The sequence below is a fragment of the Larkinella rosea genome (assembly GCF_003858635.1).
Classification (GTDB): domain Bacteria; phylum Bacteroidota; class Bacteroidia; order Cytophagales; family Spirosomataceae; genus Larkinella; species Larkinella rosea.
Window position 1 is genome coordinate 807402 of the sequence record NZ_RQJO01000009.1, and the last position, 461373, is coordinate 1268774.

At 50.7% G+C, this 461373-nt stretch carries 359 protein-coding genes, 2 tRNA genes and 3 pseudogenes (2 of these 364 running past the window's edge); 177 read left to right on the top strand and 187 right to left on the bottom strand.

Annotation, left to right across the window (positions count from 1 at the left end):
* From EHT25_RS19165 to EHT25_RS19180, 4 genes are all read left to right on the top strand, one after another.
* Nucleotides 1-2026: the 3' portion of a hypothetical protein gene (locus tag EHT25_RS19165; protein ID WP_124876732.1), read on the top strand. 65 nt of this gene lie to the left of the window's left edge; only the last 2026 of its 2091 coding nucleotides appear in the window; the start codon falls outside the window, past its left edge; the stop codon is at nt 2024-2026.
* 252 nt (nt 2027-2278) lie between these two features.
* Entirely contained in the window at nt 2279-4474 is a 2196-nt protein-coding gene (locus EHT25_RS19170; protein WP_124876733.1) for an outer membrane protein assembly factor BamB family protein, read from the top strand.
* A gap of 134 nt (nt 4475-4608) precedes the next feature.
* Nucleotides 4609-5973 carry an enolase C-terminal domain-like protein gene (locus tag EHT25_RS19175; RefSeq protein WP_124876734.1) on the top strand — a complete coding sequence of 455 codons (1365 nt, stop codon included), beginning with the start codon at nt 4609-4611 and terminating at the stop codon, nt 5971-5973.
* Nucleotides 5974-6172: 199 nt separating this feature from the next.
* Nucleotides 6173-7411: a multidrug effflux MFS transporter gene (locus EHT25_RS19180; protein WP_124876735.1), complete on the top strand. Its 1239-nt coding sequence runs from the start codon at nt 6173-6175 to the stop codon at nt 7409-7411.
* Between the two features lie 194 nt (nt 7412-7605).
* Here the strand turns inward: EHT25_RS19180 and EHT25_RS33010 are convergent, their stop codons facing one another.
* Nucleotides 7606-8187: a PepSY-associated transmembrane domain-containing protein gene (locus EHT25_RS33010; RefSeq protein WP_221622305.1), complete on the bottom strand. Its 582-nt coding sequence runs from the start codon at nt 8185-8187 to the stop codon at nt 7606-7608.
* The gene (locus tag EHT25_RS33015) at nt 8184-8366 is read right to left on the bottom strand and encodes a hypothetical protein (RefSeq protein WP_229311647.1); all 183 of its coding nucleotides are present in this window, start codon (nt 8364-8366) and stop codon (nt 8184-8186) included. The genes EHT25_RS33010 and EHT25_RS33015 overlap by 4 nt, the downstream gene beginning before the upstream one ends.
* A 388-nt stretch (nt 8367-8754) precedes the next feature.
* Between EHT25_RS33015 and EHT25_RS19190 the strand changes: the two genes are divergently transcribed.
* The gene (locus EHT25_RS19190) at nt 8755-10359 is read left to right on the top strand and encodes a hypothetical protein (RefSeq protein WP_124876736.1); all 1605 of its coding nucleotides are present in this window, start codon (nt 8755-8757) and stop codon (nt 10357-10359) included.
* Here EHT25_RS19190 and EHT25_RS19195 read toward each other — a convergent pair.
* Both EHT25_RS19195 and EHT25_RS33580 read right to left on the bottom strand, forming a co-directional pair.
* Nucleotides 10293-10670, bottom strand: a complete 378-nt coding sequence (locus tag EHT25_RS19195) for a DUF4374 domain-containing protein (protein ID WP_124876737.1) — start codon at nt 10668-10670, stop codon at nt 10293-10295. The two genes, EHT25_RS19190 and EHT25_RS19195, sit on opposite strands and share 67 nt — an antisense overlap.
* A complete protein-coding gene (locus EHT25_RS33580; RefSeq protein ID WP_510186267.1) occupies nt 10595-10855 on the bottom strand; it encodes a DUF4374 domain-containing protein in 261 nt (86 codons plus the stop codon). Before EHT25_RS33580 ends, EHT25_RS19195 begins: the two co-directional genes overlap by 76 nt.
* Here EHT25_RS33580 and EHT25_RS19200 point away from each other — a divergent pair.
* From EHT25_RS19200 to EHT25_RS33485, 4 genes and pseudogenes are all read left to right on the top strand, one after another.
* Nucleotides 10821-11009, top strand: a complete 189-nt coding sequence (locus EHT25_RS19200) for a LytTR family transcriptional regulator DNA-binding domain-containing protein (RefSeq protein ID WP_221622306.1) — start codon at nt 10821-10823, stop codon at nt 11007-11009. The two genes, EHT25_RS33580 and EHT25_RS19200, sit on opposite strands and share 35 nt — an antisense overlap.
* A gap of 622 nt (nt 11010-11631) precedes the next feature.
* The gene (locus tag EHT25_RS19205) at nt 11632-12243 is read left to right on the top strand and encodes an outer membrane beta-barrel protein (protein WP_124876739.1); all 612 of its coding nucleotides are present in this window, start codon (nt 11632-11634) and stop codon (nt 12241-12243) included.
* 27 nt (nt 12244-12270) lie between these two features.
* Nucleotides 12271-13876, top strand: a pseudogene (locus EHT25_RS19210) (TonB-dependent receptor); the annotation flags it as partial.
* Nucleotides 13877-13943: 67 nt separating this feature from the next.
* Nucleotides 13944-15132, top strand: a pseudogene (locus EHT25_RS33485) (IS3 family transposase).
* Nucleotides 15133-15486: 354 nt separating this feature from the next.
* Here the strand turns inward: EHT25_RS33485 and EHT25_RS19225 are convergent.
* Nucleotides 15487-15969, bottom strand: coding sequence for a tyrosine-type recombinase/integrase (locus tag EHT25_RS19225; protein WP_124876742.1), 483 nt, complete (start codon nt 15967-15969; stop codon nt 15487-15489).
* Between the two features lie 148 nt (nt 15970-16117).
* A tRNA-Asp gene (locus EHT25_RS19230) sits at nt 16118-16194 on the bottom strand.
* Nucleotides 16195-16292: 98 nt separating this feature from the next.
* On the opposite strand from EHT25_RS19230, the gene EHT25_RS19235 reads away from it, so the two are divergent.
* The 4 genes from EHT25_RS19235 (at nt 16293) to EHT25_RS19250 (ending at nt 20272) form a co-directional block, all read left to right on the top strand.
* Nucleotides 16293-16814 carry a DinB family protein gene (locus EHT25_RS19235; protein WP_124876743.1) on the top strand — a complete coding sequence of 174 codons (522 nt, stop codon included), beginning with the start codon at nt 16293-16295 and terminating at the stop codon, nt 16812-16814.
* Nucleotides 16811-17932 (top strand): Nif3-like dinuclear metal center hexameric protein, encoded by a 1122-nt coding sequence (locus tag EHT25_RS19240; protein ID WP_124876744.1) that lies wholly within the window; start codon nt 16811-16813, stop codon nt 17930-17932. The genes EHT25_RS19235 and EHT25_RS19240 overlap by 4 nt, the downstream gene beginning before the upstream one ends.
* A gap of 18 nt (nt 17933-17950) precedes the next feature.
* Nucleotides 17951-18700 carry a zinc ribbon domain-containing protein gene (locus tag EHT25_RS19245; RefSeq protein WP_124876745.1) on the top strand — a complete coding sequence of 250 codons (750 nt, stop codon included), beginning with the start codon at nt 17951-17953 and terminating at the stop codon, nt 18698-18700.
* A gap of 87 nt (nt 18701-18787) precedes the next feature.
* Complete coding sequence (locus EHT25_RS19250; protein ID WP_124876746.1) at nt 18788-20272, top strand: tetratricopeptide repeat protein; 1485 nt, start codon at nt 18788-18790, stop codon at nt 20270-20272.
* On the opposite strand, the gene EHT25_RS19255 is transcribed toward EHT25_RS19250, so the two are convergent.
* The 3 genes from EHT25_RS19255 to EHT25_RS19265 all read right to left on the bottom strand — a co-directional run bounded on the left by EHT25_RS19255 (nt 20250) and on the right by EHT25_RS19265 (nt 22992).
* Complete coding sequence (locus EHT25_RS19255; protein WP_124876747.1) at nt 20250-20981, bottom strand: LytR/AlgR family response regulator transcription factor; 732 nt, start codon at nt 20979-20981, stop codon at nt 20250-20252. The genes EHT25_RS19250 and EHT25_RS19255 overlap by 23 nt on opposite strands.
* 136 nt (nt 20982-21117) lie before the next feature.
* Complete coding sequence (locus tag EHT25_RS19260) at nt 21118-22185, bottom strand: sensor histidine kinase (RefSeq protein ID WP_124876748.1); 1068 nt, start codon at nt 22183-22185, stop codon at nt 21118-21120.
* Nucleotides 22186-22353: 168 nt separating this feature from the next.
* Nucleotides 22354-22992: a histidine phosphatase family protein gene (locus EHT25_RS19265; RefSeq protein ID WP_124876749.1), complete on the bottom strand. Its 639-nt coding sequence runs from the start codon at nt 22990-22992 to the stop codon at nt 22354-22356.
* A gap of 180 nt (nt 22993-23172) precedes the next feature.
* Here EHT25_RS19265 and EHT25_RS19270 point away from each other — a divergent pair, with 180 nt between their 5' ends.
* Nucleotides 23173-23565, top strand: coding sequence for a hotdog fold thioesterase (locus tag EHT25_RS19270; protein ID WP_229311648.1), 393 nt, complete (start codon nt 23173-23175; stop codon nt 23563-23565).
* 116 nt (nt 23566-23681) lie between these two features.
* Nucleotides 23682-24131: a response regulator gene (locus EHT25_RS19275; RefSeq protein ID WP_185731415.1), complete on the top strand. Its 450-nt coding sequence runs from the start codon at nt 23682-23684 to the stop codon at nt 24129-24131.
* A gap of 10 nt (nt 24132-24141) precedes the next feature.
* Here the strand turns inward: EHT25_RS19275 and EHT25_RS19280 are convergent, their stop codons facing one another.
* Together EHT25_RS19280 and EHT25_RS19285 are read right to left on the bottom strand one after the other, a co-directional pair.
* Nucleotides 24142-25185 carry a sensor histidine kinase gene (locus EHT25_RS19280; RefSeq protein ID WP_124876752.1) on the bottom strand — a complete coding sequence of 348 codons (1044 nt, stop codon included), beginning with the start codon at nt 25183-25185 and terminating at the stop codon, nt 24142-24144.
* 1 nt (nt 25186) lies between these two features.
* On the bottom strand, nt 25187-25954 hold the full coding sequence (locus EHT25_RS19285; protein WP_124876753.1) for a LytR/AlgR family response regulator transcription factor: 768 nt from the start codon (nt 25952-25954) through the stop codon (nt 25187-25189).
* A 249-nt stretch (nt 25955-26203) separates the two neighbouring features.
* Here EHT25_RS19285 and EHT25_RS19290 point away from each other — a divergent pair, with 249 nt between their 5' ends.
* On the top strand, nt 26204-27421 hold the full coding sequence (locus EHT25_RS19290) for a chorismate-binding protein (protein WP_229311655.1): 1218 nt from the start codon (nt 26204-26206) through the stop codon (nt 27419-27421).
* 76 nt (nt 27422-27497) lie between these two features.
* Here EHT25_RS19290 and EHT25_RS32725 read toward each other — a convergent pair whose 3' ends face one another.
* Together EHT25_RS32725 and EHT25_RS19295 are read right to left on the bottom strand one after the other, a co-directional pair.
* The gene (locus EHT25_RS32725) at nt 27498-27644 is read right to left on the bottom strand and encodes a hypothetical protein (protein ID WP_185731416.1); all 147 of its coding nucleotides are present in this window, start codon (nt 27642-27644) and stop codon (nt 27498-27500) included.
* A gap of 24 nt (nt 27645-27668) precedes the next feature.
* Nucleotides 27669-27884 carry a hypothetical protein gene (locus tag EHT25_RS19295; RefSeq protein WP_124876755.1) on the bottom strand — a complete coding sequence of 72 codons (216 nt, stop codon included), beginning with the start codon at nt 27882-27884 and terminating at the stop codon, nt 27669-27671.
* Between the two features lie 151 nt (nt 27885-28035).
* Here EHT25_RS19295 and EHT25_RS19300 point away from each other — a divergent pair, with 151 nt between their 5' ends.
* The 9 genes from EHT25_RS19300 to EHT25_RS19340 all read left to right on the top strand — a co-directional run bounded on the left by EHT25_RS19300 (nt 28036) and on the right by EHT25_RS19340 (nt 37702).
* Nucleotides 28036-30282, top strand: coding sequence for a tetratricopeptide repeat-containing sensor histidine kinase (locus EHT25_RS19300; RefSeq protein WP_185731417.1), 2247 nt, complete (start codon nt 28036-28038; stop codon nt 30280-30282).
* 10 nt (nt 30283-30292) lie between these two features.
* Nucleotides 30293-30922: a response regulator gene (locus EHT25_RS19305; RefSeq protein ID WP_124876757.1), complete on the top strand. Its 630-nt coding sequence runs from the start codon at nt 30293-30295 to the stop codon at nt 30920-30922.
* A gap of 40 nt (nt 30923-30962) precedes the next feature.
* Nucleotides 30963-31922 carry an amidohydrolase family protein gene (locus EHT25_RS19310; RefSeq protein ID WP_124876758.1) on the top strand — a complete coding sequence of 320 codons (960 nt, stop codon included), beginning with the start codon at nt 30963-30965 and terminating at the stop codon, nt 31920-31922.
* 51 nt (nt 31923-31973) lie between these two features.
* Entirely contained in the window at nt 31974-34127 is a 2154-nt protein-coding gene (locus tag EHT25_RS19315) for a PVC-type heme-binding CxxCH protein (protein WP_229311657.1), read from the top strand.
* Nucleotides 34128-34148: 21 nt separating this feature from the next.
* Nucleotides 34149-34517, top strand: a complete 369-nt coding sequence (locus EHT25_RS19320) for a high-potential iron-sulfur protein (protein ID WP_124876759.1) — start codon at nt 34149-34151, stop codon at nt 34515-34517.
* A 320-nt stretch (nt 34518-34837) separates the two neighbouring features.
* Nucleotides 34838-35386, top strand: coding sequence for a Riean_0653 family protein (locus EHT25_RS19325; RefSeq protein ID WP_124876760.1), 549 nt, complete (start codon nt 34838-34840; stop codon nt 35384-35386).
* Nucleotides 35387-35422: 36 nt separating this feature from the next.
* A complete protein-coding gene (locus EHT25_RS19330) occupies nt 35423-36160 on the top strand; it encodes a porin family protein (protein WP_124876761.1) in 738 nt (245 codons plus the stop codon).
* 66 nt (nt 36161-36226) lie between these two features.
* Nucleotides 36227-36751 carry a hypothetical protein gene (locus EHT25_RS19335; protein WP_124876762.1) on the top strand — a complete coding sequence of 175 codons (525 nt, stop codon included), beginning with the start codon at nt 36227-36229 and terminating at the stop codon, nt 36749-36751.
* Nucleotides 36752-37702 (top strand): DUF2279 domain-containing protein, encoded by a 951-nt coding sequence (locus EHT25_RS19340; protein ID WP_124876763.1) that lies wholly within the window; start codon nt 36752-36754, stop codon nt 37700-37702.
* A gap of 11 nt (nt 37703-37713) precedes the next feature.
* Here the strand turns inward: EHT25_RS19340 and EHT25_RS19345 are convergent, their stop codons facing one another.
* Together EHT25_RS19345 and EHT25_RS19350 are read right to left on the bottom strand one after the other, a co-directional pair.
* The gene (locus EHT25_RS19345; RefSeq protein WP_124876764.1) at nt 37714-39108 is read right to left on the bottom strand and encodes an efflux transporter outer membrane subunit; all 1395 of its coding nucleotides are present in this window, start codon (nt 39106-39108) and stop codon (nt 37714-37716) included.
* 292 nt (nt 39109-39400) lie between these two features.
* Entirely contained in the window at nt 39401-44050 is a 4650-nt protein-coding gene (locus EHT25_RS19350) for a translocation/assembly module TamB domain-containing protein (RefSeq protein ID WP_124876765.1), read from the bottom strand.
* Nucleotides 44051-44198: 148 nt separating this feature from the next.
* Here EHT25_RS19350 and tsaD point away from each other — a divergent pair, with 148 nt between their 5' ends.
* From tsaD to EHT25_RS19380, 6 genes are all read left to right on the top strand, one after another.
* On the top strand, nt 44199-45194 hold the full coding sequence (gene tsaD, locus EHT25_RS19355) for a tRNA (adenosine(37)-N6)-threonylcarbamoyltransferase complex transferase subunit TsaD (RefSeq protein WP_124876766.1): 996 nt from the start codon (nt 44199-44201) through the stop codon (nt 45192-45194).
* Between the two features lie 43 nt (nt 45195-45237).
* Nucleotides 45238-46074 (top strand): MOSC domain-containing protein, encoded by an 837-nt coding sequence (locus EHT25_RS19360; RefSeq protein WP_124876767.1) that lies wholly within the window; start codon nt 45238-45240, stop codon nt 46072-46074.
* Nucleotides 46075-46120: 46 nt separating this feature from the next.
* Nucleotides 46121-46975, top strand: coding sequence for a hypothetical protein (locus EHT25_RS19365; RefSeq protein ID WP_124876768.1), 855 nt, complete (start codon nt 46121-46123; stop codon nt 46973-46975).
* Nucleotides 46976-47078: 103 nt separating this feature from the next.
* Nucleotides 47079-48836: a phospho-sugar mutase gene (locus tag EHT25_RS19370; protein WP_124876769.1), complete on the top strand. Its 1758-nt coding sequence runs from the start codon at nt 47079-47081 to the stop codon at nt 48834-48836.
* A 213-nt stretch (nt 48837-49049) separates the two neighbouring features.
* Complete coding sequence (locus EHT25_RS19375) at nt 49050-52307, top strand: SusC/RagA family TonB-linked outer membrane protein (protein WP_124876770.1); 3258 nt, start codon at nt 49050-49052, stop codon at nt 52305-52307.
* 21 nt (nt 52308-52328) lie between these two features.
* Nucleotides 52329-54056 carry a RagB/SusD family nutrient uptake outer membrane protein gene (locus EHT25_RS19380; protein ID WP_124876771.1) on the top strand — a complete coding sequence of 576 codons (1728 nt, stop codon included), beginning with the start codon at nt 52329-52331 and terminating at the stop codon, nt 54054-54056.
* A gap of 96 nt (nt 54057-54152) precedes the next feature.
* Here the strand turns inward: EHT25_RS19380 and EHT25_RS19385 are convergent, their stop codons facing one another.
* Nucleotides 54153-55184 (bottom strand): oxidoreductase, encoded by a 1032-nt coding sequence (locus tag EHT25_RS19385; protein WP_124876772.1) that lies wholly within the window; start codon nt 55182-55184, stop codon nt 54153-54155.
* A 123-nt stretch (nt 55185-55307) separates the two neighbouring features.
* Here EHT25_RS19385 and tsaE point away from each other — a divergent pair, with 123 nt between their 5' ends.
* The 3 genes from tsaE (at nt 55308) to EHT25_RS19400 (ending at nt 57557) form a co-directional block, all read left to right on the top strand.
* Nucleotides 55308-55718 carry a tRNA (adenosine(37)-N6)-threonylcarbamoyltransferase complex ATPase subunit type 1 TsaE gene (tsaE, locus tag EHT25_RS19390; protein WP_124876773.1) on the top strand — a complete coding sequence of 137 codons (411 nt, stop codon included), beginning with the start codon at nt 55308-55310 and terminating at the stop codon, nt 55716-55718.
* 116 nt (nt 55719-55834) lie between these two features.
* A complete protein-coding gene (locus EHT25_RS19395; RefSeq protein ID WP_124876774.1) occupies nt 55835-57046 on the top strand; it encodes an alanine dehydrogenase in 1212 nt (403 codons plus the stop codon).
* Nucleotides 57047-57149: 103 nt separating this feature from the next.
* Nucleotides 57150-57557: a hypothetical protein gene (locus EHT25_RS19400; protein ID WP_124876775.1), complete on the top strand. Its 408-nt coding sequence runs from the start codon at nt 57150-57152 to the stop codon at nt 57555-57557.
* 105 nt (nt 57558-57662) lie between these two features.
* On the opposite strand, the gene EHT25_RS19405 is transcribed toward EHT25_RS19400, so the two are convergent.
* From EHT25_RS19405 to thrA, 3 genes are all read right to left on the bottom strand, one after another.
* Nucleotides 57663-59174, bottom strand: coding sequence for a capsule assembly Wzi family protein (locus EHT25_RS19405; protein ID WP_124876776.1), 1512 nt, complete (start codon nt 59172-59174; stop codon nt 57663-57665).
* Nucleotides 59175-59358: 184 nt separating this feature from the next.
* Nucleotides 59359-60288 carry a homoserine kinase gene (locus EHT25_RS19410; protein WP_124876777.1) on the bottom strand — a complete coding sequence of 310 codons (930 nt, stop codon included), beginning with the start codon at nt 60286-60288 and terminating at the stop codon, nt 59359-59361.
* Between the two features lie 68 nt (nt 60289-60356).
* Nucleotides 60357-62819 (bottom strand): bifunctional aspartate kinase/homoserine dehydrogenase I, encoded by a 2463-nt coding sequence (thrA, locus tag EHT25_RS19415; protein ID WP_124876778.1) that lies wholly within the window; start codon nt 62817-62819, stop codon nt 60357-60359.
* A 297-nt stretch (nt 62820-63116) separates the two neighbouring features.
* Between thrA and EHT25_RS19420 the strand changes: the two genes are divergently transcribed.
* From EHT25_RS19420 to EHT25_RS19440, 5 genes are all read left to right on the top strand, one after another.
* Nucleotides 63117-64220, top strand: a complete 1104-nt coding sequence (locus EHT25_RS19420; RefSeq protein ID WP_124876779.1) for a vWA domain-containing protein — start codon at nt 63117-63119, stop codon at nt 64218-64220.
* Nucleotides 64221-64224: 4 nt separating this feature from the next.
* Entirely contained in the window at nt 64225-64455 is a 231-nt protein-coding gene (locus tag EHT25_RS19425) for a hypothetical protein (RefSeq protein WP_124876780.1), read from the top strand.
* Complete coding sequence (locus EHT25_RS19430; protein WP_124876781.1) at nt 64452-64829, top strand: type II toxin-antitoxin system death-on-curing family toxin; 378 nt, start codon at nt 64452-64454, stop codon at nt 64827-64829. The genes EHT25_RS19425 and EHT25_RS19430 overlap by 4 nt, the downstream gene beginning before the upstream one ends.
* 72 nt (nt 64830-64901) lie before the next feature.
* The gene (locus EHT25_RS19435; RefSeq protein ID WP_124876782.1) at nt 64902-66428 is read left to right on the top strand and encodes a P-loop NTPase family protein; all 1527 of its coding nucleotides are present in this window, start codon (nt 64902-64904) and stop codon (nt 66426-66428) included.
* A 261-nt stretch (nt 66429-66689) separates the two neighbouring features.
* Nucleotides 66690-67718: a porin family protein gene (locus EHT25_RS19440; RefSeq protein WP_124876783.1), complete on the top strand. Its 1029-nt coding sequence runs from the start codon at nt 66690-66692 to the stop codon at nt 67716-67718.
* Between the two features lie 47 nt (nt 67719-67765).
* On the opposite strand, the gene EHT25_RS19445 is transcribed toward EHT25_RS19440, so the two are convergent.
* Entirely contained in the window at nt 67766-68092 is a 327-nt protein-coding gene (locus EHT25_RS19445; protein ID WP_124876784.1) for a heavy metal-binding domain-containing protein, read from the bottom strand.
* A gap of 359 nt (nt 68093-68451) precedes the next feature.
* Between EHT25_RS19445 and EHT25_RS19450 the strand changes: the two genes are divergently transcribed.
* From EHT25_RS19450 to EHT25_RS19465, 4 genes are all read left to right on the top strand, one after another.
* Complete coding sequence (locus tag EHT25_RS19450) at nt 68452-69006, top strand: lipocalin family protein (protein ID WP_124876785.1); 555 nt, start codon at nt 68452-68454, stop codon at nt 69004-69006.
* A 384-nt stretch (nt 69007-69390) separates the two neighbouring features.
* A complete protein-coding gene (locus EHT25_RS19455; RefSeq protein WP_124876786.1) occupies nt 69391-70308 on the top strand; it encodes a hypothetical protein in 918 nt (305 codons plus the stop codon).
* Nucleotides 70309-70482: 174 nt separating this feature from the next.
* Complete coding sequence (locus tag EHT25_RS19460) at nt 70483-71397, top strand: hypothetical protein (RefSeq protein ID WP_124876787.1); 915 nt, start codon at nt 70483-70485, stop codon at nt 71395-71397.
* 74 nt (nt 71398-71471) lie between these two features.
* Nucleotides 71472-74876 carry an RICIN domain-containing protein gene (locus EHT25_RS19465; protein ID WP_124876788.1) on the top strand — a complete coding sequence of 1135 codons (3405 nt, stop codon included), beginning with the start codon at nt 71472-71474 and terminating at the stop codon, nt 74874-74876.
* Between the two features lie 101 nt (nt 74877-74977).
* Here EHT25_RS19465 and EHT25_RS19470 read toward each other — a convergent pair whose 3' ends face one another.
* The 3 genes from EHT25_RS19470 to EHT25_RS19480 are packed head-to-tail and all read right to left on the bottom strand — an operon-like array spanning nt 74978 to nt 77416.
* Complete coding sequence (locus EHT25_RS19470) at nt 74978-75658, bottom strand: uracil-DNA glycosylase family protein (protein ID WP_124876789.1); 681 nt, start codon at nt 75656-75658, stop codon at nt 74978-74980.
* Between the two features lies 1 nt (nt 75659).
* On the bottom strand, nt 75660-76478 hold the full coding sequence (locus EHT25_RS19475; RefSeq protein WP_124876790.1) for a serine hydrolase: 819 nt from the start codon (nt 76476-76478) through the stop codon (nt 75660-75662).
* On the bottom strand, nt 76475-77416 hold the full coding sequence (locus EHT25_RS19480) for an NAD(P)-dependent oxidoreductase (protein WP_124876791.1): 942 nt from the start codon (nt 77414-77416) through the stop codon (nt 76475-76477). Before EHT25_RS19480 ends, EHT25_RS19475 begins: the two co-directional genes overlap by 4 nt.
* A gap of 151 nt (nt 77417-77567) precedes the next feature.
* Here EHT25_RS19480 and pdxA point away from each other — a divergent pair, with 151 nt between their 5' ends.
* Both pdxA and EHT25_RS19490 read left to right on the top strand, forming a co-directional pair.
* Nucleotides 77568-78719 carry a 4-hydroxythreonine-4-phosphate dehydrogenase PdxA gene (gene pdxA, locus EHT25_RS19485; RefSeq protein ID WP_124876792.1) on the top strand — a complete coding sequence of 384 codons (1152 nt, stop codon included), beginning with the start codon at nt 77568-77570 and terminating at the stop codon, nt 78717-78719.
* 6 nt (nt 78720-78725) lie between these two features.
* The gene (locus EHT25_RS19490; RefSeq protein WP_124876793.1) at nt 78726-79616 is read left to right on the top strand and encodes a YicC/YloC family endoribonuclease; all 891 of its coding nucleotides are present in this window, start codon (nt 78726-78728) and stop codon (nt 79614-79616) included.
* Nucleotides 79617-79710: 94 nt separating this feature from the next.
* Here the strand turns inward: EHT25_RS19490 and EHT25_RS19495 are convergent, their stop codons facing one another.
* Nucleotides 79711-80769 carry a saccharopine dehydrogenase family protein gene (locus EHT25_RS19495; RefSeq protein ID WP_124876794.1) on the bottom strand — a complete coding sequence of 353 codons (1059 nt, stop codon included), beginning with the start codon at nt 80767-80769 and terminating at the stop codon, nt 79711-79713.
* 439 nt (nt 80770-81208) lie between these two features.
* On the opposite strand from EHT25_RS19495, the gene EHT25_RS19500 reads away from it, so the two are divergent.
* Entirely contained in the window at nt 81209-81811 is a 603-nt protein-coding gene (locus EHT25_RS19500) for a DNA-3-methyladenine glycosylase (protein WP_124876795.1), read from the top strand.
* Nucleotides 81812-81847: 36 nt separating this feature from the next.
* Here EHT25_RS19500 and EHT25_RS19505 read toward each other — a convergent pair whose 3' ends face one another.
* Nucleotides 81848-83764, bottom strand: a complete 1917-nt coding sequence (locus EHT25_RS19505; RefSeq protein WP_124876796.1) for a CocE/NonD family hydrolase — start codon at nt 83762-83764, stop codon at nt 81848-81850.
* Between the two features lie 121 nt (nt 83765-83885).
* On the opposite strand from EHT25_RS19505, the gene EHT25_RS19510 reads away from it, so the two are divergent.
* Complete coding sequence (locus tag EHT25_RS19510) at nt 83886-86258, top strand: TonB-dependent receptor (RefSeq protein WP_124876797.1); 2373 nt, start codon at nt 83886-83888, stop codon at nt 86256-86258.
* Nucleotides 86259-86285: 27 nt separating this feature from the next.
* On the top strand, nt 86286-87431 hold the full coding sequence (locus EHT25_RS19515) for a PepSY-associated TM helix domain-containing protein (RefSeq protein WP_229311658.1): 1146 nt from the start codon (nt 86286-86288) through the stop codon (nt 87429-87431).
* 140 nt (nt 87432-87571) lie between these two features.
* On the opposite strand, the gene EHT25_RS19520 is transcribed toward EHT25_RS19515, so the two are convergent.
* A complete protein-coding gene (locus EHT25_RS19520) occupies nt 87572-89191 on the bottom strand; it encodes a hypothetical protein (protein ID WP_124876799.1) in 1620 nt (539 codons plus the stop codon).
* Between the two features lie 91 nt (nt 89192-89282).
* A complete protein-coding gene (locus EHT25_RS19525) occupies nt 89283-89993 on the bottom strand; it encodes a hypothetical protein (protein ID WP_229311660.1) in 711 nt (236 codons plus the stop codon).
* A 207-nt stretch (nt 89994-90200) separates the two neighbouring features.
* On the opposite strand from EHT25_RS19525, the gene amaB reads away from it, so the two are divergent.
* Complete coding sequence (gene amaB / locus EHT25_RS19530) at nt 90201-91733, top strand: L-piperidine-6-carboxylate dehydrogenase (protein ID WP_124876800.1); 1533 nt, start codon at nt 90201-90203, stop codon at nt 91731-91733.
* Between the two features lie 64 nt (nt 91734-91797).
* On the opposite strand, the gene EHT25_RS19535 is transcribed toward amaB, so the two are convergent.
* Nucleotides 91798-92763, bottom strand: coding sequence for an aldose 1-epimerase (locus EHT25_RS19535; protein ID WP_124876801.1), 966 nt, complete (start codon nt 92761-92763; stop codon nt 91798-91800).
* A 258-nt stretch (nt 92764-93021) separates the two neighbouring features.
* Here EHT25_RS19535 and EHT25_RS19540 point away from each other — a divergent pair, with 258 nt between their 5' ends.
* Nucleotides 93022-93855, top strand: coding sequence for a hypothetical protein (locus EHT25_RS19540; RefSeq protein ID WP_124876802.1), 834 nt, complete (start codon nt 93022-93024; stop codon nt 93853-93855).
* 11 nt (nt 93856-93866) lie between these two features.
* Here EHT25_RS19540 and EHT25_RS19545 read toward each other — a convergent pair whose 3' ends face one another.
* From EHT25_RS19545 to EHT25_RS19560, 4 genes are all read right to left on the bottom strand, one after another.
* Nucleotides 93867-94631 carry a TIGR02757 family protein gene (locus tag EHT25_RS19545; RefSeq protein WP_124876803.1) on the bottom strand — a complete coding sequence of 255 codons (765 nt, stop codon included), beginning with the start codon at nt 94629-94631 and terminating at the stop codon, nt 93867-93869.
* Nucleotides 94632-94706: 75 nt separating this feature from the next.
* Nucleotides 94707-94928 carry a hypothetical protein gene (locus tag EHT25_RS19550; protein ID WP_124876804.1) on the bottom strand — a complete coding sequence of 74 codons (222 nt, stop codon included), beginning with the start codon at nt 94926-94928 and terminating at the stop codon, nt 94707-94709.
* Between the two features lie 122 nt (nt 94929-95050).
* Nucleotides 95051-96106, bottom strand: coding sequence for a LysM peptidoglycan-binding domain-containing protein (locus EHT25_RS19555; protein ID WP_229311662.1), 1056 nt, complete (start codon nt 96104-96106; stop codon nt 95051-95053).
* On the bottom strand, nt 96103-96966 hold the full coding sequence (locus EHT25_RS19560) for a hypothetical protein (protein ID WP_124876805.1): 864 nt from the start codon (nt 96964-96966) through the stop codon (nt 96103-96105). The genes EHT25_RS19555 and EHT25_RS19560 overlap by 4 nt, the downstream gene beginning before the upstream one ends.
* 95 nt (nt 96967-97061) lie before the next feature.
* On the opposite strand from EHT25_RS19560, the gene kdsB reads away from it, so the two are divergent.
* Both kdsB and EHT25_RS19570 read left to right on the top strand, forming a co-directional pair.
* Nucleotides 97062-97790, top strand: a complete 729-nt coding sequence (gene kdsB, locus EHT25_RS19565) for a 3-deoxy-manno-octulosonate cytidylyltransferase (RefSeq protein ID WP_124876806.1) — start codon at nt 97062-97064, stop codon at nt 97788-97790.
* Nucleotides 97791-97888: 98 nt separating this feature from the next.
* Nucleotides 97889-99073 carry a hypothetical protein gene (locus tag EHT25_RS19570; protein ID WP_124876807.1) on the top strand — a complete coding sequence of 395 codons (1185 nt, stop codon included), beginning with the start codon at nt 97889-97891 and terminating at the stop codon, nt 99071-99073.
* A 140-nt stretch (nt 99074-99213) separates the two neighbouring features.
* Here the strand turns inward: EHT25_RS19570 and EHT25_RS19575 are convergent, their stop codons facing one another.
* Complete coding sequence (locus EHT25_RS19575) at nt 99214-101574, bottom strand: ABC transporter permease (protein WP_124876808.1); 2361 nt, start codon at nt 101572-101574, stop codon at nt 99214-99216.
* Nucleotides 101575-102053: 479 nt separating this feature from the next.
* Between EHT25_RS19575 and porX the strand changes: the two genes are divergently transcribed.
* Nucleotides 102054-103610 carry a T9SS response regulator signal transducer PorX gene (gene porX, locus EHT25_RS19580; RefSeq protein ID WP_124876809.1) on the top strand — a complete coding sequence of 519 codons (1557 nt, stop codon included), beginning with the start codon at nt 102054-102056 and terminating at the stop codon, nt 103608-103610.
* Nucleotides 103611-103698: 88 nt separating this feature from the next.
* Here porX and EHT25_RS19585 read toward each other — a convergent pair whose 3' ends face one another.
* Nucleotides 103699-104379, bottom strand: a complete 681-nt coding sequence (locus EHT25_RS19585; protein WP_124876810.1) for a cell division ATP-binding protein FtsE — start codon at nt 104377-104379, stop codon at nt 103699-103701.
* A gap of 104 nt (nt 104380-104483) precedes the next feature.
* The gene (fsa, locus tag EHT25_RS19590) at nt 104484-105143 is read right to left on the bottom strand and encodes a fructose-6-phosphate aldolase (protein WP_124876811.1); all 660 of its coding nucleotides are present in this window, start codon (nt 105141-105143) and stop codon (nt 104484-104486) included.
* A 387-nt stretch (nt 105144-105530) separates the two neighbouring features.
* Here fsa and EHT25_RS19595 point away from each other — a divergent pair, with 387 nt between their 5' ends.
* From EHT25_RS19595 to EHT25_RS19605, 3 genes are all read left to right on the top strand, one after another.
* Nucleotides 105531-106286: a tetratricopeptide repeat protein gene (locus tag EHT25_RS19595; protein ID WP_229311664.1), complete on the top strand. Its 756-nt coding sequence runs from the start codon at nt 105531-105533 to the stop codon at nt 106284-106286.
* An 86-nt stretch (nt 106287-106372) separates the two neighbouring features.
* Nucleotides 106373-106720 (top strand): transmembrane 220 family protein, encoded by a 348-nt coding sequence (locus tag EHT25_RS19600; RefSeq protein WP_124876812.1) that lies wholly within the window; start codon nt 106373-106375, stop codon nt 106718-106720.
* Nucleotides 106721-106872: 152 nt separating this feature from the next.
* Nucleotides 106873-107226 (top strand): MliC family protein, encoded by a 354-nt coding sequence (locus EHT25_RS19605; RefSeq protein WP_124876813.1) that lies wholly within the window; start codon nt 106873-106875, stop codon nt 107224-107226.
* A gap of 5 nt (nt 107227-107231) precedes the next feature.
* On the opposite strand, the gene EHT25_RS19610 is transcribed toward EHT25_RS19605, so the two are convergent.
* On the bottom strand, nt 107232-108743 hold the full coding sequence (locus tag EHT25_RS19610; protein ID WP_124876814.1) for a serine hydrolase domain-containing protein: 1512 nt from the start codon (nt 108741-108743) through the stop codon (nt 107232-107234).
* Nucleotides 108744-109308: 565 nt separating this feature from the next.
* Between EHT25_RS19610 and EHT25_RS19615 the strand changes: the two genes are divergently transcribed.
* On the top strand, nt 109309-112242 hold the full coding sequence (locus EHT25_RS19615; protein WP_185731418.1) for a P-loop NTPase fold protein: 2934 nt from the start codon (nt 109309-109311) through the stop codon (nt 112240-112242).
* Between the two features lie 9 nt (nt 112243-112251).
* Here the strand turns inward: EHT25_RS19615 and EHT25_RS19620 are convergent, their stop codons facing one another.
* Genes EHT25_RS19620 through EHT25_RS19645 form a run of 6 tightly spaced genes read right to left on the bottom strand, consistent with a single transcriptional unit; the run spans nt 112252 to nt 119024 of the window.
* Nucleotides 112252-113196 (bottom strand): glycerophosphodiester phosphodiesterase family protein, encoded by a 945-nt coding sequence (locus EHT25_RS19620; protein WP_124876816.1) that lies wholly within the window; start codon nt 113194-113196, stop codon nt 112252-112254.
* Between the two features lie 20 nt (nt 113197-113216).
* Complete coding sequence (locus EHT25_RS19625) at nt 113217-113816, bottom strand: histidine phosphatase family protein (protein WP_124876817.1); 600 nt, start codon at nt 113814-113816, stop codon at nt 113217-113219.
* Between the two features lie 10 nt (nt 113817-113826).
* Nucleotides 113827-115263 carry an FGGY-family carbohydrate kinase gene (locus EHT25_RS19630; RefSeq protein ID WP_124876818.1) on the bottom strand — a complete coding sequence of 479 codons (1437 nt, stop codon included), beginning with the start codon at nt 115261-115263 and terminating at the stop codon, nt 113827-113829.
* Nucleotides 115263-116702, bottom strand: coding sequence for an FGGY-family carbohydrate kinase (locus tag EHT25_RS19635; RefSeq protein WP_124876819.1), 1440 nt, complete (start codon nt 116700-116702; stop codon nt 115263-115265). The genes EHT25_RS19630 and EHT25_RS19635 overlap by 1 nt, the downstream gene beginning before the upstream one ends.
* Before the next feature lie 13 nt (nt 116703-116715).
* Complete coding sequence (locus tag EHT25_RS19640) at nt 116716-117726, bottom strand: 2-hydroxyacid dehydrogenase (protein WP_124876820.1); 1011 nt, start codon at nt 117724-117726, stop codon at nt 116716-116718.
* Between the two features lie 50 nt (nt 117727-117776).
* On the bottom strand, nt 117777-119024 hold the full coding sequence (locus EHT25_RS19645) for an MFS transporter (RefSeq protein WP_124876821.1): 1248 nt from the start codon (nt 119022-119024) through the stop codon (nt 117777-117779).
* A gap of 268 nt (nt 119025-119292) precedes the next feature.
* Here EHT25_RS19645 and EHT25_RS19650 point away from each other — a divergent pair, with 268 nt between their 5' ends.
* Nucleotides 119293-120060 carry a DeoR/GlpR family DNA-binding transcription regulator gene (locus EHT25_RS19650; RefSeq protein WP_124876822.1) on the top strand — a complete coding sequence of 256 codons (768 nt, stop codon included), beginning with the start codon at nt 119293-119295 and terminating at the stop codon, nt 120058-120060.
* Nucleotides 120061-120175: 115 nt separating this feature from the next.
* On the opposite strand, the gene EHT25_RS19655 is transcribed toward EHT25_RS19650, so the two are convergent.
* The 7 genes from EHT25_RS19655 to EHT25_RS19680 all read right to left on the bottom strand — a co-directional run bounded on the left by EHT25_RS19655 (nt 120176) and on the right by EHT25_RS19680 (nt 125761).
* Nucleotides 120176-121075 carry a hypothetical protein gene (locus EHT25_RS19655; protein WP_124876823.1) on the bottom strand — a complete coding sequence of 300 codons (900 nt, stop codon included), beginning with the start codon at nt 121073-121075 and terminating at the stop codon, nt 120176-120178.
* Between the two features lie 125 nt (nt 121076-121200).
* Nucleotides 121201-122121 (bottom strand): helix-turn-helix domain-containing protein, encoded by a 921-nt coding sequence (locus EHT25_RS19660; RefSeq protein ID WP_185731435.1) that lies wholly within the window; start codon nt 122119-122121, stop codon nt 121201-121203.
* Between the two features lie 72 nt (nt 122122-122193).
* Nucleotides 122194-123204 carry an aldo/keto reductase gene (locus tag EHT25_RS19665; RefSeq protein WP_124876825.1) on the bottom strand — a complete coding sequence of 337 codons (1011 nt, stop codon included), beginning with the start codon at nt 123202-123204 and terminating at the stop codon, nt 122194-122196.
* 233 nt (nt 123205-123437) lie between these two features.
* Nucleotides 123438-124328 (bottom strand): helix-turn-helix domain-containing protein, encoded by an 891-nt coding sequence (locus EHT25_RS19670; RefSeq protein WP_124876826.1) that lies wholly within the window; start codon nt 124326-124328, stop codon nt 123438-123440.
* 71 nt (nt 124329-124399) lie between these two features.
* Complete coding sequence (locus EHT25_RS19675) at nt 124400-125218, bottom strand: SDR family NAD(P)-dependent oxidoreductase (protein WP_124876827.1); 819 nt, start codon at nt 125216-125218, stop codon at nt 124400-124402.
* A 53-nt stretch (nt 125219-125271) separates the two neighbouring features.
* Nucleotides 125272-125433 carry a hypothetical protein gene (locus EHT25_RS32730; protein ID WP_185731419.1) on the bottom strand — a complete coding sequence of 54 codons (162 nt, stop codon included), beginning with the start codon at nt 125431-125433 and terminating at the stop codon, nt 125272-125274.
* A gap of 31 nt (nt 125434-125464) precedes the next feature.
* A complete protein-coding gene (locus EHT25_RS19680; protein ID WP_124876828.1) occupies nt 125465-125761 on the bottom strand; it encodes a hypothetical protein in 297 nt (98 codons plus the stop codon).
* A 275-nt stretch (nt 125762-126036) separates the two neighbouring features.
* Between EHT25_RS19680 and EHT25_RS19685 the strand changes: the two genes are divergently transcribed.
* The 3 genes from EHT25_RS19685 to EHT25_RS19695 all read left to right on the top strand — a co-directional run bounded on the left by EHT25_RS19685 (nt 126037) and on the right by EHT25_RS19695 (nt 127779).
* The gene (locus EHT25_RS19685; RefSeq protein WP_124876829.1) at nt 126037-126426 is read left to right on the top strand and encodes a DoxX family protein; all 390 of its coding nucleotides are present in this window, start codon (nt 126037-126039) and stop codon (nt 126424-126426) included.
* A 293-nt stretch (nt 126427-126719) separates the two neighbouring features.
* Nucleotides 126720-127121 carry a T9SS type A sorting domain-containing protein gene (locus tag EHT25_RS19690; protein ID WP_124876830.1) on the top strand — a complete coding sequence of 134 codons (402 nt, stop codon included), beginning with the start codon at nt 126720-126722 and terminating at the stop codon, nt 127119-127121.
* Between the two features lie 262 nt (nt 127122-127383).
* Nucleotides 127384-127779, top strand: coding sequence for a T9SS type A sorting domain-containing protein (locus EHT25_RS19695; RefSeq protein ID WP_124876831.1), 396 nt, complete (start codon nt 127384-127386; stop codon nt 127777-127779).
* Nucleotides 127780-127881: 102 nt separating this feature from the next.
* Here the strand turns inward: EHT25_RS19695 and EHT25_RS19700 are convergent, their stop codons facing one another.
* On the bottom strand, nt 127882-128814 hold the full coding sequence (locus tag EHT25_RS19700) for a M20/M25/M40 family metallo-hydrolase (RefSeq protein WP_124876832.1): 933 nt from the start codon (nt 128812-128814) through the stop codon (nt 127882-127884).
* Between the two features lie 88 nt (nt 128815-128902).
* Here EHT25_RS19700 and bla point away from each other — a divergent pair, with 88 nt between their 5' ends.
* The gene (gene bla / locus EHT25_RS19705) at nt 128903-129652 is read left to right on the top strand and encodes a subclass B1 metallo-beta-lactamase (RefSeq protein ID WP_124876833.1); all 750 of its coding nucleotides are present in this window, start codon (nt 128903-128905) and stop codon (nt 129650-129652) included.
* A 23-nt stretch (nt 129653-129675) separates the two neighbouring features.
* On the opposite strand, the gene EHT25_RS19710 is transcribed toward bla, so the two are convergent.
* The 5 genes from EHT25_RS19710 to EHT25_RS19730 all read right to left on the bottom strand — a co-directional run bounded on the left by EHT25_RS19710 (nt 129676) and on the right by EHT25_RS19730 (nt 136780).
* The gene (locus tag EHT25_RS19710; RefSeq protein ID WP_124876834.1) at nt 129676-130095 is read right to left on the bottom strand and encodes an ester cyclase; all 420 of its coding nucleotides are present in this window, start codon (nt 130093-130095) and stop codon (nt 129676-129678) included.
* 75 nt (nt 130096-130170) lie between these two features.
* Complete coding sequence (locus EHT25_RS19715) at nt 130171-131088, bottom strand: helix-turn-helix domain-containing protein (protein ID WP_124876835.1); 918 nt, start codon at nt 131086-131088, stop codon at nt 130171-130173.
* Between the two features lie 156 nt (nt 131089-131244).
* Complete coding sequence (locus EHT25_RS19720) at nt 131245-131622, bottom strand: DUF5618 family protein (RefSeq protein ID WP_124876836.1); 378 nt, start codon at nt 131620-131622, stop codon at nt 131245-131247.
* Nucleotides 131623-131871: 249 nt separating this feature from the next.
* The gene (locus EHT25_RS19725) at nt 131872-135300 is read right to left on the bottom strand and encodes a ThuA domain-containing protein (protein ID WP_221622307.1); all 3429 of its coding nucleotides are present in this window, start codon (nt 135298-135300) and stop codon (nt 131872-131874) included.
* 160 nt (nt 135301-135460) lie between these two features.
* Complete coding sequence (locus EHT25_RS19730; RefSeq protein ID WP_124876837.1) at nt 135461-136780, bottom strand: Gfo/Idh/MocA family protein; 1320 nt, start codon at nt 136778-136780, stop codon at nt 135461-135463.
* Nucleotides 136781-136978: 198 nt separating this feature from the next.
* Here EHT25_RS19730 and EHT25_RS19735 point away from each other — a divergent pair, with 198 nt between their 5' ends.
* Nucleotides 136979-137512 (top strand): hypothetical protein, encoded by a 534-nt coding sequence (locus EHT25_RS19735; RefSeq protein WP_124876838.1) that lies wholly within the window; start codon nt 136979-136981, stop codon nt 137510-137512.
* A 13-nt stretch (nt 137513-137525) separates the two neighbouring features.
* On the opposite strand, the gene EHT25_RS19740 is transcribed toward EHT25_RS19735, so the two are convergent.
* The 12 genes from EHT25_RS19740 to EHT25_RS19795 all read right to left on the bottom strand — a co-directional run bounded on the left by EHT25_RS19740 (nt 137526) and on the right by EHT25_RS19795 (nt 156452).
* Complete coding sequence (locus EHT25_RS19740) at nt 137526-138344, bottom strand: alpha/beta hydrolase (protein WP_124876839.1); 819 nt, start codon at nt 138342-138344, stop codon at nt 137526-137528.
* Between the two features lie 20 nt (nt 138345-138364).
* The gene (locus EHT25_RS19745) at nt 138365-139468 is read right to left on the bottom strand and encodes a Zn-dependent alcohol dehydrogenase (protein ID WP_124876840.1); all 1104 of its coding nucleotides are present in this window, start codon (nt 139466-139468) and stop codon (nt 138365-138367) included.
* A gap of 70 nt (nt 139469-139538) precedes the next feature.
* Nucleotides 139539-141491 carry an SGNH/GDSL hydrolase family protein gene (locus tag EHT25_RS19750; protein WP_124876841.1) on the bottom strand — a complete coding sequence of 651 codons (1953 nt, stop codon included), beginning with the start codon at nt 141489-141491 and terminating at the stop codon, nt 139539-139541.
* Nucleotides 141492-141559: 68 nt separating this feature from the next.
* Nucleotides 141560-142708 carry an aldose epimerase family protein gene (locus tag EHT25_RS19755; RefSeq protein WP_229311666.1) on the bottom strand — a complete coding sequence of 383 codons (1149 nt, stop codon included), beginning with the start codon at nt 142706-142708 and terminating at the stop codon, nt 141560-141562.
* 108 nt (nt 142709-142816) lie between these two features.
* A complete protein-coding gene (locus tag EHT25_RS19760) occupies nt 142817-143638 on the bottom strand; it encodes a polysaccharide deacetylase family protein (protein ID WP_124876842.1) in 822 nt (273 codons plus the stop codon).
* A 17-nt stretch (nt 143639-143655) separates the two neighbouring features.
* Complete coding sequence (locus EHT25_RS19765; RefSeq protein WP_229311670.1) at nt 143656-144945, bottom strand: neutral/alkaline non-lysosomal ceramidase N-terminal domain-containing protein; 1290 nt, start codon at nt 144943-144945, stop codon at nt 143656-143658.
* A gap of 95 nt (nt 144946-145040) precedes the next feature.
* Entirely contained in the window at nt 145041-146342 is a 1302-nt protein-coding gene (locus tag EHT25_RS19770; RefSeq protein WP_221622308.1) for a neutral/alkaline non-lysosomal ceramidase N-terminal domain-containing protein, read from the bottom strand.
* A 138-nt stretch (nt 146343-146480) separates the two neighbouring features.
* Nucleotides 146481-149534 (bottom strand): PVC-type heme-binding CxxCH protein, encoded by a 3054-nt coding sequence (locus tag EHT25_RS19775; protein ID WP_124876845.1) that lies wholly within the window; start codon nt 149532-149534, stop codon nt 146481-146483.
* A 4-nt stretch (nt 149535-149538) separates the two neighbouring features.
* Nucleotides 149539-151185 (bottom strand): RagB/SusD family nutrient uptake outer membrane protein, encoded by a 1647-nt coding sequence (locus tag EHT25_RS19780; RefSeq protein WP_124876846.1) that lies wholly within the window; start codon nt 151183-151185, stop codon nt 149539-149541.
* A gap of 21 nt (nt 151186-151206) precedes the next feature.
* A complete protein-coding gene (locus EHT25_RS19785; RefSeq protein ID WP_124876847.1) occupies nt 151207-154656 on the bottom strand; it encodes a SusC/RagA family TonB-linked outer membrane protein in 3450 nt (1149 codons plus the stop codon).
* Nucleotides 154657-154692: 36 nt separating this feature from the next.
* A complete protein-coding gene (locus EHT25_RS19790) occupies nt 154693-155703 on the bottom strand; it encodes a FecR family protein (protein ID WP_124876848.1) in 1011 nt (336 codons plus the stop codon).
* A 68-nt stretch (nt 155704-155771) separates the two neighbouring features.
* A complete protein-coding gene (locus tag EHT25_RS19795; RefSeq protein WP_124876849.1) occupies nt 155772-156452 on the bottom strand; it encodes an RNA polymerase sigma-70 factor in 681 nt (226 codons plus the stop codon).
* 200 nt (nt 156453-156652) lie between these two features.
* Between EHT25_RS19795 and EHT25_RS19800 the strand changes: the two genes are divergently transcribed.
* From EHT25_RS19800 to EHT25_RS19820, 5 genes are all read left to right on the top strand, one after another.
* Nucleotides 156653-158140: an arabinose isomerase gene (locus EHT25_RS19800; RefSeq protein WP_124876850.1), complete on the top strand. Its 1488-nt coding sequence runs from the start codon at nt 156653-156655 to the stop codon at nt 158138-158140.
* Between the two features lie 139 nt (nt 158141-158279).
* Nucleotides 158280-158537, top strand: coding sequence for a Fic family protein (locus tag EHT25_RS19805; protein ID WP_124876851.1), 258 nt, complete (start codon nt 158280-158282; stop codon nt 158535-158537).
* Between the two features lie 76 nt (nt 158538-158613).
* Nucleotides 158614-159054 carry a response regulator gene (locus tag EHT25_RS19810; RefSeq protein ID WP_124876852.1) on the top strand — a complete coding sequence of 147 codons (441 nt, stop codon included), beginning with the start codon at nt 158614-158616 and terminating at the stop codon, nt 159052-159054.
* Nucleotides 159055-159284: 230 nt separating this feature from the next.
* On the top strand, nt 159285-159962 hold the full coding sequence (locus EHT25_RS19815; protein ID WP_124876853.1) for an SGNH/GDSL hydrolase family protein: 678 nt from the start codon (nt 159285-159287) through the stop codon (nt 159960-159962).
* A gap of 354 nt (nt 159963-160316) precedes the next feature.
* Nucleotides 160317-161552 carry a multidrug effflux MFS transporter gene (locus EHT25_RS19820; protein ID WP_124876854.1) on the top strand — a complete coding sequence of 412 codons (1236 nt, stop codon included), beginning with the start codon at nt 160317-160319 and terminating at the stop codon, nt 161550-161552.
* Between the two features lie 72 nt (nt 161553-161624).
* Here the strand turns inward: EHT25_RS19820 and EHT25_RS19825 are convergent, their stop codons facing one another.
* Entirely contained in the window at nt 161625-162056 is a 432-nt protein-coding gene (locus tag EHT25_RS19825) for a VOC family protein (RefSeq protein ID WP_124876855.1), read from the bottom strand.
* 816 nt (nt 162057-162872) lie between these two features.
* On the opposite strand from EHT25_RS19825, the gene EHT25_RS19830 reads away from it, so the two are divergent.
* Nucleotides 162873-163268: a T9SS type A sorting domain-containing protein gene (locus EHT25_RS19830; protein WP_124876856.1), complete on the top strand. Its 396-nt coding sequence runs from the start codon at nt 162873-162875 to the stop codon at nt 163266-163268.
* A gap of 198 nt (nt 163269-163466) precedes the next feature.
* On the opposite strand, the gene EHT25_RS19835 is transcribed toward EHT25_RS19830, so the two are convergent.
* The 4 genes from EHT25_RS19835 to EHT25_RS19850 all read right to left on the bottom strand — a co-directional run bounded on the left by EHT25_RS19835 (nt 163467) and on the right by EHT25_RS19850 (nt 166082).
* Nucleotides 163467-163955 carry a hypothetical protein gene (locus EHT25_RS19835; RefSeq protein ID WP_124876857.1) on the bottom strand — a complete coding sequence of 163 codons (489 nt, stop codon included), beginning with the start codon at nt 163953-163955 and terminating at the stop codon, nt 163467-163469.
* Between the two features lie 142 nt (nt 163956-164097).
* Nucleotides 164098-164340 (bottom strand): hypothetical protein, encoded by a 243-nt coding sequence (locus EHT25_RS19840; protein WP_124876858.1) that lies wholly within the window; start codon nt 164338-164340, stop codon nt 164098-164100.
* Nucleotides 164341-164569: 229 nt separating this feature from the next.
* A complete protein-coding gene (locus EHT25_RS19845) occupies nt 164570-164851 on the bottom strand; it encodes a hypothetical protein (protein WP_510186268.1) in 282 nt (93 codons plus the stop codon).
* Nucleotides 164852-164936: 85 nt separating this feature from the next.
* Complete coding sequence (locus EHT25_RS19850; RefSeq protein ID WP_124876860.1) at nt 164937-166082, bottom strand: glycosyltransferase family protein; 1146 nt, start codon at nt 166080-166082, stop codon at nt 164937-164939.
* A gap of 194 nt (nt 166083-166276) precedes the next feature.
* Here EHT25_RS19850 and EHT25_RS19855 point away from each other — a divergent pair, with 194 nt between their 5' ends.
* From EHT25_RS19855 to EHT25_RS19865, 3 genes are all read left to right on the top strand, one after another.
* Complete coding sequence (locus tag EHT25_RS19855) at nt 166277-167635, top strand: GH1 family beta-glucosidase (RefSeq protein ID WP_310588764.1); 1359 nt, start codon at nt 166277-166279, stop codon at nt 167633-167635.
* A gap of 516 nt (nt 167636-168151) precedes the next feature.
* On the top strand, nt 168152-169249 hold the full coding sequence (locus tag EHT25_RS19860) for a fatty acid desaturase family protein (protein ID WP_124876862.1): 1098 nt from the start codon (nt 168152-168154) through the stop codon (nt 169247-169249).
* 148 nt (nt 169250-169397) lie between these two features.
* Entirely contained in the window at nt 169398-170111 is a 714-nt protein-coding gene (locus EHT25_RS19865) for a DUF4369 domain-containing protein (RefSeq protein WP_124876863.1), read from the top strand.
* Here EHT25_RS19865 and EHT25_RS32735 read toward each other — a convergent pair.
* Nucleotides 170100-170264 carry a hypothetical protein gene (locus tag EHT25_RS32735; protein WP_185731420.1) on the bottom strand — a complete coding sequence of 55 codons (165 nt, stop codon included), beginning with the start codon at nt 170262-170264 and terminating at the stop codon, nt 170100-170102. The genes EHT25_RS19865 and EHT25_RS32735 overlap by 12 nt on opposite strands.
* Nucleotides 170265-170350: 86 nt before the next feature.
* Nucleotides 170351-170797: a hypothetical protein gene (locus EHT25_RS19870; RefSeq protein WP_124876864.1), complete on the bottom strand. Its 447-nt coding sequence runs from the start codon at nt 170795-170797 to the stop codon at nt 170351-170353.
* Nucleotides 170798-171090: 293 nt separating this feature from the next.
* Here EHT25_RS19870 and EHT25_RS19875 point away from each other — a divergent pair, with 293 nt between their 5' ends.
* The 6 genes from EHT25_RS19875 (at nt 171091) to EHT25_RS19900 (ending at nt 179755) form a co-directional block, all read left to right on the top strand.
* Nucleotides 171091-171762 (top strand): response regulator transcription factor, encoded by a 672-nt coding sequence (locus EHT25_RS19875; RefSeq protein WP_124876865.1) that lies wholly within the window; start codon nt 171091-171093, stop codon nt 171760-171762.
* A gap of 69 nt (nt 171763-171831) precedes the next feature.
* The gene (locus EHT25_RS19880; RefSeq protein ID WP_124876866.1) at nt 171832-173187 is read left to right on the top strand and encodes a HAMP domain-containing sensor histidine kinase; all 1356 of its coding nucleotides are present in this window, start codon (nt 171832-171834) and stop codon (nt 173185-173187) included.
* A gap of 319 nt (nt 173188-173506) precedes the next feature.
* Complete coding sequence (locus EHT25_RS19885) at nt 173507-173785, top strand: hypothetical protein (RefSeq protein WP_124876867.1); 279 nt, start codon at nt 173507-173509, stop codon at nt 173783-173785.
* 139 nt (nt 173786-173924) lie between these two features.
* Nucleotides 173925-175007: an efflux RND transporter periplasmic adaptor subunit gene (locus EHT25_RS19890; protein WP_124876868.1), complete on the top strand. Its 1083-nt coding sequence runs from the start codon at nt 173925-173927 to the stop codon at nt 175005-175007.
* A 115-nt stretch (nt 175008-175122) separates the two neighbouring features.
* Nucleotides 175123-178329 carry an efflux RND transporter permease subunit gene (locus EHT25_RS19895; protein WP_124876869.1) on the top strand — a complete coding sequence of 1069 codons (3207 nt, stop codon included), beginning with the start codon at nt 175123-175125 and terminating at the stop codon, nt 178327-178329.
* Nucleotides 178319-179755: a TolC family protein gene (locus EHT25_RS19900; protein WP_124876870.1), complete on the top strand. Its 1437-nt coding sequence runs from the start codon at nt 178319-178321 to the stop codon at nt 179753-179755. The genes EHT25_RS19895 and EHT25_RS19900 overlap by 11 nt, the downstream gene beginning before the upstream one ends.
* 132 nt (nt 179756-179887) lie before the next feature.
* On the opposite strand, the gene EHT25_RS19905 is transcribed toward EHT25_RS19900, so the two are convergent.
* Entirely contained in the window at nt 179888-181765 is a 1878-nt protein-coding gene (locus tag EHT25_RS19905) for a heparinase II/III domain-containing protein (RefSeq protein ID WP_124876871.1), read from the bottom strand.
* A gap of 198 nt (nt 181766-181963) precedes the next feature.
* Between EHT25_RS19905 and EHT25_RS19910 the strand changes: the two genes are divergently transcribed.
* Together EHT25_RS19910 and EHT25_RS19915 are read left to right on the top strand one after the other, a co-directional pair.
* Entirely contained in the window at nt 181964-183334 is a 1371-nt protein-coding gene (locus tag EHT25_RS19910) for a Gfo/Idh/MocA family protein (protein WP_124876872.1), read from the top strand.
* Nucleotides 183335-185050, top strand: coding sequence for a hypothetical protein (locus EHT25_RS19915; RefSeq protein ID WP_124876873.1), 1716 nt, complete (start codon nt 183335-183337; stop codon nt 185048-185050).
* Between the two features lie 72 nt (nt 185051-185122).
* On the opposite strand, the gene EHT25_RS19920 is transcribed toward EHT25_RS19915, so the two are convergent.
* Entirely contained in the window at nt 185123-185761 is a 639-nt protein-coding gene (locus EHT25_RS19920; protein ID WP_124876874.1) for a 3-keto-disaccharide hydrolase, read from the bottom strand.
* A gap of 769 nt (nt 185762-186530) precedes the next feature.
* Between EHT25_RS19920 and EHT25_RS19925 the strand changes: the two genes are divergently transcribed.
* Both EHT25_RS19925 and EHT25_RS33370 read left to right on the top strand, forming a co-directional pair.
* Nucleotides 186531-188702 carry a putative Ig domain-containing protein gene (locus EHT25_RS19925; RefSeq protein ID WP_124876875.1) on the top strand — a complete coding sequence of 724 codons (2172 nt, stop codon included), beginning with the start codon at nt 186531-186533 and terminating at the stop codon, nt 188700-188702.
* Between the two features lie 54 nt (nt 188703-188756).
* Nucleotides 188757-189587 carry an exosporium glycoprotein BclB-related protein gene (locus EHT25_RS33370; protein ID WP_124876876.1) on the top strand — a complete coding sequence of 277 codons (831 nt, stop codon included), beginning with the start codon at nt 188757-188759 and terminating at the stop codon, nt 189585-189587.
* A gap of 111 nt (nt 189588-189698) precedes the next feature.
* On the opposite strand, the gene EHT25_RS19935 is transcribed toward EHT25_RS33370, so the two are convergent.
* On the bottom strand, nt 189699-190622 hold the full coding sequence (locus EHT25_RS19935; protein WP_124876877.1) for a ThuA domain-containing protein: 924 nt from the start codon (nt 190620-190622) through the stop codon (nt 189699-189701).
* A gap of 218 nt (nt 190623-190840) precedes the next feature.
* On the opposite strand from EHT25_RS19935, the gene EHT25_RS19940 reads away from it, so the two are divergent.
* Complete coding sequence (locus EHT25_RS19940; protein WP_124876878.1) at nt 190841-191212, top strand: response regulator; 372 nt, start codon at nt 190841-190843, stop codon at nt 191210-191212.
* Between the two features lie 239 nt (nt 191213-191451).
* Here EHT25_RS19940 and EHT25_RS19945 read toward each other — a convergent pair whose 3' ends face one another.
* A complete protein-coding gene (locus EHT25_RS19945; RefSeq protein WP_124876879.1) occupies nt 191452-191769 on the bottom strand; it encodes a hypothetical protein in 318 nt (105 codons plus the stop codon).
* A 97-nt stretch (nt 191770-191866) separates the two neighbouring features.
* Here EHT25_RS19945 and EHT25_RS19950 point away from each other — a divergent pair, with 97 nt between their 5' ends.
* From EHT25_RS19950 to galU, 3 genes are all read left to right on the top strand, one after another.
* The gene (locus EHT25_RS19950) at nt 191867-194455 is read left to right on the top strand and encodes a GH116 family glycosyl-hydrolase (protein ID WP_124876880.1); all 2589 of its coding nucleotides are present in this window, start codon (nt 191867-191869) and stop codon (nt 194453-194455) included.
* Nucleotides 194456-194576: 121 nt separating this feature from the next.
* Complete coding sequence (locus EHT25_RS19955) at nt 194577-195572, top strand: mevalonate kinase family protein (RefSeq protein ID WP_124876881.1); 996 nt, start codon at nt 194577-194579, stop codon at nt 195570-195572.
* A 108-nt stretch (nt 195573-195680) separates the two neighbouring features.
* Nucleotides 195681-196550 carry a UTP--glucose-1-phosphate uridylyltransferase GalU gene (gene galU, locus EHT25_RS19960; protein ID WP_124876882.1) on the top strand — a complete coding sequence of 290 codons (870 nt, stop codon included), beginning with the start codon at nt 195681-195683 and terminating at the stop codon, nt 196548-196550.
* A gap of 39 nt (nt 196551-196589) precedes the next feature.
* Here the strand turns inward: galU and EHT25_RS19965 are convergent, their stop codons facing one another.
* The 11 genes from EHT25_RS19965 to EHT25_RS20015 form a co-directional block, all read right to left on the bottom strand.
* Nucleotides 196590-197711, bottom strand: a complete 1122-nt coding sequence (locus tag EHT25_RS19965; RefSeq protein ID WP_185731422.1) for a TlpA disulfide reductase family protein — start codon at nt 197709-197711, stop codon at nt 196590-196592.
* Nucleotides 197712-197828: 117 nt separating this feature from the next.
* Nucleotides 197829-199127: a hypothetical protein gene (locus EHT25_RS19970; protein WP_124876884.1), complete on the bottom strand. Its 1299-nt coding sequence runs from the start codon at nt 199125-199127 to the stop codon at nt 197829-197831.
* Nucleotides 199128-199200: 73 nt separating this feature from the next.
* Complete coding sequence (kynU, locus tag EHT25_RS19975; protein ID WP_124876885.1) at nt 199201-200448, bottom strand: kynureninase; 1248 nt, start codon at nt 200446-200448, stop codon at nt 199201-199203.
* A 114-nt stretch (nt 200449-200562) separates the two neighbouring features.
* On the bottom strand, nt 200563-200910 hold the full coding sequence (locus tag EHT25_RS19980) for a heavy-metal-associated domain-containing protein (RefSeq protein WP_124876886.1): 348 nt from the start codon (nt 200908-200910) through the stop codon (nt 200563-200565).
* Nucleotides 200911-200943: 33 nt separating this feature from the next.
* The gene (locus tag EHT25_RS19985) at nt 200944-202404 is read right to left on the bottom strand and encodes a hypothetical protein (protein WP_229311671.1); all 1461 of its coding nucleotides are present in this window, start codon (nt 202402-202404) and stop codon (nt 200944-200946) included.
* Between the two features lie 22 nt (nt 202405-202426).
* Nucleotides 202427-202765, bottom strand: a complete 339-nt coding sequence (locus EHT25_RS19990; protein ID WP_124876888.1) for a four-helix bundle copper-binding protein — start codon at nt 202763-202765, stop codon at nt 202427-202429.
* A 117-nt stretch (nt 202766-202882) separates the two neighbouring features.
* Entirely contained in the window at nt 202883-203461 is a 579-nt protein-coding gene (locus EHT25_RS19995) for a helix-turn-helix domain-containing protein (protein WP_124876889.1), read from the bottom strand.
* 134 nt (nt 203462-203595) lie between these two features.
* The gene (locus EHT25_RS20000) at nt 203596-205854 is read right to left on the bottom strand and encodes a TonB-dependent receptor (RefSeq protein WP_124876890.1); all 2259 of its coding nucleotides are present in this window, start codon (nt 205852-205854) and stop codon (nt 203596-203598) included.
* A gap of 80 nt (nt 205855-205934) precedes the next feature.
* Complete coding sequence (locus EHT25_RS20005) at nt 205935-206399, bottom strand: hypothetical protein (protein WP_124876891.1); 465 nt, start codon at nt 206397-206399, stop codon at nt 205935-205937.
* A gap of 181 nt (nt 206400-206580) precedes the next feature.
* The gene (locus EHT25_RS20010) at nt 206581-208320 is read right to left on the bottom strand and encodes a RagB/SusD family nutrient uptake outer membrane protein (RefSeq protein ID WP_124877118.1); all 1740 of its coding nucleotides are present in this window, start codon (nt 208318-208320) and stop codon (nt 206581-206583) included.
* Nucleotides 208321-208353: 33 nt separating this feature from the next.
* Nucleotides 208354-211611 (bottom strand): SusC/RagA family TonB-linked outer membrane protein, encoded by a 3258-nt coding sequence (locus tag EHT25_RS20015; RefSeq protein ID WP_124876892.1) that lies wholly within the window; start codon nt 211609-211611, stop codon nt 208354-208356.
* A 474-nt stretch (nt 211612-212085) separates the two neighbouring features.
* Here EHT25_RS20015 and EHT25_RS20020 point away from each other — a divergent pair, with 474 nt between their 5' ends.
* Nucleotides 212086-215631: a CRTAC1 family protein gene (locus tag EHT25_RS20020; protein ID WP_310588765.1), complete on the top strand. Its 3546-nt coding sequence runs from the start codon at nt 212086-212088 to the stop codon at nt 215629-215631.
* Nucleotides 215632-215760: 129 nt separating this feature from the next.
* Here the strand turns inward: EHT25_RS20020 and EHT25_RS20025 are convergent, their stop codons facing one another.
* Nucleotides 215761-216243 (bottom strand): DUF4494 domain-containing protein, encoded by a 483-nt coding sequence (locus EHT25_RS20025; RefSeq protein ID WP_124876894.1) that lies wholly within the window; start codon nt 216241-216243, stop codon nt 215761-215763.
* Between the two features lie 283 nt (nt 216244-216526).
* Here EHT25_RS20025 and EHT25_RS20030 point away from each other — a divergent pair, with 283 nt between their 5' ends.
* The 6 genes from EHT25_RS20030 to EHT25_RS20055 all read left to right on the top strand — a co-directional run bounded on the left by EHT25_RS20030 (nt 216527) and on the right by EHT25_RS20055 (nt 222468).
* Complete coding sequence (locus EHT25_RS20030; protein WP_124876895.1) at nt 216527-217294, top strand: head GIN domain-containing protein; 768 nt, start codon at nt 216527-216529, stop codon at nt 217292-217294.
* A gap of 13 nt (nt 217295-217307) precedes the next feature.
* Entirely contained in the window at nt 217308-218309 is a 1002-nt protein-coding gene (locus EHT25_RS20035) for a sensor histidine kinase (RefSeq protein WP_124876896.1), read from the top strand.
* 142 nt (nt 218310-218451) lie between these two features.
* Nucleotides 218452-219225, top strand: coding sequence for a LytR/AlgR family response regulator transcription factor (locus EHT25_RS20040; RefSeq protein WP_124876897.1), 774 nt, complete (start codon nt 218452-218454; stop codon nt 219223-219225).
* A gap of 189 nt (nt 219226-219414) precedes the next feature.
* Complete coding sequence (locus tag EHT25_RS20045; RefSeq protein WP_124876898.1) at nt 219415-219912, top strand: RNA polymerase sigma factor; 498 nt, start codon at nt 219415-219417, stop codon at nt 219910-219912.
* An 11-nt stretch (nt 219913-219923) separates the two neighbouring features.
* Nucleotides 219924-220595: a hypothetical protein gene (locus EHT25_RS20050; RefSeq protein ID WP_124876899.1), complete on the top strand. Its 672-nt coding sequence runs from the start codon at nt 219924-219926 to the stop codon at nt 220593-220595.
* Nucleotides 220596-220656: 61 nt separating this feature from the next.
* Nucleotides 220657-222468 carry an outer membrane protein assembly factor BamB family protein gene (locus EHT25_RS20055; RefSeq protein ID WP_124876900.1) on the top strand — a complete coding sequence of 604 codons (1812 nt, stop codon included), beginning with the start codon at nt 220657-220659 and terminating at the stop codon, nt 222466-222468.
* A gap of 62 nt (nt 222469-222530) precedes the next feature.
* Here the strand turns inward: EHT25_RS20055 and EHT25_RS20060 are convergent, their stop codons facing one another.
* The 3 genes from EHT25_RS20060 to EHT25_RS20070 all read right to left on the bottom strand — a co-directional run bounded on the left by EHT25_RS20060 (nt 222531) and on the right by EHT25_RS20070 (nt 225445).
* Entirely contained in the window at nt 222531-223862 is a 1332-nt protein-coding gene (locus EHT25_RS20060) for an ABC transporter permease (RefSeq protein ID WP_124876901.1), read from the bottom strand.
* Between the two features lie 8 nt (nt 223863-223870).
* Complete coding sequence (locus EHT25_RS20065; protein WP_124876902.1) at nt 223871-224782, bottom strand: ABC transporter ATP-binding protein; 912 nt, start codon at nt 224780-224782, stop codon at nt 223871-223873.
* A gap of 243 nt (nt 224783-225025) precedes the next feature.
* Entirely contained in the window at nt 225026-225445 is a 420-nt protein-coding gene (locus EHT25_RS20070) for an RDD family protein (RefSeq protein ID WP_124876903.1), read from the bottom strand.
* 205 nt (nt 225446-225650) lie between these two features.
* Here EHT25_RS20070 and EHT25_RS20075 point away from each other — a divergent pair, with 205 nt between their 5' ends.
* Entirely contained in the window at nt 225651-227057 is a 1407-nt protein-coding gene (locus EHT25_RS20075) for a dicarboxylate/amino acid:cation symporter (RefSeq protein ID WP_124876904.1), read from the top strand.
* A 133-nt stretch (nt 227058-227190) separates the two neighbouring features.
* On the top strand, nt 227191-231024 hold the full coding sequence (locus EHT25_RS20080; RefSeq protein WP_124876905.1) for a cellulose binding domain-containing protein: 3834 nt from the start codon (nt 227191-227193) through the stop codon (nt 231022-231024).
* A gap of 24 nt (nt 231025-231048) precedes the next feature.
* Here the strand turns inward: EHT25_RS20080 and EHT25_RS20085 are convergent, their stop codons facing one another.
* Nucleotides 231049-231498, bottom strand: coding sequence for an SRPBCC family protein (locus EHT25_RS20085; RefSeq protein WP_124876906.1), 450 nt, complete (start codon nt 231496-231498; stop codon nt 231049-231051).
* 57 nt (nt 231499-231555) lie between these two features.
* On the bottom strand, nt 231556-233055 hold the full coding sequence (locus tag EHT25_RS20090) for a glycine--tRNA ligase (RefSeq protein WP_124876907.1): 1500 nt from the start codon (nt 233053-233055) through the stop codon (nt 231556-231558).
* Nucleotides 233056-233599: 544 nt separating this feature from the next.
* On the opposite strand from EHT25_RS20090, the gene EHT25_RS20095 reads away from it, so the two are divergent.
* Complete coding sequence (locus tag EHT25_RS20095) at nt 233600-235222, top strand: GAF domain-containing hybrid sensor histidine kinase/response regulator (protein WP_124876908.1); 1623 nt, start codon at nt 233600-233602, stop codon at nt 235220-235222.
* A 114-nt stretch (nt 235223-235336) separates the two neighbouring features.
* The gene (locus tag EHT25_RS20100) at nt 235337-235726 is read left to right on the top strand and encodes a response regulator (RefSeq protein ID WP_124876909.1); all 390 of its coding nucleotides are present in this window, start codon (nt 235337-235339) and stop codon (nt 235724-235726) included.
* A 114-nt stretch (nt 235727-235840) separates the two neighbouring features.
* Here the strand turns inward: EHT25_RS20100 and EHT25_RS20105 are convergent, their stop codons facing one another.
* Both EHT25_RS20105 and EHT25_RS20110 read right to left on the bottom strand, forming a co-directional pair.
* The gene (locus tag EHT25_RS20105; protein WP_124876910.1) at nt 235841-236140 is read right to left on the bottom strand and encodes a chaperone modulator CbpM; all 300 of its coding nucleotides are present in this window, start codon (nt 236138-236140) and stop codon (nt 235841-235843) included.
* Nucleotides 236141-236151: 11 nt separating this feature from the next.
* A complete protein-coding gene (locus tag EHT25_RS20110; RefSeq protein ID WP_124876911.1) occupies nt 236152-237039 on the bottom strand; it encodes a DnaJ C-terminal domain-containing protein in 888 nt (295 codons plus the stop codon).
* 259 nt (nt 237040-237298) lie between these two features.
* Between EHT25_RS20110 and EHT25_RS20115 the strand changes: the two genes are divergently transcribed.
* Entirely contained in the window at nt 237299-238294 is a 996-nt protein-coding gene (locus tag EHT25_RS20115; protein ID WP_124876912.1) for a ComEA family DNA-binding protein, read from the top strand.
* A 47-nt stretch (nt 238295-238341) separates the two neighbouring features.
* Here the strand turns inward: EHT25_RS20115 and EHT25_RS20120 are convergent, their stop codons facing one another.
* Nucleotides 238342-239139, bottom strand: coding sequence for an LOG family protein (locus EHT25_RS20120; protein ID WP_124876913.1), 798 nt, complete (start codon nt 239137-239139; stop codon nt 238342-238344).
* 337 nt (nt 239140-239476) lie between these two features.
* On the opposite strand from EHT25_RS20120, the gene rpiB reads away from it, so the two are divergent.
* The gene (gene rpiB, locus EHT25_RS20125) at nt 239477-239911 is read left to right on the top strand and encodes a ribose 5-phosphate isomerase B (protein ID WP_124876914.1); all 435 of its coding nucleotides are present in this window, start codon (nt 239477-239479) and stop codon (nt 239909-239911) included.
* Here the strand turns inward: rpiB and EHT25_RS20130 are convergent.
* Nucleotides 239901-241328: a hypothetical protein gene (locus tag EHT25_RS20130; protein ID WP_229311672.1), complete on the bottom strand. Its 1428-nt coding sequence runs from the start codon at nt 241326-241328 to the stop codon at nt 239901-239903. The genes rpiB and EHT25_RS20130 overlap by 11 nt on opposite strands.
* A 236-nt stretch (nt 241329-241564) precedes the next feature.
* On the opposite strand from EHT25_RS20130, the gene rbfA reads away from it, so the two are divergent.
* The 4 genes from rbfA to EHT25_RS20150 all read left to right on the top strand — a co-directional run bounded on the left by rbfA (nt 241565) and on the right by EHT25_RS20150 (nt 246904).
* Nucleotides 241565-241942 (top strand): 30S ribosome-binding factor RbfA, encoded by a 378-nt coding sequence (gene rbfA, locus EHT25_RS20135; RefSeq protein ID WP_124876915.1) that lies wholly within the window; start codon nt 241565-241567, stop codon nt 241940-241942.
* A gap of 3 nt (nt 241943-241945) precedes the next feature.
* Entirely contained in the window at nt 241946-243175 is a 1230-nt protein-coding gene (locus tag EHT25_RS20140) for an FtsX-like permease family protein (protein WP_124876916.1), read from the top strand.
* A 68-nt stretch (nt 243176-243243) separates the two neighbouring features.
* On the top strand, nt 243244-245802 hold the full coding sequence (locus EHT25_RS20145; protein ID WP_124876917.1) for a M1 family aminopeptidase: 2559 nt from the start codon (nt 243244-243246) through the stop codon (nt 245800-245802).
* A 37-nt stretch (nt 245803-245839) separates the two neighbouring features.
* The gene (locus tag EHT25_RS20150; protein ID WP_229311673.1) at nt 245840-246904 is read left to right on the top strand and encodes a 3-keto-disaccharide hydrolase; all 1065 of its coding nucleotides are present in this window, start codon (nt 245840-245842) and stop codon (nt 246902-246904) included.
* A 97-nt stretch (nt 246905-247001) separates the two neighbouring features.
* Here the strand turns inward: EHT25_RS20150 and EHT25_RS20155 are convergent, their stop codons facing one another.
* Both EHT25_RS20155 and EHT25_RS20160 read right to left on the bottom strand, forming a co-directional pair.
* Entirely contained in the window at nt 247002-249701 is a 2700-nt protein-coding gene (locus EHT25_RS20155) for an ABC transporter permease (protein WP_124876918.1), read from the bottom strand.
* Entirely contained in the window at nt 249698-250036 is a 339-nt protein-coding gene (locus EHT25_RS20160; protein WP_124876919.1) for a PadR family transcriptional regulator, read from the bottom strand. The genes EHT25_RS20155 and EHT25_RS20160 overlap by 4 nt, the downstream gene beginning before the upstream one ends.
* A 322-nt stretch (nt 250037-250358) precedes the next feature.
* Between EHT25_RS20160 and polA the strand changes: the two genes are divergently transcribed.
* The 4 genes from polA (at nt 250359) to EHT25_RS20180 (ending at nt 258105) form a co-directional block, all read left to right on the top strand.
* Nucleotides 250359-253292, top strand: coding sequence for a DNA polymerase I (gene polA, locus EHT25_RS20165; protein WP_124876920.1), 2934 nt, complete (start codon nt 250359-250361; stop codon nt 253290-253292).
* Between the two features lie 134 nt (nt 253293-253426).
* Nucleotides 253427-254293: a universal stress protein gene (locus EHT25_RS20170; RefSeq protein ID WP_124876921.1), complete on the top strand. Its 867-nt coding sequence runs from the start codon at nt 253427-253429 to the stop codon at nt 254291-254293.
* Between the two features lie 95 nt (nt 254294-254388).
* Nucleotides 254389-255468: a magnesium/cobalt transporter CorA gene (gene corA, locus EHT25_RS20175; RefSeq protein ID WP_124876922.1), complete on the top strand. Its 1080-nt coding sequence runs from the start codon at nt 254389-254391 to the stop codon at nt 255466-255468.
* Between the two features lie 138 nt (nt 255469-255606).
* On the top strand, nt 255607-258105 hold the full coding sequence (locus EHT25_RS20180; protein WP_124876923.1) for a bifunctional UDP-N-acetylmuramoyl-tripeptide:D-alanyl-D-alanine ligase/alanine racemase: 2499 nt from the start codon (nt 255607-255609) through the stop codon (nt 258103-258105).
* A gap of 212 nt (nt 258106-258317) precedes the next feature.
* Here the strand turns inward: EHT25_RS20180 and EHT25_RS20185 are convergent, their stop codons facing one another.
* Nucleotides 258318-259028, bottom strand: coding sequence for a hypothetical protein (locus EHT25_RS20185; protein ID WP_124876924.1), 711 nt, complete (start codon nt 259026-259028; stop codon nt 258318-258320).
* Nucleotides 259025-260260, bottom strand: coding sequence for a THUMP-like domain-containing protein (locus EHT25_RS20190; RefSeq protein WP_124876925.1), 1236 nt, complete (start codon nt 260258-260260; stop codon nt 259025-259027). Before EHT25_RS20190 ends, EHT25_RS20185 begins: the two co-directional genes overlap by 4 nt.
* Before the next feature lie 164 nt (nt 260261-260424).
* On the opposite strand from EHT25_RS20190, the gene EHT25_RS20195 reads away from it, so the two are divergent.
* From EHT25_RS20195 to acs, 10 genes are all read left to right on the top strand, one after another.
* Nucleotides 260425-262041 carry a SulP family inorganic anion transporter gene (locus EHT25_RS20195; protein WP_124876926.1) on the top strand — a complete coding sequence of 539 codons (1617 nt, stop codon included), beginning with the start codon at nt 260425-260427 and terminating at the stop codon, nt 262039-262041.
* Nucleotides 262007-262690, top strand: coding sequence for a carbonic anhydrase (locus EHT25_RS20200; RefSeq protein WP_124876927.1), 684 nt, complete (start codon nt 262007-262009; stop codon nt 262688-262690). The genes EHT25_RS20195 and EHT25_RS20200 overlap by 35 nt, the downstream gene beginning before the upstream one ends.
* Nucleotides 262691-262886: 196 nt before the next feature.
* Complete coding sequence (locus EHT25_RS20205) at nt 262887-263279, top strand: hypothetical protein (protein WP_124876928.1); 393 nt, start codon at nt 262887-262889, stop codon at nt 263277-263279.
* A gap of 89 nt (nt 263280-263368) precedes the next feature.
* A complete protein-coding gene (locus tag EHT25_RS20210; RefSeq protein WP_124876929.1) occupies nt 263369-267697 on the top strand; it encodes a CusA/CzcA family heavy metal efflux RND transporter in 4329 nt (1442 codons plus the stop codon).
* Between the two features lie 9 nt (nt 267698-267706).
* Nucleotides 267707-268876, top strand: coding sequence for an efflux RND transporter periplasmic adaptor subunit (locus tag EHT25_RS20215; protein WP_124876930.1), 1170 nt, complete (start codon nt 267707-267709; stop codon nt 268874-268876).
* A gap of 25 nt (nt 268877-268901) precedes the next feature.
* Nucleotides 268902-269786, top strand: coding sequence for a cation diffusion facilitator family transporter (locus tag EHT25_RS20220; protein ID WP_124876931.1), 885 nt, complete (start codon nt 268902-268904; stop codon nt 269784-269786).
* An 80-nt stretch (nt 269787-269866) separates the two neighbouring features.
* On the top strand, nt 269867-271297 hold the full coding sequence (locus EHT25_RS20225) for a PQQ-dependent sugar dehydrogenase (RefSeq protein WP_124876932.1): 1431 nt from the start codon (nt 269867-269869) through the stop codon (nt 271295-271297).
* A 173-nt stretch (nt 271298-271470) separates the two neighbouring features.
* Nucleotides 271471-272997 carry an MFS transporter gene (locus tag EHT25_RS20230; RefSeq protein ID WP_124876933.1) on the top strand — a complete coding sequence of 509 codons (1527 nt, stop codon included), beginning with the start codon at nt 271471-271473 and terminating at the stop codon, nt 272995-272997.
* A 12-nt stretch (nt 272998-273009) separates the two neighbouring features.
* Entirely contained in the window at nt 273010-273231 is a 222-nt protein-coding gene (locus EHT25_RS20235) for a DUF6814 family protein (RefSeq protein WP_124876934.1), read from the top strand.
* Nucleotides 273232-273351: 120 nt separating this feature from the next.
* Nucleotides 273352-275265: an acetate--CoA ligase gene (gene acs, locus EHT25_RS20240; RefSeq protein WP_124876935.1), complete on the top strand. Its 1914-nt coding sequence runs from the start codon at nt 273352-273354 to the stop codon at nt 275263-275265.
* An 80-nt stretch (nt 275266-275345) separates the two neighbouring features.
* Here the strand turns inward: acs and EHT25_RS20245 are convergent, their stop codons facing one another.
* Complete coding sequence (locus EHT25_RS20245) at nt 275346-275741, bottom strand: FkbM family methyltransferase (protein WP_124876936.1); 396 nt, start codon at nt 275739-275741, stop codon at nt 275346-275348.
* Nucleotides 275699-275947 (bottom strand): class I SAM-dependent methyltransferase, encoded by a 249-nt coding sequence (locus EHT25_RS33490; protein WP_124876937.1) that lies wholly within the window; start codon nt 275945-275947, stop codon nt 275699-275701. The genes EHT25_RS20245 and EHT25_RS33490 overlap by 43 nt, the downstream gene beginning before the upstream one ends.
* A 326-nt stretch (nt 275948-276273) precedes the next feature.
* On the opposite strand from EHT25_RS33490, the gene EHT25_RS20255 reads away from it, so the two are divergent.
* The 4 genes from EHT25_RS20255 to EHT25_RS33210 all read left to right on the top strand — a co-directional run bounded on the left by EHT25_RS20255 (nt 276274) and on the right by EHT25_RS33210 (nt 279049).
* Nucleotides 276274-277011: a T9SS type A sorting domain-containing protein gene (locus EHT25_RS20255; RefSeq protein WP_124876938.1), complete on the top strand. Its 738-nt coding sequence runs from the start codon at nt 276274-276276 to the stop codon at nt 277009-277011.
* 63 nt (nt 277012-277074) lie between these two features.
* Nucleotides 277075-277944 (top strand): methylated-DNA--[protein]-cysteine S-methyltransferase, encoded by an 870-nt coding sequence (locus tag EHT25_RS20260; protein WP_229311676.1) that lies wholly within the window; start codon nt 277075-277077, stop codon nt 277942-277944.
* Between the two features lie 113 nt (nt 277945-278057).
* Nucleotides 278058-278753 (top strand): 2OG-Fe(II) oxygenase, encoded by a 696-nt coding sequence (locus EHT25_RS20265; RefSeq protein WP_124876939.1) that lies wholly within the window; start codon nt 278058-278060, stop codon nt 278751-278753.
* Between the two features lie 137 nt (nt 278754-278890).
* Nucleotides 278891-279049, top strand: coding sequence for an Ada metal-binding domain-containing protein (locus EHT25_RS33210; RefSeq protein WP_229311712.1), 159 nt, complete (start codon nt 278891-278893; stop codon nt 279047-279049).
* Nucleotides 279050-279097: 48 nt separating this feature from the next.
* On the opposite strand, the gene EHT25_RS20275 is transcribed toward EHT25_RS33210, so the two are convergent.
* The 4 genes from EHT25_RS20275 to EHT25_RS20290 all read right to left on the bottom strand — a co-directional run bounded on the left by EHT25_RS20275 (nt 279098) and on the right by EHT25_RS20290 (nt 286557).
* On the bottom strand, nt 279098-283600 hold the full coding sequence (locus EHT25_RS20275) for an efflux RND transporter permease subunit (protein ID WP_124876941.1): 4503 nt from the start codon (nt 283598-283600) through the stop codon (nt 279098-279100).
* Nucleotides 283601-283722: 122 nt separating this feature from the next.
* On the bottom strand, nt 283723-284775 hold the full coding sequence (locus EHT25_RS20280; protein ID WP_124876942.1) for an efflux RND transporter periplasmic adaptor subunit: 1053 nt from the start codon (nt 284773-284775) through the stop codon (nt 283723-283725).
* Nucleotides 284776-285016: 241 nt separating this feature from the next.
* Nucleotides 285017-285610: a TetR/AcrR family transcriptional regulator gene (locus tag EHT25_RS20285; protein ID WP_124876943.1), complete on the bottom strand. Its 594-nt coding sequence runs from the start codon at nt 285608-285610 to the stop codon at nt 285017-285019.
* A 176-nt stretch (nt 285611-285786) separates the two neighbouring features.
* Complete coding sequence (locus tag EHT25_RS20290; RefSeq protein WP_310588768.1) at nt 285787-286557, bottom strand: methyltransferase domain-containing protein; 771 nt, start codon at nt 286555-286557, stop codon at nt 285787-285789.
* 122 nt (nt 286558-286679) lie between these two features.
* Here EHT25_RS20290 and EHT25_RS20295 point away from each other — a divergent pair, with 122 nt between their 5' ends.
* Together EHT25_RS20295 and EHT25_RS20300 are read left to right on the top strand one after the other, a co-directional pair.
* Nucleotides 286680-287600: an ROK family protein gene (locus tag EHT25_RS20295; RefSeq protein ID WP_124876945.1), complete on the top strand. Its 921-nt coding sequence runs from the start codon at nt 286680-286682 to the stop codon at nt 287598-287600.
* Between the two features lie 358 nt (nt 287601-287958).
* Nucleotides 287959-290349 carry a tetratricopeptide repeat protein gene (locus EHT25_RS20300; protein WP_124876946.1) on the top strand — a complete coding sequence of 797 codons (2391 nt, stop codon included), beginning with the start codon at nt 287959-287961 and terminating at the stop codon, nt 290347-290349.
* 160 nt (nt 290350-290509) lie between these two features.
* Here the strand turns inward: EHT25_RS20300 and EHT25_RS20305 are convergent, their stop codons facing one another.
* From EHT25_RS20305 to EHT25_RS20315, 3 genes are all read right to left on the bottom strand, one after another.
* Nucleotides 290510-293080, bottom strand: coding sequence for a TonB-dependent receptor (locus EHT25_RS20305; RefSeq protein ID WP_124876947.1), 2571 nt, complete (start codon nt 293078-293080; stop codon nt 290510-290512).
* 348 nt (nt 293081-293428) lie between these two features.
* Nucleotides 293429-294055 (bottom strand): hypothetical protein, encoded by a 627-nt coding sequence (locus EHT25_RS20310; RefSeq protein WP_124876948.1) that lies wholly within the window; start codon nt 294053-294055, stop codon nt 293429-293431.
* Between the two features lie 11 nt (nt 294056-294066).
* On the bottom strand, nt 294067-294576 hold the full coding sequence (locus EHT25_RS20315; RefSeq protein ID WP_229311678.1) for an RNA polymerase sigma factor: 510 nt from the start codon (nt 294574-294576) through the stop codon (nt 294067-294069).
* A 104-nt stretch (nt 294577-294680) separates the two neighbouring features.
* Here EHT25_RS20315 and EHT25_RS20320 point away from each other — a divergent pair, with 104 nt between their 5' ends.
* Nucleotides 294681-295181: a DUF4385 domain-containing protein gene (locus tag EHT25_RS20320; RefSeq protein WP_124876949.1), complete on the top strand. Its 501-nt coding sequence runs from the start codon at nt 294681-294683 to the stop codon at nt 295179-295181.
* Nucleotides 295182-295267: 86 nt separating this feature from the next.
* Here the strand turns inward: EHT25_RS20320 and EHT25_RS20325 are convergent, their stop codons facing one another.
* The 3 genes from EHT25_RS20325 to EHT25_RS20335 form a co-directional block, all read right to left on the bottom strand.
* A complete protein-coding gene (locus EHT25_RS20325; RefSeq protein WP_124876950.1) occupies nt 295268-297535 on the bottom strand; it encodes an NADP-dependent malic enzyme in 2268 nt (755 codons plus the stop codon).
* Nucleotides 297536-297757: 222 nt separating this feature from the next.
* Entirely contained in the window at nt 297758-298003 is a 246-nt protein-coding gene (locus tag EHT25_RS20330) for a hypothetical protein (protein ID WP_124876951.1), read from the bottom strand.
* 214 nt (nt 298004-298217) lie between these two features.
* Complete coding sequence (locus tag EHT25_RS20335) at nt 298218-299450, bottom strand: MFS transporter (protein WP_229311679.1); 1233 nt, start codon at nt 299448-299450, stop codon at nt 298218-298220.
* Nucleotides 299451-299721: 271 nt separating this feature from the next.
* Here EHT25_RS20335 and EHT25_RS20340 point away from each other — a divergent pair, with 271 nt between their 5' ends.
* The 4 genes from EHT25_RS20340 to EHT25_RS20355 all read left to right on the top strand — a co-directional run bounded on the left by EHT25_RS20340 (nt 299722) and on the right by EHT25_RS20355 (nt 303661).
* Nucleotides 299722-300858, top strand: coding sequence for a Gfo/Idh/MocA family protein (locus tag EHT25_RS20340; protein ID WP_124877124.1), 1137 nt, complete (start codon nt 299722-299724; stop codon nt 300856-300858).
* Between the two features lie 143 nt (nt 300859-301001).
* Nucleotides 301002-302147, top strand: coding sequence for a Gfo/Idh/MocA family protein (locus tag EHT25_RS20345; RefSeq protein ID WP_124876952.1), 1146 nt, complete (start codon nt 301002-301004; stop codon nt 302145-302147).
* A gap of 70 nt (nt 302148-302217) precedes the next feature.
* A complete protein-coding gene (locus EHT25_RS20350) occupies nt 302218-303270 on the top strand; it encodes a sugar phosphate isomerase/epimerase family protein (RefSeq protein WP_124876953.1) in 1053 nt (350 codons plus the stop codon).
* Nucleotides 303271-303457: 187 nt separating this feature from the next.
* Nucleotides 303458-303661, top strand: coding sequence for a hypothetical protein (locus EHT25_RS20355; RefSeq protein ID WP_124876954.1), 204 nt, complete (start codon nt 303458-303460; stop codon nt 303659-303661).
* Between the two features lie 213 nt (nt 303662-303874).
* Here EHT25_RS20355 and EHT25_RS20360 read toward each other — a convergent pair whose 3' ends face one another.
* The gene (locus EHT25_RS20360) at nt 303875-304483 is read right to left on the bottom strand and encodes a Uma2 family endonuclease (RefSeq protein WP_229311681.1); all 609 of its coding nucleotides are present in this window, start codon (nt 304481-304483) and stop codon (nt 303875-303877) included.
* Between the two features lie 90 nt (nt 304484-304573).
* Here EHT25_RS20360 and modA point away from each other — a divergent pair, with 90 nt between their 5' ends.
* From modA to EHT25_RS20420, 12 genes are all read left to right on the top strand, one after another.
* Entirely contained in the window at nt 304574-305311 is a 738-nt protein-coding gene (modA, locus tag EHT25_RS20365) for a molybdate ABC transporter substrate-binding protein (protein ID WP_124876956.1), read from the top strand.
* Complete coding sequence (gene modB, locus EHT25_RS20370) at nt 305308-305979, top strand: molybdate ABC transporter permease subunit (RefSeq protein WP_124876957.1); 672 nt, start codon at nt 305308-305310, stop codon at nt 305977-305979. Before modA ends, modB begins: the two co-directional genes overlap by 4 nt.
* Nucleotides 305980-305984: 5 nt before the next feature.
* Nucleotides 305985-306842 (top strand): ABC transporter ATP-binding protein, encoded by an 858-nt coding sequence (locus tag EHT25_RS20375; protein WP_185731425.1) that lies wholly within the window; start codon nt 305985-305987, stop codon nt 306840-306842.
* A 598-nt stretch (nt 306843-307440) separates the two neighbouring features.
* On the top strand, nt 307441-308277 hold the full coding sequence (locus EHT25_RS20380; RefSeq protein WP_124876959.1) for an MBL fold metallo-hydrolase: 837 nt from the start codon (nt 307441-307443) through the stop codon (nt 308275-308277).
* Nucleotides 308278-308360: 83 nt separating this feature from the next.
* Complete coding sequence (locus EHT25_RS20385) at nt 308361-309128, top strand: patatin-like phospholipase family protein (RefSeq protein WP_124876960.1); 768 nt, start codon at nt 308361-308363, stop codon at nt 309126-309128.
* 417 nt (nt 309129-309545) lie between these two features.
* A complete protein-coding gene (locus EHT25_RS20390; RefSeq protein WP_124876961.1) occupies nt 309546-312539 on the top strand; it encodes a SusC/RagA family TonB-linked outer membrane protein in 2994 nt (997 codons plus the stop codon).
* 68 nt (nt 312540-312607) lie between these two features.
* Nucleotides 312608-313981: a RagB/SusD family nutrient uptake outer membrane protein gene (locus EHT25_RS20395; RefSeq protein ID WP_124876962.1), complete on the top strand. Its 1374-nt coding sequence runs from the start codon at nt 312608-312610 to the stop codon at nt 313979-313981.
* Nucleotides 313982-314229: 248 nt separating this feature from the next.
* A complete protein-coding gene (locus EHT25_RS20400) occupies nt 314230-317274 on the top strand; it encodes a SusC/RagA family TonB-linked outer membrane protein (protein WP_124876963.1) in 3045 nt (1014 codons plus the stop codon).
* A complete protein-coding gene (locus EHT25_RS20405; RefSeq protein ID WP_124876964.1) occupies nt 317271-318650 on the top strand; it encodes a RagB/SusD family nutrient uptake outer membrane protein in 1380 nt (459 codons plus the stop codon). The genes EHT25_RS20400 and EHT25_RS20405 overlap by 4 nt, the downstream gene beginning before the upstream one ends.
* Nucleotides 318651-318706: 56 nt before the next feature.
* On the top strand, nt 318707-319537 hold the full coding sequence (locus EHT25_RS20410) for a Calx-beta domain-containing protein (RefSeq protein ID WP_124876965.1): 831 nt from the start codon (nt 318707-318709) through the stop codon (nt 319535-319537).
* A gap of 115 nt (nt 319538-319652) precedes the next feature.
* Nucleotides 319653-320099, top strand: coding sequence for a hypothetical protein (locus EHT25_RS20415; RefSeq protein ID WP_229311683.1), 447 nt, complete (start codon nt 319653-319655; stop codon nt 320097-320099).
* 78 nt (nt 320100-320177) lie between these two features.
* Entirely contained in the window at nt 320178-322589 is a 2412-nt protein-coding gene (locus EHT25_RS20420) for a M43 family zinc metalloprotease (RefSeq protein ID WP_229311684.1), read from the top strand.
* Between the two features lie 51 nt (nt 322590-322640).
* Here the strand turns inward: EHT25_RS20420 and EHT25_RS20425 are convergent, their stop codons facing one another.
* From EHT25_RS20425 to EHT25_RS20440, 4 genes are all read right to left on the bottom strand, one after another.
* Nucleotides 322641-323216 (bottom strand): hypothetical protein, encoded by a 576-nt coding sequence (locus EHT25_RS20425; protein WP_124876967.1) that lies wholly within the window; start codon nt 323214-323216, stop codon nt 322641-322643.
* 452 nt (nt 323217-323668) lie between these two features.
* Nucleotides 323669-324445, bottom strand: a complete 777-nt coding sequence (locus tag EHT25_RS20430) for a hypothetical protein (RefSeq protein ID WP_124876968.1) — start codon at nt 324443-324445, stop codon at nt 323669-323671.
* A 46-nt stretch (nt 324446-324491) separates the two neighbouring features.
* On the bottom strand, nt 324492-324995 hold the full coding sequence (locus EHT25_RS20435) for a hypothetical protein (RefSeq protein WP_124876969.1): 504 nt from the start codon (nt 324993-324995) through the stop codon (nt 324492-324494).
* 942 nt (nt 324996-325937) lie between these two features.
* A complete protein-coding gene (locus tag EHT25_RS20440) occupies nt 325938-326774 on the bottom strand; it encodes a TIM barrel protein (RefSeq protein WP_124876970.1) in 837 nt (278 codons plus the stop codon).
* 464 nt (nt 326775-327238) lie between these two features.
* Here EHT25_RS20440 and EHT25_RS20445 point away from each other — a divergent pair, with 464 nt between their 5' ends.
* The gene (locus EHT25_RS20445; protein WP_124876971.1) at nt 327239-327901 is read left to right on the top strand and encodes an endonuclease III domain-containing protein; all 663 of its coding nucleotides are present in this window, start codon (nt 327239-327241) and stop codon (nt 327899-327901) included.
* Nucleotides 327902-327910: 9 nt separating this feature from the next.
* On the opposite strand, the gene EHT25_RS20450 is transcribed toward EHT25_RS20445, so the two are convergent.
* Nucleotides 327911-328372, bottom strand: coding sequence for a hypothetical protein (locus EHT25_RS20450; RefSeq protein ID WP_124876972.1), 462 nt, complete (start codon nt 328370-328372; stop codon nt 327911-327913).
* A 159-nt stretch (nt 328373-328531) separates the two neighbouring features.
* Here EHT25_RS20450 and EHT25_RS20455 point away from each other — a divergent pair, with 159 nt between their 5' ends.
* Nucleotides 328532-331564 (top strand): caspase family protein, encoded by a 3033-nt coding sequence (locus EHT25_RS20455; RefSeq protein ID WP_148095897.1) that lies wholly within the window; start codon nt 328532-328534, stop codon nt 331562-331564.
* A gap of 15 nt (nt 331565-331579) precedes the next feature.
* Here EHT25_RS20455 and EHT25_RS20460 read toward each other — a convergent pair whose 3' ends face one another.
* Both EHT25_RS20460 and EHT25_RS20465 read right to left on the bottom strand, forming a co-directional pair.
* Nucleotides 331580-332212 (bottom strand): LytR/AlgR family response regulator transcription factor, encoded by a 633-nt coding sequence (locus EHT25_RS20460; protein WP_310588769.1) that lies wholly within the window; start codon nt 332210-332212, stop codon nt 331580-331582.
* A gap of 74 nt (nt 332213-332286) precedes the next feature.
* The gene (locus tag EHT25_RS20465) at nt 332287-333345 is read right to left on the bottom strand and encodes a sensor histidine kinase (protein WP_124876974.1); all 1059 of its coding nucleotides are present in this window, start codon (nt 333343-333345) and stop codon (nt 332287-332289) included.
* 141 nt (nt 333346-333486) lie between these two features.
* On the opposite strand from EHT25_RS20465, the gene EHT25_RS20470 reads away from it, so the two are divergent.
* Nucleotides 333487-335463 carry a DUF5995 family protein gene (locus EHT25_RS20470; protein ID WP_185731428.1) on the top strand — a complete coding sequence of 659 codons (1977 nt, stop codon included), beginning with the start codon at nt 333487-333489 and terminating at the stop codon, nt 335461-335463.
* 19 nt (nt 335464-335482) lie between these two features.
* Entirely contained in the window at nt 335483-337435 is a 1953-nt protein-coding gene (locus tag EHT25_RS20475; protein WP_124876976.1) for an adenylate/guanylate cyclase domain-containing protein, read from the top strand.
* A 782-nt stretch (nt 337436-338217) separates the two neighbouring features.
* Here EHT25_RS20475 and EHT25_RS20480 read toward each other — a convergent pair.
* The 6 genes from EHT25_RS20480 to EHT25_RS20505 all read right to left on the bottom strand — a co-directional run bounded on the left by EHT25_RS20480 (nt 338218) and on the right by EHT25_RS20505 (nt 344645).
* A complete protein-coding gene (locus EHT25_RS20480; RefSeq protein ID WP_124876977.1) occupies nt 338218-338436 on the bottom strand; it encodes a hypothetical protein in 219 nt (72 codons plus the stop codon).
* A gap of 489 nt (nt 338437-338925) precedes the next feature.
* A complete protein-coding gene (locus EHT25_RS20485; RefSeq protein ID WP_124876978.1) occupies nt 338926-339783 on the bottom strand; it encodes a sugar phosphate isomerase/epimerase family protein in 858 nt (285 codons plus the stop codon).
* A gap of 24 nt (nt 339784-339807) precedes the next feature.
* Nucleotides 339808-342297, bottom strand: coding sequence for a glutaminase family protein (locus tag EHT25_RS20490; protein WP_124876979.1), 2490 nt, complete (start codon nt 342295-342297; stop codon nt 339808-339810).
* Between the two features lie 269 nt (nt 342298-342566).
* Nucleotides 342567-343349, bottom strand: a complete 783-nt coding sequence (locus EHT25_RS20495) for an MBL fold metallo-hydrolase (RefSeq protein ID WP_124876980.1) — start codon at nt 343347-343349, stop codon at nt 342567-342569.
* A gap of 284 nt (nt 343350-343633) precedes the next feature.
* Nucleotides 343634-344050 (bottom strand): hypothetical protein, encoded by a 417-nt coding sequence (locus tag EHT25_RS20500; protein ID WP_124876981.1) that lies wholly within the window; start codon nt 344048-344050, stop codon nt 343634-343636.
* 28 nt (nt 344051-344078) lie between these two features.
* Complete coding sequence (locus EHT25_RS20505; protein WP_124876982.1) at nt 344079-344645, bottom strand: dihydrofolate reductase family protein; 567 nt, start codon at nt 344643-344645, stop codon at nt 344079-344081.
* 343 nt (nt 344646-344988) lie between these two features.
* Here EHT25_RS20505 and EHT25_RS20510 point away from each other — a divergent pair, with 343 nt between their 5' ends.
* Nucleotides 344989-345615: an AlbA family DNA-binding domain-containing protein gene (locus EHT25_RS20510; RefSeq protein ID WP_124876983.1), complete on the top strand. Its 627-nt coding sequence runs from the start codon at nt 344989-344991 to the stop codon at nt 345613-345615.
* A 154-nt stretch (nt 345616-345769) separates the two neighbouring features.
* Nucleotides 345770-346669, top strand: a complete 900-nt coding sequence (hemF, locus tag EHT25_RS20515) for an oxygen-dependent coproporphyrinogen oxidase (RefSeq protein WP_124876984.1) — start codon at nt 345770-345772, stop codon at nt 346667-346669.
* A gap of 51 nt (nt 346670-346720) precedes the next feature.
* Here hemF and menC read toward each other — a convergent pair whose 3' ends face one another.
* Complete coding sequence (gene menC / locus EHT25_RS20520) at nt 346721-347830, bottom strand: o-succinylbenzoate synthase (RefSeq protein WP_124876985.1); 1110 nt, start codon at nt 347828-347830, stop codon at nt 346721-346723.
* Nucleotides 347831-347933: 103 nt separating this feature from the next.
* On the opposite strand from menC, the gene lpxK reads away from it, so the two are divergent.
* From lpxK to EHT25_RS20550, 6 genes are all read left to right on the top strand, one after another.
* On the top strand, nt 347934-348968 hold the full coding sequence (lpxK, locus tag EHT25_RS20525; protein ID WP_229311686.1) for a tetraacyldisaccharide 4'-kinase: 1035 nt from the start codon (nt 347934-347936) through the stop codon (nt 348966-348968).
* A 146-nt stretch (nt 348969-349114) separates the two neighbouring features.
* Nucleotides 349115-351088 (top strand): putative porin, encoded by a 1974-nt coding sequence (locus EHT25_RS20530; protein ID WP_221622309.1) that lies wholly within the window; start codon nt 349115-349117, stop codon nt 351086-351088.
* A 9-nt stretch (nt 351089-351097) separates the two neighbouring features.
* Complete coding sequence (locus EHT25_RS20535; protein WP_124876988.1) at nt 351098-352048, top strand: DUF1835 domain-containing protein; 951 nt, start codon at nt 351098-351100, stop codon at nt 352046-352048.
* Nucleotides 352048-352635, top strand: a complete 588-nt coding sequence (locus EHT25_RS20540; protein WP_124877126.1) for a MiaE family protein — start codon at nt 352048-352050, stop codon at nt 352633-352635. Before EHT25_RS20535 ends, EHT25_RS20540 begins: the two co-directional genes overlap by 1 nt.
* Before the next feature lie 114 nt (nt 352636-352749).
* A complete protein-coding gene (locus tag EHT25_RS20545; RefSeq protein WP_124876989.1) occupies nt 352750-353463 on the top strand; it encodes a hypothetical protein in 714 nt (237 codons plus the stop codon).
* A gap of 123 nt (nt 353464-353586) precedes the next feature.
* Nucleotides 353587-356490 carry a PD-(D/E)XK nuclease family protein gene (locus tag EHT25_RS20550; RefSeq protein WP_124876990.1) on the top strand — a complete coding sequence of 968 codons (2904 nt, stop codon included), beginning with the start codon at nt 353587-353589 and terminating at the stop codon, nt 356488-356490.
* A gap of 100 nt (nt 356491-356590) precedes the next feature.
* On the opposite strand, the gene EHT25_RS20555 is transcribed toward EHT25_RS20550, so the two are convergent.
* Nucleotides 356591-356977 (bottom strand): DUF1801 domain-containing protein, encoded by a 387-nt coding sequence (locus EHT25_RS20555; protein WP_124876991.1) that lies wholly within the window; start codon nt 356975-356977, stop codon nt 356591-356593.
* Nucleotides 356978-357101: 124 nt separating this feature from the next.
* Here EHT25_RS20555 and EHT25_RS20560 point away from each other — a divergent pair, with 124 nt between their 5' ends.
* Together EHT25_RS20560 and EHT25_RS20565 are read left to right on the top strand one after the other, a co-directional pair.
* Nucleotides 357102-358250, top strand: coding sequence for an efflux RND transporter periplasmic adaptor subunit (locus EHT25_RS20560; protein ID WP_124876992.1), 1149 nt, complete (start codon nt 357102-357104; stop codon nt 358248-358250).
* A gap of 11 nt (nt 358251-358261) precedes the next feature.
* A complete protein-coding gene (locus tag EHT25_RS20565) occupies nt 358262-361432 on the top strand; it encodes an efflux RND transporter permease subunit (RefSeq protein ID WP_124876993.1) in 3171 nt (1056 codons plus the stop codon).
* Nucleotides 361433-362252: 820 nt separating this feature from the next.
* Here the strand turns inward: EHT25_RS20565 and EHT25_RS20570 are convergent.
* The 11 genes from EHT25_RS20570 to EHT25_RS20620 all read right to left on the bottom strand — a co-directional run bounded on the left by EHT25_RS20570 (nt 362253) and on the right by EHT25_RS20620 (nt 386153).
* Entirely contained in the window at nt 362253-362924 is a 672-nt protein-coding gene (locus EHT25_RS20570; protein ID WP_124876994.1) for a hypothetical protein, read from the bottom strand.
* Nucleotides 362925-362977: 53 nt separating this feature from the next.
* Nucleotides 362978-363250, bottom strand: coding sequence for a hypothetical protein (locus EHT25_RS20575; RefSeq protein ID WP_124876995.1), 273 nt, complete (start codon nt 363248-363250; stop codon nt 362978-362980).
* Nucleotides 363217-364689 (bottom strand): hypothetical protein, encoded by a 1473-nt coding sequence (locus tag EHT25_RS20580; protein ID WP_148095899.1) that lies wholly within the window; start codon nt 364687-364689, stop codon nt 363217-363219. Before EHT25_RS20580 ends, EHT25_RS20575 begins: the two co-directional genes overlap by 34 nt.
* Nucleotides 364653-368201, bottom strand: coding sequence for a hypothetical protein (locus EHT25_RS20585; protein WP_124876997.1), 3549 nt, complete (start codon nt 368199-368201; stop codon nt 364653-364655). The genes EHT25_RS20580 and EHT25_RS20585 overlap by 37 nt, the downstream gene beginning before the upstream one ends.
* An 8-nt stretch (nt 368202-368209) precedes the next feature.
* Nucleotides 368210-368566 carry a hypothetical protein gene (locus tag EHT25_RS20590; protein WP_124876998.1) on the bottom strand — a complete coding sequence of 119 codons (357 nt, stop codon included), beginning with the start codon at nt 368564-368566 and terminating at the stop codon, nt 368210-368212.
* A 129-nt stretch (nt 368567-368695) separates the two neighbouring features.
* Complete coding sequence (locus EHT25_RS20595; protein ID WP_124876999.1) at nt 368696-369223, bottom strand: hypothetical protein; 528 nt, start codon at nt 369221-369223, stop codon at nt 368696-368698.
* 318 nt (nt 369224-369541) lie between these two features.
* Nucleotides 369542-369802, bottom strand: a complete 261-nt coding sequence (locus EHT25_RS20600; protein ID WP_124877000.1) for a hypothetical protein — start codon at nt 369800-369802, stop codon at nt 369542-369544.
* 55 nt (nt 369803-369857) lie between these two features.
* Entirely contained in the window at nt 369858-370400 is a 543-nt protein-coding gene (locus EHT25_RS20605; protein WP_124877001.1) for a hypothetical protein, read from the bottom strand.
* Nucleotides 370401-377177, bottom strand: coding sequence for a fibronectin type III domain-containing protein (locus EHT25_RS20610; RefSeq protein WP_124877002.1), 6777 nt, complete (start codon nt 377175-377177; stop codon nt 370401-370403).
* Nucleotides 377178-377180: 3 nt separating this feature from the next.
* A complete protein-coding gene (locus EHT25_RS20615; protein ID WP_124877003.1) occupies nt 377181-379007 on the bottom strand; it encodes a hypothetical protein in 1827 nt (608 codons plus the stop codon).
* A 15-nt stretch (nt 379008-379022) separates the two neighbouring features.
* Complete coding sequence (locus tag EHT25_RS20620; protein WP_124877004.1) at nt 379023-386153, bottom strand: SprB repeat-containing protein; 7131 nt, start codon at nt 386151-386153, stop codon at nt 379023-379025.
* A gap of 230 nt (nt 386154-386383) precedes the next feature.
* On the opposite strand from EHT25_RS20620, the gene EHT25_RS20625 reads away from it, so the two are divergent.
* Nucleotides 386384-387583: an SGBP N-terminal domain-containing protein gene (locus tag EHT25_RS20625; RefSeq protein ID WP_124877005.1), complete on the top strand. Its 1200-nt coding sequence runs from the start codon at nt 386384-386386 to the stop codon at nt 387581-387583.
* 39 nt (nt 387584-387622) lie between these two features.
* Nucleotides 387623-392968: a hypothetical protein gene (locus tag EHT25_RS20630; RefSeq protein WP_124877006.1), complete on the top strand. Its 5346-nt coding sequence runs from the start codon at nt 387623-387625 to the stop codon at nt 392966-392968.
* A gap of 82 nt (nt 392969-393050) precedes the next feature.
* Here EHT25_RS20630 and EHT25_RS20635 read toward each other — a convergent pair whose 3' ends face one another.
* The 16 genes and pseudogenes from EHT25_RS20635 to EHT25_RS20690 all read right to left on the bottom strand — a co-directional run bounded on the left by EHT25_RS20635 (nt 393051) and on the right by EHT25_RS20690 (nt 404522).
* Nucleotides 393051-393290 (bottom strand): hypothetical protein, encoded by a 240-nt coding sequence (locus tag EHT25_RS20635; RefSeq protein ID WP_124877007.1) that lies wholly within the window; start codon nt 393288-393290, stop codon nt 393051-393053.
* A gap of 149 nt (nt 393291-393439) precedes the next feature.
* Nucleotides 393440-394207: an ABC transporter permease gene (locus tag EHT25_RS33215; RefSeq protein WP_229311687.1), complete on the bottom strand. Its 768-nt coding sequence runs from the start codon at nt 394205-394207 to the stop codon at nt 393440-393442.
* Nucleotides 394208-394279: 72 nt separating this feature from the next.
* Entirely contained in the window at nt 394280-394435 is a 156-nt protein-coding gene (locus EHT25_RS33220; RefSeq protein ID WP_229311688.1) for a hypothetical protein, read from the bottom strand.
* Nucleotide 394436: 1 nt separating this feature from the next.
* Nucleotides 394437-394661: a hypothetical protein gene (locus tag EHT25_RS33225; protein WP_229311716.1), complete on the bottom strand. Its 225-nt coding sequence runs from the start codon at nt 394659-394661 to the stop codon at nt 394437-394439.
* A gap of 6 nt (nt 394662-394667) precedes the next feature.
* A pseudogene (locus tag EHT25_RS33230) lies at nt 394668-394868 on the bottom strand (ABC transporter permease); the annotation flags it as partial.
* 205 nt (nt 394869-395073) lie between these two features.
* Nucleotides 395074-396054 (bottom strand): permease prefix domain 2-containing transporter, encoded by a 981-nt coding sequence (locus EHT25_RS33235; protein WP_229311690.1) that lies wholly within the window; start codon nt 396052-396054, stop codon nt 395074-395076.
* Nucleotides 396055-396116: 62 nt separating this feature from the next.
* Nucleotides 396117-396461 (bottom strand): PadR family transcriptional regulator, encoded by a 345-nt coding sequence (locus tag EHT25_RS20645; RefSeq protein WP_124877008.1) that lies wholly within the window; start codon nt 396459-396461, stop codon nt 396117-396119.
* A gap of 250 nt (nt 396462-396711) precedes the next feature.
* On the bottom strand, nt 396712-397671 hold the full coding sequence (locus EHT25_RS20650) for an aldo/keto reductase (protein WP_124877009.1): 960 nt from the start codon (nt 397669-397671) through the stop codon (nt 396712-396714).
* 85 nt (nt 397672-397756) lie between these two features.
* A complete protein-coding gene (locus EHT25_RS20655) occupies nt 397757-398638 on the bottom strand; it encodes a response regulator transcription factor (RefSeq protein ID WP_124877010.1) in 882 nt (293 codons plus the stop codon).
* Nucleotides 398639-399058, bottom strand: a complete 420-nt coding sequence (locus EHT25_RS20660) for a hypothetical protein (RefSeq protein WP_124877011.1) — start codon at nt 399056-399058, stop codon at nt 398639-398641. It abuts the gene before it with no gap.
* 613 nt (nt 399059-399671) lie between these two features.
* Nucleotides 399672-400421 carry an SDR family NAD(P)-dependent oxidoreductase gene (locus EHT25_RS20665; RefSeq protein WP_124877012.1) on the bottom strand — a complete coding sequence of 250 codons (750 nt, stop codon included), beginning with the start codon at nt 400419-400421 and terminating at the stop codon, nt 399672-399674.
* 184 nt (nt 400422-400605) lie between these two features.
* Nucleotides 400606-401019, bottom strand: coding sequence for a hypothetical protein (locus EHT25_RS20670; protein ID WP_124877013.1), 414 nt, complete (start codon nt 401017-401019; stop codon nt 400606-400608).
* 294 nt (nt 401020-401313) lie between these two features.
* Nucleotides 401314-401691 carry a glyoxalase superfamily protein gene (locus EHT25_RS20675; protein WP_124877014.1) on the bottom strand — a complete coding sequence of 126 codons (378 nt, stop codon included), beginning with the start codon at nt 401689-401691 and terminating at the stop codon, nt 401314-401316.
* Nucleotides 401692-401732: 41 nt separating this feature from the next.
* The gene (locus tag EHT25_RS20680; protein ID WP_124877015.1) at nt 401733-403064 is read right to left on the bottom strand and encodes a PQQ-dependent sugar dehydrogenase; all 1332 of its coding nucleotides are present in this window, start codon (nt 403062-403064) and stop codon (nt 401733-401735) included.
* Between the two features lie 59 nt (nt 403065-403123).
* A complete protein-coding gene (locus EHT25_RS20685; protein WP_124877016.1) occupies nt 403124-403501 on the bottom strand; it encodes a DUF3471 domain-containing protein in 378 nt (125 codons plus the stop codon).
* Nucleotides 403502-403532: 31 nt separating this feature from the next.
* Nucleotides 403533-404522: an alpha/beta hydrolase gene (locus tag EHT25_RS20690; protein WP_221622310.1), complete on the bottom strand. Its 990-nt coding sequence runs from the start codon at nt 404520-404522 to the stop codon at nt 403533-403535.
* A gap of 221 nt (nt 404523-404743) precedes the next feature.
* Between EHT25_RS20690 and EHT25_RS32740 the strand changes: the two genes are divergently transcribed.
* Both EHT25_RS32740 and EHT25_RS20695 read left to right on the top strand, forming a co-directional pair.
* The gene (locus EHT25_RS32740; RefSeq protein WP_185731430.1) at nt 404744-404920 is read left to right on the top strand and encodes a hypothetical protein; all 177 of its coding nucleotides are present in this window, start codon (nt 404744-404746) and stop codon (nt 404918-404920) included.
* A gap of 192 nt (nt 404921-405112) precedes the next feature.
* The gene (locus tag EHT25_RS20695; protein ID WP_124877018.1) at nt 405113-405607 is read left to right on the top strand and encodes a hypothetical protein; all 495 of its coding nucleotides are present in this window, start codon (nt 405113-405115) and stop codon (nt 405605-405607) included.
* Nucleotides 405608-405700: 93 nt separating this feature from the next.
* On the opposite strand, the gene EHT25_RS20700 is transcribed toward EHT25_RS20695, so the two are convergent.
* Entirely contained in the window at nt 405701-406708 is a 1008-nt protein-coding gene (locus EHT25_RS20700) for a YEATS-associated helix-containing protein (RefSeq protein WP_124877019.1), read from the bottom strand.
* A 104-nt stretch (nt 406709-406812) separates the two neighbouring features.
* Between EHT25_RS20700 and EHT25_RS20705 the strand changes: the two genes are divergently transcribed.
* The 7 genes from EHT25_RS20705 to EHT25_RS20735 all read left to right on the top strand — a co-directional run bounded on the left by EHT25_RS20705 (nt 406813) and on the right by EHT25_RS20735 (nt 417242).
* Nucleotides 406813-407769: a sugar phosphate isomerase/epimerase family protein gene (locus tag EHT25_RS20705; RefSeq protein WP_124877020.1), complete on the top strand. Its 957-nt coding sequence runs from the start codon at nt 406813-406815 to the stop codon at nt 407767-407769.
* A gap of 235 nt (nt 407770-408004) precedes the next feature.
* On the top strand, nt 408005-408694 hold the full coding sequence (locus EHT25_RS20710; protein WP_124877021.1) for a response regulator transcription factor: 690 nt from the start codon (nt 408005-408007) through the stop codon (nt 408692-408694).
* Between the two features lies 1 nt (nt 408695).
* Nucleotides 408696-410063 carry a sensor histidine kinase gene (locus tag EHT25_RS20715; RefSeq protein ID WP_124877022.1) on the top strand — a complete coding sequence of 456 codons (1368 nt, stop codon included), beginning with the start codon at nt 408696-408698 and terminating at the stop codon, nt 410061-410063.
* Nucleotides 410064-410282: 219 nt separating this feature from the next.
* On the top strand, nt 410283-411536 hold the full coding sequence (locus tag EHT25_RS20720) for a TolC family protein (protein ID WP_124877023.1): 1254 nt from the start codon (nt 410283-410285) through the stop codon (nt 411534-411536).
* 7 nt (nt 411537-411543) lie between these two features.
* A complete protein-coding gene (locus EHT25_RS20725) occupies nt 411544-412626 on the top strand; it encodes an efflux RND transporter periplasmic adaptor subunit (protein WP_124877024.1) in 1083 nt (360 codons plus the stop codon).
* 76 nt (nt 412627-412702) lie between these two features.
* Entirely contained in the window at nt 412703-415840 is a 3138-nt protein-coding gene (locus EHT25_RS20730) for an efflux RND transporter permease subunit (protein WP_124877025.1), read from the top strand.
* Nucleotides 415841-416312: 472 nt separating this feature from the next.
* The gene (locus EHT25_RS20735; RefSeq protein WP_124877026.1) at nt 416313-417242 is read left to right on the top strand and encodes a methylenetetrahydrofolate reductase; all 930 of its coding nucleotides are present in this window, start codon (nt 416313-416315) and stop codon (nt 417240-417242) included.
* A gap of 122 nt (nt 417243-417364) precedes the next feature.
* Here EHT25_RS20735 and EHT25_RS20740 read toward each other — a convergent pair whose 3' ends face one another.
* The 9 genes from EHT25_RS20740 to EHT25_RS20780 form a co-directional block, all read right to left on the bottom strand.
* Nucleotides 417365-418918, bottom strand: coding sequence for a DUF8769 domain-containing protein (locus tag EHT25_RS20740; RefSeq protein WP_124877027.1), 1554 nt, complete (start codon nt 418916-418918; stop codon nt 417365-417367).
* A gap of 48 nt (nt 418919-418966) precedes the next feature.
* Complete coding sequence (locus EHT25_RS20745) at nt 418967-421216, bottom strand: DUF7133 domain-containing protein (RefSeq protein WP_124877028.1); 2250 nt, start codon at nt 421214-421216, stop codon at nt 418967-418969.
* A gap of 13 nt (nt 421217-421229) precedes the next feature.
* Nucleotides 421230-423236, bottom strand: a complete 2007-nt coding sequence (locus EHT25_RS20750) for an NPCBM/NEW2 domain-containing protein (RefSeq protein ID WP_124877029.1) — start codon at nt 423234-423236, stop codon at nt 421230-421232.
* 141 nt (nt 423237-423377) lie between these two features.
* Nucleotides 423378-424760, bottom strand: a complete 1383-nt coding sequence (locus EHT25_RS20755) for a 3-keto-disaccharide hydrolase (RefSeq protein WP_124877030.1) — start codon at nt 424758-424760, stop codon at nt 423378-423380.
* 115 nt (nt 424761-424875) lie between these two features.
* A complete protein-coding gene (locus tag EHT25_RS20760) occupies nt 424876-426747 on the bottom strand; it encodes a RagB/SusD family nutrient uptake outer membrane protein (RefSeq protein ID WP_124877031.1) in 1872 nt (623 codons plus the stop codon).
* A 27-nt stretch (nt 426748-426774) separates the two neighbouring features.
* Nucleotides 426775-430116 carry a TonB-dependent receptor gene (locus EHT25_RS20765; protein ID WP_124877032.1) on the bottom strand — a complete coding sequence of 1114 codons (3342 nt, stop codon included), beginning with the start codon at nt 430114-430116 and terminating at the stop codon, nt 426775-426777.
* Nucleotides 430117-430229: 113 nt separating this feature from the next.
* On the bottom strand, nt 430230-431318 hold the full coding sequence (locus tag EHT25_RS20770; RefSeq protein ID WP_124877033.1) for a FecR family protein: 1089 nt from the start codon (nt 431316-431318) through the stop codon (nt 430230-430232).
* Nucleotides 431319-431369: 51 nt separating this feature from the next.
* The gene (locus EHT25_RS20775) at nt 431370-432032 is read right to left on the bottom strand and encodes an RNA polymerase sigma-70 factor (RefSeq protein WP_124877034.1); all 663 of its coding nucleotides are present in this window, start codon (nt 432030-432032) and stop codon (nt 431370-431372) included.
* Nucleotides 432033-432598: 566 nt separating this feature from the next.
* Nucleotides 432599-433669: a glycoside hydrolase family 43 protein gene (locus EHT25_RS20780; RefSeq protein WP_124877035.1), complete on the bottom strand. Its 1071-nt coding sequence runs from the start codon at nt 433667-433669 to the stop codon at nt 432599-432601.
* A 943-nt stretch (nt 433670-434612) separates the two neighbouring features.
* Between EHT25_RS20780 and EHT25_RS20785 the strand changes: the two genes are divergently transcribed.
* Entirely contained in the window at nt 434613-435017 is a 405-nt protein-coding gene (locus tag EHT25_RS20785) for a response regulator (RefSeq protein ID WP_124877036.1), read from the top strand.
* 39 nt (nt 435018-435056) lie between these two features.
* On the opposite strand, the gene EHT25_RS20790 is transcribed toward EHT25_RS20785, so the two are convergent.
* The 4 genes from EHT25_RS20790 to EHT25_RS20805 form a co-directional block, all read right to left on the bottom strand.
* Nucleotides 435057-436019 carry a threonine ammonia-lyase gene (locus tag EHT25_RS20790; protein WP_124877037.1) on the bottom strand — a complete coding sequence of 321 codons (963 nt, stop codon included), beginning with the start codon at nt 436017-436019 and terminating at the stop codon, nt 435057-435059.
* Nucleotides 436020-436079: 60 nt separating this feature from the next.
* Nucleotides 436080-436922 (bottom strand): alpha/beta fold hydrolase, encoded by an 843-nt coding sequence (locus tag EHT25_RS20795; RefSeq protein ID WP_229311692.1) that lies wholly within the window; start codon nt 436920-436922, stop codon nt 436080-436082.
* Between the two features lie 144 nt (nt 436923-437066).
* The gene (locus tag EHT25_RS20800) at nt 437067-437543 is read right to left on the bottom strand and encodes a methylated-DNA--[protein]-cysteine S-methyltransferase (RefSeq protein WP_124877038.1); all 477 of its coding nucleotides are present in this window, start codon (nt 437541-437543) and stop codon (nt 437067-437069) included.
* 113 nt (nt 437544-437656) lie between these two features.
* Nucleotides 437657-438874 carry a PQQ-dependent sugar dehydrogenase gene (locus EHT25_RS20805; protein ID WP_229311694.1) on the bottom strand — a complete coding sequence of 406 codons (1218 nt, stop codon included), beginning with the start codon at nt 438872-438874 and terminating at the stop codon, nt 437657-437659.
* A 293-nt stretch (nt 438875-439167) separates the two neighbouring features.
* Between EHT25_RS20805 and EHT25_RS20810 the strand changes: the two genes are divergently transcribed.
* The 3 genes from EHT25_RS20810 (at nt 439168) to EHT25_RS20820 (ending at nt 441155) form a co-directional block, all read left to right on the top strand.
* Nucleotides 439168-439992 (top strand): serine O-acetyltransferase, encoded by an 825-nt coding sequence (locus EHT25_RS20810; RefSeq protein WP_124877039.1) that lies wholly within the window; start codon nt 439168-439170, stop codon nt 439990-439992.
* A gap of 161 nt (nt 439993-440153) precedes the next feature.
* Nucleotides 440154-440705 (top strand): RNA polymerase sigma factor, encoded by a 552-nt coding sequence (locus EHT25_RS20815; RefSeq protein ID WP_124877040.1) that lies wholly within the window; start codon nt 440154-440156, stop codon nt 440703-440705.
* 87 nt (nt 440706-440792) lie between these two features.
* Nucleotides 440793-441155 carry a thioredoxin family protein gene (locus EHT25_RS20820; RefSeq protein ID WP_124877041.1) on the top strand — a complete coding sequence of 121 codons (363 nt, stop codon included), beginning with the start codon at nt 440793-440795 and terminating at the stop codon, nt 441153-441155.
* Nucleotides 441156-441221: 66 nt separating this feature from the next.
* On the opposite strand, the gene EHT25_RS20825 is transcribed toward EHT25_RS20820, so the two are convergent.
* From EHT25_RS20825 to EHT25_RS20835, 3 genes are read right to left on the bottom strand one after another with little or no spacing between them, the layout of a single operon-like run.
* Nucleotides 441222-441926 carry a pirin family protein gene (locus EHT25_RS20825; protein ID WP_124877042.1) on the bottom strand — a complete coding sequence of 235 codons (705 nt, stop codon included), beginning with the start codon at nt 441924-441926 and terminating at the stop codon, nt 441222-441224.
* Between the two features lie 5 nt (nt 441927-441931).
* A complete protein-coding gene (locus EHT25_RS20830; protein WP_124877043.1) occupies nt 441932-442465 on the bottom strand; it encodes a hypothetical protein in 534 nt (177 codons plus the stop codon).
* Nucleotides 442466-442488: 23 nt separating this feature from the next.
* Nucleotides 442489-443199 carry a dioxygenase family protein gene (locus EHT25_RS20835; protein ID WP_124877044.1) on the bottom strand — a complete coding sequence of 237 codons (711 nt, stop codon included), beginning with the start codon at nt 443197-443199 and terminating at the stop codon, nt 442489-442491.
* Between the two features lie 229 nt (nt 443200-443428).
* On the opposite strand from EHT25_RS20835, the gene EHT25_RS20840 reads away from it, so the two are divergent.
* Nucleotides 443429-444457, top strand: a complete 1029-nt coding sequence (locus tag EHT25_RS20840; protein ID WP_124877045.1) for a sensor histidine kinase — start codon at nt 443429-443431, stop codon at nt 444455-444457.
* A gap of 15 nt (nt 444458-444472) precedes the next feature.
* Here EHT25_RS20840 and EHT25_RS20845 read toward each other — a convergent pair whose 3' ends face one another.
* Nucleotides 444473-445480 (bottom strand): c-type cytochrome, encoded by a 1008-nt coding sequence (locus EHT25_RS20845; RefSeq protein WP_124877046.1) that lies wholly within the window; start codon nt 445478-445480, stop codon nt 444473-444475.
* Between the two features lie 260 nt (nt 445481-445740).
* On the opposite strand from EHT25_RS20845, the gene EHT25_RS20850 reads away from it, so the two are divergent.
* Nucleotides 445741-446349, top strand: a complete 609-nt coding sequence (locus tag EHT25_RS20850; RefSeq protein ID WP_124877047.1) for a DNA-3-methyladenine glycosylase family protein — start codon at nt 445741-445743, stop codon at nt 446347-446349.
* A gap of 147 nt (nt 446350-446496) precedes the next feature.
* Here EHT25_RS20850 and EHT25_RS20855 read toward each other — a convergent pair whose 3' ends face one another.
* From EHT25_RS20855 to EHT25_RS20895, 9 genes are all read right to left on the bottom strand, one after another.
* Nucleotides 446497-447708, bottom strand: a complete 1212-nt coding sequence (locus EHT25_RS20855; protein WP_229311695.1) for a metallophosphoesterase family protein — start codon at nt 447706-447708, stop codon at nt 446497-446499.
* Between the two features lie 69 nt (nt 447709-447777).
* A complete protein-coding gene (locus EHT25_RS20860) occupies nt 447778-449202 on the bottom strand; it encodes a DUF4403 family protein (RefSeq protein WP_124877049.1) in 1425 nt (474 codons plus the stop codon).
* Between the two features lie 27 nt (nt 449203-449229).
* Nucleotides 449230-449403, bottom strand: coding sequence for a FeoB-associated Cys-rich membrane protein (locus EHT25_RS20865; RefSeq protein WP_124877050.1), 174 nt, complete (start codon nt 449401-449403; stop codon nt 449230-449232).
* Nucleotides 449404-449466: 63 nt separating this feature from the next.
* Entirely contained in the window at nt 449467-450003 is a 537-nt protein-coding gene (locus EHT25_RS20870; RefSeq protein WP_124877051.1) for a YfiT family bacillithiol transferase, read from the bottom strand.
* Between the two features lie 3 nt (nt 450004-450006).
* Nucleotides 450007-450990 (bottom strand): hypothetical protein, encoded by a 984-nt coding sequence (locus tag EHT25_RS20875; protein WP_124877052.1) that lies wholly within the window; start codon nt 450988-450990, stop codon nt 450007-450009.
* A 139-nt stretch (nt 450991-451129) separates the two neighbouring features.
* Entirely contained in the window at nt 451130-451990 is an 861-nt protein-coding gene (locus tag EHT25_RS20880) for an inositol monophosphatase family protein (RefSeq protein WP_124877053.1), read from the bottom strand.
* Entirely contained in the window at nt 451977-453266 is a 1290-nt protein-coding gene (locus tag EHT25_RS20885; RefSeq protein WP_185731431.1) for a lipoprotein N-acyltransferase Lnb domain-containing protein, read from the bottom strand. The genes EHT25_RS20880 and EHT25_RS20885 overlap by 14 nt, the downstream gene beginning before the upstream one ends.
* On the bottom strand, nt 453235-453900 hold the full coding sequence (gene rsmI, locus EHT25_RS20890; protein WP_124877055.1) for a 16S rRNA (cytidine(1402)-2'-O)-methyltransferase: 666 nt from the start codon (nt 453898-453900) through the stop codon (nt 453235-453237). The genes EHT25_RS20885 and rsmI overlap by 32 nt, the downstream gene beginning before the upstream one ends.
* Nucleotides 453901-453991: 91 nt before the next feature.
* Entirely contained in the window at nt 453992-454228 is a 237-nt protein-coding gene (locus EHT25_RS20895) for a 4a-hydroxytetrahydrobiopterin dehydratase (RefSeq protein WP_124877056.1), read from the bottom strand.
* A 139-nt stretch (nt 454229-454367) separates the two neighbouring features.
* Between EHT25_RS20895 and EHT25_RS20900 the strand changes: the two genes are divergently transcribed.
* A tRNA-Ser gene (locus tag EHT25_RS20900) sits at nt 454368-454452 on the top strand.
* Between the two features lie 564 nt (nt 454453-455016).
* Here EHT25_RS20900 and EHT25_RS20905 read toward each other — a convergent pair.
* Nucleotides 455017-455907, bottom strand: coding sequence for a hypothetical protein (locus EHT25_RS20905; protein WP_124877057.1), 891 nt, complete (start codon nt 455905-455907; stop codon nt 455017-455019).
* Between the two features lie 493 nt (nt 455908-456400).
* Here EHT25_RS20905 and EHT25_RS20910 point away from each other — a divergent pair, with 493 nt between their 5' ends.
* The 3 genes from EHT25_RS20910 (at nt 456401) to EHT25_RS20920 (ending at nt 458529) form a co-directional block, all read left to right on the top strand.
* Complete coding sequence (locus EHT25_RS20910; protein WP_124877058.1) at nt 456401-457324, top strand: ATP-binding protein; 924 nt, start codon at nt 456401-456403, stop codon at nt 457322-457324.
* The gene (locus EHT25_RS20915) at nt 457321-457902 is read left to right on the top strand and encodes a PD-(D/E)XK nuclease family protein (RefSeq protein WP_124877059.1); all 582 of its coding nucleotides are present in this window, start codon (nt 457321-457323) and stop codon (nt 457900-457902) included. The genes EHT25_RS20910 and EHT25_RS20915 overlap by 4 nt, the downstream gene beginning before the upstream one ends.
* Nucleotides 457903-458175: 273 nt before the next feature.
* Entirely contained in the window at nt 458176-458529 is a 354-nt protein-coding gene (locus tag EHT25_RS20920) for a hypothetical protein (RefSeq protein ID WP_124877060.1), read from the top strand.
* On the opposite strand, the gene EHT25_RS20925 is transcribed toward EHT25_RS20920, so the two are convergent.
* A complete protein-coding gene (locus tag EHT25_RS20925; protein ID WP_124877061.1) occupies nt 458526-459767 on the bottom strand; it encodes a phage integrase SAM-like domain-containing protein in 1242 nt (413 codons plus the stop codon). The genes EHT25_RS20920 and EHT25_RS20925 overlap by 4 nt on opposite strands.
* 111 nt (nt 459768-459878) lie before the next feature.
* Here EHT25_RS20925 and EHT25_RS20930 point away from each other — a divergent pair, with 111 nt between their 5' ends.
* Nucleotides 459879-461129, top strand: coding sequence for a tyrosine-type recombinase/integrase (locus EHT25_RS20930; protein WP_124877062.1), 1251 nt, complete (start codon nt 459879-459881; stop codon nt 461127-461129).
* A gap of 45 nt (nt 461130-461174) precedes the next feature.
* A protein-coding gene (locus EHT25_RS20935) for a Uma2 family endonuclease (protein WP_124877063.1) crosses the window boundary here: on the top strand, nt 461175-461373 show its beginning. The gene runs 404 nt beyond the window's last position; the window shows 199 of its 603 coding nt (coding positions 1-199); the start codon lies at nt 461175-461177; the stop codon falls past the right edge of the window.

The window sequence follows — 461373 nt, forward strand, 5'->3', positions numbered from 1 at the left end:
GAATGCCACTCATATCCAGAAAGTTATCGCATCGGCGGATGTAATTCGTTCCGCTTATACCGACGAACCCGTCATTAATCTCTACCAGGGGAACGGCCTTTTTGGTTGCTCCTACGGTTTGTTGGGATTGCACATTCACCCGGCCAAAGCCAGCACGCACCACAAATTTGGGAACACCCGGTTTATGCACCTGGAACACCGGGGGCGCGGTAAATTCGGGGGTGATTATCTACTGCCACTCGCTCAACTGTACTGGGCCGATGCGTTTCAGACCGTTTCGGAATTTAGCCAGCACCAGGCTTTTTATGAGGGAACGATTACCACTAGGTTTCGCGCCAGCAACCGCACGATTGCCGTAAAAACCTGGTTTGACCCCGTTGACCGGAATCTGTCCGGAATTGCCATTCAGTTAAAAGGGGAGCCGATCCGGGTTATTCTGGACCCGGCCAGCGATGTGAAAGGTCACTACGATCAGCGGATCAGCCAGGTCAGCAAGATCAGTGCGGTAAAAGACCAGTGGAAAATTGAACTGACGGGATTGGGGACTACAACGCCCCTGTATCTCAAAACGAATGCGGTCGTAACGCTGGAGGGAAACGTTTTGCAACTGACCCTGAAAGAAGGCGAAAACCGGATTCAGCTTTCCGTAAAAAAACCGGTAGCAGCCACAACGGCCCAGTCACTCCGGCAAACCATCCACTGGTGGGACCAGACCTGGCAGAAATCCGGGTTGATTGAATTTCCGGAAGCAACCGCCCAAAAAATGTGGGTCCGGTCGATGGCCCAGTTTCTGTATTCCTACGGCACTGACCAGAAAGGCATTCCGCCACCGATGGGTTTTACGGGAAACGGATGGCCGTTTAACTTTCCGCAGGACGCTTCCTACGTTCTCCCGGTTTTGCTCGCGACCGGACAGACTGCCATCGGAAAATCGTGGATCGAATACTTTTCAGCCCGGCTTCAGGGCATGAAGCAGTATACCCAACGGCATTTTCACCGCGACGGCGTGATGGTTCCGTGGGTGTTTCCGTACGGTTCTTTTGACGGCTATCACGATCCCGCTCCCCCGAACATCTGGTATTATGAAATCCACAATTCGGGGTACCTGGCCCGAATGGCGGTTGAAACGGCGGTTTTTGTAAATGATACCCAGTGGACTCAAAAGTACGTTCTTCCCTTATTGAAGGAAACAGCAGCGTTTTACGGCAGCATTTGTACGAAAGAAACCGACGGTTTCTGGCATTTGTCGCTGAAGCCGTCGATGGGCCAGGATGAATTTGGCGGGGTGGATCAGAAAGATTATTTGTGTGCGCTCTACAGCGCCCAATATTGTTTTCAACAGGCGATTGCGTACGGTTTGGATAACGATCACCGTTATTCCACGATCTTAAAAGACGGATTGGCTTTTCAATCGTTGAAAGCGAAAGGCGGTTTTTATTACACCAGCAGCAACAGCCCGGCGGATTTTGGCAAACAGAAACACCCGGTTCAGCTCAATGAACTGGCCTATCTTCCGGTTCATTCAAGCCCTTCCGAAGCCGCATCGCTGGCATACCAACGGCGGTATGAACTTCTGGCTGATGCCTCAAAACCGTACTTCCACGGCTGGTCCCTGGGCGAAATTCTGCTGGCCGGTTCGCGATTGAGCCAACCGCAGGAATGGCTGAAAGACTGGCATAACCTGGTCACTTCCAATAACATCGATCCCGAATGGATTCAGGTATTTGAAACCAGTAAAAGCTGGTCGGGTGCCTTTTACAATTCGACAAACGGGTTGATCGTTCAATCGTTGGTCAATAATGTGCTGACGGATTGGTACGGAAAAATGGAGATTGCGACCTGTTTTCCGTGGAAAGGCAAAGTCGTTGTTCGTAATCTATATTCCAGGTTGGGTGTCAAAGTGACCGGAAGTGTAAGCAAAACGGCGGCTCAACTGGAATTGCGGGCCTGGAAAAACTGCGAATTTTGGGTGAAAGACCGTAAGGTGAAACTCAAACGGAATGAGCGAATTACACTAAGTTACTAGAAGCACCCCGACAACAGGGCGGAGGTTGATCGTTGGTCGCGTTTGGAGTAAAAGAGGGTATGCCTTTTACTTTTGAAAGCGGTCGGCGGACAATCTCCGCACTTTTGTTGCCGATGATCACAAAGAAGCGGTTTTCCGTTTTAATTCAAACCGCTAATACGTACTTTCGGACGGTCATTTCAGGTAGTAAATGGACCTATGTTCTAAAACCGATGCAGGTACCCGATTGCACGGTATTCCTAAACCTTAAAAATGAAGATTAAAAAACCGTTCACCACAACGCATACCTGGGTTGTAGCGGGGCTGATGCTGGGAAGTTGCCTGATTTATGGCATGGAAAACCCAAAAACCGCCCCCGATACCGGCAAAGACTGGCCGAATTACGGCGGCAACAAAGCCGGAAACCGGTATTCGCCCCTGAGCCAGATTACCGCCGAAAACGTGAAAAATCTGCAGGTGGCCTGGATGTATGACGCGTCCGAAAAACCGGACCCGGCTAATCCCCGGCGGGGCGGGCGGGCGATTCAGTGCCAGCCGATTGTGGTGCACGGCATTCTCTACGGCACCACGCCCGACTTAAACCTCTTTGCGCTCAGGGCCGGAACGGGCGAGCAACTCTGGAAATTTGAACCGTCGAAAAACGACCGGCGGAATTCAAACCGGGGGGTGATGTACTGGGAAAATGGCGCCGAAAAACGCATTTTATACACCGTTGGCTCGAGTCTGTACGCCGTGAATGCCGAAACCGGGCAGATTGTAACCACTTTCGGGACTGATGGCCGGGCGGATTTGCACGAAGGACTCCAGACCAACCTGGACCACGACGTGAGCAAACTGTCGGTAACGGCGACGTCTCCCGGCATTATTTACCGGAATACGGTGGTGATGGGTTCGAGCGTTTCTGAGTCCGGCGATGCGGCTCCCGGCCACATCCGGGCGTTCGATGTAATCACCGGCAAATTGAAGTGGGTGTTTCATACCATTCCGCAGCCGGGCGAGCTGGGTTACGACACCTGGCCGAAAGATGCCTATAAAAAGATAGGTGCGGTGAACAACTGGAGTGGCATGGTCCTCGATGAAAAACGGGGCGTCGTCTATTTTGGCACCGGTTCGCCGGCTTCCGATTTTTACGGGGGCGAACGCAAGGGTGCCAATCTGTTTGCCAATTGCATCATGGCGCTGGATGCCGAAACCGGTAAAATGAAGTGGTATTACCAGACCATCCACCACGATTTGTGGGACCGCGATCATCCCTGTCCGCCCAATTTGATTACGCTGAAACGCAACGGAAAAACCGTCGATGCCGTCGTGCAGGCCACCAAAGACGGCATGATCTACGTGCTGGATCGAGACAAGGGAACGTCGCTGTTTCCGGTCGAGGAACGCAAAGTGCCGACGAACGGGCTGCCCGGCGAAACGCCGTATCCAACGCAGAAATATCCAGCCAAACCGCTGCCGCTTTCCCGGCAGGTTTATACGGAGGCCGACATCACCAACATTTCGCCGGAGGCTCACGCCTTTGTGAAGGAGCGGTTTTTGAAAATCAAAACCGACCACAAATTCGCTCCACCCAACACGACCGGAACCCTGCTGTTTGGCTACAGCGGGGGCGCCGAATGGGGCGGTAATTCCATCGATCCGAACGGGATTCTGTACCAGAATGTCAACGAGGAACCCTGGGAATTGATCATGGCGGAACGGGCGGGGATGAACGCGCAGCAGAATCCGGTCACGGCGGGCAATGCGTTGTACAGCGCCAATTGTTCGTCCTGCCACGGGCTGGATCGGAAGGGCAGCGGGCCGGAGTTACCGAGTCTGATCGACATTGGTAAAAAGCGGTCGGCGGATGACATCAAAGCCCTGTTGAAAACCGGTAGCGGCCGAATGCCTTCGTTTCAGCACTTGTCTGATAAAGAGCGCGATGCGATTGTTAATTTTATTCTGAATAAAGAAACCGGTCCGGCAACTGTCGTCAGCGCACCCACTACTTCTGCTCCTGCCAGTAAAGACGGTTTTCCGTATGTGCCTGCCTACGTGAGCAAAGTCTGGCAGCGGTTTACGGATCAGAACGGGTATCCCGGCATTAAACCGCCCTGGGGAACGCTGAATGCCATTGACTTGAATACCGGCGAATACCTCTGGCGGGTGCCGCTGGGCGAATATCCTGAACTGACGAAAAAAGGCATTCCGATCACCGGAACCGACAGTTACGGCGGCCCGCTGGCTACGGCAGGCGGACTGGTGTTTATTGCCGGAACAAAGGATGAGCGAATCCGGGCTTTTGATAAAAAAACCGGGAAAGTTGTCTGGGAATACCAGCTTCCGGCGGGCGGTTTTGCGACGCCGATCAGCTACGAAATCGACGGGAAACAGTACGTCGTGATTGCCGCCGGTGGGGGCAGGGGTCAGAAAATAGGAGGAAACTACATCGCTTTCAGCTTGAAATAATCTCGGTTTTCAGTATACGGTTTTCGGTGGCTGACGCATGTTTGCTGACGCCCGAAATTGGAACGCGTCAGCAAACATGCGTCAGCCACCGAAAACTGAAAACCGTATACCGAAAACCCTTAAACATACCCGATATGAAAACCCCGGAATCTCAATCAGTAAACAGTCGCCGGAAAGCCCTCAAAATGCTGGGCCTGGGCTCCACCGCCGGAATTTTTGGCCTCTTCGACAGTCCTCAGGCCCGCGCCGAACGGTATGAAACACCGGCGTATGCCAAAGCAGCTGCACCCGTTACGATCAAAAGCGTCCGGGCGATTACCACCGCGCCGGGTGGTTCTAACCTGGTGATTGTCAAAGTGGAAACCTCCGAACCCGGTTTGTACGGACTGGGTTGTGCGACCTTTACGCAACGGGCGCTGGTGGTGGTTCCGGCCATCAATACGTATTTGAATGAATTTTGTGTCGGCAAAAACGTCGATAACATCGAGGACATGTGGCAGTCGGCTTACGTCAGTTCCTACTGGCGCAACGGCCCGGTTTTGAACAATGCGCTGAGCGGTCTGGATCAGGCGTTGTGGGACATCAAGGGCAAACGCGCGAACATGCCGGTGTATCAGTTACTGGGCGGAAAAGCCCGGATTGCGGTCGATACCTACACCCACGCCAGCGGCCCGACGCCCGAAGCCATTGCCGATAAAGTGCAGCAATTCATGGAAATGGGTTTCCGGCACATCCGCATTCAGCAGGGCGGTTATGGGGGCGTGGGCGCGATGGCGGAATTGAAACCGGATTTTAAAACGGCCGGTTTTGGCCGGGAAACCGACGACTTTTCGGACCAGCGGACCTACCTGAAACGGGTGCCGAAAATGTTCGATGTGGTGCGGAAACGCTGCGGGGAAGACATCGAACTCCTGCACGACATGCACGAACTGACGGAACCGATCGACGCGATCAACATGATCAAAGGACTGGAAGAATACCGTCCGTATTTTATCGAAGATCCGTTTTCGCCCGAGAACATGAAGTGGTTCAAGCTGTTGCGGCAAACCACCTCGGTGCCGATTGCAATGGGCGAACTGTTCAACAACATCAACGAGTTCAAGGAGCCGATGGCGGAACAACTGTTCGACTTTATCCGGATTCATATTTCGCAGATCGGTGGCATCACCCCGGCCATGAAGGTAGCGCGGCTGGGTGAGTGGTTCAACGTCAAAACCGCCTGGCACGGTCCGGGCGACACCTCCCCGGTGGGACATGCGGCCAATAACAGCATCGATATTGCCGTCTGGAATTTCGGAATTCAGGAATCGCAGCTATTTAATGATCGGGTGAAGGAGGTTTTTCCGGGTTGCCCGACTATTAAGAACGGCTATTATCAGGTCAGCGAGTCGCCCGGTTTGGGGATCGATATCAACGAAAAAGAAGCCGCCAAATACCCGATCGGCACCAAATCGCGGTGGACGATTCGCAAAAACGACGGCACGATGCTGCGGCCCTAATTTTTTTGAAAACACTGCGAAACAGCCCGGCCCTAAAAACCGGGCTGTTTTATTTGGAGAGCGTATTTCCATGACTGCGTTTGTCGTAAATCTCCCTTAATTAGACGTATTTACACCCTATTTATCCGGTCAATTGCTCGCATTTTTGCAGGTATATGCGGAAGCCCAACCGAGCAACCGCGTGAAACCAACCTGCCGAATGGAGATAAATAAAACCGCTCCCCGTACTCATCCGAAAGAGGTGATCAGGCCCAACGAATTCATTGGGTTAATAGCCAGTATCATGTTGCTGACTGCCCTGGCTATTGATATCATGCTGCCCGCTTTTGAATCGGTTCGGCAGCATTTTAATCTGAAACCGGAGTCTACTAAAACCGCCCAGATTGTTACTTTCTTTTTCCTGGGTCAGATTGGACAGCTCATTTTTGGCCCCCTCGCTGATCGGTACGGTCGTCTACCGGTTTTAAGGGGCGGTTTTTTTCTGTACATCGGCGGTTGTTTGGCTGCTCCGGTTGCCCCGAGTATTGCCTGGTTACTGGCGGCCCGCTTTGTGGTGGGTTTGGGTGCGGCAGCACTCTTTGTGGGGGCCATTTCCTGCGTGCGGGACCGGTTTCAGGGAAATGAAATGGCCCGGATCATGTCCCTGGTTCTGACAATTTTCCTGCTGGTTCCGATTGTTGCCCCCCTGTTCGGCGCAGGTGTGCTGGCGCTCTTCGGCTGGCAGGTGGTTTTTCTGACGCCCGCGCTGTTTGCCATTGGCTTCTTTTTCTGGTCGCTTCGCCTGCGGGAATCGCGACCGGAAACCGCTCCGAATGTGGGAGATATGCAATCCTTTTTTCGGTCGGTTCGTCTCATTTTCGGGAATCGGGACTTTGTGCGTTATACGCTGATTACCACCATTTTATTCACCTCTTTCAGTTCTTATATCAGCAGTTCGGAACGGATGATTGGAACGATTTACGGGCGGCCCGAACTCTTCGTATACATTTTCGCAGGCATTGGAGCCATCATGGCGCTTTTTACGTATCTGAATGCCCGACTGGTGACGCGGTTTGGTGCCCGTCGAACCGTCCGGGGCTTATTGATTGCGTATTTGTCTCTGGCGATTTTGTTACTCGTTCTAACAATTCTGGCAAAGGGAGAACCGAATCTGTTTCTATTCTTCGGAATCATCGCGTTGCTGCAAGGGATCAATGTCGCGGCCGAACCCAATAGCAGCGCACTGGCGCTCGAGCCATTAGGGTCGGTAGCAGGTACGGCTTCAGCAATTTATGGTACTTCCTATTTGGTCGTTGGAGCCCTGATTGGCTCTTTCATCGACCGTTTACTGGTCGAATCCGTTGTTCCGCTTGCCCGGGCTTATTGTTTGGTGGGTTTCCTGACTATTCTGCTGGTTTATCCCGATCGTTCTCCCAAAGAGGCCGCAAAACCGGAATAACGGCAACGCATTCCGGTTTTGCGACGATGAGAACATTATGGTTGCAAACTCGATCGGTTTTCGGCTGAGCGAATCCAGAATTTCACCTTTGCCGAGGTAGGGCGAGGTAGTTTGAGCGTTGGTAAGCGTTAAGTGGATGAAGAAAAAGGCAATGACAGGCAGGAGATGGTTATACTTCATAACGAATGGCAATCTTACGCGGTATGGATTTGTTTTTTTACGCTTCCCGGTTCCACGGCGGCCGAATCCACAGCGGCCCCACCAGACAAAAAACCGGTAACGGGGAGACTGGCGCAGATCAGGCTGGCGGCAAAGCAGGCAGTCTTCGTTGGGAGATTTCCGATCGCGCCCACATGCAGCGCGTAGTTGATCCGTCGCAGCCAGTCGGCAAATTTTAACTGGTCGATCTGCACGCCCGAAGAAGGCAGTTGTTTCAAGGTGTATTGATCGAGGAAAACATCGCGCCAGGCCCCCCGATCCATGTCAGTGCAGACGTAAATCGCGTCGGCCGGTTTTTGGGGAAACGAAATAATGATGGCGTCTTTGTTGTAAACCCCAATCTGTTCCATGCCCATTTTGAAGGCCCGGTCGACGTTCGCCAATGGGTTTTTGGGCGCAATCTGTGTCGTATCCGAAATGCCCCGCTGATACGGTGCCGGAGCAGCGCCACCCGACGCGAGCCAGTAGACGCCTTTATTGATCCAGGCAAATCCTCCGCCGTGTAGGGATTGACGAAAATCAGCGAATCGGAGTTCATAGTGACTTTGGCCGTTCATTCGTGACCACTGTACCAGATACTGAGCACTTTTTTATCCGGAAATACGGTTTTTAGTTTCTGATGCAGCGCCGAAGGGGGCAGATAGGCCGCCTGACCGGGTCGTTCCGCATTTTGCCAGGGTTGGGTCAGCGGTTTGAGTTCCTGCTCGAAAACCAGTATACTACCCGTGATCGACACAATGACGACAACAATCCCGGATGCCAGACCCAGCCACAGGTGAAGGTAGCGTCAGCGCCGACTTCCCGAAGGTGCAGTGTGAAAAAAAATGGATTTTTTTTGGAGGGATCGCCTTACCGGAATGAATCGGTCCGGTTGACCGGATTATTCCGGTAATTCCCTTTTTGTTTCTTAACTTTACCCAACGGAAACAAAGTATAGTGTTTTTTATACCTTTGGTCTAAGATGAATAGGACCATGTACGTTTATGGCGTTTTATTATTTTTTTTATATTATTAGCTTTATCGGCTTTGCTATTGCATCGCTCAGTGCTGGTATCTCTGAACGACTGACAAAAAAAATTTCGGATACGAATTATCTGCTGCTAATCCTGTTTCTGGTTAGCTTCTTGCGGCTTCCTTCCATTGTTTTCAATTCCGAATTGAATCCCGACGAGAGTCAAACGATTACACAAGCAATTACCTTATTGCGCGACCCGATCTACTGGGCTTCGGTTGATGGGACAACGATTGGTCCGGTTAATAGTTATCTGCTTTTAATTCCTTCGATATTCGGCTTTCCGCTTGATTATATCGGTGCCCGGGTCGTTGGATTAGGGTTAATTCTCCTTTCCCTCTATTTCTTCAGCAAAGGTCTGCGGTTATTTATGCCCGAAAAGACTTATCGGCTGGTTTTACTCGGCCTCAGCATCTTTTTTGGCTGGACAGTCTGGTATGATTTCCTCCACTATACGAGCGAGTTAAGCTCCCTGCCCATCCTGACGGGCTGCTTTTATATGGTTAGCGCGATCCTGACGGGTCGGAAGCACTCGGTGAGTTGGTACTTTGTGCTGGGTATTGTGGCAGGGATCATTCCGTATTGTAAGCTACAGTCGGTACCTATTTTGGCCGGCCCAATTATCATTACGTACACGTACATTTTCGCCCAGCGTCGCAATCTGTTCAAACTGACTTCTGCGTTAAGTTTAGGGTTGGTTGTTCCGTCAATACTGGTACTCGGTTTTTGCCTGGCTTATCACGTTCTACCTGACTTTTACCTCTTTTACATCGAATCAAACCTGTTGGGATACAAAGAATTATATAGCCAGGATGTGGCTCAGAAAACGATCTGGGCAAAGCTGATGGTATTACCCTACGTCATCGCTCACTATCTTGATTTACTTCCACTGATCGGTATTTGCTGGTTTTTGGGCTTTCTATGTCTTCAGGTTTATTATGAAGATGCCAAACAGATATCCCGTGGAAACCGGTGGCAGTTGGGTTTAGGGTTTATAACCGGTTTACTGGCAATCTATTGCGTGGCCAGTCCCGGTACGCGGTTTGGTCACCATTTATTGTTACTCGTGTTTCCGATTGCCTGGCTGATCGGTTGTTGCCTGGCCATTGTGAAGGATCGTTTTTCCGTTGGTTTTGTACAAAAACTTACCATTGGCTTACCATCTACCTTCTTATTTTTTATTCTGCTGCGCTTCACGCTTTACGGTTTTTTCTCGGAGAGTAGCTCAACCTTTAATCCCCATCCTTCGTCCTTAAAATTTCCGGAACGGGCTGAAATTGAACAAGATCGGGCGTTTCACATCAACCCTTTTTTGTATTGTTTCACCCAGAAAATGACCATGTCGGAATCGGCGGTTTCCAGGGAAATAAAAAAACTGACCGAACCGGAGGAGCAGATTGCCGTTTGGGGCTGGAATTGTACGTATTACGTTGAATCACAACGTAGCCAGGGCGTTCGGGAAAATCAAACCCAGCGGTGTGCCGTGAAAAATTCCTATCAGGCCATCTACCTGTCAAGGTATGTAGCGGATTTGGCAAAAAACAAGCCCGCACTCTTTCTTGATGCCGTGGGCCCTGCTAGTCTTCATCTGAATGAAGCCCATTACGAGCACCAGAATTTTCGCCTGTTAGCTTCGTACATTGCCAAACATTACAAGTTCCTCAAAGTAGTTTCGGGCGTCCGAATTTTTAAACGGATTCCGGCCAATGAAGGATAAGGGAAGGGATTCAATCGACTAATTTTTTTCCGATCACAGATTCCGCCGTTCCAGCCGGAGGATGTAGTCGACCCGGTCACCCGGTCGTCGAAGTGCAGGCCTTTGCGAAGCAAACCGGTTTTGGGATCGTAAATCCAGACGTAACTGCCTTCGGAATTTGGATTGACGGTAATGTAGACCAGGCCATTTTCGACCAGAATGCAATTGCGGGCCGTCCCTTTATCGAGCGGCAGATTTAGGTGCGAATTAATTTCTTTCGCCATATCCAGCACGTAAAAATCGAAGTGCGGCACCAGGTAATGATCCTGCATCCCCTGAAAAGTCCCTTGCGCTCGGTGCGAACAATCGCTTTGCCGTTACCGATGTACCAAAAACCGTATCCGTGGTTTTGAATCGGAGAAGCGGACAGGTTGAAAAAATAGTTACAGTCGAGCGCACCATCCGAAGCCAAAATCTCCAGGTTGCTCACCACCCTGGGATACGAAGTGGCTGGCATTCTGCGGAATTACAGCCGGATTTTTACCGGGCAGAAGGAGTATTTACTGTCGGTTACGCTGAAGACTATTGAGGAAAAATTATCCCAGCCCTTTTTTATGCGCATTCATCGCTCGTATCTGGTCAACCTTATGCAACGGATGCAAACGTTGTAAAAATCGCAATCCAGTTAATTTTTGCCTTTTCCGTCCGCAGAAAAGCTATCCCGGAATATTTTCAGTTTGCCATTTTCCCGCTTCCAGACCAATACATAACGCCCTTTGCTGGCGACTTTTCCGGTTGAAAACGCAAATGATAAGGTTCCTTCTTCCAGTCCGTTTCGTCGGGATTATGGTACAACCGATCCAAGTCGAACCCGGTGAGGTCCGTTCAAAGGATATCAATACGAATGTGTTGTTGGGCATTGGCGCTCAGTATCGGATCAATTCAAGATGGTCATTGATCGTGCAGCCGACAGCGATGTACCATTGGAAAATCTCAAAAAGAATTCAGATCACGGTATTCCATTTTAGGTTCATAGCCGATTCCGTGACTGGCAACTCGGCATTCAGGCTAAAGCATACCCCTTTAAAAAATCTAGCCCAGCAAATTAAATTTCCTTCCACCAGGCCTCACACTTAATTAATAGTGAGGGCGGACAGAATTTGTCCGATAATGGACAAACATAGTACCGGGCTATCCCATAAAAGATTAATAGTCAATATTATATGATTAATGGAATAAATGTTGATAAGAAAAGAATAAGCATATTGACTTTAAAGCTAATTCAGGAAAACGATGAAAAAGGCAGGCATTGCACTCGTTCTGCTTGTGACGATCCTTTCAGCCGCTCAGGCTCAGACGGAAAAAGGACGCTGGCAAGTTGGTACACAGGTGGGCAATTTTACGTATCAAAAATTTGATGGAGCGAATAATCATTTTTTTTCCATCAGCTTAACGCCATCAGCCGGATATTTTATTGCTAAAAATCTGGTAGCCGGGGTTACCCTACCCTATTCATTCAACAACACCCCAACGGCAAGCCGGAATACCTCCCGATCGATCGGGATAGGACCCACCCTGCGCTACTATGTGGGAAATTCGCGTTTGAAGCCCTTTGCCGGTATTAGCTTTACCTACGAAAAAACGGTACGAAAATATGAAAGCCTTGCCAATCTGGTTGATTTAAACCTGAAAGGCTATTCAACCAATCTGGCTCCTACGGTTGGTATGGCTTATTTTATCAATCGGAATGTTCTTTTATCCGCCGAAGTTGGCTATCATTTTCAACATACGGAGAACGATAATTTAATCCAAACCTCTACCGGCAATTACAGTACGGCAACGTTTAGCAATAAATTCCGAACCGTATCCTTTGAAATTGGATTTGCGCTTTTATTAGGAAAATAAGGCCTTATTCACACACGTCCCCGCTGTATGAAGCAACTACTACTGCTTTTTACTTTCGTTTTGAATCTACTGTTTGAGGCCAGCGCCCAGCCTATGCCCAATCGGGTGACCATCAGCGGTTATGTGCGCGAGAAAGGCAGCCTGGAAGCGTTGATTGGGGTGAATATCTATCTACCCGGTACATCCACCAGCACGACCACGAACACGTACGGTTTTTATTCGCTATCCCTCCCGGCTGCGGATAGCCTGACGCTGGCCTTTTCGTCCGTCGGCTACGAAACCGTTCAGCAAGTGGTCCCCTTTCGGCGCGATATTGAGCAAACGGTTTACTTGACCTCCGGGCACCAGTTAGCCGAAGTCACTGTGACCGGCACCCGAACCGCAGAAGAAAAAGTAAGCGAAAGCGCCCGGATGAGTACGATTGATGTACCCATCAACCAGATCAAGAAAATACCGGCATTCCTGGGTGAAAAAGACGTCCTGAAAGTGCTGCAACTCATGCCGGGTGTGCAGAAAGGCTCCGAAGGCAGCACCGGTATTTACGTGCGCGGGGGCGGCCCTGACCAGAACCTGGTCATTCTGGACGATGCCGTAGTGTACAACGCCAATCACCTGTTCGGTTTTTTTTCGGTTTTCAACGGCGATGCCCTCAAAAGTGTAGAGCTGATTAAGGGCGGTTTTCCAGCGCGGTACGGCGGTCGGTTGTCGTCGGTCATTGAGATGAATATGAAGGAAGGAAATAAAGAAAAGCTGCACGGGGAGGGCGGTATTGGCCTGATTGCCTCCCGGTTAACGCTCGAAGGGCCGCTGACTAAAAAGAAATCGGGGGCGGGTGCTTCCTCGTTTCTGGTGTCGGCTCGCCGAACGTACCTGGATTTTGTCGCCGGACCCATCATCCGGCGGGGATAGCAAAGCCGGGTACTATTTTTACGATCTGAATGCCAAAGTTAACTATGAATTGGGTACCCGCAACAAACTCTACCTGAGTGGGTATTTTGGCCGGGATCGGTTTTATTCGGATGATAAAAAACAGGGCAGTGCCGTTGGCTTGAACTGGGGCAATGCCACGGCGACTCTACGGTGGAATCACCTGTTTTCCCAACGGCTTTTTTCCAATACCTCCCTCATTTTCAGCAACTACAAGTTTCTGATTTCCTCCGACGAAAAAAGCTTTCAGGATGAAGATGCTTTTTCGCTGCGGTACTCCTCAGGTATTCGGGATTTCTCCCTCAAACACGACATCGATTTTTATCCCTCTCCGCGGCATTCTCTACGGTTTGGGTTCCAGAGCACCCTGCACCGCTTTACGCCCAACGCGGTAGTCATCAAAAATATCGGTATCAATCAATTCAGCGAGGATATTGAATCCATTCAAGTGCTGGAATCCGGACTGTATGCCGAAGATACCTGGCAGCCGCATCGTCGTCTCAAGATCAATGGTGGCCTGCGACTCAGCCATTTTCTGCATAACCGCGTCAGTTATCTCCGACCCGAACCCCGCATTTCGCTCGCTTACGTGCTGAAACCGGAGCTGTCGGTGAAGGCTTCGTATGCCTTGATGAACCAGTATGTCCATCTGTTGTCCAATACCGGTATTGGGTTGCCCACCGACTTATGGGTACCGACCACCGACTGAAAGCTTCCCCGAAAATAGTAGCGACTAAAAGTGGAAATTAGTAGCTAACTTTAAAAGGAAGAGCATGAAAAAGACAAAGTTTACCGAGTCACAAATCATCGGGATTTTGCGCCAGCAGGAGACGGGCAAGTCGGTGGTGGACATCTGCCGTGAGCATGGTATCAGTCAAGCAACCTATTATCAGTGGAACGGGGCCGCCCGCGCGGAGTAAATATTCAGGCTTGGAAGTAAACCAGTTGAAACGGCTGAAGGAATTAGAGAATGAACTGGCTCAGTACAAACGCATTGTCGCCGAGCAAACACTTCAGTTGACGGTTTTGAAGGATGTGATAGAAAAAAAGCTATAGGGCCTGCCGAGAAACGAGAGTTGGTTCAATATGCTCACCAACATCACCAACTTAGTTTACGACATGCCTGTAAGCTGTTCAGCATCCATGCTTCGGTGTTTTACTATCAGCCGAAGCCGAGTCAAGATGAGCCGATTCGGGAACAATTAGCTCAGTTAGCCGAACTGCATAGCCGGTGGGGCTTTTGGCCGGGTCGCCGTAGCGATGATGCATCATCATTTGCGAAATCTGAACTGGACATGGAACCATAAGCGGGTGTACCGGATCTATACTGAAATGGGGTTGAATCTCAGACGGAAGTATAAAAAACGGTTACCAGCGCGAGTAATTGAACCTTTGATTCAACCACCAGCCGCCAATTTGACCTGGTCGATGGATTTTATGCAAGATGGGTTAGCCAATGGAGTACAGTTCCGTTCGCTGAATATCATTGACGACTATAATCGAGAAGCCTTAGCCATCACGCTGTATACCAGCCTGACTAGTAAACGAGTGATTCGCGAGTTAGATCAACTGATTGCTTGGCGGGGTGCCCCCGAGAAGATCCGAGTGGATAATGGACCGGAATTTATTGCCCAGGCATTGAGGGACTGGGCCGATTGGCGAAACATAGACTTGAAGTTCATTGAAAAAGGCAAGCCTTACCAAAATGGGTATATGGAACGGTTTAATCGCAGTTTTCGAGAGGAAGTATTAGACGCCTACTGCTTCACCCGTTTGAAGGAGGCTCAGGTAATGGCTCATGCCTGGATGTGGATCTATAATAACGAGAGACCTCACCAGTCATTAGGCTACAAAGCACCAGTAGTTTTTCTTCAAGAACAGGAACAGAACCAACCCTTACCTACATTCATGAAAGATCAGTCTATCGACTGGAAATCTCTGGTACTAAGTGCTACTAATTAGGGGAAGCTTTCAAGGGCCAAAAAGAACCTCAAAGTCAACTGGAGAGCCAGACAAACGTCAACGGGATAATAAAGAAGTTCCAAGTAATACGCCATCACTGAAGCCACACAAGCATAAGAAAGGTGATTAGCCATATTCTGCATTTATATTAAATGATTTGGTTTATTATAAGGATGAGAAATTTCAATTAACCAGATCATTTAATAAGTTCTGATTTTACCTTCAGTTAACATAAGGAAAGTTATACGGCAATTAGAATTATGCTAAAGTTGAATAATTAAATTTTAGGGTCTTGCATTGTTGCAAACCTTGCAAAGTGTGCAAACTTTACAATTTGTACCTTTTAGAAGATTTTCATCCAAATATTGACTCGAGCGCTTTGTCTGTCGTTTCAGTATCAAATTCAGAAAGATACTTTTCAGTGATATTGATTTTCGAGTGTCTTAGCAGTTTCGAAATGGCGTAAACATCCTTGATCTTCCTTCGACCTAAATCAGCAAATGTGTGCCGAGCGGAGTGAAAGGAGACTTCTTTATTAATACCGGCAAGTGAGCAAATCTTTTTAAGGTATTTGTTGATGAGCGCATTCTTGCGACTGATTTCAATCAACAGTTCCGCTTCGGTGGTGTAGGTGCGATTCTGATTGAGGATTGGCAGCACATAGGCTTCTAGATCGATTTTTACTGGCTTGTAATGCTGAACGATTTCTAATGCCTGGGCTGGAATTTGGATCGAGTGATTTTGGGATACTGTGTTTTTGGTTTTCCGCATTACATAGGAGGGACGTTGCCAGTTTACGTTTTTCCATTGCAAGCATGCCAAGTCGCTGAAACGCATTCTATCTAAGTTCCATACTGACCTATGCAAAATGTATTTGCTAGCCACAAAAACGAAAACAATAGAATTTCAATTGTTTCACCTATGTTTTACCCACAAAAGCAAAAAGCCCTTAATCCATTGAAGATTAAGGGCTTAACTTTGTAGTTGGCGGACCGGACGGGACTCGAACCCGCGACCTCCGCCGTGACAGGGCGGCATTCTAACCAACTGAACTACCGATCCATTTGATGGGCCTCCGGTTATTTCCCGAAAACGTGGTGCAAAGGTAGCCGCTTTTCGACACAACGCAATACCTTTGCTGGAAAAACAGCAAAAAATGTATGAAAAAACCTTCTTCAGCTGAATTTCCGGTTGCCAGTTTTTTCGCCAGATACATCAATCTGGTTGATACCGAGAACGTTATTGATCTCCTGCGCCAGCAATGTGCCATAGTAGAAAGTTTATTTAAAAATTTAACAGTCGCCCAACAGGACTACCGCTATGCCGAAGGGAAGTGGTCGCCCAAGGAAATGTTGGGGCACATGATCGACACCGAACGCATTTTCATCTACCGGGCGTTGTGTATTGCCCGTGGAGAACAACAGTCACTGCCGGGTTTTGACGAAAATTCGTATGCCGATCACGCCAACTTCGACGCGCAGTCACAGCAGCAATTGGTTGCCGAATACGGTTTTGTGCGGCAGTCGACGCTCGCGCTGGCCGAAAGCCTGACCGAAGAAGCTCAGCAGCGCATGGGCATAGCCAATGGCACTCCGGTTTCGTCACGCGCCTTTTTTACAATTCTGGCGGGTCATGAGCGGCATCATTTGAATGTGTTGGCGGAACGGTACGGCATAAAATGAAAATACAGGATATCACTGCTTATTTGGAACAGTGGGCCCCACTGGCCTACCAGGAAAGCTACGACAATGCCGGACTGATCGTCGGCAATTCGGCAGCCGCTGTGACGGGCGTACTTGTAACGCTGGACGTCACAGAAGCCGTGGTCGAAGAAGCAATTCGGAAAAATTGCAACCTCATCGTGGCGCATCATCCCATTGTGTTTCGGGGGCTGAAAAAGCTAAATGGCCGGAATTATGTCGAACGGGTGGTGATCCAGGCGATCAAAAACGACATTGCGATTTATGCCACCCACACCAATCTCGACAACATTGCCGGGGGGGTGAGTTTTAAGATTGCCGAGAAACTGGGTTTAACCAACGTTCGGGTGCTGGCTCCCAAATCCGGCATGTTGACGAAGCTGGTGACTTTTGTCCCGAATGAAAAAGAGAGTCCGGCTTACCGGCATGCTACGCAGGCGGTTTTAGATGCGCTCTATGACGCCGGAGTGGGGCAAATCGGGAAATATAGCCATTGCAGTTTTCAAACCGAAGGAACCGGCACATTCCAGGGAAATGAGGATTCGAATCCGACCTTGGGAACGGCGGGTGAAGATCAATCCGCGCATGAAAACCGGGTTGAGGTTATTTTTCCGGCCCATCTTCAAAACAACGTCCTGGCGGCTTTGCGGAAAGTGCATCCGTACGAAGAAGTGGCGTACTACCTGACGTCGCTGACGAACGAGAACCAGGAAGTGGGTTCCGGAGCCGTTGGTGAACTGCCCGAGGCCATGCCGGAAACCGGTTTTTTAGCGCACCTGAAAAAGCAAATGAACCTTTCCGTGATTCGGCACACGGCCCTGCGCGATCAGCCGGTTCGGCGGGTGGCGGTTTGCGGAGGAGCAGGCGGTTTTTTATTAAACGATGCCATTCGGGCTGGTGCCGACGTGTTTATCACGGCGGATTATAAATACCACGAATTTTTTGACGCCGATCACCGTATTCTGATTTCCGATATTGGACATTATGAAAGTGAAGTATATACTAAAGAGTTGATTCAACAGTATTTGTTGAAAAAAAATGATACCTTTGCGGTAATTTTGTCCGAAATAGACACCAACCCGGTGCTATACTACTTATAGGCAGATAAAACCGCACGAATGGAACTGACGATTGCTCAAAAACTCGAAGCACTTCTTAAACTTCAATCAATTGATTCTCAGCTTGATGAACTAAAAAAGATTCGCGGGGACCTGCCGGAAGAGGTTCGCGATCTGGAAGACGATATTGCCGGATTTGAAACCCGAATCGGTAAATTCAATACCGATATCCAGGTGTTAGAGGAAGACATCGACCGGAACAAAGCCATTAAAAAGGATTCCGAGAAGCTGATTACCCGCTACAAGGATCAACAGATGAACGTCCGCAACAACCGCGAATTCGACGCCATCTCGAAAGAAGTGGAACTGCAAACCCTGGAAATTGAACTGGCCGACAAAAAAATCAATGAGGCTTCGTTCAAAATCCGCAACAAGCAGGAAGAAATTAAAGCAACGCAGTCGGCACTGGATGAACGCAAAGAAGATCTGAAGGCGAAAATGCAGGAACTGAACCAAATCACGTCGGAAAGCCGGGATGAGGAAAAAGCCCTGCTGAAAGACCGTGACGATCAGGCGACGCACATCGAAGAGCGGTTGTTGAAATCGTATAATAAAATTCGGGAAAACGCCCTGAACGGACTGGCAGTGGTGGTGGTCAAACGCGGTGCGTGTGGCGGCTGCTTCAACGTGGTGCCCCCGCAGCGTCAGGCTGATATCCGGGATAAAAAGAAAATCATCGTCTGCGAGCATTGTGGACGGATTTTCGCCGACGTGGAGGGAATGCCCGAACCGGTTTCATCTCGCCGATAAGTACAGAGAAATTCTTTTCCAGGGGAAGGTCGCCGGTGGGTGGCCTTTTTTTGTGTCCCGTGTCTGACAACTTGCTATTTTCGCCCCATGCGGATTCTTGTGTTCTTGTTGGTTTGTGTTCAGGTTTCTCAGGCGGCTGATTTCGATTTTACCCCCAATCTGCAACGGGGATATGCCGACATTCTGAAATTGAAAGTGCAGGACGGTCGGCAAGCCATCGCCGGGGATGTGGGGCGCGGAAATGGCGTAGCGGTTTATGTGGATAATCTGGCTGATATCGTTACCCTGCTGGTTTCCGATAACCCGAAGCTGTACGGGCAGTGGTCGGAGCGGGAAGACCAGCGACTGGATCGGCTCCGGGACCTGGACGAAAATTCGCCCTGGCAGCGGTTTACGCAAGCCGAAGTCCGGTTACACTGGGCGTTTGTCAAGCTGAAATTTGGCAAGGAAGTGAGCGCCTGCTGGGACATTATCCGGGCGTATAAACTGCTGGAGGAAAACCGTAAAAAATTCCCCGGTTTTCTGCCCACCTATAAATCGCTCGGGCTTTTGCACGTCATGATTGGCGCGGTTCCGGACAATTATACCTGGGTGACCAATCTGTTGGGAATGCGGGGGAATGTCAAACAGGGTTTGCAGGAAATCCGCACGGTTTCGCAGAAAGACGCTATTTTTCAGGTTGAAGCACGGCTGATCGAGGTGCTGCTTCGGGCGTATGTGCTGAAGTTCACCGCGACCGATTCGGCTAATCTCCGAAAAATGGTGCAGGACAATCCGGACAATCTGCTACTGTACTTTTTCGCGACCTCGGTTTTGATGAAAGACGCCCAAAGTGAAGAAGCCCTCCGGTTTTTGAACGACCGGCCCACGGGCCCCGATTACGTGCCGTTCCCGATTCTGGAAGATTTAAAAGCCGACATTCTGCTTCAAAAAGCCGATTACCCGCAGGCAGCAGCCGTTTATCGCATGTTTCTGGGCCAGTATAAAGGGGTCAACTTCCTGAAAGATACCTATTACAAACTGTTTCTGTGTTACTGGCTGGCCGATGAGGATGCCAAAGCCGTGCCGTTTCTCCAGCAGGTTTCGTCGGTGGGAGCCGCCGTGGTGGAGTCGGACAAAGCGGCTCAGAAATTTGCGGAGCTGTATTTTAAAAAAGGAATTTCGCCGAAACTGAAGATCCTGATGAAGGCCCGACTGGCTACCGATGGCGGTTTTTACGAAACCGCTTTACAAACCCTGCGGTCCTATACCGAAGCCTCATTCGCGCTGACGACCGAAAAAGCGGAGTTCAACTACCGCAAAGGCCGGATTTTTCAGCGCCAGGGCGAGGTGGAGGAGGCTCTTCCGTTCTTCGAAAGAGCCATCTCATTGAGCGAAACCGATCAGCTTTCGTACGGAGCAACGTCGGCCTTGCAACTGGGGTATATTTACCAGCAGAAACGCAATCCGGCCAAAGCCAGGCACTATTTTGAAAAAGCCCTGAGTTACAAAAAGCACGAATACAAAAACAGCATCGACAACAAGGCCCGGGCCGCTTTGAACGAACTTTCTACAAACTCATCAGCTCCTTAAACCGGATGGCCTGGCGACGGCTGATCTCGATTTTATCGCCCCCCTTCAGCGTTACCAGCAGGCCACCACTGAACCAGGGTTCAATTTTGTCGATCCAGGGGAGGTTGATGATGTGTTTGCGGTTGGCGCGGAAAAACGTATTGGGGTCGAGCCGGTCTTCCAGGCTGTTCAGTGACTTCAGAACGAGCGGTTTTTGATCGTCGAAATGCAGCCGGACGTAATTACCCATCGATTCGAACAGGCGGACCTTGCCCAGCTTCACAAACCAGCATTTTTCGCCGTCCTTGACAAACACCTGATCGTTTTCACCCAGCACCTTGTTCGTATCCCGGCGGGGTGCTTCGGTTTCGGGGTGGTGGTTGTTTTCTTCGATGCGGTTGATTGCTTCCGAAAGTCGGTTTAGTTCAATCGGTTTCAGCAGGTAATCCAGCGCATTGTATTCAAAAGCCGTAATGGCGTATTCGTCGTAAGCCGTCGTAAAAATGACTTCCGGCGTTTTGCCATCGATTGCCGACAGCAATTCAAAACCGTTTTTCCCCGGCATCTGAATGTCCAGAAACAACAGCTCGGGCTGGAGGTCATCAATCAGTTTAAGGGCTTCGTCGGCGTTGGCAGCCTCACCGATCACTTCAATTTTGGGGAAGTTATCCAACAACCGGCGGAGTTCATTCCGAGCCAGCCGCTCGTCGTCAATAATCAGGGTTTTCATTCATTTTTTAGGTTTACGGTTTACGGTTTACGGTATTCGGTTTTTGCCGTGCCACTGCCGCGATACGCTGCCCAAGATAAGGTATTGAATGCGTCAGCCACCGTAAACCGAATACCGAAAACCGTAAACCCGAAAATTAAACTTTCTTCAATTCTTCCGTTCGTTTAAAGACACCGGCCGATTGCAGGGGAATCACGACGTCGGCACAAACGACATCGGAGGATTCCTGCTGAATCCGGAAACTGGCTTCCGGACCATAGAGCAATTCGAGCCGTTGCGAAGTGTTTTTCAGACCGAAACCGGACGAGGCTTCCGTATTGCCCAAAACACCGGTGTTGCGAATGCGAATGTAGAGCAAACGATCTTCCAGCCAGGTGGTGAGTTCGACAAAACCACCCGAAATCGCCTTCTGGACACCGTGTTTGATGGCATTTTCGACCAGCGTTTGCAGCATCATGGGGGGGACCTGCAAATACTGCGTTTTAGGGTCGATTTCGAGCCGGCAGTTCAGTCGGTCTTCGTAACGGACTTTTTCGAGGGCCAGGTAATCTTCAACGGTTTTTATTTCTTCCCGAAGTTCGACGGTTTTCCGTCGGTCGGCCAGCAGGGAGTTGCGGAGAATATTGGAGAGTTGCGTAATGCTTTGCTGGGCTTTGGTCGGGTTTTCGAGCACCAGTGCCCGGATGCTGTTGAGGGCGTTGAACACAAAATGCGGGTTGAGCTGCGACCGCAGGACTTTGGCTTCCGACTCGCGAATGGAGGTTTTGAGCAGTATTTTCTCAATTTCGGCATCCCCGGAGCGTTCGACGTAATGATACGCTGTGTAACTCAAAACCCAGGCCAGCATGCTTTTGCCCCAATTCAGAAGGTAGCCTAAAACAATGGATGGTTCGTCGGAAAGGTATTGTGGCAGAACTTGTTTATCGATCGGCAGGTTGATGACGGTCATGATCACAGCCAGCACGAAGACCGAAAAAATAACCCTCGGAACGAGCTGAAAGAAAGGCAATTGCACCCACCGCCAGCGTTTAATCATCAATCGGTACAGGTGCGTGAGCAAAATACAGAGGATGATGGTGGCAATCGCTTCGTAAAAATAATCCGACCGGTACCCTTCTTCAAAGGTAAATATGGCGAACTCGGCCATGATGAGCATTGTCCACCCGACAATCTGACAAAACCAATATATTCTATTTTTAGACATGCGTTCACTTCAGGAATTTACTCCAGAGACACTCTACGTATAGCGAATATAATGTTTTGTGGACGAAGTGCGGTTATTATTACAGGAGTGGCAATATAGAATTGTCAGTTGTCGGTTTTCTGTATGTAACTAAATGGGCAAAAACGGTAGACAATAATTGGTCCGGAATTATTGATGCATCACCAGGGCCAGCAAGTGCGTACTGTCGTTGGCGACATCGATCGAAAATTCCTTCGTTTCGTAGGAATACGTCAATTTGTACAGACACAAATTACTGTGTTCGTACATGTCCATGTTCGCCAGCGATTCTTTCATCAGCCAGGGCAGCAGAATGCGAATGGCCCGGCCGTGCATGCAAATCAGGATAGGATTTTCGTCGGTATGGGAGAGGATGTGGTCGATGACCGGTTTTTGGCGAACCACCACCTGATCGGGGCTTTCGCCGTTTTCGGTCGGATAGTCGGTATGTCCGGCGGCCCAGTTTTCGATCAGCGTCCGATAATATTCATTGTCGAAACTGTTGGGCATTTTGCCTTCCCGGGCGCCCCAGCTGATTTCGTTCAGACCTTCGTGGCTTTCGTGAGGAATACCGGCATCGATGAAATGCTGCACCGACTGCATCGTCCGGCGGAGTTTCGAGGTATACACTTTGGCGAACGGGATGTGTTGATACGCCTGATAGAAAGCCAGCGCCTGGGCCTGACCCATCGCATTCAGATTTGAATCAACTCCACTGCCCTGAACAATGCCCTGCCGGTTGAAATCGGTTTCGCCGTGGCGAATGAGATAAATAGTCTTATGTTTCAAACTTAAAATAGGAAATAAAAAATAGTGAATAGGGTCTAACGAAGATGGATTTGCCTGATTATCTAAAGTCCAACATACGTTATTTCGTATTCATTATTTTGATCTTAACTTACCCGCAAAAATGTCTGCGAAATTACGAAAAATCTTTATACTATGAAGCCGGATTGGACGATAGAATCAATGCAACAGTTTCATGCCAACTCCATTGTGGGTCATCTGGGCATTGAGTTAACGGAAGTGGGCGACGGTTTTATGATTGCCCGGATGCCCGTCGATCACCGGACGCACCAACCGTTCGGAATTTTGCACGGGGGTGCATCGGTGGTACTGGCCGAAACGTTGGGGAGTATGGCGTCATTCATGCAGCTCGAAGATCCGAAGCGCCAGCGGGCCGTGGGCCTGGAAATCAACGCCAACCACCTTCGTTCAGTAAAAGAAGGCTGGGTCTACGGCAAAGTCACCCCGATTCACGTCGGCCGAACCACCCACATCTGGGACATCCGGATTACGGACGAAGCCGGGAAGCTGGTGTGTGTCAGCCGGCTGACGGTGGCAGTACTGGAAAATAAGTAAGTAATAGCGTGGAAATACCGGAAAATAACTAAGTATTTATGCAGGGCAGATTTGCACAATAATTGTTTGTCTGTGATTTGTTTAAAAAACCCATTTAAATGAATTACGGAAACGTTATGAGAAATTCTGAATCAGATGATTCAAATTTTACCTTTTCCCCTCCCGCATCTGGCAATGAACATCCAACCCTTTGTTTTATTGAAGATAATGACGACAACCTGACGTTATATGAATGGATTAACTCCCGCTATATGCCGGAGTATACGTTTGAACTCTACACCGACGAGCGTTTCCTGAACCAGCGTTTCAACGATTCCATGCCCCGGCCTGATCTGATTTTTCTGGATTTGAAAATGCCGCAGATATCGGGGGGGCAATTATTGACCAAACTGAAGGAAGATCCCGAGTGGAAGCACGTGCCGGTGGTGATTTTTACGCACTCCACTTCGCCCAAAGACATGGAACAGTGTATGGATGCCGGAGCCGACGGTTTTTTCAATAAGGATATTTCCGTTCATGGAATTAAATCGCAGCTTATCGAGATTTGCGAAATCTGTCTGAAATAAGCGGTTTTGTTTAGCCTGGCATTACGTCGACCGTCGGCGTCAGGAGGGGGACGCCGACGAGGAATTTTTCCTCATCGTAATAAATTGTAACCGGTGCGTGAGCGAGGAGTTTGTACTTGATCATAATGTTCTGCAAACCAATCTGGTTGGAAGGAACCGCCATTTTCTTTTTCTGCAGGTTGTTCTCCACGTACAGATTCCCGTCCAGCGTATAAATCCGGATCGTCAGTGGGCGACTGACCGAAATGACGTTGTGTTTGATGGCATTTTCCAGCAAAATCTGGAGCGTTAAAGGTGGAATCAGGTACGATAAGTATTTGATGTCCAAATCCATATCCATGAAAATACCGTCGCCATACCGGGTTTTCAGCAAATGGAAATAGGCTTTGATGAACTGGATCTCGTCGGTCAGCGGGCAGAGGTCGCGGTTATTTTGCTGGAGTAAATACCGGTACACTGACGATAGCTCGTCCACAAAAAGTTCAGCCTGCTGGGCATCGCTCGTGATGAGCGACGACAACGAGTTGAGGTTATTGAACAGGAAATGCGGATTGATCTGGGTTTTCAGCGAATCGAGCTGGCTTTGCAAATTTACTTTTTTGAGATCCTGCGCTTCCGTATAGGCCACTTTCCACCGCTGATACAGGTAAACACCTTCGTAATAAGCGGCAATTTGCACGGTTCCGGCGAAGGAAACGAGGGTATTGAAAAAATACGGTTTAAACTGGAAGTAGTCTTCGGATTGCCACAGGTCGATGAGGTCGTAAAAAAGTGTTTGGGTAATTCGGATGAGGCTCGCAAAAAAGGCAAACCAGATCAGTTGATACAACACCCGCTGGCGGGTTTGCGTCAGATCGGGGTATTTCCGGCGGGATAGAATAATGCCCCAGCGGTTGGTTTCCCACACCACGACGCTGCCCAGAATAAAGAAAAACGGAATTCGCCAGTCGTCCGGATACGGAACGTTCGTGTAGCCGTACATGGCCCACTGTCCCGTAAACGCCAGCAAAGGGACGCCCAGAATGCGCATCCACTTGTCATTCAGTTTCTGCATCTTACCTTCCGATCCATTCTTTGAAATCCCGGCTTCGGTCCCGATCAACGATGATATCCTGGGCAATCCCGCCGGAATCCAAATCAACTTTAAGCTGTCCGGTAAGGTAGGAATGAATTTGCAAAACCGCTCTTATTTCCACAATAAACTGGTCGTTAATCCGGAAAAAACAGCGGGGCTCCAGAAATTCTTCCAGCACATCGAGGGAGTGGTCCACAACATACCGGTTTCGGTCCCGGCCATACAAATACGTGGTTCCGTCTTTTGCGTAAAAGTAACTGACCTCGGAAGCATCGACCGAGAGCAATTGCTGGTGGTATTTGGCCAGAAACTGACTTCGAAACTCCGGTTGCCGGGTCTGTTTGCGGAGGTCGTCAACTAAAAAACCGATGTCGGTTGAGGTGACTTTGGGCGACCGGAGCTGGGAATACTTGGCCATTATCTGCGCCAGATCGTCTTTTTTGATCGGTTTCAGCAGGTAATCGAAGCGGTTTGCCTGAAACGACTTCACCGCAAACTCATCGTAGGAGGTCGTGAAGACGACCGGACATTCGATGGAAACCAGGTTGAAGATTTCAAAACTCTGGCCGTCAGAAAGCTCGATGTCCATCAGAATCAGCTCGGGCAGCGGGTGGGCATTCAGCCAGTCGACCGTCGACTCAATTCCGTCCGTCACGCCAATGATCCGGGTCGTCGGAGCAACCTGATTCAGGAGCTTAACGAGTTTCTGAACGGCGAGTGGTTCGTCTTCAACGATGAGAATGTCCATAGTTCTGCCAAATGAAAAGGAGTTGAAGTACGAACGACTATTATCCAATAAAAACGAAATAATGGATAAACCGGAAAGATTTCAACCTGAATTGTTGTTTTTGTTGTTTGAAATGGGAAGATTACAGTCGATCAGGTAGAAATTTGCGGACAATTTCATTTTTAACGCACAAAAAATAAGAACAAACTGTTATCCATTTAGAGCTTGTTTTGCGTCAATTCTATTTAGATAATGCAATTTTCAACACACTTGTCATCAACTGTACAAACGCAGCAAACCAGTTATTCCGTTTGGCAGGCTGCCGTTCAGGCGGGGTATCCCGCAGCCATCTGGCGTTTGCCAAACCGGACCGATCGGGAATTAATTATTGATGCATCCGGGCACGTGTCAACTGTGGCAATGGATTTGGAAGAGTTGCCGATGGGGTTCGCCGTTAGTCCATTTCTCAATCCGGAAGCGGAAAATACCTTCTTTTTAAAAGCCGATTTCTACTGGCGGTTCGACGAAAACGGCACCATTCTGGCCACCGAAAATAAAATGTCCGACGGCCATCCGGCATTTGATGCGCTGTTCGGAAAAGACCGGGCGGTACCTAAAATTGAGACGGTTCCGGATGTCCGGATTGTGGAGCCGGGGGATAACCAGCAGTTGTGGTTTGAGAAATCCGTGAGCCGGGCTATTCGCCAGATCGAACGCGGAACGTTTCGCAAGGTGGTGCTGGCTCGGACAAAAGCCATCCGGTTTGAGGAGCAGCCTGATATTCCGACGTTATTCAACCGCCTGTGCAGTGCTTATCCCAATGCATTTGTCTCCGCGGTTTATCTGCCTGATCTCAATCAGGTCTGGATTGGTGCTACGCCCGAGCGGCTGGTGAGCGTTGATGCCGACGGAATTTTTCGTACCGTTGCCCTGGCTGGAACACAACCCGCCTTCGACACCGAAGGGCGGACCAAACGGACGATGGATGCGCCCTGGACGCAGAAAGAAATTGAAGAACAGGCGTTGGTAGGTCGTTACATCATCGGATGTTTCAAGAAAATTCGGGTGCGCGAATACCTGGAAGAAGGCCCCAAAACCGTAATTGCGGGCAACCTGATGCACCTGCGCTCCGACTATTCGGTGGATACCCAGGCGCTTAATTTTCCACAACTAGGCACCGTTATGTTGCGGCTCTTGCACCCAACGTCGGCGGTTTGCGGTATGCCCCGCGAAACCGCTCAGGAGTTTATTCTGGAAAACGAACCGCAGGCGCGCGAGCTCTACAGCGGTTTTCTCGGTCCGGTAAACATTTTCCGCTCCGGTGGCCCCGAAACGCATTTGTTCGTCAATTTGCGCTGCATGAAACTGGAAGGGCAGGAGGGAACGCTTTACGCCGGAGCCGGTTTGACCGCAGACTCCGTTCCCGCCAAAGAATGGCGGGAAACCGAACTGAAATGTGATACTCTTTTGTCGTTATTAACGAAATAACCAATTCGTAATAAATAAGGCACAATGAACAGGCTGACGCTCATGATTCATTGTGCCTTATTTATTGTTCATTCATTTACCGCTCTCCTTCCGCCGGAGCATTGGGTGCCAGATGTTCTTCCGTATCCCGGTTTCCCTGCGCACTGCTGGCCGACGACTGCGTATCGCTGTCGGGAGCGGTTTCTTCCGATTCCAGATCGGGTTTTTCTTCATCCGGTTTCATCTGATTTCGGGTTTATGGTGAAGGTTAAACGTCATCCTCTTCGTCTTCTTCATCGATATCTTCGTCATCATCGTCGGTGATGGTGAGTTCTTCTTCATCATATTCTTCATCATCTTCCTCCTCAGGACCGGAAGACAGCGCTGCGGAACCACCGTAACCGCTGTTGGTCAGATTGGTAGGGTATTTAGCATCCGCAGAAAGCTCGGCGCCGGGTGCGATTGGGCTGTTTGAAAGTGCCATTATGATACAGTTTACATGGAAATATCACTAAAACCCGACGCACGAAAGAAGGTTTGAAAGATTTTTGACCAATGATAGAATGGGAATGGTTCTTTTGATCAGGTACCGTTTCTTTTCTTTATATTTGCCTGGATATGAATTGATTACCGGCATGTTTCGAACGGGATTACTGTTTCTTGGGATATTTCTGTTTTTTGCGAAAACCGCCTTTTCTCAAACCGATGGAGACCCGGAAAACCGGGCCGAGTGGGAGCGGCTGAAAAAACAGTCGATCACGGAAACTACGTTTCGGGCCGCTTGCGATCTGATGCAGGCCACTGGCCGGACCAACATCAACCGCAGTTACGACATGCTGGCCGAGTATGTGCCACTGGTTCGGAAAACCGGAAACCGGGCATGGGTTCACATCCTGCTGATGGGTTGGGCGCGGGCCAGGTCGTCGATGATTTTTTCGAAAGAAGCCGAATCGCTCTACCGCCAGGCGCGCGAAAATGCAGGAAACCACACCCGGTTTTACCGGGAAGCCATTGTCGGCACGGTTTTGATGTACGGCGAGTGGGGAAAGATGGATTCCCTCACAAAATACCTGGAAATCGGTGAAAAAGAGAGCCTGAAAGCCCACGACAACGAAAGTCTGTCGTTTATCTATACGTTCGGGGGGATGACTCAATTGAGTGACACCGCCAGACTGCGGAAATCGTTTCAGCGAGCGATGGAAGTTGCCAAAGACGTTCCGAATAAAAACGCTCTTTTTACAGCAAAGTATAATTTCGCTGTTCATTATTACCGGAATAATCCGCAAAAACAGGTCGCGGAATTTGAAGCCTTGCTGGAACTGGCGAAAGATTCCAGCCTGAACAAATATCCCCGAAAACTCTACGAACGAACCGCCTTTACCTTCCGAAATGCCGGTCCGAGCGTATATTATCAATTGATGCAGATCAATCTGCTGCTGACTGATTACGAAAACGCCTGGAAATTTGCCGAACTGTTTTATAATGCAACCGTTAAACCCAACCCAATGGGAATTCAGGCGGCTTATTTTAATTCGGAAATCGCGATTGTAAAAATCTATCAGAACGATCTGCCCGCTGCCCGTACGTACTTAACAATGAGTAGAAACTTATTTAAAGTGCCGGAAATGGAGATTCCCTATTACGGTTATTTTCTGGCGGCCGGTTTTTTGGCGGAGAAAACCGGAAACTATAAAAAAGCCCTTACGTACTATGAAGTGATCCGAAAAATGGGCGGAACCGGCGTCGGTTTAAACCTGCTTCCTTCAGACATATACTACGCACACACCCTGATTTTGACTAACCAGCTGGCAAAAGCCGGGCAGGTATTTGACGAATTTCGTCCGAAATTAAAAAATGTGGAATACACGGCGACTGGCTTTTATTTTTATAAATATTACGCCGACTATTTAAAAACCAAAGGCGATTATCTGGGGTATGGTATCGCACAGGAGCGGTTTTCTACCATCAGGGATTCCCTGACGAATTTAAATAAATACCGGGCTATTCAGGAGATTCTGGCGAAAGTACGAATTCGGGATAAAGAGCAGCAGATTGCGCGGTTGAACGAAGAAAGTCTCGCCCGTGACCGTGACATCCGGCGCGAACGGATCTTCTATTCGGTTGCTTTTGGACTGGCGGCCTTAACCATTGTATTCCTGATTTTATACCTGCGAAACCGCCAGATTCGCAGCCGGCAAAAGGAAGAATTGCAGCAGCGAATGTTGGAGCAGATTGAAAAACAGCGCCACATTGAATTGATGGAAGGAATCATGCAGGCTGAAGAAAACGAGCGCCATAAAATTGCGGATCAGCTGCACGATGAGGTCAATACGATGCTGGCGCTGGCGTCGCTCAACATTTCATCGACGCTCGAGAACGGCATTCGCGATAATCGGACGGAACAGAAACTCCATAAAACCCAGGAGGTGCTGACGTCCGTTTCCTCCACCATCCGCGGAATAAGCCACCGGTTGACACCTTTAACCATCGAGCGATCCGGTTTTCGAAAAGCGATTGAAGAACTGGCCGAAACGGTTAATCTGACCGGAAAGATCGAGCTGGAAACCATCGTTTTCGGCTTTGAGGACAACACAAAATATGCGGTTTCTTATCTGAATGATCTGTACCGGATTGTGCAGGAGCTGGTGCATAACATTCTGAAACACGCGCAGGCAACCGATGCGCTCGTGGAAGTAATTGAACATGAACAAACTATCTCGATTGTGGTGGAAGATAACGGCGTCGGAATTCCGGATGATTCGATTAACAACGGGAAAGGATTGAGTGGAATGAAAGCGAAGGTTGCGTATCTTAACGGGCAAATCGAAATAAAACGGAAATCGGACAACGGAACGCTGGTTGTGATCGAAATTCCTACTTAATCATACGATTATGGCTTTACGCCTGCTGATTGCGGACGACCATCCGTTGCTGGTCGACGGGTTGATTTCGGTGCTGGAAGAAATCGAAGATGTGCTGGTGTTGGAACCGGTCAGCAATGGTCGGCAGTTGATCGACCGCTTGCGAAAGCTGGTCGTCGATGTGATTCTCCTGGACTTGAACATGCCGCATCTGGACGGTATTGCCTCGCTGAAAATTATTAAAACCGAGTTTTTTCATGTCAAAGTGATTGTGTTTACCAGCTACGATCAGCCCAAATTAATCCGGGAAATAAAAACGTTAGGCGCCGAAGGTTATTTGCTGAAAACGAGTAATTCCACAACGCTGAAAAAGGCGATTGCCACGGTGGCGGCCGGGAAAACCTGGTTTCCGGAAACCGCTGTTGAATCGCCGGAACCGGAAATACCGGCGGATGATTTTATTAAAAAATACCAGATTACGAAGCGGGAAGTTGAAATTATCCGGATGATTGCCGAAGGTCTGACGACCAAACAAATCGGCGACCGGTTGTTCGTCAGTGAATTTACCATCAATTCGCACCGCCGGAATATCTGCCGCAAACTCAACATTTACACACCCGTCGGCCTGCTCAATTTTGCCAAAGAGCAGGGCCTGGTGTGAATCCGGAATACTAACCGTCCTAATTCGTATTTTATTGATTATGAAAGTATTGCCATCGGTTTCGCGTCGTGGATTTATAACCCGCTCCGGTATTTTTCTGGCCGGAACAGCGATGAACCTGAAACTACCCGGTTTGAGCGAGCCGCTAGCCGAACCCATCATCGACATCCACCAGCATACCGACTACATGGGCCGGACCCACGATCAGTTGATGGCGCACCAGCGGGCGATGGGAGTGACCACCACAATTTTGCTTCCGGCGGGCACCCCGGCGTTTGGGCTTTCGACGCACAAAGGGCAATCGAACGGGCTTCAGGCGAAATGCAGCGGCAACGAAACCTGCTACAACCTGGTGAAGCAGTATCCCCAAGAATTGCTTTTTGCGGCCAATGAAGTGCCTGATTTACCGGACGCTACGCTGGAAATTGAAAAGTACCTGAAGCTGGGTGCGCTCCTGATTGGAGAGTCCAAGTTCGGGGTTACGTGCGACTCGCCGGACATGCAGCGTATTTACGAATTGGCTCAGTCTTATCGGGTTCCGGTTTTGATGCACTGGCAGCACGGAATGTATAATTATGATTTTGACCGGTTTCATACGATGCTGGAAAAATACCCGAACGTGAATTTTATCGGACACGCGCAAACGTTTTGGGCCAACATCGACAAAGCCCATCAGGACCAGACGGTTTTGTATCCGAAAACCAAAGTGACGCCCGGCGGCATAACGGATCGGCTGTTGAGCGATTACCCGAATATGTACGCGGATATGTCGGCAGGTTCGGGACTGAATGCGCTGCTGCGCGACGAAGAACACACCCGGGGCTTTCTGGACCGTCACCAGAATAAAATTCTGTATGGCAGTGATTGCCTGGATGCGGCTGGCCACGGCCCCGAATGCCAGGGTTCGCAGACCATCGCGGCCATTCGCCGACTGGCCCCTTCCAAACGCATTGAGCGTAAGATTCTCTATGAAAATGCAAAAAAATTATTCAGATTGTAGTCCGTTTCGTGCACTTTCCCGAAAACCGGTTTTCCTATATCCCCGTTAAAAATGAACGAATGCTCCCCGAATCGGCTGTTGTCGATGGCCTGTCTGCTGAGTCTGATCCTCTGTTTTTCCTGTTCAACCAAGCGGTATGCCGATCCGCTGTCGCCCGAAGAATCGTTGAAGACGTTTCAGCTTCGGGAGGGTTTCAAGGCGGAGATTTTTGCGGCCGAACCCGTCATTGCGGACCCGGTCGATCTGGCATTCGACGAGCAGGGCAGGGCTTTTGTGGTTGAAATGGGGGATTATCCGGGCAAACCGGAAGCGGGGAAAGGCAAAGGGAAAATCCGGATGCTGGAAGATACCAACCGCGATGGCCGGATGGATCGTTCAGTTGTTTTTGCCGATGCTATTCCGGACGCTACCAGCGTTTTGCCCTGGGAAGGCGGGTTGATTGTGGCGGCTGCCCCCGACATTCTATTTTTAAAAGACACCACCGGCGACAATCGGGCCGACATCCGGGAAGTGCTCTTTACCGGTTTTTTTGCGAACAATTCCGAAGCGCAGATCACGAGTCTGCGCTATGGCATCGATAACTGGATTTACGCCAACAACAACGGCCAGGAAGGCCAGATTCGGTTTAACCGCAAGCCCAATGCGCCCGCTTTGACCGTCAACGGCGGTGATTTCCGGTTTCGGCTGGACCGCGGCTTGTTCGAAGTGGAGTCAGGCTCCGGCCAGTTTGGGCTGGCGATCGACGACTGGGGGCATCGGTTCTTTACCCAGAATACCCTGCACATTCAGCAGGCGCCGGTTGCCGGTCGGTACCTTCGCCGGAATCCCCATTTTCATCGTCCCAAATCGTCCGTCAATATTTCGGATCATGACCTGGAGATGTTTCAGGAAACCCCGCCCCCGTATTGGCGCAAGGAGCGCACGGAACGTCGGCAGAAGCAATACGCAGAGGCTAAACTGGACCGAAAAGAATACGCGGAGGATCATTTTACCGGTTCTTCCGGTGGCCATTTTTACGACGGAGATGCCTTTCCGTCGGCCTATTACGGATCGGTTTTTACGGGCGATGTGGCCGGTAACCTCGTTCACCGCGATGTATTGATTCCTTCAACTGACAGCCCGGTTTTCGTAGCCAAACGGGCGGAGGGCGAAACCGAACACGAGTTTCTGGCGTCGACCGACCCTTGGTTTCGGCCCGATCATCTGACCACCGGCCCCGACGGTGCGCTGTACGTGGTTGATCTATACCGGCAGCACATTGAAACGCCGGTTTCGATTCCCGACGATCTGAAAGCCGACATGGATTTTCTGAACGGAAACGATAAGGGACGGATTTACCGCATTCTCCCAGCCGATTCGAAAAACCGCCCGGCCGCTTCGCCCAATCTGCGCAATCGGAAATCGGCGGAACTGGTGGAATTGCTGGGGCATCCGAACCGCTGGTGGCGGTTGCAGGCGCAGCGGTTGCTGCTCGAACGGCAGGATCGATCGGTGATTTCGCAGCTGTCAAAAATGGTGAGTGAGCATAAGGACCCGCGTGTCCGGCTGCACGCGTTGTATACGCTGGAAGGACTGAATGCCCTCAACAGCGGTTTGGTGCGGCTGGCGTTGCAGGATGCGCAACCCGGCGTTCGTGAACACGGATTGATCCTGGCCGAGCGGTTTCCCGATTTGTTGCCCCAACTGCTGAAAATGACCGGCGATTCGTCCAGTCAGGTGGCATTGCAGGCTAGTTTGAGCATCGGCCAATTTACCACTCCGGTCGTGGTTTCGACATTGGCGGAAGTCATTCAGAAACACAGCGAAAACAACTGGTTCCGAACCGCCGTGCTGAGTTCGCCGGCGGGTTCGTCACCCGAATTACTGCGTTTACTCGTCAACCAGAAAACGATTTTGAGCGATACGACTTCCGGGAAAATGGCGTTTCTGAACGATTTTTCAAAGGTGATTGGCCGTCGGAACCGGCCCGCAGAGGTAAGCCGTTTGCTGAGTTTATTGACGAGTCCGGTCCAACAGAAAGAGAGCTGGCAGGTTGCCGGTTTAACCGGTTTGGCCGAAGGATTTGCCCAAGCCGAAGTCAAAAAGGGTCCCGATTCGGAAGTAACCCAATCGATTCAGAACCTGGAGCAAGCCACGCAATCGGAAGCGGTGAAAAAAGCCATTCAGGCCGTGCGGGAAGCGCTGGCAAAACCCAGTACCATCTGATCAAAAGATTCTTCGTTGCGTATGACTTTTCTAAAATCCCGCCGGTTTTTCCTGCAACGCATTTCCTCCGTTGGCCTGTTTCTAGGAAGTGGAAGTGTGTTTTTCCTGAGCTGTGATTCAAAACCAGCCCAAACCGCTCAGACCGGTGAGCCGAAAAAACCGGTGACTAATCCCTGCGAAGACTATTCCGAAGTCAGTGAAGGCGATCTGAAAAAACGGAAGGAATTAGGCTACGTAACCAAATCACCCATTCCGGAAAAAACGTGTAACTCCTGCAACCTTTGGTTGCCGCCCGCGCCAGCCAAAGAATGTGGCGGCTGTATGTTGTTCAAAGGCCCGGTTTATGCCAACGCTCACTGCACGTATTGGGCTCCGCAGGTCAAAAGCTGAGGAAATACGTCACAAACTTCCCGGTTTCCCGTTTCGATGAATCGGGTCAATAACTCGCCGAAAATTGCGCTGCTTCGGTGAAAAACCGCCTTTCCGTTTCGTAATATAGTTAGAAGTAGGTATTTCAGGCTGGGGAACCCTGCGGTAATTTGGGGGAAAATTCCTGACCAAAATACCCATGAAATACATACGTTCTCCGCTGCCAAAACCGGGAAGCAAACGGTTGATTTGAAGGCAGCGAAAAAAATAACGACAATCCCACTGACAAGTTCCGACCGGTTTTGATAAAGAGGTAAATCAAACTTTAACCTCTGAAACGAATGAAAACGGTTGCCTTATTCTCAAGAAGTGGATTGTTATTTCTACTGGTAGTTGCTCTGCATGGATTGCAAAGCTGTAAAAATCAGGATGTTGAACCTGAGTTTCATCTGTCGGCAACCGTGGGTGGAAAAGCCTGGCGGGCCAATGTCAATAACAGCCAGAATACCACGGTCGGGGCCGCTAAAGTGAACAATTACGTGGTGATTATCGGGCAGCAGAAAACCGATAAAACCGCAACACTGGTGGTGATCTTCCCGAAAAATGTCGCCCTGAATCAGTCCGTCAAATTTACCGAATCGCAGCCCAGTACGCTGGCGTATACACCCGACGATGTTAACGCCTACTCGATGGAACCTTCGCGGGGCGGTTCCGGGACCTACACGGTTACCCGGTATGACGAACAAAGTCAGCTTGTGGAAGGGACATTTTCCGGCGAAGCAATCAATGTGAATACTGGTGCGAAACTGAAAATTACCGACGGTCGGTTCCGGTCCCGGTTGTTCGACGTTCAGCCAACCACCACACCGGCACCCAACACCAAGCGTTAACCCGATTTGACAATAGCGCATAAAACCAGAACAACGATGAAAAATCTGCTTCTAATGGGTCTGGGATGGCTGCTGTCTGCTGGCCTGGCCGACGCTCAAGTGCCTGAAAATATGGATTATGGCGTAACGATTGGGCTTGGTGCCACGATGCAGAACGAAGCGGGGCCGAAAACCGACGGTGTTCACTACAACCCCGGTCTGGGCCTTCGGGCGGGCGGTTTTGTCCGGTATCATTTCAACGACGCCTGGGCGCTGCAAACCGGGCTGGAGTTTGCAGGCCTAAATGCATCGGTGAAGTTCAATGGCGACAAAACCAGAACTTCGCTCTTTTCGCTGGTGGTACCGATTCAGGCGGTCTACACACTTCCGGTAACCGAACGGCGCTGGATGGTGAGCGCCGGACCGGCTTTTCGCATCAACGCTTCGGGCAAGGTCAAAGGTGACTTTGGTTCCACCAAGATGGAGTTCGGTAAAGATAAGGGCAACCGCCGGTTGGTTCCGGGCTTGCAAATGGGCGTGCGCTACCAGCCCAACTTTAACCTTCGGAGTGTATTCTCGCGGAAAAAAAGCCTGACGGCTTCCCTGAATCCATTCCAGTCGGCCGGTGGGGGCGATGACGTGGTGCTGGGCGTTGACGGAACGGTGCTGGAATGGGATTACGTCAACAAGCAGTACAAGAAAAAATACAAGGACGGCTGGTGGGAAATTATGCTCCGGATTGCCTGGAATTTTGCCACCAACCAGCGCGGGCCCAATCCGCAGTATAAATATTAAGACGAGTGATGGTATTGAAAAAGAGTGCGATATAACTAGTTGAAAACAACTTGAATTTTCCTGACGATGAAAAAAGCATTTCTGCTCGCCCTACTTGGCACCCTGGGTAGGCTGTCTGCCCCAGCGCAATCGATCAAATTTCCGGGCGACTGGAAGGCCGATGTAGGCCTGATGGTTGCCAAACCGGTCTGGGCGTTTGGTACCACCCACTCCGTTGGGTTTGGCGTTGATGCCAGCCTGACCCGGCCACTCTCCGAGGTGAAAAATCTTTATGTGGGCGGTCGGGTGTATTTTGCCCATTACATGGCACAGAAAGAGACGGCCTTTATTTTCGCAACCGGCGATCCGGCTAATCTGATCGGGATTCTGGGCGATGCGCACTACATTTATCAGGACAAGTTTGTGTTTGGCGCGAATCTGGGGCTGGGCCTCCGGTTTCCGGCCTATTTTGGTACGGCGGGATTGGCGCGTGCGGGTTACATTGGCTACCAGTTACCCGTAAATAACCGGATGCTAACCCTGGCGGTTTGCCTGAGCCGAACCACCCTGGCCACGCACGTTTTTGCGCTACGGGGCAGTATTAGTCTGTAAATGAGACGCTTTGCTTCGTTTTGTTGCTTCGCGGTCTGTCTGTTCCTGTCCGCCCGGTTGTACGGTCAGGAACCCTTTTCAACGGATTCGACTCCGGCGCTGAAAAAGCCCGAAACCGTCTACAGTGCTCTGGCTTTGCACGGCGTTGCGGCCACCGGCTCGTTGCTGTCCTTAAACCGCTCCTGGTACGCTGAGTATCCCCGGCAGTCGTTTCGTTTTACGAATGACTGGAACGATTGGAACAAAATGGATAAACTGGGGCACCTGTGGACGGCTTATTCACTGACCCGGTTGTCGTCCGCAACCTGGCACTGGGGTGGGCTGAGTCGGGAAAAGGCCGACGTGGCCGGAGCAATTTCGGCCCTGGGCTACCAGAGTCTGATCGAGGTCGCCGACGGTTTTTCGTCGCACTGGGGATTTAGCTGGAGTGATTTTGCGGCTAATATGGTGGGTATCAATCTGTATCTCTCGCAACAACTGCTCTGGAAGAACCAGCGTATTCAGGTAAAAGTAATGGCCTACAAACCGTATCCTTACGGTAGTGAGCTTTCGGCGCGGGCTGAGGAGCTTTTCGGAAACAGACGAATCGACCGGCTTTTAAACGATTACAACATTCAGACCTACTGGTTAAGTACCAGTCTGAATACTTTATTTCCCGAAAACCGCCTGCCTCCCTGGCTGGGCATTTCCGTGGGCTATGGTTCCCGGCTGATGTTGGGCCGAACGGTCAACCAATGGGTGGGCGGCACGGGCCACGAAATTGATCGGTCGGACATTGGCCGATACCGCCGGTTTTTTCTCTCACCGGACATCGACCTGACCCGAATAAAAACAAAAAACCGCCTTTTACGGTCGGTTTTTCTGTTTTTGAATACCTTTAAAATGCCCGCTCCCGCCCTGGAAATTTCATCCAATGGCAAAATTCAGTGGCATTTTCTGCTCCTGAACTGACGGGTAGCGAATTAGAAACTGCCTCCCAGCGCCTTCAGCAACGCGACGGTGTATGACGCCCGCTGGCTCTGAAGCAACACCAACTGGCGTTCGGAATCGAGAACGGTGCGTTGTGAATCCAGCACTTCCAGAAACGTCGTCAGGCCTTTGGTGTAAAGCTCGCGGTTGAGTTTTTCAGTGTAACGGGCCGATTCGAGGGCCAGATTCTGGGCGTCGATCTGCGAACGCATGCTTTGGAGATTATCAAGTGCGGTTTCCGCTTCGCGCTGGGCGTTTAACATCCGCTGCTGATACGACGCATCGGCGGTTCGGACCTGTTGCCGGGCCAAAACGATGTTCTGCTGATTCCGCTTTCCTTCAAAAATTGGTACGCTGGCGTTGATTCCGAGCAGGTACGTCATACTGGCCGGAAAGAAGAGATGGCCAATCTGACCGGTCAACGTTCCACCCGCGCCGACGAGGTTGATGCGCGGGTACAAAGCCGCCCGATTGACCTGAACCTGGACACTGGCAGCCTGGGTTTGCTGTTCGGCCTGCAACAAATCCGGCCGATGGCGGAGTTGATCGGCAGAAATGGCCGAGAAAGGTAATTCCGGAAAACCGGTTCCCAGACGTCCCGTTGAAAGGCTGAAATTGGCGGGGTTTTGCCCGCAGAGCCCCGCCAAACCGTTGACCAGTTCGGTACGACCGCGTTCCAGTCCCAACAGCTGAACCCGGACATTCGCAATATCGGTTTCGGCCCGTTTGGCGTCAATTTCGTTGGTTAAACCGGCCTGAAACCGGGCGCGGATGATCGAGATGGTCGAATCGCGCAGGCTGATGTTTCGGCGGATAACCGCCTGTTCGCTGTCGTTGGCCCGGATGAGATAATACAGACGGGCGACTTCCGAAGCGACAATCAACTGCGTAATCTGAACGTCCGATTCCGTGATTTGCCGTTGTAAATCCGTCACCCGAACGGTATTCCGGATGCGTTTGAACAAATCGACTTCGTAACTGGCGTCGATGGGTAGAATCTGGAGCGTATTTAGCTGTATGCGCGGGAGTCGTTCACTGGTGACCGGAACGGCAACCGGACGGTATTCCGACAAACTTTGGGTGTTGAAATTCAGGCTGCTCCGAATCGACGGTGACAGGTATGACTCGGCCACCCGAACCCGGATCCGGGCTTCTTCGACCCGGCTGACGGCCACCCGGACGTCGGGGTTGCTGGTTAATCCCAGATCGATCAGCGAATCCAGCGTTGGATCGCGAAAAACCGCCCAGCCGCTGCGAACCGAATTGGGTTGATCAGCCGAAACCGACCCGATCGATGCGCTACTTCCCGCAGAAGCCGCCGATTGAGCCAGTGAAGCTGTACTGCAAAGCGCTACGAATGATAAGCAATATAAAACCGATTTTCTCATACTTTTTGTTTTGTCTCCGAACCCTGTCCGGCATCTGGACGCGAATTGTTCGGACAATGGCCGTCACCTGCGACGACCCCAACGGGCTATTAAGTCAAGAATCTTACACGGACCAGAATTGAATTAATCGAAGAAGAGATGGTGGATACGGAATCGATTCAACAACAGCTGGCTACTTTAAAAAGGTTTCTGTAACCTTAGAGATTTATGTTAATTCTTATAAAAGCCAAATAATCTATTGTTCTACCGTATCGCCGGTTTACCGCGTGGCTCCGGTTAGTCCACGGATACGTTATAACTGAAAATCGTCTTTTTCCTGAAGGGAGGACGTTTCCGAAACCGGGACAGGAACGGTATTGGCGGGTCGTTCGATGGGGGTGGGCTGTGGCCGAATACCGGGTCGGGGAGGCTCGGGAGCAGGCCCGAACAACCGGTTGAACGAACGTGTGTACTGAATACTCATGCCACCGCCGGTTGTCAGCGTTCCGTACGTCGTGGCGTTGATGGTTCCGAGCTGGTTCTGATTCCGGTTATACATTTTCAACCGCAATTGCCCGTCGGGCGACAACCAATATTCCAGCGTCCATTCGCCCAGCAGACTGGCGACACTGGTTTGATTCTGGCCGTACGTAAAACCGCCGTCCCGGCTGATCCGGAAGCGATCGTTGAACCGGTACGAAAGCCGAACCTGGAGGTTGTTGACCAGATTCTGATCCAGGCCATTGAGCGAAACCCCCACATCCAGATTTTTGTCGAGCGTGGAAGCCAGACGGCTGATCTGGTTCGAAAGCAGCTCGCTCAGGCTGTTGGTTAGTCCGGAACCAACCACGCTGTTGCCCGCGGAGGAGGCCGGATCGATCAGACCGAGTCCTTCGCCGGGTGCCAGCTGGCTGAATAACAGGATGCTGCTGACCTGACGCCCCAATTCCTGATCATTGCTTTTCAAGCGCGACTCAAAAGCCGCTACAGCCTGGCGAAAATCCGGTTGCTGCGGGTATTCTTTTACTTTTAGATCGTACGAAATATCAGGGGCCAGCAGTCGACCATTCAGGTTGATTAATAAATCGACCGGATACCGGCGCGTACGATCCGGGTTGTTGGAAGAATTGGACGAATAATACTGCAGGATCGGGGCAAGCGAGGCATATTGCGTATAGGCGGTTTTGACATCGACCATTGCTTCATACGGGTCGCCGGTCCATGTGATTCGGCTGTTGGGCAACATCTGAAACCGCTTGTTGATCACGTTCTCAAACGTAAACGTGTATTCGCCCTGCTGAATTTCGTACGCGCCGGTCATCGTAAAATCGCCTTTCGTATCAATTTTCATGGCAAGCTGCCCCGTTCCGTACGCCTTGATGATGTCACCCGTCTGACGGTCCAACTGAATCTCGCAATACGCATCGGGGGTGATGGACAGGTTGAAATCCATCCGGATTCCCGACAGATCGACCACCGGTTCATTCGCCTGAGCCACACTGTCGCGGTGGGCCGGGCTGACGTTGATGAACCGGATGACTTCTTCCTTCGAAACCGTCGCGGCCTGATCGAGCGGAATAAATATTTTGGTTCCCCGGTTGCTGGTGACGTTGGCGCGGATGTTCAGGTTGTCGAAAGGGCCGTCGATGCTTGCCCGGCCGCTGGCCACGGCAGTACCGTAAAACTGGTCGTTGTCCTTGAGCGTGGTATTGAGAATTTTGAAATTCTTCATGTCCACAACGTTCAGGTCCACCGTGAAATACTTGAAACCATCGTGATACACCCCCCCGTTTAAGGTGGCACGTCCGCCGTTGAGATCGGTCAAAACCATGTTTTTGGCAACGATTTCGTTCGAACCAAAATAGACCTTATCCGAAAAACCAATATCCGCTTTGAGGTAATCGAGGGTCAGTCGGCCATTGGCAACGTCGACGGTGCCACCCAAAACCGGATTACCGGCTTTCCCTTTTATCGTTACCACTCCCGTAGCCGTTCCGCCAATGTTGGACGCGATGTCTTTGACGAACGGTTCCAGAATCCGGAGATCCGTGCCTTCGAGTACGGCCTTCAGGTCCAGCGGATTTGCCGCCGATTCGCCGGGCGTATAAATACCGGTAATGGCCAGCACCTCCCGGTCGAGTCGCCGGATGCGGGTGTCTAAATTGATCCGGTTCGATTGGTCGAGCGTACTCCGGTTGACGACGTTTCCGATCAGGAAATCATTGTATTTCAGCGAGTCGATCGTCATTGACCCATCCAGCAGAGGCAAACCGTATAGCCCGCGAATGGCCACTTTCCCGTTGGCAACGCCCGAAATCCTGGTTTTAAAAACCGGATTGAGCGTCGCCAGTAAGAAGTTTTTGGTTTCCACATTCAGCGTTTGCAGGGAATCCCGCGAAGCCCGTCCGCCGAGCGAGATGAGTTGATTCTGGTTGGAAACCGTTAGGTTTCGAACGGTAATTTCCGGCCCGACAATCCGGATCAGGTTTTCCGGCGAAACCGTCCAGACGCTGTCGAGCAACCGGAATTTCGATCGTTCGAGCTCAATGTCGATGGCGTCACCCTTGAAAGTCAGCGAACCGTTCAAATCGGCCCGGTTGGTGCTTTTTTGCTGGTGCAGACTGGTCGTAAAATCGATGTGGTTTACGTCCCAGGACGCTTCGGCCTGGAGATTTTCGGTAGCCGCCAGCGAACCAAATTGTTGCTGGGCCGAATTGATGATCAGCGAGGCCAGAACGTCCGGTGAATTGATAAACTTGGACGTATTCAGATCGACCGTACTTTTGAAGAAATTGTACGTATCAAATTTCAGCGTATCGATTGAGCCGTTCAACGTCAGCAACGACGACTGATCGACCCCAAACCGCCCCTCCAGTCTGGTGTTGGGCGATACGTAAAGCGATGGATAAACGAGTGCAAGGAGGGGCTGCGAATTTTTTAGTAAGAACGAATAATCAATGTTGTAGGGCGTAACCGAAACCGGTTTTCGAAGTTTTTCCTGGTAGTAAGCGGCCATACCGGCCGCATTTCCGGCAAAATTCAGGCGGTATTCCTTCGCAATGCGGTTCAGATCGTCGGCGACGTGGGTCAACTGGAAATTACCTTTCAGATTGGCATCGAGGTAATCCGAATTGACCGAAATCGATCGTTCATTATTGGCCACCGACGACGCCATGAATAAAGTATCCAGCACCAGATTGCGTTTCCCGTACGTGACGAACGTGTTCAGCAGTCGGGCATTCCCGACCAGTTCGTTGACGGTATTTCCAACCAGTTGGACGTCCAGATCGCTGCGAACAATCAGGCTGTCGTCCAGCAGATTCGTTGCCAGCATATCCGCCCGCTGAACCGTCCCGCGTACATCGAACAGGTTTTTGGCCCCGCGCAAATCAAATTCGCCGTTCAAATTGAACGTCAGGTTCGTGTCCTGCACACTGACCTGCCCCCGGAAAAAGGACTTCTGCAGGTTTCCCTGAACGGCCAGGTTGCGGTATTTGTAATTCCGATAACCGACGCGCGAAAACCGGGCATTCAGGTCGAGCGAACCATCTTTAATGGTCAGTCCCCGGCCGGCAAATTTTCCTTCGCCATCAATGCGCTGAAGGTCGGGCTGGTCGGTGAGCGCACCAACATTGACATCCATCAGCTTCAGATTTCCGCTGTAGGTAGTCGCCTGATCGCCGTTCAAATGCAGCGCCATATCACCCGAAACCTTGCCTACAGCGGTTTTGAACGTGCCAACGGTTTTAAAATCGATAAACCGTCCGGCATAGGTGGCCGCAAAATCAAGGGTGCCCAGTTTCGCGGTGATGCGGTCGAAATCGTGGTCGGAATAATACGGTTTTAGGTCAGCCAGATTGACCTGCGAAGGCTTGAACCGAAAATCGACGATCGTATTTTCGTCACTGTCCGGCAATCCCTTAAACGCCAGATCGCCCACCAGTCGGCTCCGGTGATTTTGGCCAAACCGGATGTCGGCATTGGTAACCTTAAAATTTTTGATACGGCCCACGTAATCGCCCGAGGCTCGGGCGATGTCGAAGTTATCGTTGAAATAGGAAGTAAATGGTGCCAGATCCTGCGCCCGAACGGTGGCATTTCGCAGGTTGGCCCGCATGATCACCTCGTCGTTAAACTCGTTAAAAGCCGAAAAACTATCGTACGAGAACACCAGTTTGTTGCGAACTGTCGATCCGTTGATGCGGGCAAAAAGGCTGTCGAGCCGCATTTCTTTGGCGCAGTAAAGAAACTTGGTGTCGAGCCGGTGAATCCGGAGGTTACTCTGTTTTTCGAAGCCTTTCAGCCGTCCGATGTTCACCGCAATGGTATCCCCCAGTAGCAGAAAACTATTGATGTTGGCACTTAGCCCGGTGACCCGGAAGTGGTTGTAATCGAAAAGCCGTTTCCCCATTTTCGATTTGCGCATGTCATTGTAGGTGAATGCGCCGTCGACCAGCGTGGCTTTGCCGATCGTAAACGGGATGTTCTGGTTGGCAACGGATGGTTTGGTCGTATCACGGGTCATTTCGTTGATCCGTTCCAGAAAATCGTCGATGTTCAGATTACCGGTTTTGGCATCTTTTACCAGAGAGACCCGCGGTTGGTAGAGCAGCACTTCATCGAGGTGAATATCCGTAGCCGAATTGTTGATCAGGTTTTCGAGTGCCAGCGTCACTTCCAGCCGGTCGACGCTGATCATCGGTTTCAGGTCGCGGTTTCGAATCGTGACTTCTTCCAGCGTCAGCGAATTTACCCAGACGTTGGGAAACGAAAAATTAATAGTGATGTGCTGAATGTCGACCGGGAACAGTAGTTTTTCCGACACCCGTTTGGCCGCGTAACGCACTACCTCCGTTTGAACGGCCGGTATTTGCAGACTAACCCCCACGATTCCGACCACCAGCAATACGACCAACACGGTGTAAAGCAGGGTTTTAAGAAGTATGGTGAAGAATGAACGCATTTATTGTTCAATGAACAATGAACAATGCAAAATGAACAATGCGTGTCCGTTCTGACGGCTGATTTCAGGACAAATCAATCGAACCGGAAGGATATTCATTATTCATTGTTCATTATTCATTACTTTCGATATTGATTACTTTTGAAAAATGACAATTCTGGCAATTGAATCTTCCTGCGACGAGACGTCGGCTGCTGTATCTGTTAACGGAAAAATACAATCTAATGTTGTAGCGACCCAGCTAATCCACGAACAGTACGGTGGTGTTGTTCCTGAACTGGCTTCGCGGGTGCATCAGCAACGGATTGTACCCGTCGTCGATCGGGCCTTGTCTGAAGCAAACATACAAAAAAACGCGGTAAATGCCGTTGCTTTTACGCGCGGTCCCGGGTTGTTAGGATCACTTTTAGTGGGCACATCGTTTGCCAAAGCGTTCGCGCTGGCACTGGACATTCCGCTCATCGAAGTTCACCACATGCAGGCCCATGTGCTGGCTCATTTCATTGATGAACAACATTCTCCCCGGTTTCCGTTCCTGTGCCTGACGGTTAGCGGAGGGCACACCCAGATCGTGCAGGTGCGGGATTATCTCGACATGGAAATCATCGGGCAAACCCAGGACGATGCCGTGGGCGAAGCCTTCGACAAAACTGCTAAGCTGCTCAATTTACCTTATCCGGGCGGGCCGCTCATCGATCGGTATGCCCAACAGGGCAACCCGCTGGCCTTCCCGTTTCCGACGGTCGACATGCCGGGCCTGGATTTTTCGTTCAGTGGAATCAAAACCGCTTTTCTCTACTTCCTTCAAAAGCAGGTCAAGGCGAATCCGGATTTTATCGCGCAAAATCTGCCGGATATTTGCGCCAGCATCCAGCAAACGCTGATTAAAATTCTGCTGACCAAATTGCGGAAAGCCGCCCGTCAGACCGGTATTCGTGAAATCGCTTTGGCCGGGGGTGTTTCAGCCAATTCTGGTCTGCGGTCCACATTGACTACGATGGGACAGGAGGAAGGCTGGAACGTCTACATTCCAAAGTTTGAATATTGTACGGATAATGCCGCGATGATTGCGATGGCGGCCCATTTCAAGTATTTGAAAGGGGAATTTACCTCGCAGGACGTCAGTCCGCTGCCCCGTTGGTAAAACGGTTTAAAAACCGTCGGAGACGATTGCTTACCTTTGCCCCATGAATGCACCCGTTTTAAAGGAAATCCGGATTTACCCCATCAAATCGCTGGGTGGAATTTCGTTGTCCGAAGCCGAAGTTGAACTGAAAGGATTTCGCTACGACCGGCGCTGGATGCTGGTGAAACCCGACGGCGTATTTTTGACCCAGCGCGAAAATACCGTAATGGCGTTGGTCGAGGTCGAACTGACCGACCGGCACTTGCGGGTCTATCACCGCCACCGGCCCGAAGATGGGCTGGACATTCCGCTCGACCAGGCGACGGACGAGCAACTGACGGCCTACGTCTGGGACAATCAGGCCGTCGATTCGCGGGTGGTGAGTCAGGAAGCCGACGACTGGTTTAGCCGTTTGCTGGGTTTTCCGTGCCGGTTGGTTTACATGCCCGAAAATTCCCGGCGTCCGGTCGATCCGAAGTATGCCCAACCCGACGATGTGGTTAGTTTTGCCGACGGGTATCCGTATCTGGTGATCAGCACGGATTCGCTGGACGAACTGAATCGCCGGGTCGAAAAACCGCTCGAAATGATCCGGTTTCGGCCTAACCTGGTGGTGGAAGGCGTTTTGCCGCACGAGGAAGATACCTGGTACCGCTTTCAGATTGGTGAACTACGGTTTTTTGGCGTAAAGCCCTGCGCTCGTTGTGTACTGACCACCATTGACCCGCAGACCGGTACGAAAGGAAAGGAACCGCTCAAAACGCTGGCGACCTACCGGCGGCTGGATAACAAAATTTTATTTGGTCAGAACGTCCTGGCCGAACACCCGGGCAAACTGCGCGTTGGCGATCCGGTGCGGGTGCTGGAACGACGCCCCGCCCGACTCCCGTTTTCTTAAATTCTATGTTTTGTTCGGCTTTTCGTAGTGGAGCAAAAACCGCCTTATGAAGTTCATTGACTCGATCAGACACCTCCTGCAAAAGGCCCATTACCTCAGTCTCGATGTGGTAGCCGGAGCGGTTTTTTCCCATATTATGGTCGCCCGACTGCCCGATGGTCACCGGCCGGTTGGTTGGGCAACTACGGTTTTACTGGGCATCTGTGTGTTTGTGATTTACGCAGTCGACCGGCTGTATGATGCCCATAAAAGTGAGATTACCCATACGGAGATGACGATCCGGCACCGGTTTCACGCTGAAAACCGGGCGACGCTTCGGCCGGTTTTGATGGGTCTGGTGGCCGTCTGTTTCATCCTGTTATTCTGGCTTCCCAAAAGCGTTTTGATCTTTGGCACTGCACTGGCGCTGGTTTCGGGCGCGTATGTCTGGGGCGTTTCCCGGCTGGGGGTGTCCAATACGAAAATGGTTTGGAAAGAACCCGCAGTGACATTACTCTATACAGTGGGCGTCTGGGGCAGTTCGTGGGCGCAAAAGCCGACGATCGGCTGGTCCGAAATTGGACTGGGAATGTTGTTTCTTTTCATCGTTTTCCAGAATCTTCTGCTGTTTTCGGTCATGGAATCCTACGAGTTTCCAGACACCGCCTACAACCTGGCGACCATTCTGGGATTCGATCGCAGCGATGTGGTGTTACGGACGCTGACGGTGGTTGTGACGGTTTTATCGCTGGTGATCTTTTTCATGGCGGATGACCGGTTTGCCCAGCGGGCGGCCGTCATCGAAGGCATGATGAGCGCAGTTTTGTACCTGATTCAGCGGTATCCCAACCGGTTTTTGACCAACGAGCGCTTTCGTTGGATTGGCGACGGGATTTTCTGGCTGCCGGTTTTGATTCTTTGACCGTTTTATCCAACCTTTTATGGTTTTGAAACCTTTTACCAAAAGGATTTGACTACGTCATTAAGAACTGTAAATTGGCAACCGATTTTAACACTCATTCCTTATGACAACTGCAATTGATACGGCAACCCAATCTACCATCGATCATTGGCTCAACGGCAATTACGACTCCGAAACAAAAGCGGCAATTCAGAAATTACTGGACAACGGCGAAACAACCGAGCTGATCGACTCCTTCTATAAAAACCTGGAATTTGGTACGGGCGGTTTGCGGGGTGTTATCGGCGTGGGTTCCAACCGCATGAACCGCTATACCGTCGGAGCGGCCACGCAGGGCCTGGCAAATTACCTGAATGCGGCATTTCCCGATCAGCAGATTAAAGTCGCCATCGCGCACGACAGCCGTCGGATGAGCCCGGAATTTGCCCGGATTGTCGCGGATATTTTCTCGGCCAACGGCATGGAAGTGTATCTGTTCAGCTCGCTGCGCCCAACGCCCGAACTGTCCTTTGCCATTCGCCAACTGGGTTGCCAGAGCGGGATCGTCGTGACGGCTTCGCACAACCCGCCGGAATACAACGGTTACAAAGCGTACTGGAACGACGGCGGACAGGTGGTGGCGCCCCACGATAAAAATATCATTACCGAAGTCAATAAAATCACCTCCATCGACGATGTGAAGTTTGAGGGCATTCCCGAAAAAATTCACCTGATCGATGAGGAAGTCGATAGCGTTTATGTGGAGCGGATCAAATCCAACTCGATCAATCCGGATGTGATTGCGCGGCAGAAAGACCTGAACATCGTTTATACGCCGATCCACGGCACCGGTATTACGCTGGTTCCGCGCGTGCTGGAAGCGCTGGGTTTCACCAACGTGAATATTGTGGAGGAGCAGGCTAAACCGGATGGCAACTTCCCGACCGTAAAATCGCCGAATCCTGAAGAACGCGATGCCATGCAATTGGCGCTGAACAAAGCCGAAGCGATCAACGCCGATCTGATCATGGCGACCGACCCCGATGCCGACCGCGTGGGTTCGGGCGCCCGCAATCACCACGGCGAATTTGAACTCCTGAACGGCAATCAGATGGCCAGCCTGATCATCTATTATCTGTTGCAGGCCTGGAAAGACAACGGCAAGCTGACCGGCAAGGAGTTTGTCGCCAAAACCATCGTGACAACCGATCTCATTGATAAAATGTGCGCGGAATACGGCGTTTTTTGTTACAACACGCTGACCGGTTTTAAATACATTGCCCAGATTATTCGCGAACTCGAAGGCCAGCAGCAGTTTATCGGCGGGGGCGAAGAAAGTTACGGCTACCTGATTGGCGATTTCGTGCGGGATAAAGACGCCATTGCATCCTGCGCCATGATTGCCGAGCTGACGGCGTATGCCAAAGACAAAGGACTGAGCCTGTTCGATTTGCTGATGGAAATGTATCAGAAGTTTGGTTTTTACTACGAAGGACTGATTTCGCTGACCAAAAAAGGCAAAACCGGGGCCGAAGAAATCCAGCAGATGATGGCCGATTTCCGCGCCAATCCGCCGAAGCAGATTGCCGGTTCACCGGTTTTGCGGGTCGATGATTACGCCAGTCTTGAACGGACGGATTTGAAAACCGGTGAGAAAACCGCCATCGAGGCCGGGAAAATGGGCATCGAATCGTCGAACGTGTTGCAGTTCTTCACCGCCGACGGAACGAAGGTGTCGGCCCGCCCGTCAGGAACCGAACCCAAGATCAAATTCTACGTCGGTGTGAATGAGCCGCTTGGGCGCAAAGAGGATTTCGATGCGGTTTATGAACAATTGAAACAAAAAGTACAAACGGTAATGGCTGATTTAAATTTGAAGTAAATTAGCTTAATACCAGTTCATCATTGAATACAGCGAAAAAACCGGGAGGTTAGCCCGGTTTTTTTATATTCAATCTTTGAGAGATTAAGAAAAAAATAGGTGTGGTGAAAGCTTTGTACTTGATTTTTGGTCAGAAAAAAGGTTATTTTCGTAAGCCTGTACCATATGTGGTACAACTTAATCACCCTTTTTTACAAACCAACTACCACCTCTATGAGAAACAATTACCTAAGGCCGCTGCGCTTCAGCGCAGCGGTGGCTTTGGCGTGGTTACTGACAGTTGCTGCCTGGGCGCAGGATCGTAAAATAACCGGCCTCATCACCGACGGAAATGACAACAATCCGTTACCCGGCGCCAACGTCGTCATCAAAGGAACCACCGTAGGCGCAGCAACCGATGCCGATGGCAAGTTTACGCTCAATGTACCCACCGGAAAAGATATCCTCACGGTTTCGGCCATTGGATTCACCGGACAGGAAATTTCCATTGGAAACCGGTCGACCATCTCGATTACACTTCAGCCGGACATCAAAACCCTCTCCGAAGTAATTGTAACGGGTTACGGTTCGCAGTCGAAGAAAGACATCACGGGGGCCGTCGCGACGGTGGATGCCAAGCAACTGCTGTCGGTTCCGGCTACCAACGTCGGTCAGGCGCTACAGGGCCGGGTGGCCGGGGTGCAGGTTGGAAACGAGAACTCACCGGGCGGTGGCGTTATGGTGCGGATTCGTGGTTTTGGTACGATCAACGACAACTCTCCGCTATACGTCATCGACGGAACGCCCACCAAAGGGAATCTCAATACCCTGAACCTGAACGACATCGAAACTATTCAGGTTTTGAAAGATGCTTCGGCGGCTTCCATTTACGGTTCACGGGCCGGTAACGGGGTGGTGATCATCACGACCAAAAAAGGCAAAGCTGGTAAACCGAAGTTCTCCTACGATGTCTATTACGGTACGCAGCGTCCGGGCAAGTTCCTGAGCATGCTGAACACGAACGAGTATGCTCAGCTGACCTGGGAATCCCGGAAAAATTCCGGGGCCGTTGGGGCCAACGGAAATCCGACGCACTCGCAGTTTGGCAATGGTCCGACGCCGGTGATTCCGGATTACATTTTCCCGAGCGCGGCCTCGGCCAGTGATCCGCGTGTGGCACAGGATGCCAACGGCAACTACATCAACTACTCGAATAACATCGACGGTCCGGACTTTAACAAAACCAAGTGGCTGATTACCAAAGCCAATAAAACGGGAACGAACTGGTTCGATGAAATTTTTAATCCGGCCCCGATTCAAAACCACCAGTTGGGTGTTTCGGGCGGAACGGAATCCGGCCGGTATGCGATGTCGCTGAACTACTTCAATCAGCAGGGCATCATGATGTATACCGGTTATAAACGGTATTCGCTGCGGGCCAACACCGAGTTCAACGTGAACAAACGCGTTCGGGTCGGGCAAAATTTTCAGGTGGCTTACGGCGAACGGTTGGGTCAGCCGAACGGGAACAGCAACGAAAGTAACCCGATTTCCTTTGCTTATCGGATTCAGCCCATCATTCCGGTTTTTGACGTAACCGGTTATTACGCCGGAGCGCGAGGGGGCGACCTCGACAACGCCCGGAATCCGGTGGCCGATTTGTGGCGGAACAAGGATAACCTCCAGAAAGAAGTGCGGTTATTCGGGAACGCGTACGCCGAAGTCGACATTTTGAAAAACCTGACGGCGCGCACCAGTTTCGGGATCGACTACAACCTGTACAACTTCAAGAACTACACCCTTCGCGACATCGAATCGCCGGAATCGCGGGGCTCGAACAGCTTGCAGACCAACAACAACTACGAATGGACCTGGACGTGGTATAACACCCTGACGTACAACAAGACATTCGGCGACAAGCACCGGTTTAACCTCATCGTCGGAACGGAATCGATCAAAAACTACTACGAATTCTTCGACGCCAGCCGTACCAACTTCGCAGTTGACGACATCGAAAACCGCTACCTCAGCGCCGGAACGGGCGTTCAGACCAACAACGGGGGGGCGTCGAACTGGCGGCTGGCTTCCGAATTTGCGAAACTCAATTACGCACTGGGCGATAAATACCTGTTCGACGCAACGATCCGGCGCGACCGTTCTTCGCGGTTTGCCAAGGACTTCCGGGTGGCGTATTTCCCGGCGGTGAGCGCGGGCTGGCGGATTTCGCAGGAGCCCTTCCTGAAATCAGCAACCTGGCTCGACGATGCGAAACTGCGGATCGGCTGGGGCCAAACCGGTAACCAGGAAATCGGGAACTACAACCCATACACCCAGTTCAGCACCAACCCGATCACGTCGTTTTACGACATTAACGGCACGCGCACTTCGGCGGTGCCGGGTTACGAGCTGACGCAGTTCGGAAACGCCAACGCCAAGTGGGAAACCACCACCAGCACCAACATCGGTCTGGACGCGACCCTGCTGAAAAACAAACTGAGCATCGGTTTCGACTGGTACACCCGGACGACGTCCGATATGCTTTTCCCGGTTCAGATTCCGCTGACGCAGGGGGTGGCTACGGCGCCGTTCCAGAACATTGGCGAAATGCGTAACCGGGGGGTGGACCTCATGCTGAACTACAACGGTAAAGTAACCAACGGGTTGACGTACAATGTGGGCCTGAACCTCGGAACGTACCGCAACGAAGTCGTTAAAACCAACGGCGATCCGAAAACCCAGTACTTCGGCATCAACGACGAACGGATTCAGAACTTCGTGGTGACGCAGCAAGGTTACCCGATTTCATCGTTCTTTGGCTACACGATCGACGGGATTTTTCAATCGGATGAAGAAGCCGCCAAACATCCGGTTCAATTCGGAAATGCCGCTACGGAAAACCGGGCGGGCCGTTTTAAATTCCGGGATGTCAATGGCGACGGCAAAGTGGATTCGGGCGACCTGAGCATCATCGGCAATCCGCACCCGAATTTCAACTACGGCGTCAACTTGAGCGTGAATTACAAAAACTTCGGTCTGACGATTTTCGGTCAGGGCGTTCAGGGCAACGATATTTTCAATTATGTAAAATACTGGACCGACTTCCCGACCTTTGCCGGAAACCGCAGCACCCGCATGCTGTATGACTCGTGGCGGCCGGGCAAAACCGACGCCATTCTGCCTCAGTTGCGTTCGAGCGACCAGGTCAGTATTTTGCCTTCGACATATTACCTCGAATCCGGTTCGTATTTCCGCTTCAAGAACATTCAGCTGACCTACACGCTGCCCGCCAAACTGCTGTCGAAACTTGGTCTGGGTCAGGCATCGGTTTACGTGCAGGGTCAGAACCTGGCGACGATTACCAAGTATTCCGGCATGGACCCCGAAATCAATCTGCGTAACTATTCGGCCGGAAACGACCGTCAGTTGGGCGTCGACGGCGGTTCGTACCCCGTTGCCAAATCCTTGTTGTTGGGCTTGAACCTGAGTTTTTAAGCGATCAAGAGACGAAAAACCATGAGAAAAATAACCTTATTTCTGTTCATAGTCTGCTGCACGATCGCGACATCCTGCTCGGACAAATTCCTGGAAGTGCAGCCGAAAGCCGCTCTTTCCAATACGGTTTTGCAAAATAAAGCCGGGATCAACGCGCTGCTGATCGGGGCCTATTCACTGCTCGACGGCTGGGCAACGGCCGAAGGCGCGTATCGTTCGTACCAGTCGTCCGGCGATAACTGGGTCTACGGCAGCGTCGCTTCCGACGATGCGTACAAAGGCACGATTGCGGGCGATCAGCCGCCGATTTCGCTGATCGAACAGGGCAATATTCAGTCGGACAACATCTATTTCCGCGGAAAATGGCGGGGCATGTACGACGGAATTGCCCGCGCCAATGACGTGTTGCAAAACCTGCCGATGGCCAAGGATATTTCCGAAGCGGAAAGCAAACAGATTGTGGCGGAGTCACGGTTTTTGCGCGGCCATTTCCACTTCGAGCTGAAAAAGATGTTCAACATGGTACCGTACATCGACGATAAAACGTACAGCCCGAGCGACCTGGAAAGCACCAAAATCCCGAATACCGAAGACATCTGGCCGAAAATTAATGCGGATTTGCAGGCGGCTTACGACGTTTTACCCGCTACCCAAACGCAAAAAGGACGTGTTACCAAATGGGCCGCTGCGGCTACGTTAGCAAAAGCGTATCTGTTTCAGAAAAAATACGCCGAAGCCAAAACGTTGCTCGATGCCATTGTAGCCAGTGGTCAGTATAAACTGATGCCCCTGTATCATGACAATTTCCGGGCCGTAACCAACAACAATGCGGAGTCTATTTTTGAAATCGAGCACTCGGTCAACGACGGTGCGTCGGGCGGGGAAAATGGCAACATTGGGGCGACCCTGAACTATCCGTACGGTGGGGGTGGGGTGACGACCTGCTGCGGTTTCTTCCAGCCTTCGCAGAATCTGGTCAACGCGTTCAAAACCGATGCAAACGGTTTGCCGATGCTGGATGACTTCAACAAAGAGGATGTGAAAAGCGATCAGGGCATCGAATCGACTGCAGCGTTTACGCCGTACGAAGGGCAAGTCGATCCGCGTCTGGACCATACGGTGGGTCGTCGGGGCATTCCGTTCCTGGACTGGGGGGTGCATCCCGGTAAATTATACGTTCGTGATCAGGCGTATGGCGGACCGTATTCACCGAAAAAACACGTTATGTACCGTTCGGATGTCGGTACGAACACCTTCGCGAGTAACCCGCGTTTGAACGCCAACAACTACCGCATGATCCGGTATTCGCACGTTCTGCTGTGGCTGGCCGAGGCAGAAATTGAAGTGGGTAGCCTGGAAAAAGCCCGTGATTATATCAACCAGATTCGTCGCCGGGCGGCCAATCCGGACGGTTTTGTAAAAGGCACCGACGGAAAAGCGGCTGCCAATTACGTGATCAAGGAATATACCACGGCCTGGACGGACAAAGCGGTAGCCCGCAAAGCCGTGCAATTTGAACAGCGGCTGGAGTTCGGCATGGAAGGCCACCGCCGGTTTGACCTGGTTCGCTGGGGCATTGCGGATGTAACCTTAAACGCTTATTATCCCGCTGAAGCCAAGAAACGGTCGTACCTGAATGGCGTTACATTCATCAAAGGCAAGCACGAGTATTTCCCGATTCCGTTGCAGGAAATCCTGAACAGCCAGAAAAATGGCAAAGCGACCCTAACGCAGAATCCGGGTTACTAATTGAACGTACCCACGGACTTTAGTCCGTGAGATCCCGAAATAGACCCAATTGCGAGGCATTCGAGAATCTCACGGACTAAAGTCCGTGGGTACGTTTTAAAACGCCAGCACTTTTTTCTGTTTGCTGCTTTCCCCGGCCAGTTCGATGATTCGAATAACGGCCAATGTCTGTTCGGGGGTTACTTCCTGCGGAATTTCACCAACGATGGCCCGGTACAGATTGTCGTAAAAATGATGGTAATTCCCCGGCTGGCTCGGGAAGGTAAACCGACCGTTCGGAGTCGTCAGGGTGCCGTACTGGCTTTCGGGCTCGGCACCCCAGTCGGGCGTATCGGGCAGGATGTTTTTCCGCTGCGTTTCTTCCTGAACGTCCAGTCCGTGTTTGATGAACGAGCCTTTGGTGCCGTGAATGATGTAGCGCAGGCTATTGTCGACCGCCAGCATCGACGATTTCAGGATGACGCGTTTATCGGCATATACTAACCGCACATCGAAATAATCATCCAGAATACCGCCTTTGCGAATGATGCGGACGTCGCCCGAAACCGCTTCCGGTACGCCGAACAAGGCAATGGCCTGATCGATCAGGTGCGGACCCAGGTTGAACAGATTCCCACCGCCCGCCGGATCTTTTTCTTTCCAGCTATCGAGAATATCGGGCCGATACCGGTCGTACCGGCACTCGAATTCCACGACATCGCCAATCTGGTTTTCCCGCAAAACTTGCTGAATGGTCAGAAAATCCGCGTCGTAGCGCCGGTTTTGATACGGAATAACAACCAGTCCTTTTTTGCTCGCCAGATCCAGCAACTCGCGGGCCTGCTCCAGACTATTAGCGAATGGTTTTTCGATCAGCACGTGTTTTCCGGCTTCAAGTGCGGCTTTGGCGTAGGAATAATGGGTATCGTTGGGCGAACCGACAATGATCAGGTCAAGGTCCGGATCGGCCAGTAATTCTTCGTGGCTCCGAACGGTCTGAATGGTGGGGTCAAACGCTTCGGCGTCAGTGCGGTGACGCTCAACTACTTTGGCTAATTTGAAATGCGGATTGACGGTTAGGAAAGGCGCGTGGAAATACCGGCCCGACAACCCGAAACCGATTAATCCAACCTGAATAGTACGGGACATACGTTTTTGTGAACTAAAGTTGAGGGCCGAAGATGCCTAATTTTGACCAGAACGTCAACTATCGACAGGGCCTGAAGAGACAAAGAAAAGTGTTATCTTTGGAATTGGAATTATGTTGCAGGAATGACCATTCGCTTTCGAAGCCTTGCTGAATTAGACGCGGTTGCCGGACAACTGATAGATGCCGGTAGTGCGCGTTCGGTCTGGTTATTCAACGGGCCGATGGGAGCCGGGAAGACGACCTTGATTAAAGCGGTTTGTCGGCAGCTGGGTGTCGTGAATACGGTTCAAAGCCCAACGTTTTCAATTGTAAATGAATACGTTACCGGGAAAGGCGAACCGATCTACCATTTCGATTGTTACCGGCTTCGCGATGAAGAAGAAGCATTGGACAGTGGGCTGGAGGAATACATCGATTCGGGCGAACGCTGTTTGATCGAATGGCCGGAACGAATTGCCGGATTGTTGCCTCCCGATGCCTGGACAATCCATCTGGCGGTAGCGGAGGGCGAACGAATACTGGAAACCAATTGACCTAAATGACGGATTAAGAAAGAACGGGTTATCTGTTGCCCGGACGGTTTTTTCGAAGAAACCGGCTCAAAAAAGATTGATAATTCGTGGTACTTAATCATAAATCCCGTTTATAAGTGACTGGGTTTGAACAATTAGCAAAGCAGACGGCACTATATCCGCAGGAGGCTCCTGCCGCTGTTAAGAAGCACAACGGCAGTCTCATGATCGGGATGCCCAAAGAGGTCTCATTACAGGAAAACCGGATTGCTCTGACACCCGAAGCCGTCACCATTCTGGTGCGGCACGGCCACGAAGTGCTGGTGGAAAAAGGGGCTGGCGAAGGGGCTAAATTTTCTGATAATGATTATAGCGAAGCCGGTGCATTGATCGTTCCGTCGCCCAAAGAAGTTTACGACGCCAACCTGATCCTGAAGGTAGAACCGTTGGTAGACAAAGAGTTCGACTACATCAAAACCGGTAGCACGCTCATCTCGGCGGTCAATTTGCCAAATCACGATAAAAAATACTTCGAACGGCTGAACAGTAAGAAAATTACGGCGCTGGGGTACGAATACATTGAGGATAAAGTCGGAGGCATGCCGATCATCCGGGCCATGAGTGAAATTGCGGGGAGCACGGTCATGCTGATTGCCGGTGAATACCTGAGCAGTGCCAACAACGGTCGGGGCGTAATTCTGGGCGGTATTACGGGGGTTCCACCCACGAAAGTGGTGATTCTGGGGGCCGGAACCGTCGCCGAATATGCGGCCCGAACCGCACTGGGACTGGGGGCCGAAATCAAGATTTTCGATAAACACATCTACAAACTCCAGCGGCTGAAATACGCCATCGGGCAGCACATTTACACCTCGATCATCGAAACCGATACACTTTCGGAAGCGATCCAGCGCGCCGATGTGGTCATTGGAGCCATGCGGGCGGAAGACGGTCTGAGCCCGATTGTGGTGACGCAGGAGATGGTGTCGCACATGAAACTCGATGCGATCATCATTGACGTGTCGATCGACCAGGGTGGGAACTTTGAAACGTCTAAAATGACGACGCACAAAAATCCGACTTACAAGTTCCAGAATGTCATTCACTATTGCGTGCCGAATATTGCTTCGCGGGTGGCCCACACGGCCAGTCTGGCGTTGAGCAACATTTTTCTACCGTTTTTGTTACAGACTGGGACCATCGGTGGCATTGAAGAAATGATGTTTGCCAACCGCTGGTTTATGAAGGGGGTTTACAGTCATAACGGTCTGCTAACCAACGCTTACATCGCCAAGAAATTCAACATGCGGTTCAAGGATTTAAGCCTGTTACTGGCTGCCAGGATATAAAAGTTTACGGGTTGCGGTTTTTGGTTTACGGTAGCTAGCGCACACAAAAATGAATGCGTCAGTCTCCATAAACCAAAAACCGTAAACTGAAAACCGGATAAACATGATCAACAATAGTAACGAAAATATTCTGCTCGACGACGCCAATTCGCCGGATGTAAACCGGAAGTTAATGAGCCTGGTGTCGACTGATTTTGTGAAGGTAGCCGACACGTTGAAAGAGGCTTCGTACGTGATTCGGAAGCGCGGTTTTACGGAAAATCCCATTTTTGTCGCATCCCGCCGGGCGGTCGATGTGGGGCAATTGCTGCTGGGGCCGAAAGAAATCACCGACAATGCCTGGACCTATCGGGCGTCGTTGCTGGAAGAATTTGTGCAGCGTAAACTGGTGGCCGAAGAATCGGTGAATGACTTCAAGGAAAACTACAAGAATCCGGACGAATACTGTTGCCTTTTCGTCGTCGATGCCGACTTCGCCGGTTTTATCTTTATCCCTTTTCCGGAAGATTGATGGACGGTATTCGGTTTTCCGTTTACGGTGTTCAGGGTCTAACGCATGCCATTTTCGTGCGTCAGCGCACCGAATACCGTAAACGGAAAACTGTAAACCGTCAGTTCATTTCCTGATCCGGTATTTAAAATAATCCCACGTTTTTCGAACACCGGCGTAGATGCCACTGCTGTTTGGGAATAAATCGCCCTGATCGGCGGCTGCGGACAGGGTAACCAGCAAACCCCGCTGATTCACGGGCAGTTCGAGCATCATAAAGGCTGAAATTTGTTGGATCGTTTCGGGAAATGGGACGTCGTAGGTGCCGTAATTCTCACTGTACGAGACTTTTACCTGGAACAGGCAATTGCGGGCAAAACCGCCCTGAATACCGGCGTGATAAACCCGAACCCGATTGTTACTGAAAAAACCGTATTGCGACAATTCGGGACGGGAGTCGGTTACCGGCGTAATGAAGGGCGTTCCGATGCCCCGTCCGAAATACGACCAGCCATCCTGATACTGCGTGTGATTGAAGTAATTGTCTTTGCCCCGGAAATGGTTGCCATCGGCAAAAACATTACCGCCCTGACTTTTCGTGTATAAAAACTCGACGACAGCGCCCGTGATCCGCAAACCGGAGCGAACCGGATTCAGGCTACGAAACCGCAAACCCGTCAGGCCATCTTCGATATTCGTGAGGTAATACAGCGACCCGTCTTCGTAGACACTCTGGTGATATAACAATACGGAAATCTTTCTGGAACTGAATTCGATGCCTAAATCGATGGTTCCCAGATGGTTGCCGACCCGGTTTTCACGATCAAATTTACTGTAGCGTGTGGTGTCGAGTCCTCCTAACCGCCCGAGGCTATTGCCCAGGGAAACGAACAGGTAATCCTGCAAACGGGAAGGGAAATGCCCGTCTTTGACGAGCGATTCGGGAAGCTGGTCGGTGTAGCCTCCCCATTGGGCCTGATGATTGAAACCGGCGTAGAATTTTACGGGCCAGCGCGGTTTTCCCAGGCGGACATACAACGATTTCTGGTGCAAAAAGTAGTGCTGAACCTTGCGCTGACTGCCGAACCAGCCGTGGGCGAAGTTACCCCGAAACGAAAGCAATCCTTTCGTAAAACCGATGGGCGTGTAATTGGGCAAACTGATCTGGACTTTCGGGAGTGGCAATGCATTTCCCGACCAGCTGTAGGAACCCGAACTCAAGGTTGAGTCCACCAAACCGACTACTTCGCGTCGTCGTCCGGCCATGATTTCGAAGGCTCCGGCACGAGCTTTCAGGTAAGCTTCGGGAAGTAAAATTGTGTTTTTTGTTTGCGCATTCAAGTTTGAAATTACGTCGAAACCGTATCCAATTCCAAAACGATCCCGCCGAAGGGGCGAGGTTACATCAGTTAACGGATAATAGCAGTAATCCTGGCGGACGCCAACCCGGACTGTTGCGTAGGGCAGGGTGTTGGGAATAATCCCGTATTGATTGGTCCGAAGCCAGAAAGGCGTTGGTTTACCGGAGGTATAAAAACCGCCCATTTCGGCAAAGATGCGGCTGGGCCGGGTTTCAATGACGGGCTGGCAAAAGGCAAAAAACGGGATGCATACACACAGGAGTAGCGCTCTAATCATCTCTCATCGGGAAAAGGTTCCACGTTTCGTTTAAGCACTACAGGCGACAATCAGACGTATAATTTTCTGATTTAAAGTGTCTTACGTATACGGCAGAAAGCTAAACTGAATCGCAATGAAACCGGGTTGCCCTACGGATAACCTAAAGTGGCTGACCGAATTGTATATGCAAATATTGTTCCAATTATCCGAGAACGCGGGGCCCTTCCTGGTTGATCCCGGAAACATACAATTCACTGCCAATACCGACAGCCTGGAAAGCCGCCTGCATGCTGGCCCCAACGCGGAGCGCGGTAGGTTGATCGCGGCTGAGAGCAAACATCGAGGGGCCGGAACCGGAAATGCTGCAACCGAGCGCCCCCGCATCGAGCGCGGCCTGTTTGACTTCGCTGAACTCGGGAATGAGAATGGCCCGGATCGGTTCAATGATCACATCCACCATCGAACGGCCAATGAGGTCGTAATCGGGCTTCATCAAACCGGCGATCAAACCGGCTACGTTGCCCATCTGAATGATGGTGTTTTTCATCGACACCTCGTTTTTCAAAATATACCGGGCGTCTTTGGTGTTGACTTCAATTTCCGGGTGAACAATTGTTGCAAAAAGTTGAGCAGGTGTGTTGATGGTGATGATATCCAGCGGGTTATAACTCCGGATAACCACAAAGCCGCCCATCAGCGAAGGGGCTACGTTGTCGGCATGGGCCGAGCCACACGCCAGCCGTTCGCCTTCCATCGCAAAGGGAAGCAGATCAAGTTGGTTGAGCGGGCGCCCCAATAGCTCATTAATAGCAAATACACCCGCCACGGCACTGGCTGCGCTGGAACCCAGCCCGCTGCCCAGGGGCATTTTTTTATGCAGAATTACTTCCAGCCCCTGGTCGGATTCAATGTGTTTCAGGTACGTCTGGATGGCAATACCGGCCGTATTTCGCTCAGCCTGCTTGGGTAAACGGCCTTCGTCGCCAATGATGGCTTTGATCCGGACACCCGGCAATTCACTTTTACGGACAATGATCTCGTCGCCGGGGCTATCGACGGCAAAACCGAATATGTCAAAACCGCAGGCCACATTGGCGACGGTCGCGGGGGCAAATACTTTTATTGAATCCACAGTGGTAAGTTATTGCCGATGCAACAACATTCTTTTGTCTATTATACAAATTCAACGGGTTATTTGGTTCAGGCCAGATAACTCCCGATACTGACCACGTCCGCAAACACGCCGGTGGCTGTCACTTCGGCACCCGCACCGGGGCCTTTGATCACCAAGGGCCGCTCTTTGTACCGTTCCGTGGTAAACGAAATAATATTATCGGCACCCGACAGCGAGTAAAACGGATGATCGAAACCGACCGAACGCAGTTCAATGGTTACTTTCCCGTTTTCAAACGTGGCAACGTACCGCAACTTCTCGTTTCGGCCTTCGGCCCCTTGCAACAGGTTTTCAAAATAGGCATTGTTGGTGTCCAGTTCGTCGAAAAACGCCGGAATGCTGGGGGCTTTGATACAACTCTCGGGCAACAGATTATTGATGGTGACATCGGACGGTTCCAGTTCAAAACCGGCTTCACGGGCCAGAATGAGGATTTTTCGGGCCACATCCATGCCGCTCAAATCTTCGCGCGGATCGGGTTCGGTAAACCCTTTTTCTTTCGCTTCCCGAACAACCGTGGCGAACGAAACCCCCGGTTTGTAATTGTTAAAAATGTACGACAGTGTGCCCGACAGAATGGCTTCAATTTTCAAAAACCGGTCGCCGGACGTCATCAATCCCTGCAAGGTATTGATGATGGGCAAACCGGCTCCGACATTGGTTTCGTACAAGAACTTGACCCCGCGCCGAACCGTTGCCCGCTGCAACCGTTTATACTCGGCATACGATCCGGAGTTGGCCACTTTATTGGGTGTTACAATCGACACGTTGGCGTTCAGCAGCGGTTCGTAAAACAACGGAATATCCTTATCCGCCGTGCAGTCGATGAACACACTGTTGGGCAGGTTGTAGTCTTTCAATTTCTCGACAAAAGCCGGTAACGAAGTTGTCACTCCTTCATTGACCAGTCGTTCCTGCCAGTTGGTGAGGTCGATGCCTTTCGGGTCGAGCAACATCTTTTTGGTGTTCGATACGCCAACGAGGCAAATTCGCAGGAGTTTTTCGGTCCGTAGGAATTCGTATTGCGACTCAATCTGTTGCAGTAACGTTCGGCCGATCAATCCCGCCCCGACCAGATAGAGGTTGAGAATTCGGGCTTCCGACTGGAAAAAGACGTTGTGCATCGCATTCAGCGCCTTCGACAGGTTGTTCTTGTTGATAACCACCGAAATGTTGATCTCCGACGAACCCTGCGCAATGGCAATGATGTTGATCCCGTTTTTACCGAGTACCGAAAAAAGCTTTCCGGCAATTCCTGAACTCTTTTTCATGCCTTCGCCCACCGTGGCAATGATCGAAAGATCGCGTTCGATGCTGATGTTGTCGACGTGTCCGTGGGCGATTTCGGCCGCAAATTCGGCTTCCAGAATCTCGCGGACGCGCTCAGCGTTGCGGGGTTCGATGGCGAAACAGATCGAGTGTTCCGACGATGCCTGCGAAATCAGAATGACGCTGATTTTATAATGCGCTAAGGTGCTGAACAGTTTGGCCGAAACCCCGGCTACTCCGATCATCCCGCTGCCCTGAATGTTGACCAGCACGATATCGTCGATCGACGAAATACCGGTAATCGTAAAATCGCGCCGGTCGGCGGTACGGCTGATTACCGTCCCTTCGTGACTGGCGTTGAACGTATTGAGAATCCGAATTGGAATATTTTTGGCAAACGCCGGTTGCAGCGTTGGCGGATAAATGACTTTAGCTCCGAAGTGGCTCAGTTCCATCGCTTCGGCGTAGGTAATCGTCGGAATATTGAACGCGTTCGGCACCTTGCGCGGGTCAGCGGTCATCATCCCGTCAACATCCGTCCAGATATCAATGTAGTTGGCGTTCAAGGCTGCCCCCAGAATCGAAGCCGTGTAATCGGAACCGCCCCGGCCGAGCGTGGTGGTTTCGTTGTTCGCGGTGGAACCGATAAATCCCGTCACGATGGGTAAATCCGTTCCGATGGTAGCAAAATAATCCCGAATCAACTGGTTGGTGTTCAGGTCATCCACTTCGGCCATGCTAAACTGGGCATCGGTTTTGATGAGGTCGCGGGCGTCACAAAACCGGGCGGGAACGCCCTTGCTTTTCAGGCATTCGCTGATGACGAGGCACGAAAGCCGCTCGCCGAAACTCATGACCAGATCCATTGTTCGGTCCGATAGTTCGCGGATGAGCGACACGCCCCGCAGCAAATCCTCCAGTTCGTTGACGGTGCCGCGAACTTTGCCGAACACTTTACTCTGTTCTTTTATCGGAATTAATCCCTTGATGACGTTGAAATGCCGCTCCTCGATGCCCCGGATCAGTTCCAGATAATCCGGATTGTTGATGGCGGCCATGCGGCCAATTTCAATCAACTGGTTGGTAACACCACTCATGGCCGACAACACCACGGCCCCGATCACATCACCGTTCTGGCGGTGATTGAGAATGATTGCAATGACTTTTTTGATATTCTCAACGGACTTTACGGACGTTCCGCCAAATTTCAATACGTTCATACAGTGGGAATTGGAAATGATTGACTGTCGATAACGAGATCCACAATCGGCTATGTATGGCTGATGAAGAGAAAAGGAGCGCAAATATAGGGAAAAACCGGGTTGAGTCCAGCAAAGAAACAGAAACCGGAAACACTTTGACGGAGCGGTTGTCCGGGCCTGGAACAGACCGGAGTTATTCATTGGTCTTTGTATGTAAAAAAATGACGAAAAATTCGTATTTTCACTAAGCGAACAAATCCGCGCAGCAAGCTGTTACTCCAAAACCGACGACTGCTAACCTAACGACCGTATTTCATGAAAGGCTTTGAGTTCTCCAATTTTATTCCACCCGAAAAGAAAGAAGGCAGCAAATTCGACCAGTTGTTCAATATCTTTCAGCAATTGCTGCTGATGACATCGGGCAACGTGGAACAGGCCCTGGCTTATCTGAACGACCTCGACCGACGGTATGGCCTGACCGACGATAAATACGGCATTGGCAATTTTGTCGAGGAAATGAAAGAAAAAGGCTACCTGACTGAGCAAAACGAAGAAGGGACGCTCGCCATGACGGCCAAAAGCGAACAATCCATTCGGAAGTCGGCGCTGGAAGAGATTTTCGGGAAGCTGAAACGCTCCAAAACCGGGGGCAATCACCATACGCCGTTTACGGGCGTGGGCGATGAACTGAGCAGCGACCTGCGCGATTTTCAGTTTGGCGATTCGCTCGAACAGATTTCCATGACCGAATCCATCCGCAACGCCCAGATCAACAGTGGCGTCAATGAATTTACGCTGATGGAACGCGATCTGGAAGTGGTGCAGAAAGAGCAGAAAACCCAGACCTCGACGGTGTTGATGATCGATGTGAGCCACTCCATGATTCTGTACGGCGAAGACCGCATCACGCCCGCCAAAAAAGTCGGCATGGCGCTGGTGGAACTGGTCAAGCAGAAATATCCGAAAGATACGCTGGACATCATCGTGTTTGGGAACGACGCCTGGCAGATTCAGGTGAAAGATTTGCCGTATCTGGAAGTCGGACCGTACCACACTAATACCGTAGCCGGACTCGAACTGGCGATGGATTTGTTACGTCGTCGGAAGAACAAGAACAAGCAGATTTTCATGATCACCGACGGAAAACCAACCTGTTTGAAAGAGGGCATCAAGTATTACAAAAACAGTTTCGGGCTGGACCGCAAGATTGTCTCGAAAACCCTGACGCTGGCGGCCCAATGCCGTCGGCTCGACATTCCGATCACGACGTTTATGATTGCTTCGGACCCCTATCTGAAGCAGTTTGTGCACGAATTTACGAAAGTGAACAACGGCCGCGCCTATTACAGCGGTTTGCAGGGATTGGGAAACATGATGTTTGAAGACTTCCAGCGAAACCGCCGGAAGAATATGAAATAAAAGGATGACGACGATCAGTATTTTGCTGGATGACAGCCGATTAATCAAATTGCGGGAAAAGGCTCAGGCGATGAATCTGCCTTCGGTGAACGCATTGGCTAAACAGATAATAGAACAAGTGATTGATGCAGACGATTCTTCACCAAAAGGAACGGTTTTGTCTGCTGAGCGAAGCATGTTACTGGAAGATATTATTACTGAAAACCGGGAGTTACTTCAACGATTGGCTCAATGATTTCTGCAGATGAAGTATTACTTATTCATCGTCGATTAATTGAGGTTTTTGGAGGAAGCGATGGAGTTCGTGATGAAAGTATCATGCTTTCTGCCATTGCAAGGCCCTATTCGGGTTTCGGTGATACTGAATTTTACCCGACGCCAGTAGAGAAAGCGGCTGCAATTATTGAGAGCATTGTTAAGAACCATCCGTTTGTCGATGGAAATAAGCGCACGGGTTATGTGCTTATGGAGATCATACTCCGGACAAATAATCTGTTCATTAGTGCCAGCCAGCAAGAACGCTATAGCTTTGTGATTCAAATTGCAACGGGCGAACTGGACTACGATGGTATTGTGAGCTGGATTAAGAATAACACCGAATCTCGATGACTCACTTTTGAAGGCCTTAACTGGAAAAAACCGGTTAAGACAATAACCATTTTTAATATTTCCAACGATTTCATGAGCTATTCATCCCTGAAGAGTAAAGAGTTAGTAAAAATAAAAACCCTCGGCGAGCTGAAAGCAGCCGGTTACAAATCCAAATCAATCAAACAGGAACTTCGTGACAACTTAATCGAGAAGATTAAGGCGAAGGAAGCGGTTTTTCCGGGTATCTGGGGCTATGAAGATACGGTTATTCCGGACGTGGAACGGGCCATTCTGTCGATGCACCACATCAATTTGCTGGGCTTGCGTGGACAGGCTAAAACCCGGATCGCCCGGCTGATGGTCAATCTGTTGGACGAATACATCCCGGTGGTGGAAGGCTCGGAACTGAACGATGATCCACTGGTGCCGCTCTCCCGGTTTGCCCATGATCTGGTAACGGAAAAAGGGGACGCAACGCCGATAAGCTGGTTGCATCGCAGCGATCGGTATACCGAAAAACTGGCAACGCCCGATGTGTCGGTGGCCGACCTCATTGGTGATGTCGATCCAATCAAAGCGGCAACTTTAAAGTTACCGTATTCGGATGAACGGACGATCCACTTCGGCCTGATTCCGCGTTCGCACCGCTGCATTTTCGTCATCAACGAACTGCCGGATTTACAGGCCCGGATTCAGGTGTCGCTCTTCAATATTTTGCAGGAAGGCGATATTCAGATTCGCGGTTTTAAACTGCGGTTGCCGCTGGATATTCAGTTTGTTTTCACGGCTAACCCAGAGGATTATACGAACCGGGGCAGCATTGTAACCCCGTTGAAAGACCGGATCGACAGCCAGATTGTAACGCACTATCCGAAGTCGCTGGAAATTGGCAAGAAGATTACGCAGCAGGAAGCCATTGTCAAAACCGAGCAGAAAGGCATGGTGAAAACCAATGACCTGATTGCGGATCTGATCGAGCAAATCGCGCTGGAAGCCCGTGATAGTGAATATGTTGACTCCAAAAGTGGCGTCTCGGCCCGTTTGACGATTGCAGCTTTTGAAAACCTGCTGTCGGCGGCCGAACGCCGGGCCTTGCTGAACGGGGAAAAAGAAACGTACGTCCGGATTACGGATTTGTACGGTGTAATTCCGGCGATTTGCGGAAAAGTAGAACTGGTCTACGAAGGCGAAGTCGAAGGGCCGGTGATTGTGGCCCAGAACCTGATCGGAAAAGCCATTCGGACGCAATTCCTGAATTATTTTCCAAATCCCGAAAAAGCCAAAAAACAGAAGGGCGGCAATCCCTACAAAAAAATAACCGACTGGTTTGGCGATGGTAACGTCATGGAGTTCCTGAACGACCTGCCCACCCGCGAGTACGAAAACCGCCTGCGGACCATCGATGGTCTGGACGATGCCGTCGATGCCCTTCATTCGCGGCTGGGGAAACAGGAAAAACTGTTCATGATGGAATTTGCGCTGCACGGCCTGGCCGAATATTCGCTCGTTGGCAAGAAAGCACTGGATACCGGACAACAGTTTAAAGACCTGTTAGGCAGCATGTTCAGCCCCGGAACCAACTTTGGGGACGATGATGACGACGAAGACCGGTTTTAATATAGGTTACAGTAGCTGACGCACCCAACTTTAAAAATAGCAAATAATGAATGTCGAACTTCGAATGCGTTAGCAACTGAAAACCGTAAACGGTTTTATAAAAGGCAATCTGGAAACAGGTTGCCTTTTTTGTTGTCGTGAAATGCTACAGTGAAACTACGCAAACGGAAAATCACGTAGTTTTTCGCTAAACAGCGTTTCTTTAGAGATATACTTTTGCATCATCAGTAACAACAGATACACACTTTACTAATCACCCAAATGAAAGCATCATTAGTAACCATTTGTCTGGTGGCGGTCAGTTTGCTGGCGGAAGCCCAAACCGCAAAGCCCAAACCAACAGCAGCTGCAACCAGGCCGAAAACGGTGGCGACAGCTCAGAAGAAAACCACAACCACGGGCAAGCCGAACGTTGCGGCTAAAAAACCGGCTCCCAAACCGCCTGTTGCTACCGCTCCGGCAGCCACCACGACCGCCGTTGCATCGGTGACGGCAACGGCGGAACCCGCACCGGTTTTGGCGCAGCAGACGGTGGTTGAGACCAAACCGGAGGTGGAAGCATCCGCCAACGAATCGAAGAAACGTTCGAAGAAAGTTAAAGAGGAGAAACCGGAAAAAGTAAAAGTAGCGAAGGCCGAAAAACCGGCGAAACCGGAAAAACCCGCCCGGGTGAAAACAGAATCGGCGTATTCAGGCAAAGGATTATCGATCGGTATTCGCGGTGGAGTCAACGCCCTGTTGAACGAGTTCAATCCGGGTGTGGAAGGTACGGAGGCTGGTCAATCTGAAACTTCACCCGGTTTTACGGGCGGCCTGATCATCAATTATGGAGTCGGCAACGTCTTCTCGATTCAGCCGGAAATCCTGTATACGCGTCGTTCGGTGAAATTTGCCGGTGAAGAATCCGGTCAAAAGTTTTCTTTGAAGGCTTCTTTCAATGCCGTTGAGATTCCACTTCTGTTGAAATTATCCTTTGGTCGGAAGACCCGGTTTTTTGTCAACGCCGGACCTTATGTTTCCTACGGTCTGGATGGACGGGCTAAGTTTGTCGTTGATGGTCAGACTATTATCGATGAAAAACAGAAGCTGACGAGCGACGATGCGCGGCTGGAATACGGGGTAACCGGCGGTCTGGGCGTTTCGATTCCGGCGGGTCCCGGCTCTATTTTGATCGAAGGACGCTATAACTACAGCCTTGGTAACAACGCCGATCCAAAACCGGCGGAATACGTCAGCCAGCAGGTTGCCACATTCTCAGTAGGCTATTTGTTCCCGCTGGGAAGAAGATAAAAACCGCTTCCGGATGAAGCATTACCTCAATGCTTCATCCGGAATAATCAGGCGTTTTCGATGATCACTGCCGTTCCGTTGGCGCTCACCATCAGCAGACCGCCGTTGTTACCGACGGTTTGGTAATCCAGATCGACGCCAATGACGGCGTTGGCACCCAGCCCCTGGGCCTGTTCGATCATTTCTTTCATGGCAATGCTTTTTGCTTCGCGCAGGGCCTGTTCATACGCGTTGGAACGACCACCGACCACGTCGCGCACCGTAGCCAGGAAATCTTTAACCAGGTTGGAACCAATGATGGCTTCACCGTTGGCCAGGCCAAGGTATTGCACAATCCGTTTGCCCTCAACATTGGGAGTAGTTGTTATCAGCATAGACTTGGTTTCGGTGTAACGGTCCGACGGCTCCTTTTAAATGATGAATTGATGAATCAAAATTAAATACCGGAACCACACGGTATTACAGAGTTACACAGAACATTATTTTTTTAGTACAGGGTATTTATTTTACCACACAGGCGGTTTTCGGTAACAAGTAAGAAAATGCGAAACCACCCGGTTTTCCGGAACACTACCTGAAATGCCGAACAAAACCGGCTATGCATTTCAACCGCTATAAAGACCAGTTTAAACATAAAGATACACATTTCAAAAGAAAGGTGTTGGGCCGCCGAATCAATTTAGCCCATTTTTGAATCTCAAATCAATTTTCCAACTCACAATTCAACACAACAATGAAAACAACAAACACACTCTTGGACCGTATTCATTTTCGCTCTGGCTGGACGTTCGTGATGCTGCTGGCTTTGCCACTCTGGTTTGCCAGCTGTAGCAAGGACAAGGATGGGAACGGCGAGCCCGATGTAAAACCGAATGCAATTGAAGGAAGCTGGAAAATTACGGGGATTAAGGCCAATGTGCAGATCGATTTAGGTAATGGTACAAAAACGAATGATTTTTTTGCACTCATGAAGGCCATTCCAGGTTCGAATGCGGATGCGCTAATCGCATGCTTAACTGACAGCAAGACTACCTTCAATGGCAATGGTAGTATTTCAGGGACGGCATCTCCAGCTTGTAAAACGGAAGGGGCCGATGATTTTAATCCGGTAGAAGATAAATCGACCTGGAAAGTAGACGGAAACAAACTGACAATTACGACAGCCGGTACCGCAGAAGTTTACGATCTGGTCATTGATGGAAATACAATGAAGTGGTCAACACCGATCGAAGATTTGAATGATGATGGAAAAGAAGATATCATCACATTCGAATTCAAAAAAGCGTAAGTCAGTTTACAATATAGCTTCTCTTAAAAACCGCCCGTTGACTTGTCAGCGGGCGGTTTTTTTGTTTTATATCAGAACGTTTGATCCTCAATCTTTGAGTGGTTTGAAATTGGAGAGCCTCATTTCTGGTGAGGTACTCAGGTTCCGATGGCTTATTTGAGATGATCGCTAACGGGCTGGTGTAACCGATTATGGGTAAGATTACAGTTCATGTTTACTGCTCTCAGCTTTACCAATTTATAACTATGTTACTATTTTTTTTGTAAAGATAACTATTTGATTTACAATGGATTTAACTTGTAAGCTTTGCTCAGATTTTATAAAAAATTACTTGATTGTTTGTCTGGTAAAATATACGTTTGCCCATTCACTTTGCATCTCTATATGAAGCTATCCTTTTTATCGGTTCTATTTTTTCTCAGCCTGCTGGCGATGGCTTTAAGCTGCAAAAAAGACCGGGATGTGCACCCGACGGAAGAGTGGTTTACCGATCCCACCAACTTGCCACAACCACCGCAGGGCTGTAAGATTGTCAAAACCACTTACAAAGATCCATCTGATGGCCGGACGGGCGATCTGCTCTGGGAACCCGAAACCATTACGCTGGACGATGGCCGGAAAATGCCGATCAGTTGTGTTGCTAAAACCACATACTTATATGATAATCAGAATCGAATATTGGAAATACGGACCCAGTTGTTGAACAATCTATACTGGCTTTATAAATACACGTATACAAGAGATTTTATCATTACCTATCAGGAGTATTTAGCCTTAGGAACAACAAAACCGGCGATTTCAATTGACACGACATCGCTCAATGATCAGGGTTTGATTAACCGGCGTCAGGGTTTGGGAGAACCTTTCTATTTCTATAGTCAGGATAATCAATTGGTGGATCGTGAACCGGATCGTCCCGGCCAATCACAGGTATATGTCGATGGTAACATGTTTGAATATGTAGTATACCAATCCTGGGGTATGCGGGATGGGGAGTGGTTTGCCTACGACCGTTTTCTGAAACACTATAGCTACCTGACCACACGTCCTAACCTGCCAGTGATCCATCAATTTCGAGGCAACGAAAGCCATAATCTCCCTTTGAAAGAGATCTGGCAGTTGGAATCTTCGCCGGATTTTGGCACTCAAACCGTCTACCAGAAAACCTACACTTATTGGTATGATCAGTTAGGGCAAGTCAAACGCCGAATCGTTCATGGTAAACCGTTGATCGGAGGTTGGCTGATTGAGGATGATCTGTATGGAGTGGGAGTAACTGACTTTGAATATGAGTGTAGCTAATGTTTTTACTACTCTCAGTCAGGTTTATTTAGAATCATGTTACTGCTTTCTTTATAAATTAACTTTTTGATTTATAGGGTATTTATATTGGATACTTGAGTGAAAATTGTTTAAAAAACACTTGTTTGTATGTCTGGTAAACTATAGGTTTGCCCATTCACTTTGCATCTCTATATGAAGCTATCCTTTTTATCGGTTCTATTTTTTCTCAGCCTGCTGGCAATGGCCTTAAGCTGCAAAAAAGACCGGGATGTGCACCCGACGGAAGAGTGGTTTACCGATCCCACCAACTTGCCGCAACCACCGCAGGGCTGTAAGATTGTCAAAACCACTTATAAGACATTAATGCTGGCCGGTGATCAGCGACCCGGTGTCGAAACGATTACGTTGGAAGATGGCCGCAAAGTGAAGGTAGGTACCATTGCAACAACTACTTATTCTTATGATCAACAAGGACGGCTTGTAGAGGAGCATCAACATCTCTTAAAAGGCCATTATAATTTGCAGCGCTATTCGTATTCATCGACTGCATTAAAACGCTACAAAGAATACACGGGTGAAGGAAGCAAAGGGCAACTGCAAGGACCATTCACTGAAGAAAAAGAATTCCCTTTAAATACTCAGGGCCGTGTTAGTATAGGAATAGACCTTGCAGTACCCCTAAAATATGATGAGGAAGGATATGTCATCTTGACGGGTATTGAAGATAATACGTCAGACTTGGGAAGATATACCTACATAGATGGAAATATGACGTTATTTCAGTACGAGTTATTGAGATATACCAATCTGCCGGAAGTAAGGACTTACGCCTATACTTACAATTTATCTCGTCTCAATCTGCCAACAATTTACAATTTTCAGGGAAAGGAAAGCAAGAATTTGCCAGTGCAGAAAAAATGGGCAAGCCAATATAGTCGGGATTTTGAGGATGGTCCCCTGTATCAAATTAACTACCAGTATTTCTACAACAGGCAAGGGTTTGTGAAGCGAAGGATCAAGCATGGCAAAGCCCTTAATCCGCAATGGTTAATCGAAGAAGATCCATATGGGATTGGTGTAACCGATTATGAATATCAATGCCCCTAATCTCCTACTGCAAATAGGTGTTGTAATGCCCTTTGGTAAACATTTACTTTTCCCAACTTAAACTTTTATTAACTATGCGAAAAACTACCAAATTATTTATTTTACTTTTAATATTGATTGTACAATCAATATTAAAAGCCCAAACTCTTGATGTCAGTACACCCTTTGATGGAGCCATTTATCAACAATCCGATGGTAAGCGATCTATCAATGTATTGGGAACTTTTAATTCAAAAACATTTTTAGGGGGAGGCTACGTCGTGCAGGCTTTTTTTCAGAGATTGGACCTAACCACTGGAAATCCCACCTTAGATCAGCCCTTAATTTATCAGGCCGCCCAACAAAACACCAGTTTTAACATCCATGCAGTCGATATTCCCAAAGGATGGTACGAACTGACTGTGAGGGCTGTTCGCAAACCTACTTTTGGCAGCCCGAAAACCTACGAACAGAAACGGAAGGTGGGGGTTGGCGAGGTATTTCTGATTGCAGGCCAATCCAATGCGCAAGGGATTTCAGGGCGAGTCGCACCGAATACAGTCTTTATGGACGCCGTTCGAGTATCGCCTAATGTAATTCCGGGAGCCGGAGATTTCGACCCTACCCGGCTTCCGGATAATTATAATAAAATTCAGAACTTAGTCGCTACATCCAGTAACCCGCCTGGTATTGGTCCTTTGGGCAATTCGCTTTGGTATTGGGCGTCAGTAGGTGCAAAAATAGCCCAGTCATGTCAAGCACCAGTGGCATTATTTAATGCTGCTTATGGAGGTACTACCGTGACCCAATGGGCTACATCAACCAATCCGAATGCCAGATCGGCGAGTTTCGATATTATCGGACAGGAAAATGTTTATCAACCCGGCTCACCTTATCAGTTTTTTGCCAACGTACTTCGAGGTTATGCTTCCGCGTATGGCCTACGGGCAATCTTATGGATGCAGGGAGAAACAGACAATCAAGCTCAACGCGAAAAAGGATCTAAATGGGGTGATAAAACGCTTGTAAATCGTGCTCTGATCCCAATAGATGCTATTTTTGGTAATGGAGCATCCCCCTATAGTCAAGAGAAGCGTTACGTCCGCGATGCCGGAGAATATGCTCAAAAACTGCAATACGTTATCCAGCAATCCCGTATTGATTTAAGACTTCGTGATGGTAAAAAATTCCCATGGGTCATTGCACGAACTTCCTATGAAAATAATCAAACGTCGTCAATAATCATTGATGGACAAAATACCGTCCTAAATTCATCGGGTTTGGGTTCATTGGTGGCCGGTCCAGCCACCGATGCCATTACTGATCGGTTTGATGGTACTCACTTTGGCTTTGGAGGGCTCAACCAAGCTGCCGATGCCTGGACAGCCAGCCTTATCAGTTTATGCTCAAATCCCAATTGGGGGCAGGTGACTAATCAAGATTTGGGAACAGAAGCCCAGAGTGTCACCATCAGCGCCGACGGCACAACCGTATCAGCACCGCCAGGCTCATCGTATTCCTGGGTACGGGATGATGGAACTACAACTGATCTTAATGCCGCTATGTGCTCTGATCAAACGATTGGCAGTAATTGCGTAGGTCGTTTTCGGGCGGTAGTTAAAAACGCAGATGGCAATATAATTTATTCCCAAGCTATAAACTTTCCCTATACCGTCGTCGATGACACCAACGAAGGCTCAACCGGTTCAGCCCCTCTCACCAACGGCTGCTACACCCTCAAAGCCAAACATTCCAACAAATTCCTGCAGGTAGCCGATGGAAATGCGGGTACCCGCATCCGTCAGCAGGACGGCAACGGTTCCACCAACCAGATCTTCAAACTCGAAGTAGTCGACAACAACTTTTACCGTATTATTTCTCAATTTTCCAACAAAGTGCTGGATGCGGCCAATGCAGGTTCGGCAGCTGGCACCTCGATCAACCAGTACGACTGGACCAACAGCGCCCAGCAAAAGTGGCGGCTGGAAGCCACCGGCGACGGAAGCTATAAATTTGTTCCGTCGTATACGAGCTCATTAGCCGCCGATGTGGAAGGCGGTGTTTCGGACAACGGGGCTGGGCTGTTTTTGTGGACCCAGCATGGCAATGACAACCAGCGGTTTTACGTTCAGTCATCGGGTTGTACCGGTGGTTCCACACCGCCAACGGGGGGGACTGGTAATCCCTCCGGTGGGAATTACGAAGGCTATTTCGACGGGGCTGATTGCGGCAATACCTGGGGCTGGGTCTATGACCGCAACAATCCCAACACGGCCCTGACGCTTGAACTTCTGGTCAATGGTACTGTCAATGCGACCTTTACGGCGGCTGAATTTCGGCAGGATTTGGTCAATGCGGGGAAAGGAAACGGACAACACGGCTTCAACTTTGCCCCTCCGGCCAATCTTAAAAATGGACAGCCGCAAGCCATTTCACTGCGGGTTCAGGGAAGTAGCTTCCTGTTGACAGGTTCGCCTAAAACCATTACCTGTGCGGGCAATGGCAGCGGGCCAACGACACCGACTAACCCCGGCGGAGGAAATACCTGCACCACATTTGCCGAAACCTGTTCGGGCAATAATTCCGAAATCCGGAACATAACGATTTCGGTAAGTGCTGAGGGTGATTACCCAATGACCATCCAATACCGGGCTCCGGAAAAAACAGTAAATGGGAGCGTCCGTATCAACGGCGCAGCCCGTTCGGTGACTTTTTCGCAAGCGGGTAGTTTTCAGAACCAGTCCATTGGCACGGTGCATTTAATGGCGGGGAGTAACACCATCGGGTTGAGCAGTGGGGTAGACGGGGGAATCATTTGTTTCAACAGCATTTGCCTGACTGGCGGTAACACAACGCCAACCAATCCTACAAACCCAACCAATCCTACCAATCCGTCAGGTAACTATGAAGGCTCGTTGGATGGAGTTGGTTGTGGAAATATCTGGGGGTGGGTTTATACTTCCGCCAGCCCCAATGCGCCGGTGACCGTTGAATTACTAGCCAATGGTAATGTCGTCAGTTCATTCGTGGCCTCAGAATTCCGCCAGGATTTAGTCAATGCGGGGAAAGGCAACGGCCAACATGGTTTCAATTATCCACCACCGTCTTCGATCAAGAATGGACAAAACCAGTCGATCAGCATTCGGGTTTCAGGAAATGGGTTTGTGCTAACCGGTAGCCCCAAAAACATTACTTGTTCAGGAGGCAGACTCTCAGCAGATGTCGTTAATTCGTCCGAACCATCCGAAGGCCAATTAACCGTGTATCCAAATCCGTCTCATGGAGAGTTTACGGTACGGTTTTTCGCGTCCAAAGACCAACCAATACAAGTACGAATTATGGATTTGACGGGTCGTAAGTTGACCGAGCGTACCGTAATTGGAGAGGGTAGCTGGCACGAGGAAGTGCTATCGTTGAAAGAATCATCGAACGGACTATATTTGGTTCAGATACAGCAAAATGGGAAAACAATCACTGAAAAGGTGATTTTGCAGAAATAAGATTCGGTAAGATCATAACATGTAGATTCCCTTAAAAAAACCGCCCGTTGACTTGTCGATGGGCGGTTTTTTATGTGAAATACCGACGGTTTTAGGGAAAACTACAAAGCAATACACTCCCCCAAAGTAGTCACATATTTATCCACATACGCATCAACATCACGACTGCGGTATTGCAGAATGTATCGCGGATGATCGAGCGTCACGATCCGGCTGAAAAAACCGTGCTGCTGGTTGAGTTTTTGGAAGAACGCTTCGTTTTTCCGGCCCAGGCAAACCGCTATGTTCCGGTCGCAGCCGAATGTCAGTTGCTGTCGAACCGATGAAATAATGTCAGGCCAGAGGGCGGCCGTTGTGGCTTTATCGTCGTAAAAGTTGTAATTCTTTCCGTTTTTGACCAACGCCAGTGGGTACAGGGAAGTCAGGAAAAACCGCCCGTAAAAGGCTTCGGCACCGCCAAACGCTTCGACAATCTGGTAAATAAACCGGCTCGACAATTCGGGCGTTGGCGGCAGATTGTTCTCAATACCACAATACCTCTGGAGATTCTGGGGCGTGGTAAACGAAATGCCGCTGACACCCGCACCAAAGCGACCCGGATTGATACCCAGAATGTAAACGCGCCGATTATTGTCGTTGAAAAATCGCGTATAAAACTGATTGACAATGGATTGTACTTCCGGCTGGCGATACGGATTCAAGGCACTGACGCCCGGAGGCAGGTGATCGGGTTCGGTTTGGCGGAGGTAATACGGGATGGCGCGGTCGGCGAAGGTTTCCATGTTAGAGAAACTGATTGTAGCAGATTTCGGCTATTTCGCCAATGATTTTCTCGGCTTCGGGCGTGGTGGTGCCCTGTACAAAAACCGTCAGCAGAAAGGGTTTGGTAACGTAAAAAATACCGGCATCCCCCCGAACATACGAAAGCTCACCGGTTTTGTGGGCAATGACCGCCGATTTGGGTAAAAACAGTCGAAAGGTAGTCTGATCGGTATTGCGTTTCAGGATATCGATCATCTGTTCGCAGAGCGCGGGAGTCGCCACTTCATTTCGGTAGATTTTCTTCAGTAAAATATTCATTTCGCTGGCCGTCACCCGGTTTTCGCGCCCCTGTTTAGCCGCCAGTGTGTCCATCATCATCCGGTTTAACCGGCTCTGTGTCAGGCCCAAGGTCCGCATCCGCTGGTTGATGTTTTCCATGCCCAGCTCGCGGATCAGAATGTTGGTGGCCGAATTGTCGCTGCGGGTCATCATCAGCGTTAACACCTCGCGGTTGGTGATTTTGCTCTGGTCGGGATACGTTTGTAAAACCCCCGAACCGCCGGTTTTTTCCGACGCCTGCAGCACGTGAATCTGGTCAAGATCGAATTTCCCGGCTTTGACCCGCTCCATCGTTTCGATTAGAATCGGAATCTTGATCACGCTGGCCGAGGGAACCAGTTCATCGGGCAAGTGAACGAACGTCGTGTGGTCGGTCAACGATTCAAACGCGACATTGACCCGTGCCTGAGCCGGTAATTTCCGCAGATAACCGCTTAATTTTTCTGGAAGAAGTTGAGCGGAAGCCAAAACCGGTAGCAACAGCAAAAGGAGTAATTTCATAAAAGTTCTTTTAGCTGGCTCACCAGCACCTCGTTAATCCGGACGTAACTTTCGTGCGTCCATCCGCCCACGTGGGGCGTCAGAACGACTTTGTCCGAATTTCGAAGATAGTCAAAAGCCGTTTGCTGTTCAGGTGTCAGCTTCGAAAGTTTTTCATTTTCCAGCACATCCAGACACGCTCCGCGCACTTTCCCACTTTCCAGTCCCCTCACCAGTGCGGGCAGCGATACGACTTCGCCCCGGGCAATATTGACCAGGTAAAACGGTTTTTCGAACCGTTCGATAAAACCGTCGTCGATCATCATCCGGGTTTCGGCAGTCAGCGGAATGTGCAGACTCAGCACGTCAGCTTCTTCCATGATCTGCTCCATTTCTGCTTCCTGCGCGTAGGCACCGCCGTAATGGGTCAGGTATTTGTCGTAGCACAACACCCGGCAACCAAAACCGCTGAGTCGACGAGCCGTGGCGCGTCCGTTGTTACCAAATCCGACGATTCCGACCGTCAGACTGCCAAGTTCGTACCCCCGGTTTCCTTCGCGATCCCAAATGCCCCGACGCACTTCGCGGTCGCCTTTGGCAATGTTGGCCAATAAGCCGAGTAACATCCCGACCATGTGTTCAGCCACGGCGTCGCGATTGCCTTCGCCCGCGTGAAAGACCTGAATATTTCGTTGGGTAGCACTATCGAGGTCAATCAAATCCAGACCGGCACCCGCCCGGCCAATAAACCGTAACCGATGAGCCTGATCCAGAACCTCCGCATCAACCGATGTTTTGCTGCGGATTATTAAACCGTCGTAATCGGCAATTGCTTCAATCAGGCCACTTCTCGTTATTTTTGGTTCGTACTGAAAAGCAAATCCGGCCTGTTCGAGCATGGGAAACAGGGAGGGATGCATTTCGTCGGCAATCAGGATTATGGGTCGAATCGCGGACATCCGTCTGGTTTTTGTAACTTGCAAAATAATTAACAGGGAAGAATGAATAATTAACTATGAAAAGTGGGCCAATTCGGCCTCATTGAGATCCTTTTGTTTTCATTATTCATTTTTCATTGTTCATTTGAAAAGGGCGAAACTACTAACTTAAATGGAACCACGCCAGTCGGATAAGCATAACGAACGTCAGTCTGAACCCCAAACCCGTCGGCCCGTCGTCGGAATTACCCTCGGTGATTACAATGGAATTGGTCCGGAAGTCATCCTGAAAGCCTTGCAGAACAATCGGTTACAGCGAATCTGTACACCGGTTATCTACGGATCCATGCGTGTGCTGAACCGCTACCGGAATATGTTGCAGCAAAGTGGGTTGTCGTTGAAAGACTGGAATCTGAACGGTATTCAGCAGGTCGGGCAGGCCAACCCGAAGTTTACGAACGTCATCACCTGCTGGAATGATCAGGGTGGGGGCGACCGGCAAAATCAGGAGGTTCAGCCGGGAAAAGTAACGCCGGAAGCCGGGGCGGCAGCACTGGCCTGTTTGCAGCGAGCCACCGAAGACCTCAAAGCCGGGCACCTGGATGCCATCGTAACTGCGCCGATCAATAAAAATAATATTCAGACCGAAACCTTTAAATTTCCGGGCCATACGGAATATTTTGCCGAGGCTTTTGAGGTAAAGGAAAACCTGATGTTTCTGGTGAGTGATGTGCTGCGCGTGGGCGTTGTAACGGGCCATATTCCGCTCGGCAGAATCCGTTCGAACATTACCAAAGAAAGGGTTCTGACCAAACTCCAGCTGATGTACCAGTCCTTAAAGGGTGATTTTGGTATTCGAAAGCCACGGATCGCGGTTTTAGGGCTTAATCCGCACGCGGGTGAGGAAGGGTTGCTGGGCAACGAAGAACAGGAAGTTCTAAAACCGCTCATTCAGGAATTACGCAACAAAGGGCAACTGATTTACGGACCGTTTGCCGCCGACGGTTTTTTTGGGACTCGGGCGTATCGGAAATACGATGCGGTTCTGGCGATGTACCATGATCAGGGACTCATTCCGTTCAAAACCATTGCCTTTGACGAAGGCGTTAATTTTACGGCCGGAATGCCCGTCGTTCGCACGTCACCCGACCACGGTACGGCCTATGACATTGCCGGCAAAAACCAGGCCGACGAAACCTCCATGCTGCAGGCGATTTACCTGGCTTGTGATGTGTCGAAATACCGAAAAGAAATGGCGGAAATTGAGCTGACCGCATTGAACAAGAAAACAGCAAGTGGGAAAATAAGTGAGCAGTCTGCTTAAAAAATTATGCTAAAATCGATGACCGGGTTCGGCAGTGCGACCCAGGAAGCCAACGGGCTGACGGTAACTGCTGAAGTAAAAACGTTAAACTCCAAGTTTCTAGATATTTATTGCCGGCTTCCCCGGGTCTTTTCCGATAAAGAAGTGGAATTACGCAACCTGCTCACGCAAAAGCTGGAACGCGGCAAAGTGGAGTTATCGCTGAATGTTACCCGCCTGACCGATGTCCGGCCCGGCGTCACCGTAAATCGCCCGCTGATCGAAGCGTATCTGAAGGATTTGCGGGAAACGTCGCAGGGACTTTTGCTGGACGTGTCGGATGGTGATTTGTTCAAACTGGCCCTCCAACAGCCGAATGCGTTCAATTCGGAAGCGTCGAGCGCGTCGGATACGGCCGCAAGCGACTGGGAACTGATTCTGTTGACGGCGCTGGAAGCCATTCGGAAATGTGATGAGTTCCGGCAGCAGGAGGGAAATGGACTGGAAGTCAAGTTTCGGGAATACATTCAGATTATTACCGATCGGCTTACCTTGATCGAGGTGCAGGATGTGAAGCGCATTCCCGCCGTTCGTGAGCGGGTTCGGAATATGGTCGTGGAACTGATGGGCAACGACGAATTTGACCAGAACCGGTTTGAACAGGAACTGATTTATTACATTGAAAAATTTGATATTTCGGAAGAAAAAGTCCGGCTGAAAAACCACCTGAGCTATTTTCAGGAAGTGCTGTCGGCCGAAGAAGCCAACGGCAAAAAACTCAATTTCATCGCGCAGGAAATCGGCCGGGAAATCAACACGATCGGTTCCAAAGCCAATGATGCCGCCATCCAGCGGCTAGTCGTGCAGATGAAAGATGAACTGGAAAAAATCAAGGAGCAAACCTTGAATGTGATTTAAGCCCTGACAGTGCCGGGCCGTCGCTACGGTCGAAGACCCCGTCAGCGGCCAGGGAAGTCAATTTATTTGCCGCTAACAGGGTCTTCGACCGCGGTCAGGGTTGGCCAAAAAACGCTCCGTTTTGCGTTCTCAGCAGTAGTTCAAACGGAATGTCCTCCTGTTTGATAAAACCGTGTTGGGGCAATAACCCATCGGCGACGAGTTCGACGACGGCGGCTACCGAACCAGCGGTGGTCCAGGAAATGGCCCGCCAGGATTGCCCGTCGATCTCGCGCGGGTGGTAGGCGCGGTAGAATTCTTCCCGCTCCAAAATCGCTCCTTTCCAGCCTTCCACTACGGCGTAAACGTAGACGACGTCGGCCTGCACGGGCGGTTTGGCTTCGGTCAGAATCTGCTCGACCAGCACCCGTTTGTCTTTCAGAATCAGTTCGTAAAGCAAAAACCGCATCAGTTTGGCGTGGCCGGGGTAGCGGATCGTTTTGTAATTGAGCGTATCGACCAGCCCGGCGTAGGTTTCACACATGGTTCCCAAACCGCCCGAGGTGCTGAACGCTTCAAATTCCTGCCCTTCGATGTTGATCACTTCGATGCCGTCGAGGGCCGGAACGGTTTTGAAAACGCCGTTCGAAATCACTTCGCAATCGTTCAGGTATTCGTTGATAACTCCGGCGGGTGACCAGGTGAACGAATAGCCCAGTAAACCGTTCGGGTAGCGCGGCAAAGCTCCAACACGGAGCTCAATATCCCGAAGTTTGGTAAAACGTTTGGCCAGATCCGCGCCCACAATGCCGATCAAGCCCGGTGCCAGACCGCATTGGGGAGCCATGACGCCTTTGGCGGTTTCGGCCATCCGGCGAATGGCGGTGGTGGTCGGAACATCTTCCGTCAGGTCGAAGTAATGCAAACCCAGCTGCCAGGCGGTTTTGGCAATCGGCAGATTCAGGTTATATGGCAGGCAGGATACAACACCGTCGAAATCCGCCAGGGTTTGCAGCAGCGTAGCGTCGTCCGACACATCGCCCTGAATAACCGGGAAGGGCAGGTCGTAGGCTGGTTGAAGTTTGTCAAAACCCGTTACGGCGAAGCGTTTGTTGAGGAGAATACCAACCAGCGAACCGACTTTCCCCATCCCGACCACAAGAATTTTTTTCATACTAAGCGTTTATCTCGTTCTGGATCTCTTTCACAAACTCAACCGGAACATCCACTAAGCGGGCGATTTCTTCAAGGATGAACTTGTTCTCCGTCAGCAGCGCTTTGGTAACTCAGCGATTCTTTTTTCGACTCCCCGAATAAAAAGCGGATCTCTTTCTTCTTTGAAAAAATCAGATACCCGTACCATAATTTTTGTAAGTTGAGGTTTCAAGCTACGTAATTGGGATAATATACGCAATGGTACCTAATGTCTTTTCAACGAGAAATTGCCTTGGAAATTCCGGCAATTCGGTTGACAATATTCTGCAAAGCTGTTTGGGTGAGTCGTCCCTGAAACTTCCCGGAATATTTAGAACCACTTCTTCTTTTATGCAATTTCAACAACAGAAAGTGTATGTATAAAAAACCGGCGCATTCTATTTGCGGTTATACCTGCGATGGCTAAACTTCCCGTTGACTTTTATCAGGATCACGACACCCTAACACTTTCCAGACTGCTGCTTGGCTGCGAGCTCGTTCACGAAAGTGCCGAAGGAACCACTGCCGGGATTATTGTTGAAACCGAAGCGTACCTGACCGGCGACCCGGCCTGCCACGCGTACCGTCGGAAAACCGCCCGAAATGCGGCCATGTTCGGCCCGGCGGGTACGCTCTATGTGTATTTGATTTACGGCTTTTATTATTGCCTGAACGTCGTGACGGGGCCGGAAGACGTGGGAGAAGCGGTTCTGATCCGGGCGCTCGAACCCACCGAAGGGCTGGAATTGATGGGGGAACGACGCCACCTCGACCCGACGACGAAAACCGGGTTACGCGGACTGACCAGTGGTCCCGGCAAACTCGTTATCGCGATGGGAATTTCACGGGATCATAACTTCCTTTCATTAACGAAAGCGGGAAAAGCTTCGCCGGTTTTTATCCGTCCACGAATGCAGGAAAACGTTGAAATGGTGACTACCACGCGCATCGGCATTACGCAGGGAGCGGATTTGCCGTATCGATTTTACGTCAAAGGAAACCGGTTCGTGAGCAAACCGTAGCCCACAAACCGGTTGTTGATTGCCCATCGGGCGGTTTTATTTCAGCACCTGAACTTCGATCACCGAGTTGTTATAAACCCGGTGCGTGGCTTTCTGGAAATCCTCGGCATTGGCTTTAAAAATGTTTTCAACGTACTTCTGCGGATTGCGGTCGATAAGCGGAAACCACGTGCTCTGAACCTGAATCATCACCCGATGGCCTTTTTTGAAGGTGTGAAGTACGTCCTGCAAGCGGAAGCTGACGTCCGTTATTTCCCCGGATTTAAAGGGTTCCGGTTTTTCGAAAGAATTCCGAAACCGCCCGCGCAGCACTTCCGAACGCACCATCTGCTGGTAATTTGCCAGCATTACATTTTTGTTGGGCATGTACGGATGATTCGGTTCGTCGGGCGGATACACGTCGATCAGCTTCACCACCCAGTCGGCGTCGGTTCCGGAGGTGCTCACTTTCAGTTTCGCCATGATTTCGCCACCGAGCGTCAGATCGTCGGGTAAAGGTTCGGTCTGAAAGACGAGCACATCCGGTCGTTTGGCCGCAAACCGCTGATCTTCCGACATGTAATTAAAGGGCGTAAAACCGGTCGTAGTCGTAATGTCTTCTGTATAAGGTACCGGTTTTTTCGGATCACTAATGAATTCGGAAAAGCCTTGTCCGTCACCGGTTTGCGGTGAAAGTTGACCGGATGGGCTCAGGCTGAATGTCAGCTTTTGCGCTTCGGCAGCGGGCCATTTGGTGAAGGTTTTCCAGGTTTTTTGCCCCGTATCGAACAGGTAGGCTTCCGGCAATCCGGTTTTTCCGTCGCCCGCCCCTTTCAGAAAGTGGTTGAAGAATTTGGCTTCAATGTTCCGTTGGTAAAACGTTGCGATGCTGTCACCGAAATAGACGTTGCTGTGCAGGGTATGACCGGTTTCCGCCGACCAGCGCCCGTGCCCGAACGGCCCCATAACCAGCGTGTTATAAATCCCGGCGTTGTTTTTCTCCAGCGTTTTGTAAACATTCAGCGGACCGTATAAATCTTCGGCATCGAACCAGCCGCCAACGGTCATTACGGCGTGTTTGACGTTTTTGAGGTGTGGCAAGATGTTGCGTTTCTGCCAGAATTCGTCGTAGTTCGGGTGGTTGACGGTTTCCTGCCAGTAGAAATTATCCTTGTAGTATTTATCCATGTTTTTCAGCGGCCCCAGATCGTACTGCCACTGATAACCGTCCCGGATGTTGTCGTTGAACATGGCGGGCATGAACCAGTTTTCCGTCGTCGGCTTCGGGTGCTGAATACCAAAAACCGGGTAGGTGAAGATATAGGCCTGAATGAACGCGCCGTTGTGGTGAAAATCATCGAAGAAAAAGTCGGAAACCGGGGCCTGGGGCGATGACGCCTTCAGGGCAGGATGCGCGTCGACCGCACCCGCAACGGTGTAAAAACCGGGGTAGGAGATGCCCCACTGGCCCACCCGCCCGTTGTTATACTTTATATTTTTCAGCAACCATTCAATAGTGTCATACGTATCCGAACTCTCGTCGGGCGAACCAGCTGCCGGAGCGGTTTTTGATTTCTTCTTGGAAGCAGCCACCGGCGCCGGGTCGGGCAGATTGGGTGTCATGTTCGTCCAGACGCCTTCGCTCAAATACCGCCCTCGAACGTCCTGATACACAAAGATATAGCCGTCCTGCATCAACGTGGTTGATGGCCCCAGTTTGGCGGGGTACTGATCCGCGCCGTAGGGGGCCACGCTGTAGCACGTCCGCTGCATCAGGATTGGATACTTCAGGGTTTCCGAAGCATCTTTCGGAACATATACGGCCGTGTGCAGTTTGGTACCGTCGCGCATGGGAATGAGGTACTCCGATTTCTGGAAATGCTGGCGGACGTAATCGGTTGCTATGTTGGCAGGCTGGGCGCTGACTATTCCTGAAAAGAAAATACTGATTAACGTTAAAAGGCGGTTTTTCATGAGCTGGGGCGGTTTTTACCAAACTTAGCTATTTTTTTACAAAAAAAGTTGGGGCGTTACCGGCCGGATCATACCTTTGTATTTGTAATCAGTCTAAATAAGTATAACAAATACAGCCGATATGATCAAATTTTCCCTTAAAAAATTGCTCGTTTTCTCGTTTTTCTGGGTGTGCCTGCTCAGTTTATCGGCCATGGCCCAGCAAACCGGGAGTGTTGCTGGAAAAACACTGGCGTCTGATTCTCATCCCCTGACGCAGGTAACCGTTCGGGTGGCAGGCACCCGGCTGGGAACGATCACCAATGACGCCGGTGAATACGTCATCAATAACGTTCCGGCGGGTCAGCATGTGCTGGTCATCACACGCGTAGGGCATCAGCGCGTTCGCCAGGCCGTATCCGTCGTGGCGGGTGAACGAACGACCGTAGCCGACTTGACGCTCATTGAAAACACTGAACAGCTTCAGGAAGTGGTGGTTGAAGGCAAGGGTTCGTACAAAACCGATATTGCCTCCTCCAGCTTGCGGCTAAAAACGCCCCTGCTCGAATTGCCACAAAATATTCAGGTAGTAAACCGCCAATTACTGGCCGATCAGCAGATTTTCGACATGCTGGAAGGCGTTTCGCGGAACGTCAGTGGCGTTACCCGGCAGGAACACTGGGACAATTATGCCCGGCTGAATATGCGCGGATCGCGCGTCGCGCCCTTCCGTAACGGGATGAACGTGCAGTCGACCTGGGGGCCAACTGCGGAAGATATGTCGATGGTGGAACGAATCGAGTTCGTGAAAGGTCCGGCCGGTTTCATGATGGCTAACGGCGAACCAAGCGGTTTTTACAATGTCGTTACCAAAAAACCGACGGGCGTCACGCGCGGAGAAGCTGGTTTTGCCGTGGGTAGTTTCGATACGTATCGCGCAACGCTTGACCTCGACGGTAAACTCAGCAAAGACAGCCGGTTGTTGTACCGACTGAACCTGATGGGTCAGTCGAAAGGGTCGCACCGCGATTTTGAATTCAATAACCGGTATACGATTGCGCCGGTGGTCAAGTATAAAATCAATGAACAGACGTCGATTACCGCCGAATATACCTACCAATATTCCCAAATGTCGGCAATTGGTTCGGCATACGTTTTCGATGCCAACGGTCTGGGCCAACAGCCGCGCAATGCCACCATCGCATCGGCCAATCTGGAACCGACGGTGATCCACGATCACAGCGCGTTTCTGATCCTGGAACACCAGATCAGCGAAAACTGGAAGCTGACGGGGCAAATGGCGTACTTCAATTTCACGCAGGTGGGCAATTCGCTCTGGGCCGATTCGGCAAAAACCGACGGACGGATTTACCGGAACTCCAGTATCTGGGATGCGGCCAACGAAAGCAAATTCGGCCAGATTTTTGTCAATGGCGAAGTGACGACCGGTCCGGTGGTCCACCGGATTCTGGGAGGTCTGGATTTGGGGAACAAAAAATACATGGCAGACTGGGGCCAGAGTTTTCCGCTCTACGACAGCACGTTCGTGTTCAATACCAATTCGCCGAATTACTATTTGCCGACGCATTTGATTCCGAAATACGACCGTTCGACGAGCCTGCGTGCCCGCGCCGGAGTCAATGTCATGAGTCAGTCGTTCACCGGTTTATACGTTCAGGATGAACTGCGTTTCTGGCAGGATCGGATTCGGCTAACGCTGGCGGGCCGGTTGACATCGGTGAAAGATAGTCAGTACGGAGCGGCAACCAACGAAACCAAATTTACACCCCGCGTAGGCATCAGCGGTTCGGTGAATAAGCAAACTACGGTTTACGCGCTTTACGATCAGGCTTTTGTGCCGCAGTCGGGTGCCGACCGGCAGGGGAAAGCCTTCGACCCGATTACCGGAAACAACCTGGAAGCCGGTTTGAAAAAAGATTGGGCCGACGGTCGCTGGAACTCCTCGGTTTCGGTCTACCAAATTACGAAAAACAACGTACTGACCACCGACCCCACTAACCTGAACTATTCCGTTCAACTGGGCCAAACCCAGGCGAAGGGGGTTGAAGTGGACGTCCGGGGCGAGTTGTTACCGGCGCTGAACCTGATGCTGAACTACGCGTATACCGACGCAAAAATCACGAAAGATACCCGGTCGGAAAGTGTGGGTCTGCCCGTTCCCGGTTTTAGCAAACACGTCACAAACGCCTGGCTTTCGTACCGGCTGCGCAATACCGCCCTGCAGGGACTCGGCGTTTCGCTCGGGTACCAGTGGCAACTCGATCGGTACGGCTGGTTTTCGGAAGCCGTCGATAAAAACCCGACTTTGCCCAACACATTCCGGCTGGATGGCGCCATTTCGTGGCAGAATAACCGGGTGAATATCGCCCTGAATGTCAATAACATCCTGGATGCCTATCTGTATTCGGGGGCCTATTATTCGTGGAGCAAAGCGTATTATTATCAGGCCGAAGCACCCCGGAATTTCCGCTTGAGCATGGGCTATAAATTTTGATGATTATCGATAATGACGGTAAAAAAAATGGTTGGAAAACTACACCTATGGCTCGGACTTGCGTCCGGGCTATTGGTGTTTGTCGTGGCGGTGACGGGCTGTATTCTGGCTTTTGAGTACGAAATCAAAAGCATTATCCGTCCTTTTCAGTATGTCGAACCAGTGGCAAACGGCGTGTTGTTGCCACCCTCGCGGCTGCAGGCGATTGCCGAAAAACAGGTTCCGGGAAAACCGGCCAAAGGCGTGAATTACGGCGAAACCGGTCATAGTGTCAACGTGCCGTTTTACGGGGCGGCTCCCGATTATTACTACCAGGTTTACCTGAATCCGTACACCGGCGAGGTGCTGAAAGTAGTGGATGAGGAAACGGATTTCTTTCATTTTATTCTCCACGGGCATTATTACCTGTGGTTGCCCGAAACCATTGGCCAGCCGGTCGTTGCCTACGGTACGCTCGTTTTTACGGTTTTGCTAATCACCGGGATGGTGCTGTGGTGGCCGAAGAAATGGACGAAATCCAACCGGGATAAGAGCTTTAAAGTCAAGTGGAAAGCGCAGTGGCGCCGGGTCAATTACGACCTGCACAACGTCCCCGGTTTTTACGCGCTGTTCTTCTCCGTGATTCTGGCCATTACCGGCATGATCTTCGGAATCGAATGGCTTTCTGATTCAATTTACCGGGCCACAACGGGCGGAAAACCGCTGCCGGAATACCAGCTTCCCGTGTCGGATTCGACCCAGGCCCGGCGGTTTACGAATCCAACCGATCTGCTTTGGCAGCGGTTTATTCGGACCAAACCCGAAACCGCCAGTTTGTATATTTCCATTCCCGAACGGGCGTCGGAATCGATTGGGGTTTCGATTAATTACCGGCCCGGAACCTACTATAAAACCGATTATTACTCATTCGATCAATTCACACTGAAGGCGTTGGCCGGTGAGGGTCCCTATTTCGGGGCGTATAAAAATGCCGGTTTTGGCGACAAGCTCCGCCGAATGAACTACGACATTCACGTCGGTGCCATTCTGAGTTTGCCCGGCAAAGTCCTGGCCTTTTTTGCCAGCCTGGTCTGTGCCACTTTGCCCGTAACCGGTTTCATCATCTGGTGGGGTCGCCGGAAGAAAAAACCGGTCGTACCCCAGCGCCGGGTTCAAAAACAGCAGGTGGTTTGATGGTTGACGGTTTTTGGTATACGGTATTCGGTTTACGCCGGGCCGCCGGAGCGGGACGGTTCCCCGGCGGGACTAACGCATGAACAATGAATGGGCCAGCTTCCGTAAACCGAATACCGTATACCAAAAACCGTCAACCATTACGGATTACAATAGGGTTTGCTTTCTTCCGTCGTCAGGTTAATGGTCCAGGCAGTATTGGTAACCTTGTAGTTGAAAAATTCCAGATCCAGCCGATCCGGTATCGATCCCGCTCTCAGATCATAGGCTTTATTGAGTTGAATGAAGACTTTCGTGCTGAGCGAAGGCCAGCGTAAGGTGGGCAGATCCTGCCATTCATCGCTCGTGCCCGACGCCCGGTATTGCGCGTACAAAACCGTAAATGGCAATTTGTCCGGGTTGACGCCGTTGGTTCCGCATTTGAAGTTGAGGGAAATCGTCACTTCCTTGCGCGTATCGGCAGCTGCTGGCGGCACGGGTGTGTAAGGAACCGCTTTGAGATCAAACGTAACTTCTGTATTCGAACAGGCGTCGACTTCGGGCGAAACGTACGCTTTTCCGGCATTGTCAAACAACCGCAGCCGAACTTTCAGGCCTTTTTTCAGATTGTTCATCCGAACCGAATTGCCATTGTTGATCACGGCAGTGAACGTCACAGCCTCGCCCGCGCGGACCACCACATTACTCGCCTGATCGATCAATTCGCACCGATATCCCGGACTGCGTTCCGGATAGGCGCTGAGGTATTTAAACGTTGGTCCCTGATCGCAAACCTCTTCGGTAAAAGCAGCCATCCAGAGCGACAGATGCTTGATTTCGGCGACATACTCCAGATTGCCACCGGCATTCCGGACAACTTTACCGGCTTCTTCCCGCGTCCAGTGGTTGGTAATTTCATCAAAACTGAACAACGGAATCTGATCACCGGCCTGAATCACCCGACCGGCCGAAGGATTCATCAATTGGGGATTCAGGGCAAAGGAAATTTGAATTGGTTTCGAGAACGTTTTCGCCAATTGGTATTCGTTGTTATAAACCGTGATCCGGACGCCACCGGCCACCGACAGAATTTGCTGGGTGCCGAGAAAACCGCCTTCCGGCGTCGAAGCGTTGACGATACCGTGGCCCGGCATGTCGGAAACCGCTCTTGAGGTATTGCTGTTGTCGACGGGATCGGCCGTAATGATCAGGTCGCCCCCCACCGGTTTTCCGGCCGCATCTTTCACCTCACTGCCTTGCGGAACCGTCACCGTTGCCTGGCTAACGCTCGCTTCGGCCTTGGTTTGCACAGTTGCGGTTGCCTGCACGGTCCCGCTTTCGTTGCCTTTGAATGACTGTTGAGCGGGCTGGGCGTTGTTTTTGTTGCTGACCAGGGCAACTGTCAGATTGCGCTGCGTGGTGTTGTCCAGTTTAATTTCCTGGATGTGATCGACTGATTCGGGCGACAACGCAACGACATTGAACCGGATGGGCGTTGTGGCCGAGGGGGTTGTCGATGGTGCCAGGCAAAGGAATAATTTGCCATCGGATGTTAACTTAAACTTTTTGGTATTGAGCGTAGTGACAATTTTTTCGGCATCCGGACCAGCAATTTTAATGGTCAGTTTGTCCGGTGTTAAACCGCTCGGAATGGCGTATTTGATCTGTACCGCAACCGCCAGCGGGTCTTTAAATTTGAGTACAACATTTTCGACCGGATTTTGGCAGGCATCCAGCAATCCCACTACCAGCACACACAAAATGGATAATACACGTTTCATGACGTTGAGATTTGATAAAAAAATAGAATGATAGACAAGAGACAAAAGAAGTAAGACCAGCAGAATAGTCTCATTTCTCTTGTCTCAAATCTCACTTTCGAAATAATCCATAGGTTAATAGGAATTGAAGCGAAGGCAAAAAACGATAGTTTTCCATATTCCGTTGAATCACCGGAATTTGTTCGTCGATGGTGGTGGTTTCCAGAAAACCGGTGTACTGTAAATCGACTTTGGGCGAACCGAGGTAGTAACAGCCCAATTCAACCGCGAAGCCCAGTCGACGGATGGGAGTGGAGCGGCCGTAGCCCAAACCCGCGTACCCCAGCACACTGTTCCACCGCAGCGACGCGTTGACCACGCCCACGTTTTCCTGCGAAATCTGGAGTCCGCCAAATTTTACGTTGCCTTCTGCAATGACGTTGGCCTTCACATCGGGCCGCCAGGTGTATCCGGCTCCGCCAGTCAGAAAGAGTTGGTTTCGTTTGAAAGGATGCCATTTAACAGACGCCAGTGCAATTCCCATGACCAGATCGGGCGTGATATTTAATTTACCTTCGCCCGCTTTTACTCGAAAAACCCGGTCGTACGCAAAATAACTGGCCCCCACCCGAGCCACCAGTCTGCCGTCGCTGGTCAGTGTTCGGGCCAGCTGAATACCGGCCCCGGTCGTGCCTAATTGAAGCCCAATGGCGTAAGAAGCTGGTTTTAATCGGGTTGAATCAGCTGCCAACTGTGCCGACGCCCGGAACGTTGCCAGGCTGGTTGCTAAACAAAGTGTAAGAAAAGTAATTCGTTTATTCATATGCCGTTGAGGTTGAATTAGCAGACTTCAATTATGAAATTACATAATTATCAGACAAAGCTTGCTGTTGAACGGGATAAAAATGAGTAATCGGTGAAGCCGGCAATGGATTTATAATGTTTTCGGGTTTGTTTATAATAATTTTGGAACGGATTTGGTCCGGATCGTTTTAAACCGGCAGTTAATCAAATTCAGAAATTACCGATCATGCAACAGTTCCTTCAAAAACTAAAAACGCAGCCAGTGATGTCCGGCACCAGCACGGGTCAGGCATTCTGGCATTCATCAGCGGAAGACAGGCTGTTCGATTCTCATTCGCCCGTCGATGGCCAATTGATGGCCCGGATTTACCCAACCACGCGCGAAGATTATGACCAGGTGGTTGAAACCGCCCGGGCAGCCTTTCGGGAGTGGCGAATGGTTCCGGCGCCCCGCCGGGGCGAAATTGTTCGACAAATGGGCGATCAGTTTCGGCATTACAAAAAAGATCTTGGCACGCTCGTGAGCTACGAAATGGGCAAATCCCTGCAAGAGGGCATGGGGGAAGTTCAGGAGATAATTGACATCTGCGATTTTGCGGTCGGACAGTCGCGCCAGCTGTACGGGTTAACGATGCACAGCGAGCGCCCCGATCACCGGATGTACGAACAATGGCATCCGTTGGGCGTGGTGGGCATTATTTCGGCCTTCAATTTTCCGGTGGCCGTGTGGTCGTGGAATGCTATGCTGGCCTGGGTTTGTGGCAATGTGTGCATCTGGAAACCATCGGAAAAAACACCCCTGACCGCTTTGGCATGTCAGCAGATTATCAAGGACGTACTGGAACAGAACGAAGTGCCGGAAGGGGTGTCGTGCCTGATTACGGGCGGGCCGGAAACGGGTAGCTGGCTGGCCGAAGATCAACGCATTGCACTGGTGTCGGCGACGGGATCGACGCGAATGGGCAAGGCGGTGGCCAAAACCGTAGCCGGGCGGTTAGGGCGTTATTTGCTCGAATTGGGGGGCAACAATGCCATTATTATTTCGCAGCATGCCGATCTGAATGTGGCTATTCCTGCCATCGTGTTTGGCGCGGTAGGGACAGCCGGGCAGCGCTGTACGTCGACGCGTCGGTTGATCATTCATGAGTCGATTTACGAAGATGTCAAACAGCGGCTCGTAAAAGCCTACGGTCAGCTTCGGATCGGGAATCCGCTGGATGAAACAAATCACGTAGGTCCGCTGATCGACCAGGCCGCCGTTGCCGGTTATCAATCGGCGCTTTTTCAGATCAAGGAGCAGGGCGGGCGGTTGCTGATCGACGGTGAGGTACTGGAAGGACCGACTTTTGAATCGGGCTGTTACGTTCGACCGGCTATCGCCGAGATGCCGGAACAAAGCGAAATTGTACAGCATGAAACGTTTGCGCCAATTCTTTATCTCCTGAAATACAGTAGTTTAGAAGAGGCTATTGAGCTGCAAAACGGCGTTCCTCAGGGCTTGTCATCATCGGTTTTTACCCTGAACCTGCGCGAAGCCGAGCGGTTTTTATCGGCTGCTGGTTCGGACTGCGGTATTGCAAACGTGAACATTGGTACATCCGGCGCAGAGATCGGCGGGGCATTTGGGGGCGAAAAAGAAACTGGCGGAGGTCGCGAATCCGGTTCCGATGCCTGGAAATCCTACATGCGTCGCCAAACCAATACCATCAACTACGGTACCAAACTGCCGCTCGCGCAGGGAATCAAGTTTGAACTTTGAATAATGGATTATGAACGATGGATTGGCTGACGCACTCATTCATCGTTCATAATCCATCCTAATTTTAACTGAGGCTGACGCGGATCGTGCCTTTTGTCACTTCGCTTGGCTCCAGAATGATCAGCCCCTGACCGTTGTTGAGTCCGTTGACGTTGCTGGTCAGTGGTTCGATGGCGATGTTGTCGCGACCGGCAGGGGTGTAAACGACCAGGTAGTTGAATTTTTTCGGACCGGTTTCCTGCCAGACATTCAGTTGTAAGCCTTGATGGGCGGACCGCAAAACCGTCGTAACGCCTTCTCCATTATTTTCTTCGACCAGAAAGGCGGCATCTAATTTCCGGTTTTGGAGCGGTATTTCACCTTTTTGCCCGAAAAGCTCTTCGCCAACGGGGAGCAGGTTTTCGTCGAGCAAAATCTGTTTGGCGGCAGGCAGATCGATCGTAAGCTGATCGACCGGTTCTTCATTGAGTGTAAAATACGGATGCCAGCCAAAACTGACGGGTGCCGACCGGGTACCGGTATTCTGGACTTCATACTGGACCGAAAAACCGGTTGCCGACAATGTATACCGGATTCTGAACGTAAATGGGAACGGATAGCCGGGATAAGATCCGTCGTGGTGGTACCCTAATGTGAGCGTTGCCTGAGTATCGGTAACATCCTGGCCCATTAATTCAAAGGCTTTACCGGCCACAAAACCGTGAATGGCGTTGTCGTGATGCGCTTCGTTCAGCGGCAGGGTAAACATTTCGCCCTGAAAGGCATAAATTCCGTGCCGGATGCGGCTCGGAAATGGGAAAAGGAGCGCGCTGGCGTGGGCTTCGTCGGCCAATAGAGCCTGCTGCGATTTCGGGGCTTTGATCAGCGAAACCAGTTTAGTAGCCTGCCGGGGGCTTTCGTGCCGCAAAACGAGTTGCCGGACAATGGCACCGTGCGCGGGTAGAATGCTGACATACTCACCGGTTTGGGTGTTTTGAATGTAATATTCGGTGAGCAGCCCAAAGGGCTTGTGGTGGATTTCAAAAGGCATTTTTCTGCTAATTAGGGTTTCAAAAGGGGATTATAGTCAGACAAAAGAAGAAAAGCCCGGGTAAATGATGATCGGTTAAAAGGGGAAATTTTTTCTTCTTTTCTTTCTGGCCTCATTGTCTCATATAGTATAATTCAAAGGCAAATTCGCATAAAAAGTTCAGTTTTTTGATTGTACGGGTCGATGAAATGTGACTTTTGCGGTATTTCATCGTATAGTATATACGATCAGTCGCAACGCCTAAAATTATCGTTCACCGTGTTAGCATCAAAAGAAACGCTTTCTCTCGACGAAATATACAAAGCGAACAACGAAATCACCCAGCTCAAGCAGTCACTGGAACGGGAGGCTCTGTTTGGTGAAGGGCGATTGCCGCCGGATCAGGTCGATCAGCGGGAGCGTCAGTATAATTATTTGTATTTCCAACTGGCGTTGTCGGCCCGTAAGTTGATGCTGTACGATTTCATTGGGCGACCTTCCTATCCATTCATCACAGACTTGTCAGACAAACAGGTAAGCCAGGAGGTTGACCGGTTATTGCTGCTGCTTGCCCTCCACGGAATCGAGATTTTGATCTCGGATCCGCACCGGAATGCGGATGACCGGAAACTGTTTGTGTTTATTACCGAGGTCGTTTTTAAGAAAGAAATCAAAGATATCCGGATGCCGGGCGTTTGCTTCAGCATCGACTACAACTATTACTGCCCGGATCATACGCATTCCTGCATTTTTATGGCCGAAGAATTGCTGAACGGTTTGTTCGAGCCGGATTATGATCGTCTGGAAGGTTGTTTGTCGTCGCATTTTTACGTCAGCAACCGCTACGAAAATGAGCTGTACTTTGAAACGCGCCGTAAATTCGATGCCTACCGGGCGTATGTCGGGGATTATCAGTTAATAGACTGGTCGATTGAAGACATCATTCTGGACGAAAGCCAGCGAAAAAGCGTGGTTCATCTGGCCTTGCATTATGGGTTGGAAAAGAACCAAAAACCGCTTTTTACGGACAAAGGACATTTGGTGTGTTACGGCAAAGAAAACAATTGGTGGTTTATTCACCGCATCGATTTCCCCGGCCTGCTGGTAGAATAATAAAACCGCTTTTACATTTCACCCTCGACTCCCAGCCCGAACAGGGCAAAATCATATTTGACCGGATCGGCTGGATCGAATTTTTTCAGGATTTCGGTTAATTCGACAGCCGCTTTCCAGTCGGTTTGGGGGCGGGTTAGAAGACCCAGTTTCCGGGCAACACGACCAACGTGTACATCGATCGGCATCACCAACTGCTCCGGTTTGATGCGGTTCCAGATTCCAAAGTCAACTCCCTGATTATCGGAGCGGACCATCCAGCGTAAAAACATATTCAGGCGTTTGCAGGACGAATTCCGGCCGGGCGTGGCAATGTGTTTGCGGGTTCGTTCCGGGAAAAACGGGTCATCGCAAAACCGGTCGTGAAAGGTTTCCAGAAACGTACCCACAGACCGGCAGGGAGCCCCGTTTATGAAAGCATCTTCCAGCGAGTCGTGCTGCTGGTAATACGTATGAAAAAAGTGCAGGAAATAGAGCGTATCCGTTGCGTTGAACGTGCGGTGTTTGAAAGACAAAAACCGCTTCAAATCCGAGTCCTGGTGATTTCGGATGAAGTCATACGGCGCTCCGTCCATGCGTTCGACCAGTTCATTGGCTTTTTTGAGAATAACCGGCCGCTGGCCCCAGGCCAGAACTGCCGCCCAGAAACCCATGATTTCAATGTCCTGCTTTCGGCTAAACCGGTGGGGAATGCTGATCGGATCTTTGTCGATAAACGAGTGCCGGTTATACTGATCGACCTTTTTATCGAGTAACTCTTTTACGGAATCGTTCATGAAAACGGGTTGAACCGCCTTGGTGAAAAGCAGGCGCTTGAGGAGAATAAGGCCCCCGGCTTTTTTGATAATCAATTATTTGCTTTTGCCGCCACTTAAAACGTATACCACGCCCTGCGAAATCTTGGAAAAGAAAGAGACGACAACCGAAAAAACGGCCGTAAAAACGGCAATGATCGGGTAGGAAAGAGTGAAAACCACACTCCAGACTTTGTAGCCGGTGGTGGCCTTCATTTTGTCTTCCCGTTCTTTGTGGCGCCGGGCAATGCGCTCAGCTTTTTGTTCTGGAGTAAGCATAGAAACTAGATAACGGAATCCGGGGCTGGATGGTTTTGATAGTTACAAATGGTTGAGAGAATTGGTCGTCCTCACTTAAAGCCATCTACCCATTCAACCTGTAGCCATTTTTAACCATGTAATCATGGCGCCAAATAACTAACCTCAGCTCGAAAACGCCGATCGACGGGAGAAAGTTTCTCGAAGGCTCGCGCTGAAATTTTGACGATCACTTTATCATTGACACTTGTATCGGGAAGTCGACCGATGATTTTTACCCAGATGGATTGCTGGTTCATGTCGTTTCGAACCAACACCAGTGTGCCAACGGGAACGGTTCGGTGCAGACCAAGGTATTTGTTGGAGCTATTGGAGTTTTCAATGATTTCGGCCAGGCCGATTTCTGAAACCCGCCGGGCATTGCCGCCGGGATTCGGTAGCGGTCCGGTGTCACCGGGGCGAATGATGCGGGGTTCGGATGGCACAGACGTAGTCGGTTCAGTTGCCGGACGATCGGTTTCGGAAGGCCGGGCAGGTTCCTCGCGCGGAGCTGAGTTGGTGCGGGGGGGCGACGGTCGTTCGGTTTTGGGGGAGTCGTTGCGGGAAGTCCGGGCCATATCAGCCGAAGAATCGGAGCGATGGGCGGGAACCGTGACCGGTTTTGCCAGCGGTTCCCGAACGCGCCACGCTTTTTCGGACACAATCAAAGGCTGACCGCTCACGATATGGTCGGACGAAAGATTGTTCCATTTACGAACATCGTCCATCGATACGCCATACCGGGCCGCCAGGCTATACAGCGTTTGCCCCGGTTCGACCTGATGAATACCACTGTTGGCTTCTTTAACAGTTTCCTGTTTTACTTCGCGCTCTTCGCGTTTGAGCTCTTTTTCTTCCTGTTTAAGGGCCTTTGTTACGGCTTTTTCTTCTTTCCGTGACAAGTTGCCGGCCGGCACCCGGACCACCTGATCATACCGGAAATTTTCCGCCATGCCGGGATTGGCATCCTTGATGGCCTGAACGGTCGTATTGTATTTTCGAACCAGCGAATACAGTGTTTGTCCCTGTTCGACCCGGTGAAGAACGAACAATTTCCCGTCTTTTTTCTCCATACCAAGCGAATCCAGTCGGAAAGGGTGGGCCTGGGTAACGATACTGGACAACCAGCCAGCAAACAACAGCGGCATCAGTCGCTTCATGGCAATGAATTCAAATAAAAACTGGTAATACAAGTTGAAGTTGATGGAAAAATTACCTGGTTTTGCCAAACGCAGAAAGAACCGTTTCCGAACAACGGCAACGCGTTCGATTCGGACTGTGGTTGGGCGCTTTCGGGGCCCAGGTTCGTACGCTGGTGCAACCAGATCGTTTGTAGACGGTCGATGATCAACAGGTATGAGCGAAGCTGATCGTTTGTTTCACGATAATAATACGAAAAAATTATTTTATCGCCAATTTCCAGGTAGTCGACTGATTCAACGGCCTGGTGATCCGCTATTTTCTGAATAAACCGCTCGAAGACCGGCCACCAGGAACTCGACATTGTGTAAGAAACGGGAAAATGCAGGCGCGAATTGTGGCTGACCGCTGGATTTTCGGCGGTTTCAACCGGTTCGCCATCGGTTAGACGGAACGCAACGATGGGAGCCGGGGACCTATCGGTGGCAGAAATTCGTTGCGCCCACACCCGGTCGGCATTGGCGCTCACCAGAACGTGATTCGGCCATTCCCAGCGCGGCAGACCGGTTTTCAGATCGACAGAACCGAGCGCTGTCGGTACCGGTAACCGGGTATTATCGAAACGGTGATACAACGCAAAACCGTTCCAGACACCGGTTAGGGAGGTGTGAAAGGGGAGGAGCGGTTTTTGTTCGAACCTGATTTTTCCGGTGGGTAATTCAACCGTTACCAACGTTAACGTTTGAGATTCCCGGCTTCGTAATTCAGCGACAAAAAGGCCCGGATTGGTATCGATCTGTTCAAAAACCAACCGCCAAACTGGGTCCGAAAACTGCAGTTGAAACGCGAAAGGCAACAGATTCTGGTCGGTGTCGGTCATTCGGGATGGGGATGATGGAAGGAATCCTCACGCCAACTATTCCTTTTGAAGCGGAGTTCCGAGTATCTTGCGCCAAAATTACCGAAAATCATCGAATGAATATCCTCGGAATTATCCCGGCTCGTTACGCATCCAGTCGATTTCCGGCCAAAGCCCTGGCCGAAATTGACGGAAAAACCATGATTCAACGCGTGATGGAGCAATCCCAAAAGGCGAAATCGTTGCGCCGGGTGGTTGTTGCCACCGACCACGAAGCCATTGCCGATCACGTTCGCTCGTTTGGCGGAGAGGTGGTGATGACCTCCGAAAACCACCAGAGCGGTACCGACCGGTGTTTCGAAGCCCTGCAAATGGCCCATGATTCGTTCGATTATGTGATTAATATTCAAGGTGATGAACCTTTTATCAAACCCGAACAGATTGATTTGCTGGCGTCGGTGCTGGACGGAAATACCGAATTGGCAACGCTGGTGAAGAAGATCGGTGATCCGGCGGTTTTGTTTAGCACGAGTACGCCGAAGGTGGTGCTGAACAGTCGTGGAGAAGCCTTGTATTTCAGCCGCCAGACGCTGCCTTTTCTGCGGGAACGACAGCCGGAAGACTGGCTGAACCAGCATATTTTTTATAAGCACATCGGAATTTACGCGTACCGATCCGATATTCTGGCCCAGATTACGCAGTTGCCGCCCTCGTTGCTGGAAAAAGCCGAAGCCCTCGAGCAACTTCGCTGGCTTGAGAATGGCTACCGGATTCGGTGCGTCGTGACGGAACTGGATAGTTTCGGAATCGATACGCCGGAAGACCTGGAGCGGTTGTCGAAGTAAAAACCGGGCGGTTTTCTTTCCAATGAAAGAAGGTCAAGTGCGGTTTCGGTTTGAGCAACGGGCGAGGTTCGTTTTGTCGTAATGCCAAATTAATCCCTATGAAGCGCATCGTGTTTTCGGTTAATACCTACCTGATCGCCCTGCTCATTTTCGTTCTTATTCTCGGATTTCGAACCATCTGGCGACCTATTCACGAAAATGAACTTGGCTACATGCTGGCCGAGACCCTGATGAATTACAAGTTTGGGTTTAATCGGCGGGCGTTTTTGGGCAATTTCTTCCTGCCTTTTCACGACCCCTCAACCCTGTTAATGCTGATCACGGTCGCCTATGTGATTTGCTTTGTGGCTCCTTTATTAATTGCCAGGCGGTTTGCCGGCAATAATCAGACGTTACTCGTAGCCGCTTATCTCATCATCTTTTCACCGTTCGGATTTTCCATGTTTGTTAAAGATCCGTTAGCCATTCGGAAAGAGTTATTCTTTTACCCGCTGTTTTATCTGCTGGTTGCGCTTCAACCCCGGATTCTCTGGAGAAATATCGTTTTTATCATCGTTGGGTGCTTCATTCATGAAAGTTTCTTTTTCCTGTTTCTTCCTTTTTTTCTGGGCTTTCACTGGATTAACGAAACCGCCAGCCGGAAGCAGCTATTGCTCTACGCAGCGACCGGTTTTCTGGTGACATTTGCATTAACCCGATTACCCGGCAACTCCTCAGTTGTGACGGAACAATTCATTCGGCACTATGTGGCTTTGGGGTTTGAAAGAGGGCAATTTGAAGGATTTGAATATTTCCAAAAGCTGCCTTTCTGGCAAAACATTCAGAATGCGCAGGAACATCTGACGGGTTTTTCGCCGGTGGTATACCTTGTTCTGTATAGTGGGCAAATGGTTCTGATCTGGCTTGGGCTAACACGGTTCGGTTCTGTTAATCGCCACAAGCGGCTGTTATTCAGTCAAATAGGAATTGCATTCATGGCGATTGCGCTGTTTTTCCTCGCCATGGACTACGGCCGCTGGCTGTCGATGGCATTCCTGACGTCGGTTCTATTGACGGCCAGTCAGGTCAAAATCAGGGTCTCCTTCAGGCCAAAACCGTTATCACTGCTGGTTGCCCTGATTATTCTCCTCGGTATATTGGTCGTCCGGGTTCCTCATTTTTCGCAGACAGGCTTTACCGTCAACGAATGGGTTATGACCCATAAACTATTCGTGGCCGGGGGGCTTTTTCTGGGAGGATGGTTACTGGCTTTGGTCCGTGAAAGGTCGTTGACCGGAGATTGATTCAAAAACCGCCAGTGGGTAAACAACGCCGGGTACTCAGGCTCGTTTTTCATTGATTTTGAAAGAGTTGAGACGATAAATTCATGCTCCAAAAGCGAACACCGCGGGTTTCGGATTGGTTACGAACATCGCGTGGTGGATTACTCGGTTTTCAGGGTTTTGGCTGGATTGGCTTGAGCGGCAACCCATGAAAAATAGCCCACAATTCCCAGAGCGATACCAATTACGATGGACAACAACAAAGACATCGTCCCGTAACCGATTCCATTGTTGTACAGGTAATAACTATTCATAAATACTCCGATGGCGATACCTGGCGGGATAGCCAGGATTGTGGCAATGGACAATAGTTTAATAAAGTCATTCGACATCAATTTTATGATTTCCAAAGTAGTTGCTCCAATCACTTTTCGGATGCCAATTTCTTTGGTACGTTTCTCTAAACTATAGGTGAGAATACCGATTAAGCCTAACATAGCTATTACGAAAATTACAGCGCCTTCCATCCCGGCAAACCGCATATCTTCGTACGGATAATAGCGCTCGTACATGTCGGTATCAAGCCACGAAGCGTTCATTTCCTGACGCGGATTGTGTTTATTCCACAAACCGTTAATCACCGATTCCAGTGCTTTTCGATCGTTTACGGGGCTTGTTTTTAAACACATTACTTTAAATAGAGAAGGCTGATATTGAAAAACCAGTGGCTCGATCTTCTTTTCATAATCATAATGGCAAAAATTAGCAACGACTCCAATGATTGTTACTGAAAGAGTATCATTTAAAAGGATGAGTTTGCCAACAGCTTCCTGGTCCGAACCTAGTTTGAGCTTTTCAACCGCTTTTTGATTGACCACAATCAGGTTAGAGGGTAATTCTGAATTACTGGCGATCAGGTTGGTTCCCGCCACTATTTTTAGCCCCATATTTTCGATAAAATAACGATCAGTAGCATAGTAATAAGCCTGATTTTTAGTCTCACTTTTTCTATTTTTAATTTGTGAATAACTGGGTTTATTGCCAAATGTAAGTGAGGTGTAACCTATTTTCTGTATCTCTTTAATGGCGCTGATGTCCGAGGCAAGCGGCTTATCCCGATGCCCGGATAGGTTGATATTCAGGATATGTTTACGCTGGTAGTTCTCGTTGTCATTGGCCATGTAATTTATTTGATGAAACGCATGTCCCATGAAAAATATATAAATCAATGCAATCGTAAACTGGATAATTATCAACGTTTTTCGAAAACCTATTTTTCCAAAACTTGCCGGAGAAATAGCTCCTTTCAACACCTTTACCGGCTGAAATGAAGAAAGAATAAGGCTGGGCGAAGCTCCGGCGACTAAACCCAGAGCCAGATTAAACACGAAAAAGATCAGAATCAGGTAACCCCAATGGTCAATGTCCCAGGTCAGCCACGAGACGTGAATCTGGTTCTTGATAAACCATAATAAAAAGAACCCAATTCCCAGCGCTAGGTACGAGATCAGTACGGATTCGGTCAGAAACTGAAGAACAAGCTGGGATTTTGTGGCACCAGCTACTTTCCGTACTCCCACCTCGCGGCTTCGGTTCATGGATCGGGCCAGCGTCAGGTTGATGTAGTTCAGGGATGCGAGTAAAATGATAATGAGTTGAAACGCGAAATTCAGCGAGATGCTGCGGATGTCCTGAACAAAAGGATCGTTTTCTAATGCCTCTTTTGATGGTGAAATTTCAGACAGGAATTGTGCTTTGAAGTGCAGGCTCCTATTCTCCGCCGTTTTAAGGAATGAATGAATTTGTGCCGAAGCCTTTGCCAACTGTTTCTCGAGACTAACGGCTGTCATTCCTTTTGCTAATTTTATAAAAGTATGCGCATTGAGCGTCGACCAATCATCGGTTTTTATGTTGCTCTTTACATAGCTGTTGAAGGAAACCATTACATCCGTTCGAAACTGCGTTCTTTGCGGGTTAAACGGTTTTAAAACTCCAACTATTTTAAAACTCCCATAGGTTGGGTGCTCCAGACTGCTCCCAATTGGATTTGAATCTTTAAAAAACCATTGAGCAGTTTCGTGAGTTAGAACAATCGTGTTTGGATCAACGGGATAAGACCCTATTTCCAGTGGAAATTTAAAGAGCTGGAAAAAAGATTTGTCGGTATAAATAGCATCGGTATTTTTTGTTTTTATTCCATTACTTAGAACCCAATCAAAATCCCTCACAAGTGTGGTTGAGTTCTCAATGCCGGCGAAATTTTCTTTGACAAAATTTCCCAACGGAACCGGGCTTGATGCCCAGTTTGTGATGGTGCCATCTTCCTGTTTCTCATCCGTTATCAATCGCACCACTCTTCCATCATCTTCATGGAATGTATCGTACTCATAATAGTTTACGATTTGAATTAGCCCCATCAGGACAGTGGGAATAGCCAGACTTAAGCCCAATATATTAATAAAAGAAAAGAGCTTATTTTTTAGAAGATTTCTCCAGGCAATTTTGAAGTAATTATGTAACATAGTCGGGCATTAGTTATAAGTTTCTTATTTGGTGAACCAATCGGGACACTGGTTGAGAAGCCGCCGTTGAAAACAGGAAACGATTTCTGAACGCCGATTGAGAATAGACTAAAAATTGAAAACCGCTTACTTGAAAAGATAGTAATCGCTTGCCCGCAAAAATGGATTTTGTGAGGTTTGGCAAAAATCAGGTATAACTGGTAGGCGGTTATCACACACGCTGGAATTTCCTGCCACTTGCACTCGATGAAAAACCGCCATAAAGGCTTCCACTGTCTCAAACAGACCGAAGAGAAATTTGCATGAGGGGCAAAAACGTTTGTTTGCCGATGCGCTTCGGGCAGCCAGGGACATTCTTTCCACTATTCCCATTGCGGTTTTCTTAAAAACTGTTAAAATCGAACCACCTAAACAGTTTCGGGCGTTACCATGTTGAACTAATGTAAACGATTCAATCAAACCACACAGAATTCAGTATCATGCAGAACTATTCCATCCTCTGGGCCGACGACGAAATCGATTTATTGAAACCCCATATTCTTTTTCTCAATAACAAAGGATACACGATTACGCCCGTGAACAGCGGAGCTGATGCGCTCGAAAAAGTGGATCAGGAAAACTTTGATCTGGTTTTTCTCGACGAAATGATGCCGGGAATGACCGGGCTGGAAACCCTTCAGCAAATCAAGCAGATCCGCCCCAATTTGCCGGTCGTGATGATCACGAAAAGCGAAGAGGAGCACATCATGGAAGGAGCGATCGGGGCTAAAATTGCCGATTACCTGATCAAGCCGCTCAATCCGAACCAGATTTTGCTGTCGGTCAAAAAGATCCTCGACAACAAGCGGCTGGTGACCGAAAAAACCAACCAGAGCTACCAGCAGGATTTTCGGAACTTATCGAATCTGTATAACGACCGCGTTGATTTCAACGATTGGGTAGATATTTATAAGAAGCTCATTTTCTGGGAGTTGGAACTCGATGGCGCGCAGGATAAGAGCATGGGGGAGGTGTTCAACATGCAGAAAAGCGAAGCCAACTCGACGTTTTGCAAGTTCATCATGGATAACTACGAAGATTGGCTGAATGAACCCAAAATGGATAAACCCATTATGTCGCATCAACTGATGCGGAAGAAGGTGTTTCCGTTGATTGAGCAAAATAACCCGCTTTTCTTCGTCTTGATCGATAACCTGCGCTACGATCAGTGGAAAGTGATTGAACCGATCCTGTCGGAGTTTTTTACGGTCGAAGAAGAATCGTCGTACTATTCGATTTTGCCGACTACGACGGCGTTCGCTCGTAACTCCATTTTCTCGGGCATGTTGCCGAGCGAGATGGAAAAAAAGCACCCCGATCTGTGGGTCAACGACGACAACGAAGAGGCTGGTTTGAATAACAACGAAGATCAGTTCCTGAAACGGCAGATCGAGAGCAGCCGCCTGAACATCAAGTTTTCGTACCACAAAATTCTGAACACCAATCAGGGCAAACACCTGGTTGATAACTTCAGCAACCTGATGCAAAACGATCTGAATGTGATCGTTTATAACTTTGTGGATATGCTGTCGCACGCCCGGACCGACATGGCGATGATCAAGGAACTGGCACCCGACGAAGCCGCCTACCGCTCGATTACGCGCTCCTGGTTCAGCCATTCGCCGTTGCTGGAACTGGTTCGGAAGATTTCGGATAAAAACGGCCGACTGATCATTACGACCGATCACGGTATGATTCGGGTGCAAAAACCGGCCAAGATTGTCGGTTACCGCGACACGAATACCAATTTGCGGTACAAGCAGGGCAAGAATCTGGGTTTCGACGACAACCACCTGTTCGTTTGCCGCAAACCGGAAAACTTCTTTCTGCCCCGGATTCACGTTTCAACGGCCTACGTCTTTACGCTGGAAGACTACTTTTTCGCCTATCCGAACAATTACAATTACTACGTCAATTATTACCGGGATACGTTCCAGCACGGGGGCGTGTCGCTGGAAGAAATGATCATTCCGTTTGTGTACCTTAAACCGAAATAATGACTATGATTTTTTTGATTTTTTATGATTGCGGTGATGAGCTATTAGCGTAAACTCTCATCACCGCAATCATAAAAAATCAAAAAAATCATAGTCCCTGTTCAATGACTTTCCCATCTTCCACGCGCAGGATGCGGGCGGGGTATTTGCGGAGAAAGTCGTAGTTATGGGTCGCCATCAGAATGGCCGTACCGGAATTGTTGATGGTTTGAAAAACCTGAATGATCTGCTCACTGACTGCCGGATCGAGGTTTCCGGTGGGTTCGTCGGCAATGAGGATCATGGGCTCGTTAAGCATGGCTCGTGCCACCACCACGCGTTGTTGCTCCCCGCCCGATAACTGATGCGGCATTTTTTTGTGCAAGGTTCCCAAACCGACCTGCATCAGCACTTCCGAAATGCGGTTTTTCATCTTCGTCTGATCCGTCCAGCCGGTAGCTTTCAGAACAAACCGCAGGTTCTCCTCCACATTCCGGTCCATAAATAACTGAAAGTCCTGAAAGACAATCCCGATTTTCCGGCGGAGGTACGGAACATCTTTCGGTTTCAATTTTTCGAGTGCAAAACCGGCAACATGCCCCGATCCGGCCTGCAGCCAGAGATCCGCATAGAGCGTTTTAAGCAGCGAACTTTTTCCGCTCCCGGTTCGGCCAATCAAAAAAACAAAATCACCTTTATTGACGTCAAACGTCACATCACCCAGGACAATCCGGCCGCCCTGATAGATATCAGCCTGATTCAGAGACAGAACGGGTTCAGTTGAAAACATAAATTTAAATTGATGGATGATGAACGATGAATTATGAATGAAAAGAACCGCTTTTACGAAGGTAAGCGTTAGTCAATTTATCGTTCCTAATTCATCATTCATAATTATTTTGTTCCGGCTTTCTTGTGGTCGGCCAGGAATTTGGCCAGGCCAATGTCGGTCAGCGGATGGCTAAAAAGGGCATTGATCGCACTTAAGGGACCGGTCATCACATCGGCGCCCACTTCGGCACACTGGATGATGTGCATCGGATGGCGAATGGACGCGGCCAGGATCTCCGTCGAATAACTGTAGTTCCGGTAAATCAGGGCAATTTGCTCGATGAGTGCCACTCCGTCGACCGAAATATCATCCAGCCGACCAATGAACGGAGAGACATACGTGGCACCGGCTTTGGCCGCCAGCAGCGCCTGACCCGCCGAAAAGACGAGCGTACAGTTCGTTTTAATCCCTTTTTCGGAAAAATAATTGATGGCTTTGATGCCTTCCTTGATCATCGGCACTTTCACGACGATTTTATCGTCGATTTCGGCCAGTTCTTCCCCTTCAGCAATCATTTCGTTAAACGTAGTCGCAATCACTTCCGCACTCACATCACCGTCAACAATGTCACAAATGGCTTTATAATGCTGCATCACGCGATCCTTACCCGTGATTCCCTCCTTGGCCATCAGCGATGGATTGGTGGTTACCCCGTCTAAAATTCCTAAATCCTGCGCTTCGCGAATTTCGTTGAGATTGGCGGTATCAATAAAAAATTTCATAGTAGTTAATAAGGAGGAAATAATAATTGACAGCTTGGTTTACGATGGCGGCATCTTAAAACCGGTACCCGTAAACTTACCGACAAACGGGTTAGAAGTGTCAGAATAATTTCAAAAATACGGATAATCTTTTTGAAAGGCGGATTGATTTTCTGTTTTCCCGTTGATTCTGAAGCGATAACCCGGAGGTTGGGCCGGTTGGTAGGGCCGCAAAACAAAAAAAGGCAAACCGACATCTCACCGCTACGACCGCCTACCCTTGCTTCCGTCAAGACCTGGGGGATTCAGCAGGAGCTGGTAGTGCCTGTTTGCCGGGTGCAAAATTAGGGGTTTTTGCGGGATAATAAAAGGGACTGGCTACTTTTGTGGCAATTTCAAGCATAAATCATGATAAAGATCATGTCAACTACCTCGCAGGGGCATTTTATATTCAGAAAAAACGGGGCACTTTTGGGCTTCATTTTGATTAGTTTGTGTTTTTTTCAATCCTGTACGTCGTCGGAAGCGAAGCTGGCGGAAGCCCGAAAGCTGATGCAGCAGGGGAAATTTCGGGAAGCCATTCAACCGTTGAATCAGGCGATTGATGCGGATGGTGGTAATTTTGAGGCATTCAACAGCCGTGGTGTGGCCCATTACGAGTTGAAAGATTACGAGAATGCGTTGCTGGATTATGAACAGGCAATTCAATTGAAACCGGATTTTTATAAACCGTATTACAACCGGGCCAAATTAAAAACCGCCCGGGGCGAAACTGATCCGGCTTTGAAGGATTACGCCGAAGCCATCCGCCGGGCGCCCGATTCGTCCGATATCTACCTCGATCGGGGGCAGCTCTTCGCCACCGCGGGCAACCTGATTTCGGCGATGTCGGACTTTAACCAGGCGATTCAGCTCAATCCGAAGAGTTCGCTGGCGTATTTTAACCGGGGAAACATTCGCTTTCAGCAGGAGGAATTTCCCCAGGCGCTCGACGATTTTGCAAAAACCGTCGAGTTGGATGCTAAATTTGGGAAAGCATTTAACGCCCTGGGAGTTACCCAGATCATGTTGAAACAAAAAGAGAATGGGTGTCTGAGCCTGAAACAGGCCCTGCAACTGGGTTACACCGAAGCGCAACCCTACATTAAGGAATATTGTCAATAGGAATGTTGAGTTCTGAATGGACTGAAGCGAAGCAAGGCATCGTTTATCATTCATAACTCATCATTCTTTTCTAAATCTTTATAGCCATGCGAAAAATAACCGCGATTTTCTTCGGAGTCCTCTTCACGCTTTTTGCAGGCCTTCAGTACAACGACCCCGATCCGCAGGTCTGGATTCCGATTTACGGGTTTGCCGCCATTGCCAGTTTCATGGCGTTGGGGAATGCGGGGCGCCCGTGGTTTTACAGTGCCGCCGGTGTCGTCTTTTGGGGTTCTGCTATTTATTGGTGGCCCCCGCAATTTGAAGGCTTTTTGCTCAATGAAATGGGCATGAAAACCATCAACATCGAACTGGCCCGCGAATCCGGTGGTTTGGCTATCTGCGGGCTGGCCATGTTTATCCTGGCAGTAGTGACGCGGGGCGGAAAGCGGTAGCTGACTGATCCGTTGCCCGGTTAGTCCGGAAACCCCGTTGCTCTGAACGGGCTTGCCCGAAAATCGTCTGGCTTCCAGTTCTGGGTACATGCAGGCCACGGCTTAACTTTATCAATTTTACTAATAAAGATCCGCAGGCTTTAAGGCAAACCATGAAAACCGTCCTTTTTACTACCGGTTTATTAATCAGTATGGTGGCGAGTTCCTGCCAGAAAAAAGAGAAAACCAGCGAGCAAACGACCTCCTCTGCCGTAACCACCGCACCGCAAGCCGACGAAATCATCCGGGATACAGTTACCAATCAGAATGGGGTTCAATTGGTGATGGCCTTCAACAATACCAAACAAACCGCTACGCTGGTTTGGCAAGGCGAGACCCTTGAATTGAAACAGGACCGAATGGCTTCGGGCATCAAATACCGCAACCCAGCCTATGAATTGACCGAACACCAGGGTGAGCTTACGCTTAAAAAGGACGGAAAGGTCGTTTTCAGCCATTATAAATGACAAGGCTACTCTTTATTCGGCACCAAGTCGGCCAAAGCTCGTTCAGCCCCTTTGTTTTTCGGATTTAGTTCCAACGATTTATGGTACATGAGAATGGCTTCCTGTCGACGTCCAACCCCTTTTAACCCTTCTGCGTAACTATCGTAAACGTTCCAACTGGCAGGATACAAAACCGTATTCAATCGCAAGACCTCCAGACCCGCCGGTTGGTAACCATTATAGAACATTTGAAGTCCCAGCCGATTCATCTCCTGCTCGTTCAGATAATAGTGCGTCGTATCGGTTTTGTGGGCGTTGAGTTTTTCCAGAGCCGACTCGGCATTGGTCTTGATCAGGGTTCGGGCATAGAGGTTCGCCAGGGATTGTTTGTTCGCCAGGAAGGTCCTGCCATTCAACACTTCAAACAAATTAACCCCAATGCCATGGGTGCCCCGGTGCGTGACATTATTGAGCAGGATCACCGTTTGATCTTTCGTGATGTTCCGTAAAAACAGCGTAACAGCTCCGGGCATACCGCCACTGTGGAAAACCACCTTACCAGCGGTCGTATCTTTTAAGATCATCCAACCCAGCCCATAATAAACCGACGTGTTTCCCCAACCGGTGGTGGCCAGCTGTTGATTAGCGAGCCGAGTTGGCCTAAAGGCTTCTTGTAAGGTGGAAGGCTTGAGGAGTTTCGACCCATACAGCGCTCGATCAAATGAGAGCAAATCGCCGGTTGTACTAACCACATTTGCATGGCCCAGTAATCCCCCCAGATTATGCAGCTCAATGCGATTTCGGGGCAGTGAATCGACGCGCTGCCGAAGCCCGGGAGCATAGGTAGGCGAATCATAGCCTTTCACCCGATGTGGGTCGGGCACCTTCAGAAGCGGGGTACTGACGTACGTATGATTCATACCGGCGGGCTGGAAGATGTATCGGGTCAGGTAGGATGGAAAGGAAAGACCACTGACCTTTTCCACGATTAACGCCAGTAAACCATAGCCGCTGTTGGAATAGCTCCACTTTTCCCCGGCATTAAACCGAATCGCTTTATCGGACTGGTTAATGGCTGGCACTAAATCAGCGATCGTAAATAGTTTACCTGTATCGGCCGCGTACGGTTTTTCCAACATCTGCAAGTCAGCTAATCCGGAGGTATGAGAAAGTAAATGCCGAATGGTGATCTGCGGATAGCTGAAAGCGGGGAGATAGTTTTTCACGGGATCATCCAGCTTGAGCTTTCCCTTTTGCTTTAACTGAAGGATGGCCACCGAGGTGAATAGTTTGGAGACGGAGGCTAATTGAAAGGCGGAATGTTCATCCAGCGGCACTCGATTTGCAACATCTGCCAAACCGAGTGACTTCTGGTAGAAGATGGCTCCTTTTTGGGCAATTAGGATATTACCCGCCAGTTCATCATTGGCAAATTGCCCGGTTACTAAGCTATCAATCCGTTGAAGATTAGACTGGGCATAGAGGAAATTGGTAAACCTAAAACAAATAATAGTCAGCAGAACAATCAGTGTTTTCATCGGGTGGTTTTAGAGTACGAAATGTTTCGTAGAACTTTGCTGCAATACGTATGCCATGACTGAAAATGGGGCTTTATCAGCTCATAAGGCATACCAACACGCCGACACGTGTCCGAATTCGGATACGGGATGTTCGTTTTTGAACAGGGAACAAAGATTTGCCCCGGTGTCAGTGATCGATGTGGGCAGTCCGGTTCTGTCTCTTCAAATGCCCGTTTTAAGCGATGGTCACCGGGTTTCTACGGCCTGCATTAATTCAAGCGACGGGCGGTCCGGTCAAATTGTTAGGTCAGTAAGCAAAGCGGCAGCCGCCCTGGCTACTTTTCAGTGATCCCATGAGTTTGGGAAATGGTCGTTTTGCCTAAAGAGGGCAGCAACCGACCGTGAATCATTGGGGCGGCCCATGCCGTACTTTTCCGCAGAAATGCCCCGTTTCCCGGTAAACAACCGTTCGCTAAACGGTTTTTGAAACCCAATTGAACCGAACTATCTTTCTCTCAATCCCTTATCCATTCAACCTTTTTCGACCAATCCAATGAGCAGCATTAGTAACGCGCCTGATTCTATGAATTTTCAGAGTCAGGTTTTTACGGCTCTGGGGAGCCTCTTTAATCAGGAAGCCGATCTGCTGATCATTCCCCGCTCCGATCAGGGGATCTTATCGGATTCTTTCCGGGTGGGGCTGGACGCGTTAAACCCGGATTACCTGGCTGAGGCCCAAAAGCCCTCAACCCTCGGACTAGTGCAGCTGGAAAACCGGAGTGAAAAAGATAAACCGAAAGTGGCCTATGCGACCACCTTCAGTGGATCGGGGAAAATTACCGAAGAACTGATCCTGGATTTGGGTCGGGGAATCATTGACCTGGCTGCCCAGACGAATTGCAAAACCGTCGCCGTCCCCCTTTTAGGCTCCGGAAAGGGTAGTTTAGATCCCAAACTCGTTTACAATGCGCTGACCCTTGTTTTCAGTCAGGTATCGCTCCCCATTCAGTTTACCCTTGTCATTTATGAAATTGCTCATTATGAAACGATTACTGGTCGGAAAGTAAGTGCGACGGTTCGACAGACGGGCACAAACATGGTTCAGAAACGTACCTGCACTTCGCTAGAACTGGCTCTCGATATTTTGAGCCGCCACCGGAACTATGCCAATAATACTGGTGACCAGGTTACCTCTGACCCAGCGTTTTCGGGTGATCGCCAGCCGTTACTACATTGGTTTGAAGCACTTTTTCGGTTACTCCCGGTTGAACGAGTAGCGAGATTAGATGGTCATGACGTCATCGCCGGATTGGCGATTATAGATGATGCGCTTCGTCGGCACCTTCTCAAAAATGATTTTTTGCGAAAATTGCTTGAGGAGATGAGCCCAAAGCTGGAAAATCTATTGGAAGCCAACGAATTGAAGCAATATCAGCTAAAATACCCGGCAACGGTCAAAGTGCCATTCGATGAAGCGGTTTTTCTCGCGCAAAACGAAGATGTCCCGCTTCCAGCCCCGCCTACTGCTTCCGGTCTCCGGAAAATGCTCACGAACGATGCCTGGGCGACGAAGGATTTGCTGGGCTATGAGTTGTATGCAACGGCCATCAGCGGGATGATCATTGAAGACAATCACCAGACTAATCCTCCGTTGACGGTCGCTATTCTGGCTCCCTGGGGACAGGGGAAAACTACCCTGATGCGCTACATTGAGAAGAACATCCGCGCCAAACGGAAGGAAGTGAGGGAGAAACAACTCAACGAAAAAACAAACCCGACAGAAGAAGAGCGAGCCGAGCTGGATGAACTGGTTGAAAACCGCTTAACCGAAAAACGGCAACAACAAGGCGAATTAAGTGGACAGGAAAACGATCTGCTGGCCGAAATTGCGGGAAGAAAAACCGTAGAGAAAGCGAATGAGAAAATAAGCGACTCATTTGCTGAAAACGGTAAAAAACGATTTAATCAGATTACGGCCAACATTGGCAATCTGCTGGACTGGCTCAAAAAGACGCCGGCCGATTCGGCGCCGATTCCGTTTCCGACGGTCTGGTTTAATCCCTGGAAACACCAGAACAGTGAGCAGGTCTGGGCCGGAATGGCTCTTTCGATGATCAATCAGCTGGTGGAATACCTGCCGGGTTCGGAGCGGGAAAAATTCTGGTTTCAGCTGAATCTCAAACGGGTGAACAGCAATGTGATCAAAAACCGGATCTATCGGAACATTGTCAATGAGTTTTTGACGTCGATGACTTTGGGCTTTGTCCTGATTTCATCTGTTCTATTTGGCGGTTTTATCACGCTGGGCTGGTGGCTAAGTAATGGAATGACGGGTGGTGTTTTGGGTGGTTTAGTCGGCTTTGTTTTGCCGGTACTTGGTAAATTTTGGGAAAGCCGCCGGACCGTCTTAAGTGAATCGCTCGAAAAAAGTTTTGCGGATATCGTCACCGAACCCAAATACGAAAACCGGGTCGGGTATTTTCAGGAAGTCGAAACGGATCTGGAGCGGGTGTTCAGCTTGCTGGTGTCGGCACAAACGCCGGCGGTTATTTTTATCGATGACCTGGATCGCTGCTCACCGGATGTAACCGCCGAAGTGATTGAAGCCATCAATCAGATCATTAATGGCAGTTACAGTGACAAATGCTATTTCGTAATTGGCATGGATGCCAAGATGGTGGCCGCATCGCTGGATAAAAAATACAGCAGTCTGGTGGAGAAATTGATGGATGAGAAAAACCGGTTTGGCGACATTGGGTATTATTTCCTCGACAAGTTCATTCAGTTACCTTTTGTCTTACCCACGCTGGACGATACGGTTCGCTCGGTCCTGCTGAATAATTTATTTGACAGCAGTGAAAAAAAAGAATTGGTTAATAAGGTGCTGAAAGACAATGAATTGGAGATTATTGAGGCCGCCAGCAAAAATGCATCCAATCTGGTTCCGACAGAGGAGGTGAGCGAGTTATTTAAACAGAATCCGGAAGCCGGTAAACGCTTTATTGAAAACCGGGTGGTCCAGAAAATAACGGATTCGGCCGAAATTGTGAATCAGGTACGCGAGTTTCTGCCGTATCTGGGCAGTTCGCCCCGTGTTCTGAAGCGGTTTGTCAACATGTTCCGGTTTTATTATTCGTACCAGGAACTCCGCAAACTGAAAAATGAGCCAGCGGCTTCGCCTTCGGCGCTGGCCAAGTGGCTGTTACTGTGCGTTCGCTGCCCGCAACTCGTCCGGTTTGTGCAGCAGGAACGCGCCGACAAGTTTGTCCTTTCAACCAAAGCCGGTGCCAAAGCGGCCCGGTTCGATGAGCTGGTGCAGGATTTTCATACAGTCCAGTTAGGCGGTAAACGAAGAAAACTGCAATCTGCCGACGTCATCAAGTGGCAGGAAACGATAACCGCTCTGGATGTACCTAATTTTGAATGGTTAAAAGACGAAGAAGTCCTTACTATTCTGCTGTATGACCATGATGGCGACGGCAAGTTAGCCAACGCCATTTCGTGCAATGTCTGGTAAAACCACCGGTCAAAAACGCTCGCTGACCACCGCTTTTCTGAAGTAAATCGATTTTGCACTTTTGGTGGGAATCATCGCCTGAATAGCTTCGGCGGTTTCGATGGGCAGGTCGGATTCCAGAATGCTGGCACCGTCTTTAAAAACCGCCCGATAAGCCGCAGCGCGTTCCTCAGCGGTTTTTAGTTTGTCGAAGGTTGGAGCCGCCGAAATCATGCACATGACCCCTTTCGCGTTTAGTAATTTGTACATTTGCTGGTTTTCGGGCTTGATGTCCGGTCCAATGTAGGCAATCATCTGGCTCCACGGAATCCCGGCTTTTTCGTATTCAGCCATGGCCTGGGGTGTTTTGACGAAGGCTGAGAACATCTGGTTTTTGTTGCCCTTGTAATAATACAGAGCTTCTTCAGCGGTATGTACCGTCAGCATGACAAACGCGTCGGCTTTGTGTTCGCGGATGATCGCAGCAATCATCGGAAACGGCACGTCTTTTTTGTCCAGATTCAGGATCGTTTTTCCCCGCGCCCACTCGATGGCTTCAGCCAGCGTCGGAATCCGGTGTTCGGTCACGTTTCCTTCGGGGTCTTTCAGTCGCAGTTTCTTCAGTTCCGCCCAGGTATAATCCGACAGTTTGCCGGTTCCGGTCGTGGTTCGTTCCAGCGTGGCGTCGTGCAGGATCACGATCACACTGTCCTTCGTCAGCCGCGGATCGATCTCGAAAAAGGCGGGCGTGTGTTTCAGCGTGTTTTCAAACGTTGCCATCGAATTCTCGGGAAATCCCTTAATCATGCCACCCCGGTGTCCGCTAATGATCGGAATATCCTTGCCCGTCCACCGGAAAAAGCTGTGCAGTTCTTTGGGCGTTTTGATCGCCAGCACCTGTAAAGGCTGCTGAGCCTGAGCGGGCAGCGTAAGGGCAAGCAGCAAAAAAAACGGTAAACAGATTCGTCGTAACATGGTCGAAAGTAGTAGAAAGGTCAGCGGCAGTTCAATTTCAGGAGACTAAATTCGCCGTCGTCATCCAGCGTAAATAACGTAATCGTCGAATTATCCTGCACCAGTTTGCGGTAATTTTTCAACGGCATGCCCAGTTTCCAGGTCATGTAAAACCGGTTGACGGCGTTGTGCGCCACCACCAGAATCGTCTCAGAACCGTGTTTTTGCAGAATTTCCCGAAAAAAATCATCGACCCGATTGACAATTTCCATTGCGGTTTCCCCGGTTTCTCCGGCGCGTGTCTGATCGGGCTCCCGGCACCAGTTGTCCCACAGCTCGGGTCGTTCAGCGATAAATTCGTCCCGGGTTTTCCCTTCCCAATTTCCAAATCCGGCTTCAATCAGTCGCTCGTCCGTAACGACCTCCTCCGGTTTCCCCGACGCAATCTGCGCCGTTCGGTAAGCCCGCTGAAGGGGAGATGAATAAATGGCGTCGAACGAAATGCCGTTCAGGAGCTGCGCAGCGCCGTGGGCCTGCTGGATTCCCTTGTCGGTTAATCCAATATCGGTGGCCCCGCAATACCGGTTTCCATCCGCATTCCAGAACGTCTCTCCGTGGCGGAGTAAATACACCGTTAGCATCGATTTTGCGTCAATTGATAAATCCTTTTTCCCGCAGTGTGCCCACAAATTTACGATAACCAGCGTCGTAATTCCGCACAAGTTCGGACTCGGGTTTCACTTCTTTTTCAATGTGGGTCATCGCCTGAACCGCTTCGGTCAGGGTGTTGAAATGCGTTTGGGAAGCCGCCAGAATGGCTGCTCCGACCGCGCCGGTCACCTGCGCACATTTATAAACCGGACGGTTCAGCACGTTGCTGCGGATGGTCAGCCAGACGTCGCTGTTGCTGGCACCCCCAGCCGTAAAAACCGCCCGCACGGTTTCGCCCGACAGCCGTTCGATCAGTTCGTACGCGTAGCGCTCCAGGTAGGCAACGCCTTCCATATTGGCCGTAAAAAGTTGGGCATCCGATAGCCCTTCCGGGGCAAAACCGCGAGCCTGGGCCGAAATAAACGGAAACCGTTCGCCCTGCTGGCGCAGTGGATAAGCCGTGTGAGAGGTCGGAATCAGGTTGGCTGCGGCCTCGGTCAGTTCCGCAAGCCGGTTCCCAAAACCGGCGGTCACCCAGTCCGCTCCGGTATTGCTGGCACCACCGGGCATCCAGTAGCCCTCGGGGTGTCGGTGACTGTACAGCCGACCTTCCGGATCTTTCAATTCCTGTAAGGTTACTCCCTTGATTACCAGCGTAGTGCCAATGGTTGTATTCCAGTCGCCGGGCCGAACGGCACCCGAAGCAACCTGCGAGGCACACCCGTCGGTCATTCCAGCCACCACCGAAATTTGCGGTAAACCCAGTTCATTTGCCAGTTCGGGAAGCAGTTTTCCAACCGGTTTGCCGGATGGGACCACTTCCTGCATCCATTCTTTTTTCAGCGGCAGCTGTTCAAACAGATACGCGGGCCAATAGTCGTTTTTAACGTTATAGCCCGATTTTAACGCATTCGTAGCATCCGTCACCCGGAAATTACCCGACAGCTTGCCGGTCAGGTAATCGGCGGCATGAATCCAGGTGCGCAAATGGGCGGCTTTTTCCGGGAAATGCGTGACAAACCAGACCATTTTCGACAGCCCGCTCGACGCATTAAATCCGGTGTAGCCGTCCGAATGGAATTTTTCAGCGACGGTTTTACACTGTTTTCCCTCAGAGGCCGAGCGGTTGTCGCTGTACATCAAGGCATTGTTTAGTGGTTCGTTCTGATCGTCGAGGGGAATAACCGTACCGGAGGTTGATGTCACCGCAATGGACTGAACCGACTGCAAGTCAATGGTTTTCTTCGCGGTTTCCAGCAAGCTTTTCAGACAACGTAAACCCGAATCCCACCATTGCCGGGGCGACTGCTCTTCGCGCGACTGTTCGGTTAGTGGAAAAACCGCTTCCGAAGTTGCCAAAACGTGACCCGTTTCATCCGTTAGCACCACGCGGACACCCTGGGTTCCCACGTCGATTCCAATAAAATAAACCGGCATTAGTGCATTGATTTAAAGGCCGCGCGCGTCGATTTCCATTCTTCATACAATGCCATAACCTGTTCCTTTTTTTCGGGAATGACTTCGTCCAGTGTGGCAGGTTCAACTCCTTCCATTCCCATCGCATCATTGCATAGAAACACTCCTCCAACCACCGATGCCTGGCGGTATGTATCCCGGATTCGGACGGTTTTTTGGGTCAGATTGGCGATAAACTGGCGCAACGTCCGGCTCTGCATCCCACCCCCGCAAGCCCAGATATACGGTTTTGTGTGAGGTGTAACGGCACAGAGACTTTTGTAATTTTCGAAGATGCTGCAGGCAATGTCCCAAAGCGTTGCGCGGACAAAATCGCTCCGCGTCAACTGGTGCGAAACCGGCGTGTTGAACCAGAAACCGCCCCGGATCAGCGGTTTTTTTTCGTCGGCCAGCAGGGAGCCCAAAGCCGCTACACAACGGGCGTCGGAGCTTTCGCTCAACTCTTTTTCAATGACTTCGTACGGTTCGTTGGGGTAAAAAATGGCTTTCAGCCGCTGGAAATTCAGGCCCGTTACGCCCGCGTTGGCTTCCAGAATAAAGCCAGTCTCGTCGATATGGCGGTTCGTCCAGGTGCGTTGCTGGTCGTCCGTGAGGTACTGATCAACCAGTTTGAGGATGGGCGTCGTGGTTCCCGAAACGATCACAATATCATCGAACGATGGCTGCGTGCTTCGAACGGCCAACTGCGTATCGGCTCCGCCCACGACCACAACGGCTTCGGGCGAAATCCCCAGTTCCTGCGCCATTTCCGGTAGCACATCCCCCAAAACCGTCCCGGCCGATTGCAAAGACGGCAACAAATCTGCCTCCAAGCCGGAAATAGTACATAACTCCGATGACCATTGTTTAGCGGCCACGTCATACAGCAAGGTTTCCGACGCCTGCGAATGTTCATACCGGGCGATCCCGCTCAGGCGGAACTGCACCCAGTCGCTGATGCTGAGAAAGGTCGAAATCTGGTTCCAGAGATCGGGTCGCCGTTCGCGAACGCCCACGAGTTTCAGCGCGGAAAAAAGCGAAGTCGGGTAGCGGCCGGTCAATTGATACACCCGGCTTTTATCGGCAATCGCATCTTCCCATTCCCGGCCACGGTGATCGATGTTCGGCATGCCGATCAGCGACTGACCGGTTTTGTCGATGGCGACAATGCCTTCCCGCTGGCTGGTCGCAGTAACAGCCCGGATCGTGATGGGGCCGCTGGTTGCCAGAGCGGTTTTTGCCAGCCGAACAATTTGTTCCCAAAGTTGATCCGGGTCGAAATAGATGGATTCCGGGTAGTGATCGTCGCGTTCGTAGCGCATGTCTTCGCCCGCTACCTGGCGAATGGTACCGCTGGTTTCGGAAACAGCGACCCGAACGTTTCCGGTGCCCACATCGATGATTAAATAACCGTAGTCCACAGCTAATCAGGGATTAATGGTTGGAATTCTGTTTGTTCAAAACCGCCGGATTCACGAGTTGCCGAATGTTCGTTTTCCCGGCAACAAAGAAATCGTGCAATGCCCTGTTCAGAATGTCCGCGTGGTGATCTTCGACTTCGAACGTCGCACCGGCAATGTGCGGAGTCGCCAGCACGTCGTCGCGGTGAATGAGTCTGTAATCCAGTTCATCCGGCGGTTCGTGATCGAATACATCCAGAATGGCGCCCCGGATTTTGCGGTTTTCGAGTACTTCCAGTAAATCTTCCCGGTTGACGACCACGGCCCGGGCGGTGTTGACAAAGATGGCATCTGGTTTCATCAGCGATAGTAACCGTTTGTCGATCAGGCCTTTGGTCTGGTCATTGACCGGCAGGTGGATAGACACCACATCGCTGGTTGTAAAGACGGTTTCCAGATCGGTTTTTTCGTAGTACGGATCGTCGGACGTATAGAACGGATCATAGTATTGAATGCGGGTGGGAAAGTGCCGGACGAGGTTCGCGATGGTTTGCCCCACGGCACCAAAACCGACCATGCCGATGGTTTTGCCCGCAATCTCGTTGCCTTTGAATTGCAGGTACGAAGTGTGCGCTCCGGCGGCCCAGTTCTCTCCTTCCAGCCAGCGAATGGCGGCTAAGGTGTTGCGCATGAGCGTAATAAGGTTGGCAATGAAGAGTTCGGCCACCGCCTGGGCATTCCGGGCGGGCGTGTTAAAAACCGGGATGCCTTTTTCGGTTGCTACTGAAACCGCCACATTCGAAGGGGTTCCCCGGCACACACCTATAAACCGTAAATTCGGCCAGGCTTCGATGACGGCCGCTGTTACCTCGTCGTGTTCGGTGATCAGGGCATCGGCTTGCGTATTCGTCAATAAATCAACGAGTTCAGTCGGGTTGTAGGCCCGTTCCTGCAACTTCCAGGGTCGGTCAATAACTTCGCCAAACCAACTCGTCAGTTCGTCCTGCGCGCGTTGGTGGTAGGGTGCGGTAATGAGAATTTTCATGGTTTCCCGGGCATCGCCCGGTGTTAATGATGGAAGCCCGTTGGGCTAGTTTATGTATGCACGGTTTTGGGTAAAACCGCTTCTTTGGGCAGGGTAATGAATCGGGTAAGTACCGCGCTCAGAAAATACAAACCGGCCAGAATCCAGACAACGCCCTCGCTGCCAATGGTTCCGATGGTCAGGCCGACGATGGCGGGGCCGACAAAAACCGGTAAGCCCGCACCCAGATTCAGGATCGCCATGGCCGCGCCTTTGTCCTCCTTTACGAGCGACGGCACCAGAGCCGACAGGGGCACGTAGCCCGCCAGTAAACCGCCCCAGAGAACACCGGATAACAAAACCATTCCGTAATTGCCGTTGAACCAAACCGGTGAGTAATAGAACAATAAGGTTGAAATACCGCAGCCGACGCCCCCAAACCACAGGATGGTGTTGCGCCAGCCCAGGCGGTCGCCAATGAAGCCGAACAGCAGATTGAAGATGATGTTACTGGTAAAAATTGTCCCCCAGATTTGCAGCCACTGCACCGTACTGAAACCGAATTTGGCCAGGTAGATCGGCAGAAAAACCGGGAAGGCAAACTGTGCGGTGGTGTTGATGATGCGGACAATGCCGCCGATCAGCACTTTGGGTTCTTTCTGAACGATGGTCAGTCCGTTGAGGAGTTCCCGGGTTTTGGTTCCGGCGCTGGCCGCCAGCGGCACAAACCGGTCACGGTTCAAAACCAGCGCAAAAAAACCGCCCAGGGCGACCCAGAAGATGGAGGTCCAGAGGGTATTCTGGTAGCCAATCCGTTCGATGGCCCAGCTTGAATAGTACGCGCCGAAGACGTTCAGACCGCCGGTAAAAACGAACCAGAACCAGCCGACGGCCCGGCCCAGTTGATGCTGCGGAGTGCGGTAGGTGATCCAGACGAGAAACGAATACGCAAACAGCGGATAGCCGAAACCGCGAATGGCGTAGGTGATGAGCATGGTCGGAAAATCGAGTTGAGCCATGCCGAAACCGACGAATCCGACGGTGCCGAGAATGTAGAGCAAGAGTCCCGCCAGCATGGCTTTTCGCGGGCCGTAGCCTTCGGCGAGGACGCCCGAGAACCAGGAGGAAACCGCAATCGTGATGCCATAAACCGTGAACAGCGACGCCGATTGCTGGATGCTCATGCCGTGTTCCAGCAGGTACGGACTCAGCCAGCCCTGTTCGACGCCGTCGCCCATCATGAAGATGATAATGCCCAGATAACCCCAGGCCAGGGACTTCGGTAACCCGGCTTTTTCAAAGAGTGACGGCGATTGCATGGTAAGGCTGACGGGTTAGAAAACGGTTTTAGGAAGTTGTATTTAAGGGGGATAAACTTGGATGCAAACAAACAAAGAAAATTTAATTAAACAAATTGAAATATAATTTAACTTTATGAAATCAAATGTAAACAAATAATAAGGCTGATGGAGCCGTTTGATTCCTTACAATAAGTTCAGGAAACAGCGGTTTTTTGTACCGGTTTTCGGGCCATTTTACATTCTGCCGAATTCTACTTAATCTTGGCGGACAGGTTTCAGTCCATTCATGAAGACGATTACAGAAAGACACCAGTTTATTTTACAGAAACTCAAGGAAAGCGGCAGTGTCACGATTCAGGAACTCAGCGACTGGATGGAGGTGTCGGGTGTGACGATTCGCAAGGATCTGAAGTTGCTGGAAGATAAAAGTCTGCTGTTCCGCACCCGGGGCGGGGGCTCGATGACCAATCCGTACGCCTTTGAAAAACCGATCGATGAGAAAGCGCTGATTCAGGCCGAGGAAAAACAGAAAATTGCCAAAGCTGCGCTGACGCTGATCGGTCAAACGGATTCCATTCTGATCAGTTCCGGCACAACGGTTTTTGAGCTGGCGCGCTGCCTGAATCCGGCCCAGCGACTAACCGTGATTACCCCGGCGGTGAAAGTGGCCACCGAACTCAGCAACCGGGCCAACGTGGAGGTTTTGCAATTGGGCGGCTTGCTCCGGCCGAATTCGTCGTCGGTGGTGGGTTCCTACGCCGAACGTATGCTGGAAAACCTCTCGTGCGGGATGTTATTCGTGGGCGTCGACGGAATCGATTTCGATTTTGGCCTGTCGATCAGCAACCTGACCGAAACCAGCCTGAATCAGAAAATGATTGATGCGGCCCAAACCGTCGTAGTGTTGGCCGATAGCTCCAAATTTGGTAAACGGGGAATTGGGCGTATCGGTACGCTCGACCAGATTCATTACCTGATCACGGATGCCGGGGTTTCCGCCGAAACCGTACAGCAGTTGGAGGAGCGGGGCGTGAAGGTGATCGTGGCGGGGTGATCAGATTAAAGTATTTCTGTTAATTGCGTCAACGTACTGACGGAATTTAGCTAAATTCCGTCAGTACGTTGACGCAATTAACATTTTTACAGATTTACACTAGTATGAAAGTTTATCATACCTTCTTGCTCTTTTTTGGATAATAAAAATTGTCAGTGTATGAGTAATGGATATTCTGACCGGCAATACCGTCATTTAATTCATGAATTTTCTCTTTTACTCCATTTTCTAAAATTATAAGTTTTTCATACTCGGCTTTCAACCATTTGAACTTGCTGTGAATATCCGAAAATTCAAACGATGAATCTAGCCCGTCAATAATTGCCTGCTTTACTTTTTTTAGTTCAGATTTTAATTCGGATATTTCCATTTCTGTCCAGGATTGTAGAACTTGAAAATAAATCATCTGATGAAACCCTACACAACCATCATCAAATCTGCTTAAATATTGATGGTAAGGAAACCGATCCTTATTAGTTTCAATTGGATAATTCAATTTTTCTAATAAATTTTTAGATAAAATTATTCTTGGATTTTTGGCGACACTAAGCTCCAATTGATATGCATCGATTAGTGCTTGTCCTATAACTAAACCATTATCTTTGTGAATTATATTTCCAATTGTGATTGCTCCTCTAAACAATATTCCATCTGTCATTAATTTTGCCCCTATAAATGACAAGTTTGTTATTAAAGTTGAAATGATTTCGTTGATATTTTCTTCTTCAATTTGAACAGAAATTACAATAGAATCGGAAAAGCATGTGCATGAAGTTTTATCAGCTATATTAAATTTAGCAAGTCCTCGTTTTTGAGCATATTCTTCAATTTCAATAAGTTGTAAGTTCCATTCTTCAGGTTTCTCTCTGTTTTTTAGGAATAATAGAGATTCGTATATTAGATTGAGTTTCGCCGGATTAGACTCAGATGTTTTGATGATATCCTTGAAACCAAGAATGTCAATAAATGCTACGACCCTTTTTTCATATTTAATTTCTTCAATAACTCTTTCCATTCTTAATTAACTTTATATATAAATTCTTGAATTATTGAGCGATACCTAGTATTAAGACGAAAATTAGTCAATTGATAGATCAAATATATCTTTTGTTAATAAGAAAATTTGATCACTTTACCCTTTCAATTAAACGAATGCCGGAACTCCAGCGGGGAAACATTTACCTTGCTTTTGAACAACTTGCTGAACGATTGCGGGTATTCAAAACCGAGTTGGTACGCGATTTCGCTGACCGATAAAGATGTGGTCGTTAAAATCTCCTGAGCCTTCTCAATCAATTTGTTATGAATGTGTTGCTGGGTGCTTTGGCCGGTGTGCAGGCGCAACAGATCGCTTAAATAATTGGGCGAAATCGACAATTCTTCCGAAATGTACTGAACGGTCGGAAGACCCAACTCCTGCACTTTCCCTCGGTCGAAATAATCCGCCAGCAGGGTTTCCAACCGGATCAGCAAATCCGTATTGGCGCTTTTCCGGGTGATGAACTGGCGGTTGTAAAACCGGTTGCAGTAGGTGAGCAGCAGGTCGATGTGCGAAACAATGACGTCCTGACTGAAACCGTCGATGACTGAGCGGTATTCTTTCGCAATGTTTTGCATGATGCCCGTCACGAGGGTTTCTTCCTTTTCAGACATGTGCAGGGCTTCGTGGACTGCGTACGAGAAATAACCGTAGTTCCGGATGTTCCGGGCCAGCGGATAGTTCCGGACAAAATCCGCATGAAAGACCAGCCACCAGCCCTCACAAACCTGATCGTCCGCCGTAACGGTGGAAATGACCTGTCCGGGAGAGAAAAACGTCATTACGCCGTCGTCAAAATCGTAATAACTCTGTCCGTACTTCATTTTTCCCTTGAAGTCCTTTTTGATGCAGATCGAATAAAAGTTATAGCAAAAACTTTTCATAACGTCCTGCGGAAAACAGTGCGTATCGTTCAGGTTGATGACACTCACCAGCGGATGCTCCGGTTTGGGAATGTTGAGCAGCCGGTGCAGTTCGGAGACGGAATGGATCAGGTAAGGAGTAGTTGACGGTTTTTTCACGCGTGTATTTTGTTTGTAACCGAACCGGAAAACGTCGCGGGATGCGGTTTTCCGGTTCGGCATGTCCAGCCATTATAAATTCACCATCGCCATGCCCGTGGCGTCGTATCGGTCGCCGGTTGACGTACCCAGCGGCACAATGGCTTCCAGTCGGGCCAGTTCTTCCGGGGTCAATTGCACCCGCGTGGCGGCCGTATTTTCTTCAATGTATTTGATCCGTTTGGTGCCTGGAATCGGTACAAATCCTTTCGAAACCACCCAGGCAATAGCCAGTTGAGACGGCGTAATTTCCTTTTCGTCGGCCAGCGTTTTGATGGCTTCCACCAATTCCAGATTCCGGTAAAACTGGTCGCCCTGAAACCGGGGAATCGTTCGCCGGAAATCATCCGCCGGAAAATCGTCCGGGCTTTGAATGGCTCCGGTCAGAAAACCGCGTCCAATTGGAGAATAAGCCACAAAACCGATTCCGAGTTCCTGAAGCGTATCCAGCGTACCGTCTTCTTCCGCGCTGCGTTCAAAAAAAGAATACTCCGTTTGCACGGCGGTCAGCGGATGGATGGCGTGTGCTTTTTGAATGGTGGCCGCCGACACTTCCGATAACCCAATATACCCCACTTTTCCTTCCTGCACCAATTCGGCCATCGCCCCGACGGTTTCTTCGATCGGCGTGTTAGGATCCAGGCGGTGGAGGTAATACAGGTCGATGTAATCCGTGCCGAGGTTTTTCAGGGACCGTTCGACCGCTTTTCTGACGTAGTTCGGCTGGCCGTTGATGCGCCAGGTCAGTTGCTCGTTGTCGTCGATTTCGTACCCAAACTTGGTGGCAATGACGTACTGATCGCGGTTTCCGCGGATGGCTTTGGCCACGAGTCGTTCGTTGGCGAGGGGGCCGTATAAATCGGCCGTGTCCAGAAAATTACCGCCCAGTTCCAGCGAACGGTGAATGGTGGCAATCGACTCGGCTTCGTCGGATTTTCCGTAAATATCCATCCCCGCAATCTGGGTCATGCCCATACATCCCAATCCAATCAGCGGAACCACCAGCCCCTGGCTGCCTAACTTTGTTTTTTGAATACTGCTCATGATTTGTCTGTGTTCGTCAAAAATAACAGCACAAAGGTCCGCAGGCAGGATGGCAAAAAAGGATGCAAATCTCTTGAAGTTGTATCCGAAACGGGAAAAGAAATTATAAAAAAGGAATGAAAAATGTAAACGGGGCTGCCCTTTGGTGACGGATTTAGAATGTAAAATTCTAATAATCAGTTATTTTGATCACTTTTTCAGGTATTGTTACTCATTTTTCATTTCTTCTTTTCTCAATTCAAGCTAACTTTTTTGTACTGGTTTGGACTGACGCCCACTTCTTTCTTGAACAACCGGGAAAAATACGGTGGGTTTTCAAAACCGAGGGAGTAGGCAATTTCGGCCACGGTGGCGTCGGCGTTGTTCAGCAGGTGTTTGGCTTCCGAGATCAGAAAGAGATGGATATGTTCGATGGCGGTTTTACCGGTTTCCTGTTTCAGCAAATCGCTCGGGTAGCTGGTCGACAGATTCAGTTCGGCAGCCATAAACGTGACCGTAGGCAGCCCTTTTTTGGTCACCTGACCGCTTTCAAAATACTTCCTCAGGGTTTCCGAAAACCGGGAGATAATCCGGCCCGACAACTCCGTCCGATTCATGAACTGGCGTTTGTAAAACCGCTGTGCATACCGAAGAATGGCTTCAATATGCCCCAGAATGATGTCTTTGCTGTATTCGTCCGGATTGTTGTTGTATTCCGTTTCAATATCCCGGTAAAGATCCCAGATAATCTGCTCCTCTTTCGGCGACAAATGCAGGGCTTCGTTGGCTTCGTATTCGAAATACTGATACTTTTTGATTTCGGCATGAAGCGGATGGCCGTTCAGGTAATCCTCGTGGATGTAAATCGCAAAACCGTCCTCTTCCAGCTCCAGGTTCCGCATTTCAGCAATCTGGCGGGGCTTGATAAAATACATGGAACCGCTGTCGCTGTCGTAGTTCGTCCGGCCATACCGGATCATTCCGGATTTCATTTTTTTCAGGCCAATCATGTAGAAATCCCCCGTGTATTCCCGGCTGTCGGTCGGGCAGGTCTGGTGGCACCGCAACAGGCTCAGCAACGGATGTTCCGGGGGCGGATAGCCGTTAAACTGGTGGAGTTCGCTCAACGTTTTAAAATGTGTCATGTCTGGTTGGGATAAATACCCAAACCGTCAGGCTCAGAGCATGACGGTTTGGGGAAATACGGTTTTCAAACTTATTTGCCGTGCGCCAGTTCGGCCACTTCGCTCCATTCTTCCCAGGTTGCCAGTCGTTCGGCGTATACCTGACGGGTGAAGGGCAGCGTCACCTTGCCAAGGAACAAACGAAGGGGCGGATTTGTCGCATCGACCAGTTTTAAAATGGCGTCGACGGTAGCTTCCGGTTTTCCGATAGTGTCTTCTGTGAAACCGGCCCGAAAAGCAGCTTTCACATCATCATAGGCCGGTATCGGTTTTGAATGCGCAGCCGACGCCCCTCCCCAGTCGGTGGAAAAACCGTTCGGTTCGACCAGCGTTACGTGGATGCCAAAACCCTTCACTTCGGACGCCAGGGTTTCGCTCAAGCCTTCCACTGCAAATTTCGTTGCATTGTAAAGACCCAAAGTTGGCAGCGTAACGACACCTAACAGACTGGATAACTGGATGATGTGACCGTAGCCCTGTTCGCGCTTGACCGGTAAGGCGGCCTGGGTTACCCACAACAGACCAAACACATTGGCTTCGAACTGGTCGCGGGCTTCCTGTTCGGTGGCTTCTTCAATGGCTCCAAACAAACCGTAGCCCGCGTTATTGATCACGGTATCGATCTGTCCGAAATAGGCTTTCGCTTGTTGAATGGCGTCGAAACTGGCCGCCCGGTCGGTTACATCCAACTGGATGGGCAGCAGGGCATCGCCGTATGTGGCTTTTAATTCATCGAGTGAATGGATGTTTCGCGCGGTAGCCGCCACGTTGTCACCCCGTTGCAGAAACGCTTCCGCCCATAATTTCCCGAAACCGCGGGAGGCACCGGTAATAAAAATTGTCTTTCCCATTGTCGTATTTGTTAATTTGAATACGATGCAAAACTAGGCGGGCGGTTTTTGAATCATTTATACAAAAGCCGGGAAAGCTGATACATTTCGCGGATCAGGGCAGGCGGTTTTTCGGAGAAAATGAAAACACCCCGGATCTGTTGGTCAGATCCGGGGTGTTCGGGCGTCAATGGTGTGGATGTCGGCGGTTCAATCGGCGACTGAATGGGCTTCAACTACTTCATTTTTAACAGTGTGCGGATAAATCTATGGGTTTTGCTGCTTGTAATTCCGATTCGCCGGCGAGGGAGTCGATGGAATGGTGATGGCGGGATCGCCCAAACCGCCCAGGCGCTGTAGTTCGCGGTAAGCGGCAATGTTCATCGGCTGCCGAACGCGCTTCCGGAATTCGATGGCCGATTCCGGTTCCCACTGGCGGGCCGCAATGGCTTTGTTGACGTGCTTGTAATTAGCCACCGAATAGGTCGACTCACTCAACAATTTATTTTCTGCTTGTACGGCAAAAGCAAAAACAACGGCGATCAGACTCAAAAGCGTTTTCATGGCGTGATTCATTTAGAGCGTTTGGATGGAGATTTGGTATCCTGTTTGGATGAATCAAAGGTCGGCGGCCGCCCGGGGAAACGCTGTCTCAAATGAGTCGATCACTATCACTTTTGGGAAAACCGGGCAATTGTGCTCAGTGTCAGTAATCTACCGATAGTGGAGTGGTGATTGCGCGGTGAATTTTCGGGCAAAAATCGGTGAAGGTAGAAACCGGATGCAGCTGGCAACAAAAACCGCTGGAATTGATTTATCTCTGTAAACAAACCGAAATCATGAACAGCAAAACCATCAACACCGTCGCGCGCATTGCACTGGGCGCCAATTTGATCGTTGCCGGAATCAGCCATTTGACGTTTGCCCGAAAAGCGTTTCAGGCCCAGGTTCCGGATTGGGTGCCCTTACAGAAGGATGATACAGTCGTGTATTCCGGCCTTGCCGAAATCGCACTCGGTAGCACGCTGGTCCTGACCGATCAGGAGCACCAGCAGGCCGTAGGGAAAGTGGCGGCTTCCTTTTTTACGGCGGTTTTTCCGGGAAACATTTCGCAATACGTCAATCAGCGGAGCGCCTTTGGGTTGGATACAAACCGGAAACGCTTCCTCCGTTTGTTTTTCCAGCCGGTGCTGGTCTACTGGGCCCTGAAGAGTACGGACAATTTGTAATTCGACCATCGCTAAAACCGCCCGAATAGGGCACGCGGGAAGCATTGAATGGTTGCCTCCGCCAATCTTACCGGCCCCAGTTCTTCCGCATTGACCTTTCCGGTCTGTAAAAGCTGATTCGCGGGAAAGCTCGTCAAAAGCTTTCCCGCCGGGACCCTCCCAAACCGGATGGGTTCTCCACCTGCCGCTTTCCCCAAAAGTGATAGTGATCGACTCATTTGTGACAGCGTTTTCCCGCTTTGAAGCCGACCTTTGATTCATTCAAACGGACCAAAAACAAAACTTCAAATACCATGAAAACGCTCATCAAATCACTGTTCGTCGCTTTTTCGCTGACACTGGTTAGCTTCTCGGTTTCCAATGCCGACATCAACAAACCCATCGGGCGACCCAAAAATGCGGTTAGCTTTCAACGGGGAATCTATACAACGTCCGAAGGAAAACTTCAAATTGCGCTCAACAAACAAACCGGTGGCACCGTCGAGATTCGGTTGGTCGATCAGAAAGGCAATGAAGTTTTCTTCCAGAAAATTGGCAAACGCCAGCAGGCGGTTCGGCTGCGCCTGGACGTTAGCTCGCTGACCGATGGTGACTATCAGGTGGTGATTACCAACGGTTTCGACACCACCGTCAACGACCTGACCATCGCGACCAAGCCCGCCCATGTGGCAAACCGGATGATTGCGGTGAACTAAAAGTCGACCGGTTTTCTAAAAAATAATACCAGGGTTAAGTTGTACGAAGAAAACGCCGGCCCAGATTTGGGCCGGTTTTTTTGTGTGAAAAGCCGCCGGTTTTGAAAAGCTTTTGATCACATAAAGCAACTGGGTGAAGAAAACCGCCAGATTGCCCAATTCCCAAAAGTGCTAGTGATCGACTCATTTGTGACAGTGTTTTCCTGCTTCGGAGCCGACCTTTGATTCATTCAAACGGACCAAAAAACAAACTCCTTATACCATGAAAACGCTCGCAAAATTCCTGTTCGTCGCCTTTGCGCTGACCTTTGTTACGGTCTCTGTGTCCTTCGCCAATAACCGGCCCATCAAGGCGCTGAAAGCCGTTGGGTACGAAACCAGCTTATACACCGATACCAAAGGAAATCTTCGGATTGCGGTCGATAAACAAACCGGTGGAGCCGTTGAGGTTAAGCTGGTTAACAGTGCCGGGAAAGAATTTTTCGTTCAGCGGATTGGTAAGAACCAACGGAAAGCCCGGCTGCGGCTGGATGTGAGTGAACTACCCGACGGAGCGTATCAGGTAGCTTTCACGAACGGCGCTACTGACTTCGTTAATAATTTGACAATCAATACAAAACAGCCCGAATTCAAGAGCCGGATGATTGCTTTGAACTGAAGTAAAAAAAGACTTTTAGGTTAGGTTAAGTTGTACGTTAAAGACCGGTCCAGTTTTGGGCTGGTCTTTTTGCGTAAAAGCGGGGCAATCGGTGATTTGCGGCTACTTCACCGGCGTAAACGTCATTTTGGGCAGTTTCATCGCGTTGTCGATCAGCTTGATTTCCAGTCGCAAAATCTCTTCTTCCGCTTTGGCGTCGATTTTTTCCGGATCGTCCGTCGGCTTGTGGTAATCGGGGTGGCCGCCGGTGTGGAAGAACAGTACCGGAATCTGTTTGGCGTAAAAAGCCGCATTGTCGGAACCGCCGTTGCCCGCCCGGTCGGTAAAGAATTTAACTTTGGCGGTGACGTCCTTGAAAACCGCCGGCCAGGCGTCGGCGGTTCCGTAGCCCCCGATGCCGATGCCGCGTTCGGGATTGTAGCGACCAATCATGTCCATGCAAATCATGAAATTCAGCCGGTCGAGCGGCAGGGTGGGGTGGTTCAGAAAATGACGGGAGCCCTGCAACCCGAGTTCTTCCGCGCCGAACGCCATAAATAGCAAATTGTAGGGTTCTTTCGTGCCATTTTTGGCGTAATACTGCGCCAGTTCGAGCAAACCGGCGACGCCCGAGGCATTGTCGTCGGCACCGTTGTGAATCTGTCCCTGCGGGTTGGAAGCCAGCGAACTGCCCTGATTGCCCATGCCCAGGTGGTCATAATGCGCCCCGACCACAATGGTTTGTTCGGCACCGTTGTCCAGAAAACCGATCACGTTGGCGGCTTTCCGCAGGCTATCGGGCACCACCACGCGCCGGACTTTGGCCGTGAAGGGTTGGTAAAAACCGTCTTCGCCCAGCGGTTTCAAGCCGTATTTCCGGAAATGTCGGGCGATGTAGGCTGCGGCTTTGGCATTTTCGCGACTGCCGGTTCCCCGGCCTTTCATTTTGTCGGAAGCCAGTTTAGCGACGTGGTTCTGAATGCGGTCGGCAGATGGTTCCTGGGCAAAAACCGGAAACGATACTACTAATAGAAAGGTAAAAATTCGATGGTTCATGCTCGCAAAATTATATAATTTTGGCGTTTCTGATGTAGAGACGCGATTAATCGCGTCTCTACTGGTTTCATCAACAATCCTTATAACCATGCGCCTTCTGACGGTATTCTTTCTGCTGATTGTACACCCCGGTTTTGCCCCGGCTCAACCAAAAACCAAGCCCAAACTACAAGTAACGCCCCTCAACGACCGCGTTTTGGTCCACACCACGTACGGGATGTACCAAAACGAAAGCGTTCCGTCCAATGGTCTGATTATCAAAACCGACGACGGTGTTGTGCTGGTGGATACGGGATGGGATACCGACGGCAATACTGACAACAGCCGGCAATTGCTCCAGTGGGTCGCCGACAATCTGCGCCAGCCCGTCCGCCTTTGCATTGTCACGCACGCCCACGGCGACCGGGTAGGAGGTATCCGGGAAATGCGAAAAGCCGGTATCCGCGTGGTCAGTACTCCGCTGACGGCCCAAAACTCCGTTAAACAGGGGTACGATGCGCCCGACGCCATCCTCCCGAATGATACCACGTTCACAATCGGGAAAGAACCGATTCGGTGTTATTTTCCGGGCGAAGGGCACACGAGCGACAACATCGTGGTCTGGCTGCCCAACCAGCGGATTCTGCACGGTGGCTGCTTCGTCAAAAGTGTGGCGGCTTTCGGTATGGGTTTCCTCGGCGACGCCAATCTGAAGGAATGGGGAAACTCCATTCGGCGGGTGAAAAAGCAGTTCGGCACGGCGAAAACCGTGGTGCCGGGCCATGAAGAATGGAGCGATACCCGGTCGCTGGACCACACGTTGCGGTTGCTGGAAAAACACGCGGCTGCCCAGAAATAAGCACCGGTTTTTGAACGACCCGGCTATTGGGCCGCCAATTCCGCCAGCACGGCGGGCAAATTACTCAGGCCCCAGTGTTCCGCGTATTTTCCGTCTTTCAACCGCACGATTTCAATCACCTGAAGGGTCATTTTTTTGTGCGTCGGCGGAATGCCCAGAAATTCGCCGGTGTGCGTGCCGTAAAAGGCTTTGCGGGTGGTCACTTTGTCGGCTTCGCCAATCTGGTCGAAAATCTCCACCGTCAGATCGGGAAAGCCGCCTTTTAAAACGGTTTGCAGAAAATGAAACATGCCGTCGGCGCCCGTTGAAGCGCCCGGAGCCGCGGAATGGTTGAAGACATCGTCGGCCACTAGTTCGTTGAAGGTTTCGATCTTGCCCTGTTCAATAAATTCCCTGTTAAAGCGGACAATGGTTTTCTTGTTTTGTTCCGGGGTGGTTTCCATCGTGTTGTGGTTTATGCGGCAAAACTACCACCACACTCCGGTTGCGTACTAGGGCTTTTCGTTCAAAAACTATCGCTAAACGGTCAGGCTGTTGACCGGGCGGTTTTGTCGTTGCTGGAATTCTTTGGGTGTGATGCCGAACGTCTGTTTGAAGGCCTGCGTAAAGCTGGAATGGTTTTCGTAACCGACTTTGTAGAAGACATCGCTCGGTTTTTCGGATGGCTGGTGCAACAGGTCGCGGGCCATGTTCATGCGTTGCTGCACCAGCCAGCGAGAGGGCGTCGATCCGTAAATCCGGGAAAACCGCCTTTTGAAAGTCGATGCGCTCACGTTGCACAAAAACGCCAGTTCGTCGACACTGATCGGGTTGCCCACATTGGTTTCGACGACTTTTTTGAGCTGAAAATCGTCAAATTCGTTCGTTTTGGTCGACTGAAACGCCAGAATCTGATCCGGGTATGTCTCCAGCAGATACAGCATCAACTCCTCAAACTTGAGCCATTTCATTTCCATGGAAGGTGGTCGGTTCGATTGGAACATCAGCTGGAGTGACGCAATATAATTTACAATAAAAGCATCCTTTTTAAACGCCAGATACGGTTCATTCGGGGTGACCGGACCGGTTTTTAAGGCTTCAATTGTTCGGTGATACTTGAGGTAAAAGTTCGTTAAAACCGCATTGTCGAAGAACAACAGGATGCTTTTAAAAGCAACGGTATTGTTCAATTTCATGGACACCAGGCAATTGCCGGAGGAAAGAAAATGGAATTTATCGGCCTTGATGTCGACTCTTTTTTCCGCAAAGTGCATCGTTTTCTCCCCGCTCAACACCAGACTAATGGCGTTCATGCTCAGGACGCAGTTGGCGTTTACCGAAAGAACCGGAGCCGAATAGTCGTAGAAAATAACCGCCCCGGCCTGCTTTTCGTCGTCCATCGGAATGTCTTCCGGCAGTTTAAAAATGGTCATGGCGGTTTTTAAGGATGATTCCATTTCGGAAGTTTTCGTACCCGGTTTCCAGTTTTTCCCGCTTTGGCGTGCCCCGTTTACCGTAATGCTAATTCTTAAATTGTTTCAGGGTGGTGAGGTGGCTTTTTTTCGGTTTCATAGTCGTTCTCGAGATAGGATGTAAGTTTAGCCGAGAGGTTTCTATGCGCTGGCGATTTTGCTCTCAACCCACTTTATGAGTGTCTCCGCATTATCTAGGCCCTCTTTCGCTACATTGACGTTTGGGTTTCCGTCGTAGGCCATCGACAGATGTAAAATATCATAAGCCGATACAAAGGTGTTGAGGACTTTTTTATCCAGTTTTGCCAGTTGAGATTTGTACCAATCGACGTCTATTCGTCCTTTGGTTTTCTTACCCAAAAACCCGTCCAGAGCAACGAGAATGCCCGTATAAGCCGCGTGACCAGCGAGTTTCACGTATTTGGTATCTTGATAAAAACGGTCTTCTTTTCGGGCCTTCTCCCGTAAAATTTCCCTGGCGTTGTCGATGTAACGCTTTGCATCTAGTATGGTACTCATGCTTTGAGAACAATCAATTTTAATTCCGGATTCCAAAGCCGCTCAAAAGCGGTTTCACTTGTTTCGTGAACGCTCCAATACTATCAATCTTGCTCAAAAAAAACGAAAAATTTTGTACAACCAAGCCGACTTTTTTTAATAATTCCTCCGCGCAACAGAAATAAGGTAAATCTATTCAGTTAATAGCAAAAAGCCACCGCAGTCCCGAAACCGCGGTGGCTCTTTCACTAAAAACCGTATCCAAAAATTTTACTTCCCAAACTCAACCCAACTCACCCCGCCGATATTCTCGGCTTTCGGATCGCTGTTGACGAAGACGAAGTACAAATCCTGCTTGCTGCCGGGGTCCTGAATCGGGGCGCTTAGCTCGGCGGTTTTGTTCCAGGCACCCGTGGCCGTGTAGTTCAGCGTGCTGATCACCGGGCCTTTCGCCGAGCCGGTATGGACTTCAATCGTGCCGTCGTGGTCCTTCGAGGCCACCTGGTACGTCAGCTTCTGAATGCCTTTCAGGTCTACGCCTTTCAGCACAAAATACGCCTTGGAACGGGTCGCGCCCAGCCGCCCGCGCTGGCGGTTCATGTTGTAGACGTCGTCGGCTTCCCCGGCGATTACTTTCGAGGGGCGCAGCACCAGGCTTTCGCTGGTGGTCAGGGGCGTGATGGCCCCGCCTTTGTCGGTATACGACGCCGACAGAATGTAGCGTCCCGTCTGTTCCCTGCCAACGTGTTCTTTCAAAACCGTCGCGCCCTGCTGCGGCAGCGTCACATCCGGCTGTTCGTTGGCCAGCGCCAGCACGTATTTCACGATTTCGGTGGCGTCTTCCTTCGACAATTGCGGGTGGGCGTTCATCGCGTGGTCGCCCCAGACCCCGCCACCGCCGGTGATCACCTTGTTGGCCAGCCGGGTAGCTGCGCCCTTGTCGCCCCGGTATTTTTTCGACACCTCGATGAACGCCGGACCGACCGACTTGCCGTTGATCTGGTGACAAGCCTTGCAATCACTGGCTTGCATCAGGTTTTTGCCCAGGTTGAACGTGCTCGTAATCTGCTGGTGACCCACCAGCGGCTCGTTGCCCGATACTTTCGGAATGTAGTTCAGCGCTACTTTCACCTTCTTCTTATCGATCACTTTGTCCTCGTTGTCCTTCACGTCCACGGCGTATTTGAACGGCGTCTGATCGGCAAAAAAGAACGTGCTGTTGTCGGTCGTGGCAATGGCAACCTGCGGCAGTGTGTTTCCTACCTTGATTTCCAGCGTATCCACCGAACTCTGACCCGCCGGATCGGTCACTTTCAGGATGGCGTTGTAAATCCCGTTTTTCTGGAACGTGTAGGTCGGATTGGCTTCGGTCGATGCCACCTGATTTCCTTCAAACTTCCATTCGTACGACAGCTTGTCGTCTTCGTCGAAATCGTAGCTCTGGCGGCTGCTGAAGGCCACTTTGAACGGTGCCAGCCCGATCGTATCCCGCGCCGTCACTTTGGCAACGGGCGCCCGGTTTCCGGGGTTGAATTCGATTTTGACCAGACGCGCGTCGTCGTTGTCAATGCCGTAAACGGAACCGTATTCCAGCATGTAGATCTCGCCTTTCGGCCCAATTTCCATATCGACCGGCCGGCGGAAATCGCCCCGAACCGGCATGAAGGCTTCCATCCGTTTGTAGTTCTGCTGGTTGTCCATCCGGACGGCATACACCCAGTTCCGCATCCAGTCGTACATAAACAGGGCTTTGTCGTAGTATTCCGGCAGTTTAACGTCCGATTTCAGGTTCGCATCGAAGTGATACACCGGTCCGCCCATCGCACAACGACCGCCCGTTCCCAGTTCCGGAAATTCGGTCGATTTGTTGTAGGGATACCAGACCATCGCTTTGGTGGTCGGCGGCAGGTTTTTCAAACCGGTGTTGTTCGGCGAGTTGTTGACCGGAGCCGCCGGATCGAACGCAGCACCTACGGCTTTGGTCGCGAAGTCGTAGGCATTGTACGCTTTGCTGTCGCCGACAAAAAACGGCCAGCCGTAATTTCCGGCTTTTTTCGCCTGGTTGAACTCGTCGTAACCGCGCGGTCCCTGTGGTCCATCGACGCCCGAATCCGGGCCGATTTCACCCCAGTACACAATCGACGTTTCGGGATCAACCGAAATCCGGTACGGGTTCCGGCAGCCCATGACGTAGATTTCGGGCCGGGTTTGGGCCATGCCTTTCGGGAACAAATTGCCTTCGGGAATGGTGTACGAACCGTCGGGTTCGACGTGAATCCGCAGAATCTTGCCGCGCAGATCATTCGTATTTCCCGCCGAACGGGCCGCATCAAACGTCAGCCGACCAGCCTGCCAGTCGGTCGGTGAAAAACCGCTCGACTCGAACGGCACCGTGTTGTCGCCCGTCGAAATGAACAGGTTGCCGTGTTTGTCCCAGGCCATCGAGCCGCCGGTGTGCGCGCTCACTTCCAGATCGATCGGAAATTCGATGATGGATTTCTCCGATTTGAGGTCCAGCGTACCGTCGTCGTTCATCACAAACCGCCCGATCCGCTGCTTGGTCTGCCCGCCATCTTCAATCGTATAGAAGAAATACAGATAATGATTTTTCGTAAAATTCGGGTCGATCGTCATTCCCAAAAGGCCATTCAGATACTTCTCAACGGCTTTTACCGGAAAATCATAAACCAGTTTCGTGCTCTTGGTTTTCGGGTCATACATATAAAACTTGCCCTTCCGCTCGGCCATGAACACCCGGCCATCCGGCGCTACCGCCAGTTCCATCGGTTCATTTAAGTCGTTGGACAATACGGTTTTCACAAACCGGGTTTCGTCCGGCGTTTTCACCGCGTAGGCTTTCGAATAGTCGAGATCTTTGTTGTCGCCGATCACGTATTTCAACCCGCCGAGCAAATGTTGCTGGAACAACGGCTCGCTGTAACTTTCGTTCGTGTGACCACCGCCGGTATAAAACGCGCGCCCGCCATCGAACTCGTGGTACCAGACAAACGGGTGATTGTCGCCGTTGCGGCCTCCTTCGTAGGTGCTTTCATCCAGTTTCGCCAGCACTTTGATGTCGGGATTGATGTTCCGGTAGCTGTACAATTCGTCGAAGCGCTCCCAGCGGTCGGGCAGAAAGCTGGTCGAGGGGTGGTTTTTGTCGATCACGTCGATGGCGACTTTCTGCTGCTTCGGATGGTGCAGGAAATAAGCTCCGGCGAGTTTATTGTACCACGGCCAGTTGTACTCGGTATCGGCCGATGCGTGAATGCCCATGAAATTGCCCCCGGCCTGAATGTAGCGCTCAAACGCGACCTGCTGATCGGGATTCAGGACGTTGCCGGTGGTGCTCAGAAACACGACGGCGGTGTAGTGTTTCAGGCTGTCTTCCACGAAATAAGCGGCATTTTTCGTCGTATCGACCCGAAAACCGTTCTCCTTTCCCAACTTCTGAATGGCGGCAATCCCGGTCGGGATCGATTCGTGGTAATAGCCTTTGGTGCGCGAAAAGACCAGAATGCGCGGCACTTTTGGCGGAGGTGTTGGCGCGGCCGCAACGGGTGCGGCTGCGGATTGCGATTGCGTTGATGACTGATTGGTGGCCGCTTTGGGCGATTTACAGCCGTAAAAACTCCCGGCTACGGAAGCCATGAGCAATAAAGCCGTTCCAATCGTACCGGTTTTTGTAGAGATTAGCATCGTGTTATGGGAAAATTGTCAATTCATTTGATGGAAAACAAAACGGTTAAAACCGTTGAAAATTGACGGATAAATTACTTAATAGCCCACGGTTTAAACCGTGGGCTGAAAAACGTGGTCGCGTTCTTTGGAAACCGTTTTAACGGTTTTATACCTTGGGCTATAATTTTATGGCCCACTCACTCTTCAACGGGCGTTCCAGCAGCGCGTTGGCTTCTTTGTCTTTTTTGAACGATTCCTTTTTGGGGTCCCAGCTCAGCGGGCGTTTCAGGGCGTAGGCGATGTTGCCGATGTTGCAAACCGTAGCCGTCCGGTGGCCGATTTCCACGTCGCAGATCGGTTTGCTGCGTTTCCGCATCGCATCCAGAAAATCTTTGTAGTGGTTTTCGCTGTGGTAAACGTGTTTCTCATCCGCACCAATCACTTTGGTGGCAAGCGCAACCGGATTGGTTTCCAGCTTTTTCCGCTGAATGTTCAACGTGCCTTCCGAGCCGACAAACTGAATCGCGTTGTTCCATTCCCAGGGCTCGTGCGTCATCGTAATGCCGTTTTCGTAGCGATAGGTCAGGAATTTGTGGTCTTTGCCGTCCGGCGGAATCACCTCAACGGGGCCGCTGCCGTCCATGTCGAGCGACCATTGGACAATGTCGAACATGTGCGCACCCCAGTCGGTCACCATGCCCCCGCCAAACTCCTTGTAATTCCGCCAGTTCGGAAACACGTCTTTGGAAAGGGGAGGAGCCAGTTCCGAATTAAAGGCCACGGGTTGGTTGGGGCCCAGCCATAAATTCCAATCCAGGCCTTCCGGGATGGGTTCGGCGGGTAAATCGTACGGTTTCGGTGGCGGACCCACGTTTACCTTAATGCCCTTGATTTCACCAATATACCCATTCCGGATCAGTTCGGCGGTTTGCCGGAATTCGGGCCACGAACGCTGCATGCTGCCCGTCTGAAAAACCCGGTTGTGTTTGCGGATCGCGTTCACCATCGCCCGCCCTTCCTTCACGGTTAGCGACAGCGGTTTTTCGCCGTACACATCCTTGCCTGCTTCGGCGGCTTTCACGGCCATAACCGCGTGCCAGTGGTCGGGCGAGGCAATCACCACGGCGTCAATTTCTTTGCGGTCGAGCATTTGCCGAAAATCCGGATATGCCTGAATGTCCGTGATCGTGCCTTTGGCTTTTTTGCCTTCTTCGCTGGCGTAAAATGTTTTGGCGCTATCGATGAACAGGTCCCGCTTGGCTTTGTACACTTCGCTGGCCCCCAGAATCCGGGTTTCGCCCGTAGCTAAAAAATTCCGGGCCAGCCCACGGCTTTGCTTTCCGGTTCCAATAAAGCCGAGGTTGATGGTGTCGCTCGGGGCCAGGTATCCATTGCCGCCCAGGACAAACCGGGGAACGATCATAAAAGCCGACACGGCTGCCGAGGCTTGTCCGATGAATTTCCGACGGGACAAGGCGGTAAACGATTCTTTTTCCATAAGGGTGAAGGAACTGAGCTTGATTTCTGACTAAAAAGCGAAAACCGCCCCGGATTTACTATCCGACAATTGACCAGCGTGGAACCCGGAGCGGTTTCAAAGGCGACTTTTTCCGTTTCAACGAACCTGCTACTGGACAACGGGCGGACCTGCGCCAATTTTGATCCCGAAACAGTAAACACAACTTTTTAAGAATCAATGAAAACAAGCGTAATCCTGCTGCTGGCGCTGGTGTTGCTGGGCAGTTGCAAGAAAGAAACCGATGGGGTTATTCCGGGAGGAAATGTGCCCGCCAAAGCCGCCGGAAAATGGATGTATGGCTCGTTTGCCATGAGCGAATTCTGGGCCTACGACGGCTCGTACCAGGGCAACCCGTTTGAACTGGCCGTCATCTTCGACTTTAAAACCGCCGGAACCTACGAGAAATACTTCGTCGCCACCACCCGCGATTATTCGGGCTGCAAAACCGAAACCTTCAGCTACGAGAAAGGCAGCGTCGACTTCAACGAAACCGACGGATCGTTCACGACGACGCCCGCAGAAGGCAGCTACCGGGGCTTTTATTCCTGTTTTCCGAAGCAGAACATCAACCGGAAAATGGAGCGCTCCGAACTGAAAAAGCAGACGTATTATTACGAACTAAAAACCGGCAGCAACGGCAAACCCAATCTCGTGGTGCGGTTTCAAAAGTCAGACAGCAATGTGAGTACATTCCTCCCAACTTCCTGGTAGTCAAAAAATAATGTCAAAACTGCTGATCGAAAAACCGCAGGGCGTCGGCGATGTGTTTTTCCCAATACGGCCATTCGTGGCCACCCGGATTTTCCTGATACTGGTGCGGAATTTGCCATTCCAGCAAGGTTTTGTGCAGGGTTCGGTTGGCTTCGATCAACTGATCTTCCGTGCCGCAGTCGAACCGGATGGCGGGCAGTCGGTCGCGGTTTTGCCGCATGAGTTGGGCCACGGATTCCGTTACCGGATCGATTTGGACGTACTGGTGGAGCGGTTCTTCCACGAACTGGCTCAGCTGATCCGATTCCGTAATGGACGACAGGCCGCAAACCGCCCGAAACCGCTCCGGGTAGCTGGCCGCCAGCCGCAGTGCACCGTAGCCGCCCATCGACAAACCGGCGATGCAGGTCGTGTTTTTGAAATTTTCGGCCATCTCCGGCGAAACAAGCGCAGCTACGGCATTGGGCACGTCGTCCAGAATCCAGCGTTCGAAGTCAAGCCCGTTGTGGGGTAAATAACCGCTGCCGTCGCCCCACAACCCGTCGGACGGCATGGCGAGAATCATCGGGCGAATGCGGTTTTCGCGAATCAGCCGGTCCGCCGTGCGGTGGGCTCCACCTTTCAGCGACCAGGCCCAGTGGCTGCCATACACCCCGTGCAGCAGGATCACGAGCGGCACCGGTTTTTTTAGCAATAGTTCAGGGTCTGGTAACCAGACGGTTAAGTCACCACGGCCTTTTAAGTTGGGTGTTTTAACCGTGACGTAACGAAGACCTTCGTGTTCAAACCGGGGGTCGGAAATTTCGATGGTGCGGAACGGGATATCGGGCATGGATGGGGAAGAAAACTGGGTTAAAAAACAACGACACCTTTCGCATTCCGACCATTTCGCATGTCATCGAACGCTTGTTGCAGGTCATCGAGCGCGTAAGTCCGCGTTATCATTTGGTCCAGCATCAGGTCGCCTTTCTGGTATAATTTCAGCAAAATGGGAATGTCGATTTCCGGGCGGCATTTGCCGTAAAGCGGATTGATGTAAATTTTGTCCCACTCGAACAGGTTCATGTCGATGGTGATTTTCTGCTCGATGCCGCTGACCTGACAGGCCACCCCGGCGTTCCGAACCATCGCCAGCGGAGCCGCGCCCAGTTCGGGAATGGCCGTACATTCAAAGGCATAATCCGCCCCACGGCCACCGGTCAGTTCTTTCACCTGTTGGGCCACCTGCAACAGTTCCACATCGTCGCGGTTGGGTTGAATGGTGTGCGTGGCACCGTATTGTTTCGCCATTTCCAGCCGATTGGCGTTGATATCCACGGCAATGATCATCGCAGCTCCGGCAATCCGCGCGCCCTGAATGACGTTCAGGCCGACGCCACCGGTTCCCAATACCACCACCGAACGACCCGGTTTGACCTGCGCGGCATTGACCACCGAGCCAAAACCGGTCATCACCCCACAGCCGACAATGGCGGCCGACGCGAACGGAATCTCGATGCCGGTTTTAACGACGGCGGCTTCCCGCACCACCGTATATTCCGATAAGGTACCCAAACTGAACGCCCGCTCGATCGGCTGGTTCTGGTAAGTCGTGCGTTCCAGCGCGGCATGACCTCCGCTGGCGCGGTTGCCCGAGGTTACCGGCGAATTGATCTCGCAAATGTGTTGATTACCTTCCGCGCATTGAAAACACTGGCCGCACGGAATGGCCCAGTTCAGGATGACCGCGTCGCCGGGCTGGACTTTGCGCACGTCGGGGCCAACGCTGCGGACAACGCCCGCGCCTTCGTGGCCCATCACGAGCGGTTTGTTCCACGACATGGAGTCGAAATCGGTGTGGCAAATTCCGGCGGCTTTTAGCTCGACCAGAATCTCATCGCCCTGCGGTTCGGCGACTTCGATAAAATCAATTTGAAAATTTCCGGTGCCCGTGGCAAGGGCGGCTTTGGCGCGCATAAATAAGTGATTAGTTAACCCTGTCAGCGCCGGGCCGTCGTCACAGTCGACGGCCCGGCGCTGACAGGGTTCAGTTCGCTAAAAAATAAACAATCCGGCAGGCGGTCCCTTTACTTTTGGGATTTTTGGTGGCCGCAATCCTGAGTTGCAAAACGTGTTTTTTGTCCGGCAAATTACCGGTAAAGAGCTTATACCAGGGCAAATGCAGCGAATGGCTCCACTGGGTATGCAAGTCTACTTTCTGATACGGGCCCTTGTCGATGCGGTATTCCACCACGCCCGCGTCCGGCCCCGAGATGATTGCCAGACCGACAGCCGTTCCCGTAAAATCCAGTGAAAATGCAGCGCCCGGCGTGGTGGCTTCGAGCATCGGCCGATCGACAAAACCGGGTCGGGTCGAAACGCCGTCGGCCGGTTTCCAGTTTTCGACCAGTTTCCAGCCGTCGCCCAGTTTGGCTTCCTGAATCGGCACGTAACGGCCTTTTTCAAAACTGCTGCGTACCAGCGGAGCCATCACCGCCGACGTTTTTACCGGTTTTTGGGTTGATAGGGAAGCGGTTTGAAAACTGGCGTTGAGCAGGTATTTCATCGTTTGGAAATAGAGTTCCTGACCGAAGGGCGAGGGGTGCAAATCCTTGAAATCATATTCCCACGAAAACTCCCCCGCTTCGATCCGGTCGTAGACTTCGCGCGCTAAATTGATGGAAGGTAGTCCGTAATGAGCCGCCACCCGCTCGTGGTTGAGCAGTTCGACCGGTTTTTTGCCCTGCCGGAAATCGCCGAATTTGTCGGGATCGGCGAATTCCATCAAAACCACATCGACGGCCGGATTGGTCTTCCGGGCGTGTCGAACGATGCCTTCGAGCGCCCGGATCTGCGTCAGGCTGTCGGTGGCATTCGTACGGTCGTTGACGGCGGCTTCCAGAAACAATAGATCCACTTTGCCCTTGCTCAGCACGTCCTGCTCGACCCGAAACGAATGCGGCAAACTCCCGAGCGACGGAATCCCGGCTTTGATGAACGTAAACTCGGTCTGTGGAAACTTCTCCCGCAAATACTGACTTACCTTGTCGCGCCAGCCGGGATTGAACGTAATGGAACCGCCCAGAAACGCCACCGTCGCCTTTTTCTGCTCCGTGATGGTCCGGTAAAAATTGGGCAAACCGCCCCGGACTTGCACGTACGATTTTGACTCAAGCGGTTTTTGAACCGGAACGGAATGCTGCTGAATGAAGTCGGCCCACCAGTCCGCGTGCTCGATTGGGAAGTGATGGCCTTCCAGCGTTTGCGGCCCCCGCGACATGGCATAAACCGTGGCCGGTCCGCCCAGTTTCTGGTATTTTTCGATCAGAGGAAAGGTGTTTTCGTCGGGCGGAACAATCTTGTCTTTCAGGCTGATGACGTGCAAAACCGGAATTTTGTAAGCTGCCAGTCCCTCCAGGTGGTCGATCGGGTTGTCGTCGAAGGCCAGCGCCTGCTGTTCCGAAAAACCGTAGACGTCCAGCAATTGCTGCCACGATTTAGGGTCGCCTTTGCTCTCTCCTTTGCCGCCCGGCCAGCTTTTGAAGTCGCAGACGGGCGCTTCGGCGTAAATACAACTGACCCTGGCCGGATTGCGTTTGGCCCAGCCGTACACATACAAACCGCCCCGGCTGACGCCTTCCAGCGCGACTTTGGGCGCAAAGCCCTTTTGCGTAACGAGGTGCTGGTAAAAATCATCCCAGATCATCATCGCTTTCGGATGACCGTAGAGATCGTTCGTATTGATGTAGGCAATGTGAAAACCGCGTTCGAGCAGGATGCTGTCCATTTCCACGTGCCAGTCGGGGAAATGCGCCCGCCAGACCCACGGATTGCCCGGCAACGGTTTTCGGGGTTTAATGTAGCGCGCCGGTACGTCGTTCAGCCTGAAATCGATCCGTTCAAAACCGTGCCATGCGGACGTTTTTTCGTTCGACTGCGCCAGCAGACCACCAGATTCGGATATAAAAAAGAGACAACAGATGAGGGACCAAAAGCGCATAAAAGTGGAGAATTGACTCAAAACCGGAAGGGACAAACCGGTCCAATCTACTCTCTTTTCAACGCCGTTCAGCGGGCGGTTTTTACCGAAAATTGATAAACAGTCGTTTGCCGGTACACCTCGCCGGGTTTCAGGAGCGTGCCGGGGAAAGCCGACTGATTGGGCGAATCGGGCAGATGCTGGGGATACAAAAGGAAACCCGACTGTTTGGCGTAAACCCGATTGCCTTTTCCCTTCAGTTTTCCGTTCAGCCAGTTGGCCGTGGCCAGTTCAAGGCCGGGTTCGGTCGTAAAAACCGACAGGTATCGACCGCTGCCCGGTTCAAAAACCGTAGCCGCCAGTTGCAGGGCGTTGTTTCCCGATCGGTTCAGCAGGAAATTGTGGTCGTATGCCCCGGGCAACTGTTCCATTCGTGAACCCAACGCAGCGGGTTTTGTAAAATCCAGAGCCGAATTTTTTACTTCCCGCAGTTCGCCGGTCGGCACCATTTTGGGGTCCATCACCACGTAGCGGTCGGCATTGATCTGAACTTCGTGCGACAGAATCGTCGGGTTTTTCCCCGCCGAAAGGTCGAAATAAGTATGGTGGGTGAGGTTGACGTGCGTTTTCTGATCCGTGCGGGCTTCATAGTCGATCCGGAGTTCATTTTGGTCGGTGAGCGTATACGTCACCCGACAATCCAGATTGCCCGGAAACCCTTCTTCGCCATTCGCGCTCATATACGCGAGCCGTAACGCAGCCTCCTTTTTCCCGGAACGGATTTCCTCTGCCTGCCAGAGCTTTTTGTCAAAACCGCTCTTGCCGCCGTGCAGGTGATTGGTTCCGGCGTTGGTCGCCAATTGATAGTCTTTGTTGTCAATCGAAAACCGGCCGTTGCCAATAAAGCTGCCGTAACGACCCAGGAGCGCACCCAGATACGGCTGACCAGACAGGTAGCTACTCAGACTATCGAATCCCAACACCACGTCGCCGGGTTGATTGTTCTTATCAGGAACTTGAATGGACGTAATGATTCCGCCGAAGTTGGTCACTTTGACGACCATGCCGTGCGCGTTGGTAAGCGTGAAAAGGTGAGCGGTTTTTCCATCAGCGGTTTGACCGAAAGCCACTTTCTGGAAACGGCGAAGCGTTGGTTTTTCTGTGAAAGCTGTCAGAAACAGCACTGAAATGCCAATAAAAACCGAACGTCGTACAAGTTGGCCGACTGAGTTATTCACACGAAGAGGGGAGAGGATGTGAAACCGGAAACGAATCAGGTAAAGTCAAAAACGGTTGAAAATCAGAACCTCCGGCCAGAAACCGGAGGCTGATTCCATTTACCATCTCTATTTTCGTTGTTTCAGCACGTACTTGGAAACCGTTCCGATGGGCGCAATCCAGACGCCGTTGGCGGGGTCTTTGGCGTATTCGCAGAGTTGTTTCAGCATCGCCAGCCGCGTGGTTTGTCCGCCGGATTCGTTCGTTTCGTGCCCCGCCAGCACCAGCCACTGGCCGGATTTTCGGGCGGTTTCGATCAGTTCCTTGATCTCGCCAAAATCCTTGCCGTCCATTTCCATCCCGTAAATCTGCGCCATGTCGCAGTACGCCGGATCGTTGGGCGCTTCATTCCGCCAGCCCCGACCACTGATGAACAGCTCGTCGACCACGGGTACGTAGCTCTTCGTGTTGCGTCCGCGCCCCATAAACATCTGACCGCAGGGATACGCAAACACCTCCGGTGTGACGCCCAGCAATTCCTTCACCTGCTTGTTGGCTTCGATCAGCTCCGCCCGCATTTTTTCGGCTGTGTAATCTTCCAATGCTTTTTCCCGTGACCAGGTAAAGTTGCCGCTGCACGGGTGATTGACCGAGTGGTTGCCCATTTCATGACCGCTGGCGACGGCTTTTTTCCAGCCTTCCAGCCGTTTTTTCACGGCGGAGGGTACGACGAAAAACGTGGCTTTGACCCCGTATTGATCAAGCAAAACCGTGCCTTTATCGACGTTGGTCAACCGGGCATCGTCGAAGCTCAGGCTGAGGGCCACTTTCTTGCCGTCGGGCCATTTGATGGGTTCGGGCGCCGGTTTTGATGATTGCTCGCCCGAAAACGACAGACTCAGCATGGCTGAGAACAGGAGTGAAGCGCGGAGAATGGGGTTCAATTTCATAAGATTTAGGGGCAGATTTACTTTTTACCTTGTAATTTATTCACAACAGCGTCCGTCAGATCCTTGGCGGCCTGGGGCGTGTAGGGCGAAACCGTTACCTCGTAGCCTTCGTGTTTGATCTCTTCCTCCGTCAATAAATAACCCAGCCAGCCGTTGCCGTACCCGAAATAGAAGGTGTACGGATAGGGCGATTTGTCGCGGATTTCGTTTGAAATCTCGCAGAACAGTTCGAGCGGGGCACTCCAGATCGCAATGTCGTCATTGATTTGCAAAAACCGCACGGGTAGCTTCACCATGTTGACCCCGGCTTTGGTCGTGCGGGTATAATTGCTCAGGTAATCGACCCAGCCCAGTCCTGCTTTTCTCGGCGTTTCAACGGTCATTCCGCTGGCTTTCAGCGTTACATCGGCCGTTGTGGCCAGAATCGACTTGTTAGCGTCGATGATTTTGTCGCCCAATAACACTTTAAACTGGTGCAAACGGCCCCGTTTGTGGTCGGCATACTGGCTGTAAATGGGGGCAATGTTGCCGGCCGCGCCGTTGATGAACAGCATCGGAACGCCCAGTTTCTCCTCGACGTATTCGGCCACGACGCCTGGCGCATCGCCACTGATGAGGGTGTATTCACCCCCCATCACTGTACCGTGAATGGCGTAATTGGCGATCAGAGCGAGTGGCGTGCCGTCGGCTTTGTCGATCCGAATCAACCCGATCCGGCGATCGACCGGCCCGTCGGGGTCCATTCCCAGAAATGCCTTGCCATCGACGCCCTTTGCCCGGCGGTTGATGTTGGCCTGTGAGCGTCCCCAGCCGACACCCAGTCGGGCGGGAGCGAGTTTTTTGCGGGCTTCAGCCACGCCATCGATGAGCTTTTTTTCCACCATATCCGTGTATTCCGTATCGAACTGGTGTTTATACCGGTCGCCCAAAAAGATAACGGGCAGGCCGGGAGGGCCCACTTCAGGCGCCGAATGGGTGTGGGTCAGGTTCCACCAGAAATTCACCGGATTGATACCCAGCTGGCTTTTTAGTTTGGCCGCCACTTTGTCGTATTCGGAAGGCGAAACGACAGCGAAGTCGGACGACACCAGGACGAACTGCGTGGTTCCATCGTCCAAAACCGTAATCCGGTGGTAAATCCGGTCGTTGATGGCCGTTGACAGGCGGGGGCCGTAGCCGAGCAACATCTGATGCCGTTCGGGCGTCACGTCCACTTTCACGACAGCCGCCCGAAAACCAGTCGCTTTCGGATGAAGTGCCGGAAAATCGCCCGCCCGGCTGGTTATTGCCAGTGTGACAAGCGTCAATAGGACCGGAAAGAATACTCGTCTATGGAAAAAACCGGTTTTTATTTTATTGGTAAGAACGCGCATAGCAACAAATTTAGAAAGTTGGGTTCGTTTCATTTTTTACCCTGCAAATGATTCACAACTGAATCGGTTAAATGTTGGGCAGCCACGGGAGTAAAAGGTGAAACTGTGACTTCATAACCGCCGTGTTTGATTTCTTCTTCGGTCAGCAGGTAGCCCAGCCAGCCATTTCCGTAGCCAAAATAAAAGGTGTACGGAAAGGGCGACCGGTCGCGGATTTCGTTCGAAATCTCGCAGAACAGTTCGAGTGGGGCGCTCCAGATGGCGATGTCGTCGTTGATTTGCAAAAACCGCACGGGCAGTTTCACCATGTTTACACCGGCTTTGGTCGTGCGGGTATAGTCCTTTAATTCGTCGATCCAGCCCAACTCCGGTTTTCTCGGCGTTTCAACGATCAGGCTGGCGGTTTTCAGGCTGATGTCGTTCGTCGTCGCACTAATGGATTTATTGGCGGCCAGAATTTTTTCCCCCAGCAAAACCCGAAACTGGTTCATTCTTCCGGCTTTTGGGTTCGGATAACCGCTGTAAATGGGAGCAATATTTCCCGCTGCGCCGTTGATAAACAGCATCGGAACGCCCAGTTTCTGCTCGACGTATTCGGCCACGACGCCTGGCGCATCGCCACTAATGAGCAGGTTTTCGCCACTCAAAACCGTTCCGTGAATGGCGTAGTTGGCCAGCAAAGCAAGCGGGCTGCCGTCTTCTTTGTCGAGTCGCAGCACGCCAATTCGCCGGTCGACCGCGCCATCGGGGTCCATGCCGAGATACGCTTTGCCGTCAATATCCTTCGCCCGGCGGTTGATGTTGGCCTGCGACAATCCCCAGCCCACGCCCAGCCGCGCCAGAACGAGTTTCTGACGGGCTTCGGCAATGCCATCGATGAGCTTCTTTTCGGTCACTTCCGCGTAGTCCGAGTCAAAATGGTGTTCGTAGCGGTTGGCCATAAACAAAGCCGGTAAACCGGGCGGACCCAGTTCGGGGGCCGAATGGGTGTGGGTCAGGTTCCACCAGAAATTCACCGGATCGATTCCCAGCTGCTTTTTCAATCGGGCCGCCACTCGGTCGTATTCAGCGGGCGACATCACGCAGATGTCCGATGAAACCAGTACGAACTGCGTTTTGCCGTCGTCCATCACCACAATCCGGTGGTAAATCCGGTCGTTCACGCCGGTCGACTTCCGGGCACCATAGCCCAGCAACATCTGGTGGCCTTCCGGGGTAATATCCACCTTCACGACAGCCGCCCGAAAACCGGTGGCTTTTGAGTCAAAAGCCTGACTGTAGATCGGCAGAAGTACAGAAACGACAAGTACGACTAAGCGTTTCCGAGCCATGACCTTAGTAATTTGAAATTGAAAATAGGCCATCAGTTAAGGGTTGTCATACATACCCACGGACTTTAGTCCGTGTTTTTTCAGAATCTCATAAATCAAAGCCACAAAAAACACGGACTAAAGTCCGTGGGTACGATTTTATTTCGTCTGTTTGATATACGCCAGTAAATCAGCCATTTGCTGCGGATTGATCTGCTTTTCAAGACCGGCCGTCATGGCCGACATGTTCATGGCTTTCAGCGACTCGATATCCTGACGGGAAATGGTCGTTTCCTGTCCGCCCTGGTTGAGCAATGTCAGCGCCGTCGGGGTTTCGGTCGAGATCAGACCTTGGAGCGTTTCGCCGTTTTTCAACGTGATTGTCCAGAGGTCGTAGCCGTCGGCAATGGACAGGTTCGGGTTCAGAATGTCGCCCATGATGGACGCCGGACGCCGGTTTCGAATGGTCGCCAGATCGGGTCCGAAAGCGAGACCGCCCGTGCTACCAATCTGGTGACAAAGCGCGCAGTTTTGCTGGAAAACCAGGGCACCTTTTTCGGCGGTTGCAGCTAATTCCAGCGCGGGCTGATATTGCTTGATCACTTCATCGCGCTGTTTGTCGCGTTTCGTAAGCAACACACGGGCGCGGTTTCGCAGGTCCACGTCTGAATTGGCCATCAGCCCGACGGTTCGCGGCCAGCCGATGCTGTTCTGGTCGATGATTCCTTTTTCGACGGCATCCAGCAACAGCTTGATGCGCAGCGGTCGGGCTTTTTCCGAAGAAGTAAAAAACGTGGCGATGGCGGGTTGCCGGATGTCGGGCGTCATCACCGGCCATTTTTGCAGGACGTATTCGCTCACCGTTTCGTCGGGAATCGAACCAAGGGCCTGCAAGGCCGCCACCTGGACGGAAAGTGGTTCGGTGGGCGCAATCAGCTTTTTCAGCAGATCCGTCTGGGGTTTTGCGTCGCGCATGGCCAGAAAACCGATGGCTTCCGCCCGTTTCTCCGGCGACTGTTTTGCGTCGCCCGCGGTTTGCACCGCCCGTTGCAAAGCCGCCGTTGGCTGAGCGGTTTCCGGAAGACCGGTTACCTGCAAAACCTGGAGACTGGCTGAGCGAACCGAAGCCGCCGGATGATCGAAAAAAGTCCGAATGAGCAATTCCTGTTCCGCCTGAAAATTCGAATCCAGCGTGTTATTCCGGCGTTTCAATCCCTGCGCAACGCCTTTGATCAGCGAAGCCTGCCAGGTGCTTTTTTCTTCCGAAACCGGTGCCGTGGCTTTTTGCAGCAACTGATTGATGATTTTCGCGGGTTGACTTGCCCCGGCCATCGCGCTGAGTCGCTCGACCAGCGAACCATAGGCCGGATCATCGGATTTATACCGCGCCAAAACCGCATTCAGCAACTCGCCGTTTTGCGACGAAGGTGCAGATAAGGCCGCAATTTGTACCCATTGGTCGTCGACATCGGCAAACAATAGCTTTTGCCGGACAGCGGATGCTTCAGTCGTGTTGACAAAACCGAGTGTGCAAAGCAGTTGGAAACGTACTTTGGGATCACTATCGGACTGCAACGCGAGCAGGGCCGGAACCAGCGCCGGGGCGGTTTTCAGGTGCAGTTCCGCCAGTTTGATCGCGTTGGTTCGTACGCCCGCAATGGGATCTTTCAGGGCCGCCGTGATCAGTTCGGGGCGGAGTTTGCCGAGTCCTTCGAGGGTCCAAAGCGCGTGGAGCCGACCGAGCGGTTTTGATGGATTTCGGGTCATGGCTTCCAGCGTGGTAACATCTTGAGCAGTCGCCCGGTCGAGCAATAGCCGCTGAGCGTTGCGACGCCACCAACTATTCTTGTCAGCCAGTTTTTCGATCAATTCCTGCGTCGTTGCTTTACCCAGTAAGTCCTTGCCAAAGGTGGCGGGTTTGGTGCCTTTGGAGGTGATGCGGTAAATCCGGCCCTGTTCCGTCCCGTTGTACAATGCCCCGGATTTGGTCACTTCTTCGGACATCCATTCCGGGTGTTCCACAATCTGACGGTAATAATCAACGACATAGAGCGCGCCATCCGGCCCGATGTACATATTCACCGGCCGGAACCAGGCATCCGTCGACGCCAGAAACTCTTTGCCCGGATGCACCCGGCTGGCTGTGAATGTTGCCCCTTTATCCGTGATTTTATCGAAGTGAACCAGGTTGCTGACGGGTTCGGCCACGAACGTAATGCTGTCGTATTTGGCCGGAAACGCCCCACCCAGGTAATGCGTAATGCCGCAGGCCGACGTGATCACGCCCACATCGGTGAGAAGTTGAAGTTGCGGATTTTTGGTAATCGGGAACACTTCGGCGGCATTTCCGTGGTCCGAAATCGACTGTGAGACATTGGAAACCAGCAGGTCCGGATTGCGCTTCAGATACGGTGTCGTGATGACCTCGTGGAAGGCGTGGTTGGCGTTGCTGACCAGCAGGCGGTTTCCCCAGACATCGAACGAATGACCAAACTGCGTGTTACCGGCCACCGGTTCCAGTTCGTAGCGATCAGGCCGAAACCGAACGCTGCGGCCACTGGCATTATCAGGCAAACGAACGCCGTCGGGCCGTTTGGGATACAGGATGTCGCTGCCCCGGTCGCCAAATTCTTCCTTGAAAACCTGCGCCGTCACCGCCGATTCGTGCGCCAGGTAAATCCAGTTGTCGATTCCCAGCAGCGGACTGTTGACGTTATGCTGCGGATTCGAGAGGGCAAAACCGGTCAGAACCGTCTCGCGTACATCGGATTTCCCGTCGCCGTCGGTATCTTCCAGGTAATACACATTGGGGGCATCGGTCACCAGAACGCCTTTTTTCCAGCGCATGATGCCGGTGGGCAAGACCAGATCTTCGGCAAAAACCGTACTCTTGTCCATTCGCCCGTCGCCGTCCGAATCCGTCAGGAGTTTCACCTTTCCGGTACCGGTTTTGTCGAGCGGATAACCGTGCATTTCAACGACATAAAACCGCCCGTCTTCGTCAATCTCCATTGCGACCGGATCGGCCACCAGCGGTTCGCTGGCGACCAATTCGATCTGAAAACCGGGTTCAAGCTCAAACGTCTTCAACGCTTCCTCGGGCGAAATAGCCGAGTTCGTTGTTGACTTCCGGCAACCCGGCTCTGCAACCAGAATGGCTGCAAATAAACTGTAAATAAGCCACTTACGCGTATTTTTCAACTGGATTCCCATCGGGTCAGTAATTCGGGTTTTGGGTAAGCTTCGTATTCTGGTTCATCGCCGATTGCGGGATGGGCAACAGGTAATTTTTGTTAGCAAAAAACGTTTTACCTCCTTCCGGGGCCGGGATAACGGTGTAAACCGGTTTTCCGCCCACCAGCTCGATTTTCATGGCGTGCAGGGTTCCGTTCAGGTTCTTCTCCGCCAGTTTCAGGCGCATCAGGTCAAACCAGCGCCGTTCTTCAAACGCCAGTTCCACCCGACGTTCCCGTTGAATAATCACCTTCATTTCCGCCTGTGTCAACCCGGTTTTGAGTGCGGGCAATTCCGATCTTGCCCGCACCTGGTTGACCGCCGTATACACCGACGCATCGGGTCCAACGGCTTCGTTTTGCGCTTCGGCATAACTCAGTAACACCTCAGCATAGCGATAGATAATAAAACTTCCACTGTTTAACAGGTTGTTGCCATTTACTGTGTATTTCGGATTCAGTGTTTTCCGCAAATAATAACCGGTATTGGTGGCTTCGTTGGTATTACTCAAATCCGTCGCATTCCGACTACCGACGCCCTGTTTCATCACCATTTCGGCACCCACCCAGGTTGACCCGTCGTACACGATAGACTGATAAAACCGCTTTTCCCGGTTGACGTACGGGTTTTGCGGATCGTAGCCCGAAGCCGGGTCCGTAATCGGTAAGCCGTTGGCCATCGAATATTCGTCCACCAGTTCCTGCGTCGGGTCGACGCCCCCGTAGGCTTTTTGCACCCCGCCGACCATCCACGGTCCCCACAAACCTTCTTTTCCGCTGCCCAGTGCGGTGCCGCCGAGGTATTGTTTGGCAAAAATTACTTCCACATTGTTGTTGTTGTCCTCGTAAAACTGGGTTTCGTAATTGGCAAACAGGCTATGGGAGCCCAGATCGATTACTTTCTTATTGGTGGCAGCCGCCAGCGCCCAGCGGGCTTTGTCGTTGGTGGTATTTTTCAACGGGCTGGCCCAGAATAGTTCACAGAAGCCTTTGAGTGTCAACGCCGAGGCTTTGGAAACCCGGCCTGCTTCGGCTTTCAGCGGCAGGTCATCGACAATGGCGGCACACTCGTCGACGATGAATTTGTAGGTTTCTTCGTCGGTATTTCGTGCCCGGAAAATGGCGTCGCCCTGTGCGTTCTGATTCAGCGTATTGGTGATGATGGGAACCCCGCCGTGGGCCGTCCACAACAACTGGTAAAAGTAGGCGCGTAAAAACCGGGCTTCCGCAATTTTTGGCTTTTTCCAGGTATCCGGAAACGTTGATGCGGTTACTTTTTCGATGAATAAATTAGCCCGGCGGATGTTGGCGTACTGACCCCACCAGTTGGGCGCGTTGCTGGCCGTGTAGACCGATGGCGAGTATAAAACCCGGCTGGGCAGTCCGTTGACGCCGTTCATGGCGTTGTCCGTGAAATTCTCCCAGGGGTCGAAGCCATTGAAGGGACCGGCAATGCCTGAATAGACGTTGTTCAGAAAGAGATCTGCCGTGCCGGTGTCGGTCCAGACAGCCGTGTCAGCAATCTGGTCTTTGGGGTCTACTTGCAGGAAATCTTTACAGGAAAAGATTCCCAATGCCAGAATCAGCAAAACGATCCGGGTGTTTACTTTATTTAGCCTGAGCAGGTTCATGTGGGTATCGTTTTTCGAGGATTAGAACGTAACATTTAAGCCGACTGACATCACTTTTTGCTGCGGATAACTCCAGGCATTGGTCTGGGTAATTTCCGGGTCAAAATTCCGCAACTTGGTCCAGGTCAGGATGTTCTGCCCGGAAACGTAAATCCGTGCATTCTGGATTTTAGCCTTTTGCGTGAGCACCGACGGCAGTGAATACGACAGGGTTGCGCTCTTCAGCCGCAGGTAGCTGGCGTCGCCGATCCAAAATGACGACACCTGCGTGTTGTTGGTTGTCGGGGCGTTGGTGATGCGCGGATAGGTCGCGTTCGGATTTTCCGGTGTCCAGTAATCCAGCGTTTCCCGAACCGCACCCATGCCGTTGCTGAATGCCCAGGCCGCGCTTCCCGTGTAATAGAAGTTGGTTTTGGCCGCGCCCTGGAACAGAATGTCCAGTGTAAAACCCTTGTACTGGATATTCGGCGCAATACCGTAAATAATGCGCGGAGTGGCCACGGCATCACCGATGCGGGTCAGGTCGTCGTCGTTGATTTTGCCATCGTTGTTCATGTCCTGATACCGGATGTCGCCCGGTTGAACCGCCCCCCAGGGCTGAACGGCAATCCCCGATTTCAGTTTACCGGTTTCGTCGAAATCCGTTGTCTGGAATAGACCCAGTGCCTGGTAACCGAACTGCGTGCCGAGCGGTTTTCCGGTCAGACGGCGATTGAGGTTGTTGTACGTTGCCCCGGCTTCAAATACCTGAAGCAATTTGTTTTTGGCAAAAGTGAAATTACCGTTGAGCGAGACCCGCAGGTCCTGCGAAAACCGGTGGGAAGATCCGATCGACAGGTCGATGCCCTGATTCTGCATGACCCCGGCGTTCACCTGACTCAGCCCAATGCCGTATTCGGCGGGAACGATCACGTCCGGATTGACCAGCATGTTGGAGCGTTTTTCGTAGAAATAATCCGCTTCAATGTTTAACAAACCTTTCCAGAATGTGCCCTCAATCCCGATGTCGGTCTTTTTGGCGCGTTCCCAGGTAATGTTCGGGTTCGGCTCGTTGCGTTCCCGAATGGCCTGAACCGCGTTGCCGCCGATGACGTAAGCCGGACCCGCCACGCTATACGTACTCATGAACTGGAAGGCACTCCCCGCCAGCGCACCCACTTCACCGTACGATCCGCGGAGTTTCAGGTTGTCGATCCAGCGCACATTCTGCTTGATGAAATTCTCTTCCGACAGCCGCCAGCCGAGCGAAAAAGCGGGGAAGAAACCGAAGCGGTTTTCCGGCGCGAAGTAGTAACTGCCGTCGTAGCGACCGCTGGCTTCCAGCAGGTATTTATCGGCATAATCGTACGTAACCCGATACACCAGACCCATTTGCCGACCGTAGCTCGACGTTCCGGTGGTGGTCATGTCGGCATTGCTCGAGCTACCCATGTCCAGTTCATCGATGCCCAGGTTGTAGTTTCGGCGGGATGCGCCCAGCACCATCGCATCATTGGCCTTGGCTTCAAAAACCGCCAGCGCGCCCACTGTACTTTTGCCGAACGACCGCATGTAATTCAGGCTGGCCTGATAGGTCAGTTGCTGGGTCTGGTTGTAATTCTGATTCAGGGATGATTTGGCCTGACCGAAAATACCGTCGGTAATCACTTTCGTCGTCGTATTGATGGTGGCCAAATGAACGGGCGCCGTCCAGATTTTATCCATCACCATCGTCGGATCATAGGCAATGGTTCCTTTGGCGACCAGCCCCGGAATGAACGGAATCTCCTGTTCGACCGACAATTGCGAATACAAAGCCGTGGTGTTGGTTTTCTGATAACCACTGTTGTAGATGCTGCCGGTAACGTAGGTGCCGTTTAAGCCGTTGCTGAAAAAGAGCGGGCCGTTTTGCAGGTGTGAATAGGCAATCAATTCGAACAGCCGTGGGGTTCCGATGGACGGATATTGCGATTTTTGAACCCGACCGTTCAGATTAAACGAAATCTTGGTGGTTTTGGTCGCCTGGGCATCCAGATTCATCGTCAGATTGTAGCGCTTGTTATTGGTCGAAGGCCACATCCCGGCCTGGTACTGGTAGCCCAGACTGGCGTAGTATTTGATCCGCTCGGCCCCGCCCGACAGCTCGATGTTGTGCGTCGTGATGACGGCGTTGCGGTTGACGATTTCCTTGACGTAATTGTTGGCCGGGTACGAATCATTGTCGGAACCGTCCTTGAATTTCTGCAACGCGTCGGCGGAATACGGTTCGGGCAAACCGGCGTATTTGGCAGCCGCATTTTTCAGCATGGCAAAATCGTAACCGTACAGATAATCAGGCATGACGGTTGGATTCTGAAAGCCAACGTAAGCGTTGTACGACAGGGAAGGCGTACCGGTTTTTCCACGCTTGGTGGTCACCAGAACCACCCCGTTGGCTCCCGCTACCCCGTAGGGTGCCACCGCTGCGGCATCTTTCAGAACCGTAAACGTTTCAATCGTGTTGGGGTCGAGTTGCTGAAAATTTCTGGGAATGCCGTCCACGATCAGCAGCGGCTGGTTGTTGCCCGTCGAGGAAATACCCCGGACAAAAATGTTGGAACCATCGCGACCGGGTTCGCCGGAAGCCTGTTTGACGATCACACCCGGCAACCGGCCGCCGAGGCCGTTGCTCAGGTTCGTAACCGGAACGGACGCAATTTCGGTGCCTTTTAGGGTCGAAACTGCCGCCGTCACCGAGGTTTTCTTCTGCACACCGTATCCCACGACAACTACTTCACTCAACGCTTTGATGTCCGGTTTCAGGCTGACATTGATTTCGGAGCGACCGCCCACCAGCACTTCCTGCGGTTCGTACCCCACAAAACTGAACACCAGAACCGCATCCGGGCCGGGGATGGCCAGTTTGTAATTACCGGTTCCATCGGATGTTGTACCCCGCGTCGATCCTTTCAGAACGATACTCACACCGGGCAGTTCGTCACCTTTGGCACCATCGGTTACTTTTCCCTGAATCGTGATATCCGCAACGACCGGTTTTTCGGGAATGCCGACGTTCGGCGCAGTGGTTAGCGCTCCTTCGGCGGTTGTTCGGTTTTCGGTTTGGTGGCTGGAACCGGCTTCGGGAAATCGATTCTGAATCGTTTCCGACCTCCGCTGCGGTTCTTTGGCGGTGATCACGTACCCTCCGTTTTTCGCTTTTTTATACCCCAGGCCAAACGGTTTCAATACCGTTTCGAGATTGGTTTCCAGCCGGTCGTCATACCGAACCGCATCCGCCGAAACCACGTAGCCGTCCACAATCCGGTCGAAAAACAGGAGGTCGACTTTGTAATAATTTTTCAGTTCCCGCAGGGTTTCTTTCAACTGGCGGTTTTCCGCCCGGGTCGAAACCGGCTGGCGGTTGGAGGTCTGCGCCTTGGCCAGCATCTGGGCAAAACCGGGCCTGCTCATGCCCAGCAGTAGGATAAACAGGATAGGTATTTCTTTTCTCATGTTGTTAAGCGGTTAGTAAGCAGAAGGTGGAATGGGTTAGTTGGCAGGGTTGGTAATGACAATGTGTTTGCCGGTGCGCTTGTAGGTGAGGGAAGCACCCTCCATCAGCGATTCCAGGAGCTCTTCGGCGTTGCGGGCAGTAAACGAGCCCGACACCGTCCACTTGGCTAGTTTCGGATCAGCGATTTCCAGAATCAGGCCGTAGTTTTCCTTGAATAACTGGGCAATTTCTTCGAGCGTGGTTTCTTCAAACACAAAGCGGTTTTCGCGCCAGGCTGATGCGTTTTCGGGCTGACTGACCTGCCGGAGCTGGGCGTGGCCGCTTCGCCGGTTGAGGGTTACCAGATCTCCCGGTTTCATCATCAGCTCGCGGGGGGCTTTGCCTTCCTGATACCGGAGCTGAACTTTTCCTTTGTTCAGCACGACTTTGCCGCCCCGTTCCCGGTTATACACTGTAAACTCGGTACCGAGAACGACCACTTCAAAGTTGCGGCCGGTTTTTACCACAAACCGCTGGTCGTCAGTGGTGTGTGTTATCGAAAAGGTAGCCTCCCCCGTCAGTTCGACATCACGCGTCTGGTAGCCAAATCCAAACCGGGGTACTTTCAGCATGGAGTTAGCGTTCAACGTAACCTCACTGCCGTCGGCCAGCGTCAGCCGCCGGGTTTCGCCGTAGGCCGTGGCGTATTTTTCGTTCAGCAGCTCGTCCCGATTGATCCAGCCCGCAGCCATCAAAAGCAGAACTGAAGCAGCCGCAACCCACTTGAACCAGTTCTGGCGACCCCAAAACCGCTCAACGGGCAACTCGGTATCCACTGACGAATCTTCGTCCGGTTTCTGAGCCATCCGGTTCTGGTGCCGGCTGAGCGCCTTCTGAACATCCGCTACGTACTGCGGATTCTGGCTTTCCCAGATTTCCAGCCAACTAAAAAACTGTTCCCGGTTGTCTGTATCTTTGGCCCATTCGTCAATCAACTGCTTCTGAAAAGCCGTTGTCCGGCCAGCGAAGTAGTTGAATAGTAATTCTTTCGTTACTTGTGTTTTCATAATTCAGCCTGTTCCGATAGGGCAAAACCGCCCTATCAAAAGCACATTTCAGGAAGTTGATTGTGGTTTTATTGCGAGTACTGGCAGAAGCTGATCAGCAAAATCAGCCATTTGTCTTTCAGAAAAGCCCGAACGTGGTGAATGGCCCGGTACATGTGTACCTCGACGGTTCGCAGGGAGAGATTGAGCTCCGTCGCAATTTCGCCGTATTTCCGGCCTTCAAACCGGTGCATCACGTAGACCTGCCGTTGCTTCATCGGCATGGCGTCGATGGCTTTTTCGACGTCGTGATACAATTCCTCAAACTGGGTGACGGAATCGGGTTGCTGTTCGGTGGGAAACGAAAGCCGCTCGGCCTGGTCGAGCGAGGTGCTGCGCTTCATTTCGGCCCGCACGTAATCGAAGGCCCGGTTCCGGACGGCGGTAAACAGATAGGCGCGGTAGGAGGTCGTGATGGTGCGGTAAATCCGACCGGCGTGAAATTCGTAGAAAATGTCCGAAACAATGTCTTCGGCAATTTCCTTGGACGACACAAACCGGACCACGTGGCTGCAAAGCGACTGGTAATAATGCTGAAACAGCAACGCAATTCCGGAATCGGGATTTTGCTCGAACGCTTTATGAATCAGCAATTCTGCATCCAGGGCCACCGAATTCCGCTGAAAATGGGCGGGGGGGTGATCGCCGAACGAAAAAAGATTTCCTTCGCTGCCATTCGGATCCGGTAACAAACGTCTAACTTCTCCCATTTTGATTGATGTAATTAACGCGTCAAACAGGCAAATCACTGATTCGATACAGGGAGACGTTTCAGCGCCGAAAAAACACTTACTGTAATTTTGTATTTATTTGGCAGATTTGAAAAATACGTTGAAGATTTTACAAATTGCTGAATGTCGCGCCAATATTATTTCAGGAAATAATCATTTAAGTACTTTTCCAATTGACTATGAAAAACCGCAATGAGGCTATTCCGCAACCTGAATTAGGCTTGAAATCTTACTCTACGCAGCCATTTCCATTCAAAGTGGGCTTGTTTGGCATTGGGCTGGACACGTACTGGGCGCAGTTCGACGGACTGGAAAACCGCCTGAAAGGGTATCTGGATCGGGTCGAAGGCCGGTTTGTTCGTCCGGGTGTGGAAGTTGTAAACCTGGGGTTGGTCGATTCACCGGAAAAAGCGCTGGTCGCCGGTCACCGGTTTCGTCAGGCCGACATTGATTTGCTGTTCATTTACGTGACGACTTACGCGCTGTCGGCGACGGTTTTACCGGTTGTGCAGCGCGCGAAAGTGCCGGTTATCGTGCTGAACCTCGCGCCCGAACCAGCCATTAATTACGAATGGTTCAATCGGTTGAACGATCGCACCAAAATGACCGGCGAGTGGCTGGCCTACTGTTCGGCCTGTCCCGTTCCCGAAATTGCGAACGTTTTTAAACGCGCAAATATTCCGTTTCATCAGGTGACCGGCATGCTCGAAAACGACCCCGAAGGCTGGCAGGAAATCGACGACTGGATCGAAGCCGGGCGGGTGGCCCACGTGATGGCGCACAACTGCCTGGGTTTGATGGGCAATTATTACAGCGGGATGCTCGATATTTATTCCGATCTGACGCTGCAAAATGCCACGTTTGGCGGTCACATGAAAATCGTGGAAGTCGATGAACTGTCGGCCCTGCGCGAAACCGTATCGGAAGCACAGATTCAGGAGCGAATTGCGCTTTTTGCCGAAACCTTTGACGTTCAGGACGATTGCCTGCCTGCCGAACTGGAGCGGGCCGCCCGAACCTCCGTGGCACTGGATCAACTGGTTGAGTTACACGGGTTGGGCTCGCTGGCGTATTATCACAAAGGCTCCGGAAATCCGGCCAACGAAGACACGATGAGTTCGGTGATTCTGGGCAACTCCCTGCTGACGGCGCGTGGGGTTCCGGTGGCTGGCGAATACGAAGTCAAGAATGCCCAGGCCATGAAAATCATGGACAGCTTTGGCGTCGGCGGTTCATTTACCGAGTATTACGCGATGGATTTTGCCGATGATGTGGTGTTGATGGGCCACGATGGTCCCGGCCACATCCGCATTGCGGAAGGAAAAACGAAGGTTCGTCCGTTGTATGTGTATCACGGCAAAGTCGGAAAAGGGCTTTCGGTGGAAATGTCGGTAAAAAACGGGCCGGTCACGCTGTTGTCGGTGGTGGAAACCGGAAATGGCAAAATCAGTCTGCTCGTGGCCGAAGGCGAATCCGTACCGGGGCCCATCCTGCAAATCGGGAACACCAACAGCCGCTACCGGTTTTCGCTGGGTGCCCGCCACTTTGTTCAGACCTGGAACAGCCACGGTCCGGCGCACCACTGCGCGGTGGGCGTCGGCCACATTGCATCAAAGCTGGCGAAGTTGGGTGCTTTGCTGAATGTGGAGGTAATCCGGGTTTGCTAGTTTTATCATTTTACTGATTTCGCTAGGATTCAAAGGGAGTTTGAGATTTTACCCACATCACTGTTAGACGAATACAAAACCGTATTTCGGATACAGACCTAAAAAATTATGAACGCTTGAGAGAGCGTAAATAATCAATTTGAAAATTCATCCGTTCGACGACGGCAAAGGTCGAACATCCCGGCTGATTGAGAAGCGGTTTCTGGCCGAAAAGTTGGGCGAAAAAGCCGGGCTGATCCAATCAGAAAAATGGTATTATCAATTGCATCAGACCTACTACAACATACGGCTTTTAGGGCTGGAATATCAAATGCTCGATTATTCAAAAACACAGCCTTTTTTGATCATGCTGCCGCAGGCATTAGTTCTAAATAATCGCTGGTCGGAAAAGCCTTAATTCATTCCGCCAATTCGGATTCGAGCTATTTATAACATTCCGTTACGGGTTGCAGTTATAATTGAAAGAATGCCTTATGCCATCCCGTCTACCGTTCCTGAAAGGGCCCATTGTTTCCATTGAAGATGATGAAGATGACCAGTTCTTACTGGCTCAGGTCGTTAAAAAACTAGGAATTGCGAATGAAGTCCGGTTTTTTACCAACGGTCTGGTGGCTTTGCAGTATTTTGAAACTACCTCTGAGCAACCTTTTCTGATCTTGTGCGACATTAATTTGCCGATCATGAATGGGCTGGAACTCCGTAAGCGAATCAATCAGAGCGATTACCTGCGCCAGAAATCGATTCCGTTTGTATTTTTGACCACGGCTGCCAGCCCCGACATCATCCGGGAAGCGTACAGGGAATCCGTGCAGGGTTTTTTTCAGAAAGCTTCGGATTATGTCAGTTATCAGAATCAGATTAAACTCATCTTTGATTACTGGCAAACGAGTCTGCACCCCAACCGATTCGTTTGACCACCGGTTTCAGGAATGGGTTTACTGAAAGTTTCGAAAAAATTAGTCTGTATTTTTGATTTGATTGCCGTCTAAAGCAATTTACGCACCACACAATTTCCCGTTTAAGTCAACCGTTTATTAAGCGTCAGAAAACCGCAGACCGGATCCGATTCGTCCAGGCGGTATGTGCTTCATTCAATTTCTCTAGGATTGGGAATGCGGTTTTGAACCAGATCATAACACATAAAATGACCTTTATTTATCGTTTCACCGCCCGGTTTAGTCTTATTTTTATCTTAAGTACGGTTTCGGGTTGTAAACTCATCGATAGTGTTTTTCCCAAAGATTCCCATTCGGACGTTATTGCGGGCTGGGGCGACAGCCTGACGGAAGGTAGCAACGGCAGCTCCTATTTGCTCGAACTTCAGAAATTAACAAATTACCAGATTTACAACGGCGGAAAATCGGGCAACACCAGCTATCAGGTGGCCGAGCGGATGTTGGCCGATAAAGAAAAACATTCCTACAACACCATCATCTGGGTGGGGCGTAACAATTACCTGGAACCCGACAAAGTGAAGTCGGATATTGCCGCGATGGTCAAAGCACTGGGTCACAAGCGGTATCTGGTTCTGGGGCTTCTCAACGGCAGTTTCGGACCCAATGAGGACGTTTTTGGGGCCGGACACGATGCCATTATGAAACTAAACGGCGAATTGTATTCGATTTATGGCGACCATTACGTCAATATTCACGCGTATTTGTTGTCGCAATATGACCCTACGGATTACCGCGATATTACCGACCACACCGACGACGTCGTGCCCCGGTCGTTGCGGATCGATGCTTTGCACCTCAATGCCAAAGGCAACCAGAAAGTTGCCGAACGGATCAATCAAAGTCTGAAGGTTTTGACCAATAAATAATTCCCTGTTGCACGGCGACTTTCCTCCGAAAATCAGGTACGGAAAAACACCAAACGGCGCAGGGTAAGCGGGAGTCGCGGGGGCAAGTGACGAGCCGTCTAAAGACCGATCTTAGCTTTTTTACCGATAGCCATCCAAAAACCGCATCAAAACCGCTCGCCGGTAAGATGCGATTTTTGGATGACTTTTTGCTTTGGTAAATCACCGGTTTGTGTTCAAAAAGAAATGTCCCTCAATTATCGTGGTTTATCACAATTCGCGAAGGCTTATTTGTCGATTATCTAAAAAAAATACAAATTTGGGAACAATCATAACCGGATGAGCGTCTTTAAGACAGAACTTCCACCGCAATTTATGACGCGCCGACAGCCTGTTGTCGTCATCCTGATTTTAGGGATATTGACGACGATCAGTCCATTTTCCATCGACATGTATTTGCCGGGTTTTCCGGCCATTGCCAAAAGTCTGAACACGACCATCGATCAGGTTCAGCTTTCCTTGACGGCTTACCTGATCGGTATTTCATTTGGACAGCTCCTGTATGGCCCGTTGCTGGATCGCTATGGGCGGAAAATGCCGCTTTACGCGGGTTTGGTGTTGTACCTGACGGCATCGCTGGGTTGCGCACTCACCACGTCGATTGAAACATTGATTATGATGCGGCTTTTGCAGGCACTCGGCGGATGCGTCGGTTTGGTGGCGGCTCAGGCGCTGGTTCGCGACCTGTTTCCGGTTACCCAGACGGCCCAGGTGCTGTCGTTGCTGGTGCTGGTGATGGCGGTTTCTCCCATGATTGCCCCAACCGTGGGCGGGTATACCACCGTTGCGCTCGGCTGGCATTCGATCTTCCTGATTCTGGCGGCCATCACGGCGCTGATTCTGGTCGCTATCTATTTTGTGTTACCAGACGGAAAAAAAGCCGATCCATCGCTGTCACTTCGTCCTAAAGCCGTATTGAGTAGTTTCCTGACGGTTTTAAAACAACCCCAGTTCCTGACCTACACCCTGGTGGCCGGCATCGCAACCTCCGCCCCATTTGCATATATTGCGGGCTCGCCCGATGTGTTTATGAACCTTTACCACGTGAGCGAGCAGGAGTACGGCTGGATTTTTGCCTTTTTAGCCATTTCCATCATTGCACCCACGCAATTGAATCACATCCTGCTGAAGCACTTTCGGAACGAACAAATCATTTTCGTTACGCTGAGTTATCAGTCGATTGTCGGACTGCTGATGGTGTGGGGAACCTGGGCAGGCTGGTTCGGTCCGTATGGTTTGATTGCGGTTTTATTCCTGTTTTTGACCGGACAGGGGTTGACCGGGCCGAATGCATCGGCGCTTTCGCTGGCCCCCTTTTCGCGCCATGCGGGCAGTGCCGCAGCCTTGATGGGGAGTTTTCGCATGGGCATTGGCGCGCTGGTTTCGGCTGCAGTGAGTGTATTCCACAATAATACCGCCATTCCGATGGTGGGGACGATGACGGTTTGTGTGGTGAGTGGCCTGGCGATTTACCTGACTGGAAATCGCGTTATTCAATACCGCAACCGGAAATTTGGTCTGGAAGAATCGCTTTCCGAAGTGACGTTATAAACTCTTTTCCGTGAAAAAGCCGTAGAGGATAAACCACTACGGCTTTTTTATTTCTGGAATAAATTTGAATGCTTAGTTACTGACTGCTGCCGTCGGTTGCTCCTGATTAAGGGCTGCGGGGTCCATCCACATGACTTCCCACAAATGCCCGTCGAGGTCCTCAAAGCCGTGTCCGTACATGAAGCCCTGATCCTGTTTTTCGTTGGGCGTTTTTCCACCGGCGGCCAGGGCTTTGCTAACCAGATCATCGACGGCTTCGCGGCTGTCGGCCGAAAGGCAAATGATCGATTCGGTGGTTTTAGTCGCGTCGGCAAGTTCCTTTTTGGTAAACGACTTGAAGAAGGGCTCCACCAGCAGCATGACAAAGATGTCTTCGCTAATGATCATGCAGGTGGCTTTTTCGTCCGTAAACTGCGGATTGAACGTGTAGCCGAGGCTGGTGAAAAACGCGACAGATTGGTTCAGGTCTTTAACGGGCAGGTTTACAAAAATTTTAGTTGCCATCGTATTTGAGGTTTAAAGTTTACCTGACAAAAGTACGCGCCTGCCCTGAAAACCGGGGAGTGCGAATGCGACAAGAAGCGGGTTAAATGCGACTTTTTGCAAGGATTAATTTTTTGAAATTTAACTAACTTTAAAAAGCGCGTAACTGAAATCCGAACCAATCTGGAAAAGCTCATTTATGCCATGAAAACCGTTCACAAAGTCACGGAAACCACCCAATAGGCACTTTTTTGGGACGAAGAATGGTGACGTAAAGCCATTGAAGAATTGGATACCCGAAACATGACACCCGGAGAACGGTTTCAGTTCGCCCGAATCACCGCGATCAATGCAGAAGTGGTTTATCCCGAGAAACGGAAAATTGGGAAAGCAACTTTACTCGTAAAAACCGATGCGATTTAGAAAGCACTCAAACGCGGAAAACGTTCGATTGAAGAAATGGCAGAAGATCACGTAGTTTCACAGGAGTTTGTCATTGACATCCAAAACCGAATTAGTCAAGGTAAATAGAAGGTAAAATCGCTGAAATGGGGCCTTCTGACACTGTCAAACCAGATTGATTTTGTCCGATTAGGCAACTTTTCTCCACCTTTCCTGTAGGCTCTCCCATAAATCGAATCCTCTTCCTGCTCTAATCCAGCCGTTTTTATTTTATCCGATTATTTAACCACTCATCCCGGTATTTTTGCCAACAAAGTACTATGTATTGCAAGGTACCTTATATTATCCTTACCTTTGAATCATCAAAATAGCCCAATAGATACCGGTTACAACAGCAAACAACAAAGAACAGAATACACACTAACAACAGATACCATGAAAACAGTACTTGCCTCCGCTCTGATTGCACTGACTTTTGCCACTTCTTCGATCGCCTTTGCCGACGATAACAGGGAAAACGCCGAGCTGAAATCTTCCTTTCAATCGGCGGTTTATCCCATTGTCAACACGATGAAGTTGAACATCAATATCAACAAGGCGAAAGAGAGCAAGGTTGCCATTCGATTGATCGACGAAGCGGGGCAGACGCTGACGGTTTTGAAATTAGGCCAGGACAACGAGTCGTCGAACATCCGGTTTGATCTGAATAATCTGGAAGACGGCATCTACAAAGTGGAGATTTCCGACGGCATCCGAACAGAAGTCAAAACCGTTAAAGTGCAAACCGCCACTCCTGTGGCTGAGCCGGTACGTGAAGTGAGTTTGAATTGATCGGCCGCGAACCTTCACGATTTGATAACCCGCCGACAGCCGGATACGTGGTACATTTGTATCCTTTCGTATCTCATGTTCATTGGGTATTCTAGACAGTCTGATGGCTTCCGGCAGGTCTGTTTCAATGATTTAGATTAGAATCGACAAATCCCGACAGCTTGCCGGGATTTGTTTTTTTACGGTTTTGGAAGGGAGTTAGTTTCCGGCGACCCGGTATTGCAGATGCCGGACCTGGGACTGAAATTCGGCGATGTGTTGGGAAAGCGCGCGAACCGACGCTTTCCGGAGCAGCATTTTCCGGAACACCAGACAATGATTTAACAAAACCGGTTGATTCACCGTCTGTTTGGCTGAACGAATCCCCGGGCCGGAGGACGATAGCAGCGTCACTTCCTGCGTCTGTTGCCGGATTTGCTCGTTCAGGTCCAGCAATACGGTTTCGGCTTCTCCGGTCATGACGGCCAGCCGCAGAACACTCACGGACGAATCGAGGGAAGAAAGGGAACGGAGATGGAGTTGTTGAATTCGGGGGGCGATGGTACGGGATGGCGTGAGTACGGAGGAAACGGGTGCCGCCAGTCCGGAAAATCGCCAGGCGCCCCAGCCGGCCAGAATCATGAGTAAGCCCAACCAGAATACCTGATTGAGTCGTCGGAGGAGAAGTTCACGCAGAGATTGAGTCACGCACGGGGTCAGGATGTTTGCGTAAAGTTCCGAGTTGGAAATGACCTCAGCGTGAAGGCAATGTGAACGCTTTGCGAAATTTTTAGAGTGGCGCGTTCAAAGCAATGGCCCGGAAGGAGATTCTCCCGGGCCCTTGTTGGCATTAAGCGAGTGCGATTTCAGGTTTCTTTTTAGCGCCTTTTTTGGCTTTCGCCGGCTTTTCTTTTCCTTGTTTCACTTTCTCCTTTGCTTCTTTTTTGGAAGCCTTGATTAACTTGGCCGCGAGTTTCTTTGCGGATTGTTCGATCACTTTCTTGATCTTCTTGGTCTGTTCACCCATTCCAGCCAATGCTGATTCAACAGAATTGGAAATATCGGTAGCCAGAGCCTTTTTTTTGGCCTTCATACTGTGTGTTGGTTTTGACGCTAAAACGAGTAGAAAAAATCTACAAACAAATACCAAAAAAAATGCACAAACAAAAGACTACTGTTAAGTTTTTGTTAAGTTTTTGGATAGAAAAAGCGGAAAATCGGGCGCATTGGAGCGACTATTTGCTGGAAACAGCTGCGGTTTCCACCCCCGGAAGGCGGTTTTTTCGGTAAACGTTCGGTCGTAGCAATCCCGGGCGCGGACCTCAATGGTATGCTCGCCAACCGGCAGATTGCCCCCGAGTCGGGCTTTCCCAGATGGGAGCGGAGGGTTTGGTACCCATCAGCGGTGGTACGGCAGAGTCGTACCGATACCGCACGCCGGGCAAACCGGGGTCGGCTTCGTCAACGCACGTCATGAGTTTCGAGTTCCCCTCGCCAATCCGGTATTCCAGCGCGTCGAGCTTACTACCCTGAAAGAAGTTGACATACAGTTCGTTACGGCCCACCTGACCTTTGGCAATTGCTTTGGGAGTATACAATCCGATCTGGTAGGTTTATCGATTTATTAACAAAAGAAACCGCCAAACAGCGCGCCGGTCGGCGGTTTTAGGATGATCGTAGATCTTCGATTTAGGAGCCGCTTCCGGCTGCTGAGAGAACCTCGGGGTGTTGGCTGGAGTTGGTTGATTTGGATTGAATGGCTCGGTTCATAGCCGCCAGAAACAAATAATACCCTTGCGCGTACCAGGCCCGGAACTGCTCGCTGGTTTCGGTCGAATAGCGGGGAATAAAATCAAGTAAAGGGTTCAAGTCAAAGGTGTTCGCTCCAAGGCCAACACCCGCCCGCTCGCCATCCAGGGCGTTGCAGGCCTGTTCGAAATGGTTGGGCTGCGGAATCATCAGAACGGGTTTACCCATGTAAAAAGCTTCGCAAACCGACTCAAAACCGGCGGTCGTTACAACCGCCCGACAGCCCTGCATGGCGTCCAGAAACCGCTGGCCGTTGATGGCGTGGTACGTCAGGGTTTCGTCGATGCGTTCTTCCGTTGCCTGAGTCCCCGAATGAAACACACGAAGCGGGATAGCCGGATGCTGCCGATGCGCCCGAACGAGCTCAGCAACCAGACCCGGCTGGGTGGTATAGGCCAGAAAAAAGTCGCCCGAGGCCGGTTTCCGATCAAGCACTTCCTGGCGCAGAAGGGGGGGCACTACCCGCAGACGACTGCCCGGAACGTCGGGTTGCTGGTCGAACGACAAGGCCAGCATTTCGCGGGCTCCCCAGGCCGTGAAACGGGAAGTCAGTTTGAATAGCAGCCGGTCCATGTACTGACCCGCCGGAAATTGAAACTGCGGGTGGAAAGCCAGATATTGATGTGCTACGCAAATCATGGGTACCGATGGCCGGTAAAAACCGTACGTCAAACCGCCCAATAGCTCGTAAAAATTGACCACCAGATCCGGTTTTTGGGATTCGATTACATCCCGAATCTGGCGGATGCTACGCCGGTAGGTGCGCGCATTCAGGAGTGCTTTCCAGGTGGTTTTGGAGGGTTGGAGTGCGTTGGTCCGGGTGTGATAGACCAGACCGGGACTGGGTAAAGGCGTGATCGGAGCCGGAAACTGTTCGCTGAAAAAAGTAGGTGTCGGGCGGTTGTGGGTGACGCCAACCAGGGCGCCAATGACTTCATGTCCGGCGGTTTCGACCAGTTGCGCCAACGACAGTGCCTGCGTCAAATGACCGCGACCTTCGCCCTGTACCAAAAACAAAATGCGCATAAGCGAATGAGTGAGTGGTTTTTCGAAAGCGAAGCTACGTTTCAGGTATTACATGAATTTTACGGTCAGATTACCGATCGGCGGACTTTGGGCGGTTTTTAAGAATTTCCTTAACACTTTCATAATAAACCTCTTTACGGGTTGCTGATGGAAACGCGCTAACTTTCCGCGTTCAATTTGTCCTTTGTACGCTGTTGCCGACTTCATCACTTCCTTTTTCCCGCCACGATTTCGGAGCCGATTTTGTCTGGGGCGCGGCCACCGCAGCCTACCAGATCGAAGGAGCTCACCAAACCGACGGACGCGGAGCTTCCATCTGGGACACCTTTACGCACGACAACCGCTGGAGACGCTTCCGGGATCACGGCGACGTAGCCTGCGAATTCTATCAGCGTTACGAATCGGATCTGATTCTGCTGAAAAGCATGGGTTTTCGGGCTTTTCGGTTTTCTCTGTCGTGGTCCAGAATCCTGCCCGATGGAACGGGGCGGGTCAACGAGCCGGGGCTGGCTTTTTACGACCGGCTCATCGATACCTGTCTGGCAATGGGAATTGAACCCTGGGTCACGCTCTACCACTGGGATTTACCGCAGGCGTTCGAAGCCAAAGGTGGCTGGACCAACCGGGCCGTAATCCGCTGGTTTTCCGAATTCGTGGAGTGCTGCACCAAAGCGTTCGGGCATAAAGTAAAAAACTGGATGGTGCTGAATGAACCGCTGGTTTTTACGGCGGGCGGTTATTTTGCCGGAATTCATGCCCCGGGCCGGAGGGGATTGTGGAATTTTCTGCCTGCGGTGCATCACGCCGTTATTTGCCAGGGCGAGGGGGGGCGGATTATTCGTCGGAATGTGCCCAATGCCCGGATTGGTACCACGCTTTTTTGCGCCCCCGTCGAGCCACACACCCAATCGATTCGGGATGTTCGGGCGGCTGCACGGATTGATGCACTGGGAAACCGGCTGTTCATCGAACCCAGTCTCGGTCTGGGCTATCCGGTTCAGGAAGCGCCTTTGTTGAAACAGATTCTGACGAAATACGCCAATCTGGGCGATTTACAGCGGGCGGTTTTTGATTTTGATTTTATTGGTCTGCAAAACTATTTCCGGCTGGTGGTGCGGCACGACTGGTTTACGCCGTACGTCTGGGCGCGGGAAGTAAAACCACGACAACGCGAAGTTTCCGAAATCACGGCGATGGATTGGGAAGTGTATCCGGAAGGCATCTATCAGGTCATTCGTCAGTTTTCGGCTTACGAAAACGTGAAAGAAATCATCATTACGGAAAACGGCTCGGCATTTCCGGATCACGTTCACAATGGCCGGGTCGATGATGCGCAACGGGTGGCATTTTACCAGAATTACCTCCGTCAGGTGCTCCGCGCCAAACAGGAAGGCTTCCGGGTCGGCGGGTATTTTGCGTGGTCGTTGATGGATAATTTCGAGTGGGCGGAAGGATACCGGCCCCGCTTCGGTCTGGTGTATGTCGATTACCCGACGCAGCGACGGATTGTGAAGCAGTCCGGGGAGTGGTTTCGGGAGTTACTGACAAGGTAAAGTGGCAGGACGGTTTCCAGTCCGAATGGACGGAATATTGCAATTTTTTACCGGTTTATGAAAAATAATTCTAAAAAAATGGTGATAACGGCCTTCTTTTCTACTCTATGTAACTGAAAGACACGTGTTTTTCATCATAGGTTGGTAGTGTACAGACTCCGGCATTTTGTCGGAGTTTTGTATTTCTGTTTATAAGCCGCTGTTTCCCTGCTGATTAGCTAAATAATGCGTCGACCGTTTGTATAAATTAATCCATGCACTTATTGAATATTTAAAATTGGGTGGTAAATTTCCACGTTGTAAACGTTCAAAAACAGTCTTGTTCGGCCTGACACACTTCATTGAAACCCCAACATTGATTCGAAAATATAGTTATTAATGATGTTCGCTGGTTTTTCAGATAAACCCCGCCTGAGTACTTTTATACCATTGGCATCATCTTTGGCCGAAGGGACTATCTGCCCAATCCGAAGAGAGTTTCAGGAAACCGGTCGGCTCGTCAACTGATTTTATTTGATGCAAACACCCGTAAAATTTAACAATGCTGGTCGGTCGCAATTTTTTGCCACCGCTCGTCGCCGAGTTGATGCCTATTTCAAGGAAAACAATATTTCGCCCAATGCCAACTTCGCGATGTGGTTCAAAACCATCTTCTTTTTGGGCGGCTATGCACTCCTGTTTGGCCTGATCATTTCCAACCTGTTCAACGCCTGGACCATGTTGGGCTTAGCGGTTTTGCTGGGCATTTTCGCGGCTTTTATTGGCTTCAATGTATCGCACGACGCCATGCACGGGGCGTTTTCGTCCCGAAACTGGCTCAACAAAATACTGAGCGGTAGTTTTTACTTTATTGGAGCCAATCCGTACGTCTGGAAGATTTCGCACAATATTGTTCATCATACCTATACGAATATTTTTGGCCACGACGAAGACATTGATGTGGCCCCGGGTCTGATTCGGCTGGAAGATGGGGAGGAATACCGGCCGTGGCAACGCTACCAGCATCTGTACGCTTTGCCCCTGTATTCCCTGACGTCGCTCTCGTGGGTATTTCGGAAAGATTTTGTGAAGTTTTTTCAGAAAAAAATTGGACAGCACGCCAACCCCCGCCATCCCCGACACGAATACATCACCTTGTTTGCCACCAAAGCCGCTTATTATTTCTGCTTTTTGGTGCTGCCCTATCTGGTGCTGGACCTGGCCTGGTGGCAGGTTGCACTGGGTTTTGTCGTGATGCACCTCGTAGAAGGCGCGCTCATCGCCATCGTTTTCCAGATGGCCCATTTGGTGGAGGGCACGTCATTCCCGGTTCCGGTCAATGGCCTGAGCATTCAGGAGGCTTGGGCGGTGCATCAGTTGCGCACGACCGCTAATTTTGCCCCCCGGAGCAAAACCGCTGCCTTTTTCTGCGGTGGTTTAAATCGCCAGATTGAACACCATTTGTTTCCGAAAGTTTGCCATATTCATTATCCGGCCATCACGGACATTGTTCGGCAAACTGCCAAAGAATTTGAATTGCCTTACCTGGAAAACCGCACGTTCCTTTCCGCGTTGCACTCGCATTACCGGATTCTGAAACGGCAGGGCCGGGCAGAACTCGCTGAAGCCGCGTAGAAGTACCCACGGACTGGTAGTCCGTGCGATCTTAAGCATAATTAACGTTCTGGAATAATAAGGATTCCACGGACTACCAGTCCGTGGGTACGTGTAATAAAAACCGCTTTTATTCGTCTTTGCAGGTAGAGACCTTAATCTTCTGCTCATGAAATCCTGCCTGTTAGTCTTTGTCCCGCTTCTTCAGTTTATTTCAGGGATCTGTTTCGCGCAGCAAAACGGCTACCGCGTCAACGGCCATATTCTGGGACTGCCCGACCAGACAAAACTGTATCTGATCGACGGCGGTAAACGCAAAATCATCGATTCTGCGGTGGTTCAGCAGGAACGGTTTGTGTTGAACGGCTACATGCCCGAAACAGCGCATACTTATCTGTACGCTGGAAAAGGCAGCGTAAGTATGAAACTGGCGGATATCCTTTTAGATAACCGGACAGTGGAGGTCGAAGGAACAAAACCGGTCTATGACAGTGTGGTTGTCCGTGGATCGGACATCGACCGGCTTTGGAAAGAGTGGTGGAAAGAAGACCAGCAAATTGGATATCAGCGGTTTCGAATCAAACAGGTGTATGAATCCCTGGTGGCCAAAAAGGACACGGCCAACGCCGGTCAACTGAAGAAACTAATCGACGAAATGACCGTCAACCGCATCGATTTACTAAAGTCTTACGTCAGGCGGCACCGAACCACAGCGGTTGGTGCGGCTTTGCCAACTCTCTGCACCTTAGGAGATTACCTCAGCAAAGCGGATTATTTGGAGTTGTACCAAACGCTGTCGCCAACCTGGCAAAATTCCGGTTTCGGGCGGGAAATCCTGCAACAGGCTGGCCGGAAATCGAACCAAAAACAATTAGCTAAATAGAATCGTCAGGGCAATCATTACAAAGGTGAGGACCACCAGCCAGTCGGGGCGGTTGGGTTGCGGTTTCTTTTGCGATGGTTTTCCGTATTGATTGTAATAGCTGGCAAACCGGGCTGGCCGGGTCTGAAGCGAGTGTTGAAATGGCAGTGTCATGGTTATTTCAGGTTGTTTTACGACCCAAAATTGCCCTTCACTTCTTAAATCAACCTGAATATCAACTTAGAATTTACTTAGAGCCGTTACTTTTCGTACGTTACCGTTTGTTGAAGTACAGTACCACCTTCCGGTTTGAAGGAAACCAGCATAAGCCCCTTTTGGCTGGTTTTCCGGTAGTCCTTCATTTGATCCGAGGTTTTGTAAGGAATGCGGGCGGTTTCGAAACCGAGCATCTTTTTCTTCAAAGAGCCCTGCCCAAATGTAAGCTGGCGAAAACTGGCTTCGGTTAAAGCAGTATCCATTTCTGATACCGTGAAAACCGTATCCTGGCTGGAAATGCCCTGAATCTCAATCAGTAGCAACCCAGTGGCGCTAGTCGGGTTACCTTCTCCATCTACCAGCGCAACCGAAACAACCAACGCATCCGGGCCGTCTTTTCGTACTTCGACTTCTTTCAGTAATTTGGGCGATTGGTCGTTTTTGCAAGCTGCCAGAAGCAGAAGAGCCAGTAAATAGCCAGCGGTTTTCATCGATCGGTCGGGGATAGTCCAGTCTATTAACCTGCCAACCCGAAAATAGTTAAAAAGAGTCCGGGTTTCTCCTGACTAAACTATTCGCGTGCGGTGTCGGCACAATGCGTATCTTTGCAGCGTCTTCGTTGGTGAAATCGATATGGTTTAGAACCAAAGCGAAAAAGACGAGTCTCTAGCCCATCTCTTCATCTATTTTGTTTTGGCTCTCCGTTACATCCCGGCAAACGCGGACGGATAAGCGGTGGAATTCTAACAAAAGTTTGGTAAAAGCGTCTCACGTAATTCTTTTCATGAAAATCCTTTTGGTTGAAGACGAAGAGCGGTTGTCCTCCTTTATCCGCAAGGGCATGCTGGCCGAGGGCTACGAAGTCGAAGTTGCCTACGACGGACAGATTGGGCTGATGCTGTTTCAGAAGGATGTTTATGATATGATCATTCTGGATGTCAACATGCCGCACATCAACGGCATCGAGTTGTGCCGGCTGATCCGGTCGGAAAATGAAACCGTGCCGGTTCTGATGCTGACCGCGCTGGATAGTCTGGCCGACAAGTCGGATGGTTTCAACGCCGGGGCCGACGATTACCTGGCTAAACCGTTTGAATTTCAGGAGTTATTACTGCGCGTTCGGGCATTGACCCGTCGAAATAGCTCAAAATCCAAGCAGATTTTACGGTTGGCCGATCTAGAGCTGAACCTCGACACCCAAACCGTGACGCGGGCGGGCAAACGCATTGAACTGACCACGCGCGAATACGCCCTCATGGAATACCTCATGCTCAATAAAGGCAAAACCATTTCGCGGGTGGACATCAGCGAACGGGTCTGGAACCTGAACTTCGATAGCAATACAAACGTTATCGACGTGTATATCAGTTATTTGCGTAAGAAAATTGACAAGGGGTTTACGCCCAGGTTATTGCATACCATTGTCGGCATGGGCTATGTGCTCCGCGAGGGGTAGTGTTCTTTTTTGTTCGGAAAACCGGATACGGACCGGAGCCGAAAACCGGCTTTTTTTTGACCCAAGTTCATGCTCATTCGAAACCGCCTGACGATCATTTTCACCGTGCTGGCGACGGCCATTCAGGTTACGCTGTCGCTGCTGGTCTGGTATTTCTATTCATTATACCGTCAGGAGGAGTTTTATAGCCGATTGGAGAGTAAAGCCCGGGTCACTGGCCGCGTCCTGATTTCCCGACGTCACCTGCACGATGACTTTTTTAAGAACATGGTCCGCACCGACCTGTTGTCCATTGTCGATGAGCAAATTAGCATCTACGACAGTCGCCATCATCTGGTCTTTACGAACCGCCCGCTGAAGGAATCGAAATTTTACCGGGAAAAGATACCGCAACTCGCCACGAATTCGCTGCTCGAATTCCAGAACGGTCACCTCGAGTCCATCGTGATTCCGTACGAAAACCGGGGGCAGCGGTTTTATATTTTTGCGTCTGGTTACGACCGGATCGGTTTTGCTAAACTGGCGACCCTGCAACAAATCCTGATTCTGGCCAATTTGCTGGGTTTTACGCTGATCGTGCTGGCAGGCTGGTATTTTTCCGGTCGCGTATTAAAGCCCATTTCCCAGATTGTCGATGAAGTGGAGCAAATTACCGCCGTTGATCTGCACAAACGCGTTCACGAAGGAAACCGGCGGGATGAAATCGCCCAACTGGCCATGACGTTCAACCAGATGTTGTTCCGACTGGAGGATGCCTTTGTCTCTCAACGCAGCTTTGTTTCCCACGCTTCCCACGAACTGCGTACTCCGCTCACCAATACGCTGGGAACACTCGAAACGTCCCTGCGGTACGACCAGAATCCGGCCGACTGGCGGGATAGTATGGAGGTGGCCATTGAAGAGCTGAAAAAAGTGATTGCCCTGACCAACAGCCTGTTGGGTTTAGCTAAAGTAACTGACGGAACTGTTTCGCTGACGGCTGTTCAGGTAGATGATTGTTTGCTGACCGCCATCGAGCAGGTTCAACACCGCTATCCGGGCCGGAGTCTGCCGCTTCAGTTTACGACGAGCGAGGAGGATTCGCTCACGGTGAGGGGGAACGCGGCTCTGCTGACAACGGCGTTTTTGAACGTACTCGACAACGCCTGCAAGTATTCAAGCGAAGCGGTTTCGGTGGAATTGCAGGCCAGGGAAGAACAAATAACGGTAACCGTTACCGACCAGGGACGCGGCATTGCCGAAGCCGATACCGCCCATATTCTTGATCCACTGTACCGGGGAAAAAACGTGGTAGGGGTACCCGGTTACGGCATTGGTCTGGCGATTACCCAGAAAATCATTGACTTGCATCAGGGCACAATCCAGATTGCGTCCAAAGTCGATCAGGGAACCTCCGTTACGGTTAATCTGCCCAGCTTTTCTTAATTTCTCTCATTTCCGGCATTCATGGGCCTACAAAAATCGGTGATTCAATCGCCATCTCGGAATAATTGAAACATGATGTTTTGTCTCATTAGTATAATAAATAGAATTTTTTTGTTGCTGCTTTTTTCTGCTTCCTGTTTTCTTTAGAAAGAAATCGCTGAATTCTGTAAAATTTACGACGTTTTGTCTGAAATCGCGGTTGCAATGCTCCGTAGATGAGAAAGCGGTTTTAAACTTTTCTAATATCTTCTAATTTCCTTTTCATTCGGTTTTAATACGCCGGCGCGTGCTTTGTGCCAAAGCAACACAGACACTAGCTATGCATCGCCGGAATTTCCCTTCGATTTTGCTTTACGGCTTTGGACTGGCACTGGCCCTTTCGCTGGTGTTCAATGGCTTTCTTTTGTACCAACAAAACCACCGCAGAAGCCTGGATGATTACGAATTGGACAACTCGGCCAACCTCCTGGTTCAGCAGCAGCTTTCCGACTGTATGCGGGCTAATCTGCAGAAAGACAGCCTGATTCATCAATTGGAGCACCCCCCCAATTTGCCTCCGGGTACGGCGGTTTCGGGGCAGCATCCGCTTTCAAACTAGTTGTCACCTAAACCGTAAACCACCGGCCGGAAACATTCCACTGTTGTGGCAGGCCAACCCAAACAAACCAAACCGAGTGGGCTTCCGCCCGAAACCTATTCACAATTGTCAGTTCAGTTTCGCTAAAAAATAAAATCCGATGAAGAGAGTACTCACGTTCCTAAGTTTGTGTGGCTTGTTATACACGACGGGCTGTACACACCACGAGGAAGAAAAGGAGGAGGAAACCAAGTTTATGGTTACGAGCCCCCTAAAAAGTGACACCACCGTTACCAACCAGTACGTGTGTCAGGTTCGGTCGATTCAGCACATTGAATTAAGAGCCCTGGAAAAAGGCTATTTGCAGAAGATTTTTGTGGACGAAGGCCAGGTGGTGAAACAGGGGCAGATCATGTTCCAGATTCTGCCGATCCAGTACCAGGCCGAGTTGCAGAAAGCCCAGGCCGAAGCCAATTTTGCGGAAGTTGAATACAAGAATACCAAGTCGCTCGCGGATAGCAACATCGTCTCGAAAGCCGAGCTGGCGCTGGCAAAAGCCAAGCTGGACAAGGCGCAGGCCGAAGTAACCGTTGCGAAAGTTCACCTCGGGTTTACGGAAATCCGGGCGCCCTTTACGGGCATCATGGATCACTTCTACGTCCGGGAAGGAAGTCTGCTGAACGAAGGGGACCTGCTGACCACAATCTCCGACAACAGCAAGATGTGGGTGTATTTCAACGTCCCGGAAGCGGAATACCTGAATTATAAAACCCACACGCAACAGGAAAATATGGATCATGTCAACCTGCTGATGGCTAACCAGCAGGTGTTTGATTATCCGGGCGTGGTAAAGACCATCGAAGCCGACTTCAACAACGAAACCGGTAACATTGCTTTCCGGGCCACGTTCCCGAATCCGAAAGGGCTGCTCCGGCACGGCGAAACCGGTAATATCCAGATGACTTTACCGCTCCGAAACGCCCTGATCATTCCGCAAAAAGCCACCTTCGAAGTGCTGGAGAAGAAATACGTGTATGTGTTGGATAAAGACGATAAAATCCGGTCGCGGGAAGTCGTCGTTGCCGCCGAACTGCCGCACATTTTTGTCATAAAAAGTGGCCTGAAACCGGATGACAAGATTCTGCTGGAAGGCTTGCGTCAGGTGAAGGAGAACGAAAAAATACACTACAAATTCGTGAAGCCTGATTCGGTCATCAACAATTTAAGTCTCTATGCGGAATAGGTTAATTAATAATTAACAATGAACAATGAATGGTGAACGGTGGAGTATGAGATGGGCTCCTTATCAGCCTGCTATTCATTTTTAATTATTCATTATTCATTTTACAGAAAAAGACATGTTCAACAAATTCATACGCCGGCCCGTATTTGCCATCGTGATTTCAATCATGATTGTCTTTATCGGGATATTGGCGATCCGACAGTTACCCATTTCCCAATTCCCGGATATTGCGCCGACTACCGTCAATATCTTTATCGCGTATCCCGGCTCGAGTGCCGACGTTCTGGTGAAATCCACGCTGATTACGCTGGAACAGGCCATCAACGGGGTGCAGGACATGCGGTATATCGCGACGGATGCCACCAGTGCGGGGGAAGCAACCCTCCGCATTATTTTTGAACCCGGGACCGATCCGAACGATGCCGTTATCCGGGTGAAAACGCGGGTCGACCAGGTGATGCCGCTGCTGCCCGAACTGGTTCAGCGGGAGGGGGTTATCATTACGCCCATCCAGCCTTCGATGCTGATGTACGTCAATCTCTATTCCAAGGAAAAGAGCATGGACGAAAAATTCCTGTTCAACTACGCTACCGTAAAAATGATCCCCGAAATCCAGCGGACGAGGGGCGTAGCGCGGGCGCAAATCCTGGGTAGCCGCCGGTATGCGATGCGGATCTGGCTCAACCCTGACCGCATGCGGGCCTACAACATTTCGACCGAAGACGTGATGAAGGCCGTTGGCGAGCAAAGTATCATCGGTCGGCCGGGCCGGATCGGGCAAAGCTCCGGTATTGCCGCCCAGTCGCTGGAATATGTACTGACGTACAAAGGCCGGTACAACAAACCGGAAGAGTACGAAGACATTATTATCCGGGCAAACTCGCAGGGGGAAAGCATTCACCTGAAAGACATCGCCACGGTTGAGTTAGGCAGTGAATTTTTCGATATTTATTCAAACCTCGACGGCCATCCATCGGCGGCTATCGTGTTGCGGCAAAACTACGGCAGTAACGCCAGTGAGGTCATCGAAGAAGTTAAAAAGAAGCTTGAGGTGATGCGGGAGTCCTTTCCTCCGGGTATGGATTACCAAATCAGCTATGACGTTTCCAAGTTCCTGGATGCGTCGATCGAGCAGGTGATTGACACGTTGCGGGATGCGTTTATCCTGGTAGCGCTGGTGGTTTTCGTGTTCCTGGGCGATTGGCGGTCTACCCTGATCCCGATCCTGGCGGTGCCGGTTTCGTTGATTGGGGCGTTTTTCGTGATACAGGCCTTCGGGCTTTCCATCAACCTGATTACGCTTTTTGCCCTTGTGTTGGCCATCGGTATTGTGGTGGATGACGCCATTGTGGTGGTGGAAGCCGTGCACGCCAAAATGGAGGAAGAGCCGGAACTAACGCCCTATGGCGCGGTTAAAAAAGTGTTGGGCGAAATTAGCGGGGCCATTATCGCCATTACGGCCGTCATGGTGTCGGTATTCCTGCCCATCTCGTTCATGTCGGGTCCGGTGGGCACATTTTACCGGCAGTTCTCGATTACGATGGCCAGTTCCATTGTCATCTCGGCCCTGATCGCCTTGACACTGACCCCGGTTTTGTGTGCCATGCTGTTGAAGAACCACCACGGACATGCGAAGAAGAAAAACCTGCTGGACCGCGCGATCGGCAGCTTCAACCGGGGCTTTGATAAAATGACCGGCGGATACGTCAGTCTCCTGAAGCGGATTGTGAATCGGCGCGTCGTTACGTTCCTGGTCCTGGCCGCTTTTTGCGTCGGAATTGTCTACGAGAACCAGATTTTGCCCGCCGGTTTTATTCCAAACGAAGACCAGAGTACGATTTACGCCATCATCCAGACTCCGCCCGGTTCGACGCTCGAAAAAACCAACGAGGTTTCGCGACGGCTTCAGAAAATTTGCGAAGAAGTACCGGGAATCGAGTCGGTATCGTCGCTGGCCGGTTACGAGATCATGACGGAAGGTCGGGGGTCCAACGCCGGTACCTGTCTGATCAACCTGAAACCCTGGTCGCAGCGCGACCACAATGTGAAGGAGATCATGGAAGAACTGGAGGTGGCATCCAAGGGCCTTGGTGCGACGGTCGAATTCTTTGAACCACCTGCCATTCCGGGCTTCGGTACGTCCGGCGGTTTTTCCATGCGTTTGCTGGATAAAACCACCGATACCGACTACCGCGAATTTGATATAATCAACAAGGATTTTATGGAGGCTTTGGGCAAACGGAAAGAACTAACCGGTTTGTTTACCTTCTTTGCCGCAAACTACCCGCAGTACGAACTGGAAATTGATAACAAGCTGGCCATGCAAAAAGGCGTGTCGATCGGAAAAGCGATGGATAACCTCAACATCATGATCGGTAGTACGTACGAACAGGGTTTCATCAAGTTCAACCAGTTCTTCAAAGTATACGTACAGTCCGATCCCGCGTTCCGGCGGTTGCCCACCGATCTTTTGAAGCTGTTTGTTAAAAACGATGCGGGTGAAATGGTGCCTTACTCCTCGTTCATGCGGCTGCAAAAAGGGCAGGGGCCGAACGAAATTACCCGGTTTAACCTCTACAACTCGGCAGCTATTCAGGGACTTCCGGCCAAAGGGTATACCACAGCTGATGCGATTCAGGCCATCCGGGAAGTAGCGGCCAAGACGCTGCCCAAAGGCTACGATATTGCGTTTGAAGGTCTTTCCTACGACGAATCGATCCGGGGCAATGAGTCGCTGTACGTGTTCCTGGTGGTGGTAGCCTTCGTTTACCTGGTGCTGGCGGCCCAGTACGAAAGTTTCATTATTCCGCTGGCGGTTCTTTTCTCGCTGCCGGTCGGGATCTTCGGATCGTTTCTGCTGCTGAAACTGATGGGCCTTGAGAACAACATCTACGCCCAGATCGGGCTCATCATGCTGGTCGGTCTGTTGGGTAAAAACGCCGTATTGATCGTCGAGTTTGCGGTGCAGAAGCGCCAGCAGGGCGACACCATTCTGAACGCAGCCATTGAGGGAGCCAAGGTTCGTTTCCGCCCGATCCTGATGACGTCCTTCGCCTTTGTGGCCGGTCTAATTCCGTTGATCGTCGCCAAGGGCGCCGGAGCAATTGGTAACCGAACCATCGGTGCGTCGGCCATGGGCGGCATGCTTTTCGGAACCATTTTCGGGGTCATTATCATCCCGGGCCTGTACTATATATTTGGCAAATTGGCCGATGGAAGGAAGCTGATCAAGGGTGAAGAAGATGATTCTTTAACCGACAATCTGGTCCATTCAGTAGACAGTTTTTCCCAATTTGAAGAAAGTGAGATCAATGAGAAATAATAGAATATGGAACGGGCTGGGCGTATTGGCGCTCATCACCGGACTCAATGCGGCTTGTACGGTTCCCCGCCTGGTTTCGAAAACGGAGAACAAAGCGGTGCCTGCAAGCTTTAACGGCTCGCAGGACACGACGAATTCGGCCCAAACCAAATGGCGGGATTACTTCACCGACCCCAATCTGGCGGCCCTGATCGACAGCGCCTTGTACAACAACCAGGAACTGAACATCACGCTCCAGGAAATTCAGATCTCCAATAACGAAATCCTGGCCCGCAAAGGGGAATACCTGCCGTTTGTGACGGTGGGTGGTGGAAGTGGTGTTGAAAAGGTTTCCCGCTACACCAGTCAGGGAGCGGCCGATGCGGTGACCGACATCAAACCGGGAAAAGCCACGCCGGATGTGTTACCGAACACCTATGTTGGCGCCTTTGCGAGCTGGGAAGTCGATATCTGGCACAAGCTGCGCAATGCGAAGAAGTCCGCCGTGATGAACTACATGGCTTCCATTGAAGGCCGGAACTTTCAGGTGACGAACCTGGTCTCTGAAATCGCGAATTCGTATTACGAACTGATGGCGCTGGATAACCAGCTGGTAATCATCCGGCGGAACATCGATATCCTGACGAATGCGCTTTCGATTATCCGGCAGCAGAAAGAAGCGGCCAAGGTGACGGAACTGGCCGTTCGCCGGTTTGAAGCCGAAGTTTACAAAACGCAGAGCCTTCAGTTCGAGATTCAGCAAAAGATTGTCGAAACCGAAAACCGGATTAACTTTCTGGTCGGGCGTTTTCCGCAACGGGTTCAACGGGATTCCCAGAATTTCGGCACCCTGGTTCCGGCAAAAATTTACGCGGGGGTTCCGTCGCAATTGCTGGAAAACCGGCCGGATGTCCGGCAGGTCGAACGGCAACTGGCCGCCAGTAAAATCGACGTTACGGTGGCCCGGGCCAATTTTTATCCCTCCCTGCACCTTTCCGCTTCGGTGGGGCTGATGGCATTCAACCCGATCTTCCTGTTCAATGCACCCGAATCATTGATCGCGTCGCTGATTGGCGACATGGTTGGTCCGGTTATCAACAAGAATGCCATTACGGCGATGTACAGAAGTGCGAATGCGAAGCAGATTCAGGCCGTTTACAATTACGAGCGCACGGTTTTAAATGCGTACATCGAAGTGGTCAACCAGTTGTCTAACATGGACAATCTGGAAAAAAAGTACAACACGAAAAACAACCAGGTGGAAGCTCTGACCCAGTCCACCAACATTGCGCTCAAGTTGTTCACCTCCGCCCGGGCCGATTACATGGAAGTGCTGCTCACCCAGCGCGATGTGCTGGAATCCCGGATGGAGTTGATCGAAACCCGCATGCAGCAAATGAATGCCCAGGTCAATGCTTACCGGGCGCTGGGGGGCGGATGGCAGTAAGAATGCTGGCCGTAAACCGCTCTCTTCGGAAATTCGTTGCTTTTTTTAATACTTAGAGTTGAAGTAACCCCTGGTCCAGTTTGCATAGGTAGCCGCCAATCCCACAGGTGTTTTTGGGGGATTGGCGGTTTTTTATTTTACCCACTTCTCCAGCGGCTGTACTTTCGGCCGGGCGGTTTTCTCCGCTTTTTCAGGAATCAGCAAAACCGTCAGGGCGGTTTTTGAATTGGCGGGAGCCTTTACTTCAAAACCCACCCGAATCGTGCCGGGATTGGCGGCATCGTAATCGTGGGGTGGTTCGGTCGACCAGGTTTGCAGCGTGACTTTGGCCGGTTCCTGCACTTCCAGAATCAGCTTTTTACCGTCTTTGGTGAGTTCTGCTTTGTTTTTTCCAAGCAGTTTGACGTCGGCAGGGGTTAGCATGGTCCAGCGGACCGTGGTTTCGGCGGGGGCGGTTTCCAACTCATCCCGAACCACCACGTACGCTTTGTTAACCAGCGCAACGCCCCGGACAGCTTTCAACACCGATTGGTTATAAATGGGCGTCAGATCCGCAATGGCGTTCATGAATACCGGCGTTTTCGAGGATGAGGTCATCCGGGCGTCTCCTTCAACTTGCTGCATTTTGTTGTTGATCGTCAGGGTATTATGAACAAAATTGTTGTACCGGAAAACCTGCCAGCGTTGCGAATCCTGTTTTTTGTTCCATAAATCGACGCCTTTTGATTCCAGCGACTCGTAGTCCTGCATCCCAAAATCCATCGCCCAGCGAACCCCATCTGCGTCCATCACAAACGAACCGGCGTCCATGTGGGCGTGATTCATCGACGGACTACCGCCCTTGAATCCCAGGAAAATAGCCGCCGGATCGGTCCAGGACGAGCGCATCAGCGCCACCGGCGTTTTACCGGCTCCGGTCCACATCAATTCTTTCGGTTCTTTCACGGACGAAACGCCCACGCCGGCGCTCCAGAGCATTACCGACGGCAGCAGCCGGTCTTTCACAAACCGGTTGGCGCCGTCGTTCATCAAATGACTTCGCTCCACCCACAGCAACGACGGATCTTTCAGTTTGTTGGCAAACCAGAACATGGACGACTCCAGACCACCCGCCAGACCCGAATCCGAATAATTGAAGGCGTTGCCCGTAGGACCGGTCATGTTTTCCAGGTAAGCAGCGGTTTTCAGAAAACCGGGTTGGGCCGATAAGCCATAATCACTGCCGAAAGCTTTTTCCAGCGCACTGATCAGCATAACGTTGAAGCTGGTGCCGTAGCCCCAGTAACTGTATCCTTCGGGATACGCGCCGTCGGGATTGTAATCGTTCATCGGCAAAGCCACCGAACTGATGGAGCGGTTGATGATGCGTTTGGCCAGTTCCGGTTGATCTTCAAAAATGGCGAGCGCCCCGTAGGCCATTCCGGCATTGCAAACCTGATTCCAGTTGTTGGTCACTTTCAGCCAGCTGTTGTATTTTTCATTCAGGGAAGGTTCGATTCCTTTTTTCAGGATGGCGGTTTTGATCTGATTCCGGGCCGATTCGGACAACCCGTGATACAGCCAGTCGTAGCCAATGGCCACCGCCATCGTCATTTCACCCACGTCCAGAAAATGCGACGGGTTCCAGTCACTGAACGCCGAAATGGCCAGCAACTCTTTCTCGGCGCGCCGGAGGTAATTTTCCTGCTGGGTCATTCGCCAGGCATAGGCCAGAAAGAAAATCCGGCGCAAGCCCTCCCGCGATTTTCCCAGCAACCGCCGTCCAATCTGAATCCGTTCGATGGGCGGGACGTCCATCAGCGCGTCGCACTCGGCCAGGATAATCCCGTGCATTTTCTCCCAGGTTTTGTCCAACCCAACCGTGCGCTTGATCGCATCCTCTTCTCCCTTCAGCAGCAGAATGCGCGGGTGGTTGGGCAGTGAGACCTGGGTGCCAATGTGGTCGGTCTGCGCCCGGGCCGAGGTGAACACCGGCAACAGAGCAACCAGGAACTTCAGGACGGTTTTCATAATAAGTAGAATTAGGAATAGGTTTGTTTTTAGTAGCATAAACCGGTTTTTAGGCGGAGTCTACCCGTTAAAATGGCCCGGTTTTCAAAAGATATTTTTACGAAGTTGGTAGTTTTTTAAAGTTTACTACCTTTATGTAAATTGTACATAATAACAAATTTATAACCCCGGCGTCTACCGTCCGAAACCTTCAATTAAATGGATCTTTTTAACATGAACCGCCGTCGTTTTCTGCAGGGCGCTACGGCATCACTCGCGCTTTCTACGCTGGGTGCCTACGGAATGGATGGTCTCCATCAGGGAAAAACCTGGCGCGTTGCCCTGATCGGAACCGGCTGGTATGGTAAAAGTGACTTGTTCCGACTGATTCAGGTAGCTCCCGTTGAAGTCATTGCCCTCTGCGATGTTGACAAAAATCAACTGGATGCAGCGGCCAAACTCGTCAGTCAGCGTCAGAAATCCGGCAAAACGCCCAAACTTTATGGTGATTACCGGAAACTGCTCGCCGAAAACCAACTGGATATTGTCCTGATCGGAACGCCGGACCACTGGCATGCCTTGCAGGCAATTGATGCCGTAAAAGCCGGTGCAAACGTATACGTACAAAAACCGATCAGCGTCGATGTTATGGAAGGGGAAGCGATGGTAGCGGCTGCCCGGAAATATAAAAAAGTAGTGCAGGTAGGCACCCAGCGCAAAAGCACCCCTCACCTGATAGAAGCCAAAAAGAACATTGTTGATGCGGGATTATTAGGTAAAATATCGCACGTTGATATGTGCTGCCACATTCACATGCGGGCGAATGGCAATCCGCCAACGCAGGCTGTTCCGGATTTTCTGGACTACGAAATGTGGACCGGCCCGGCTCCGCTGCGCCCTTACGACGGATTGCCCCACATTCGCTGGTGGCGGACTTTCAAAGAGTACGGCAACGGCATCATGGGCGACATGTGTATTCACATGTTCGACACGGTTCGCTGGATGCTGAAACTCGGCTGGCCAACCCGCATTAGCTCGGAAGGCGGTATTTACGTGCAGAAAGAAGGAAAATCCAATATTCCCGATACCCAGTCGGCGGTTTTTGAATATCCCGAACTGAACTGCGTCTGGTCGCAGCGGAGCTGGGGAACGCCGACTAATCCGGATTATCCTTGGTCGTTTACATTGTACGGCGAAAAAGGCACCTTGTGGGCCAGCACCATGCAGTACGACTTTATTCCGCAGGATAAAAACGGAAAGAAAATTCACAAAGACGTCATCTACGAAAAAGAGAAATACCCCGAAGATCTGACCGAAGAGCGCATCGAGTTGAACGCAGCTCCGGCCACCCGTCTGCACATGCTTGACTTCCTGGCGGCCATTGAAAAAAACAGTCGTCCGGTAGCCGATATCGAAGAAGGGCACATTTCAACCGCAAGCTGTATTCTGGCCAATATTTCCATGCAAGTTGGGCGGCCGGTTGTGTATGACCCCGTGAAACGGGAAGTCGTCGGCGACCGCGAAGCCACCGGCCTGCTGATGCGCCCGTACCGCAAACCGTGGACACACCCTGATCCGAAGAAAGTATAGATGGATCGGAGAACATTTGTACGCATTGGAACGGCTTCGCTGTGCAGTCTGCCCGTTCTGACCACTGCCAGTTGGGCCCGTTCTTTCGCCATTCCCGCCGAAACAAAACCCGGCTGGCTGCTCGAAGTAATTAAGGCGAATGATCAGCAGATCGATCAGATCCGGGCGCACCGGGTCAAAGAGTCCGGTAATCCGGCATTTGGGGGCTTCAAGGATGGCGAAGATATTCCAAATCCGCAATCCACCGCCGATTTTGTCCGGCGTTGCTGTTGCGCTATTTCCTGCCCGGAATCCACGTTTTACCGCTCGAAAGAACTCCTGACCGAAACCGGTCAGGCGGTTCAGTACCTGCTCAAAGTTCAGCACGCCGACGGTACCATCGATTTGCCCGCTACGAATTTCCATTCAACGCCCGATACCGGTTTCATTGTCAAGCGCTTAACGACCGCTTATTCGTTGTTGAACCGTTCCGGCGCACCGGGGATGGAAACGGTTTTGCTGCCGTTGAAAACGTTTTTGCAACGGGCAGGGGAGGCCCTGACCGTCGGTGGTATTCACACGCCCAACCACCGCTGGGTGGTGTCGGCGGCTTTGACCAAACTGAATGCGCTCTGGCCCGACCCCCGTTACGTCAAACGCATCGAGCAATGGCTGGGCGAACACATCGACCTGGACGAGGACGGGCAGTTTAACGAACGCAGCACGTTGATTTATTCGCCCCTGACCGACCGCCTGCTGATCACGATTGCGAAAGGAATGAACAAGCCGGAACTGTTCGACTATGTTCGGAAAAATCTGGCGATGACGCTCTATTACATTCACCCGAACGGGGAAGTGGTTTCGGATGCTTCAGGAAGGCAGGACAAAGCGCTGGTCGGGACACTGGAAGGCTATTATTATCCGGCGCGGTTTATGGCGTTGCGGGATAAAAACGGGGAACTGGCCGCGCTGGCCCGCCAAATCGAGAAAACCGTGCTGCTGAAAGGTGTCTATTTTCTCGACTATTTTCTGGATGACCCGGCTTTCTGGAACGAATTGCCGCCTGACAAACCGCTGCCCACGAATTACGTGAAACCCTTCCCACATTCGGGACTGGTCCGGATTCGGCGGGGGAACTGGGATAGCACGATTTTAAAAACCAACCCGGTTTTTATGACGTTTTCGAAAGGCGAAGCGGTTTTGCAGGGCCTGCGGTTTTCGGCTTCCTTTTTCGGAAAAGGCCAGTTCCAAACCGAAAACATTGAGAAGCAGGGCGACAGCTGGGTATTGACACAATCGTTAAAAGGCCCTTATTACCAGCCGGTTGCCAAAAATGAAATCGACCCGGACGGCAATTGGGAAAAAATGCCCCACGCCAAACGGAAGCAATCCGACATACAGGCATACGAAGCGAAAGTGACAGTTCGGGAAACCAGCAATGGGATGGAGGCTCAAATCCAGATTACCGGCACCGAGAATATCCCGGTTTCCGTCGAGCTGATCTTCCGGGCGGGCGGTACGCTGGCCGGCGTGACGAAGCATCCGACCCGCGCCAATGCCCATTTGTTGAGTGGCGAATCCGGTTCATATACAGTTGGAAAGGACACGATTACGTTTGGTCCCGGAAAAGCCCTGCACAAAAATGTGGTGTTGCGGGGCGCTTTGCCACCGATGGATGCTCCGACGGTTTACCTGACCGGTTTTACACCCTTTCAGCATACCATCAAACTTTCGTAGCTGACCCTATTCCACAAAAAAGCCGGAAAACCATCACTTACTACGGTTTTCCGGCTTTTTTGTGGAATCATTTTAGCGCAATTCTTCCAGCGTCAGGTCTTTGTAGTGAACCTCCGCCTTGCCCCCTCCGTGAATTTGCAGTCCAATGAGCCCCTCCTGCGGAATGGATTCGTCGGCTTCCGTGTAATCGACGGTTTGTTTTCCATTCAGATACAGCCGGATGCGCCGGTTTTCGGCCCGAATTTCGTAATCGTTCCAGTCGTTCGGTTTCAGTATTTTTTTGATCAACGCTGAGTCCGGGGCAATCAGGGTTTTGTTCCGGCGCGACTCGTCGTAGAGACTCGCCCAGTAGCCCTTGCCCAGATCAGCCTGGTAGCCCGTCATTTCGTAAGCGGGTTTGGTCAGCCGTTTGCTCCGAAACTGTACACCGGTATTGATAAAACCTTCCGTGCCCAGCAGTTTGAATTTCACGCGCATGATGAAGTTGGCGTAAGGACGGGTCGTGCAGAGGAAGTCGTTGTGCGGCACTGTTTCGGTCAACGAACCACCCACCAGTGCGCCATCCTGAATTCGCCAGGTTTTGACCGTGTCGCCTTCCCAGCCCCGGAACGTTTTGCCATCAAACATCCGAACCGGTTTTTGGGGCGAATGGGCTATAAAACCTGCGAGAAGGGATCCGCCAACAAATGTGCAGAAAAGTGAAAATTTCATGGAATCAGGAAATAAGAGGTTCAGGAAAATGCGACCACGAGGTGTAAACAAAACCGGTCGCATTTCAAAGGTAAGTAAATCCTTGTTACCTGCGTTCCAGAAAAGATTTGAAAATGTCGATCCTCATTGCTATAAAATCGACCTGTTGCTCTTCTGCTTCGTATTTGAAGGGACTAATTGACGTTTTCAGTCTATAATCAATGGGTGATTACCAGACATATTAAAAAATAAATTTTTTAATATTATATATACTTACTTTTAGAGAACTATCCGAAATTATTCATATGTTGGCATAGATATTGTGCGTATATAGGAATATGTTGTTCCCATGTATGCCAAATTGGTGACAACGTAAAATATATTCCTAAACTTTCTCTGCCTAATGAAAACGTTATCCTACCCGGATAATTATAGATATTTGCGCTTATTTCTGACCAGAATATCGCTTATTTATAGTTTTTCCTCTCTTCCTTTCTTGCCTGAGATTTTTTTTAACAACGCTTATTACACACTTTTCATGGCCGCCTTGCACGCTTATGCCATCCCGATGCGGGTGTGATAAGTGGCTACTAATTCTTCCATATTTTTTTTAAGGCTTGTTAATTATCAGACAAAAAACAACCTCTTTGTGAGCCTATTTCGGCTTGCCTGGAATTTCTTTGGGTTGGTTTTTTGGTTGGCTATCCGTTCAGTCTAACGAATAAAGCATGCGGTTTTAGGCAAACCGGTCAATTCGTGCTTTCTGGTTTATTCATTCAAACTCACACGTATGAATTCATATCGATACCTACTAATTTTCCTTTGCCTCCTGGTAACCGGAACGGTAATGGCCCAATTCAAGGCGGGATCGCCGGGGTTTTATATTGCCGACGGAACCCAGGTTGCAATCCTGGGGCTGACGCTGCAACCCAGCGGATCGCTCACGCTGACCAATACAAGGGTCAGTCGGGATAATACCCCGGTGCCCGCATTGGGCGGCAACAGTGTCGAGCGGGTCTTTACCCTAACTCCTGCGGTTTCGTTTTCCGGTACGGTCGGCCTGGAAGTCCGCAACGGTCAATTGAACGGGAACATCGCTAAATCGCTCGTCGTTGCGGTCAATAACGGAGTTTCCGGGTTTGTAGCCGCTCCCAATAGTGTAACGGCCACCAATTACGTTTCGGCGAATCTGACCAGTCCAATGACCTTATCACTGGTTACGGCGGTGACTCCGACCCTGGCCCCAACCGTTACGCTGTCCAACAACGGGCCGATCAACTGCGGAGCCGCTGTAACGTTAACGGCCAGCACAACCGGCACCGTCGATAGCTATACCTTTACGGGGCCCAGCGGCACCGTTGCCAGTGTGGCAAACTCCGCCACGGTTACTGAAACCGGTACGTACACCGTGACCGTTAGCAATTCCGGTGGTTCCAATTTTGCCACCACGACCGTAGCGCAGGGGAGTTCGGCATCCGTACCGGTTTTAACATTCAACACAAGCCCCGGAACGGAGGTCATTCAGAACACGCCCGGCGTTAGCCTGAGCATTACCACCTGTTCGGGCGGAACCCTGAAGTGGTCGGGACCCAATTCGACGACCGGCACAACCACCAGCGTTTCGGTTCCAACATCGGCGGTCGGAACCCTGGTTTATTCGGCCACCTGTACGGTTGGCGGCTGCGTCAGTTCGCCCGGAACGGCCACTCTTACCGTAACTCCTCCGTTACAAACCGGTAGTTTTGACGGTTTCATTTACGGGGCGGATTGCTCGACGTTCCGGGGCTGGACCTGGGATCGCAACAAACCCAATACGGCGTTTAACGTTGAAATTATGGATGGCCCGGTCATCATTGCCACCATTCTGGCGGGCGATTTGAAACAGGATCTGGTGACGGCGGGCAAAGGAAATGGTAAACACGCGTTCAGTTTTCCCATTCCCCTTAGCCTCAAAGACGGGTTGCAGCACTCCCTGTCCGCGCGGGTTCAAGGCAGCAGTTTTATACTGAAAGATTCGCCGAAAGCCTTGATTTGTACGGGTGGAGGAAGCCCTCCCAATCAGCCACCCAGCCCACCAACGCCTACGGTTATTATTTCGCCGATAGCCGCCAAGGTAGGGGTACCTTTCTCGGCGACCCTGGTTGCGTTTACGGATCCGGAAAACGATCCACTGACCTATGAACTCACGACGCTCCCCAGTGACCTGAGTTTCAATTCAACGTCTCGGGTGATCAGCGGAACGCCTACCGTTGCGGGTTCTTTTCCGCTGACGTACAAGGCGACGGATTCGCATTTGGCGTCAAACAGTGTCGGTTTTACCTTGACAATAAGTCCGGAATCGACAACCACCGTAACGGGTGAATTCGAAGGATTCCTGGATAAGGTCGAATGTGCCAGTTTGCGCGGATGGGTGTGGGACCGTAAAAAGCCTAACACGCCGTTGACGGTAGAGTTTTATAGTGAGCCGAGCCCGGGCAATGTCACGGTTTGGGGCAGTACGGTGGCCAATATTTACCGGTCGGATCTGAAAGCCGCTGGCAAAGGCGATGGCGTGCACGCGTACGATTTTGCGGTTCCGCCCGCGCTCAAGGCAAGCTACGCACTCATTTACGCCCGGGTTCAGGGTAGCACGTATGTCCTGAAAACCTCCGGACGCCTGTTGCCGCAACCGTGCCTGTCTCCGGGCCGCCTGTCGGCCGAAACCAAATCCGAATTGAAGGTGAAGCTGATCGGCAACCCGGTTTCCGACGTGGTCGAAGTGGAAGTGAAAGGGGCGGAAGGTCGGCAGCTGAGGTTTGCGCTGACTGATTCGCAGGGCCGGGTGGTTCATGAACGGCAGCTGGAAAAAGCGGGCGTAACTGAGCGGCAGAAATTCGGTATTTCCTTCCAGCCTTCCGGGCTGCTGTTGCTGCGGGTCAGTACAACCGACCAAAGCCAGACGCTGAAAGTGCTAAAACCATAAGGGGTCAAATGACCGATTTAGACATCTAAACAGACATTTTAATACGAACTGATTATGAAAAAGCAACTAATCTCAGGTTTTCTGTTTCTGTTTTTGCTGATGGCGCTGACCAGCTTCGGGCAGGTGGGTATTGGTACGATCAACCCCGATAACAGTGCTGAACTGGAAGTAAAATCGACCAGTAAAGGGGTTTTGGTGCCCCGGGTGACCTCCACGGCGAGTGTAACCGCCACCCCTGCCGAGGGCTTGATTGTGTACCAGACTAATTCACCGGCTGGTTTGTATATTTATAAAGGGGGAAACTGGGTTCAACTGGCCACGATGACCGATGTAACTTCGACGACGGGTACTCCGGGATTACCTGGGGCAAGTGCCATTGTTCCGTATGCTTCCGGATTGCCTGTTGATATGACATCAATCGCGGGAGGATTAGTAGGGACGACTTCGTTGATTGGATTTGGAAATTCTGCATCTGGCGTACCTATTGCAGGAGGAACAATCGATCTGACAGGGGCACCAGCCACCAATCTTAACATGGCGTTTTCCATGCCTCGTGATGGTACAATAACTTCACTCTCGGGTTATTTTACTAGTACATTGGCTTTGAATTTGGTTGGAACTACGGTTACAGTTACCGGTCAATTGTATTCATCGTCTACACCTAATAATACATTTACTGCAGTTCCTGGTGCTGTTGTAACGTTAGCACCAGCACTTACAGGTATTTTAGCTCTGGGAACTATCAGCAACGGTATTACTACCGGCTTGAGTATTCCGGTTACGGCCCAAACCCGGTTGCTAATGGTTTATTCAGTTACCGCCAATGGTTTGAGTTTAGTAAATACAGTTTCGGGTTATGTGGGTGGAGGATTATCCATCAACTAAAAAGGAGTTTTCACTAGGAATTACCGGGCTTTTTGTCACCTTTTCAGGGATGAAAAGCCCGGTTTTTTTGTCAGCAAGGTTGAAAGAAGAATTGCTGCGGTCTTATTCAACTCAGTGCGGACATTGGTTTTCGCCCATTTCTTCTTTCGAAGGGGTGGACGATGAAATACCTTCGGCGGGAACTTCGACTTTGGCAATCCAGGCGATGGCATTTAGCACCAGTTTCCGGAGATTGTCGTCGGTCCAGACCCGGTGATAATGACCGCCGGTGATGCCAAAACCGCGTCCACCGTCGGGCCGTTCGCGGCACCACGCCGTGTGTTGCGGTTTTCCGGCGGCAATTTCGGCCCGAACAGCGTCATTGCCTTCGTGGGGGCCGTCTTTCCGGTCCAGCGTCGAAGCGGGGGGCACCGTGGTGAGCAGGGGCGTTACTCCCTCCAGGTTGTTTCGGAAACGCATGTGATAATACCATTCGTCATTGATCGTGAACGGTTTGACGCCCCGGGTAATGGCGTGGGTGGGGAAGGTGCCGTAGTCGGCGGTCCATACCGGATTTACCGACCAGAAGGTTTCGAAATAACCGCCCAGCCAGTCCAGAAAATAGTTCCCTGCGTTCCCTTTCGGAACTTCCACGGCGTAATGGATACAGGCCAGTCCGACGCCATTTTTCATCAGGGCATTCATGGCGTCAAGGTGAGCATTGACCAGGTGACCTTCGCCACCGTCACCATAAATCACTACCGCATCCGCCCCTTTGAACGCCGACGATTTGGCGGGCCAGCCTTCCGTAAAGACCTCCGTTTCAATCCCGGGAACATTTTCCCGCAGCCGTTTCGCCAGCAAAATGCAACCCGCTTTGTGTTCGTGTTGACCGGCTCCGTGGCTACAACTTCCCGCAATAAATACCACCCGTTTGGACGCGGGCGCAGAAAACCGGTTGCTGTCCGAAAAAAACCGGCATCCGGGTACAAAAGCCATTAGCAGACTGCCCAGACACAGCAAACCGAAAAGGGGAAGTGAAACAAATGTACGCATGGTATTTTGTTTAGAAGATTGATAACAAAAGTGCCATTCGGGTTTTTACTACTGAAAAGCGGTTTTATCTGGCATGGATTTCGTGGGTGGGGTACGACTCAGACGCTATACCACATACAAACATTATTTCGAATTGGTCTGGTATTTGTATGGAATGAATTAATAGACAACATACCCTATCACCCTGATTCAACCTCAGTTTATTCAGTTTCAGTCGAATGAAAAAGTCGATATTGGTGGTCGAAGACCAGTCTTCACAGCGCAAAATAATGGTTGAAGCCCTGCAAAAAGCCGGTTATGTCATTTTTCAGGCCGGCGATGTACAACAGGCCATCGACCTCATTAACCAGCAAAAACCGGATGTGTTGGTCGCCGATATGCATTTGCCCAATGGAGACGGGGGAGATGTGATTCGTGAAGCCCGCCAATTGCCCGGCGCTCCGGTGGCCGTCGTTGCGGTTTCGATCGATCTGGCTATTCTGAATCAGAATCTTACGGCAACGTATCAGGCCGATGCGTATCTGTCCAAGCCATTTCATCCGCGTGAGCTGCTAAAGATTGTGGAGGAGCTGGTGGGGGTATCGCATTGACGTGTTCAAATCCCATCCGAATCAATTGCTCACCCGCTTCCTGGGAAACCACCCAGAATTTCAGGTCGTCATCGGTTACGATCCAGAGGTTATCGTCTTGAAAACCATTTAGTTGTATCCATTTAAAGGCTTGAATGGGATTCTCGAATATGACGAGGGGAATATCGATCGATGCAGGTAATGCTTGCAATACGGCAAACCAGGTGTCTTCATTCATAGGTAGGCAAACAGCAGATTGGTTAATGGAAATGCGCCTTTTTAAAAAGGCTTTCAAGCGACGCCAATCCTAATAAAATGGCCACAAATCCAAAAACCAAAGCGACCACTAACCGACGGATTTTGTGGGGCGGTTCAACGGAATTTTGGAAGGCCGAGTAGGCATAATAACCACCTACCAACCCGTAGAGGAATATTGAAACTCCAATAAAGTGGATGGCCTGCATACGAATTAAAAACCAGCGAGAGTACACCAGGCAGGTTGTTAAACCTGGACAACACCCGAAATGCCACAAAAGACATGCCGTTTTGGCTTGAAAAGGGCGTTTTTCCCACCACATAATAGATTACCCCACTATTGATCCCTTCTGCGGTTTCATCCTTCGAGTCTGTTTTCTCTTTCGTACCTTTATCCGGACCTAAACTTTCCAACTCCCGATGACCTTACCTCGTCTGTTAATTGCGTTCGTTTTTTGTACCCGGATGGCTTATGCACAATGGCAGCCCATGCCCTGGCCGGTGTTGAAATCGTACGATAAAAATCACCTCTACAACATCGCTTTACCGCTGGGTGGTATCGGCACGGGCACGGTTTCACTGGGCGGCCGGGGCGAACTGCGCGACTGGGAAATCATGAACAAACCCGCCAAGGGTTTCAGTACGGTGACGGTCGGAAACAACGCCCCATTTTTTGCGATCCACGTGCAGCCCGCCAGCGGCAAGTCCCAAACCAAAGCCCTGATCGGCCCGCTTGATCCGGCGGAATATCTGCATTACGAAGGTCGACCGGTGAACCAGCACGGTTTTCCGCGTTTTACGGAAGCTTCTTTCGATGCGGCCTATCCCTTTGGCCAGGTGAATTTGTCGGACAGTAAGATGCCGGTCAAGGTCCGAATCAAAGGTTTCAATCCGCTCATTCCCGGTAATGCCGATGCGAGCGGAATTCCGATTGCCGTGCTGGCGTATGAAGTGACCAATCCGGGAACGGAACCCCTGACGGTTTCGGTTTGTGGTTCGATGCGTAATTTTATCGGGAAGGATGGGAGCCATTACCAGAAAGACTGGAAGGGGGACATTGTGCCGACCGGTGCGAAAAAAAATACGAATGTCTACAAAACCGCTGCGGGCGTTCAGGGAATTTACATGTTCTCCGACAGCGTCAACCGGCGGGACCCCGCCTGGGGAACCATCGCCCTGACGACTAACAGCTCAACGGGCGTCAGTTACCGCACCTCGTCGCGCTCCAACGACTGGGAAAATGCCATGCTCGATTTCTGGGACGATTTCAGTGAAGACGGCAGACTGACGGAAAAGGCGAAACTGGTGGACGATGATCCGCTGGCGTCGCTGGCCGTTCAGAAAACCATTGCACCCGGTCAAACCCAGACCTACACGTTTTTTATTACCTGGAACTTCCCGAACCGATTGGCCTGGTCGTCGTTCTCGGCCCAACCGGAGCAGAATACGATCGGCAATTATTACTCAACGAAGTATGCCGATGCCTGGGATGTGATCACGAAAACATTGCCACAATTACCGGTTTTGGAACAGAAAACCGTACAGTTTGTGAATGCATTTGTTTCCAGTTCATACCCGGACGTGATCAAGGAAGCGGCTCTTTTTAATCTGGCAACCCTGCGTTCGCAAACGGTTTTTCGGATTCCGAGTGGACAAATGATGGGTTGGGAGGGAGTTTTCGATGAATTTGGTTCGTGCTTCGGGTCGTGTACGCACGTCTGGAATTACGAACAGGCGACGGCATTTTTGTTTGCGGATTTATCCCAGTCGATGCGGGATATTGAGTTTAACTACGCAACCAACGACCTTGGAAAGATGAGCTTTCGGGTGATGCTGCCGTTGACGAAAGCACAAGACTGGAAAAATGCTGCCGCCGACGGACAGATGGGCACCGTTTTAAAATTTTACCGCGACTGGCAATTGTCCGGTAATTCGGATTTTTTGCGAAAGAACTGGGAGCAGGTGAAGAAAGTAATGAGTTATGCCTGGATTCAGGGAGGCTGGGATGGCAATCAGGACGGTGTCATGGAAGGTCGGCAACACAACACGATGGATGTCGATTATTACGGCCCGAATCCGCAGATGGGTTTCTGGTATCTGGGCGCACTGAAAGCCACCGCAGAAATGGCCACGGCCATGAAAGACAAAGAACTGGCTAAAAAATGCACGGATTTATTCCGGAAAGGCAGCGCCTGGATGGATCAGAATCTGTTCAATGGCGACTATTACGAACACAAAATTACCGATCCGAAGACGTTTGCCTTTCTGGACTGGGAAGGAAAACCGGAGGTAAAAATCCCCGATTACCAGTTGGGGAAAGGCTGTCTGGTGGATCAACTGGTCGGGCAGATGATGGCGCATATGCTGGGGCTGGGCTATCTGGCCAAACCGGAGAATATTCAGAAAACGCTGCAAAGTGTGATGAAATTCAATTATTTAGAGAATTTCTCCGATCATTTCAACAACATGCGATCATACGTCATGGGTGACGAATCCGGGCTCTTGATGGCGAGCTGGCCCAAAGGCCGGCTGAAGGTTCCGTTTCCGTATTTCGCCGAATCCATGACCGGTTTTGAATACACGGCCGCTGTGGGCATGATCTACGAAGGCCAGACAGAAAATGCGCTGAAGTGCATTACTAGCATCCGCGACCGGTTCGATGGGCGCAAGCGCAACCCGTTTAATGAGCCGGAGTGCGGTTACCATTACGCCCGGTCGATGACGAGCTGGAATGCGGTTTTGGCCTGGAGCGGTTTTCTGTATTCCGGCATCACCGAGTCGATGACCTTCACTTCCAGGCCCGGAACCTATTTCTGGTCGAACGGATCGGCCTGGGGAACCTGTACTATTTCGGCGGAAGGAGCGGAAAACCGGGTGTCGTTAAAAGTACTGGAAGGGAAAATTCGTGTCCGGCAATTCCAGTTGGCAAATGGTGGCAAACACGCGTTTAAGCAAAGCCAGGAATTGACCGAAGACAAAACGCTGGATTTTACGATAAAGCGATTATAACGAAAAAAATAACCTAAAAACCGTCTTTACCTAAAACCGGAAGCCTAATTGGTCATTTTTCATTGTTCATTAGTCATATAACCCCTAACTTGCCGTCCAACGTTACCAATTAGTAGAACTCTTGATTATTGAAACTCGCGCCTATGCCCGCGCCGGGCTGTTAGGCAATCCATCTGACGGTTTTTTTGGCAAAACGATCTCGATTTCCGTTCGGAACTTCGGCGCTTCGGTGTCGCTGTACGAGTCGCCGGAACTGAACATTGAGCCACAGGAACAAGACACCAACTCGTTTCGGAGTATTTACCACCTGCGCGATGCCGTTGCTTCGCTGGGCTACCACGGCGGTGTGCCCCTCATCAAAGCGGCTCTGAAACGCTTTTGTGAATACTGCGATCAACGCGATATCCGGCTTCCCAACAAAAATTTCACCATTCGCTACAGCACGTCCATTCCGCGCCAGGTGGGTCTTTCGGGCTCCAGTGCCATCATTGTGGCTACCTTTCGGGCTTTGATGAAATTCTACCAGGTCGAAATTCCGCTGCCTGAGCTGCCGACGCTGGTTTTGAAAACCGAATCGGAGGAACTGGGCATTACCGCCGGATTGCAGGATCGGGTGATCCAGTGTTACGAAGGCTGTGTGTACATGAATTTCGAGCGGGCGTTTCTGGAAGCAAACGGCCACGGGCAATACGAACCCATCGATCCGCATCGGTTGCCCAAACTGTACATTGCCTATAAAACCTCGCTGGGTAAGCAGTCGGGCCGGATTCACAACGATGTTCGGTCGCGTTGGGACAAGGGGGAAGAGCTGGTTGTCAAAACCTTACAGGACATCGCCGACGTGGCTCGGCAAGGGCATGAAGCGATTCTGAACAGCGACACCGACCAACTTCACGCACTCGTCAATCAAAATTTCGACCTCCGCCGGCGCATTTACAACATCAGCGAAAGCAACCTGGAAATGATTTCGGCGGCCCGGCGCATCGGCGCATCGGCTTCGTTCGCTGGCTCGGGCGGGGCCATTGTCGGCATTTACAAGGACGACGACATGTTGAACCGCCTGTTTGTTCAGATGAAACAACTAAACGCCCGAGTTATCAAGCCATACGTAGTTTAAATTTATGGAGTGAATGAGTGACTGTGCGATGGAGTGAAAAAGGCGGGTTAACAGCCTGCTTTCCTGCTCGTCGCTTCGCTCAATCACTCCATCGCACAATCACTCATTATGATTAAGAAAGCTGTTATTCCTGCTGCCGGTTTGGGAACCCGGTTTTTACCGGCGACGAAAGCGCAACCGAAAGAAATGCTACCCATTATCGATACGCCCACGATTCAGTATGTCGTGCAGGAGGCCGTCGATTCGGGCATTGAAGATATTCTGATTATTACCGGCAAGGGTAAACGCTCGATCGAAGATCACTTCGACCGGAATTACGAACTGGAAACCCGGCTGGAAGAAAAAGAAGACGAAGCGCTGCTGCTCGAAATGCGCCGGTTGTCGGACATGGCGGATATTCATTTTGTTCGTCAGAAAGAACTGAACGGGTTGGGAGATGCGATTTATTACGCCCGTCATCATGTTGGTAATGAGCCCTTTGCGGTTTTATTGGGCGACACGATCATGGATTCAGTAATTCCGGTCACGCAGCAGTTGATCGACACCTACGACCAGTATCGCGGAACCGTCATTGCCGTTGAGGAAGTGCCTGCCGACAAGGTAAACCGTTACGGGATTGTGGGTGGAACGGCCCTGAGCGACAGCATCATGGAACTGAGCACGCTGGTCGAAAAACCGTCTATCAAAGCCGCTCCGTCGAATCTGGCCATTGCCGGTCGGTATATTTTGACGCCCGATATTTTTGCAGCTATTGAGCAAACCGCCAAGGGGAAAAACAACGAAATTCAGTTGACGGATGCGATGTTGCTGCTGCTCAAGCGGGAAAATCTGTACTCGCACCGCATCGAAGGCAAGCGCCACGACATTGGCAACAAACTGGATTTTCTGAAAACGACGGTCGAATTTGCGCTGAAACGCAAGGAGTTTTCGGCTCCATTCCTGGCGTTTTTGAAGGAAATCGTAGCAACGCATTCGTAAACGTACCCACGGGCCGCCTGGCGGTCCGTGGGTACGTTTTTACGGGTTGCTGAAAACCAGCGCGAGCTGCTTTTCGAGTTCGGCGCCGTGAAGCCCTTTGCGGATTACAAAGCCTTCTTTGTCGATCAGCAGATTCATCGGAATCGAATTGTTTCCATATTGAGTGCCGACCACGTTCCTGTTACCGACCCGATCGGAAAGCTGGGTCCAGGGTAAATTGGCTTTCTGAAGCGCTTTCTTCCAGGCTCCGCGATCTTCGTCAACCGAAATACTGACGATCTCAAGGCCTTTGCCTTTGTATTGTTTGTAGAGGGTTTTGAGCCGGGCATGTTCCCGCTGGCAATGATCGCACCAACTGGCCCAGAAATCGATGAGAAGCACATTACCTTTCCTGGCCAGCAGAGTAACCGGTTTTTCTTTTTTGTCGGTTAAAACCAGATTGGGAGCGAACTGCCGCAATAAAGCCATCTGGTCAATAACCTGATCGTGAATATACTTGCCAACCGAATGGGTTTGAAGCGAATAATCGAGTCGGTTGAATAAGCTTTTAGCGCGTTCCTTTGGCAGATCAGGCAGGATTTCCAGTAACGTAAAAAGGCTGACAAACGATTTGGGGTTGAAGCCGATAAAGGTAGATTTGATATCCAGAATACCGTTGTGCAAATCCTGGTACCGTTTATTCAGAACAAACGAATTGGTTGCATCGCCATTGTGCACCGCATGTAGCATCGCAGGTTCAAGATTTTTCTGCGCCTTCAGGTACATTTCAATGGATTGATGCAGAATCAGTTCATCCCGAAAGGACGGACTTCCCAAAATCGACGCTCGCTCCAGCGAGTCGGCATGACCAACGATGCTGACGGGCGTATTGTCCAGTATAAAGAATTTAAGCTGGGTACGGGTTTGCCCTTTGATGCCAATGGCAAAATAATTCGGTTCGCCGAGTATTCCTTCCATCGAAAAACGACCCGCTCTGGCGACGCAGGAATCGATTCGTCTCACCTGCAGATTCGGCGTATTGAGCTCCGAGTGGGGGATTAGATAAACTGTCTGACTGTCCAGATTTTTCAGGTACCCGGTAATCGAATAACGGGCTGCCGGTTTCTGACCAGATACCTTTCCAGCCAGCAGGAGCGCGCAAACGAGCATGATCCGGTTCATAGCCATTCCGTTTAAAATCAGTTGTAATTTCAAGAAAATCTTCCGAAAGTACAAACTATTTTTATAGTTATTTTTTGAAACTACCTAAACGGTTTCGTATGACTGCGGTTTCATTTTTTACCGGTTGAGCGGATATTCGTTGATCCAGTGAAAACCCCGGTTTACCAGAAGAAATTGCTCGATATTTTGCTTCTTCAGCCGGGCGTAAATCGAATCTTTGCGAAACATACCCTTTAAAATCAGCGTGTTTGTATCCGGCCGCTGGTAGGACAGGCGGTATTTATGTGCTGTATCAAACCGGGTATACAGCACCGCTTTCAGCTTGACTGTATCCGGTTCAAAGGCAAAGCGTCGCAGGGAATCGTTCATCAGACGGATCGTCAGGCTGGGGTATTTTCGATAGCCCGCAACAACCACTTGCCGCCATCGCGTGGTGTCTGTCATCATTGGCCTGAGCGTATCGCCATTTACCGCAAAACTTTCAACGTGATAAAGGCCGTAAAGGGGCGGTTTCGGGGCCGAGTCCCCGTATTCTTTGGTTGTGGCCAATCCATCGAAAATATGAGAATACAAGGCCAGGCCGATGATGACGGTTTTGATAACCAGTCGGCCAATCCGCCAGCGACGCGTCGTACGGAAGGGCGTCAGATCAAGCGCGGGGGCCGGGCGGTTTAGCAACAAGACATGGATCAATCGTTTTCCTTCGGCGGAAAGTACGAAAAGTGTCATCAATAGCAGATTCGACGAATATAATTTTACCGGTATATCAAAGCAGAAGTTAATGGCCACAATATTACCAATGACGGCCACGAGGATAACCGCTCCAAATGCCGTTGTTCGGCGAAACAGCAGCAACCCACCGCCGATAATCTCGCCCAGTCCCGTAAACCAGTTGTAGGCTGTTGAATAGCCCATAAAGGTCCACGCCAGCCCCATGGGCGACGACTGGCCGTAGGGTTGCATGAGCCTGTTTAGGTTCGGAGCCGGAAATTGCGTCTTGAAAACTTTCGCAAAACCGTAGGTGAACATGGTGAATGCCAGGTAATACCGTAACACCACAACCAACCAGTACAGCAATGTATTGTAATTCGGGCGGTGGTGATCCAGGGCTGACCAGATGAGTAATGCCGTAAACGACACTACGCCAAAGCAGAGTAATTGGACATAATTGAACGTCGTATCGCCACTGCCATTCGGAAAAACCGTGATTTCGTATGGCAACTGCAAAACGGTACGGCCTATCCACGGCACCAGCGCGTTCCAGGCATTGTTGTAGTATTCAATGAGCACATTTGAACCGGGAAGGTGTTCAAACGGAAAGGGAAAAACGTAGAGAATGAAGTAAACGAAGAAAAACCGGAAAGCCAGTTTTTGCGCCGTATTCCACTGCAAAGGATAGACAAGAGGCTGGGTCATGACTCAGTGTAACGGGAGTAAATCGATGACAAAATACGACCGGTGACTCACTATGCAAACCGCTATTCGAAAATTATGACGTGAAATCGGCGAAGGCCTGCCCAACCCGCCAGACTTCCTCAAATGTGTTGTAGAGAGGCACCGGAGCCAGTCGGATGCAGTCCGGTTCGCGCCAGTCGCCGATGATGCCCTGCCCGGTCAAGTGGTTAAATACGGTTTTTCCGCCGGTTTTGATCCGAAGTGATAGTTGGCAACCGCGCTCGGCGGTATTGGGAGGTGTAATGATTTCTACCGTTGCGGTTTCCTGCAGCCCATCAGCCAGAAAACCGGTCAGTAATTCGCTTTTCCGACGCAGTTCCTCCATTCCGGCTTCCGCCGTAATCGCTAAGGCTGCCTCGTGAACGGCCATCGCTAAAACCGGCGGGGTGCTGAGCTGCCAGCCGTCGGCACCCGGCATCGGCACAAAACCTTTGGTCATTTCAAACCGCCGGGCTTCGTCGTATCCCCACCAGCCTGCCAGGCGGGGCAAATTTGAACCGTGGTGTTTTTCGTGAATAAAAACGCCGGAAACACCACCAGGTCCGGAATTAAGGTATTTATACGAACACCAGAACGCGAAATCGACACCCCAATCGTGGAGTTTCAGCGGAACATTACCGACGGCGTGCGCCAGATCGAAACCAACCGGAACCCCTATTTCGTGGGCTTTTTGGGCAATGGCCGCCATATCGAAAACCTGGCCGGTGTAATAATGCAAACCGCTCATCAGCACCAGTGCCAGCGAATTCTGGTGTTGTTCGATGGCCGTCAGAATGTCTTCCGTGCGCCAGGTGTGTTCGTTGGGTCGCGGAAAAACCTCCAGAAGGGTTTCGTCGGGATTGAGGCCCCGGTTTCGGATGTGACTTTCGAGTGCGTATTGATCCGACGGAAAATCACCGCCGATGGTCAGAATCCGACTGCGGTTTGGGGTAGGTTGATAAAAGGACGTGAGCAGCAGGTGCAGATTAACCGTCAGGTTGTTCATCGGACACACTTCCGATGGATTGGCACCCGCAATTTGCGCGAGCGGTTTTTTGCAACGCTGATGAATCGAAAGCCAGGGATTTTCGCCTTCAAACCAGCCTTCTACCCCGTGTTGCTGCCAGATTACCAGTTCCTGATCCAGTGCCAGCCGGGCGGTTTGGGGTTGCAGTCCGAGCGAATTGCCACAAAAATAAATGAGCGGTTTTCCGTTGCGTTCGGGAATGTAAAACCGTTTGCGAAAGGACTGAAGTGGATCAGTGCGGTCGAGTTGTTGGGCAAACTCCAGTGAGTTCTCCATAAATGAGTTGAGAACTAAGAATTATGAGTTAAGAAAATGCTATTGGGAAGTATAGACTTTTCACTGCAAGCGCGGCTCCGTCTAACTTTTAACTCTTAATTCATAACTCTTAACTTATTTATGACCGCTTTTTTTGCAGCAGGAAGGGAGTTTGGCGTATCCTTTCTCATCAGCCATTACTTCGTCGGCATCGTAACCGGTTTTAGAAATAGTGGCTTTGATCTTGTTAACGTCGGTTTTCTTCGGATTGTAGCGAACCGTAACGACTTTGTCCTTCAGATCCAGATTCGATTCCTTGATTCCCTTCTCAAAAGCCAGGTTGCGCTCGATGCGTTCCTTGCACATTTCGCAAATGGCCGACGTTTTGATTTTAACTTCTTTTTCATTGTCGTCACCGGCTTTTGCGGGTAAGCCCAGCGCCAGAAACAGAATCGTTATCAGACCAAACAGGTGTTTTTTCATGGATATAATGAGTTCGTATGCAATGAATTTCGATTAATGATGGCTCATCTGCCTTCCCGACATCAGCATGGGAATTAAGGACGGCGTAATTCTCAGGTAAATCTGCCCGGATAACGGTATTTTTCCGTAAATCGGTTCCAGTGCCTTATCCGGAAAGGAACCGGTCAGTTGTGCGCCCAGCACCAGGTCGGTGCGGGCCAGTTGCAAAAGCCGGTAATTCATTCCGAGCGTCAGGCTATTGATTGTCACCAGTTTCGTTTCTGTGGTCGGATAATCGAAAAAGTAATCCCTCAGACCGAGTTCATCAACGGATTTGGTGATATTCTCATAACGTCCATACAGGGCAGTTCGTGCTAATTGCAGGCTGGTTTCGGCCAGAAAAGCATTTTCGTTTACCCCATCGTGCGAATTCATCCCCCAAACCAGGGCCGACGAAACGTACCGGTCAGGTTGCCCCAGCGGTTTACTGTGCAGAAGCGACGCCGTTGTTCGGGTAACGTTGTGATCCGGTTCGGCCGCTTCCGGACTTTTGATAAATCCCTGCGAAAACTGCAACGCCAGCGCCGGGGAAGGATTCACCGAAAGCCGGTACGAATAACTGTCGAAGCGCGGGCGGTCGAAACCATACCGGTTTTCGTTCGGCTCGCGTCCCGTAAAATTAGACACTTCTAATTTAGCAATTTTATACCGAAAACCCGCCGTTGCCACTCCGAATGTGATGTGTGTCGCATCGGTCCAGTGGTGACCCAAAGGTGAATCGGGATTGTTAAAGGACGAGAGCCGGTGCATGAAAGCCGGAGGACCCAAGGCTGGTTCGCCCGGGTAGCCGACGTATCCAAACACGTCCGAATTCGGGGAAATGGCGTAGGAATAACCAACCGATAATTCCGAAAACAGGTCATGCTGGTGCTGACGATCGATGAGCCGCTGTCCTTTGTAGGTTTCGCCCGATTGAAAAAGCAGCGGATAACCGTTGTTACCGACCGTCAGCGGATCGAGCGACAACATCGCTTTAAAGGCCAGTAAACCCCGCTGGCCGACCTGCCGCTGTGCCATTCCCATCACGTAGTTGGGGGCATCGAATTGCCGGTTACTGCCCCGCTTGTCGGAATGATTGAAGTTCTGGTTGGTGTGCCGGATGAAAACGCTGTAATGCAGCATTGTCATCCATGGGCGCCCCGTCGGGCCATTCGGGTGGAACATGTACATGTACATCGGCGACTGGTCGGGGTGCCAGGCGGTTCCGGAAGCATTCCGATTCATCGGCAGGTTCCGCGAATACAGGTGCGACATCATCGACATGCCCTGTTGCATCTGCATCATGTTGTGCATGGCGTGCCCCATTGCGGCATGATCCACACTGTCCTGCCGCATCATGCGTTTGGCCGGCGGCATGCGGGTTTTCCGGCTGGTGTCAACCGGAAAACCACTTGCCAAGGCTGTGCCCGCAATCGTGCTGAGAATTATGATTAAGAACTTACTGGCTGTATTCATTTTTTTACGGGTAAAACCGGTCTTACGCGTTTGCCGACAGGCGCCGGCAATCGTCGGCGCAACGGCGGCAGGCTTCGGCGCAGGCCTGGCAATGGTCATGATCGTGTTTACTGCATTCGTCGGCACAGGCATCGCACACATCGGCACACAACACCATAAATTGTCGCATAAATTCGGAATCGCGGGCGGTGAGACTGCCGCATAGTTTACAAAAATCAGCGCAATCGCGGCAAAGCCGGATGCAATCACGCATCATCATCACGTGGTCTTCCTGTAAACAAGCCGTAATGCAGTGTTCACAGGCCGCAGCGCAATCAAAACAAATCTGAATGTGCTGCTGATGATTTTGTCTGGTTTCCATACCGTTTGAGTTTTTATAAGTGAAAAAAAATAAAACGTTTCTATTCGTTACGGTAGGTATGCAAAAGTAGCGATCAGGAGCAACTCGGTTCGTACAGAACTATGGTGCGGTTGTGCATCATTTTGAGCCGCCCACTTTATCGATCTCAGTCCGGTAAACAAGGCCCGTCCGCTTAAAATCGCCCGGTGTCAGGCCGACGACCTGTTTAAACTGATTCGACAGATGCTGGGCACTGCTGTAACCCAGCCGCCAGGAAATCTCACTCAGAGTTAACTCGCCATACAGCAAATACTCTTTTACTTTCTCAATTTTTTGAGCAATGACGAATTTCTCAATGGTCAGTCCTTCGATGGCCGAAAACAAATGACTCAGGTAGGAATAATCATACCCCATTTTCTGCGTTAAAAAATCCGACAGGTTCTGGTGCTCCGGTCGTTCGCGCCGATTGTGGTGCACTTCGTTGACGATCAGGGCTTTGATTTGCTCGACCAGCACCAGCTTGCGGTCTTCCAGGAGTTCGAAATCGTTTTCGGCCAGCAGCTGCCGGATCATTTCGACCGAGACGGTTTCGGGCACTTCGCCAATTTCAATCTCCCCCAGTTCCACCTTCCGCACTTCAATGCCCAACTCCTCCAGAATATCCCGAACAACGCGCTTGCACCGTCCGCAGACCATATGTTTGATGAATAGTTTCATGACTATGATTGCACTGATTTTTATGATACTTATGATTCTTTGGTAGAAATGATTCGTTTGATTTTAGAGTTGATGAAGCGGTTTCCAATCTTCTACAAAATCATTACAATCATCTACATCACCGTAATCATAGCTCAGATTTTAAGTTTATACCGAAAACCGCCATATATCATTCGACCGGTAATGGGGCCCCAGACGCGGGCGGCTGCGTCGAAGTCCCTTCCAAACGGGTCGCTGGCTCCGATGATCGGATTTGCCTGCCGGAAATTACCGAGGTTTTCGCCACCCAGATAGACGTCCCACGTCCGGAACGACTTGGTAATCTGAGCGTTAACGTTGTAAAAGCTGGGAGCATTTTCGCGGGGCATGTTTTGGTAACTGGTGTGTTCGTAGCCTTCGCGCAGGTACGGAATCCGTTTCGGCCCGTTCCATTGCACCGTGAAATCGAACTTCCATTTGTCGAACGGCAGTGCGTATCCTGCATTAAACAGCACCCGGTCGCGACTCACCATCATGCGTGGCAGGAGCAGACTTTCGCCAAAGGTCATGCCCATTGACTGCCGGACATCGAAAAGCCGGTAAGCGAGTTTCAGTTCCATCCGCCGAATCGGCTGGTAATTCAATTCGGCCTGGAAACTGTTGGAAAATGAACGGGCTTTCAAACCGGGTCCCGACCGACTCGACAGGTTATAAAAATGGAGTTCGCGCGGGTGTTCCAGGTCGGCAATCAACTGATTCTGGAAGTTCGTGCGGTAATAATCCAGCACCAGTGACGCCTTTTTCCCGAACAGGGTAAACTCCTGCGCCAGACTCGTTCCGTAATTCCACGAGATTTCAGGTTGCAGTTTGGCATCGAAATAAACCGCCCGCGAACTGACCAGATACCCGTAATTTTCGGCCAGCGCGTTTGGCGTCCGGAAGCCGCGACCCGCTGATGCCCGCCATGTCAGGGTGCTACTCAGGTCGTATTTAGCGTGAAACCGGGGGGTAAACTGTGTACCGAACAAGTTGTGAAAATCCAGCCGGGCACCGGCCACCAGCGTTAGTTTTTCCAGGTATTTATAGGTGTATTCGCCAAAAATGCCCGGCACGGACTCCGTGCGTGTCATCAGCGTATCGCGGTATTTCTCGCGGTAATCGTCGAGCAGGTAACTCAATCCGGCTTTGAACGAATGATTCGTGTTGTCGATGATCGACTGGTAAATCAGATTTCCGTAGAGCGTTTGTTGCCGGCCGTTGTACGGAATGAAACCGAAAAACGAGTCCTGTTCGTGATTGACCGCATTCAGGATCAACCCCAGGCCTTTATACGGTTTTTCGGGATATAGTTTGGCGGTTTTGGAAAAAAGCTCGACGCGTTTGGTCGTATTCGTAAACCGGTAGGTTGGGCTGCCATTCGGGTTGTCGTTCACCTGTCCGCCCGTCCGGTCTTCGTAAAGGGCTTTGACGCCAAACTGCGTCATGAACCGCTCCGTGGCGTATTTGGCCCGGACGATGCCGTTATACTGGTTATACAAGGGTAAGTCCAGAAAATGATCGCCATTCTGATCAATGCGGTTTTGGAGGGTGCTGGCGTGTCCCAGAAAGCCGACGCTCCACTTGTCGGTGAGCGGTTTTGACAGATTCAGATTCCCTTCCACGCGCCCGAAACTATTGACGTAGGCATTGGCGTAAATCCGTTCGCGGGCATCCGGTTTTTGCAATTCGACATTCATCGCCCCCGACATGCCTTCGTAGCCATTCACAACCGAGCCGGCCCCTTTGCCAATGTCAATCGACGAAATCCAGGTGCCGGGAATGAAATTCAAACCGAAGGTCGTTGCGAGCCCGCGAATGGTCGGGATGTTTTCGACGTTGGTCTGGACGTAATTTCCGCTCAATCCCAGCATCTGAATCTGCTTGGCACCGGTGATGGCGTCGGTATACGACACATTGACGGACGCGTTGGTTTCAAACGATTCGGAAAGATTACAACAGGCTGCTTTGGCCAGCGTTCGGATGGTCAATATTTCGTTGTGTATGGGCGAAAACCGGTCGATTTGGGACGAAGCGCCCTGTACCGTTACTTCCTGCAAGGTGTTTTGACTGACCAGAACGACGTCCAGACTGGTTTGGTCTGTAACGGTAATGGTATCGGACTTAAAGCCAACAAAGCTGAAAACGAGCCGGTTATTGCCCGCTGATCGGCTAATTTCGAAATGGCCGACCGGAGTTGATGCCGTCGATACGGAGGTTCCGGCCCAATAAATAGATACCCCGACCAGCGGGACGGCTTTGGCATTAACGCGTTCGGAAACCGTGCCGGTGATGGTCTGCGCGTGGGAGTAACAGAAACTGAGAATGGACAGCCAAACGGCCATTAACCCTTTTTGGTGGATTGAATGTGGAAACATAAGAAGTGTGGAAATGTGATGAAATAATAACGACAGCCCATGCCTGTATTGGCACGACTTCATTCAACACATCGGAACTTCTATAGCAAAAAACTCTGGACGAACGAGAGCAGACTTCGCCCGTAAAGAAGGGGAGGAGAATCTAAAACCGCTACCGATGAATCGCTGTCGGCAGGAAACAGGTCATGCAGCAACCAGGTGATCAGGGTGGCAACACCCGCCAAAGCCGTGTCGGCAATGGACTTGATAAATTTGGCAACTAACTGGGTAATTGACGATGAAAAGTCAACGTTTTCGTAACGCTGCTGTTCCTTGCAGCAATCCGTTCTTTGGACGGTCGGCCCCGAATGGACCTGATGGGAAACTGAAAACCCTTTCTTGCTGTGAACCGGACAGGCCGGTTTCTTATCGTTCTGATTGATGACCATCGACACTTTCTTCCCGCGCATCAGACACGTATGTTCGATCAGGCCAAAACCGGTACTGCTCAGCAGCACGATGCAGGCCATCAGGAGGTTAAAGTATTTGAAGAAAGTGCATTTCATGACAACCCAAAAGTAGAAGTTGGTGGCTACAAAAACAAGTGTATCATTTTAGGATAATGTACAGGATTTTGTCATTTGAACGTCAAACCGGTCAAAAACGTGGCCAGGCCCATAAAATTAAAGAGGTGGGACGATACGCCCCACCTCTCCAAAACATGTAAATCAGAGTCGGTTAGTAAGATTAGTAACCGGGGTTCTGTTTCAGCAAGGTAGTTCCCTGCAAGTCGATTTCACGTTGTGGCAGCGGCATCACTTCGTTTTTACCCGCCGTAAATTTCGCGCCACCTAAACCGTTGGCCAGTTTAGCACCTTCGTAGGTCAGGTAAGCGTTCAGCACGGTAGCGGCCGTTCCCCAACGAACAAGGTCAAAGAAGCGGTGGCCTTCGCCAGACAGTTCCAGTTTACGCTCAAACTGAACCGCAGTGCGGGCAGCCGCTTTATCAGTCCAGGCTGCGTCGTAGGTTCCAATCACGTAATTGGCGGCTGGCGCTGTTCCGTTCATAACGAAACCGGCCGGATTGGCAGCGCGTTTACGAACCTGATTGACATAATCACGCGCTTTTTCCAGACTTCCAACTTCCACTTCGCACTCGGCAGCCATCAGCAGCACATCCGCGTAACGAATCAGCACAACGTTGATACCGGTCCAACCTTTGGTCCAGTTCGAAACGTCAGCGATGCGGGCTTCCTGCGCTTTGGTATAAATGTATTTCTTCGGCGCATAAGGTCCACCGAAAGCCTGGTCACGAATCCAGTCCTGACCGGGGAATACCTGCCAGTCCAGATACTGAATACCACGACGACCAATGGAGTGATCGAGACGGGGATCGACCGGGCCGGTATCGGGCGTAAAGGCTGCCGAAGAGGCAATCCCCTGATCGGTTTTAAGGGCATTGGCCGCCGAGTTGTACGAGCCATCCAGCAAGGGTAAGCCTTTGGCGTCCGTCCGGAACGAATTCGCCAATTCGAAGCTCGGCTGGAAGAACCCGCAGCAGCCCACCGGACCCGCAGGACCCGTGTTGTAAGGCCAGTTCAGGTTAAGGTCATTGGAAGCAGCATCCGAACTACCCGCGTTGGCAACGTTTTGTGTAGAGAAAACGATTTCGTCGTTTTTCTCATTGTCTGCGCTGAAAACCTGCCAGTAAGATGGGAAGAGTGCGTATTTGTTACCGGACGATGTTTTACCACTCGCAATAACCGCATCGAACAACGTTTTAGCTTCGGCGTATTTCTTCTGATACAAATACACTTTAGCCAGGTAGGTTCCAGCGGCCCACTTGTTGGCTCTTCCGGCTGCGGTCTGCACTTCGGGAAGTGCATCGTAAGCGGCTTTGAAGTCGGCTTCGATTTTTGGCCACAGGTCGGCATTGTTACCGATTTCGGTAATCCCGGCAGCATAATCGACGCTTTCGTCAATGTAGGGCGTGTTATTGAAGGTGCGCTTCAATTCGAAATAATAGTGGCCCCGCAGGAATTTGGCTTCGGCTCCGATGCGGGCCAGGTCAGCCGCACTCACGCCGGGATCAGCGGTTTTCAATTGGCGCAAGACCGAATTGGCGCGACTGATCCCTTCGTACATACACTGCCAGCGGGAAGTTAGCTCACCACTGGAAGCCAGCATTTCGTAGCGTTGGAAAGGAGTAATGGCGTTGAAGTCACCGGCGTTGGAGCCTTTATTGGCCTCACCACCCATGATACTGCCGTACATCCAGTTCGTCGAGCTGGCCGTTTGGCTGAAACCCCGACCGTTCAACTCCGTATAGGCACTGATTAGCAAACCTTCCAATCCATTTTTGGTACCTAACTGGGAACTCGTTAGCGTACCGGTTGGCGCTACGACCAGGAAGCTGTCCTTACAGGCCAGGGTTCCGAACGTTAAAGCCAGCGCCAGCACTGTTCCTTTTGTGACTATATCTTTCATCATCTGAAATATTTCTTACTAGGTTGATTCGAATTAGAATGTTACACCAAGACCAAAGTTGAAGCTCCGGGTAAGCGGGTAGTTACCGACGTCAATACCAAAGTTCGAGTCAGCCGCTCCACCAACACCGGGGTCTAAGCCCTGGTATTTCGTGATGGTGAAGATGTTGTTAACCGATGCCGACAACCGTACGCGGGTCAGTCTGACTTTGTTCAGCAGTGCCGATGGCAGGGTATAGCCGAGCGTCAGGTTCTGCATCCGCAGGTAAGAACCATCCTCCACGTAGAATGAGTTGGGTTGGGTGTTGGTGCTGAAGTTCGATACATCTTCGAAAATTGGCTGGGTTCCGCCCGTGTTCGACGCCGTCCAGGAATCCTTTACCCGCGTGCTGATAGCCGCTCCCGGGAACGAAGGATAGAAATCGGTGTACCATTTCGACAGGTTGAAAATTTTGTTACCGAGCGAAGTATACAGGTAGGTGGCGATATCGAACCCTTTGTAATTAACCTGGAAGTTGAGACCACCGGTGAATTTCGGAACCGGGCTGCCAATGAACGTCCGGTCGTTGTTGTCGATGATTCCGTTGCCATCGATGTCCGCGAAGCGGAAACGACCGATGCCAGCACCCGTTTGGGTGGGAGCGGCTTTCACTTCTTCCTGGCTTTTGAACAAACCAACAACCTGGAAACCGTAGAAGGAAGCAATTCCCTGACCCGGCTGGTTCCGTGTTGCTGGCAGGCTCAAACGGTTGGAGGCTGGTGAAACGTCGAAATAAGGAACGCCCGGTGCCAGTGATTCGATGCGGTTTTTCAGAACACTACCTGTCAAGCTAACTTCGTAATTGACATCACTTGCCAGTTTCCCACGCGTGGTAATTAAGAGGTCAATACCTCTGTTGGTCATCGAAGCTACGTTGACGGAAGGAGCCGTTGCCCGAATCCCGATAACGCCTGGAATCGGTACCTGATACAGCAGATCTTTGGTGTCTTTCTTCCAGATGTCAAAAACCAGATCCAGTTTGCCGTTGAAGAAGGTTGCATCGATCCCTAAGTTAGAGGTCGTACTGGTCTCCCATTTCGCGTTCGGGTTACCAATCCGGCTCCGGAAGAAACCGGGGTTAACCGTACTGTTGGTTGCGGCAATGTCGTAGGAGTTGGCGACGTTCGTGGCATACAGGCTGTACTGGTTGTTGGGGTCAACGTTATTGGAGTTACCCATTTGACCCCAGCCAGCGCGGATTTTCAGGTCGGTAATGAATGAAACCCCTTTCATGAAGTTCTCACCCGAAATACGCCAGGCCGCCGAGAAGGCCGGGAAAACCCCGTAGCGATTGGTCGCACCGAACCGCGACGAACCGTCACGACGAATAACGCCCGTTACAATGTATTTATCATTGTAAATGTAGTTGAGCCGTCCAAAGGTGGAGTAGAAGTTGACCCCGCTCTGGATGTTGCTGTTCACCACCCGGCCAACCGACGAAGTCGTGCTCAGGGTTACGTAATTGATATCGGTGCTAAACGGGTTTGAGCCGGTTCCACTGATGTTCCGTCCGCGACCATCGTTCAGGGCTTCTACCCCCGCCAGCACATCGACGTTGTGCAGACCGAATTTTTTCCGGTACTGAGCGGTGTTCGTAAACGTCCAGGCCAGGAAGTATCCCCCCCCTTCACTGATCGACAAGCCACGACCGTTTCCTTCGGCGTTCCAGTAGGTGTTTTGGGAAGTCGTTTTGTTATAAAAATTGAAGAACTGTCCCCCAATGCTGCTGCGGAGTGTCAGTTCCGGAATCGGATCGAATTCCAGGTAGGCGTTTCCAAAAACCCCAACACCGAAGTTGTTGTTATTTTTGGCACCATCGCGGCTGGCCACCGGGTTAGCCGGGTTGTTGAACCCTTTGGCTGCCGTACCGGCCCATCCGCCGAACTCGTCATAAACCGGAATGATCGGAGCCATCCGGAAGGCACTCAGAATTTCGCTTTCTTCCTGCGACAATTGCTGACCGGTGTTACCACCCACCTGTCCGGACGTATTGGCATACGTCATCTGCAGATTTTCGCCAAAACGCAGTCCTTTTACAATATCAAATTCGGTGTTCACCCGAACATCGTACCGCTTGAAGTTATTGTAATTCAGGATACCGTTCTGGTTCTGCTGACCCAGGCTGAAGAAGTACCGGCTGCTTTCCGTACCGCCCGAAAAACCGAGCGACTGACGCAGAATCGGTGCTCTCCGCGTAATGGCATCATACCAGTTGGTTCCGGCTTTGTTGGCTTTTACGACCTGATAAACCGCACCGGCGTCCGTGTTGATGTTGTATTTTGCTTTTTCAGCCGCCAGGTCAACACTTCCGATCACGCCAACCCGGTTTCCAACCTGCAGATAATCCGGCAGAACGGGTTTCGATCCGGTTCCATACTGACCATTGGCAATCCCCGAGAAGTCATCCGGCAAACCCAGAGAAGCCTGACGGTTATGGACGGCAGCCCAGGTCCAGTCGGCCTGCTCCTGCGGAGTCAGAATACCCTGCGATTTACCGGGATCCGTAAAACCGTACATTCCATCATAAGTAACTGTTAGCTTCTGAGCTCTGCGAGCTCCTTTCTTCGTCGTGTAAACAATAACCCCGTTGGCAGCCCGAGCACCGTAGATGGAAGCCGCAGCCGCATCTTTCAACACAGTTGTGGTTTCTACATCATCCGGATTCAGGAAGTTGGAGGTTCCGATCGGCACCCCGTCGACAACGATCAGCGGCTGGTTACCACCAAAAGCCCCAAAGCCCCGCACGCGAACGGTGTTGTTGGCACCCGGCTGGCCACTCGTAATAACCGTTACCCCGGCCACGCGACCCTGCAACTGGGTTTCAATGTTGGCCGAAGGAGTAACTTTTAAGTCACGTGATTTTACGGTTGAAATAGCACCGGCGTTATCGCGTTTGTTGTCGGTGGTATAACCCGTTACCACCACTTCATTGAGGGAAGTAACATCGTCTTCCACCGTGACATCAACGGTCGTACGGTTTCCAACGGCAACCTCAATGGATTTGAAGCCGATTGCCGAAACAACGATTACCGGGCTGGCACCCCGAACATTCAATGCATAACCACCTTCTGAGTCTGTAGAGGTTCCGGTGGTTGTTCCTTTCAATACAATGTTGGCGCCGGGAACTGGTCCGTCTTTGCCAGTTACCTTTCCTGTGATCCGGCGATCCTGAGCCATCGCGTTTATGCTCAATAGCGACACTAACGCACACAGGAATGCAGACTGAAACAATCTGTAGAATTGTGCTTTCATAATAGGTTTTGTAATAATTGGTTTTATTTTCGTACTAAATTAAGATTACTTTAAACATACTTCAAAATTTTCTTAAGAATATTATAAAATTTTAGAATCTAACCGTTTATTATAAGTTGATGATATTTTAATGTATTACGTTGATTATTAATATTTTAAGGATTTGTTAACAATACCGCACCGTGGGTGATTTTTTTACATTAAGATTTGATTAATAATTAAATAGCGGTTTTGTATAAGCGATTTTACTTACTTTGTCCGGCAAATCTGGCGGTTTTTCGACCACCGATTGAGTGCCTAAACGAGCTGTTTTGGGGGTTGCACGTGTAGAAATCCCGGAGTTTGTTTTTTGTACTTTATTAATTTTGTATATAGTCATTGGTTATGTCCCAACAATCGATTCCTTCTTTTTTACTACTGCTTTTCGCCGGTTTTCTCAGCTCCTGTCAGTCTGCTAATCAACCCCTTTTTAGTTTGTTGCCAGCTGAAGAAACCGGAATTACGTTCGCCAACCAGATGGACGAAAAGGATACGCTGAGTATTTTGGATATTGATTATTTCTACAACGGCGGGGGAGTGGCCATCGGTGATTTTAACAACGACAGCCTCCAGGATGTGTTTTTTACCGGGAATTTGGTGGCTAACAAACTTTATCTGAACAAAGGAAACCTGAAGTTTGCCGATGTTTCGGACCAGGCGGGTATTGGTGGCGGAGGGAAATGGTGTTCGGGCGTGGCCCTGATCGACATCAATAACGATGGACTCCTGGATATATACGTCACCGCGACCATTCGGAAATCGGCCCGCGACCGGGAAAATATGCTGTTCGTCAATCAGGGCTGGAAGGGACAGAAAGACGGCGTACCGGTTTTTAAGGAAATGGCCAAAGCGTACGGAATTGCCGACGACAGTTTTACGACGAATGCGGCTTTTTTCGATTATGACAACGATGGCGATCTGGATCTCTTTCTGCTGACCAACATGGCGGAAAAATATCCGAATTCGTACCATCCTAAACTGGTCGATGGATCGTCGCCGACCACCGACCGGCTTTACCGCAATGACTTCGATCCGAAACTCGGCCATCCGGTTTTCACCGACGTGTCCAGGGAAGCCGGTATTCAGCTGGAAGGCTATGGCCTGGGGCTGAACATCTGCGACATCAACCGCGATGGCTGGAAGGACATTTACATCACCAATGACTTCCTGAGCGAAGACCATTTCTTCATCAACAACCAGAATGGCGGTTTTGGAAAACCGGCGTTTACCGACCAGGCCGGGCAGTTTTTCAAACACACCAGCCAAACCGCCATGGGCAACGACGTCACCGACCTGAACAACGACGGGCTGATGGACATTGTGGTGCTGGACATGCTGCCGAATGACAATTTTCGCAAGAAAATGTTCATCCCGCCGAACAACTACCAGACCTACCTGAACAACGAGGAATATAAATTCACGTACCAGTACATGCGGAATACCCTGCAATTGAATCAGGGTTTCCGGCCCGGTACCCGCGAACCGGTTTTCAGCGAAATCAGTCTGATGTCGGGCATCGCGGCCACCGACTGGAGCTGGACGCCACTGGCCGTTGATTTCGATCACGACGGTTTTCGGGATATTGTTGTCACAAACGGTTTTCCGAAGGATGTGACGGACCGGGACTTTATGCAATATTACGCCGATAACTCGTCGGTAGCGACCAACCAGTTCATGCTGGGCCAGATTCCGGTCATCAAAATCAATAATTATGCGTTCAAAAATAACGGCGGTAACCTGACCTTTGCGGATGTTTCCAAAGAATGGGGATTGATGACTCCGGCTTTTTCGGGCGGGGCCGCTTACGGCGATCTGGACAACGATGGCGATCTGGATATGGTGATCAACAACATCAACGATCCGGCTTTTGTCTACCGCAATAACCTGGTCGAACAAAAACCGCAACAGTCCAATTACCTCCGGATTCAGTTCAGGGGCAGCGAACAAAACCGCTCGGGGCTGGGCGCCTTTGTCGAACTGGCCTACGGAAAAGGCCAGAAGCAGATTTACGAACACACGATTTACCGGGGCTATTTGTCAACCGTTGAGAATTTCGCCCACTTTGGCCTGGGCAATTCGGCCACCATCGACGAAGTGCGGATTACCTGGCCCGCCCAGGATGGTAAACCCGGAAAAGCGCAGACGCTGCGGAATGTGAAAGCCAATCAGGTGCTGACCGTCGACGTTAAAAATGCGACCGAAACCGCAACGATTCCGCCAATCGCGCCCGTCGGAACGCTGTTTCGGGACATCACCGATTCGTTAAAACTCCGGCTTGTTCACCAAGAACCGGAATACATCGACTTCAACCAGCAAAAACTCTTGCCGCACAAATTCTCGCAATACGGCCCGGCGGTTTCGGCCGGCGACATCAACGGCGATGGTCTGGACGATTTGTTCATTGGCGGTTCGCGAACGCAAAAAGGCTCGTTTCTGATTCAGACGGCGGCCGGAAAGCTGGTTCAGCAGGATCTGCTTCCGGGAGCAACCGGTGAAGGAAAACCGGAAGAAGACATGGGAACGCTGCTTTTCGACGCCGATGGCGACGGCGATCTGGACCTGTATGTAGCCAGCGGGGGCGATGAAGGCGACGCCAACACGGCGGCTTATCAGGACCGGTTTTACGTCAACGACGGAAAGGGGCGGTTTTCGTTATCAACCCAAACGTTGCCGCCGAACCAGATCAGCAAGTCCTGTGTAAAAGCCGCAGATTACGATCGGGATGGCGATCTGGATTTGTTCGTCGGCGGCCGCGTGGTACCGAATCAATATCCCCGGCCGGTTTCGAGTTTTATTCTGCGGAACGATTCCAAACCCGGTTTGCCGAAATTTACAGACGTCACGAAAACCGTTGCGCCCGAACTGCAAAACATCGGTCTGGTGTGCGACGGTCTCTGGACAGACACCAATAATGATGGCTGGCCCGACCTGATGCTGGCGGGCGAATGGATGCCATTGACCATTCTGAAAAACGAGCAGGGGAGAAAGCTGAGCGCCACCTCGGGCACTCAACCGCTCAACCACTCCATCGCTCAATGGAAAGGCTGGTGGAATTCCCTCGTTGCAGCTGACTTTGACCACGATGGCGACATGGACTACATCGCTGGTAACCTCGGATTGAACACGCTGGCCCGCGCCAGCGAGCAGGAACCGCTACGAATTTACGCCAAAGATTTCGACAACAACGGTTTTTACGACGCCATTCCAACGGCGTTTTTTCCGGATGCCAAAGGGGAGCGACGCGAGTTTCCGTTTAATGGCCGGGAAGACCTGATCAAACAGATCATCTCGATGCGGGCGCGGTTTCCGCTGCACAAGGATTTTGCCGTGGCAACGATCGATAAACTTCTCAAGGAAGAAGAATTGAAGGATGCTATTGTGCTGGAGGCCAACTACATGAAATCAGCCTACGTGGAAAACAAAGGCAACGGCACGTTTGAACTGCACGACCTGCCAATCCAGGCGCAGACCGCCCCGGTTTTTGGGATGATTGCCGACGATTTCGATCAGGACGGTAACCCGGACGTGTTGCTGGTCGGCAATGATTTCAGCAATGAATTGCTGGTTGGGCGGCTGGATGCCCTGAATGGGTTGTTGTTGAAAGGCGACGGCAAAGGCGGTTTTACGGCCCTGAATCCTGAGTCCAGCGGTTTTTATGTTCCCGGGAATGCCAAAGGAATGGTGCGCTTATCGGGGGCGGGGAGTAGTGGAAAACCGGGTCAGTCGCTGATTGTTGCGACCCAAAACCGGGGGGCGATGAAGGTGTTCCGGAGTGCAAAACCAACGCAAACCGTTCGTCTCAAACCGACGGATGTAGCGGCTAACCTGATATACACCAACGGAAAGAAACAGAAGCTGGAATTCTATTACGGCCAATCGTTTCTCTCCCAATCAGCCCGGGAAATTGCCGTAGGCACCAACGTGAAGTCGCTGGAAATCACCGATTCGAAAGGGGCGAAGCGGGTGGTGGCGGTGCAGTAAAACGGTTTACGGTTTTCAGTTTACGGTGGGCCGTCGTTACGGTGGCTGACGCATTTAACGTATGCAATTGGCTAATAAAGAGTGAATGCGCTAGCCACCGTAAACCATAAACTGAAAACCGGTACACCGTCACTCTTCCTGGCCAATTACTTCGCTGAGCGGTTTGAGGTTTCCGGGAATGCGTTCGTCTTCCACGTACGGATAAATATCCAGGATCTTAGTGGTGTTGACGTCGGTCGTTTCGAATGGAATCAGCATGGTCCGCAAACTGATTTCAATACGCTCATAGGCCTGCTTCACATTTTCGGCATTGACAAGCATCTGATTGACAATGCGTTTCTCACGCCCTTTGTCGTCTTCCGTAATATAAACCACCTTGCATTTGAACCAGGTTTCTCCGCCCTCCTCAAAGTGGAACAGATCAGCCAGCCGCATGCGGGTGATGGCCGTCACCGTAAAGTCGGGTGTGTTAGCGGCCGTTTCCTTGTACAGCCTGGCTTCGGCGTCGGTATACGAAACGGCGTCGATCAGGTATGCTTCGTTGATGGTTTTGAATTTCCCGGTTGGGTCCTGTTGTTGGTAGCGAATTTTTCCCTGGTACCAGCTTGGCATAACTCGTTGATCTAAAAATTAATAGCGTTTTTTAAGAGTTATTTCGCGGAGTTGAGCGGAGGAAAGAGGAGATGAGCGGAGAGTTTTATTGAAAATTTTCTCTGCTTAACTCCTTTTTCCTCCGCTCAACTCCGCGAAATAATCACACGTTCAAAAGTACAGAAAAAGCCTATCTTTCGGTAGGTTCGACGGCTCATCCGGTATTTTGGTTGATTCGTCGGTGGGAAATTGCGGGAGCGTAGTTGCTATGCCATCTTTGTTCAAGAAATAAGCGCCATTGAAAATGAATGACTTAACCACCTGGCTACTGATCGCGGATGCACTGCCGGTTGAACCTGTAAAAAATTATTTACACCTGACTTTGTTATCTGTCGGTCTGCTGGCGCTGGTGACAACCATCTGGTGGCAAACCGATAAGGAATCGTACGAAGAAGTCACGGAAGATTTGCCGATCACGGCGTTCGAAAAGCTCGAAATCTGGGGCATGCTGAACGTGCTGGTCACCGACGGACCGACGTATTCGCTAACCGCCCGGGGGTCACGTCGCGCCATTTCCAATGTGAAAGTCCGGCTGCGCGGAAAATGGCTGAAAATTGGGTCGAGCTTTTTCTTCTGGCACCGCCAGTATGATTTGTTTCTGACCGTAACCACGCCCAATCTGAGTAAACTGGAGGTGTCGGGCGCGTGCACGGTTCAACTGACCGGTTTTAAGGAATTACCCAGTCTGGACATCGACATCACCGGCGCTTCCAACGTCTCGCTGGAGGGCGAGGTGCAGACGCTCACGATCGACATTACCGGCGCATCCCGCCTGACGCTGGTCGGACACGGCAACCAACTGACGGCCGATATCACCGGCGCATCGGCATTGCACGCACTAAAATATCCGGTCGAAGTCGCCACGGTCGAAGTGACGGGCGCCTGTACGGCCCAGGTCCACGCCATCCGAACCCTGAAGGCCGAAGCGACCGGGGCCAGCAAGGTCGAATACCACGGCGATCCGAGCGTGGATTTTGAAAGTGCCGGAGCCAGTTACATCAAAAAAGTATAGAACTCACCGTACCATGCGAAATAAAATCAGGCTTTGTATTTTACTGACGTTGCTGGCCTTACTGATTTATGGCCTGATGGACACGGAACCCAGTATTCCCATTGAAATCAAATTAACCATTATCAGCATTGTCATTGGCAGCGGATTGTTCATTTACATGGCTTTATCGTGGTTTATTCCCTACTTATTGAACCGGTCGGCGGAGCAGTTGTCGCCCCAGAAACTGGTGTCGCTGACAGTAACTTCCAGCGGAATTCTGGCGGCCATGACCGGTTTTATGGCCACCTGGGGAATCAGTTTCTCGTGGCATATTGCTTTTCGGGCGGTCGATTATTGCTCGATCTGTGGGTTGTTCGCCATCATTACGGCGGGAATCACGGCGGTTTATTCCCTTAAATCGTTCGTACAGCGCTGGAAAGCCCTTTTGTTGATGGAAGAGGGGCTGAAACAGGCGGTTTTGAAAGCCGAGTTCGAGTCATTGAAAAACCAGGTCAACCCACACTTTCTGTTCAATTCGCTCAACATTCTGAGCGCGCTGATTCCGGAAGATAGCGGAAAATCCGTGCAGTTTGTCGAGCGGCTTTCGAAGGTGTTTCGCTACAGTTTGCAGCATTCCGAGCAGAACACCATCGAACTGGCGACCGAACTTAAAATTGCCGAATCGTACCTGTTCATCAATCAAATGCGGTTTGGCGAAAGTTTCCGGTATAACGTCGACCTCTCCGAAGACGACCGGAATCGGCAGATCGTGACGCAGGGTTTGTTGACGTTGCTCGAAAACGTGGTTAAACACAACGAATGTTCCCTTGAAAAACCGCTCTGCATCCGGATTTACACCGAAAAAGATTGCCTCGTCGTGGCCAATGCCTTTCAACCCAAAAGCCGGTTACGGACCGATTCGACCGGAATTGGATTGAAGAATTTGAAAAACCGCTACGTTCAGTTAGCCGCCGATCGGCCGGTTGTGATCGAACAGTCGGACAAAGAGTTTATTGTTAAATTACCATTGCTATAAGGCGTTTGTTCGTTTAAAGTTTAGCGTTTATGGTATACTGGAGGTCATTTGTTTAATTAAAAAGGTCACAACAGGTACCTATAGGCTTTTAGCTGTAAACCCACAAACTATTTTTCTAAAGGTTGGAAATCGAATTACGGGAATGAAAATATTGATTGTGGAAGACGAGCCGCTGGCCGTCAAGCGAATGGAAGGGTTGATTCGGGAAGTCGCCCCGGATGCGGAATTGCTGGGAAAAATCGACACCGTGCGGGCGTTTATTCGCTGGTGGCAGACCAATCCGGCACCGGATTTGATTTTGATGGACATTCAACTGGCCGACGGGCTGAGCTTTGAGATTTTCCAGCAGGTGGAAGTCAAAACACCGGTTATTTTTACGACGGCGTACGACGAATACGCCTTGCGGGCGTTCAAGGTCAACAGTGTCGATTACCTGCTGAAGCCCATCGAACAGGAGGAACTGGCGAAAGCGATCCAGAAATTCCGGCACCAGCGGCAAACCGCCGATACGCAGCCTCCGGCGTCGGAAAATCTGGTGAAAATGCTGGAAGAGTTTGGGATTAAGCCCGTTGCGTATAAAAACCGGTTTCTGATCAAACAGGGGGGGCGGTTCGATGTCGTTGAAACTGCTGACATTATGTACCTCTATGCAGATGATAAGGTGGTTTTTCTGATTACGAACCAAAACCGCAAATACATCGTCGACGAAACGCTGGACGAACTGGAAGGGAAACTTGACCCGAAGCTATTTTTCCGCATTAACCGGAAGTATATCACGCATTTATCCGCCATCGAGCGCATCGAGCCCTACTTCAACGGGCGGCTGCGCATCTGGCTGAAACACCGGCCGTCGGATGAAGAAGTATCGGTAAGTCGCGAACGGGCCGATTCGTTCAAAACCTGGTTAAATACCTGAAAATTAGTTTAGTAAATTAAAAAAGGGTGTCATGACGTAAAGTTGTGGCACTTTTTTTTTGATCGTCTGTGATTTTTTCGTCCTTTCTGCGAATAATGAAGTAGAAGTTAGATGAGAGACAAGTAATAAAAGACAAACCCTGAAACTTAAATCTCTTGTCTCACTTCTCAGCTCTTTAATCTAAAAAAGATGAAATTACAACCGGAAAAAGATCAGTTTCTGGCACTGATTGAAGACCATAAAAAGATTATTTTTAAGGTCTGTAACTCCTATTGTAAAGATTCGGAAGACCGGAAAGATCTGGTACAGGAAGTGATTATTCAGCTTTGGCAATCCTATGGTCGCTATGATGAACAATACAAATTGTCGACCTGGATATACCGCATTACTCTAAACGTTGCGATCTCCTTTTATCGCACGGAACGTACCCGGAAAAGCCACACCCAGCCTATTCACGATGCTCTTATTGATATAGCCGAAGAAGCCCAGGAAGTAGAATCCGATAGCGGTTTACTTCATCGGTTTATTAATCAGTTGGATGAGCTTAATCGGGCGTTGATGATCCTTTACCTGGATGAAAAAAGTTACCGGGATATTTCCGATATTCTCGGTATTTCGGAAACAAATGTAGCCACCAAGATTAACCGAATCAAACAAAAATTAAAGCTACAGTTTTCCAAATTATAACAACAACCGCCATGGAACTGCACGAACTTCAGACAATGTGGAACGAGTACGATAAAAAGCTGGATAACAGCCTGAAACTAAACCGACAATTATTCCGGGAATTGAAACTGGATAAAGCCAAATCGAAACTTCGGAGTTTGATGCATGTAAAGATAGCGGAGCTGCTTGTTCAATTGATAATGGGCGGATTTCTGATCCGGTATATGGTACAAAATACCGGGAAATTACCGTTTATAGTAACCGCTTTTGTTTTGCTGGGATTCGTCGTGGTCGGAATGGTGTTGAGCTTGAAACAATTATTCATTCTTGAACAGATTAAACGGGGGTATTCCGGCGCAATTGCTCCCTTACAAAAGAAGCTGGAAAGACTTAAAATTCTGCTCGTTCAGTACGTGAAATGGTCTTATCTTCCTATACCGTTGTCACCTTTATTTACGGTTTTGGGAGCAGAAATTTGGTTTAATTACAACTTTTTTGCTACTAAAAGCGGAGACTTCTGGTGGTGGTGTTTCGGAGTTGGACTGCTGCTGCTTTCTTTTGTAGCCTGGCTGAATCATCAGTTAAGCCAGGCAACTATAAAACCGTTCTGGGTTAAAAACTTTCTGAATGGATCAGGCTGGAGTCAGATTAATGCCGCCAACGCTTTTTTAAAGGAAATCGAACATTTTGAAAAGGAAGATTAAGCGGTTTTACCGGTAATGAGTTCTGTTAATTTTCGTATCATGTCATTTTAACTGAAAAAAAATGGTTGCTGCCTTGTTTTTAATCGCCCTGAGTACGGAACCTAATCTGGTGCCCGATTCGGTAACGCTTGCCGCCGGAAAACAAGTTTATATGTCAACCTGCCAGGTTTGCCATCGGGAAGACGCAAATGGGAAAGCACCCAGCCAGATTGCCCTCAGTTTGATGACGCCCCGCGCCATCGTTTCTGCGCTGGAAACCGGAAAAATGCGGACACAGGGCGCCGGTTTGACGGCTGCTCAGCGCAAGGCCGTGGCCCAGTTTATAACCGGAAAGCTGCTGAAAGAAAGCCCGATTACCGAAAAAGCCTACGCGACTTTTTCGCTACCAGCCACTAAAACCGGTCTTGTACAGCACTCGGGTTGGGGGGGCGATCTTGCAGGTACCGGTTTTCGTTCGGCGCAAAAAGCCGGCCTTACTGCTGCCACTGTCGGTTCGCTGAAACTTAAATGGGCGTTTGCGTTTCCGGAAGCGACGCAGGTACGCAGCAAACCGGCGATTGTGGGCGATTGGCTGGTGGTGGGCAGTCAGTTTGGAGATGTATATGCCCTCCACAAAAGTTCCGGCAAAATCGGCTGGAGATTTCAGGCCGATGCCGCGATTCGGGGAGCCATCAGTGTGGTGCAGGACTCGCAGGGAATTAAAGCGTTTTTTGCCGACAACAGCACGAATGTGTATGCTGTGGATGTGAAAACCGGTAAATTGCTCTGGAAAGAACGGGCGGGCGAGCATCCGCAGGCGGCCAACACGGGGTCGGTAGCGGTTTACCAAAACCGGGTTTTCGTGCCCATCACCTCCATCGAAGTGGCGCTGGCCTTGGATCCAAACTATAAATGTTGCACGTCTTCGGGCGAACTGGTTGCGCTGGATGCCGGTTCGGGGAGACCACTCTGGCGGCATCGTGTTATTGCGGAACTGCCGAACGAAGTTGGTAAAAAGAAAAACGGGCAGCCATTTTACGGGCCTTCGGGCGCTCCGGTTTGGTGCAGCCCAACTGTTGATACGAAAAGGGGGCTGGTGTATATCGGAACCGGCGAAAACTACACGGCCCCGTCTTCTAACTCAAGCGACGCGATTCAGGCAGTGGATATGAAAACCGGCAAGCTGGTTTGGTCGTTTCAGGCAACGACCTCCGACACCTGGAACCTGGCGTGTCCGGGAAATCCGAATTGCCCCGAAAAGGTGGGGCCTGATTTTGATTTCGGGATGGCCCCCATTCTGGTGAAAGACGCCAAAGGAGTGGAGCGGCTGGTGGTGGGTCAGAAATCCGGCGAAGTGCATGCGCTGAATCCCGACAATGGCAAAATTCTCTGGCAAAACCGCATCGGGAAAGGGGGCATGCTGGGCGGAATTCACTGGGGAATGGCCACGGACGGGAAGTTTGTGTACGTAGCGAACGCGGATAATGTCTGGGCGATCGACCCGCGGGATTCGACCCGCAAAGCGGCCCCCGGCCTGTATGCACTTCAGTTAACGGATGGGAAAGTGGCCTGGTATACCCCAACGCCCTCGTGCGGGGAGAACAAAAATTGCGTCGCGGCCAATTCTGCGGCTCCCACTGTTGTTCCCGGTTTGGTGTTCGGCGGAACACTCGACGGCCATATTCGGGCTTACGACGCAACGAACGGTAAAATAGTGTGGGATTTCAACACCGTCCGTGATTTCCAAACCGTCAATGACATTCCCGGAAAAGGCGGTTCAATCGACGGGCCTTCACCGGTTGTTTCGGGCGGAATGGTATTCGTCAATTCCGGCTACGGCCAATTCGGCGAACTCCCCGGCAATGTGCTGCTGGCGTTTGGGGTGGATGAATGACGATTGACGGCTGACGATTGACCATTGTCGGCCGTCAATCGCCAGCGGTCAATCGTCGTTCGTCAAGCCTTATAAAACACCCACTTCATCAGCTCTTTATACGACGGTTTTTTGCCATACATCAGAATACCGACGCGGTAGATGCGGGCGGCCAGCCAGGCGGTTCCCAGAAAACCACCGATCAGCAGGGTTAATGACAAGATAATCTCCCAGGCCGGCACCCCAAACGGAATTCGGACCATCATGATGATGGGCGAGGTAAATGGAATCATCGACATCCAGAAAGCCACGGCGCCGTCGGGTTCGCGAATGACAAACTGCGCCATAATGAACGACAACACCAGCGGAATCGTAATCGGAAACATAAACTGCTGAACGTCCGTATCGCTGTCAACGGCGGAACCTACGGCCGCAAATAAGGCGCTGTAAATCAGGTAACCTCCAACGAAATAGAGCAGGAAACAGCCAATGATCAACGGCACGTTTAACGTACTGATGGCTTTAAGGACGCTTGCCACCGGACTGCTTTTCTGTTCGACCTTGGCTTTTTCGGTCGGTGGTGTTTTGGCCGCACCGGTTTGATTCGCCATCATCTCCATGCGATTTTGCGGTCCTACACTCTGGCCCAACAAATTCGATGCAACGGTCGAAATCCCAAACGTCAGCAGAATCCAGAGCAGAAACTGCGTTAAACCGACCAGTGCAACGCCGAGAATTTTACCCGCCATGAGCTGAAACGGTTTGACCGACGAGATGATCACTTCGACGATGCGGTTCGTTTTTTCTTCCATTACGCCCCGCATCACCTGCACGCCGTACAGAAAAATGGCAAAGTAGATGATGAAGGCGCAGAAATAGCCGATGCCGGTTGCTGCCCCGGAACTGCTGTCTTTTTCTCCTTCGTCGCTCAGGCTGTACGTGTCCGAAGAAACGTCAACTTTCGTACTTTCCAGCACCTTCCGGTCGATTCCGGCTTCGATCAGCCGAATGTTTTCGATTTCCTGTTCAACGGCTTTTTCAATCCCTCTTTTTACTTCCAGACTGACATTCTTTTCGGCGTAGATCTTTAAATCTTTCGGGTTTTCGAGAATGTCTTTCGGGATATGCACCAGCACGTCGTACCCGCTTTTGGAAAACTCTTTTTTAGCCGTTTCGACCGACGTATTGACCGGTTTGAAAACCAGCTCTTTGGTGTCTTTAAAAGTGGTACCAAACTTGCCGTTTTCGTCGATGACTTCAACTTTTTTCTGGTCGATGCCGCGCATGGCGAAAAAAACCGGAACCAGCCAGATGCAGGAAACCAGGATTGGCGTCACGAACGTCATCACCAGGAATGATTTTTTCTTGACCCGGACCAGGTATTCGCGTTTGAGGATAAGAAAGATGGTTTTCACAATTTAGTTTAGTTAGGTACTTCGCCGACGGCTTTGATGAAGATGTCGTTCATGGTTGGGATGTTTTCACCGAATGCCCGAACGCTGACGTGATCGATGAGGTCGCGGATCAGTTCATTCACAGCCGCATCGCGCGGAATCCGAATGTTGGCCCGCAGAAAACCGTCTTCAATCGGTTTTTTGTCCAGAACGGTATACGCTGGATTTATATCATTCAAAACGCCTTGATATTCAACGTGGTAAGTGTGGGTTTTGAACTGTTCCTTGATCGCTTTCTTCGGCCCGTCGAGCACTTTTTTCGAACGGTGAATCAGGGCGATGTGGTCGCAGAGTTCCTCGACGGATTCCATGCGGTGGGTCGAGAAAATAATGGTGCTGCCTTTTTCGCGCAGTTCCAGAATTTCGTCTTTGATGAGGTTGGCGTTGATCGGGTCAAAACCGGAAAAAGGTTCATCGAGAATGATCAGGTCCGGTTCGTGCAGCACGGTGGCCACAAACTGAATTTTCTGCTGCATTCCCTTCGACAGATCCTCAACATTTTTGGTCCACCACGTTTTGATGTCAAACTTAATGAACCACTCTTTCAGCTTTTCCATTGCCTGCCGTTCGCTAAGCCCTTTGAGCTGCGCCAGATACAGCAGTTGCTCGCCCACTTTCATCTTTTTGTACAGACCGCGCTCTTCGGGCAGATACCCGATGCGGCCGATGTGCTCGGGGCCGAGCGGCTTTCCATCGAAAAAGACTTCGCCTGCATCGGGACCGGTAATCTGATTGATGATGCGAATGAGGGAGGTTTTGCCAGCGCCGTTGGGCCCCAATAGACCGAAAATCTGCCCGCGCGGAATGTCAATGCTGACGTCGTCTAAAGCCCGGTGCTGGGCGTATTGTTTAACAATGTGACGCGTTTCGAGAATATGCATAGTTAGGTTATAAAAGCGGGGGTGCTACATGAACTGCGGTGTGAATATAAAGCCATCCCGTTCGGTAACGACTACTTTAAGGACAAATGGCCGCGAAACGGGTTTGTCGGAATAAATTAATGAACAATTAATAATGAACAAGGAACAAGGAAAGTCCGATTGGTTTTTCATTGTTAATTAAAAAGCCCGGGATTGCGGTTATCTAACCGCAGCCCGGGCTTTCAACAAGCAAGTATTCGGTTATCAGGCCTTCACAACGATCGTCTTAGCCCACTTATCGCCAAAGCGTTTGCGTTCGTCACCCAACACCATCAGGGCGTCGACTAACCCAAAAATCGGAATCATCAGCGACACCTGCCGGACAATGGCCGTACCGTAGTCTCCCACGATTCCCTGGCCGGTATCTTCTTTAATCACTTTAATTTTCATGAGTTTTTTACCAATGCTTTGCCCGCCCAGAAAACCGCCTACTTCGGGCAGAGCGTCTTTGGTAAGCTGATAGCCCAAGGCAATCAGATAAGCCAGAATAACCAGACGATAGCTAATGATGGCAAAGAGGAAAATAGGCACGTAAACGACAATGCCGTCGATCAGGGCCGCCAGGAAACGGGTTCCGGGATCGGCTTTGACAGACGTGGAAGGCGGATTGTACATGGGTTGCATAAAGAAGTAGTTTGATAAGGGTTAAGAGAAAGTGTAAAACGGGCCTAACCTACACAATGTCAGGGAACAAATCCAATGTTCCGGCTAAAATATTGTAGAGCAGGATATTCGGTGATTTTCGAAAAGAAAGTAGTAATGTTTGTTTTGATATTAAAAAGGATGTAAGATACTTGCAGCAAATTAGTTTTCACCGCATCAACCGGCTATGCAGAACAATCGATCTTTACTACTGATAACACTCATTCCCTTTACCCTGGCGGCTTTGCTGACGGTTTTGGCCGATCTGAACTGGATTGCCCTGCCGGCTACACTGCTGCTGGTGGTGCGCTGGCTGGCCATCATCGGGCTGGTTTATTACGCCATTCGTAAAAAATCGCTAACCACCTGGATTCTGATTTCGATGGTGGTCGGGGCCGAAATCGGCAACGATTTTCCGGAAGCGGCCGTCAACCTGCGGGTGTTGAGCCAGATTTTTCTCCGGTTAATCAAAACGATCATCGCTCCGCTGCTTTTTGGAACGCTGGTGGTCGGTATTGCGGGCCATTCCGATCTGAAGCAGGTAGGCCGGATGGGCTGGAAATCGCTGCTTTATTTTGAAGTCGTGACGACCATTGCCCTGTTCATCGGACTGGCTGCCATTAACATTAGCAAGGCCGGCGTGGGTATTACCTTGCCCGAAGCCAGTCACGAAAAACTGCCGGATGTTGCCAAACAGTCGATTTCGGACGTCATTCTGCATATTTTTCCCGAAAACGTTGCCAAGTCCATCGCCGACGGGCAGGTGCTCCAGATCGTCGTTTTCAGCGTGTTGTTTGCCATTGCCCTGGCCATTACGAAAGAACAATACCGGAAACCGGTTTTGCGGTTTGCCGAGAGCCTGTCGGAAGTGATGTTCAAGTTTACGTCCATCATCATGTATTTCGCTCCGGTCGGTGTGGGAGCGGCCATTGCCTACACCGTCGGGCACATGGGCCTGGGCATTCTGGTCAACCTGTTTCAACTGCTGGCTACCTTGTACCTGGCGTTGCTGGCATTTCTGCTTTTGGTGCTATTGCCGGTGGCGCTGATTGCCAAAGTGCCGATCAAAAAATTCGTTCAGGCGCTGATCGAACCGGTTTCGATTGCCTTTGCCACCACCAGTTCCGAAGCGGCCCTGCCGAAGGCGATGGAAGCCATGACCCGACTGGGGGTTCCCCGGAAAATTGTGGCCTTTGTGATGCCGACGGGGTACAGCTTTAACCTCGATGGATCAACACTTTACCTTTCGCTGGCATCGGTTTTTGTGGCCCAGGCCGCCGGGGTAGAAATGACGTTTGGACAGCAGCTTCTGATGGTTTTTACGCTGATGCTGACCAGCAAGGGGGTGGCCGGGGTTCCGCGCGCCACGCTGGTGATTCTATTGGGAACCTTGGCTTCGTTCGGCTTACCGGTCGAACCGGTTTTTATCATCCTCGGAATCGACGAATTAATGGACATGGCGCGGACTTCCGTCAACGTCATTGGTAATTGCCTCGCTACGGTTGTGATTGCCCGCTGGGAAGGGGAGTTCAACGAAAATGGCGCACTCGTCGAGGCAGAGGACGAGGCATTGCAGATCGAAGGCAAAGTCTAAACGCCAAGAAATGACCCCATTAACCGGATTGGTGGTTTGTTGGGCTATACGATAAATGTTCTCATAATTAATGAATTGGTAACGTTGGATATTGGACTGACGTAATAGATTTGTGTGAAACAAATCCAACGTTATGCACCATCCAACTTTACCTCACTTCATCAGGGGCTTTCTGCTTTTTGGGTTGCTGGGATTATTCTCAGTTACCAAATCTGTTGCCCAGGTTTCTTTCACCGTCGGGAATCTGACCCGCACCGAAAATCTGGATGCGCTGCCCGCCAGCGGTACGTCTACGTTTGTTCAAAACAGCACCATTCCGGGGCTTTATGGAGAGCGCACCGGAACAGGAACGACCATTGTTGCCGGTACGGGCAGTTCGAACGCCGGGGCGCTCAACAGTTTTGGCACCAGTAACGACCGGGCTTTGGGTTCGGTCGGTTCGAGCAATGCCGCTGCCGGTCATTTCACATATGGTTATCGCCTGAAAAACGAAACCGGTGCCGTCATTACTTCATTAGCCATCCTGTACAATGGCGAACAATGGCGGAACAGTGCGGCTCCGGATCTCCAAACGGTTCAGTTTTCGTACCTGGTTTCAACCTCGGCCATTGAAACCACCAATCCGGCTGCGGGGGCCGTCCCGGCCAATTATGTAGCGGTTTCGGCACTGGATTTCACCAACTCTGTTTCGGGCGGAACCGCCGGGGCTATCGACGGAAATACGAACCGGCAAGCCAAAAGTTTCACCCTTGCCGGTTTGTCGATTGCGCCGGGAAGTGAGATCATGCTGCGGTGGTACGACCCCGATCATACCGGTTCGGACCACGGTCTGGCCATCGACGATTTGAGCGTCACCGCCACCATTGAAGGTAGCGGCACGCCCACCCCGGTTTTATCCGTCAATCCGACGGTTTTATCCGGTTTTACCACTTCTGAAGGAACACCTTCGGCCCCCAAATCCTATACCCTTTCCGGCTCAAACTTAGCTGCCGACGTCCTCATCAGTGCGCCAGCCGGTTTTGAAATCAGCATCGGAAGTACGTATACGACCTCGTTGACCTTACCGCTGTCGAACAGCAGCGTGGCGGCTACTTCCATCCATGTTCGCTTAATCGGCACACCGCAGGGAACGCCCGGTGGAACGATTACCCACGTGAGTGGTTCAGCCTCGGTGGACGTAACCGTTAGCGGAACGGTTTTCGACCCGAATACGATTGCCTCCATTGCCGTGGCCCGGAGTCAGCCGGTCAATACGCCGATTTCTTCGTTGCCGGGAGGCAAAATTGCGGGGCGCGTGACGGTCAGCAATCAGTTCAACGACGTGGCCTACATTCAGGATCCGACGGGAGGTATTGCCGTTTTCAATACGGCGTTCCGGAGCAGCGTTCAAATTGGCGACTCGGTTCAGATTACCGATGGAACACTTGGTGTTTTCAATAACAACAAGCAGGTTACCGGAACCGTATCGTTTACGAACTTCGGTAACAAAGGCCCACTCACGCCGAAAGTGATTACAACGACGCAACTACCGGATTATGAAGGTCAATTGGTAACGGTCAGTTCCGCCGTCATTCGCCCCAATGCGGTAGTCGCTTCGCCCAACCCGGTTTTTGTGTTGACGCCGGATGCCAACTTTTTGCTGAACGATGCAAGTGGTACGCAGGAAATCCGGGTCAATCGGGGCACGAACATTCCCGGGAACACCAATCCGGTGGGTCCGGCAGCCATCACTGGCGTGGTGGCCCGTTTCAATACGATCACGCAATTGCTGCCGCGCTTCACGCAGGATCTGCCGGGTTCGACGCCCTATGCACCCGCCGGTGGAAACATCGACCGCAGTCTGACGCTCGACGTGGCCGCCTGGAATATCGAATGGCTGGGAAGCACCGGCAACGGCCCGACCAACGAAGCGCAGCAGGTCACGAACGCCATATCGGTGTTGAACAGCCTGCAATCAGACCTTATTGTGCTGGAGGAAATCTCGTCGGACAATGCCTTGCCGAGTCTGCTGGCCGGAATGCCGGGTTATCAGGGGAATTGCTCACCGTTTGTGTCCAACAATCCGGGGCACGAAATTCCGGCCAATCCGGCGACGCCCGGCCCTGTTTTACCGGCCAACACGCAGCGGGTGTGTATTCTGTATAAATCGGATGTGGCCACGTTGATTTCTCAAAAACCGCTGATGGAAAAAGTGGAAAACCTGACGGGTTATCCGACAGCTACTGACAATTTCTGGGCGTCGGGACGCTATCCATACCTGTGGAAGTTCAACGTGTCGGTTGCTGGGGTCAGTAAACAGATCAATGTCATTGGATTGCATACCAAAGCCAACGAAGGTGCACCGAATTCGCAGCTGGCCTATAACCGCCGGAAATACGACGTTCAGGTGTTGTACGACACGCTGAAGGCGCAGTATCCCAATGATTTGTTGCTGCTGGCCGGCGATTTTAACGATGATCTCGACCGCACCGTGGCCAATGTGGCTACGACCGAAACCACTTACAAACCATTCACGGATGATACCGCCCGTTTTACAGGGGTTACCAAGGCACTCAGCGACAACGGTTTTCGGACATATCTGACGGAAGACAACGTGATCGATCACATCATGGTTTCCAACGAACTGGCTCCCGCTTACATCAACGGTTCGGCGGGCGTTGGAACGCCGTATCTGACCATTAATGATTACGGCAACACGACTTCCGACCACGTTCCGGTTTTGGCCCGCTTCGATCTGTCAAAATTGGCGTTGCTGAAGGTGCAATACCAGAATGGCGACAACGGACAGGCAACGAATAACCAGATCAAACCGTATCTGAAACTGGTCAACGAGGGAACGACGGCGGTACCTTATTCCGAATTGACGATCCGGTATTGGTTTACGGCGGAGAATTATGCCGGTATCAACACGTTTATCGATTATGCGCAGTTGGGTAACAATAAGGTCAAGATAAATTATGTCCGTCAGGATTCACCCGCTCTCCTTGGTGCTAACGGTTATATAGAATACGGTTTTGAGGCTTCTGCGGGAAATCTGGCGGCTGGCGGTAATTCCGGCCCGATCCAAACCCGTTTGGCGAATAAAGACTGGGCCGATTTGAACGAAACCGACGATCATTCGTATTCGGCAAATGCAAATTATGTCCTCACGGACCGGATCACGGTTTACCGGAATGGCACGTTGATCTGGGGCGTTGAACCGCAAACCACGTCGCCCGTCGTCAAGCTGAAAGTGCTCACAGAAAACAAAAACGGCAATCCTAATTCGAACTCCATCAGCACGTATCTGAAAGTCAGCAACGAAGGAAATGTACCGCTGGCATATGGTGATCTGGCTGTCCGTTATTGGTTTACGCCCGAAGGAACGACATCGCTCAATTACTGGATCGATTACGCCAAACTTGGTAATTCCAACCTGACGGGCCAGTTTGTTCCGGTCAACCCCGCCCGGTCCGGCGCGGAAACGTACCTGGAATTAAACGTAAAACCGGCCGCCGGAACCTTGTATCCACTCAGTAACACCGGAAATATTCAATACCGGATTGCGAAATCCAACTGGTCGAATTTCAACGAGACCAATGATTATTCGTACAAAGCAGCCGCGCCTTTTTCTGAAAATGACCACGTTACAGTGTATTACCAGGGCAATCTGATTTATGGAATCGAACCGCCGGTTGCTACCGGCGCGCGGCTGTCAACAGTAGAAAATGGGGGCATATTTCAGGTTCAGGTGTTACCAAACCCGGTTTCGGATGTATTTGAAGTTGAATTTATTGCCCCGGCTGGCGAAACGGTTCGACTGCAACTGACTGATCTCCACGGTCGGACGGTTTTGCAGCACGGTATGTCGGCAACGGGTCAACGTCAACGCCAATCGATGAATGTTCGCACGCAGGCGGCTGGCGTCTATTTTCTCCGTGCGGCTGCCGGACCGGAAACAGGGTTGATTAAAGTGCTTAAACCCTGACAGCGCCGGGCCGACGATTCGGCCTTAAGGCCCTGTCAGCGGTTTGAAAAATCGTTTGTAGATCGGTTTCCGATAGGCAAATAAACCGTACATGATGGGGTAGAGCAGGAAATCCGTCAGTCGGCTGGGCGTTCGGAAGTGGATTTCGTCGGCAATGCGCGTTTGATCACCGTCGCGAATGATGCGGTGTTTGTGGTGCCAGTAGGCGAGAAAGAAGGGCAGTTGGATGCCTTCGTCGATGAAGTAAATTTCCTGATCGGTAGCCTGCTGGTCGGTGATGCGACTGATCCAGTCCTGCCTGAATAATAGAAAGTTCAGGCGCAAATGGACCATATCGCCTTTCTGACAGCCATCAAACCGAACGACTTTGACGGGCGGAAACGGCGGACTGAGTTGGTCAAAAAGCGTCTGCGTAAATCCCGCCCACACCTGTCGGTAATCTTGTTCAACGGATGTGTAAAGCGAGATTTTCATACGTACCTACGGACCGGCGGACTCAACGGGAGCGCCCGCTGGCCCGTAGGTGCGATTTTAAAGTTGTTCCAGAATCCGTTCCATCGATACGGCCTGGCCGATGTGCTGCTTCAGTTCGCTGATATGCATCCGGATTTGCTCGGTAGAGTCGCGGTGGCGAATGGTAACGGTGTCATCTTCCAGCGTCTGGTAATCGACGGCGATGCAGAACGGCGTACCGATCAGATCCTGACGCGTATACCGTTTGCCGATGGCGTCGCGTTCTTCGTAAATGACCCGGAAATCGCTGCGCAACAGCTTGAGAATCTGCTGGGCTTTTTCCGGCAAACCGTCTTTCCGAACGAGTGGGAAGATGGCGGCTTTCACCGGTGCCAACGCCGGATGCAGTTTCAGGTACGTCCGGGTTTTCTGGTTTTCACCTTCACCCACCACTTCTTCCGTCAACGCATTGCAGAAAACTGCCAGAAACAGTCGGTCCGCACCGACGGAGGTTTCGACCACGTACGGAATGTAATTGCCAAACGGTTTGCCGTTTTCGTCCAGGTCGTTGTCAAAATACTGCTGCTTTTTCCGACTCAGTTCCTGGTGGCTTTTCAGGTCAAAATCGGTGCGGGAGTGAATACCCTCCATTTCGCGGAAACCAAACGGAAACTGGTATTCGATATCGACAGCCGCATTGGCGTAATGCGCGAGTTTCTCGTGAATGTGGAATTTCAATTTTTCGGCGGGCAGACCGACGGCTTTGTGGAAATTCAGCCGGGCGGTTTTCCATTTTTCGTACCATTCCATTTCGGTGCCGGGACGAACGAAAAACTGCATTTCCATCTGTTCGAATTCGCGCATCCGGAACGTAAATTGCCGGGCCACGATCTCGTTGCGAAACGCTTTGCCGATTTGCGCAATCCCGAACGGAATCTTCATCCGACCGGTTTTCTGAACGTTCAGAAAATTGACAAAAATACCCTGAGCGGTTTCGGGACGCAGGTAAATCAGACTGGAGTCTTCGGCCACGGAACCCACCTGCGTGGAGAACATCAGGTTAAACTGCCGCACTTCGGTCCAGTTGGCGGTTTTGGAAATCGGATCGACGATGCCTTCGCTAATGATCAGTTCCCGAACGCCGTCGAGGTCGTTTTCGCCCAGCAGGCGACCCATTTCGAGCAGCAGTTCGTGCCCTTTTTCGGCCTGGCCATTGGCGGCATATTCTTCGGCTTTCAACTCGAGCAACTGATCGGCGCGGTACCGTTTTTTAGAGTCTTTATTGTCGATCATCGGGTCGTTGAACGAATCGACGTGACCCGAGGCTTTCCAGGTCAGCGGGTGCATGAAAATCGACGCATCGATGCCCACCACGTTGTCGTGAACCTGCGTCATGGCCTTCCACCAGACCGATTTGAGGTTATTTTTCAGTTCCACGCCGTTCTGACCGTAGTCGTAAACCGCCTGTAAACCGTCGTAAATTTCACTGGACGGGAACACGAAGCCGTATTCTTTGGCGTGGGAAATAATGTCTTGCAGAGAGGTGGCCGGAGCCTGTTTCGGTTTTGCGTCTTCCATGATGCCGCAAAAATACGGATTTAGACCAGTCGCCTAACAAAAATTTTACACTTTTGAGCCATCCTAAAAACCGCCCGGTTCGGATGGGGTCCTTTGTCAATTGGAACCAAGCCGCAACAGCCTTGGGAATGCAATCCGAAAATCTGGCATTTGTACCCCAAATTATGGCCTTCCAGATTAAAATTTGGCACCATTTATGCAGTTTGGGTAACATATTAAAGGCAAATTAAAGGAAGAGAATAGTGATTAATAAGTTATTAAATAAGGGTAGAAAAGGCATCTCTATACCGTGGAAAGGGCTATCTGGAACGCTTTTTGTCAACAGATAGGTACGCTGCCATCTCTATTATTTCTTTAAAATGATGAAAATTAAAACTGTATTTAACCGTAAATACTGCGCTGTACGGATTTCCTTCAAAACTACTTTATATCCAAAGGAATGTTTCAATTAGCGAAGGCCCATCTGACCCATTTTTGAAGCAAGCTCGCACGGATTCGCTTTTTGTACTGAAATCTATTTTCGACCGGTTTCAACCCGTTCCTTATGTTGATTGCTCCCATTCCTGATAACGACGCCCAACGGCTTGAGTCGTTGCGCCAGTATTTCCTGCTGGATACGGCCCCCGAAGCTGAATATGACCGGGTTTCGCACATTGCTTCCCAGATTTGTCAGACTCCCATCGCCATGGTTAGTCTGATCGACAAGGACCGGCAGTGGGTGAAGTCGTATTTTGGCCTGGCGGTTGAGAACATTCCGCGGGAAATTTCGCTTTGCGCGCATACCATCGTCAACGTCCATCCCTTGATTGTGGAAGATACGAAGATGGATCACCGCTTTTGGGATAACCCCGCCGTAACGGGTCCGCCGAACATCATTTTCTACGCGGGCGTTCCCTTGCTGTCGTCGGAGGGGTTCGCCATTGGTTCCATCTGTGTGATCGATCATTATCCCCGCCAACTGGCTCCTGCGCAGAAAATGACTTTACAGGCGCTGGCGGCTCAGGTGATGTTGTTGATGGAGTTGCGTCGGACCAACAACCGGCTGGTGAAGGCCCGGGCGGAAGCCGAAGAACTGGCGCGTCAGAAATCGCAACTGCTGGCAACGCTGAGCCACGAAATCCGTACACCGCTGCATGCGCTGGAAGGCTATACCCAGTTGCTGATCGATGAAAAACCGCGTGATGACCAGCAGAAGAGCCTTCGCCGTTTGCAAACGACCGGGCGGACGCTCGTTAATCTGGTCAATAATATTCTCGATTACAGCAAGTTACAGGCGGGGAAGCTGGTGCTCGAATCCATTCCGTTCTCACTGAGCGAGCTGATTCAGCAGGCGGTTGAAATGCAGAACTGGCGGGTTCAACAGAAAAACATTCAATTGGTTACCCAAATAGATGCCCGGCTACCAGGCCAGTTGAAGGGCGATGCGACGCGCATTTTCCAGGTTTTGGTTAACCTGATCAGTAATGCCATTAAATTTACGGAAGCTGGTGAGGTGCGGGTTCATGTATCGGTGACGTCTGATGATGCGTCCGAAATCGATCTGAAAATTGAGGTGAGCGATACCGGGATAGGAATTCCCCCAAAATCCCTGGCGCTTCTCTTTAACGAATACACCCAGGTTTCGGCTTCCACCACGCGACTCTACGGGGGCACCGGTCTTGGATTGGCCATTTGCCGGCAACTCCTTGAGCTAATGGGTAGTAAGCTGGAAGTCCGCAGCCGGGAAGGGGAAGGATCGCAATTCGGTTTTCGCCTGCATCTACCGGTTCTTGAAACGGCTCCGAAAGAACGGTCGTCCAGACTCTCACAACCGAATGATTTGCTGCTCGCCGTTGACGACAATCCGCTGAATACCAAACTACTGGCTCACCTTATTGCTAAACAGGGGGGACAGGTAGCCACGTTCAATTCCCCGCTAAAGGCCCTGGAATCGGCCCGAACCGTGCCGTACCGGGCTATTTTACTGGATTTGCACATGCCGGAACTCGACGGCTACGAGTTGGCCCAAAACCTGCAGGAGTTGCAGCCCGGTGTACCCCTTGTTGCCGTATCTGCGGATGATAGTGTCGAAACGATTGAGCGCGTGAAATCGACCGGTTTTCAATTTTTTTTACGAAAACCGTTTTTGCCGCACGATCTGGTTCGAATTTTGAAGGAGTTATCGTAACCCGTAGCTTGTATTTCAGTGAGTTAGAAAAGAGGGGTGAGTTCTAAAATTCAACGTGTAAAACTTTGGCAACGATTCCTTGTTTAAACGGGAAAACGTTGCCGACCATGAAAAATGCGAGAAAAGAAGACAATTTTAGTAGTGGACGATGATGTCGTTTACCGGCATTTATTGACCTCCCGATTAACCAAAACCGGTTATGAGGTACTGATCGCCAACAACGGGCGGGAAGCCCTGAACTGGATTCACCAATCGATTCAGCGTCCGGATCTGGTAATTCTGGATTTATTGATGCCGCAGATGAGTGGGGTGGAAGTTCTGGAAGCGGTAAAAGCATTGCCGTTTAAGTTGCCCGTCATCCTGATTTCCGGGGCCGAATGGCCAATTGCCCGGCAAGCGATGAGTCATTCCGCGCCGGATGCTTATTTAACCAAGCCTTTTGTCGTACAAGATCTGCTGGACAAGATAGAAGGGTTCCTGCAGCCAATTCCTGAAATTGGCTGAACCGTCAATGGATGATCGGTTTTGATCGCTCTCGGATGCGGAGTGCCGGGTTGCTGTGGCCTTTGAAAATGCCGTAGCCGATCCGAACGTACCGGACTGCAAGGGAAAATACCGTTACACCGGAATAGTATACAGACTCAGCTTACTTTTCAGCAGTCGGATTTCGTCCTGCATGACTTCAATTTTTTGCAGCAAATGACTGATCGCATCAATCCCGTCTAGGTTGATATTCAGATCATAATACAGGTTGCTGAATTTCTCGATGGCCTGCATCTGATGGAGAGGAATGCATTTTTGCGCTTCCACCACAACCAGTTCGATGAGGCCGTATTCTTCCAGGGAAAAAACAAACGCGTGCTCTATCTGGTACTTAAGACAGTAGTCTTCAACAAGAATTACATCTTCCGGTAGCATATTCTAACTGGTTATAATTCAGATAGTTCTTTAAATAATGCTCTCTGTTTTTCGGTCAAACCGGTCGGGATTTTTACCGAATAGGTGACGTAAAGATCCCCAAATTTTCCTTCCTGTTTGTAAACCGGAAAGCCTTTGCCCTTTAACCGAACTTTGGTACCGATCTGGGTTTCCGGGGCCACTTTTAACTTTACTTTCCCACTTAAGGTCTCGATGGTTGTGTCTCCGCCCAGAACCGCCGTGTATAAATCCAACTCAACGGTTTTATACAGATCGTCGTTCAGTCGTTTAAAATCGGCATCTTCGGCAATGACAAAAGTGATATAGATGTCACCGGCGGGGCCGCCATTGGCTCCTGGTCCGCCCTGGCCTTTCAATTTGATTACCTGCCCGTTAGCAATACCGGCGGGTACCGTAATGCGGATGTTTTTACCGTTGACGGAAAGCGTGTGCTGGTGGGTCTCGTAGGCTTCCCGCAGACTGATCTGGAGTTCAGAGGAATAATCCTGTCCACGGAACTGGGCCTGTCGGCCACCGCTGCCACGCGGTTTTTCGCCAAAAAAAGATTCGAAAAAATCGGAAAAATCGCTGCCGGAGAAGGCATCACCGGAAAACCGCTGCTCGCTTCGACCGGCTTGCTGCTGCGACTGCCGGGCCTGCTCAAACTGCTCGGCATGTTTCCATTCTTCGCCATATTGGTCGTATTTCTTCCGTTTGTCGGGATCGCTCAATACCTCATTGGCTTCGTTGATTTGCTGGAATCGCGTATTGGCTTCCTGGTCGTTGGGGTTTAAATCCGGATGGTATTTCCGGGCCAGTTTTCGATACGCCTTTTTTATATCGTCGGTGGAGGCATTTTTTTGTATGCCCAGGACATTGTAATAATCGATAAATGCCATAGCAGTGTAAAACGTAAAATTCGGATGAGGAGTGGCATTTGCTTTACCCTTCCAAAACCGCTGTTTGCTTCGATTTGTTCAGGGCACCTACGGTTTTTCCGGACCCGGAAATCGCCCCCTAAGTTACGCTTTGCGGCAATACGACAAAATGGTAGTTCTTTTGGTACTGGACGTGTTACTTTCCTGGTGTCGCTCCGTCTAATCATGTAGGTTCCGGAAACCCTCCGTAACACCAACCTATTGAATTCCGGCACCAACGATGAAGAAGGTAGTAGCAATACTCCGGGATTATTTCGGAGTATCCCAACAAGAAGCACGGGGGATGTTGGCATTGCTGACACTTACCGGCTTCCTGTTGGCGCTGCCGCTGGCTTATCGCCAGTGGGTTCCCGATCAGGTTCCGGATACGTCTGCTTCTAATAAACGCCAGCTTGACAGCCTGGTTGCCCTGCTCGAAAAAGACAAAATAGCCGATGACGACCGATCTGACCACCACCCCGAACACACAGAGTCGGTGGTCGAGAGCCGGAAAATTGACCGGTTTGCCTTTAATCCCAACACCATCGACTCCGAAAGCTGGCAACGCCTGGGGGTACCCCGCTGGCTGGCCGACCGCATTGTCCGGTACCGATCCAAAGGCGGGCAGTTTCGCAAAAAGGAAGATTTATTGAGGATTTACGATTTTTCGCCGGAGCTGTATGCCGACCTGGAACCGTACATTCGATTGAGTGAGGATAAAACCAGTGGAAAGTCACCGGATTCGTATCCTAACCCGTTTTACAAAAACAAAACCAATACCGATAAAGCAGTACCTTACGCTAAACCAGCGTATTCGTCGGACCGGTTTAGCAAACCGGTTTTGCAATCGTTTGACATCAATACGGCGGACACCACTGAACTTATCAAGTTACGGGGCATTGGCTCCAAACTGGCGAACCGGATTGTGAAGTTTCGGGATGCGTTGGGCGGTTTTATTTCGACGGAACAATACACCGAAATATTCGGTCTGGACTCCCTGGCGTTGAGTGAACTGACCAAATACGGCCAGTTGCAGACACCGGCAAATAAAATACCGATCAATACCGCAAGCGCCGAAACCCTCGATCGGCACGTCTATCTAACCAAACGGCAGGCCGAAATCATTGTCAACTACCGGACGCAACACGGGCCGTATACCTCACCCGAATCGCTCCGCAACCTTCGCGTTCTCGACGCCAGAACGATTGAAAAACTGACGCCCTATCTGGAGTTTTAGAATACAGCTGCGGTTTTGAACGTCTCAAAACCGCAGACCCGTTTCGGTTAAAAATTGGGTTTCAACAGGTATTTCATGTAGAAATCGTCGATGGCTTTGACGGCTTCATCCGGCGTGTCGACCAGCGAAATCAGGTTCATATCGCCGGGGTTGATGTTGTGTTCTTTTTCCAGGATGGTTTGTTCAATCCAATCGACCAGTCCCTGCCAGAAGGATCGGCCAACCAGCACGATCGGGAAGCGCGCAATTTTCTTCGTCTGAATCAGCGTCAGCGACTCGAATAATTCGTCCAGTGTTCCGAAACCGCCCGGAAGCGCAATAAACCCCTGCGCATATTTGACGAACATGACTTTCCGAACGAAAAAGAAATCGAAATTGATGTTCTTGTCCGGGTCGATATAAATGTTGCTTTCCTGTTCAAACGGGAGTTCAATGTTCAGGCCGACCGATTTTCCGCCCTGCTCGAAAGCGCCTTTGTTCCCCGCTTCCATGATACCGGGTCCACCGCCGGTAATGACGCCGTAGCCGTGCTTCACGAGCTTAGCCGCAATTTCTTCGGCCATCTGATAATACGGATTGTCCGGTTTGGTGCGGGCCGAGCCAAAAATGGACACGCAGGGACCGATTTTGGCGAGCTTGTCGAATCCTTCGACGAACTCGGCCATCACCTTGAAAATGACCCAGGAGTCGGCAATTTTTATTTCACTCCAATTGCGGTCCTGAAAGGCTTCTTTGATGCGCTGCTCGTCGGGAGTAAGCAGCAACTCGTCGCGTTTGGGAAGGTCTTTTTGTATTTGCGAAACATTCTGGGTTTCAGACCGATGTACTGTTTTTTCGGATTCCATGTATTTTTCGGATTTAGCAGCCGTGGGTGTTGGATTCTTCGGGCGTCTGCGATTAAACAGTTTAACCCCGAACCAATTTCAACTTCCAGACTCGCTGATGGTGGGTATCTTTCCAAATGACAGGTCAGCAAAACCGGGGCGGTTTTTGACCTTATCTGTAAAGTTTCCGGAATGAATTGTGTTGTTGATGCTTATTTGATCACTTACTTTGTAAAAAAAACGGACATGTTGGTGTGAAAAATGTTGGCCCTCCTGTCTGTCCGCTGCTGCTCAGCGCAGAACCGGAACATAATAACGTAATATCGTAGTTTTAGTTTCAATAGTTAATAAAAATCCCATGAAACCCTCAATTGCCGTTGGTGCCGATCACGCCGGATTTGCGTATAAACAGGAAATTGTCGCCTGGCTGGAAAAAGAAGGCTATCCGACGAAAGATTTTGGAACTTATACGGAAGCCTCCGCTGATTATCCGGATTTTGCTCATCCCGTGGCATCAGCTGTCGAAAACAAGCAATTCGACTGGGGCATTCTGGTTTGCGGGAGTGGCAATGGCGTCGCCATTACGGCCAACAAACACCAGGGCATTCGGGCCGCTTTGTGCTGGCTGCCCGAATTGGCCGCGCTGGCCCGTCAACACAACAACGCCAATATTCTTTGCCTGCCGGAACGGTATATTTCGGCCGAAGAAGCGCTGGAATGTGTGAAAATTTTTCTCGCTACAGAATTTGAAGGAGGAAGGCACCAGACGCGGGTGGGGAAAATCAGTTGTTGATGGCTGCCTCTTTTCGGTGGTAAACGTCCGGTAAATCCGTCTTTTCGTACATGGCCGAAAGGGAGGGCGCACGCTGAAAAAGTTTTTTAATAACTCCTTCTTTATCAATGATGTAACTGGGTGGGTCTTTGCGGAAATGATCGTAAACGCTGATCACGCTTTCGTAATTGTCGAGGTTTCGGAGATCGAATTTGGCTAAATCCCAGTTCAGATACGGTGTGGCTGCCTGATTATTTCGATAGGCACTGAGGTCTTCCCCAATGACCAGGATGCGCTGCTGCTGGATATGCCGGTCGATGGGCGATGTTTTGACCTGTAAGGCACTGAGTTGGCCCAGTTCCCATTTAGGAACCAGCGCCAGTGCCCCCTGGTAAAGAATCAGGAGGGTAAAGACAAATACCCCCAGAAATATAAATTCAGCTATCCACTCCCGGCGAATTCCCTGGAAGTAATACGACGCAAAAAAAGCCAGCGCCGGAACAAAACTGATAAACAGCATCGGAGCCAGAAATGGCATCAGCGCCACCGAAATCACCGCCGTCAGCGCCCAGATCATCATGATTTGCTGGCAACGTTGCTGGAAATTAACATACCGGGTGGTTTGCCGAAACAGACTCAGTAAACCGAGGGTACCCATGGCAAAAGGCAGGAACATGGAAGCCAGCAACGTCTGGAAATCGGTCAGGTCGTATTGCCGAACCCGAAAAACCGATGATAACAGATTGCGGTTTAAATCGGCCAGACTATCGGCCAGGTAATAATACAGGAGCGTCAGGACAATCGGGAACGCAAAACCGAAAATCAGGAGGGAATGCTGCCGGAAACTCGCCCCGGTAAACAGCAGCAAGGCCATCAATGCCCACAAAATGAACAGGGCCGAAGGTAAATAAAACAGGGCCGCGAGACTGATGTAAAAACCGACTTCAAAAACTTCGTCGGTGGCTCCGCGCCGGTCCATTTGTTTGATGAGCGTGCCAAATGCCAGCAGCAGAAAGGTCGTTGACAGCAAAACCGGCGACAAGGTGCTGCAATCGAACGACATGTTCAGAAACAGGACGTAGATCAGGCCGGGAATCCAGTTGCGGTCGGGATAAATATCCCGGACGTTCATCACCCAGTTGAAATACAACACCTGAAAAGCCGCCAGCGCCGTTCCGGCCACATGGTAGGCCAGGTGCGACCGTCCAACCGCCATATCCAGCAGCCAGTAAACCAGCGCCGAAAGCGGGCTGACGCTGTCCCAGATGTCGCGGTACAGCAGATTGCCGTTGTTCATCTGTTCGCCCACCAGCATCCAGTTCAGTTCCGGAACCAGCAGGGGAGGGGGCGACAGCAGAAACGGCAATCGAATCAGGAGCAGCAAAAGCATCAGACCAACAATCTGAAGGGTGGCGTTAACCCGAAAAAAACTTAACAAGGGACTCGTTGGTTTACGGTATGTACCACTAAATGGAACGACGAAATTAAGGCTTTAAGGTGAAAGAAGTCGAATAAAAGGCGGATATTTGCACCGCTTAAAATGAATAATGAACAATTAAAAATGAACCGCACGGGCGGCCCCTAATTAAAATCAAAATAAGGCATGTATTTATTTCGGCCTTCATTATTCATTGTTAATTCGGGGCCGCCCGTGCGGTTCATTGTTTTTCAAAAATGGAATCGAAACGACAACAGAAAGTATCGAGGTTGTTGCAGAAGGATCTGAGTGAAATCTTTCAACGCGACAGCCGACACCTGTTCAACGGCGCTTTTATCACCGTTACGAACGTGCGGGTGTCACCCGATTTTAGCATTGCACGGGTGTATGTGAGCTTTCTGGTAACCCCGAATAAAGAACTGCTGCTGGAATCGATCAAGGAGAAAAGCAAAGCGATCCGGCAGCAGCTTGCCGAACGCGTGCGGCACCAGCTCCGGATTATGCCGGAATTGCATTTTTACCTCGACGACACGGCCGAATATGCCGCCAAAATGGACGCTATTTTTGCCAATCTCGACATTCCGCCCGCGCCGGAAGAAGACGATGAGGACTGACCTATGAACCTGCCCCTCTGGATCGCCCGACGGTATTTTTTCTCGAAACGCAAACGTAGTTTCATCAATCTGATTTCGCTGGTGTCGATGCTGGGCGTGGGCGTGGGGACGATGGCGTTGGTGGTGGTGTTGTCGGTTTTTAATGGGATGGAGGAACTGAACCGGATGATTTTCAAGACATTCGAAGCCGACCTGACCGTTGCGCCCGCGTTGGGAAAACGCCTGACGGCTTCGCCTGAATTGCTGCAAGCCATCCGAAAAACCGGTGACGTGGTGCTGATCACGCAGGTCATTGAAGACAACGCGCTGGCCCGTTACCGCGACGGACAGACGGTGATCAAGCTGAAAGGCATCGACAATTCGTACCTGCAGCGTCGCCAACTCGACACGGCACTGGTGGAGGGTAAACTCCGTTTGCAGGAAGACGGCGTGAATTATGCGCTGGTGGCCGAAGGAGTGCGGAACGCATTGCTGATTTCGCCCGAAGATATGCTGACTCCGCTGGAACTCTGGTATCCGCAAAATCGCAAGACCTATTCAGTTTTGTCATCCGATGCCTTTAACCAGGCTAATTTTTTGGTTTCGGGCGTTTTTTTTATTGAAGATAATTTCAACGATTACGTTTTAGCCCCGCTAAGTGTTGTCCGTGAATTGGTTGGCTATCAACAAAATCAGTTATCTTCGCTGGAATTGCAGGTAAAACCGGGTGTGGAGATTGCTGAGGTAAAGAAAACACTCCAGCAGCAATTGGGAAGCAACGTGGTCATTAAAGACCGGGACGATCTGAATCCGGATCTGTTTCGGGCCATTCGCATCGAGAAACTGTTTGTAACCGTTACACTGGCTTTTCTGGTGCTGATTGCGTCGATCAACATCTTTTTCTCGTTGTCGATGCTGGCCATTGAAAAGAAAGATGATGTCGCAATCCTGTACGCGATGGGCGCGTCACCCTCGCTGGTTCGGCGGATTTTTCTGTTCGAAGGCAGTATTGTGGCTTTTATTGGGGCAATTATCGGACTGGTGCTGGGGATTGCCCTGTGTCTGTTGCAGCAGCGTTTCGGGTTTGTATCGATGGGCATCGAGAGTTCACTCATCGACGCGTATCCGGTGAAACTGGAAGCCAATGATCTGGTCATTACCACACTTATTGTGATCATTGTAACGATTGTCGTATCCTGGTTTCCAGCAAAAAAGGCAGCTGCCGTATCAAAAGCGGTGGATAGTGTGCAGTAGACAAATTGACAACAACTTACTAAAATGCGGATTTTCGCGTTTTGAAAGAGGCTAAGTGAATACGCAGTATGTTTAAGATTTTCCGAAATATCGGTATAGTCCTTGTTTTTTTCATCGGTAGTCACTGGGCACTGGGACAGGCTTCCCGTGCTGCGGATTCCGATAAAAAGACATCTCCCACACCCGTTAACGGACCCTATAATCCGTCCCGTTCGCTCCCGCACGATTTGATTCATACCCGGCTTGATCTCAGTTTCGACTGGGTGCGGCAATGGGTGCATGGCATGGCACGTTTGCGGTTTAAACCCCATTTTTATCCGCAGAATACACTGGATGTCGATGCGAAAGGATTTGAAATCAAAGGCGTGTTTCTGCTCGATACCTTAAAAACCGGTGAGACGGTTTTCGATACCCTCAATTACACGTACAACGACCGGCAGAAAATTCACGTGTTACTGCCCCGGACCTACACCCGGGCCGATACCTTTGATATTCAGATCGTTTACACGGCCAAACCGAACGAACGACCGCTGGGCGGGAGTGCGGCCATCTCGCAGGATAAAGGTCTGTACTTCATCAATCACGACGGCGCCGAACCGAATAAACCGCGCCAGATCTGGACGCAGGGCGAAACCGAAGCCAATTCGTGCTGGTTTCCAACCATCGATTCGCCCAACGAAAAGATGACGCAGGAAATTTACCTGACCGTCGAGAACAAATACCGAACGCTTTCCAACGGAAAACTGATTTCATCCACGGTAAATCAGGAAGGAATGCGCACCGATTACTGGCGTCAAACCCTGCCCCACGCACCGTATCTGGCAATGATTGCGGTGGGCGAATTTGCCTACGTGAAAGATTCGCTGGCGGCTACACCCGACCGGGGAGCATTGGAAGTCAGCTATTTTGTCGAGCCGGTCTACGAAAAATCCGCCCGTAGCATTTTTGGCCGAACACCCGCCATGGTGGAATTTTTCGAGAAGAAATTTGGGGTGCCGTATGTCTGGGAAAAATACAGTCAGATTGCCGTGCGCGATTTTGTAACCGGTGCGATGGAAAACACCACGGCAACCGTCCACGGCGAAACCGTGCAAATGGAAGACCGGCAACTGGTCGATGGCAATTCCGATGATGTGATTTCGCACGAATTATCGCACCACTGGTTTGGCAATCTGGCAACGGCTGAATCCTGGGCCAATCTGCCGTTGAATGAAGCCTTTGCGACGTATGCTGAATACCTCTGGCGGGAACACCACGAGGGCATTTATTCGGCGGATATGCACGGGTTGGACGATCTCAATCAGTACCTGGCCGAATCGGAAACGAAGCAGGAACCGCTAATCCGATACCGGTATACCGACCGCGAGCAGATGTTCGACAGCCATTCGTACGCCAAAGGCGGGCGGGTGTTGCACCTGCTCCGGCGGATCATTGGCGATGAAGCCTTCTTTGAATCCCTGACGCTGTATCTGAAGCGCCACCGGTTCAAAACCGCCGAGCTGAGCGATTTGCGCGAAGCCTTCGAGGAAGTAACCGGCGAAGACCTGAACTGGTTTTTCAATCAGTGGTTCCTGAAACCGGGCCACGCAGTGATCAAGGTCGAAAAAGAATTCAAACCTGGCGCCGTACAGTTGACGGTTATGCAGCAGCAGGATTCGACACAGACACCCATTTACCGGCTACCGGTGAAAATCGATATTTGGGTGAAAGGGCAGAAAAAGACGTACGAAGTGGTGATCGACAAGGCCAAACAGGCTCTGACTTTCCCGATCGAACAACGCCCGGAATTGATCGTATTTGACTCGGACCACCGAATTGTGGGAACCGTTGAACAGGAAAAAAACAAGCCGGAACTGGTTTTTCAGTTTTACCACGCGGATAATTACCAGGACAAATACGAGTCGATCACCCGGCTGGAAAACAAAAGCAACCTGATCGATTCGACGGTTCGGCACATGATGATGGATGCCATGAAGGATAAATTCTGGAAAATCCGGCAGGTGGCTGTGGGAAATTTTGCCGAATACGATGGGCAGGAATTTGCCGAAGTGGAACGGATTGTACAGAGCAAAGCCCGCAACGACGAAAAATCGCTGGTGCGTCAGGAGGGCATCAACACGCTGGCGTCGTACGGCGATAACGTCAACGATCCGTTGTTTCGGGAAGCCCTGAACGACACGTCGTACGCGGTCGTATCGTCGGCGCTGGATTCGTATCTGTTGTCAAAACCGGGTGATGCGGCCGAAGTTGCGGCCCGGTTTGAGAATGTACCGAATGGCGATATTGTGACGGCGGTGGCCAATTTTTACGCCAATTCGACCGATACCAGCCGGTATTCCTGGTTCATCAACAAGATGAACACCATGAAATCGCAGGATTTGTACAACTTTTTGCAGGTCTTCGGGAAATACCTGATCCGATCGGGTTCCGACACGCAGCGACAGGCCATTCCAATGCTGGAAGTGATGGCCCGAACCAGCCCGGCGTACTTTGTGCGGTTTGGAGCCTATCAGGTGCTCGGTTTGCTGCAGGACATCGAAGGCGTTAAATCCATGCGAAAAGACATTCGCTTAAGCGAACGCGATCCGAAACTGAAGGAAATGTACGAGCAGTTTAAAGATTTTTAAAACCACCTGATTCAAAAACGAAAACCAACAAAACCGTATGAAGAAAACCCTTTTTACTTCCTTTTTTCTCGCGTTGCTTAGTATAACGATTTCTGTTGCTGGTCCGGTTGACGGCAAGTGGATTGGCAAAATCGGCGATGACTACGCCATCACGTTAAATTTAAAAACCGAGGGCGATAAGCTGACCGGAACAATTGGGAACGCGAGTGGCGAACTGCCCATCAACGAAGGCAAGGTCAACGGAAATGACTTTTCCTTTAATAGTGTTTATCAGAACAACACGATTCCGATTAAAGGCCGGATTGAAGGTGATAAAATGTACATTACGGTCTCGTTCAACGGGAATGACCTGAACGGTTCACTGACTCGGGAAGGTGGGGCCGAAACGGCCAGTGCACCCCGGATGAAGCCCGAAGAAACCGAAGTCTGGAATCCGGTTCCGAAGGTAATCACACCCGGAAAAACGCCACTCGACGCGCCCTCCGACGCCATTGTACTATTCGACGGCAAGAACCTGGATCAGTGGGTTTCGGTGAAAGATAAATCACCGGCCAACTGGACGGTTGAAAAGGGCGTTTTGACCGTCAACAAAGCTGCCGGAAATATCGAAACCAGGCAGTCGTTCAAGAACTACCAATTGCACATCGAGTGGAAAATTCCGGAGAAAATTTCGTTGACGGGCCAAAGCCGGGGTAACAGTGGTATTTTCCTGGCTTCAACGGGTCCGGGCGACGCCGGTTATGAATTGCAGGTATTGGATTCGTATGAAAACAAAACCTACTCGAACGGCCAGGCGGGTAGCATCTACAAACAGGCGATTCCGTTGGCGAATGCCAGCAAAAAACCGGGTGAGTGGCAGGTGTACGACGTCATCTGGACAGCCCCTACGTTCACGGCGGATGGTTCGGTGCAAACTCCGGCCCACGTGACGGTGATTCACAACGGCGTGGTGGTTCAGAACAACTACGAACTGAAAGGCGAGACGACATACATCGGCCAACCGAAATACAAAAAATACGAATCGGCTCCGATCAAATTGCAGGCCCACGGCGACAAAAGTGAACCGCTCAGTTTCCGCAACATCTGGGTTCGGGAATTGTAGTTTTGATGATAAAATTCTTGCAAAAGGGCAGCCACAAGCTGCCCTTTTCTGTTTTTGATGTGACTGGATGGAGAAACAATGGAAGGCAGGCGTCCCTTTATTCTGACCGCAAACTTTTGACCGGATTGATCAAAGCCGCTTTGACGCTTTGGAAACTGACGGTTAGCAGGGTGATCAGTAAAGCTCCGGCACCCGAAACTGCAAAAATCCACCAGGAAATTTCGGTGCGGTAGGTATATTTCTCAAGCCAGCTGGTTAGCGCATACCAGGACATTGGGATCGCGATTCCCAGTGCAATACTAACCAGTGACACGAAGTCTTTGGACAGTAACCCCCACAGATTCAGTACGGAAGCGCCCAGTACTTTGCGAACGCCAATCTCTTTGGTCCGTTGCTCGGCGACGAACGACGCCAATCCGAACAGCCCCAGGCAACTAATGAAAATGACCAGCGTGGCAAAAAACGAAGCCAGCTTACTGATTCGCTCTTCATTACTGAATTTTTTAGCAAACTCCCTATCAACAAATTTGTAGTCGAAGGCTGCTGAAGGAACTACTTTCCTGAAAACCGCTTCAATTTTCGGCAGCGCTTCAGTCGCACTGACGGTTGGTTTGATTTTTATATCGATTTGGCTGGCGGAATTATAATTTGCATCTAAAAAGAAAAATGCACGTTTCTCGGGTTCATACGGCGAGTTTCTGACCATATCCTTGATCACGCCAATAATTTGCCGGGATGTTTTGCCGTCGTAAAAGGTGATAAACTCGCCAACGGGCTTTTTTAACCCAAGGTATTTGGCGGCTGTTTCATTAATAATCATTTTCGTACTGTCGGTTGCAAATGCTTTGGAAAAATCCCGGCCTGCCATCAACTGCCAGTGAACCAACTGGCCAAAACCGTATGAAACATCGGTGATGGCAAAATCATCGGCAACCTCAGGGTCTTTGCCGCTCCAACTAAAACCGCCCATATTGTTCCAAACGGCGGTCAATGGGCTCGACGATAGCTCCATCCCGGCTACCATCCCGGTTTTCAGCAACTCAGTTCGCAGCACATCCAGTTTGCCTACATAATTAGGGTCATTTTTTGGAATGGTAATCAAGCCTTCCCGATTGTAGCCCACGGGGCGGTCCTGCGCATATTGAATTTGTTTAAACACGACGATGGTGCCGATGATCAGAACGACCGAAACGGTAAACTGGACCACCACCAGGACTTTTCGCGGCATTGCCGCAAAGCGCCCCAAACGAATCGTGCCTTTCAGTACTTTCACCGGCTGAAAAGCGGAGAGGTAAAAGGCCGGGTAAGCGCCAGCTAAAAAGGTAGTGACCACAATAAATACCAAACTGATTATCCAAAAAAATGAATTGGAAAATGGCAACGATAATTCTTTGTCGGCCACATGATTAAACCAGGGAAGAGCGATTAAAATCAGGAGCATCGATACTACAAACGACAGTATTACCACCAGAAAAGATTCACTTAAAAACTGTTGAATAAGCTGGTTTTTCAACGAACCAATCGCTTTCCTCACGCCAATTTCTTTCGCCCGTTTTTCACTTCGGGCCGTGCTCAGATTCATGAAATTGATACAGGCCAACAGCAAAACAAAAAGGCCGACACAACCAAAAAGCCAGACAAACGTAATTTGCCCACCGGCCGCCCTTCCATTTTTAAATTCCGAAAACAAATGCCACTCATTCATCGGGTATAAAAAAACTTCGTAGCCATACTTTGCCGCTCGGTCGGCCATTTCTTTTGGCGTACTTTTCTGATAAAAGTCGTTGATGCCGGCGTTGGCGGTTTCCAGGGAAATAGGGGGCTGCAACTGCACATAAATACCGAAAGAACTGTTGCCCCATTCAGTTTCATTTTGTTTGATCCAATCATTGGAGGCCACCCATAAATCCCAGGGCGAAAAAAACTCCACTTCGCCAAACCGGTTATTTTTAGGTATGTCCGCGTATACACCCGTCACAACGACATCGATGCGGTTATCAATTTTAAGTTTTTTATTGATCGGATCTTCGTCACCAAAAATGGCTTCCGATGTGGATTTCGACAGCACAATGGAGTGGAGTTCATTCAGCGATGCATAGCTTCCCCTGAGCATTTTCAGCGAAAGCATATCCAAAACGCCCGGATCAATGAATTCACCCTTTTTTTGTATTTTTTTATCCGCCACCGAAACCGTATAGTCGCTCACCCACCAGGCCATCAGAATGTGCTTAAAGTAGTGGTGGTAATGACTTTTCAGAGCAGCTCCCATCGGAAACTGCATGGCATCCGTTCCATCGGTTTTCTGGATATTGGGATCCGTATATAACCTCCTCACCTGAGCGATGCCATCATAGTTTTTATGATACTGGTTGAACGAAATTTCGTCGTAAATCCAAAGCCCAATGAGCATCGTCACGGCCATGCCCATCGCGAGCCCCGAAATATTGATGAAGGAGTACCCCTTGTTTTTGGCGAGGTTCCGAAAAGCGATTTTGAAATAGTTGCGTAACATAGCGGTATGGGCGGGTTGAGGGTAATCAGAAATGGGTTTGCCGGTACCTTGCCGGAGTGGCTTATGAAAAAAGGGCGTCAGGCAATGGAACACTGCCCAAACGTACTCGCGACGGGCGCGGGTCGGACCTACCTGCTCCACCCGTTTGTAGAATAGTTCCTGCAAATCGCCCTGCACGTATTCCAGCAGGTGAGGAGCTACGAACCATTCCAGCAGGCGGTCCGCCCAACGAGGGGAGGTGGGGCCGGAAGAGGAGGGATTGTCCGGTTTTTGTTGCTTTTTCATAGCCCCAGGAGTTCTAATTTTCCAACGGGAATAGACTGCCAGAGTTGCTGACGCATTTGCTGAATCTCCAGCAACACCCGGCCACCGGCGGCTGTCAGCGCAAACAGCCGTTTACGCCTTCCGCCCCGTTCGGCTGTCGCTCCACCCACCGAGGAAGACAGGAACCCTTTTTCTTCGAGCCGATACAGCGTTGTGTGTACCGCACTGACGGTAAAGCTTCGGCCGGTCAGGGCCTGAAGCTGTTCCATGACGGGCACGCCATAGACATCGTCGGAACTTGCGGCCACCACCAGCAAAACCAGTTCTTCCAATTCGCCCAGGATCGTCTTTTTCATGAAAAATTCAGCTTATTTGATTAGATACAATTTCTTAAATCAAATCTGATGCCAGACCCAAAAAAGTGGCAATTAAGCAAGAAGAGCTTGGTACTGGGAAACGAAATGTCCAGAAACGGACGGATCCTTGTCCAGTCGTGGACAGCGGTTTTCGAGATAAGTACACGGTTGAATCACAACGGAAGATAGAAAGGAGTAGAATGAACATTTGGGAATCAATGCCCCATTGTCGGCGTTACTATTTTGATACGGAGACGATATTTCGTTATTTGCGCAGGTCGTTTTCTGCCGTTTATGCAGACTGTTTTCCGGCAACTTTCCAATGATTAAACCAGAAAAGAAACTGTTTTTGCTGGATGCGCTGGCGTTGATTTACCGCGCCCATTTTGCCTTTAGCAAAGCCCCCCGCATCACCTCCCGGGGCCTGAATACCAGCTGTGTCTTCGGCTTTACGAACGCCCTGCTGGAAATTCTTCAGAAAGAAAAACCGACCCACATCGGCGTTGCGTTCGATAGCAGCAAGAAGACGTTCCGGCACGAGGCTTTTGTGGAATACAAGGCCAACCGCCAGGCCATGCCCGAGGACATTGCCATTGCGATTCCGTACGTGAAAAAACTGGTGGAAGCCATGAATATTCCGATCCTGATTCTGGATGGCTACGAAGCGGACGACATCATTGGAACGATGGCAAAACGGGCGTCGAAGGCTGGTTTTGAGGTGTTTATGATGACGCCGGATAAAGATTACGGCCAGCTGGTTGAAGAGCATATTTATATTTATCGCCCGGCATTTATGGGCAAAGGAGCCGAGAAACTGGGTGTGAAAGAAGTGCTCGAACGCTGGCAGATCCAGGATATTAGCCAGGTGACGGACATGCTGGGGTTGATGGGTGATTCGGTCGATAACATTCCGGGGATTCCGGGCGTCGGCGAAAAAACCGCTCAGAAACTGATTGCCGAATTTGGAACCGTCGAAAACCTGATTGCCAACGCCGGTCAGTTAAAGGGCAAATTAAAGGAAAATGTCGTGCAGTTCGCCCAGCAGGGCATGTTGTCGAAACAATTGGCCACGATTCACCTCGACGTACCGCTCGATTTCAATGAAGAGGCTTTGATCCATTCTGAACCGGATAAGCCCCGTTTGTCGGCATTGCTGGACGAACTGGAGTTCCGGCAATTGCGGAAACGACTCCTGGGCGAAGAAGATTCCGAACCGAGTCCGTTTCCGGTGCAGGCTCCCAAACCGGCCGCGAAAGGACAGATGGGTTTATTTGACGAAGCCGTGCTGGCTCCGGCTGCCCAACCTTCGTCCAGAAAACCGGGTGTTGGCGAGGTGATAACGGCTTTTGAAAATGGCGCCCGTCCAGCGGTTTTGCAAAACACGGACGATATGCAGTCCGACTGGACGGAAACCGAAACCGTTGAACGGGTGCAGGAACCCCGGCGCACGATATACTCGGTGGTGCACGATTACCGGCTGGTCGATACGCCCGCATTGCGGAAAAGTCTGGTACATTACCTGAATCAGCAGCAAACACTTTGTTTCGACTCGGAAACGACTTCGACCGATCCGGTGGAAGCCGATCTGGTGGGGTTGTCGTTCGCGTATCGCAAAGGCGAAGCGTTCTATGTTCCGGTGCCGTCCGACCGGGAAGGGGCGCAGGCAATTGTGGAGGAGTTTCGGGCCGTATTTGAGAATCCGGAGATAACCAAAATCGGACAGAACCTGAAATACGACATGCTGATGCTGAAGAAATACGGCATCGAAGTACAGGGCAAACTGTTCGATACGATGGTGGCGCATTACCTCATTGAGCCGGAACAGCGGCACAACATGGACATCATGGCGATGACGCACCTGAATTACGAACCGGTTTCCATCGAAACACTGATTGGGAAAAAAGGCCCGAAACAGCTGTCGATGCGCGATGTCGAGATTCAGAAAGTGGTTGAGTACGCGGGCGAGGACGCTGACATTACACTGCAATTGAAAGATACCTTTTTGCCTTTGCTGGAGAAAAACCAGTTGACCAAACTGTTTTATGAAGTCGAAATGCCGCTGGTTCGGGTGTTGGGCGACATGGAACTGGGCGGGGTCAAAGTCGATATGAACGCGCTGGCGGAGCTTTCGGCCACACTGGAAACCGACATCCGACAGGTGCAGGGCGAAATTTATGAACTGGCGGGCGGTCCGTTCAATGTGGGATCGCCGAAGCAGTTGGGTGAAGTGCTGTTTGAAAAGCTAAAGCTTGATAGTAAAGCTAAAAAGACCAAAACCGGTCAATACGCAACGGGTGAGGAGATTCTGACCGATCTGGAAGCCGATCACGAAATTGCCCGGAAAATTCTGGATTATCGTGAACTGGTCAAACTGAAAAACACCTACGTCGATGCGCTTCCGCTCATGATGAGTAAACACGACGGCCGGATTCATACCTCATTCAATCAGGCAGTGGCCGCCACCGGGCGGTTGAGTTCGACGAATCCGAACCTGCAAAATATTCCGATCCGAACCCCGCGCGGTCGCGAAATTCGCAAAGCGTTTGTGCCACACAGCGACGATTTTCTGATCATGTCGGCGGATTATTCGCAGATCGAATTGCGGATTATGGCGGCTTTCAGCGGTGACCAGACGATGCTGGATGCATTTAATAATGGGATTGATATTCACACGCAAACCGCTAGCAAAGTCTTTAAAGTGGGATTGGATGAGGTCGATTCCGACATGCGCCGGAAGGCCAAAATGGTCAATTTTGGGATCATTTACGGCATTTCGGCCTTTGGATTATCGCGTCGGTTGCGGATTCCGCGCCGGGAAGCCGCCGAAATCATTCAGGAATATTTTGCGGGGTTTCCGGCTATCAAAGACTACATGGATGGGGCCATCAACAAGGCTCGTGAATGTGAATACGCCGAAACCATTTTGGGTCGACGCCGTTATTTGCGCGACATCAATTCGCGGAACATGACCGACCGGAGTTTTGCCGAGCGCAACGCCATTAATGCGCCGATTCAGGGTTCGGCCGCCGATATGATCAAAATTGCCATGATCAACATCGACGAGTTCATCCGAAAAAACCGCCTGAAATCACGCATGATCCTGACGGTGCACGATGAACTGGTGTTCGATGCCCACAAAGATGAATTGGACCTGTTGAAGGAGAATGTTGCTGACCTGATGAAAAATGCAATTCCGCTGCCGGTGAAGATGGAAACCGGGATTGGGATTGGCGAAAACTGGCTGGTGGCGCATTGACGGTATACGGTTTTCTGTGGCTGACGCGTTCTTTTGCTTGCGTCAGCCACAGAAACGTCGGCCCGGCGAAAACCATAAACCGAAAACGGTAGCCTTGTTTTTTTGTTAGTATAGAATCACTAATCCCTCATACCATGAAAAATATCCTTGTCCCGACTGATTTTACCGGCACATCTAACCTGGCCCTTGCCTGGGCGAAATTTCTGGCCAAACAATATATTCATGATGGACTGGAAACGACGTTAGTGCTCACCCACGTTACGCAGCCCTTCATTCCCGACACAACACTGCCAACGGGAGAAATGGGGGCAGGTATTATGGCGGCTCAGGAACTGGAGGACGTTGGCGATCTGAATTTACAGGAGCTGGCCGAACAACTGCAGAAAGAAGGGTTCCAGACCCGGATCGAAACCCGTTTCGGTTCCATTGATGATGAAATTGTGGAAGTAGCCGACGAGGTAAAACCGGACCTGATTGTGATGGGACGCAGCCATATCGATACATTTTTCGACTGGCTGGCGGGAAGCTCAGCGGCTGATGTCGCCATGACGGCACATTGCCCGGTTTTGGTGGTTCCCACGCTCGATCATGGGAGAAGTCACCCGGTTCGGTTAAATACGATTGCCTATGCTACCCAACTGGAATTCGATGAAAACCACATTCTGCGTCCGGTGGTGCAACTGGCCCAGGCGTTTCAGTCGACGCTGCGGCTGGTCAATATCAAGGCGCAGAGTCAACCGGATGTGAATGACGACCGGCCGTATATCGGGCAGATTGAATCGGAATTTGGCCGGGAGCGGTTTGTGGAAGATATCGTCAACGCCGACAATGTGATGGAAGGTTTGACGAAATACGTCGCGTCCCATCAGGTTGATTTGCTGGTGATGGCCACTCGCAAACGGGATTTTCTGAGTCGATTGCTGAACCCCAGTCTGACCAAACGCATGGTCCTGAATTCAAACGTGCCGGTGTTGGTGTATCACGCCGAAGAGAATTACTGACGTACCCACGGACTTCGGTCCGTGAAATCTCACGAATCGGGACTAACTTACTTATTTCGGACCCCACGGACTGAAGCCGGTGGGTACGTAATCAAATGGGCAAACGCCGGTATAAACATTCTGAAAAAAAAGTGGGTGCTTCGCCGGGTTCCCTGATTTATGTTGGGCAGGAAATTGACCACAAAACCAATATTCGCCGGATTGAATACAATGAAGCGAATTATACGGTTGAAACCGTCAAACGGCTGGCTACCTGTAGTAAACCGGTTGAGACGTCACCGCTGATTTCGTGGCTGGATATTGATGGCATTCACGAACCGGCTGTTGTTGAACGCATCGGGCAGCAATATCATTTGCATCCGCTGCTGCTCGAAGACGTGATGAATTCGCAGCAAAAACCCAAAGTGGAAGAATACGACGGGGCGTACTTATTCGCTACAATGAAAATGCTGCATTTCAACGTAAAAACGCAGGAGCTGGAAAGCGAACACCTGAGTTTTGTGATGGGGAAAAATTACCTGATTTCGTTTCAGGAAGAACGCAAATCGGATATATTCCAGCCGGTTCTCGACCGCATTCAGGCCTCGGCCGGCAAAACCCGTCGCAACGGCCCCGATTACCTGCTCTATGCGTTGATGGATTTAGTGGTCGACCATTATTTTGTGGTGCTGGACAACATCGGCGAAAAGCTCGAAATTCTGGAAAACAGCATCATCGAGCAGGTCGCCGGTCAGCAAACGCTGACGCGGATGTACACCCTGAAGCGGGAATTGACGCTGATGCGCAAACTGGTCTGGCCGGTCCGGGAAATGATTAACCGCATGGTGCTGGAAGAGAGTGACTTGATCAAACCAGCCACCATGCCCTTCCTCCGTGATCTCTACGACCACGTGGTTCAGGTGCTCGACAGCATTGATTCGTACCGGGAATTAGCCACGAGTTTGCTCGATGTCTATCTCTCAACGCTCAGCAACCGCATGAACTCGGTGATGAAAACACTGACGATTTTTTCCGCTATTTTTATGCCGTTAACGTTCATCGTCGGCGTCTACGGAATGAATTTCGACAATATGCCGGAACTGCACACCCGAAACGGGTACTTTGTCGTTTTGGGTGTGATGGCGGTTTCGACGGTTTTAATGGTTATTTATTTCCGCCGGAGACGGTGGTTTTAGTTTTATAGTTTTCGGTTTCCAGTTTACGGTATTCGCCGGGCCGACGCTTCGCCGGGCCGACGCTTCGGTGGCTGACACGTTCTGTTCGTGCGTCAGCCACCGTAAAACGGAAAACCGTAAACCGAATACCGAATTTTTATGACAATCCAGGAATTTGATATCAATACGTCCGACGTATATCCGCTGACCGACAGCCGCCAGGTGCTGGCACCGACGCGGAACGGTTCGGCAGAACCGGTTTTTTTTGCCATTCAGGGGGAACACCACGACGGACACCAGTTTATTCCGGAATTATACGCTAAAAATGTTCGGCGGTTTGTGGTCGAAACGGCAGCCCTAACGCCCGAACTTCGACACGAGCTGGCGCAGATGCCCGACGCCCACATCTGGGAAGTCGGCAGTAGTTTAAAGACCCTGCAGGAATTAGCCGCCCGGCACCGCAGCCAGTTTGACATCCCGGTAGTGGGAATCACCGGCAGCAACGGTAAAACCATCGTGAAAGAATGGCTGGCGCAAGTGCTTACGCCCGACTTTCTGATTCAGAAAAGCCCGAAAAGTTATAATTCCCAACTGGGGGTTCCACTGTCGGTCTGGCCGCTCAACGAAGAGCATACGCTGGGGATTTTTGAAGCCGGTATTTCAAAACCGGATGAAATGCAGGCCCTTCAAGCCATTATTCAACCGACGATCGGCATATTTACCAACCTTGGTTCGGCTCACGACGAAGGATTTCGGAGCCACAAACAGAAAGTAGCCGAGAAACTCCGGTTATTCCGAAAAGCCGGTACGCTGATTTACCGGAAATCATACGCAGCAATTGACGAGGAAATTCACCTGTTGCTGAAAGCGGTTAACCCGACGATTCGGCTGATTGGCTGGTCGACCGATCCGACCGCAGGGATGCCGGTTTTGTTCACAAACCAGACCAACGGCACGCAAATCAACTTGCAGTGGGAGGGAAACGACTGTACGGTTTGGGTGCCGTTTTCCGATCCGGCGTCGCTCGAAAACGCCACGCATGTATTGCTAACATCGCTGGTGTTGGGCACCACGAGTCCGGCGGTTTTGCAGGAGCGGTTTGCGCGTTTGCGGCCCGTTTCGATGCGGCTTGAACTGAAAGAAGGCATTCACCGCAATCTGCTGATCGATGATACGTACAACAATGACCTTGCAGGTTTATCCATTGCGCTTAATTTTTTGAATCAGCAGGATGTTGCACGGGAAAAAGTTCTGGTTTTATCGGATTTGCTGGAAACCGGAATGAAACCGGATGAGCTTTATCCGGCGATTGCGCGGATGTTGGAGGAAAAAGACGTCAGCCAATTGGTGGGCGTTGGTCCGGAACTCAATCGTTACCAGGCGGTTTTTACCATTCCCGCCCGATTTTATTCGACGACAGCAGAACTGTTGCATTCGGGATACCTGAATAACGTGACCGATTCGGTCATATTGGTAAAAGGCGCCCGGCGGTTTTCGTTCGAAACGGTGGTGAACCGGTGTGTCCAGAAATCCCACCGGACGGTGTTGGAAATCAACCTCGATGCCCTGACGCATAATCTGAATTTTTACCGGAGCAAAGTGGGTCCCAAAACCAAAATTATGGTGATGGTGAAGGCGTTTGCCTACGGGAGCGGGAGCGCCGAAGTGGCCAGTCTGCTGCAATTTCACCGCGTCGATTACCTGGCGGTAGCCTACGCCGATGAAGGGGTTGCGCTTCGTCAGAACGGAATCAAACTGCCCATCATGGTCATGAATCCGGCACCGCAATCGTTCCGGCAATTGATTGACTACCAGCTCGAACCGGAAATCTATAGTTTCGGAATTCTGGATGAGTGGATGCGGTTTTTGCAGACGGAGCCTGATCAGAATGCGAACAGTGAAGCCGTTATTTCCAGGCCGCCGATTCACATCAAGCTCGATACCGGCATGCGTCGGCTGGGATTTTTGCCCGACGAAATGGGCCGGCTGGGCGAGTTACTGACATCAAATCCGAATCTGCGGGTTGCGACGGTTTTCAGTCACCTGGCCGGTTCCGACGAAGCGGAACACACGCCGTTCTCGCAGGAACAACACCGTCAATTTGTCGAAGGAGCCGCCCAACTGGAAGAAGCACTGGGGTATCGACCGTTACGGCATTTACTGAATTCGGCCGGAATCGTTCGTTTACCTGAGTACAAACTGGATATGGTTCGGCTCGGAATCGGCCTGTACGGCGTGGAGGTCAGCCGACTGGAACCACAACAGGTTCAGGCCGTTGGAACGTTAAAAACCGTGATCAGTCAGATTAAAGCGCTCAAATCGGGTGAAACCGTTGGCTACAGCCGCCGGGGTGTGTTGGACCACGACGCGCGCATTGCGACCCTGGCAATTGGATACGCCGACGGCTACGACCGCCGGTTGGGCAACGGCGTCGGCCGGGTTTGGGTCAACGGCGTGGTATGTCCTACTGTAGGCAGCATCTGCATGGACATGACCATGATTGATATTACGAATGCGCAGGCCGAAGAAGGCGACGAAGTCATTTTGTTTGGTCAGCCCATTACATTAACCGACCTGGCGGATCGGATTGGCACTATTCCGTACGAAATTCTGACCGGCGTCAGTGAGCGGGTCAAACGGGTGTTCTACCACGAATAACACTAAAAAAGCCCGCCAGCCGGAATCCGACTGACGGGCCTCATCTGTCCCCACAAACCGCTCTCACAGGGTTCTTCACAGTTGGCAAACGAACTATGGCTTGACAACTTTTCTTTTAGATTAGAGAAGTTAGACAAGAGAATAGAGACTAACTTAAAAACCGTTGTTAATTGTCTTTACTCTCTTGTCTCACCTCCTTACTCTTCAAAAATTTATTTCGGCAACTTGGCTCTGGCTGCTTCCAGCGCCTGTTTTTTCGTTTCTAAGTCTTTTAATGAACTGGCCAGATCGTTCTTGTTGGTTTCCGTATCGCGGGTCAACTGTTCGAGCTCCCGGCCATTTTCGTCCATTTTCTTGACGAGGTTATCTTTCTCTTTTTTATTTCGCTCAAGGTCGCGGACCAGTTTTTCGCTTTGCTTCGTTAGCTTATCCTGTTTTTTTTGCGCTTCGTTGAACGTATCGTCCGCGAGTTTGATATCGTAATTGAGTCGGGTCCGTTCCGCAAAGTCTTTCAATAATGTTTCGACCTGCGTATACATCGCGTCACCGGGTTTGGCATAATCGGCATTCCCTTTATCGACTGCGACAAAAATAGTTGCCTTATTTTTATCCGTACTTACTTTACTCGCCACATTCAGTGGTTCGTTCGAGAGCGCGGGAATATTGGCAGCCGGGACCTTGTAGACACCACTGCGGCCCGTGGTTAACTTACCGTAGGATTTCAACTGCGTCTCCCATTCTTTTTCGACAAACTTTCCGTCAATCGGCAGATTCAGCGTGAGTCCCATCAGTGAAATCTGGTCAACTTTCTCCGTTGCAGAAGTCACAGTTTGGGCCAGAACGGGTTGGGCAACAAAAGCAAACCCGATCAAACCCCAGCAAATCAATACGTGTAAGAACGATTTAAACACTTGCGTTTTCATTGTAGTAACGATGGATGAATTGGTTTTCGTGTAATTAAAATGCGTTTCTTGTTGTCAAGCAGTGTGGTTGCAAACAAATACAAGTCGCCCCCGGAAGCTAAACTAAGCTTTTTCCGCAGAGTCTCAGCGGATTCCGGAAAATTTCGGACACTGAGATTCGCCTTCTTTTCCGGACAAAAAAAATGAATTTCTTTTCGATCCGGTTTGCAGCTTCCCAGCATCTCGAATGACCTTCCCGGAAAATCCGGTAACCACTCCTCACTGGTGTACAAATGGCTGTTGGGCGCTATTTTGTGCAATCCCAACTGCTCGGCCACACTCCGAAAGGCGCCTGCTTTCAATATAGACGCATTGGGTTCGTATAAGTAACGCAGGGGATCGCTGAATGGAACATGAGCGGTTTTTTCCTCATTTCGACGGTAGAAAAACGCTTCATCGCGGCCCGACGAACGAAGATTGACGGCAGTGACTTCAATTGTCGGTTCGCTTTGCGCCCGCAACACAAACAGAACTTCCTTGCATTCATTATCGACCGAAACCACATGAACCGCAACCACGTCCGGCACTTGCTGGATCACCGTTTCAATATCGATCATCGGGGAGGTCTTGACCAAAACCGAAACCGACTTCTTCCGAAAACCGCTCCGGTCGTTCGACTGGTACCAATCCAGAACATTAGGTTCGCAATCTTCCAGCCGGACCACCTTGCCACCCTGTTGATCGCGACGGGCCGGATCGAGGTAAATCCAGTCGGCTTGTCCTGAAAAACCGCTTAAAAACTGGTGGGCGTCGGTGGATGGATAAAAATCAATATTCTTACCACCCAGTTTGGGTAGATTATAAGCCGCCAGTTCGGCCAGTTGGGTTTGTTGTTCCACGTAAATCACCCGATCAGCTGTGTTGGAAAAAGCCAGTGAATCGACCCCCATGCCACCGGTCAAATCGATCAACAGAGAAACCGGTTCTGGATTTTTGGCAACAATTGACGCTTTATAAGCCGCTGTCCGCTCCGACGACGCCTGTTCGACCGAGAGTGCCGCAGGAAACACCAGTTCCGCGTTGGCATACCAGCCCGGAAGTTTGGTACGCGCTTTCTGACGTGCAATCAGTTGGGCTGCGACGACCTTCAAACGCAGGTCATTGGACTCTGAATGACGCAGTAGTAAGGCATGCGGATCATCCTGCAAATGGTCCTGAATAAAAACTCGTTCTCGATTGCTCAAAAATATCATTAAAAGAAGAAAAAATTGTAATTTCAAAAAGATTAAAGAATGATTAAAGAATGATTAAAAACTGATTAAAATTTTATTGCCAATTTTGTAGTTATCAAACAATTCTTAGCGATTTTTGAAGAATCAAATTCCGTTTTCAGTTTTCATTCAAATTGAATATAAGTATGAAAATCTTTAGTCCTCTAAAGACCTTATCAAATTATTCGTTTTCAACGTTTCGATCCGATCTGCCAGCTGGATTATCGGTTTTTCTGGTGGCCTTGCCGTTGTGTTTAGGGATTGCGCTGGCGTCGGGTGCGCCCTTATTTTCGGGTTTGGTAGCCGGAATGATCGGCGGTTTGGTCATTGGCTTGCTGTCTGGTTCGGAAGTTAGCGTTAGCGGCCCCGCTGCGGGTCTGGCAGTTATCGTGGCCGATAGTATTTCCAATCTGGGTGAATTTAACGTTTTCCTGACGGCGGTTGTCCTTGCCGGGATCATACAATTGGGATTGGGCTTTCTGAAAGCGGGGAAATTTAGCGGTTATTTTCCGGACAGCGTCATCCGGGGCTTACTCGTGGCAATTGGGCTGGTGATCATCCTGAAACAGATTCCGCACGCGCTGGGGCGGGACAATGATTTTGAAGGTGAGTTTGAATTTAGCCAACTGGCCGACGGGGAAAACACCATTTCCGAAATTTATCGGGCTATTGTCACCGCCAGCACCGGCGCCGTGATTATCAGTATCGCATCGTTTCTGCTGCTGTTTATCTGGGGGAAAGCGGCCAAGAAAGGCATCGGTTTTTTTAAAAATTTTCCCGGTGCGCTGGCGGTCGTGATTTTGGGCATTGGGTTGAACGAACTGTTTAAAAACTTCATGCCCGCGTGGTACATGGGTACGTCGGCCCATCAGCACATGGTGCAAATTCCCAAAATAGAAGCCGGAAAAAGCATCTTTTCTATTTTCTATTTCCCGGATTTTACGGCTCTGACCAATCCGAAGGTCTACATCACGGGAATTACCATTGCGATTGTTGCGAGTCTGGAAACCCTGCTGAATCTGGAAGCCGCCGATAAACTGGATGTGCAAAAACGGGTTTCGTCACCGGATCAGGAAATGGTCGCCCAGGGGCTGGGTAATCTGATTTCGGGTCTGATCGGCGGTTTGCCCGTGACGTCCGTGATTGTCCGGACATCTGCCAACGTTTACGGGGGAGGAAAAACCCGGGTTTCGAGCATCGTTCACGGTCTGTTTTTGACCATTGCGGTTTTCCTGGGTGCGCCCTTGCTCAATCTGATTCCATTGGCCTGTCTGGCGGCCTTGCTGATTACTGTTGGCTACAAATTAGCGAATCCGGAGGTTTTCAAGAAGACCTTCCGGGAAGGCATCAATCAGTTTATTCCATTCGTTGTTACCGTCATCGGAATTGTGTTTACGGATTTGCTGATCGGGATTGGCATTGGCCTGGTGGTGGGCATTGTGTTTGTGCTTTACACGAACTTCCAGGCAACGTTCCGGGTGGTTCGGGATGGCAACAAGGTGTTGATCAAATTACAGAAAGACCTGTATTTTTTAATCAAACCGCAATTGAAGCAAGCCCTGCGCGATCTGCAGCCCGGTGACCAGGTCCTGGTCGACGGGACCCATGCCCCTTTTATCGACCACGATATCTACAATATTTTGCTGGATTTTGAGGAAACGGCCAAAACCCAACACATTAAGTACGAATTGAAAAACATTTCTACCCATAAACGCAGCTTACGGACACATGCACGCACACGAGAAGTTACTATTAGCGAATAAGGCGTGGGCTTTGGACAAACTGGAACTCGATGAGTTCTATTTTGAAAACCTGGCTGCCGACCAAAAACCGCAGTTTTTGTGGATTGGCTGCTCCGATAGCCGGGTGTCGGCCGAAGAAATTACGGGCACGATGCCCGGTGAAATGTTTGTTCACCGGAACATTGCCAATCAGGTCATTTCGTCGGATCTGAATCTGCTCAGCGTGCTGCAATATGCCGTTGAAGTGTTGAAAGTCCGGCACGTGATTGTGTGCGGGCATTACGAATGCGGGGGTGTCAAAGCCGCCCTGCTCGGAAAACGGTACGGTCTGATTGACAACTGGTTGCAGAATATCCACATCGTAAAGGAAAAGTATTACGAAGAACTGAACAGCCTTTCGGACGAACATACCCGGTTTAACCGGCTGGTCGAATTGAGCACCCGCGAACAGGTGTATAATCTGGCACACACGGCGATTATTCAGGATGCCTGGAATCGGAAACAGGATGTCTGGCTCCACGGCTGGGTGTTCGATCTGCACAAGGGTCGATTGAAGGAAATCGTTAATTTATCACCCTCCGATGCCGCCGACGTGCAATTTGTCCGAAAATTAGATACCGAGGACAGTCTGGCTAATGCATTGACGACCGACATTCGGTTGTTAAAATAAGTTTTGAATGTAAACCGGTTCGCCGGAGTAAGGATGCGGTTAAACAGGATAGCGGTCACTGGAGTGGCTATTGCGTTCCTATTTGCCATTTATCCTCGCTCCGGCGGCTTGATTCTAAGATGCCGCTTCGCATTACCAAAACCAAAACCGCTGCCATCGGCTCGGAACTTACGGGATTGGGCCGTACCTTTGCCGCATGAAATCCGCGCTGGCGCTTTTGTTGGGGGTACTGATGCTGGCTGGCAGTCTCTTTCCGCAGACTGACGTGGAGGAGGTCTACAAACTGCCCGGATTACTGAGTCACTACCAATTACACCGGCAAACCGCCGGAGACGATTTCGATTTCTGGCAATTCCTCCAGCTTCACTACAGTTCGACCTCGGAGCACGCTAAAACGCCCCATAAAGGCGTAAAACTCCCCATGTACAACCACCTGTCGACGGGTTTCGTCTTTGTATTGAACGAACCGCAATGGCGACCCATTGAACTTCCGGTTTTTGTACCCATTCGCTCCGACCGGTTTTTCTACCAGAATCTGTATTCCTTCCAGGCGTCAATCGCCCTGTTTCAACCTCCCCGTTTAGGATAACTTCTTCTTGATTGATTGAGCGGCTGAATCCGTGTCACTGACACGGAGTTGGTTCGCTGTCTAGTATTTATCAACGAGTTATCTATTTTATGCTGCAAAAAATCATTGAGTTCAGCATCCGCCGGAAGTTGATGGTGGCGCTGGGCGTGGTGGCATTGATTGCCTGGGGAACGTATGCGCTCCGCCAACTGCCCATCGACGCCATTCCCGATGTAACCAATAATCAGGTTCAGGTTATCACCCAGGTGCCGTCGCTGGCGGCCCAGGAAACCGAACAATTCATTACGTTTCCGCTCGAAACCACCTTGCGCAATGTGCCGGGCGTAACCGAAATCCGGTCAATTTCCCGATTCGGCCTGTCGGTGATCACGGTGGTTTTTGAGGAATCGACCCCAACGTTTCTGGCTCGTCAGTTAGTGGCCGAACAACTGAAAACCGCTGAAGCCGGACTTACCGCCGGGGTGCCTCAACTAGCGCCGGTTACCACCGGTTTGGGCGAAATTTATCAATACGTCATCCGGCCCAAAGAAGGTTTTGAAAACCGCTACACCGCCACTGACCTGCGTACGGTTCAGGACTGGATCATCAAGCGCCAACTCGCCGGTGTTCCGGGCGTGGCAGACGTCAGCAGCCTGGGCGGTTATTTGAAAGAATACGAGGTTCGCATCGATCCTGAACGGCTGCGGGGCATGAATACGACCTTGACCGAAGTGGTCGATGCCTTAACGGCCAACAACGCCAACGCAGGCGGTAGTTACATCGAAAAAGGCCCGGAAGCCTACTTTATTCGGGGCGAAGGCATGGTCAAAACGCCGGAAGAAATCAGCCAGATTGTGGTCAAAAACGTGGGACCAACGCCCATTCTGGTGCGTGATGTGGCCCGGATCGGCATCGGTCATGCCGTGCGCTACGGGGCCATGACACGCAACGGCCGGGGCGAAGTCGTGGGCGGTATTGTCCTGATGCTGAAAGGCGCTTCGTCCGAAAAAACGATCGAAGGTGTCAAAATACGGATTGCCGAAATCCAGAAAAGTTTACCGCCGGGTTTGCTGATCGAACCATTTCTGGATCGGAAAGTGCTGATCGACAAGGCTATCCATACGGTCAGTAAAAATTTGCTGGAAGGGGGCCTGATTGTCATGGGGGTGCTGCTGCTCTTGTTGGGCAACTGGCGCGCGGGCCTGGTGGTGGCGTCGGTCATTCCGCTTTGCATGCTGTTTGCACTGGGAATGATGCACGTCTTCGGGGTTTCGGCCAATCTGATGAGCCTCGGCGCCATTGATTTTGGTTTGCTGGTCGACGGCGCGGTTATTATTGTCGAGAGTATGATTTTCCAGATTGTTCACACGCAGGCATCCCGATCGCAATCGATGGATGAAATTGCGCTGGATTCAGCCCGTCGCCTGATGCGCTCGGCGCTGTTTGGCCAATTGATCATCCTGATTGTGTACGTGCCGATTCTGTCGCTGACTGGCATTGAAGGGAAGATGTTTCGACCGATGGCGTTAACGGTAGGCTTCGCCATTATCGGGGCCATGCTGCTGTGCGTCACCTATGTACCGGCAATGGCCGCAACGCTGCTGCGGAAAGACATTCGGGAAGAAGGAACGCTGGCCGATCGGATTCTAAAAACACTCTACCGGTTTTATAAACCCCTGCTGGAGAAGGCGCTGCGCTGGCGAAAAACCGTATTGGGCATTTCGGCACTGCTGCTGGTCGGGGCGGTTTTGGTATTTGACTCGATGGGCGGGGAATTTATTCCGAATCTGGACGAAGGCGATATTGCCATCAGCCTGACGCTTAAACCCGGTTCGTCACTCACGCAGACTGTCGAAACCACCCGTCGCATGGAAACCATTCTGAAAAACGGTTTTCCGGAGGTGAAAGGAGTCATTTCCAAAATTGGAACCGCCGAAATTCCCACCGACCCCATGCCGATCGAAGCCGCCGATGTGATGGTGTTGCTCAAAGAACCCCACGAGTGGACGACGGCTAACACCAAAGCAGAACTTATTCATAAAATGGAGTTGGCGTTGAGCGTATTGCCGGGATTAAATCTGGAGTTTACGCAACCCATTCAATTGCGATTCAATGAGTTAATGACGGGAGTCAAATCGGATATCGCCATTAAGATTTACGGGGAAGACCTTGGGGTTTTGTACGCCAAAGCAAATCAGGCCGCGGCAAAAGTGAAGACGATTCCGGGTGTGGCGGATTTGAAAGTGGAGCAGATCAGCGGCTTACCGCAAATGCTGGTTTCGTATAACCGGGCCCGGCTGGCACAGTACGGCGTTTCGGTGGCCGGTCTGAACCGCATTCTGAAAACCGCCTTTGCCGGTGAAACCGCCGGGGTGGTGTTTGAAGGGGAAAAGCAGTTCGATCTTGTCGTGCGGCTTGACAGCGCTTACCGCCAGGATATCGCGAACATCCGTCAGCTCTATGTCGATTTGCCAAACGGGCAACAGGTGCCACTGGATCAATTGGCCTCCATCCAATACCAAAACGCCCCGATGCAGATTTCCCGCGACAACGCCCGACGGCGCATTACGATTGGAGTGAATGTCCGGGGCCGCGACGTGGAAAGCCTGGTTGGCGAAATGAAAACCGTGCTGGAAAAAGACGTGCCACTGCCGCCCGGTTACAGTTATACGTACGGTGGACAATTCGAAAATCTGGTGAAAGCCAAACAGCGGCTGGGTGTTGCCGTGCCTTTAGCGCTGGTTATGATCGGGTTACTCCTGTTTTTTACGTTCGGTTCGGTGGGGCAGGCCCTGATGATTTTCTCGGCAATTCCCCTTTCCGCGATTGGTGGTGTGTTGGCGTTATGGGTGCGGGGAATGCCATTCAGTATTTCGGCCGGGGTTGGTTTCATTGCGCTTTTCGGCATTGCCGTGCTGAACGGCATCGTTCTCATCAGCTACTTTAACCAGCTCGAAGCCGAGGGAATGACCGATGTGCCCCAGCGCGTCCGGCAGGGAACGGCAGTCCGGTTTCGGCCCGTGGTGATGACGGCAGCCGTGGCCTCGCTGGGTTTTCTACCGATGGCAATTTCGACCTCTTCCGGAGCCGAAGTGCAAAAACCGCTGGCTACCGTCGTCATTGGTGGGCTGGTGTCGGCCACGTTGTTAACGCTCGTTATCCTGCCCGTGCTTTACAGTCTGGTTGCGGACCGAAAGCAGCACAAAGCAAACCGCCCGAAAAAAACCGGAACTCCAATGGTTTTGCCCGTGCTGCTGATTCTCAGTCTGACCGGAGTAGCAATGGCGCAGCCGCAGCCTTCACCCCTGACCGTCGATCAGGCCATTGGGCGGGCCTTGCGGAACAACGGGGCCTTGCAGGCAACGGCCCTGGACATTCAGATTGCCGGTCAACTGACAAAAGCAGCCTGGGATATTCCCCGCACAACGGTGGATTACCAGCGGGGACAAATCCAGTCGTATCCGGTCGATTTCAGTTTGTCGGTGGTGCAATCACTGGCGATGCCAACGGTTTATAATGCTCAGAAACGACTTGGTCAGGCGCAGGTACGGGTTGCGGAACAGCAGCTGGCGGTGAGCCGCGTCGAACTTGTTCGGCAGGTTCGGCTGGCGTTCTATCAACTCCGGATCGATTACGAGCGGGTGAAATTGCTTCGGGCGCAGGATACGCTTTACCGACGCGCTGCCCGGGCGGCTGTGGTTCGCTACCGAACCGGCGAAACCAACCGGCTCGAACAGGTGACGTCCGAAACGCGCCAGCGGGATATTCAGAACCGGCTGGCGATGCTGCAAACAGAGATCAGCATCGGTCGCCAGCAACTGGCGGTTTTGCTCCAGGCAAGCGAGCCGGTTGATATCGACACGACCGGAACATTAAAAGCCGGAATTGGAAATGCTCCAACGGACCTGAATGCCAATCCTGCGCTGGCTTTTCAGCGACAACAGGTCGAACAGAGCCGTCGGCAGACGGAATTGGAAAAACAGCGGTTCTGGCCGGATCTGCGCGTGGGCTACCTGTCGCAATCCATTGAACGTAAGTCGGGTTTCGGGATTTATCAGGTCGGCGTTTCGCTCCCGCTTTTTCTAAAACCGCTGCGTGGACGGCTGGAAGCAGCCCGGCTTCAGAATCAGCAGGCTGCCCTGCAATTGTCCTACCAGCAACACCGGCTGCGGGGAGAATTGGCCATTCGGGAACAGCAATACCGCCAATCCGTTAACAACCTGTCCTACTACGAAACCTCGGCTTTGCCGCAGGCCCAACTGATTCTGAAAACCGCGGAACAAAGCTACCTGGCTGGCGATATTGAATACCTTGAATTTGTGCAGAGCACCACGCAGGCCTGGCAGATTCGGGAACACTATTTGAACGCGGTGGCGCAGTACAATCAATCGTTCATTGAACAGGAAGCTCTCGCGGGCTATGTTCCTGTAATCCCCTGATAATCCACTATGAATCCATTGAAAATAATCCTGATTTCGATAACAATCGGGCTGAGTGGCTTGCTTTCCTGCTCATCACCCGAAACCGCTGACCAGAAACCGGTCGTCTCCTCATCTCGCCAGACCACGACCGCCGTCACAATCAGCGAAGCGCAATTCCGGGAAACCGGTATCCAGCTGGGTCCGCCGGATACGCTCATTCTCGGCGAAACCATTCAGGCCACAGGTAAACTGGAAGCCCCGCCCGACCACTGGGCAACGGTGAGCGCACCCATGGGCGGTTTTGTCCGGTCGGCGCGTTTGGTGGAAGGTGATTTTGTTCGGAAAAAACAGGCATTGGCCGTTCTCGAACATCCTGATTACATCAAGCTTCAGCAGGAATACCTGCAGGCCATTGCCCGGAGCCGTTTTGAAAAACAGGAACTGGACCGGCAAACCGAACTGGATCGGGCAGAGGTGGGAGCCCGCCGGAAACTCCAGCAATCGACGGCGGAATACGAAACGACAAAAGCACTGCTGGCGTCGCTGGAAGCCCAACTGGCCCAATTGCATATTCCGCTGGAAAACCTGCGGAGCGGAACCATCAGCCGGACCATTCCGCTGCTGGCACCGATCAGTGGCTACGTCGATAAAGTGAATCTGCGGCTTGGGCAGTATGTCGGAACGACGGATGCGCTGGTCGAAATTGTGAATAAAGATCATCTTTATCTGGAATTACGGGTTTTCGAAAACGACATCCGACACATTCATGAAGGGCAAAGCGTTCGTTTTACCACTTCGCAGCAACAAACCGTTGAGATGCTGGCGAAGGTCTACCGTGTTGGGCAAGCCTTTGATGCCCAGACCAAAACCGTATTGGTACACGCCAATTTATTGCCAAATCAGTCTGGCCGGTTATTTGCGGGATCGTATATTCGCGCGACCATTCTGGCCGATCCCCGGCAAGTAACGGCTTTACCCGACGACGCCTTGCTCAGGGAAGGAAAGCGCACGTTTGTTTACGTGCGCCAATCGGATAGCCCGGCGGGTACACACCGATTCCAGCTGATCGAGGTCAAATCCGGGATTAGCCAAAACAATCGCACTGAAGTGACGTTACCACCCACAGTGAAACCCGGGTCGATTGTCCGGCAGGGAGCCTATTTCATCAGTGCCGAACGGGCGAAAATGGCGGGTTAAGTCAATGTCTTGTTACACAAAACGAATGGAAGAACCGATAAAACCACATCAGGCCGAACGGGGACAGAAATCAACGCTGGTTGGTATTGTGATCAACATTGGGCTGGTGCTGATCAAGGGAGCCGCGGGTTGGCTGGGCAATTCCTACGCCCTGATTGCCGACGCAATGGAATCCGCCACCGACATTGTTACCTCGATTTTTGTCTGGGTGGGACTCCGGACGGCGGCCAAAGCGCCCGATCAAAATCACCCGTTTGGGCACGGAAAGGCCGAACCGCTGGCCGCCATTGTTGTGGCGATGGCGCTGGTTGGGGCGGCTATTTTGATTGCGGTGCAAAGCATTCAAAATATTCAGCAACCCCATAAAACGCCGGCGGCTTATACGCTGGTGGTGCTGGCGGGCGTCGTGGTCGTGAAGGAAATCCTGTTCCGGCGCATTGCGCAGGTGGGCACCGAAACGGAAAGCAGCGCCGTGAAAGCCGATGCCTGGCACCACCGCAGCGACGCCATCACCTCATTGACGGCTTTTGTGGGCATCAGCATTGCCCTGATTGGCGGGCCGGGTTACGAAAGCGCCGACGATTGGGCGGCTTTGCTGGCGTCGGCCTTCATTATTTACAACGCCTACCACATTTTCCGGCCGTCATTCGGCGAAATCATGGATGAAACGCCCCCCGGCGACTGGCAAAAAGAGCTGGAGACGATTGCTATGGGAGTAGACGGCGTCAAAGGAATTGACAAATACCGGGTTCGCAAAACCGGGTTTGAATATTTCATCGATTTGCATGTAACCGTATCGGGCGACATTCCGGTTCGGAAAGGACATGACATTGCCCACAAAGTGAAAGCGGCCATTCTGGCCGAAAAACCGGCGGTTTATGATGTGTTGATTCATATTGAGCCGGAGTGAAATAAAAAATTTCAAATGTAAAATGCTGAATGTTAAAGTGATTTGTGCGTTGCGCGTTCACCCTTAACCAAAAATCGGGTATGAAATTGAAAGGGTATGGCCTTTTGGTGGCTGGTATTTGCTTAGGTCTTTACGCCACCGGTTTTAAAATCCGGCCTTCCGCCCCAAAACCGCCCAACTTTTTTGTGATCGATACCGTAGCGAAAAACGTGATCGTTCCCTGGGAAATCCTTTTTCTGCCCGACCAGACCATGCTGTTTACCGAGCGTGCTGGCCGGGTTCGGATTTATCGCCATAACCGGCTGATCGAAAAACCGGCCCTGACGGTTTCGGACGTGGAAACGACCAAGAAAATGGGTTTGCTCGGCCTCTGTATTCATCCCGATTTTCAGAAAAACAGGCTGATTTACCTGGCTTACAACTACCTGTCCGGTACGACGCCGTTGCTTCGGGTGGTTCGATACCGGTTTGAAAATGACGTCTTTGTGTCGCCAAAAACCATTATAGAGGGAATTCTGGCCAATATGAACCACACGGGTTGCCGTTTGAAATTCGGGCCCGACCGCAAATTGTATGTGACGACCGGCGACGCCGACCACGCGATGCAAGCGCAAGACCTGAAGTCATTGACCGGGAAAATTTTACGGCTAAATGACGATGGCAGTATTCCGGCCGATAATCCGTTTATGAGTAACGATACAGCTCGGAAGGAAATCTGGTCGTATGGGCACCGCAACCCGCAGGGACTCGCTTTTCAACCCGGAACCGGAACGCTGTTTGAGTCGGAACACGGACCGACGGGCGGGGATGAGGTCAACCGGATCGAAAAAGGGAAAAATTACGGCTGGCCCCGGGTGCATCACCGGGACGTTTTGGCCGGAACCGAACCGCCTTTGCTGGAATATACCCCTTCGGTTGGCCCCGCCGAGGCCGTTTTTTACACCGGAACGGCCTTCCCGAACCTGAAAGGAAACCTGCTGGTGGCCACCATGCGGGGCGAATCCATCCTGCGGATTCAGGTGGAAGGCGACCGGCTGGTGGCGCAGGAGCGGTTATTTCGGAATCAGTTCGGGCGAATCCGGGCGCTGGCGGTTGGTCCGGATGGGGCAATTTACTTATCAACTTCGCAAAACGATCCGCCGGAAGGCAAACCCCGCCCCGGCGACGACCTGATTTTGCGAATTCGTCCGGCAACCCACGGAAACGAATTGCAGGCGTTCAGCGCGACGATCAAAAACGAACCAACGACGACCGACGGTTTTGTGGCGACAACCACCCCGGAGGGGCAATACCAGCAGTTGTGCGCCAGTTGCCACGGGGCGGCTTTGGAAGGAACCGACCGGGCGAAAAGCCTGCGCACCCTAAAAAACGGCTCGACCCGAAACGACCTCATCCGGATTATTCAGCGGGGGCTGACCGACAAAGGCATGCCCGCGTGGGAAGGCGCACTCAGCCCGACCGACATCGAAAAAATGGCGGATTTTATCCTCTCAAAAACCGGGAAGAAATAACTTTTCTCCCTTACCGTCTGATTTTCTCCGCTCAACTCCGCGAAACAACCCGTTATTTTTCACCTGAATTTCCCTGTCTCTTCAACTCAAAATCACTCCTTTTTCGCCTAATAGTAGGAAAAAAGCGGTTTAAGTTGCTTTTTTATGCCGCATTCCAAAACCCTATAACGTACATGCGCATTAAGCAATCCGCATCCTCCGAAGCAACCGGAGTCTGGCGGGTCATTACGGCCTCATCGGTCGGCACCCTCATCGAGTGGTACGACTTCTACATTTTTGGTAGTCTGGCTACCATTCTCTCCGTTCAGTTCTTTCCAAAAGATAACCCGACTGCCGGTTTTTTATCGACCCTGGCTACTTTTGCCGCCGGTTTTATTGTACGACCTTTTGGCGCGCTGGTGTTTGGTCGGCTGGGCGATCTGGTGGGTCGGAAATACACATTTCTTTTGACGCTTGTCCTGATGGGCGGTTCGACGTTTCTGATTGGCTGCATACCGGGTTACGAAAGCATCGGGATGCTGGCACCGGGTCTGGTCCTGCTGCTCCGGCTCGTTCAGGGATTGGCGCTGGGTGGGGAGTACGGTGGGGCGGCTACCTACGTGGCCGAACACTCGCCCGACGGCAAGCGCGGTTATTTCACCAGCTTTATTCAGACGACGGCCACGCTGGGACTCTTCGTTTCACTGGGCGTCATTCTGCTAACCCGGCAGACTTTGGGTACCGATATTTTCAACAATTGGGGCTGGCGGGTGCCGTTTCTGCTGTCGTCAATTCTGGTTGGAATTTCAATCTACATTCGGCTGAAAATGTCGGAATCTCCTTTATTCCAGAAGCTTAAGTCGGAAGGTAAAGTTTCGAAAAACCCGCTGAAGGAGAGTTTTGGCAAGAAAGCTAATCTGAAAATGGTGCTGCTCGCCTTGTTTGGGGCGACGGCGGGGCAGGGTGTCATCTGGTATACGGGACAGTTTTATGCGCTTTCGTTTATTCAGAAAGTTTGTAATGTCGAGTTTGTGCAGTCCAATTACATCATCGCCATCGCGCTAATGGTGGCAACACCGTTTTTTGTCATTTTTGGCGGTTTGTCCGACCGCATCGGTCGCCGGAATATCATGCTGGCCGGGATGTTTCTGGGTGTACTGACCTACCGACCCATCTACCGCGCCATGTACCACCTGGCCGATCTCAAGCAAAAAAATGAAGAGACGTTCCGGCGCGCGATTGAAACGAAGCAGGAGCGTATTGGGGATACCAAAGAGTTCCGAACCACGACAGCTTCTGTTTCGTACTACGACGATGGTACGGTATATCGCGAAACGCAACCCAAAACCGGTGGCACTCCGGCTGCGGTGGTGAAGGAAGTAACGTTGGGCTACGAAGCTTTCTGGCTGATGACGATTCTGGTTTTTATTCAGGTTTTATACGTCACAATGGTCTACGGCCCGATTGCGGCCTTTCTGGTCGAACTGTTCCCGACCCGGATTCGGTACACCTCGATGTCGCTGCCGTATCACATCGGAAACGGCGTTTTTGGCGGCCTGACGCCCTTTATTGCGACGAGCCTGGTGGAAACCGCCAAGAAAACCCAGACGCTGGAAGCGTACCTCCAGGGACTCTGGTACCCAATTGGCGTGGCCGCCGTTTGCCTCGTGATCGGGGCGTTGTATATCGATAAAAAACAATATAAAACCGCTGACGACTAATCCTTTACCGCGATGAACGCACTTAAAAAAATATTGGGTTTGGTCTGGATGCTGACCGGGCTCGCTCTGATGGTTGGCTTGCCGTACGAGACGATCAAAAAACTGACTTCCAACACGGCCGGTGCCGAAGATTATGTTTTCTGGCTCGTGATTATGGTCATTTTCCTGCCCATTACGGCCGGTCTGATTTTATTTGGCCGATATGCCTGGGCGGGAGAGTATGATAAAAATTGAGGGCGGTTTTTATCAATTTGGAGTATTGAAAGGCCGATTTGACGAACGACGGTAGTCCGCGTGTCAGATTAAAAGTAAATAATTGTAGTTTAGCAACCCGAACGATAGTATCTAACGAATATGAATTTTCAAATCCGAACCTTTGACGAGTATCAGGAGGCTTATCGGTACAGCGTTGAAGATCCCGAAGGCTTCTGGGCCGAAATTGCGCAGAATTTTCAATGGCGGAAACCGTGGAAAAAAACGCTCCAGTGGAATTTTGAAGAACCGAATGTGCAGTGGTTTGTGGGGGGGAAACTCAACATTACCGAGAACTGCCTCGATCGGCACTTGGCCGAGCGCGCTGATCAGCCCGCCATTATCTGGGAACCCAACGACCCGAACGAAGCCGGTGTGACATTGACGTACCGCATGCTGCACGATCAGGTTTGCCGGATGGCTAACGTCCTGAAACGAAATGGCGTGGGTAAGGGTGACCGCGTTTGCGTGTATATGCCGATGGTGCCGGAGCTGGCCATTGCCGTGCTGGCCTGCGCCCGGATTGGAGCGATCCATTCCGTGGTTTTTGGCGGTTTTTCGGCTCAGTCGATTGCCGACCGGATCAACGATGCACAGTGTAAACTGGTCATTACTTCCGATGGCGCCTACCGGGGAAATAAGGAAATCCCGATGAAAGAAACCGTCGACGACGCCCTGGTTCAGTGCCCAAGCGTGCACCGTGTGGTGGTGCTGACGCGGACGCGCACCCCGGTTTCGATGATCAAAGGGCGTGATGTCTGGATGGAGCAGGAACTGAAACAGGTTACTTCCGACTGCCCTGCCGAAGAAATGGACGCTGAAGATATGCTCTTTATTCTCTATACCTCGGGTTCGACGGGCAAACCGAAAGGCGTTGTTCATACCTGCGGTGGGTACATGGTATATACCGCCTACACATTCCAGAATGTTTTTCAATACAATCCCGGCCAAATTCATTTCTGTACGGCGGACATTGGGTGGATTACCGGCCATAGTTACATCGTGTACGGGCCTTTGGCCTGCGGGGCAACGTCGGTGCTGTTTGAAGGTGTTCCAACCTGGCCGGACAACGGGCGGTTTTGGGATATTGTGGATAAACACAAGGTTAATATTTTGTATACGGCGCCAACCGCCATTCGATCTTTGATGGGATTTGGGCTGGAAAAAGTGGAAAACCACGACCTCAGCTCCCTGCAGGTGCTGGGCTCTGTCGGAGAACCGATCAACGAAGAAGCCTGGCACTGGTACGATGACCACATTGGTAAAAACCGCTGTCCGATTGTCGATACGTGGTGGCAGACCGAGACTGCCGGTACGCTGATTTCTCCGCTGGCCGGTATTACGAAAACCAAGCCGACCTACGCAACCTTGCCGCTGCCGGGTGTTCAACCGGTTTTGGTCGATGAAAACGGGCAGGAAATTGAAGGAAACGGCGTGAGCGGGAATCTCTGCATGAAGTTTCCGTGGCCGGGCATCATTCGCACGACTTACGGCGATCACGAGCGGTGTCGGCAGGCTTATTTCAGCACGTATAAAGGATTGTATTTCACGGGCGACGGCTGTCTGCGCGACGAAGACGGTTATTACCGGATCACGGGTCGGGTCGATGACGTGCTGAATGTTTCCGGGCACCGCATTGGAACGGCTGAAGTGGAAAACGCGATCAACATGCACACCGGCGTGGTAGAAAGTGCGGTGGTCGGGTATCCGCACGATATCAAAGGGCAAGGCATTTATGCGTATGTCATTGCCGAAAATCAGGCGTCGCACCACGACAATGAATTGATGAAACGGGACATTCTGGCGACGGTCAGCCGGGTCATCGGTCCGATTGCCAAACCGGATAAAATTCAGTTTGTCACCGGTTTACCGAAAACGCGCTCCGGAAAAATCATGCGCCGGATTCTGCGGAAAATTGCCGAGGGCGAAACCGCTAATCTGGGCGACACCTCGACGCTGCTGGACCCGGGCGTAGTGGAGGAAATCAAAAACGGCGCGCTGATTGGGGTGAAATAACGTACCCACGGACTTCAGTCCGTGAGTTTTCTAAAATCCTGAAAGATTTAGCAACTCACGGACTAAAGTCCGCGGGTACGTTATTCCCGCCATTTAAACGGTGTCGCAACGACGTCGAAATGCTTCCAGTCCGTCATATTTTCGCGCTTTAAAAGCACCTTCGGCGTGTCGGCTTCAAACTTTTCGATGTAATACAGATTGTACCCTTTTTTCTGAATGGAATCGTACAAATCGTACTGTTCCTTGGCCGGTAATCGTTTGAAACACTCAAAAATGACCGTGGGCTGATACGTCGCCAGTAGTTTTTCAATTGACTTGATAATCTCAATATCCAGTCCTTCCGTATCGATTTTGATCAGCGATAGTTTCGGAACCCGATCTTTATAATTTTCCGCTAAAAACCGCTCCAGGTTGACGGCTTTGATCTTCTCCTTCAAACCATATTTTCCGTGCGGGCTGTCTTCAACGGCCGAAATTCCGCCATTGCTAAACGTGGCTTCCGAGGAATTATAAAAGTAATCGCCCTCATTGGGGCAATCGCCATCCGGTGTGGTTCAATGTTGGTTTGGTCTTTATTGAGCGATGCATTCTTTTCCAATATTTTGAAAACCAGCGGGTTGGGGTCGAAGGCCAGAACCAGACCGGTTTTTCCGACGGCGAACGCCATCGTAGTATCGCCCATGTGCGCGCCGATGTCGATGACAAAGTCACCTTTTTTCGTAAATTCCCTTTAAAAGTTGCTATCCGAAAGCTTAACGACATACGGCGTTTCCAGCAGCGGATTGAGCCATTGCGCTACCTCAATTTGGCGTTATTCGCGTAACCTTACCCGAACGATCTGGTAATCATATTCCCGGTGGGTGCGCTTGATTCGCCTTTAACCAGGTTGTCGAACATTTGAATCTTAATGGGATAGGTTAGGAAAAAAAGTGTAAAATTTAACCCCAAACCGCCCGTTGGCTTCCAACGCATTGGCCCGGAAAAGAGTCTGTTTCCAAAAAAGCGATTATGACACGACTACTACTGATTTTGGTTTTGTGCGGAGCATTGGTAAGTGCGACAACGAAGTCGTCTGCATGCAGCTGCATTGATGGGGGCGGTTTTTTTTCGATCGCAGAAAAGGCAGCCTGGCAGCCCGGCGTACTGATTGTGCGGGCGGAAGTGAAAAGCCAGGAGATGCACGGAATTGATGTGAAAATCCTGGACATAATAAATGGGAGTGAAAATCGATCGACCATTCGGGTTTGGGGTGACCCCGGTTTTATGTGCCGGACTTACACCACCGGTTTTAAAACCGGCGAACGATTGGTGCTGATTCTGAGCCGGATCAAGGACGCAAGCTACGAGGTTGAAGAAAATGGTGATTATTCACTGGGCGGATGTGGTACGTACGTGCTGCGGGATGATGGCAAAAGCGTGATCGGGCGGATTACGGCGACCGACAAGGAGATGTCCAGCGACAAATTCTACCGCGAACTGGACGAACTGATCAACAAATACAGCCCGGATAAGGCCCGGATCTTTCCGGTTCCAACCGACAACGTTCTGACGATCAGCGTGCCGGATCTGAACCAGCCGACCCTTTCCATGCGAATTATTACGTTGTCGGGACAACCCCTGCTAACCCGGCAGCTGGAGGTTGGGCGGCAGCACCCCATCGACGTTTCTACCTGGCCCGTTGGGATGTATATCATTCTGTTTCGCTCGGAATTTCAATCGTATACCCGGCGGTTTCTGAAACAATAAACCGGTTTTCAAGTCCGCAAGAATCGGGTTTTGGGGGTCGGATGAAGGCTGTATTTTTGTTACATGCAAACGACAAAAACCATGTACGAAACAGAAGCCAATCCCACGTACCAGCAAATTGCCCGGTCGATTGAGTTTTTGACCGACAACTTCCAACAGCAACCCTCGCTGGCCGATGTTGCTGACCAGGCCAACCTGAGCGAATACCATTTTCAGCGGTTATTTTCGGATTGGGCGGGCGTGAGTCCCAAGAAATTTCTGCAATACCTGACCCTCGATTTTGCCAAGGAGCGACTGCGCACCGGCCTGACACTGGCCGAAGCCGCCGACGAAGCCGGGCTGTCGGGTACGGGCCGGTTGCACGACCTGTTCGTGGTGCTGGAAGGCGTGACGCCGGGGCAGTTCAAACAGGCGGGCGAAGGCCTGACGATCCGGTATGCGGTTTTTGAAAGCCCGTTTGGACCGTATCTGCTGGGAACGATTGGGGATAAAATCGTCAAACTGGAATTTCTGGACGAAGCCGAACCCACCGATCAGATCAGCATTGCCAACCGGTTTGCCGCCGACTGGCCCGAAGCGGTGCTGGTGCCGGATGCTCAAGCGCTTCGGCCCCTTGCCGACGCCATTTTTACGGATACCGAACGCCAGCCGCTGCGGATTCTGGTGAAGGCATCGCCCTTTCAGCTCAAAGTCTGGGAGGCCCTGCTCCGAATTCCGGAAGGTCAAGTGGTTAGTTATGACCAGATTGCCGCAGCGATTGGCATGCCATCGGCCTCGCGGGCGGTCGGCACGGCCATTGGGTCCAATCCGGTCGGCTACCTGATTCCCTGCCACCGCGTGATCCGGAAAACCGGCCTGTTTGGAAATTACCGTTGGGGCACAACCCGAAAAACCGCTATACTGGGCTGGGAAGCGGCACATTCTTTGAGATAGACACTGGAATAGATGCTAGAAGTGAGACAAGAGAGTAAAGATTAAGGTGTTTTGGATGAATTTGGGTAGCCAAACCGCCTTTTGTACCATCACGTTTATACGATATTTTTTGAATGGAAACCAATCAGATTAACTGGGAAGAAGCTCATACGTCGCTGAATGAGAACGGTTTTTTTGTTCTCCCGCAGGTAGTAAGTCCGGAAGAATGCCAGCAATTGATTGCGACGTATGACGAACCCGACGCGTTCCGAAAAACGGTGGTGATGGAGCGGTATGGGTATGGCGTCGGCGAGTATAAATATTTCAATTATCCGCTTCCCGATCTCATTCAGACCTTGCGGACGACCTTGTACGAATCCATTTTTCATGTGGCCAATCACTGGTCGGAGGTATTGAAACTGGGGATCGACTATCCGCCAACTCATGCCGATTTTATTACAGTTTGTAACAAGAACGATCAAAACCGGGCGACTCCGCTGCTGTTAAAATACGGCGAAGGCGGGCTGAATATGTTGCATCAGGATTTATACGGTGATGTGTATTTCCCGCTGCAGGCGGTTGCTTTTCTGAGCGAACCGGGTGACGATTATACCGGTGGTGAATTCGTGTTAACCGAGCAGATCCCCAGATCGCAGTCAAAAGCGACCGTATTGACCCCAAAGCGGGGGGATATTCTGCTGTTTACCACCCAGTTTCGGCCCGAAAAGAGCAAACGAGGCTATTACCGCGTGACGATGCGACACGGCGTCAGTAAAGTGCATTCCGGAAACCGGTATACGATGGGCATCATTTTTCACGATGCGAAATGATCCGGCATACCGATTTTGAGGCTTCGTTTGCCGGAAATGTAAAACTCCATCGGTTGATTCAAGCCGAAGCAATTACACTGGGTGGTAATCTGAAATTAAAAATTTATGGAACCCTGGCGTGCCGATCCGGCAAGCGTATGTTGCGGAAAAATCGGGTGTTTTTTAAATCGGAAACTGAAGCCATTCACAACGGTTTTCGCCCCTGCGGGCATTGTTTACCGGAAAAATACCGGCAATGGAAAACAAACCCTGAAAGGGTTGCTGATCATTTCGGGATTCCCGATTCCGCTGGATAAAATCCCGTGCTAATGATGCAGCCCTTTCCGGGTGGTTGGTTGCTTCAGTTATTCCTCACCGGTTGCGCGGTCCAGTTCAACTTTAGCGATCAGGTAATCGTATACGGCTTGCAGGCGGTTGGTTTGCGCCTGCCGGAGCGCCAGTTCGGCATCCGTCACTTCACCGAATTTGGACAGGCCATGACGGTAGCGGCTTTGCGTCAGCGCGTAGCTACGTTCGGCAGCCCGGATAACGCCTTCCTGGGTGCGAATGCGCTCGCGGGATTCTTCCAGTGCATACAACGTTGAGCGTACCTCATTGCGAATGAGTGCTTTGCTGTAGCGCAATTGCTCCTGCGTTTGGAGGGAAGCCAGGCGAGCCTGCTGAATTTTCGGATTCGTCGTCGCATGAAAGATCGGAACGCTCAACTGCAGACCGAGGTAACTCGTGATCGGCCAGCGGCTGTCTGCAAACCGGAAATTATTCATCTGAGTCAGCGTTCCGGCCTGCCCGAACAAACTAAGCGTCGGCTGACGGCGGAATTGCTCCATCCGCGTTTGTAACTGACTATTTTCCAGTCCCAGCGCCAGTTGCCGGATTTCCGGCCGACGGTTCAATGCCTGAACAACCGAGACTTCTTCCGTTTGGGTCTGATCCAGCGGAAACGTCAGTGAGTCCGTCAGTACCAGGTTGTCCGATTCGTCGAGACCGGCCAAAACCGCCAGTTGGCCCTTGAGCAAGGTCAGCGCCCGATCCAGTTTGGAGAGATTCGGGCGCAGGTTTGCGAGCTCGACAAAAGCACGGAGGGTATCGGCATCCGTCGCCAGCTGCACGTTGTACAAACCGCGAACTTCACTGAAAGCCTGTTGGGCGCGCTCAATACTCCGTTGCAGCAACTGCCGTTGTTCCTGCGCCAGCAGCGCGTTCAAATATTGCCGTTTTACATCGACAATCTGGCGGGCGGTGATGGCCCGTAGCTGTTCGGTGGACAGTTTCTGTCCCAAACCCGCTTGCTGGCGGGCAATGCGCAGGTTAGGCTGAACAATTGGCATCGCAAGGTTTACACCCGCGTTATACTGATTTTTGAGAGCAGCCTCAATGGGGGTCATGTGAGCGTTATCGAGCGAAAAACCGCCATCGGGCGTAATCGAAAAAGCGGGAAAGAAAAAGACGGGCGGTTTGATATTACGCTGATATTGAACGGCGGCATCCACCGTCGGCATTCCCATTCGTTTGACCTCCTCCGCTTTAGCGTCCGCTTTCTCCACCTCAAATTTTGCCGCCCGTACTTCACCGTTCTGCTGACGAACCAGCTCAACAGCTTGCTGAAGGGAAAGCGTGCGGGGCGGAGTGGTTTGGGCAGACAGCGAATTTGCACCAAGTATCAATAAACCAACGGCGACCGGAAGTGCAACCCGATTCCCCTTGCCCTGAGCTTTTTGCCCCTTGCTCGTTGCCCCGCGCCCACCAGCCCATTCGATCATCCGGGCGAAGTAGAAGTACATCACCGGTACGAAACCAAGTGTCAGGAACATCGAGCTGGTTAAACCGCCGATGAGTGCCCAGGCCAGACCGGTTTTTAACTCGGCACCGGGACCGGTTGCCAGCGCGATGGGCAGCATGCCGATTACCATCGCCAGGGTCGTCATCAGAATGGGGCGGAGACGGAATTGGCCCGCTTCCAGCAACGCGTTGACCACCTTCATGCCCTGTTCGCGGTTTTCGTTGGTCCGTTCCACCAGCAGAATCGCGTTTTTAGCCACCAGTCCGAGCATCATGATCATGCCCAGAATAGTAAAAACATTCATTGAATTCATCGTCAGCGCCAGAGCGAACAAGGCGCCGACGATGGCAACCGGAATCGAAAATAGCACCACGAACGGATACGCCCATGAATTGTACAAGGCTACCATCACCAGGTACATGAACAGAATGGCCGCCAGAAACATCAGTCCAAGTTTTCCGAACGAATCGTCCTGCAACTCAAGGTCACCGCCGTACGTGATCCGCACTGAGGGATCCAGTTTGAGGTCGGCGACAACTTTCTGGATATCAATCCCGATTTCGCCGGTGGGCCGACCAATGGCCTGCGACGTGATCGTCATGGAATTATCGCGGTCTTTGCGTTCCAGAATAGCCGGATTGAAAGTGTCCTGAATATCAGCTACCTGTTTCAAATCAACCGGTTGCCCGTGTTGATTCGTCAACGTCAGCTTGCCGATTTGTTCCGTTTTATTGCGAAATGATTCAGCGTATTGAATCCGCATGGTTACCGATTCGTTGCCCTGCTGGATTTTGAGGTCGTCGAAACCCGCCAACGCCGTCCGAATGGCCAGGCCCACGGCTTCGGTGGTCAATCCATAGCGGGCCAGTTTTTCCTGATTGACGTGAATTTCAACCTCCGGTTTGCGAACGTTTCCGGAAAACCGCACATCGGCCGTTCCCGGAATTTTCCGGATTGCATCGACCAGACGCGTTGTTTCTTCGCGGAGCTTGTCGCGGTTGGTTCCACCCACCATCAGGATGATCGGCGACGCATTATCACTCCCCAACAACCCCAGCGGATAGGCCCGAACGCGGGCCCCCGGAATTTCAGACGCGATTTCTTTCACTTCCCGCGTCAGCGTGTTGAGGTCTTTGGTCCGTTCCTGCCGGGGCGAAAACGTGATGGCGAATTCCACGGCGTTTTTGCTCGTCGGCAAATTTGACCAGCCTTCGGGATTCGCACCCACGTTAGTAAACACCCGCCGGACTTCGGGCATCCGGTACAGTTTTTTCTCGAACTGCTTCGCCATCGCGTCCGTCTGGTTCAGTTTGTATCCCTCCGGAAATTGCAAAACCGCATTGATTTCGCCCTTATCGGTAGGCGGCAAAAATTCTCCACCGATAAAACCCATACCCGGTAACATCAGGGAAATCACGAACAGGACAAACGTGGTCAAAACCGTGGTTTTGCGGTAATGCAGCGCGCGCGCCAGCAACCGGCGGTACGCGTGGGTCAGTCGGTCGAATACCCGTTCGAAGCCGAGTCCGAAACGGCCCATGAGGGTTCGGTTGGTGAGGTGTTCCAACTTACCGAAGCGGGATGCGATCATGGGCGTCAGCGTGAACGAAACGAGCAGGCTAAACAGGGTGGAAATCACGACAACGAGCGAAAATTCCCGCACCAGATCGCCCACCAGACCCGGCGAGAACGACAGCGGCACGAACACCACCACATCGACCAAGGTAATGGCAATGGCGGCAAAACCAATGCTGTTTCGACCCTCCAGAGCCGCTTCGCGTTTCGCTTTGCCTTTTTCGAGCTGCTGATAAATGCTTTCCAAGACCACAATCGAGTCGTCGACCAGAATACCGATCACCAGCGATAACGCCAACAATGTCAACAGGTTGAGCGAAAAACCGAGCAGGTTCATAAAGATGAACGTGGACAGGAGCGAAGCCGGAATGGCGACCATCACGATCAGCGACGACCGGAGGCTGTGCAGAAATACGAACATCACCAGCGCGACCAGCCCAATAGCCATCATCAGGTCGTGGTTGACGGCTTCGGCAGCCGCCAGTGTAAACTCCGAACCGTCCTGGGCAATGGTGAATTTCAGACCCGCCGACGCATAATCCGTTTCCAGTTGCTGCAACGCCTTCCGTACCAGTTTGCTTACTTCCACGTTGTTGGCTCCCGATTGTTTCTTGACCAGAATTCCGACCGCGCTCTGACCCGTTGGATTGGCCCGGCCGGTCTGCACCATAAACCGGTTCAGGTTTTCCATTTCTTTTTTCGTAGCCGCAATGGTCGATACCTCGCCAAGCAGCACTTTCCGGCCATTCGGACTGGTGTAGACAACGATGTCGCGGAGGTGATCGAGAGCATCGGTTTTCCCGACCACCCGCACCGAAAAAGCCGCGTCGGCATCTTTGACGCTGCCGGAAGGTACGTTGAGATTACTGGCCCGAATGGCACCGACGACCTGTAAAACCGATAGATTCAGCGCCTTCAGCCGGGCTGCATCGAGGGCCACGTTGACTTCTGTTTCGGGCAGGCCGACAAACTGTACCTGACCCACGCCCGCAACTTGCGAAAGACGCGGTTTGATCTGGGTTTTTAATAAGGTACCGAATGCTAAATCAGACAATTTGCTGTTGGCGGCAACCTGTACCACGGGCCGTTCGGTGAGCGAAAACCGGTCCAGCGTCGGAATTTTTGATCCGGCAGGCAGCGTGGAGGTAACCGTATTGACCCGCCGTTGTACATCCTGCATCGCTTTGTCGGAATCGACGTCGTGTTTGAACTCGACCATGACCACCGATACGTTTTCCATGGACATGGCGGTTACGCGCTTGATGCGGTCGGCCGACGAAACCGCATCTTCGACCGGTTTGGTAATACCACTTTCAACCTCAGCCGGTGACGCACCGGGGTAGGGCGTCGTGACAATAATGAACGGAATCGACATGTTTGGCAGGAGTTCGTACCGCATCTGTGCGTACGAAAATAGCCCCAGAATGCCCAGCACAACAAACAGGACAATCACCAGAATGGGGCGAGTTATGGAAAGAAGAGTGAGTTTCATGGTGTGTTTTTCAATGAAAAATGAATAACTAACAATTAATAATGATGGGGCAGGACCGTCTATTTCGGCCGCCAATGTTCATTCGGGCGCGCCCGTGCGATTCATTACTTATTGTTCATTATTCATTCTTGAATAGCTACAATCTGACCGTCCTTCAGGCTTTCGGTGCCGCTGACCACGACGCGCTCTCCTTCGCGGAGACCACTGCGAACAAACAGAGTGGTGCCGGATGTGGAACCGGGTTCGATGGTGCGGAGGGATACCTTTTTGTCTTGGAGAACGAAAACCGCCGGGTGTTGGCTGGTGGTAACCAATGCGGTTCGGGGAATGGCCAGACCGGCTAAGGGGCTGGCATTGGGCAGGGAAATACTGGCCGTCATGCCGACCCGCAGCGGATTGGCGGAGGAATTCGGAACGCGGATTTCTACCGGAAACGTACCGGTTTCTCCGCCTTTCAGTCGAATCTGGTGGACAGTGCCGGATAGCTTTTTACCGGGATACATATCGAACGCAACCGCGACATTGCGACCGGGTTGGAACAGGCTCAAGTCCGCTTCGGGCACGTTGGCAACCACTTTGACCGACGAGACGTCCGTAATGGTCAGCAGGGGCGAACCGGGCGCGATGAACATGCCGCGTTCGATCGGTTTTTCGGTAACAACCCCTCCGATCGGCGTGTAGACGACCGCATCGCGGAGCTGTTTTTTCAGTGTAAGCAACTGAGATTCAATCGTTCGGACCTGCAAGCGGGCGTTTTCAACTTCGGCTGTCGGAATGTTGTTTTCGCGGTGCAGGGTCTCGTACCGTTTTAGATCCGTTTGCGCTTTATGGAGCTGAGCTTCGGCCTGGGCCATGGCGATTTCGGTCAGTTCAGTATCGACCGTGATCACGGGTTGCCCTTCGCGGACGGTTTCGTAGAGTTGAGCACTCAGGCTGCGAATCGTGCCCTGTGTGGTGGCATTCATCCGGATTTCGCGCCAGAACTCGGTTTTGCCGAGATACGAAACCGCTTCAGTAAACGACTCCTTCCGAACGGTTTCGAGCGCAACTGTCGTCGCGAGCGGTTTTTGCGCTTCCTGAATTTGTTGCTGTTGTTTTTGTTTGTTGCTCATTAACAGCGCAGTAGTAGCACCGATAACAGCAAGAATGGTGAGGATAACGAGTACTTTTTTCATTAGGGGTGGATGTTCAGTTAAAAAGAGGAATTGGCGCTCCGAAAAGCGTCACAAAGGTTACCTCCACTGATGGATTCATCAACCCGGAATGAACTGAAACGGAAAAAGCCACTGGTGAAGCGGCTTTCAACGGGTGTGTAAACGACGACCGGTTTATGTATGTAGGATGAATGGCCTGATCGAACGGCAAGTGAATGACTTAAAGTCATTCAAACCACTGGGATGATTCTCCACCATTTCGTTACCGAAGCCCACGTACAAACCGGCGGATTGAATCGCGGTATACCTGTTCGGAGAGATCGATCGGCTGCTGATCGCGGAGCATCATCGCGATGGTAATCATCCCGTGCGACAACGACCACCACTCAAAATACAACTTCTGGATACTTTCCTTCGACTTGGGAATGAAGGAAAAGATAATCTCACGGATGGTGTTGCTAAGGTCTTCCACGGCGCCCGAATTACAAACCGGAATGGTGCAATAGGCCCCGTTCAGATTGTACATGACCTGGTAGATCTCGGGCTGATCAACGGCAAATTGCCACTGCGCAATCGACATTTCAAACAGGCGTTTTTCGGGATCGCGGTATATTTTTTTAATGCGTTCGTACTCAAGTTTTAATTGACGAAACCCTTCATTCCGGATCTCGTCGAGCAGTATATCTTTGCTGTCGAAATATTCGTAGACGATCGGTGCACTGTAATCAATTGCATCGGCAATTTTTCGGATCGACACCGCCTGCCAGCCTTCCCGGCGAGCGATATCCTTAGCGGTCAAAACAATTCCGGCGCGGGTTTGCTCCCGGCTGCGTTGCTTGCGCTCAAGTGTCTCCATTCAGTTTACATCAAGTTAACAGTGTTAAATTGACGTTAAACTACACATTAGAAACCAAACCGTCTAACGAATTGTCAATAATTCTCCCAAATATTCAATAATTGCAATAAATAATCTTGTTAATCGTTTCGCGATCAGAATATTATCCGCAGAAATAGCCCGGTAAGATAACTTACTCATTTTTTACGGGCCAGCACCAGCAATCGATCGTCGCCAAGCTGATAATCAGAGCCATCCAGATTTCCGAATTGTTCGGTAATCAATAAACCGGCCTGACGAAAAAGGCGGTGCAATTCGGCGATGGTGTAGACATAATGCCGGGACTCGCGGTGTTCCGTCTGTTCCATGCGCAAATAGGTCAAATGGGAGGTAATGCAACTTTCGCGGGCGTCATATTCATTCTCCATCAAAAAGGTAATGTCGCCAACCTGCATCCAGCTTCGTTCCTGAAAATCAGGCAGGACACTTTCGGCAATCATGGCGGTGTCGGCGACAAACCACCCACCGGGTGCCAGCAGACCGGCAATTTTTTGCAGGAAAAGCAGCATCTGGTCGTGTGGAAAGAAGCTAAAACTATTGCCCAGGCAATACGCTCCATTAAAACCACCTTCGAGCGGAATGCTCAGGAAATCACCTGCGTGGGCGTCAATAGCCAGTTTCTGACGCTGAGCGGTTTTTTGAAGGTCGCGGATGGATTCGCCGGAAATATCGACACCCGTGACCGAATAGCCCAGGCGGGCGAGTTCGAGCGCGTGACGACCGTACCCACAGAACACGTCCAACACCCGCTGGCCGGGCTGTAACTCCAGCACATCATTCAGAAAATCAGCCTCGAGCTCGGTTTGTTCGTCGGTCTGCGCGGCTTTCCAGGCTTCCTGAACCAAACCGCTGAAAAAATTATCGTACCAGGCCATAAAGGAATGATGAATGATGTAATGATGAGTTATGAATGATTGATGCGTTTAAGCCATTGTTCCTCACCGCGTGGGCGGCCCCGTCATATTTCATCATTTTTTTGAGCTTTTCGACAAATAAACGTAATTCGCAAAGAATATTCTTAAATCCAACTATGCAAACGTACTGGGGTATCGATTTGGGCGGTACCAAAATTGAAGGAGTGGTGCTCTCGTCACCCTCGCCCGACGCCGTTGTGGTGCGTAAACGCATCGATACGGAAGCGGATAAAGGCTACCAACACATTGTCAGTCAGATTGCCAAGCTTGTTGATATACTGAAGGCTGAAACCGGTTACCAGCCTGACCACATCGGTTTTGGGACCCCCGGCACGTTCGACCCGGCCCGGCACGTCATGAAAGGCTGCAACACGACCTGCCTGAACGGAATGCCGTTGCCGCAGGAACTGGAGAAAACCCTCGGCATTCCGGTCACGATTGCGAATGATGCCAACTGTTTCGCTTTGGCCGAAGCCACGCTGGGTGCGGTTCCGGAAGTTGTTCCGGATTTTCGGGCGGTTTTTGGGGTAATCATGGGAACCGGCGTTGGAGGTGGCGTGGTTTTTCGCGGGAAAGATGGCCAGCCCTTTGTGCAAAACGGTTTGCAGGGCATTGGGGGCGAGTGGGGGCATATTACACTCGAAGAAAACGGCTACCCGTGTTACTGCGGCAAACGAGGCTGCAACGAGCAGGTGTTTTCCGGCCCGGCGCTCCAACGGTATTACAGCGACATCAGCGGTGAAAACCGCAAACTGAAAGAGATCGTCGAACGTCATTATGCCGGAACTGACCCCTACGCAACCCAAACCATCGACCGGCTTCTGGAAAACTTCGGGAAAGCGATTTCGGTCATTATCAACGTGTTGGACCCGGACGCCATCGTGTTAGGCGGGGGCGTTGGCAACATTGATCTGCTGTATACGGAAGGCGTCGAACGCGCCAAAAAATACGTCTTCAACGAAGGACGGCTGAGCACACACTTCCTGAAGCCCAAACTCGGCGATAGTGCCGGAGTTTTCGGAGCGGCCATGTTGTAGAAAAAAACGAAGAGTTACCAGTTAAAAGAGTAGATGTCAGCGATATCGTCAATGGTAACTCTTCATTCTCCTTTCGCCGGTTTTCGTTCGGCGATGACCCATCATTCCCGTAGTTAATTCTTCCGATACGTTGTCTCAACGAGACAACGATAGGGGCGGTTTTGCCCCCAGATTCTTCATTGAGCGTATCAGTTGATCCACAAAGAAAAGAGCCGGATTCGTTAAGATGCCGCGATAGGTTTTCGTTCGATTAAGCAACTTGTAACTAAAAGTAATTGCAAGTAACAATACTTGCTGGTTGCCAGGTAGCCTTCGAGAACAAAAAACACCCGTTAACTATCGCCATCACGTCAATCCAATGAAGAAACTCCTACTCATTCTGCTAACCGGACTCATCCTGTTTTCGCAAAACGCGTGTACGTCCCGAATCGCGATTTCGAAAAACACGCAACGATTGCATCATTCTGCCGAGCGCGTAGATCCGTACTATGAAATCAAATCCAAAAGCAAAAAGGCCAAAAACGGACTTTGGCTTGCTCCTGTCCTGGGGACGCTGGTGATCGGTACTTTGGGGTATTTTGGTGAGAATAAAGACAAAACGCCCTTCACGCCGGCTCAGCGCACCGATAATACCGTAAAATCAGCTGTGGCGGGTGCAGGAATCGGATTGTTTTTCGGCGGATTGGGTTTTTTGATCAACGAGAGAACGACGAAAGGATTTGAAAAAGTGAGCGCCAGCAATTTTGACAATTGGCTGACCAGCTACGGTCGTCGCAATCACCAGAATTACGTTCGGTACGATAAAGGTGATGCGATGCCACTCATCATTCCGAAGAATCAGGTAAAGAATTACGAAGCGGAAGAACGCCGGAAAGAGGAAGCGGCCGAACGCGAACGCCAGCGGATTCTGGCCGAAACCAAACGGCAGGAGGAGCAATACCAGTATAATCTGATGATGGCCGGAAAAAGTATCGACCTCGACGGCTATCTGACAAAACACAGCGACGGAGCGCATTATGCTGAAGTGAAGCGAATGGAACCGGTTTATCGCGCTTATCTGGCGGCCTTAAACGGCGGCTTGGCCGAAAGCCGGACCTACCTGGCTAATCCGTCCAATACGTTTTACCGGGAAAAAATCGCGCTCCGGGTCCGGCAAATCGATAATACGCTGGCCAATGCGCCCCTTCGCAAACAGGCGCTGGAGTCATTTTTAGGGATTCATAAACCGGTCAATTCGGTCGATTGCCAGAAAGCAATGGAGCGGGCAGCTGCTCAGAACGACGTGCTGGCCAACGCCTGGAAAGGCTTTTTTACCTACCTGGGGCTGGGCGGTTTTTCGGTTGATGAAGAAATGGGGATTGCGCTGGCGTACGAAAACATCCTGACCGATATGTTTAAAGACGCTTATAAAAACCGCGAAGCTGAAGTGCTGTCGATTGCCGGGCTGGCGGGTATCCACGAAAATAACGCGCAGATCATGTCTCTGACGCAGGATGCCGCCTACAAGCAAAACTATTTACCGGCGTATTACATTCTGGGAATTCAGGCCTACCAGGCAAAGGATTATACCAAAGCCATTGAAATTTTCAAGGACGCGCATAGCAAAGGAATGGGCAAGGCTGCGATGATGCTGGGGGTGATTTATGAGAATGAGGGATTTGGCGGAAAGAATGCCGAGACGGCCATCGAATGGTATAAGAAAGGCGTGGCCGCCAACGACGGCGATGCTGCGCTGAAAATGGCGGAAATGTATTATTCCGGCAAGCACTTCCCTCCGAATGCCGAGAAAACGCTGGAATGGGCCAAAATAGGTGCAGATCTGGGCCATACGGGTTCGATGGTATTTCTGGGAAAATTTCTAACGGAAGATCACCAGAACGTTAGTCGTGATACCAAACAGGCCCTGAACTATTACCGCGAAGCGGCCGACAAGGGCGATCGGGAAGCCATGTTTGCCCTCGGAATTTTGTCGTACGAAGGAAAAGCGCTCGGGTTTAAAGATGATAAACAGGCAGCCTATTGGATTCCCCGGGCTGCCGAAGCCGGGCAACCGCAGGCCATGGCGCTGGCTGCGAAGTTTTATGACGAGGGAACATTGCTGCCGAAAAATTCCATCAAAGCCCGTTTCTGGTATAACCAGGCGAAAGCCAAAGGAATCGGCAACGGCAGCTCGCAACCGAAAGTGGACTCGCCCCTGGAATCGATATTCCGGCATGGTGATTTTAGCCCGACCTACACGGTCGTGGAAGATTATTACGGCAACGTACAATCGGTGACGCCCAATCTGGGATCGGGCCTGATGGGCGGTTTGATCAGCGGTATGTTTGGAAGCTGGTTTGATCGGTACCAAAATCAGCAGACGACCATTAATGGGATGGAACACATTATGACCAAAAGCAATCGGAAAATTTACGCCGGTACAATCACCTCCCGCTTTCGGACACCCATCACATTGACCGCCGGGCAAAAGATTTCCTGCAAAACAACCGGTACGGTTTCGATGGGAACATTTGCCGGCAATTCGAGCGCCAATGGTTTGTATGACTCGATGTTGTCGGGCTATCGCATTACGTCGGCGGTGAACTTCGGGGCGGTGATGGGGCGAATCAATGAGGGACAATGGTTCAAACTTGGCACCGATTATAACGCGGAAGTTGAACAAAACGGACAACTGGAGCTCGGCGTAAATGACAGCGACTACGCCAGCCACCGGGGATATTTCGATATTCGAATTGAAATTAAAGATTAGGTCAAAAGAGCGGTTTTGAGTCGGTTAACCGGACAATGAAAACCGCATGGTCTTCATTCTCTATCCACCCCAATTGCCGTACGCGAAAGCAATCGATTTAGGAGTCAAAAATAAAGGCGAACCACTTGGCTCGCCTTTATTTTTGACTCCGTTATTGTAATTACCGCTGGCGGTTATTGCCCCCCTGTTGCCCACCGCCATCACCTCCGCCGTCTTTCACGTCGTCGTTGTTGACGGATTTTTTCCGCTTTTGGGGCTGATTGAAGCTCATTTTTCCGATCCGGTAACTAAATGTCAACCGCACACCCCGGTTGTAGAAGTAGTTGGTGTTGCTCTGCTGGAATGTCGGCGAACTGAGTTCCGTCCGCATTTTAAACCGGTTCGCCAGGAAGTTTTCGCCCGCTAGCCCCAGGCTCCCTTTGGTTTGGCCCTTGTCGTCCTTGAAATCTTTCTTGATCCCCAGCGTGTAAAAGCTAAAACCGGTTTGGTAACCCTGCAATTGCACGTTTCGTCCCTGCATAAAACCGAAGCCCTGAACACCCCAGCCGTTTTTCAGCGACAGGTTCGTAAACAACCGACCCGTCACGACCCAGCCCGAATTGCTGGCGTTCAAGGCTGCCGACGGACTGTTGTTGGTGATGTAGGAGTGATAAGCATCGAAACCGCCCCCTACCTGCCATTTCGAAGTAACGCTGACGTTCCCAAACACATTGGCACCGTAATTTTCCTTATGACCGATGTTCTGGTAAGTCGTCGTAATGACACCATCCTGACTTGTGGTGCGAACGCTCTCGATCGAGTTGTCGGTCCGGCGGGCAAACAGGGAAAGGTTCAGATAGGTTTTCTTGATGTTAGCGCTGGTGCTAAGCTCAATATTGTCAGTCAGTTCGGGCTCCAGGTACGGGTTGCCGAAGGTGATGTTCTGCGGGTTGGCCGCGTTCACGTTCGGATTCAGGAACTGGATACCGGGCCGCTGCAAGCGACGGTTGTACGCCAGTTTTACGATTTTACCCCCTTTCAGTGATTTCGAAATGTTGATGCTCGGCACCAGATTTCCGTAACTCGGAATATCAATGGATTGCCCTGGTGTTTCCGACCGGAAATTGGCGTCGATCATTGTGTATTCATACCGCGCTCCGGCCTTGATCGTGTATTTGGTTTTTGTGGTGTAGGTGTACGACAAATAAGTAGCGGCTACGTTCTGGTTGTAATCCAGACCATTGTTCGGACGTAGTGGGTTCTGGCCGTATTCACCATCCGGGCCGGTCGAAATGAAGTATTTATAGTCGCTGTCCACCTGCCGGAAAATTCCTTTGCCCCCAAATTCAATCTGCTGATTGGTTTTGATCGGCGTTTGGTAGTCGATCTGGATGGTCGATTCCTGATTATAACTCAGGTTGTCGTTCCGGTCGCGGCCCGAGATAATGGCCGTGTTGCCAAACAGCTCCGCTTCGTAATCGTTCGTCCGGTTGTTGCGGCTGAACTGCGTCAGAATGCTTAATTCCTGCTGCGGTTTTTTAAACGTCCGCGTGTAGTCGACGTTTAGATCGACGGTTCCCGACAGGTTTTTCAAATCCACATCCCGGCGCGACGTTTGTCCCGGAATCAGACCACCCGGAAACAGGAGCGTGGTCAGGTTTTGCGACGTTTTACCGTTCTGGGCTCCATAGCGTAATGACGCAGTAATGCTTTGGTTTTTAGCAATATCATAGTCAAAACCTAACTGGTAATTTCCGAAAATGAACTGGTTTTTCGAATCGCTCATTTGCCGGGTTTCGGTCGTAACGCCATCGACAAAACTGCGTTGCGTATTTTCTGACTTCCCGATCAGGTTGTAGTTCGCCCGGCCAAAACCGCCCAGCGAAAAGCCCATTTTTCCGGCGCGGTAGTTCCCGTTCAGGCCCAGGTTCGAACCCCGGTTTCCAACCCCGGCATCGACGTTCAGCGTCAAACCCTGCAGGGTGTTTTTCTTGGTAATGATGTTGATGATCCCGGCCGAACCTTCCGCATCGTATTTGGCCGAGGGGGACGTAATGACCTCCACCGACTTGATCATGTCGGCCGGAATTTGCTTCAATGCATCGCCCACGCTGGCGGCTACGATGGTCGACGGTTTGTTGTTAATCAGAACCCGCACGTTGCTGCTGCCGCGCAGCGACACATTTCCGTCGAGATCGACCGACAGCATCGGCACTTTCCGCATCACTTCCGCAGCATCACCGCCTTTGTTGGTAACATCTTTATCGGCATTGTAGACCAGCCGATCCACTTTTTCTTCCAGCACCGCAGCCTGCCCGACAACGTTTACTTCTTTCAGCGTTCGAACGTCCGGTGCCAGCGTTACATTGCCAACATTAATATCCGTGCCACGTTCAATTTTCAGCTTACCGGTTTCTTTGTTTTTATACCCCAGAAACGATACCTGCAACCGGTATTCGCCCGGCAGGAGCTTGGTCAGCGAGAACTTCCCTTTTTCATCGCTGGTCGTGCCATCGACGGGTTTGCCGGTTTGTACACTAAGCAGGGCAATCGTGGCAAATTCAACGGGTTTGTTGGTTGTGGAATCGATCAGAATACCGGTGATCTTTCCATTACCACGCGGAGCTTCGGGATTGACCGTTCCGGGAATGACGGTTGCCGGACGGGCACCTCCCTGGGGCGGCCCCGCAGGAGGTTGGGCAAACGAAAAGGTGGAACATAAAATAGTAATAAAAAGTATTAACTTTTTCATAATTCTGATATAGTATTGAGTAGGATGCTGAATCGGGGCGATTAAATAGAACTATACAAAGATATTGCTAACTTCAGTCAATAAGACAACCGGGTTGACTACAGTTCTTTTAATTGGGTGGAACGGCAAAATCACAACCGCAGATGGTACAGGAAATGGATGAACGGATAGCACCGGTTTTGTAAAATTCATGCCCAAATGTACGGTAGTTGTTGGGCTTCGGCACCTGTTATTCGACGAATGGCGGATTTTTGGGGATGAACCCGGCGTATTTTAGGGCCGGGTAAAATGAGCATTGAGTCGACTTGTTTGAGCGGCATGTAAGCCGGATGAGTGGGGAGATAATCGCTACACAGCGGTTTCCAATTGCTCCAGTTCCTGCATATGTTCCCGTAATTCCTTGCCAATCTTGTCTTCAAAAACAGTGAAAATCCAGCGGGCGACCGCATAGAGCAGCAGGATCAGCAAGGCCTGAAAACCCAGAAACAGACTGATTTTAGTGATACTATACGACTCCCATTTCCGGGCCACCATTGAAACGGCAAACAAAAAACCGGACAGCATGCAAAGCAGCCAGATTCGGGACAAGGTAGCCTCTGCTTTTTCGTGCCAGTTAAGAACCGTCTTCAGGCTATCGTGGAGATTCCGGCGACTCAGGTTGACCCGGTTCAACTGGCGGTAATTTTTCACGGCCACCGTCAGCGCGACCACCGCCAGCAGAATATACATTCCGGCTGGGATGTAAAAATACCAGTGGGTGTAATCGAACGCATTGCCGATAATGGCCGCCGAGAAGAAGGCAATAACCGCCGTCATCAAGATGCTGGCCCGTAAAAGCTTTCGTTCCATTTTCGCCAGCGTGCCTTCCGAACGATCTTTGATCATCAGAAAAATTAGTTGTTCGCTTAATTTCTGGCCGGCATTCATTTTTTCATCGTAAGCCTTCCAGGTCGACTTTAGTTCATCGAGGTTCATTTTGTTGATTGTTAACGGGTTGCAGATTTAATTAGTTTTTCCAATTTTGATTTGATTCGGTTCAGCTTGACGCCTACGTTGGATTTGGAAATACCGAGAATCAGGGCCATTTCGTCGTAACTTTTGTCTTCCAGATAGAGTGTAATGACGGCTTTTTCGATGGGCGAAAGCTGGGCGATGGTGGTATAAAGAAGATTTATTTCTTCGCTAAAATGGTCGTCATTTAAATCCGGAATTTGAAATTCAATGGCAGAGAACGAAACCGGTAGCGGTTTTCCGACTCGTTTCCGGAAATTGGTAATGGCGGTATTGAGCGCAATCCGGTACATCCAGGTCGTTGCGGCCGATTCGTTTTTAAAGGCTGGATAGGCTTTCCAGAGCTGCAGAACAATCTCCTGAAAAAGATCCTTCCGGTCTTCAGAATCGTTGCAATACAGCGAGCAAACCTTATACAGAATGCCGGGATGACGGTTCAATAAGTTGACAAATTCCTTTTCCATTTCGGATTCTTGGGCTTTCACGATGTTAGTCGCGGGGAAAGAGGAATTATTACAGATTTGACAAAAAAAGAGAATATAAACCAAAATCAGGAGCAGTGGTTTACTAAGCATCCATTTGGCAATTGATGAAAAAAGAGCGAGCGAAATTTGATTACAGTCTCCATTACAAAGCGTTAAATCTTCGTGAACAGCCTGAGTTGTACCGGGTTGGCAAAGGAGAGCAGGGCGTGTTGCTGGTAGAACCGTATAAATCAGAGATTTTACCGCATTGGCGGTTTAAAACCCCGGACATTGCCCGGGCGTCGTCAGAGACGATTTATGAACTCTTTCTGGAGTACAAACAAAACGGCGATTTTGTGGGTATGGACATGGCTCGGAAGTTTTTGCAAATGGGCGTGACGCGTTCCCGACGCTATGCCAACCATAAAACCGGTCAGAAATACCATGGTCCGGTGCCCAACGATAAAAAAGGCCGCAGCGGAAGCCACGGCCGTGATACTTTACCTTTGGATACCGATCCGGTCAAAGCCGAAAGTGCCGCCATTTTCCGCGAAAAATACCTCCTCGCCCGCGAAGACGCTGATTACCAGCGCATGCGAAAGGAATGGCAGGAGAAATTTGGATAAAGAGAGGAAAAAAGGAGGAAAGGAAGAGAGGAAAACTAAATAACTTAACCCTTTTTCCTTTCCTCCACTCCTCCTTTTTCCTCTTCCTACTTCCCTTGCGCTTCCACCACCGCGATGGCCACCATGTTGACGATTTCGCGTTCGGAACTACCCAACTGCAGAACGTGTACCGGTTTTCGCAGACCCAGCAAAATGGGGCCGATGGCGTCAAAACCGGCGGATTCCGTCATGAGGTTGTAAGCGATGTTCGACGCTGATAAGTTTGGGAAAATCAGCGTGTTGGCTCCCTCTTCCACCAGCTTGCTGAACGGGTGATTGAGTTTCAGCAAATCGGTATTGAAAGCAAGGTGAGCCTGAATTTCTCCGTCGACGATCATCTCCGGGTGTTTGCGTTGCAGAATTTCAACGGCCTGGTTCATTTTCTGCGCATCATCGCCTTTGGCACTACCGAAGTTGGAATACGAAACCAGCGCAATCCGGGGTTTGATGTTAAACCGCTCGACGGCTTTAGCGGTTAGTTCCGTAATTTCGACGATTTCGTCGACCGTCGGATTGAAGTTGACCGTCGTATCCGAGAAAAACAGCGGGCCGCGTTTGGTGAGCAGAATGTACATCCCGGCCACTTTTTTCACCCCGGCTTCTTTGCCGATCACCTGCAAGGCCGGACGAATCGTATCGGGGTAATTGCGCGTCAGGCCCGAAATAACCGCATCCGCTTCCCCGGCTTCGACCATCATTACCCCGAAATAATTCCGGTAATACATCTCTTTCTTCGCTTCGGTTGCGTTGACACCTTTGCGTTTTCGTTTCTCGTAATACAGCTCGCTGAATTTCTGAATCAGTTCGTCCTGTTCCGGGGCGCGAGGATCCAGAATCGGAATATTGGCTAAATCGAGGTTGTTTTCGGTGATCAGCGACCGAATCCGGCTAACTTCACCCAACAGAATGGGGAACGCAATGCCTTCATCCCGAACCTGTTGAGCGGCTTTTAGCACTTTTAAATTTTCGGCGTCAGCAAAAACGACCCGCTTGGGATTCGATTTGGCTTTGTTGAGAATTACCCGCGAAATCTGGTTGTCCTGCCCCAGTCGCCGGGCCAATTGTTGTTCGTACGCGTCCCAGTCTTCGATTGGGTGTTTGGCCACGCCCGAATCCATGGCTGCCTGAGCAACAGCCGGAGCGACGGTGGTTAGCAGACGCGGATCGACCGGTTTTGGAATGATGTATTTCCGGCCAAACATCAGGTTCGATTCACCGTAGGCCAGGTTAACCAGATCGGGTACGGATTTCTTCGCCAGATCGGCCAGCGCACGAACGGCAGCCAGTTTCATCGCTTCATTGATTTCCGTGGCCCGTACGTCCAGCGCTCCCCGGAAAATGAACGGGAAGCCGAGTACGTTATTGACCTGGTTGGGGTAATCGGAACGACCCGTCGCCATGATGATATCGGGCCGGGCTTCGATGGCTTCGGGATATGAGATTTCGGGTGTTGGATTGGCCATTGCAAAAACGATCGCGTCTTTCGCCATCGAGCGCACCATGTCCTGTGTCACAACATTTCCTTTCGATAAACCGATAAAGACGTCCGCACCGACCATTGCCTCCTGAAGCGTGTTTAAATCGCGGGAGGTAACGAACTGACTTTTGCGTTCATCGAGGTCGGTCCGATCGGGACGAATGACGCCCTTACTATCGCACATGACGAAATTTTCGACTTTCGCCCCCAACGCAATGTAGAGTTTCGAGCAGGAAATGGCGGAAGCACCCGCACCATTGACCACAATTTTGACGTCGGCAATTTTTTTACCAATGATTTCGAGTGCATTCAGCAAAGCAGCCGCCGAGATGATCGCGGTTCCGTGCTGATCGTCGTGCATCACGGGGATATGCAGCTCTTTCTTGAGCCGCTCTTCGATTTCGAAACATTCCGGGGCTTTGATGTCCTCCAGATTGACGCCACCGAAGGTCGGTTCCAGAATTTTAACGGTGCGGACGAACTCGTCTACATTTTTGGTATTGAGTTCAATGTCAAATACATCGATGTCGGCGTAAATTTTAAACAGCAGCCCTTTTCCTTCCATCACCGGTTTTCCGGCTTCGGGCCCGATGTCGCCCAGACCCAAAACCGCACTTCCGTTGCTGATGACGGCCACCAGATTTCCTTTGGCCGTATATTTATAGACGTCTTCGATGTTTTCGGCAATGGCCAGACACGGCTCGGCCACGCCTGGCGAATAAGCAAGAGTCAGGTCACGTTGGGTGCTATATTCTTTCGTCGGGATAACTTCGATTTTACCCGGACGGCCCTTGGCGTGGTATTCAAGGGCATCTTCCCGGCGGATTTTCTTCTCCATAAAGCAATGTGTCAGGGGTGTTCTGTGGAATAAAGATGGTGGAATTTCGGCGCTGTTTTGAATTGCAACCGCTTTTTTAATTTTTTAAGGGTATGATTCGGGCCGCAAGGTAAGGAAAAAAGTAGCTTTCAGTGTGCAATAAAATAAGATGACCCGCCACAAGAGCGGGTCATCCATTATTCAGAGAAGGTAGTAGATTTAGATCAAATAGGTACAGCGAATTTAGAGTTGAGCCTTGGCAGTAGCCGTCGGAGGTAAAGTAGTTTTGGCAATGGACTGATCAATGAATGCTCCACGGTTTTCCTGCATCAGCATGTGAACCGGGTTAATTTTGGGCAACACCTGCTCGTATTGAAATCGCCAAAAGGACATTGCTGCGATCAGGAGCGAAAGAACCGACAACTGAATAATTTGCCAGCGCGATAATTTCAAAGTAGGCCAGGTACGGGTTTGGGTTAGGTGACTCATTAGCGATACAGTAAGGTTTAGGGAAATACGTGGTTACGGTTATTACCTTATTTATCGGTGGATGTGTTAATAAGTCAAAAATAAAAACAATTGATAAATAATGCCAATTTTTCTCTAAAAATTACCAAAAAAATATCCAATCCTGGTTGGTTGAATTGCCAGACAGGATTGGATATTTTTCTTTACTCTTAAGTGGTTCAAAACCTGCGGTTTGTCAATGCGCAGTCCGTTTGCGGTTTCGGATGTAAATATACAGGAATGTAAATGCAACGATCAGGATGATGGGGAAGGAGGTCATCCGAAGCAGGGTTGCCTGTCCGGCGGCCAGTTCCAGTTCGTCGCCAGAAAGTCCCAAGGCTGCTTTCTCAACCCGGTCGGCATCAATCCATCCACCAATGATGGGTTGGAAAATGGCCGTTGAAAACATGCCGACGCCACCCACGATCGACATACCGAGGGCACCGCTCAAGGGAATACGCTCAGCCACAAAACCAATCATGGTTGGCCAGAAATAACAAACACCAATGGCAAAGAAAACCGCAGCGATGTAGGCAGCAGCTCCGGTTTGGGTACTAAAGAGATAAATACCGATGGTAGCAAAAACCGCCGAACCCAACAGAACGCCGGTTTGGTCGAGCCGGTGAATGATCGGACCGGCGAAATACCGTCCGATCGCCATCAGACCGGTTACCAGCGCCAGAATCAACATTGGGCTGGCTCCGCTCTTGCTCATGATCAGACCGACCCACTGCTGTGGACCGAACTCAGAGATGGCCGTAAAGGCCATGCAACAAAAGATGAAAATGTACAGGAACGTGCCCATCGCCTTAAAGTTCTTCGACAGCGACGTAACACCTTCAACCTGCGGTTTTGGGAAAGCCTGTCCGAAATACAGGAACACGTAGATCAGGGTCGGGATCATGATGATCCAGATTTGGGCCTGCCAGGGTTGACCCGCGTCGGTCATAAATTTAGAAATCAGGCTACCCAATACGATACCACCCGGGAACCACATGTGAAACCGGCTCAGCATTTTGTTCATTTTTTCGCCCACGTACATGTCCGCAATCATCGGGTTACAGGCCGCTTCCGTACAACCATTCCCGAAACCGATGAAGAAGGTAGAGATCAATAAACCGGTGTAACCGCCCGAATAAATGGTCAGCAGAATTCCCAGTGTGTGGGCAACAAACGCTACCATCATAATGATCCGGGGACCAACGGAGTGATAAACCAATCCGCCGATGATCATTGAAATGGGAAATCCGAAGAAGAACATCGAATTGATAAACCCTAACTGCGTAGCAGTTAGCCCAAACTCCGTACCCAACTGGGGCAAAATACCCGCCCGGATACTGAAGGAAAAGGCGGTGGTAATGAGCGCAAAGCAACTGGCGTTAAAAAGTCGGCTTTGGTTGACAGGCGAGGTCGCCATAGCGGTCTGCATAAAAAAGTTGTAGGGGTTTAGTTGAAAAAATTTCGGTCAATACTAAGTTTTATTGATGGGAAATATACAAAATTTCCGAAAAATAAGTGAATCTGTTAATTTCCCGGCCAAAATCTTCTGATTTTTAAATTTCAGATTTTTGACTGGGGACTAGTAGGAACTGATTTTCTAAACCTTCACCTTTCAGGAACCCGAAATATCCAGTCAGAAAATCAACAATTCTAACCAAACCTTCAGTATTACAAATATTATGGCGCACAGAAAAATGCGGATGGGCATGATTGGCGGTAGCCTGGAAGCCTTTATTGGGGCTGTCCACCGTCGGGCCGCCGTTTTCGACGGGGAAATTGAACTCGTCTGCGGGGCGTTTAGCTCCAATCCGGAAAAATCAAAGGCGACGGGACACGCGCTGTATTTACCCGACGAGCGTGTCTACGGTAGTTTTGAGGAAATGATTTTAAAAGAGAAAGAATTGCCGGAAGGGGAACGCATGGATTTTGTGTCGATTGTGACACCGAACCACATGCACTTTCCACCGGCTAAGCTGGCTCTTGAAAACGGTTTTCACGTGGTTTGTGATAAGCCGATGACCCTGAATCTGGCGGAAGCTCGTGAACTGGCCCGGATTGTCGAAGAAACCGGTAAACTGTTTTGTCTGACGCACAATTACACGGGTTATCCGATGGTGAAAGAGGCCCGCGAGATGGTGCGGAGTGGCAAATTGGGCAAGTTGCGGAAAGTGGTGGTCGAATACCCGCAAGGCTGGCTGTCGAAGCTGGAAGAAGCCACAACGTACAAGCAGGCTATCTGGCGTACCGACCCGGCACAGTCGGGTGCGGCTGGTTGCATGGGTGACATTGGCACACACGCCGAAAACCTGGCGGAATACATTACGGGTTTGAAAATTACCGAGTTGTGTGCTGACCTGACCATTTTTGTGCCGGGTCGCAAACTCGACGATGATGGCAATGTGTTGCTTCATTTTGAAAACGGCGTCAAGGGGGTTCTGCACGCCAGCCAGATTGCCAACGGCGAAGAGAACGCACTGAACATCCGGATTTACGGTGAACTGGGCGGTTTGGAGTGGCGTCAGATGGAGCCGAATACGCTGATTTACAAAACGCAGGAAGGCCAGCGGATTTTCCGCCCATCGGTCGGAGATTTGTCACCGGTGGCCAAAGCGCACATCCGGGTGCCGTCTGGTCACCCTGAAGGCTTCTTCGAAGCGTTTGCCAATCTGTATCGCAACTTTGCCGTTACGCTGCGCAGTAAAATGGAAGGCAAGGAGCCCGATCCGATCTATGCCGATTTCCCCTCGGCCGAAGACGGCATCCGCGGGCTGGCCTTCATCGAAACCGTCATCCAGTCGAACCAGTCTTCTGAAAAGTGGACGAAATTTATTGAGTGAAATTAAGTTGTTTCGCGGAGTTTAGCTGAGAGAAAAGGAGTCAAGCGGAGATTATATAGAACTCTGCTTAACTCATTAACCTCCGCTTCGCTCCGCGAAACAACTCCTTTTTAACCTTTAAAACATTACTTTAAATCTCACAAATGGAAAAAATCAAAGTTGGTGTAGTTGGTACGGGCTTCATTGGTCCGGCTCACATTGAAGCCCTGCGTCGGCTTCCGAACGTCGAGGTCGTTGCGCTTTGCGAAGTGACCGCCGAACTGGCCCGGCAAAAAGCCGATGCGCTCGGCATTGCCCGTTCCTACACCTTTGACGAATTGCTCAAACAGGACGACATCCAGAGTGTACACATCTGTACGCCCAACTTCCTGCACTACTCGCAATCGAAAGCGGCTTTGGCAGCCGGTAAGCATGTTATCTGCGAAAAACCGCTCGCCAAAGACCTCAAAGAAGCCGAAGAACTGGTTGAACTGGCGGCTCAATCGGGGCTGGTGAATGCCGTACACTTCAATCTGCGGTATTATCCGCTGGCGCGTCAGATGCGGGTGATGCGTCAGAAAGGCGATCTGGGCGAAGTCTACTCGGTGATTGGTTCGTATTTGCAGGACTGGCTTTTCTACAACACCGACTACAACTGGCGGCTCGAACCCGACAAGTCGGGCGATTCGCGGGCCATTGCCGACATCGGTTCGCACCTGATGGATATTCTGGAATACATTACCGGTCTGAAAACCGTTGCCGTATTGGCCGATTTCAATACCATTCACAAAACCCGGAAAAAACCGCTGAAAGCCGTTGAAACGTATTCGGGCAAGATGCTGCAACCGGAAGATTACGCCGATGTGCCCATCAATACCGAAGACCACGCCAACGTGCTGCTGCGGTTCGACAACGGAAATAAAGGCGTTATCACGGTTTCACAGGTGTCGGCGGGTCGCAAAAACCAGATGAAACTGGAGATTGCCGGTTCGAAGAAAACGTTTGCCTGGAACTCGGAAGCGCCGAACGAAATGTGGATCGGAAACCGCGACGGTTACAACGAAAACCTGATGCGCGACCCGTCGCTGCTGTATTCCGAAGCGCGTTCGGTCGTTTCCTTCCCCGGTGGTCACAACGAAGGTTTCCCCGACACCTCGAAGCAACTTTTCAAAGAAGTATACGACGCTATTGCCACTGGCAAACAGCCCGAAAACCCCACTTTTCCCACCTTCGCCGACGGCTACCGCGAGCTTTTGATTTGCGAAAAAATTCTGGAATCGAACCGGAGTCAGGGGTGGGTAGAAATTTAATTTTGAATGAGTGGTTGATGGACATTCTATCAATCACTTAATCACTCAACCACTAACTCACTTAATAAAAATGAAAACGATCAAAGGACCTGCGGTCTTTTTAGCTCAGTTTTTAGGGGATACCGCACCCTTCAATTCCTTGGATTCGATTGCCAAATACATGGCCGATTTGGGCTATAAAGGGATTCAGTTACCGACCTGGGACCCCCGGGTGATTGACCTGAAAAAAGCGGCCGAAAGCACGACGTATTGCGATGAACTGAAAGGCAAACTGAAGGACATCGGGGTGGAAATCACCGAACTGTCGACGCACCTTCAGGGACAATTGGTCGCGGTTCATCCGGCGTATGCGTCGATGTTCGACGGTTTTGGGCCGGGCGAACTGGCGGGCAAACCGAAAGAACAGCAGGAGTGGGCCGTTCAGCAATTGAAATGGGCCGCCAAAGCGAGCCAGAATCTTGGTTTGACGTCGCACGTTACGTTTTCCGGGGCGTTGTTGTGGCCCTTCGTTTACCCGTGGCCGCAACGTCCGCAGGGACTGGTGACCACGGCTTTCCAGGAACTGGCCAACCGCTGGAAGCCCATTCTGGATGCGTTCGATGAATCGGGCGTCAATGTTGGTTACGAATTGCACCCCGGTGAAGATTTGCACGACGGGATTACATTTGAAATGTTTCTCGATGCCGTTGGTGGTCACAAACGGGCGGGGATCAACTACGATCCGAGCCACTTTGTGTTGCAACAGCTTGATTACCTGCAATTCATCGATTTCTACCACGACCGGATTTATGCTTTCCACGTCAAAGATGCCGAGTTCAATCCAACCGGTAAGCAGGGCGTTTACAGCGGTTATCAGGGCTGGGTCGAGCGGGCCGGGCGGTTCCGTTCGCTGGGCGATGGCCAGGTCGATTTCGGCGGAATTTTCAGCAAACTGTCGCAATACGACTATGACGGCTGGGCGGTTCTGGAATGGGAATGCGCCATCAAACACCCCGAACAGGGCGCGGCCGAAGGTGCACCGTTTATCGAAAGCCACATCATTCGCGTAACGGAGCACGCTTTCGACGATTTCGCCGGAACCGGTGCGGACGAAGCATTCAACAAGAAATTGCTGGGCTTATAATTTGGTGGGGGAGAGTTGTCTTCAGGTTCTGGTTGTCAGGATCTAAGTACAATTCTCCCTCCAATTTTAAAACCACCCCTGGATTTTGACAGTTTAAAGCATCAAACTTCCATTCGTAAAAAACCGGATGCAACGATTATCTATCCTGTTAAATTCAGGACAGTTTTACGCTTTAAACTCGCAAAAAATGGCAGGTCAAGGATCGGGTGGCAACGTACTGGCAGCCCTCTGTAGTTTCTTTATTCCGGGTTTGGGACAACTTCTGCAAGGGCGGCTGCTGATGGCGGTTTTGCAGTTTGTGCTGGCCGGAGTCCTCTGGTTTTTTCTGCTGGGCTGGCTCATTCACTTGTGGTCTATCATCGATGCCGCCCGGTTTAATCCGGCTAATTGATAGCGCCCATGTTTGACGCAATGGACTCCATTCCGCAACTGAAAGACGGTTGAGGAAGCTATCAGCATTCAATAAAGCACTTTTTACCGGCCCTTTCTGGAAAACCGGTTACAAAAACGCCACTAGATCAGCCTGAATTGGGTCAAATTTGTCTCGGAGGAAAAACGCAAAAAAGGTGGTAGAAATTGAACGGCGGTTTGTGGGGCTGAGGAGTTAAAACTCAATCCCCTCTTCCCGCAACAACTCGGCCAGATTCAACACACAATCACCCCAAACCGGTACGGTAACATCCCAATTGTGCGTAGTCCAGTCTGCGCTTCGGCTGGCGATGAAAAGCTTTTGGGGGTGGGTTGTAATCCAGACAACCCGTTCGACGCCAAAGTCCAGCAGGCACTCGGTTTTTTCGTAAATGTAACTTTGATCGCGGGACGGGAAATTTTCCAGATCGATCCGGACATCCACTTCAATGGCAACTTTGGGTGCTACATCGAAATATTTGTTGGTCAGAATCAGGCCAGCTTTTTCGAAAATGGCAATATCATTGGACAAATTACTCCGGTGGTCAACGTGCAAGCCGGATTCGTTGGAGGCTATTAAAAATTTTTTCCGATCAATCGTTCGACCAAGGTACAGGATAATCGCAGTGACCAGAACCGCTTGCAACGAACTGCTTCCCATAATTTCTTCGGGTGTTTTCTTTCCGGACAAAACTTCCTTGTAGCCCCTGTAATACAGAGGCTTCCCGTTAAGTGTTTCGTAAATCAAGTAGGATGGAACCCGCTTGCGACGCTTTGGTTCTTCGGTAACGATAGGAATGGGCATGCGTAGGCTCATCAAGATGAAACCAATACTACCAATTTTAACCCGAAATTTCAAGAACTCGCTATATTTGGAAAACCATAACGATATTCCATGCGTCACTGGCTGATCTTGCTTTTTGTTGCATCAACGTTGTCTGCGTCGGCCCAGAAAATCCGGGTGGCGGTGGCTGCCAATGCGCAGTTTGTGATGGAAAAAGTGCAGGCGGGTTTTGAAAAGAAAACCGGTTTGCAGATTGAATCCATCGTTAGCTCGTCGGGGAAACTAACCACCCAGATTCAGAATGGGGCGCCGTTTGACGTCTTTCTGTCGGCCGATATGAGCTACCCCGAAGCGGTTTTTCAGGCCGGACTTTCCGAAACCAAACCGAAAATTTACGCCTACGGTTTACTGGTACTCTGGATGCGGGCCGACCTGGACCCCAGCCGGGGATTGTCCGTATTGAACGATAATGCCGTAGCAAAAATCGCCGTCGCCAATCCCAAAACCGCCCCGTACGGAACCGCGGCCATCAATGTATTGATCAAACAGAATCTCCTGACGGGCCTGCAACCCAAAATTGTTTATGGCGAAAGTATTGCTCAGGTTAATCAATACCTGGTTTCGGGTGCGGTTGACGCTGGTTTTACGGCCAAATCGGTCGTGCTCGAACCGTCATTGAAAGGCAAGGGACGCTGGGTGGACGTGAAAGGAGCGGAGCCGATTGCGCAGGGTGTGGTTTTACTCAAAAACGCCAAAGACGGTGCCCGAAAATTCTACGATTATTTGTTTACGCCGGAAGCTCAGGCCATTTTCCGGCAATATGGCTACCAATTGCCTGCCCGCCAATGACCGATTTCGACTGGCAACCGTTGCTGCTTACGTTTCGGCTGGCGACCACCACGACGTTATTGCTGTTGCTGGTTGGTATTCCGCTGGCTGGCTGGCTGGCCTTCACCCGATTTCGGCTGAAACCGGTAATCGAAGCGGTCGTTAGTCTGCCGTTGGTTCTGCCGCCCTCGGTCTTGGGTTTCTACTTCCTGCTGGCGTTTAGTCCAACCGGTTTTTTGGGCGAAAGACTGCTCTCCTGGTTCGATGTGCGGTTATTGTTTACGTTTGAAGGGTTGGTCGTTGCTTCCATTTTTTACAGTCTGCCGTTTATGGTTCATCCGGTTCAGGCCGGGCTGGAAAACCTGCCCGCGTCGTTGCGGGAAGCGTCCTACACATTGGGGAAGTCGCGTCGGGAAACGTTTTTTCGCGTATTACTTCCCAACATAAAACCGTCATTGCTGACAGGCATCGTGCTGTCGTTTGCCCACACGATTGGCGAATTTGGACTGGTGTTGATGATTGGCGGTAATCTGCCCGGCGAGACCCGCGTAGCGTCGGTGGCTATTTACGACGAAGTCGAGTTGCTGCACTACGATGCCGCCAATGCCTATGCCCTCTTGCTCTTGGCGGTCTCCTTTGGTATTTTGGTGGCGGTTTACGCCATCAACAAACGGTGGGCGATTTTCTGATGCCAATGATTCATTTTCATGCCCGGATGAACCTGGAGTTTGCCAGCGGACCCGGTTTGCTCGATGTTGATTTTTCCCTGAAAACCGGTAGCCTGATCGGTTTGTACGGCCCTTCCGGTTCTGGAAAAACGACGCTGTTGCGGATTCTGGCGGGCCTGACTCAACCGGAAAGCGGACGCATTCGGGTCAACGACCGGTTTTGGCTCGATACTGAAAAGCACATCAATCTGCCTACTCAGCAACGAAACGTCGGTATGGTTTTTCAGGACGCAGCTTTGTTTCCGAATATGAGTGTCCGGCAAAATGTGGAATTTGCCGCCGAAAACCGCCGGGATCCCCGGGTAAATGAATTGTTGGAACTGGCGGGATTACAGAATCTGGCGGATCGAAAACCGGTTACGCTTTCGGGTGGACAGCGGCAGCGGGTGGCGTTGGCCCGGGCGCTGGTGCGTCGACCACAGGTGTTGTTGCTGGACGAACCTTTCTCGGCTCTGGATCGTGTCACCCGTGATCAACTCCTGAACGAACTGCTTCGGTTGCACCGGAAATTTGGAACCACAACGGTGCTGGTGAGTCATCAATTGGATGAAATACAGCAGGTTACGGATACGGTGTTGGAGATAGAACAGGGGAAAATGCAATGGCTGGAAAATAAGAGCGAAAACCGTAGGGCCGATAAGCAATCGGTCTCAGGTATTGTAACGAATATTGCGTTTGAGTCATCAAAAGTCCGCATTCAGGTTCAGTTGGCCGAAACGATAATTATAGTTGAACAAACGCCAACTGCGCTGGAATGGCAAATCGGAGAAACCGTCAAGCTGAATGTTGATCCGGAACAGTTTGTCCGACAATCAAAGTCGTGAGGCTGTTGGCAAAAGAAAAATCCCAGGAATCGCGTCCTGGGATTTTTGCTACCATTTTCTCTGTCCTACCTACCTTACTCCGTGAAGAGTAAGGCTCAAAAAAAGATCAGTATAACCATTTCGATTCAGCTGTACCGAAAGGTCGCATACAGCAAAATGAAACATCTATACCGGACTTTCCGGTTGATCACTTATTTGCAAGCGAAATTTTATATATCCTGTATCCAATAATCTCTACCAGTTTCAATCGTTCTCGGAAAGGAACAAAAAGCGTGCCTTATTTCGAACCAGTGAATGGATATGAATTGGATGAAATGTCAACAATGAGAACACCGAAAAACCGGCATCAGTACTAGCTCAGTGAGAGCAGTAAAGAGGGGATATTTTTTATGTTCATACACGTTAAGTATTTCAATTACCGCATAAAGGTAAGGGTAATGTCTGGTAAATGCAAGACAAATCTATTTTTTAAAAAAATTATAAAAGATTTTTTGTTCGATAAAACGTATGGTCATTTGTGCGTTTTAAATAATAAAAGGTAGGTTAGTTGCGAATAAGCGTCTGTTTATTCATTTTACGGTGATCATTTTTAGGTACGATGAAGATACAAACGATTGATACCGGTTTTTTCAAATTAGATGGCGGGGCAATGTTCGGTGTTGTGCCAAAAACACTCTGGGGCAAGCATCAAACGGCCGACGATCAGAATCGGTGCACCTGGGCGATGCGTTGTCTGCTGGTGGAGGAAGGGAACCGGCTGCTGCTGGTCGATACCGGAATGGGCGACAAACAGGATGCGCGTTTTTTTAGTCATTATGACCCACACGGCGAAGCTTCGCTCTTGCAATCCATCCAACAGGCAGGCTATTCGGTGAATGAGATTACGGATGTGTTGCTGACTCATCTGCACTTCGATCACGTAGGCGGGGCCGTTCAACGCGTTTCAGACCGCTTATTGCCCACTTTTCCGGCGGCAACGTACTGGAGTCACCGCTCACACTGGCAGTGGGCAACGCATCCCAATCCAAGGGAAAAAGCGTCTTTTCTAAAAGAAAATTTTGACCCCCTGCGGGAAAGCGGCCAACTGCAGTTCGTTGATGAGGGCGGTTTTTCGGTCCCTAATGTCGATCTGATGCAAGTGGATGGCCATACCGAAAAAATGACGCTGCCGATCTTCCGACTCGGGGACCGAACCGCTGTTTTTGCGGCCGATCTGATTCCGTCCTCGACTCACATTGCCTTGCCGTGGGTCATGAGTTACGACGTTCGTCCGCTGCTGACGATGGAAGAAAAAGCGCATTTGTTGCAAAAAGCCGCCGACGAAAACTGGATTTTGCTCTTCGAACACGATCCGGTTATTGAAGCGGCCACCGTCGAAACAACCGATAAAGGAATTCGCATTCGGGAAAAAGGCCCGCTGGCTTTGTTCCTGTAAAGGCAAAGTTGTTGGTTTATTTGAAGAGATAAAATAACTTATAGTAGATAAGTTGATGTCTGGTAATTAATCGTTAGGTCAACATGAAAATAGGGTTGGTGCTGTCTGGAGGAGGGGCGCGGGGCATTGCGCATCTGGGTGTTCTGAAAGGATTGCTCGAACAGGGTTTTGTGTTTGAACAGATTGCCGGTACAAGCGCCGGAGCGATTGCGGGAGCCTTGTATGCGAACGGTTATTCGCCCGATGATATTTTGAAAATAATCGAAGCGACGCCGTTTTTCCGCCATGTCCGCCCCGCTTTCACCCGCATGGGATTGCTGCGAATGGACAAGGCAGAAGACCTGTATCGGACGTATTTACCCCACGACAGTTTTGAGGCCCTGAAAATACCGATGCACGTCGTGGCTACGGATTTGATGGAAGGCGTTTTAACGGTTTTCGAATCCGGCGAATTGGTTCGGCCCATCCTGGCGTCCTGTTGCCTGCCCGGTATTTTTGAACCCTACGTGATTAACAAGCGGCAATATGTCGATGGGGCGGTTTTGAATAACATGCCCGTCGAAGTGGTGGAGCCCAAAGTGGATTTTATTGTGGGCATCCATTGCAATCCGTTTTCGACCCAGAAACCCATTACATCGATTAAGGGCGTACTGGAACGCAGCCTGATTCTGGCCGTTCGGAGCAAAACCCGGGAACGTCTGGCCCGGTGCAATCTGCTGATCGAACCGCCCGAACTCAGTCGTTTCGATGTGTTTGACTGGCGACGTGCCCGTGATCTTTTCCGCGTAGGTTACCAATACACACAATTGATCAAACCACAATTGATCAAAACACTGGAATCTGTCTTGTAACTACCTTATAATTAGTGGTGACGAGTTGCCGTTTTTCGAAAACCGCTCCCGGAAAACAGCATCTCGTTGGCGCTGATGATCAGCCCGATGGCCAACCTACCGCAAATCATCTCACCCACAATTCCTTCCAATCAATACGATTTCAAAGACCACTATTCCCGACATTATCCGTTTGAGTAAGGTAAAAAATAGGGTTATCCTATTGGTTAGTAGTGAGTTGTTTATTGTTGATGTTCTTGTTCTTTTATTTTAAGAGAATCTATCTTTTGCATATTAGTATGCCTGCATACAATTATTTTGATCATAAGGCACTTCTTATCCCCCGAATTGCATTAAATTGCCATTAAGTCAATTCCCATTTTTTGAGGGATTTCTTAACAGTACTTTATCATTCATTAACAAATCAAACCTATTTGTATGAGAAGATCATTACTGCTTGGCTGTCTGCTAACCGCATTGGTGTGGGCGTCAGCTATTGCTCAGGATCGGCAGGTGACGGGAAAAGTCACGTCCGCCGACGACGGATCGGCGTTACCCGGTGTTTCCATTCAATTGAAAGGAAGCACGCGCGGAACCCAATCGGATGCCAACGGCGCCTACACGCTCAGTATTCCTACCTCGGGCGGCACACTGGTTTTTAGTTTCATCGGAACCACCACCCAGGAAGTGGAAATTGGAAACCGCAGTACCGTCGACGTGCGGTTGGTCAACGATGCCCGCGCCTTGAATGAGGTGGTCGTGGTGGGGTATGGTACGCAGCAGCGCCGTGACCTGACCGGTTCTCAGGTCACCGTAAAAGGCGATGACATTGCCCGCTTGCCAGTACAGACGTTCGAAACCGCCCTGCAAGGACGCACGCCGGGGGTTCAGATTACGCAGGGAAGCGGCCGACTGGGATCCGCGCTCCAGATCAGGGTTCGGGGGGCGGCTTCGATTTCGGCCGGGAACGAGCCTTTGTACGTACTCGACGGTATTCCGATTACGTCGCAGGATGTTAACACTACGGATAATGAACTCTTTAGCCCGTTGGCGGATATTGATCCGAACGATATTGAATCCATTGAAATTCTGAAGGATGCTTCGGCATCGGCAATTTATGGATCACGCGCCAGCAATGGCGTGGTGCTGGTAACGACGAAGCGTGGGAAGGTTGGCCGGACCAACGTGACAATCGGGTATTATACCGGGGTGAGTAAACCGACGCGGCTGCGGAAATTCCTGAATGCCGCCCAGTATAAAGAACTGTTCTCGGAAGCCGCCACCAACGCCGGTTATGATCCGGCGGAAGAGTTTGAAGGTTCCGGCCTGGATCTCAACTCAACCGCCGACGTAAACTGGTCGGATCAGGCGTTTCAAACCGGATCGGTCAATCAGGCTAACTTCGGGATCAGTGGCGGAAACGAAAAAACGCGCTTCAACCTTTCGGGTGCCCTTAACAAGCAGATTGGGATTGTGATTGCCAACGAATTCAAACGGAACAACATCCGGTTGAACCTCGATCATAACATCAGCAAGAAATTTACGATCGGCACCAGTCTGGCACTGACCCGGACCATCAACCGTAAGACGCCGGGCGACAATGCCTTTTCGAACCCCGTGCAGTTGAATGCGTTACCGCCGATCCAGCCCATTTATGACCCGGCCAACCCGACCCAGTTTAACCGGCAAACCCTGTATTACAACAACCTGATCGAAGTCAGCAACGCCAACAATTATGCGAATACATACCGGATGTTTGGGAATCTGTTCGGTTCGTATCAGGTGATTCCCGGTTTGACCTTTCGGAGCGAATACGGTTTTGACTTTTTGAACCTGCAGGAAGAACTGTACCAGGGACGTCTGACCGAAGATGGCTCACCGACCGGTTATGGATACCAGGCGCAGTCGCGGGCGATGAACTGGACGACCAATAATACCTTGTCGTACCTGCGAACAATCGGGAATCACAACATCGATTTGCTGGCTGGTATTACCTACCAGGAGCAGAATTTACAAACCGTATCGACGGAAGGCCGGGGTTTTCCGAACGATAAGTTCAAGAAAATTGCCAGTGCGGCCCGGATTCTAAGTGGTAGCTCGACCGCAACCGGCTACAGTATTCTTTCGTACGTTGCCCGGGCCAATTACAAATACCGGGATCGCTATTTACTGGGTCTTTCGGGCCGGATCGATGGATCGTCGCGGTTCGGGGCCAATAACCGGTACGGTTTTTTTCCGTCCGTGTCGGCGGGCTGGGTGTTGAACGAAGAACAGTTTATTAAGGATCTGGTGCCTGTGCTCAGCCTGTTGAAACTCCGGGCCAGCTACGGGGTAACCGGTAATTCGGAAATAGGAAACTTTGATTCACGGGGTTTATATTCAGCGATTCCGTACGCGGATCAGGCCGGTATTCAGCCAACCCAGATCGCCAATCCGGATTTGCGCTGGGAAAAGTCGTCGCAATTCGATCTGGGTCTGGAGTTTGGTTTCCGGAATAACCGGGTGAATGGGCAGATCGACTTCTACGACAAAACGACCAACGATCTGTTGCTGAACGTGCCTCAACCCGGAATCAACGGTTTTTCCACCATTGCCCGAAACATTGGCAGTCTGCGCAATCGGGGAATTGAATTCAGCTTAACCTCCCAAAACCTGATTGGTGCGTTCCGCTGGTCAACCAACTTTAATATTTCGTTCAACCGAAACAAAGTACTCCGGCTCGATGTATCACCAATCCGTCCCACCGCACGATTCCTGAGTTACGTCACGGAAGGGCAGCCGCTGGGAATTTTCTACGGCAAAAAATACCTGGGAGCCGATCCCGCTAATGGCGACGCCCTGTACGAAGGCCCGGATGGCAAACCGACCAACGATTACTCGTCCGCCCCGGACCTGTACGTGGGTAACCCGAATCCGGATTTTACGGGCGGTTTGACCAACAATTTCTCGTACAAAGGTTTCGATCTGAACGTCCTGCTGCAATTTGTTTCGGGCAATGACATCTACAACGTAGCCGGATTGTTCCAATCGGTCAATGGCGATTATTTTGATAACCAGACGGTTGATCAGATGAAACGCTGGCAAAAACCGGGTGATGTTACTGATGTGCCGCAGGCGCGTTTGTACGAAGGTAACGGGACTTCTGTTTCGTCGCGCTGGGTGCAGGATGGTTCATTCCTGCGCGTCAAGACGGTTTCGCTGGGCTATAACGTCCCTGGCCGTTTGATGCGCAAAGTGTTTGCTCAGTCGGCCCGGATTTATGTGTCGGCCCTGAACCTGTTCACGTTTACCAACTATACCGGTTATGATCCGGAGGTGAGCACCCAGTATGCGAATTCGTCGACCCAAACGGCCAACGTCGCGCTGGGTCACGATTTCTATACTCCTCCTCAGGCCCGGACACTTACGGTGGGGATCAATCTCGGATTTTAAACGAAGCGAATTGTCAATCGGATCATTTCCCATGACGTCGTGTGAAGACAATCGAAAAGACATTCAACATGAAAAAAATAATCACAATTTTAAGCGTTTCGCTGGTGCTGGGCCTGTCGGCCTGCGATAACCGGCTGAATTTGCAGCCTACCCAGTCGATTGACGCAGAAACAGCTTTGTTGACGGAGCAGGATGTTGAAAGTGCCATTATTGGGGCGTACGGACAGCTTGGAAACGGCGCGTTGTACGGAACCAATATGAACCTGCTCTCCGAATTGCAGGGAGCCGAAGGGTACATTACCTGGCGGGGAACGTTTGCCAGTTACCGCGAAGTGTACCAGAAAACCACCCAGGCTATCAATACCGATGTGCAACGTACCTGGATGAATGGGTATGCGGCCATTAATACGGTCAACAACGTGCTGGAGTCGCTGGATAAAGTGCAGGATGCCAGCAAGAAAGCACAGCTCGAAGGCGAAGCCCGTTTTGTGCGGGGGATTCTGTATTTTGAACTGGCCCGGTATTATGGATTGCCTTGGGGCGCTACCGCCGACAACAGCCAACCGGGTGTGCCGATCGTACTGCGGGCAACGATTACTGCGGAACAGGCGGCCCAAACCGCAGCGCGCAATACGGTTGCTCAAGTGTACGCCCAGGCCATCGACGACCTGACCAAGGCATCGACCCTGTTGCCGGACGATAACGGAACCCGGGCCGATAAGTACGCAGCATTGGCCTTTCTGTCGCGCGTTTATTTGCAGCAAAGCGATTACGCCAAAGCGTTGAACGCAGCCAACCAGGTGATCGTTTCGGGACAATACCGGCTGAATCCCTCGGTAACATCGGCTTTTCGCAACCGGAATACCTCGGAGAGTATTTTTGAAATTCAGCAGAACGATCAAAACAACGCCGGGACGTCGAACGACGGCCTAACCACCTTATATGCCAGTTTACCCGTCAACGGGGTGAATATCGGTCGGGGTGATATTCAGATCAATACCTCCTTTGTTACCTCGTATGATTCGACGGATGCCCGCCGGACGGAGCTTCTATACATTGGCTATAAAGGGGTCAACCGGTATTATACCGGCAAATACACCGATTTCGGGGCTAATATTCCGGTCATCCGGCTGGCGGAAATGATGCTGGTGCGGGCCGAATGCAACCTGCGGCTCAATTCGACGGTGGGAGCAACACCCGCAGCCGATTTGAACGCCATTCGACAGCGGGCCGGGATTGCACCCATTGCCGCACCAACGATCCAGAACGTCCTGACCGAGCGGGTGAAAGAGCTGGCCTTCGAAGGGCTACGCATCCACGACATCAAGCGGACCAAAGGCAAAACCGGTGACCTGAACTGGAACGATCCGAAACTGGTTCTCCCGATTCCAAAGCGGGAAGTCGATGCCAATAACCTGTTGGTCCAGAATCCGGGCTATTGATTTTTGTCAGTAACTTTTACTAAAAACGCCGTTCCCTCAAGGTTCGGCGTTTTTATTTGGCCGAACCACAACGATTCAGGCAAAAACAGCGTCCATGTATATGTTACATTATTTTTTATTCGGTATACATTGAATAATACGACTTCAACGTTTATAATTTTGAAAATTAAGTATATTGGACTTTTAATGGGCAAAAATGGCCTCCAATTCTTGCCGGGGAGTTCAGATAAACACTCAGTACCCTATCTATGAGAAAACGGTATACTTTTCTGCGTTGTTGGTTATTGCTCAGTATTCTGTCGGTAAATCTGGCATTCGGGCAGACCCGAAAGGTAACGGGCCGGGTAACTGCCGTACAGGACGGATCGACGCTGCCCGGCGTCAACGTTGTTGTGAAAGGAACAACCATTGGTGTCAGTACCGACGCCCAGGGGAATTACAGCATCAACGTCCCCGATGATAAAAACACCCTGACTTTTTCGTCAATTGCCCTGATTGCCCAGGATGTATTGGTCAATAAACGGTCGGTCATTAATATTCAGATGGCCGAAGCAGTCAACGAACTTGCGCAGGTGGTGGTAACGGGCTACAATTCCGTTCAGAAGAAAGATATTACTGGATCGATGGTTTCGGTAACCGCTGAGAAATTCAAGGAAATCCCGGTTACCGGTTTTGATCAGGCTTTGCAGGGACAGGCAGCGGGCGTTCTGGTAACGCAATCGTCGGGAACACCCGGCGGGGGAATTACCGTTCGCGTGCGGGGTAGTACGTCCATTACAGCCAGTAACCGTCCGTTATTTATTGTGGATGGCGTACCGGTGGAAGATGGCCTGTTGTCGGCGCGGGATTTTGGTGGTCAGAACGACAATGCTTTTTCCCTTCTGAATCCCAATGACATCGAATCGATCCAGGTATTGAAAGATGCTTCGGCGAAAGCCATTTACGGTTCCCGGGCCGCCAACGGGGTAGTTTTGATCACGACTAAAAAGGGGAAAGCAAATCAGAAAACGACATTTACGGCGGAAGTACAGCGGGGCGTTACCGAAATTGTCAAAAAGCCCGACTTGCTTAACTCTTCCGAATTGCTCGATCTGCAGCGCGAAGCGGTTATCAATGCCGGTCAAAACCCCGACAAACTTGGTTTGATCAAGGGCGTAACGGATGGCGTAAATACCAACTGGGTCGATGAGGTTTTGCGGAAAGGGGTGTATCAGCAATACCAGCTTTCGGTTTCGGGCGGTACCGATAAGACCCACTTTTACCTGAGCGGGAATTACCGCGATGAAGAAGGCATTCAGCTGAACAACCGGTTTACGCGGATGTCGGGCAAGTTCAGTTTTGATCACAAAGCCAATTCGGCCTTGTCATTCGGAACCGATATTTCGCTATCCCGGACGTTGAACAAACGGGTGAAGGGTGACAATTTCCTGGATGGCGTTTATTCGGGAGCCGTCAAATCGCTGCCGTTTTATTCACCTTATAATGAGCAGGGGAAACTCTACGGACCCAGCGATCCGAATTATGCGGGCTTTCCGAACTTCAATCCGGTGGCTCAGGCGGTTTTACCGCGCTTCAATACCTATACCGTAAAAATACTGGGCGGTCTTTGGGCTGAATACGAACTGCTGCAAAACCTGCGGTTTCGCTCAAAGGTCAGCATCGACTACAACCAGGTAACCGACGACCAGTTTGAATCGTCAGCCACTGCAATTGGCGGTTATCTTCAGGGTGTGGGCGGGAAAGGATACGGGGTTTACAGTTCGGGAACGTACACGACTTTTATCAATACGAACACCTTAACCTATAACTTTCTGCTGAACGAGAAAAACCGGTTTAATGCACTGGCTGGTTTTGAAATTCTACAACGACAGGAACGTTCGGGGAGTGTAACCGGGCGGTTGTTCCCGAGTGATGATTTTACGTACATTACCTCAGCCGGGATTGTCGACAACGGAAGCTCAGGCTATCTCCAGAGCGGTCTGGTTTCGACATTTGGTGAATTTCGGTACGATTACGACGATCGTTACCTGGCAACGCTGACGGCACGCTATGATGGTTCGTCCCGGTTTGGAAAAGACAAACAATTCGGTTTGTTCCCTTCGGCTTCGCTGGGCTGGCGGATTTCGCAGGAAAGTTTTATGGAAAAATACCGGTTTCTGAACGACCTGAAACTGCGGGCCAGCTACGGTTTTACCGGGAATGAACGGATTGGAGATTACCAGTTTCTCGGAACCTGGGCTTCGGTCACCTACAGTGGCGCAACGGGCTTAGGACCTTCCGCTCTGGCCAACCCGACCCTGCAGTGGGAACGGACGCGCGAAGCCAACATTGGTCTGGATGCATCGTTTTTCAATGGGCGTATTACGTTTTCGTTCGATGCTTATGACAACCTGACCGACCGGTTGTTGTTCGCCCAGCCGATTCCGTCAACCACCGGTTTTGGAACCTTGCAGGGAAACATCGGGAAAATATCGAACCGTGGCGTAGAACTGATGCTTTCAACGGTCAACTTCGACATCAACGGATTTAAATGGAGCACGGATTTGAACTTGTCACGCAACATTAATAAGGTTGTGGAACTGGCCAATGAAGGGCCTTTGTTTCGTGGCTACGATGCCAATGGCGTTGGAACGACAAACGTGGTGTTGCAGGGAGAGCCGCTCGGCACTTTCTGGGGACTGAAATTCCTCGGAGTTGATTCGGCAACGGGGGATGCCATTTACGATGATAAAAATGGCGACGGTCGCATTACATCCGACGACGCCCAGGTGATCGGAAATGCGCAACCTAAATTATTTGGTGGTATTACGAACCGGTTTTCGTTCAAAGGCTTTGATCTGAGTGTCTTTTTTCAGGGCTCCTACGGCAACAAGATGCTGAATTTCACCAACGTAACCTCGGTCAACACGGGTGCAGATTTGCAAAGTAACCAGTCGCGGAAAGCGCTGCAACGCTGGCAAAAACCGGGTGATATCACGAGTGTGCCGCGTTACGTTTACCAGAATACATATAATAACTACCATAGCAGCCGGTTTATCGAAGACGGGTCCTACCTGCGCCTGAAAAACATATCTCTGGGCTATAACCTTCCGAAACGGTACGTCGATCGGTTTAAAATTGTGTCCAGGGCCCGGGTTTTTGCCTCCGCAACCAACCTCTGGACGTTGACCCGCTATACCGGCCCCGACCCGGAAGTCAGTACATTGGATGGCTCGACGACGGCGCAGGGCATCGACTTTTTCACCATTCCACAATATAAAACCATGATGGTGGGAATCACCTTAAACCTATGACTCGATTCATTCGCTATACCGCCATTCTGGCAACGGCCTGGCTCGCTTCCTGTACGGAAGTTCTGGAACCTAAACCGGTCGATTTGCTGGTCGATAACCTGGTGCTAAACGAGCCAAACGATGTAGAACCGGCGCGGATCGGGGCCTACAGTGCGCTTCGGGGCATGTCGTCGACGAACATGATTGCCGGGGATTTTACCGCCGATTACATCCGGCACAACGGTACGTTCAACGATTATCGGGAACTGGGAACCAAGCAGATAACCTCATCCAACGGAGCCGTAGCATCGTTGTGGAGTAATATGTACCGTACGATTTACGTAGCGAACTTTATTTTGGAGAAACTGCCGCAAATCAGTTCGGTAACGGAAGCTACCCGCAAGCAAGTGTCGGCCGAAATGCGGTTTTTGCGGGGATACGCCTATTTTATCGGTGCCAATACGTTCGGCGATATTCCCAAAGTAACCACGACCGATCAGGGTACAAACCGGACAATTGCAAAATCGCCCAAAGCCGATATTCTGGCTTTTGTGCTCGAAGATTGGAAAGCCGCAGAAACCGATCTGGCAACGATCGAAGCAGGTTCGACAGCCACGGTGGTGAATGGCACGTACGCCAACAAAATATCCGCCCGCGCGATGTTGGCCCGATACTATCTATACCAGAAAAACTGGGCTCAGGCCGAGGCATTTGCAACGCAGGTCATTGATTCCAAGGTGTATACGCTGGAAACCAACTTCGTTGACATTGTTGGAAAAGACTTTACGAAAGAGTCGATTCTGGAAGTCGGGTATGCGCTTTCGGATGATCCGGGAACGAGTGCGTTCGGATTAACCAACCTCTTTAAAAGCCGCCGGGAAGTGATTCCGTCGGATCAGGTGGTTATTTCGCTGTTGTCGACGGAATCCGGGACGCGCCGGGCTACGGTTTCCTTCGATTCCCAGAACCTGAAGGGTGATGACAACGGCTGGACGGTCGAGAAATACGGAACGCCGGACAACGACAACAACAACATTGTGTTAATGCGCCTGGCCGAAATGTACCTGATTCGGGCCGAAGCGCGGGCGCAGCAAAACAAATTAACCGGGACAAGCGGGGCCATTGCCGACCTGAACGTGCTGCGGGCCCGGGCGAAAGCTCCCAACGTTGCAGCAACCAACCAGGCGGATGTGTTGTCGGCGGTGGAGCGGGAGCGGGTTTATGAACTGGCTTTTGAAGGACATCGCTGGTATGACCTTCTGCGTACGGGCCGGATTCAGGCCGTGATGACCGCTTTTTCGCCCAACTGGAAAAGTACCTACGAGCGCTGGCCTATTCCGAATGGGGAGGTACTGCGCAATCCTTCGTTGAAAGATGCGCAAAATCCGGGGTATTAAGAGTTAAGAGTTAAAAGTTAGGTTGGACCGCTATTGCGGGACGGATCTTGATAACGATGAGAAGATATAAATACATAGTGGCTTGTCTAGCGGTTTTGGCAATCGGATGGATTGTCGTGGCTTGTGATAAACAGGACTTCGACCGAACGTTTGAAGGACCTAATTTTGTGCGGTTTACCGATTCCTCGCTGACTTACAAAGAGAGTTACAGCAAAACGATTGCGGTGAAAGTTCACAATGCCGGTCCGCAACTGAATGAGCCCATTACGATTCATTACACCATCAGCGGCACCGCCCGCGAAGGCAAGGACTTTTCGATTGTAGGCACCAAAGGAACGGTCGTTATTCCGGCAAAACAGAGCTTCGGGGAGATCCAGGTCAAACTGATCAACAATGCCAATAACATTCTGGAAGCCCAAACCGTGTTGTTTACACTTACGGACGTGACTCCGGCAACTTTGCAGGTCGGATTTGGTAAAGAGGGGGCGCTGGGGAAGAAAATTACATTTACTATTCAGGACGACTGTCTTCTGAGTGGCACCTATACCGGTACATTACGCCTTGGAAACCAGTCGGTTTCGGTGCCGAATATCGATATTGTCAGCTCGGATTGCAAGACGTATACCGTAACCAACTGGAACATCGGTTTATTTAGTCTGGAAGCGATCAAGGCGAAATTGACCTTTACGGACAATGGCGATAATTCGCTGACGATTCCGGTGCAGTCGAACCCGGAATTGGCAACGCCACGCGATACAATTAATGGCAATGGTTCGTGGAATCCACAAAACCGTCAGATTACGCTGAATGTCCGGCTGAAAGTCCGGCCAGATGGCGCTACAAAAGATAGCGTGGTTACTTTGCCATTGACGTATGTTCCGCAATAACCGGAACGAATTGAAACCATGAACGAATTGTACTGCGGTTTTGAGTTATCCGTAGTCTGTAGATACGATCGATATGAAAACATTACTACGATTTTTCGCCCTTTCAGTACCTGTCATGGCACTGTTCGCGGGTTGTACGGCTAAGTTGGAACCTCATCCGCTAACCTACACCCAAATTCTGACCGGGACGGAGAAAAAAGCCTGGCGCATGGTGTCATATCAGATTTTCGATAATGGCAAAACGGATGGCGTCCAGAGTGTTCAGACGCTGTTGCAACCCTGCGAAGCCGACGATCAGTTTGTGTTTTATGCGAATGCAGAACATAAATTTGAGTATACCAACGGAGCAACCAAATGTGATCCATCGGAGACGGATGTTATTTTTGAAGACTCCTGGACCCTGATCAATGGCAATGCTTCGCTGGAATTTGTGATTCCGGTTTTGGGTGGAAAATTCCCCTGGACCATTAAAAACCTAACGGAAACCTCGCTGACCGTCGAATACTATTTCCCGGATATCGAAGCCAGCTACCGGTTTACGTTTAATTCGACCACAAAATAAATTAAGAACCGCGGTGTGGGTGTCTGTCTCCATTGATCGGATCACCGTGATTCGTACGAAGTAAACTGCCTTGTTTTTATGTTTAAACGTATACTTTTTTCCGTAGCCACGCTGACTTGCGGGTTCCATTCAATGTTGGCGCAGCAAATTCCGTCCTGGCAGCAAATTGCGAATCAGGCGGCACGGGAACAATGCGCAACCATGCAGATGGACAGCGCCCTTCGGGCCAAATTCCCCGAAATGGGCACGCGTGCCGCATTTGAGAAAACCCTCCAGGAACGAATTGAACAACTTCAGAAGCTCGAAAAAACCGGTCGGCTGGCAGATGCGATTCTGACCATTCCGGTGGTGGTGCACATTGTGCACGCGGGCGAAGCCGTCGGAACGGGTCGTAACATCAGCGAAGCGCAGGTCAAATCGCAGTTGGAAACCTTGAATGAAGATTTTCGCCGGAAAGCCGGAACGCGCGGCTTCAATGATAATCCGAACGGGGCCGATATTGAAATTGAGTTCTGTCTTGCAGCGATCAATCCTACGGGCGGAACGATGGCAGAACGCGGGATTGATCGCGTCAATGGCGCGTCTAACTTTGGAAAATCGACCTGGAGTAAAGCCGATATCGACGGCGTTTTAAAACCCAATACCTTTTGGGATTCCGAAAAATACTACAACATCTGGGTAGTTGACTTTGCTGCTTCCGACGACCGGTTATTGGGTTATGCGCAGTTTCCGAGCCAGTCGACCCTGCCCGGTTTATCACCCAATTCGGGAGCTGGTAGCACCGACGGCGTTGTGATTCGGTACCAGTCTTTCGGAAATGCCGAGAAAGGCAATTTCCCGGTGATGCAGGCACCCTATAACCTGGGCCGGACGCTGACGCACGAAACCGGTCACTGGCTGGGTCTGATCCATATCTGGGGCGATGCCAACTGCGGGAACGACTTTGTGGACGATACACCAACGCAGGCTTCCGAAAGCCGGGGTTGCATGACCGGCCGGGTGAGTTGTGGAAGCACCAACATGGTCGAAAACTACATGGATTATTCCGACGATGGCTGTTTTAACATCTTTACCCGGGGACAGAAAACCCGGATGCGGGCAGTGATGCAGGTGGCCGTTCGGCGGGCAAATTTGGTAAACTCCAACGTCTGCGGAACCTCAGTGGTTACTCGCCCCGTGTCGAATTTCCGAGCTGAAAACCTGAAAATTCTACTGGGTGGACAGGTTCGTTTCACCGACCTTTCGACCAATTTCCCGACAAGCTGGAACTGGACTTTTGAAGGCGGAACGCCCGCAACCTCAAACGAACAGAACCCGGTTGTTATCTATTCCCAGCCGGGGAAATTCAAAGTAACGCTGGTGACGACAAATAGCGCCGGAACCTCGACGCCGGTTGTAAAAGAGCAGTACATCGAAGTGTTAAATGTGGGCTTGTGCGCCGATCAGACCAACTTTAGCGGTACAAGAACCGTATTGCGGCAACCGGGAGGAACCGGGTATGTAGCCGGACAAAACAGCCGGAAAACCAAAGCCATTTCGGAGTTTTTCGATAACTCGTTGAGCTATAATAACATGAATGGTGCGTCGTTGCGGTTTGGAGTTGCGAAAGCGGCTGCCGGAGCTCAGACGCAATCCATAGTAACCGTCACCGTCTGGAACGCCCGCGGTTTCCAAAATGGACCGGGAGCGATTCTGGAAACAAAAGACGTACCACTCCGGACCATTCTGGATGATGTCGCCAATAACCGTGCAACCGATATCGTCTTTGAACGGAATGTGCCTTTGAGCGGTTTGCCGTTCCATATTGGTATTCAGTTAACCTATGCAGCCGGTGATACGGTGGCGCTGACGACGACGAAAGACGGCGAATCGCTGAACGGGACCTCCTGGGAGCAAAATGCCGCCGGCGAATGGGATCGCTACCGGGTTCGTCAGGGTCTGAACGTCTCGCACGAGATTATTGCGCACGTGGGGATGAAACCGTCCGTACAAGTCACGGCTTCTTCGCAGTTTGTATTGCCCGGCGAGCCTGTAACGCTGAATGCCCGGGGGGCTAGCATCTTTAGCTGGACGGGTCAGAATCTGAGCAGTACGCTGGGGGCTCAGGTGATTGCCCGACCCACTCAAACCACTTCCTATACGGTTACCGGTTCAGGTCTGGATCTTTGCAGTACAACGGCAACAGCCCGGATTTTTGTGCAGCCGGGTACGATTACCGAAGTGCCCACGGCAGTACCGGATCAGGCTCTGACGATCACACCCAACCCCAGCGACGGGCTTACCACACTTTCGTTCCGAAATACATCGCGGGGGTTGACGACACTCTCCGTGCGGAACGTGGCTGGAATGGAAGTTCTGAAACAACAGTTCCAGAAAACAGACGATGGGTTTGAACGAAGTCTCGACCTTCGTACGATGCCCAGCGGCCTTTATATTATTGAAGTCCGGGTTGGGACGCAGGTGGTGCGGAAGAAGGTTGTGAAATACTAGAAAAAGACCGTGTTAGTCGTAAAACCGCTGGCAGGGTTTTTTGGGAGGAAGTTAGGTGATCGATAGCCATCGATCACCTTCGCGTTTCCATTTGTCATTGACTTTTCGGGCGAACACAACGCCGTATTTGTACACGGAATAACCCCGCATTTCGTAGAGATAACACGCCAGGGTTTTATCCGTAGAAAACGCAACATGTGAAATGCTCAAGGTTCCCAGTTTTCGATACGGGAAAAGTAGAATTTTCTCATCTGCAACAGCGTGTAATTCCAGCCAGGAAGGTGTGTTAAACGCATAGATGTTATACGTATCAGTTGCCGGAAATCTTTCCCAATCCTTCCAAATCACATCATCTGGACCTGGTTCCGGTAGTTTATCAAGTGGTAAGGAATCTATTTTGGGCGGAAAATTCGTAATCCGGAATTCCAGCAATTTGTGAAAAACCGTTCGGTATAAAGTATCGATTCCATGAAACCGGGAGTTCCAATCGGCGCTCATTTGTTCAACCCGTTTGTCAAAATGTTGTTCGGGTGGCATAAATACGCCAGACATAAAGCCAACCCAGACCGGTTCTCCTTCCAGACCCTGACTCATGATTCCACGATAGGGAGAATCCCAGTTTGGCATAGGTTCTGAGGGATCAAGATACCGCAACGTTTGGTTGATGACGGAGATTTCGTTTGCAACCCGATTCGAATCGGCGAAGGTCAATGCTGGTTTCGTTGAAGCGTTATTTTTTTTCTGTTTGCAGGAAATAAGCTGATGGAGAAGAAGGCTAACCAGGCAGATTAAAAGCAAAGGCGGTTTTTCGACTTGTACTTCTGCCGGATTTGTCGAGCTATATATTCCCAAACACGCGTCAGTTTATCTGCCATTTTTCAGTCGATTTTATTCAGCGGTCAGGCGGGTATTCTATTTTATAGTGTTTGCAGAACCGTGTTCGTGTCCTTCTTGCTCAGTTGGTAAGCAACTTCTTGTTTTGAGTGGCCACAGGAAGTTATAAGCAACCCCAAAACCGCTACTACCAGATACCGTAGTTTAGCCATGACTGCTATGAAATCGTGAACTTGGAGTGCAAATTAACTATTGAAAATTTCCACCCTCTGGATTCTCCAGGCTGGATCATTGAATTCGTTCAGGGCAAGTTTTAATCCTTCAACACCCGCCGAACCCATATCGATCCGAAAAACGTATTCGCCATCTTCTTCCCGATCAAAGTAAAACTGATGGAGGTATCCTTTTGTGCGGCTGATATCCTGATCGGCCTGTTGATTCCATTGTTCTTGCAAAAAGCCGAACCGTTCGGCCAACCTCTCAACAATTGTCGAATCCTTCAATTGGACATAAAATTCCAAATCCTGACTTTCGATTCCGGATTCAACCACCAGCGTATAGGTAAGGCTCAATCCCAATCGTTTTGCCACATCCGGTTTTTTCTGACTTTCCTCGGGAAAAACCGGTAAAGACAGTTCAAGCCATTTAAATTCTATCTCATCTTCTGTCACGTCATCTTCTGGTTTGATTAATCGATCTTGGTTTTTAGATCGCCAGCCAATGAGGCAATTTCCCCAATAAGTTGGCTTTTGTACCTCTATTCGTGCTTTTAAAGTAGCAGTGAGTTCGGCGGGTAAATATATTAAATCATCAGGGTCTACTATATTCATAAAAAGAACATCAAAATCGTTGCCTGTGATTTCGGTATATTCTTTTCTAAGAGCATTATTCATGTTTTTTAGAAAAGATTTACTCGGATTATAACCAAAGTCGAAACCATTTAACCACCTGAATTCCCGTTTATCCATTAGTCTTGAAGTATGGGTTGGGATACTGTTCATATCTAAGAAGATGCGATGCATTAGATTGTTGTCTACTAACTAAATATTAAAATTTTCAAAAAATATTTTAAATTCTTCCTATAATACGCTTGCTGATTATCCATTTGTTATCGACTCTATCGACAAGAAAATCAGCTGTAACTCCTATTCCATAAAATACCAGAACGACTCTTGCCTGATTTGTTGAAATTCTTTTGAACAGATTGACTACACCAAAAAAACGGGCTGCTTTTGGATCATCGGAAAAGTAATAGTAAGAAGAGTCATAGCTGACAATGAGCGTATGTTGACCTCGGAACATTATATCATAATCAGATTTGACAATATCATTTCGTACTAATTTTAACTTTCTTCCTGGAAAAGCGAGTTGAAATATTGAATCAAGTTTTACATCTTCCAGGGCTGTTTGGATAATTGCAATTGTGTCTTCTTTTGCGAAAAATCCTGTATTGAATTCTCCATTTTTCTGGTGACATGAGTTTATAAGAACTGAAGTACAAAATAACAATCCGAACAAAAATTTCCCAAATTCGAATCTATTACACAAGAAAATCTTATAATTGATCATCATAATGCCAGGCTTTATAAAGAAACGCTAATGAACTTACTAAAAATAGGGTAGCGGGAATATAGTACCAGGCACTTCGACTGTCTATTAAAATTTGAAAGTTGTTTCTCAAGAACAAAATGCAACCTTGATGAATTATTATGCACCAGAGTATAACCGTAAATAGTATTAGTGATATATTTCTGAAATACTTTTTTCTGAACAAGAGCACCCAAAAATAGAGACAACCTACGAGCGGTATAATATAAAATAATTTCCAGGAAAACGGCACAACAAATAAACTTATCATACTCCACATAATAATAGGCAAATTCCATTTTGTATCATCATAATGAACAAAGGTAAATGAGGATGCTACTATGAAATTAAGCATCCAAATGACCCACGATTTGGCTGAATTTTTAAATGTAATCCAAAACAAATTCATAGTTATTTTTTATTGCAAAGCGTACTCAATTGAGAAATTACATAAAATTCATCTTTAAATTATATTTCCTTAAATTTTGTTAGAACTTGCCATATACTCGTTTGGTTATCTGCCAGTTGGCGTTGAATTTTGTGACCGTAAAATCGGCCGTTAAACCGGTTCCCCGAAACAATAATGTAATGGCTACCAATCGAAATAGAATTCTGTTCAGTAAATGCTTGATCATGGTGTGCAACTAGTAGTATGAGCAAGCAATTATAAGACACTAGGAATTGTATTGACAACTATTTATTGAAAAATAGTTGTCATGTTTTGTTATATAAAATATTGGTAACATTATGAAAATTAACAGCTGTTGGAATATTAGTAACAAAAAGTTAATCAGTAATGAAGTTAATTATCCAACTGAGTGTCAATTTTTTGAATTGAGTTATAAGGGAATGGAGGAGAAATATCGTGAAGGAGTTAGAAAACCGCTGTCAGAGCCTAAAGGCCGCTGACAGGGTTTTTTCAGAATTTCAATAATTCAATTTCGCCAAATAATTGAAATCATACGTGGCACTTTCGAGGGCGGTTTTGGGGTATTCTTCCTGCTCGACAAAGAAGTATTTCATGCCGGATTTGTCGATGTTTTTCAACATTTTCACAATGTCGATCTGGCCTTTGCCAAATTCGGTGCTTTCCTTCTTGACTTTGTCCATGTCTTTCAGGTGCCAGAGCGGGAAACGGCCGGGGTACTTGGCGAAATAAGCCAGCGGATCGTTACCGGTCAGCACCGCCCAGCCGAGGTCCATTTCCATTTTGACCAGATTTTTATCCGATTTCTCCACCAGAATGTCGTACAGCGGTTTGCCGTCTTTCTTTTCAAACTCGTAATCGTGGTTGTGGTAAGCGAACACCAGATTGGCTTTCTTACAATCTTCGGCGGCTTTCGAAAACAGATCGGCGCAGCGCTGGTAGTTGGCAACGGTTTGTCCTTCCGACGGCAGCGACGAGCACACCAGGTAACTTTGCCCGGCTTCGGCGGCCATATCCACCGATTTTTTCCAATCCTTGTCGATGTGAACGTGGCCGCTGCGGACGTTCATGCCCAGATCGTGGGCGATTTTTTTGATTTCCTTCGGCTGTAAACCGTAAAAATTTCCTTTGTCACTGCGGGCCGATTCCAGCTCTTTGTAACCAATTTTAGCCAGTTTTTTCAGCGTACCCGCAGCATCGGCCAGCATCTCCTTCCGGACCGTATACAATTGAATGCCCACGTTTTTTACTTTGGCCGCTTCCGAAAAAGTGGGGTATAAAAGCGCACCGGCCGCCAGACTACCGGTTGTTTTCAGAAAATCTCGTCTTGTTGTCATACAGTTTAATGAGCAGGGATTGATTCAGTGAACAAAGGATTCATTTCGAAAAGTCTACTAGCTGGGGCGCAAAAGGGCTTGTTTACCACGTTTTAAACCCAAAACACCGCCAGACCGATCAGCACAAAACCGCAAAGACGACATACACCATCCGGCCAACGACTTCCTGAATCACTTTAACTGAAAAACACTGAATAGGTACGAACCAATACGGTTGGCCGGAACCGACTAATCAGAATCACTTTCTACAACGATTCACTTGTGTAAAGCAGGTGTCCATACCAGGCAGTGGTCATGAACCGGTCGGAAAAAATCAATAAATCCACACTATGCAAGATGGATTTAAAGAGGCAAAGGCGCGGTTTTTTCAGATTAAAACGGTTTTCCGGGAATGTCATTGTAAATCTGTGGGAAGTCTTTGTGGAAACCATAAACCACCGGGCTTTTTTTGGGTTAATGATAGCGTGAAGCCCTATTTTGATTTAACCCTGGTTCTAAACCGGATCGAGGAAGCCATTCGACCGTACCCCAAAGCCGCCATGTTCGACCTGTTCGAGCGGGGGCACAACTCGGTTTTTGAGCAGTTGATCGCCTGCATCATTTCCATCCGGACACTCGACGAAACCACCATTCCGGTGGCGGAACGGCTTTTTGCCGCGGCCCGAACCCCCGAACAACTGCTGCAACTCGATCCGAAAGCGCTGGCCAAATTACTCTACGGAACGCAGTATCCCGAACAGAAAGCGTATACGATGCTGGGCATTGCCAAACGGGCGATCGACGAATTTAACGGACAGATTCCCGCCGATTTCGAAACGCTGACGTCGTTTAAAGGCGTCGGTCCCAAATGCGCCAACCTGACGCTGGGCGTGGCCACCGGTCAGGCGGCCATCAGCGTCGATATTCACGTTCACCGGGTGACCAACCGCTGGGGATTTGTGCAGACGACCCAACCGGAGCAAACGTTGAAAGTGCTGGAAGAAAAAGTACCCGTTGCCCAGTGGATCGACATCAACCGGCTGCTGATGCCATTCGGAAAGCACATTTGTACGGGCCGGTTGCCGCATTGCTCCACCTGCCCGGTTTTTGAGTTCTGCGAACGGGTGGGTGTGACGGAGAGTCGGTAAGGTAACTGGTTATAGACGGCGAATCAACTGGAAATTATATTCAGTGCGCTGGCCGATAGAGGCAGGGCAGCAGCTATTCATGCGGTCTCCATTCACTATATGGCCTATATATAGTGTACTGTCTTTTGATGTAAAATAAAGTTGGGGAAATAAGGATAACTCGCCAATCTCTTTGGAAACATTCAATTCAATCTGATATTTACCATCCCGATCAGAAACGGATTTCGTTAAAATTTTACTGGAGACAAGATAAATAAATTTTTTAGTACCTATCAATTGAACCTCAAGACCTTCTACCGGTAAACCGTTTTTTTCATCAGTTACGCGACCAAAGATTACGGTATTTGAATTAGGGCGTTCGGGATAAATTTCACATTTCTCGCAGGAAACCAGCGTCAGTGCCAGCCAGACCAGAAAATATCGGGATCGGTGCGTTCGGAAAGGCAGCCAGCAGAACGGGTGTGGTTTCATGACAGAAAATGCTTGCACAAAAAATACAAACGGGTAGCGATAAAATCAAATTAAAATAGCCGATCAGTAAATGATTTTCGATAAAACCGTACTGTAATTCTAATTCCGTATATTTCTAACCATCAACCGTTGCCTACCGCTAAACCCTACCTCGCCGAAATGGATTCTCCCAATACTACCCCCGCCGGACCAACCGACAAACCAAAACTCTATTCACTTGTGGTGGGCATCAATGCGTACCAGCAGGTCCGGCAGTTGAGCGGGGCTACGCAGGATGCCGAAACCTTTGAGCGTTATCTGGCTGATCTGACGGGTTTTGAACACCATCCGCTCCATCTTGCCGACCAGCAGGCCACCAAAACCGCCCTCGTCGAAGGGTTTCGGACGCACCTGAAACTGGCCGGGCCGAACGATACGGCCCTGTTTTATTACGCGGGTCATGGAGCCCAGGAAGCCGCGGACCCGACACTTTGGCCGACCGAAACCGATAAGAAGCTGGAAAGCATTGTTTGCTTCGATGGTGATTCGGAACATACCTGGGATTATTTACTGACCGACAAGGAGTTGCGGTTTTTGATTCAGGAACTGAGCCAGACCGGTGCGCACATCGTCACGATTTTTGATTGCTGCCATTCTGGCGACAATACCCGGTTTTTCGATTTGCTGTCCGAAACGCCCGAAGGCCGGAAAATGCAGGAACGCCGGTTGTCGGAATCGGCTCCCATGCGGCCTTGGGAGGGGTTTATTTTTCACGACCGGTTTTCGGAAGCGGATTTTCGGCAAAAAGGACTCGACGCACTGATTCCACTCGGAACGCACATGCAACTGGCAGCCTGTGAGTCGGACGAAGCGGCAGTGGAAGATCGCGAAAATAAAGAAGGCGCATTTACCAAAAACCTGATTTCGGTGTTGAAGGCGGCCAACAATGCCATTTCATACCAGACTCTTCACAATCGGATTCGCCAGTATATGCGGTTTGCTTACGAGCAGCGTCCCCGGATTTCGGCCGCGGGCGACCGATCGGATTTGATGCTAACGACCGGTTTTCTGAATCGCCCGGTCGATACCCAAACCGCCCTTGCCGAGATAACGTATAACCTCTCTAAAAAACAGTGGATGCTCGATGTCGGCGCCATCCACGGCGTTGGACGCACTACCAAAGTCATTCGGTTACTGGACGAAAATGGAAAACCGGCGTTTCCGGTCACTCCGTTGCTAATTGGGGCCGACTATACACTTTTAAAGCTCGAACCGGAGCAGGAAACCGGCCTTGATCGCAGCAAAGCGTATCGGGCGGAGGTTGAGGGGTTGATTAGCGAACCGGTAAAACTACACTTCATTAATCACAACGGCGACCTGGCGGAACAGGCCCAATTAATCCAGACTTTAACCGAAAAAGCCGGGGCTTTTTTTATACCGGAAGAGGTGGAAGAAAAGGCCGATTATACGCTGCACGTCCGCAATGGTTTATTGTATTTTACCCGGCCCAACGACGAAAACCGCCCACTTATCCGAACCGTTTCGGCCGATCAGCTGGACCAGGCCAACGAACAACTGACCCGGTATTTGCGGCATCTGGCAGCCTGGCAGTATTTGAAAGAACTTCGGAATCCGGCGGCACCTGTACCAATTCTGGCGGTTTCGGTAACGCCCGAGGAAGGTGAAACCATTGTGCTCCAGGGAGAACGTCCGGCGGCCGTAACCGTTCCCCTGCTGAGCAGCAAGACGCCGGTTGGGAAAACCGTGTGGGCCAATAAGGTCCGAATTCAACTGACCAACCCAACGGCGCAGGTGCTGTATTGCACGGTTTTGTACCTTTCGCGGGATTTTATCGCGATGAGAAATTTCCTGCCGATCAACGAACGGCTTCAGGCAGGAAATTACCGGCTCGAACCGGGGCAGACCGAATGGTTGGGGTTACCCAGTAAAAAATCGCTGACGGGGCGGCTGGAGGTGGTGCGAATGAGCCTGGAAGAAACCGTCCGGCAATACAACTGGCCCGACGTGACAGAATATTTCAAGGTGATCGTCTCGGTCAATCCGCTTTCCGAATCGACGCTGGCGATGCTGTCGCTGGATATTTTGCCGTCGCCCCATACACTGGATGAAAAATTAGACTTTAGCGAGAACCGGGCTTCGGCTTTCGATACATCGGAAGACGAGGAAACGTTTCCGGACTGGAGCACGCAAACCATTACCCTGCGAATGCCGAACCCGGTTTTCAATCAGGTCGATCTCGGTGAGTTGACCCGGATGCTGGAACCGGTTTTGGTCGATGGCGTTTCGGAGGCTAATCCGATGTCCGACTTTGCCCTTGGACTTTATTTCCGGCCCTATCCTGTCGATGGTACCCTCGTTTTGCGCGACGATCTGGAGGTGACGGGCGAGGAGCAGCGGGGATTGTGGGGCGATTTAAAGACGCTGGTCAGCAATCAGGTGGCCAATCACATCCGAAACCGGCAATACAAACAAAATCTCCTCAAATATCCCGATCGGGTTCGAATTGTAGCGGGTGGCGATTCCTGGTTTCAGTACCCATTGCTGAGTGACGTCATCGATTACCTGGCACGCGTTTATACCGTGAATTCTACCCCGGCGGTTGGAAATTCACTGAAAAAATACATCGAAAATTCGAAGTTTCTGGAAACCATTGCGCAGGTAAGTCCGCGGTTTTTTCTGCTGAGTGGCGGGGGAGCGCATTTTTTCGGGGAAGAATTCCCGACGTACATCCGCGACAAATGGGAGGGGGGCGAAACCGCTCCGCAGCGATACCTGACGGAAGCCTTTACGGCCGCTCTCGATGACCTGGAGGCTGATTTAAAACGCCTTTTTCGTCTCGTCCGTCTTCAGAATGAGAAGGTTAAGGTGTTGGCTCATGGTTATGACTACCTGAACCCGGATATTTCCCAAACCCAATCCGGAAAACCGGGGCTGATCAGTAAAACGCTAACTGAACGGGGCATTTCGGATCCGGCCGAACAACAAAACCTGATCCGGTTCATGGTCGACGGTTTTAATGAACGACTGCAACGCGCGGCTGCCGAGTACGAAAACGTGGCCTATATCAATCTGCGCGGCACCATGCGACCGGCCACCGAACAGCTGAAGTATTGGTACGACGAATTTCATCCAAACGAAAAGGGGTTTCTCAGCATTGCCACCAAATACGCCCAGCTCATCGGCAAAGGCTAGGGGAAAACCGCTTCGTTACGTTTGAAACCGCTTGAAGAAGTCGGCTTCGTAGCTCATGCCGATCGGAATTTCTTCGCCTGCCAGGGTTATGATGCGGTTTCTGACTTGCTCGATTCGGCTAAACGGCACAATGTAGGAACGGTGGACCCGGATAAACCGCTCGGCTTCCGGGTCGGCTTCCTGTAATTTTTGCAGCATGGCTTTCATGGTCATGCGGGCCACAATCGGGTGGTTGGTCTGCTGAATATGAATCTTGAGGTAATCGTCTAATCCTTCGATGAATAGAATGTCCGCCAGGTTGAGTTTGTGCAGCGTATAGTCTGCCCGGATGAATAAATAGGCTTCTTTCGAGGGTTCTACGGGATGCCGAAACCGGTAGTATTCATTCGCTTTCTGAATCGCTTGTTGAAACCGCTCGAACGTAAACGGTTTCAATAAGTAATCAATCGCGTTTAGGCTGAATCCTTCAACGGCATATTCGGCGTATGCCGTGGTGAAAATAACCATCATCTGATCCGGAATTGCCTTGTGGAATTCAAGGCCCGAGACCGACGGCATATTGATGTCGAGGAAAAGCAGATCGGTCGGGAATTGATGCATATGATGCAGGGCTTCGTCGGGGCGTAAAAACGTTTTTTGCAGATCAATCGCATTGAGCTGGCTTCAAAAATGGGTCAAAACGCGGAGCGCTGGTGGTTCATCATCCAACGCAATGGCTCGGATCATACCAGGTTCAGGGTTAATTCAACGGAAAAACCGGTCGGATTGTCGTTGATGGCCAGGATGTGTTTGTTGGGATACAACAAGTGCAACCGTGATTTGGTGTTTTCGATGCCAATGCCGCCCGAAGCTTCATCGTTGTAGTATACCCGAACTTTTTTATTGAAAACATATAAACGTAAATTGGTCTCTTTCAGGGAAATAGTAATGTGAATAATCGACTTTTCTTCTGGATTGACTCCGTATTTAAAGGCATTTTCGATGAACGAAATCAAAATCAGGGGAGCAATCTGTTTCCCGTTAAAAAAACCGCTGACCGCAAACTCAATCTGCACCGTATCATCCAGCCGAAGTTGCTGCAACGCAACGTAATCGCTGATGTAGTCCACTTCTTTCGCCAGAGGTACCTGATTACTGCCCGCATCCCGAATAACGTAACGCATTAAAGACGAGAGTTTTACGACAGCGTCGGCGGTTCGGTCGGACTTCTCAATGGCCAGCGAATAAATGCTGTTGAGCGTGTTGAACAGAAAATGCGGGTTGATCTGGGCTTTCAGGTACGACAACTCCGTGGCCAGTTTTTCCTGTTCCGTTTGCCGCCAGCGGTTGCTGGTTTGAAGAAATAAAGAAACGAAAATACCGACCAGAAACAGGAACAGCGCGTGACTGAGTTCAAACCCGAAAGGCGGTTTTTGCGGTAAACCGCCCGGTTCCGTAGTCATTGATTCCGGGAAGGGGTTGGGGGGCGGCAGAGACGAAATTAGCATATCCTGGCGATCGAACACAACCACCATCAAGATGATAACCAGGAAACAGCCAATCACGCTGAGAATGTAAATGACGTACTTCCCCTTTAAATAAAGGCCTGGAATCAGCACATAATGATTCAGGTAAAAAAACGCCAGCATGAACAGGTAAGACAGAAAATTAGTCAGTTCGTGCGGATTGTCAGCCAGTTGGGACAGCCCCGAAAAGCCGCGTGGGGCAAAAATGTACGGAAGCGCCAGAAAGGCCAGTCCGATCAGAATATGAATTAAGAAAGGCGGAATGGTGCGTTTCATCTCATTGGTTTTCACGGTAATCTACAAAACGTCTTACGCGCATGAAAATGATTGCGGTAGAAAGGGAGAATGTGCCGGAGAAATTGGAAATGAGTTACTAATATGGTTATTTGTGGTAACCTTAACGTCCTCCTACCTCAAATGATTAGCCCGTCAGCCGCCACCTGGACCGATGAATTTCTGTGGAGCAAACGAAAGCGGGGTGACTCACTCGCTGACGAAACGATCAACGCCATTTTGCTGGATAACCAGAAGGGGGAGATCGACCAGATTTTCCAGATGCTGGTCCAAAACCGCAATTTTCCGAATCCGGCGTTTGATGTACTGCCGGATCGGGTGAAAAAAATTGTGGAAGACTACTTCGTCAAAACCCGTCGCCTTCCCGACTGGGCCGAACCGTTTAAACTGGCCGTGGCGTCCGATGTTTTCAAACAATACGGGCCTAAAATTCTGCTCCTGCTGCTCTGTAAATCACTGCCGTTGTGTTACACCTGCTGGCGGGGAGCCAAGGTTCTGTACCGGACCGGTCGGCTTCGCGTGCACGACGGATCGCTCGATTCGTTTACCCGGCGGCTGATGGAAACTGCCCAATTTGTGGTCAATGTGCTGACGCTGAATAGTTTCGAGCACGACGGAACCGCCATCGTTTCGATCCAGAAAGTCCGGCTGATGCACGCCGTGATCCGGTATCACGCCCAGCAACACCGCTGGGATGTTTCAACTTACGGCATTCCAATCAATCAGCAGGATCTGGTCGGCACCTTGCTGTCGTTTGGCGTCGTGATCATCGACGGGCTGAAACAGATGAACATCGAGTTGACCCCGGAAGAAAGTGAAGCCTACCTGCACCTCTGGAAAGTAGTGGGGCATATGATCGGCGTCGACGATGACCTGAATACGGAAAGCGCGGAAGACGGGCGGTTTTTGATGAACGCGATTCTGGAACAGCAGGCCGGGCGGTCGACGGATGGGGGCCGGGAAGGCATTGAGCTGACCGATGCCTGCATCGACCTGATGAACTCGCGGCTGTCGTTTGGTCCTTTCAAGAATTTGCCATCGGTTTTTGTGCGGTTTTTTATCGGCGATCAATATGCCGACCTGCTCGAAGTGGCCAAAGCCGACGATAAAGACGATTCGCTGGCCATCGACGCCATTCAGTGGCTCGACAAGAGCTTCCGCTCCGGCAGCGACCGCCATTTGCTGATGGGCGCCGTCGGAAGGGCTTTCAGCAACCAGATGATCGATCTGCTGATGGCTTATTACAACGGCGCCAAACGGGAACAGTTTTATCTGCCGTCGGCGCTGACCGATACCTGGGAGTCGGAAAAACCGGATTTCCGGATTCCACCCGCGCAGACCATCGAAGAAGTAATTTTTTACCTCGACAAAGTGGCCCGTCATCTGCGGTCGCAGAACAATCCGATCGGGTTGTTTTGTGCGGTTTATAAGTTGGTGACGATCCGCGTTCAGGAAGGGCTGCGGGCAAACCGGTTCGACAATCCGGTGGAGATGGAGCAGGTTGACGTGGGGTTTGGCAACCGGTATTTTGAAGCGCTGAATAATTATTTCGACGGCAAAACCGCTACGTCGCCCTGGCAGTTGTCGTTCGAGGCCGCCCGAACGCTCATCACCACCGACCAATACATTTTTACGGCAGCGAATGCACACATTTCGTATGATTTGCCGATTGTCGTTGCGGAAGTTTACAAGGGCAAAGACCTCGAATTGTTTAAGGACGATTTCGTAAAAATGAACGATTTGTTCGGGGATATGTACGATCAGATGAACGACAACGTCGGTCGGATATTCCGTCCTTTCGGAACAATGGTAACCTATTTCTCCGACCGGATCAAGGCCGTCGAACAGGCGGTTATGAATGCCGGACGCGAGCAGGCCTGGACCAACAGCCGCGCCTTGCACCAGGCCAAAACCGAAACGGAACGCCAGCAACTTCTGAAGGATCTGGAAGCGCAATCGGCTAAAATGGGGCGATTGGTGGCTCGACCGCCCTGGTTGCTGCGGTTGCCACTGATGTACGTTGCCCGGAAAGAATTTGGCACCACGGCCCACAAAGTAGATGTGATGTTGCGGACAGCCCTGCTGCCGACCATTTCCTGATTGACTAATTCCCACAATAATGAACCGACTTGTACTGATTTTGCTGGTAGGTCTGTTGCCTTTGGGACGGGCTTCGGCGGGTTCGATTCGGATCACGGATCTGGATCGGACGTATAATGTTTTTGAGGCCAGTGAGTTACTGGAAGTAAAGGCCGGTTCGGTATCCATCGGCGATTTACTACGTCCGTCGGCCGCTCTGCCGTTTGTTCCTACCGAAAACCGCCTGATCAAGACATATGACCACCAGGTTGGATACTGGTTCCGGTTTCAGATCACCAACGAGACGGATCGGGAGGTTTTTCTGCAGTTTATCTACGCCGGAACCGAGTTGATGAAGGTGTACGAAACCGCCGACAACCGCGTGCTGCGGGAAACCCAACTGGGCTCGCTTCAGCCGGAAAAAGGCGAATCGTTTCGGAAAAGCATTCAGTTTTGCCCGATTCTGGCCCGCAATGGCGAAACGCACACGTTTTACGTATACATGGAAGGGGTGTATACATCGGCGCTGCCCATGTTTGCCCTTTCAACGGTTAAATTACTGCAAAGCCAGCATCGGTCCGATCTGTTTTATGGCATTTACTACGGTTTTATTCTGATTATCATTGTTTACAGCCTGGTTTTATACATCCGGTTGCGCGAAGAAGGAAATCTTCGGTATGCCATCTGGGTATTGTTCATGGGCCTGTTGATGGCGCTGTTCCGGGGACACACCAGCGAATTTTTCTGGGCCGCCAATCCGTCCATCGAACGCTACGGCGCAGCCCTGCCTTCCGTGACCGGTTTTCTCCATATTCTGTTCACCCTGACCTTTCTCCGGCTTCGCTACCAGGCCCCGGTTTATTACAAAACCGGCATCGGGATTGTCGTGCTCTATCTGATCGGTTTTCTGCTGAGTGTCCTGAACGTGAGTCTGGACTATCGACTTGGGCGTCAGGTCGATATCGTACCGTTGGTCGTTCTGCTGGAAGGAATATTCAGTCTGACCGCGGGTGTCGCCATGCTGCGGAAAGGGTTTCGTCCGGCCTTATTTTACATCATTGGCAACCTGTTTTTCTACCTGGGAATCGTCATTTACCTCCTGTATACCGACGGTCGATTGCCCTACGGTTTCCTGACCTACGAAAGTATTCATCTCGGCGTTGGGGTCGAAATTCTGTTCTTTGCAGTCGCCTTGACGTACAAAGTAGACTTGCTGAAAAAACAGCGTCTGGAGGCCGAGCAGGAGCAAATACGGCTTTTGGTGGAAAACCGGCGTCTGGTCAGCGAGCAGAACATCATGCTGGAGCAAAAGGTGAACCAGCGGACGGAAGAACTTCAGGCGGCCAAGCAGCGCTCCGAAGAACTGTTGCTCAACATTCTGCCGTCGGAAGTGGTGGAAGAGCTAAAACTGACGGGCCGCTCGAAACCCCGCCGGTTTGATCGGGTGACGGTTTTGTTTACGGATATCAAGAATTTTACCGCCACCGGCGAGCGACTGTCGCCGGAAGAACTGGTCAACGAGATCGATCATTATTACCGGGCATTCGACGATATTCTGAGCCGGTACCGCATTGAAAAAATCAAAACCATCGGCGACGCTTATTTATGCGCGGGTGGTTTGCCGGTGGTTTATCCCGAAAACCCGGTTGAAGTCGTTCGGGCTGCTTTGGACATGCAGGCGTTTATTGTGCGTAACCAGCAGGAACGGCAGGCCAGGGGCCAGCAGCATTTCGAATTTCGGATCGGGATTCATACCGGACCGGTGGTGGCCGGCATTGTGGGCGCGCGCAAGTTTGCCTATGACATCTGGGGCGATACCGTTAATACAGCGGCCCGCATGGAACAGCACGGTGAGGTGGGCAAAATCAATATTTCCGAATCTACCTACCAACTGGTCAAAGAACACTTTCGATGCAGTTACCGGGGCAAAATACCGGTAAAAAATAAAGAAGCACTGGATATGTACTATGCAGAAGAATTCAGTAAAGATTAAGTTTGATTAGCGGCACTATATTTTTACTACGAGTAAACTTATTTGCTTTTTTGTTTAACATAATGTGACTTTTATAGGGAAAATCGGCAGGACATACAAACATCATGCCATACAGTCCTAATCTGGAGCGAAAAACCAGTCGATCTTCAGGACTTCGAAAGAGCCGACCGGATTCTGGAAGCACCGTGGTTCTTTCTAAAATCTAACTCGTTCCTTATACACACAGCGAAAAACCGGCGCTTTGGAGCCAATGGCTGCGGATCTCTGATTGACGGTTTTCGGACGACAGGGCTGGGAATACGGGTGTCTGTTTATTGTCGTACACCGGTTTTTTTTAACCTTGTTATTAATTAGCAGAAAGCACTTTTTATTGGATTATCGGTATACGATTGCTGCTCCGCGAGTCTATTATTTGTGCTCATCTGCTGAGGTTAGCAGGTTATTTTTGGAAGTATTTTGATCAACATATAATCATTAACCAAGCTGTTATCCGGTGGGAGGAAGAACAAAAATTGCCGATCCATTCAACGTATAAAGCGGCTTGAAAATGAGTGCTTTAAAGTACGGATGACCGATGTAGGCAAGAATTACATTTTTCAGAAAGACGAACGGATGATTGCGGAAAACCAGAAACTGAAAGCTAAGAACTCTGTGGTATTACCGGGATAACCACCCGAAAAGGCGCGCAGGATGGTTACTGTTTTACACGAAAACGATTGGATTATTTTTTAAAACGGAGCCTTTTAAAAACCGTGGTTTTGCACAAAACCGCTGGGTTATTCCTAGAAAAGTGTCAGGAAAAAGGAAATCAATTTGTACCACAAAAACGCGAAACCGACAGCAACCGAAAGGATTGCAAACCACAGGATTGCTTTGGGCATGCTGAGCTTAAAAGGTTTACGTTTACGGTATTTTGCCATTTTTTGAGTACCAGCAACAGGCTCAATTTTAGTAACCCCAATCGGGTTGAATACATCGATGGAAACGGTTTTGGTGCTCATTGGATGATGCCGATAGTCAGGTTGACAGTTGAATAGGTTGAATACTAACTAAGTCCCAAACTTTGTGCCATTCTTGTTTATCGATCCTGCGATTCTGTTTTTTGAATCACGATCCTTTTGTGAGCTGAATCGTCTGTCAGCGTAAGCGATTAGTCACCGATCCGTTTCAGGTATTTTTTCAATTTGGTTAGGTATTCTGTTAAGTTTATAGCGCCCTGGTTTTCATCTGCCAACTATTTGTTTCGTAATCTGGTTTTTATTAAGTGGAAAAAGACAAAATTAAAAGCAATTACGGGCATATACATACCAGCAGATAAGTAGGTTTGACCGATCAATAAATAGCTGGGCAGAATCAAATATAGTTTTTCATAAAACCCCTTTCGGCCCGGTAGGCGGCAGATCGGGAATTGAACCGTTCACCTAAAAAAAAGTCAGGACAAAACCGATGATAGATTCTGTCCTGACTTTCGATTGATCAAAAGCTTTTCCTTACTCCTTTAGATTTTTCAGATAAGCAATACTTTTCGGCACCTGATACGACCAGGTGGGACTTTCGTCTTCAATGAAATAGTGCTTAACCCCAACTTTTTTGGCGGTTTTCAACACCATCGGAATGTCGATCTGGCCCGTTCCCAGCGTCACGTCATTCTCTTTTGGAGTGCCACCGGTGAGGTCACCTTTAACCCCTTTTTTAAGGTCTTTCAGGTGCATCAGCTTCCAGCGACTGCCGTATTTATTCAGCAATTTAACCGGATCGGCACCCCCGTGGGTGACCCACAGAATGTCCATTTCAAAGGAGACATACTTCGGGTCGGTGTTCTTCACGAGGTAATCGAACAGCGTACCATCTTCGTACGGCTGGAATTCAAAGCCGTGGTTGTGGTAACAGAACGTCAGGCTATTTTCCTGCAACACCTTGCCCACCCGGTTGAAATCTTCCACGGCTTTTTTGGCGTTTTCAAGCGTGAAATTCCCACGCTGATGCGGGATCGAAGCAACCATGACGTATTTTGCACCCAGCTCTTTGGCTTTCTTCACCACCTCCATCGGATCTTTGACTATTTCATCATAGCTCGCGCCGGTGCCAGGAATGCTGATGTTCCGATCCTTCAGCATTTTCTTGAACGCTTCGGTCGTGACACCCGGGGGTGTACTGCCTTCCATTTCGGTGATGCCCAGCGACTGAATGGTGTCGAGGGTTGCCTCAACGCCTTTTGGAAAGCTAAATCGGTACGTATAGGATTGAATACCAATGGGAAAGGTGTAAATTTTCTTTTGAGCATAACTGCTGCCGTACTCGAGTAGCAGGGCAGCCGCGAGCACGAACGATAAGCGGTTTTTTAGCATGGGTTTGGATCGTGAAAAGGTTGATTAATGGAGTTTGTCGTTTAGCAGTTTAATAAAATAGCCTCCCACCACGGAACGGGCCTGAAAACCGACCTGCTTGCCATCGGTTGTTTCGTGCCAGTCGCTCAACGGAACCCGGGTGGGTGTTTGATCCGCGTACTTATAAATGGGTTGAACCAGTTGCCGGAAATCGTCCGGTTTTTCGGCAATGGTTGCCGTCCAGAGGATCCAGTCCGATTTGGTATAGGTTTTCCGGCTGTCCAGCGGTAAACCAAACGGTTTTTGTTTTGTGAGGTAATACCGGATTTCTTTCTCCGCTACCTCTTTCGGGAAAATGTTCAGATTCAGTAGTTTATCCCACACCAGATTGTATTTCTGGCTCCAGCTTCCCTGCGGTTTATCGAAAGTCAGCGCATAATGATCGCCGTCCTGCGCCATCTGAACCCATTTCTGCGCCAGTTCGCGGGCCAGTTTGAGGTTTTGTTCCCCTAACTCGTTCTGACCGAGCTGTTTTGCCAGTTGACCGTACGACGCAATGCCCATAATGGCTTTGATGCTCAGGTTGGCATTGCGGGCGAGATGACCGGCGAAGTCGTCCGTACAAAGCTGATTGGCGGGGTCAAAACCATTTTTTTTGAGGTAATCCACCCAAACGGTCAGGGTCGGCCAGTGTTGTTTCGCATAGTCGGCGTTTTTCTCAGTAGCCGCAATGGCGGCCGTCAGAATCAGCATGTTCCCGCTTTCTTCCACCGGCATGTCTTCGCCGTAGGTCTGCCCATTGGCCAGCGGATAGGTCCCCACGTCGTGGGCGGCAAACGGTTTCGTCCACCGGCCACTTTCGGAATACTGAAAAATCGGTTCCATCATGCCTTTCAACAGCGTTGGGTTGTAAATCAGAAACAGGGGTGCCGACGGGTAAGTTATATCCACCGTTCCGATGGAGCCGTTACTAAAGTTCTCTTTTGACAAAAACAATACTTCGCCTTTGGGACCGGCTACGGTTTTATGGGCCGCAATGGCTTGCCGGTAAGCCAGTTGACACAGGTCGGCATACGGTTTTCCACCCGATTTTTCAGCATCTGCGTATAGCTTCCGGTCGAATTGACGGGACTTTTCGATCAGTTGAGCGTACTCTTTTTCAGCCGCGGCCAGCATTTTTTCCGCCGTCATCGATTCGTCCCGTCGCCACCAGCCCCGCAGATTTTTACCGAAATACTGAACCGAATAAAGATCATCGTAACCCAGAATAACGTGGGCGGTTTTGGGCGTCTGCGAAACCGTTCCGAGTGACTGCGAAACCGCCAGCGAGCGATTGTCGGCCGCGGCCGGTTGGGTAGCTTCATCGGCTACTGAGCCCTTGCTCACAAAGTTACGGAACAGGGCGGCTGGCTGACCAATTCCGGTTTTCGTGGTAGAGGCCGTCGGAGCCGCCAGCAGCGCATAGCCCCAGTCGATTCGCACATCATCACCCTTGCGTTCCAGAATTTTCTGCGAAGTCGTGCCAATTGATAAAACCGCCAGACCGTCGGCCGACGAACGCTTTCCAACTACTTCCTGCGTGGGCTGGTTAACACTCAACAGGCCAGATGCTGCCGTATAAATTTCTACTGAATGCGGTTTTCCGTCGGTCGATTGGGCCGAATACGTCAGGTAGGAAGCCGGGCGGGTTGCCACATCCAGATCGTCCAGCAGGAGAGGAGTGGTAAAATTAACGGTGAGGGCGATGGGGCCAGCCGCAAATTTATATTCCGTCTGCGTAGCCTGAACCTTCACACTTTGCTGTTGCGCCAGGGCGATCGGAGCGCCCAGACTCACTTTTCGCTCATCGGCCAGACCTACGTCGACATACGCACCTCCAACGGGGTTCAGGCAGCTGACGGCCAGCACGTTCGGGCCTTTTTTGAGAGCAGCTTTGGCCGCCGGACTCATCGGAAACACTTTATAATCCCCCACGTAGCTGTGGCCGCTGTCGAAGGCTTTTACGCCGTTGATGTACACCACCACGTCATCGTCGTGGCTCATGTTCAGTACGAGGTTTTCAAAATTCAGATCGGAAACTGTAACCGTCCGGCGGTACCAAACCTCTTTGGTTTTCCAGATTGTAGCGGGTTTGATCGGATTGCTCCCGGCACCGTCGCCGATGGGAGCCTTTCCGGTTTTCCAGTCGGACGAAAGTTTAAACTCCGGTCTTTCCCAGCCATCACCCGGTTTCTGGAACGTGTAACTCAACTCGTATGCATTGGTCTGGGCTGTAGAAACAACGGTTTTTAGCGTCGTTAGTTGGGAACCCATAAACCGGTATGAGCGTCCGTCGACACGGATCAGGCCGTCGAGTGGCTGGTTTTTGCCCGTCCAGTGGCGGGTTGGTGATTCGTTGAGTTTATCGTTGAACGCCCAGACGCTGGTATACGGATCGAGGGTGACCAGGGGATAAGCGGGCGGGCGTTGGGCCAGCACCGGGAAACCACTGGCGATCCTTAAAAAAAGTAAAAAGAAGATGGTTTGCTTTCGCATCTGAACGACTGATTGGTTGAGGGTAGGCTGGCTCAATGAGTCTGAACAAGCCAGGTTTTACACATGTATTAAAAATCATCAGATGGCTTTTTCTACTTATTCGGGCTGGAAGCCAGCAACACATCAACGAGATTCGGTTTCAGGAAAACCGGGTCCGAAAACGCGTCATTCACCGTTCCCGCACCGGCGATTTAGCGGAGCGTTTTCGAAAAGGCCAGCCGGGCGGAGTGGGTAAGGGGGTTGAACGGTATTTTACAGGAATGCTGTCATTACACCAGCTCCCGCTCCCCGCAAATTCGAAAAACCGGTGTTTCTTCAAAGCGCGAAGCCACGATCAGGTTGGTGCGGTCGACGTGAGGAAGGAACAGATTTCGAAGCAGTTCCGGGTTGTTGTTGTCCTGCGATAAGTGGGCGAGCAGCACGTGACTCATGTAAGCCGGTTTGTGCCGGATGAACAGATTCAGCGCCTGCTGATTGGATAAATGGCCTTTTCCGCCCCGGATGCGCTGTTTCAGAAAATACGGATAACGGCCGCGCTCCAGCATTTCATCGTCGTAATTGGCTTCCAGAAAAGCCGCGTGGCACTGACTGAAATGCTGCACCAGCCGTTCGCAGGGATGACCGATATCGGTAAAAACACCCACATTTGTATGCTGATCAGAAACCGTAAAGCTGTGCGGATCGGCCGCATCGTGGTGTTTGGCGAAGGCCGTGACGCGCAGATTACCCACCACAACCGGCTCATTGTCATAAAAAGGGTTGACGGCGACTCCCCTGAGCATCAACCGGGAATTTCCCAGGGTTTTGGCGGTTATATAAACCGGTATTTTATACTTTCCGGCCAATTGGGAAAGGCCGCTGATGTGGTCGGTATGTTCGTGGGAGATAAAAATGGCTTTCACCGTATCGAGCGATAATCCCAGCCGACGGAACCGCGTTTCGGCCTGGCGGCAGGAAATTCCGACGTCAATCAAAACGGCTTCCCGCTCGTTACCGACATAATAACAGTTTCCGTTGCTGCCCGAATTGAGCGAGGAGATAAACAGTGGCATAGACTGGTAAAGATAATAAAAAAGGGCGGAATTTGCCGACTGATTGGGTGAGGTATACCGTGGGGAATCGCTTTCGGATTAAAAACCGGTACCAGATCAATTAATAAAACAATTCCCGGCCAATCAGGCCGGGATGTCCCACTTACCAATCTCTATTAATTAGAAGTAATACAGGTGTATCCTTCAACTATAAGAGAGGCAAAATGGTCGTTTATCACCTTTTTTTTGAAACTATTTTTCTGGTACTGATTAACTATCAGATAATCAGCGTATAAAAAACGGTTTCATTCCTGCTCCGCCCGGGCCGACTCCGCTTTCACAATCTTGACGGTCGAGGATTTTGCTTCCGGTTTTACCTGATCGTCCGGAAGTTCGCCAATCGCCAGGGCAGCCCGTGGTCCGATTGATTTTTCAATGATCTGTTTGGCCGAACCGATTTTATGGTACGTGCTGTCGAAATAATCGAACTGAACTTCGATGTGCCGGTACAAATACGATTCGGACGTATTGGTAATGGTAAACCGGTGCCGGTTGGTCGCCGATTCTTGAGGTGTAGCCCCTTTTTTTACGTTCCACACCACCCGGTCGACCAGCAGATCCCGATAGGCATCCGGTTTGGTTGGGGTTTCACTTTTCTTTTCATTTTGATTCGACTGACAGGCGAAGGCCGTCAGGAGAAGCAGACAACTGAGTACTTTCATGAGGAATGGTTTCAAAAGAATAGGCGGGTTATTTGCGTCCGTAATGAGCAGCCAGGACACCGGATGCAAGAACGGCGGTTTCCAGCAACGCAAGCTGTTCCGTTTCATTGATATTCCGGAATAAGGGGATTCCCGAACCGAGCAAAACCGGATTGATAAACAGCCAGTATTCGTCTATTAATTGATATTTCATTAAGGCGTGGCAGGCCGACGGACTGCCAAAAATCTGAATATTTTTTCCGGGTTCCCGTTTTATTTCCCGGATTTGCTCCGCGAGATTATTTCCAACAATTTGGATGTTAGGCAATTGGGTGTTTTTCAGCGAGTTTGAAACCACCACCTTTTTAACCGTATTGTACCAGCCGGAATGCTGAATATCGTGCGTCGACGCATCGGGTTGTTCACCGGCGGTGGGCCAGTAATTTTCCATCATTTCGTACGTTTTTCGTCCATACAGGGCAGTATCGGCCGCATCGGTTAGCCGGGCTGAATACGTGAATAACTCATCGTCGACGCGGATCCAGTTCATTTCGCCGTTGGGCCCCGCGACAAAACCGTCGAGTGAGATGTGCATGGATACAATCAGTTTTCTCATGGCTGCCTGTTTTAGATCAAAGGGTTTGGAGAAGTGATTCCGGGATGGTGCGCCGGCGGAATGGCCGTTTGCGCGACGCAATATTGGGCATTTTTCGTAAAAACTACAATGCCCGGCTGCAAGCGCAGCCGGGCATTGTCAGGATTATCTATCGCATTATGAGATGAACTCGTTCAAATATATATTGATAAATTTGAAAAATGACTATTATTTCGAGCCTTCGTTCGACTAATTTACAGAAACTGAGCAGTAAATGTCTGATATTTAAGCCGGAATATCGGGTAGAGATCAGAATGATAACCGCGTGGTTGAAAAAAGCAGGCTTAAAGCAGGAGATGAAACGATGCAGTATAACCTTACGGATTTGATTGCGCAGGGCGAAGGAAGCCGGCTCGAGTTTAAGTCGACCATTCATACCGCTCACCGGATTGCCCGAACTTTGACGGCCTTTTCCAACACCTCGGGTGGCCTGTTGATCATCGGCGTGTCGGATGATGGCCGGGTGTCGGGCGTTGAATCGGAAATTTACGAAATGCAGAAAATTGAGAAAGCCACTGATTTGCTGATCGATCCGGCGATTTCGGTGAGTTATGAAGTGGTGCGCGAAGCAGGTCGGCGCGTTATTTACATCGAAGTACCGGAGAGCACGGAAAAACCGCATTATGCTATTGATGAAAGGGGAAAACGTACCATTTATGTTCGGGCCAAAGATAAATCGGTTCCTACGAACAAGCTGATTCTGACCGGTCCCGAAACGCCCGACGGGCAATTGCTGCAAACCACCAACGTTCGTAATCTGATTCAGGCGCTGCGTAAAACCGACTTCATCACCGCCAAACAATACGCCCAGCTCGTGAATATTTCAGAATACCGCGCTGGCAAACTGCTCCATCAGTTGACCGGGCAAGGGCTGCTCATCATGGTCGACAAACCCCGGCCGGTGCGGTTTTCGTTGAAAATCAGTGAATAAGTTACGGTCCTGCGGATGGCGGACGCTTCCGTTTCGTTCGTGTATCGCTGTGATGAAGGAAGCTTCTTTCGATTTTTATCGCGGTTTTCTTAAGGATTTCACGGACTAAAGTCTGCGGGTACGTACCTTTGTACAAAACCGCATTGCTCCACGAATGGCCGTCGATAAACAACGTATCACTGATTTTTTTACCGATTTACAGGACCGGATTTGCCGGGCTCTGGAAGAAACCGACGGACAAGCCCGTTTTCACCAGGACCTCTGGGATCGTGCCGAGGGTGGGGGAGGCCGCACGCGAATTATTCAGAACGGCGGGGTGATCGAAAAAGGGGGCGTTCTGTTTTCGGCCGTATACGGCCCGGCATCGGAAATGACGCTGAAACAAATGAACCGGACGGAACCGGCGGATTTCTACGCGACCGGTGTTTCCATCGTCATCCATCCGCACAGTCCGCTGGTGCCGATCATCCACATGAACGTGCGGTATTTTGAATTGAGTACGGGCGATTGCTGGTTTGGGGGCGGTATCGACCTGACCCCCCATTATGTCGATGACGAAGACGCCCGCTGGTTTCATCAACAGCTAAAAAGCGCCTGCGATCGCCACCATCCGGCGTATTATTCCCAGTATAAAACCTGGGCCGACGATTATTTTTTCATTCGCCACCGCTCCGAAACCCGGGGAATCGGCGGTATTTTCTTCGATTACCTCCGCCCGACCAATGACGATCATAAGGCTGATCTGTTCGCTTTTGTGCAGGAAATCGGTAATTCGTTTGCGCCCATTTATACCCATTTCATGCGGAAGAACCGGGATTTGCCGTCCGGTAAAACGGAGAAAAAGTGGCAAATGTTGCGCCGGGGCCGCTACGTGGAGTTCAACCTGGTCTGGGACCGGGGAACCAAATTTGGACTGGAAACCAATGGACGCACCGAATCCATTCTGATGAGCATGCCCCCGCAGGCCAACTGGGTGTACGACTATCAACCGGAACCCGGCAGCCGGGAAGCAGAAACCCTGAGCAAACTGAAAAAAGGCGTCAACTGGGTGTAAAAAGCTAAGCTATGAAGGCGGATGGGAGCGAATGGACGCGGATGTTTAGAATTAGCCTTCCACCCGGACGCCCCGGCCCGTTTCCAGCACTTCCAGATTCCAGCTTTTGGAAAGATCGGTTTTTAGAAAACCGTTTTTGATCGTCAGCGGACTGTCCATGTTGTTGTGGAAGAGCTGACCGGTTCCGAGCCCCTGCGGCAGCGGATTTTTGAACTGGGCGGTGTACTGCGCAATGGCGTTCAGGCCAATATTCGATTCGAGCGCGGAGGTAATCCACCAGCCAATCCCGAGCCGGTTGGCAATTTCGATCCATTGGGAACAATGGCTAAAACCGCCCAATAGCGTGGGTTTCAGGATGATGTACTGCGGTTGAATCTTTTTCAAGAGCCGCATTTTTTCCACGTATTCCATGTGGCCAATCAACTCTTCGTCGAGTGCAATGGGTACCGGCGACTGACGGCAGAGTTCCGCCAGGAAATCGGGCTGGCCGGGCCGAATGGGTTGCTCGATGGAGTGAATGTCATAAACCGCCAGGTGGTTCAGTTTATCCAGTGCTTCCTCCGGGCGGAATGCTCCGTTGGCATCAACGCGGATGGTAATCTGGTCGGCATTGAACCGGTGGCGGATGGAGTCGAGCAGGGCGCATTCCTGCTGAAAATCCAGCGCGCCGATTTTTAGTTTAATGGTTGTGTAGCCCGCTTCCAGTTTGTCTTCAATCTGCCGACGCATGAAATCCGGTTTCCCCATCCAGACCAGCCCATTGATGGGCAACTCTTTGGCCCCGTTGACAAAGTCCGTTTCGAAAACGGTGCGGTTTCCACCGTTGACGTAATCGCGCATGGCCGTTTCGAAACCAAATAAAATCGACGGCCACTGATCGCTAATCAACTGCAACACGATCGGAATGTTCCAGTGAAATAGTTGCAGGTCTAACTGATTGAACGTCTGGCAGGTTTGGACAAGCTGTTCGGCAAAATCGGGCCGGTCGTCAATGCTCAGACCCCGGAGTGGTGCGCACTCCCCCCAGCCGACCACCGTCGGGTCATCGTCGTCGGAAATTCGAATAAAATAGCTGTCTTTATGGGTTAATATACCACGTGACGTTCCGGCCTCGAACGTAAAATGCAATGTGTATTTAAGGAAGGTGGCCTTGAGACTCATAGTAACGGGAAAGAGACGACTTTCACCATTAAAAGTAGTAATTTTGGGTGTTACTGAACAGGGTTGTTAATAAATTATTACGTAAAACTTAGTGTTCGCTCGCTTGCTGAATCCACTTAACTGGCTTTATGGCGGTATTACTGACATTCGTAACTTCTTGTACGACAGTCGTATTACGAAATCATTAAGCCCGCCTATCTATACTATTAGTGTAGGGAACCTGACTGTTGGTGGAACCGGCAAAACGCCCCATGTAGATTACCTGGTTCATTTGCTGAAAAAATCCGGTCCAATTGCCACGCTCAGCCGGGGCTACGGACGTCGTACGCGCGGCTTTCGAATTGCGACGGATGCTGACACCGCCGATACAATTGGCGACGAACCCTTACTTTTGTACCGCAAACACGGAAGGCAGATTGGAACAAATCCGGGCAGCGTGACCGTAAGTGTGGGTGAAAAACGAGCGGAGGCTATTTCCAAATTGGTGATGAATAATCCTGATTTACAAGTGATTATTCTGGATGATGCCTTTCAGCACCGCCCGGTTCAACCGCATCTGAATATTCTTTTGACGGATTATAACCGACCTTTCTACAGAGATCAGCCGTTTCCGGGCGGGCGGCTGCGCGAACGACGGCACGGAGCCCGGCGGGCGGATGTGATTGTGGTAACGAAATGTCCCGACAACCTGCGGGTGGCGGATCAGGGCGAAATCGAGGAGCGTATTCGGGGGTATAGCCGGGCCGACATACCGGTTTTTTTTACCGGGATTCAGTACGGAAATCCGGTATGCTTTGCTGAGGACGCAATCAAAAGTGCCTTGAAACGTGTTGTGCTGGTGACCGGCATTGCTCAATCTGAGCCATTGGAAGCGTACGTGAAATCACATTTTTCAATGGCTCAGCATCTGCAATTCGCTGACCATTACCGGTATACGATGGACGATCTGGAAAAAATCCAGCGTTTGATTCCGACGGGTGGTGCGGTTTTGACGACCGAAAAGGATTTTGTCAAACTGGCTCCGCTGGTATCGGAATCGGGCGCAGAGGCAACCGCTTTTTATTATTTACCAATTGAAGTCCGGTTTTTAAGTCAGGAAGACCAGTTTCAGAAAATCAGTACAAAATTTCTAACGTAATGGGATTGATCCGGCGGTGTCGTTGTTAAAAAATCCTAATAAACAGGAAAAGGAATCACCGCGAATCAATAATTTGATAGAATCCCAGTTCAGTCCATATGATCCGACTTTATATACTTTGTTTAAGTATCCTGCTGTCTTGGTTAATGAGTCCGGCTTCGGCCCAGTTGCCAACCCGAATGCCGCAATTTCCGGGTGGGGCGAGTCGGACCGGGGGGCAAACAGCTCCGGCGACCGGTGGCAAGGGAGCCGGAGCGGGTGGTGCCATTCTGGACGACTCAACGAAAATGATTTATGGCCCCAAATCGACCCGCTATTTTCTGGAAAGCGATGTTCTGAATAACCGGAAAGCGCTTTTTACGATCGATACGACGCTGGAAGGCATTCATCAGGCCCATTACGTCAACCGACTTGCCAATATGTATACTGATCTGGGGAATCTGGGAACGGCTCTGCGACCGGTTTTTTACCAGACACCCACTATTGGCTCCCAGCTGGGCCTGAATGTCTACGGATTGTACGGTTACCAAACCCAGGAGGTACGGTATTTTGATACCCGATCACCTTACACGAATATGGATCTGGTGCTGGGGGGGCGGGGGCAAAACCGCATTAATTTCGACTTTACCCAAAACGTGAACCAGCGCTGGAACTTTGGGTTCAATCTGCAACGAATGACGTCCGATTTGCAGTTTGGTGGCAAAACGGGTTCGACATCCACGCAGCGGCTGGCCGAAAACTGGAATTTTGTCATCCACTCCAACTACCGGTCTGTCAATCAGAAGTATACGCTTCTGGCGCACTACAACAACATCAATCACCGGATGGTTGATCAGGGCGGAATGATCGAACCCGATACGGCTTCCGGCAACGCCTTTAATTCGAACATTGAATTGGGGACGGTTTTACCGAATGCCAACTCCCACGAAAAGCGCAACGATTTGCATGTATACCAGCAGTATGTGCTCGATACGGCTTTTCAGGTGTACAATATCATTGATTTTCGATCCCAGCGCTACAGCTTCACGGACACGGACATTACTTCTAACCTGTACCCGCTCGACTCGGCGCACCCGGAGCGAAAGCCTTTTTATCCCCGGGTTTATTTTGATAGTCTGGAAACCAACCAAACCACACGGTTCCGGCTGCTGGATAATCAAATTGGGATTAAAGGCCAGTTTTCGACCCGGGGGTCGGCGTTTAATTACCGCGCCTGGCTTCGAAACCGCGTTTACGGACAAAGTTACACGTTCAATGTCGGACGATTGCTGCCGGATTCAACGGTCAAAACCAACCGGTTTGAGACCTTTGTAGGCGGCTGGCTGGGCTATTATTTCCCGGACAGCCTGACACGCGCGACGGCCGAAGTCGAGTATTTGCTGGGCCGGGATTTCCGGTTTCAGGGCCGCCTGGAAAGCCGGTTTCTGACGGCTGGTTACGAGAGCGTTTTTGCTTCGCCAACCCTGGTTCAAACGCGCTTTATCAGTAATAATTTCCAGTGGGATCACGTCACGCGGCAGTCAGCCCAGTTTGAATTACGCGGTACGCAGCACGCGTATGGCCAGTTGAATCTGAAGGTTGGAAAGCTGGTGTTGAGCCCCGGTCTGGATTATTACCTGTTGTCAAATTACATCTATTTCGACACCGTTGGGGTTCCAAGGCAATTGTCGAGTGCGTTCAGTATTTTACGATCGGGTTTTGGTTTTCAGTTCCGGGCGGGCAAATTTGCTGCTGTCGGGCAGGGCTATTACACTTTGCTTTCGCGCGATGACGTCCTGCGGATTCCCCGATTGTTTGCCAATGCCCGGGTTGAATATAACTTTCTGTTGTTTAAAAAGTTGTACGTTCTGGCCGGGGTTCAGTTTCATTACAAATCGGCGTATTATGCCGATCAGTACATGCCGCTTACGCAGCAATATCATTTGCAAAACGAAACGAAACTGGGCGATTACATCATGGCCGAACCGTTTGCCAATTTCCGGATCAACCGCGTACGGCTTTTCCTGAAAATGGCCCACGCCAATCAGGATTTGCTCGGCAAGATTTATTACAGCGCGCCGTATTTCCGGACCATAAACCGCTCGTTTGCATTTGGCGTACACTGGCTATTATTTGACTAAAACGAACCTGTGAAAACCGTACACATTCTCAACGGCGACGCAACCGCCGGGGCTTTTGCCGACTCGACTATTCCGGGTCAATCCGATTCCTCGCAAGTTGCCATTTGGCGGGAAGCGCTCTCGGAAGGTCCGGTTAACGCATTTGTGCCCCTGACTGAACTCTGGAACATTCGGCAGAAGTGGCACCGGGTGTATGACGAAAATCCGCAGCCGGAGAGGTACGACCAGATGGTGGTTCAGGAGTTTGAGAAATGGACGAAACCAACTGATTACGACGAGATTTACCTCTGGTTCGAGCACGATCTGTTTTGCCAGATCAACCTGGTTTTTCTGCTGGCGCAATTCGCACAACGTCCGTTGGGAAGTACCAAAATCAAACAGGTTTCGGTGGATTCGTTTCCCGGTGAGCCGTTTTTCAAGGGAATTGGACAATTGAGTGGTGCGCAACTGGCTACCTTATATTTACAGGCTGAAGAACTGACCCAACACGAACTCGATCTGGCGTTGAAGGTCTGGAAAGCGTACGCCAGTCCGGAACCACTGGATATTCAGAAGCTGCTGAATTCGGATTTTGGCCGGTTGCGGTTTTTAAAAACCGCCCTGATTCTGCATCTGCAGCGGTTTCCGTTTACCGAAAACAACCTGAACCTGATCGAACACCTGTTGACGGCGACTTTGATGGAAGGCCCGCTGCCCGAATCCGACCTGATCGGGCGGTTTTTGCAGCAGGATCGGGTGTATGGAATCACCGATTTGAGTGTTGGCGAAACCATCCGCCAGTTGAACGGAAAATTGTGGGCGTATACCGACGAGGGCGTGAGCCTGACCGAAGCCGGTGCCGACATCATTGCCGGACGGCGAACGCTAAACCCGGTGGAACGCTGGCTGGGTGGTTTTTACCAAACTGCCGACTCGCCGTACCGATGGAACCGCGAACTGGAAAAACTGATTGAACTGTGATTACAACCCTGGGCCTGGAACTTCCCACCGATCCGCGCTGGGTCGACATTGCCCGGATGAATCTGGGCGATATTCTGATCGATCATGCGTTTTGTGAGCAAAAAGCTGCATCATCGTGTATTTCGCTGATTGTTCAGTTTCCCGAACACGAAAAACTGGTCGAGGTGCTGACGCCGGTGGTGGCGGAAGAATGGGGGCATTTTCAGCGGGTGTTGAAAGAACTGCGGAAGCGCAACATTGCGTTGGGAAAACCGCGTAAGGACGAATACGTCAATCAATTGCAGCAGGTTCTTCAGAAACCGAGCGGTCGCAACGAGCAGTTGATGGAAAAACTCTTGCTGAATGCGCTCATCGAAGCCCGCAGTGCCGAGCGGTTCAAGCTGTTGTCCGAAAACCTGGCTGACGAAAATCTCCGGAAATTTTACCGCGAACTGATGATTTCGGAAGCCGGGCATTACCGCAATTTTATCGAACTGGCCGAAGAATACAATCCGAAGGAAAAAGTCAGAAAACGCTGGAAAGAATTGCTGGAATCCGAAGCGGAAATTATGAAAACGCTGGAAGTCCGTCCCGACCGGTTTCACTGAGTGGATTTCCAATCCGCTCATTCTTCACTTCCACAAATACACAAAAGAATTTCATAATACCGTATCTTTAATCCCTGATCCCATAATCTGTTCCACCTTTCCTCTTTTTTTAAAATGTTTAAATGTTTTCTCACACTGTTGCTTGGCGTTCAAATCGCGTCATCCGCAACAGCGCAACAATTTCTGCCACCGATCGAGCGGTTTTCAGGAAGTAAACCCAGTTACCTGATTACAAAAACCGGTGAACGAATCGAATTCACACTGGATGACCTGGATCGTAAGAAAGGCTTAATTATCAAGGTTGAAGGAAAAACAAGTGATGGTAAAAAGTTTAAATACAAAGCCGAAGAGCTACAGGAACTGGGGTTATATCCTTCGGATTTTGCCAAGTTTGCCTCGTTTTCGGAAAGTACAAGTTCCATTGCGAAAGCCCAGCGCAATAAAGTGGGCGAGTCGACGCGGAACCTGGTTATCTTTTATCAGGAACACCTCGATGATCCGAAGCGCGATGTACTGGTGCAGTTGGTTAACCCGGGCTTCGATTCAAAAATTAAAGTTTATGATGACCCTTTTGCCGCAGAAACCACGGGCGTTGGTCTGATGGGAGTCCAATTGACCGGGGGAATGGACAAGTCGTTTTATGTGAAAGCCGGGGGCAAGGTAACCCGGCTGAAAAAAAAGAACTACGACGACAAGTTCAAGGAACTCTTCGAAAGCTGCCCGGATATGCTGACCAAATTTGCAAAAAACGATGCCTGGCGTGATTTCTGTCAGCACGTATTTTACTTTGACCAGCAATGTGGTGAAAGCGAGGTTAAACTGAAGTAAATGCAAAGAAGCCATGTTGTGTTCGGGATCCGGCATGGCTTCATTTTCTATAGCGAGTAACGTTTGATGCACTCTTTTCTTGAACAGGTTTCAGCACACATTTTCCAGCGTCATCAAACGCGGATGGACAACGTTTGGGTGATTGTGCCAACGCGCCGGGCGGTTTCTACGTTCCAGCAGCACCTGAGTCAACACGCCGACACACCGTTTTTGTCGCCCCACGTCATGGCTGTTGATGATTTTATCATGCAAAGTGCGGGCGTGCTTCAGATCGATCCGGTTAGTTTGCTGTTCGAGTTATTTGAAGTTTTTAAAGAAATCGACGATTCGCTGGAGTTCGGGCGGTTTTTGAACTGGGCAAGTATTCTGCTTACCGACTTCGACCGCATCGACCAGTACCTGATTTCGCCATCCGAGTTGTTCAGCTATATGACGGCGGCCAAAGCCCTCGAACGCTGGAAACTCGAACTGCCCGACGGCCGGGCGCCCAAACTCGAAACCGCCGGAACCCAGCGGTATTTCAAATTATTCGAAAATCTGGAAATTGCCTACCAGGCGCTGCACGACCGGCTGCTGGCGAAGGGCTGGGCATATCGGGGCATGGCGTACCGTTTGCTGGCCGATCGGATCGATGATTTGGTACGTGACAATCCGGCGTATGAACAGTTGTATTTCGTCGGTTTCAATGCGTTGAGTAAATCGGAAGAAGAGATCGTTAAAACGCTGGTGAAGGCGCAGAAAGCCGAAATGCTCTGGGACACCGATTCGTATTACATGCAGTCCCGGCGGCAGGAAGCCGGTAAAATGCTGCGGGCGTATAAAGCCGCCGGTTGGAGCGGCCCCTGGACTTGGGAAGAAAAAAGCCTGACCGAGACCCCCAAACACATCCAGATTATCGGCGTTCCGAATGCCAGCATGCAGGCCAAAGTGGCCAGCCAGTTATACCGTCAGAAACCGGTTGATGAAACCGGGTCCGAAACGACGGCGCTGGTGCTGGGCGATGAAACGTTATTGTTACCGGTCCTGTATTCACTCGGCGGTTCGGTGACCGACCTGAACGTCACGATGGGGCTTTCGCTGCAGAATTCCAACCTGTTTACGCTGGTCGATGCGCTTTTTGAAATGCAGCGAACCGTAGCGGCTTTTCAGAAAAAAGACGGCAGCGGGACGGTTTTTATTCCGAAATACAACCACCGGCACGTGGTGAAAGTACTGAATCACCCGTTTATCCGGCAGTATGAACAGGCGGAATCGAAAGCATCGAAAACCGCACCGGCGCGGATTGTCCAGAAAGCCATCAACACCATTACAACCGATAACCTGGTGTATCTGGACGAAAAGCAGTTGCTGAAAATGGGCGACGACAGCCCGCTTTTTGAGGTGCTTTTCCGACGCTGGCCCGACGACAAACCGCTGGTAATTATTCATCAGTTTTATGCCCTGATCGACGTTCTGAAAGACGTTTACGCCGATCAGCAGGATGCGATTGAGACCGAATACCTGTATTTATTCCAGAATTTGCTGCGCCAACTCGAAACCACGCTCGAACGTGAACAACGCAATGAACTGGTGACGATCAAGAGTTTAAAGCAGTTTCTGTACGAACTGATCCGGCAGACCAGCATCCCGTTCGAAAGCGAGGGCGGCAGTGCGTTGCAGGTTATGGGAATGCTCGAAACGCGGGCGCTGGATTTTGACCACCTGATTATTTTGTCGGTGAACGAAGGCGTTTTGCCGCAATCCCGAAAGCTCAATTCGCTGATTCCGTTCGATGCCTGCGTGGAAGTCGGTTTGCCGACGTACCAGGATCAGGAATCGGTAATGTCGTACCACTTTTACCGGTTGTTGCAACGGGCGAAAAAAGTCTCGCTGCTGTATGTTACTTCAGCCGACGCCTACGGCACCAGTAAAGGCGAAAAAAGCCGTTTTATCCGGCAAATTGAACACGAACTGGTTCCGGCTTCGAACGGAAATGTGACCATTAGCTATCCGACAGTGCGATTTGGCCAGGTAGCGGATAAAAAACCGGTCTTGTTACCATTCGATACCCTCGAAATTCCGAAAAGTGACGCGATTCTGGCGAAGTTGAAAGCCGATTTGACGGGCCAATTTAATCAGGCAAAAAACCGCATTTTCGGGGGCATATATCCCACCTCGCTGAATAATTTCGTGAGTTGTTCGCTCAAATATTATTTCAGTCGGGTGATCAAGATGGAGGAGGATGAGGAGGTCAGCGACGGCATGGATGCGGCCGAATTTGGGCAGTGGATTCACAACACGCTGGAAGCGCTCGATCAGGAACACCGCATGGTCGGGGAGGAAGTGAATGCCGCAATGGTGGTTGAAAAACTCAAACTGAAATACGAGGAAGCGTTCGTCAACCGCGTGACGGAGTCGGGCATGAACCGGTTGTTGTACCGGGTTGCCGAGGATCTAATGGTTCGATTCAATGCCTTGCAGATTGAGAAATACGGCAAAAATCTGGAGGTGTTGCAAACGGAAGAGGAGTGGGATACGGAACTGCTGGTCGAAACGTCCCTTGGAAAGCTGCCCATTCGGATTGCCGGAAAAATCGACCGGGTCGAGCGGGTACGCCAGCCCGACGGATCGGTTCAGATTCGGGTGGCGGATTATAAAACCGGAAAGATTGAAGCCAGAGATGCGGACGTTAAAACCATCGACATACTCCTGACCGATGCCCTGAAAGACAAGGCGCGGCAGTTGTGGCTGTACCAGTATCTGGTCTACAAAAAAATGCTGCAAAACAAAGGCTTGCAGGTTGGCGACCAGTGGATCGACGGCACGAATACGAATGTTGTGGCCGGTTTTTATTCGTTTCGGAATCTGGAAGGCGGTTTTATGGAAAACAAACTGTATCTGGGATCGCCCGAAGAATTTGTGAATCAAACCGAGACTCATTTGCGAAAAATCATTGCTGATTTGTTCGACCCCGCTCAGCCTTTTCAGAAAACCGCCGACAAAAAAATCTGTGAATGGTGCGATTACCGCAAACTGTGTGGGCGATGAAAGGAATGATAACTATCAAATGATGAATGTAAAATGTAAAAGTGTGTGCTTCCGAAATACTTCTACATTTTACATGTATCATCCTTTTCACGTATAAAAACTACCCTCTTTTCTTGTGAAAAGCCGCCGGTTTTTCTTTCGACGTTTCATTGAGTAAAATCGCTTCCTGCAACAGTTCCCGGACCGTGTCTTCGTTGAAATCGCCAGATTGAACGATGACGGACTTCACGGTTCGTCGGCCCCGGCCTTCGAGAACACCCTGTTCGTTGGCTAATTCATAGCCCCTTAAAAAGCAAATATCCACGGCGGCCTCCGGCGTTCGGAGCGGATTGAGGTAAACCAAATGTCCTTTGTGGAAATAAAAAGGCACGCCCCAACTAATTTTTTCCTGAACTTTTGGGGACGCTTCCAGGATTAATCGACGTATTTGGGCTAATAAGCGGTGAATTTCGGGTGTTTGTCGATTAATGTATTCGTCAACTGTCATGGCTTGTTGTAATGGAGTAATTTCGGTGCTAAGTTAGCTGAAAAATCAGATTCAGACAGTAAACCTGTTTGATGTTACTTTCTCAACGAACGCAATGCCGCGTTCGATTCAACACGCTATTTCTGTGAAAAGGTGGATTGCAATTATTCTGGTGGTGCTGGTGTTAGGTGGCGTCATCTATTATAACAAGTTTTATAAACAGCAACCCGGCGGATCGGGCGGAGGTCGGGGAGGAGCCCCTTCCGGACAGGCTGGTGGCAAACCGGGTGGTGGCCCAACGGCGGTGAATGTCTTTGTGGTAACCTCACAAAACCTGAAAGATGAGGTCGTTGCAACAGGCTCACTGCTGGCATCCGAACAAGTTGATATTTACCCCGAAATCTCGGGCCGGATTGTTGAATTGAACATTCAGGAAGGCCGCTCCGTTAGTCAGGGAACATTGTTGGTAAAATTGTACGACGGTGATTTACAGGCGCAATTGCTGAAATTACGGTCGTTGGAAGAAAATAATCGCCGGATTGAGGAACGGAACAAACAATTGTTGCAGCGGGGTGGTATTAGTCAGCAGGAATACGACATTATCGTGACGAACCTGAAAGGGACGCTGGCCGATATCGAGGTGACGAAAGCTGCCCTGCGCAAAACCGAGATTCGGGCTCCGTTTTCGGGCAGTATGGGTTTACGGAATGTGAGTTTGGGAGCGGTTGTGAGCCCTAACACGCTGATTGCGCGATTGCAGCAAACAAATTCGATGAAGCTGGACTTTTCGGTTCCGGAAAAATACGGCTCTTCTGTAAAAATTGGAAGCGTTATTTCGTTTCAGATTGACGGGTCGGACAAGACGTTTAATGGGGCGGTTTACGCGATTGAGCCGGGGGTTGAGGAAGCCACCCGGAATTTGCGCATTCGGGCGCGGGTGAACAACAATTCGGCGAACCTGCGGCCCGGTACGTTTGCGAAAGTGAATCTGGTGATCAATACCTCGAATGCGCTGGTGGTGCCAACGCAGGCGGTTATTCCGCAAACCCGTGGTAGCCAGGTGGTTGTTATCGAAAAAGGCAAGGCGGTTTTCAAAGACGTGAAAATTGGACTGCGGAATGCCAGCGTTGTTGAAGTAACACAGGGCTTGCAGAAAGGCGATTCCGTCGCCACCACCGGTTTGATTTTCCTACGGCCGGAGTCGCCGGTTAAAATCGCTAAAATTGACAAGTTAACGGGCCAGACCCAATCGGGCGAAGGCCCCGGAGCAGGTAATAGTGCCAGCATGAAATAACGAACTAATCTATGAGTCTACCTTCAGTAAGTTTACGTCGACCGGTATTCGCAATGGTAATGTCGATTGTCATCATCCTGTTTGGGGTGATCGGCTTTACCTTTCTGGGCGTTCGTGAATACCCGGCTATCGATCCGCCGATTATTTCGGTTCGGACCAGCTATGTCGGTGCCAACCCGGAAATCATCGAGTCACAGATTACGGAACCGATTGAAAAATCGCTGAACAGCATCGAAGGCATTCGGACGATCTCTTCGAACAGTGCCCTCGGAAGCAGTAACATCACCATCGAATTTGAATTGGGTGCTGACCTCGAGCGGGCCGCCAACGACGTTCGGGATAAAGTGGCGCAGTCGCAGCGGCAACTTCCGCAGGATATCGATGCGCCACCGGTGGTGAGTAAGGCAGATGCCAACTCGGATCCGATTATTTTCATGCCCATTCAGAGCACCACCCGCAATCCGATGCAGTTGTCGGATTATGCGGAAAACGTGCTTCAGGAACGTTTACAAACCATTCCGGGTGTTAGCCAGGTCATGATCTTCGGTCTGAAACGCCCCGCCATGCGGCTTTGGATCGACCCGGCAAAACTCTCCGCTTATCGGCTGACTGCGCAGGATATTCAGGATGCGTTGACCCGCCAGAACGTGGAGTTGCCGGGTGGAAAAATCTACGGGAATAATACGGAATTGACCGTTAAAGCCGCTGGCCGATTGTCCACCGAAGAAGATTTCAATAACCTCATTTTGCGGCAAACCGCCAATCAGATTGTGCGGTTTAAAGACGTGGGCTATGCGGTTTTGGGTCCTGAAAATGAGGAATCGTCGGCCAAACAGAACAATGCATCCGGCGCCATTCTGGTCATGATTCCCCAGCCGGGGGCCAACTACGTTGCCATCGCCGATGAATTTAATCGGCGTCTGAACGATATCAAGCGGGAATTGCCGCCCGATATCAAAATCCTGAACGGGATTGACCGAACGATTTTTATCCGGAAGTCGATTGAGGAAGTGGGCGAAACCATTCTGCTGGCGTTCATCCTGGTCGTTATCGTCATCTATCTTTTCTTCCGTGACTGGCTGATTTCTATTCGACCGTTGATCGATATACCGGTTTCACTGATCGGTACATTCTTTATTATGTACATTTCCGGATTCAGTATCAACGTGTTGACGCTGCTCGGAATCGTTCTGGCAACGGGGCTGGTGGTGGATGACGGGATTGTGGTGACGGAAAACATCTTCAAAAAAATCGAAGGTGGCATGGAACTGAAGCGAGCTGCGAAGGAAGGTTCGGAAGAGATTTTCTTTGCGGTTATTTCTACGTCGGCAACGCTGGCGATTGTGTTCCTGCCGGTTATTTTTCTGGAAGGATTTACGGGGCGGCTCTTCCGCGAATTTGGGGTCGTCGTCGCCAGTTCCGTGTTGATTTCAGCGTTCGTTTCCCTGACGTTGACGCCGGTTTTGAGTGTTAAACTGGTCAGTAAAGACCACGGAAAAGGATCGTGGTTTTACCGGAAAACGGAGCCGTTTTACCAATGGCTGGACGAATCCTATCGATCTTCATTGACCGACTTTATGGGACGCCGTCGCTGGGCGTTTGGGCTGATCGCGGTTTGTATTGCCATCATTTTTGGCATTGGCTCGACGCTGAAATCGGAACTGGCTCCGTTGGAAGACCGTGGGCGGGTTCGGATTCCGATTACGGCTCCGGAAGGAACGAGTTATGAAGCGATGAGCCGGATTTCGGATCGAGTCAACCAGTTCGTACTGGATTCCATTCCGGAAATCAACTTCACCTTTAGTGTGATCGCTCCCGGTAATTCGGGTGCAGGAGCCGTTAATTCGGGCTTTGTGGCACTTAACTTAATCGACTCGAAAGACCGGAAACGGTCACAACAGGACATTACCGATTACCTGAGCAAGAACTTAAAGAACTTCAGCGAAGCCCGCATGAATGCCACCCAGGAGCAGACGATTCAGGTCGGACGCGGTGGCGGTGGTGGGGGAGGTGGCCTGCCTGTTCAGTTTGTGATTCAGAACCTGAATTTCGAGAAGTTACAGCAAGCCTTGCCTAAATTCATGGACGCCGTGCAGAAAGACCCGACTTTTCAGGGTTTCGATGTAGACTTGAAGTTTAATAAACCGGAATTGAACCTGACTATCGATCGTGAAAAAGCGACCAGCCTCGGGGTGACGGTTCAGGATGTGGCGCAAACGCTTCAACTGGCGCTCAGTAACCGCCGTCTGGCCTATTTCCTGATGAACGGAAAACAATACCAGGTAATTGGTCAGGTGTCGCGCGACGACCGCGATGAACCGGTCGATCTGGCGTCGTTCTACGTGCGAAACAATGTCGGCAATTTGGTTCAACTGGACAATCTGGTGAAATTTGCCGAAGTGTCCAGTCCGCCACAGGTGTACCACTACAACCGGTTTAAAGCCGCCACCGTGTCAGCCGGTCTGGCACCGGGCAAAACCATTGGAGATGGTGTCGAAGCCATGCGTGCCATTGCCGCCCGGACACTCGACGATACGTTCCAAACAGCTCTTTCCGGTTCATCCCGCGACTACGCCGAAAGTTCGTCGAATACCTTGTTCGCATTTGTTTTGGCGCTGGTACTGATTTACCTGATTCTGGCGGCTCAGTTTGAGAGCTTTACCGATCCGTTCATCATCATGCTTACCGTGCCTCTCGCCATCGCCGGGGCGATTTTATCACTCTGGATGTTCAACCAGACGCTCAATATCTTCTCCCAGATCGGTATTATTATGCTGGTCGGGCTGGTCACGAAAAACGGGATTCTGATTGTGGAATTCGCCAATGAGAAACGGAAAGAAGGCATGAACAAAGTAGAAGCAGCCATCGAAGCATCGGCACTGCGGCTTCGTCCAATTTTGATGACCAGTTTGGTAACGGCCTTCGGAGCGCTTCCCATCGCGATGGGACTGGGTGCGGCCGCGAAAAGCCGGATTCCACTCGGGGTCGTTATCGTTGGCGGGATCATGTTTTCGCTGGTGCTGACGCTCTTTGTAATTCCGGCCATGTACTCATTCATGTCGCGTTTCAAAGCCGTCGATAACTCAGCCTACGAGGACCAGCCGCTCCAGCCACTGCCGCTGCCAGAACCGGAAAAACCGCGGAAACGGAAGAGCGAAGAATTACATGAAGAAGAAGTTTAGAACGAAAAACCGGCTGAAGGCCGGTTTTTTAATGTAAATAGACCTGTTGCAAATCCAGTTGAAAAGGGTTGCCTTGGTCTAATTCACTTGTATCTTCCAGATAAAGAAAGTCAGGTTCTTAATCATTCAGGTATTGAAGCGCAGGTACATACCAACGGACGTAATCCGGCTCTTTGCTACCCTTCTTCCACCGCTGTTTTAACAATAACCGATCAGGTACTTCTTCTTCAAGCTCATAGGGAGGCCAATATTGAAGCGGTATTCGATGTTTTAACCGAACATAATAAAATAAATATATGTTTTTGCATGGAGAGTGTCTGCAATAGTGGCCGCTACCTTAGGTAAAAAATCTTTGTACTGACTGGGTCTGTGCTTGCTTAGATTCTTTACTCCTACATAAACAAAACCAGAACTATCCATAGTATGCCCTCTATCCATCAGAACAATATCGGAGTAATCAAGCTGTTTGGGGAATAGATAAGACCAGAAGTACCACAGGAGAGCAGATAGTAAAAGCGGCCAAAATATAGTATTACGGATGGAGATTAGTTGGCGGGCCATAAACGTTTCATTTTGACAATATAGGTGAGATGATCTTTAAAATGGAAATTACTACTTCCGCCTTTTATTTCGGATTCAAGTATTGTAAAGTCGGTATATACGATGTGTAATATTTTATTTTTTATCTATTATCCAAAGATTCATTAATAGTAAATCATTGCTGAAATCTTCTTCTAATCTATATGGAGGGAAAGCCGTTAAAGGAGCGGGAACTCCCGCAAAGAGATTGGTGGGGGTAAGGAACCTCTGGGTGGGTTCATCACTTTTCAATATCCATTACTTTGGCCCATCCTTCGATCAGCCTCGTTCCATAATATCGGATTCTGATCCATTGAGATTTCTCCTCCAAAATTTCCACTAGATCGTTTTTTAAAAGGTATCTTTTGGTTGGAATACTAGGCGATAAGTAAATTGTAGATTTATGCATAATCTTTTTTAAATTAATTAATTTTTTATATTCTTTCCATAAATCTATATTTTGCTTTATTCTTAGGACAATAGTTAAAGGTAAAGCATTGATACGAATATATTCATCCGGAATACTACTTAATCCATATGAAAAAAAATAATCTTGCTCTAACTTTCCGTTTTCGTTAAACGTTAACCAATTACTTCTTCTTATATTTGTAATATTTACCAACGTGTCTATGTTATTGGGAATATCTATATAATATAGTATGTGCCCATTTTTATTAAATTTATTGATGTTTTTGGGATATTCGTTATTATCCCAAAAACCGATATATGCTAGCCTTGTTCTTATTTCTTTATAAGAAGTGTCATTGAAAATTTCGAGCAATTTGTTTTGTTTTATGATTCTATATGCCTCAAAAGTTTTACTTTCGCCTTTCCTGGTGAATTGGAATTTCCAAACACCTTGCAGTTTTTCTATAGAAGGTTTTTCTTCTGGATCTTGAGCATAAACATTCATTGAAAATATTAATGCAAACAATATATATATGGGATTATTTTTTTTTCATTTTTCTATTTGTTTAAAATTTCGTATGCTTTTTTAGTGTATTTTCTTCGACTATCTTGCCCATTTTGGCCACCGTTAATTGCTTCAGTAACAGCATCAATGTCGTTATTTGAAATGCTTGTTGCTAGGCTATTACAATCGGCTTGCTTCCAATATAAAAAGGCACTTAGCATTGCGATTTCCATGTCATTTCCCCCTAAACCATCTCGATTTTTATCACATTCAGCAGAAGTGCATAAAAAATCTAAAGGTTTGGTGCTATTATATTCGGTATCCATTTGGCTTGAAATGACTCATAATTATCTTGCCTGGTTAATTGAACAAAACCTCGCCCTCTAAACCAAGAGCCATCTTGTGAATCAATGGTTCCATTACCCAATCGACAGGCATACACGTAATCAAAAAGGGTCGTACTTTTTACATATTTTTGTTTTACTTCCAAATTTGTTGTTCCGGCATACAAGGGTGGGTCGCAGTACGGAAATGGACAGCTACTGGTTTGAGTGGCATCATACCCTTCAAACAAATCACAATATTTAAGCACCTGCTTACCTTCGGAGCGAGTCGTCGTCGCAAAACTACTGTTCTTGATATTAGTGGCGGAATAGGTCAATTCCGTTAAGTAGGTTAATTGAGTTTCGGCTCCGATCTGCCCCAGAAAATGGCTCATGCGCAAGGTATTGTCGATTCCAAACTTAGTCGAATACTTGTTAATCACCGCAGCCACTTCATCACAACGACTTTGGGCGGTGTTGGGAAAGATTAGCTTCAATTGGACACCCGTGATGGCAAAGGGTGGCTTCGGAGCTGGTAATCCATTGCCGCCTTCGAATAGATAAGTCTTCAAACTTTCCAACTGCCCCGATTTGGCATCCGTCAGTCTAATGGTCAAATACGTATTCCCGGCATTGCCCATACCAAAACTGCTCGATCCCTGGCTGTATTGTGGATCGATGACTAAACTGGTCTGATCAGGAACAAATGAAAGCTGGACATCGGTGTAACATTGACCCCCCAGACTGATCTGTCCGATGAGTGGATTTTTTGCTGGTTTGGTCAGTGTCACGTTCTGTTTGCTACTGTAGGCGGCTTTGACCTTTCCCAGTTGAGCAATAATAGCCTGGCAGTCACCGTCACCTGAGGTAAAATCAGCCAGCCCGGCACAACCGCATTGTAGGGTGGTGATTTTGTCAATTAGCTCATCTTTAATGGTTGTGTTAGCGGGCAGAATGTGACTGTTGAACTGATCCGGTGTGACAGATCCGGTGTTGAGGGCTGCCAACAACTGGGTAGCTTTCTGGCAATCCCCAGCCACCAGTGCATCGATCACTGCCGACTGATCTTCAGGAAACACCACTTCCGCAACTTTGACTTTCATCATCTTCTGCAGATTTGCCAAATAGGCTTTTGCCCGGGCTTGATCACCTTTGTAGAGATTGATGGTCTCACAGAGCATTTTACTGTAAAACTCCGTCATGGCCTTCGACAATGCGACGTTTGTCAACGCAGCGCAAGTACCCGCAGCTTCGACTCCCATCTCCGCAGCCACCCGGCCACCATCCAGCCCTTGTGCTGATGGCAGGGTATAGCTGTCGGAACATGGCGTTCCATTCTGTAGGTAACAAGTATATTTGTAGGTGAGCTGGCTGGTCGTACCCAGATTCAACACCGCCGGAGCCGTCAGCAGTTGTTTGCCACTGGCCGTTGTCCACTCCACTTTGCCACCGGGACACCAGTCGGCGTACAGCACATAGGAAGCCTTGGCCGCTTCGACATCCCCGCATTTCGGGTCACGTTCTTGAAGCCTCCTTTTTCCACAAAAGACAATTCCTTACAGGGGTCGGGGGGCGATAGCGGTGATTCGGTCGCATCCTTGGTATCGTACCCGCCCAGATCGGGAAAGGTAGGGTCATAACTGGCGACATTTCCAGCGGTAAATACACAAGGCGTTCCATTGCGCACACAAGCCACGGTATAGGTTTCGTACTGCGGAAAAGGTTTTCCAAAAGGCTGCCCATTGCTGTCGTAAATCTGACCCATAGGAGGGCGAGTGACCGTGAAACTTCGTTTATTGCGAGCGGAAGGGTAATCAACGGTTTTGTGATCGACCCCGGTTTTTCGCCAGGAGATCGCATAGGTGACGTCACACCAGGAAGCATTGACGAAATAAGTGGTTGGGCTAATGTTCCGACTCGCATTGACCAGGATTCCTGAAGGTAGTGTACACTTGTTTTCATCATTGGTCTTGATATTAACGTTGACCTGCGCCGATTGCCCATTGCTACAGCTCACCACAAAGGTAGTAGACTGAGTGAGTGTGATTGTAATGGAGGCTCCGGAGTAAGTTTGCCCGGAAGTTTTGTTAGTCCAGGTATAAGAACCGGGCTGACAGTTGTCGGTTGAACACCCCGATGCTCTCAGCGTGGCAGGGAAGCCCGCATAGACCTCTCCTGGGCTGACCGACAAGGTCGGTGGAACGGCTTCGATACGCAAACTGGCCACCGCTTCGATTCCATACGGCGTTTTGCAGGTAGCCGTCATGGTCAGGGTGGTATTAACCACCAGCGCATAGGGTTCATTATAGGCACCAACATGCCCATCGCTCCAGGTCACGATGCTGCCCACCGGACACCCTTTCGGACTGAACGTAATGGTCTGTTCGGCACACCGCACCACGGTGGCGGAATTGGCTGCCAGACTAAAAGGAGGGCATTCGATGGGATCGGGGGCGGTATTGATGACACTCAGCGTAACGGACTTTTGGCTCAGACTGACGCCATTGATCAGACATGTGGCCGTGTAGGTGGTTTGTTCCAGCGGTTGCACCGTCAGGATGGGACCGGTTTCACCCGTACTCCAGACCACCAGTCCACCCGAACAACCACTGGCCGTCAGCGAAACCGCTTCGGCAATGGCCACTGTAGTTTTTGAGGCAGTTACGGCCAATTGAGTAGGTTTGAGTTGCACCGTCACCGACTCCGAACAGTTTGGATTATCGCATTGCGCCGTGTAGACAACCGACCCCGGCGTTGTCGCCAGTACGGGGGTATGGGTGATCGTCGTCCCTATTCCCACGACATTTCCATCTGTGCTCCATTTGACCGTACCACTACAGCCAACCGCTTGCAGGGTGAGGGCTTCGCCCTGGGTCAGCGTTTTGGCCGAAGCTGTCAGCTTCAGGCAGCTGTTCGACACAACGACGATCGTTTTGGCGTTGGTCGCCGGAAAAACCGTCGTCGTTCCGCCACTGGTGACCTGGCAGGAGGCCTGATACGTGGTCGTTACCAGTGGAAAAGGCACATACAGCGACTGAACCCGGCTCGAATCCGAATTTGGGAACAGCGTACTGCGCGGGGTGAGGGTGGAATAGCTGTGGGTCAGAATCAATTCGGACGCTTCCAAACGCAGGGTTGGCTCGGCCGATGATCTCCAGGTGACTTTTCCGGCACAGGCTGATTTGAGTTTCAACTGGATGTCCGGGGCATCGACATCGGCGGTATAGGCAACCGGATCATTGGTTCGGCTAAGGGGGTCTGTCAGCGTGCGGGGAGATCCGTTGTTGTAGTTTAGCCAGGTGGTCGTATAGCTCAGGGCCGGAACGAGTTTGGAGGCCGTGCAGCCGTTATCGAATTGAGCCGTATAGACTTGATCTTTCGCCAGTACCGGAACTGAAACGACATCACCAGGGCTGGCATTATAGTGTTTTCCGGTCGGGTCGGTCAGTACAAAAGGCTTTTTGAACGTGGAGTACAAGTTCGTATAGCCCGGTGGTGGCGTGGTGGCATCATCCCGGGAAGTCAATAACAGCAGCGTGGTGCATTCGGGAATCGGTTCAGGAAAGATTTGGCTGACCGGCGGGCAAGGTGGTTGTCCCGAAAGCGTGCAGGTAACCGTCACCGAAATGGGGCCTTTGATATCGGTCATCACGAAGGTGCGACCATTGACGGATGCGTCGGCTTGACCTTTTTTTTGCCAGGTGAGATAGCCGGTTTCGCACCCGAGGACGGCCAGGGTACGCTCGCGTTTGGTATTCCCGATTCCGGGATCGATCACCTTTTCCTGCTGGACGTACATGGACTGGATACAGGTCGGCACTAGCTGGATCGCAATGGCATTGGAGAAACAAGTGAGATTTGGCTGGTAACAAGTCGCTGAAGCGATAAAATCGGTCGCGGGCATAACGGTTAGTTGATTACCCGATCCCAAATCATTGGCCCAACTGACGTTGCCGCTGCATCCGGAAGCGGTCAGCGTGATGGTTTGGCCTCTTTCGAAGGTGGTAGCTGAGGCTGTGATGGTGAAGGGTGGGCAGTCTGGCGAAGAGACTGTAATCGGGATGGATTGGGTACAGTTTTTTCCGGTCGGCATCTGACAGATGGCGGTATAGGTGGTTTGAGTGTTGGGTTTGACCACCAACGCCCGGTCAGAGAATACACCCCCCAGGAGCTGATCGGTTTCGCCATTGGCCCAGGTCAGTGTTGTACCGTTGGGGGCTCCGTTTGCAGGTGTGCCATTGGACCAGGTAATCGAGCCACCGACGCAACCGTGCGCCATCAACAAGTGGACGTTGATGGGTAGAATGGCGAGGTTTGTCGCGTCGAAGTGGGAGACATCGAGTTGGCAGTTTTCCTGAGCCGCTATCCGGGCCTTGGGATCCGTGGGCAGATTGGCCAGGTCGGTGAGTTGTTGGTTGGCAACAAAGATGCGGGTGGATAAGGTGGTTTGCAGCAGCGTTTGGTCAAGTACGCAGGTGGAAAGCTGGGCGCATTGGTTCGCCTGGTTTACGGCGGTTATCAAACCGTCGATTTCCTCCAGCACCGGTTTTAGATCCGCCGAACGAGTCGAGCCGTAGGTAGTTTGAATCGCTTCTTTCCATTGACTGAGTCCCTGGAGAATGGCGGAAGTGAGCTGCCCGACAGCCGTTTTGTCAGGGTTGGGATTTTTCATGGTCTGGTTTAATGCGACGAGCGCTTCACCGAGCGTCCCACTAAACGAAGTCGGCCCTGTCGGACTAACCTGATCGACAATCGTCTGCAGTTGGCTCACCAGGGCTGCGTCGGCGCTGCCGCTGGTCATTTGTCCGCCCGTCGCGCAACCGCCGGTGGCGCTGTTGAAAGCTTTGACGACCTGGAGGTTGGAAAACGAAACCGGGACGTGGGTGGCTCCGGCAAAGTTCCACACCAGCAACCCCTGCCCGCTGAAATTACCTGCAGGAACAGATCCGTCCAAAAACTTGATTAATTGTGTTTGAAAATAAGGCTAACGGCTAATAGCAGAAAGGCAACACTCCACCATTGCATAGGAATCCAGAAAAGCGTGTGATTTCTCTTAAAACGAATCATTTCTCCGGTTTCCTCGTCTTTTAAAAGGCGCCCTTCTCCACTATTAAGGTTTGTTCCCACCCACCAGTTAATAGCCGCAGCAACTACCAATCCGATGCTGGTGTGATAAGAGACCGAAGTTAATACTGAATTAAAAATAGCTGTACAAACAATTACAATTACGGCCGATAAAAATCCTAAGCCAGACCAAACAATCATTTGTTTTAATGTTTTAAAGTGGAAAATAAAGTAATTAAAATGGTCAATCTTCATTGTATATCTTTACCGTATTCTGGGAGAGTAGGTACCGGTAAAATGTCTGCCTGTCGACAAAATCATTTTACAAGCTGTTAATTAACAGGGTATGTATAATACATAATTTGAACATGGCCCCGTTGAATTTTATTTAATATCCCAAAATGGATGGTTTAGGATAGGGTAATTTACACTTATTGGATTGTTAAATAGATAGCTCATGTATTTAATCTTTTCTTCATGAGAAAGAGAAAGCCACTTATGATAAGTAATTGGCTGATTTATTACTGTAATTTCATGTCTATCAATAATACGTGTGTCAATTGATCTATCTTTTACATAGCATTTTTCATGATAATACATAGCGTCCATATACCATACTTTTCCTTGCATGGATAAATCAGCAAAATACCTAATGGCTTCGTTAAAGCCTACCCAAGTTGGGTTTGTTTGTTTTTTTAAAACTATTGATACATAGCTTGAAATATTCTGCATTGGTATAGGTATTCCGTCATTTTCGAAAAAAATAACATAAGCAACTTCTCCTAATTCTGTAATAAATCGCTTTTCACCATATCCGTCTCCAATATGAGTATCTTTAAAAGAGGCTTTTGGGAAATATTGATTATTGCTCAGACAGAGCATCTTAAAAATTTCGATTCTAAATTGTTTCACAGTATTTATTATAAAACTATACTGTAACTTAATCTTTTAAGATATTTCTATAAACCCCAAAATGGGTGATCCAAAATTGGGTAGGTTGAATAGGTTGGGTTATTAAAAAGATAAGTCATATTTATTGTCTTTTCTTCATGAGATAACGATTCCCACCTTAGGTAATTTATAGGCTGAGATTGAACAACTATCTCAGATCTAGTAATTACATTACTGTCCATTCTATATTCTTTAGAATAACAATCTTTATGATAATACATGGCTTCTAGATACCATATTTTACCAGCTTTGGAGAGATCCAAAAAATATCTGAAAGCATCATTTAAGCTCAAACCTGAATATTGATTTTTTTTTTCTATTTTCGTTCACCCTAACAAAATAGTTAGAAATATCTTGCATTGATTCAGGAATTCCACCATTTTCAAAGAAGTTAATGTAGGCAACTTCACCTAATTCAGTGATAAATCGCTTTTCTCCATAACCATCAGCAATTAAAGCTTCTTTTAAAGAAGATTTTTGAAAAACAACTTGTTTTTCTATACAAAGCTCTTTTCTTATTTCAATTAAAAATTCTTTCATAATTTTATTTAATTACAAGATTGTTAAAGATATCGGTCACCGATTAATAAGATTTTTATAAATCCCAAAATGGGTGATTTAAAATAGGATAATTGGCATGAACCGGATTTTTGAAAAAATACTCCATGGATGACATTTTTTTTTCGGGAGATAATGCTAACCAATAATGAAAAGTTATAGGCTGGCTTTTTATATTTTTTTCTGTCAAGTTAAGATTCTTTATTGAAAACCCTGTTTCTTTATCGTAACAATTTTTATAGAAATCAGGATTCCCAACTTGATCCATATACCAAAACTTTCCTGATTTTGACAAATCGCTAAAATATCTAAAAGCGTCATTTGTGCTAAGGAATGAGTATTCATTTTTCTTCTTTTTTTCAGTATTTATTAATGTAAAATAACTGGAAATTTCTTTTAACGGAAAAGGCAATCCGCCACTTTCAAAAAAGTCCAAATAAGCAACCTCTTCTGATTCTGTAATAAATCTTTTTGTGCCATATCCATCTCCAATAATAGGATCTTTAAAAGAAATTCTTTTCAGTATTTCTTTGTTTTTTAAACATAAATCTGTCCTTATTTCAATTCGAAACGTTTTCATTTATTCAATTGCAGGTATAACCATCTGCGGGCTTAGAATTTGCTTAAAATGCTCTTTGTCCCCATATAATACATAGTTTGAGCCAGAACCACGTTGACTTGTGAATTTTATCGCATTATAGCCTTGTGCTACTGCTTTGTCAGCTATTTCTATAAATTTATCATATTTGTCATCTATGTTACCAATAACTTCCATCTGTCTTTCATAATTAAAAGCATCAGATAAGTTCCAAGACTCCCCAACAATAGGATCGGTTAAATCAAGTACATTCAACTTGCTTTTATCCAGTGTAAACCTTATTACTTTAGATTTAGCTGGGTCGGCTCCGTGATACACCACTTCTGCAATTGCAGTTTCTCCTTTTTGAGCTACATAGAATCCATTAGCATACCTGTTCTTTCTGACAAAAAAATCGGGATCAATGGCATCCAAAACATTTTGAACAAACTGGTCACTTTTTACATGGAAAACCGTTTCCGGATCATGGTTTGAGATTTTCCCGACATCCTCAACGACTTCATTTAACTCATCATAAACTTTTAGAACCTCTCCGTTGCTGTCTTTGAGTATTGTTTCTTTTATCGTCCCTAGTTCAGCATATTCAACAGTCGCACCATCGATGAATTGCTGGGCAAGTTGTTCCTCTGAAAGTAGACCGCTTGTTTGGAAAATCTTCCCCAGACGGGTCAGCTTTCCATTGAAAGTCGCTAATGTAGCTAATTTTGGCGCTAATGTTTTAGCCGCCATTACGCCCCCGGAGAGCAAAATAGGAAGAACCTGGAAAGCCAAATCCCCGCTTCGCCAGCAACTACCCTCCTCGCCGTAGTACTTGTAGAGGAAAGAGACCACATTGCCCACTACTTTCAGGTTGTTGGCTTCACTCTGCATGGGCGGAGGAAGCACCTTCACCAGATCACTGCCGGTAATCTCCTGCGGATTGGCGGCCAGTCTGGTCTGAAAATCGCGCAGGTTCTGCGGGTAATCCATCCAGATTTGAGCTGTGCCATTTGCTGCGGCTTTTGCAAGCTCCGACCCACCCACCAACAAAGTGACGATATCCACCGTTTCCAGCACCGAGTGCAGAAAGCCCGCGGCAAACGCTTCACCACAGCTGGTGCGACTGGTATCGGCAAATTTTTCTTCCGCCACCGTACAGGCCAGTGCTGAAAAAGCCGCATAGTAGTAAAAAGCACCCGTACTGAGCATCGTTTTACTAAACTTTGATCTTTCCGACCCGTTTAGTCCACTCGGAGATTGTCCAGTGGCAATTTGTCCTTCGATGGACTGTTGTTCTCCCGTCGAGAGCTGGTAATAAGTTGTTGCCCAGGAATCAAGACCGGTATAATCGTAGTTGAAGAAGCTGCTTTTCTGCAATCCATTCATCCGCTCCCGAATGAATCTGTATTGGCAGTCGGTCATGCCGGCACCAATCCCAAAAAAGATTAGCACATACTTGTTGTCGTACTGCAACCGCCCGGCCTGCGGGATAAACTCCTCGACGCCCTTCTTCCGGGCTTCTTCTTTGATGGCATTCCAATCGGCTTTTGAGACATCGATACAGGTAATGGAGCCTTCACCACCGATAAAACCGCCTAACTTGGTGTTGATGCCTGCCAGTAGATTCTGGAGTTGTGCTTTTTCGCTGGCAGTCAGATCGTTGGTTAGCTTGTAAAAGTTCACCGCCCCTTTACTAATGTAGTCGGTGGATTCGACGCATTTTTTAAACGGTGTCTGAGTCGTCCAGGGACCCGTTACGGAGCTGATCGTTGTGATTCGTCCGGCGGTGGGAACAAACGTATGAGTGCCTTCAATCCAATTGTACCCGCAACGTTCATCCTTCTCATAGGTCTGAAAGTAGTAAACCGGTGTGGGTTGATTGGGATTAACATTGGCATACAGCGTTGGGCCATAATAACTAGCCGGACACAGCGGGGAAACCCGGCGGTATCCTAAGAACGATTGCGATCCGGCACTGATGTCGGCAAAATATTGGGTACCGTCACTGGTTTCAAACCCTTGCAGCGTCCCGACAGGAGAAGCTCCCCAAGAACCGCCAAAGTTGAAGAATTTGGGCCGGGCGCCGGTGGGCAGTTTGACCGCCCGGCCATCGGGGGCAATGAAGAGCCGGTTGGGGTCGACGGCGTATGACAGCCGACCTCCGCTGGGAATGTCTTCCTCCAGGGAGATGGGCGCTCCGTCAGCGGGACAGATGGGAACAGTCTGTTCCAGGACCTTACTAATCAATTCATCGGCATTCTGGTGATTGACCAACTGGTTGAGAGTATCTACTTTCGCATTGCCGGTCAGGTCTTTGGTCAGCGCAGCCACGACATCGGCGCATTTTCCGGCAACTAAGTCAGCTACCATGGCATCCGTAACAGACGGCAAGTCGAGCCCTAGTTGCTGCAATTCGGCTTGCAGTATTTCTAACTGTTGCTTTTCGGTGCCCTTGATGATGCTGAGTTTGTCACAGAGCACGTTGGTTAACAGGATTTTGACGGCTTCCTGTTTGGAGTAAACACAGGGCTTATCGGCTACCGCTGCTCCTACTGAACCACTTGCTGAACTATCGGAATTGGCAACCGGATCGTCGTTTGCCCCAAGGCGCCCACCCGGTGCCATGCCCGGATCAATTACGATTTCCGAATCGCAATAGGTACCATCGACGAAGGTACACCGGCCGAAATAGTGCTTAACGCCATCCAGGGCGTTGAAAGGAACCGCCACATGCTGCAGGGGCGAAGCGGCCAGCGCGCCAACCTCCACCTCTTTGGTTCTGGCACTACTGGTGTAAAATTTCAGAGTTGCTCTTGGCGTATTGGCGCATACCTTGTCGACCAAACCAATTGATAGCGGATCTCGGTCGGTCGGAAAGGAATAGCCTACGGCAAAGATTCCCATCCCCTTGTTAGTTGTACTAGATACGTAACTAATGGCACGTTGAGGGTCATTATGTGGGATACCAAACTCACCAAAGCGGGGCTTCAACTGATAGATCGTGGCACAGTCATAGGAAGGCTGCTTTTGTTTGGCGTAGGCAGGAATATTGGGCCCGGGGGCATCGACCGGCTGCGGATAACGGCTATATCCGACTGTAAAATAAGCGAGAGCCGAACAGATCACTCCTTCTTTTGAAGTGTTCTGAATTCGATATACGTAGGTGCCGGGAGCGGCTGCCAACCCGAGTGTAAAGAGGGTGTTTCCGGTATTGTCTTTTGTTTGCGAACGGATCCCTGGCCCACCATTCAAGGGAAAGAGTACAATCTGGTTCCCCCCAGTAATCGTGAATTCAATAGGGTTCAATGCCTGCTCATTGAAAAAAAAGAAGTTCTCGTAGTCTTTACTGGTGACGTAGAAGTTGCAGGGATCTACAGGTGCGGCTTCAAAACCGGGTGGTAAGCCTTTCGCAACGGTAATTTTGGCGGTTTTGGTTTCGCCAGTCAGCGCACAGTTGGCTGAGATCGTGAGGGTTTTGTTAACCTGCTGATCGGTAAAGGTATAGGTGAGTTGGCCGGTTGTATTGGTTCCCAGCGGTGTTTCTTTACTGCCATCGACGATTTTCCAGGCGACGCTACCGGCTGCCAGTCCATTGGTACAGCCGTTGGCCGTGAGCATGAGGGCTTTGGAGGAGGCCGAATAGGGAATCTCAATCCGGGTGCTGGCTGGTGAAAGGGTAAAGTCAAAACAAGGTACTGCGATTGATTCTGACCCCGTCGGTTGCGGTTGGTAAATGTAGGAAACTTTGCACTTGCCGCTTTGATACGTAGCCGAGAAAACCGTCGGTGCTTTGGGGCGGTTAAAGCTGCGTCGGGTTTCGGTATTGCCCGGATTATCATCCCAGGTAAACCCCGAAAGAATATTCTGTGAGGTATTGACCAATTGCAGAGTCAGGCTGGTACTGTTCTCGTTGGCCAATTTCAGATTGACGTGTTGGTAGCTGCAATAGGGTACGGAATTGTCCAGGAATCCGGCGTAAGGTGGAGCTGGATAATCTCCTGTGACAACGCAACCTGTTGTGGAACATGTGGCTTTGATGATAAAACTGAACTTGATATTAGAGACATTAAGGGTGGTCTCATTGATGATATCCAGATTCAAATTGGCATTGCCCCGCAGTTTCTCCCAATTGACTTTACCACTGCAGCCGATGGCTTTGATAAGTACTTCGGTATCCTTTCTTTTGGCGCTACTGATGGAATTTGCGGCTAATTGGAAGTTATTGCAATTGGGCTTGACGGTGACCTGCCCCGCCGATGTTATACATGTTTTGCCGGTTTGATCCCGACAGGTAACAGTGTAAACAGTGGTTAATTTGGGAGAAGTGATCAACGCCGGTTGAGCCCCAATCGAGGTGCCAACGGGGTAGCCTTCTTTCCAGCTAATGTCCTGCTGGCAACCCGTAACGCGGAGTGCGACAATATCGCCCTGTACCAACGTTGTAGCCGAAGCAGTGGCAACAACCCCACTACATTTTTTATCGACCAGAACGGTTTTTTCGTCGGAACAACTCAAGGCCGGTTCGTCGACCTGGGCGGGCAGTGTACAGGTAACTTTGTACGTCGTGGTCGTCGTGGGGCGAAACGTCTGACTGGTAAACGAACCAATCAGTTTGCCGTTTTCCTGCCAGACGAGTGTGCCGGGTTGATTACTTTGGGTGACACAGGTGGTGACCGACAGGGTTAGCGCATCGCCTTCCATGATCCGGTCGGCGGGCGCATCGATTCGGGCCAGGCAGACCGTACCCAGTTTGAAATCGCTGCTGGCGGTTTCACTAACGGCAAAGGCGTCACCATAAGCCGTTACCTCATAGGCGTAGAGTTGATTACTGGCAATACCTTTCAGGGTCACCTGGTTGGTTGATGGGTACAGCACGCGTTCGATGCCATACTGATCTTTGTAGGCCAAGCGGTAGCTCAGGTGCAGCGGGTTTTTCGCCCAGGTGAGGGTCACGCCCTGATTCGAAATCGGGCTATAGGCCAGATTCTCAGGCTTGGGCAATGGGACGGTTTTGTCCTGATCCAGCAGGAGTTGGAGGGCGTCTTCGATGCGGGCTTCGGCCAGGTCTTTGAGAAAAGGTAAATCAAGGGCACAACCTGATTGGGCACATTGCCCCGCCGTTGACAACCCGGCAATGACATGATCAATCTCGGTCAGGACTTGCTGGACAGTAGCCGACAGATTGGGTCCGTAAGCCGCAGTAAGGTTGGTCTTCCAATCCGTCAATCCTAGCTGGATGGCCGCGGTGTAGATTCCAACGGCTTTTAAATCAGTCAGCGTGGGTGAACTGCTGTTTTCCATCCGGATCGCCGTTTCAGTCAGGGCATCGAAAGCCTGATCCAGCGTCCCACTAAACGAAGTCGGCCCCGCCGGACTGGCCAGATCAATAATCGTCTGCAATTGACTCACCAGGGCTGCATCGGCAGTGCCGCTGGTCATTTGTCCGCCCGTCGCACAACCGCCGGTGGCGCTGTTGAAGGATTTGACGACATTGAGGTTGGAAAACGAAACCGGGACGTGGGTGGCTCCGGCAAAGTTCCACACCAGCAACCCCTGTCCGCTGAAACGACCGGCCCCGCCCGTAGCCTGCGTCACTAAAACCTTATACTGGTTGATGATCACCACATCGCCGGGATTGAGGCTGCTTTGTGCTTCGCCCGAAGGAAGAGGGACCTGCACGGTTTCGACACAGTTACTACCGTCGATATTGATCGGATTGCATTTGGGAATCCGGGTCGAATCGCTCAGCCGGTTTTGGATAACGGAAGAGGTCAATAATTTCTGTACCGTCAAGTTGGAGGAATTCGGATCGATGGACTGAACCGGATACGAAAATGGATCAAGAAGTTGCGCCAGGGTGGTGGTTGGCGGTACGGTCACGGAGTCGGTCGGAACGGGTTCGGCAACCGGTTTTCCGTACGTAAAGGCACTCACCTCACTGATTCCCTGATTGATATACACATCCTGTCCGAGGGCATCGCGGGCCTGCACCTGCCAGGCATAACGCATCCCCGGTTGCAGGGGCGGCAAGGCCGGACCATACACCAGACTGCTCTGGCTGGTGGTTTCCTCGTAGAGGGGTATCAGACTCTGGGCGGCCACATTGGGGTCTTGCTCGTCGCGCAACTCCCACAGTCGGAAAGTATATAAAGGCTGTCCCGACCAGGCCACCGTGCCGGTGTTGCGGCCCACCCACTGGAAAAGCACATTCGGCAGGTTCTGAAACGGGACTTCGCTATCGCGGGCGGGGAAGGTCAGCAGGGGCGGGTAGTTGAGAAAAACCGTCAGCAGACTGGTTCCCTGATTAGACACCGACTCGCGCTGGCGATCCCACTCGAAGGCTTCGAGGGTGATGGTGTAGAGTCCCTCGGGCAGTTTTCCGCCCTGGGTCAGAATGGCCTCATCGAGTCCCTGCACCTCCAGGGCGTTGGGCTGGAAATAGGCACTCAGTTCGGGGCCGCTCAGGATCTGGGGCACCCCGGCTTGCAGGGAGAAGGGGGCGGCTGGCCGGAAATCGGGTCGGGTCTGGATCAACACGCCGGGTCCCTGCAGCCGGAGGCTGAGGTAAATGTCGATGTGGGTTTTGGTGAGGTCTTTCAGCAGGAGGTAGACCTTCAGCAACTGGGGGTTGGTGCTGTAATCGGAGAAATGCAGGGAAAAAGGAGGTTGCAGAACGGGAGTAACCTGCACGGGCCGGTTGTCGGTGGTCTGAGCCAGCGAAAACCGGGTAATGATCAGCAGGACCAGCAGGCAAAAAAGGCGTATAAAATTCCGATTCATGGGTTAACGGCGGGAGTCGAAAACGGTGAATTGATAGCGGTAGCCCAGCGTTGCGGTCAGCTCGCGGAAAGCGGGCTGGATGCGCACGGCGGGATCGGCAGAGGTAGTAGCCGGTCGGGCCAGACCGATCAAGCTGAGTTGCCACTGGTGTTTTTTAGCCATTGTATAGCCAAGACTGACGCGGCCATTCCAGAGTTGACCCGTTGGCGGGGGCGCGTAGGGCCGGTCTTCGGTCAGGTGGGTAGTGGCGCGGCTGTAGGTGAGCGATCCCGATACCCGCAACTTCTCCTCTTTCCAGGCTTTGTTGACGATCAGCGAGGGGCCCCACAGGTGATTATTGAAACTCTGGAGTTCGTTTCGACTCAGGTTCAGGGCGGCCGCCAGACTCAGGTGCTGGCTGCGCAGGCTGTGGCTGTAGGTGAGCGAAGCGTTGTAAAGCCGGGTTCCCTGCTGCTGGGTTCCCTGCCGGTCGTTGCCCGACTGATAAATGAGACTGGTCGAAAGCAGACGGGTAACTTCCTTGCCGGATTTGAGTTGGTAATTGATGCTGGAAACGATATTCTGGCTGATCTGCCGGTAGTTGAGCGTATCGAGCACATTATACGGCGTAACCTGCGTCAGGTAATCGTACGAGGAACGCAGGTTGGAATAACTCAGGAAGTTGGAGTATTGCACCATTAAATTCAACCGCTGACTCGGCACCCAGGCTGCCTGACCCGAACCGACAAACCGGCGCAGGGTCTGAAACCGGGCGCCGTCGAGATTATCCCGCTGCAATCCGGCGTTGGCCATCAGCGAAAGCTGCCCTTTCAGAAGTTGGGTGGCCAGATTGGCCGTGATGCTTTCGAGGTTGTTGTTAAAATAATAGGCTCCCAGTGTGCGGTAGGTCGGATCGACGCGGCTGTATTCCAGGCCGGAGGTGAAACCGCGCCCCTGGTAGGCCAAAGCGGTTTTGATGGCTTTCTGATACGAGGTGCTGGCATTGACCGACAATAAGCCGCCGAAAGAACGGAAGAATCCCGACGGGATACCGACCCGATGCGCCCGCTGGTCTTCGGTCATCCCGGAGACGGCGATCTCGGCACTCAGCGCCCATTTCTGATAGAGCGTTTTGGCCAGTTTGACGGAGGCAACGGCATTTTGTTTGGGCGCAATCCGTAGGCTGTCGAGCGTGTAGGGCAGGGAGTGGAGCCGATCCGTAGCGGAGAATAAAATCAGTTCGGCCCGGTCGGCGCCCTTTCGATACCCCACCTGCAAACCCATACCCACCTGTTTATACGCGGGTTGGTTGAACGCAACCGAATAGGTTGTATCGATCCGAACGGCTTTTTGCAAGACGCCCGTCATCAGCGCCACATAGTACGGTTTTTTAGCCGGTTTGTATTCCAGTCCGACACCTTCAAACCGGCGTCCGGCCAGCGTGTAGGGCGAGAAGTTCATCGAGCCGGTTCCCAGATGCAGCGTGAATCCTTTGTAAGTGGGCCGTAATACCAGCCGGTTGAAGGGTTGGGCATACTGCAGTTTCTGATTGAAAGGATTCGAGAAAGTAAGGTTCTGATTCGAGAAGGTGAAGGCCACCGGCATGTTAATTTTGCCGAAGAGGCTGACAGTCAGATTCCCGGTATAAAAAAAGTTGAACGGGTCCCGGCGTTGCTCAATCCCCGAAACCGTATAAAAAATATGCTGGGCCGACACACTGCCGGTTACCTGAAAACCGCCTTTGAAAAGGTCTTTGGGCTTGGTCTGAGCCAATTGAGCCAAATCCTGCGCCCGGCCCACAGTCGTCACGAGTAACAAACCTCCCAGCAATCTGGTATAGAGTCGATTCATGAATTGCATAGAGGGCTAAGGATTGACCAGAATACGGCTTAACAGACTGGATTTTCCGGCCCGGATGCTGACGATGTAGAGTTCAGGTCGCAGTTGTAGGTCGACCGGGAACGAGTACTCGTCGCTCCCCTGATTGCTGGCGGAATAGACCACCTCACCGGTTTTGGATCGGATCAGGGTCAGTTCGGCTTTCTCGATCCGGGCGAGTTTCACTTTCACCGTAAATTTGCCGTAGTTGGGGTTGGGAAAGACCTCCAGCTTCTCAATGATGTTCAAGTCCTGGTAGCCCAGACGAGGATCGGTATTGTTGACGTCGTCGGGTTTGAAAATCCGGAGATCATGCCGGGCCAGGTTGTTGCATTCGCCCAGAAATGCCTTCATTTCAATGGTATAATTGCCCTCATTCACGACGACGAAGGCGATGGTTGAGCTCGTTGTCCGTACCTGAAAAGCTTCGGCGGGCAGCGTCCAGATGATTTTGTCGGGAATGGGTTTGGTGATGTCCAGGGCCAAAACCGTATCGCCAACAAATGCCTGCGTCGGAATCAGAAAGTCGCTTTGTAACGCCTGTGTGCTGTTACGTAAGGTGAACGAAGCGGTTTCCAGACAACCCGATGCATTTCGCACCTCCACGCGATACGTGCCGGGATCGACCGCCTGGATGACCTGCTGCTGGCTGAGCGCTTTATCATTCAAAAACCACTGCGTTGTTTGCCCCGGATTCCCGGCATCCAGCGTCACAACCTGGCCCTTGCAGACCAGCGCCGAATCCGTAAAAACCGTACCACCCGGTTTGATTTTGTTCAGGGGATTAGCCGCCGAAATCGTGGCCGGAAGCCGCAGCAGGCACCCATTTTGGTCACTCACCTGAATGGTATAAGAACCAGCCGAAAGATTGGCAAACGAAAAGTCGCCGGTGGCCTGGGAGCTTTGATTGTCCATTCGGGCGGTGAATGGCCCTTTTCCACCGCCAACCGTCAGGGTAATTTGTCCATTGGCTTCTCCCGAACAGCGGGGCGAAACCGTCCGGATTTCGGAGCGGAGCGGTTGGGGCCACACCAGCGGCAAACGACTTAAGGTGTCGGTGCAGCCTTTGCGGTCGGTTACTTTCAAGGCATACTCGGCCTGCGTCAAACCGGTAAACAAACCGCTGAGTTGTCGGATGCTATTGTCCAGGCTATAGACGTATGCACCGTTCCCACCCGATGCCACCACTTCAATCCGACCATTTTGTTCGCCTGCGCAGAGTGGATCGGCTTTACTGGTCAATGCCAGGTCTAAAACGGTCGGCTGGGTCACCAACAGAGTCGTCTTTTTCAGGCATTGTTTGGCATCCTGTACAAAAACCGTATAGACGCCAGCTTTCAATTCCCGGAAAAGACTGTCACTGACGTACTGAACGCTGTCGATGGAATAGCGATACCCCGGTGTTCCGCCCCTCGCCAGCGCCAGGATTGCCCCATTCGACTCCCCGAAACAGCGGACCGTATCCCGGTAAACTGCTGTCAACTTTACCTCAGTGGGCTGAATGAGTTCACTATTTTTGGTGTACAAGCAATTTTTGGCATCTTTTATTTGAACCGTATAACTGCCTGCTTTTAGGGACGGAAAAGCGCCCGTACTCTGAAAGGGTTGGTTATTGATAGTGTATTGATAAGGAGTTGTTCCACCCGAGCCACTGATTTCCAACCGCCCGGTTTGATCCCCGAAACAGTCGTTGTCTTTTTTGGTCAAGGTCCCGAGCAATTCGGTGGGCTGGCTCAGCGTCACGCGGATGCTGTCGACGCAACCAAAGCGGTTTTTGGCACTGAGTTTATAAGCACCCATCGTCAAACCCGAAAATTGCCCTCCAGCCTGGAAACCGCCCGTATTGACCGCATACTGGAACGGCCCGGTATTGTTGTCGCCCGTCACCGTAATGACCCCGTCGTTCCCCCCGAAACAGGAAATGTCTTTTTTGGAAACCAACTGCAAATCCGAGCGATTCTGCTCCTTTATTTCCACACTTTGCACGGATCGACACGACAGCGGATTGTCCTGGATCGTTAGCGCATACACGTTGGGACGCAGGTTGTTGAACTGCCGATTCGTTGTAAAATTGGTCCCATCCAGCGCCACTGTGTAATTGCCATTGCCTCCCGTAATGGCATCGACGGATAAATTGGCGGTGGGGACGGCGCAACTGATGGGGCTGATGCTCACGGTCGCTTTCAGGCTGCTGGCAATCGACAGGTCGATGGCTTGGTTATACGCACAGAGACTGTCCGCAACTGTGATGATGTACGTTCCGTTGGTCAGTCCACCGAACGACGAAGCCGCCGAAACCGTCGATTGCGTACTGATCCGGTATTGGTAGGGGGGATGACCCCCGTTGACGTTTTTGACCGAAATTGAGCCATCAGCGCTTGTACAGTTCGAGGGAAGCGCTTTGTCCCACTCAAACCGGATGCGGCTGCTTTTCGGTATGACGGTAACAGGAAAATCCTTCGTACAACCGGCCACATCGCGGGCGGTGACCGTATAATTTCCCGCAATCAATTCGGTGAATAAACCGGTTTTATTGGAAGATGCCGATGCGGTTTGCCCCGCAAAGCCGTTACCGCTCCACAAGTACGTAAACTGACCGTTTCCGCCTTCCGCCCCAACCAGCACTTCCCCCCGCTCGTAATATTCGCAATCGACATCGAGCTTCCGTACCAAACTTACGCGGATGTCGGCGGGTTGCGTAAGGGTTTGATTGGGTAAAGTCACCGGGCAATTGTGAGCGTCTTTTCCGTAAATGGTGTACGTAATGGCCGATAAACCGTCGAACACGGTGGTTTCCTGAAACGTCTGGTTGTCGATGGAAAGCCGATAGGGAGCGGTCCCGCCCGAAGGAGCCAGTGCGAGCCGCCCGCTTTTATCTTCGAAACACGTCAGATTTTTTTGAGAAGCCAGCTTGATTGTAAAGGGTGCCGTGGGTTGTAGCAATTCGCCCGCAACGGTTCGGCGGCAGCCATTTCCGTCGCGAACCACTAGTGTGTAGGAGCCCGCGGCAAGATTGGTCAAAACCGGTGTCGACTGAAAAGCGGTTTCGTTGGGGGCATATTGGTACGGAAGCGTACCACCCGAAGCCGTGAGTTCGAAGGATCCGTCGCTGCCCTGGTGACAATTGATGTCCGATTTTTTCGAAATAGATGCGAGTAGCTCAGTTGGCTGGTTAACGGTTACGATGGCGGTGGTTTTCACACAGCCGTTGGCATCCTGCACCCAGTATTTGTAATTGTCGGTGGGCAGACTGCCGAATGCGGGGCTGTCGGCGTAATCGGTGCCATTGGCCGAAAACCGGTAGGGACTGATTCCGCCGGAAGCCGAAACCAGGACTTCGCCATTCGCACCCTTGTAACAGGAAACATGGCGCGTAACGGCCGCCGAAACGACGACATCGGTGGGTTGCGAAACCGTTACAGGGACGGATACGGAACAGACATCATCGTTAACCTGAATTGCATAGGTGCCGATCGGTAAACCGCTGAATTGAGGACTGTTCTGAAACGTAGTTCCTTTATCGATGGAAAACCGCAAGGGTCCAAACGGACTGGAACCGGTGGTTGAGACGGTGATATTGCCATCTTTTCCGCCAAAACATTTAACCGCCTGATTGCCTCCAATTGTGGCCAGTAATTTACTTTGAAAGGTTATGGTTTGAATAATGGATTGTGTACAGCCGTTTTTATCACGGCCCCAAAAAGTGTAAATGCCTTCTTTCAGGTTGCCAAATGAGTTGGAGGTTCCAAACGTGGTGTTGTCACCTGAAAACGTATAGGGGCTCGAACCGCCGGACGCTTGCAGTATAATGACGCCATTCGTGCCTCCGGCACAAGTGACGGGCGTGTTGCCGGCTGTAATCAGCGTTAAGGCCGTGGGTTGATTGATGGTAATGGGTCGGGAAACCGCACAACCCAGTGCATCACGAACCCGGACAGTGTAGGTTCCCGCAGCAAGTCCGCCAATGGTCGATGCACCCTGAAACGGATTGGCGTCGATGGCATAGGAGTAGGGAGCAGTGCCGCCGTCGGGCCGGATCTGAACACTGCCGTTGCTGCCACTGAAACAGCTCACATCGAGGGTGGTTACGGCCGGGAGGACCAGTTCGGAAGGTTCCGGAACGGTAATGGCCGTGGTGGTTTTGACACAGCCGTTGGCGTCGCGCACCTGATACGTGTAGCTTCCGGTAGAAAGTGAACCGAAGGAAGCGTTGGCGGAAAAATTGCTTCCGTTGGCTGAGAATTGATAAGGAGCAATCCCTCCAGAACCATTAATCGTTACGATTCCATCGTTGCCTTTGAAGCAGGAAACCGCATTGGTCAGCGTCGCCGTGGCGGCTAATTCGGAAGGTTGGCTGATCGTTACCGGCACGGTGATCGAACAGACATCATCCCGGACCTGAATGGTATAATTGCCAACCGGCAAACCGCCAAACTGGGGATTGTTCTGATACGTTTTTCCGTTGTCGATGGAATACCGCAACTGTCCGAACGGACTCGAGCCGGTGGTCGAGACCGTTGCGGTTCCGTCTTTTCCGCCAAAGCATTTGACCGGGTCACTGCTGGATACCGTTGCAACGAGTCGGCTTTGGAAGGTAATGGTCTGGGAAATGGACTGCGTACACCCGTTTTTGGCGCGACCCCAAAAGGTATATGTGCCTTCTTTCAGGTTGCCAAACGAGTTGGAAGCCCCGAAACTGGCGTTGTCGATTGAAAAGGTATACGGATTTGAACCTCCGGATGCCTGTAAGGTGATCACACCGTTCGAACCGCCAGCACAGGTAACGGGCGTATTTCCTGCCGAAGTCAGGGTCAGAGCCGAAGGCTGGCCGATCGTAACCGGGCGGGTCGCCGAACAGCCCAGCGCATCACGCACCCGGACGGTATACGTTCCCGCAGCTAGCCCGCCGATGGTCGATGCACCCTGAAACGGATTGGCGTCAATCGCATACGAATAGGGAGCGGTTCCTCCGCCCGGCGTGATTTGGACACTTCCGTTATTTCCCCCGAAACAACTTACGTCGAAGGGCGCTACCGTGGGAATAACCAGTTCGGAGGGTTCCGGTACAATGACGGAATTGCTGATTTTGACGCAGCCGTTGGCATCACGAACTTGATAGGTATAAGCGCCGGCTGACAATGAGCCAAAACCACTATTAGCCGAGAAGTCGGTTCCGTTAGCCGAGAATTGGTAGGGGCCTGTTCCGCCGGAACCGCTCACGGTAATGATGCCATCGTTCCCTTTGAAGCAGGAAACCGCTTTGGTCAGTGTAGCGTTGGCCGCCAAATCGGCAGGTTGGTTGACAGTTACCGGTACGGTTACCGAGCAGACATCATCTTTAACTAATACGGTGTAACTTCCGGCCGCCAGCCCACCGAATTGGGGGCTGCTCTGAAAAGTGTTCCCGTTGTCGAGCGAAAACTTGAATGCCCCGGATGGACTCGAGCCTGCGGTCGAAACCGTAACACTCCCATCTTTTCCGCCAAAGCAACGCGCTGATTCGACTCCGGCTATTTTGGCAACGAGACTGCTCTGAAAACCGATCGTTTCCGAAACCGATTGACTACACCCATTGGCATCCCGAACCTGAAAGGTATAAGTTCCCTCCGACAAACCGCTAAAATTGGCCGAGCCGACAAAGTTTTTTCCGTCGATGGAAAATGTATACGGAGCCGTTCCACCGGTAGCTTTTACCGTAACAGAACCGTTTTTACCCCCCGCGCAGCTGACATTGTTCTTGTTGTCGACCGAAGCAACCAGGGCCGATCCCTGACCGACGGTTGCATTCGCCGAAGCAACGCATCCCGAAGCATCCCGTACCTGGATTGTGTACGTACCACCCGCCAACCCACCAAATGTGTTGCTGCTGCCGAAGGCTCCGCCGTTGAGCGAGTAGGTGTAAGGGCTTTTTCCGCCCGAAGGAGTTGCCGTCACACTACCGGAATTTCCGCCCGAGCAGGCTACATTGGAGCCAGAAGCCTGCAAGCTCAAATCATTGGCTACGCTGAACTGTTGACGGGTATACATCACGCCATCGATCAGCGCACTAACCCATTGCGAACCGGATTGTGTCGGCGTAAAAGTTACTTTACTACCGTACGGCAAAACCGTTCCCTGATTACTCAGTGATCCGCTGGATGTATCGTATATGACAAACCGGCGCAGGGAATCGATCAAAACGCCATTGACAAATACTTTGTACCATTCGCCGTCGTAGGTAAGCGTAAAGGTGGCATTGGTATAATTTCCCGGGTAATCGGTACGGGATACGTCACTGGTATACGTGGCTTTTTCGACACTAAAACCGGTGTTGCTAATGTACCGGATGTTCATGGCACCGAAATTTTCGGCACCAATACCAATGGAAAAATCGCCGTTTATGGTGGCTCCGTTGTGTTTATAAACGATCGTGAGCGGTGTATTACCCGCGTACTGATTCAGGCTGGTGAATTTGACCGTTCCTTCGTAATTGACCGACCCATCGGAGACCGTATGTGAGGAGGGTTTCGGATCACCCAGGTCGCTAATGGTATGCCCACCGTCGGAAAGCGGTGCGCCGTTGACAGTGATTTTCCCTACTTGGGTTCGTCCGCTTTTGTTACTGGCAAGAAAAACGTAATAGTGGACCAGCACGTGAGCTCCAAGCTGCAGAGGTTCACATTTACCCACCGAAACCGGGGAAGATAAGCGGCTGTAGGGTGGAGAAGAGTCGGCCGGACCGATCCCATTTCCTCCCTGACTGGCACTGCCCGGCACTTCAACGTACGTGTAATCATCTTTCACAACAACCTGATACGGCACACTTCCACAATCATCACTCACCCGAATAACATCACCCGGTTTGAGAACGCCATAGTCGAATTGGATAAACCCCAGGCTGTTGGCAAAATAGGTGAATTCATACGTTGGGAAGGGTTGCCCATTCCGTGTAAAATGGATTTTATTCGGGTCGGTACAAATGTGATTGTACGTATTGATCCGCCGGTCGGTGTAGCGGATGGGGTTCATAAACAGCTTGTTCTGCGCAGCCGCCCGCTGAGCCACTAAGCCTCCCGTCAGCAGAATAAACAGAACAAAACCAAACGAATGTCGGACAAAGCGCGTAAAGAGTGTGGCCACAAAGTACAGGTTACGGATTGGAAAATTGCCAGACTGGCAGCTAGTACAGAGTAAGACGGATTGAGGAAGAAATAGTAACGCAGTTGGTTTGAAAAAATGTTTTTCTGCAAGCCATCAGGAATTGGCAGTGACTTTTAATCTCCGCTCACGTCTTACTGGGGCGCTGTTTCTGGATTTTCCGGAATTGCATTACCGAACACGCCCTCTCGCTTAAACTCCTTACCATCCGAATGAGACGAGTTTTATTGCTACTGCTGCCGGTTTTGATTCTGCTGACTCGTTGTGAAAGGAAGGACCCGCTTCCGACAAATGGAGCGATTCTTGCATTTGGGCTTGAGAACATCTCCACGCTGAAATTTTCGCTGGATTCGACCGACCGGACGATCCAACTGGTGGTGCCGTACCGAACCGATCTGAAAAGGCGACGGCCCGTTATCCGCATCAGTGACGGGTGTCGTGTTGTTCCGGCAGCGGAAGTGGAGCAGGATTTTACAAAACCGGTTTTATATACGCTTATTGCCCCCGATGGCCGCCTTTTGGTTTATCGGGTGGTTGTAACCTCGGAAATCCAACCTCAGCCGGTAATTCAAAAACTGGAAACCGATACACTGGAGGCTGGTTTTCCGTTCCTGATCACCGGACATCATTTCGGTGATTTTCCCCTCGATGTTTCTGCGGAATTACTCGACAGCAAGGGCGAATCCCATTCGGTTTCCAACCAATACCTTGATTCGACCCGGCTCCGGTTGTCGGTGCCACTCAGCCTGGAACCGGGGCCGTATGCGATTCGGGTGCGGGTAAAAAGTCAAGCAGTCGTTTCAAGTCAGCATCTGCAAATAACCTATCCGGCTCCCCAATTAATTGCGATGCCGCGTCGGAACCTAAGGCAGGGCGATACTCTTTTGCTAACCAGCCATTACGCTGACCCGATCCGTTACCGGTTTTCAGTTTTATTATCCAATAACGCAAAAAAATGGGCACTGCCATTGGATAAATCAAAAGAGGATAGCTTTCTATTGCCCATTTCGGCAGATGTGTTACCCGGAATATACGAGGTTGTTATTCAGAATGATACCGAAAAGAAACAAAGCCGACAGACGGATTTTTTGCTGCGCGTATACGACCGGAATCAGCCATTTGTCACTGGTCTGAAAGAGACAACTAAATCGTATCGAAAAGGAAGCCAGGTTACCTTTCAAACCACTCATTTTGAAGCTTTTTCCGCCCGCTTCTATCAGATTCAGTTGCAGGGTGCCGCACGATCCTATGCCGTAAATGGTATTTACCAGACTGAAAAAAAACAATTGACGGTCGAGCTTCCGGCCACGATGACGAGCGGTTTGTACCGGGTAAGTATAGTCCTCATTCGGGACGAAACGCTGGAGGAATACCGCATTGATCTCGATGCGATGCTGACGGTTTCAGATTAGACTTAATCCCACCATTCCCGACCTTTTTGAAGCTATCTTATGAAAACAAGATTACCGATCTCTATTCTTTTTATTTTTCTCCTGACTTCATTTTCAGCGCTGGCCAGTTCGGAAAACAAACTTCCGATATGGCCAACGAGGTATACCGGATTGGCGGATCAGCCCACTGTTGCGGCAATCGAAGAGGCTTTGGCCAAAGGAACGCTCGTTGAAGTAACCAATCTGGAAATTAGCGATGCATTTGTGGAGAAAGCTCTCACTCAGCTACCCCTGACGCTGCGCGTTTCTAAACCGGAAGCGGGCACCGGCCGAACGGTTCAATATGATCTCACAATTTTAGGGATAACCGTCACAACGGACGGCATTAAATTTACGTTGGGAGCTAAATTCATCATTCCGGGGACAGACAAAGCACTCTATTTTGGTGGCTCCGATATTCCTATGTCGTTCAAAGGAGGAGCGTTTAGTGGGGCAATCAATCTGATTGATGGAGGGAGTACGACGGATCTGGGAATGGGCCCCAATGCCCGATTCACGCTTGGGCCTCAAACGCAATTGCAATTCAGTTGTGGTAAATTTTCAGGGATTTCGCTGGATGGAGAATTGACGGTTAGTCATAATTCATTGCTTGCACAAGGGATTAAGAATATCATCGAAAAAGACTTTCTGGTCAATACCGGAACTGACAATACGAGCGCCGGAGAATATCGGTTTCATTTTAATACAGGTGTTAAAGACCAGTGGATCAGTATCATCAATCTGGATACGCCATCGCTTTGGGGGATTGGTTCGGGAAATTCGGATGAAGTAGGCCAATGGTTTGAGAAATCGCCCCAGACCTCCACATTTACACTCGATTTAAGCCATAAACTGATAACCGTTAAGAAAAATAATCCTTGCGATCCGCTTCCATCTGGTCCGGTTTTGACGGCGGTTGATAACCGCACGAGCATTGGCGTGGGCGAGTCAGTGGATTTGAACGCATCAGGTTGTGAGAACAGCACCCTGGAGTGGCAGGGTGGTCCACCTGATAGCGGTTTTTGGCGGGTCAACCCCTCGGTAACGACCACGTACCGGGCGCGGTGCAAACGCTCGAATGATTGTATGAGTGGGTGGAGTGAAATCACCATCAATGTCATTGCTCCCCCAGTTCTTTGCGACCCGATTCCATCTGGCCCGGTTTTGACGGCGGTTGATAACCGAACCAGTATTCCAATAGGCGAGTCAGTAGATTTGAATGCATCGAGTTGTGAGAACAGCACCCTGGAGTGGCAGGGTGGTCCGCCAGATAGCGGTTTTTGGCGGGTGAATCCCTCGGTGACGACCACGTACCGGGCGCGCTGCAAACGCTCGAATGATTGCGTGAGTGGGTGGGTCGAAATTACGATAAATATAATAAATGCTCCCCCTCCCTGCGATCCGAATCTGTCGGCCCCGGTTTTGACGGCTGAGCAGCCGCGGATTGCGAACGGGTCGTCGACGAACCTGACGGTGTCGGCCTGTGTGGTGGGGTATCTGGAGTGGGAAGGAGGAGATCCGGGGTCCTCGGTGAGTCCCGCCCAGACGACGACGTACAGAGTACGGTGTAAACAAAGTGATGCCTGTGTGAGTGGGTGGGCGGAGACGACCGTTGTGGTGGAGGGCGGATCGTGCGATCCGAATTTAACCGCTCCGGTGTTGACCGCCGAGCAGCCGCGGATTGCGAACGGATCATCCACGAACCTGACGGTGTCGGCCTGTGTGGTGGGGTATCTGGAGTGGGAAGGTGGCGACCCGGGGGCCTCGGTGCGTCCGGCTCAGACAACGACGTACAGGGTGCGGTGCAGGCAAAGTGATGCCTGTGTGAGCGGGTGGTCTGAGACGACCGTTGTGGTGGAGGGCGGATCGTGTGATCCGAATTTAACCGCTCCGGTTTTGACGGCTGAGCAGCCGCGGATTGCGAACGGGTCGTCGACGAACCTGACGGTGTCGGCCTGTGTGGTGGGGTATCTGGAGTGGGAAGGTGGGGATCCGGGTATGAGGGTGAGTCCCGCCCAGACGACGACGTACAGGGTACGGTGTAAACAAAGTGATGACTGTGTGAGTGGGTGGGCTGAGACGACGGTAGAGGTGGAGGGTGGATCGTGTGATCCGAATTTAACCGCTCCGGTGTTGATCGCCGAGCAGCCGCGGATTGCGAACGGGTCGTCGACGAACCTGACGGTGTCGGCCTGTGTGGTGGGGTATCTGGAGTGGGAAGGTGGGGATCCGGGTATGAGAGTGAGCCCTGCCCAGACAACGACGTACAGAGTGCGGTGTAAACAAAGTGATGCCTGTGTGAGTGGGTGGGCGGAGACGACCGTTGTGGTGGAAGGCGGATCGTGTGATCCGAATTTAACCGCTCCGGCGTTGATCGCCGAGCAGCCGCGGATTGCGAACGGGTCGTCGACGAACCTGACGGTATCGGCCTGTGTGGTGGGGTATCTGGAGTGGGAAGGTGGGGATCCGGGGTCCTCGGTGCGTCCAGCTCAGACGACGACGTACAGGGTGCGGTGCAGGCAAAGTGAAGAGTGCGTCAGCGGGTGGGCGGAGACGACCGTTGTGGTGGAGGGCGGATCGTGTGATCCGAATTTAACCGCTCCGGCGTTGACCGCCGAGCAGCCGCGGATTGCGAACGGGTCGTCGACGAACCTGACGGTATCGGCCTGTGTGGTGGGGTATCTGGAGTGGGAAGGTGGGGATCCGGGTATGAGGGTGAGTCCCGCCCAGACGACGACGTACAGGGTACGGTGTAAACAAAGTGATGACTGTGTGAGTGGGTGGGCTGAGACGACGGTAGAGGTGGAGGGTGGATCGTGTGATCCGAATTTAACCGCTCCGGTGTTGATCGCCGAGCAGCCGCGGATTGCGAACGGGTCGTCGACGAACCTGACGGTGTCGGCCTGTGTGGTGGGGTATCTGGAGTGGGAAGGTGGGGATCCGGGTATGAGAGTGAGCCCTGCCCAGACAACGACGTACAGAGTGCGGTGTAAACAAAGTGATGCCTGTGTGAGTGGGTGGGCGGAGACGACCGTTGTGGTGGAGGGCGGATCGTGTGATCCGAATTTAACCGCTCCGGTGTTGACCGCCGAGCAGCCGCGGATTGCGAACGGGTCGTCGACGAACCTGACGGTATCGGCCTGTTTGGTGGGGTATCTGGAGTGGGAAGGTGGGGATCCGGGATCGAGGGTGAGTCCGGCTCAGACGACGACGTACAAAGTGCGGTGCAGGCAAAGTGATGCCTGTGTGAGCGGGTGGGCTGAGACAACCGTTGAAGTTCATGATGGCTGTAATGTTCCCAAACCGGCGGTATGGGCGGATCCTGCATCCATTTTGGCTGGAGGATCGTCGACGCTTCATGCCAGCGGTTGTGCAGGGACACTTAAATGGGAGGGTGGACCTTCGGGAGGTGATTGGCCGGTGAGTCCATCGGGAACGACGACCTACCAGGTATATTGTGTGGAGGGTCCGTGTCAAAGCGAGCGGGTGGAAGTGACAGTTACAGTTGGCGTTGAGCCCACTCCTTGTGATCCCCCAATTCTGACCGCTTCTGATGGTCGTACAAGGATTCAAAAGGGCGAGTCGATCCAGCTAATAGCGAGCGCATGTAATGGTCAGTTGGTTTGGGATGATGACGTAATTGACGCAAGTCGTTCCGTAAGTCCGGAAAACACAACTACATATCGGGTTTATTGTGAACGAAATGGATGCTCAGCATCAACCGAACTAACCATCTTTGTCGATTCAGCACCTACCCGCCCTTTAGCCACTCGGTCGAGTGGACCTCAGTTTGGCACTAGCGCGAACTGTGATGCAAATCAAAATTATCCGATGAATTATTATTCTTCGGATGGCCAATTATATTCCGGAATTACACTTTATATCAGTAATCAAATTGCCAATGAAAACCATCCGCCCAGTGCCTTTTACACCTTGTCGGATGGACGATGGATGCATGTGGGTGAAAACGGAGTTGTTGATCAATTACAAAGTTGCAGTATTTCACCACCTCCTTGTATTCCACCATCCGCTCCAATTCTTTATTCCTACGCTCCGCAAACAACAAAAGGGATTACAATGAACCTGTATTCGGATGGCTGCGGGAGTAGTACATTTGAATGGGATAATGGATCAACTCAGATCAGCCGGTATGTGACACCTGATGTAACGACCATTTATCGGGCGCGGTGCAAGGTAATGAATGCAGTGCCCGAATGTGCCAGCGAATGGGCGGAAATCAAGATTATAGTTGTTGAACCGTGTACTACACCACCAGCTGCTCCTCAATTGCATTCGCCAGGCAAAGAAATGCCCCGTGGTGAACCCGCCGGGATGTGGCTGTATTCGGATGGATGTACCAATAGTGACTTTGAGTGGGAGGACGGAACCGCCGAAGCCAGCCGTATGGTGAGTCCGCAGGAAACGACAACCTACCGCGCCCGGTGTAAAGCATCGGATAAATGTTACAGCGACTGGGCGGAAATCACGATTACTATTGTCGATGTTCCTCAGCCACCAACAACTCCGACAACGCCCGTAACACCAAATCCTGACCCTCCAGTTGTTTATACGCGTCCTTTCGCTGTTCAGACGAGCGGGCCGCAGTTTGGCAGTGGCGCAAATTGCGATCCTGGTCAGAATTTTCCGATGGCTTTCTATTCTTCTGACGGACAGTTGTACTCGGGTGTGACATTGTTTATTAGTAATGACCTTTCTAATGAAAATCATCCTTCTAGTGCATATTATACCCTTTCCGATAACCGCTGGATGCATGTTAACGGTGCGGGCGAGGTCGACCATTTGGAGGTTTGCAGTGTTTCGCCACCACCTCCGCCACCACCTCCTCCCTGTAATCCATCTATTCCTTATGTCTGGGCGGATCACTCCAATATTGTTGCTGGAGGATCTGCCTGGTTGCAGGCGATTGGCTGTAATGGTACATTAGAATGGGAAGGAGGGCATTCGGGAAGCGACTGGACAGTAAGCCCAACCCAAACGACTACATATCGGGTTCTATGCAAAATTTCGGGAATTTGCTCCAGTGACTGGTCGACAATTACGATTACAGTGGAGCCGCCAGTCATTGTTGGACCGCCATCTTTACCCTCAACACCAGCTAAAACCGTTCAAGAGATTGTTGGTCTTAGTGCTTCTTATAGTACCTCCGAGCAGGCATGTTTTATCTATGACCCCGGGAATATTAATAAGCTTTATTCAACCGGGTACGGACTTGTCGAAAATATCGATGCTTATTCTGATGATAAAGGCATGACCCCGCTGCCCGATGGGTATTATAAAATTTCAGGAAGTACATCATGGATTCACATCGTTGGCGGGCGACTGGTCGAAAAAGGAGAATGTCAATAAAAGGCTCAGAACATAAGCTGAGTCAAAGGCAAGATCGTAATCGTTATTGTTTATGATCTCGCCATTGACTAAAAAAGAAATCCTACATACCCGGTTTCTTGGGGGACATATTCACCGCTTCGAAAATGTACTTTCGGAGGTCTGAAAAACCGTCCTCGAAGCGAAAACTCAGGGTGGGTCGCGCCGGTTTGGCGTAGGAAATACCCGTGCCCTGCACCACGGTTTTATCCGTAATGCATATGATGCATCCCACACTTTTCAAAATGGTTACATTGTTTTTCCGGCTGGCCATATTGACGGTAAAAATGACGGTGTATGGCACCCCATCCGACAGCGTTTCGATGAAATCTCACTGCTGATTGGAGAAGTTGCACAACAGCGTAACTTCACCATTTGTATTTCTTCCTTACAACAACCCCTGCCGAACCACCTGTTGCGTCGATTAGCAAATAACCGTTACTTCGAACTTGTTTATTCCGAACGTAGTGAGGATACGGGATTCGCCAAGGCCGCTTTGATGGATTGGAACGAAACCGTGAGCAAGGCAATGCCGACGGCCAGCAAACCCGCCAGGGCGAAAATCCACCACTCGATTTCAATTTTGTACGCAAAATCCTGAAGCCAGCGGTTCATGAAGTAACCGGCAATGGGCGAGGCAATTACGAAGGCAATCAGGGCCAGTTTCAGGAAATCCTTCGAAAGCAGGGCCACGATGCTGATGACCGACGCACCGAGCACTTTCCGGACGCCGATTTCTTTTGTCCGTTGTTCGGCCATGTAAGCCGCCAGACCAAATAATCCCAGACAACCGATGAAGATGGCAATGGCGGTGAAAATCCCGAGCAGCGAGCGGAGTTTGTCCTCTGACTGGTACATCTGTTCGAAGTTTTCATCCAGGAATTTGTATTCGAGCGGATAGTCGGGCGTGTACGCGTCCCAGACTTTTCGCACGTTATCGACCGTAGCTCGAACATCGGCTGCTTTTATTTTTACGGCTACTTTCCAGTATGCATCAGGGAAAATCTGAAGAACTGCTACCTCCACTTTATCGTATAAACTCTTGTAATTAAAATCTTCAACGACGCCGATAACCTTGCCGGTTTTAAGCGAATCGGGATTCTTCGCGCCCCAAGGATGCCAGGCTAACAGTTTTCCAAGGGCCTTTTCGGGCGTTCCAAAACCGAGCTGTTTAACGGCGGTTTGATTGATGATAAATGCGTGATCCTGGCCGGTTTTCATTTCTTTTAAAAAATCCCGGCCGGCCACCAGATGCAATCCCAGGGTTTTGATGTAATCATAATCGACCAGTAGCTACGTCGCCGATTGGGTCCGGTTTTCGCCCTTATTCGGTACAATTATTTCATCGCCCGCAACCGCATCACCCGGAAAACCGTACCCGATTGAAACCGCTGACACGCCGGGTAATCGTACTAATTCGCTTTTAAAAGACTCCTTCTTCTGATTCATATTATCTCCGCGCATTGGGAAAAACAGATTGTTTAAAAACAACGAGCGCGCTGATAATCAGCAGAACGGATAAGGTAAACTGGATCACCACCAGACTGTGCCGGAGCCAGGGCGTTTTGCCGGGTTCCTGATAAATGGAAACCGAGCCGTTTAACACGTTGACCGGTTTGAAACCGGATAAAACGAGCGCGGGGTAAAAACCGGTCAGAATGCTCAGTTCGAACATGAGTGCGATTAGCCTAACGATTACGAGAGGATTTGTAAACAGCTCAAACGGGATTTGCTTGTTTGTAAATTGATTGAGCCAGGGGAATAATACAGAAACCAGGCCAATCGAAATGAGCGTACTGATGACAATTAACAACAGCGTTTCTGCGATAAATTGCAGTATTAATTGCTTCCGGCCCGCGCCAACGGTTTTACGCACACCCACTTCCTTCGCGCTGTAACGATTTGGCCGTGGCCAGATTCACAAAATTAAAGCAGGCGATTAACAGGATAAAAACCGCAATAGCCGTCAGACCATTTACGTAAGTACTGTTTCCTCGTTGTGAGGTATCGAATTTAAAAGCAGCCGAAAAAAAAAATGAATGTTTTTTAGTGGCTGAAAATAAGGCGTATTTGAGGTGTTTTTATCTTCAACAAAGGGCGCCATTTTTTTCTTTTACCAGAGCCTGAAACTTTCGCTCCAATGGTTGAATATCTACCCCTTTTTTAACTTTAACGTAGTTATAAAACTGATTCCAACGCCAGCTTTGCATGCGTTCCGCCGGTAACTGGATGGCCGCCAACGGAATGATGTAATCAAATTGTAAATGAAACTTCGGATGATTTGGAACGACACCTTTGATCAGATAAGGCTGTTTATTCATCAGGATTTGTTTTCCCACGACATCCTCAGAATGGAAAAACCGCTGGGCCATTTCCGGTGAAATCACAATCGAAGCGCGATCGTCCAGGGCCTTGACTGGAGATCCGTATCGGAAAGGAAGCGGGAAGACTTCAAAAAAAGTGGAATCGATGAAGAGACCATTTTCTTCGTACGACTTGGTATTACCGGATTCGAACAGCGTCTTGTGCTGGGCGGTCATCATGATCCGGGCGGTTTTTTCTACTTCGGGAAACTCCGTTTGCAGCGTCGTGGTGTACATGGGCGGTGCCACCGCCATTTCGATAGTGCCCTGAGCGTCGGTGTGTTCGTTGTAGACGCGAAAAACCCGAGCGCCATCGGTCAGAAACAGATCATACCGGGTTTCATCCCAGACAAAAAGCGAGATCAGCAGGCAGGCCGTCAGACCCAATGTCAGTCCGGCAATGTTGACGAACGAGTAGGCTTTGTGCCTCGTTATATTTCTGAAAGCGATTTTAAAATAGCTGCGTACCATATCAGACTGTTTTATAGATGAAGACGCTGACTGTTTTCGATTCAAAAAGAACGGCCGCAAATACCGCACAACTGCCAGTGCATACTCCCGTCGGGCCCTCGCTAAACCCACTTCCGCCACCCGTTTGTAAAACACTTCATGCAAATCTCCCTGTACATCTTCCAGCAAATCTGGAGCGACGAACGTTTCGAGAAGAAGATCGGCCCAACGGGGAGGTTGAGAATGTGCGTTCATAAATCGTATTTGGTTAAGAGTCAGAAAACGACAGTCAACTTTTATCTCTTAACTCATAATTCTTAACTTCCAAAACCAATTAGTTGAAACTTCCCCGGCGGAATGGCCTGCCAGAGCCGGCTGCGAACTTCCTGAATATCGTTCAGGGCGCGGACTCCAGCGTTGGTCAGGGCGAAAAAACGCTTGCGACGACCACCACGTTCGGCGGTTGCGCCCCCCATCTCAGACGATAGAAACCCTTTTTCTTCGAGTCGGTACAAGGTAGCGTGGACAGCGCTCATCGTGATCGATCGCCCGGTTTGCTGCTGCACGTCTTCCCAGATCGTTACGCCGTAGGCTTCGGCCGGGCAGGCGGCCACGACCAGCAGGACAATCTCTTCAAATTCACCTAAAAAGGATCTGCGCATGGTCTTAACCGGCTAGGAGTATTAGTTGTAATTTTGCAAAACAAATATACTGCCAAATCGGGAAAATGGCCTTTTGAAGCAACTGGGAGGGGATACGAAAATCTGTTCTGTACGATTTCGGACAGAATCTGTCCAGGCGCGGACAAAGAAGATGAGTAAAAGTTTCCGGTTTTCGGTTTACTGTGACGAACGCATTCGGACTTTCAAAAGCGTGCGTCAGCCACCGAAAACTGTATACCGAAAACCGTCTCTACATTGACCCAATCAGTGTTGCCATTTTTTCGCGCAAAGCCGGATCGGGCAAGCGGCCGTATCCGGCCAGCATGTTGTCCGCAGCGTGTTTCGGATCGCTGGTTCCGGGAATGACGCAGGTGACAGCGGGGTGGGAGACGATAAATTTCAGGAAGAACTGCGCCCAGGTAGTAATGTCGTTTTCAGTGGCCCAAACGGGTACGGGTTTTCCTTTTACGAGCGAAAAAAGCCGCCCTTCGGCATACGGCTGATTGATGATCGTGGCCAAACCTTTGTCCTGGGCCATGGGCAGGAGCTTTTTCTCGGCGTTGCGGGCCAGAATCGAATAGTTGAACTGCACGAAATCGATGGGGAATTTAGAGATAATATTGATCAGTTCGTCGTGCATCGAATCGGTGTAATGCGTAATGCCAATGTAGCGGATTTTACCGGCGGTTTTCCAGGTTTTCAGTGTTTCAAGATGCGTTTTCCAATCGACGAGGTTATGAATCTGCATCAAATCCATCGACGTTCGCTGCATTTTCCGCATCGACTCTTCCATCTGCCGAATGCCTGCCTCGCGGCCGCGCGTCCAGACTTTGGTGGCGTAAAAAAACTGGTTTTGAATCCCGGATAATGCGGTTAGCTCGCCTACGACTTCTTCCGACCGTCCGTACATCGGCGACGAATCGATCAGCTTGCCGCCTGCCTTGTGAACGGCTTTCAGCGTTTGCAGCAACTCGTCATGGGCCGACGTTCCCGAAACATCGAACGTTTGCCAGGTTCCGATACCGACGACGGGCAGTTTTTCCTTCGTGGAAGGAATGCTTCGGTTGAGCATGGTAGATTGGGTAGTTAATGAAAAACCAGTCAAGCCGCTGACACCCAGAGCGGAAGCCGAAATAGCCAATAGCCGGAGCGCTTCCCGTCGGGAAGGTAGAGGGGCGCCGGAGTCGTGATTCGTCGGTTTCGTGATCATTGGGTTCGTTTTGCGGATCGGTTTCACTAAAAACCGGATTGGGATGAAAACGTTTCAGGCAGTTGGCCAAAGAGCTGATCGACTATTAAAAAGGGCGGAAAATGGTGGCCTGCATCCACTCCCGCAACCGGCGCTGATGATCCATCAGATTCTGAATTCGCAATTGAAATTCAGTGAAATTATAAGGCTGGCTGAAATAATCATCCGCGCCAAGAGCCAGTCCTTTGATCCGGTTTTCGGTGGAAGGCGTCGTCGTCAGCAAGACCACCGGAATGTGCTGCGTTCGCTGGTCTTCTTTCAGTTTTCGACACAGCGTGAAACCGTCCATGTCCGGTATCTCGATGTCGCCAATGATCAGGTCCGGAATCAGACCGGTCGCCTGTTCCCAGCCTTCGAGGCCATTGGTGACCTGCAACACGGTATATTTTCCGGTAAAACCGCTGGCGATGGAATCAGCCAGCTCCGGGTTGTTTTCAACCAGCAAAATGAGGGGTTGTGCGTTTGGGAGCGGAGCCGGTTTTTCAGGATGGAACCGGATCAAATCAACAGGTGGTTTTTCAAGAAGATCGGGCGTCTTCAAAAACCGGTCGTCCGGGTTATTGGGATCCATCTGCTGGTTGAAAAGACTCAGGAGACGGTAGGCATTTTTTTCAATAGTGGCCAGCCGGTGTCTGTTTTTTGCCTCCTGCGTTTCCATCAGCATGTGTTGAATCGGCAATAGAATGAGCGTCAGAGTGGTTCGGAATTCCATGGTCAGGCCATGGAAAATGCTGACTTTCAGATCATGAATGGTTTGCTGCTGTTTAGCTTGCCGTGCTGCTAGCCTGGCCAGTTTTTGAGCCCGAAACCATTTGGGACCGTATATAAAAAGGCCAAATAAAAGTCCGCCCAACAAGACACCGAGGGTCAGGTTGGTAAGCCATTCCAGGGCCTGGCTTGAAAACAGATCAGTTAGTTCGTCAGCCATTTAGGGTTTGAACAGTGTGAAAGGAACATGTTTCCACAGCCAATACAGGAAAAAAATCAAAATGAAGGCCCAGATAGCTCCCAAAACGTTCAGCAGCCTCCGTTCTCTCTGCGTCAGTTTTGCCATGGTCTTACTGGACTCACTCGGAGCCGGTGCGGGTGGAATGGATTGAAACAACGTTGTTGGATTCCGTCGCCAGTCAACGGAAAGTAAGCGTTCTTTCAGGCTGTCTCCCCGGAGCTTTCCAATGGAGAAATATTCGTTTTCGACCAGGTACCAATAGATTTCTTCGTTCAGAACGGTTTCGCTCGCGGGAATAACCGTGTATAACTCTTTTAAAGTGAAAGATGGAATGTAGGTTTTATAGTGCATTAATTTCTGTTCTATTTGATTACGAATCGCTTCATTTTCATCTTTCATCGTGCAGAGATACAGGGTTTCGGGCCGGATTCCGTTCAGAACGGCCGTAGTTTTGATTGCGTACCGGATACTATCCGGACGAAATCGTCAATAAAATAGGAGTGTTAAGTCCGGGGAAATCGGGTGAACGTCTGAGTACTTTCAGGATCGTCGCTTTCGACTAAATGGGAGTCCGGGAGCTTTGGTTTTCATGATTTTTAGTTCTACACGTTTTTTAATTTTACAGACTAGTTAGTAATTACCGAAAAATTAACAAAATCAGGCCTTCCTACGCAGGAAGACAGCGAGTTATCAGCAACAAACCTAGCATTAGTAAAGAAAAGCAACTATCACGATTGTACCAAAGTCTATCGTGATTGTACCAAAAAGAATTTTTATTTCCATTTTTCGTTGAAACCGGTAGTTGTAGAAAAGTAGAGCAACCGTAACAGGTGGAACGGTCTATATTAAACGTCATCACCTTAGGTCAGCAACTGCTGACCGCACGTAGAATTGGGAAAAACCGGGTCCCATTTCTCAAAAGATTGAAAAACGACCGAAAAGAGAGCCGGTTAGGAAAGTTCGGCCAATCCGAAATCATCGGGACTGTTCCCAACCGGCTTTCAGCCTCAACTTACTGACACACATATCCGCCATCCGCACTCACCAGGCTTCCGGTCATAAACGAATTTTCGTCGGATAGCAAAAAGGCAACAACGGCGGCAATTTCCTGTGGTTGACCAATCCGGCCCCACGGTTGAACCGAGTCGAGCGATTCGAACACGCCGGCTTCCTCCACGCCGTTGGTGCTGGCAAAATGCGTAACGGCCCGGTCGAGCAGGGGCGTATTGATGGTGCCGGGACAAATGCAGTTCACCCGAATGTTGAAGGGAGCGTAGTCGATGGCAGTACTTTTGGTCAATTGCCCGGTTGCACCCTTGGTCATTCCGTACACGGAGCTGCTGCCTTTGCCGACGAAGGTCTGATCCGAGCCCATCAGGACGATACTGCCCTTTTTTTGCGCTTTCATGTACGGCAGCACTTCCCGCACGGAATAAAATGTCCCTTTGATATTGATGTTGATGAGGTTATCCAGCTCTTCGTCCGACGTCTGCTCCATCGTGGCAAACAGGTGAATTCCTGCGTTGGCGAAGAGCATATCGATTTTCGTTTCCTTTTCGATAATGGCCGAATAAGCGTCTTTAATGTCCTGGACTTTCCGAACATCGCAGGGGATGAATTCTCCCCGGGTGTCGTCGTCACCTGGTTTGGTAATGTCGAGATTATACACCCTGGCTCCCTGGCCGGTCAGTAGGTCCCGGGTAGCTTTTCCGATACCGGTGGTAGCGCCGGTAATGGCAATGACTTTATCTTTCCAGTTCATTTTGAATGCATTAAGTAGATTGTTGTAAATTTTTTATTTAAATGAATGAGGTTATTCAGTTGCCTGACTGTGGTTTTGGTGGAAAGAAGTGAAAAGTAGTTGTAAGGAATCGTTTTTACAAAACAACCCGACCGCATAGCCAGTCGGGTTGTCGGCAACACACTAAACTACTAATCGTATTGCTTTACGGCGTCGGAATTGCTTGAAGTGCCGGGGCGTAATCCCACAACCAGTACAAAAGCATGGCTATCAGCAACCCGCATAGGCACGATATAAAAAGGACCACCCTATTTTCTCTTTTAAATAAGAGATGCCCGTTGGCCTGGTGTCCAGCGGCCGGTTTCTGGCTGAGTGCCTCCTCCGAATGATCATTGAAATACTGCCAATCGACTGACAAAAGCCACTCTTTTGGCGACATTCCCTGCGGTTTTCCAATGGCGCGGTAATTGTTTTCGATCAAAAACCAGTAAATGACCTCGCTCAAAATAGGCTCGTCTTTGGGCATGTCGTTAAACAATTGCCGTAAGTGAAATGCTGAAATAAATCCTTTGTGATGCATTAACTGAAACGCTACTTTTTGTCGAATTTTATTTTCCATTCTCAATGGTTTAAGCAAACAGGCTTTCAGGAAAGCGGATTCGGTCAACAAACCTAGAGACTTCCAATCGCAACGACTATCACATTTGTACCAATGTCTATCGCTATTGTACCAAAAGCGGGAAATTTTCCAATTTTTTCAAAAAAGCACACGATACCGGAATAAAATAACCCGGTTGCAGAACGGTCGGGTAGCAGGAAGGTCAGAAACAGTTTCTGAAAAATAACCCCGGTTTTGCCGATCAGTCTATTGAACTGATGTTTGTAGCCGCAGGCAGAATGTGTTCGAATCCGGTTAGGGAGTGACCGGTTTTTCGATTCGTTGAAAAAACTCCAGCCGATTGCCGAACGGGTCAATGACATTGACAACCCAGGCACCCCAGAAAGCTTCGTTGAAACCCGGTTTCATGTAGTGGTAGTTCTTGGCAATCAACTCCTTGTGGAAGGATTCGAGCTCCGGATAGTCGATCAGCACCTTGCTGCCGGGAGTAGCGTCGCTGTGGTGTTCGGAGAGATGCAGTTTCAAATCGCCCTTCGTGATTTCGAGGTAAACCGGAGAATTTTCGCCAAATCGGTGCTCCCAGGCAATGGTGAAACCGAGCCAGTTGACATAAAATTCAACGGCTTTCGGGTAATCGAAAATTCGAAAAATCGGAATGATGGTCTGGGACATCCGTATGGGGTCAGAACAAGTATCCTGACCCCGCGAAATTACTACTTTGCGCTGACCCGCCAAATCCGGTTGCCCGCATCATCCGCCACCAGCAACGAGCCGTCCGGGAGCACCGACAAACCAACCGGACGACCGAATACATCGGTGTCGCTGGCGATAAAACCGGTCAGAAAATCTTCCGGCTTTCCGCTCGGTTTTCCGTTTTGAAAAGGGACGAAAACGACTTTGTATCCAGCGAAAGATGACCGGTTCCAGGAGCCGTGCTGACCCACAAAGGCGCCATTGCGGTATTTTTCCGGGAAGGCGGTTTTGTCATAAAAAGCCAGTCCGAGCGAAGCCGTATGCGATCCCACCGGCACAGCGGGAACCATCGCTTTTTTGACCAGATCAGGCCGTTCTCCTTTCCGGCGCGGGTCCTCGTGCTGGCCATAGTAAGAGTAAGGCCAGCCATAAAAACCGCCCTCTTTCACGCTGGTGATGTAATCGGGCACCAGTTCGTCGCCCAGTTCATCACGCTCGTTGACTGCCGTCCACAGGGTTTGGGTGCCGGGCGCCCAGTCCATGCCAACCGGGTTGCGGAGGCCGCTGGCAAACACACGCTCACCGGTTCCGTCCGGATTGATTTCCAGAATATTCGCCCGGTTTACTTCATTTTCCATGCCGTTTTCGCCCACATTGCTGCCCGAACCCACCGATATGTAAATCTTGGAACCATCGGCATTGGCCAGCAGATTGCGGGTCCAGTGGTTGTTGTAACCACCTGCCGGCAGTGCCAGAATGGAGGTTCCTTTGGCGGTTATTCTGGTCTGACCGGTTTGGTACGGAAATTTGAGAAGTGCGTCGGTATTAGCGACATACAACGTATTTCCAATTACCAGAACACCAAATGGCTGGTTCAAACCCTCGAGAAATGTTTCGCGAACTTCCGGCTTTCCGTCTTTATTTGCATCCCGCAGGAGCGTAATGCGGTTGGCACTCTTGCCTGAAGCACCGGATTTGGCCTGGCCACTGACTGCCGCGACGACTTTTTTGACTACGCCTTTTCGCTCCGTTTGCGATTCAACGACCAGCACATCGCCATTGGGCAGCACGTAAGTCCGGCGCGGATTGTCGAGATCGCGGGCAAATTCGGTGACGACAAACCCATCGGGCGCTTTGGGTAGCTGACCGTCTTTCCAGCCCACTACCTTGCTGAAATGAGTCGACGATTCGGAAGGAGGGGGCAAATCGGGGGCAGTGGAGGCCGCGGTCTCTTCTACCGACGCCACCGAATCCGCCGAATTGGAACTTTCTGATTTTTTACCCTGGCCACAGGCTGACACCAGGCTGGCTAAAAGAAGGGTATATGTAAAAACAACAAAACCGTTTTTCATTGTTGAACAGAATTAGATTTGATCCTGTATCAACCGACTGAACAACGGCTTTGTTTGCGTCATTTGTCTTTGGTTGCCGTCAATTCATTGCCCATAAGCTGGATTTTAAACCCCGTTACGGCCTTGGTGGCAGCATCGCGCGTGAACGTAAGGACGGAGCCGTATTCGCTCGTTGATTTGAAAGTTTCGGCGGCAGGCTGTTTCAGCAGCTTGTTCCTGGGGTACGAATCTACCGCGCCGTACAACTCGCCATTTTCGACCGTGATGGTAAACTGTTTAATATTGTCGTTCTGGGCAAACGTATACGTCCCCGCGTACGCTTTCAGATCCGTTGAATCAGCCGGTTGAATCGGTGCCGGGCGGAAGGTAGAAACCGGCCTGGCGAATGCCAGGGGCGAGGCTGCGAGCAGGAAAGCGAAAAAGAGCAGGTTTTTCATGACAGTAGATGGTGAAAAGGTCGAAATGAATTCACGGGGTTGATCGGGCGGCCACGGGTTTGCCTTCCGGTTTTGGGCTGACTTGCAGAAAACCGCTGATTGCGGCCTGCCATTTGGACTTTTCGTTAACACAGTAAGACTGATGTGCCGAGTTTTCGAACACCACCAGCTTTTTGCGGGAATTGGCTAAATTCTCAAAAATAGCATCGGTTTCGTGCCGCAGCACCCGGGGATCTTTAGCGCCCCAGTTCAGCAAAACCGGCATGGTAAGCTGTTTGGCGTACACCGAAGGCCGGAAGCTAAACGCCGACATGCTGCGTTCCATACTGCCCCAGAGTGTCAGTAGTTCCGCAATCGGGTGGGCGGGAATGTGCATCGAACGAAGCCGACCCTGAACGGCATCATAGAGCGAAGCAAACGGACATTCCAGAATCACCTGCGTCGGTTTCAAACCGTGTTCAGGAATGGCTTTCAGGATGACAGCCGCCCCCATCGAGACACCCCAGAGAATGATGTTTTTCTCGTTTCCTTTTTCCACGAAGTTGTAGGCCGCTTTCAGGTCGTTGGTTTCGCGAAAACCAATGGTGCAGATGTTACCGGCGCTGTTGCCGTGCGCCCGGAAATCGAACGAAAGTGTATTGTAGCCCAGTTCGTGAAAGTATTCCGTTTCGCAGAGAATTTTTGACTTGTTTGACGCGTGGCCGTGGCAAAGAATAACCGTTCCCCGGGAATTTTCGGCTGGAATATACCAGCCTTCGAGTTTCTGATTGTATTCGTTGGTCAGCCGGACGGTTTCGTAAGGAACCGATGGGTGTTCGCTGACCACGGATTTCTTCAGTTTCATGCCAAAAAAAGCCGCATTCAGTTTTTCGCCGGTCGTGTAATCCTCCGCTTTTTTGGCCGGGGTTTTCTCCGGATTATCGTAGAAATACGTAAACCGGGAGGCCTGAAACGCCACGATAATGTTCAGCAGAATAAACAGGCCGAGTAAAACCCAGCCGGTTCGGCGCAAAATAAGCATGACTTTTTTAGAATAAAGAAACCGGACGGGAGAAGAAAGACCTGAATTACGCTCGCGTTTCATCTCCTGCCGGATGGAATAAACAAACATACCGATTTTTTATCAATCGGAGACGGTCTGGCTTGGACCCGCTTTTGGTTCGGCGGGCGGTTTTGGTATTTCTGAACCACAGCGTGACCAATCACCCCGCTTTCCGTCTAAGATTTAAAAACCGGAAAAGTATGAAAGCACTAAGCCTGATAATCGGACTATTGGCCATCCTGACCGTCGTCAATCTTTATTCTTTTCTGATGGAGGAGTTCGATACCAATCGGCAGGCTTTTATTGCAGGGGTCTTAACCATGCTGGTGCTGGCCGTGATGGTGGTGTTGATTCTTAACGTTAAAAGAGCAAAATAGAGAGTGAATAGGATTATTTACTGTGATAACAGATGGCCCTTACGTTGCAAAAGGAAAAGCCACTCGAATGGCGAAATAGGACTGATATAGAAGACAGAAAGCCTGCATTCTAGACGGGATAATAACCGAAACTACATTCTTTATCATTAAATAGGAATATCACTTGAAAAGGCGCTTATAAAGCAGGAAGCAATGATAAAATTATTTTTTGGCCTGACAGCAATTCTCTACGTTGGCTACCGGTTTGTTCAAAATATGAGAACAAGATTTGGCACCAGCCGTTTTCTAATTCAGCTTAAACGAGATTCAGCAGTTAGTGAGTCGTATGCGGAATCGCTCGATATGACAGTTCTAAGGGTGAGTATCATACAACCCGACCTCGACAAGATTCTTGCGGATTATTTGATTGAGATCGCAAACAAGCGAAGAATTGGGGACTTTCTTATCGATTATGTTCAAAGACTTCCCAATGGAAATTATTTGTTTGTGACAACAACGGATTATGCGGAATCGATTAGGATTGGAAGGAGGGTTAATACGTCCGAAGTTTTTAATCTGAATTTCGTGCTTATAAAGGAATTGGATAAAAACCAGTATGTTGTCAAATCCGATCTGCACGCTGAATTAGCTGATAAAAACCTGAGATCAGATTTTGCAAAATCATTAGTGAATCTTATTCAAGGGTAGGTGTAAGTTTCTGTATTGAAATTAAATAAGGACCGTATTAAGTTCTACAAGTTGTGAAATCAAAACAGCAGGCGAATGAAATAAACGGTATTATTACCGTCCCCGAAACGTCTCCGGGATATTCGGCGCTACGGTAGGGTCGGCTAAATTGAGCTCCAGTTTCGTTCCGTCTTCGGTTTCGGCACCGATTGTAAAAGCGCCCCAACCGGTTTTTTCCAAAACCGCCCGGTTATTCCGGGCCACAACCTCCTCCGTATCCGGCACAAATGTATCGTGCAGGTGGAAAGTCACTGTACCGGTCAATGGATGTTGGTCCGGATCGGTGGAGACGACTTCCATCCGAATTGTATACCAGTCCTCATCGTCGTCAATGGGCACTACCGTGGCCTGTAACCGCTTGAAGTTAGTAACGTCTTTACCACCCCAAAGCCCCCGCTGCGGATCGTCGGGAAAAAGAACGGCTGACGGTGCGGTGCCTCGCATAATGCCCCCGCGACTGACTGTGGCAGGGGATGAAACCGCTTTTGCTGAGGATTTCCGGGCAGCGGAGGTTTCTTCAATCTTTTTCTTGACGGCCTGCAAGGTCACGCGATTTTTGATTGCTTTCTGTTGGGTTTCCGCTACTTTCTGATCCGTTTCCTTCACTTTCTGTTTGGTTTCTTTGACATCCGCTTTGGCTTCCTTCACTTCCTGCTTGGTTTCTTTCAGATCCTTTTTCAACTCCGTCATCAGCCGGTCGCTCACCGACGAAATAAACCGGGTCGACGAAATGGCCGCGATCGTACAAAAACTAAAAAAGACCAGGTAGTTCTTCACTTTCAAACTGATGGCTTCCGCGATTTTTTCGGCCGTCATGTCGCCGACCGGTTTTTCCGGAATGTGTTTCACCAGTTCGTCCAGGATTTTGCTTTGGGTCAGAAACAGAAAAACGGGCACAATCAGCGAAGCGCCCACACCAATCAGCACACATTTCCACCAGATCTTGGGCGGTTCGTCGTCGGAACCCGGCAGGAAACAGTTGACCAAACCACCCATTAAACCCGCCAGTGCCATGGCAGTCATAATGGTCAACAGGTCGGAAGAGAAAAAAAACGAATTCATTCGGCGGTTTTTAGGATAAGTCGCTGTAAAGTAATGAATAAGGGGCGATTTGAGTAGATCGAAGGCCGAAATTTCTTCTGGATACGTCTCAGATTCCATACGCTATGCCCTCTCTGCTTCAACGACGTGAACTCTTAAAAGGTCTGTTGGCAACGGGCCTGATTGGCTCGGCAGCCGAAACACCAGTTGCACTGGCACCGGCGGCTGATGTCAAGCCGTTTAGCATTCATATTTTTTCCAAACTGCTTCATTTCCTGAAGCCAGCCGAACTGGCCGCCGTGGCCGCTGACCTCGGATTTGATGGCGTCGATCTGACCGTGCGACCCGACGGCCACGTTGAACCGGCCACTGTCCGAACCGACTTGCCGAAAGTCGTTGAGGTTCTGAAAAAGCGGAATTTACAGGTATCGACGATCACGACCGCCATTACCAAAGCCGATGATCAGGCCCGAACCGTTCTGGAAACCGCTGCGCAGCAGGGAATCCGGTATTACCGTACGGGCTGGCTGGCGTATCCCAACGACGAGTCGCTCGCCGTTTCCCTCAAAAAATACAAAAATCAGCTCGGCGAATTGGCGAAGCTGAATCAGGAATTGAAAATGGTGGGAGCCTATCAAAACCATGCCGGAACCAATTTCGGCTCCGCCGTCTGGGACATGTACCGGGTGCTGCATGAGATCGATCATCCGGCTTTGGGCAGCCAATATGACATTCGCCATGCAACGGTTGAGGGCGGCACATCCTGGTCGACGGGCTTGCGGATGATTGCCCCGCACATCCGGTTTATTGCCATTAAAGACGTGATCTGGGAGAAAGTCGACGGAAAGTGGAAAGCCGAGAGTGTGCCGCTGGGGCAGGGAATGGTCGATTTCCCGGCCTATTTTGCGCTTCTGAAAAAATTAATGGTGCGGGTTCCCATTTCGCTGCACCTCGAATACCCGCTGGGGGGCGCCGATCAGGGCAAACGCGACATCACGATTCCCCGCGAAAAAATCTATCAGGCTATGCAAAGGGATTTGGAAACCTTACGCGGAATGCTGAAAAAGGCGGAAATTGCATAAAAAGAATTACATCTTCTGATAACTCATTCTCACCCTGACCAGTCGCTTGCGCCGGCAAACGAAAACCGTCGTGTGTTATCGTCTGGCCCCCCACACATTTTCGCTCCGATTGGCGAAAATTGATCGACGAATGAGCATCTTTACAAACATTAGAATACCCTTAGAAATACCGGTTCCTGAAACCGCTTTGGTAAATTATGACGTTATTTCTGCATCGTCCTGATTTCGAAGCCGTATGAAAACCATTCTGATCGTTGAAGATGACCGCCGGATTGCCCAGAACATCAGCCGGGGGTTAATGGAAGAAGGTTACCAGACCGAGGTGGCTTACGAAGGCTACAACGGCCGGGATCTGGCGCTGCGGCAACCGTTCGATCTGATCATTCTCGACATTAACCTGCCCGGTTTGAACGGTTACGAGGTCTGCCGGAACATCCGTGCCGAAAAACCGCAGGTGCCCATCATCATGCTGACGGCGCTGGGCGAAATTGAAGACAAGGTGGAAGGGTTGGAGCGCGGGGCAGACGATTATCTGGTAAAGCCGTTCGATTTCAGGGAGTTAAGCGCCCGAATTGCCACTTGTTTCCGACGCGCCGATCTGCTGGATAAAACCGTAGCCGACGAAGTGCTGCGGATTGCCAACCTCGAAGTCAACATTTCCACCAAGCAGGTAAAACGGGCGGACATCCCGATCGACCTGACTGCGCGCGAGTTTGCGCTGCTTGAATACCTTGTGCGGAACCGCGGGCGGGTGGTTTCCAAAATGGATCTGGCGGAGAAAGTCTGGAGCCTGAATTTTGATCCCGGTACGAACGTCGTGGAAGTGTATATCAATTACTTACGAAAAAAAATCGACCGGGATTTTGAGCCGAAACTGATTCACACCCGCGCCGGGATGGGCTATGTTTTAAAAGTAGAGTCGTAAGATGAAGATCAGAAACCGGATTGCACTTCAGTTTTCACTCATCGTCGCCACGATTCTCCTCGTATTTTCGGTGGTCATTTATTTTACGACGGCCACGTACAGCCGCGACGATTTCTACGATCGGCTGAAAAGTAAAGCGCTGACGACCGCCCGGTTTTTGATTCAGGTGAATGAAGTCGATCGCAACCTGCTGAAAATCATCGACCGGAACACCCTTACGGCGCTGTATGACGAAAAAGTACTGGTTTTTGATGAAAATAACCGGCTGATTTACGCCAGCGTTGACGATCATATCATTCATTATCAGCGAAGTTTGCTCAACGAAGTCCGCCAGTTGAAGGAAGTGGAAACCTGGAGCGACGACAACCAGCTGGCCGGTATTCTGTACGAAGAGGGGGGGCGGAAACTGGTCGTGCTGGCGTCGGCGAATGACCGGGTGGGCCGGAATAAACAGAAGAATCTCGGCATTACGCTCGTTTGGGGGTTATTGGGCGGCATCAGTGTGACGATTGGTCTGGGGATTTTCTTCGCCGGTCAATCGCTGGAACCCATTGACGATATCAACTCGCAGGTTTCGACCATTACGGCGCGGAACCTGCGGCTACGGCTCGATGAGGGCGACCGGCGCGACGAAATTGATCAGCTGGCGGTCAATTTCAATGCGGTTTTGGGACGGCTCGAACAGGCTTTTGAGCAACAGCGCAGCTTTGTTTCCCACGCTTCCCATGAACTCCGGACACCCCTGGCGGCTCTTAAATCCGAAATTCAGCTGGGGCTGCGCCGGCAACTGAAAACCGATGAGTATGAAGCGATTTTAACCAATCTTCTATCGGATACCGACCGGCTGATTGGCCTGACGAACAGTTTATTGTTTCTGGCCCGAACGCTCGAAAACATCAGCCAGATGCCGCTGGCTCCGGTGCAAATGGAAGAGGTGGTCTTATTTGCGCGGGATGAATTGCTGAGCGCGAAACCCGACTACCGGATTGAATTCGATTACGATAATATTCCGGATTCCGAAACTGAAACGACGGTTTCCGGCAATGAAGAACTACTGAAACGGGTGTTGCTCAACCTGATGGACAACGCCTGTAAATATTCCGCCGACCACACCGCCCGCGTCCGCATCCGGACCGACAACCGCTCGTGTTGGGTGAGCGTCCGCGATCAGGGGATCGGGATGACGCCGGAAGATGCCGTCCTGATTTTTGACCCGTTTTACCGCACCTCCAACGCCGTTGGGTACGACGGTTTTGGCATTGGGCTTTCCATTTGCCAGCGGATTCTCGAACTCCACCAGGGCCAGATTACGGTTGAAAGCCAACTGAACGAAGGCAGTCAGTTTACGATCCAACTGGCCCATTTGTAACAACCGATCAGGTGGCGATTGATTCGCATGGGAGAGGGAAATAAAACCGGGTTATGAAGTAATGCATTGAAATCCAATACGATATGAGCTGAATGTGATTGGGTTAGAAAACTTCTAAGTTTTTTTTAACTACTATTTAACCTTTTTCTAATTCGCTTTTAACCCACTTCTAACTTCTTTTGGCCAATCTTGCATTTCGAAATGTGCTAACCTTTTTTAATGCGCCTGATACTTTGTTTTTGGTTGACTTGCCTGCTTTCTTTCTCTGGTCAGGCACAGGATTCGTTACGGCTCAATCGACGACAGGCCGACAGCCTTTTTCTTAAAAATAACCTATTGCTGCTGGCCGGACGGTTCCGGATCGAAGCCGGACAGGCGCAAATCATTCAGGCCAATTTGTACGATAATCCCACGGCCTCGCTCGAAATAAGTGCTTACAATACGGAACAGCATCGGGCTTTGGACGTGGGGCGGCAGGGGCAGAAAATCATATCCGTTCAACAGCTTTTGTATACGGCCGGGAAACGCAACAAACGCGTCGCGCTGGCACAGGAAACGGCCCGGCTCAATGATTACGAATTCGCCGATTTGCTCCGGTCCCTGCGGTTTGAACTCCGAAGCCGGTTTTTTGACCTGTATTTCCAACAGGCGACGCTGGCCCGCTACGACCGCCAGATCACGACATTACAGGGAACTGTAACGGCTTTTGAACAGCAATACGACAAAAATAACGTATCGCTGCGCGAACTCCTGCGACTGAAAGCATTGCTGTTTCAACTCAACAACGACCGGCTGGAAATTCGGCTCAATCAGGCCGAAAACCAGCAGTTTTTGCGAACACTGTTGTCGGTCGATCAGCCGATTTTGCCGCAGGTCGACGAAGCGCAATTGCGGATATATCGCTTTCCGAACGAACCGGTTGATTCGCTTCGCAGCCGGGCGCTTCGGCACCGGGCCGACGTCCTTGCCAATCAATCACTGACGCGGCAATCGGAACTGAATTACACGTTGCAAAAAGCCCTGGCAACGCCGGATTTGCGGGTTGGCGGAACCTACGACCAGGCCGGGAGCTACGTTCCCAATTACCTCGGCGTTTCGGTGAGCATGGATTTGCCGTTTTTCAACCGGAATCAGGGGGCCATCAAAGCCGCCCGCAGCCAGATCGATTACCAGAAGCAGATCCAGAATCAGAAAACCGTTCAGGTTGGAAATGAGGTCATTGCAGCTTTGCAAAAAGTGCAGGAAGTGGAGCGGACGGTGCAGTCGGTCGAGTCGCGGTTTTCGGAACAATTTGAGCTGTTGAATCAGGGGTTGTTTACCAATTTCCAGAAACGAAATATTTCCCTGCTGGAATTTATCGACCTGATCGAAACCTACAACGAAAGCACGAAAGAACTGAACCGCCTGAAAGCTGACCGCATCGGTGCCTACGAAGAACTGAATTACGTGGTGGGAGAGGAATTATTTAATTAACGATCTAATGAAACAACTCGTTTGCTGCGTGCTGCTGGGAACACTCGGGCTGGCAACGGCCTGCCATCAAAAAGCAGAAGTAGAAGAGGCTAAGGCATTTATGATGTCCGACACGATGATGCATCGCATCCGGCTCGACACGGTTTTGCACCAGCCGGTTCGTTCCGAACTGACGCTGGTCGGGAAAGTGGCCGCCGACGAAAGCAAGGTCATCAAAGTGTTCCCACTGGTGGGTGGAGTCGTGGAGGAAGTAGACGTTGAACTGGGCGACTTTGTGAAAAAAGGCCAGCAACTGGCGATTATCCGGTCGGGCGAAGTGGCTGATTTTGAGCGGCAAATGATTCAGGCCCAATCGGATTTGCTGCTGGCGCAGAAAAACCTGAGCGTGGCCGAAGATCTTTTTGAAAGCAAGCTGAACTCCCAGCGCGAAGTGGTTGCGGCCCGCAAAGACGTGGAAACCGCTCAGGCCGAACTCAGCCGCGTGAAAGAGATTTTTCAGATTTATGGTCTGGGGAAAACCCCTACGTATACGGTTCGCGCGCCGATCGACGGTTTTGTAATCGAGAAAAACGTCAACCGGGACATGCAGCTTCGGTCCGACAACGCCGACAACCTGTTCACCGTCGGCCAGATCAGCGACGTTTGGGTATTGGCGAATGTCAACGAAAGCGACATCGGCCGGGTGAAAGCCGGGATGCCCGCGAGCGTTCAGACGCTGAGTTATCCCGACCAGCGGTTCAACGGAAAGGTCGATAAGATTTTCAGTGTCCTCGACCCCGGCACCAAAGCCATGACGATCCGGATTCGGCTGCAAAACGAAGGCATGAAGCTCAAACCGGAAATGCACGCAACGGTAGCGCTGCGGTTTGATGAGGGCGATCAAATGGCCACGGTGCCGTCCAACGCCGTTATTTTCGATAATTCGAAATACTACGTCATGGTTTTTCGCAGCCGTTCTGACATCGAAACGCGCCCGGTGCAGGTTCACAAATTTCTGGGGGACATCGCCTACATCAGCGCCGGTTTGAAACCGGGCGAACAAGTCATCTCGAAGAATCAGCTGCTGGTTTACGACGCACTTAACGATTAATGAGTGAATGAGTGAATAAAGCAAATGCGCCACCGGGGGCTTTATTCACTCATTTGCTCATTCACTCATTGACTCCATGAACAAATTCATTCGGAATATTGTCGGTTTTTCGCTTAAAAACCGGTTTTTCATTTTCTTCATGACCACGGCGCTGATCATTGCCGGGGTGGTCAGCTATTTGAATACCCCGCTCGAAGCGTTTCCTGACGTAACCAACACGCAGATCATCGTCGTGACGGAGTGGAATGGCCGGAGCGCCGAAGAAGTGGAGCGGTTTGTCACCGTGCCGATTGAAGTGGCCATGAATTCAGTGCAGCGGAAAACCAACGTTCGTTCGATCACGATGTTTGGGTTGTCGGTCATCAAAATCATTTTTGAAGACGATGTGGAAGACTTCTTCGCCCGGCAACAGGTGAATAACCAGCTCCGTACCGTCACGCTTCCCGAAACCGTCGAGCCGGATGTGCAGCCGCCTTACGGCCCGACGGGCGAAATTTTCCGGTTTACGCTCCAAAGCCAAACGCGCGACAGCCGCGAACTGCTGACGCTGCATAACTGGGTGATCGACCGGCAATTGCGATCCGTTCCCGGCGTGGCCGATGTGGTGGCTTTTGGCGGACAGGAAAAAATCTACGAAATCCGGGTGAATCCTACCCAATTGACCAAGTACGATTTAACCCCGCTGGAAGTTTACCAGGCTATCACGCGCAGTAACATCAACGTCGGGGGTGATGTCATTGAGCGCAACGGGCAGGCGTATGTTGTGCGGGGGGTGGGGCTGCTGACGTCAATTCCCGACATCGAAAACATCATCATTGAAGAACTCAACGGCAACCCGGTTTTGGTGCGCAATGTTGCCGAGGTGGCCGAATCGAGTCTGCCCCGGGTGGGCCAGGTGGGTTTGAACAACAACGACGACGTAGTGGAAGGCATCGTCGTGATGCGCAAAGGCGAGAATCCGAGCGAAATCCTGAAGCGGGTCAAGGACAAAATCGACGAGCTGAACACCCGGATTCTGCCCGCCGACACGAAAATGGTGACCTTCTACGACCGCGACAACCTCATCGCGTTCTGTACCCGCACCGTGATGCACAACCTGACCGAAGGCATTATCCTGGTGACGGTGATCGTCTTCATTTTCATGGCCGACTGGCGGACCACCATCATCGTTTCAATCATCATACCACTGGCCCTGCTGTTTGCGTTCATGTGTCTTCGATTGCGCGGGATGTCAGCCAATTTGCTGTCGATGGGCGCGGTCGATTTCGGAATTATCATCGACGGGGCGGTCGTGATGGTCGAAGGGGTTTTCGTAACGCTCGATCACCTGGCGCACAAAAAAGGCATGCCCGCGTTCAACCGCATGTCCAAACTCGGTTTGATCAAGAAAACCGGTGGCGATCTGGGGAAGGCGGTTTTCTTCTCCAAACTGATCATTATCACGGCTTTGCTGCCCATTTTTTCGTTCCAGAAAGTAGAAGGGAAAATGTTCTCCCCGCTGGCCTGGACGCTGGGTTTTGCCCTCTTGGGGGCCTTATTGTACACGCTTACGCTGGTGCCGGTTTTGTGTTCGATCCTGTTGCGGAAAAACGTTCGGGAGAAAAATAACGTCATCGTCCGGTTTTTTAATAATTCGGTTACTGCCGGGTTTGAATGGTGTTACGCGCATAAACGGCTGAGCTTTTTGCTGGCAACGGCTTTTTTAGGCGTTACTTTTTTCTCGGCCACTCTGCTCGGAACGGAATTTTTACCCCAACTGAACGAAGGCGCTTTGTGGGTAGAAGCCAAATTGCCGATGAGTTCGTCGCTGAGCGAAACGACCAAAATGGTGCGTGTGCTGCGTAAGAAGCTGATGGAATTTCCGGAAGTAAACGGTGTGTTGTCGCAAACCGGTCGTTCCAACGACGGGACGGATCCATCCGGTTTTTATTACGTGCAGATGCAGGTCAACCTGAAACCCAAGGATGACTGGCAGCGGAAGATTTCGACCGACGAGCTGATCGAGGAAATGGACGGCAAACTCAAACAGTTTCAGGGAATTAACTACAATTATTCGCAACCGATTATCGACAACGTGGCCGAAGCCGTGGCCGGGATGAATGCGTCCAATGCCGTCAAGATTTTCGGTGAAGACCTCAACCAGCTCAACGGTCTGGCCAACGAAGTGATTGCCGCTATCAAGGATGTGCCGGGTATCAAAGACGTCGGTATTCTGCGGAACATCGGTCAGCCCGAAATCAGCGTGTTATTTCACGACCATAAAATGGCGTTATATGGCGTTTCAACCGCTGACGCCCAGGCTGTTATCGAGATGGCGATTGGTGGAAAAACCGCTTCCATTCTCTACGAAGGTGAACGCCGGTTCGACATTCGGTTGCGGTACGCCGAGAATTACCGGAAGACGGAAGACGACATCATGCGACTCATGGTGCCGACGATGCACGGCAGTAAAATCCCGCTCAGCGAAATTGCGACCCTGCGCAAAACCACCGGCCCGGCCTTCATTTACCGCGACCTGAACAAGCGGTTTATTGGCGTCAAATTCTCGGTTCGGGAGCGTGATTTGGGCAGCACGATTGCCGAAGCCCAGCACAAAGTGGAGCAGAAACTGAAAAAACTACCCAAGGGCTATTCCATCAACTGGACCGGCGAATTTGAGAATCAGGTTCGGGCCACCCAGCGGCTCGGGCAGGTGGTTCCGCTGAGTCTGGCGGCTATTTTCGTCATTCTGTTTATTACGTTTGGCAATCCGAAAGACGCCGGCCTGGTGCTGCTGAACGTGCCATTTGCGCTTATGGGCGGAATTCTGGCGCTGCATGTGACCGGCATCAACTTCGGGATTTCGGCGGGCGTCGGGTTTATCGCCCTGTTTGGCATCTGCGTCCAGAACGGAGTGATTCTCGTGTCGGTTTTCAACCAGAACCGGGCCGACCGGCAACCCCTCGATGAGGCCATTCGGGAGGGTGTTCGGAGTCGGATTCGTCCGGTGGTCATGACCGCCCTGATGGCTGCCATTGGCTTGCTGCCCGCAGCCGTCTCGACGGGCATTGGTTCCGAAACCCAAAAACCGCTCGCAGTGGTTGTCATTGGCGGTTTGATCACGGCCACAATCCTGACCCTGCTCATTTTCCCGATTCTGTACCGGTATTTCTACCGTAAAGCCGAATCCGAAGCGAAGCCCTGGCGTCGCCAGCCGCAGGTGCTGGAAGGTTAGCGAGCCTCATTTTTCAGATTAGTCCGAAACAACGCGGACGTTGCGATTTTCGATTCCTTTTTAGGGCAAAATCTCGACGTCCGCGTTCGTTTTACCCCTCAACTTGTAAACTCCCGTAAGTACGGTTGTTGATTGAATCCCCCAAAATGGGTAAATACTGATGGCGGGTTTGCCATTTCGCGATAAAAGACCGGTTTTATTGTTCAGTATACCTATTTTTTCCGGCTTACTCGTCACCGAAAGCAGGAGTGAGTCGGAAAAATAAACGTTCTTTGTTCCGGTGGCTTGGTATTTAGTAAGTTCGCAGGAAAAACGCCCGGTTTTCCTTTTTTGCCCGGCTGACCGAGATCTCTTTCCGGTGCGTAAAGAAGCGATTGAATGGCAAACCTTCGCGAACCTGAAGGTGAATGATTCAACTAGTTCGTAACAATAAAACCGATGAAGAAGCTGATGGCTTCATTGTAGTACCAGTATGTTTCTAGATAAGATTAAATCCGGAGAATCAGGCGTACTGCTTTACGGCATTACTCCTCCCAAAGCCGGAACTCCTCCCGAACGCATTGCAGAAATTGCGGGAAAAACGATGGAGCGCCTGTCGGCCCTGGATATCGATGCCCTGGTGGTCTATGATGTGCAGGATGAGTCGGCGCGGACAACCGAAGAACGCCCTTTTCCATTTATCAATGCGCTGGACCCGTTTGTGTATGCTTCCGGTTATTTGAGTGCGCTGACTGTCCCGAAAATAATCTACCGACCGGCCGGCAAATTTTCGGCCGTGGAGTTATCCGACTGGCTGGAAGAATTGCACGAAAACCGGTTCTACCCGGTTTTTGTCGGCGTTCCGGCGCCGGATTATCCGGTAAAGACCAGCCTTCCGGAGGCATACAAGATCTGGAGTAAGCACCAGGATTCTTCCGTTATCGGTGCGGTAACCATTCCTGAACGGCATAAATTGCTGAACGATGAAGATGTCAGAATGCTGGATAAGATGAGCTGTGGGGTATCTTACTTCATTTCGCAATGTGTTTTCAATCTGGACTACGCCAGGCAGGTGATCGACGATTTGGCCCAGAGTTGTAACCGGCAACAGGTCTCCCCCCCGACGATCATTTTCACGATTACCGCCTGTGGATCGGCCAAAACACTGCAGTTTATGGAGTGGTTGGGAATTCACGTGCCGGATGAGTTGAAGGAGGAGCTAAAAAAGTCGGACGATATTCTTGAAAAATCGGTCAGGGTAGTTCTGGATATAGCCTCTGAATTGACGGCCTATTGCCTGGAACGCGCCATCCCCTTCGGCTTCAACATCGAAAGCGTCGCGATTCGGAAAGTCGAAATCGAAGCTTCGATCGATATCGCGAATGGGATTGGTCAAATGTTGAAAGAGAAAGGATTACGGTAATCCATGGCTTGCAGCAACCGATCACACCGAAACTGCAACGGGGCTGGTTTCGACTGGCGGCAAGGACGGTGAATTCAGCTGTAAACGAAGTTCTGGTTATCTAATCATCAATCGGTGGTCGGTCAATAGAAATAAGCCGGTGTGATCTCGAGTAAAGGCATTGTGGAATCCCAGGTTTGCGGTATTTCAAAAACGACTTTGATGATGGTCGGATAGGCTTCGGCAATCGCTACATCCTTTTCCAGCTGTTTCGGATCGACCGGTTCCGTAGCTATTCGTTTCAGGGCGGTTTTGATGGTCAGCTTCATGGATGAAAGCGCCCATGATGAATCAGAAAAGGCGTTCGTCGTTGCGTTGGGCGCATACACGAACAAGTTTAAGATTGTGGCTTTGGCATCGGCGCGGTATAGGCTCATGGTGGTTTTACTGACGCTGACGTTCGTCGTTCCATCGCCGGGAACGACCAGCCAGCCGATGTCGCCGTCGGCGGTTTTCCAATGAATGGTACCGGTTTTTACCTGATTCCAGGAACGCCGAATCCCCCGGACACCGCCCATCATCCAATCCCGGTTGATCATCGCCGTCACCTGCTTGATGCTGTCACCGGCGTACGTGTTGGGTACTTTTCGGCTGATGAACCGGGGGGTTGTAAAACGCTTTATGGCGGCTATATCGGATTTCGGAATCGACAGCCCCAGGTTGAAAATAGGGGCGAGGTTGCTCATTTCGCCGTATTTCGGCGCGTCGGTGGTGGATGGAATGGGAGCCTGTTTTTCGTTATCAACCACCAGCGCCATCCAGATTCCCATGATGGACAGATACTTTCGCATGTCCATGCCGTAGCCCCGGAAATACGGCCCCGGCATGTTTTTGAGGTTCGCATTGTAGAATGTAGCGGCTTCATGCCAGAATTCCCGTTCGAGGGTTTGGCCCATCTGCCGCATGTCGGACGAAAAGGCCAGTTCGCGCCATAACGCAATCGCAACCAGCGTAACACCGTAGTAAGTCGGTGAGTTGTATTCGCTGAACGTGTGGTGCCGCTGGTACAGATTGAAAACGTCGTGCGCTTTTTTGATACCTGCCTGCTTCAGTTCATCAATCTTGAATTCGGTGCCGACGTACTCCATCAAAAAAGAACTCATCATCGAAATGTTGGTGTAATCGGCCCCGACGTTGCGTTTGAGGGCGCCCTTTGCCGCGTGAATCAGACCCGATTCGATGTCTTTTACGATTTCTTTTGGCAGCAAGTGACCGAAATTTTTACGGATAATAATCAGATCGCTCCCAATAAATTCCCGCCAGTTCTGGTCAAATTTGTCCGCGTCGATGGACGTTTTCCAGATGCCGTAAATCTTCGTATTGGGGTCCTGGTGCTGGTTTTTCAGAATCCAGCTCAGAATGTCAGCGGCTTTTTCCTTATCCCCGGTTTTATTGCGGAACAAAAGGGCTTCGGCCAGCCGGGTTTTGGTTCGTAAACTGGTCGTATTGGTCAGCACATCGGCGACGGATCTGCCCGCCGGGATTTCATCGGCCAGGAAATCTTCCAACAGCCCTTTCTGGTAAGTCGACAGCGTTTCGTAGGTGTATTTTTTTGAAAAAACCGCTTCCGTCTGGGCCGCTATGTTGCCCGCATACACGATAAAAAGGACGAAGAGCAACAGACTGCTGTTTTTCATGAGTTTGGTTCGTTTAGTTGGCCGCGATCCGGGCCGAACACCGGTTCATCAGTTATCAAAATCCGACTCCAGCAATTGTTTTTCGGTAAACGCCCCACTGCCTTCGGGCTTTTTGCTTCTCATTTTTTTCACGTCTTCGGCCGAAATACCTTTCCCAACTTTGGCAAAGGCATTCTGCGTAAAGCGAATGATGTCGGCAATGTCCTGGTCGCTGACGTCCTTGTTGTTGATCAGCGCGGGCATTTCGTTGTTGAGCTGGTACAATTTTCCGTCGACATGAATCGGGCCGCTGACTCCGTGCAGGATCATGGCCGCCAGTCGCTTGAGCGAGCCATCGATGTATTCGGAGCCTTTGAGGGGGGGCGCCAGCTCCGGAATCCCCTTGCCGTCGGCCCCGTGGCAGGTCGCGCAAATGCTTCGGAAGAGTTTTAATCCTTTGGTCCGGTTATCCACGGCGTTTTTTTCGACCACATAAATCGGATTCATTTCGTTCTTCTGCCGCTTGCCGATGGTCTGGGTTAAGTTGTTCTTCAGCAAATCGGTCGGATTCATCGACGCCAGATACTGTTCTTCTTTTCCAGCCAGTGCGCTGGTAATTCCCTCCTGCACAACCGGTTGTGTGGCGTATTTTTTCTCGATGATTGACAGAACGGGCAGGAACGCAGCGTCCGACAGCTTCAGCCAGGCATTCAGCGACATCGCCAGATAGAGATCGATCGTTTCACTGTTCTGCGCCATCAGATTCGTACAGATCGACTTCATTTTAGGAACCCGCTCCCGGGTGGCAAACCGCTCCAGGAGTCCTACCGCGTGGGCAATGGTTTCGGGTTGTTTCGACTGGGCGATGATGCTGCTCAGGTTTTCAAATGTCAGGGCATTGAGCCCTTCGAGTACGTACAATGCGTGAATCGCCGTCAGGAACTCATTTCCGGTTTTGGCCAACGCAACCAATTGGGGAACCAACGACAACTCATTCTTTTGAATCAGCAATTGCTGCGAAAGGTCTCGCAACCAGCCGTTGGGGTGACTCAGCAAAGCCAGCAGTTCGTTGCCGGTCGCTTTCGACAGATCAGGTACCGGATTCGGTTTTGTGGCAGTGCTGGTCACTTTTAAAATGCGCCCGGCGTTTTGCAGGGTATCCAGTTTTTTAGTGCCCAACTGCTCGGTGAGGTATTGCGAAATATAGGCCTTGTGCTGAATAATGCCCCGGTGCATATCGACAATATACATCGCGCCATCGGGTCCATTGAACAGATTGACCGGGCGAAACCCTTCGTCGGTGGACGCAATAAATTCTTTGCCCTCTACAGCCTGCCGGGCGCTCGTTTGCAGTCCCTTGAAATCCAGAATATTTCGCTTGATCAGGTTGGCTTCGGGGACGCAGACAAACGCATTCAGATCATACGGTTTTGGGAAAACGCCACCGCGATACACCAACGGTCCGCAAGCTGCCGTAACGTCTTTCAAATAGCCTTTTTCGTCCAGGACACCCGGCTGATAGCCCCGATTGACGGACGTTTGATGGATCGGAAACACCCGGTTACTGGCCAACCGCTGGTGCTCGGCGATGGTGGGTTTGAAATAGTTATTTCGGATGGCCTTATTGGGCAACACATAATCGCCCTGTAAGTTGGTTGAATTGGTATTGTAATAGAGCCGCCCGAAATTGTCTTTTGTGATTCCCCATTGCCCCCGGGGCGAGGTGGGTTCTTTCCGCCATTTTCCGTTTTTGAGCTGATACCGGAAATGGTAATTGGCATTGTAAATCCAGTTGTCGATGTTCATCATCAGGCCGTTGGACGAGTGTTCGACGTTGCCGCCTTCTGCATAAACCGGATCAACCAGGGTTTTCCTGCCCGGTTTGTCGTTTACGATCTCAACAAACCAGAGTTTGGGACCATCCACATACAACAGTCCGCCGTAGACATGCGCCAGTGCTCGGGGCAGAACGAGTTGATCCAAAAAGACTTTCGACTGATCCACCACGCCGTCTTTGTTGCGGTCTTCCAGAATCGTGATGCGGCCGTTCAGTTCGTCCTCGCCGATGCCTTCGAGGTTGGGCATATAGCCAATCATCTCGACGACCCACATTCGGCCTTTGCTGTCAAAGTCCAGGGTTACGGGCGCTTTCAGAAACGGCTCAGAAGCAATCAAATTCAATTTAAAACCGTCTTCTACGACATAATCGGTCGGCGAAAAGCGGGGACCATCCGAAGAAATAAACCGGAACCCCGCCAGGAAGGCCGAAAACGCGAAGAAAAAGGTAACTGCTCGTTTGACTGGTCTTTTTGTCGTCATACGTGTTGTCGATTTATTTTTCCGGAAACATCCGCAGCAGCACAACACCGTGGTGACGAATGGCGGTATGGAATGTCCCGGTATAGGGACCCAGGTTTTTTTGCCGCCATACATCCCGAAGTGCATAGCGGTTTTTCAGATGAACCTTCGTGAAATCAAAAGTGAACGATGTGGCGGTTTCGTCGCCCCAGCGGAAATACGATTGGGGCGTTTTGCCGAAATTACCCACGTTGAAAAGCCCAACGGCGTACGATCCATCTTCCAGCGGTTTTAGCCAGACCTGAATACCGTCCGTTTCCTGCACCAGCCGGGCCGATTTGCCCAGTGGGTCCTGATTGATGGCGATAACTTCGTCGTTGGTGAGCAAATTCAGGGTGAAAGCATCCAGTTGCTCAATGGGGCAGCCGATGAGCAAGGGGGCCGCCAGCAGGCTGAACAAACTCACATGGCTGTATTGTTCGTCGGGCGTCAGGCGGGTGGGGTGTATTTCGGAGCCGGTTGTGACGTTGCCGACAATCATCATGTCGGGGTCGTTCCAGTGGCCGGGGCCTCCATACGGCGCCCATTTGTCGAGCGTAAAAGCCGATACGAACAGGCTATTCCAGCTATCGCGGATGTCGGGGCCGGTTCGGTAGCTGTTGGTCAGCCGAACCCAGTCTGTGACGCTCGCGAAAGGAGCCGAATTGGAAATGCTGTAGTGAATATCCCGGCCTGATTGCTTCAGGGCAGCCGACATCCGCTCTGCCGATGGGACTTCAATGCGCCAGTCGTATTTGAGGTAGTCGATGCCCCATTCGGCAAACTGACGGGCGTCGTTGGTTTCAAACCGGTAGTTGCCCACGTACCGAAAGGCCCGTTTATTGGCGACAATGGAATCCGTCAGGTGGCCATCTGCAAAATCCGACGAACCGCCGGTGTACCCCGCGTAACTGGTGATCATGGGCGTGGAGTAAATCCCCGCTTTCAGGCCCAGCGCGTGAATGTAATCCACCATCTCCTTGAACCGGGGAAATTTCGCGTTCGGCTGAATGGCGTTGAACGGACCTCCGCGCTTGCCCTGCCAGGCGTCGTCGATGTTGATGTAGCTCCAGCCGTGGTCGCTCAACCCCATCCTGACCATCGCATCAGCCGAAGCCATCACCTTTCCCTGATCGATGTTGCGTGCCCAGGAGTTCCAGCCGTTCCACCCGATGGGTGGGGTCAGGGAAATGGTATCTCCAATGTTGATTTTCAGCATTTTCGTTGCTTCTCCCAGCGCGTTTTTGGCGTGTAAGGTCACCGGATACGTGCCCCGTTTAGCCACCTGGCCGGTAATGATGCCGGTTTTTGCGTCGAGCGACAGACCGGCCGGCAAACCGTTCACCGCAAACGACATCGGGCGTTCGCCGGAAGCCGCAATAGTATACAGAACCGGGTTATGAGGTGTGGCACCCACGACGCCGGGCGAATTGATGCGGGGTGTCTGGGGCGCGGAAGGCGTCAGAATGTAGCGTTCATCCGTGTTTGGAATGGTCTTTGGCTGGTGATTATCGAGCATCACGAACTGCGCATCCGCCCAATTGGAGTATACTTTGGTCAGACCTTCGTCGACCACTCGCACCAGCAATCCCAATCGTTTAATGCCCGTCAGGTCTACGGAAACCGGTTGGGCAACATCACCCCGGCGCATTACCCGGCTTTCGAACAGGATGTTGCGGTCGCCGATAACGTAGAAAACGTGGGGCAGGTTTTTCTGTCCCTGATCATCGACTCCGACCAGCGCACTGAAGGTTTTGGCGTGTCCGTCCAGCCAAAACGCCAGAATGCTCGTTGAGTTGACCCCAACACCGTGGCGGTAATACGAGCCGCCGATCCGCATCGAATCGCCCGCAGCATTGGTTTTCCCCAACACCGCCGGAATGCCTTCCGAAAAGGATTTAATGGCCAGTTCGTCCAGCCAGACCGCGCGGGTTGACTGGGCAAAGGCGGTTCGGCCGAAGAGGAACAGACCTAACCAAAGAAACGTTTGTGGTAATGTCATTCGCAGAGGATGTCAAAGCATGCCAAAACCGCTCGTTCCGTAAACCATTCGGTTACGAGCTTTTTCATAGCATCCTGGTGACGGAAGGTGATGAAACTTTTCGAATCCAGACGGTTTAGTTCGACCGATATAAAACCGCCTTCAAAACTCCCGGATTTTCAGGCTCCGAAACTGCACTTCGTCGCCGTGGTCCTGCAACAGGATGTGCCCGGCCGGAGCTTGTGCAAAATTCGGATAGGTGTTGTACTTGCTCTTGGCGATCAGATTCCTGAAAATCTGCGAATAGCGGTCGTACTCCACCATTTTGAGGTTGTTGAGCCAATGCTCGACGTGGCCGCCCTGTACGACAATCCGCAGGCGATTCCATTGGCCCGGAGGCCGCATCCGTTTGTCCGTACTGCCTTCCGAAAGGTTTTCGGCCGTGATCAGGTCGTAGAGCGAAGCCGTCGTGCGGTTTCCATTTACGCCCGCTTTGGCATCCGGATGAACCTTGTCGTCCAGAATCTGAAACTCCGGCCCGGCACCCGTCCCCGGGCGTTTTTTGGGATCATCGACCACGACGTATTTTACCCCACTATTGGCCCCCGTTGTCAGTTTGAAGTCCAATTCCAGCTCAAAATTAGCGAACTCCTGAACGGTTTCCAGATCACCCCCTTTGCGCAGGCTGTCTTTTTTAGAACCCAATACTTTCAGAACGCCATCCTGCATGGCCCAGCCCGCCGTCGGAAAATGGTCGGCATTCGCCAGTTTCCAACCGGCAGAGGTTTTGCCATCCCAGAGCAATCGCCAGCCCAGCCGCTTTTCACGATCGGTCAACAGATTGGGCAAGTAGCTTACCTCCTGGACCTCGTCCCCTCCTTTCCAGAGGGCCTCGGTGAGGTTTTCGGTCGCGATCCGGATGTTGCGCCACTGCACCGTCAGGCCGTTTTGCTCTTCCCGTTTGATCTGATGAACCTGTAGCGCAATGATGCCGCGAGCCGTTTGGGCATCCCAGACATCGGCGCAGGGAATGCCATTGATCCAGGTTTTGAAATGCGGGCCGATGGCTTCGATGTGGTAGGTGTTCCACTGCCCGTTTTTAAACGCTTTTTGTCCTTTCGGATTGATTGACAACGGATACAGCCAGCCGCTCCGGGCTTCGTCGTAAATGCCGCCACTCCAGGCGCGGTCGCCGGGGTCGATTTCTACCTGGTAGCCGTACACGCGCCCGTTCATGACGGCGGGATCGCTGAGGCTGCGGATCTGAATACCAGAGTTCAAACCGGGGTCGACTTTTACCTCCATTTCCAGCACAAAATCGCCGTAGGTTTCCTCGGTGCAGAGGAACGAGTTGGGCGTCTTGAGCTGGGAAATGCCCACAATGGCTTTGTTGACGATTTTATACTCGGCGTTTCCGTTGCGCTTTACCCAGCCTTTCAAATCGGAACCGTTAAAAAGAACTTTCCAGTTGGCCTGTCCAAACGATGGTAGAGTAGCCGGAAATAATAGGAAGAGTAGGAGGTAGGTTTTCTGCTTAATCTGCATAAAAGTTCACTTTTATCATTGAGCGATTGAGTGAATTAGTGATTGAGCGAATTTTACAATAACTCACTCAATCACTAATTCGCTCAATAACTCAATGAAACATTCACTCAATTGCTTAATACCCTTCATTTTGGGTCATGGCCGGGAACGACAGGTCAATTTCGCCCTGCGGAATCGGCCTCAGGTAATGCTTGTCGCTGATGGCGGCACTTTTGGCGGCCCAGGGATTGTATTTTTTGACCCGTTCGACCAGTTTGCCCGTCCGTTTCAAGTCAAACCAGCGGGAGTACTCGCCCATAAGTTCGCGGGCGCGTTCATCCAGAATGAGGTCGATTGAGATGTTGGCCGCGGTCGCCCGGTACGAAACCGTTTCCAGTGATTTAAGATTTTCCGGGGTCTTGGCACAGAGCGGATCCACCCCTTTTTTTGATAGCGCCCGATCCAGCACTTTGTTGTAATAGACCTCGGCCGCACCGAGTTTTCCGTTTTTAGCCCCTTTTACAATGGCCTCAGCGGCAATGAGATACGCTTCGGCTGAACGGAACACAATCTCATTGAGCGTCCCAAAGGCGTCGCCGTACGTAATACCGGGCTGCCAGAACTTCCACATCATGGGATAATCGCCGGGAAAACCGCTCACGTTAACCGTACTGCCATTGATGAAACCGTAGCCCCCACCGTATTCTTCCAGATTGACGACCGAGTAATTCTTCTTGCCGCCGTAATCGATCCCCCGGTCGGCCTGGGCCACCGCCGGTTTGTTCCAGGGACGGAAATAAACGACCGTATCTCCCGCTTTAATGTCGATTTTGAGGTTTGGGTTAACCGTCGGCAAGGGCTTGAATCCGGCCACCGCCTGCAGGGCATAGCCCACTTCGACAAAATTCCAGTCGTACCGCGAATCGTTGTCCGGATCGAAAAACCGGTACGCGGCCGGGTTGGTAATGTGAAACGGCTGATGCCGGTTGTAGTCGGAGGTCCGGCCTTTCGTACCGGGATAGCCTTCGCCACTGCCCCCGAAAACGGAGTGCAGATTACTTCCACCGGCGACATCCTGCGTAAAGGCCGGATCGGTTTTGTTGGTCAGCACATCGGTATTGTATTGGACCGCAAAGACAATCTCCGCGTTCTTGTCGTTCTGGGCTCCGGTATATTGCTTCAGCGGATTTTCGGTATGCGTCGGGAACAGGGCGCTGTAGGTTGCGGCCAGCGGATAGGCGTCGATAATTTTGTCGGCATACTGAAGGGCCAGGTCAAAATCGGCCGCCGTGCCCCCCAGCGCACTTTTGAAATTCCAGCCGCGTGTTAAATAGACCCGGGCCAGCAGAAACTGCGCGGCTCCTTTCGTGGCTCGTCCGTAGTTCGACGCCGTTACCGGAAGCTTGGCTTCCGCATCCGTTAAATCGTCCAGAATCTGTTTGTAAATTTCGGCCGATGCAACCCGTTTGGCCTCTTTGCTGGCCGTGGTGGTCTCTTTTAACGGCATGGGCACATCCCCCCATTGCTGCACCAGGTAGAAATAACACAGAGCCCGTAAAAACTTCGCTTCCCCAATGCGGGCGTCTTTGGTGGCCTGCACCATCGTGGTGATGCCATCGGCCCGGCCCAGTGCGGTATTCGTCCGGGCAATCTCGGCGTACAGCAAGGTCCACAAACTTTGTAATTCGCCCAGGGTTGCATTCAGCCGGACATCATACTGCTCCAGCGGACTCGTATTCAAGGTTGCAAACTTGGGATCACTAAAACCGGCCTGGGAGAAAATGTCCGTCCCGTTCAAAACCAGAGTGCGGTTCTGATGGATGTTGCGCAGTAACGGATAACAGGCCCGGATTAAATCTTCAAAACCCGCTTCGGTGGCATAATAGACGTCGGTTGTTAGATTGGTAACGGGCTTTTCAATCAGAAAATCCTCTTTACATCCCGCGAAAACCGTGCATAGGAATGCAATCGCGGAAGTCGTAAACCATTTATTAAGTAGTGATTTCATCGCTCTATACTGAGATTTAGGACAAGATTAGAAGCTGAGGTTTATGCCCAGCGTATACACCGCCGACGGAACATCATCCTGGTAAATGGACGAGTTGAATTCAGGATCAAATCCGGTGAATTTGGTAATGACAATTGGGTTCAGAACTTGCCCGTAAACCCGGGCGTTCGCGACTTTCCAGCTATCGAGCAACTTTCTGGGCAGGGTAAAGCCCAACGTGATATCCGAAATACGTAAGAAGCTGGCATCCTGATAGTTGATGGCGCTCCGATACGGGTTGGCAGCCACCACGCCGAAATACGTATTGGAAGGATTATCACTGCGCCAGTAATCGAGCGAAGCCAGCTTGTTGTACCGGGTGCTGTTCATTTCGCCGAAGGTTCCGGCCAGCGTGTTGTTGCTGTACTGCACCCCGTTCCGATAGTATGTAAAGAATGAAAAGTCGAAGCTTTTGTATTTAAACCGGTTGGTGACGCCCAGAATCCAGTTGGGAAGCTGCGTGCCCAGAATGACCCGGTCGTCGATGGCGTCGGTCGAGGAAATTTGCCCGTCGTTGTTCTGGTCCACCACGCGAACCGAACCGGGTTCCTGCTTGTATTTGGCCGCCAGTTCTTTGTCGGCCGTTTGCCAGATTCCTGCGAACTGGTAGTCAAAATTGGATTTAATCGGTGAACCGACGAAAAGTTTATTCCCTTTGTCAGCCGTCTGTCCGTTCCCGTATAACGACAGCAGCTTATTCCGGTTTAGGGTGAAGGCAAGGGTGCTGTTCCAGTTAAAGTCCTGATTCGTAATGTTTACGGTGTTGAGGGTGAGTTCAATCCCCCGGTTTTGAATAACACCCACATTGGAAACCACCTGGTTAAAGCCCGTAACGGTGGGGATTTTCTGGTTCAGAATCAGGTCGACGGTTTTGCGGTTATACAGTTCCAGCGATGCGGCAATGCGGTTTTTAAAAAAGCCAAAATCGAGTCCCAGGTTCAGCTCTTTGCTGCGTTCCCATTTCAGGTCTTTGTTGGCCAGATTGGCCGGTGCAAAACCGTAGGCCGCCGTTCCGTCGAAATCGTAGCCCGTATTAATCAGGCTGGCCTGTGTACTGTAGGGATTTACTGTCGAGTTGCCCACCTGTCCGTAACTTAACCGCATCTTCAGGTTCGAAAACACGTGGAGGTCATTGATAAAAGGCTCATCGCCCAGCCGCCAGGCGAACGCAACGGAGGGAAAAAATGCCCATTTGTTGCCCTCGGCCAGTTGAGATGCCCCATCCGAACGACCGGTTACGGTCAGCATATACTTGTCGTTGAACGTATAATTAATGCGCCCCATGAACGACAGCAGCGACCGTTCGGTGAGGGAACTGGCATACCCGGTAACAGTTCCGGTCGACAGCGCAAACCAGTCCGAGGCATAGGGCAGGTCTTTGGCGGCAATGGTGTAGGTTTCGTTGCGCTGATAAAACGCACTTTGTAAGCCCGTTACAGCCAGTTTATGTTTGCCCAGGTCCAGGTTATAATTGATGATGTTATCGAGGGTGTAATTGCCCATCGTCCGGTTATCATACTGCGCCCGGGGTTTGGTACCGATCTGTGACTTAGACCATTGCCCCCGGAAGTCACCAATTTTGGTGGTGCCGTAAGAGGCTGAAAGCGAGGAACGAAATGTCAACCCTTTTACAATCGCCACTTCCGCATACGCGTTTCCCAGCGCATTCAGAACCGTCGTTTGCAGTTTGGAATTGACCGGATCGACGTCTACCAGCGGGTTAGGCACCTGCTTGTCGTTGATCCCCATCCAGTACGCATACCCGCCGATGTTGAAATCCGAGTTTTCGGAAGGATTAGCCAGGTCGGAGAAGTTGACGGTTCCGGTGGGGCGGGCGCGGTAGGCCCCCCGCAACGATTCCTGCGAACCGACGTTCTGGTTGCTGTAGGTTAAATAGGAGGTAAATCCAACCTTAACCCGCTCGCCCAGCTTACTATCCAGACCGGCATTCAGGTTATAGCGCTTAAAACCGGTGTACAGCACGTTTCCGTTTTCGTTCAGATAACCGCCTGAAAACCGGTAGGTTGTCTTTTCACTACCTCCCGATACGCTGAGATTCTGGCTGGTCTGAAGGCCTGGGCGGGTAATGAGATCGACCCAGTCGGTGGTTCGGCCGCTTTTTATATTGTCCAGTTCGGCGGCCGTAAACGTGGCGCCCGTAGACCCTTCCAGCACGCGATCGGTATACGTCGCTTTGTAAAACTCCTGGGCATTCATCAGTCGGGGAATATGGGCGGGCGTTTTTACGCCAATGTAGCTGTCATAACTGACGCGCGGCTTGCCCGACAGGCCCTTTTTGGTGGTAACGATCACGACTCCATTCGCGCCCCGGGCCCCATAAATGGCCGTCGAGGAGGCATCTTTCAGGACGTCCATCGATTGAATGTCGTTGGGATTCAGGTTGTTCAGGTCACCCCCAATCAATCCGTCGATGACCACCAAAGGCTCGGTTGAATTGTTGATGGTGTTTTCACCCCGAATGGTAATGGAATAACCGGCTCCCGGTTTATTGCTCGATTTGGTGACCGTGGCCCCCGCAACCTGGCCCTGAATAGCCCGGGCGGCCACGACAGGATTGGCCCGGACAATGTCTTTCGACTGAACCGACGCAACCGCTCCCGTCAAATCCGTTTTTTTGATTTCGCCGTAACCGACTACGACAATCTCTTCCAGTTGTTTTAAATCGGCCATTAAAACAATGTCAAAATTGGTCCGGTTACCGACTTCAATATTTTGGGTCTCATAGCCGATAAAACTGAAGATCAACGCAGAACCCGGATTGTCGACGGACAGCGAAAAACTTCCATCCGCAGCGGTGGTTGTGCCTCGGTTTGTTCCTTTTATGATGATACTGGCGCCAATGATTGCCTCGCCTTTTTCATCTTTAACACTTCCTTTTACCGGAATGTCGACCGAACTGGCCACGGGTAAAACCGTTGACGCATTCTGAATAAATCCCGTTTTAGGTTCGGCCCGATTCAGAACGATTTGTTTTCCCAAAACCCGGTATTCCAACTGGAGCGGTTTTAAGACGTTTTCCAAAACCGTACCCAGGGTTGAATTATCCAGATCCAGGGTTATTTTTCGTTCAGACCGAATCAGGTTGGAGCTATAAACGAATCGGATTTCGGCCGATTTTTCGATTTCAATCAGGACCTTTTTGACCGGCTGGTTTTCTACTTTCAAACTAATCCGCCGATTAAGCAATTCCTGGCCATAACCATCATGAGCGACTGAAATGCCAAAAAACAACAGTGAAAGCAAAAGTTGGGAAAGAAGTATTCGCAGGGTTTTCGGCGGGATTTTGAAAAATCGTATACTTTTTTTCATGGATTATAAGCGGGTTTAATTGGGTTTAGGAAAACGGTACAAGTCCAGAGAACACTTGCCGAATGAGTCACCGGCAAGAAAAACATCGCAAACGTCGACCAAAGGCTGATTCATCAAAGACAGCCTTTTGAATTCAGAATTATTTTATTGTCCACTTCTTTATAAGTGGCTTCCAGAGCCGAGCAGATCAATTCGAGTTTTTCCAGCAAAGGTTCATCTGAAAGATGAGCAGTTAGACGACATTTGGCAAGCTTTTCCTGATCGAAAACTATGTCAATGGCATACGCTTTTTTCAATTCCGCTAACACTTCGCTAGCGGGAGCTTCGTCAAAATTGAAGGTCAGTTTTTGGATAGGGAGTCTGAGTTGCTCCGGTGTAATAAGGGTTGGTTTGTCTATTTTAAAATCGTTTCCGTTTACTTTTACTTTTTCGTTGGCATTTAAGATCAATCCGTCAAGCGAATGGGCGGTTATTTTTTGATTTTTATCGGTGTCGTGCTGAAGAAAAATGGCAACCCTTCCGGTTTTAACCATCACCTCCATCGAGGACCCGGCCTGCCGGTTGGTTACCGAAAAGCTGGTACCTAATACTTTGGTAATTAATTCATTGGCATACACGAAAAAGGGTCGATCCGCATTTTTCTTTACTTCGAAAAAGGCTTCACCCGCTAAAATAACTTCTCGTTTTGTCTTGTTATATTGCTTCGGCGAATAGCATATTTTACTGTTTGGCTGTAAAATTACTGAGCTTTTATCCGGCAAATTGACCAGGATGGGCTGCGAAGTTGTATTTACTTTTTCGTAGATTTCGCCCGTTTGACTCTTCGTGGTTTTAACCAGTTTATTATACGTGACAGGCGATGGTTTTTGAAGTTGAAACCAGCCAAAAAACGTTGCAATCAGAATTACAGAAGCGGCTGCCAGCCATTTACTATAGTGGAAAAAGTTAATTTCTTTCTCAACCGGACTGCTTTCGATCAGGCCAGCGGGTGGATTATTGATATTCAGGTATACTTTTTCCAGGCCCCGGTCGGCATCAAAAACATACTGCGGGTGTTGCTGTTCCCATTCATCCAGATAGTGGTAATACAGTTCATTGTTGTGTGGATTTTCGAGCCACTCTTCAATCATTTTTCGCTGGATGGATGTACTCCTTCCATCGAAATAATCGAACAGGATCTTCTTCGTTAATGATGTGTTCATCTTGGATGTTTATAACAGAAAGTGTATCTCATTGCGCTGAGAATTAGGTTATTACTGAATAAAATACATTAGAGAAAATACGAGTAAATAATCGGACTTTAATTCTTCTCTGATTTTAGCTAAAGCGCGGCTGATTAAGCGCTCGACGGCGCTGACGGTCAGTTGCATTTCGAGGGCGACCTCCGTGTATTTTTTGCCTTCTAATCGATTCAGTTGAAACGCCCGCTTCGATTGTTGTGGCAGGCGTTGAATGGCAGCATCCAGTTTCTGACTCAACTCATGAAACTGGGTAATTTCGTCGGGCCGCAAAACCGTCGTATTGTTGTAATTCTGAAATTCTACGCTGCTAGATTCAAAGGTTGTATTTCGATTTAATTCAATTTTCAGGCAAGTATGTGCTCTGTTTCGGACGGATATGTATAAATAAGATTTATAGGATGATGTGATTTGTTCATACACTTTATTGTTCCAGAAGTTGGTAAAAACTTCCGCAACGATATCTTCCGCCGTTTCCTTTGCATAAACATACCGGATCGCGTGATTACACAAATTCGTATAATATTTACGAAAGAGTAATTCAAATCCTTCTTTGGGTGATTTATCGAAGCAAGCCTTGATAAAGTATTCGTCAGAAAAAATTTTAGTCTCTGCCGAAACACCGAATATGTCTTTCCCTATGGAAAAATCATCGCTTTCCTGCTCCGCTAGGTTCATCGGTTTATCAGTTATTTACGTGCGGTATAAGTTGAGATCTTCGGTGAGTTCGACGGGATTTAAAACCCATTCCATCCATTGCACAAACCGCATCTTATCTTTTATCCTAACGTACGGTTAAATGGATCGGATCGATCAGGCCACCAATCAACTAGTTAAAACTCGGTTGTTGAGTCTGAAATAAGCGCGCTGGCCAGTCAAAACCGCTGTGGGATCGGAAAAGAAATTGAAAGCGTCCATTTGGGCTTCTCATTTCAATGTCGGATCAATACGAGTGGTTGTCCCGGCCAGAGGACTTATCTAAAATGTTCTAATTCAAAGACAAAGTTTTATTATTTTACCCCACACTTTCTTAAAGATTATTTGTAAAATTTTGGAAAAGCCTTTTTTCGACAAAACCGTCGGGACTTACTTGTGGTGGCAAGTTCAATATGGGTATTATTCCCGGAAGGTGATTTTAGCGTGGTTGGCGGCTATAAAATGGTGAGGGCCCTGCCCACTTAGAGCCGCTAGACCCAGGGCGATAAGGGGAATGGAATGAAAAGTAGAAACTGCATCGTGCGCCGTTACCTGGCCACTGAGGTTGGTTTTTGCAGAGGTGTTCCGACGGCAGCGGGTATACCAAAGTCCGGACTGCCATCTGCTTTCCAGCCAAACCGTTGAGCGCGGGGCGTTCGGTCTTTGCAAGCCTTATTGGCTTCGGTTTTTGCGTGATACACAATCCAGTCCTCCTGGCCGTCGGACGATTGGGTAAAGCAGTTGTGACCGGGGCCAAATACGTTGTGAGCCGCAGACTGGGCAAAAACGGGCTGATCTGATTTCGTCCAGGAGGCCGGGTCCAGTAAATTACTCGTTTCGGCGGCTGTCAGCATCCCCAGCGAATAATTGTCGTCCCAACACGCGCTGGCTGAGTAGATGATAAAAAGTTTCCCCCGTTTTCCCTTCAAAAACTGGGGACCTTCGCAAATCTCCCGCCCATCGTATTTTTCCCACGACAAGGTGGGCCGCGCTAGTTCTACCTGCTTCGTACTGATTGTCCAGGGGTTAATCATCTCGGCAATGAACAGATTACTTTGCGGACCGACATATCCCGAATACAAAAAATAGGTTTTGCCCTGATGTTCAAAAACCGATCCGTCGAGTCCGGTATAGTTGGTATTCAGCTTGCCTTTATCGGTCCAGCTGCCTGCCAATGGATTGGAGGCTTCGTTCTCCAGCACAAAAACGTACCGATTCAAATCACCCGGTTTTTCACGGTCTGTCGCTGTATAATAGAGATACCACTTTCCGTTTAAGCGGTGAAGTTCGGGAGCCCAGATATCTTTCGAATTGGGCCCGGAAGCGGGCGGTGACCAAACGACCTTTTTTTCGGCATTGGTTAAACTGGTGAAATCTTTCGTGCGCCAAAGCGTTAAGTTTCGGCCCGTTGTGTTCGTATAATAATAATACCCATCCTTAAAAAGAACCCACGGATCAGCTCCGGCAGTCAGAAGGGGATTGGTAAAGGTCGATTCCTGGGCGCGATTCTGTCCAAATAGGGGAGTGGATAAACCGACAATGCTGAGGAAAACAAAAACCGTTCTGGCCGTGGAAAGGATCAATACGGCAGAAACTATTCTGGAGATAATTGGGTTCATGGATACCGATTTTCGTGGTCCAATTTTGGTAAACTATGCCAAAAATCAAAGCGAGTCTTCGGCTGATCGGCAAAGTAAACGGTCAGTAATCGCAATTCCCGTCGATTTAAAAACCGGTTATCGATAACCGGTTTTTGATATAAATTCTACCGCTTTCAGTCGGTTCGATCAAAGGTGTCTTCGCAATAGGCCATACCAACGGCTTAGAATTAACTTTTTTCTAAGATGGCTCTAAGTATTTTCTAATATGGGGGGGCCTACTTTGTGTCGGGAATAAGTGGAGCAGATTTAGCCTCCTGCTCTTGTTGCTTTTTGAGGGTAAAGACATGGGAAATGAGATGAAATAGTAAATCGGTTGACTTTCAGCGGTTTTCTGCCTTTCTCTTGTCCTCATTTCTTTACGCTCAATGCAATAGAAGGTTTTTGGCGAGTAAAATTGCTAATTTCAGGTGATTTCGATAGCCGGTTGCATCATGGAAACCGGCTATTTTTTTGCCAAAAAATTCTAATATAATTCTAATCGCAGTCTAAGGGTTATTTAAAATGACTACCCCATCTTTGTGGGAAGGCTATCCACATTTAACCCCATCAACTGAATATGTCCTGGTTTGAATATAGCAAGTGTGTACTTAATAAAGTTGATTTTGACCGGCGGCTTTTTCGGAAGGAATTGCGAAAACTGCTTCGGTTACTTTCTCACCCGGAACGACTCCAACTGCTTCAGTGGTGTCGTCTGCAGGTTAAGCGAAAACAGGTACTTATCAATACTTAAAAGGGAGACTTTGGAGAAACGGATTCAGTCAGTCTCCAGTCGCAAGTCTCCCCGCTGATTTTGTGTTTTCTTTTGCGTTTTAGGTAGAAAGGGAGTAGCCGGTCCGTGAAAAGGATCGGCTATCTTGTTTAGATTGGTTCGGGCGAATGTTCACTAAAACCGTGGTTGATCATGCAGTTGAAAAACAATCTCATTTTTATTGTCGATGACGACGACGATGACCGGTTTATGCTCTGGCAGGCATTTCAGAAAAACCAGCCCCGTTGCCTGCTCTTTACATTTTCAGACGGGCAGGAATTGCTGGATCACCTCAGCGACTATTACGATGTGCCGGACCTGATTATTCTGGATCAGGACATGCCGGTTATGGACGGGTTTGCAACGTTAAAGCGCCTGAAGAAGAGCAGTCGGCTTCGGTCCATCCCGACCGTTATTCTTGGCTCTTCGTTAGCACCTGGCGAAAACCGGGGAGGCAACGAATCCGGTGCAGATGCGTTGCTGATCAAACCGACGCGGTACAGCGAGCTGGTTCAACTGGCTAGCCGCTTGTGTCCGGCAAACCGGTCGTACAGCTAGGGTTTCCGTCAAGCATTAAACCGTGATTTGCCCGGATGGTTAGAAAGGCAGCTTTCCCAGGTCGGTGTTTCCCCCGGTCAGAATGATACCTACTTTTTGCCCGGTAAATTGCGCTTTATTTTTGAATAAAGCCGCCAGCGGAACCGCGCTGGAAGGTTCGATCACGATCTTCATCCGTTCCCACACCAGGCGCATGGCGGCACTAATTTCTGCATCCGAAACCGTCAGAATATCCGTGACGTGTTCGCGAATGTAGCCTAATGTCCGTTCACTCAGGCTGGTCAGTAAACCGTCGGCCAGGGAATTGATGTAAGGCGCTTTTTCCACTTTTCCGCTTTTGAACGACAACACCGCGTCGGCAGCACCTTCCGGTTCTCCGGCAAATACTTTCGTTCGTGGACTGAGGTAATGCGTTGATAAAGCCGTGCCGCTGAGCAAACCGCCCCCGCCAACCGGAGCCAGGATGGCATCAAAGAACGAGTCATAGTCGGCATCTTCGATCAGTTCTTTGGCCGCCGTTGCCTGTCCGGCAATTACGCGATCGTCGTCGAACGGGTGAACCAAAACCGCTCCCGTGCGTTCGATCACTTCCCGAACGCCCGCTTCCCGGGCTTCGAGCGTGGGCTCGCATTCGATGATTTCGGCCCCGTAGCCTTTGACAGCGTCTTTCTTCACCTGAGGAGCGGTCCGGGGCATCACGATGTAGGCTTTTATACCCACCTGGCGGGCGGCAAACGCAACGGCCTGTGCGTGATTTCCCGAGGAATGCGTCGTAACCGGACCCATCGTCCGACCGTGGTAGCGTTCCTGTTCCGAGAGCTGCAAAATGGCATTCAAACCGCCCCGTGCCTTGAACGCACCGATTTTCTGGAAATTTTCCGGTTTGAAAAAAATATGGACTCCGCTGAGTTCATTGATGGTCTGATTGGTCAGGATGGGCGTCCGGTGAATGTGGGCGCGAATGCGGTCGTGGGCCGTCCGGATGGTTTCGAGGGTTATCATATCTTGGGGTAGAGACGCGATTAATCGCGTCTGTACAGGCATAATCGCGTCCGTACAGGATTAATCGCATTGTAAAATTAGGTTTTTAACCATTCCGCTATGGGAATTGGTAATCAGGTGACCCGCTTCGGGCAGAAAAATAAATTCTGCCGGTTTGCCGGCGAGCACTTTTCGGGCGTAATCAAGGTTCGAGGGATCGACCAGCCAATCCTTACCACCCTGCATCAGCGTTACCGGTACGTTCAGCGTGGGCCACAAAGGCTCCAACTGCTTCAATTCGGCAACGTGCGAATATTTTTCGGCGGTTGCCAGGTTAATGTGCCGATCGAGAAACCACTGAACCGGGGTCATTCTGCCCCATTTCGAAAACCAGAAAAACTTCTCTTTGGCCGGATCGAGTGGCGAAGAAATCAGGAACAAATGCTTGATCCGACTCGGATATAGCATGGCCAGACGGGCGGCAATGGGTGCACCATACGACCGGCCCAGCACAATGGCCGGTTTGCCGGAATGGTTCAGATTCAGGGCGTGGGCAATCCACCGAGCCTGTTTGGTGATGGACGTAACGGCTTTGCGGCCCTTTCGGGATTTCCCGTAACCCGGTCGATCGACGGATAGAATGTGAAACCGGGTGTGCAGTAAGCTGTCGTCAATCATACGCAAATACCCGTACCATGAACCGGGGGCGCCGTGAATCAACAGCAGGGGAGGCAACGTATCCGAACCAATGCTGGCCACGTATAATTTCAAACTATCATTCTCAATCGTGAAAAAAGTCGGTTTGACCGCCTTAGTGGCAAAGTGCTCCTGAATCTGCCGGTCGCTCATCCGCCATTTACGGAAAAAACAACCGCTAAGACTTGTAACCAGCAGGAGGAGGAATAGGGTATTAAAGAATTTCACAAAAACGATGCGCTATGAATGAATGGGTTTACGGTTTTTACCAATCGGCTGCCACACTCTTCGCCCGGACGGTACATTCAAAAAAAGAACGCATCGGCCGCCGACACGTCGGCCCGGCGAAAACCGTATACTGAAACCGGTAAACTAGAACAGACTCAACTGACCATTAGCAACCTGCTCGTGCTCCAGTAGCCATTTTTTCCGGCCTAATCCACCGGCATACCCGGTCAGGTCGCCGTTGGAGCCAATAATCCGGTGGCAGGGAATGATAATCCAGATCGGGTTTCTTCCATTGGCTGCCGCCACCGCCCGAATGGCTTTTTCGTCGCCCAACCGCCGGGTCAACTCGAGGTATGACATCGTTTTTCCGTATGGGACTTCCCGCAGCATTTGCCAGACCGCCCGCTGAAAGGGTGTTCCCTGAGGACGAAGCGGGAGGTCAAACGATCGACGCCGATTCAGGAAATATTCCTCCAATTGCCGCGCACATTTGTGCAGTACGGCGGGAACAAAGGCCGAATCGGGGCCGGGCTCGTTGCTAACCCGGACACTCGAAATGCCGTCTTCGTTGCCGCTGATGACCGCCAGGCCAACCGGTGTATGGATCGTTGTCGTATACATGATAGTAATTCCGGGTTACAACTACCAATCTACAGAAAATTGGCAAAAAAAAGACAGATCCCGTTCGGAATCTGTCGATGATCGCCAGGAATATTGTAAAGGCGTTGAACGCATTATTTTGCCACGAACCGCCGGATGGTGCCATTGCTGTGATCAAGCAGGTAGACTTCCTGGTTGGCATCCTCGCCAAAAGCCGAAACCGGACCGCCATCGCTGGTAATTAGCTGATTACCGGTTTTTTTATCCCCGTCGAAACTGATCGCCCATACTTTACCGCTGCCGAAATCCGCGTAAAGGTATTTCCCCTGCAAGTCTGTCAGGCGGTTGCCACGGTATACCACACCTCCCGTAACCGACACGCCCTCGCTGCGCGGATACTGGTGGATGGGTTCGATGAGCTGGCCCTGGTTGCAGTCGTTTTTCGGATTAAAACATTCCTGACCTTCTTTCAGCCGCCAGCCGTAGTTACCGCCTTTTTTAATGATGTCGATTTCTTCGAGTGTGTTTTGCCCCACATCACCCGCCCAAAGCTGCCCGGTTTGTTTATCGAAACTAAACCGCCAAGGGTTCCGCAATCCGTAGGCGTAAATTTCGGGAAAGGCATTGGCGTTCCCCACAAACGGATTGTCGGCCGGAATACCGTAATTGCCCTTATCGGTTTTGTTGACGTCAATGCGCAGCATCTTTCCCAGCATGGTTTTCAGATTCTGCCCGTTGTTTTGCGGATCACCACCACTGCCGCCGTCGCCCGCAGCGATGTACAGAAAACCGTCGGGACCGAAGGCTATTTTCCCACCGTTGTGGTTGGTGTAGGGTTGTTCAAATTTAAACAGAATGGCTTCCGTCGCCGGATCGACCTGGTTACTGCCCGCCGTTGCTTTGTAGCGGGCGATGACGGTTTCGCGGGGATTATTTTTGGTATAGTTGACGAAAAAATACCCGTTCTGTTTAAAATCGGGGTGAAACGCCAGCCCAAGCAATCCCATTTCGCCCCCGGAGGCCACTTTACTGGCAATATCGAGAAAGGTTCCGGCGGTTTTGACGGCGGAATTATTCTCGAAAACGCGAATCCGGCCTTCCTGCTCGATCACAAACAGGCGATTGGTGCCGTCGCCCGCGTGGGTGAATTCGACCAGATTACTAAATCGCAGGGCGGGAAATGCATTTTCCAGTTGAACCGTAGCGATAGGAGCGGTCGTGCCCGGTGTTTCGATGGTTTTGTCCTCATCGGCCTCGCGTGGCTGACAGGCCAGCGACACCAGGAAGGCAAAACTGACTGTTGCGGCCAGGGAGCTGCACAGGGTAATCGCCGTTTTTTTGAGGTATGACATCGTAGTCTTCATCAAGTTCGTTATATTCGTCATAGCAAGTTTTTAACCAAAGGAGTCACCGAACTTTTTGGCAGTGTTTTTGTTTCTTTTTCAACGTCTTAGGCATTTTTTTGTTGTCAATGTCCGTTTTTAGTCAAACCAGGGGCTGTTGTTGTCTTTCCACATAATCGGGGCGGGTGATACACAGTTGGTTTTGAACAGGTTACCCTTCGGAAGAAGGATTTTTTTTGCGGTGACGTTTCATTACCCGATCGATTTGACGCTATCTATAGACTTTATCCTGTTACCATTCCATGACTGCTTCCAAACAGCAACAATTCTTTGAACGGATGGCGACTCAAAACGCCAGTTACCGGTATTATCTTCCTTCCAAACCCGATGTAGGCCGGTTCATCGATAACCTGATCCGTTTTTTGTTTCCCATTACCCAGGATTGCAGATCATTGGTTGCCAGTACGGCGGATACGTATCATGAGCTGAATAACCGGCTTTCCTGCCTGCTAAAACCGCTGTCGGAGCATCTGCCGACTGATCGGGAAATGATTGTTGAGCAGTTTTTTGATTACCTGCCAACTACGTATGAAGAGTTACTATTGGATGCGCAGGCCATTTCCGCTTTTGATCCGGCGGCATCGGGCGTTGAGGAAGTGATTGCGATTTATCCGGGATTCTATGCCATTGCGGTTTACCGAATCGCGCACGTACTGACGGACCTGAATGTGCCGCTGCTGCCCCGGATGATGACCGAATACGCGCATAGCCATACGGGAATTGATATTCACCCCAACGCCGAAATTGGTTCGTCGTTTTTTGTCGATCACGGAACAGGGGTCGTCATTGGCGAAACGGCGGTGATTGGCTCCAATGTGAAAATTTATCAGGGGGTTACGCTGGGGGCAACCAACGTGGCCAAATCCATGGCGTCGAAAAAACGGCACCCAACCATCGAAGACAACGTCATCATTTATGCCAACGCCACCATTCTGGGTGGCCGAACCGTGGTGGGGCACGATTCCATGATTGGCGGTAACGTATGGCTGACCCAAAGTGTCGAACCCTACTCCAGGGTGTATCATACCAGCCAGATCGAAGTGAGGTCGCTGACGTCGGAATCCTGAGCGGTTCACCGGTTTTTAGTTTATGGTCGACGCTGTATCGGGCTTATTCCCAGTGGGTTCGCGTTGAATATGGGATGTCCAAAAAAATAAACTAAAAAAAACGGGGTATCGCGGGTGATTCATACCGGGCTTAGGGTATGAAGGGCTAAAGAGAAGTTGCCATGAACTGCATGTGTGAGGATAGCCTGCTGGAATCGTTGCGCGCCGGAGATACGTCGGCGTATGAATGGGTGTATAAAAAATATTATCCGTCGATTGCCCGTTTTGTTCAGCAGAACAAGGGAAATGAAGGCGATGCCGAGGATATCTTTCAGGAATCGGTGCTGGTGCTATATCAGAAAATAACCGCTCCGGATTTTCGGCTTACCTCAACGCTGAAGACGTTCCTATTTTCGATTGCAAAACACAGCTGGCTGAAAAAGCTGCGTGACGAAAAGCTGGTTCCCATCTCCGAAGAACAATTAATCCTGATTCAGGATACGCAGGATTTTGTTTCCGATGACGCTTCACCCGAAGAGGGTCAGCACGAACGACTCAATGCCTGGATGGCCCGGATTACGGGTCATTGTCAGCGGGTTATCAAATCGATTTACTTCTCCCACGAACCCATGGACAACCTGATGGTGACGATGGGCTGGAAAAACCGGCACACCGCCGTGAACCAGAAATACAAGTGCATTCAACAGTTAAAGCGCGTTTCGGAAGCCGGATAAACCCGGTTTTGCCCAAAAACTTTTTCCGGGACGCGGGTGATTCTGGCGATTTACCGGAATAAACAGGTAAACAAAACGATCAAACTGATGAATACGGAGAACACGAAAGCGGTTTATGCCACTGATCAGAACTGGGACGACCTGATTACCAAACCCGGCGTATTGCTGGTCGATTTTAGCGCCGAATGGTGCCCGCCCTGCCGCAGACTGGAACCCATTGTCCATGAATTAGCCGTCGACTTTACGGGCACGGCTACGGTGGCGACGGTCGATGTGGAAATGAATCCGGTGGTAACGGCCCGGTATAAAGTCAGAAACATGCCGACCATTTTGGTTTTCAAAGACGGCGAACTCGTCGATCGTCAGATCGGTCTGACCTCAAAACAGGTGCTGGCCAACATGATCGAAAACCACATCCAGGAACCCCTCGTTGTGGATCGCGACTTTTAACCGATCCATGAATGTAGGAATTGTGTCAGGCCCGTTGGTCGTTTTTCGACTTTCAACGGGCCTGACCTAATTTACTTCCAGCAGGAGCAGAATAGCATCGTTGGAAAGAGCTTCAAATTCCACTTCCGTCAGATTCCACAACGCCAGACCGTCGCGCGGGTGCAGCAACCGGCCCTGCACTTCAAAAGCGCCTTCGATGACAAAAACAAAAACGCGTTTCTGCGGATCGCTGAGCCCGTAAACGCCATCGTGCCGGCCCGTGTATTTCCCGATAAAACCCAGTCGGCTCTGGTTTGGCGAAGCGAAGAAAGGAAGAAGCTGGTTGCGGTTTTCAAGCTGAAAAGACCGCAGCGGAAAATCCGCGCTGATTTCCCGATGAGTTTTCTCCGTTTTTAGTCCGATCTGTAAATAATTGACCGCTTCGGATTCAAATGGATTGCTAATCAGGAATTCCTGGCCGGGGATTACCTCCAGCCGGAACACCTCACCGGCACCCCAAAAAACACTTTCTCCAAAACCGTCCACCATTTCAATGCCGCCCACCACCGGTATCAGGAGCATTTCGGTCGGTTCATCAACGGTAATCGGATGGCTCTTTCCGGGCAGCAGCGTAGTGTCATTAAAAACCGTTAGCGCCCCCAAAGGTTGTCGGCTTTCGTGCTGGTAATCACCGAAGTTGAAGGTGTGAAAACTCCGGAAATCAGTGGTTTGCGAGCGGCCCCGCTGGTCAGCAAGGTAAATATGTGCTTCGGTTTGAGCCAGCCTGTCCATCGGTTTTACGGTTTAATTGACCTTTCGGAAGGAGAAAAATGGGTAATACTCAAAAACGGAGAAAGCGGAATGAGGTCGGTTTGCAGTTCGTCGCCCGTCGGTAGTTCAGCGGTTTTGTCGCCACAGGCAATCAGCAGGTTGTTTTCGACCGTGTCGATCCAGGTAACCGGATCGCTGTAAAACCAGATGGAAATTTTATGCTGACTTTTGTCCTGAATGTGCGAATCGATGATTTCAAATCGGAACTGCTGAAACGGCAGGCATCGTTTTCCAAACCGGTTGGCAACGTCCGGAATGAGGTCGTTCAACTGCCGAATGTACCCAATGGCGGCCGTACTGGTCAGGTAGTGAAGCTGGTCGGCACCGGCAACATGCTCTTTCAGAAGCCGGAAGGTGGGAAATTTCCCGGCCGGATCCAGGCGTTGCGCCTGCATGTAAAACTCAAGGTGGGTGTCGTTGAACACAAACTGATCCCAGGCGTTGTGCGTGGATGCGTCGATGATTTTACGGTACCCTAATTTGATGATGCCTTTTTGCATGTTGCCGGTGTTGAAAGTCGGACTTAAGCCTCTACCACCATGTTCCAGGTTAACACATATCCGGCGGCTGTACTTCCGGTTATGGTCGAGATATTCGTCGTTACACCGTCGCTGAAGACGTTATCACGGGCATTGGTTGTATCGGCCTGTCCGTGGCTGGCGTATACGCCCTGTGCAAAAACGACCTTACTGATGTCTTCGGGAAACGCGATCTGGGAAATTTTCAGGGATTTGCCGCTGGAATTGTAAACGTGGACGTGAATATGAACCGCCCGGCCCGAATACCAGCCAGGGTAAATGCTGGTAAACGTCACCAGTCCGGTAGCATCAGTCGTCTGACGGCCCCGCAGGAAATGCACGCTCTGGAAGTTGGTCGACTGCATGCCGGTACCTCCATATTCGGAATAATTACCGGCCGCGTCGCAATGCCAGATATCAACCAGGGCGCCCGCTAATGCGGCACAACTGGCGTTTTTATTTTGCACGGTAATCTTGACGGTCAGTGGCGTGCCTTGCCGGTCCGAACGGATGTCGGTCGCTACCAGGCTGGCGGGCGATTTGGTCGGGAATGGGCCATCGGTTTCGTCCGAAGTGGTCGTACAACTTCCGGTCGTGGTTCCGGTGGTCGCATCCGGTTCAACCGTATCGGTTGTAGTACAGGCACCGACCATGGGGGAGATTGCCGCAATGCCCAGTGCGGAAAAAGTCCGTTTCAAAAATTCCTTGCGTTCCATTCGATAGCGAAGTTGTGTTTAAAAGATGGTTGGTTGTGCGGAGTGGTGCTCCTTCTTCTCCTATATCGCTAAAAGGAACGCTAACGTTGCGTGGAGGTGAAATTTGTAGGTAAACCGGTCGAATTTGTCGGTGAATGGGTGCCGAAGCTGCGTAGCTTACCCCCGTTGAACGTATTGATCTGTAGGCAGAAATTCGTAGCTTTGAAAGCAGCCGTGCCGCTGGCCTACTATGAAACTACCGGTTTTTTCCCGTTACGACTGGCTTTTACAGATCATTGTTTTACCTCTTTACATCAGCATCATCAACTGGCTGTTGATCGGCAATGCCTATTGGCAAACCGGGACGACCTTTGGGCTGGCAACGGGAATCACGCTAATCCATTCGTTCATCAACTGGTACGTGAATAACAGTATTGGCCTGAAAATAAATGAGATACATCCTGAGCCCCACCAGTATGTAGTTCGGGCGTTCCGGTTATTTATTGCCTGCGCCATCAGTTCCAACCTGCACGTTGGGGCGCTGTTTTTTATCTATTGGTTCATTGCCATGCCCGGTTTTGAGCCTGAAATACCCCGGCTGCTGCTGTCAATGCTCTTTACCACCATCATTGCCGCCATTGTAGTTATTACGTACGAAAGCATCCACAGTTTCGGACACCTGCAGCAATCCCGGAAAGAACTCGATACGCTCAGTAAAGCCCAGTTGCAGTCCGAACTGGCGTCGTTGCGGCAACAGGTCAATCCGCATTTTCTGTTCAACAGCCTCAACTCGCTGACCGCGCTGATCAGCGAAAATCCCCGGCAAGCCGAGACGTTTGCCGAGGAACTGAGTTCGGTCTACCGGTATTTACTGCGCAGCAACGAGAATCCGCTCACGCCCCTGGCCAATGAACTGGAATTTGTGGAATCGTATTACCACCTGCTGAAAACCCGCCACGGTGAGGCTCTTACGCTGAAAACAGACATCCGGCCCGGCACGGAAATGCTTCAGTTGCCTCCGCTCACGTTGCAGCTTTTGATCGAAAATGCCGTCAAGCACAACATCATTCTGCCGGAACAACCGCTGGTTATTATGCTCAAAACCGACGAACAGCAGCAGTTGATCGTGAGTAACAATCTTCAGCGCAAATCCAGCCGGGCGCTTTCGAACGGGGTTGGACTGAGTAATATTATATCGAAATACCGAATGTTAGGCCAGCCCATCCCCCGGGTTGAAGAGGATGGGCTGGAGTTTCGGGTAACCGTTTCACTGGTCTGAAAAAACCGCCCCAATTTAGCGACCAGCGGTCGCTTTTTCCGCAGGCGCTTCTTTGGACTGCAATTCGGCGTTCTTTTTAGCAATGTCGTTGTGGATTTTGGGGACGGTTTTCAGGTATTCGTAGATCGCACCCAATTCCCGGTCGGACAACATCGGCCGGGGCGACATTGGTCGCCGGAGGAGCGTTCCATTGGGCCGGGCGCCGGTTTGTACCATTCGGATAAACTGCTCCTTCGTATACTTTTTCGCAATACCGGTTTGCTCATCGAAGGTCAGGTTCGCCGTTGCAATGGGTTTTCCGCCATCCCCCAGCATCTCGATTCCTCCGCCGTAATAGCCCTTCGTCTTTTCGGGATTTACCTTATCCTGATCGATCAGATCACCCGAATGGCAGCTGTAGCAATCGCCAATGGCGTCGGCGGTATAACGGCCCAGCGCAATCGGGTCGTTGCTGTCCGGCAGCGCCACCAGCTTTGGCGAATACGGCAACGGTTTCATGAGCGTATGCGTCAGCAGCTTCGATACCAGACTAAGTTCTGATTCAGGTCCCTCTTCCTTCGATGCCTGCACCGGAAACCGGTCGGAGCGCAACCAGGCCACTACTGATTTCAGGTCTTCATCGGCCATGTTGGGGTACTGGGGCATAACGGGAGCATACGAACCATCCCGACGGAGCCCGGTACGCAGGAAGTACATGATTTCGCCGTCGGTCCATTTTCCGATGCCTTTTTCGTTGTCCTGTGTAATGTTTTTGGAATACAGCTTGCCGAAAATGGCCGGAACTTCGCCGAGGAATTTCCCGGTTACCCGGTTTTCGTTGTTGGCGTGGCATTCCATGCACTGAATCTGGGCAATCACTTCACCACGGGCCACGCGAACGGGTGTTTTCTCAACCGTGACTTCCGGAATGGTGGGCGGATCGTAACTTGGTACACCCACGGCGGCCACATAGGCGCAAAAACCGCCCGCCATCAGCAGCAGGCCGAGGAAACTGTATCCAATAATTTTAAATACCTTTTTCATGGTAGTGAGTTTTGAAAAGTAATGGTGTGGAAAGGCTTATGACTGAATTACTTGACGCAATATGGCGACAACAGACGGGGGAATTCAATTTGCAGCTTTCTGAACCGTACATTCCGGGCATTGAACCGTCAAATTGAGCCGGTAGACAATCGCAAACGGGTTGGTAATTTCGTCCCGAAATCCCGTAAGAACCGTGTCATTCTGCCCACAATTCCCGATCTTTAGTGGTCATTGAATGACCAGAAAGAAGTCGTTTTACTATGCCGCTTGCTCACCTCTCCCGGGATTTGATTCTGAAGAAAATCATTGAATCGACACCCGAACCGAAAGTCGCTTTCGACTACGAAGAAGATCCCGCGAAAAACCGCATTTACCTGGCGCTGCTGGAAAGCATCGTCTCCCAACAGATTTCGGTCAAAGCCGCCGAGTCCATTTTTACCCGGTTTCTCGCCTTATTCCCGGACGGCTATCCGCATCCCGACCAGTTGGTTGCCAAATCGGCGGAAGAGCTGCGGAGCGCCGGACTGTCGGGCCAGAAATTGGTATACCTGCAAAGCGTGGCCGCTTTTGCCCTGGAAAACCCGATGTCCGTCGCTTATTTGAGTGCGCTAACTGATGAGGAAATTGTGCAATATTTGCTGCCCATCAAGGGCGTAGGCCGCTGGACGGTCGAAATGCTGCTCATGTTTGTGCTGAACCGCCCCGATGTGTTCCCGATTGATGACCTGGTGATCCGGCAGCGGATGGTCAAAGCCTATGGGCTGACCGAAACCGGTCGCGCGCTCTACAAACGCCTGCACGAAATCGCCGAACCCTGGCGTCCCCACCGCTCGCTGGCGTCGCGGTATTTGTGGCGGTGGAAAGGGTGACTATGATTGGGGTGATTAACTATGATTTAAATGACAAAAGGCTGATGAATAAGATACTAAAAGTGATGACATGAGACTGAGACTGTTCGAACAATCACTTTTATCATTCAAAACCACCGTAATCAAAGTTAATCACCGCAATCATAGTCAATACTTGGTCACTTCCGGGTGCACTTCCAGAATTTCGGAGGACAAACCACCTGCTTCGTCGACTTTCCAGCGTTCGGCGATGACGGTTTTGTTGGTCTGGTCGATGTAGTTGATGTCGATGGCGGGGCCGTTCAGGCTCAGGAGGGCGAAGCCGTTGTAACCTACATCGCGACGGCGGATGCGTTCTCGAACCCGCTGATCGTAAAACAGCAGCTGCCCCAGATGGCCGCGATCCGGCGGATCGGTTTCGACGGGCATCCCGCCGTGGCCCACGCACCGTCCCCAGGCCTGAATACCGTCCGAAAAACCGTATTTATTGTAAAAAGACAGCCGGTGTTCGTGGCCCCAAAACCACAAAACCGGTCGCTCGGCCGCGCCGAAAACCTCCTTCAGTTGCCGCCCGACGACCGGATGATCGTCGCGGAACGAAGAGAAATAGGGGTGATGACTCAGGAAAATAATGCCGCGTTTGTCGTCGGGATTGCCCAGCCTGACAACCTCTTTCAGCCAGTTGATCAGTTCCTTTCGCAGGTTGCAGTCGGGTTTGAACAACACTTCCAGAAAAGGCCGGTTCGTTGAGTTATAACCCGTATCGAGGCCGATGATGCGCCAGTGTTCATTTTCCAGACAGAAAAAACCGGCCTGCTGCGTCGCCACTTCGTGGCCTTTGCGGATTTTCATTTCGGGCAGCAGTTTTTTAAAATAAGCCGTGCCGTTGGAGTACATCTCGTGGTTGCCCGACAGCGCCAGACTGCCGTGTTTGCCGAAGTGCCAGGATGCGTCGGGATTGGTGAAATTGTCCGCTACTTCCTGCGGAGTTCCGACAAAATAAATGTCGCCGAGGTGAATCGTATAATCGGGATCGTAATCGCGGATCAAAGCGCCGATCCGGTCGGATTCGGGCGTGTCGGTGGCCCAATCCGAGACCAGCGCGAGTGTTACGGAGTCGGTATAGGTATGAATCGGGTAAATGCCGTCGTCGCCGTTGCGGGGATAAAACTGGTATTCCGCTTTCGGACCAAACCGGCTTTTGAGGTAATGATAGGCAAATCCCAGCAGGTTGGTGGCAAAAAACGCGGCCACTTTGTTAGCCGCCGTGCCTTCTTTTAGCCGTTTTTCGTAGAGTGCCACCTGCGTTTTCAGGTGGTTTTCAATATCGCTATGTCCTAAATCGACGTATTGCTCCGGTTCTCTTTTTTCGGGTTTCATGAGTAGTTTTAGTTGACGATCGACCATTGACGGCTGACGATGGTCAATGGTCGATCGTCAATGGTCAATTTACAAATTAACTACTTCAAGAATCATGGCGGCATCGGCGTGGAGAAGAATGTATAATCCGTCGGGCCGAACGGCGATGGCTTTTGGACTCAACTGAAATTTCGGAATGTCGATCCGGGCTTTTCGACCCACTTTCGCCTTGGCAAAAGCGGTCTCAATCCGGTTGGGAATCAGGGTGAAATATTCCTGCAACGGCATTTTCATGGCGGCTTGCACGGTGTCTTTCAGGGTGTCGTGCAGTAGCCAGTCGGCCACTTTCGCCAGTGACTGTTCGGTTTGCATGTCGTAATCGATGTTTTGCATAACGAGTTCATTGCGGAGGGTATCGAAGGCTGGTCGCCCCCGGAAATACAGGGTCCCCGCAATGGCGCCCTTGATGTCGGTTCGCACAATCAGCGCGTGATCACTCCCGTAAACGCTCACTTTTTCAATGTCGACAAGGTGATTGACAATATCAAATTTTTTACCGGTAATAAATTGGTTCAACACCGCACTCATCTGATGGTACGGAATGCGACTCAATAGATTGAGGTGCGAAATCATCGGCAGAAAAGCCACTTTTTGCAAACGCGGTAATTGAGGATTCGGGTCGTAAACCGGTTTTGAACCAAATTTTGAGTCGATGGCCAGTTTGATCCGCATGGGAATGATGATCGAAGTCGGGTTGCCGCGAATCGGGCCAACCAGCACGGCAAAAGGCCGGGGCCGAAGCCAGACTTCCTGGTAGGCGCGGTTGATGAGCAGCGGTTTCTGGATATCCCGCCAAACGGTTTGCAGTTCACGATCGAGACGGAGTTCATTAAAAACCGCTTTGTCGATGGCGTTTTCAATGCCATTTTCCCGTTTCTTCAGAATGTGATCGGCCAGTTTGGTAACGGGAATGTTGATGCCTAACAACCGGATCTGGGGCTCCGTAATCCAGCGGTAATGCTCCAACTCAACATTGGTTTCCATTCGCCAGTCATTTCGAACCGTTAGGGGACTGCGAAAACGAACCTCCAGCGCACTGTAGACCCGGTTGGACGTATCTTTGGGGTTGTTGCTCAGCCGGAGCGGATTGCTGATCCAGATTTTCAACGACGCTCCGAAGGTGAGCCGGTTGCCGTCAAAAGCCAGCCTGATTGGGGCGGATCGTTCAATACGAATGTAAATGGGGCGGGAAATGCCACTTTTGATCTGGGCATTTTCAACCAGCACCCGACCCAACGCTTTGTTGATTTTTCCTTCTAAATCGGTAATGTCAAACCGGATTGGCGCACTAATGTAGGAACTATCGACTTGGAGTGAGTCATCGAAATTTCGGGCAGCGGGCGGTTCGGGTCTGACTCGTTTGCAGGAACACGCGCCCGCCAGCAACACGGCCAGCAAGGTGGCACGGATTAGATAAAAAGGGAGACGGTTTTGTTCACTTGCGTCACGCGTCATAGGTTGGCCAGGAATACGTATTACCAGTTAATTAACTGGTAACCGCCCTGATTTGTTAGCCGATGACACGCTGGAATCTGCACTGCACCCGCAACCCTTCGAACAACCGGCTTCTGTCCTGAACAAACTTTTCCAGGCCCGCCAGCCCAGATATGCCAGCGCAGCGAGAAAAATAAGGCCGATGATGAGTTCCTGAACCATTCAGTTAAAAAGTAAGAATTAAAACGAGGGCGGTATCGCCAACTTTTCATTTTTAACTTTTAATTATACCCAATGGTTCCTGACGGCGAGTTGGTACGCGTGCTGGTAGTGGTGTTCGCCGTGCCAGGCGTAGTTGGCGATGGCTTCGGAAAGCGAAAACCGGATTTGACTGGCCGGGTGAAAATAGTGCCGCTGAAGCTCTTTTTCAGTCAGGGAGTTCAACACCATAACCCAGCGCTGATGTAAATTGCTCAGAATGACCAGCGAGGGGGCTACGGAAAGCGTATAGTCGGGCAGTTTGGCCCAATCCTGTTCTTCGTATGGTTTGATCGTCGGAACGTCCTCCGTCAGTGCGAGTTTGGTGCGAACGTAGGCATTCAGGTGGCTGTCGGCCACGTGGTGAACCAACTGCCGGACCGTCCAGCCGCCGGGCCGGTAGGGCGTGTCGAGCCGACTGTCACCCCAGCGTCCGACCAGTTCGGTCAGGTTGTGGGGAAAAACCGCAATGGCCGCAAGGTGTTCCTGCGTTTGGTCGAACGTATACGTCTGACCGTACGTAAATTCGCCAATGGGGTAGCGGAGGTCGATGTTTTCGGGCATAGCTCAGGAAGTTAAAAGACGCTTCAACCCATTTTTCAGTCGATGAACACGTTGCAAAACCGGTGAAAACCGCTGCGCTACTTCCTGACCGATCCGGTGCAGCCGCAAATCGGTTCCCTGGTAATACCGGTGAATGAACTGTTTACTCAGCCCCTGAAAATGGAGGGAGTTAAAGATACAATTTTGATTTAATACCCGGTTATATCCTTCGTAATTCGAAGGCTTCCACATCACTTTTTTCAGGTGGTTGCCATCCAGTTCAAACTCATCGGCCAGCCGGTTGCTGGAAATACTGATGTTCAGATCGAACACGTCCGGGGTCGGCTGCCCCGGTGTTGCCGACGGCTTCAGCAGATTAATCACCCGATCGGGATAGTCGGCGGCATAGAGATACAGCAGCGCCATGTCGGAAACACCCCCGGCCTGCTTGTTTTGCTGGTGATACTGCCACTTCGCTTCCAGACGGTTTTGATTGTCTTGGGTCTGGTACGTCAACAATAAATAATCGCAGAAATCGGCAATGCCTTGCCGGGTCCAGAAGGAAGAATGGGCCGAAGCCTGCCAGCTATACGGGTTCGCAGTCGGGTATTCCGCCAGACAATACGCCGACTGCTGATTCGGCCTGCGGTTTTTCCAGGCGGTATATTGCCCCAGATTTTTATAAAGCATCACATCCGAATCGGCCACAAAAACCGTGTCCAACTGACGTTCTTCCATAAACGCCAGCACGTAAAACCAGCGCACAAAACACAACCGTTCATACCATTCCGGGTTGGTGGAGCGGTGGATATAATTTTGCGTGAAAAGGTCCGATTTTTCCGGATTCAGCGCAGCAATCGGCACGTGCGTGACAAACGGGAAGCGGTTTTTATTCGCATCATCCCCCAGCACATACACCGCCGACTCTGGATTTGCCAGCCGACATTGCCGCAGGCTATACTCCAGATACGACTGATAACCGGAATGGATGAAGACGATGGGGAGCATGGATAAATGGGAATTCGGTTTGCGGTATTCGGTTTTCGGTGCGGTTCCCCGCCGGGACTGACGCATACTTTTTCCTCAAGGAGCTAAGTCTGGTGTTGTCAACATGCGTCGGCTACTAAAAACCGTAAACCGTAAACCGTTACTTTACCGGTGGTGGAATGGGCAGGGTGCCTTCATTGTTCCAGTATTCTTCGATGACGGCCAGGAGTTCGGGTTGCATGGCGCAACCGGCCAGAACGTCGCCCCGGAACAGGAATTCGTCGCCCCCGCGGAAGTCGGTGACGATGCCGCCCGCTTCACGTACGAGCAGGACCCCGGCGGCCATGTCCCAGGAGTTCAGGTTAAATTCGTAAAAAGCCTCAAACCGCCCGCAGGCCACGTAGGCCAGGTCGATGGCGGCCGAACCCATCCGGCGCAATCCGTGCGTCCGCAGCATGAGCGATGCCAGAATGGCCAGATACCGCTCGATGCGGTCCATGCTGGCGTACGGAAAACCGGTGGCCACCATGCTTTCGTGGAGCCGGGTTGCGGGCGAAACGCGAATGCGCTCGTCGACTCCGCCGTTCCGCGAACACCAGGCGCCCCCCCCCAACCGGGCGTGGTAACATTCGTCGCGGTTGATGTCGTAAACCGTTCCGGCCAGCGGGTTCTTGCCATCGGCCAATCCAATACTGACTGAAAAAACCGGTAAACCGTGAATGAAATTGGCGGTACCGTCGAGCGGGTCGATGATCCAGGTCAGGCCGGTGCGGTCGGCGTTCTGCCCCGTCGTGCCTTCTTCCGTAATGAAACCGGCTTCGGGCAGCAGCTTTTGCAAGGCTTCGACAATCATCTTTTCGGCCTCCTTGTCGACGTACGAAACCAGGTTATTAAAGTCTTTGTATTCAATCTTTTCGCGCGAAAACAGGCGGCTTTCCTGCCGGATAAATTCCCCGGCTTTTTTCGCTATGTCATTAATTTGCCGGGACAAACCCGCCAATTGGAGATCAGGACCTAACATACGATGTCTGGGCGATTTGGGTGGAGGCTGAGCGATACTGGTAAAACGCGCGAAACAATAAGGTTAGTAAAAAGAAAGTAAAACCGTAGAGATAATCCTGGAAAAAGGCGTACAAAAAGAAGGCCACCAGTCCCACCATCGTCAACAAAAAATAGGTTCGGATGGTTTGAGGATTGCGTTGGCGCGTCACCCAGAAAATGAGTGGAATGTGCAGCGGCATAATGAATAGCAGAGCCGGATTCCAGGTCGTTACGCCGTGGTCGGTGCCGAACCAGAGGAACACCAGAAACCAGCCCCAGACGCCGACGAACCCAAACAGGAGCCGGTCGAGCCAGAAACCATTTTCCCGGCGTTTTCGCTGGCGCCGGGTGATCAGGAAAACCACCACCAGCAAAACCGCGAAAAAGAAATCCGGCGACAGCAGGTAGGTCAGGAACGCATTGCTTTCGTCGGCGGTGGTGGCCCGAAACAGAAACAGCGAATTGGCCACCAGGGGCGTTTCCTTGCCGTCGGCGGTTTTGAGCTGCGCCTTTTCGGCTTCGTCGAAGACGTTGTCGGGCAGGTACATCGCCTGCCAGCTGGATGCCTGGATATCCGCCGGATAGCCGATGCCGAGGTTCATGCCCATCCGCGCCCAGGTCTGATTCGTCAGGTACCTGTTCATCCAGTCGCGGTAGGAGAGGGTGGAATCCACGACGTTCAGAAACCGCAGACTATCCCCGCAGGTTTTGGCGAGCATGTCGCGCGGGCGGGTGGAACAGTTGTCGTAATAAAATTTGTAGCGGTATTCCCGGTTTTCGGGGCGGTAATTGGTTTCGAGTAATTCAAAAATCCGTTGTTTTTGCGCGGCCGACAGGTTCAGAATCTGTTCTTTCACGGAGCGGTTTTCTTCCTGCGATGCGTAGATCATGGCACTCATCGAATGCACGGAAAGAATATAAGGAAGGGTTCCGCGCAGGAATTTGATGTAGAAATTGCCGGTCCGGAAATCGAACGTACCGTAGTTATACACCCGGTCGAGCCCATACATCGGGTCACTGATCCAGAGCGCCGTATGTCCAAACGACGAGTACAGTTCCGGCCCCGGCGAAACCGTGATCAGGCTAACCTTGGCCTGCGGGGAAAGGGTCTGGGCGGTGGAAGAAAGGAGGAAGGGAGGGAGGGAAGACAGGAGGAAGGAAATGATGAATATGCCGAAAGAGTAGAATCTTCCTTTAAGCCTCTCCTCCTTTCCTCCTTCTTTTTTATTTCCCCTGGACGACAATGACAATTTCACCTTTGATTGTTTTTTCGGCAAAGTACGTAATTATTTCCTGTATCGTACCGCGAACGGTTTCTTCAAACAGTTTTGTCAGCTCGCGCGAGACGCTGGCGGGGCGGTCGGGGCCGAAGACTTCGGCAAACTGCGTCAGTGATTTGATCAGTCGATGGGGCGATTCGTAGAAAATCATCGTGCGGCTTTCTTCCGCCAGTTCGCCGAGCCGGGTTTGCCGGCCTTTTTTGTGGGGCAGAAAGCCCTCGAACGTAAACCGGTCGGCGGGCAAACCGGAGTTGACCAGCGCCGGAACAAAGGCCGTTGGGCCGGGCAGGCACTCGACCGGAATGTCATTTTTGATACACTCGCGCACCAGCAGAAAACCGGGGTCCGAGATGGCGGGCGTTCCGGCATCCGACACCAGCGCCAGCGTTTTGCCGGTTTTGAGCTGGGCAATCACGCGCTGAACGGTCTGGTGTTCATTAAAAATATGGTAGCTGTGGAGCGGTTTGCTGATCTGGAGGTGTTTGAGCAGCACCCCGGAGGTGCGCGTATCTTCCGCCAGCACGGCATCCACCGACTTGAGCACATTCACCGCCCGCAGCGTGATGTCATCTAAATTTCCAATCGGGGTGGGTACGAGGTAGAGCTTCATTTTTTTGAATGAGTGAATGCGTGACTGATCGAATGAGTGAATAGCGCTGCCGGCATCAAAATCCTACGAAGCTATTCACTCATTCGATCAGTCACGCATTCAAAATTGAGTCGATCGCTTTCGCCAGTTCCCGGTCTTTGTCCGTTACCGTGTCGCCCGCGTCGTGGGTGCTGAGCCGGAACGTGACTTTGTTATAGGTATTGGTCCACTCGGGATGGTGGTCCATTTTCTCGGCGATGAGGGCCACGCGGGTCATAAACCCGAAGGCTTCGCTGAAATCCGCGAACGTGAAGGTTCGGGTGAGCTGGTTGTTTTCTTCTGTCCACATAACCGTTCCAACGGGATTGCGCCCGATTTGTTTGTGTGGCGGCAAGTTAGACGATCGAAAGGAAAAAATACGGATTTTGGTGAAGTCTGTTGGGAAAATAAAAAAACCGTCTTACTTTTGCACCCACATTAGTGACCAAAGAGGAATGGCGGAGTGGTCGATCGCGGCAGTCTTGAAAACTGTTGACTGTAACAGGTCCGGGGGTTCGAATCCCTCTTCCTCTGCAAGCCTTCTTTATAACCCACTCATTTAGAGTGGGTTATTTGATTTTTTGAAGTCTTGGTTGCAAAATGGTTGCAATATTGGGTTACTGATTAAAATTTTCAATAAAAACTGGAAATGTTGAAACTGTAACAAGCAATGACCCCATAGCCTGCACGATCTCATCAGCCTGCTACTCGATCACCGAGTCAACTTCATCCGGTACATTGGGCAGTCAATCTTACCCTGTTTTGCCATCATTGGCATCTACGCTGACCCAATAACTACTCCAGGGTAGATCACCAACCGCATTGGTAAGGTATCTTGACTGCAACATTACGCGTCTGTGCGCTGGTAAGGCTGAGACCTTTATTTCTTCCTACGGGTATTTCGACGATCACCTTCCACATAGCAATCGGAACGGTAACTTTTCCGCTCGCGGTGGAGCTGGCCTCTTTGAAATGCTGATAATTGTTATCCTGGCGGGAATCGAACCTGAAACCTGCTGAACCAAAATCAATAGGTCGATTGCGAGTTCCAATGAAATTACACGTAGATTAGTCTAACTTTAATGCCAAACCCCATCTTTACTGAGGAGTGACCAAATAGTCGTAGTTTTTCGTTGTGACAACCCGGTTTATAAGGTCAGTCGTCTCCTTTTGGATGACATACCCCGCATCATTTAATTTATACTTAAAGGCTAAATGGATTTCGCCATTTTCAGTATATACCTCATTTGGTAAATATTTTACCGAGGTGCCAAAGATGGGTAGGTATTCATCCGTAAACGGAGTAAAATAAGGAAAGCCGTCCAGTCTCAGATTCAGATTGCTACGATTTTCAATCGGATTCCGATCATCGTACTTAAAATTGATCGAATACATCTTGACGGTACCTGAGTACCATTTTAAAATGTCCTTGCATTCGACCCGGAGCAGCTTCTCTCCCGCATTGTCATAGATATAGCCGATAAACTGATCCTGATGATAATATTGCTTTTTCCTCAACAACCCTTTCGTATCATACCGTGATGTGAAATGGCCACTGGTGAAAGTTTGCTTTACTCCCTCTTGATTATACACATACTCAAACGTTTCATTGCAACGCTGGTTGGTGAGATTATTGACCACTTTATGCACCAATTTGCCGCCGATATAAGTATTGCGGTAAATGAGTCCATATTCATTATCGCCATGATATTCGTATTCGATGACCTGTGCATTGGGATAGCTCTCCCCAGCGATTCCGGGAATGGTATCCAAAATGACCTTTTTGAGCATTCCTTTTTGATATAAAAGGTTAGCATTACCATCTTTGACGAGGGTGTACTTTTCAGGTATTTCGGCATTGCCGCGAGCCGATGCGTCACCGAGATGGCTAGCTGACAGCTCGGGCAGTGGTCCCAGATCATTTTGACAGGATAGCATCGCAGCGGGGCCCATCAGTGCCAGTGTGGACAGGAAGGTAGAGCGTTTCATGGTGTGAAAACAATAACTAGGATTGATGTTAAAATAGCTGCCAAAGCTAGGTCCGGTAGGTGTTCCAAACCAAACGACATCTAATCCGAAGTGGATTCCAATGAATAGCGCGTGGAGAATGCCGGTCAACTAACATGCAGGTGCATCATCTCCGGCACGAGCCTTGGGCCGAGGTTGTCGCTCAAATGCGACCCTAAAAGGGAATTGTGGATTACCTTTTTCTCAAATACGAAGGGCTACCAACTGACAAAACCGACAAAAAAGGCTTTGCTTCTTTCAAGCCTGGATATTCGGTATCTGCAATTTAAGGTCTTTGACACTGCGATTCCGGAGCATGCGCTGAGTTTTCAATACCTTTATTTAAAGATATTCCCCTTCGTTAACGTCTTTATATTCTGTACACAATCCAATTAAACTTTCTTCATGTTTAACTTCTAAACCGGAACCAGTCTGCCAAAAGAATTTGTTTAAAAAGTACTACTAACGAACGGCTATGCCACTTTTGATTAAAAAAGCACACGACCCTATTACCGTCAAATCCATTCGAACGCTCCTGTTTGGACAGCCTGGTGTTCGAAAAACCTCTTACGCCTTTACGGCCCCCCGACCGCTCTTGATTGATTGTGATGGCGGTATTCGGCGGGTTGCTCCCCAATACCGGGAGGACTATATCGAAGTTTCCTGCTGGGAAGACATCAGCCAGGTATTGAACGAAGATATTCGTGCATATGATAGTCTGATTTTTGATACTGTTTCTAAAATGCTTGATTATGCGGCTGAATACGTTATCCGGCAGGATGGGCGTATGAAGCGACGTGATGGCAACCTGACTCAGCAAGGCTACGGAGCGTTGAATGTGCTCTTCAAGCAGTTTGTGGGCCGGGTATCAGTAATGGGTAAGAATCTGGTGTTCGTCGCCCACGACAAGGAGAATCGCAATGGTGATGAGGTTACTATTCGACCCGATATTGTCGGTTCAAATTTAGGGGTAGTTATTAAAGATATGGATTTGGTGGGCTACATGGAAATGTATAATAATATATCTACCGTGGCTTTCTCTCCGACCGATCGCCATTATGGAAAAAATACGTGTGGTCTTCCTGATCGAATCGAGACGGGTAAAATGCCACTGGCCACGATTTTCACTACCTACTATGCTGCAATCAACCAGGAAACGGAAGACGTTAAACGGCATCGGGAGCAAATGGCAGATGTACAGTTGCTGCTTGATAGTGTGCAAACGTGCAGTGGCTTAAACGATGCCATGGAAACGATCAAAAAGCGGGAGTTCCTGCTGAATGGCCGAACCGTGGCAGCTCAGTTGGTCAGTACCAAAGCGGCAGAATTAGCGTGCGAATTTGACAAAGAAAGCAAGCAGTACGTAGAATCAGCCACCCCATTAGCTTCAGCGGCATGAGTGGGCTTCGACTTCAGGTTTACCCTAGTCTGTTAAACGACTGGGGTAAATACCAACAAGGAATGATCGAGGTTGAGGATCTACTGGATCGAATCAATCGGGTTATTATTCCTAAAACAGAAGCCCAACTGGCGGGCCTTGACTTTGAAGATGCTTTAATCCGATATGCTGGTGGACAGACCGTTGAAGGGTACAATGCAGAGATATTGGATGAGATGACCCACTACCTGCCTGCCTATGCTACCACTCAGCAATTTGTGGAGTTTGAACACCAAGGTATCCGGGTCTATGGGAAAGCCGATGTGGTTGGGGATGGGCGGGTGATTGACATTAAAACAACGGGTCATTACGCCGAGCCCCGGTATATGATGTCCTACCAAAACCTGTACCTCTACGCATTACGAGGTCAATGTACAACGATGGAATACCTGATTACAGACTTTCACCGAGTTTACCGCGAAGTGTATCACATCAGCAGCTATAACTTTACTGATCTATTGCATGGCGTCGAGGACTTTGCCCGTTTTTGTGAAGAAAACCGAAGCCGGATTTCTGACCCTCGTATTTGGGGGAATTGAATTTCTAATAATGTAAACAACCCGGTTTCTTTCAGGAGCCGGGTTGTTTACATTTAGTACTTCTTTTCAATTTAGCAGGTTAGTAGTATTGACACCAAACTTCATTTGTTGCTGCGGTTAATGGTGATCCTTACTACCGTCTCGGATTTCGTAAGCAAATACAATCTCAGCGCCAATATTCTTATTAGTACTGCCTTCACAAAACACCTAAAGCTTTGGTGCATCGTAAATAAGATTGGTTGATTGCCCGATACGCTGTAACTTCGGGCCAATATGAAAAAAGAGGTAATCGATCGTCAACTCGAATGCATCGCCATCGCCAAAACAGTGCCCAAAGCCTTCGACATGGCTCTCAACCGGCTAGGATCAGAACGTATTAGCTCCCTTGATTTAACCCATTACACCCTTTTCTTTAATCCCGAGAATGGTCACGTTACTTTCGACTTGAATTGGGATCAAGGAGAGGCTTATTCCAACAGCGAGCTGGCTTATTGTCAACAAACTAATCTAATAGTGGCGGGTTACTATTCCCAGCACGAGATTACCACCCTCAGCTTATGGGAGTTGGGAGAGCGTATTTTCGACGGTCTCAAAACCGTTGATTTGGACTGCCTAATAGTTTATTAAAAGTCCTGCAACCGTTCCATGTTATCATCGACTACCTCCTGCCAGGTCGACAGGTAATGCCGCTGAAACGTGCGAAAATCCTTCAGCCCCAGAATCTTCTGTACCGCTTCCATCCGGTAGCCCCGGTGAATGAACAGGGCACCCGCAGTCTTCCGGCATGTTTTCGTTGTGAACCGGAAGCCCAGTTCCAGTCGAGTTTCGATCTTTTTCAGGTTCTCGTTTAGCCCGGTGAAAGACGGAGCCCGCAGCTGCCCCATTCGGGGCAATAAATCCCGCGTTTCCGCTAACAGGGGGATGTGGCAAATCGCCCATTCCGGATACGCCTGATGAACCTGCTTGACTTTCAGCCGCTGCCAGACGATTTTATCCCCCTGAGGCAGCCGAACAATATGCGGCGCGGGGTTGCTGACAATGGCAATTGCGTCGGGATAATCCAGCCCCGTATAACAACTTAGCAACGCCCAGTGTCGGGCTATATCCAGCGGTTTGGGCAAGGTCATTTGCTCCAGCGCCTTGAGTTGAGTTAACGACAGACAGGTTATAGGTTTGGCACCCTGCCAAGTTAGCTTGAGGGCACTAAGCTTGTTTTCGTCCATCAGCTCGTTTTCCAGCGCAAACTGAAGAACCTCCCGAACATTGCCTACCAGTTCCGTTGAAAAGTTGATCGCCAGCGGCCGTTGCCTCAGCCACTGATAATAGTTCTTGGCCCAGCCGATGGTCACCGCATTCAGAGAGAGATCATTCTGACCGGTGGCGACCAGGTAATTTCTCAGGTAGCGGTAACTGAGCTCCCATTTATACAAGGTGCTTTTAGCCCGGCGCTCGGGTTCTGGCATTGTTTGTAAGCTCGTCAGGTACTCGTCATAGGTGTGCAGTAACTGGGGTGCAATGGGGTCGCCACCAAGCCAGTAGCTTTTAACATTCCCGGTCGTGCAGGGCCGTTTCGCCCGTATCAGGGCCTGAAGGATCGCCAAGTGCCCCGCCCGAATATCCGACAGCAACTGGTTGACGATGATTGCTTCCGCAGAAGTGCCCTCGGCACACTGGCGCTGATCGTTCCAGAGTGATCGGAGAACGGGCACGCCAGAACCATATGCTTCCACCGGACTGCCATCCACCCGAAGATGACACTGCAATTCGTCGACTGCCTGATCGCCTAGTGGGGAAAGGCTAAACGTTAAGAAAAGGGGTACCCGTTTTCGGATGGGTAGTGATGGGGTCAGGGTAATCGCATCCATGTGGCAAACCTAGCCATTTCGGGGCAAATCCATTCCGAGGATTGAATATATTTGCCTCGCCTGAGGTAATTGACAACCCAAATCCTAAACCTGCCTTAGCTCATTATTAATATGCCGCCACCTTCCCGCGATTTTCCCAGTTCTCCTCCCCGGCGGGTCAGTCTGAACCTGACCTTTGCTTTTCACCAGTCATCAGCCCTGGAGTACGATGAGTTACACTGCCAACTGGTGATTGACGACCAGGCGGTACCATGCTACGGATCGGGGATTTATCTCTTACGTTCCCTCTGGAATACGGCCCGGCAACAGGCTCAAGGACCTACTCGTGAAGCCCGGCTGGTTAACCAGTACCTTTCCGATATCCGGGCGGACCACTGGGGTATCCTGCTGAATCTGCGCCGGTCGGGCCGTGTACCTACAGCAACCTTGATTCGCCACTATTGGTGCAGCGGAGAAGCCCTTTCGATCCGGCTTCTATTCCTGTTTGAAGAATACCTGACCCAACTGAACCAGGTTCCGCTCCCCGAGCGAATGACTCAATCCACCTTATACAAGTGGAACCGGGGCTATCACCTGTTGAAGGACTACCTTGATCGGAAACAGAATCAGGACTTTGCGATTAATCAGGTGACCATTGGCTGGGGGAAAAGCTACTACCAGTGGCTGCGCCAGCGGCCACTGTCGGTCGATTCCGCTTCCCGCTACATCGGCCAACTGCGGGAACTGCTGAAGTACGCCGTCGAACATGAACTGCTTTCACACAACAAATGGAAAGAATGGCACCTGACGGCCCAGCCCGCCAAAATCGTTCAGTGTTTATCACCCACTCAGCTGCGGCAACTGGAAGAACTTTCGTTACCTGATCAACTGGATACCGTTCGCAAATGGGCACTCCTGAGCTGTTATACAGGCTTGGATTTCAAGGATGCGGTCCGGTTGGTGAGCAGTCCGGCCGATTACCTGGTGCAGCTGCCCATCGGGGAGAAGATTGTGATTCGGCGCCAGAAATTTCAATCGGTCCACCAGGCCCCACCCGATTGGGGCGTGTCCCACATTCCGCTCCTGCCCGAAGCCAGGCAGCTCCTGGAACAGGCACAGCAATGGCCAGCGGTAACGATTCAGCGAGTCAACCGCAACCTGGAAGCCATCGAGCAGCAGTTGGGTTTGCACTTCCGGCTGACGACCAAGATTTGCCGGAAGACTGCCGGCGCCTTGTTTCTTTTACGAGGCTACCGCACCGAAGCCGTGCAAAAGATTCTGGGTATTCAGCACCTGAGAACCCTGGAGCGCAATTACCTGCATCTGTACAATGAACTGGTCGACGAAAACATCCAGCGGGTGGAATCCCGAAACCGGACCTAATCCGTTACTTTTACCCTAACCATTCTTAATTTTCGCCAGTATACCATGGATATCGTCACTGATTTTTCACAACTGGATCCAACGCATCAATATAGCTACGCGGATTATCTGACCTGGGAATTTGGTGAGTGGGTTGAACTCATTGGAGGCTACTGCACAGCGTTTAACGGTCTGGGTAAATCGCCCCTGCATCAATCAACGGTTAGCCGTTTGGGCATGCAGGTGCATCAACAATTGGCCTCGC

Coding starts and splice junctions, on each gene's coding strand:
- EHT25_RS19170 (WP_124876733.1), top strand. CDS start 2,279: ATGAAGATTAAAAAACCGTTCACCACAACGCATACCTGGGTTGTAGCG.
- EHT25_RS19175 (WP_124876734.1), top strand. CDS start 4,609: ATGAAAACCCCGGAATCTCAATCAGTAAACAGTCGCCGGAAAGCCCTC.
- EHT25_RS19180 (WP_124876735.1), top strand. CDS start 6,173: ATGGAGATAAATAAAACCGCTCCCCGTACTCATCCGAAAGAGGTGATC.
- EHT25_RS33010 (WP_221622305.1), bottom strand. CDS start 8,187: ATGAACGGCCAAAGTCACTATGAACTCCGATTCGCTGATTTTCGTCAA.
- EHT25_RS19195 (WP_124876737.1), bottom strand. CDS start 10,670: ATGCAGGATCATTACCTGGTGCCGCACTTCGATTTTTACGTGCTGGAT.
- EHT25_RS33580 (WP_510186267.1), bottom strand. CDS start 10,855: ATGCCAGCCACTTCGTATCCCAGGGTGGTGAGCAACCTGGAGATTTTG.
- EHT25_RS19205 (WP_124876739.1), top strand. CDS start 11,632: ATGAAAAAGGCAGGCATTGCACTCGTTCTGCTTGTGACGATCCTTTCA.
- EHT25_RS19225 (WP_124876742.1), bottom strand. CDS start 15,969: ATGCGTTTCAGCGACTTGGCATGCTTGCAATGGAAAAACGTAAACTGG.
- EHT25_RS19235 (WP_124876743.1), top strand. CDS start 16,293: ATGAAAAAACCTTCTTCAGCTGAATTTCCGGTTGCCAGTTTTTTCGCC.
- EHT25_RS19240 (WP_124876744.1), top strand. CDS start 16,811: ATGAAAATACAGGATATCACTGCTTATTTGGAACAGTGGGCCCCACTG.
- EHT25_RS19245 (WP_124876745.1), top strand. CDS start 17,951: ATGGAACTGACGATTGCTCAAAAACTCGAAGCACTTCTTAAACTTCAA.
- EHT25_RS19250 (WP_124876746.1), top strand. CDS start 18,788: ATGCGGATTCTTGTGTTCTTGTTGGTTTGTGTTCAGGTTTCTCAGGCG.
- EHT25_RS19255 (WP_124876747.1), bottom strand. CDS start 20,981: ATGAAAACCCTGATTATTGACGACGAGCGGCTGGCTCGGAATGAACTC.
- EHT25_RS19260 (WP_124876748.1), bottom strand. CDS start 22,185: ATGTCTAAAAATAGAATATATTGGTTTTGTCAGATTGTCGGGTGGACA.
- EHT25_RS19270 (WP_229311648.1), top strand. CDS start 23,173: ATGCAACAGTTTCATGCCAACTCCATTGTGGGTCATCTGGGCATTGAG.
- EHT25_RS19275 (WP_185731415.1), top strand. CDS start 23,682: ATGAGAAATTCTGAATCAGATGATTCAAATTTTACCTTTTCCCCTCCC.
- EHT25_RS19280 (WP_124876752.1), bottom strand. CDS start 25,185: ATGCAGAAACTGAATGACAAGTGGATGCGCATTCTGGGCGTCCCTTTG.
- EHT25_RS19285 (WP_124876753.1), bottom strand. CDS start 25,954: ATGGACATTCTCATCGTTGAAGACGAACCACTCGCCGTTCAGAAACTC.
- EHT25_RS32725 (WP_185731416.1), bottom strand. CDS start 27,644: ATGAAACCGGATGAAGAAAAACCCGATCTGGAATCGGAAGAAACCGCT.
- EHT25_RS19295 (WP_124876755.1), bottom strand. CDS start 27,884: ATGGCACTTTCAAACAGCCCAATCGCACCCGGCGCCGAGCTTTCTGCG.
- EHT25_RS19300 (WP_185731417.1), top strand. CDS start 28,036: ATGTTTCGAACGGGATTACTGTTTCTTGGGATATTTCTGTTTTTTGCG.
- EHT25_RS19305 (WP_124876757.1), top strand. CDS start 30,293: ATGGCTTTACGCCTGCTGATTGCGGACGACCATCCGTTGCTGGTCGAC.
- EHT25_RS19310 (WP_124876758.1), top strand. CDS start 30,963: ATGAAAGTATTGCCATCGGTTTCGCGTCGTGGATTTATAACCCGCTCC.
- EHT25_RS19315 (WP_229311657.1), top strand. CDS start 31,974: ATGAACGAATGCTCCCCGAATCGGCTGTTGTCGATGGCCTGTCTGCTG.
- EHT25_RS19320 (WP_124876759.1), top strand. CDS start 34,149: ATGACTTTTCTAAAATCCCGCCGGTTTTTCCTGCAACGCATTTCCTCC.
- EHT25_RS19325 (WP_124876760.1), top strand. CDS start 34,838: ATGAAAACGGTTGCCTTATTCTCAAGAAGTGGATTGTTATTTCTACTG.
- EHT25_RS19330 (WP_124876761.1), top strand. CDS start 35,423: ATGAAAAATCTGCTTCTAATGGGTCTGGGATGGCTGCTGTCTGCTGGC.
- EHT25_RS19335 (WP_124876762.1), top strand. CDS start 36,227: ATGAAAAAAGCATTTCTGCTCGCCCTACTTGGCACCCTGGGTAGGCTG.
- EHT25_RS19340 (WP_124876763.1), top strand. CDS start 36,752: ATGAGACGCTTTGCTTCGTTTTGTTGCTTCGCGGTCTGTCTGTTCCTG.
- EHT25_RS19345 (WP_124876764.1), bottom strand. CDS start 39,108: ATGAGAAAATCGGTTTTATATTGCTTATCATTCGTAGCGCTTTGCAGT.
- EHT25_RS19350 (WP_124876765.1), bottom strand. CDS start 44,050: ATGCGTTCATTCTTCACCATACTTCTTAAAACCCTGCTTTACACCGTG.
- tsaD (WP_124876766.1), top strand. CDS start 44,199: ATGACAATTCTGGCAATTGAATCTTCCTGCGACGAGACGTCGGCTGCT.
- EHT25_RS19360 (WP_124876767.1), top strand. CDS start 45,238: ATGAATGCACCCGTTTTAAAGGAAATCCGGATTTACCCCATCAAATCG.
- EHT25_RS19365 (WP_124876768.1), top strand. CDS start 46,121: ATGAAGTTCATTGACTCGATCAGACACCTCCTGCAAAAGGCCCATTAC.
- EHT25_RS19370 (WP_124876769.1), top strand. CDS start 47,079: ATGACAACTGCAATTGATACGGCAACCCAATCTACCATCGATCATTGG.
- EHT25_RS19375 (WP_124876770.1), top strand. CDS start 49,050: ATGAGAAACAATTACCTAAGGCCGCTGCGCTTCAGCGCAGCGGTGGCT.
- EHT25_RS19380 (WP_124876771.1), top strand. CDS start 52,329: ATGAGAAAAATAACCTTATTTCTGTTCATAGTCTGCTGCACGATCGCG.
- EHT25_RS19385 (WP_124876772.1), bottom strand. CDS start 55,184: ATGTCCCGTACTATTCAGGTTGGATTAATCGGTTTCGGGTTGTCGGGC.
- tsaE (WP_124876773.1), top strand. CDS start 55,308: ATGACCATTCGCTTTCGAAGCCTTGCTGAATTAGACGCGGTTGCCGGA.
- EHT25_RS19400 (WP_124876775.1), top strand. CDS start 57,150: ATGATCAACAATAGTAACGAAAATATTCTGCTCGACGACGCCAATTCG.
- EHT25_RS19405 (WP_124876776.1), bottom strand. CDS start 59,174: ATGATTAGAGCGCTACTCCTGTGTGTATGCATCCCGTTTTTTGCCTTT.
- thrA (WP_124876778.1), bottom strand. CDS start 62,819: ATGAACGTATTGAAATTTGGCGGAACGTCCGTAAAGTCCGTTGAGAAT.
- EHT25_RS19420 (WP_124876779.1), top strand. CDS start 63,117: ATGAAAGGCTTTGAGTTCTCCAATTTTATTCCACCCGAAAAGAAAGAA.
- EHT25_RS19425 (WP_124876780.1), top strand. CDS start 64,225: ATGACGACGATCAGTATTTTGCTGGATGACAGCCGATTAATCAAATTG.
- EHT25_RS19430 (WP_124876781.1), top strand. CDS start 64,452: ATGATTTCTGCAGATGAAGTATTACTTATTCATCGTCGATTAATTGAG.
- EHT25_RS19435 (WP_124876782.1), top strand. CDS start 64,902: ATGAGCTATTCATCCCTGAAGAGTAAAGAGTTAGTAAAAATAAAAACC.
- EHT25_RS19440 (WP_124876783.1), top strand. CDS start 66,690: ATGAAAGCATCATTAGTAACCATTTGTCTGGTGGCGGTCAGTTTGCTG.
- EHT25_RS19445 (WP_124876784.1), bottom strand. CDS start 68,092: ATGCTGATAACAACTACTCCCAATGTTGAGGGCAAACGGATTGTGCAA.
- EHT25_RS19450 (WP_124876785.1), top strand. CDS start 68,452: ATGAAAACAACAAACACACTCTTGGACCGTATTCATTTTCGCTCTGGC.
- EHT25_RS19455 (WP_124876786.1), top strand. CDS start 69,391: ATGAAGCTATCCTTTTTATCGGTTCTATTTTTTCTCAGCCTGCTGGCG.
- EHT25_RS19460 (WP_124876787.1), top strand. CDS start 70,483: ATGAAGCTATCCTTTTTATCGGTTCTATTTTTTCTCAGCCTGCTGGCA.
- EHT25_RS19465 (WP_124876788.1), top strand. CDS start 71,472: ATGCGAAAAACTACCAAATTATTTATTTTACTTTTAATATTGATTGTA.
- EHT25_RS19470 (WP_124876789.1), bottom strand. CDS start 75,658: ATGGAAACCTTCGCCGACCGCGCCATCCCGTATTACCTCCGCCAAACC.
- EHT25_RS19475 (WP_124876790.1), bottom strand. CDS start 76,478: ATGAAATTACTCCTTTTGCTGTTGCTACCGGTTTTGGCTTCCGCTCAA.
- EHT25_RS19480 (WP_124876791.1), bottom strand. CDS start 77,416: ATGTCCGCGATTCGACCCATAATCCTGATTGCCGACGAAATGCATCCC.
- pdxA (WP_124876792.1), top strand. CDS start 77,568: ATGGAACCACGCCAGTCGGATAAGCATAACGAACGTCAGTCTGAACCC.
- EHT25_RS19490 (WP_124876793.1), top strand. CDS start 78,726: ATGCTAAAATCGATGACCGGGTTCGGCAGTGCGACCCAGGAAGCCAAC.
- EHT25_RS19495 (WP_124876794.1), bottom strand. CDS start 80,769: ATGAAAAAAATTCTTGTGGTCGGGATGGGGAAAGTCGGTTCGCTGGTT.
- EHT25_RS19500 (WP_124876795.1), top strand. CDS start 81,209: ATGGCTAAACTTCCCGTTGACTTTTATCAGGATCACGACACCCTAACA.
- EHT25_RS19505 (WP_124876796.1), bottom strand. CDS start 83,764: ATGAAAAACCGCCTTTTAACGTTAATCAGTATTTTCTTTTCAGGAATA.
- EHT25_RS19510 (WP_124876797.1), top strand. CDS start 83,886: ATGATCAAATTTTCCCTTAAAAAATTGCTCGTTTTCTCGTTTTTCTGG.
- EHT25_RS19515 (WP_229311658.1), top strand. CDS start 86,286: ATGGTTGGAAAACTACACCTATGGCTCGGACTTGCGTCCGGGCTATTG.
- EHT25_RS19520 (WP_124876799.1), bottom strand. CDS start 89,191: ATGAAACGTGTATTATCCATTTTGTGTGTGCTGGTAGTGGGATTGCTG.
- EHT25_RS19525 (WP_229311660.1), bottom strand. CDS start 89,993: ATGAATAAACGAATTACTTTTCTTACACTTTGTTTAGCAACCAGCCTG.
- amaB (WP_124876800.1), top strand. CDS start 90,201: ATGCAACAGTTCCTTCAAAAACTAAAAACGCAGCCAGTGATGTCCGGC.
- EHT25_RS19535 (WP_124876801.1), bottom strand. CDS start 92,763: ATGCCTTTTGAAATCCACCACAAGCCCTTTGGGCTGCTCACCGAATAT.
- EHT25_RS19545 (WP_124876803.1), bottom strand. CDS start 94,631: ATGAACGATTCCGTAAAAGAGTTACTCGATAAAAAGGTCGATCAGTAT.
- EHT25_RS19550 (WP_124876804.1), bottom strand. CDS start 94,928: ATGCTTACTCCAGAACAAAAAGCTGAGCGCATTGCCCGGCGCCACAAA.
- EHT25_RS19555 (WP_229311662.1), bottom strand. CDS start 96,106: ATGAAGCGACTGATGCCGCTGTTGTTTGCTGGCTGGTTGTCCAGTATC.
- EHT25_RS19560 (WP_124876805.1), bottom strand. CDS start 96,966: ATGACCGACACCGACCAGAATCTGTTGCCTTTCGCGTTTCAACTGCAG.
- kdsB (WP_124876806.1), top strand. CDS start 97,062: ATGAATATCCTCGGAATTATCCCGGCTCGTTACGCATCCAGTCGATTT.
- EHT25_RS19570 (WP_124876807.1), top strand. CDS start 97,889: ATGAAGCGCATCGTGTTTTCGGTTAATACCTACCTGATCGCCCTGCTC.
- EHT25_RS19575 (WP_124876808.1), bottom strand. CDS start 101,574: ATGTTACATAATTACTTCAAAATTGCCTGGAGAAATCTTCTAAAAAAT.
- porX (WP_124876809.1), top strand. CDS start 102,054: ATGCAGAACTATTCCATCCTCTGGGCCGACGACGAAATCGATTTATTG.
- EHT25_RS19585 (WP_124876810.1), bottom strand. CDS start 104,379: ATGTTTTCAACTGAACCCGTTCTGTCTCTGAATCAGGCTGATATCTAT.
- fsa (WP_124876811.1), bottom strand. CDS start 105,143: ATGAAATTTTTTATTGATACCGCCAATCTCAACGAAATTCGCGAAGCG.
- EHT25_RS19595 (WP_229311664.1), top strand. CDS start 105,531: ATGATAAAGATCATGTCAACTACCTCGCAGGGGCATTTTATATTCAGA.
- EHT25_RS19600 (WP_124876812.1), top strand. CDS start 106,373: ATGCGAAAAATAACCGCGATTTTCTTCGGAGTCCTCTTCACGCTTTTT.
- EHT25_RS19605 (WP_124876813.1), top strand. CDS start 106,873: ATGAAAACCGTCCTTTTTACTACCGGTTTATTAATCAGTATGGTGGCG.
- EHT25_RS19610 (WP_124876814.1), bottom strand. CDS start 108,743: ATGAAAACACTGATTGTTCTGCTGACTATTATTTGTTTTAGGTTTACC.
- EHT25_RS19615 (WP_185731418.1), top strand. CDS start 109,309: ATGAATTTTCAGAGTCAGGTTTTTACGGCTCTGGGGAGCCTCTTTAAT.
- EHT25_RS19620 (WP_124876816.1), bottom strand. CDS start 113,196: ATGTTACGACGAATCTGTTTACCGTTTTTTTTGCTGCTTGCCCTTACG.
- EHT25_RS19625 (WP_124876817.1), bottom strand. CDS start 113,816: ATGCTAACGGTGTATTTACTCCGCCACGGAGAGACGTTCTGGAATGCG.
- EHT25_RS19630 (WP_124876818.1), bottom strand. CDS start 115,263: ATGCCGGTTTATTTTATTGGAATCGACGTGGGAACCCAGGGTGTCCGC.
- EHT25_RS19640 (WP_124876820.1), bottom strand. CDS start 117,726: ATGAAAATTCTCATTACCGCACCCTACCACCAACGCGCGCAGGACGAA.
- EHT25_RS19645 (WP_124876821.1), bottom strand. CDS start 119,024: ATGCAATCGCCGTCACTCTTTGAAAAAGCCGGGTTACCGAAGTCCCTG.
- EHT25_RS19650 (WP_124876822.1), top strand. CDS start 119,293: ATGAAGACGATTACAGAAAGACACCAGTTTATTTTACAGAAACTCAAG.
- EHT25_RS19655 (WP_124876823.1), bottom strand. CDS start 121,075: ATGGAAAGAGTTATTGAAGAAATTAAATATGAAAAAAGGGTCGTAGCA.
- EHT25_RS19665 (WP_124876825.1), bottom strand. CDS start 123,204: ATGAGCAGTATTCAAAAAACAAAGTTAGGCAGCCAGGGGCTGGTGGTT.
- EHT25_RS19670 (WP_124876826.1), bottom strand. CDS start 124,328: ATGACACATTTTAAAACGTTGAGCGAACTCCACCAGTTTAACGGCTAT.
- EHT25_RS19675 (WP_124876827.1), bottom strand. CDS start 125,218: ATGGGAAAGACAATTTTTATTACCGGTGCCTCCCGCGGTTTCGGGAAA.
- EHT25_RS19680 (WP_124876828.1), bottom strand. CDS start 125,761: ATGAAAACGCTTTTGAGTCTGATCGCCGTTGTTTTTGCTTTTGCCGTA.
- EHT25_RS19685 (WP_124876829.1), top strand. CDS start 126,037: ATGAACAGCAAAACCATCAACACCGTCGCGCGCATTGCACTGGGCGCC.
- EHT25_RS19690 (WP_124876830.1), top strand. CDS start 126,720: ATGAAAACGCTCATCAAATCACTGTTCGTCGCTTTTTCGCTGACACTG.
- EHT25_RS19695 (WP_124876831.1), top strand. CDS start 127,384: ATGAAAACGCTCGCAAAATTCCTGTTCGTCGCCTTTGCGCTGACCTTT.
- EHT25_RS19700 (WP_124876832.1), bottom strand. CDS start 128,814: ATGAACCATCGAATTTTTACCTTTCTATTAGTAGTATCGTTTCCGGTT.
- bla (WP_124876833.1), top strand. CDS start 128,903: ATGCGCCTTCTGACGGTATTCTTTCTGCTGATTGTACACCCCGGTTTT.
- EHT25_RS19710 (WP_124876834.1), bottom strand. CDS start 130,095: ATGGAAACCACCCCGGAACAAAACAAGAAAACCATTGTCCGCTTTAAC.
- EHT25_RS19715 (WP_124876835.1), bottom strand. CDS start 131,088: ATGGAATCATCCTTAAAAACCGCCATGACCATTTTTAAACTGCCGGAA.
- EHT25_RS19720 (WP_124876836.1), bottom strand. CDS start 131,622: ATGAGTACCATACTAGATGCAAAGCGTTACATCGACAACGCCAGGGAA.
- EHT25_RS19725 (WP_221622307.1), bottom strand. CDS start 135,300: ATGCTAATCTCTACAAAAACCGGTACGATTGGAACGGCTTTATTGCTC.
- EHT25_RS19730 (WP_124876837.1), bottom strand. CDS start 136,780: ATGGAAAAAGAATCGTTTACCGCCTTGTCCCGTCGGAAATTCATCGGA.
- EHT25_RS19735 (WP_124876838.1), top strand. CDS start 136,979: ATGAAAACAAGCGTAATCCTGCTGCTGGCGCTGGTGTTGCTGGGCAGT.
- EHT25_RS19740 (WP_124876839.1), bottom strand. CDS start 138,344: ATGCCCGATATCCCGTTCCGCACCATCGAAATTTCCGACCCCCGGTTT.
- EHT25_RS19745 (WP_124876840.1), bottom strand. CDS start 139,468: ATGCGCGCCAAAGCCGCCCTTGCCACGGGCACCGGAAATTTTCAAATT.
- EHT25_RS19750 (WP_124876841.1), bottom strand. CDS start 141,491: ATGCGCTTTTGGTCCCTCATCTGTTGTCTCTTTTTTATATCCGAATCT.
- EHT25_RS19760 (WP_124876842.1), bottom strand. CDS start 143,638: ATGAAATTGAACCCCATTCTCCGCGCTTCACTCCTGTTCTCAGCCATG.
- EHT25_RS19770 (WP_221622308.1), bottom strand. CDS start 146,342: ATGGCTCGGAAACGCTTAGTCGTACTTGTCGTTTCTGTACTTCTGCCG.
- EHT25_RS19775 (WP_124876845.1), bottom strand. CDS start 149,534: ATGGGAATCCAGTTGAAAAATACGCGTAAGTGGCTTATTTACAGTTTA.
- EHT25_RS19780 (WP_124876846.1), bottom strand. CDS start 151,185: ATGAACCTGCTCAGGCTAAATAAAGTAAACACCCGGATCGTTTTGCTG.
- EHT25_RS19785 (WP_124876847.1), bottom strand. CDS start 154,656: ATGAGAAAAGAAATACCTATCCTGTTTATCCTACTGCTGGGCATGAGC.
- EHT25_RS19790 (WP_124876848.1), bottom strand. CDS start 155,703: ATGAAAACACAAGTAACGAAAGAATTACTATTCAACTACTTCGCTGGC.
- EHT25_RS19795 (WP_124876849.1), bottom strand. CDS start 156,452: ATGGGAGAAGTTAGACGTTTGTTACCGGATCCGAATGGCAGCGAAGGA.
- EHT25_RS19800 (WP_124876850.1), top strand. CDS start 156,653: ATGAAAAACCGCAATGAGGCTATTCCGCAACCTGAATTAGGCTTGAAA.
- EHT25_RS19810 (WP_124876852.1), top strand. CDS start 158,614: ATGCCATCCCGTCTACCGTTCCTGAAAGGGCCCATTGTTTCCATTGAA.
- EHT25_RS19815 (WP_124876853.1), top strand. CDS start 159,285: ATGACCTTTATTTATCGTTTCACCGCCCGGTTTAGTCTTATTTTTATC.
- EHT25_RS19820 (WP_124876854.1), top strand. CDS start 160,317: ATGACGCGCCGACAGCCTGTTGTCGTCATCCTGATTTTAGGGATATTG.
- EHT25_RS19825 (WP_124876855.1), bottom strand. CDS start 162,056: ATGGCAACTAAAATTTTTGTAAACCTGCCCGTTAAAGACCTGAACCAA.
- EHT25_RS19830 (WP_124876856.1), top strand. CDS start 162,873: ATGAAAACAGTACTTGCCTCCGCTCTGATTGCACTGACTTTTGCCACT.
- EHT25_RS19840 (WP_124876858.1), bottom strand. CDS start 164,340: ATGAAGGCCAAAAAAAAGGCTCTGGCTACCGATATTTCCAATTCTGTT.
- EHT25_RS19850 (WP_124876860.1), bottom strand. CDS start 166,082: ATGCGCATTTTGTTTTTGGTACAGGGCGAAGGTCGCGGTCATTTGACG.
- EHT25_RS19860 (WP_124876862.1), top strand. CDS start 168,152: ATGCAAACACCCGTAAAATTTAACAATGCTGGTCGGTCGCAATTTTTT.
- EHT25_RS19865 (WP_124876863.1), top strand. CDS start 169,398: ATGAAATCCTGCCTGTTAGTCTTTGTCCCGCTTCTTCAGTTTATTTCA.
- EHT25_RS32735 (WP_185731420.1), bottom strand. CDS start 170,264: ATGACACTGCCATTTCAACACTCGCTTCAGACCCGGCCAGCCCGGTTT.
- EHT25_RS19870 (WP_124876864.1), bottom strand. CDS start 170,797: ATGAAAACCGCTGGCTATTTACTGGCTCTTCTGCTTCTGGCAGCTTGC.
- EHT25_RS19875 (WP_124876865.1), top strand. CDS start 171,091: ATGAAAATCCTTTTGGTTGAAGACGAAGAGCGGTTGTCCTCCTTTATC.
- EHT25_RS19880 (WP_124876866.1), top strand. CDS start 171,832: ATGCTCATTCGAAACCGCCTGACGATCATTTTCACCGTGCTGGCGACG.
- EHT25_RS19885 (WP_124876867.1), top strand. CDS start 173,507: ATGCATCGCCGGAATTTCCCTTCGATTTTGCTTTACGGCTTTGGACTG.
- EHT25_RS19890 (WP_124876868.1), top strand. CDS start 173,925: ATGAAGAGAGTACTCACGTTCCTAAGTTTGTGTGGCTTGTTATACACG.
- EHT25_RS19895 (WP_124876869.1), top strand. CDS start 175,123: ATGTTCAACAAATTCATACGCCGGCCCGTATTTGCCATCGTGATTTCA.
- EHT25_RS19900 (WP_124876870.1), top strand. CDS start 178,319: ATGAGAAATAATAGAATATGGAACGGGCTGGGCGTATTGGCGCTCATC.
- EHT25_RS19905 (WP_124876871.1), bottom strand. CDS start 181,765: ATGAAAACCGTCCTGAAGTTCCTGGTTGCTCTGTTGCCGGTGTTCACC.
- EHT25_RS19910 (WP_124876872.1), top strand. CDS start 181,964: ATGGATCTTTTTAACATGAACCGCCGTCGTTTTCTGCAGGGCGCTACG.
- EHT25_RS19915 (WP_124876873.1), top strand. CDS start 183,335: ATGGATCGGAGAACATTTGTACGCATTGGAACGGCTTCGCTGTGCAGT.
- EHT25_RS19920 (WP_124876874.1), bottom strand. CDS start 185,761: ATGAAATTTTCACTTTTCTGCACATTTGTTGGCGGATCCCTTCTCGCA.
- EHT25_RS19925 (WP_124876875.1), top strand. CDS start 186,531: ATGAATTCATATCGATACCTACTAATTTTCCTTTGCCTCCTGGTAACC.
- EHT25_RS33370 (WP_124876876.1), top strand. CDS start 188,757: ATGAAAAAGCAACTAATCTCAGGTTTTCTGTTTCTGTTTTTGCTGATG.
- EHT25_RS19935 (WP_124876877.1), bottom strand. CDS start 190,622: ATGCGTACATTTGTTTCACTTCCCCTTTTCGGTTTGCTGTGTCTGGGC.
- EHT25_RS19940 (WP_124876878.1), top strand. CDS start 190,841: ATGAAAAAGTCGATATTGGTGGTCGAAGACCAGTCTTCACAGCGCAAA.
- EHT25_RS19945 (WP_124876879.1), bottom strand. CDS start 191,769: ATGTGGTGGGAAAAACGCCCTTTTCAAGCCAAAACGGCATGTCTTTTG.
- EHT25_RS19950 (WP_124876880.1), top strand. CDS start 191,867: ATGACCTTACCTCGTCTGTTAATTGCGTTCGTTTTTTGTACCCGGATG.
- galU (WP_124876882.1), top strand. CDS start 195,681: ATGATTAAGAAAGCTGTTATTCCTGCTGCCGGTTTGGGAACCCGGTTT.
- EHT25_RS19965 (WP_185731422.1), bottom strand. CDS start 197,711: ATGAACCGGATCATGCTCGTTTGCGCGCTCCTGCTGGCTGGAAAGGTA.
- EHT25_RS19970 (WP_124876884.1), bottom strand. CDS start 199,127: ATGACCCAGCCTCTTGTCTATCCTTTGCAGTGGAATACGGCGCAAAAA.
- kynU (WP_124876885.1), bottom strand. CDS start 200,448: ATGGAGAACTCACTGGAGTTTGCCCAACAACTCGACCGCACTGATCCA.
- EHT25_RS19980 (WP_124876886.1), bottom strand. CDS start 200,910: ATGAAAAAACACCTGTTTGGTCTGATAACGATTCTGTTTCTGGCGCTG.
- EHT25_RS19985 (WP_229311671.1), bottom strand. CDS start 202,404: ATGAATACAGCCAGTAAGTTCTTAATCATAATTCTCAGCACGATTGCG.
- EHT25_RS19990 (WP_124876888.1), bottom strand. CDS start 202,765: ATGGAAACCAGACAAAATCATCAGCAGCACATTCAGATTTGTTTTGAT.
- EHT25_RS19995 (WP_124876889.1), bottom strand. CDS start 203,461: ATGAAACTATTCATCAAACATATGGTCTGCGGACGGTGCAAGCGCGTT.
- EHT25_RS20000 (WP_124876890.1), bottom strand. CDS start 205,854: ATGTTTCCACATTCAATCCACCAAAAAGGGTTAATGGCCGTTTGGCTG.
- EHT25_RS20005 (WP_124876891.1), bottom strand. CDS start 206,399: ATGAAATGCACTTTCTTCAAATACTTTAACCTCCTGATGGCCTGCATC.
- EHT25_RS20010 (WP_124877118.1), bottom strand. CDS start 208,320: ATGAAAGATATAGTCACAAAAGGAACAGTGCTGGCGCTGGCTTTAACG.
- EHT25_RS20015 (WP_124876892.1), bottom strand. CDS start 211,611: ATGAAAGCACAATTCTACAGATTGTTTCAGTCTGCATTCCTGTGTGCG.
- EHT25_RS20025 (WP_124876894.1), bottom strand. CDS start 216,243: ATGCCAAGCTGGTACCAGGGAAAAATTCGCTACCAACAACAGGACCCA.
- EHT25_RS20030 (WP_124876895.1), top strand. CDS start 216,527: ATGAATGACTTAACCACCTGGCTACTGATCGCGGATGCACTGCCGGTT.
- EHT25_RS20035 (WP_124876896.1), top strand. CDS start 217,308: ATGCGAAATAAAATCAGGCTTTGTATTTTACTGACGTTGCTGGCCTTA.
- EHT25_RS20040 (WP_124876897.1), top strand. CDS start 218,452: ATGAAAATATTGATTGTGGAAGACGAGCCGCTGGCCGTCAAGCGAATG.
- EHT25_RS20045 (WP_124876898.1), top strand. CDS start 219,415: ATGAAATTACAACCGGAAAAAGATCAGTTTCTGGCACTGATTGAAGAC.
- EHT25_RS20050 (WP_124876899.1), top strand. CDS start 219,924: ATGGAACTGCACGAACTTCAGACAATGTGGAACGAGTACGATAAAAAG.
- EHT25_RS20055 (WP_124876900.1), top strand. CDS start 220,657: ATGGTTGCTGCCTTGTTTTTAATCGCCCTGAGTACGGAACCTAATCTG.
- EHT25_RS20065 (WP_124876902.1), bottom strand. CDS start 224,782: ATGCATATTCTCGAAACGCGTCACATTGTTAAACAATACGCCCAGCAC.
- EHT25_RS20070 (WP_124876903.1), bottom strand. CDS start 225,445: ATGCAACCCATGTACAATCCGCCTTCCACGTCTGTCAAAGCCGATCCC.
- EHT25_RS20075 (WP_124876904.1), top strand. CDS start 225,651: ATGCAGAACAATCGATCTTTACTACTGATAACACTCATTCCCTTTACC.
- EHT25_RS20080 (WP_124876905.1), top strand. CDS start 227,191: ATGCACCATCCAACTTTACCTCACTTCATCAGGGGCTTTCTGCTTTTT.
- EHT25_RS20085 (WP_124876906.1), bottom strand. CDS start 231,498: ATGAAAATCTCGCTTTACACATCCGTTGAACAAGATTACCGACAGGTG.
- EHT25_RS20090 (WP_124876907.1), bottom strand. CDS start 233,055: ATGGAAGACGCAAAACCGAAACAGGCTCCGGCCACCTCTCTGCAAGAC.
- EHT25_RS20095 (WP_124876908.1), top strand. CDS start 233,600: ATGTTGATTGCTCCCATTCCTGATAACGACGCCCAACGGCTTGAGTCG.
- EHT25_RS20100 (WP_124876909.1), top strand. CDS start 235,337: ATGCGAGAAAAGAAGACAATTTTAGTAGTGGACGATGATGTCGTTTAC.
- EHT25_RS20105 (WP_124876910.1), bottom strand. CDS start 236,140: ATGCTACCGGAAGATGTAATTCTTGTTGAAGACTACTGTCTTAAGTAC.
- EHT25_RS20110 (WP_124876911.1), bottom strand. CDS start 237,039: ATGGCATTTATCGATTATTACAATGTCCTGGGCATACAAAAAAATGCC.
- EHT25_RS20115 (WP_124876912.1), top strand. CDS start 237,299: ATGAAGAAGGTAGTAGCAATACTCCGGGATTATTTCGGAGTATCCCAA.
- EHT25_RS20120 (WP_124876913.1), bottom strand. CDS start 239,139: ATGGAATCCGAAAAAACAGTACATCGGTCTGAAACCCAGAATGTTTCG.
- rpiB (WP_124876914.1), top strand. CDS start 239,477: ATGAAACCCTCAATTGCCGTTGGTGCCGATCACGCCGGATTTGCGTAT.
- rbfA (WP_124876915.1), top strand. CDS start 241,565: ATGGAATCGAAACGACAACAGAAAGTATCGAGGTTGTTGCAGAAGGAT.
- EHT25_RS20140 (WP_124876916.1), top strand. CDS start 241,946: ATGAACCTGCCCCTCTGGATCGCCCGACGGTATTTTTTCTCGAAACGC.
- EHT25_RS20145 (WP_124876917.1), top strand. CDS start 243,244: ATGTTTAAGATTTTCCGAAATATCGGTATAGTCCTTGTTTTTTTCATC.
- EHT25_RS20150 (WP_229311673.1), top strand. CDS start 245,840: ATGAAGAAAACCCTTTTTACTTCCTTTTTTCTCGCGTTGCTTAGTATA.
- EHT25_RS20155 (WP_124876918.1), bottom strand. CDS start 249,701: ATGAAAAAGCAACAAAAACCGGACAATCCCTCCTCTTCCGGCCCCACC.
- EHT25_RS20160 (WP_124876919.1), bottom strand. CDS start 250,036: ATGAAAAAGACGATCCTGGGCGAATTGGAAGAACTGGTTTTGCTGGTG.
- polA (WP_124876920.1), top strand. CDS start 250,359: ATGATTAAACCAGAAAAGAAACTGTTTTTGCTGGATGCGCTGGCGTTG.
- EHT25_RS20170 (WP_124876921.1), top strand. CDS start 253,427: ATGAAAAATATCCTTGTCCCGACTGATTTTACCGGCACATCTAACCTG.
- corA (WP_124876922.1), top strand. CDS start 254,389: ATGGGCAAACGCCGGTATAAACATTCTGAAAAAAAAGTGGGTGCTTCG.
- EHT25_RS20180 (WP_124876923.1), top strand. CDS start 255,607: ATGACAATCCAGGAATTTGATATCAATACGTCCGACGTATATCCGCTG.
- EHT25_RS20185 (WP_124876924.1), bottom strand. CDS start 259,028: ATGAAAACGCAAGTGTTTAAATCGTTCTTACACGTATTGATTTGCTGG.
- EHT25_RS20190 (WP_124876925.1), bottom strand. CDS start 260,260: ATGATATTTTTGAGCAATCGAGAACGAGTTTTTATTCAGGACCATTTG.
- EHT25_RS20195 (WP_124876926.1), top strand. CDS start 260,425: ATGAAAATCTTTAGTCCTCTAAAGACCTTATCAAATTATTCGTTTTCA.
- EHT25_RS20200 (WP_124876927.1), top strand. CDS start 262,007: ATGCACGCACACGAGAAGTTACTATTAGCGAATAAGGCGTGGGCTTTG.
- EHT25_RS20205 (WP_124876928.1), top strand. CDS start 262,887: ATGAAATCCGCGCTGGCGCTTTTGTTGGGGGTACTGATGCTGGCTGGC.
- EHT25_RS20210 (WP_124876929.1), top strand. CDS start 263,369: ATGCTGCAAAAAATCATTGAGTTCAGCATCCGCCGGAAGTTGATGGTG.
- EHT25_RS20215 (WP_124876930.1), top strand. CDS start 267,707: ATGAATCCATTGAAAATAATCCTGATTTCGATAACAATCGGGCTGAGT.
- EHT25_RS20220 (WP_124876931.1), top strand. CDS start 268,902: ATGGAAGAACCGATAAAACCACATCAGGCCGAACGGGGACAGAAATCA.
- EHT25_RS20225 (WP_124876932.1), top strand. CDS start 269,867: ATGAAATTGAAAGGGTATGGCCTTTTGGTGGCTGGTATTTGCTTAGGT.
- EHT25_RS20230 (WP_124876933.1), top strand. CDS start 271,471: ATGCGCATTAAGCAATCCGCATCCTCCGAAGCAACCGGAGTCTGGCGG.
- EHT25_RS20235 (WP_124876934.1), top strand. CDS start 273,010: ATGAACGCACTTAAAAAAATATTGGGTTTGGTCTGGATGCTGACCGGG.
- acs (WP_124876935.1), top strand. CDS start 273,352: ATGAATTTTCAAATCCGAACCTTTGACGAGTATCAGGAGGCTTATCGG.
- EHT25_RS33490 (WP_124876937.1), bottom strand. CDS start 275,947: ATGGGCGATACTACGATGGCGTTCGCCGTCGGAAAAACCGGTCTGGTT.
- EHT25_RS20255 (WP_124876938.1), top strand. CDS start 276,274: ATGACACGACTACTACTGATTTTGGTTTTGTGCGGAGCATTGGTAAGT.
- EHT25_RS20260 (WP_229311676.1), top strand. CDS start 277,075: ATGCAAACGACAAAAACCATGTACGAAACAGAAGCCAATCCCACGTAC.
- EHT25_RS20265 (WP_124876939.1), top strand. CDS start 278,058: ATGGAAACCAATCAGATTAACTGGGAAGAAGCTCATACGTCGCTGAAT.
- EHT25_RS33210 (WP_229311712.1), top strand. CDS start 278,891: ATGTTGCGGAAAAATCGGGTGTTTTTTAAATCGGAAACTGAAGCCATT.
- EHT25_RS20275 (WP_124876941.1), bottom strand. CDS start 283,600: ATGAAACTCACTCTTCTTTCCATAACTCGCCCCATTCTGGTGATTGTC.
- EHT25_RS20280 (WP_124876942.1), bottom strand. CDS start 284,775: ATGAAAAAAGTACTCGTTATCCTCACCATTCTTGCTGTTATCGGTGCT.
- EHT25_RS20285 (WP_124876943.1), bottom strand. CDS start 285,610: ATGGAGACACTTGAGCGCAAGCAACGCAGCCGGGAGCAAACCCGCGCC.
- EHT25_RS20295 (WP_124876945.1), top strand. CDS start 286,680: ATGCAAACGTACTGGGGTATCGATTTGGGCGGTACCAAAATTGAAGGA.
- EHT25_RS20300 (WP_124876946.1), top strand. CDS start 287,959: ATGAAGAAACTCCTACTCATTCTGCTAACCGGACTCATCCTGTTTTCG.
- EHT25_RS20305 (WP_124876947.1), bottom strand. CDS start 293,080: ATGAAAAAGTTAATACTTTTTATTACTATTTTATGTTCCACCTTTTCG.
- EHT25_RS20310 (WP_124876948.1), bottom strand. CDS start 294,055: ATGAACCTCGATGAACTAAAGTCGACCTGGAAGGCTTACGATGAAAAA.
- EHT25_RS20320 (WP_124876949.1), top strand. CDS start 294,681: ATGAAAAAAGAGCGAGCGAAATTTGATTACAGTCTCCATTACAAAGCG.
- EHT25_RS20325 (WP_124876950.1), bottom strand. CDS start 297,535: ATGGAGAAGAAAATCCGCCGGGAAGATGCCCTTGAATACCACGCCAAG.
- EHT25_RS20330 (WP_124876951.1), bottom strand. CDS start 298,003: ATGAGTCACCTAACCCAAACCCGTACCTGGCCTACTTTGAAATTATCG.
- EHT25_RS20335 (WP_229311679.1), bottom strand. CDS start 299,450: ATGCAGACCGCTATGGCGACCTCGCCTGTCAACCAAAGCCGACTTTTT.
- EHT25_RS20340 (WP_124877124.1), top strand. CDS start 299,722: ATGGGCATGATTGGCGGTAGCCTGGAAGCCTTTATTGGGGCTGTCCAC.
- EHT25_RS20345 (WP_124876952.1), top strand. CDS start 301,002: ATGGAAAAAATCAAAGTTGGTGTAGTTGGTACGGGCTTCATTGGTCCG.
- EHT25_RS20350 (WP_124876953.1), top strand. CDS start 302,218: ATGAAAACGATCAAAGGACCTGCGGTCTTTTTAGCTCAGTTTTTAGGG.
- EHT25_RS20355 (WP_124876954.1), top strand. CDS start 303,458: ATGGCAGGTCAAGGATCGGGTGGCAACGTACTGGCAGCCCTCTGTAGT.
- EHT25_RS20360 (WP_229311681.1), bottom strand. CDS start 304,483: ATGCCCATTCCTATCGTTACCGAAGAACCAAAGCGTCGCAAGCGGGTT.
- modA (WP_124876956.1), top strand. CDS start 304,574: ATGCGTCACTGGCTGATCTTGCTTTTTGTTGCATCAACGTTGTCTGCG.
- modB (WP_124876957.1), top strand. CDS start 305,308: ATGACCGATTTCGACTGGCAACCGTTGCTGCTTACGTTTCGGCTGGCG.
- EHT25_RS20375 (WP_185731425.1), top strand. CDS start 305,985: ATGATTCATTTTCATGCCCGGATGAACCTGGAGTTTGCCAGCGGACCC.
- EHT25_RS20380 (WP_124876959.1), top strand. CDS start 307,441: ATGAAGATACAAACGATTGATACCGGTTTTTTCAAATTAGATGGCGGG.
- EHT25_RS20385 (WP_124876960.1), top strand. CDS start 308,361: ATGAAAATAGGGTTGGTGCTGTCTGGAGGAGGGGCGCGGGGCATTGCG.
- EHT25_RS20390 (WP_124876961.1), top strand. CDS start 309,546: ATGAGAAGATCATTACTGCTTGGCTGTCTGCTAACCGCATTGGTGTGG.
- EHT25_RS20395 (WP_124876962.1), top strand. CDS start 312,608: ATGAAAAAAATAATCACAATTTTAAGCGTTTCGCTGGTGCTGGGCCTG.
- EHT25_RS20400 (WP_124876963.1), top strand. CDS start 314,230: ATGAGAAAACGGTATACTTTTCTGCGTTGTTGGTTATTGCTCAGTATT.
- EHT25_RS20405 (WP_124876964.1), top strand. CDS start 317,271: ATGACTCGATTCATTCGCTATACCGCCATTCTGGCAACGGCCTGGCTC.
- EHT25_RS20410 (WP_124876965.1), top strand. CDS start 318,707: ATGAGAAGATATAAATACATAGTGGCTTGTCTAGCGGTTTTGGCAATC.
- EHT25_RS20415 (WP_229311683.1), top strand. CDS start 319,653: ATGGCACTGTTCGCGGGTTGTACGGCTAAGTTGGAACCTCATCCGCTA.
- EHT25_RS20420 (WP_229311684.1), top strand. CDS start 320,178: ATGTTTAAACGTATACTTTTTTCCGTAGCCACGCTGACTTGCGGGTTC.
- EHT25_RS20425 (WP_124876967.1), bottom strand. CDS start 323,216: ATGCCAAACTGGGATTCTCCCTATCGTGGAATCATGAGTCAGGGTCTG.
- EHT25_RS20430 (WP_124876968.1), bottom strand. CDS start 324,445: ATGCATCGCATCTTCTTAGATATGAACAGTATCCCAACCCATACTTCA.
- EHT25_RS20435 (WP_124876969.1), bottom strand. CDS start 324,995: ATGATGATCAATTATAAGATTTTCTTGTGTAATAGATTCGAATTTGGG.
- EHT25_RS20440 (WP_124876970.1), bottom strand. CDS start 326,774: ATGACAACAAGACGAGATTTTCTGAAAACAACCGGTAGTCTGGCGGCC.
- EHT25_RS20450 (WP_124876972.1), bottom strand. CDS start 328,372: ATGAAACCACACCCGTTCTGCTGGCTGCCTTTCCGAACGCACCGATCC.
- EHT25_RS20455 (WP_148095897.1), top strand. CDS start 328,532: ATGGATTCTCCCAATACTACCCCCGCCGGACCAACCGACAAACCAAAA.
- EHT25_RS20465 (WP_124876974.1), bottom strand. CDS start 333,345: ATGAAACGCACCATTCCGCCTTTCTTAATTCATATTCTGATCGGACTG.
- EHT25_RS20470 (WP_185731428.1), top strand. CDS start 333,487: ATGATTAGCCCGTCAGCCGCCACCTGGACCGATGAATTTCTGTGGAGC.
- EHT25_RS20475 (WP_124876976.1), top strand. CDS start 335,483: ATGAACCGACTTGTACTGATTTTGCTGGTAGGTCTGTTGCCTTTGGGA.
- EHT25_RS20480 (WP_124876977.1), bottom strand. CDS start 338,436: ATGAGCACCAAAACCGTTTCCATCGATGTATTCAACCCGATTGGGGTT.
- EHT25_RS20485 (WP_124876978.1), bottom strand. CDS start 339,783: ATGCTAAAAAACCGCTTATCGTTCGTGCTCGCGGCTGCCCTGCTACTC.
- EHT25_RS20490 (WP_124876979.1), bottom strand. CDS start 342,297: ATGCGAAAGCAAACCATCTTCTTTTTACTTTTTTTAAGGATCGCCAGT.
- EHT25_RS20495 (WP_124876980.1), bottom strand. CDS start 343,349: ATGCCACTGTTTATCTCCTCGCTCAATTCGGGCAGCAACGGAAACTGT.
- EHT25_RS20500 (WP_124876981.1), bottom strand. CDS start 344,050: ATGAAAGTACTCAGTTGTCTGCTTCTCCTGACGGCCTTCGCCTGTCAG.
- EHT25_RS20505 (WP_124876982.1), bottom strand. CDS start 344,645: ATGAGAAAACTGATTGTATCCATGCACATCTCACTCGACGGTTTTGTC.
- EHT25_RS20510 (WP_124876983.1), top strand. CDS start 344,989: ATGCAGTATAACCTTACGGATTTGATTGCGCAGGGCGAAGGAAGCCGG.
- hemF (WP_124876984.1), top strand. CDS start 345,770: ATGGCCGTCGATAAACAACGTATCACTGATTTTTTTACCGATTTACAG.
- menC (WP_124876985.1), bottom strand. CDS start 347,830: ATGAGTCTCAAGGCCACCTTCCTTAAATACACATTGCATTTTACGTTC.
- EHT25_RS20530 (WP_221622309.1), top strand. CDS start 349,115: ATGAGTCCGGCTTCGGCCCAGTTGCCAACCCGAATGCCGCAATTTCCG.
- EHT25_RS20545 (WP_124876989.1), top strand. CDS start 352,750: ATGTTTAAATGTTTTCTCACACTGTTGCTTGGCGTTCAAATCGCGTCA.
- EHT25_RS20550 (WP_124876990.1), top strand. CDS start 353,587: ATGGACAACGTTTGGGTGATTGTGCCAACGCGCCGGGCGGTTTCTACG.
- EHT25_RS20555 (WP_124876991.1), bottom strand. CDS start 356,977: ATGACAGTTGACGAATACATTAATCGACAAACACCCGAAATTCACCGC.
- EHT25_RS20565 (WP_124876993.1), top strand. CDS start 358,262: ATGAGTCTACCTTCAGTAAGTTTACGTCGACCGGTATTCGCAATGGTA.
- EHT25_RS20570 (WP_124876994.1), bottom strand. CDS start 362,924: ATGAATGTTTATGCTCAAGATCCAGAAGAAAAACCTTCTATAGAAAAA.
- EHT25_RS20575 (WP_124876995.1), bottom strand. CDS start 363,250: ATGGATACCGAATATAATAGCACCAAACCTTTAGATTTTTTATGCACT.
- EHT25_RS20590 (WP_124876998.1), bottom strand. CDS start 368,566: ATGAAGATTGACCATTTTAATTACTTTATTTTCCACTTTAAAACATTA.
- EHT25_RS20600 (WP_124877000.1), bottom strand. CDS start 369,802: ATGAAAGAATTTTTAATTGAAATAAGAAAAGAGCTTTGTATAGAAAAA.
- EHT25_RS20605 (WP_124877001.1), bottom strand. CDS start 370,400: ATGAAAACGTTTCGAATTGAAATAAGGACAGATTTATGTTTAAAAAAC.
- EHT25_RS20610 (WP_124877002.1), bottom strand. CDS start 377,177: ATGAATCGGAATTTTATACGCCTTTTTTGCCTGCTGGTCCTGCTGATC.
- EHT25_RS20615 (WP_124877003.1), bottom strand. CDS start 379,007: ATGAATCGACTCTATACCAGATTGCTGGGAGGTTTGTTACTCGTGACG.
- EHT25_RS20625 (WP_124877005.1), top strand. CDS start 386,384: ATGAGACGAGTTTTATTGCTACTGCTGCCGGTTTTGATTCTGCTGACT.
- EHT25_RS20630 (WP_124877006.1), top strand. CDS start 387,623: ATGAAAACAAGATTACCGATCTCTATTCTTTTTATTTTTCTCCTGACT.
- EHT25_RS33215 (WP_229311687.1), bottom strand. CDS start 394,207: ATGAAAACCGGCCAGGATCACGCATTTATCATCAATCAAACCGCCGTT.
- EHT25_RS33220 (WP_229311688.1), bottom strand. CDS start 394,435: ATGAATCAGAAGAAGGAGTCTTTTAAAAGCGAATTAGTACGATTACCC.
- EHT25_RS33225 (WP_229311716.1), bottom strand. CDS start 394,661: ATGTTCGAACTGAGCATTCTGACCGGTTTTTACCCCGCGCTCGTTTTA.
- EHT25_RS33235 (WP_229311690.1), bottom strand. CDS start 396,054: ATGAACGCACATTCTCAACCTCCCCGTTGGGCCGATCTTCTTCTCGAA.
- EHT25_RS20645 (WP_124877008.1), bottom strand. CDS start 396,461: ATGCGCAGATCCTTTTTAGGTGAATTTGAAGAGATTGTCCTGCTGGTC.
- EHT25_RS20650 (WP_124877009.1), bottom strand. CDS start 397,671: ATGATCACGAAACCGACGAATCACGACTCCGGCGCCCCTCTACCTTCC.
- EHT25_RS20655 (WP_124877010.1), bottom strand. CDS start 398,638: ATGGCTGACGAACTAACTGATCTGTTTTCAAGCCAGGCCCTGGAATGG.
- EHT25_RS20660 (WP_124877011.1), bottom strand. CDS start 399,058: ATGAAAGATGAAAATGAAGCGATTCGTAATCAAATAGAACAGAAATTA.
- EHT25_RS20665 (WP_124877012.1), bottom strand. CDS start 400,421: ATGAACTGGAAAGATAAAGTCATTGCCATTACCGGCGCTACCACCGGT.
- EHT25_RS20670 (WP_124877013.1), bottom strand. CDS start 401,019: ATGGAAAATAAAATTCGACAAAAAGTAGCGTTTCAGTTAATGCATCAC.
- EHT25_RS20675 (WP_124877014.1), bottom strand. CDS start 401,691: ATGTCCCAGACCATCATTCCGATTTTTCGAATTTTCGATTACCCGAAA.
- EHT25_RS20680 (WP_124877015.1), bottom strand. CDS start 403,064: ATGAAAAACGGTTTTGTTGTTTTTACATATACCCTTCTTTTAGCCAGC.
- EHT25_RS20685 (WP_124877016.1), bottom strand. CDS start 403,501: ATGAAAAACCTGCTCTTTTTCGCTTTCCTGCTCGCAGCCTCGCCCCTG.
- EHT25_RS20690 (WP_221622310.1), bottom strand. CDS start 404,522: ATGCTTATTTTGCGCCGAACCGGCTGGGTTTTACTCGGCCTGTTTATT.
- EHT25_RS32740 (WP_185731430.1), top strand. CDS start 404,744: ATGAAAGCACTAAGCCTGATAATCGGACTATTGGCCATCCTGACCGTC.
- EHT25_RS20695 (WP_124877018.1), top strand. CDS start 405,113: ATGATAAAATTATTTTTTGGCCTGACAGCAATTCTCTACGTTGGCTAC.
- EHT25_RS20700 (WP_124877019.1), bottom strand. CDS start 406,708: ATGAATTCGTTTTTTTTCTCTTCCGACCTGTTGACCATTATGACTGCC.
- EHT25_RS20705 (WP_124877020.1), top strand. CDS start 406,813: ATGCCCTCTCTGCTTCAACGACGTGAACTCTTAAAAGGTCTGTTGGCA.
- EHT25_RS20710 (WP_124877021.1), top strand. CDS start 408,005: ATGAAAACCATTCTGATCGTTGAAGATGACCGCCGGATTGCCCAGAAC.
- EHT25_RS20715 (WP_124877022.1), top strand. CDS start 408,696: ATGAAGATCAGAAACCGGATTGCACTTCAGTTTTCACTCATCGTCGCC.
- EHT25_RS20720 (WP_124877023.1), top strand. CDS start 410,283: ATGCGCCTGATACTTTGTTTTTGGTTGACTTGCCTGCTTTCTTTCTCT.
- EHT25_RS20725 (WP_124877024.1), top strand. CDS start 411,544: ATGAAACAACTCGTTTGCTGCGTGCTGCTGGGAACACTCGGGCTGGCA.
- EHT25_RS20730 (WP_124877025.1), top strand. CDS start 412,703: ATGAACAAATTCATTCGGAATATTGTCGGTTTTTCGCTTAAAAACCGG.
- EHT25_RS20735 (WP_124877026.1), top strand. CDS start 416,313: ATGTTTCTAGATAAGATTAAATCCGGAGAATCAGGCGTACTGCTTTAC.
- EHT25_RS20740 (WP_124877027.1), bottom strand. CDS start 418,918: ATGAAAAACAGCAGTCTGTTGCTCTTCGTCCTTTTTATCGTGTATGCG.
- EHT25_RS20745 (WP_124877028.1), bottom strand. CDS start 421,216: ATGACGACAAAAAGACCAGTCAAACGAGCAGTTACCTTTTTCTTCGCG.
- EHT25_RS20750 (WP_124877029.1), bottom strand. CDS start 423,236: ATGACATTACCACAAACGTTTCTTTGGTTAGGTCTGTTCCTCTTCGGC.
- EHT25_RS20755 (WP_124877030.1), bottom strand. CDS start 424,760: ATGCAGATTAAGCAGAAAACCTACCTCCTACTCTTCCTATTATTTCCG.
- EHT25_RS20760 (WP_124877031.1), bottom strand. CDS start 426,747: ATGAAATCACTACTTAATAAATGGTTTACGACTTCCGCGATTGCATTC.
- EHT25_RS20765 (WP_124877032.1), bottom strand. CDS start 430,116: ATGAAAAAAAGTATACGATTTTTCAAAATCCCGCCGAAAACCCTGCGA.
- EHT25_RS20770 (WP_124877033.1), bottom strand. CDS start 431,318: ATGAACACATCATTAACGAAGAAGATCCTGTTCGATTATTTCGATGGA.
- EHT25_RS20775 (WP_124877034.1), bottom strand. CDS start 432,032: ATGAACCTAGCGGAGCAGGAAAGCGATGATTTTTCCATAGGGAAAGAC.
- EHT25_RS20780 (WP_124877035.1), bottom strand. CDS start 433,669: ATGAACCCAATTATCTCCAGAATAGTTTCTGCCGTATTGATCCTTTCC.
- EHT25_RS20785 (WP_124877036.1), top strand. CDS start 434,613: ATGCAGTTGAAAAACAATCTCATTTTTATTGTCGATGACGACGACGAT.
- EHT25_RS20790 (WP_124877037.1), bottom strand. CDS start 436,019: ATGATAACCCTCGAAACCATCCGGACGGCCCACGACCGCATTCGCGCC.
- EHT25_RS20800 (WP_124877038.1), bottom strand. CDS start 437,543: ATGTATACGACAACGATCCATACACCGGTTGGCCTGGCGGTCATCAGC.
- EHT25_RS20805 (WP_229311694.1), bottom strand. CDS start 438,874: ATGTCATACCTCAAAAAAACGGCGATTACCCTGTGCAGCTCCCTGGCC.
- EHT25_RS20810 (WP_124877039.1), top strand. CDS start 439,168: ATGACTGCTTCCAAACAGCAACAATTCTTTGAACGGATGGCGACTCAA.
- EHT25_RS20815 (WP_124877040.1), top strand. CDS start 440,154: ATGAACTGCATGTGTGAGGATAGCCTGCTGGAATCGTTGCGCGCCGGA.
- EHT25_RS20820 (WP_124877041.1), top strand. CDS start 440,793: ATGAATACGGAGAACACGAAAGCGGTTTATGCCACTGATCAGAACTGG.
- EHT25_RS20825 (WP_124877042.1), bottom strand. CDS start 441,926: ATGGACAGGCTGGCTCAAACCGAAGCACATATTTACCTTGCTGACCAG.
- EHT25_RS20830 (WP_124877043.1), bottom strand. CDS start 442,465: ATGCAAAAAGGCATCATCAAATTAGGGTACCGTAAAATCATCGACGCA.
- EHT25_RS20835 (WP_124877044.1), bottom strand. CDS start 443,199: ATGGAACGCAAGGAATTTTTGAAACGGACTTTTTCCGCACTGGGCATT.
- EHT25_RS20840 (WP_124877045.1), top strand. CDS start 443,429: ATGAAACTACCGGTTTTTTCCCGTTACGACTGGCTTTTACAGATCATT.
- EHT25_RS20845 (WP_124877046.1), bottom strand. CDS start 445,480: ATGAAAAAGGTATTTAAAATTATTGGATACAGTTTCCTCGGCCTGCTG.
- EHT25_RS20850 (WP_124877047.1), top strand. CDS start 445,741: ATGCCGCTTGCTCACCTCTCCCGGGATTTGATTCTGAAGAAAATCATT.
- EHT25_RS20855 (WP_229311695.1), bottom strand. CDS start 447,708: ATGAAACCCGAAAAAAGAGAACCGGAGCAATACGTCGATTTAGGACAT.
- EHT25_RS20860 (WP_124877049.1), bottom strand. CDS start 449,202: ATGACGCGTGACGCAAGTGAACAAAACCGTCTCCCTTTTTATCTAATC.
- EHT25_RS20865 (WP_124877050.1), bottom strand. CDS start 449,403: ATGGTTCAGGAACTCATCATCGGCCTTATTTTTCTCGCTGCGCTGGCA.
- EHT25_RS20870 (WP_124877051.1), bottom strand. CDS start 450,003: ATGCCCGAAAACATCGACCTCCGCTACCCCATTGGCGAATTTACGTAC.
- EHT25_RS20875 (WP_124877052.1), bottom strand. CDS start 450,990: ATGCTCCCCATCGTCTTCATCCATTCCGGTTATCAGTCGTATCTGGAG.
- EHT25_RS20880 (WP_124877053.1), bottom strand. CDS start 451,990: ATGTTAGGTCCTGATCTCCAATTGGCGGGTTTGTCCCGGCAAATTAAT.
- rsmI (WP_124877055.1), bottom strand. CDS start 453,900: ATGAAGCTCTACCTCGTACCCACCCCGATTGGAAATTTAGATGACATC.
- EHT25_RS20895 (WP_124877056.1), bottom strand. CDS start 454,228: ATGTGGACAGAAGAAAACAACCAGCTCACCCGAACCTTCACGTTCGCG.
- EHT25_RS20905 (WP_124877057.1), bottom strand. CDS start 455,907: ATGAAACGCTCTACCTTCCTGTCCACACTGGCACTGATGGGCCCCGCT.
- EHT25_RS20910 (WP_124877058.1), top strand. CDS start 456,401: ATGCCACTTTTGATTAAAAAAGCACACGACCCTATTACCGTCAAATCC.
- EHT25_RS20915 (WP_124877059.1), top strand. CDS start 457,321: ATGAGTGGGCTTCGACTTCAGGTTTACCCTAGTCTGTTAAACGACTGG.
- EHT25_RS20920 (WP_124877060.1), top strand. CDS start 458,176: ATGAAAAAAGAGGTAATCGATCGTCAACTCGAATGCATCGCCATCGCC.
- EHT25_RS20925 (WP_124877061.1), bottom strand. CDS start 459,767: ATGGATGCGATTACCCTGACCCCATCACTACCCATCCGAAAACGGGTA.
- EHT25_RS20930 (WP_124877062.1), top strand. CDS start 459,879: ATGCCGCCACCTTCCCGCGATTTTCCCAGTTCTCCTCCCCGGCGGGTC.